At 68.8% G+C, this 461373-nt stretch carries 408 protein-coding genes, 3 tRNA genes, 1 other RNA gene, 7 pseudogenes and 1 other annotated feature; of the genes and pseudogenes, 200 read left to right on the top strand and 219 right to left on the bottom strand.

Going from position 1 to position 461373, the window contains the following annotated elements; genetic code table 11:
• Window positions 1-23 precede the first annotated feature (23 nt).
• From FB390_RS30150 to FB390_RS30130, 5 genes are read left to right on the top strand one after another with little or no spacing between them, the layout of a single operon-like run.
• Window positions 24-1637 carry a dipeptide ABC transporter ATP-binding protein gene (locus FB390_RS30150; RefSeq protein WP_141813181.1) on the top strand — a complete coding sequence of 538 codons (1614 nt, stop codon included), beginning with the start codon at window positions 24-26 and terminating at the stop codon, window positions 1635-1637.
• Window positions 1637-2785 (top strand): LLM class flavin-dependent oxidoreductase, encoded by a 1149-nt coding sequence (locus tag FB390_RS30145; protein WP_141812592.1) that lies wholly within the window; start codon window positions 1637-1639, stop codon window positions 2783-2785. Before FB390_RS30150 ends, FB390_RS30145 begins: the two co-directional genes overlap by 1 nt.
• Window positions 2782-4155, top strand: coding sequence for an NtaA/DmoA family FMN-dependent monooxygenase (locus FB390_RS30140; protein WP_141812591.1), 1374 nt, complete (start codon window positions 2782-2784; stop codon window positions 4153-4155). The genes FB390_RS30145 and FB390_RS30140 overlap by 4 nt, the downstream gene beginning before the upstream one ends.
• Entirely contained in the window at window positions 4152-4961 is an 810-nt protein-coding gene (locus FB390_RS30135) for a DUF1684 domain-containing protein (RefSeq protein WP_141812590.1), read from the top strand. The genes FB390_RS30140 and FB390_RS30135 overlap by 4 nt, the downstream gene beginning before the upstream one ends.
• Window positions 4958-6109, top strand: a complete 1152-nt coding sequence (locus tag FB390_RS30130) for an LLM class flavin-dependent oxidoreductase (protein WP_141812589.1) — start codon at window positions 4958-4960, stop codon at window positions 6107-6109. Before FB390_RS30135 ends, FB390_RS30130 begins: the two co-directional genes overlap by 4 nt.
• Window positions 6110-6250: 141 nt before the next feature.
• On the opposite strand, the gene FB390_RS30125 is transcribed toward FB390_RS30130, so the two are convergent.
• Window positions 6251-7252, bottom strand: a complete 1002-nt coding sequence (locus FB390_RS30125; protein ID WP_141812588.1) for a methylenetetrahydrofolate reductase — start codon at window positions 7250-7252, stop codon at window positions 6251-6253.
• Window positions 7253-7478: 226 nt separating this feature from the next.
• Between FB390_RS30125 and FB390_RS30120 the strand changes: the two genes are divergently transcribed.
• The 5 genes from FB390_RS30120 to FB390_RS30100 all read left to right on the top strand — a co-directional run bounded on the left by FB390_RS30120 (window position 7479) and on the right by FB390_RS30100 (window position 13568).
• Window positions 7479-8636 (top strand): polyprenyl synthetase family protein, encoded by a 1158-nt coding sequence (locus FB390_RS30120; protein ID WP_141813180.1) that lies wholly within the window; start codon window positions 7479-7481, stop codon window positions 8634-8636.
• Window positions 8633-8839 (top strand): hypothetical protein, encoded by a 207-nt coding sequence (locus FB390_RS30115; RefSeq protein WP_141812587.1) that lies wholly within the window; start codon window positions 8633-8635, stop codon window positions 8837-8839. The genes FB390_RS30120 and FB390_RS30115 overlap by 4 nt, the downstream gene beginning before the upstream one ends.
• Window positions 8840-9066: 227 nt before the next feature.
• Window positions 9067-10650 carry a phytoene desaturase family protein gene (gene crtI, locus FB390_RS30110; RefSeq protein ID WP_141812586.1) on the top strand — a complete coding sequence of 528 codons (1584 nt, stop codon included), beginning with the start codon at window positions 9067-9069 and terminating at the stop codon, window positions 10648-10650.
• An 84-nt stretch (window positions 10651-10734) separates the two neighbouring features.
• Window positions 10735-12495, top strand: a complete 1761-nt coding sequence (locus FB390_RS30105) for an alpha-(1->6)-mannopyranosyltransferase A (protein ID WP_141812585.1) — start codon at window positions 10735-10737, stop codon at window positions 12493-12495.
• A complete protein-coding gene (locus tag FB390_RS30100; protein WP_141812584.1) occupies window positions 12492-13568 on the top strand; it encodes a phytoene/squalene synthase family protein in 1077 nt (358 codons plus the stop codon). The genes FB390_RS30105 and FB390_RS30100 overlap by 4 nt, the downstream gene beginning before the upstream one ends.
• A gap of 76 nt (window positions 13569-13644) precedes the next feature.
• On the opposite strand, the gene FB390_RS30095 is transcribed toward FB390_RS30100, so the two are convergent.
• Window positions 13645-14013, bottom strand: a complete 369-nt coding sequence (locus FB390_RS30095; protein WP_067786170.1) for an Rv2175c family DNA-binding protein — start codon at window positions 14011-14013, stop codon at window positions 13645-13647.
• A gap of 167 nt (window positions 14014-14180) precedes the next feature.
• Here FB390_RS30095 and pknB point away from each other — a divergent pair, with 167 nt between their 5' ends.
• Complete coding sequence (pknB, locus tag FB390_RS30090; RefSeq protein ID WP_246124474.1) at window positions 14181-16163, top strand: Stk1 family PASTA domain-containing Ser/Thr kinase; 1983 nt, start codon at window positions 14181-14183, stop codon at window positions 16161-16163.
• 23 nt (window positions 16164-16186) lie between these two features.
• Here the strand turns inward: pknB and FB390_RS30085 are convergent, their stop codons facing one another.
• Both FB390_RS30085 and FB390_RS30080 read right to left on the bottom strand, forming a co-directional pair.
• Window positions 16187-16882 carry an enoyl-CoA hydratase/isomerase family protein gene (locus FB390_RS30085; protein ID WP_141812583.1) on the bottom strand — a complete coding sequence of 232 codons (696 nt, stop codon included), beginning with the start codon at window positions 16880-16882 and terminating at the stop codon, window positions 16187-16189.
• Between the two features lie 30 nt (window positions 16883-16912).
• On the bottom strand, window positions 16913-17746 hold the full coding sequence (locus FB390_RS30080; RefSeq protein ID WP_141812582.1) for an SDR family oxidoreductase: 834 nt from the start codon (window positions 17744-17746) through the stop codon (window positions 16913-16915).
• A 177-nt stretch (window positions 17747-17923) separates the two neighbouring features.
• Between FB390_RS30080 and FB390_RS30075 the strand changes: the two genes are divergently transcribed.
• On the top strand, window positions 17924-18400 hold the full coding sequence (locus FB390_RS30075) for a MarR family winged helix-turn-helix transcriptional regulator (RefSeq protein ID WP_141812581.1): 477 nt from the start codon (window positions 17924-17926) through the stop codon (window positions 18398-18400).
• Window positions 18401-18526: 126 nt separating this feature from the next.
• Here the strand turns inward: FB390_RS30075 and FB390_RS30070 are convergent, their stop codons facing one another.
• Window positions 18527-19915: a class II 3-deoxy-7-phosphoheptulonate synthase gene (locus FB390_RS30070; protein ID WP_141812580.1), complete on the bottom strand. Its 1389-nt coding sequence runs from the start codon at window positions 19913-19915 to the stop codon at window positions 18527-18529.
• A 186-nt stretch (window positions 19916-20101) separates the two neighbouring features.
• Here FB390_RS30070 and FB390_RS30065 point away from each other — a divergent pair, with 186 nt between their 5' ends.
• On the top strand, window positions 20102-20590 hold the full coding sequence (locus FB390_RS30065; protein WP_141812579.1) for a polyadenylate-specific 3'-exoribonuclease AS: 489 nt from the start codon (window positions 20102-20104) through the stop codon (window positions 20588-20590).
• Between the two features lie 84 nt (window positions 20591-20674).
• On the opposite strand, the gene qcrB is transcribed toward FB390_RS30065, so the two are convergent.
• From qcrB to ctaE, 4 genes are all read right to left on the bottom strand, one after another.
• The gene (gene qcrB / locus FB390_RS30060; RefSeq protein WP_141812578.1) at window positions 20675-22297 is read right to left on the bottom strand and encodes a cytochrome bc1 complex cytochrome b subunit; all 1623 of its coding nucleotides are present in this window, start codon (window positions 22295-22297) and stop codon (window positions 20675-20677) included.
• Window positions 22294-23481 carry a cytochrome bc1 complex Rieske iron-sulfur subunit gene (gene qcrA, locus FB390_RS30055; protein ID WP_221639437.1) on the bottom strand — a complete coding sequence of 396 codons (1188 nt, stop codon included), beginning with the start codon at window positions 23479-23481 and terminating at the stop codon, window positions 22294-22296. Before qcrA ends, qcrB begins: the two co-directional genes overlap by 4 nt.
• A 72-nt stretch (window positions 23482-23553) precedes the next feature.
• Entirely contained in the window at window positions 23554-24417 is an 864-nt protein-coding gene (qcrC, locus tag FB390_RS30050) for a cytochrome bc1 complex diheme cytochrome c subunit (RefSeq protein WP_141812577.1), read from the bottom strand.
• Window positions 24418-24470: 53 nt separating this feature from the next.
• A complete protein-coding gene (gene ctaE, locus FB390_RS30045) occupies window positions 24471-25082 on the bottom strand; it encodes an aa3-type cytochrome oxidase subunit III (protein ID WP_141812576.1) in 612 nt (203 codons plus the stop codon).
• A 204-nt stretch (window positions 25083-25286) separates the two neighbouring features.
• Here ctaE and FB390_RS30040 point away from each other — a divergent pair, with 204 nt between their 5' ends.
• The 3 genes from FB390_RS30040 (at window position 25287) to FB390_RS30030 (ending at window position 27360) form a co-directional block, all read left to right on the top strand.
• A complete protein-coding gene (locus FB390_RS30040) occupies window positions 25287-25712 on the top strand; it encodes a ribonuclease E inhibitor RraB (RefSeq protein WP_141812575.1) in 426 nt (141 codons plus the stop codon).
• An 84-nt stretch (window positions 25713-25796) separates the two neighbouring features.
• Entirely contained in the window at window positions 25797-26858 is a 1062-nt protein-coding gene (gene trpD / locus FB390_RS30035) for an anthranilate phosphoribosyltransferase (RefSeq protein WP_141812574.1), read from the top strand.
• A gap of 223 nt (window positions 26859-27081) precedes the next feature.
• The gene (locus tag FB390_RS30030; protein ID WP_141812573.1) at window positions 27082-27360 is read left to right on the top strand and encodes a hypothetical protein; all 279 of its coding nucleotides are present in this window, start codon (window positions 27082-27084) and stop codon (window positions 27358-27360) included.
• 3 nt (window positions 27361-27363) lie between these two features.
• Here FB390_RS30030 and FB390_RS30025 read toward each other — a convergent pair whose 3' ends face one another.
• Entirely contained in the window at window positions 27364-27639 is a 276-nt protein-coding gene (locus FB390_RS30025; RefSeq protein ID WP_141812572.1) for an Lrp/AsnC family transcriptional regulator, read from the bottom strand.
• A 4-nt stretch (window positions 27640-27643) separates the two neighbouring features.
• The gene (locus tag FB390_RS30020) at window positions 27644-29488 is read right to left on the bottom strand and encodes a DEDD exonuclease domain-containing protein (RefSeq protein ID WP_141812571.1); all 1845 of its coding nucleotides are present in this window, start codon (window positions 29486-29488) and stop codon (window positions 27644-27646) included.
• A gap of 594 nt (window positions 29489-30082) precedes the next feature.
• On the opposite strand from FB390_RS30020, the gene FB390_RS30015 reads away from it, so the two are divergent.
• From FB390_RS30015 to FB390_RS29935, 17 genes are all read left to right on the top strand, one after another.
• Window positions 30083-30664 (top strand): C40 family peptidase, encoded by a 582-nt coding sequence (locus FB390_RS30015; RefSeq protein ID WP_141812570.1) that lies wholly within the window; start codon window positions 30083-30085, stop codon window positions 30662-30664.
• A 258-nt stretch (window positions 30665-30922) separates the two neighbouring features.
• Window positions 30923-31948 (top strand): NlpC/P60 family protein, encoded by a 1026-nt coding sequence (locus FB390_RS30010; RefSeq protein ID WP_246124473.1) that lies wholly within the window; start codon window positions 30923-30925, stop codon window positions 31946-31948.
• Window positions 31949-31954: 6 nt separating this feature from the next.
• A complete protein-coding gene (locus FB390_RS30005) occupies window positions 31955-32956 on the top strand; it encodes a hypothetical protein (protein ID WP_141812568.1) in 1002 nt (333 codons plus the stop codon).
• Between the two features lie 63 nt (window positions 32957-33019).
• Entirely contained in the window at window positions 33020-34147 is a 1128-nt protein-coding gene (locus FB390_RS30000; protein ID WP_141812567.1) for a glycosyltransferase family 4 protein, read from the top strand.
• Between the two features lie 29 nt (window positions 34148-34176).
• On the top strand, window positions 34177-34560 hold the full coding sequence (locus FB390_RS29995) for a polyketide cyclase / dehydrase and lipid transport (protein ID WP_141812566.1): 384 nt from the start codon (window positions 34177-34179) through the stop codon (window positions 34558-34560).
• Window positions 34561-34622: 62 nt separating this feature from the next.
• Window positions 34623-35060: an SRPBCC family protein gene (locus tag FB390_RS29990; protein ID WP_141813177.1), complete on the top strand. Its 438-nt coding sequence runs from the start codon at window positions 34623-34625 to the stop codon at window positions 35058-35060.
• A 92-nt stretch (window positions 35061-35152) separates the two neighbouring features.
• Window positions 35153-36376 carry an ArsA family ATPase gene (locus FB390_RS29985; protein WP_246124470.1) on the top strand — a complete coding sequence of 408 codons (1224 nt, stop codon included), beginning with the start codon at window positions 35153-35155 and terminating at the stop codon, window positions 36374-36376.
• 13 nt (window positions 36377-36389) lie between these two features.
• Complete coding sequence (locus tag FB390_RS34510; protein ID WP_246124469.1) at window positions 36390-36977, top strand: hypothetical protein; 588 nt, start codon at window positions 36390-36392, stop codon at window positions 36975-36977.
• Window positions 36974-37987 carry an ROK family protein gene (locus FB390_RS29975; RefSeq protein ID WP_141812565.1) on the top strand — a complete coding sequence of 338 codons (1014 nt, stop codon included), beginning with the start codon at window positions 36974-36976 and terminating at the stop codon, window positions 37985-37987. The genes FB390_RS34510 and FB390_RS29975 overlap by 4 nt, the downstream gene beginning before the upstream one ends.
• Before the next feature lie 180 nt (window positions 37988-38167).
• Window positions 38168-38890, top strand: coding sequence for a lysophospholipid acyltransferase family protein (locus FB390_RS29970; RefSeq protein ID WP_141812564.1), 723 nt, complete (start codon window positions 38168-38170; stop codon window positions 38888-38890).
• A gap of 71 nt (window positions 38891-38961) precedes the next feature.
• Window positions 38962-39621, top strand: a complete 660-nt coding sequence (locus FB390_RS29965) for a phosphoribosylanthranilate isomerase (RefSeq protein ID WP_141812563.1) — start codon at window positions 38962-38964, stop codon at window positions 39619-39621.
• A 114-nt stretch (window positions 39622-39735) separates the two neighbouring features.
• Entirely contained in the window at window positions 39736-40500 is a 765-nt protein-coding gene (locus tag FB390_RS29960) for a sporulation protein (RefSeq protein WP_141812562.1), read from the top strand.
• Between the two features lie 83 nt (window positions 40501-40583).
• On the top strand, window positions 40584-42176 hold the full coding sequence (locus FB390_RS29955) for an ABC1 kinase family protein (RefSeq protein WP_185757328.1): 1593 nt from the start codon (window positions 40584-40586) through the stop codon (window positions 42174-42176).
• 254 nt (window positions 42177-42430) lie between these two features.
• Window positions 42431-42727: a pyridoxamine 5'-phosphate oxidase family protein gene (locus tag FB390_RS29950; RefSeq protein WP_141812561.1), complete on the top strand. Its 297-nt coding sequence runs from the start codon at window positions 42431-42433 to the stop codon at window positions 42725-42727.
• Window positions 42728-42775: 48 nt separating this feature from the next.
• The gene (locus FB390_RS29945) at window positions 42776-44332 is read left to right on the top strand and encodes an alkaline phosphatase D family protein (protein WP_141812560.1); all 1557 of its coding nucleotides are present in this window, start codon (window positions 42776-42778) and stop codon (window positions 44330-44332) included.
• A gap of 172 nt (window positions 44333-44504) precedes the next feature.
• Window positions 44505-45782: an FAD-binding oxidoreductase gene (locus FB390_RS29940; protein WP_141812559.1), complete on the top strand. Its 1278-nt coding sequence runs from the start codon at window positions 44505-44507 to the stop codon at window positions 45780-45782.
• A gap of 131 nt (window positions 45783-45913) precedes the next feature.
• A complete protein-coding gene (locus FB390_RS29935) occupies window positions 45914-46783 on the top strand; it encodes an SDR family NAD(P)-dependent oxidoreductase (RefSeq protein ID WP_141812558.1) in 870 nt (289 codons plus the stop codon).
• Window positions 46784-46840: 57 nt separating this feature from the next.
• Here FB390_RS29935 and FB390_RS29930 read toward each other — a convergent pair whose 3' ends face one another.
• Both FB390_RS29930 and ctaC read right to left on the bottom strand, forming a co-directional pair.
• Complete coding sequence (locus FB390_RS29930; protein ID WP_141812557.1) at window positions 46841-47257, bottom strand: cytochrome c oxidase subunit 4; 417 nt, start codon at window positions 47255-47257, stop codon at window positions 46841-46843.
• A 13-nt stretch (window positions 47258-47270) separates the two neighbouring features.
• Window positions 47271-48323 (bottom strand): aa3-type cytochrome oxidase subunit II, encoded by a 1053-nt coding sequence (gene ctaC, locus FB390_RS29925; RefSeq protein ID WP_141813175.1) that lies wholly within the window; start codon window positions 48321-48323, stop codon window positions 47271-47273.
• Window positions 48324-48762: 439 nt separating this feature from the next.
• Here ctaC and asnB point away from each other — a divergent pair, with 439 nt between their 5' ends.
• Window positions 48763-50706, top strand: coding sequence for an asparagine synthase (glutamine-hydrolyzing) (gene asnB / locus FB390_RS29920; protein WP_141812556.1), 1944 nt, complete (start codon window positions 48763-48765; stop codon window positions 50704-50706).
• A 356-nt stretch (window positions 50707-51062) separates the two neighbouring features.
• Here the strand turns inward: asnB and FB390_RS29915 are convergent, their stop codons facing one another.
• Window positions 51063-52031 carry a carbohydrate kinase family protein gene (locus FB390_RS29915; protein WP_141812555.1) on the bottom strand — a complete coding sequence of 323 codons (969 nt, stop codon included), beginning with the start codon at window positions 52029-52031 and terminating at the stop codon, window positions 51063-51065.
• A gap of 242 nt (window positions 52032-52273) precedes the next feature.
• Window positions 52274-52624, bottom strand: coding sequence for a HesB/IscA family protein (locus tag FB390_RS29910; protein ID WP_067785873.1), 351 nt, complete (start codon window positions 52622-52624; stop codon window positions 52274-52276).
• 189 nt (window positions 52625-52813) lie between these two features.
• Here FB390_RS29910 and FB390_RS29905 point away from each other — a divergent pair, with 189 nt between their 5' ends.
• Window positions 52814-53485, top strand: coding sequence for a DUF3043 domain-containing protein (locus tag FB390_RS29905; protein WP_185757327.1), 672 nt, complete (start codon window positions 52814-52816; stop codon window positions 53483-53485).
• A gap of 84 nt (window positions 53486-53569) precedes the next feature.
• On the opposite strand, the gene FB390_RS33795 is transcribed toward FB390_RS29905, so the two are convergent.
• A complete protein-coding gene (locus FB390_RS33795; protein ID WP_185757326.1) occupies window positions 53570-53725 on the bottom strand; it encodes a hypothetical protein in 156 nt (51 codons plus the stop codon).
• A gap of 86 nt (window positions 53726-53811) precedes the next feature.
• Here FB390_RS33795 and FB390_RS29900 point away from each other — a divergent pair, with 86 nt between their 5' ends.
• The 6 genes from FB390_RS29900 to FB390_RS34975 all read left to right on the top strand — a co-directional run bounded on the left by FB390_RS29900 (window position 53812) and on the right by FB390_RS34975 (window position 61003).
• The gene (locus FB390_RS29900; protein ID WP_141812554.1) at window positions 53812-54786 is read left to right on the top strand and encodes a helix-turn-helix domain-containing protein; all 975 of its coding nucleotides are present in this window, start codon (window positions 53812-53814) and stop codon (window positions 54784-54786) included.
• A gap of 1112 nt (window positions 54787-55898) precedes the next feature.
• Entirely contained in the window at window positions 55899-56450 is a 552-nt protein-coding gene (gene cobU, locus FB390_RS29890; protein WP_141812552.1) for a bifunctional adenosylcobinamide kinase/adenosylcobinamide-phosphate guanylyltransferase, read from the top strand.
• 193 nt (window positions 56451-56643) lie between these two features.
• A complete protein-coding gene (cobT, locus tag FB390_RS29885) occupies window positions 56644-57720 on the top strand; it encodes a nicotinate-nucleotide--dimethylbenzimidazole phosphoribosyltransferase (protein ID WP_141812551.1) in 1077 nt (358 codons plus the stop codon).
• Entirely contained in the window at window positions 57717-58469 is a 753-nt protein-coding gene (locus tag FB390_RS29880) for an adenosylcobinamide-GDP ribazoletransferase (RefSeq protein ID WP_141812550.1), read from the top strand. The genes cobT and FB390_RS29880 overlap by 4 nt, the downstream gene beginning before the upstream one ends.
• A 406-nt stretch (window positions 58470-58875) precedes the next feature.
• Window positions 58876-59589 (top strand): MBL fold metallo-hydrolase, encoded by a 714-nt coding sequence (locus FB390_RS29875; RefSeq protein WP_141812549.1) that lies wholly within the window; start codon window positions 58876-58878, stop codon window positions 59587-59589.
• Between the two features lie 568 nt (window positions 59590-60157).
• Entirely contained in the window at window positions 60158-61003 is an 846-nt protein-coding gene (locus FB390_RS34975; protein ID WP_141812548.1) for a hypothetical protein, read from the top strand.
• A 425-nt stretch (window positions 61004-61428) separates the two neighbouring features.
• On the opposite strand, the gene FB390_RS29865 is transcribed toward FB390_RS34975, so the two are convergent.
• The 3 genes from FB390_RS29865 to FB390_RS29855 all read right to left on the bottom strand — a co-directional run bounded on the left by FB390_RS29865 (window position 61429) and on the right by FB390_RS29855 (window position 64957).
• Entirely contained in the window at window positions 61429-62529 is a 1101-nt protein-coding gene (locus FB390_RS29865; RefSeq protein WP_141812547.1) for a branched-chain amino acid aminotransferase, read from the bottom strand.
• A gap of 647 nt (window positions 62530-63176) precedes the next feature.
• Window positions 63177-64277 carry a glycine cleavage system aminomethyltransferase GcvT gene (gcvT, locus tag FB390_RS29860; protein WP_141812546.1) on the bottom strand — a complete coding sequence of 367 codons (1101 nt, stop codon included), beginning with the start codon at window positions 64275-64277 and terminating at the stop codon, window positions 63177-63179.
• A 68-nt stretch (window positions 64278-64345) separates the two neighbouring features.
• Window positions 64346-64957 (bottom strand): GNAT family N-acetyltransferase, encoded by a 612-nt coding sequence (locus FB390_RS29855; RefSeq protein WP_141812545.1) that lies wholly within the window; start codon window positions 64955-64957, stop codon window positions 64346-64348.
• Window positions 64958-65045: 88 nt separating this feature from the next.
• Here FB390_RS29855 and FB390_RS29850 point away from each other — a divergent pair, with 88 nt between their 5' ends.
• The 3 genes from FB390_RS29850 to FB390_RS29840 all read left to right on the top strand — a co-directional run bounded on the left by FB390_RS29850 (window position 65046) and on the right by FB390_RS29840 (window position 67925).
• A complete protein-coding gene (locus FB390_RS29850; RefSeq protein ID WP_246124468.1) occupies window positions 65046-65840 on the top strand; it encodes a TetR/AcrR family transcriptional regulator in 795 nt (264 codons plus the stop codon).
• Window positions 65841-65849: 9 nt separating this feature from the next.
• Window positions 65850-67361, top strand: coding sequence for a leucyl aminopeptidase (locus tag FB390_RS29845; protein WP_141812543.1), 1512 nt, complete (start codon window positions 65850-65852; stop codon window positions 67359-67361).
• Window positions 67362-67505: 144 nt separating this feature from the next.
• Complete coding sequence (locus FB390_RS29840) at window positions 67506-67925, top strand: hypothetical protein (protein WP_141812542.1); 420 nt, start codon at window positions 67506-67508, stop codon at window positions 67923-67925.
• Window positions 67926-68911: 986 nt separating this feature from the next.
• Here the strand turns inward: FB390_RS29840 and FB390_RS29835 are convergent.
• Window positions 68912-69274, bottom strand: coding sequence for an oxidoreductase (locus FB390_RS29835; RefSeq protein WP_246124466.1), 363 nt, complete (start codon window positions 69272-69274; stop codon window positions 68912-68914).
• A 259-nt stretch (window positions 69275-69533) separates the two neighbouring features.
• On the opposite strand from FB390_RS29835, the gene sucB reads away from it, so the two are divergent.
• The 11 genes and pseudogenes from sucB to FB390_RS33995 all read left to right on the top strand — a co-directional run bounded on the left by sucB (window position 69534) and on the right by FB390_RS33995 (window position 84939).
• Window positions 69534-71303 (top strand): 2-oxoglutarate dehydrogenase, E2 component, dihydrolipoamide succinyltransferase, encoded by a 1770-nt coding sequence (gene sucB / locus FB390_RS29830; protein WP_141812541.1) that lies wholly within the window; start codon window positions 69534-69536, stop codon window positions 71301-71303.
• A 21-nt stretch (window positions 71304-71324) separates the two neighbouring features.
• On the top strand, window positions 71325-72233 hold the full coding sequence (locus tag FB390_RS29825; RefSeq protein WP_141812540.1) for a TIGR01777 family oxidoreductase: 909 nt from the start codon (window positions 71325-71327) through the stop codon (window positions 72231-72233).
• An 868-nt stretch (window positions 72234-73101) separates the two neighbouring features.
• Window positions 73102-73626 (top strand): GNAT family N-acetyltransferase, encoded by a 525-nt coding sequence (locus FB390_RS29820; RefSeq protein ID WP_141813172.1) that lies wholly within the window; start codon window positions 73102-73104, stop codon window positions 73624-73626.
• Between the two features lie 642 nt (window positions 73627-74268).
• Window positions 74269-75006 (top strand): annotated as a pseudogene (gene lipB / locus FB390_RS29815) (lipoyl(octanoyl) transferase LipB); the annotation flags it as partial.
• A 236-nt stretch (window positions 75007-75242) separates the two neighbouring features.
• Window positions 75243-76283, top strand: coding sequence for a lipoyl synthase (gene lipA, locus FB390_RS29810; protein WP_141812539.1), 1041 nt, complete (start codon window positions 75243-75245; stop codon window positions 76281-76283).
• A 102-nt stretch (window positions 76284-76385) separates the two neighbouring features.
• Window positions 76386-76724, top strand: a complete 339-nt coding sequence (locus FB390_RS29805; protein ID WP_141812538.1) for a mycothiol transferase — start codon at window positions 76386-76388, stop codon at window positions 76722-76724.
• Between the two features lie 108 nt (window positions 76725-76832).
• Window positions 76833-78047 carry a TIGR02679 family protein gene (locus FB390_RS29800; RefSeq protein WP_221639436.1) on the top strand — a complete coding sequence of 405 codons (1215 nt, stop codon included), beginning with the start codon at window positions 76833-76835 and terminating at the stop codon, window positions 78045-78047.
• 1 nt (window position 78048) lies between these two features.
• Window positions 78049-79628 (top strand): annotated as a pseudogene (locus tag FB390_RS34790) (TIGR02677 family protein).
• Between the two features lie 30 nt (window positions 79629-79658).
• On the top strand, window positions 79659-80912 hold the full coding sequence (locus FB390_RS29790) for a TIGR02678 family protein (protein WP_141812537.1): 1254 nt from the start codon (window positions 79659-79661) through the stop codon (window positions 80910-80912).
• Entirely contained in the window at window positions 80909-84421 is a 3513-nt protein-coding gene (locus tag FB390_RS29785; protein WP_221639434.1) for a TIGR02680 family protein, read from the top strand. The genes FB390_RS29790 and FB390_RS29785 overlap by 4 nt, the downstream gene beginning before the upstream one ends.
• Window positions 84364-84939, top strand: a complete 576-nt coding sequence (locus FB390_RS33995) for an SbcC/MukB-like Walker B domain-containing protein (protein ID WP_221639433.1) — start codon at window positions 84364-84366, stop codon at window positions 84937-84939. The genes FB390_RS29785 and FB390_RS33995 overlap by 58 nt, the downstream gene beginning before the upstream one ends.
• A 36-nt stretch (window positions 84940-84975) precedes the next feature.
• Here FB390_RS33995 and FB390_RS29780 read toward each other — a convergent pair whose 3' ends face one another.
• Window positions 84976-85713 carry a hypothetical protein gene (locus tag FB390_RS29780; RefSeq protein WP_141812536.1) on the bottom strand — a complete coding sequence of 246 codons (738 nt, stop codon included), beginning with the start codon at window positions 85711-85713 and terminating at the stop codon, window positions 84976-84978.
• 594 nt (window positions 85714-86307) lie between these two features.
• Here FB390_RS29780 and FB390_RS34700 point away from each other — a divergent pair.
• The 4 genes and pseudogenes from FB390_RS34700 to FB390_RS29770 all read left to right on the top strand — a co-directional run bounded on the left by FB390_RS34700 (window position 86308) and on the right by FB390_RS29770 (window position 90066).
• Window positions 86308-86436, top strand: a complete 129-nt coding sequence (locus FB390_RS34700) for a hypothetical protein (RefSeq protein ID WP_281292433.1) — start codon at window positions 86308-86310, stop codon at window positions 86434-86436.
• Between the two features lie 918 nt (window positions 86437-87354).
• A pseudogene (locus FB390_RS34785) lies at window positions 87355-87420 on the top strand (hypothetical protein); the annotation flags it as partial.
• Between the two features lie 263 nt (window positions 87421-87683).
• The gene (locus FB390_RS34490) at window positions 87684-88061 is read left to right on the top strand and encodes a hypothetical protein (RefSeq protein ID WP_246124609.1); all 378 of its coding nucleotides are present in this window, start codon (window positions 87684-87686) and stop codon (window positions 88059-88061) included.
• A 469-nt stretch (window positions 88062-88530) separates the two neighbouring features.
• Window positions 88531-90066 (top strand): CBS domain-containing anti-phage protein, encoded by a 1536-nt coding sequence (locus tag FB390_RS29770; RefSeq protein WP_141812535.1) that lies wholly within the window; start codon window positions 88531-88533, stop codon window positions 90064-90066.
• A gap of 18 nt (window positions 90067-90084) precedes the next feature.
• Here FB390_RS29770 and FB390_RS29765 read toward each other — a convergent pair whose 3' ends face one another.
• The 5 genes from FB390_RS29765 to FB390_RS29745 are packed head-to-tail and all read right to left on the bottom strand — an operon-like array spanning window position 90085 to window position 100111.
• Window positions 90085-91674 carry a serine/threonine-protein kinase gene (locus tag FB390_RS29765; RefSeq protein WP_221639432.1) on the bottom strand — a complete coding sequence of 530 codons (1590 nt, stop codon included), beginning with the start codon at window positions 91672-91674 and terminating at the stop codon, window positions 90085-90087.
• A gap of 42 nt (window positions 91675-91716) precedes the next feature.
• Window positions 91717-94881, bottom strand: coding sequence for a type I restriction endonuclease subunit R (locus FB390_RS29760; protein WP_141812534.1), 3165 nt, complete (start codon window positions 94879-94881; stop codon window positions 91717-91719).
• A 6-nt stretch (window positions 94882-94887) separates the two neighbouring features.
• Window positions 94888-96117 (bottom strand): restriction endonuclease subunit S, encoded by a 1230-nt coding sequence (locus FB390_RS29755; RefSeq protein ID WP_141812533.1) that lies wholly within the window; start codon window positions 96115-96117, stop codon window positions 94888-94890.
• Window positions 96114-98111, bottom strand: coding sequence for a type I restriction-modification system subunit M (locus FB390_RS29750; RefSeq protein WP_141812532.1), 1998 nt, complete (start codon window positions 98109-98111; stop codon window positions 96114-96116). The genes FB390_RS29755 and FB390_RS29750 overlap by 4 nt, the downstream gene beginning before the upstream one ends.
• Window positions 98108-100111, bottom strand: coding sequence for an N-6 DNA methylase (locus tag FB390_RS29745; RefSeq protein WP_141812531.1), 2004 nt, complete (start codon window positions 100109-100111; stop codon window positions 98108-98110). Before FB390_RS29745 ends, FB390_RS29750 begins: the two co-directional genes overlap by 4 nt.
• 2 nt (window positions 100112-100113) lie before the next feature.
• On the opposite strand from FB390_RS29745, the gene FB390_RS29740 reads away from it, so the two are divergent.
• The 6 genes from FB390_RS29740 (at window position 100114) to FB390_RS29715 (ending at window position 107979) form a co-directional block, all read left to right on the top strand.
• Window positions 100114-102804: an AAA family ATPase gene (locus FB390_RS29740; protein ID WP_141812530.1), complete on the top strand. Its 2691-nt coding sequence runs from the start codon at window positions 100114-100116 to the stop codon at window positions 102802-102804.
• Complete coding sequence (locus FB390_RS29735) at window positions 102801-103220, top strand: hypothetical protein (protein WP_185757325.1); 420 nt, start codon at window positions 102801-102803, stop codon at window positions 103218-103220. Before FB390_RS29740 ends, FB390_RS29735 begins: the two co-directional genes overlap by 4 nt.
• 207 nt (window positions 103221-103427) lie before the next feature.
• A complete protein-coding gene (locus FB390_RS29730) occupies window positions 103428-104396 on the top strand; it encodes an exonuclease domain-containing protein (protein ID WP_141812529.1) in 969 nt (322 codons plus the stop codon).
• 106 nt (window positions 104397-104502) lie between these two features.
• The gene (locus FB390_RS29725) at window positions 104503-105048 is read left to right on the top strand and encodes a hypothetical protein (protein ID WP_141812528.1); all 546 of its coding nucleotides are present in this window, start codon (window positions 104503-104505) and stop codon (window positions 105046-105048) included.
• 31 nt (window positions 105049-105079) lie between these two features.
• On the top strand, window positions 105080-105661 hold the full coding sequence (locus FB390_RS29720; RefSeq protein ID WP_141812527.1) for a hypothetical protein: 582 nt from the start codon (window positions 105080-105082) through the stop codon (window positions 105659-105661).
• Window positions 105658-107979 carry an AAA family ATPase gene (locus tag FB390_RS29715; protein WP_141812526.1) on the top strand — a complete coding sequence of 774 codons (2322 nt, stop codon included), beginning with the start codon at window positions 105658-105660 and terminating at the stop codon, window positions 107977-107979. Before FB390_RS29720 ends, FB390_RS29715 begins: the two co-directional genes overlap by 4 nt.
• A gap of 73 nt (window positions 107980-108052) precedes the next feature.
• Here the strand turns inward: FB390_RS29715 and FB390_RS29710 are convergent, their stop codons facing one another.
• The 4 genes from FB390_RS29710 to FB390_RS29695 form a co-directional block, all read right to left on the bottom strand.
• On the bottom strand, window positions 108053-109762 hold the full coding sequence (locus FB390_RS29710; protein ID WP_141812525.1) for an ADP-ribosylglycohydrolase family protein: 1710 nt from the start codon (window positions 109760-109762) through the stop codon (window positions 108053-108055).
• Window positions 109732-110454 (bottom strand): DarT ssDNA thymidine ADP-ribosyltransferase family protein, encoded by a 723-nt coding sequence (locus FB390_RS29705; RefSeq protein WP_141812524.1) that lies wholly within the window; start codon window positions 110452-110454, stop codon window positions 109732-109734. The genes FB390_RS29710 and FB390_RS29705 overlap by 31 nt, the downstream gene beginning before the upstream one ends.
• Window positions 110451-111842 carry a UvrD-helicase domain-containing protein gene (locus FB390_RS29700; RefSeq protein WP_141812523.1) on the bottom strand — a complete coding sequence of 464 codons (1392 nt, stop codon included), beginning with the start codon at window positions 111840-111842 and terminating at the stop codon, window positions 110451-110453. Before FB390_RS29700 ends, FB390_RS29705 begins: the two co-directional genes overlap by 4 nt.
• 171 nt (window positions 111843-112013) lie before the next feature.
• On the bottom strand, window positions 112014-112943 hold the full coding sequence (locus tag FB390_RS29695) for an AAA family ATPase (protein ID WP_141812522.1): 930 nt from the start codon (window positions 112941-112943) through the stop codon (window positions 112014-112016).
• Window positions 112944-113407: 464 nt separating this feature from the next.
• Between FB390_RS29695 and FB390_RS29690 the strand changes: the two genes are divergently transcribed.
• A complete protein-coding gene (locus FB390_RS29690) occupies window positions 113408-113893 on the top strand; it encodes a hypothetical protein (RefSeq protein WP_246124460.1) in 486 nt (161 codons plus the stop codon).
• Window positions 113894-113933: 40 nt separating this feature from the next.
• Here FB390_RS29690 and FB390_RS29685 read toward each other — a convergent pair whose 3' ends face one another.
• Window positions 113934-115379 (bottom strand): NERD domain-containing protein, encoded by a 1446-nt coding sequence (locus FB390_RS29685; RefSeq protein WP_141812521.1) that lies wholly within the window; start codon window positions 115377-115379, stop codon window positions 113934-113936.
• A 276-nt stretch (window positions 115380-115655) separates the two neighbouring features.
• Here FB390_RS29685 and FB390_RS29680 point away from each other — a divergent pair, with 276 nt between their 5' ends.
• Window positions 115656-116105, top strand: a complete 450-nt coding sequence (locus FB390_RS29680; protein ID WP_141812520.1) for a hypothetical protein — start codon at window positions 115656-115658, stop codon at window positions 116103-116105.
• 85 nt (window positions 116106-116190) lie between these two features.
• Here the strand turns inward: FB390_RS29680 and FB390_RS29675 are convergent, their stop codons facing one another.
• The 4 genes from FB390_RS29675 to FB390_RS29660 all read right to left on the bottom strand — a co-directional run bounded on the left by FB390_RS29675 (window position 116191) and on the right by FB390_RS29660 (window position 120081).
• Window positions 116191-118044, bottom strand: coding sequence for a vWA domain-containing protein (locus FB390_RS29675; RefSeq protein WP_141812519.1), 1854 nt, complete (start codon window positions 118042-118044; stop codon window positions 116191-116193).
• Window positions 118045-118262: 218 nt separating this feature from the next.
• Complete coding sequence (locus FB390_RS29670) at window positions 118263-119159, bottom strand: hypothetical protein (RefSeq protein ID WP_141812518.1); 897 nt, start codon at window positions 119157-119159, stop codon at window positions 118263-118265.
• A complete protein-coding gene (locus FB390_RS29665) occupies window positions 119156-119503 on the bottom strand; it encodes a type VII secretion target (RefSeq protein WP_141812517.1) in 348 nt (115 codons plus the stop codon). Before FB390_RS29665 ends, FB390_RS29670 begins: the two co-directional genes overlap by 4 nt.
• 2 nt (window positions 119504-119505) lie before the next feature.
• A complete protein-coding gene (locus FB390_RS29660; RefSeq protein WP_141812516.1) occupies window positions 119506-120081 on the bottom strand; it encodes a YbaB/EbfC family nucleoid-associated protein in 576 nt (191 codons plus the stop codon).
• Between the two features lie 266 nt (window positions 120082-120347).
• Between FB390_RS29660 and FB390_RS29655 the strand changes: the two genes are divergently transcribed.
• From FB390_RS29655 to FB390_RS29640, 4 genes are all read left to right on the top strand, one after another.
• Window positions 120348-122549 carry an elongation factor G-like protein EF-G2 gene (locus FB390_RS29655; protein ID WP_141812515.1) on the top strand — a complete coding sequence of 734 codons (2202 nt, stop codon included), beginning with the start codon at window positions 120348-120350 and terminating at the stop codon, window positions 122547-122549.
• 56 nt (window positions 122550-122605) lie between these two features.
• Window positions 122606-123349 carry a DUF4191 domain-containing protein gene (locus tag FB390_RS29650; RefSeq protein ID WP_141812514.1) on the top strand — a complete coding sequence of 248 codons (744 nt, stop codon included), beginning with the start codon at window positions 122606-122608 and terminating at the stop codon, window positions 123347-123349.
• A 198-nt stretch (window positions 123350-123547) separates the two neighbouring features.
• The gene (locus tag FB390_RS29645) at window positions 123548-124414 is read left to right on the top strand and encodes an alpha/beta fold hydrolase (protein ID WP_141812513.1); all 867 of its coding nucleotides are present in this window, start codon (window positions 123548-123550) and stop codon (window positions 124412-124414) included.
• 208 nt (window positions 124415-124622) lie between these two features.
• On the top strand, window positions 124623-125174 hold the full coding sequence (locus FB390_RS29640; RefSeq protein WP_141812512.1) for a dihydrofolate reductase family protein: 552 nt from the start codon (window positions 124623-124625) through the stop codon (window positions 125172-125174).
• A gap of 415 nt (window positions 125175-125589) precedes the next feature.
• Here the strand turns inward: FB390_RS29640 and FB390_RS29635 are convergent, their stop codons facing one another.
• Window positions 125590-126042: an RDD family protein gene (locus tag FB390_RS29635; protein ID WP_141812511.1), complete on the bottom strand. Its 453-nt coding sequence runs from the start codon at window positions 126040-126042 to the stop codon at window positions 125590-125592.
• A 320-nt stretch (window positions 126043-126362) separates the two neighbouring features.
• On the opposite strand from FB390_RS29635, the gene glnA reads away from it, so the two are divergent.
• The gene (glnA, locus tag FB390_RS29630) at window positions 126363-127799 is read left to right on the top strand and encodes a type I glutamate--ammonia ligase (protein ID WP_141812510.1); all 1437 of its coding nucleotides are present in this window, start codon (window positions 126363-126365) and stop codon (window positions 127797-127799) included.
• Window positions 127800-128020: 221 nt separating this feature from the next.
• Here the strand turns inward: glnA and FB390_RS29625 are convergent, their stop codons facing one another.
• The gene (locus FB390_RS29625) at window positions 128021-128371 is read right to left on the bottom strand and encodes a hypothetical protein (protein WP_141812509.1); all 351 of its coding nucleotides are present in this window, start codon (window positions 128369-128371) and stop codon (window positions 128021-128023) included.
• A 294-nt stretch (window positions 128372-128665) separates the two neighbouring features.
• Here FB390_RS29625 and FB390_RS29620 point away from each other — a divergent pair, with 294 nt between their 5' ends.
• Window positions 128666-129133, top strand: a complete 468-nt coding sequence (locus FB390_RS29620; RefSeq protein WP_141812508.1) for an SCO4402 family protein — start codon at window positions 128666-128668, stop codon at window positions 129131-129133.
• Between the two features lie 235 nt (window positions 129134-129368).
• A complete protein-coding gene (locus FB390_RS29615; RefSeq protein ID WP_141812507.1) occupies window positions 129369-130259 on the top strand; it encodes a tyrosine-protein phosphatase in 891 nt (296 codons plus the stop codon).
• Between the two features lie 51 nt (window positions 130260-130310).
• On the opposite strand, the gene FB390_RS29610 is transcribed toward FB390_RS29615, so the two are convergent.
• A complete protein-coding gene (locus FB390_RS29610) occupies window positions 130311-130751 on the bottom strand; it encodes a TY-Chap domain-containing protein (RefSeq protein ID WP_141812506.1) in 441 nt (146 codons plus the stop codon).
• A 193-nt stretch (window positions 130752-130944) separates the two neighbouring features.
• On the opposite strand from FB390_RS29610, the gene FB390_RS29605 reads away from it, so the two are divergent.
• The 4 genes from FB390_RS29605 to FB390_RS29590 all read left to right on the top strand — a co-directional run bounded on the left by FB390_RS29605 (window position 130945) and on the right by FB390_RS29590 (window position 135420).
• Window positions 130945-132594 (top strand): CocE/NonD family hydrolase, encoded by a 1650-nt coding sequence (locus FB390_RS29605; RefSeq protein ID WP_246124459.1) that lies wholly within the window; start codon window positions 130945-130947, stop codon window positions 132592-132594.
• A 136-nt stretch (window positions 132595-132730) separates the two neighbouring features.
• Window positions 132731-134107: a M20/M25/M40 family metallo-hydrolase gene (locus FB390_RS29600; protein WP_141812505.1), complete on the top strand. Its 1377-nt coding sequence runs from the start codon at window positions 132731-132733 to the stop codon at window positions 134105-134107.
• The gene (locus FB390_RS29595; RefSeq protein ID WP_141812504.1) at window positions 134104-134943 is read left to right on the top strand and encodes an alpha/beta hydrolase; all 840 of its coding nucleotides are present in this window, start codon (window positions 134104-134106) and stop codon (window positions 134941-134943) included. Before FB390_RS29600 ends, FB390_RS29595 begins: the two co-directional genes overlap by 4 nt.
• A gap of 9 nt (window positions 134944-134952) precedes the next feature.
• The gene (locus tag FB390_RS29590) at window positions 134953-135420 is read left to right on the top strand and encodes a 6,7-dimethyl-8-ribityllumazine synthase (protein WP_141812503.1); all 468 of its coding nucleotides are present in this window, start codon (window positions 134953-134955) and stop codon (window positions 135418-135420) included.
• A 21-nt stretch (window positions 135421-135441) separates the two neighbouring features.
• Here the strand turns inward: FB390_RS29590 and FB390_RS29585 are convergent, their stop codons facing one another.
• On the bottom strand, window positions 135442-136896 hold the full coding sequence (locus tag FB390_RS29585) for a neutral zinc metallopeptidase (RefSeq protein WP_141812502.1): 1455 nt from the start codon (window positions 136894-136896) through the stop codon (window positions 135442-135444).
• Window positions 136897-137032: 136 nt separating this feature from the next.
• On the bottom strand, window positions 137033-137974 hold the full coding sequence (locus FB390_RS29580) for an endonuclease/exonuclease/phosphatase family protein (protein WP_246124456.1): 942 nt from the start codon (window positions 137972-137974) through the stop codon (window positions 137033-137035).
• 111 nt (window positions 137975-138085) lie between these two features.
• Between FB390_RS29580 and FB390_RS29575 the strand changes: the two genes are divergently transcribed.
• Entirely contained in the window at window positions 138086-138358 is a 273-nt protein-coding gene (locus tag FB390_RS29575) for an HPr family phosphocarrier protein (RefSeq protein ID WP_141812500.1), read from the top strand.
• A gap of 6 nt (window positions 138359-138364) precedes the next feature.
• On the opposite strand, the gene FB390_RS29570 is transcribed toward FB390_RS29575, so the two are convergent.
• The 3 genes from FB390_RS29570 to FB390_RS29560 all read right to left on the bottom strand — a co-directional run bounded on the left by FB390_RS29570 (window position 138365) and on the right by FB390_RS29560 (window position 144587).
• Window positions 138365-141376, bottom strand: a complete 3012-nt coding sequence (locus FB390_RS29570; RefSeq protein ID WP_141812499.1) for a bifunctional [glutamine synthetase] adenylyltransferase/[glutamine synthetase]-adenylyl-L-tyrosine phosphorylase — start codon at window positions 141374-141376, stop codon at window positions 138365-138367.
• Window positions 141377-141411: 35 nt separating this feature from the next.
• Window positions 141412-142752 carry a glutamine synthetase family protein gene (locus tag FB390_RS29565; RefSeq protein WP_141812498.1) on the bottom strand — a complete coding sequence of 447 codons (1341 nt, stop codon included), beginning with the start codon at window positions 142750-142752 and terminating at the stop codon, window positions 141412-141414.
• 305 nt (window positions 142753-143057) lie between these two features.
• On the bottom strand, window positions 143058-144587 hold the full coding sequence (locus tag FB390_RS29560; protein WP_141812497.1) for an alpha/beta hydrolase: 1530 nt from the start codon (window positions 144585-144587) through the stop codon (window positions 143058-143060).
• A gap of 290 nt (window positions 144588-144877) precedes the next feature.
• Between FB390_RS29560 and panB the strand changes: the two genes are divergently transcribed.
• From panB to FB390_RS29540, 4 genes are all read left to right on the top strand, one after another.
• On the top strand, window positions 144878-145735 hold the full coding sequence (panB, locus tag FB390_RS29555) for a 3-methyl-2-oxobutanoate hydroxymethyltransferase (protein ID WP_141812496.1): 858 nt from the start codon (window positions 144878-144880) through the stop codon (window positions 145733-145735).
• Window positions 145736-145948: 213 nt separating this feature from the next.
• Window positions 145949-146395 carry a hypothetical protein gene (locus FB390_RS29550; protein WP_141812495.1) on the top strand — a complete coding sequence of 149 codons (447 nt, stop codon included), beginning with the start codon at window positions 145949-145951 and terminating at the stop codon, window positions 146393-146395.
• A complete protein-coding gene (gene pip / locus FB390_RS29545) occupies window positions 146395-147357 on the top strand; it encodes a prolyl aminopeptidase (RefSeq protein WP_141813167.1) in 963 nt (320 codons plus the stop codon). The genes FB390_RS29550 and pip overlap by 1 nt, the downstream gene beginning before the upstream one ends.
• Before the next feature lie 3 nt (window positions 147358-147360).
• Complete coding sequence (locus tag FB390_RS29540; RefSeq protein ID WP_141812494.1) at window positions 147361-148230, top strand: CHAD domain-containing protein; 870 nt, start codon at window positions 147361-147363, stop codon at window positions 148228-148230.
• Window positions 148231-148290: 60 nt separating this feature from the next.
• Here FB390_RS29540 and FB390_RS29535 read toward each other — a convergent pair whose 3' ends face one another.
• Both FB390_RS29535 and FB390_RS29530 read right to left on the bottom strand, forming a co-directional pair.
• Complete coding sequence (locus FB390_RS29535; RefSeq protein ID WP_141812493.1) at window positions 148291-149727, bottom strand: RNB domain-containing ribonuclease; 1437 nt, start codon at window positions 149725-149727, stop codon at window positions 148291-148293.
• A gap of 11 nt (window positions 149728-149738) precedes the next feature.
• Window positions 149739-150071, bottom strand: coding sequence for a hypothetical protein (locus FB390_RS29530; protein ID WP_141812492.1), 333 nt, complete (start codon window positions 150069-150071; stop codon window positions 149739-149741).
• Between the two features lie 416 nt (window positions 150072-150487).
• On the opposite strand from FB390_RS29530, the gene FB390_RS29525 reads away from it, so the two are divergent.
• The gene (locus FB390_RS29525; protein ID WP_141812491.1) at window positions 150488-150871 is read left to right on the top strand and encodes a hypothetical protein; all 384 of its coding nucleotides are present in this window, start codon (window positions 150488-150490) and stop codon (window positions 150869-150871) included.
• Between the two features lie 132 nt (window positions 150872-151003).
• On the opposite strand, the gene rnpB is transcribed toward FB390_RS29525, so the two are convergent.
• Window positions 151004-151419: RNase P RNA component class A (rnpB, locus tag FB390_RS29520), an RNA gene on the bottom strand.
• A 64-nt stretch (window positions 151420-151483) separates the two neighbouring features.
• Between rnpB and FB390_RS29515 the strand changes: the two genes are divergently transcribed.
• From FB390_RS29515 to FB390_RS29505, 3 genes are all read left to right on the top strand, one after another.
• A complete protein-coding gene (locus FB390_RS29515; RefSeq protein ID WP_141812490.1) occupies window positions 151484-152371 on the top strand; it encodes an alpha/beta hydrolase in 888 nt (295 codons plus the stop codon).
• Window positions 152372-152515: 144 nt separating this feature from the next.
• The gene (locus tag FB390_RS29510; RefSeq protein WP_141812489.1) at window positions 152516-153034 is read left to right on the top strand and encodes a TrmH family RNA methyltransferase; all 519 of its coding nucleotides are present in this window, start codon (window positions 152516-152518) and stop codon (window positions 153032-153034) included.
• On the top strand, window positions 153034-153603 hold the full coding sequence (locus FB390_RS29505; protein ID WP_141812488.1) for a hypothetical protein: 570 nt from the start codon (window positions 153034-153036) through the stop codon (window positions 153601-153603). The genes FB390_RS29510 and FB390_RS29505 overlap by 1 nt, the downstream gene beginning before the upstream one ends.
• Window positions 153604-153618: 15 nt before the next feature.
• On the opposite strand, the gene FB390_RS29500 is transcribed toward FB390_RS29505, so the two are convergent.
• The gene (locus tag FB390_RS29500) at window positions 153619-153939 is read right to left on the bottom strand and encodes a hypothetical protein (RefSeq protein WP_141812487.1); all 321 of its coding nucleotides are present in this window, start codon (window positions 153937-153939) and stop codon (window positions 153619-153621) included.
• Between the two features lie 87 nt (window positions 153940-154026).
• Here FB390_RS29500 and FB390_RS29495 point away from each other — a divergent pair, with 87 nt between their 5' ends.
• On the top strand, window positions 154027-154611 hold the full coding sequence (locus FB390_RS29495) for an NUDIX hydrolase (protein ID WP_141812486.1): 585 nt from the start codon (window positions 154027-154029) through the stop codon (window positions 154609-154611).
• Window positions 154612-154654: 43 nt separating this feature from the next.
• Here the strand turns inward: FB390_RS29495 and FB390_RS29490 are convergent, their stop codons facing one another.
• Both FB390_RS29490 and FB390_RS29485 read right to left on the bottom strand, forming a co-directional pair.
• Window positions 154655-155122, bottom strand: a complete 468-nt coding sequence (locus FB390_RS29490; protein ID WP_141812485.1) for an SgcJ/EcaC family oxidoreductase — start codon at window positions 155120-155122, stop codon at window positions 154655-154657.
• A 44-nt stretch (window positions 155123-155166) separates the two neighbouring features.
• Complete coding sequence (locus tag FB390_RS29485) at window positions 155167-155571, bottom strand: hypothetical protein (protein WP_141812484.1); 405 nt, start codon at window positions 155569-155571, stop codon at window positions 155167-155169.
• Window positions 155572-155649: 78 nt separating this feature from the next.
• Between FB390_RS29485 and FB390_RS29480 the strand changes: the two genes are divergently transcribed.
• Complete coding sequence (locus FB390_RS29480; RefSeq protein ID WP_141812483.1) at window positions 155650-156588, top strand: helix-turn-helix domain-containing protein; 939 nt, start codon at window positions 155650-155652, stop codon at window positions 156586-156588.
• Here the strand turns inward: FB390_RS29480 and FB390_RS29475 are convergent.
• The 6 genes from FB390_RS29475 to cobC all read right to left on the bottom strand — a co-directional run bounded on the left by FB390_RS29475 (window position 156502) and on the right by cobC (window position 162905).
• Complete coding sequence (locus tag FB390_RS29475; RefSeq protein WP_141812482.1) at window positions 156502-157191, bottom strand: chymotrypsin family serine protease; 690 nt, start codon at window positions 157189-157191, stop codon at window positions 156502-156504. The genes FB390_RS29480 and FB390_RS29475 overlap by 87 nt on opposite strands.
• Window positions 157192-157500: 309 nt before the next feature.
• The gene (locus FB390_RS29470; RefSeq protein ID WP_185757324.1) at window positions 157501-158847 is read right to left on the bottom strand and encodes a bifunctional RNase H/acid phosphatase; all 1347 of its coding nucleotides are present in this window, start codon (window positions 158845-158847) and stop codon (window positions 157501-157503) included.
• Window positions 158848-158884: 37 nt separating this feature from the next.
• The gene (locus tag FB390_RS29465; protein WP_141812481.1) at window positions 158885-159622 is read right to left on the bottom strand and encodes a zinc ribbon domain-containing protein; all 738 of its coding nucleotides are present in this window, start codon (window positions 159620-159622) and stop codon (window positions 158885-158887) included.
• A 248-nt stretch (window positions 159623-159870) separates the two neighbouring features.
• Window positions 159871-160515, bottom strand: a complete 645-nt coding sequence (locus FB390_RS29460; protein ID WP_141812480.1) for a hypothetical protein — start codon at window positions 160513-160515, stop codon at window positions 159871-159873.
• 54 nt (window positions 160516-160569) lie between these two features.
• Window positions 160570-161694 (bottom strand): Nif3-like dinuclear metal center hexameric protein, encoded by a 1125-nt coding sequence (locus FB390_RS29455; protein ID WP_141812479.1) that lies wholly within the window; start codon window positions 161692-161694, stop codon window positions 160570-160572.
• 167 nt (window positions 161695-161861) lie between these two features.
• Window positions 161862-162905, bottom strand: coding sequence for an Rv2231c family histidinol phosphate aminotransferase CobC (cobC, locus tag FB390_RS29450; protein ID WP_141812478.1), 1044 nt, complete (start codon window positions 162903-162905; stop codon window positions 161862-161864).
• Window positions 162906-162949: 44 nt separating this feature from the next.
• Here cobC and FB390_RS29445 point away from each other — a divergent pair, with 44 nt between their 5' ends.
• Window positions 162950-163453 (top strand): low molecular weight protein-tyrosine-phosphatase, encoded by a 504-nt coding sequence (locus tag FB390_RS29445; RefSeq protein ID WP_141812477.1) that lies wholly within the window; start codon window positions 162950-162952, stop codon window positions 163451-163453.
• Window positions 163453-164334, top strand: a complete 882-nt coding sequence (locus FB390_RS29440; protein WP_141813165.1) for an SURF1 family cytochrome oxidase biogenesis protein — start codon at window positions 163453-163455, stop codon at window positions 164332-164334. The genes FB390_RS29445 and FB390_RS29440 overlap by 1 nt, the downstream gene beginning before the upstream one ends.
• 143 nt (window positions 164335-164477) lie before the next feature.
• Here FB390_RS29440 and FB390_RS29435 read toward each other — a convergent pair.
• The 3 genes and pseudogenes from FB390_RS29435 to FB390_RS29425 form a co-directional block, all read right to left on the bottom strand.
• Window positions 164478-164759: pseudogene (locus FB390_RS29435) on the bottom strand (sterol desaturase family protein); the annotation flags it as partial.
• Window positions 164760-164810: 51 nt separating this feature from the next.
• Complete coding sequence (locus FB390_RS29430; protein WP_141812476.1) at window positions 164811-165629, bottom strand: class I SAM-dependent methyltransferase; 819 nt, start codon at window positions 165627-165629, stop codon at window positions 164811-164813.
• 187 nt (window positions 165630-165816) lie between these two features.
• Entirely contained in the window at window positions 165817-166764 is a 948-nt protein-coding gene (locus FB390_RS29425) for a cobalamin biosynthesis protein (protein ID WP_141812475.1), read from the bottom strand.
• A 126-nt stretch (window positions 166765-166890) separates the two neighbouring features.
• On the opposite strand from FB390_RS29425, the gene sigJ reads away from it, so the two are divergent.
• On the top strand, window positions 166891-167835 hold the full coding sequence (sigJ, locus tag FB390_RS29420) for an RNA polymerase sigma factor SigJ (RefSeq protein ID WP_246124450.1): 945 nt from the start codon (window positions 166891-166893) through the stop codon (window positions 167833-167835).
• 35 nt (window positions 167836-167870) lie between these two features.
• Here the strand turns inward: sigJ and ald are convergent, their stop codons facing one another.
• Window positions 167871-168986 (bottom strand): alanine dehydrogenase, encoded by a 1116-nt coding sequence (gene ald / locus FB390_RS29415; protein ID WP_141812473.1) that lies wholly within the window; start codon window positions 168984-168986, stop codon window positions 167871-167873.
• 62 nt (window positions 168987-169048) lie between these two features.
• Window positions 169049-169816, bottom strand: coding sequence for an MBL fold metallo-hydrolase (locus FB390_RS29410; RefSeq protein ID WP_141812472.1), 768 nt, complete (start codon window positions 169814-169816; stop codon window positions 169049-169051).
• A 71-nt stretch (window positions 169817-169887) separates the two neighbouring features.
• Here FB390_RS29410 and FB390_RS29405 point away from each other — a divergent pair, with 71 nt between their 5' ends.
• The 4 genes and pseudogenes from FB390_RS29405 to FB390_RS29390 form a co-directional block, all read left to right on the top strand.
• On the top strand, window positions 169888-170883 hold the full coding sequence (locus FB390_RS29405) for a GlxA family transcriptional regulator (protein WP_141812471.1): 996 nt from the start codon (window positions 169888-169890) through the stop codon (window positions 170881-170883).
• Complete coding sequence (locus FB390_RS29400; protein WP_141812470.1) at window positions 170880-171395, top strand: gamma carbonic anhydrase family protein; 516 nt, start codon at window positions 170880-170882, stop codon at window positions 171393-171395. The genes FB390_RS29405 and FB390_RS29400 overlap by 4 nt, the downstream gene beginning before the upstream one ends.
• A 177-nt stretch (window positions 171396-171572) precedes the next feature.
• Window positions 171573-171710 carry a hypothetical protein gene (locus tag FB390_RS29395; RefSeq protein WP_245910181.1) on the top strand — a complete coding sequence of 46 codons (138 nt, stop codon included), beginning with the start codon at window positions 171573-171575 and terminating at the stop codon, window positions 171708-171710.
• Window positions 171711-171906: 196 nt separating this feature from the next.
• Window positions 171907-172374: pseudogene (locus FB390_RS29390) on the top strand (TetR/AcrR family transcriptional regulator); the annotation flags it as partial.
• On the opposite strand, the gene FB390_RS34970 reads toward FB390_RS29390, so the two are convergent.
• Window positions 172348-174219, bottom strand: coding sequence for an Eco57I restriction-modification methylase domain-containing protein (locus FB390_RS34970; protein ID WP_141812468.1), 1872 nt, complete (start codon window positions 174217-174219; stop codon window positions 172348-172350). The pseudogene FB390_RS29390 and the gene FB390_RS34970 sit on opposite strands and share 27 nt — an antisense overlap.
• Before the next feature lie 126 nt (window positions 174220-174345).
• Between FB390_RS34970 and FB390_RS29380 the strand changes: the two genes are divergently transcribed.
• On the top strand, window positions 174346-175041 hold the full coding sequence (locus tag FB390_RS29380; protein ID WP_141812467.1) for a nitroreductase: 696 nt from the start codon (window positions 174346-174348) through the stop codon (window positions 175039-175041).
• A 28-nt stretch (window positions 175042-175069) separates the two neighbouring features.
• Here FB390_RS29380 and FB390_RS29375 read toward each other — a convergent pair whose 3' ends face one another.
• The 8 genes from FB390_RS29375 to aceE form a co-directional block, all read right to left on the bottom strand.
• Entirely contained in the window at window positions 175070-175537 is a 468-nt protein-coding gene (locus FB390_RS29375; protein WP_141812466.1) for a winged helix-turn-helix transcriptional regulator, read from the bottom strand.
• Window positions 175538-175621: 84 nt separating this feature from the next.
• Window positions 175622-175852 (bottom strand): hypothetical protein, encoded by a 231-nt coding sequence (locus tag FB390_RS29370; protein WP_141812465.1) that lies wholly within the window; start codon window positions 175850-175852, stop codon window positions 175622-175624.
• Between the two features lie 69 nt (window positions 175853-175921).
• Complete coding sequence (locus FB390_RS29365) at window positions 175922-177355, bottom strand: acyl-CoA carboxylase subunit beta (RefSeq protein ID WP_141812464.1); 1434 nt, start codon at window positions 177353-177355, stop codon at window positions 175922-175924.
• A 123-nt stretch (window positions 177356-177478) separates the two neighbouring features.
• Complete coding sequence (locus tag FB390_RS29360; RefSeq protein ID WP_141812463.1) at window positions 177479-178729, bottom strand: KasA/KasB family beta-ketoacyl-ACP synthase; 1251 nt, start codon at window positions 178727-178729, stop codon at window positions 177479-177481.
• 9 nt (window positions 178730-178738) lie between these two features.
• Complete coding sequence (gene acpM, locus FB390_RS29355; protein WP_014982996.1) at window positions 178739-179038, bottom strand: meromycolate extension acyl carrier protein AcpM; 300 nt, start codon at window positions 179036-179038, stop codon at window positions 178739-178741.
• Window positions 179039-179162: 124 nt separating this feature from the next.
• Window positions 179163-180077, bottom strand: a complete 915-nt coding sequence (locus FB390_RS29350) for an ACP S-malonyltransferase (protein WP_141812462.1) — start codon at window positions 180075-180077, stop codon at window positions 179163-179165.
• 128 nt (window positions 180078-180205) lie between these two features.
• Complete coding sequence (locus tag FB390_RS29345) at window positions 180206-181540, bottom strand: PucR family transcriptional regulator (protein ID WP_246124449.1); 1335 nt, start codon at window positions 181538-181540, stop codon at window positions 180206-180208.
• Between the two features lie 11 nt (window positions 181541-181551).
• Complete coding sequence (gene aceE / locus FB390_RS29340; protein ID WP_221639461.1) at window positions 181552-184356, bottom strand: pyruvate dehydrogenase (acetyl-transferring), homodimeric type; 2805 nt, start codon at window positions 184354-184356, stop codon at window positions 181552-181554.
• Between the two features lie 394 nt (window positions 184357-184750).
• Between aceE and FB390_RS29335 the strand changes: the two genes are divergently transcribed.
• The 9 genes from FB390_RS29335 (at window position 184751) to FB390_RS29295 (ending at window position 193230) form a co-directional block, all read left to right on the top strand.
• Complete coding sequence (locus FB390_RS29335) at window positions 184751-185308, top strand: hypothetical protein (RefSeq protein ID WP_141812461.1); 558 nt, start codon at window positions 184751-184753, stop codon at window positions 185306-185308.
• A 117-nt stretch (window positions 185309-185425) separates the two neighbouring features.
• The gene (locus tag FB390_RS29330; RefSeq protein WP_097246119.1) at window positions 185426-185848 is read left to right on the top strand and encodes a DUF3052 domain-containing protein; all 423 of its coding nucleotides are present in this window, start codon (window positions 185426-185428) and stop codon (window positions 185846-185848) included.
• A gap of 73 nt (window positions 185849-185921) precedes the next feature.
• The gene (locus FB390_RS29325; protein WP_067786220.1) at window positions 185922-186386 is read left to right on the top strand and encodes a peroxiredoxin; all 465 of its coding nucleotides are present in this window, start codon (window positions 185922-185924) and stop codon (window positions 186384-186386) included.
• Window positions 186387-186417: 31 nt separating this feature from the next.
• Window positions 186418-186489, top strand: a tRNA-Val gene (locus tag FB390_RS29320).
• Between the two features lie 1314 nt (window positions 186490-187803).
• Window positions 187804-189285, top strand: coding sequence for a glyceraldehyde-3-phosphate dehydrogenase (locus FB390_RS29315; RefSeq protein ID WP_141812460.1), 1482 nt, complete (start codon window positions 187804-187806; stop codon window positions 189283-189285).
• Window positions 189286-189549: 264 nt separating this feature from the next.
• Window positions 189550-190425 (top strand): metal ABC transporter substrate-binding protein, encoded by an 876-nt coding sequence (locus FB390_RS29310; protein ID WP_246124585.1) that lies wholly within the window; start codon window positions 189550-189552, stop codon window positions 190423-190425.
• The gene (locus FB390_RS29305) at window positions 190422-191171 is read left to right on the top strand and encodes a metal ABC transporter ATP-binding protein (RefSeq protein WP_141812459.1); all 750 of its coding nucleotides are present in this window, start codon (window positions 190422-190424) and stop codon (window positions 191169-191171) included. Before FB390_RS29310 ends, FB390_RS29305 begins: the two co-directional genes overlap by 4 nt.
• Before the next feature lies 1 nt (window position 191172).
• A complete protein-coding gene (locus FB390_RS29300) occupies window positions 191173-192042 on the top strand; it encodes a metal ABC transporter permease (protein ID WP_141812458.1) in 870 nt (289 codons plus the stop codon).
• 438 nt (window positions 192043-192480) lie between these two features.
• Window positions 192481-193230 (top strand): YwaF family protein, encoded by a 750-nt coding sequence (locus FB390_RS29295; RefSeq protein WP_141812457.1) that lies wholly within the window; start codon window positions 192481-192483, stop codon window positions 193228-193230.
• Between the two features lie 2581 nt (window positions 193231-195811).
• Here FB390_RS29295 and FB390_RS29285 read toward each other — a convergent pair.
• Both FB390_RS29285 and FB390_RS29280 read right to left on the bottom strand, forming a co-directional pair.
• On the bottom strand, window positions 195812-196348 hold the full coding sequence (locus tag FB390_RS29285; protein ID WP_141812456.1) for a DUF3145 domain-containing protein: 537 nt from the start codon (window positions 196346-196348) through the stop codon (window positions 195812-195814).
• Window positions 196349-196444: 96 nt separating this feature from the next.
• Complete coding sequence (locus FB390_RS29280) at window positions 196445-197275, bottom strand: serine hydrolase domain-containing protein (RefSeq protein ID WP_141812455.1); 831 nt, start codon at window positions 197273-197275, stop codon at window positions 196445-196447.
• A gap of 111 nt (window positions 197276-197386) precedes the next feature.
• On the opposite strand from FB390_RS29280, the gene FB390_RS29275 reads away from it, so the two are divergent.
• Window positions 197387-198577, top strand: coding sequence for a serine hydrolase domain-containing protein (locus FB390_RS29275; RefSeq protein WP_141812454.1), 1191 nt, complete (start codon window positions 197387-197389; stop codon window positions 198575-198577).
• A 109-nt stretch (window positions 198578-198686) separates the two neighbouring features.
• Here the strand turns inward: FB390_RS29275 and FB390_RS29270 are convergent, their stop codons facing one another.
• The 3 genes from FB390_RS29270 to FB390_RS29260 form a co-directional block, all read right to left on the bottom strand.
• Complete coding sequence (locus tag FB390_RS29270) at window positions 198687-199817, bottom strand: NDMA-dependent alcohol dehydrogenase (protein ID WP_141812453.1); 1131 nt, start codon at window positions 199815-199817, stop codon at window positions 198687-198689.
• A 146-nt stretch (window positions 199818-199963) separates the two neighbouring features.
• Complete coding sequence (locus tag FB390_RS29265) at window positions 199964-200548, bottom strand: DinB family protein (protein WP_141812452.1); 585 nt, start codon at window positions 200546-200548, stop codon at window positions 199964-199966.
• Window positions 200549-200620: 72 nt separating this feature from the next.
• Window positions 200621-201685 (bottom strand): phosphotransferase family protein, encoded by a 1065-nt coding sequence (locus tag FB390_RS29260; RefSeq protein ID WP_141812451.1) that lies wholly within the window; start codon window positions 201683-201685, stop codon window positions 200621-200623.
• Between the two features lie 80 nt (window positions 201686-201765).
• On the opposite strand from FB390_RS29260, the gene pabB reads away from it, so the two are divergent.
• Window positions 201766-204138: an aminodeoxychorismate synthase component I gene (gene pabB, locus FB390_RS29255; protein WP_141812450.1), complete on the top strand. Its 2373-nt coding sequence runs from the start codon at window positions 201766-201768 to the stop codon at window positions 204136-204138.
• Between the two features lie 6 nt (window positions 204139-204144).
• Here pabB and FB390_RS29250 read toward each other — a convergent pair whose 3' ends face one another.
• The gene (locus FB390_RS29250; RefSeq protein WP_141812449.1) at window positions 204145-204639 is read right to left on the bottom strand and encodes a hypothetical protein; all 495 of its coding nucleotides are present in this window, start codon (window positions 204637-204639) and stop codon (window positions 204145-204147) included.
• Window positions 204640-204772: 133 nt separating this feature from the next.
• Here FB390_RS29250 and FB390_RS29245 point away from each other — a divergent pair, with 133 nt between their 5' ends.
• A complete protein-coding gene (locus FB390_RS29245) occupies window positions 204773-206815 on the top strand; it encodes a TerD family protein (RefSeq protein ID WP_141812448.1) in 2043 nt (680 codons plus the stop codon).
• A gap of 20 nt (window positions 206816-206835) precedes the next feature.
• Here FB390_RS29245 and FB390_RS29240 read toward each other — a convergent pair whose 3' ends face one another.
• Window positions 206836-207315 (bottom strand): SgcJ/EcaC family oxidoreductase, encoded by a 480-nt coding sequence (locus tag FB390_RS29240; protein ID WP_185757322.1) that lies wholly within the window; start codon window positions 207313-207315, stop codon window positions 206836-206838.
• A gap of 176 nt (window positions 207316-207491) precedes the next feature.
• On the opposite strand from FB390_RS29240, the gene FB390_RS29235 reads away from it, so the two are divergent.
• Window positions 207492-207929, top strand: a complete 438-nt coding sequence (locus FB390_RS29235; RefSeq protein ID WP_141812446.1) for a globin domain-containing protein — start codon at window positions 207492-207494, stop codon at window positions 207927-207929.
• Between the two features lie 48 nt (window positions 207930-207977).
• Here FB390_RS29235 and FB390_RS29230 read toward each other — a convergent pair whose 3' ends face one another.
• Window positions 207978-208271 carry a hypothetical protein gene (locus FB390_RS29230; protein WP_141812445.1) on the bottom strand — a complete coding sequence of 98 codons (294 nt, stop codon included), beginning with the start codon at window positions 208269-208271 and terminating at the stop codon, window positions 207978-207980.
• Window positions 208272-208550: 279 nt separating this feature from the next.
• Between FB390_RS29230 and FB390_RS29225 the strand changes: the two genes are divergently transcribed.
• On the top strand, window positions 208551-208826 hold the full coding sequence (locus tag FB390_RS29225) for a hypothetical protein (RefSeq protein WP_141812444.1): 276 nt from the start codon (window positions 208551-208553) through the stop codon (window positions 208824-208826).
• A gap of 27 nt (window positions 208827-208853) precedes the next feature.
• Here the strand turns inward: FB390_RS29225 and FB390_RS29220 are convergent, their stop codons facing one another.
• Together FB390_RS29220 and FB390_RS29215 are read right to left on the bottom strand one after the other, a co-directional pair.
• Window positions 208854-210119, bottom strand: coding sequence for a VWA domain-containing protein (locus tag FB390_RS29220; RefSeq protein ID WP_141812443.1), 1266 nt, complete (start codon window positions 210117-210119; stop codon window positions 208854-208856).
• A 76-nt stretch (window positions 210120-210195) separates the two neighbouring features.
• Window positions 210196-210915: a TetR/AcrR family transcriptional regulator gene (locus FB390_RS29215; protein WP_141812442.1), complete on the bottom strand. Its 720-nt coding sequence runs from the start codon at window positions 210913-210915 to the stop codon at window positions 210196-210198.
• A gap of 54 nt (window positions 210916-210969) precedes the next feature.
• Here FB390_RS29215 and FB390_RS29210 point away from each other — a divergent pair, with 54 nt between their 5' ends.
• Window positions 210970-212433 (top strand): MFS transporter, encoded by a 1464-nt coding sequence (locus tag FB390_RS29210; protein WP_246124448.1) that lies wholly within the window; start codon window positions 210970-210972, stop codon window positions 212431-212433.
• Between the two features lie 9 nt (window positions 212434-212442).
• Here the strand turns inward: FB390_RS29210 and FB390_RS29205 are convergent, their stop codons facing one another.
• Entirely contained in the window at window positions 212443-212910 is a 468-nt protein-coding gene (locus FB390_RS29205) for an SRPBCC family protein (RefSeq protein ID WP_141812441.1), read from the bottom strand.
• Window positions 212911-213155: 245 nt separating this feature from the next.
• Here FB390_RS29205 and FB390_RS29200 point away from each other — a divergent pair, with 245 nt between their 5' ends.
• Window positions 213156-213353, top strand: a complete 198-nt coding sequence (locus tag FB390_RS29200) for a con-10 family general stress protein (protein WP_141812440.1) — start codon at window positions 213156-213158, stop codon at window positions 213351-213353.
• Between the two features lie 53 nt (window positions 213354-213406).
• On the opposite strand, the gene FB390_RS29195 is transcribed toward FB390_RS29200, so the two are convergent.
• The 3 genes from FB390_RS29195 to FB390_RS29185 form a co-directional block, all read right to left on the bottom strand.
• Window positions 213407-214072, bottom strand: coding sequence for a trypsin-like serine protease (locus FB390_RS29195; RefSeq protein ID WP_141812439.1), 666 nt, complete (start codon window positions 214070-214072; stop codon window positions 213407-213409).
• A 399-nt stretch (window positions 214073-214471) separates the two neighbouring features.
• Window positions 214472-215995 carry an ABC transporter substrate-binding protein gene (locus FB390_RS29190; protein ID WP_141813160.1) on the bottom strand — a complete coding sequence of 508 codons (1524 nt, stop codon included), beginning with the start codon at window positions 215993-215995 and terminating at the stop codon, window positions 214472-214474.
• Between the two features lie 96 nt (window positions 215996-216091).
• Window positions 216092-218017 (bottom strand): hypothetical protein, encoded by a 1926-nt coding sequence (locus FB390_RS29185; RefSeq protein ID WP_141812438.1) that lies wholly within the window; start codon window positions 218015-218017, stop codon window positions 216092-216094.
• A gap of 419 nt (window positions 218018-218436) precedes the next feature.
• Here FB390_RS29185 and FB390_RS29180 point away from each other — a divergent pair, with 419 nt between their 5' ends.
• On the top strand, window positions 218437-219366 hold the full coding sequence (locus tag FB390_RS29180) for an alpha/beta hydrolase (protein ID WP_141812437.1): 930 nt from the start codon (window positions 218437-218439) through the stop codon (window positions 219364-219366).
• On the opposite strand, the gene FB390_RS29175 is transcribed toward FB390_RS29180, so the two are convergent.
• Together FB390_RS29175 and mraY are read right to left on the bottom strand one after the other, a co-directional pair.
• The gene (locus FB390_RS29175; protein WP_141812436.1) at window positions 219344-219940 is read right to left on the bottom strand and encodes a TetR/AcrR family transcriptional regulator; all 597 of its coding nucleotides are present in this window, start codon (window positions 219938-219940) and stop codon (window positions 219344-219346) included. The genes FB390_RS29180 and FB390_RS29175 overlap by 23 nt on opposite strands.
• A gap of 26 nt (window positions 219941-219966) precedes the next feature.
• On the bottom strand, window positions 219967-221043 hold the full coding sequence (mraY, locus tag FB390_RS29170) for a phospho-N-acetylmuramoyl-pentapeptide-transferase (protein WP_141812435.1): 1077 nt from the start codon (window positions 221041-221043) through the stop codon (window positions 219967-219969).
• A gap of 198 nt (window positions 221044-221241) precedes the next feature.
• Here mraY and FB390_RS29165 point away from each other — a divergent pair, with 198 nt between their 5' ends.
• Complete coding sequence (locus tag FB390_RS29165) at window positions 221242-221511, top strand: hypothetical protein (protein ID WP_141812434.1); 270 nt, start codon at window positions 221242-221244, stop codon at window positions 221509-221511.
• 115 nt (window positions 221512-221626) lie between these two features.
• Here FB390_RS29165 and FB390_RS29160 read toward each other — a convergent pair whose 3' ends face one another.
• Both FB390_RS29160 and FB390_RS29155 read right to left on the bottom strand, forming a co-directional pair.
• Window positions 221627-221869 (bottom strand): hypothetical protein, encoded by a 243-nt coding sequence (locus FB390_RS29160; RefSeq protein ID WP_141812433.1) that lies wholly within the window; start codon window positions 221867-221869, stop codon window positions 221627-221629.
• A gap of 47 nt (window positions 221870-221916) precedes the next feature.
• Window positions 221917-222387, bottom strand: a complete 471-nt coding sequence (locus FB390_RS29155; RefSeq protein WP_141812432.1) for a DUF4760 domain-containing protein — start codon at window positions 222385-222387, stop codon at window positions 221917-221919.
• 1011 nt (window positions 222388-223398) lie between these two features.
• Between FB390_RS29155 and FB390_RS29150 the strand changes: the two genes are divergently transcribed.
• Entirely contained in the window at window positions 223399-224319 is a 921-nt protein-coding gene (locus FB390_RS29150; protein ID WP_141812431.1) for an alpha/beta hydrolase, read from the top strand.
• A 112-nt stretch (window positions 224320-224431) separates the two neighbouring features.
• On the opposite strand, the gene FB390_RS29145 is transcribed toward FB390_RS29150, so the two are convergent.
• Window positions 224432-225343: a class I adenylate-forming enzyme family protein gene (locus FB390_RS29145; RefSeq protein WP_246124582.1), complete on the bottom strand. Its 912-nt coding sequence runs from the start codon at window positions 225341-225343 to the stop codon at window positions 224432-224434.
• Between the two features lie 351 nt (window positions 225344-225694).
• Here FB390_RS29145 and FB390_RS29140 point away from each other — a divergent pair, with 351 nt between their 5' ends.
• Complete coding sequence (locus FB390_RS29140) at window positions 225695-226975, top strand: PucR family transcriptional regulator (protein ID WP_246124447.1); 1281 nt, start codon at window positions 225695-225697, stop codon at window positions 226973-226975.
• Between the two features lie 281 nt (window positions 226976-227256).
• Here the strand turns inward: FB390_RS29140 and FB390_RS29135 are convergent.
• Window positions 227257-227330: transfer RNA gene (locus FB390_RS29135), tRNA-Ile, on the bottom strand.
• Between the two features lie 174 nt (window positions 227331-227504).
• On the opposite strand from FB390_RS29135, the gene FB390_RS29130 reads away from it, so the two are divergent.
• On the top strand, window positions 227505-227936 hold the full coding sequence (locus FB390_RS29130; protein ID WP_141812428.1) for a nitroreductase family deazaflavin-dependent oxidoreductase: 432 nt from the start codon (window positions 227505-227507) through the stop codon (window positions 227934-227936).
• A 3-nt stretch (window positions 227937-227939) separates the two neighbouring features.
• Here the strand turns inward: FB390_RS29130 and FB390_RS33790 are convergent, their stop codons facing one another.
• Both FB390_RS33790 and FB390_RS29125 read right to left on the bottom strand, forming a co-directional pair.
• Window positions 227940-228092, bottom strand: a complete 153-nt coding sequence (locus FB390_RS33790) for a hypothetical protein (protein WP_185757315.1) — start codon at window positions 228090-228092, stop codon at window positions 227940-227942.
• Window positions 228093-228142: 50 nt separating this feature from the next.
• Window positions 228143-229138, bottom strand: coding sequence for a zinc-binding dehydrogenase (locus tag FB390_RS29125; protein ID WP_141812427.1), 996 nt, complete (start codon window positions 229136-229138; stop codon window positions 228143-228145).
• A gap of 516 nt (window positions 229139-229654) precedes the next feature.
• On the opposite strand from FB390_RS29125, the gene FB390_RS29115 reads away from it, so the two are divergent.
• Window positions 229655-230182, top strand: a complete 528-nt coding sequence (locus FB390_RS29115; protein WP_141812426.1) for a glycine-rich domain-containing protein — start codon at window positions 229655-229657, stop codon at window positions 230180-230182.
• On the opposite strand, the gene FB390_RS29110 is transcribed toward FB390_RS29115, so the two are convergent.
• From FB390_RS29110 to FB390_RS29100, 3 genes are read right to left on the bottom strand one after another with little or no spacing between them, the layout of a single operon-like run.
• A complete protein-coding gene (locus tag FB390_RS29110) occupies window positions 230175-231947 on the bottom strand; it encodes an SDR family oxidoreductase (RefSeq protein WP_141812425.1) in 1773 nt (590 codons plus the stop codon). The genes FB390_RS29115 and FB390_RS29110 overlap by 8 nt on opposite strands.
• Window positions 231948-231984: 37 nt before the next feature.
• Window positions 231985-233091, bottom strand: coding sequence for a PDR/VanB family oxidoreductase (locus FB390_RS29105; protein WP_141812424.1), 1107 nt, complete (start codon window positions 233089-233091; stop codon window positions 231985-231987).
• Window positions 233088-233990, bottom strand: a complete 903-nt coding sequence (locus FB390_RS29100; protein WP_141812423.1) for a metal-dependent hydrolase — start codon at window positions 233988-233990, stop codon at window positions 233088-233090. Before FB390_RS29100 ends, FB390_RS29105 begins: the two co-directional genes overlap by 4 nt.
• Window positions 233991-234265: 275 nt before the next feature.
• Between FB390_RS29100 and FB390_RS29095 the strand changes: the two genes are divergently transcribed.
• Window positions 234266-235663: a WS/DGAT/MGAT family O-acyltransferase gene (locus FB390_RS29095; RefSeq protein ID WP_141812422.1), complete on the top strand. Its 1398-nt coding sequence runs from the start codon at window positions 234266-234268 to the stop codon at window positions 235661-235663.
• Window positions 235664-235719: 56 nt separating this feature from the next.
• Here FB390_RS29095 and FB390_RS29090 read toward each other — a convergent pair whose 3' ends face one another.
• Entirely contained in the window at window positions 235720-236607 is an 888-nt protein-coding gene (locus tag FB390_RS29090) for an alpha/beta fold hydrolase (protein ID WP_141812421.1), read from the bottom strand.
• A 172-nt stretch (window positions 236608-236779) separates the two neighbouring features.
• On the opposite strand from FB390_RS29090, the gene FB390_RS29085 reads away from it, so the two are divergent.
• Window positions 236780-237520, top strand: a complete 741-nt coding sequence (locus FB390_RS29085; RefSeq protein ID WP_141812420.1) for a glucose 1-dehydrogenase — start codon at window positions 236780-236782, stop codon at window positions 237518-237520.
• Window positions 237521-237704: 184 nt separating this feature from the next.
• On the opposite strand, the gene FB390_RS29080 is transcribed toward FB390_RS29085, so the two are convergent.
• Window positions 237705-238334, bottom strand: a complete 630-nt coding sequence (locus FB390_RS29080; RefSeq protein WP_141812419.1) for a LysE/ArgO family amino acid transporter — start codon at window positions 238332-238334, stop codon at window positions 237705-237707.
• Between the two features lie 68 nt (window positions 238335-238402).
• Between FB390_RS29080 and FB390_RS29075 the strand changes: the two genes are divergently transcribed.
• The gene (locus FB390_RS29075) at window positions 238403-239287 is read left to right on the top strand and encodes a LysR family transcriptional regulator ArgP (protein WP_141812418.1); all 885 of its coding nucleotides are present in this window, start codon (window positions 238403-238405) and stop codon (window positions 239285-239287) included.
• Window positions 239288-240087: 800 nt separating this feature from the next.
• Here FB390_RS29075 and FB390_RS29070 read toward each other — a convergent pair.
• The 3 genes from FB390_RS29070 to FB390_RS29060 form a co-directional block, all read right to left on the bottom strand.
• Window positions 240088-240510, bottom strand: a complete 423-nt coding sequence (locus FB390_RS29070; RefSeq protein ID WP_185757314.1) for a PaaI family thioesterase — start codon at window positions 240508-240510, stop codon at window positions 240088-240090.
• Window positions 240511-241045: 535 nt separating this feature from the next.
• Window positions 241046-241357 (bottom strand): pyrimidine/purine nucleoside phosphorylase, encoded by a 312-nt coding sequence (gene ppnP, locus FB390_RS29065; RefSeq protein WP_141812416.1) that lies wholly within the window; start codon window positions 241355-241357, stop codon window positions 241046-241048.
• Window positions 241358-241450: 93 nt separating this feature from the next.
• Window positions 241451-242302 (bottom strand): NAD-dependent epimerase/dehydratase family protein, encoded by an 852-nt coding sequence (locus FB390_RS29060; protein ID WP_141812415.1) that lies wholly within the window; start codon window positions 242300-242302, stop codon window positions 241451-241453.
• Window positions 242303-242403: 101 nt separating this feature from the next.
• On the opposite strand from FB390_RS29060, the gene FB390_RS29055 reads away from it, so the two are divergent.
• Window positions 242404-243024: a TetR/AcrR family transcriptional regulator gene (locus FB390_RS29055; RefSeq protein ID WP_141812414.1), complete on the top strand. Its 621-nt coding sequence runs from the start codon at window positions 242404-242406 to the stop codon at window positions 243022-243024.
• On the opposite strand, the gene FB390_RS29050 is transcribed toward FB390_RS29055, so the two are convergent.
• The gene (locus FB390_RS29050; RefSeq protein ID WP_246124445.1) at window positions 243025-243372 is read right to left on the bottom strand and encodes a winged helix-turn-helix transcriptional regulator; all 348 of its coding nucleotides are present in this window, start codon (window positions 243370-243372) and stop codon (window positions 243025-243027) included.
• Window positions 243373-243444: 72 nt separating this feature from the next.
• On the opposite strand from FB390_RS29050, the gene FB390_RS29045 reads away from it, so the two are divergent.
• Entirely contained in the window at window positions 243445-244209 is a 765-nt protein-coding gene (locus tag FB390_RS29045) for an SDR family oxidoreductase (RefSeq protein WP_246124444.1), read from the top strand.
• A gap of 276 nt (window positions 244210-244485) precedes the next feature.
• A complete protein-coding gene (locus tag FB390_RS29040; RefSeq protein WP_141812413.1) occupies window positions 244486-246039 on the top strand; it encodes an acyl-CoA carboxylase subunit beta in 1554 nt (517 codons plus the stop codon).
• 234 nt (window positions 246040-246273) lie between these two features.
• On the opposite strand, the gene FB390_RS29035 is transcribed toward FB390_RS29040, so the two are convergent.
• On the bottom strand, window positions 246274-246693 hold the full coding sequence (locus FB390_RS29035; protein ID WP_141812412.1) for an ester cyclase: 420 nt from the start codon (window positions 246691-246693) through the stop codon (window positions 246274-246276).
• Window positions 246694-246714: 21 nt separating this feature from the next.
• On the bottom strand, window positions 246715-247518 hold the full coding sequence (locus FB390_RS29030) for an SDR family NAD(P)-dependent oxidoreductase (protein ID WP_246124443.1): 804 nt from the start codon (window positions 247516-247518) through the stop codon (window positions 246715-246717).
• A 58-nt stretch (window positions 247519-247576) separates the two neighbouring features.
• Here FB390_RS29030 and FB390_RS29025 point away from each other — a divergent pair, with 58 nt between their 5' ends.
• Complete coding sequence (locus tag FB390_RS29025) at window positions 247577-248239, top strand: TetR/AcrR family transcriptional regulator (RefSeq protein ID WP_141812411.1); 663 nt, start codon at window positions 247577-247579, stop codon at window positions 248237-248239.
• Between the two features lie 289 nt (window positions 248240-248528).
• Window positions 248529-250064, top strand: a complete 1536-nt coding sequence (locus tag FB390_RS29020; RefSeq protein WP_141813155.1) for an FAD-binding protein — start codon at window positions 248529-248531, stop codon at window positions 250062-250064.
• Window positions 250065-250076: 12 nt separating this feature from the next.
• On the opposite strand, the gene FB390_RS29015 is transcribed toward FB390_RS29020, so the two are convergent.
• The 4 genes from FB390_RS29015 to FB390_RS29000 form a co-directional block, all read right to left on the bottom strand.
• Entirely contained in the window at window positions 250077-250970 is an 894-nt protein-coding gene (locus FB390_RS29015; RefSeq protein WP_141812410.1) for an alpha/beta fold hydrolase, read from the bottom strand.
• On the bottom strand, window positions 250954-252648 hold the full coding sequence (locus FB390_RS29010) for a PHA/PHB synthase family protein (protein ID WP_141812409.1): 1695 nt from the start codon (window positions 252646-252648) through the stop codon (window positions 250954-250956). The genes FB390_RS29015 and FB390_RS29010 overlap by 17 nt, the downstream gene beginning before the upstream one ends.
• 295 nt (window positions 252649-252943) lie before the next feature.
• Entirely contained in the window at window positions 252944-254161 is a 1218-nt protein-coding gene (locus FB390_RS29005) for a PucR family transcriptional regulator (RefSeq protein ID WP_246124442.1), read from the bottom strand.
• 72 nt (window positions 254162-254233) lie between these two features.
• Window positions 254234-255379 (bottom strand): acyl-CoA dehydrogenase family protein, encoded by a 1146-nt coding sequence (locus FB390_RS29000; protein WP_141812407.1) that lies wholly within the window; start codon window positions 255377-255379, stop codon window positions 254234-254236.
• Between the two features lie 94 nt (window positions 255380-255473).
• Here FB390_RS29000 and FB390_RS28995 point away from each other — a divergent pair, with 94 nt between their 5' ends.
• The 3 genes from FB390_RS28995 to FB390_RS28985 all read left to right on the top strand — a co-directional run bounded on the left by FB390_RS28995 (window position 255474) and on the right by FB390_RS28985 (window position 258379).
• Window positions 255474-256100, top strand: coding sequence for a TetR/AcrR family transcriptional regulator (locus FB390_RS28995; protein ID WP_246124441.1), 627 nt, complete (start codon window positions 255474-255476; stop codon window positions 256098-256100).
• A gap of 477 nt (window positions 256101-256577) precedes the next feature.
• Complete coding sequence (locus FB390_RS28990) at window positions 256578-257483, top strand: IS5 family transposase (RefSeq protein ID WP_141808547.1); 906 nt, start codon at window positions 256578-256580, stop codon at window positions 257481-257483.
• A 503-nt stretch (window positions 257484-257986) separates the two neighbouring features.
• Window positions 257987-258379: a hypothetical protein gene (locus tag FB390_RS28985; RefSeq protein WP_141812405.1), complete on the top strand. Its 393-nt coding sequence runs from the start codon at window positions 257987-257989 to the stop codon at window positions 258377-258379.
• A 182-nt stretch (window positions 258380-258561) separates the two neighbouring features.
• Here the strand turns inward: FB390_RS28985 and FB390_RS28980 are convergent, their stop codons facing one another.
• On the bottom strand, window positions 258562-259215 hold the full coding sequence (locus FB390_RS28980) for a DUF4145 domain-containing protein (protein WP_185757312.1): 654 nt from the start codon (window positions 259213-259215) through the stop codon (window positions 258562-258564).
• A gap of 125 nt (window positions 259216-259340) precedes the next feature.
• Between FB390_RS28980 and FB390_RS28975 the strand changes: the two are divergent.
• Window positions 259341-260583, top strand: a pseudogene (locus FB390_RS28975) (IS3 family transposase).
• Window positions 259628-259756: a sequence feature (AL1L pseudoknot), on the top strand. Its footprint overlaps the pseudogene before it by 129 nt.
• Before the next feature lie 59 nt (window positions 260584-260642).
• A pseudogene (locus FB390_RS34480) lies at window positions 260643-260898 on the top strand (IS1634 family transposase); the annotation flags it as partial.
• A gap of 127 nt (window positions 260899-261025) precedes the next feature.
• Here FB390_RS34480 and FB390_RS34475 read toward each other — a convergent pair.
• A complete protein-coding gene (locus FB390_RS34475) occupies window positions 261026-262489 on the bottom strand; it encodes an HNH endonuclease (RefSeq protein WP_246124440.1) in 1464 nt (487 codons plus the stop codon).
• 861 nt (window positions 262490-263350) lie between these two features.
• Here FB390_RS34475 and FB390_RS28960 point away from each other — a divergent pair.
• Window positions 263351-264082, top strand: coding sequence for an ISL3 family transposase (locus FB390_RS28960; RefSeq protein ID WP_221639431.1), 732 nt, complete (start codon window positions 263351-263353; stop codon window positions 264080-264082).
• Window positions 264083-264481: 399 nt separating this feature from the next.
• Window positions 264482-266563 (top strand): ATP-binding protein, encoded by a 2082-nt coding sequence (locus FB390_RS28955; protein WP_246124438.1) that lies wholly within the window; start codon window positions 264482-264484, stop codon window positions 266561-266563.
• A 170-nt stretch (window positions 266564-266733) separates the two neighbouring features.
• On the opposite strand, the gene FB390_RS28950 is transcribed toward FB390_RS28955, so the two are convergent.
• Window positions 266734-266988: a hypothetical protein gene (locus FB390_RS28950; protein ID WP_141812403.1), complete on the bottom strand. Its 255-nt coding sequence runs from the start codon at window positions 266986-266988 to the stop codon at window positions 266734-266736.
• Between the two features lie 101 nt (window positions 266989-267089).
• Window positions 267090-267162 (bottom strand) — tRNA-Asn (locus FB390_RS28945).
• Window positions 267163-267385: 223 nt separating this feature from the next.
• Here FB390_RS28945 and FB390_RS28940 point away from each other — a divergent pair.
• Entirely contained in the window at window positions 267386-267631 is a 246-nt protein-coding gene (locus tag FB390_RS28940; protein WP_067787169.1) for a hypothetical protein, read from the top strand.
• Window positions 267632-268107: 476 nt separating this feature from the next.
• Here FB390_RS28940 and dnaG read toward each other — a convergent pair whose 3' ends face one another.
• The 7 genes from dnaG to FB390_RS28905 form a co-directional block, all read right to left on the bottom strand.
• Window positions 268108-270018: a DNA primase gene (dnaG, locus tag FB390_RS28935; RefSeq protein WP_141812402.1), complete on the bottom strand. Its 1911-nt coding sequence runs from the start codon at window positions 270016-270018 to the stop codon at window positions 268108-268110.
• 234 nt (window positions 270019-270252) lie between these two features.
• Window positions 270253-271512, bottom strand: coding sequence for a deoxyguanosinetriphosphate triphosphohydrolase (locus FB390_RS28930; RefSeq protein WP_141813152.1), 1260 nt, complete (start codon window positions 271510-271512; stop codon window positions 270253-270255).
• 5 nt (window positions 271513-271517) lie between these two features.
• On the bottom strand, window positions 271518-272138 hold the full coding sequence (locus tag FB390_RS28925) for a YdcF family protein (protein ID WP_141813151.1): 621 nt from the start codon (window positions 272136-272138) through the stop codon (window positions 271518-271520).
• A 204-nt stretch (window positions 272139-272342) separates the two neighbouring features.
• Window positions 272343-273326, bottom strand: a complete 984-nt coding sequence (locus FB390_RS28920) for a hypothetical protein (RefSeq protein ID WP_141812401.1) — start codon at window positions 273324-273326, stop codon at window positions 272343-272345.
• An 8-nt stretch (window positions 273327-273334) separates the two neighbouring features.
• Window positions 273335-273550 (bottom strand): hypothetical protein, encoded by a 216-nt coding sequence (locus FB390_RS28915; RefSeq protein WP_141812400.1) that lies wholly within the window; start codon window positions 273548-273550, stop codon window positions 273335-273337.
• Between the two features lie 54 nt (window positions 273551-273604).
• On the bottom strand, window positions 273605-274603 hold the full coding sequence (locus FB390_RS28910; protein ID WP_141812399.1) for an alpha/beta hydrolase: 999 nt from the start codon (window positions 274601-274603) through the stop codon (window positions 273605-273607).
• Between the two features lie 176 nt (window positions 274604-274779).
• The gene (locus tag FB390_RS28905; protein WP_141812398.1) at window positions 274780-276027 is read right to left on the bottom strand and encodes a PucR family transcriptional regulator; all 1248 of its coding nucleotides are present in this window, start codon (window positions 276025-276027) and stop codon (window positions 274780-274782) included.
• Between the two features lie 349 nt (window positions 276028-276376).
• Here FB390_RS28905 and FB390_RS28900 point away from each other — a divergent pair, with 349 nt between their 5' ends.
• Genes FB390_RS28900 through FB390_RS28865 form a run of 8 tightly spaced genes read left to right on the top strand, consistent with a single transcriptional unit; the run spans window position 276377 to window position 284223 of the window.
• Window positions 276377-277186 (top strand): MlaE family ABC transporter permease, encoded by an 810-nt coding sequence (locus FB390_RS28900; RefSeq protein WP_141812397.1) that lies wholly within the window; start codon window positions 276377-276379, stop codon window positions 277184-277186.
• On the top strand, window positions 277186-278049 hold the full coding sequence (locus FB390_RS28895; protein ID WP_141812396.1) for an ABC transporter permease: 864 nt from the start codon (window positions 277186-277188) through the stop codon (window positions 278047-278049). Before FB390_RS28900 ends, FB390_RS28895 begins: the two co-directional genes overlap by 1 nt.
• Before the next feature lie 2 nt (window positions 278050-278051).
• The gene (locus tag FB390_RS28890) at window positions 278052-279083 is read left to right on the top strand and encodes an MlaD family protein (protein WP_141812395.1); all 1032 of its coding nucleotides are present in this window, start codon (window positions 278052-278054) and stop codon (window positions 279081-279083) included.
• Window positions 279083-280090 carry an MCE family protein gene (locus tag FB390_RS28885; RefSeq protein ID WP_342780455.1) on the top strand — a complete coding sequence of 336 codons (1008 nt, stop codon included), beginning with the start codon at window positions 279083-279085 and terminating at the stop codon, window positions 280088-280090. Before FB390_RS28890 ends, FB390_RS28885 begins: the two co-directional genes overlap by 1 nt.
• Window positions 280078-281124: an MlaD family protein gene (locus FB390_RS28880; protein WP_246124437.1), complete on the top strand. Its 1047-nt coding sequence runs from the start codon at window positions 280078-280080 to the stop codon at window positions 281122-281124. Before FB390_RS28885 ends, FB390_RS28880 begins: the two co-directional genes overlap by 13 nt.
• On the top strand, window positions 281124-282212 hold the full coding sequence (locus tag FB390_RS28875; protein ID WP_141812394.1) for an MlaD family protein: 1089 nt from the start codon (window positions 281124-281126) through the stop codon (window positions 282210-282212). The genes FB390_RS28880 and FB390_RS28875 overlap by 1 nt, the downstream gene beginning before the upstream one ends.
• A complete protein-coding gene (locus tag FB390_RS28870) occupies window positions 282212-283267 on the top strand; it encodes an MlaD family protein (RefSeq protein WP_141812393.1) in 1056 nt (351 codons plus the stop codon). Before FB390_RS28875 ends, FB390_RS28870 begins: the two co-directional genes overlap by 1 nt.
• A complete protein-coding gene (locus FB390_RS28865; protein WP_141812392.1) occupies window positions 283264-284223 on the top strand; it encodes an MlaD family protein in 960 nt (319 codons plus the stop codon). The genes FB390_RS28870 and FB390_RS28865 overlap by 4 nt, the downstream gene beginning before the upstream one ends.
• A gap of 60 nt (window positions 284224-284283) precedes the next feature.
• Here FB390_RS28865 and FB390_RS28860 read toward each other — a convergent pair whose 3' ends face one another.
• Both FB390_RS28860 and FB390_RS28855 read right to left on the bottom strand, forming a co-directional pair.
• Window positions 284284-285429 (bottom strand): serine hydrolase domain-containing protein, encoded by a 1146-nt coding sequence (locus FB390_RS28860; RefSeq protein ID WP_141812391.1) that lies wholly within the window; start codon window positions 285427-285429, stop codon window positions 284284-284286.
• 31 nt (window positions 285430-285460) lie between these two features.
• Entirely contained in the window at window positions 285461-286138 is a 678-nt protein-coding gene (locus FB390_RS28855; protein ID WP_141812390.1) for an MBL fold metallo-hydrolase, read from the bottom strand.
• A 50-nt stretch (window positions 286139-286188) separates the two neighbouring features.
• On the opposite strand from FB390_RS28855, the gene FB390_RS28850 reads away from it, so the two are divergent.
• Window positions 286189-288165: a TPM domain-containing protein gene (locus FB390_RS28850; protein WP_141812389.1), complete on the top strand. Its 1977-nt coding sequence runs from the start codon at window positions 286189-286191 to the stop codon at window positions 288163-288165.
• A 45-nt stretch (window positions 288166-288210) separates the two neighbouring features.
• Entirely contained in the window at window positions 288211-289029 is an 819-nt protein-coding gene (locus FB390_RS28845; RefSeq protein WP_141812388.1) for a MerR family transcriptional regulator, read from the top strand.
• Window positions 289030-289227: 198 nt separating this feature from the next.
• Here the strand turns inward: FB390_RS28845 and FB390_RS28840 are convergent, their stop codons facing one another.
• Entirely contained in the window at window positions 289228-290667 is a 1440-nt protein-coding gene (locus FB390_RS28840) for a molybdopterin-dependent oxidoreductase (RefSeq protein ID WP_185757311.1), read from the bottom strand.
• Between the two features lie 226 nt (window positions 290668-290893).
• A complete protein-coding gene (locus FB390_RS28835) occupies window positions 290894-292159 on the bottom strand; it encodes a phthiocerol/phthiodiolone dimycocerosyl transferase family protein (RefSeq protein ID WP_246124436.1) in 1266 nt (421 codons plus the stop codon).
• 63 nt (window positions 292160-292222) lie between these two features.
• Here FB390_RS28835 and FB390_RS28830 point away from each other — a divergent pair, with 63 nt between their 5' ends.
• Both FB390_RS28830 and FB390_RS28825 read left to right on the top strand, forming a co-directional pair.
• Window positions 292223-292834 (top strand): TenA family protein, encoded by a 612-nt coding sequence (locus FB390_RS28830; protein WP_141812385.1) that lies wholly within the window; start codon window positions 292223-292225, stop codon window positions 292832-292834.
• A 76-nt stretch (window positions 292835-292910) separates the two neighbouring features.
• Window positions 292911-293636 (top strand): DUF899 domain-containing protein, encoded by a 726-nt coding sequence (locus FB390_RS28825; protein ID WP_141812384.1) that lies wholly within the window; start codon window positions 292911-292913, stop codon window positions 293634-293636.
• 110 nt (window positions 293637-293746) lie between these two features.
• Here the strand turns inward: FB390_RS28825 and FB390_RS28820 are convergent, their stop codons facing one another.
• A complete protein-coding gene (locus tag FB390_RS28820; protein ID WP_185757310.1) occupies window positions 293747-295147 on the bottom strand; it encodes a glycine--tRNA ligase in 1401 nt (466 codons plus the stop codon).
• A gap of 382 nt (window positions 295148-295529) precedes the next feature.
• Between FB390_RS28820 and FB390_RS28815 the strand changes: the two genes are divergently transcribed.
• From FB390_RS28815 to FB390_RS28805, 3 genes are all read left to right on the top strand, one after another.
• Entirely contained in the window at window positions 295530-296513 is a 984-nt protein-coding gene (locus FB390_RS28815) for a hypothetical protein (protein WP_141812382.1), read from the top strand.
• An 84-nt stretch (window positions 296514-296597) separates the two neighbouring features.
• Complete coding sequence (locus FB390_RS28810; RefSeq protein ID WP_067787209.1) at window positions 296598-296948, top strand: ArsR/SmtB family transcription factor; 351 nt, start codon at window positions 296598-296600, stop codon at window positions 296946-296948.
• Between the two features lie 3 nt (window positions 296949-296951).
• Window positions 296952-297380 carry a Fur family transcriptional regulator gene (locus FB390_RS28805; RefSeq protein WP_141812381.1) on the top strand — a complete coding sequence of 143 codons (429 nt, stop codon included), beginning with the start codon at window positions 296952-296954 and terminating at the stop codon, window positions 297378-297380.
• A 60-nt stretch (window positions 297381-297440) separates the two neighbouring features.
• Here the strand turns inward: FB390_RS28805 and FB390_RS28800 are convergent, their stop codons facing one another.
• Complete coding sequence (locus tag FB390_RS28800; protein ID WP_141812380.1) at window positions 297441-298418, bottom strand: hypothetical protein; 978 nt, start codon at window positions 298416-298418, stop codon at window positions 297441-297443.
• Between the two features lie 103 nt (window positions 298419-298521).
• On the opposite strand from FB390_RS28800, the gene FB390_RS28795 reads away from it, so the two are divergent.
• Window positions 298522-299130, top strand: coding sequence for a TetR/AcrR family transcriptional regulator (locus tag FB390_RS28795; protein WP_141812379.1), 609 nt, complete (start codon window positions 298522-298524; stop codon window positions 299128-299130).
• 22 nt (window positions 299131-299152) lie between these two features.
• Here the strand turns inward: FB390_RS28795 and FB390_RS28790 are convergent, their stop codons facing one another.
• The 6 genes from FB390_RS28790 to FB390_RS28765 all read right to left on the bottom strand — a co-directional run bounded on the left by FB390_RS28790 (window position 299153) and on the right by FB390_RS28765 (window position 304232).
• Window positions 299153-300532, bottom strand: coding sequence for an ATP-binding protein (locus tag FB390_RS28790; RefSeq protein ID WP_141812378.1), 1380 nt, complete (start codon window positions 300530-300532; stop codon window positions 299153-299155).
• A 94-nt stretch (window positions 300533-300626) separates the two neighbouring features.
• The gene (locus FB390_RS28785) at window positions 300627-301037 is read right to left on the bottom strand and encodes a YbjN domain-containing protein (RefSeq protein WP_141813148.1); all 411 of its coding nucleotides are present in this window, start codon (window positions 301035-301037) and stop codon (window positions 300627-300629) included.
• A gap of 14 nt (window positions 301038-301051) precedes the next feature.
• Window positions 301052-301879, bottom strand: coding sequence for an isoprenyl transferase (locus tag FB390_RS28780; protein WP_097245782.1), 828 nt, complete (start codon window positions 301877-301879; stop codon window positions 301052-301054).
• Window positions 301880-301964: 85 nt separating this feature from the next.
• Window positions 301965-302726, bottom strand: coding sequence for a DNA repair protein RecO (gene recO, locus FB390_RS28775; protein ID WP_141812377.1), 762 nt, complete (start codon window positions 302724-302726; stop codon window positions 301965-301967).
• 53 nt (window positions 302727-302779) lie between these two features.
• A complete protein-coding gene (locus FB390_RS28770) occupies window positions 302780-303379 on the bottom strand; it encodes a TetR/AcrR family transcriptional regulator (protein ID WP_141812376.1) in 600 nt (199 codons plus the stop codon).
• The gene (locus FB390_RS28765; protein WP_141812375.1) at window positions 303366-304232 is read right to left on the bottom strand and encodes an alpha/beta fold hydrolase; all 867 of its coding nucleotides are present in this window, start codon (window positions 304230-304232) and stop codon (window positions 303366-303368) included. Before FB390_RS28765 ends, FB390_RS28770 begins: the two co-directional genes overlap by 14 nt.
• 207 nt (window positions 304233-304439) lie before the next feature.
• Between FB390_RS28765 and FB390_RS28760 the strand changes: the two genes are divergently transcribed.
• Window positions 304440-305900 (top strand): amidase, encoded by a 1461-nt coding sequence (locus tag FB390_RS28760; protein WP_141812374.1) that lies wholly within the window; start codon window positions 304440-304442, stop codon window positions 305898-305900.
• A gap of 49 nt (window positions 305901-305949) precedes the next feature.
• Here the strand turns inward: FB390_RS28760 and FB390_RS28755 are convergent, their stop codons facing one another.
• The 12 genes from FB390_RS28755 to FB390_RS28700 form a co-directional block, all read right to left on the bottom strand.
• A complete protein-coding gene (locus FB390_RS28755) occupies window positions 305950-306921 on the bottom strand; it encodes a TerC family protein (RefSeq protein ID WP_141812373.1) in 972 nt (323 codons plus the stop codon).
• A 168-nt stretch (window positions 306922-307089) separates the two neighbouring features.
• Window positions 307090-308277 carry an acyl-CoA dehydrogenase family protein gene (locus FB390_RS28750; RefSeq protein WP_141812372.1) on the bottom strand — a complete coding sequence of 396 codons (1188 nt, stop codon included), beginning with the start codon at window positions 308275-308277 and terminating at the stop codon, window positions 307090-307092.
• Between the two features lie 62 nt (window positions 308278-308339).
• Window positions 308340-308939 (bottom strand): TetR/AcrR family transcriptional regulator, encoded by a 600-nt coding sequence (locus tag FB390_RS28745; RefSeq protein ID WP_221639430.1) that lies wholly within the window; start codon window positions 308937-308939, stop codon window positions 308340-308342.
• Window positions 308923-309912 (bottom strand): IclR family transcriptional regulator, encoded by a 990-nt coding sequence (locus tag FB390_RS28740; RefSeq protein ID WP_246124435.1) that lies wholly within the window; start codon window positions 309910-309912, stop codon window positions 308923-308925. Before FB390_RS28740 ends, FB390_RS28745 begins: the two co-directional genes overlap by 17 nt.
• Window positions 309909-311057, bottom strand: a complete 1149-nt coding sequence (locus FB390_RS28735) for a 3-ketosteroid-9-alpha-monooxygenase, oxygenase component (protein ID WP_185757309.1) — start codon at window positions 311055-311057, stop codon at window positions 309909-309911. Before FB390_RS28735 ends, FB390_RS28740 begins: the two co-directional genes overlap by 4 nt.
• A gap of 186 nt (window positions 311058-311243) precedes the next feature.
• Window positions 311244-314117, bottom strand: a complete 2874-nt coding sequence (locus tag FB390_RS28730; protein WP_141812371.1) for a type 1 periplasmic-binding domain-containing protein — start codon at window positions 314115-314117, stop codon at window positions 311244-311246.
• A 129-nt stretch (window positions 314118-314246) separates the two neighbouring features.
• Window positions 314247-315164: a GTPase Era gene (gene era, locus FB390_RS28725; protein ID WP_141812370.1), complete on the bottom strand. Its 918-nt coding sequence runs from the start codon at window positions 315162-315164 to the stop codon at window positions 314247-314249.
• Window positions 315157-315516 (bottom strand): cytidine deaminase, encoded by a 360-nt coding sequence (locus FB390_RS28720; protein WP_141812369.1) that lies wholly within the window; start codon window positions 315514-315516, stop codon window positions 315157-315159. Before FB390_RS28720 ends, era begins: the two co-directional genes overlap by 8 nt.
• Window positions 315509-316861: a hemolysin family protein gene (locus tag FB390_RS28715; RefSeq protein ID WP_141812368.1), complete on the bottom strand. Its 1353-nt coding sequence runs from the start codon at window positions 316859-316861 to the stop codon at window positions 315509-315511. The genes FB390_RS28720 and FB390_RS28715 overlap by 8 nt, the downstream gene beginning before the upstream one ends.
• Window positions 316858-317412 (bottom strand): rRNA maturation RNase YbeY, encoded by a 555-nt coding sequence (gene ybeY / locus FB390_RS28710; RefSeq protein WP_067787232.1) that lies wholly within the window; start codon window positions 317410-317412, stop codon window positions 316858-316860. The genes FB390_RS28715 and ybeY overlap by 4 nt, the downstream gene beginning before the upstream one ends.
• A 277-nt stretch (window positions 317413-317689) precedes the next feature.
• Window positions 317690-318748 (bottom strand): PhoH family protein, encoded by a 1059-nt coding sequence (locus tag FB390_RS28705; protein ID WP_141813144.1) that lies wholly within the window; start codon window positions 318746-318748, stop codon window positions 317690-317692.
• A gap of 139 nt (window positions 318749-318887) precedes the next feature.
• Window positions 318888-319820, bottom strand: a complete 933-nt coding sequence (locus FB390_RS28700) for a LysR family transcriptional regulator (RefSeq protein WP_141812367.1) — start codon at window positions 319818-319820, stop codon at window positions 318888-318890.
• Between the two features lie 100 nt (window positions 319821-319920).
• Here FB390_RS28700 and FB390_RS28695 point away from each other — a divergent pair, with 100 nt between their 5' ends.
• Window positions 319921-321147, top strand: a complete 1227-nt coding sequence (locus FB390_RS28695) for an MFS transporter (protein ID WP_141812366.1) — start codon at window positions 319921-319923, stop codon at window positions 321145-321147.
• Here FB390_RS28695 and FB390_RS28690 read toward each other — a convergent pair.
• From FB390_RS28690 to FB390_RS28665, 6 genes are all read right to left on the bottom strand, one after another.
• On the bottom strand, window positions 321144-321623 hold the full coding sequence (locus FB390_RS28690; RefSeq protein WP_246124434.1) for a DUF6098 family protein: 480 nt from the start codon (window positions 321621-321623) through the stop codon (window positions 321144-321146). The two genes, FB390_RS28695 and FB390_RS28690, sit on opposite strands and share 4 nt — an antisense overlap.
• A 41-nt stretch (window positions 321624-321664) precedes the next feature.
• Window positions 321665-322045 carry a low affinity iron permease family protein gene (locus FB390_RS28685; RefSeq protein WP_141813142.1) on the bottom strand — a complete coding sequence of 127 codons (381 nt, stop codon included), beginning with the start codon at window positions 322043-322045 and terminating at the stop codon, window positions 321665-321667.
• A 181-nt stretch (window positions 322046-322226) separates the two neighbouring features.
• Entirely contained in the window at window positions 322227-322967 is a 741-nt protein-coding gene (locus tag FB390_RS28680) for a 16S rRNA (uracil(1498)-N(3))-methyltransferase (protein WP_141812365.1), read from the bottom strand.
• 4 nt (window positions 322968-322971) lie between these two features.
• A complete protein-coding gene (gene dnaJ / locus FB390_RS28675; protein WP_141812364.1) occupies window positions 322972-324129 on the bottom strand; it encodes a molecular chaperone DnaJ in 1158 nt (385 codons plus the stop codon).
• A 140-nt stretch (window positions 324130-324269) separates the two neighbouring features.
• Window positions 324270-325301, bottom strand: coding sequence for a heat-inducible transcriptional repressor HrcA (gene hrcA, locus FB390_RS28670; RefSeq protein WP_141812363.1), 1032 nt, complete (start codon window positions 325299-325301; stop codon window positions 324270-324272).
• 264 nt (window positions 325302-325565) lie between these two features.
• Entirely contained in the window at window positions 325566-325781 is a 216-nt protein-coding gene (locus FB390_RS28665; protein ID WP_141812362.1) for a hypothetical protein, read from the bottom strand.
• A 225-nt stretch (window positions 325782-326006) separates the two neighbouring features.
• On the opposite strand from FB390_RS28665, the gene FB390_RS28660 reads away from it, so the two are divergent.
• Complete coding sequence (locus tag FB390_RS28660; protein ID WP_141812361.1) at window positions 326007-326762, top strand: SDR family oxidoreductase; 756 nt, start codon at window positions 326007-326009, stop codon at window positions 326760-326762.
• 121 nt (window positions 326763-326883) lie between these two features.
• Here the strand turns inward: FB390_RS28660 and hemW are convergent, their stop codons facing one another.
• Window positions 326884-328089, bottom strand: a complete 1206-nt coding sequence (hemW, locus tag FB390_RS28655; RefSeq protein WP_141812360.1) for a radical SAM family heme chaperone HemW — start codon at window positions 328087-328089, stop codon at window positions 326884-326886.
• A 354-nt stretch (window positions 328090-328443) separates the two neighbouring features.
• Between hemW and FB390_RS28650 the strand changes: the two genes are divergently transcribed.
• Window positions 328444-329217 (top strand): SDR family oxidoreductase, encoded by a 774-nt coding sequence (locus FB390_RS28650; protein WP_141812359.1) that lies wholly within the window; start codon window positions 328444-328446, stop codon window positions 329215-329217.
• 11 nt (window positions 329218-329228) lie between these two features.
• Here FB390_RS28650 and FB390_RS28645 read toward each other — a convergent pair whose 3' ends face one another.
• On the bottom strand, window positions 329229-329636 hold the full coding sequence (locus FB390_RS28645) for an SgcJ/EcaC family oxidoreductase (protein ID WP_141812358.1): 408 nt from the start codon (window positions 329634-329636) through the stop codon (window positions 329229-329231).
• A 214-nt stretch (window positions 329637-329850) separates the two neighbouring features.
• Here FB390_RS28645 and FB390_RS34965 point away from each other — a divergent pair, with 214 nt between their 5' ends.
• The 6 genes from FB390_RS34965 (at window position 329851) to FB390_RS28620 (ending at window position 335756) form a co-directional block, all read left to right on the top strand.
• A complete protein-coding gene (locus FB390_RS34965) occupies window positions 329851-329943 on the top strand; it encodes an Ms4527A family Cys-rich leader peptide (protein WP_355000761.1) in 93 nt (30 codons plus the stop codon).
• 128 nt (window positions 329944-330071) lie between these two features.
• A complete protein-coding gene (locus FB390_RS28640) occupies window positions 330072-331868 on the top strand; it encodes a nitrite/sulfite reductase (protein ID WP_141812357.1) in 1797 nt (598 codons plus the stop codon).
• A 34-nt stretch (window positions 331869-331902) separates the two neighbouring features.
• On the top strand, window positions 331903-332622 hold the full coding sequence (locus FB390_RS28635; protein ID WP_141812356.1) for a phosphoadenylyl-sulfate reductase: 720 nt from the start codon (window positions 331903-331905) through the stop codon (window positions 332620-332622).
• Window positions 332619-333551: a sulfate adenylyltransferase subunit CysD gene (cysD, locus tag FB390_RS28630; RefSeq protein WP_141812355.1), complete on the top strand. Its 933-nt coding sequence runs from the start codon at window positions 332619-332621 to the stop codon at window positions 333549-333551. Before FB390_RS28635 ends, cysD begins: the two co-directional genes overlap by 4 nt.
• Before the next feature lies 1 nt (window position 333552).
• Window positions 333553-334848 carry a sulfate adenylyltransferase subunit 1 gene (locus tag FB390_RS28625; RefSeq protein WP_141812354.1) on the top strand — a complete coding sequence of 432 codons (1296 nt, stop codon included), beginning with the start codon at window positions 333553-333555 and terminating at the stop codon, window positions 334846-334848.
• 167 nt (window positions 334849-335015) lie between these two features.
• The gene (locus FB390_RS28620) at window positions 335016-335756 is read left to right on the top strand and encodes a sirohydrochlorin chelatase (RefSeq protein WP_246124577.1); all 741 of its coding nucleotides are present in this window, start codon (window positions 335016-335018) and stop codon (window positions 335754-335756) included.
• Window positions 335757-335953: 197 nt separating this feature from the next.
• Here the strand turns inward: FB390_RS28620 and FB390_RS28615 are convergent, their stop codons facing one another.
• Complete coding sequence (locus tag FB390_RS28615; RefSeq protein WP_141812352.1) at window positions 335954-336553, bottom strand: TetR/AcrR family transcriptional regulator; 600 nt, start codon at window positions 336551-336553, stop codon at window positions 335954-335956.
• A 102-nt stretch (window positions 336554-336655) separates the two neighbouring features.
• Between FB390_RS28615 and FB390_RS28610 the strand changes: the two genes are divergently transcribed.
• The gene (locus FB390_RS28610; RefSeq protein WP_141812351.1) at window positions 336656-338077 is read left to right on the top strand and encodes an MFS transporter; all 1422 of its coding nucleotides are present in this window, start codon (window positions 336656-336658) and stop codon (window positions 338075-338077) included.
• A gap of 8 nt (window positions 338078-338085) precedes the next feature.
• On the top strand, window positions 338086-338778 hold the full coding sequence (locus tag FB390_RS28605) for an SGNH/GDSL hydrolase family protein (RefSeq protein WP_141812350.1): 693 nt from the start codon (window positions 338086-338088) through the stop codon (window positions 338776-338778).
• Window positions 338779-338937: 159 nt separating this feature from the next.
• On the opposite strand, the gene FB390_RS28600 is transcribed toward FB390_RS28605, so the two are convergent.
• The 3 genes from FB390_RS28600 to FB390_RS28590 form a co-directional block, all read right to left on the bottom strand.
• Window positions 338938-339384: a hypothetical protein gene (locus FB390_RS28600; protein WP_221639429.1), complete on the bottom strand. Its 447-nt coding sequence runs from the start codon at window positions 339382-339384 to the stop codon at window positions 338938-338940.
• Between the two features lie 190 nt (window positions 339385-339574).
• Complete coding sequence (locus FB390_RS28595) at window positions 339575-340528, bottom strand: MspA family porin (RefSeq protein ID WP_141812348.1); 954 nt, start codon at window positions 340526-340528, stop codon at window positions 339575-339577.
• Window positions 340529-340601: 73 nt separating this feature from the next.
• Complete coding sequence (locus tag FB390_RS28590; protein WP_141812347.1) at window positions 340602-341549, bottom strand: helix-turn-helix transcriptional regulator; 948 nt, start codon at window positions 341547-341549, stop codon at window positions 340602-340604.
• A 106-nt stretch (window positions 341550-341655) separates the two neighbouring features.
• On the opposite strand from FB390_RS28590, the gene FB390_RS28585 reads away from it, so the two are divergent.
• Window positions 341656-342069: a VOC family protein gene (locus FB390_RS28585; RefSeq protein ID WP_141812346.1), complete on the top strand. Its 414-nt coding sequence runs from the start codon at window positions 341656-341658 to the stop codon at window positions 342067-342069.
• A 1-nt stretch (window position 342070) separates the two neighbouring features.
• On the opposite strand, the gene FB390_RS28580 is transcribed toward FB390_RS28585, so the two are convergent.
• Window positions 342071-342868 carry an HAD family hydrolase gene (locus FB390_RS28580; protein WP_246124433.1) on the bottom strand — a complete coding sequence of 266 codons (798 nt, stop codon included), beginning with the start codon at window positions 342866-342868 and terminating at the stop codon, window positions 342071-342073.
• A 678-nt stretch (window positions 342869-343546) separates the two neighbouring features.
• The gene (locus FB390_RS28575) at window positions 343547-345814 is read right to left on the bottom strand and encodes an Hsp70 family protein (protein ID WP_185757308.1); all 2268 of its coding nucleotides are present in this window, start codon (window positions 345812-345814) and stop codon (window positions 343547-343549) included.
• Between the two features lie 566 nt (window positions 345815-346380).
• On the opposite strand from FB390_RS28575, the gene FB390_RS28570 reads away from it, so the two are divergent.
• The gene (locus tag FB390_RS28570; RefSeq protein ID WP_141812344.1) at window positions 346381-347142 is read left to right on the top strand and encodes an SDR family NAD(P)-dependent oxidoreductase; all 762 of its coding nucleotides are present in this window, start codon (window positions 346381-346383) and stop codon (window positions 347140-347142) included.
• A 62-nt stretch (window positions 347143-347204) separates the two neighbouring features.
• Here the strand turns inward: FB390_RS28570 and FB390_RS28565 are convergent, their stop codons facing one another.
• The 8 genes from FB390_RS28565 to FB390_RS34770 all read right to left on the bottom strand — a co-directional run bounded on the left by FB390_RS28565 (window position 347205) and on the right by FB390_RS34770 (window position 355700).
• The gene (locus FB390_RS28565) at window positions 347205-348791 is read right to left on the bottom strand and encodes an FAD-dependent oxidoreductase (RefSeq protein ID WP_141812343.1); all 1587 of its coding nucleotides are present in this window, start codon (window positions 348789-348791) and stop codon (window positions 347205-347207) included.
• Between the two features lie 13 nt (window positions 348792-348804).
• Entirely contained in the window at window positions 348805-349809 is a 1005-nt protein-coding gene (locus FB390_RS28560) for an AurF N-oxygenase family protein (protein ID WP_141812342.1), read from the bottom strand.
• Between the two features lie 170 nt (window positions 349810-349979).
• On the bottom strand, window positions 349980-351095 hold the full coding sequence (locus FB390_RS28555; RefSeq protein WP_141812341.1) for an Hsp70 family protein: 1116 nt from the start codon (window positions 351093-351095) through the stop codon (window positions 349980-349982).
• A 534-nt stretch (window positions 351096-351629) separates the two neighbouring features.
• Entirely contained in the window at window positions 351630-352625 is a 996-nt protein-coding gene (locus FB390_RS28550) for a sulfate/molybdate ABC transporter ATP-binding protein (RefSeq protein WP_141812340.1), read from the bottom strand.
• Window positions 352622-353428 carry a sulfate ABC transporter permease subunit CysW gene (gene cysW, locus FB390_RS28545; RefSeq protein WP_141812339.1) on the bottom strand — a complete coding sequence of 269 codons (807 nt, stop codon included), beginning with the start codon at window positions 353426-353428 and terminating at the stop codon, window positions 352622-352624. Before cysW ends, FB390_RS28550 begins: the two co-directional genes overlap by 4 nt.
• On the bottom strand, window positions 353428-354318 hold the full coding sequence (gene cysT / locus FB390_RS28540; protein ID WP_425465927.1) for a sulfate ABC transporter permease subunit CysT: 891 nt from the start codon (window positions 354316-354318) through the stop codon (window positions 353428-353430). Before cysT ends, cysW begins: the two co-directional genes overlap by 1 nt.
• A 36-nt stretch (window positions 354319-354354) precedes the next feature.
• Window positions 354355-355401, bottom strand: coding sequence for a sulfate ABC transporter substrate-binding protein (locus FB390_RS28535; protein ID WP_141812338.1), 1047 nt, complete (start codon window positions 355399-355401; stop codon window positions 354355-354357).
• A gap of 209 nt (window positions 355402-355610) precedes the next feature.
• Window positions 355611-355700 (bottom strand): Ms4533A family Cys-rich leader peptide, encoded by a 90-nt coding sequence (locus FB390_RS34770; RefSeq protein WP_309546086.1) that lies wholly within the window; start codon window positions 355698-355700, stop codon window positions 355611-355613.
• Window positions 355701-355772: 72 nt separating this feature from the next.
• On the opposite strand from FB390_RS34770, the gene FB390_RS28530 reads away from it, so the two are divergent.
• The gene (locus tag FB390_RS28530; protein ID WP_141812337.1) at window positions 355773-356837 is read left to right on the top strand and encodes a M48 family metallopeptidase; all 1065 of its coding nucleotides are present in this window, start codon (window positions 355773-355775) and stop codon (window positions 356835-356837) included.
• 141 nt (window positions 356838-356978) lie between these two features.
• Here the strand turns inward: FB390_RS28530 and FB390_RS28525 are convergent, their stop codons facing one another.
• A complete protein-coding gene (locus tag FB390_RS28525) occupies window positions 356979-357254 on the bottom strand; it encodes a hypothetical protein (RefSeq protein ID WP_141812336.1) in 276 nt (91 codons plus the stop codon).
• Between the two features lie 83 nt (window positions 357255-357337).
• On the opposite strand from FB390_RS28525, the gene FB390_RS28520 reads away from it, so the two are divergent.
• Window positions 357338-359326 carry a glycoside hydrolase family 15 protein gene (locus FB390_RS28520; protein WP_141812335.1) on the top strand — a complete coding sequence of 663 codons (1989 nt, stop codon included), beginning with the start codon at window positions 357338-357340 and terminating at the stop codon, window positions 359324-359326.
• 42 nt (window positions 359327-359368) lie between these two features.
• Here the strand turns inward: FB390_RS28520 and FB390_RS28515 are convergent, their stop codons facing one another.
• The 3 genes from FB390_RS28515 to lepA all read right to left on the bottom strand — a co-directional run bounded on the left by FB390_RS28515 (window position 359369) and on the right by lepA (window position 365495).
• Window positions 359369-361159, bottom strand: a complete 1791-nt coding sequence (locus FB390_RS28515; protein WP_141812334.1) for a dynamin family protein — start codon at window positions 361157-361159, stop codon at window positions 359369-359371.
• A gap of 73 nt (window positions 361160-361232) precedes the next feature.
• Window positions 361233-363416, bottom strand: coding sequence for a hypothetical protein (locus tag FB390_RS28510; RefSeq protein ID WP_141812333.1), 2184 nt, complete (start codon window positions 363414-363416; stop codon window positions 361233-361235).
• A gap of 228 nt (window positions 363417-363644) precedes the next feature.
• Entirely contained in the window at window positions 363645-365495 is a 1851-nt protein-coding gene (gene lepA / locus FB390_RS28505) for a translation elongation factor 4 (protein WP_141812332.1), read from the bottom strand.
• Between the two features lie 111 nt (window positions 365496-365606).
• On the opposite strand from lepA, the gene FB390_RS28500 reads away from it, so the two are divergent.
• The gene (locus FB390_RS28500; RefSeq protein ID WP_141812331.1) at window positions 365607-366158 is read left to right on the top strand and encodes a type II toxin-antitoxin system PemK/MazF family toxin; all 552 of its coding nucleotides are present in this window, start codon (window positions 365607-365609) and stop codon (window positions 366156-366158) included.
• A gap of 93 nt (window positions 366159-366251) precedes the next feature.
• Here FB390_RS28500 and FB390_RS28495 read toward each other — a convergent pair whose 3' ends face one another.
• Window positions 366252-367040 carry an aquaporin gene (locus FB390_RS28495; RefSeq protein ID WP_141812330.1) on the bottom strand — a complete coding sequence of 263 codons (789 nt, stop codon included), beginning with the start codon at window positions 367038-367040 and terminating at the stop codon, window positions 366252-366254.
• 425 nt (window positions 367041-367465) lie between these two features.
• Between FB390_RS28495 and rpsT the strand changes: the two genes are divergently transcribed.
• Together rpsT and FB390_RS28485 are read left to right on the top strand one after the other, a co-directional pair.
• Complete coding sequence (rpsT, locus tag FB390_RS28490; RefSeq protein ID WP_067787340.1) at window positions 367466-367729, top strand: 30S ribosomal protein S20; 264 nt, start codon at window positions 367466-367468, stop codon at window positions 367727-367729.
• Window positions 367730-367890: 161 nt separating this feature from the next.
• Window positions 367891-368139 (top strand): hypothetical protein, encoded by a 249-nt coding sequence (locus FB390_RS28485; protein ID WP_185757307.1) that lies wholly within the window; start codon window positions 367891-367893, stop codon window positions 368137-368139.
• Window positions 368140-368178: 39 nt separating this feature from the next.
• Here FB390_RS28485 and FB390_RS33785 read toward each other — a convergent pair whose 3' ends face one another.
• Window positions 368179-368331 carry a hypothetical protein gene (locus tag FB390_RS33785; protein ID WP_185757306.1) on the bottom strand — a complete coding sequence of 51 codons (153 nt, stop codon included), beginning with the start codon at window positions 368329-368331 and terminating at the stop codon, window positions 368179-368181.
• On the opposite strand from FB390_RS33785, the gene FB390_RS34960 reads away from it, so the two are divergent.
• The gene (locus FB390_RS34960; protein WP_185757305.1) at window positions 368332-368808 is read left to right on the top strand and encodes a helix-turn-helix domain-containing protein; all 477 of its coding nucleotides are present in this window, start codon (window positions 368332-368334) and stop codon (window positions 368806-368808) included.
• Window positions 368809-368859: 51 nt separating this feature from the next.
• Here FB390_RS34960 and FB390_RS28475 read toward each other — a convergent pair whose 3' ends face one another.
• Window positions 368860-369873: a helix-turn-helix transcriptional regulator gene (locus FB390_RS28475; protein WP_185757304.1), complete on the bottom strand. Its 1014-nt coding sequence runs from the start codon at window positions 369871-369873 to the stop codon at window positions 368860-368862.
• Between the two features lie 103 nt (window positions 369874-369976).
• Between FB390_RS28475 and FB390_RS28470 the strand changes: the two genes are divergently transcribed.
• Window positions 369977-370375 (top strand): VOC family protein, encoded by a 399-nt coding sequence (locus FB390_RS28470; protein ID WP_141812328.1) that lies wholly within the window; start codon window positions 369977-369979, stop codon window positions 370373-370375.
• 61 nt (window positions 370376-370436) lie between these two features.
• On the opposite strand, the gene FB390_RS28465 is transcribed toward FB390_RS28470, so the two are convergent.
• Window positions 370437-371300, bottom strand: coding sequence for an SDR family oxidoreductase (locus tag FB390_RS28465; protein ID WP_141812327.1), 864 nt, complete (start codon window positions 371298-371300; stop codon window positions 370437-370439).
• A gap of 87 nt (window positions 371301-371387) precedes the next feature.
• Here FB390_RS28465 and FB390_RS28460 point away from each other — a divergent pair, with 87 nt between their 5' ends.
• Window positions 371388-372134 carry a TetR/AcrR family transcriptional regulator gene (locus tag FB390_RS28460; RefSeq protein WP_141812326.1) on the top strand — a complete coding sequence of 249 codons (747 nt, stop codon included), beginning with the start codon at window positions 371388-371390 and terminating at the stop codon, window positions 372132-372134.
• 213 nt (window positions 372135-372347) lie between these two features.
• On the opposite strand, the gene FB390_RS28455 is transcribed toward FB390_RS28460, so the two are convergent.
• From FB390_RS28455 to FB390_RS28360, 19 genes are all read right to left on the bottom strand, one after another.
• Window positions 372348-373865: an LCP family protein gene (locus tag FB390_RS28455; protein WP_425465942.1), complete on the bottom strand. Its 1518-nt coding sequence runs from the start codon at window positions 373863-373865 to the stop codon at window positions 372348-372350.
• Between the two features lie 127 nt (window positions 373866-373992).
• Window positions 373993-374964 (bottom strand): DNA polymerase III subunit delta, encoded by a 972-nt coding sequence (gene holA / locus FB390_RS28450; protein WP_141812324.1) that lies wholly within the window; start codon window positions 374962-374964, stop codon window positions 373993-373995.
• Between the two features lie 311 nt (window positions 374965-375275).
• On the bottom strand, window positions 375276-376133 hold the full coding sequence (locus FB390_RS28445) for a hypothetical protein (RefSeq protein WP_141812323.1): 858 nt from the start codon (window positions 376131-376133) through the stop codon (window positions 375276-375278).
• Between the two features lie 176 nt (window positions 376134-376309).
• Window positions 376310-378952, bottom strand: coding sequence for a ComEC/Rec2 family competence protein (locus tag FB390_RS33990; RefSeq protein WP_221639428.1), 2643 nt, complete (start codon window positions 378950-378952; stop codon window positions 376310-376312).
• Window positions 378949-379821 carry a ComEA family DNA-binding protein gene (locus FB390_RS28435; RefSeq protein ID WP_141812322.1) on the bottom strand — a complete coding sequence of 291 codons (873 nt, stop codon included), beginning with the start codon at window positions 379819-379821 and terminating at the stop codon, window positions 378949-378951. Before FB390_RS28435 ends, FB390_RS33990 begins: the two co-directional genes overlap by 4 nt.
• A 375-nt stretch (window positions 379822-380196) precedes the next feature.
• Complete coding sequence (locus tag FB390_RS28430; RefSeq protein WP_342780453.1) at window positions 380197-380664, bottom strand: GNAT family N-acetyltransferase; 468 nt, start codon at window positions 380662-380664, stop codon at window positions 380197-380199.
• 61 nt (window positions 380665-380725) lie between these two features.
• Window positions 380726-381568, bottom strand: coding sequence for a DegV family protein (locus FB390_RS28425; RefSeq protein WP_141812321.1), 843 nt, complete (start codon window positions 381566-381568; stop codon window positions 380726-380728).
• A 3-nt stretch (window positions 381569-381571) separates the two neighbouring features.
• A complete protein-coding gene (octT, locus tag FB390_RS28420; RefSeq protein ID WP_141813135.1) occupies window positions 381572-382267 on the bottom strand; it encodes a diglucosylglycerate octanoyltransferase in 696 nt (231 codons plus the stop codon).
• Between the two features lie 976 nt (window positions 382268-383243).
• The gene (locus tag FB390_RS28410; protein ID WP_141812320.1) at window positions 383244-383903 is read right to left on the bottom strand and encodes a histidine phosphatase family protein; all 660 of its coding nucleotides are present in this window, start codon (window positions 383901-383903) and stop codon (window positions 383244-383246) included.
• Complete coding sequence (gene rsfS / locus FB390_RS28405) at window positions 383900-384304, bottom strand: ribosome silencing factor (RefSeq protein ID WP_067787352.1); 405 nt, start codon at window positions 384302-384304, stop codon at window positions 383900-383902. The genes FB390_RS28410 and rsfS overlap by 4 nt, the downstream gene beginning before the upstream one ends.
• 6 nt (window positions 384305-384310) lie before the next feature.
• Window positions 384311-384952 carry a nicotinate-nucleotide adenylyltransferase gene (nadD, locus tag FB390_RS28400; RefSeq protein WP_141812319.1) on the bottom strand — a complete coding sequence of 214 codons (642 nt, stop codon included), beginning with the start codon at window positions 384950-384952 and terminating at the stop codon, window positions 384311-384313.
• Between the two features lie 136 nt (window positions 384953-385088).
• A complete protein-coding gene (locus FB390_RS28395; protein ID WP_141812318.1) occupies window positions 385089-385520 on the bottom strand; it encodes a hypothetical protein in 432 nt (143 codons plus the stop codon).
• A gap of 13 nt (window positions 385521-385533) precedes the next feature.
• Complete coding sequence (locus FB390_RS28390; protein WP_141812317.1) at window positions 385534-387660, bottom strand: ATP-binding protein; 2127 nt, start codon at window positions 387658-387660, stop codon at window positions 385534-385536.
• 153 nt (window positions 387661-387813) lie between these two features.
• The gene (locus FB390_RS28385; protein WP_141812316.1) at window positions 387814-388491 is read right to left on the bottom strand and encodes a hypothetical protein; all 678 of its coding nucleotides are present in this window, start codon (window positions 388489-388491) and stop codon (window positions 387814-387816) included.
• A 101-nt stretch (window positions 388492-388592) separates the two neighbouring features.
• Complete coding sequence (locus FB390_RS28380) at window positions 388593-389471, bottom strand: hypothetical protein (protein ID WP_141812315.1); 879 nt, start codon at window positions 389469-389471, stop codon at window positions 388593-388595.
• Between the two features lie 58 nt (window positions 389472-389529).
• Window positions 389530-389874: an MmcQ/YjbR family DNA-binding protein gene (locus FB390_RS28375; RefSeq protein ID WP_141812314.1), complete on the bottom strand. Its 345-nt coding sequence runs from the start codon at window positions 389872-389874 to the stop codon at window positions 389530-389532.
• Between the two features lies 1 nt (window position 389875).
• Window positions 389876-391303: a vWA domain-containing protein gene (locus tag FB390_RS28370; RefSeq protein ID WP_141812313.1), complete on the bottom strand. Its 1428-nt coding sequence runs from the start codon at window positions 391301-391303 to the stop codon at window positions 389876-389878.
• Window positions 391304-391306: 3 nt separating this feature from the next.
• A complete protein-coding gene (locus FB390_RS28365) occupies window positions 391307-392182 on the bottom strand; it encodes an AAA family ATPase (RefSeq protein ID WP_141812312.1) in 876 nt (291 codons plus the stop codon).
• Between the two features lie 62 nt (window positions 392183-392244).
• Window positions 392245-393510, bottom strand: a complete 1266-nt coding sequence (locus FB390_RS28360) for a glutamate-5-semialdehyde dehydrogenase (protein WP_141812311.1) — start codon at window positions 393508-393510, stop codon at window positions 392245-392247.
• Window positions 393511-393626: 116 nt separating this feature from the next.
• Here FB390_RS28360 and FB390_RS28355 point away from each other — a divergent pair, with 116 nt between their 5' ends.
• The 4 genes from FB390_RS28355 to FB390_RS28340 all read left to right on the top strand — a co-directional run bounded on the left by FB390_RS28355 (window position 393627) and on the right by FB390_RS28340 (window position 398747).
• Window positions 393627-394505 (top strand): ribokinase, encoded by an 879-nt coding sequence (locus FB390_RS28355; RefSeq protein WP_141812310.1) that lies wholly within the window; start codon window positions 393627-393629, stop codon window positions 394503-394505.
• Between the two features lie 110 nt (window positions 394506-394615).
• Entirely contained in the window at window positions 394616-395977 is a 1362-nt protein-coding gene (locus tag FB390_RS28350; RefSeq protein WP_141812309.1) for a type I glutamate--ammonia ligase, read from the top strand.
• 54 nt (window positions 395978-396031) lie between these two features.
• Complete coding sequence (locus FB390_RS28345) at window positions 396032-397123, top strand: amidohydrolase family protein (protein WP_141812308.1); 1092 nt, start codon at window positions 396032-396034, stop codon at window positions 397121-397123.
• Window positions 397124-397523: 400 nt separating this feature from the next.
• Entirely contained in the window at window positions 397524-398747 is a 1224-nt protein-coding gene (locus FB390_RS28340) for an RtcB family protein (RefSeq protein WP_141813134.1), read from the top strand.
• Window positions 398748-398859: 112 nt separating this feature from the next.
• Here the strand turns inward: FB390_RS28340 and FB390_RS28335 are convergent, their stop codons facing one another.
• Entirely contained in the window at window positions 398860-399237 is a 378-nt protein-coding gene (locus FB390_RS28335; protein ID WP_246124431.1) for a hypothetical protein, read from the bottom strand.
• Window positions 399238-399972: 735 nt separating this feature from the next.
• Here FB390_RS28335 and FB390_RS28330 point away from each other — a divergent pair.
• Complete coding sequence (locus FB390_RS28330) at window positions 399973-402105, top strand: RecQ family ATP-dependent DNA helicase (RefSeq protein ID WP_141813133.1); 2133 nt, start codon at window positions 399973-399975, stop codon at window positions 402103-402105.
• A gap of 1261 nt (window positions 402106-403366) precedes the next feature.
• Here the strand turns inward: FB390_RS28330 and FB390_RS28325 are convergent.
• Together FB390_RS28325 and FB390_RS28320 are read right to left on the bottom strand one after the other, a co-directional pair.
• Window positions 403367-403675: a hypothetical protein gene (locus FB390_RS28325; protein ID WP_141812307.1), complete on the bottom strand. Its 309-nt coding sequence runs from the start codon at window positions 403673-403675 to the stop codon at window positions 403367-403369.
• A complete protein-coding gene (locus FB390_RS28320; RefSeq protein WP_141812306.1) occupies window positions 403672-403923 on the bottom strand; it encodes a DUF6364 family protein in 252 nt (83 codons plus the stop codon). The genes FB390_RS28325 and FB390_RS28320 overlap by 4 nt, the downstream gene beginning before the upstream one ends.
• 96 nt (window positions 403924-404019) lie before the next feature.
• Between FB390_RS28320 and ligD the strand changes: the two genes are divergently transcribed.
• The 7 genes from ligD (at window position 404020) to FB390_RS28285 (ending at window position 411867) form a co-directional block, all read left to right on the top strand.
• Complete coding sequence (ligD, locus tag FB390_RS28315; protein ID WP_141812305.1) at window positions 404020-404982, top strand: non-homologous end-joining DNA ligase; 963 nt, start codon at window positions 404020-404022, stop codon at window positions 404980-404982.
• A 177-nt stretch (window positions 404983-405159) separates the two neighbouring features.
• Window positions 405160-406110 (top strand): D-isomer specific 2-hydroxyacid dehydrogenase family protein, encoded by a 951-nt coding sequence (locus FB390_RS28310; RefSeq protein ID WP_141812304.1) that lies wholly within the window; start codon window positions 405160-405162, stop codon window positions 406108-406110.
• Between the two features lie 511 nt (window positions 406111-406621).
• Window positions 406622-407608, top strand: coding sequence for an alpha/beta hydrolase (locus FB390_RS28305; protein WP_246124430.1), 987 nt, complete (start codon window positions 406622-406624; stop codon window positions 407606-407608).
• A gap of 1 nt (window position 407609) precedes the next feature.
• Window positions 407610-408509, top strand: a complete 900-nt coding sequence (locus FB390_RS28300) for an SDR family NAD(P)-dependent oxidoreductase (protein ID WP_141812303.1) — start codon at window positions 407610-407612, stop codon at window positions 408507-408509.
• Window position 408510: 1 nt separating this feature from the next.
• Window positions 408511-409440, top strand: a complete 930-nt coding sequence (locus FB390_RS28295; RefSeq protein WP_425465926.1) for a ferritin-like domain-containing protein — start codon at window positions 408511-408513, stop codon at window positions 409438-409440.
• Window positions 409441-409451: 11 nt separating this feature from the next.
• Entirely contained in the window at window positions 409452-410960 is a 1509-nt protein-coding gene (locus FB390_RS28290) for a flavin-containing monooxygenase (RefSeq protein ID WP_141812302.1), read from the top strand.
• A gap of 145 nt (window positions 410961-411105) precedes the next feature.
• The gene (locus tag FB390_RS28285) at window positions 411106-411867 is read left to right on the top strand and encodes a MerR family transcriptional regulator (RefSeq protein ID WP_141812301.1); all 762 of its coding nucleotides are present in this window, start codon (window positions 411106-411108) and stop codon (window positions 411865-411867) included.
• Between the two features lies 1 nt (window position 411868).
• Here FB390_RS28285 and FB390_RS28280 read toward each other — a convergent pair whose 3' ends face one another.
• Window positions 411869-412585: an ABC transporter permease gene (locus FB390_RS28280; RefSeq protein ID WP_246124429.1), complete on the bottom strand. Its 717-nt coding sequence runs from the start codon at window positions 412583-412585 to the stop codon at window positions 411869-411871.
• 79 nt (window positions 412586-412664) lie between these two features.
• Window positions 412665-413945 (bottom strand): glycosyltransferase, encoded by a 1281-nt coding sequence (locus FB390_RS28275; protein WP_141812299.1) that lies wholly within the window; start codon window positions 413943-413945, stop codon window positions 412665-412667.
• 68 nt (window positions 413946-414013) lie between these two features.
• Between FB390_RS28275 and FB390_RS28270 the strand changes: the two genes are divergently transcribed.
• Both FB390_RS28270 and FB390_RS28265 read left to right on the top strand, forming a co-directional pair.
• Window positions 414014-416617, top strand: a complete 2604-nt coding sequence (locus FB390_RS28270) for a cytochrome P450 (RefSeq protein WP_141812298.1) — start codon at window positions 414014-414016, stop codon at window positions 416615-416617.
• Window positions 416618-416748: 131 nt separating this feature from the next.
• On the top strand, window positions 416749-417828 hold the full coding sequence (locus tag FB390_RS28265) for a methyltransferase (RefSeq protein WP_246124428.1): 1080 nt from the start codon (window positions 416749-416751) through the stop codon (window positions 417826-417828).
• Here FB390_RS28265 and FB390_RS28260 read toward each other — a convergent pair whose 3' ends face one another.
• From FB390_RS28260 to FB390_RS28220, 8 genes are read right to left on the bottom strand one after another with little or no spacing between them, the layout of a single operon-like run.
• Window positions 417829-418764, bottom strand: a complete 936-nt coding sequence (locus FB390_RS28260; RefSeq protein WP_141812296.1) for a UbiA family prenyltransferase — start codon at window positions 418762-418764, stop codon at window positions 417829-417831.
• A complete protein-coding gene (locus FB390_RS28255; protein WP_246124427.1) occupies window positions 418757-419395 on the bottom strand; it encodes a nitroreductase family protein in 639 nt (212 codons plus the stop codon). Before FB390_RS28255 ends, FB390_RS28260 begins: the two co-directional genes overlap by 8 nt.
• A complete protein-coding gene (locus FB390_RS28250) occupies window positions 419392-420378 on the bottom strand; it encodes a ScbA/BarX family gamma-butyrolactone biosynthesis protein (protein ID WP_246124426.1) in 987 nt (328 codons plus the stop codon). Before FB390_RS28250 ends, FB390_RS28255 begins: the two co-directional genes overlap by 4 nt.
• Window positions 420375-421292 carry a nucleoside-diphosphate kinase gene (locus FB390_RS28245; RefSeq protein WP_141812294.1) on the bottom strand — a complete coding sequence of 306 codons (918 nt, stop codon included), beginning with the start codon at window positions 421290-421292 and terminating at the stop codon, window positions 420375-420377. Before FB390_RS28245 ends, FB390_RS28250 begins: the two co-directional genes overlap by 4 nt.
• 5 nt (window positions 421293-421297) lie before the next feature.
• The gene (locus FB390_RS28240; protein ID WP_141812293.1) at window positions 421298-422389 is read right to left on the bottom strand and encodes an SDR family oxidoreductase; all 1092 of its coding nucleotides are present in this window, start codon (window positions 422387-422389) and stop codon (window positions 421298-421300) included.
• Complete coding sequence (locus tag FB390_RS28235) at window positions 422382-422651, bottom strand: acyl carrier protein (protein WP_141812292.1); 270 nt, start codon at window positions 422649-422651, stop codon at window positions 422382-422384. Before FB390_RS28235 ends, FB390_RS28240 begins: the two co-directional genes overlap by 8 nt.
• On the bottom strand, window positions 422648-426448 hold the full coding sequence (locus FB390_RS34465) for an AMP-binding protein (RefSeq protein ID WP_246124425.1): 3801 nt from the start codon (window positions 426446-426448) through the stop codon (window positions 422648-422650). The genes FB390_RS28235 and FB390_RS34465 overlap by 4 nt, the downstream gene beginning before the upstream one ends.
• The gene (locus tag FB390_RS28220; protein ID WP_141812291.1) at window positions 426438-429158 is read right to left on the bottom strand and encodes a phosphoenolpyruvate synthase; all 2721 of its coding nucleotides are present in this window, start codon (window positions 429156-429158) and stop codon (window positions 426438-426440) included. Before FB390_RS28220 ends, FB390_RS34465 begins: the two co-directional genes overlap by 11 nt.
• 219 nt (window positions 429159-429377) lie before the next feature.
• Between FB390_RS28220 and FB390_RS28215 the strand changes: the two genes are divergently transcribed.
• The 3 genes from FB390_RS28215 to FB390_RS28205 all read left to right on the top strand — a co-directional run bounded on the left by FB390_RS28215 (window position 429378) and on the right by FB390_RS28205 (window position 431853).
• Entirely contained in the window at window positions 429378-430091 is a 714-nt protein-coding gene (locus FB390_RS28215) for an ESX secretion-associated protein EspG (protein WP_141812290.1), read from the top strand.
• An 83-nt stretch (window positions 430092-430174) separates the two neighbouring features.
• Complete coding sequence (locus FB390_RS28210; RefSeq protein ID WP_141812289.1) at window positions 430175-430549, top strand: hypothetical protein; 375 nt, start codon at window positions 430175-430177, stop codon at window positions 430547-430549.
• Complete coding sequence (locus FB390_RS28205) at window positions 430546-431853, top strand: hypothetical protein (protein WP_141812288.1); 1308 nt, start codon at window positions 430546-430548, stop codon at window positions 431851-431853. Before FB390_RS28210 ends, FB390_RS28205 begins: the two co-directional genes overlap by 4 nt.
• A gap of 180 nt (window positions 431854-432033) precedes the next feature.
• Here FB390_RS28205 and proB read toward each other — a convergent pair whose 3' ends face one another.
• The 11 genes from proB to FB390_RS28150 all read right to left on the bottom strand — a co-directional run bounded on the left by proB (window position 432034) and on the right by FB390_RS28150 (window position 446092).
• Window positions 432034-433149 (bottom strand): glutamate 5-kinase, encoded by a 1116-nt coding sequence (proB, locus tag FB390_RS28200; protein WP_141813129.1) that lies wholly within the window; start codon window positions 433147-433149, stop codon window positions 432034-432036.
• Window positions 433150-433285: 136 nt separating this feature from the next.
• Window positions 433286-434740, bottom strand: a complete 1455-nt coding sequence (obgE, locus tag FB390_RS28195) for a GTPase ObgE (RefSeq protein ID WP_141812287.1) — start codon at window positions 434738-434740, stop codon at window positions 433286-433288.
• Window positions 434741-434882: 142 nt separating this feature from the next.
• On the bottom strand, window positions 434883-435149 hold the full coding sequence (rpmA, locus tag FB390_RS28190) for a 50S ribosomal protein L27 (protein WP_068065451.1): 267 nt from the start codon (window positions 435147-435149) through the stop codon (window positions 434883-434885).
• 22 nt (window positions 435150-435171) lie between these two features.
• The gene (gene rplU, locus FB390_RS28185) at window positions 435172-435483 is read right to left on the bottom strand and encodes a 50S ribosomal protein L21 (protein WP_068065454.1); all 312 of its coding nucleotides are present in this window, start codon (window positions 435481-435483) and stop codon (window positions 435172-435174) included.
• Window positions 435484-435781: 298 nt separating this feature from the next.
• A complete protein-coding gene (locus FB390_RS28180) occupies window positions 435782-438952 on the bottom strand; it encodes a translation initiation factor IF-2 N-terminal domain-containing protein (RefSeq protein ID WP_141812286.1) in 3171 nt (1056 codons plus the stop codon).
• Between the two features lie 530 nt (window positions 438953-439482).
• Window positions 439483-439899 (bottom strand): nucleoside-diphosphate kinase, encoded by a 417-nt coding sequence (gene ndk, locus FB390_RS28175; RefSeq protein WP_141812285.1) that lies wholly within the window; start codon window positions 439897-439899, stop codon window positions 439483-439485.
• A gap of 69 nt (window positions 439900-439968) precedes the next feature.
• Entirely contained in the window at window positions 439969-440304 is a 336-nt protein-coding gene (locus tag FB390_RS28170) for a hypothetical protein (RefSeq protein WP_141812284.1), read from the bottom strand.
• Window positions 440305-440335: 31 nt separating this feature from the next.
• Complete coding sequence (locus FB390_RS28165; protein ID WP_141812283.1) at window positions 440336-440767, bottom strand: DUF4233 domain-containing protein; 432 nt, start codon at window positions 440765-440767, stop codon at window positions 440336-440338.
• Window positions 440764-442221, bottom strand: coding sequence for a bifunctional tetrahydrofolate synthase/dihydrofolate synthase (folC, locus tag FB390_RS28160; protein ID WP_425465925.1), 1458 nt, complete (start codon window positions 442219-442221; stop codon window positions 440764-440766). The genes FB390_RS28165 and folC overlap by 4 nt, the downstream gene beginning before the upstream one ends.
• Window positions 442218-444896 (bottom strand): valine--tRNA ligase, encoded by a 2679-nt coding sequence (locus FB390_RS28155; protein ID WP_141812282.1) that lies wholly within the window; start codon window positions 444894-444896, stop codon window positions 442218-442220. Before FB390_RS28155 ends, folC begins: the two co-directional genes overlap by 4 nt.
• 245 nt (window positions 444897-445141) lie before the next feature.
• On the bottom strand, window positions 445142-446092 hold the full coding sequence (locus FB390_RS28150) for an NAD(P)/FAD-dependent oxidoreductase (RefSeq protein ID WP_141812281.1): 951 nt from the start codon (window positions 446090-446092) through the stop codon (window positions 445142-445144).
• 92 nt (window positions 446093-446184) lie between these two features.
• Between FB390_RS28150 and FB390_RS28145 the strand changes: the two genes are divergently transcribed.
• Window positions 446185-446778 (top strand): helix-turn-helix domain-containing protein, encoded by a 594-nt coding sequence (locus tag FB390_RS28145; protein ID WP_141812280.1) that lies wholly within the window; start codon window positions 446185-446187, stop codon window positions 446776-446778.
• A gap of 109 nt (window positions 446779-446887) precedes the next feature.
• A complete protein-coding gene (locus tag FB390_RS28140; protein WP_246124424.1) occupies window positions 446888-447580 on the top strand; it encodes a P-loop NTPase family protein in 693 nt (230 codons plus the stop codon).
• A 6-nt stretch (window positions 447581-447586) separates the two neighbouring features.
• On the opposite strand, the gene FB390_RS28135 is transcribed toward FB390_RS28140, so the two are convergent.
• Both FB390_RS28135 and FB390_RS28130 read right to left on the bottom strand, forming a co-directional pair.
• A complete protein-coding gene (locus tag FB390_RS28135; RefSeq protein ID WP_141812279.1) occupies window positions 447587-448552 on the bottom strand; it encodes a YegS/Rv2252/BmrU family lipid kinase in 966 nt (321 codons plus the stop codon).
• Complete coding sequence (locus tag FB390_RS28130; RefSeq protein WP_185757394.1) at window positions 448552-450126, bottom strand: FAD-binding oxidoreductase; 1575 nt, start codon at window positions 450124-450126, stop codon at window positions 448552-448554. Before FB390_RS28130 ends, FB390_RS28135 begins: the two co-directional genes overlap by 1 nt.
• A 138-nt stretch (window positions 450127-450264) precedes the next feature.
• Between FB390_RS28130 and FB390_RS28125 the strand changes: the two genes are divergently transcribed.
• Both FB390_RS28125 and FB390_RS28120 read left to right on the top strand, forming a co-directional pair.
• Window positions 450265-450888 carry a TetR/AcrR family transcriptional regulator gene (locus FB390_RS28125; protein WP_246124572.1) on the top strand — a complete coding sequence of 208 codons (624 nt, stop codon included), beginning with the start codon at window positions 450265-450267 and terminating at the stop codon, window positions 450886-450888.
• A complete protein-coding gene (locus tag FB390_RS28120) occupies window positions 450885-452432 on the top strand; it encodes a glycerol-3-phosphate dehydrogenase/oxidase (RefSeq protein ID WP_141812276.1) in 1548 nt (515 codons plus the stop codon). Before FB390_RS28125 ends, FB390_RS28120 begins: the two co-directional genes overlap by 4 nt.
• 508 nt (window positions 452433-452940) lie before the next feature.
• Here FB390_RS28120 and FB390_RS28115 read toward each other — a convergent pair.
• A complete protein-coding gene (locus FB390_RS28115) occupies window positions 452941-453468 on the bottom strand; it encodes a GNAT family N-acetyltransferase (RefSeq protein WP_141812275.1) in 528 nt (175 codons plus the stop codon).
• A gap of 90 nt (window positions 453469-453558) precedes the next feature.
• Window positions 453559-453786, bottom strand: a complete 228-nt coding sequence (locus FB390_RS28110; RefSeq protein WP_141812274.1) for a hypothetical protein — start codon at window positions 453784-453786, stop codon at window positions 453559-453561.
• A gap of 496 nt (window positions 453787-454282) precedes the next feature.
• Between FB390_RS28110 and FB390_RS28105 the strand changes: the two genes are divergently transcribed.
• The 4 genes from FB390_RS28105 to FB390_RS28090 all read left to right on the top strand — a co-directional run bounded on the left by FB390_RS28105 (window position 454283) and on the right by FB390_RS28090 (window position 459388).
• Window positions 454283-455452 (top strand): FHA domain-containing protein, encoded by a 1170-nt coding sequence (locus FB390_RS28105; RefSeq protein WP_141812273.1) that lies wholly within the window; start codon window positions 454283-454285, stop codon window positions 455450-455452.
• Window positions 455453-455534: 82 nt separating this feature from the next.
• Window positions 455535-457844 carry an FdhF/YdeP family oxidoreductase gene (locus tag FB390_RS28100; protein WP_141812272.1) on the top strand — a complete coding sequence of 770 codons (2310 nt, stop codon included), beginning with the start codon at window positions 455535-455537 and terminating at the stop codon, window positions 457842-457844.
• Window positions 457845-457920: 76 nt separating this feature from the next.
• Window positions 457921-458757 carry a formate dehydrogenase accessory sulfurtransferase FdhD gene (gene fdhD / locus FB390_RS28095; RefSeq protein WP_141812271.1) on the top strand — a complete coding sequence of 279 codons (837 nt, stop codon included), beginning with the start codon at window positions 457921-457923 and terminating at the stop codon, window positions 458755-458757.
• Window positions 458758-458854: 97 nt separating this feature from the next.
• Window positions 458855-459388 carry a hypothetical protein gene (locus FB390_RS28090; protein ID WP_141812270.1) on the top strand — a complete coding sequence of 178 codons (534 nt, stop codon included), beginning with the start codon at window positions 458855-458857 and terminating at the stop codon, window positions 459386-459388.
• A gap of 173 nt (window positions 459389-459561) precedes the next feature.
• On the opposite strand, the gene mihF is transcribed toward FB390_RS28090, so the two are convergent.
• The gene (mihF, locus tag FB390_RS28085; RefSeq protein ID WP_067787445.1) at window positions 459562-459876 is read right to left on the bottom strand and encodes an integration host factor, actinobacterial type; all 315 of its coding nucleotides are present in this window, start codon (window positions 459874-459876) and stop codon (window positions 459562-459564) included.
• A gap of 182 nt (window positions 459877-460058) precedes the next feature.
• Here mihF and FB390_RS28080 point away from each other — a divergent pair, with 182 nt between their 5' ends.
• Window positions 460059-460670, top strand: coding sequence for a dihydrofolate reductase family protein (locus tag FB390_RS28080; RefSeq protein WP_141812269.1), 612 nt, complete (start codon window positions 460059-460061; stop codon window positions 460668-460670).
• 295 nt (window positions 460671-460965) lie between these two features.
• Entirely contained in the window at window positions 460966-461343 is a 378-nt protein-coding gene (locus FB390_RS28075; protein WP_141812268.1) for a nuclear transport factor 2 family protein, read from the top strand.
• Window positions 461344-461373: the final 30 nt, after the last annotated feature.

Here is a 461373-nt window from a genome sequence, read left to right as displayed (position 1 = left end):
CTGCTTCGCGCGCGGAAGGCGCTCTGTTGCGAGTGGATCGGCTCCGAGTCGACTACCGCTCCTCGAGCGGGCCGGTCACGGCGCTGGCCGATGCCTCGCTGCACGTCGCTCGCGGCGAGGTGGTGGCGCTGGTCGGCGAGTCCGGTTCCGGGAAGTCCACGCTGGCGCACGCCGTGATCGGATTGCTCGGAGCCACCGCGGAGATCCGCTCGGGGACCGTCACTTTCGACGGCGAGCGGGTCGACACGGGCTCGGAGCGAGCGCTGCGCAGGCTGCGCGGAGCGCGGATCGGGTTCGTACCGCAGGACCCCGGCCTCTCGCTCAATCCGGTGCGCCGGGTGGGTGATCAGGTGGCCGAGGCGCTGCTCGTGCATCGGCGTGTCGCTCGCCGCGGGGCGCAAGGGCGAGTGCTGGAGCTGCTCACCGAGGTCGGCTTGGATCGCCCGCGGCTGCGGGCGGAGCAGTATCCGCACGAGCTGTCCGGAGGGCAGCGCCAGCGGGTGCTGATCGCCATCGCCCTGGCCTGCGGTCCGGAGCTGATCATCGCCGACGAGCCGACCAGCGCGCTGGACGCCACCGTGGCCCGGCGGGTGCTCGACCGGCTCGCCGAGCGCACCGCCGCGCGCGGCACGGCGGTGCTGCTCATCACCCACGACCTGGCGATGGCCGCCGAACGCGCCGATCGGCTGGTGGTGCTCGACGGCGGCGAGGTCGTCGAATCCGGGCCGACCGCGGAGATCCTCGCCGCGCCGCGTCACCCGTACACCAAACGGCTGCTGAGCTCGTCGCCGAGTCTGGCGCCCGGCCCACCGCGACCGGAACGGCCGCGCGGGGAACCGCTGCTCGTGCTGCGCGAGGTGCGCAAGCGCTTCCGCGCCCGCTCCGGCGACGCCATCACGGCGGTCGACGGCGTCGGATTCGAGCTGGGTCGCGGCGAAACCCTCGCACTGGTGGGCGAATCCGGCTCCGGTAAGTCGACAACGGCACGGATCGCCTTGCGGCTCACCGACGCCGACCACGGCAGCGTCGTCTTCGACGGCGAGGACCTGCTCGCGGCCCGCCGCGGCAGGCTGCGGGCGCTGCGGCGCCGGTTCCAGGTGGTGTACCAGAACCCGTACTCCTCACTGGATCCGCGCTGGCGCGTCGGCGCGATCATCGAGGAACCGCTGCGCGCGTACGGGGTCGGCGACCGCGCCGCCCGCCGCGACCGGGTTCGGGAATTGCTCGGGCAGGTCGCGCTGCCGGAGCGTTTCGCCGAGCGCCGCCCCGCCGAGCTGTCCGGCGGCCAACGCCAGCGAGTGGCCATCGCCCGTGCGCTCGCACTGCACCCCGACCTGCTCGTGCTCGACGAACCGGTCTCGGCGCTGGACGCCTCGGTGCAGGCGCAGATCCTCGACCTGCTGGACCGCCTGCAGTCCGAACTCGACCTGAGCTACCTGTTCATCTCGCACGACCTGGCGGTGGTGCGGCGGATCAGCGATCACGTGGCGGTGCTGCGCCGCGGCCGCATCGTCGAATACGGCCGCACCGCACGGATCTTCGCGGATCCGCGGCACGACTACACCAGGGAATTGCTCGCCGCGATCCCCGCCTTCCGCACGGCAGGCGTGGATTTCGCAACGGAAAGGACGGCATGATGCCGGATTCGGATTTCTTCCTCGCGGTGGAACTCGCCGGGACCGGCGCGCATCCCGCGTCGTGGCGACGCCGGGATTCGCGCGCCGAGGACCTGTTCACCGCCCGGTACTGGGTCGACGCGATCACCGCCGTCGAAAAGGCCGGTGCGGACGCGGTTTTCCTGCCCGACTCCTTCGGGTTGCAGCCGGGCGGCGCCGCGACCGCACAGGGCAGGCTCGACGCGGTCGCGATCGCGGCACGGGCCGCCGCGGCCACGCACCGCATCGGCCTGCTACCGCAGGCGCCGGTCACCCACACCGAACCGTTCCACCTGTCCAAGGCGATCGCCAGCCTCGATTTCGCCACCCTCGGCCGCGCGGGCTGGGAGGTCACCGTGTCCGAGGGCGCCGAGCAGGCGAAAGCGTTCGGCCGCAAGAGCCCACAGGAACCAGCCGCGCTGTGGCACGAGGCGGACGAGGCCGTCGAGGTGGTCACGCGGCTGTGGGATTCCTGGGAGGACGACGCGGAGATCCGCGACCTGCCGACCGGACGCTTCATCGACAGGGAGAAGCTGCACTACATCGATTACGCGGGCGACTACTTCTCGGTGAAGGGGCCGTCGATCACGCCGCGCTCGCCGCAGGGCCAGCCGATCGTCGCGGTCCGCGCCGACGAAGGGCCGAGCATCCAGGTCGCGGTGCGCCGCGCCGACCTGATCCGCATCGCCCCACCGGATCTCGACGCCGCGCATGCCAGGCGCGCCGCGCTGCGCAGCGCCCTGCTGAGCGCCGACCGTGATCCGGACGCCGTGCGCGTGCTGATCGACATCGATGTCCACCTCGCCGGCACCGCCGAACGCGCGTACGAGGAACTGGCCGAGCTGGACCGCTGGTCGGCGTCGGGCACCGCGCCGCGGTCCGGTGCGCCCGCCGCGACCGGCTCGGTGCTTCGTCACATCGGCACGGGCGACTCGCTCACCGAACTCCTTGCGGCCGTGTCCGATTCGGGCGCCGCCGACGGTGTGGTGCTGCGTCCGCTCGCGGTCGAGGCCACCCTGCGCCACCTGGCGACAGCCCCGCCCGCACCGGCCACCACCCTGCGCGAGCGGCTCGATCTGCCGCGCCCGCCGAGCCGCTACGCCACGATTCAGGAAGGGACACCGTCATGAGTTCCACCAAGCCGCGCAAGTCCGTCCATCTGGCCGCGCACTTCCCCGGGGTGAACAACACCACGGTCTGGAGCGATCCGGCGTCCAAGAGCCAGATCGACTTCGAGTCCTTCGTCCACTTGGCCCGCACGGCCGAGCGCGGCCTGTTCGACTTCTTCTTCCTCGCCGAAGGACTACGGCTGCGCGAACACCTCGGGCGCATCCACGATCTGGACGTGGTCGGCAGGCCGGACACCTTCACGGTGCTCAACGCGCTTGCCGGTGTCACCGAGAAGCTCGGGCTGGCGGGCACCATCAACTCCACCTACAACGAACCGTTCGAGCTGGCCAAACAGTTCGCCTCGCTGGATCACCTGTCCGGCGGACGCGCGGCGTGGAACGTCGTCACCTCCTCCGACGCGTTCACCGGCGAGAACTTCCGCCGCGGCGGCTATCTGGAACACTCCGACCGCTACCGCCGCGCGGCCGAGACGGTCGAGGTGGCGCGCGCGCTGTGGGACAGCTGGCCCGCCGACACGCTCGTGGTCGATCGCGACGCGGGCGTGTTCGCCAAGGACATTCCCGAAACCCGCCATCGCGGCAGGCAATTCGACATCGCCGCGCGCTTCGTGCTGCCGCCCAGCCCGCAGGGCCATCCGGTGCTCTTGCAGGCGGGCGATTCCGACGACGGCCGCGAATTCGGCGCCGCCACCGCCGACGCCATCTTCACCGGCCACGGCACCCTCGAGGCGGGGCGCACGTTCTACGCCGACATGAAGGGCCGCCTGGCCAAGTACGGCCGCGGGCACGACGAACTGAAGATCCTGCCCGCCGCCACCTTCGTGCTCGGCGACACCGCCGCCGAGGCCGAGGAGCGGGCAAGGCACATCCGCTACCAGCAGGTGGGTCCGCAGACCGCCATCGCGTTCCTCGAACAGGTCTGGGGCCGCGACCTTTCCGGCTACGACCCGGACGGACCGCTGCCCGACGTAGACCCCTCCGGCGACGTGAACATCACCAGGGGACGGGTGCGCCACGCGAAGGATCCGCGCGCGGTCGCCGAGGCGTGGCGCGCCAAGGCCGAGGCCGAGAACCTGAGCATCCGCGAGCTGATCATCGAGGTCACCGCGCGCCAGCAGTTCGTCGGCACGCCCGCCGAAGTCGCCGAGCGCATCGATGAATACGTGCAGACCGACGCGGCCGACGGCTTCATCCTCGTCCCCCATCTCACCCCCGGCGGACTCGACGAGTTCGTCGACCGCGTCGTCCCGGAACTACAAGAGCGCGGCAGCTTCCGCACCGAGTACGCCGGCGACACCTTGCGCGACCATCTCGGCCTGCGCCACCCACATCACCGCACATCCGTCCACGAAGGAGCCAGAGCGTCATGACCGCAACCACCGCAACAAGTTTCGACTCCGAGTGGGCCGCTTGGCACGACGCGAGGGAGGAGCAGCTGCGCGACCGGCTCGGCTTCCTCAGCCTGACCGCGTTGCACTGGCTCACCGACCAGCCCGAGCGGTTGCCCGACCTGCCCGGCACCTGGTGGGTCACCGACGGCAAGGTGTTCATCACCGCGCAACCGGCCGACCGCCTCGTCTTCGAGGGCACCGGCATCGCGGGCGTGCAGATCATCACCCCCGCCGAAGGCGCGCCGGGACTCGAGGTGCGCCACGAACAGCGCGTGCTGGAGGTCATCCGGCGCACCGGGCGCTACGCGGTGCGGGTCCACGACCCCGCCGCACCGTCGCTGGCCGCATTCGCCGGGATTCCCGCGTACCAACCGGACCCGCGCTGGATCGTGCAAGGCCGCTTCGAGGCGTTCGCCGAGCCGCAGGACGTCGTCACCGCGGCGGTGGTCGACGGGCTCGAACATCACCACTCCGCCACGGGCACCATCGAATTCACCCTCGGCGCGGTCACCGAGCGCGTCGTCGCGTTCCAGGCCGGTGCCGGACTGCGCATTCTGTTCACCGACGCCACCAGCGGCGTCACCACCTACCCCGCGGCCAGGTCGCTGAGCATCGCGGCGCCGGACGCGGACGGCGCGGTGCTGCTCGACTTCAACCGGGCGGCCAACCTGCCCTGCGCCTTCACCGATTTCGCCACTTGCCCGGTGGCGCCTGCGCAGAACCGGCTGCGGGTGGCCATCGAGGCGGGCGAGCAGGATCCGCGGCCCGGAAGGGGGCGGGCGTGACGGTCCCCCTCTCCATCCTCGACCTGGCACCGATCAGCGCCGGGTCCACCGCGCAGCAGGCGCTGCGCAACACCGTCGAGCTGGCCCAGCACGCCGAACAGTGGGGCTACCACCGGTATTGGCTCGCCGAACACCACTTCGTAGCGGTGGCCAGTTCCAGCTCGATCACCCTGATCGGGCTGGTCGCGGCCAACACCTCCCGGATTCGGGTGGGTTCGGCGGCGGTACAGGTGGGCCACCACACGTCGGCGTCGATCGTCGAGGCGTTCGGCACCATCGACGCGCTGTACCCCGGACGGCTGGACCTGGGGCTCGGGCGTTCGGGGCACCGGCGGGCCCAATTCGGTTCGGAGCCCGCGCATCCCAAGGGCGGGCGTCCGGTGGTCGACACCGCCACCGGACGCACGGAGATCCGGGACGGGGTGGTGGTCCCGCCGCCGTTCGATCCCGGCCGCATCGTCGACCGGTCCCGCTTCGTGGCGTCGCTGCGCGCGTTGCAGCAGCCGGGCGCGCAGGCGCCGGACTTCGCCGACCAGATCGACGAGGTGCGCGCCCTGCTCGCGGGCACCTACACCAGCGCGGACGGTATCCCGCTGCACGCGGTGCCGGGTGAGAACGCGCGGGTGCAGCTGTGGCTGTTCGGCAGCTCCGGCGGCGAGAGCGCCGAACTCGCCGGTCGCCTCGGTCTGCCGTTCGCCGCCGCCTACCACGTGGCGCCGGGCACCGCGCTGGACGCCGTCGCCGCCTACCGCGCGGCGTTCCGTCCGTCCGAGTACCTGGCCGAACCGTACGTGGTGGTCTCGGCCGACGTGGTGGTCGCCGCCGACGACGCGAAGGCCAAGCGGCTGGCCGCGGGCTACGGGCACTGGGTGTACGGCATCCGCGCCGGGACGGGCGCGACCGAATTCCTCCCGCCGGAGGCCGCGGGACCACTCACCCCGGACCAGCTGCGGCTGGTGGACGATCGGCTGGCCACCCAGTTCGTCGGGTCGCCGGGCACCGTGGTGGAACGGCTCGCCGCGCTGCGACGGGTGACCGGCGCGGACGAACTGCTGGTCACCAGCGTCACGCACGATCACGCGGACCGGCTGGAGTCCCATCGGCTGCTGGCCGAGGCGTGGGGGTTGCGCGCGGCGCGGGCGGCTTGATACGCGAATGCCCCGCTGGTCGGTGACCCGCGGGGCATTCGCTTGTCAGGACCGCACGCGCTCGCCGCACCTGCGACGCTCATCGGCGCTACAGCCTCAGACGCTCGTCGGCGCCCTTGCTCCGGGCGCGGAGCGCTGTATTCAGGCGCTCACCGGCGCGGCGGTGACCCCGTAACCGAGGTTGGTCAGCACCTCGCTCGTCGCCTTCGCGAAATTCAGCGTGATGAAGTGCAGGCACGGCGCGCCCTCGTCGATCAGCCGCTGCGCCATCTCGGTGGCGATCTCGATGCCGACCTCGCGCACCGCCGCCCGGTCCTCCTCCGGACCGTCGCCCGCCGCCTCGCGCAGCCGCTCCAGCACCGAGTCGGGCAGCGCGCGACCGCACAGCTCCTCGGCCCTGGTCACCGTGCGCAGCGAGGTGATCGGCATCAGCTCCGGGATGATCGGCTTGGCGCCCTCGACCGGATCCATCGCGACGACCCGATCCCGCAGCCGCAGGTAGTGGTCGACCTCGAAGAACATCTGGGTGATCGAATACTCCGCGCCCGCACGCAGTTTCGCCGCCAGGAAGGCGGTGTCGGTCTCCAGGTCCGGCGAGCGATGGTGACCCTGCGGGAACGAGGCGACGCCGACGTGGAAATCGCCGAGATCGCGCACGATGCGCACGAGCTCCTCGGCGTACTCCACGCCCTCCGGGTGCTTGTGCCACTCGCCGAGCGGATCGCCGGGCGGGTCGCCGCGCAGCACCAGGATGTTGCGGATGCCGGAATCGGCGTACGCGCCGACCAGCGAGCGCAGCTCGGCCACGCTGTGCCCGACTGCGGTCAGGTGCGCCACCGGCAGCAGGGTGGTCTCCTGCGCCAGCTCACCGGTGACCCGCACGGTGCGATCCTTGGTGGAACCGCCCGCGCCGTAGGTCATCGACACGAACGCGGGATGCATGCGCTCGAACTCGCGTACCGCGCGCCAGAGCCGAGCCTCGCCCGCCGCGTCGCGCGGCGGGTTGAACTCGACGGAGAACGGCACCATCCGGCCGGAATGCACCTGCAAGCTCTGCACGACCGACGGTGTTCCCGAGACGATCGGTGGCGTCGGGGACGGGCGCCCTGGGGTCGAACGTCCCCGCACGGAATCGAAAGTCACCGGTTCAGTGTAGTGGGACGGCCGTACGGCCGTGTCGGCACCGGATTTCCCGGGCGGAGGTTGGTCGACGGCGCGATCGGATGGCCGCGTATTCTCTGATACGGCACCACTATCGCTGCGGCCGGACCGGACGTGCGCCGCGATCGCGCCGACCCGGGCGGCGGTGACGCGCGCTCGCCCAACACAACACCAGTCGCGCTCGACCGGCGCGACCACACCCGTGACCCTGGAGGTTCCTCTGTCCGCCGGACCCGGTACTCCGACAAGAACCCCGGCAACGCCCGCCGCCGACGCGCCACGGACGCCGAGCACCGGCACGTCCGATTTCGTCGCCGCCGTGCAGGACCGGCTCACCGAGTTCTTCGCCACCCGGCGGCCGATCGTCGAGCCGCTCGGACCGGTCTTCGTCGACGCCGCCGACGCGCTGGAGATGTTCGTCCTCCGCGGCGGCAAGCGCACCAGGCCCGCGTTCGCCTGGACCGGCTGGCTCGGCGCGGGCGGCGACCCGGACAGCGACGAAGCGAGCGCGGTGCTCGCCGCCTGCTCGGCGCTCGAACTGGTGCAGGCGTGCGCGCTGATCCACGACGACATCATCGATTCCTCCCGCACCCGCCGCCGTTTCCCCACGGTGCACGTCGATTTCGAGCAGCGCCACCGCGAGCGCGGCCTGGCGGGCGACGCCGCGCAGTTCGGCGCCAGCATCGCGATCCTGATCGGTGATCTCGCCCTGGCCTGGGCCGACGACCTGGTGCACGCCGCCGGCCTCGACCCGGCGGCGCTCGCGCGGTTCGCGGCGGTCTGGGCGCTGATGCGCACGGAGGTGCTCGGCGGGCAGGTGCTCGACATCCACGGCGAAGCGGTCGGCGACGAGTCGGTGGAGGCCGCCTTGCGCATCAACCGCTACAAGACCGCCGCCTACACCGTCGAGCGCCCGCTGCACCTCGGCGCCGCCATCGCCGACGCCGACCCGGACCTGGTCGCGGCCTACCGCACCTTCGGCACCGACATCGGGATCGCCTTCCAGCTGCGCGACGACCTGCTCGGCGTGTTCGGCGATCCGGAGGTCACCGGCAAACCCTCCGGCGACGACCTGCGCGAGGGCAAGCGCACCGTGCTGCTCGCCGAGGCGCTGCGCCGCGCCGACGCCACCGATCCGTCCGCCGCGCACCTGCTGCGCACAAGCATCGGCACCGATCTCGGTGCCGAGGACGTCTCGCGCCTTCGCGCCGTGCTCACCGAGCTCGGCGCCGTCGACGATGTGGAACACCGCATCGCCGACCTCACCGACCGCGGCCTCGCCGCCATCGATTCCAGCTCGGCCACCCCCGCCGCCAAAGAGCAACTACGCGGCATGGCTCTGGCCGCAACCAGGAGGACCGCATGAAAGCCGTTGTGGGACCAGCCGATCGCGTGATCGCAGTCGGCGCAGGACCGGCCCCGCGCAGCACCACCAAGCGCCGAGGGAAGTCCACGGCCGCGCTGACCGAACGTAGGTTGATCCTCGGCGCCGCGCTGCCGACCCGGCGCGGCGTCCGTGTCCCCCGCGCGTGCTCGGCGCCGCGGGACACCGAGTCGGCCGAGGACTGAATCACCGTCCTTCCGCGCCGGACGTCGCGAGGCGACCGGCGTAGCGCACCACGTGGCGATCTGCCTACCGACCGGCAGGCACGAGAATCGCCGCGCTGCGCGTACCGAACGCCGCGCCGGCCCGCTGCGGCGTGGAACGGCCGCGTCCCGCCGGAATGGACGCGGCGCGGGCCGAGGCAGAGTGTCGTGTGCAGTACCGCCGTGCCCGGCGGTCGAGGAGAAGTCAGATGAAAACCGTTGCGGGACCGACCGATCGGGTGGTCGTCGTGGGCGCGGGCCTGTCCGGGCTCGCCGCCGCGCTGCATCTCACCGGCGCGGGGCGGTCGGTCACGCTGCTGGAACGGGCGGATCATCCCGGCGGCCGGGTCGGCAGGTACCGGGGGCCGGATTACGAGATCGACAACGGCGCGACGGTGCTCACGCTCCCGGAACTGATCACCGACGCGTTGGCCGCGGTGGGCCGGACACCCGAGTCGGGCTCGACGCCGCTGCGCATCCACCGGCTCGCGCCGAGCTATCACGCGCGCTTCGCCGACGACTCCAGCATCCGGGTGTTCGCGGACCCGGACGCCATGGCCGAAGAGGTCGCCCGCACCTGCGGCCCTGCGGAGGCACGCCGCTACCGTCGGCTGCGGGACTGGCTGGCGCGCGTCTATCGCGCCGAGTTCACCGAGTTCATGGACACCAACTTCGACTCGCCGCTGGACATGGTGCGCTATCCGCGCAAACGCGCCGCGCTGCTCGACTTGGTGCGGCTCGGCGGTTTCGGCAGGCTCGGACCGCGCGTCGGCCGGATACTCACCGACCGGCGCCTGGCCCGGTTGTTCACCTTCCAGGCGCTCTACGCGGGCATGGCGCCCGCCGACGCGCTCGCCGTGTACGGCGCGATCCCGCACATGGACACCTCCCTCGGCGTCTACTTCCCCGAAGGCGGGATGCGGGCCATCGCCGCCACCATGGCCGAGGCGTTCACGGCCGCCGGGGGGACGCTGCACCTGAACACCGAGGTGGCCGGAATCGAGTACGAGGGTCGGCGCGCCCGCCGGGTGCGCACCGCCGACGGGCGCACGGTGGACTGCGACGCGGTGGTCCTCACGACGGACATCGGCTCGATCGACCGCTTCGGCGTGCGCCGCAGACGGGGGCTGCGGGCCGCGCCGTCGGCGGTGGTCGCGCACGGCACGATTCCGGCCGACGTCGCCGCGAACTGGCCGGTGCAGGCGCATCACACCATCGATTTCGGCGCGGCGTGGGACACCACCTTCGACGAGATCGCCGCCGCGCCGCGCCGCGGCGGCAGGCTCACCGCCCGTGGACGACTGATGCGCGACCCGTCGCTGCTGCTGACCCGCCCCGCGCTGACCGATCCCGGGCTCTACATCGACCGGACCGACGGCCGCCACGAACCGTTCTCGCTGCTCGCGCCCTGCCCCAACCTGGCGAGCGCCCCGCTCGACTGGGACCGGCTGGCCCGCCCCTATCTGCGCGAGCTGCTCGAGGTGTTGGAGGCGCGCGGCTACCGTGGGATCGCCGAACACTTCACCGTCGATCACCTGGACACCCCGAGCACCTGGCTGGCACAGGGCATGATCGCGGGCACGCCGTTCTCCGTCGCGCATCTTTTCCGGCAGACCGGTCCGTTCCGCCCCCGGAATTTCCCGAGTTCCAGCGACAACGTGGTTATCGCCGGTTGCGGCACCACGCCGGGCGTCGGCGTGCCGACGGCGCTGCTGTCCGGGAAACTGGCGGCAAACCGGATTACCGGCGCCGCGGCCGATACTCGGGATGAACCGCGCGTACCAGCGGGATAGTGTTCCGCGCGAACCATTAAACTGATCGCCGACCTATTCACTCGCGGTTGCGACCGCCGACCTTGCCGGGGGGACCGACACGACATGCATCCCCCCGAGACGAGCGCCGCAGCCGCAACGCCGACCGACACCGCGCCCCGCGCGTCGAGTCGCGGCACCTCGAGCACCACCGGATCCAGCACACCGCGATCCTCCGGCGACGGCGCCGACCGGAACAACTTCCGGGACCGGATGCAGACCTACGCCGATTTCGCGCGCAGCCCCGAGGGCCACGCCGCGCTGCTCGGCTTCTTCGGCGCGGTGATGATCACCTTCGGCGGGCTCGGCGCGGGCAGCGTGCGCCAGCGCGATCCGCTGCTCGAGGCGATGAACCTGTCCTGGCTGCGGTTCGGGCACGGCTACGCGCTGTCGAGCATGCTCATCTGGGTCGGCGTGCTGCTGATGATCACCGCGTGGGTTCGCTTGGGCCGCACCACGCTCGGGCTCGGCAACCGGGCGGGCGCGGCGGTCACGCTGAACGAGCTGCGCGCGATCGTCGGCATCTGGATCTTCCCGCTGCTCTTCGCGGTGCCGATGTTCAGCCGCGACGCCTACTCCTATCTCGCCCAGGGCGCGCTGCTGCGCGACGGTTTCGACCCCTACCAGGTTGGTCCGGTCGCGAATCCCGGTGTGCTGCTGGACAACGTGAGCCCCGTCTGGACCACCACCACCGCGCCGTACGGCCCGGTGTTCCTGCTGCTCGGCCGCGCCATCACCGCGATTACCGGTGACAACGTGGTCGCGGGCACCATCGCGCTGCGCCTGGTGATGCTGCCGGGCCTCGCGCTGATGATGTGGGCGGTCCCGTATCTGACCAAACATCTCGGCGGCAAGCCGACGGTGGCGCTGTGGCTCGCGGTGCTCAACCCACTGGTGCTCATCCACCTCATCGGCGGCGTGCACAACGAGATGCTGATGGTCGGCCTGATGTGCGCGGGCATCGCGCTGGTGCTGGAGCGCCACCACGTGGCGGGCATCGTCGTCGTCGCGATCGGCGTGGCCATCAAGGCCACCGCGGGCATCGCGCTGCCGTTCCTCGTGTGGATATGGATGTTGCACGAGCGCGAGCGCCGCGCCGCCGAACGCGCGGCCGCGGACCCGAACGCACCGGCGGATCCCAGCTCGACTCCCGCGAACGGCGCACCGGACGCCGCCAAGGCGGGGCCGGACATGCCGCACCCGGCGATGACGTTCGCCAAGATCGCCGGGCTCGGATTGAGCGTCTTCGCGGTGGTCTTCGTCGCGGCTTCGGCCATCGCGGGCGTGGGCATCGGCTGGCTGACCGCGCTCTCGGGCTCGAAGAAGATCATCAACTGGCTCTCGCTGCCGACGATCATGGCGCACACCACCACCTGGATCACCCCGCTGCGCATGGAATCGGTGCTCAACGTGACACGCGCCCTGTGCGCGCTTGCGCTGGTCGCGGTGCTGGTGTGGACCTGGTGGCGGTTCCGGCACAGCGAGCGCGAGGCGGTGTTCGGCATCCTCATCGCGTTCGTCGGCATCGTCATCCTCTCCCCCGCCGCGCTGCCCTGGTACTACTCGTGGCCGCTGGCGCTGGCCGCCGCGTTCGCGTTGTCCACCACGACACTCATGGTGCTCGTCGGCCTGTGTACCTGGCTGATGCTGGTGTTCCAGCCGGACGGCTCGATCGGTCTGTACAACTTCTGGCACGTGGCCGCGGCGACGTTCGCCGCGGTCGTCGCCGCGCTCTCGCTGCGCACGGTGGACCCGCTGCGGCTGCGTTCCACGCCGCAGGTGGAGACCCCGCGGAGTGAAGTCGCGGCCACCGCTTCGCGACCATGAGCGCCGCGAGATCCGAGAGTGCGGACTGGGACCTAGCCGGTATCGGCCGCGGTCCGCTCGACACGCCGCGCGCGCCTAAAACCCAGACGGCAGCGCGCCTCGACACCTCATCCGATCTCTCGGGAACACCTGATATCCGCCTAGCGGACGCCTATCGCGCGTGCCGGGCGATCGCCGCCGAGCACGGTCGCACCTACTTCCTCGCGACCAGATTGCTGTCTGCCCAGCGAAGACCCGCGGTGCACGCGCTCTACGCCTTCGCCCGGATGGTGGACGACATCGTCGACTACGCGGAAAGCTCGCCGGAGAACCGGCACACCCTCGACCACGGGCCCGCGGACGAACTGGATCTGATCGAGAAACAACTGCGCGTCGCCTTCGAACACGGCACACCCACGGAGCCGGTCCCGCCGCTACGCGCCAAGGTGCTGACCGCGCTCGCCGACACCGTCGACCGCTACGCCATCGATCCGGCGCACTTCTGGACCTTCCTGGACTCCATGCGCATGGACGTTCCCGGCACACCGCACTTCCGCGCCCGCTACGCCACCATGGCCGAGCTGCGCGAGTACATGCGCGGCTCGGCGGCCGCCATCGGCTTGCAGCTGCTTCCGGTGCTGGGCACCGTCGCGCCGCCTGCCGAGGCCGAACCCGCGGCCGCCGCGCTCGGCGAGGCGTTCCAGCTCACCAACTTCCTGCGCGATATCGGCGAGGACCTCGACCGTGGACGCGTCTACCTGCCCGCCGATCAGCTGGCCGCCTTCGGCGTGGACGACGACCTGCTCGCCCATTGCCGCCGCACCGGCCGCACCGATCCGCGGGTCCGCCGCGCACTGGCCCATCTGATCGCGATCAATCGCGGCGTCTACCGAATCGCCGATCCGGGAATCGACCTGTTGAACCCGAGGGTCCGCCCCGCCATCCGCGCGGCGAGCGCGCTCTACGCGGGAATTCTCGACCGGATCGAGGACACCGGATACGCGGTGTTCCAGGGACGAGCGGTGGTGCCGACCGGGCGGCGACTGCTCGTCGCGGGTACCGAACTCATGGCAGGCGCGTTCAGCCGCCGTTGACGGCGACTTCGTGGTTGCCGTTCACACGCCGCACAGCGCCACCGCCCTGCGCGGCGTGGGAATACCTAGGTGAAGTTCAGAAGGGGTCGGCGGCGGCGCGGCGGAGCACCTCGCGGGCGAGCGGGCCGTGCAGCGCGTCGATGGGCTTGCCGGGGAGGCTGGCGTCGTCGGTGAAGATCCACTCGAGGATCTCCTCGTCGGTGTACTTGGCGTCCTTCATGACGGTGATCAGCCCGGGTAGGGGCTTGACGACCGCGCCGGTGTCGTCGAAGAAGACCTCCGGAACGCTCGCCACTCCATTGCGTCGCAAGGCGAGGAGCTGATGGTCACGCAGCATCTGGTGCACGCGCGTCACCACGATCCCGAGGCGGTCGGCCACCTCGGGCAGCGGCAGCACGGCCACGGACTCCGGAAGGACATCCTCGCTGCAGGGAAATGCACTCACCCGCACAACGGTAGACGGTATGGCGGCGCGCGTCGTGTGACACCCGGGCGACAGACCGGTTCGGCCGCTCGGCACGGTTACGATCGTGGGGGCCGCACGGGGCGGTCTGTCGCTGTTCGCGTCATGAGCGAGGGGTGAGCACTTTTGTGAAAGCCGGAGGACATCACTTGATCGGGCAGATGCTGGAAGGGCGCTACCGGATTGACGCGCCGATTGCTCGGGGCGGGATGTCGATGGTCTTCCGCGGCGAGGACACCCGACTGGATCGTCCGGTCGCGATCAAGGTGATGGACCCCAAGTTCGCCGCCGATCCGCAGTTCCTGTCCCGGTTCGAGTTCGAGGCCCGCGCCGTCGCCAAGCTCAAGCATCCGTCGCTGGTCGCTGTGTACGACCAGGGCGTGGACGGCGACCACCCGTTCCTGATCATGGAACTGGTCGAGGGCGGTACCCTGCGCGAGCTGCTGCGCGAACGGGGCCCGATGCCGCCGCACGCCGTGCGCGCCGTCGCCGAACCGGTGCTCGCCGCCATCGGCGTCGCGCACTCCGCGGGCCTGGTGCACCGCGACGTCAAGCCGGAGAACGTGCTCATCTCCGATTCCGGCGAGGTGAAGATCGCCGACTTCGGCCTGGTGCGCGCGGTGGCCGCCGCGACGACCACCTCGGCGAGCGTCATCCTCGGCACCGCCGCCTACCTCTCCCCCGAGCAGGTGACCAGCGGCACCGCCGACTCGCGCAGCGACGTGTACTCGTTCGGCGTACTGATCTTCGAGATGCTCACCGGCCGCGTCCCGTTCATCGGCGACACCTCGCTATCGGTGGCGTATCAGCGGATCGAGAACGACGTGCCGAGCCCGAGCCAGTTCATCTCGGGCGTCCCGCCGGAGTTCGACGAGCTGGTCGCCCGCGCGACGAACCGGGAGCCCGCGCACCGCTTCGCCGACGCCAACGAGATGGCCGCGGAACTGCGCTCGATCGCCGCGGAGCTGAGCCTGCCGCCCTACCGCGTGCCCGCGCCGCGGGAGTCGGCCGAGCATCTGAGCGCGAGCTTCCGCGCGGCGCCCGATCACGGCGGCCGGCCCGCGCCGTCGCGTCCCGCCCCAGCGCCGGACCCGCACACACCGCAGGCGACGCAGCACACCAAGGTGGTCACGGCGGCGCGACCGCGGGTTCCCGACTACGGACCGTCCGGGGACTACGGGCCGCCTTCCGACTACGACCCGCAGCCCGCGGGCCTGCGTCAGCCGCCGTATCAGCCGTACGACGACGATCGGCGCAAGTCGCGCCGGACCACGCTGCTGTGGGTGGCGATCGTCGCGATCCTGACGCTGGTCGTCGGCATCGGCGGCTGGTGGTTCGGCGCGGGCCGCTACGAGCCGGTGCCGCCGATCGCGGGGCTGAGCAGCGAGCAGGCCACCGCGAAGCTGCAAGAGGCGGGCTTCGAGACCGAGATCAGACAGAAGGCCTCGGACACCATCCCGGTGGGCGGCGTGGTCGGCAGCGACCCGTCGGCCGGATCCAAGATCACCAAGGGTTCCACGGTGTCGGTGCTGGTCTCCAGCGGCAAGCCCCGGGTGCCCGACATCGAGCCCGGCGACGACGTGCGCAAGGTGAACCAGCTCATCAAGGACGCCGGACTCCAGCCCGTCGACGCGGGCGAGATCGGCAGTCAGGCGCCCAAGGGCTCCCTGGCGAAGGTCGAGCCCGCGCCGGGCACGGTGCTGCCGATGGGCGGGCAGGTCAAGGTCTACCGCAGCAACGGCGCGCAGCCGGTGAAAGTGCCGGACGTGCGCGGCAAGACCACCGAGGAAGCCGTGGCGGCGCTGAGCGCGGCGGGCATCCAGGTCCGCGAAACCCGCACCGAGTACGACAAGGCCATCGCGGCCGACGAGGTCATCGGCACCGACCCGGCCGCGGGCAGCACGGTGAACTCCGGCGAGGGCGTCGCGCTGATCGTCTCCAACGCGGTCAAACTGCCTCTCCTGGTCGGCGACAGCGTCGGCGAGGCCCGCCAGAAGCTGGAGGGCCTCGGCCTGCGCGTCCAGGTCCAGCAGCTGACCCCGTCGGACAGCTCCGTGGTCATCGGTCAGAGCCCCGGCGCGTCGGCCAAGGTCCAGCCGGGCAGCACGGTCACCCTCACCGCGCTGCCCTGAGTCGCCGGCGAGCCCGGTACCGCTCAGAGGGTCAGCGTGACCTTGCCGAGCGCGGCGACGACATCGCGGTACATCCACCGCTTCATCGCCGCGAGCGCGGGGCCCGCGGTGCTTGCCAGCGCGCCCGCCCTGGCCAGCGCGACCGGCAGCACCCGCTCCTGTTCCTCGACCGCCTCCACGATGCCCGCGGCCAGCGCGTCGGGCCCGCCGTAGCGGCGGCCCGTCAGCATCGCCTCGTGCGCGGCGGGACCGAGCCGAGCGGTCAGCAGGTCGGCGATGCCGCCGGGGATGACGAGGCCGTCATCGGACCGGGCGAGCGGCAGGGTGATCTCGGGCAGGCAGAAGAAACCGCGGTCACCGCGCATGACCCGCCCGTCGTGGGCCATGGCCAGGATCGCGCCCGCGCCGAACGCGTGCCCCTGAACCGCAGCGACGGTCGGCGCCGGGAACGTCAGCACGCGCTCGAACACCCGCTGTCCGGCCATCAGGTAGTCGGTGACGTCCGGCCGCAGGAACCGCTCGGGCTCGAAACCGTTCGAGAAGAACTTGCCCGATCCGGTGGTGACCAGCGCCTTCGGCCCTTCGGCTGCCTGTACTTCGTCGAGGCAGGCGTGAACGGCGTCCATCCATTCGGGGGTGAACCGGTTCTCGGTGTCGAGCTGATCGGGTTCGCCGAGATCGAGCACGAAGACGGCGTCTTCGCGGCGTAGGTGAGGCATGAATACTCCAGGGGTGCGGTGTGTGTCGGGTCAGGCGGGCGGGTCGACGAAGATGTCGTAACCAAGCTCGCCGCTCGGACCGTACCCGGACAGATCCGTGATGCCGTGCGCGGCGAGGACTTCCACGTCCAGATAGGTGTTGCCGGTGGTCGTCGCGGCCGGGCTCTCCAGGATCAGCACCGCGGCGTCCGCGACGATTTCCGGAGTGCGCGCGGTGGCGGCCACCTCCTCGCCGCCGAGCAGATTGCGCACGGCGGCGGTGGCGATGAGCGTCTCCGGCCACAGGCAGTTCGCGGCGATGCCCGACTCGCGGTGTTCGGCGGCCACGCCGAGCGTCAGCAGGGTCATGCCGTACTTGGCCAGCATGTAGGGCGGGTGCGCGCCGAGCCACTTCGGGTCCAGGTTCAGCGGCGGCGAGAGCGAAAGCACGTGCGGGTTCGCCGACTTGCGCAGGTGCGGCAGCGCGGCGCGGGTGAGCAGGAACGTGCCGCGCAGCTGGATCTGCTGCATCAGGTCGAACTTCTTCGCGGGCAACGTCTCGGTGCTCGCCAGGTCGATGGCGCTGGCGTTGTTGACCACGATGTCGATGCCGCCGAACCGGTCGACGGCCTGGTCGACGGCGGCCTGCACCGAGTCCTCGTCGCGGACGTCGCCGACCACGGCGAGCGCCGATCCGCCCGCGGCCTCGATCTCGGCGGCCGCGGTGTGCACGGTGCCGTCCAGCTTCGGATGCGGGACATCGGTTTTGGCGAGCAGCACGATATTGGCGCCGCGCCGGGCGGCCGCGAGTGCGATGGCCAGGCCGATGCCCCGGCTGCCGCCGGACATCACCAGGGTGCGGCCGGACAGTGTCTGTGGAGTCATGGGGTGCCTTTCGGTTCGGCGGCGGTGCTCATGGCGGTCCGGGTGGTGCGCCCGCGCCATGGTGTTGAGCGGAGCCTATAATTGGCTCAACAAATCGTTTGCACCACTACCCTTTTATAGACGCAACGGTTTGTCAAGGGCACCGGCCGCTGGGCATGATGTGACGGGAGGTGAAGGATGTCCGAAGACTCGGCGCTGGTTCCTGGGACCATCGCGGCCCACACGGTGTGCCTGCTGCAGAAGATGGGACAGGTCGCCTTCCGGCTGGCCGAGGAACGTCTGCTCGGCCTCGGCCTGCGGGTACGGCACTACAGCGTGCTCCAAGCGCTGGCCGACCGCGGCGGCATGGCGCAGGCCGAACTCGGCAGCTATCTGCGCATCGATGCCGCCACCATGGTCTCCACCCTCGACGACCTGGAACGCCACGGTTACGCCGAACGGCAACGCGATCCCGGCGACCGCAGGCGCTACCTGGTCATCCTGACCGACAAGGGCGACGAGACGCTCGCGGGCATCCAGACCGCCCTGCGCGAGGTGCACGAGGAGATGTTCGCCGACCTGCCCAAGGAACGGCGGGACCTGCTCGGGGAGATCCTCGGCGAGTTGAACTATTCGGAGCAGTTGCGGGAGCGGTTCGACGCGACCCGGGGCTGAGAGTTCGCGCGCACGAGGCGAATCGGCCTGGAAGCGTCGAAACAAGCGGCGGGACAAAGAGATCCGCACCGCCAGGATGACGGTGCGGATCTCACGTTCGGAACTGGCCCGACGCAGCCACTACGCTCAGCGCAGCATTTCGGCGACCAGGAACGACAGCTCCAGCGACTGCTGAGTGTTCAGACGCGGGTCGCACGCGGTCTCGTAGCGGCCGGACAGGTCCAGATCGGAGATGTCCTGCGCGCCGCCGAGGCATTCGGTGACGTCCTCGCCGGTCAACTCGATGTGCAGGCCGCCGGGGTGGGTGCCGAGCGCGCGGTGCACCTCGAAGAAGCCCTGCACCTCGTCGACGATGCGGTCGAAGTGGCGGGTCTTGAAGCCGGTGGAGGCCTCGTGGGTGTTGCCGTGCATCGGGTCGCACTGCCAGATCACCTGGTGACCGGTCGCCTGCACCTTCTCGATGATGGGCGGCAGCACGTCGCGGACCTTGGTGTTGCCCATGCGGGAGACGATGGTGAGGCGGCCGGGCTCGTTGTTCGGGTCCAGCCGCTCGACGTACTCCACGGCTTGGTCCGGGGTGGTGGTCGGGCCGATCTTCAGGCCGATCGGGTTGGCCAGGAGTTCCGCGAGCGCGATGTGCGCGCCGTCCAGCTGACGGGTGCGCTCGCCGATCCACAGGAAGTGCGCCGACAGGTCGTAGAGCACCGGCTCGCCCGACACCGGGTGCTCGCTCAGGCGCAGCATCGCGCGCTCGTAATCGAGCACGAGCGCCTCGTGGCTGGCGTAGATGCGGGCCGACTGCAAGCTGGGGTCGTTCACCCGGCAGGCGGTCATGAACGCGAGTCCGCGGTCGATCTCCTCGGCCAGCGCCTCGTACCGCGCGCCCGCCGGCGACTGCGCGACGAAGTCGCGGTTCCAGTCGTGCACCTTGTGCAGGTCGGCCATGCCCGCGCTGGTCAGCGCGCGGACCAGGTTCATCGCCGCGCTGGCGTTGGCGTAGGCGCGCACCAGCCGGGACGGGTCGTGCTCGCGCATCTTCTCGTCGGCGACCAGCGCGTTGACCATGTCGCCCCGGTAGGACTTCAGGCCGAGCGCGTCGGTGTCGGAGGAGCGCGGCTTCGCGTACTGGCCCGCGATGCGCGCGACCTTCACCACCGGAAGGCTGGCGCCGTAAGTCAGCACCACGGCCATCTGCAACAGCGTGCGGATGTTGCCGCGGATGTGCGGTTCGGTGTTGTCGGCGAACGTCTCCGCGCAGTCACCGCCCTGCATCAGGAACGCCTCGCCCCGCGCGACCTCGGCGAGCTGGCCGCGCAGCTCCTCCACCTCGGCCGGTACGCAGATCGGCGGCACGCTCTCCAGCACGGTGCGCATCATCGCCGCCTGTTCGGGGTCCCACGACGGCTGCTGTAGCGCGGGCCGGGCCAGCGCCTCGTCCAATCTGCGGCGCAGCTCGGCGGGCAACGGTGGCAGTTCCGGCAGGCGATCGATGGGTACGTCGACGGTCCAGTTCACGAGTTTCAGAATACGGACCGCGCGGTCGCGCAGACAGCAGAGGTCGGGGTGGAAATCGCGCCCCGGAGGTGTGAGCGATCCCCACCCGGAGTAGCCCCTCGCAGACACCGCCCAGATCGCCGCATAGGGTGACAACCGACCGGCACATGCCACCACCGCCGCACGATCGAGGAGAGGTCGATCTCGCTGAGATACTTCTATGATTGCGAGTTCATCGAGGACGGGGTCGTCATCGACCTGGTGTCCATCGGCGTCGTCTGCGAGGACGGCCGCGAATACTACGCGGTGTCCACCGAATTCGACCCAGAGCGGGCGGGACCGTGGGTGCGCAAGTTCGTGCTACCGCAGCTGCCGCCGCCCGCCTCGCCGCGCTGGCGCAGCCGCGAGCAGATCCGCGACGACCTCTACAAGTTCCTGATTCCGCGACCCTCCGTGCAGCCCGAGCTGTGGGCGTGGGTCGGCGCTTACGACCACGTGGCGCTGTGCCAGCTGTGGGGTTCGATGGTCGACCTGCCCACCGCCCTCCCCCGCTATACCAACGAACTGCGCCAGCACTGGGAGGCGCACGGCCGCCCCGCGCTGCCGCCGGTGCCGCCCGACGCGCACGACGCGCTCGCCGACGCCCGCCACAACTACGCCAAGTTCGAGGCCATCGAGGCCGCGCGCAGGCGCTGAAACTACGGCGCAGCGCGTCTGGCTGCGAAAAGGGCGAAGGCCCCGAGTCGTAATTCGACTCGGGGCCTTCGCGCCGACCGGGGGTCAGTGGCTGGACTTGCCGCTGCCGTTGGCCTTCTCCTGTGCCTTCTGGAGCACCGCCAGCTGCCGGTGTTCCTCGGCGTGGTCGAGCTCGAAGTTCCGCTCCGACTCCTCGCGGGGGTCGGGGCGCAGGAAGCTACCGGTGCCCGGCTTGCCCGCCGAACCCAGCTGGTTCATCTTCTTGGGCACCGGGGCGCCCTGGTACGCCAGCGGGATCGGGTGGCCGTGGTCGTCGACCGGGCCGAGCGGCTGGTGCACCTCGATGTACTCACCGTGCGGCAGGCGCTTGATCACACCGGTCTCGATGCCGTGCTCGAGCACCGCCCGGTCGCTGCGCTGCAAGCCGATGCAGAACCGGTAGGTGAGGAAGTACGCCACCGGCGGGGCCACGAGCAGACCGATACGACCGATCCAGGTGGTCGCGTTCAGCGAGATGTCGAACTTCAGCGCGATGATGTCGTTGACGCAGGACAGCGTCAGCACCACGTAGAAGGCGATCGCCATGGCACCGATCGCGGTACGCACCGGAACGTCGCGCGGACGCTGCAGCAGGTTGTGGTGCGCGTCGTCGCCGGTGAGGCGCTTCTCGATCCACGGGTAGGCGATCAGCAGCGTGAACACCAGGCCCATGATCAGCGCGACCCAGAACACGGCCGGAACCGTGTAGTTGCCGATGTAGAGCTCCCACGGCGGCATGAGACGCGCCATGCCGTCGGTCCACATCATGTAGAAGTCCGGCTGCGAACCCGCCGAGACCTGAGCCGGGTTGTACGGGCCGAGGTTCCAGATCGGGTTGATCTGCAGGACGCCGCCCATGATGCCCACGATGCCGAGGGTGAAGGCGAAGAACGCACCCTGGTCCGCGGCGAACACCGGCACGATGCGCGCGCCGACCACGTTGTTCTCCGTGCGACCGGGCCCGGGGAACTGGGTGTGCTTCTGGTACCAGACCAGCGCGACGTGCGCCGCGATCAGCGCCAGGATGATGCCCGGGAAGAGCAGGACGTGGGCGATGTAGAGGCGCGGGATGATGATGTCGCCGGGGAAGTCGCCGCCGAACATCAGCCAGTGCATCCAGGTACCGATCACCGGAATGGAGATGGTGATTCCGGAGAACGCGGCGCGCAGGCCGGTGCCCGAGAGCAGGTCGTCGGGCAGCGAGTAGCCGAAGAAGCCCTCGAACATCGCCAGGATCAGCAGCAGCGAGCCGATCACCCAGTTCGCCTCGCGCGGCTTGCGGAACGCGCCGGTGAAGAAGATGCGGAACAGGTGCACGATGATCGAGGCCGCGAACAGCAGCGCCGCCCAGTGGTGGACCTGGCGCACGAACAGACCGCCGCGCACCTCGAAGGAGATGTTGAGCGCGGTCTCGTAGGCCCGCGACATGCCGACACCGCGCAGCGGCTGATACGCGCCGTCGTAGGTGACGTGCGCCATCGACGGATCGAAGTACAGGGTCAGATACACACCCGACAGCAGCAGGATGATGAAGCTGTACAGGGCGATCTCACCGAGCAGGAACGACCAGTGGGTCGGGAAGACCTTGTTGATCGACCGCTTCACGAACGCGGCGGCACGATACCGCTCGTCCATTTCGTTGGCTTGAGCTGCCACAGAGGGACTCATGAACGACGCTCCCAGTAGGCCGGTCCGAGCGGTTCGATGAAGTCGCCGTTGGCGACGAGGAAGCCCTCGGAGTTGACGGTGATCGGCAGCTGCGGCAGTGCGCGAGCGGCGGGACCGAAGATCGGCTTACCCCATTCGGTCGCGGAGAACTGCGACTGGTGGCAGGGGCAGAGGATCCGGTTGGTCTGCTGCTCGAACAACGAGGTCGGGCAGCCGAGGTGGGTGCAGATCTTCGAGTAGGCGAAGTAGTCGCCGAAGTTGAAGCTCTCCTGGCCCTTGCGCTTGATGGCCTTCTCGGCGTCCTCGGTGCGCAGACGGATCAGCATGACCGCGTTGCGGATGCCGCGCAGCGACTGCAGCATCTCGTGGGAGTCGCCGCGCCACTTCTCCTTCCACGGGAACACCGTCTCCATGCTGCCCGCGTCCAGGTCCTCCGGACGCACCAGCACGATGTCCTCCGGACGGCCGGTGTCGCGGCGCAGGTAGATGGTCTCGCCGGGGAAGTCCGGCGTCCAGCCCGAGACCCACAGCGGCGACTTGTCGCCCTTGGCCCACGGGTTCTTGATCATGCCGCCGACGAAGAGGAACAGCGAGCCGAGGCCGAGGATGCCGACGCCCGCACCCGCGGTGCGGGTGATCATCTTGCGGCGGCCCAGGGTGGAGGTGTCGAGCGCGTCCTGCAGCTCGGCCACCAGGGTGCGCCGCTCGACCTCCGGCGACGGACCGTCGTGACGGTCCTGGATGGAGATCTCGGCCGGGATGAACTTCTTGCGGATCAACACCACGGCGATGCCGATGACCAGCACCGAGATGCCGAAGGTCAGGCCGACCAGAGGCGTGAACAGCGAATAGGCGTTGTGGCCTTCCTCGTTCGTGCCCTTGAACTCCCAGGGCCAGAACAGGAAGACACCGACCAGCGCGGCCGCCGCAAGACCGGAGATGGCGAACCAGAAGGTGACCTCGCGCTCGGCGCGCTTCTCGGCCCGGGTGCCCGGGATCGGGAAGCGCTCGCGCCGGTAGGCGACGTCGACGCCGTCGCGCTCGGTGCCGAGCTTGACCAGCTCGTCGCGCGACATCGCGTCCAGTTCGTCTTCGGTCGGGTCGGCGGGGGTGTTCACCGGCCCCTTCGACAGCTCGGTCCCCTCATCCGGGCGACTCACGTCGTCTCGCTCCTGTTCACTCATGGCTCTGTCCTTTCGCCCATGCCCGGACGCCCTCCGTGGCCACGCGGGCTGCCGCCTCGGGGCGCTGACCGGTCATGAGCGGGATCCGATCCACATAGCCGCACCGACGGTGAGCACGATGCCGACCACCCAGATCGCCAGGCCTTCGGTCGCGGGGCCGAAGCCGCCGAGGCCGTAGCCACCGGGGGTCTTCTCTTCGGCGGCGTTCTTGATGTACGCGATGATGTCGCGCTTCTCTTCGGGCGTGAGCTGGCGGTCGGAGAACTTCGGCATGTTCTCCGGGCCGGTCAGCATGGCCGCGTAGATCTGCTGCTCGCTGGCGGGCTCCAGCGGCGGCGCGTACTTGCCGGAGGACAGCGCGCCGCCCTTGCCGGTGAAGTTGTGGCAGGACGCGCAGTTCATGCGGAACAGCTCGGAACCGCGGGCGATGTCGTCGCCGCGCAGCGATTCCTGAGCGATCTCGCCGTTGGCGTCGCGCACCACGGACGGGCCGCCGCCGTTCGCGGCGATGTAGGCGCCGAGGGCGTCGATCTGCTGGGCGTCGAACTTCGCGGGCTTGCGCGTGGCCTGCGCCTGGTTGGCGGCCAGCGGCATGCGCCCGGAGGACACCTGGAAGTAGACGGCGGCCTCGCCGACGCCGATCAGGCTGGGACCGCGGTCCTGCACACCCTGCAGGTTCGCGCCGTGGCAGGTGATGCAGGACGTGTCGTAGAGCTGCTTGCCCTCGCGGATCAGCGCGGACTGGTCCTGGTTGGCCGTGGCCACTTGGGGCTCGGGCGTGAGAGCCGTCGCGAGGAAGCCGGCTCCGACCAGACCCACCAGGAGCGCGAGACCGCCCGCGATGCGCCTGCGAAGGCGACGCTGCTTGCGGGTCTTGCTGGCCTCGCCGTTCCCGGGGCTGGCGGGCTCAGGCGCTGACGGGGGAGATGAACTCATCTGTGTCCCTTTGGAGTAGACGGAACCGACTTGTGCAAAAGACTGGGGCTGGCTCAGCGGACGAAGTAGATCGTGGCGAACAGCCCGATCCACACGATGTCGACGAAGTGCCAGTAGTACGAGACGACGATCGCGGCGGTGGCCTGCGCGGGCGTGAACTTGCTGAGCTTGGTGCGGATCAGCAGGAACACGAAGGCGATCAGACCGCCGATGACGTGCAGACCGTGGAAGCCGGTGGTGATGTAGAACACCGAACCGTAGGCGCTGCTCGAGATCGAGGTGCCCTCGTGGACCAGGTGGTAGTACTCGTAGGCCTGGCCGCCGACGAAGAACGCGCCCATCAGGAAGGTGATGACGTACCAGCGGCGCAGGCCGAACACGTCGCCCTTCTCCGCGGCGAACACACCCATCTGGCAGGTGAACGACGACGCGACCAGCACGGCCGTGACCGGCACGGCGAGCTTCAGGTTCAGCTCGGTCGGTTCCGGCGGCCAGTTGCCGTGGGCCTGGGCGCGCGCGACGAAGTACATGGCGAAGAGGCCGGCGAAGAACATCAGCTCGCTCGACAGCCAGATGATGGTACCGACGCTGACCATGTTGGGCCGGTTCAGCGAGTGCACACGCTGGGTAATGGCCGATCCTGGGGTCCCTACTGCGGTCGTCACGGGGGTAAGTATGACTCGTCGTAGTACGACAGCAGTAGGCGGGTACGAAACTTGGCCGTCCGTGTCGGAAAACGCACGGACGGACCGGGACTGGCATGTCCGTGTCGGGGGCGAGGGAAGCCGCCGCACCGAACGCGCCGACCTGCGCGGACGCGGTCATGATGACAGGCGAGAGTAAGTAGAAGCTGAGACGAGGAGGCGGATGTGGCACCGCGTATCTGGCGGCGGTTGTTCGGGCGGGTCGCCCCGGCGCCGCTGGACCCGGCCCGCGCGGACCTGGTGGTGGTCGCGGCGAGTTTCGACGACGCCGAGGCCTGCTCGGCCGCGCTGGCCAGGGCCGAGGGGCTGACCGAGGACGCGCCCGCGGTGCTGCGCCATCACCTGCGGATTCCGGCGGACCAGGTCGAGCGGGTATGCGAGATCGCGGCGCAGGAGGGGTACGCGCCCGCTCCGCGAACCGATGCGTCGGTCGAGGAGCTGGAGACGTTGATCTTGCAGCGGGTGCAGCTCGTCGACGCGCTGCACTGTTCACAGGAGCGGTCGAGGATGGCCGGGCTGGCCCAGCGCCACGACGGGTTCGCCGACGGGTGGGATGTGCTGCAACCGGGTGGGGCGGCCACTCCGCACTGAAACCGGCCGTACGCGGACAGTTGACAGGATTCGCCCGACCGCGCCGATTAGGCTGCTTGCTACAGAAGTGACGGGAGAAATGGAATGAGCGTGCGCAGCTGGCCCCAGGTGCTCGGAACCCTCGCCGACGGCGGCGACCTGGCCGCGGACGACACGGCGTGGGTGATCGACGAGATCTTCACCGACAACGCGACGCAGGCCCAGATCGCCGCGTTCGGCGTCGCGATGAAGATCAAGGGTCCGACGCCCGCCGAGCTTTCCGGCATGGCCTCCGGCATGCTCTCGCACGCCCGTCTCGTGCACATCGACGGCGACGCGGTCGACATCGTCGGCACCGGCGGTGATCGCTCCGGCTCGGTGAACATCTCCACCATGTCCTCGGTCGTGGTGGCCTCGGCCGGGGTGCCGGTGGTCAAGCACGGCAATCGGGCGGCCTCGTCCAAGAGCGGCGGCGCCGACGTGCTCGAGGCGCTCGGCGTGCGGCTCACCCTCGGTCCGGACGCGGTGGCGCAGTGCGTCCGCGAGGTCGGAATCGGCTTCTGTTTCGCGCCGCTGTTCCATCCCGCGCTGCGCTTCGCGGGCCCGGCGCGCAAGGAGATCGGGATCCCCACCGTCTTCAACGTGCTCGGACCGCTGACCAACCCCGCGCAGCCGCGTGCCGGATTGGTGGGATGCGCCTTCCCCGATCTGCTTCCGGTCGTCGCGGGCGTGTTCGCCGACCGCGGGGCCAGCGCCCTCGTGGTGCGCGGCAACGACGGGCTCGACGAGATCACGACATCCGACACCACCGACGTCTGGGTGGTGTCGGGCGGCCGGAAGCGACAGACCACCATCGACCCGACTCGACTCGGCATCCCGCGGGTCGAACTGGACGCGCTGCGCGGCGGCGACGCCGAGACCAACGCCGGTGTCGCGCGGTCGGTGTTCGCGGGCGCGCCGGGCGCGGTGCGCGACGCGGTGCTGGTGAACTCCGCGGCCGCCATCGTCGCCTACGACCTCTCGCGCGGAGTCGGCGATCCCGAGGCCGACCTGCACGAGGCGCTCGCCGCGGGCATCGAGCGCGCGGCCGCCGCGATCGACGGCGGTCAGGCGGCGGCGCTGCTGAACAGCTGGGCCAAGCTGTCGAACACGCTCGGCGATCGGTGAACTCCAGGCAAACGCTCGATCCGATTGTCGCCGAACTTCTTCCACACAGGTAGCAGGCGGTTAGACTGACCCATCGCGGGACGGATCGACCGCAGCGATGCGCCCGTGGCAACGAGTCCGCATATCACGATCCCAGCGGTTCTCCGACCGCCGGGCACCTCTCCGGCACGGCATTCCGACGCGAATCGGCGTGTCGTCCGGTCCGACACGTGAGGAGCTGACTATGAAGCGCGCACTACTCGGAATCCTGGCCGCCGGCCTCCTGCTGGCCGCGCCGGCAGCCAACGCCCAGGAGGGCGACCTGATCGTCAACGGGACGGTGATCCAGGACCTGGTCGGCTGCGTTCAGGTCGCCGATCAACCGGATGAACTCTCCGTGGAGAACAACACCGACAGGGTCGTCGGCGTGTACCTCGACGACCAGTGCCAGGGCGACGCGGCCGCCATGATCGAGCCGGGTGAAACCCGCTCGGTCACCGGCCAGTTCGTCACCGCGTCCTGACCGTTACTCCCCCAGCGAGAAACCGGCCTCGACGTCGGCGCTGGAGTAGGACTTGAACGCGATGTGGGTGGTTGTGCGCAGCACGCCGGGCGTCTTGTCGATCCGGTGCGTCACCACCTCGGCGACCTGCTCGTGATCGCGCACCCGCACGATCGCGATCAGGTCCACATCGCCCGCGCACGAGTAGACCTCGGTGACGCCTTCGGTATCGGCGACCGCCTGCGCGGTCTCCGGGATACGGCCGTTGTCGGCGTGGATCAGCACGATCGCGTTAATCATGCAGTCAGCCTAATTCCGATAGGGTCCTGGCCGCCGCGTCGGCCACCTCGGCCCAGCCGATCCATCGGCCCGCGCCGTAGCGTGGCTCGCAGTACCCGTGGGTGCTGCGCACGATCCGCACGCCCGGCCGCGCCAGCCAGCGCGCGACCAGACCCACTTCCTCCGGCGACGCACCGCGCAGCGGCGGGGCATCGAAGGCCGCGCCGTCCCCGGCCGTCGGCTCGCCGATTTTCGCCGAAGCGTCGCCGGCGAATTCGAGCGCCGGGGGTACGAGGTCACCGTCGGCCCGAACACCGGTCGCGCCGCCCTCCGGGATGACGGTCTCGGCGGCCGCGACGATCTGTTCCACGATCGGCATCGGGGGCGTTCCCCGCCGGGCGGTACCCGAGCCGGCCAAGCGGCCGTAGCGGATCACCGCGAATTCCCACCCGCCCGCACCGTCCGGGTGCGCGGCGACCAGTTCGGCGATCCGGGCGACGGCCGCGAGCCGCTGGGTGCGCCGCAGCGCCCTGATCACCGCGACGGTGCGATCGCGCAGGCGCGCGGCGGCCTCGAAATGCTCGGCGGCGGAGTGCGTTTCGATGCGATCGAGCATCGCCCGCAAGGTGGCGTCGGATTCGCCGCGGAACAGCGCGCGCACGGCGGCGGGAGCGGGCGCGTATTCCTTTGTATCTATAGGGATTCCGGAAGGGGTCGCCGCGGGGCAGCCGCCGACCACCGCGGGCGGGCACTCGTGGCGGCCGCCGCGAGGCAGCCGGGCCGTGCAGGTGCGCAGTCCGGCGTGCTCGGCGACGGTGGCCGCGACATCGGCGGCATCCAGTCGGGAACTGAAGGGGCCCAGCGCATCTCGGGTCGGCGTACGAACGATCGTGAAACGTGGGAACGGCTCGTCGGTCAACGCGATCCACCATCCGCGCTTGGGGAATTTCGAGCGCCGGTTGTAGGGCGGGGCGTGCGCGACGAGCAGCCGCAGCTCGCGCACCCCGGCCTCCAGCGCGTGCGCGCACACCACGTGATCGACGCGGGTGGCCAGCGCGACCATCTCCTTCATCCGGCCCCTGGTCTCCGAGCCGGTGAAGTAATTGCGTACGCGGCGGCGCAGATTCACCGCGGTGCCGATATAGAGGACCTCGTCGGCAGGGCCGCGGAAGAGGTAGACGCCGGGCGCGGCGGGCAGGTCGGTGGCGAGCACTCGCTTGGCGCGCTGCCCGGAGCTCACGTCCGGCAGGTAGTCCATCAGCTCGGTGAGGCTGTGCACGCCTTGGTTTCCCACCCGGGCGATGAGCGCGTGCAGCACGTCGACGGTGGCGCGCGCGTCGTCCAGCGCGCGGTGCGTCGGCTGGGTGCTCGCGCCGAGCAGCCGGGCCAGCGACGCGAGCCGCACCGAGGGCGCCTCGTCCCTGCCGAGCACCCGCCGCGCCAGCTTCACCGTGCACAGCACCGGCGCCTTGGGCCACTCGGTCTCGCAGCGCGCCGCGGCAGCGCGCAGGAAGGCCATGTCGAATCGGGCGTTGTGCGCGACGAGCACCGCGCCCGCCGCGAACTCGAGGAATCCCGGCAGCACCGATTCGATGCGCGGCGCGGCGTAGACCATGGCCGTGGTGATCCCGGTGACGTGCACGACCGCGGGCGGTATCTCCCTGCCGGGATTCACCAGCGTCGCGAACTCGCCGAGCACCTCGCCGCCGCGCACCTTGACCGCGCCGATCTCGGTGATCGCGTCGCCGTCCGCGCGGGTTCCCGTGGTCTCCAGGTCGACGACCACGAAAGTGGTGTCGTAGAGCGGCGTATCGAGTTCGTCGAAGGCCAGCTGCTTGGCGGCGGCCTGGCGCGGCGCGGGGTCGGGCACGGCGAGCAGCGTAGGGCCCCGGTACGACAACCTCCGGGCGCGCGAAACCGTGCACCATTCGTCCGATTTGTCGCGCGAGGTTCTCGTTGCGATACCCGCGAAATGATCTAGAACACCGAAAAGCGATCCAGATCACATTTCTGTCACGAACGAATCAGCGCCCGGGCGTGTCCGGTACAGCTACCCAGCCCCGTTGGGCATGCTGCCGCGCTGCCGGACCCACCTTGGTCAGCCGCCCGGATGGAGGACACGTCAAGCGCCGCCTCGAGCGCTTCCACCTGCGAAAACAGCGGTCATGCACACCGCGCATGGAGCGCATCGCCACCTGGGACAGCTGGGGGTAGCGACGCGGACGCCCGCCGATAACCAACCGCCGTTATCGTTTCGTGATTGCTGTGAGATACCTCGCAGATATGCCTGGCGAAAATTGTTGATCATCGCCATTTCGGATGCCCTGGGCTTTACAAAACACCGTGATGTGTTCGTAACCTTTTCGAGACCTCACGGAGTCCGCCGCACCGAACGGAGCGGCAGCACGCAGTCCGCTGCACCACCGGGTGTGGCGTCGTGGGGCAGATTGGAAGTAACCGCATCATGGCGACCAACACCGTCAAGCGACAGGCGCAGCGTGCCGTTGCCGCCGGAGCCGTCGGCGCTGCCACCATCGGCGCGTTCCTCCTTCCGGCCGCCCCCGCGTCGGCCCAGCCGGTGACCATCCCCGGCGTGGGAACGTTCGAGGTTCCGAACGAGATCCCGATCCCGGCCGAGGTCCCGGGCGTGCAGCTGGGCACTCCGCCCGGCGGCGCTCCCCTGCCGTTCGTCGCGCCGCAGAAGACTCTGGGCGAGGTCGCGCTAGACGCGGCGATGTCCAAGCTCGGCTCCCCGTATGTGTACGGCGCCGCGGGCCCGAACGCCTTCGACTGCTCCGGCCTGGTGCAGTGGTCCTACCGCCAGGCGGGCATGGAGCTGCCGCGCACCAGCGGCGCCCAGCTCGCCGCTGGTACCCCGGTGTCGTTGGCCGACCTGCAGCCGGGCGACCTGGTGTCGTTCTACGGCGGCGGCCACTCGGGCCTGTACGCGGGTGACGGCAACATCATCCACGCCTCCACCTCCGGCACCCCGGTGATGATCGCCTCGATGGACTCGATGCCGGTCGCCGGCGCGCGCCGCTTCTGATTCCGGGTCGAGCCGGGCCGCCCGCGCGGCCCGGCTCGATCTCTCCCCACGGCCGTGATCGGATCGTTCCCCACTGGACACCGACCGCCGCCGTTTCGTAATCTAAACGAGACCTACCCGGGTTGCAGAGCCGCCGAACCCGTCTCCGCGAACCGTGTGTGGGCGACTGCGTCGCTTTCGATTTCACGAGTCGGCATTACGAGAGAACGGGGCACGCCAGTGACAGCTGGTCACCGGAGACTGCGCACCAATCGTCTGGTGAGTGGAGTACTGGCGGCGGGAGTGCTGGCCACGGCCCTTTACGCGAGCGGTCCCGCGGTCGCCGACCCGGTCGCACTGCCGAGCACCGCGAGCGAGGCGGTGCAGCGGATGATCGATCTCTCGCGTCAGTCCGAGCAGCTCAATCAGCAGGCGCTGAGCGCCCAGGACGAACTCGACGCCAAACTCGCGGTGCAGGAGGAGGCCGACGCGAAGCTGGCCGCGACCACCCAGGTCGCCGACGCCGCCCGCGCCGAGGTCCGCAAGTTCCAGCCGGTCATCGACCGCACCGCGATCGCCACCTATCAGGGCGCGCGCACCAATCGCATGTACGCCGTGCTGGTCAGCGATTCTCCGCAGCAGCTGCTCGATCAGATGTCCACGCTGGACGTGCTCAGCGCGCAGACCGCCGATCAGCTCAAAGAGTTCAAGAAGGCGACCGACGCGGCCGAGTCCGCCGAGTCCGCCGCGCGCGCCGCCGCCGACGCTGCCCGCGGCGCCGCCGAGAAGGCCGACCAGGTGCGCGCCGATCTCGAACGCAAACGCAGCGAGCTGGGCGGCGCGATCGCCCAGGTGATCGAGGCGTGGAGCTCGCTGTCCGTCAAGGACCGCTCCGCGCTGGCCGGATCGCCGTTCCCGCCCGGCTTCGATCGGGACACGCTGCTACAAGGACTGGTTCCCGGCAGCGGAACCAGCGCGCTGGCCGCCGGGCTCACCCGCGTCGGCGACCCGTACGTCTGGGGCGCGACCGGACCGGACAAGTTCGACTGCTCGGGCCTGGTGCAGTGGGCGTTCAAGCAGGTCGGCAAGAACGTGCCGCGCACGAGCTCGGCGCAGGCGTCCTACGGCACGCCCGTCTCGAAAGAGAACATGCAGCCCGGCGACGTGGTGTTCTTCTACTCCGACATCTCGCATGTCGGCATCTACGCGGGCAACGGACTCATGTTGCACGCCTCGACTTTCGGCGTGCCGGTTGCCGTAGCGCCCATGGGGACGACACCGTTCCACTCCGCTAGGCGATACTGATCCGCTATGGAGGGTTGGCGACGGGTACGCGGCTGGTGCATGGCCAAGGGGCGGTGTCAGTTCGTTCTCACCGTCGCGATGGTCACCTTGTTGACGGGTCTCTGCTGCGCACTGGCCATGGCGCCCAAGTGGGCGCTGCCGAAAATCCGCGCCGCCCAACACGTCTCCGCCGATAGCCTGGGGCAAGCGCCCGCCGAGGACCCACGGCTGGCCGCGGTGCGCCGCATGCTGGAACCGTTCGGGCCGATCGAAACGCTGCGCGTCCCCGGCGGTGACGGCACGGAGTCGCTGGTGGTGGGCCACCCCGGCCACCGCGCCGAGCTCGAGGTGCTCGCGCGCGAACTGCCCGACGCCACCGCCGCGATCACCGAGCTGTGGGGACCGGACTGGGCGCAGTCGGCGCTCGTCGTGGTCGCCGCCACTCCGTCGGAGTTCGCCGCGCTGGTGCGGGCGGGAGCCGACATGCCCACCGAGGTCGCCGCGGCCTCGGTGGCCGATCCATTCGTGCGCGGCAGCCAACCGACGGGACAGCGAGTGGTTTTCAGCCCCGACGCGGGCCGGCGCCTCTCCCCCGCCGGATTGCGCACGCTGCTGCGCCACGAACTGACGCATATCGCGGCCCGCGCCGTCACCGTCGACGGCGCTCCGCAGTGGATGCTGGAGGGCTTCGCCGAGTACGCCGCCCACCGCGGCGAAGGACACTCCTTCGCCGACATCGCGCCGACGGTGGACGCCGCGCTGCGCGCCGGGTCGCGGCCCGCCGATCTGCCGCGGGACGGCGCGTTCGCCGGTGGCGCTGCCATCACTGCCTACGAGGAGGCGTGGACGGTCTGCGCGTTCGTCGCCGAGAAGTACGACGAACACCGCCTCGTCGAGCTCTACCGGCGCATCGCCGCGGACCGCCTCGACGCCGCGGGCGAGGATCGCGTCCTGCGCGAGGTGCTCGGCGTGGGGCGCGCCGATTTCGTCGCGGACTGGCGCGCTTGGCTCTCCGCTCAGGCCGTGTGAGCAGGTCCCCGCGCAGCCCGACCGGATCGGCGGCGAGCCGATCGCACCAAGTAGGTTGTCCCCATGGCCCGAACTCTGCTGGTTACCAATGATTTCCCGCCGCGGCCGGGCGGTATCCAGTCGTACCTGCAGGCGCTCGCCGGAGAGCTGCCGCCCGACGATCTGGTGGTCTACGCGCCGCGGTGGCGCGGTGACTCGCACCTGAAGTTCGATGCCAAGCAGAAGTTCCAGGTGGTACGCCATCCCACGACCCTGATGCTGCCGACGCCGCTGGTCCTGCGCCGGGCCGCGCGGCTGCTGCGCGACGAGAAGTGCGACACCGTCTGGTTCGGCGCGGCGGCGCCGCTCGCCCTGCTCTCGCCGCGGCTGCGCCGGGCGGGCGCCGAGCGCATCCTGGCCAGCACGCACGGACACGAGGTCGGCTGGTCGATGCTGCCCGGCGCGAGACAGGCGCTGCGCGCGATCGGCGACCACACCGACGTCGTCACCTACGTCAGCAAGTACACCCGCGGCCGGTTCGCCTCCGCCTTCGGCGCGGGCGCGGCGCTGGAATACCTGCCCCCGGGCGTCGACACCGAGGTGTTCCGCCCCGATCCCGCGGCCCGCGCCGAACTGCGCGAGCGCTACGGGCTCGGCGATCGCCCGACCATCCTGTGCCTGTCCCGGCTCGTCCCGCGCAAGGGTCAGGACGTGCTGATCGCGGCGATGCGCGAGATTCGCGATCGCGTCGACGGCGCAGTGCTCGTCATCGCGGGCGGCGGACCCTACGAGGACAAGTTGCGTGGTCTGGCGGCCGCGCTCGAGGTGAGCGACAGCGTGGTGTTCACCGGCCGCGTCCCCTCGGCCGAACTCGCCGCGCACCACACCATCGCCGACGTCTTCGCCATGCCGTGCCGCACCCGCGGCGCCGGACTCGACGTCGAAGGTCTCGGCATCGTCTACCTGGAGGCCTCGGCCACGGGCGTTCCTGTGGTCGCGGGCCGCTCCGGCGGCGCGCCGGAAACCGTGCTGGAGGGCAAGACCGGCCGAGTGGTGGACGGACGCAAGGTCACCGAGATCGCCGACGCGCTCGTCGACATCCTCGCCGACCGCGACGCCGCCGCGGCCATGGGCGCCGCGGGACGCGCCTGGGTGGACCAGAACTGGCGCTGGGACACCCTCGGCGCGCGCCTCCGCCACCTCCTCCGCTGAGTGAACCCCGATCAACTACGCTCAGCGGTGTGAGCAGTATTCAGGTCGCGGACCAGACGTTCGTCGCCGCCTCGGGCGCGGCGGTCGCCGAAGTGCTCGAGGGTCCGAACAAATGGCGCCAGTGGTGGCCGGACCTCACCCTCGAGGTTCGGGAGAACCGCGGCGACAAGGGAATTCGCTGGTCGGTGTCCGGAGCGCTGACGGGCAGCATGGAGGTGTGGCTGGAACCCTCGCTGGACGGGGTGATCCTGCATTACTTCCTGCACTGCGAACCGCAGGGCGCCGAACGGATGTCGCCGCGCCAGTTGCTCGCCGCCAACCGGGCTCGTCGAGTCGCGGGCAAGAACATGTCCTTCGAGATCAAGGCGCGGCTCGAGGCGGGCCGCCCGGCCGGCGTGACGCCCGCAGCCTGAGGACGGCGGCACGCAGGCCGCGCCCGCGCGGCACTCAACACCGAAAGGAACCGTTGACCACCATGGCCGACCGGACCCAGAGGTCGATCCTCATCGAGGCCCCCTCGAAGCGGGTGATGGCCGTCATCGCCGATCTGGAGTCCTACCCGGAGTGGGTCTCGGCGGCGAAGTCCGTCGAGGTGCTGGAGAAGGGCGCGGACGGCCGGGCGCGCACCGCCCGCTTCGTGCTCGACGCGGGCGTCGTCAAGGACACTTACGTGCTGACCTACACCTGGCGAGCCGACGACAAGGCGGTCAGCTGGAAGCTCATCAGCGGCGATCTGCAGAAGGCGCAGGACGGGACCTACGAACTCGTCGACCAGCCCGACGGCAGCACCCAGGTGATCTACGAGCTCACCGTGGATCTCAACATCCCGATGATCGGCATGTTCAAGCGCAAGGCCGAGAAGGTCATCACCGATACCGCGCTGAAGGAACTGAAGAAACGGGTCGAAGGCTGACCGGGCAGCAGAAGCCCGGCGAGCGGACCCGGCTCGAGCTGTTCGTCGGCAAGGGCGGCGTCGGCAAGACGACCTTGGCCTGCGCCACCGCCATGTCCTACGCCCGCGCCGGGCAGACGGTGCTGCTGGCCTCCCTCGATCAGGCGCATTCGCTCGGCGACGCGCTCGGTTTCCGTTTCCCGCACGATCCGGGCACGGTCACCGGAATCACCAGGGTGCTGCCGGGACTCGACGTCATCGAAGTGGATTCCCTGGCGCTGCTGGAGGATCGGTTCCGCGAGGTGACCCGGATGCTGTCGGCAGGCGGCGCGCACACCCACGATCACGGCATCGACTTGGCCGCGCTGGATCCCGCCGAGCTGACCGGCCTGCCCGGCGTGCAGGAACTGCTGATGCTGGTGGAGATCGCCCAGTTCGCCGACGAGGACGAGTGGGACGTCGTCGTCGTGGACTGCCCGCCCTCGGCGGACATGCTGCGCATCGTCACCGCGCCCGACACCCTGCTCGGCTACCTGGAACGGATCTGGCCCCCGCACGCGCGTGCGATGAGCACCATCGGCACCGACCTGCGCCGGGCGGTGCTCGCCGCCACCGTGGATCGGATCGTCAAGGCCGTCGGCGAGGTGCGCGACCTGCTCGCCGATCACGACCGCACCGGCGCGCGACTGGTCACCGTCGCCGAGCGGGTCGCGCTCGCCGAGTCAGGGCGGGTGCGTTCGGCGACCGCGTTGCTCGGGCTGCGGCTGGACGCGGTGATCGTCAACAAGGTGCTGCCGCCGATGCCCGAACCGTCCGGCCCGGCCGAGGCGGCGCATCCCGCGGTGCACTGGTACCACAACCGCAGGGCCGAACAGTTCGACGTGATCGAGGCGCTCGGCAAGGCCATGCGCGGCATCCCGGTGCTGATCGCCCAGCACACCGGCGCGGAGCCGGTGGGTCTCGGGTCGCTGCAGGCGCTGTCCTTCGGTGTCGGTTCCGCCGCGTCGGACGCCGAAACTGCACCTATGCTGGGCGACAATCCGGCGGAGGTTCGCACACGTTCCGGTGAACCGGTGGTTCGATTGGAATCGGGCACGGGTCTGCATTCGGTGTACGCGATGCGGATGCACCTGCCCGTCGTCGATCCGGCGACGCTGCGACTGGGACGAGTGGAGGACGATTTGATCGTGGGAGCGGACGGTGTGCGGCGCCGGTTGCGCCTGGCGCCGGTGTTGCGGCGGTGCACGGTCGACGACGCCGAACTCGACAGCGGATACCTGGTCGTGCGTTTCCGCCCTGATCCGGACGTGTGGCCGCTGACGCCCGAGGGCCGCTGAGATGGAGCGCGAGATGTCGGCACCGCACGGCGACGGGTTCAGCGAATTCGCCGAGGAACTCAAGCTGCTGGCGGAAGCGGTGCTCGAACGCGTCGAGCCGGTGCTGCGGCGCAGCGCGGCGCAGGGGCAGCCGGACTGGTCGGCGTGCAGCTGGTGCCCGGTCTGCGCGGCCGCGGCGCTGGTGCGCGGGGAACACCACGACGTGGTCGCGGCGATCGCCGATCACGGCACCGCCATCGTCACGGTGCTGCGCGAGGCGCTGGCCGGGGTGCCGGTGGATCCGCTGATGCCGGACGACGAGGATGCGGAAAGCGGTGACGAGCGCAGCGCTAGGTCCCACCCCGGCGACCGGCGCGGTGACGCGTCCCGCTCCAGCGACCAGCACAGCGGCAAATCGCGCACCGGCGACCTTCCCACCGACGCGACGCGCTCCGGCGACGAACGCGGCGACAGCTCCCACTCCAGCGCCCCGCGCACCGACGCGTCGCCCGACCAGCGCACGACCGCACCGCCGTCGACCGATGCGCCCGAGCAGAGCAGGCGCCCCGCCGGAAGCAAGCGATCCGGATACGTCGGTATCCCCGTGACGATCAAGGCATGACGCACCAGGTGGCAGCCGCGCCCCCGCTGACCGTCGGTATCGACGTCGGCGGCACCAACATTCGCGCCTCGGTGGTGGACGGCGACGGCGAGGTGCTCGACACCGTGCAGTCGCCGACCCCGCACAGCGCACACTCGCTGGAGGACGCGCTCGACCGCGCCGTGCGCGAGCTGTGCCGCCGCCATCCGATCGGCGCGGTCGGTCTGGCCGTCGCCGGATTCGTCAACGGCGACCGCTCCACCGTCCGGTTCGCACCGCACCTGCCGTGGCAGGACGCGCCCGTCGCGGCGCGGCTCGGCGAGCGCCTCGAGCTGCCGGTCATCCTGGAGCACGACGCCAACGCCGCGGCGTGGGCCGAGTACCGATTCGGCGCGGCGGCGGGCGGGCACAACGTGGTGCTTGTCGCGATCGGCACCGGCATCGGGGCGGCGCTGCTCATCGAGGGCAAGCTCTATCGCGGCTCGCACGGCGTCGCGCCGGAACTCGGTCATCTGCAGGTGGTGCCGCAGGGGCGGGTCTGCCCGTGCGGCAAGCACGGCTGCTGGGAAAGGTATTGCAGCGGAACGGCGCTCGCCGACACCGCGATCGAGCTGCTCGCCACCGACCCCGGACGCTCGACGGTGCTGGCCAGGGAGGTCTACCGCGATCCCGGTTCGCTCACGGGCCGCCGGGTGGCGGGCGCGGCGCAGGACGGCGATCCGGTCGCGCTCGCCGCGATGGCCGATTTCGCGCGCTGGCTCGGGCTCGGGCTCGCATTCGTCAGCGACATCTTCGATCCCGATCTGGTCGTCATCGCGGGCGGGGTGAGCAGTTCGGCGCCGCTGTTCCTCGATGAGGCGCGCGAGGAGTACGCCCGCGCGCTCACCGGCGCCGGCCACCGTCCGCTGGCTCGCATCCGCACCACCCAGCTCGGCGAAGCGGCGGGCATGATCGGCGCCGCCGAACTGGCTCGCGCGGTGCTCGACGAACCGGGTCGGCGCCCCTCGCGAGTCGCGCGCAGCGGGCGCTGACTTCGGCACGCAAGGGCACATGCGTTCGAATCAATCGGGGGCGGAGGGACCTTCGGGAGCCGCTTCCGCCCGATTGTGGTGAGATACACCGCTGCAATTGGATGTGATCTCCAGCCAGCGGTAAAGTCGGCAACTGACGCAGGTTGCCCGCTACTATCCCGGTCCCGGGGGAAGGACGTCATGTTCTACTGGCTGCTGAAGTTCGTGCTCGTGGGACCCTTCATTCGTCTCTACAATCGGCCGACCGTAGAGGGCGTGGAGAACATCCCGGCGCACGGGCCGGCCATCATGGCGGGTAATCACCTATCCTTCGCCGACTGGCTGTTCGCTCCGCTGTCGAGCCCGCGGCGGATCAACTACCTCGCCAAGGCCGAGTACTTCACCACCCCCGGCTTCAAGGGCCGCCTGCAGAAGTTCTTCTTCAGCGGCACCGGCCAGTACCCGATCGACCGCAGCGGCGCCTCCGCCGCCGAGGACGCGCTGAACGCCGCGCGCAAGCTGCTCGACGAGGGCCGCCTGGTCGGCCTCTACCCCGAGGGCACCCGCTCTCCCGACGGCCGCCTCTACAAGGGCAAGACCGGCCTGGCCCGGCTCGCGCTCGAAACCGGCGTGCCCGTCATCCCCGTCGCCGTCATCGGCACCAACGAGGTCTCCCCGCCCGGCCCCTTCAAGTGGCGCCGCCGCAAGGTGACGATCAAGTACGGCGCCCCCCTCGACTTCTCTCGCTACGAGGGCATGAGCGGCAACCGCTTCGTCGAACGCGCCGTCACCGACGAGGTCATGTACGAGCTCATGCGACTGAGCGGCCAGGAATACGTCGACGTCTACGCCCACAGCCTCAAGGGCGTCCCCTCCGGCTCCAAGCCCGAGGCCTCCCGCATCCCCGACACCGCCGCCAGCTGACCTCCCCAGAACGGCCCCGGAGACCAAAGGTCCCGGGGCCGTTCCCATTTCCGCGACGGTATCGTGGCCCGGTGCCGGTGCGTGCGAAGCTGTGCGGAATCAGGTCCGAAAGCGACCTGCGGATCGCGATCGACGCGGGCGCCGACGCGGTCGGGTTCATCGCGGGCGTCACCCACGTCAGCGAAGACGCGCTCGACACCGACCGGGCCGCATGGCTCGCCGGGCAGACGCCGCCGTTCGTCACCAGGGTTCTGGTCACCCATCTCGGGAGCGCCGAGGCGATCCTCGAACTCGCCGAACATGTTGACGTGGACGCAGTTCAGATCCACGGCCTGGTGACCGGCGAGACCGTTCGGCAGGTGCGCTCGGCCTCGACGCACCGAATCATCCGAGCCGTGCACGTCACCGGGCCCGAGGCCGTCGGTATTGCCCGAGCGGCCGCGGCGGATTGCGATGCGGTCCTGTTGGATTCGCGCACGACCGACCGCCTGGGCGGCACCGGCCGTACCCACGACTGGTCCGTGAGCGCGGCGATCGTCGACGAGCTGCGCGTGCTCGGCCGACCCGTCATCCTGGCGGGCGGCCTGAACACGGCCAATGTCGGCGACGCCATACGCAAGGTCCGCCCCTTCGCCGTCGACGTCAACAGCGGAGTCGAACACCCCTCCGGCGACAAATCCGCCGATGCCTGCGCCGACTTCGTCACCAGCGCCCGCCTCGCCCTGCCCTGACCCGCACAGACCTGCCATACGCCTTGCACGCGCCGCGAAGGCTGCCGATGACGTTGGTCACACGGTAAGTGAACAGCAAGGTGTCGGTAAGGCGGGGCGGGGAGACTGCGGGGCATGTTCAAGAAGTTGTTGGCGGCGGCGGGGGTCGGCGGGGCCGAGGTCGAGACCGAGTTGTTCACGCCGGGGGTGCAGCCGGGCGGGGTGGTCGAAGGCGTGGTTCGGCTGCGCGGCGGGCAGGTCGGGCAGGACATCGCGCAGGTCGCGGTGGAATTCGTGACCAGGGCCGAGCAGGAGTGCGAGGACCACGAGGGTCTGCGCGACATCGCTTTCGGCCGCACCGGAGTACACGGTCCGCTGCACCTGCCGCCCGGCGCGGTGCTGGACTTCCGTTTCGCGGCGCGCGCGCCGATGGAAACGCCGATCACGTTCTACAACGGCAGGCATCTGCCCGGCACGGTGGTCTCGCTGCGCACGATCGTGGAGATCCACGGCGCGGTGGACGCCGCCGACACCGACCCCATCGGCGTCGGCGCGCTGCCCGCCCAGCACGTGCTGCTGGCGGCCGTGGAGCGCTTGGGTTTTCACCTGCGCAGCGCCGACGTGGAGTCGGGTCGGGTGCACAACACCCCGCAGACCTTGCCGTTCTACCAGGAGATCGAGTTCGCCGGTTCGCCGCACTACCCGCGGCTGAACCAGCTGGAGGTCACCTTCGTCGCCACCGAGACCGGCATGAGCGTGGTGCTGGAGGCGGACAAGCGCGGCGGCTGGATCTCCGAGGGCCGCGACGTCTTCGACGCGCTGTGGGTCGACTACCAGCGGCTCGAGGGCGTCGACTGGGCGGGAGAACTGCACCACCGCCTGGCGCGGCTCGCCCACTGAGGCCTCGTTGGTAGCCTTGTCACACAACGTCGACGCGGGACCACGGGTAGGGGTGGACTGCTCGGCGTGCGAGTGAGGTGAGCATGGTCCGCCGCGACACCGGTGGTCGAATTCTGAAGCTGCCCAGGCGCGTCGACGCCGAGCCCGCCGGTGATCCGCCGACGGGCCGACTCGCCCGCACCACGAAGCTGGCCGGACTACCGGTCGCGTTCGCGGGCAGGCGGGTCGCGGGCGCGGGCAAACGCATGCTCGGCCGTCCCGCCGACGAGGTGAACCGCGAGATCCAAGCGCGGACCGCCCAACACCTGTTCGACGTGCTCGGCGAGCTCAAAGGCTGTGTCGCCAAGCTCGGGCAACTGATGTCGCTGTACGAGCTGGCGCTGCCAGCCGATTTCGCCGCGCCGTACCGCGACGCGCTGAACCAGCTGCAGGATTCGGCGCCCGCCATGCTGCCCCCGATGGTGCACGCCGCGCTGGCGACCCAGCTCGGTCCGGACTGGCGCGGGCTGTTCCTGGAGTTCGAGGACCGGCCCGCCGCGGCGGCGTCGGTCGGGCAGGTGCACCGCGCGGTGTGGCACGACGGCCGCCGGGTGGCCGTGAAGGTGATGTATCCCGGCGCGCGGGAGGCGGTGCTCAGCGATCTGCAAGCGCTGCGCCGGATCGCGCCGCTGTTCACCGCGCTGCTGCCGGGAGCGGATTCGCGCGCGGTGATCGAGGCGCTGTGCGCCTACATCGGCGAGGAACTCGACTATGAGATCGAGGCCGCGCACCAGCGCAGCTTCGCCGCGGCCTACGCCGACGATCCCGATTTCGTGGTGCCCGGCGTGGTCGCGCAACAGGGCGACGTGCTGATCACCGAATGGCTGGACGGCGTCTCGCTGTCGCGGATGGTGGCACAGGGCGCGCCGTTCGACCGCGACCGGATCGGTTTGCTCGTGCTGCGCTTCCTGCTGTCCGGTCCGACGAAAGCCGGTCTGCTGTACGGCGATCCGCACCCAGGCAATTTCCGCATCATGCCCGACGGCAGGCTCGGGGTCGTCGATTTCGGCGCGTGCGCACCGTTCCCGCCCGGCTACCTGGACGCGCTGACCGACATCGCGCGCGCGATCCTCTCCGGCGACCCGACCGACCTGGAGGCCGCGATCCGCCGCCGCGGTTACGTCGAACCGGACCGCGCGCTGGACAGCCACACCGTGCTCGAGCAGCTGGCGCCGATGCGCGACGCCATGCTCGACCCGACCTTCCGCCTGACCACCGACTGGCTGCGCAAGCGGGTCTCGGCGACGGTGGACCTGAGCCTGTCCAATGTCATCCGCCAGCTCACCATGCCCGCCGAACACACCCCCATGCTGCGCACCTTCCTCGCGGGCGTGAGCGTGATGTCGCAGCTCCAGCCCGAACTGCCCCTAGGCGCCGAATGCACCCGCTGGTTCCCGGACGTCATCGCGGCCCTCGGCCTGGACGACGCGAATTCGCCGTGGATGCCGGACAGCCCGACCGAACCGCTGCGCCGGGTGCGTCCAGCCCAACCGAACGCCCGACTGTCGATCGCGCCGACCGCCGCGGCCCCCGACCCCGCCGTGCCAACGACCGCGCCCGAGCCCCACGCCGCCCCCGGCACGCCAACGTCGGGCCCCACCGATGGTCCGCCAACCAAGCGACCGCCCGAACTCTGAACAGTCCCCGTCGAACTCACCACGCGACGGACGAACTCGCCGCCGCGACGGGGCCACAGCGACGACCTCGTGCGGCGAACATCCGACCCGCGCCCAGAACGAAGGCCACCCACCCCGCACGCGACCGACGGTCGCGCCTGTGGCCACCAGCGACGCCTCAGAGCGGCGGCCGACCGCGCCCGGACATACGTCGGCGAGGTGGGCGCGCGCCCAGCTGCCGCCAGCCACCGCCCATCCTCGGGCAGCATGAACCAATGGTGCGACGACTGAAGACCACGGAGATCGCCGAGCTGCTGAACACAGACGCTGTCGCGCGGTTGGCAACCATCGATGTCGACGGCTACCCGCACGTAATGCCGATCTGGTTCCTATGGGCGGCAGACGTTTTCTACTTCACCAGCTATCCGGACCGGCCCCACCTCGAACGAATCCGCAACAACCCACGCGTCGGCCTGGTCATCGATGTCGAGGATCGACTGCGCGCCGACGGAGAGCGACCGAATCGGCACGCCACCGAACAACCACCCGGTCCGGTCAATTGGTCGGACTGACAGCGGCAGTTCACGCGACGTTGGCGTAACTCCGCGAGGGTGAATTCCATGACTCTCGGTCATTCGGAACTCTCCCGGCGCACCCTCCTGCGCACCTCCGCGCTCGGTCTGGTGGCCGCGCCCGCGCTGGCCGCCTGCGGCACGGACGACGGTCCGAGGCTGGTCCGGCAGCGTCCGAACCTGACGCACGGGGTCGCGGTCGGCGATCCGCGCTCGGACGGCGCGCTGATCTGGGCCCGCTCGGATCGGCCCGCCACGCTGATCGTGGAGACGGCCGCCACCGAATCCTTCACCGACGCGCGCCGTTTCACCGGCCCGCTGCTCACCCCCGACACCGACGGCACCGGACGCGTCCGTGTCGCGGGCCTGCCCGCCGGCTCGCTGGTGCACTACCGCGTCACCCTCGAAGCCGAGGACGGCGCCACCTCCGAGCCGCTGCGAGGCGTGTTCCGCACCGCGCCGACGACCCAGTCCGACATCAGGATCCAGTGGTCCGGCGACGTCGCGGGCCAGGGGTACGGCATCAACCCGGACCTCGGCGGGATGACGATCTTCGCCACCATGGCCGCGCGCGACCCGCACCTGTTCCTGCATTCCGGCGACGTGGTCTACGCCGACGTCCCGCTCCAGGAGTCGGTCACCCTGCCCGACGGCCGGATCTGGCGCAACACCGTCACCGAAGCCAAGAGCGCGGTCGCGCAGACCCTCGACCAGTTCCGCGGCCAATACGCCTACAACCTGACCGATCAGAACTATCGAAGGTTCAATGCCTCGGTGGCCCAACTGGTCCAGTGGGACGACCACGAGACGGTCAACAACTGGTTCCCCGGCGGCACCGTCGCCGCGGACAAGGGCTACACCGAACGCAGCATGGATACCCTGGCCGCCCGCGCCTGGCAAGCGTTCCACGAGTGGATGCCGCTCGATCCGAAGGAAGCCGTCGACGGCAGGCTGTACCGCAAGATCTCCTACGGCCCGCTGCTCGACGTATTCGTCCTGGACATGCGCGCCTACAAGGACGCCAACGGCGCCAACACCGCGCCCGACGGCAAGATCTTCGGTGCGGCACAGACGAAATGGCTGATCGACGGCCTGCGCGACTCCAGGGCCACCTGGAAGATCGTCGCCGCCGACCTGCCGCTCGGCGTGATCGTGCCGGACGGCAAGACCGCGTTCGAGGGACCGGCCAACGGCGCACCCGGCGCACCCTCGGGCCGGGAAACCGAGATCGCGCAGGTGCTTTCGGCGATCAAAGCGAACCGGGTGACCGGCGTGGTGTGGCTGACCGCCGACGTGCACTACACGGCGGCGCACCGCTACTCCCCCGAACGCGCGGCGTTCACCGATTTCGACGAGTTCTGGGAGTTCGTCTCCGGACCGCTCAACGCGGGCGCCTTCGGTCCCAACCAGCTCGACCCCACCTTCGGCCCCGAGGCCGTGTTCGTGCACGCGCCGCCCGCGCCGAACACCTCGCCGCTGGACGCCGCCTATCAGCATTTCGGCGAGGTCCACATCGACGGCCGCACCGCCGAGCTGACGGTGAATCTGTGCGACGCGACGGGCGCGGTGCTCTTCGCTCAGCGCCTGCCCGCGCCCGGTCGCTGAGCCGCGAGCGAGAGCCGATCCGCGCCGTGCCGATTCGGGTGGCAGAAGGACCGATTCCCGAGGCGTGCGAAATCCGCATAATCGCAGGTCGAAAGGGGTGGTCCGGGTGCGAGGAAAGAGCCTCCGACTTCGGGTGCGCACCGAGCGCCAGACTGTGGTTAGCTGTCGTGCCATGAGCACGCCGCAGTCTGTCTCCGCCGAAGAATATCTACCCCGTGACACCGCGGATGTCGTTCGCACGGTGCGGGATTCACGGGGTCGCGCGGAACGTCTGACGGTCCGCGGCGGCGAGCCGGTCGACGACAACCTGACGCTGCCCGATCAGCGCACCGTGGTCTCGCTGCGCCGGATGAACTCGGTGCTCGACATCAACCTGGGTCGTCGCACCGTCCGCGTGCAGGCGGGCGCCAAGCTCTCCGACATCGACCGCCGCCTCGGCGCGCACGGGCTCGGCCTGCCCATCGTCGGCGACCACCGCGACATCACCGCGGGCGGATTCGCCTCGGTCGGCGGCGTGAGCAGCGCCTCGCACCGGTACGGGCTGTTCATCGACCAGATCGTGGATCTGGAATACGTCGACCCGGACGGGCGCATCGGCACCTGCGGACGCGACCACCACACCGAGCGCTTCCACCGCATCCTCGGCGCGGGCGGGCGCGCGGGCATCATCACCGCGCTCACCCTGGACGCGGTCGACATCGACAAGGACCACACCTGGCTCACCACCGACGCCGACCGGTTCCTCGATTTCGATTCCTTCGTCGAGCACGCGCATTCGGAGATCGTGCGCCCGGGCAACGCGGCGTTGCAGGTCGGCCGCTGGGTCGACACCGCGCCGCTGAAGGTGGCACGGCCGGTCGGCACCGGCCACGTGCAGCTCGGTACCGTGCGCTTCGGCCAGTGGTCAAGTCTGTACCCCACCACGCCGACCCGTTCGCTGCGCGCTCGCCGCGAGGTCGGCACGCGTACCCGGAAGTCGTTGGGCGCCATCGCCTCGCACGCGGGCGGCAAGGCGGGCATGCCGGTGCGCAACGCCGCGGCGGGCGCGCTGATGTTCGCCCCCAAGGTGCTCACGCTGCGCGACGCGGAGTACCTCGCCGACACGGTGATCAGCTCCTCGGAGCGCGGACCCGCCTACCGCGTCGGCGTTTTCGCGCCGCTGTCGACCTACGCGTCGGTGTTCTACCGGCTGCACGACCTGTTCTCCGGCCACCGGGAACGCACCGGCTGCTTCACCGTCATCTCCGCGATGACCTACGGCGTGCGCTCGACCTACCTGCGGTCCGAGGCCGCCGCGCGCAATCTGCCCGCCGAGGACCACGGCCTGATCACCTTCACCTGCCGGTTGCGTCCGTCCGCCCTGCCCTCGGAACTGCTGCGCGACATCGTCGCCGGAATCGATGAGATCTGCGCCTCCGAACACGCCATGCGCTACGAATCGGCCGATTAGACTGTGCCGCACCGTACGAGTCGCCGAGTGGTAGCTCCCTAGCCACTCGGTGACCGCGGTCGACTCGGCATTGTCGGCGGGGTGCCGATGGGTTCGTTCAGCGTGTCTCCAATGCGAAGGTAGCTGTGTCGATGCTCGAATTCCGCCCCGCCCCGGCCCGTTTCGTCGAACGCAGGCTCCGCGCATCAGCACCGCGCGCCGAACGATCCGGTGGTGCGGACGAGGGCGCCACCGGATCCCTTGCGGGCAAGCGAGTTCTGGTCACCGACGCGTGCTCCGAGGTCGGTCGCGCCACCGCCGCTCTGCTGGCCGATCGCGGCGCGCAGCTGCTGCTGGTCGCGCGGCGTGGTGATCAGCTCATCACCGCGTGCGAGGAGATCATCCGGTCGGGCGGGCAGGCGCACTGGTTCCGGTGCGACATCTCCGCGCTCGGCGACGTCGACCAGCTCGTCACGTGGGTGCTCGCCGAATTCGGCTCGGTCGACGTCCTGGTGAACAACGCCGGACGCCCGCTGCACCGTCCCGTCGCGCAATCCCTCGACCGTTTCCGCGACTACCAGCGCATGATGGCGGTCAACTACTTCGGCCCCCTCCGGCTGACCCTCGGCCTGCTACCGGCGATGCTCAACTCCGGTTCCGGCCACGTGGTGAACGTCGGCCCCGCGCACCACAATGCCGCCGCGGCGGCCAATTTCGCCTCCTACGCGAGTTCCCAGGCCGCGTGGACCACCTTCGCCGAATGCGCCGAGGCCGAGCTCGGACCGCGCGGCATCCACGTCACCGCGATCGACTATCCGGCCGTGCACACCGACCCCGCCTCGGCCGGAACGGAACTGGAATTCGCCGACGAGTACGACCGCGGCCCGGCCGAGGTGGCCCGCGCCGTCGAGACCGCCATCACCGACCACGACGAACATCCGCGCCGCGCCCGCGGCCTCCGCGCGCTGGCGAACGTCGCACCGCGCTCCACCACCCGGCTGCGCCACGCCTTCGGTATCTGAACCCGGAAACAGCGAAGCGCCCCACCGGAGAACCGGTGGGGCGCTTCGTGCTTACGCTCAGTGCTTCTCGGGACCGACGTGGTACTCGAACACCAGGCCCGCCGCCGCGGCGAGCACGCACAGCACGCCGACCGCGATCAGCCACGGCTCGAAGAAGGCCAGGCCGAGGGCGGTGACCGAACCGGCGGCCGCCAGGGTGATGGGCCAGAAGCTGCCCGGCGAGAAGAAGCCGAGGTCGCCTGCGCCGTCCACGATCTCGGCGTCCTCGTAGTCCTCCGGACGCAGGTCCAGACGACGGGCGACGAACCGGAAGTAGGTGCCGATGATCAGCGACAGGCCCGCGGTCAGCACGATCGCGGTGGTGCCCGCCCACTCGACGCCGGTGCGCGACTGGGCGGTGAAGAAGCCGTACACGACGCCCACGATGATGAAGAACACCGTGAGCAGTTCGAAAATGCGCGCTTCGATCTTCATGTCAGATCAGTCCTCACTTGGTCTCGGGCGCGGCCGCGCTCTTGACCGAGCGGTCGGTGTTGAACGGCCGGGTAGAGGTGGCGACGGGGGACTCACCGATGGCCTCGAGCGCCTGGGCGTTGGTCTTGCCCGCGCGACGCTCGTCCAGGTACCGGGTGAACTTCTCCGGCGAAACGGCGCGGACCTCGAAGTTCATCATCGAGTGGAAGGTACCGCACATCTCGGCGCAGCGGCCGACGAACGCGCCTTCCTTCTCGATCTTGGTGATCTGGAAGACGTTGTCCGACTGGTTTTCCTTCGGGTTCGGCATCACGTCGCGCTTGAACAGGAACTCCGGCACCCAGAAGGAGTGGATCACGTCGGCGGCGGCGAGCTGGAACTCGATGACCTTGCCGGTCGGCAGCACCAGAACCGGGATCTCGCTGCTGGAGCCGACGGTCTCGACGGTGTCGTAGTGCAGGAAGGACAGGATGTCGTTCTCCGGCTTGCCGTGCACCGGGCCCGGCTGCGGGTGACCGTCCTTGGTCCGCTCCTCGTACTCCGCCAGCTGCTCCTGCGCGGCGTCCTCGCGTGCGGAGTCGATGCCGTTGAACTGGTAGCCATCCTTGAAGTCGACCTCGCGGTAGCCGAACTTCCAGTTCCACTGGAAGGCGGTGACGTCGACCGTCACGTCGGGGTTGTCGACCTTCTCGTGGACGTAGTTCTGCACGACCACGGTGAAGTAGAACAGCACGGCGATGATGACGAACGGGATCGCCGTGTAGGTCAGCTCGAGCGGCACGTTGTAGCCGGTCTGCCGCGGGAACTCAGGGGAGTCCTTCTTCTTGCGGTGGAACGCGATCGTCCAGAAGGTCAGACCCCAGACCAGCACACCCATCGCCAGCGCGGCGACGACCGACCAGGTCCACAGCTCCCGCATCCGGGTGGCCTGCGGCGTGACACCCGAGGGCCAGCCGAACCGCAGCCAAACATTGTCGATCGAGCAGCCCGAGACGAGCATCGCGGTGATCCCCAAGGACACCGCCAGCCCGGCCCGCCGAAGGACGCGGCCCTGCCGACCCTTCACGGGTCGTGCCCCGATCTCTTCGCTCGCCTTGTGCGCCACGCTCACGCCTTCCTGGTCGCCACACATTCCGACAGTGCGCCGCCGGGGCCGCGATCCGCCCTGACGACACATTCCAAGCACATGTCAGGCCGTTCCGGCGGGCATCCGACTCCGCGCACGCGTCGCCTGAGAATGGCCTGAGTACTACGCAGCGTAGACCAAACCGGCGTCCTCCTTGTCGTCGGGTCGTGTTCGACACTCCGCCGGGGCGGGCGCGAGGGCGGCCACCAGCGCATCCGCGCAGGACAGGATGCGCGCGCCGCGCGAATCTCCCGCGTGCGGCATACTCGGACACAACATTTCGGCCCGCGGTGTGCGTGGCGCGCGCCGCAGCACCCCCAGCCATTCCGGACGCCCGAACGTGTGGCGTCCCCACCGGAGAAACGAGGTTGCCGACACCGTGTGCGGACTGCTCGGATTCCTGACATCTGACGCGGCGACATCCGACGTGGTCGACCAGGTCTACAACGCGCTGCACTGCATGCGCCACCGCGGCCCCGACGAGCGCGGCACCTGGCACGACGACCACCTGGTCTTCGGCTTCAACCGCCTGTCGATCATCGATATCGAGCACTCGCACCAGCCGCTGCGCTGGGGGCCCGCCGAGAACCCGGAACGCTACGCGCTGACCTTCAACGGCGAGATCTACAACTACATCGAGCTGCGCGAGGAGCTGGCCGCGGCGCACGGCGCCGAGTTCCCGGACGGGAAGATGTTCGCCACCGAGGGCGACAGCGAGGCGATCGTCGCGGCCTTCCACTACTGGGGCGCCGAGGCCGTGCGGCGACTGCGCGGCATGTTCGCCTTCGCGATCTGGGACACGGAGACCAGCGAGCTGTTCCTGGCCCGCGATCCGTTCGGCATCAAGCCGCTGTTCCTGGCCACCGGCCCCGGCGGCACTGCCTTCGGCAGCGAGAAGAAGAGCCTGCTCGACCTGCTGCCCGCGCTACGGTCCTCCGACGAGCTGGACCCGCGCGCGCTGGAGCACTACACGGTGTTGCAGTACGTGCCGGAGCCCGAGACGCTGCACAAGGGCGTCCGGCGGCTGGAGTCGGGCACCTACGCGACGGTCCGTCCCGGCGCGGAGCCGGAGTTCACGCGCTACTTCCGGCCCGGCTTCAAGGTGCGTCCGTTCGCAGCGGGTTCGGAAGCCGCCCGCTACCGCGAGATCGCGGCGGCGCTCGAGGACTCGGTCGCCAAGCACATGCGCGCCGACGTGACGGTCGGGTCGTTCCTGTCCGGCGGCATCGACTCCACCGCGGTCGCGGCGCTGGCCATGCGGCACAACCCGAAGCTGATCACCTTCACCACCGGCTTCGAGCGCGAGGGCTACTCCGAGGTGGACGTGGCCGCCGAGAGCGCCGAGGCGATCGGCGCGCGCCACATCGTGAAGGTGGTCTCCCCCGCCGAATTCGCCGCCGCCATCCCCGAGATCGTCTGGTACCTGGACGACCCGGTGGCCGACCCCGCGCTGGTTCCGCTGTACTTCGTCGCCAAGGAGGCGCGCAAGCACGTCAAGGTGGTGCTCTCCGGCGAGGGCGCCGACGAGCTGTTCGGCGGTTACACCATCTACCGGGAACCGTTGTCGCTCAAGCCGTTCGAGTATCTGCCGAAGGGTGTGCGCAAGCTGGCGGGCAAGCTCTCCGACCGCATTCCGGACGGCACCCGCGGCAAGAGCCTGCTGCACCGCGGCTCGCTCACGCTGGAGGAGCGCTACTACGGCAACGCCCGCAGCTTCAACGACGCTCAGCTGCGCGCCGTGCTGCGCGAATTCCGTCCCGAGTGGACCCACCAGGACGTCACCGCCCCGCTCTACGCCCAGTCCCGCGGCTGGGACCCGGTCGCGCGGATGCAGCACCTGGACCTGTTCACCTGGTTGCGCGGCGACATCCTGGTCAAGGCCGACAAGATGACCATGGCCAACTCGCTCGAGCTGCGCGTGCCGTTCCTGGACGCCGAGGTGCTGAAGGTCGCCGAGCAGCTGCCCTTCGAGCAGAAGATCACCAAGGAGACCACCAAGTACGCGCTGCGCCAGGCGCTGGAGGGCATCGTGCCCCCGCACGTGCTGCACCGCGCCAAGCTGGGCTTCCCGGTTCCGCTGCGGCACTGGCTGCGCGGCACCGAACTCTACGACTGGGCGCAGGCGCAGATCGCCGACTCGCAGACCGACCACCTGCTGGACAAGGCCGCGATCAAGACCATGCTCGACGACCACCGCGCCGGTCGTTCCGACCACAGCAGGCGGCTGTGGACGCTGCTGGTGTTCATGGTGTGGCACGGCATCTTCGTCGAGGATCGGATCAAGCCGGAGATCCAGGAGCCGGTGTACCCGGTCTCGCTGTAAAGGGCCGCAAACGCACGGCTTCGTAAAGCCCCGCACACGACAGCGCCTCTCGGTCGGTGGACCGAGAGGCGCTGTGCTCTACGCGGCAGGAGTCCCGCGTCATCCGATGGGCAGCGCGGACTGGTCAGGCGGCGAGATCCGGCAGGACGGATTCGTCCGATACGGCCGCCTTCGACGGACGGCCATCCGACCAAAGGCCACCACCAGTCGGCCCACCGCGATGAAGGTCACCTTCGGTCGGTTCACCGGCCACGCAGGCCGGGCGAGTGAAGGTCACATCCACTCGGTCTGGCGGGATGAAGGTGACCTTCGGTCGGTCACCGCGCCGACCATTGCGGACGCGGCACAGGCGACATTCAGAGCAGCGGCTTGATCTCGGCGGCGGCTTCCGCGCCGTACGCCTCGGTGAGGCGCTCGAGCGCGTCGTCCTTGTTGAGCGTCCACTCCTGGGTGCCCATGGTCTCCAGCACGAGGACCGCGACCAGCGAGCCGAGCTGGGCGGAGCGCTCCAGGCTCAGACCGGCGGTGTGGCCGGTGAGGAAGCCCGCGCGGAAGGCGTCGCCGACGCCGGTCGGCTCGACCTTGGTGCGCTCGGGGACCACGCCGACGTGGATCTCGGTGCCGTCGTTGTCGATGATCTGCACGCCGTCGGCGCTGAGTGTGGTGACCCGGATCCCGACGCGCTTGGCGACCTCGTCCTCGCTCAGGCCGGTCTTCTGCAGCAGCAGCGCCCACTCGTACTTGTTGGTGAAAAGGTAAGCGGCGCCGTCGATCAGGCGCACCGCCTGGTCGCCGTCCAGACGGGCCAGCTGCTGAGAGGGGTCGGCCGCGAACGGGATGCCGAGCTCGCGGCATTCCTCGGTGTGGCGCAGCATCGCCTCGGGATCGTTGGCGCCGACGAGCACCAGATCCAGCTGCTTGGTCTCGGCGAGTTCGGCGAGGGAGATGTCGCGCGCCTCGCTCATCGCGCCGGGGTAGAAGGACGCGATCTGCGCCATGTCGTCGTCGGTGGTGCAGACGAACCGGGCGGTGTGCGCGCGATCGGAGACGTGCACCGTCGAGCAGTCGACGCCGTGCCGCTCGAGCCAGGCGCGGTAGTCGGCGAAATCGGCGCCGACCGCGCCGACCAGCAGCGGCTCGCGGTTCAGGACGCCCATGGCGTAGGCGATGTTGCCCGCCACGCCGCCGCGGCGGATCTGCAGGTCGTCGACGAGGAAGCTCAGCGAGACATGGTCGAGCTGATCGGCCAGGAGCACATCGGCGAACCGTCCGGGGAAACGCATGAGGTGGTCGGTCGCAATGGACGCGGACACGGCGATAGACACGAGGCTGAGCCCTTCAACGGTAGGCGGCAGGCGGTGGGAGCGGAGATCGAGATCCCCGCTCCCACCGTAGCCGATCCGCGGTGCGCTACAGGGGCACTGGCGTCAGCTGGCGCGGCCGGACGCAAGTCGTCGACAGCCCTGCATACCGCCAGCGAACGCGCGCGCTGATCGGCGCAGCCCGACGAAGTCGGTCGACAGCCCCGCGCATGGCCGGAGAAGGCGGAGGTACGCCCTCTCGCGGGTCAGTTGAAGGAGTCGCCGCAGGCGCAGGAGCCCGTGGCGTTCGGGTTGTCGATGGTGAAACCCTGCTTCTCGATGGTGTCGACGAAGTCGATCGAGGCGCCCTGCACGTAGGGAGCGCTCATCCGGTCGACAGCCAAGGTGACGCCGCCGAAGTCGACGGTCAGGTCGCCGTCGAGCGAGCGGTCGTCGAAGAAGAGCTGGTACCGCAGGCCCGCACAACCACCGGGCTGCACCGCGATGCGCAGCGCCAGGTCGTCGCGGCCCTCCTGATCCAGCAGCGCCTTGGCCTTCGAGGCGGCGGCATCGGTCAGCGTCACACCGTGGGTGGTCGTCTCGTTCGGCACAGTCATGAACTCTCCTAAGGACAGCTGTGGTCAACCCGTGAACAGCGCACGGCTCGTGGAGTCAACGCCACTCAGCGGGCTGCTATTCCCCATCTTGCCACTCGGCTACTCGCGGGTTGACACAACCTCGGTGTTCGGTGGCGCAACCCACGACCGCATTTCCGGCTGGCTGGCGCATCGAATAGCCTGGTTGCTGTGAAATTGTTCCGTCGCGGCGAGTCCAGCACCACCGACGCGATCGCCGACACCACGGCGGACGCGGACGGCGGCTCGACCGCCATCACCACCAAGACGACGCCCACGCTCACCCCGGGCAAGGGCCGTCCCACCCCGAAACGCCGTGAGGCCGAAGGCAAGCGGCGCGGGCCGGTCGCTCCCGCACCGTTGACCGCCAAGGAGGCCAGGGCCCGTCGCAAGGCCAACCGCGGCACCAAAGCGGAGCGCAAGGCCGCGAGCGCCGAGCGCAGGCAGGCGGCCCAGGAGCGCCGGGCTCGCATGCTCGCGGGCGAGGACAAGTACCTGCTGCCGCGCGACCAGGGTCCGGTCCGCGCCTACGTGCGCGATCTCGTCGACGCCCGGCGCAACCTCGTCGGCCTGTTCATGCCGATGGCGCTGGTGTTGATCATGTCGATGTTTGCCGCGCCCGGCCTGCAGACGATCGTGACGTTGGCCATGCTGGTGATGATGCTGTTCATGGGGGTCGAGGGCGTCGTCCTCGGCCGGATCGTGAACAACCGGGTCCGCGAGCGGTTCCCCGAGAACACCGACACCGGCTTCCGTCTCGGCTGGTACGCCTTCGTCCGCGCCTCGCAGATCCGCAAGATGCGGGCGCCGAAGCCGCGGGTGTCGCCAGGCGACGCGGTGTAAAAGGTTCGCGTCGGCTCGTCGCCGACCACCGCATTCTCGAGTTCGGCCGTTCGTGGCGAGTGCCGCGAACGGCCGTTTTCGTTCTCAGCGGTGGTGCGAGAAGCGAATGGCGTTCAGCTCGGCTTGCAGGCGCTGCGCGTCCCGGTCGACCACCTGGGCAGAACCGGCGAGTCCGCGCCCACGCGCCAAGAGGACGGAAACAGCTACCACGACGATCGCGAGAAGAAGGAAAGTCAACATGGCAGAAATTTTTCGCCTATAAACTTTCCGCCGAAAGTGGCAGTGAAGCCATTGTTCGTAAAAATCCGGCCAGGTACCCTCGGAGCATGCTGTCGAAGGTCGCCGTCGTGCTGTTCGAGAAGCTGGCCATGTTCGAGTTCGGCGTGGTGTGCGAGGTCTTCGGGCTCGACCGCACCGCCGACGGACTGCCCGGCTTCGACTTCAAGGTCTGCGGCGCCGAACCGGGCCGCGCGCTCCGCTCCACCACGCCCGGCGTGACGATCACACCGGAGTTCGCGCTGGACGAACTCCCCAAGGCGGATCTGGTCGCCATCCCCGCCGCGCCCGCCACCGCGCTGTCGGACGGACTCGATCCCCGGATCGTCGACGCTGTGCGCGAGGCGTCCGACGCCGGCGCCATCATCCTGACCGTCTGCTCGGGCGCGTTCGTCGCGGGCGCGGCCGGTCTGCTCGACGGACGCAAATGCACCACGCACTGGCGCTACGTCGACCAGCTCGCCGCGCGCTACCCGTCCGCCACCGTCGACCCAGACGTGCTCTTCGTCGACGAGGGCAACCTCATCACCAGCGCGGGCACCGCCGCGGGCATCGACGCCTGTCTGCACCTGGTGCGGAGGGAGATCGGCAGCGCCGCCGCCAACGGCATCGCCCGCCGCATGGTCGTGCCGCCGCAGCGCGACGGGGGGCAACGCCAGTTCATCGAACGCCCGGTCCCCGCCTGCACCTCCGACAGCCTCGCCGCCACCTTGCAATGGATGGGCGAGAACCTGGATCTGCCGCACACCATCGAGGACCTGGCCGCGCGCTCGATGATGTCCACGCGCACCTTCGCCCGCCGCTTCGCCGCCGAGACGGGGACGACACCGGTGAAATGGCTCACCAACCAGCGCGTTCTGTACGCCAAGCACCTGCTGGAAGACACCGAACAGGGTCTCGAGCAGATCGCCGCCCGCGCCGGCTTCGGCTCCGGCGCCCTGCTCCGCCACCACTTCCAGCGCTTGGTCGGCATCTCGCCGACGGAATACCGCCGCCGTTTCGGTGCCACCGCGCCGACGAGCTGAGCTATTCGCCCGATTGCTACGGATTGGGTGGCCGAGCCCTTCCGGCAGCGGCCTGAGCAAGTGAATCCGCTGCGGGCGGTGCTGGCCGCGAGGTCGAGACCACTGCGGGCGGAGCTGGCCGCAAGGTCGAATCCGCTCCGGACACGCTGGCCGCAAGGCCGAGCCCACTGCCGACGCGGCTGGCCACAAGGCCCAGACCACCGCCGACGCCGCTGGCCACAAGGCCCAGACCACCGCCGACGCCGCTGGCCACAAGGCCCAAACCACCGCCGACGCCGCTGGCCACAAGGCCCAGACCTGCGGGTAGGACTGACCCCAAGGCCCAGACCACGCGGACGCCGCTGGCCGCAAGACCCAGACCTGCGGGTAGGACTGACCCCAAGGCCCAGACCACGCGGACGCCGCTGGCCGCAAGACCCAGACCTGCGGGTAGGACTGACCCCAAGGCCCAGACCACGCGGACGCCGCTGGCCGCAAGACCCAGACCTGCGGGTAGGACTGACCCCAAGGCCCGGACCACGCGGACGGGGCTGGCCGCAAGGCCGAGACCGGTGGGTCGCGTTCGCGCGTCTCACCCCGCAACCGCCAGCGCCCGCAGTGGTCTCCGGGCAGTCGTTCGCGATTGGCACCGCTCAGGCCGTGCGGCGGATGCGATCAGTAGGTGTGCGACGCGGCAGAGTCGGATCAGCCAACTCTGGGCCACCGACCACCCTCAGTGGCTCCACGACCGGCTCTCGCGGGACTCGTGGCGAACAGTAGCTCGAGCACCGAGACGTCCAAGTTCGGCGAGCACGCCGGGCACCCGTGCCCGACTGCTTCGCCACTGCCGTACGAGCGGCCCGGATCGCCGCTAGCCTCCCCGCGGTCAGCGAGCATGGCGATCGAGGCCCGCAGTAAGCCGGTCGAGGCGCTCGAGCTCGCCGCCGGTGTTGGCGAGACTGGCGAAGACTCCAGCGGCGGCTCTGTCGAGCGAGGCCTGCAAGCCGATGCCCGAGTCGCCACCCCACGACAACTCGTCGATGCCGAGCTTGCCGCTAGGCCGGGCCGGGCCGCCAGCATTCCGCCGGAAGTCGCGGGGAGGGCGCGGGCGGGACGGTTGATAGCGTGCGGGGGTGTCGCAGGATTCCGTAATCGCGCGTCCGCCGCGGACGCTTGTGCTCGGCGGGGCTCGCTCGGGGAAGTCCGCGTTCGCGGAGCAACTCGCGGCGGCCTCCGGTGCGGTGCGATACCTCGCGACCTCGGTCCCCGATCCCGAGGACCACGACTTCGCCGAACGCATCGCCCGCCATCGGGAGCGGCGACCCAGCGACTGGTCCGTGGTCGAAAACGCCGACGCCGCAGCGGTTCTCATCGATCCCTCCCCCGGAGTCGCCACGCTGGTCGACGACATCGGCACCTGGCTGACCGCGCGCATCGATGCGCTGAACGCCTGGGATTCCCCGCGCGGCACCGTCACCCCCGACGCCGACGCCTTGGTCGCCGCCGTAGCCGACTACCGCGACCGGCTCATCATCGTCAGCCCGGAGGTCGGCATGGGCGTCATCCCCGCGACTCGCTCCGGCCGCCTGTTCCGCGACGAGATCGGCCTCCTCAACCAGCGCCTCGCCGCGGTCTGCGACGAGGCGTTCCTCGTCGTCGCCGGGCTACCCGTCCGCCTGAAGTAGATCCGGGAGAGAAATGGTGGCTCGGCGCGCGTGTCGAACCGCCATTCGACTCCCGTCGAATCCATACGACTCCGCTCGATAGCGAAATGGCGGTCGGTGGCGGAGGTGGGTGCGGTGCGGGCGGCGCGTTCCGGGCAAGATTGGGCGTCGGAAGCACGTGCGGCGGAGGCCGCCCGACCGGAGAGGCTCGACAGTGACACACGGATTCGGACCGGTTGCGCCCCCCGACGCGCGGATTCGCGCGGCCGCCGAACAGCGGCAGACGCAGCTGACCAAACCCGCTGGCGCGCTGGGTCGCCTGGAGACACTGGGCAATTGGGTGGCCGCGTGTCAGGGCGTGTGCCCGCCGAAGCAGTTCGAGCGCGCCAGGGTCGTCGTCTTCGCCGGTGATCACGGCGTCGCGCGCCACGGTGTGTCGGCGTATCCGAGCGAGGTGACGGCGCAGATGGTCGCCAACTTCCTCGCTGGCGGCGCGGCGGTGAACGCGCTGGCCGCCGTCGCGGGCGCGACCGTGCGAGTCGCCGACATCTCGGTCGACGCCGAGACCGATCCGGTCGTCGGCAAGCACAAGGTGCGCAGGTCGAGCGGTTCCATCGACCGCGAGGACGCGCTGAGTCAGGCGGAGGTCGAGGCCGCCATCGCCGCGGGCCGCGCCATCGCCGACGAGGAGATCGACGGCGGCGCCGATCTGCTCGTCGCGGGCGACATGGGCATCGGAAACACCACTCCCGCCACCGTTCTCATCGCCACGCTCACCGACACCGAGCCGGTGGTCGCGGTCGGGCGCGGCACCGGCGTGGACGACGCGGGCTGGTCGCGCAAGGTCGCGGCGATCCGCGATGCGATGCGCCGCGCTCGGCCCGTCCTCAAGGATCCGGTGGATCTGCTGCGCGTCGCCGCGGGCGCCGACATCGCCGCCATCGCCGGGTTCCTCGCCCAAGCCGCGACCCGGCGTACGCCGGTGATCCTGGACGGCGTCGTCGTCGCGGCGGCGGCCCTGGTCGCCGAGGATCTGGCCGCGGGCGCGAGCGCCTGGTGGCTGGCCGGGCACCGCTCCACCGAACCCGCGCACAACCTCGCGCTGAAACAGCTGCGCATGGAACCGCTGATCGACCTGAGCATGCGGCTGGGCGAAGGCTCCGGCGCGCTCACGGTCTTGCCGATCCTGCGCGCGGCGGTCGCCGCGCTCGCCGAGATGGCCACCTTCGGCGAGGCGGGCGTCAGCACCTCCGATGCCGAGAGCCCGGCCGCGCCCAACCTGACCAAATGACAACGGGGAGCCGCTTGGCCGTCTCGTGGCTGACCGTGCTCCCGGTGCGGGGTCCGGACGACGTCGATCGCACCGCGGCAGGTCGCGCGATCGCGCTGGCACCCTTGGTCGGTGCGCTGCTCGGTGCGGTCGCGGCGGGCCTGTTGTGGGCGCTGACCTCGGCCGGGGCGAGCGGCCCGCTGGCCGGACTGGTGACCGTGGCGGCGCTGGCGCTGCTCACCCGTGGCATGCACCTCGACGGCTTGTCCGACTCGATGGACGGTCTCGGCAGTTACGGGCCGCCGGAGCGGGCACGGCAGATCATGAAGAGCGGCGGGGTCGGGCCGTTCGGGGTGGCCGCGCTGGTGTTCGCCATCGGGGTGCAGGCGTTCGCGTTCGCCGCGCTGGCCGACACGGGACGGTGGTTCGCGGTGGCGCTGGCCGTCGCAGCCGGGCGGGTCGTCGTCGTCCTGGCCTGTCGCCGTGGGATTCCCGCCGCGCCGGGCACCGCCTTCGGCGCGCTCGTGGCGGACAGCCAGTCGCCACTGACCGGTGTGGTGTGGGTGATCGTCGCGTTGGCTTGCGGCGTCGTCGCGGTGCCGGAGCATCCTTGGCTCGGACCGGTCGCGATCGCGGTGGCGGTGGGCGTAGCCGCGGTGGTGGTGCGACACATGCTGCGCCGGTTCGGCGGTTTGTCCGGTGACGTGCTCGGCGCGGCAATCGAGATTTCGGTCACTGTCGCGGCGGCCGGACTCTCGCTCGCCGGATAATTCGCAAATTCACGTAACCGTCGGTATCACGCGAATTCATATCCCGTTGGACAGTGTATGAACTTCGTCTCTTCCCCATGCGCCGAGAATGGGCGCAGCGCGTTGCGGAGCGGTTCGCTGACCACTGTTTTCGGCGAGGTTCGAGCAGAGTCGCGCCGCCCGGCGACGTGCGGCCCGGTTCGCTCGCTCAGCGCGCAAGACAGGAAAACCCTTGGCAGACAATCGAAGTCGGCATGACGGTGGCGGCAGGAGTTCGGCGTGACGACGATCAGGGCATCAGCCGCGCCGGCGAAGACGGCAACACTACCCACTCGCCACCTGTTTGCGCGCGCCGTGATCCGACCTATCGGAATCTTTCACGCACTTGGCGCACGAACCGTCTGGGTCAGGATCTAATGTGGGCGGTATGTCTTCCGAGCGTCTCTATTTTCGGCAACTGCTGTCCGGGCGGGACTACGCCGTCGGTGATCCGATCGCGACGCAGATGCGAAATTTCGCCTACTTGATCGGTGATCGGGAGACGGGCGAATGCGTTGTAGTGGATCCGGCGTACGCCGCGGGCGATCTGGTGTCCATCGCCGAGGCCGACGGCCTGCGCCTCACCGGCGTCCTCGCCACCCACCACCACCCCGACCACGTCGGCGGCACCATGCTCGGCTTCACCCTGCGCGGTGTGCGCGAACTGCTCGAGAAGACCAGCGTCCCGGTACATGTGAACAACAAGGAACTGGCCTGGGTCGCCAACGTCACCGGCATCGCGCCCAGCGAACTCACCGGCCACGAGCACGGCGACAAGGTCGAGATCGGCGCGTTCGAAATCGAGCTATTACACACCCCTGGCCACACGCCAGGCAGCCAGTGTTTCCTGTTCGACAACCGCCTCATCGCGGGCGACACCCTCTTCGTCGACGGCTGCGGCCGCACCGACTTCCCCGGCGGCGACTCCGACGACATGTTCCGCAGCCTGCGCTACCTCGCCGGCCTGAACGGCGACCCGGTCGTCTACCCGGGCCACTGGTACTCCCACGAGCCCAGCGCCGCGCTGTCGACCATCCGCGACAACAACTACGTCATGCGCCCGCAGACCCTCGAGCAGTGGCAGATGCTGATGCCGGGCTGAGCCCGCGACTCCTTGGGCATTCTCGGCAGCCCGCGCAGCGTCTGGCACGGTGATACCTGCCGCTCGACCGCACGCGCTGCCGGTTGTCGTGACGATGTCCGCCCTCGGCCGCCCGCGCCGCCCCGTGGTCCGGCGACCATCGGAGCCCGGAGAACAGCAATGCCCGCGGCCGCAGCTCGGCCACCGTCGCCTCGGGCGCTCGCCTACGATCTACGGTCCCGACGCTGTGTGGATGAGGCGCACCCGCGTGGCCCGTCCCCGGCGGCACCTATCGGTCAGCGGCCCACCGTGATCTCGTCGACGTCCGCCGTCCAGCGGCCACGCTGCCCGTCGTCCGCTGCCCGTCTTCCGCTGCCTGGCGCCCGACGCCCGGGGTCTGACGTCCGGCGCTCGACGTCCGAGGCCCGAGGTCCGACGCCCGACGCCCGACGACCGAGGTCCGAGGCCCGACGCCCGACGACCGAGGTCCGAGGCCCGAGGTTCGAGGTTCGAGGTCCGGCGCCCGAGGCCCGACGCCCGAGGCCCCGCGCCCGACGCCCGACGCCCGAGGTCCCGCGCCCGACGCCCGATGCCCAAGGTCCGACGCCCGGGGTCTGGCGTCCGACGCCGAGATTCGACGCCCGAGGCCCGAGGCCCGACGCCCGAGATCCGAGGCCCGACGCCCGAGGCCCGAGATCCGAGGCCCACGCCCGACGCCCGAGGTCCGGCGCCCGGGGCCCGAGATCCGAGATCCGAGGCCCGAGATCCGAGGCCCAAGATCCGACGCCCGACGCCCGAGATCCGAGATCCGACGCCCGAGATCCGAGGCCCGAGATCCGGCGCCCGACGCCCGAGGCCCGAGATCCGAGGCCCGAGATCCGAGGCCCGACGCCCGAGGCCCGAGATCCGACGCCCGAGGCCCGACGCCCGAGGCCCGACGCCCGAGATCCGAGGCCCGACGCCCGAAGCCCGAGGCCCGAGATCCGGCGCCCGACGCCCGAGGCCTGAGATCCGAGGCCCGAGATCCGAGGCCCGACGCCCGAGGCCCGAGATCCGACGCCCGAGGCCCGACGCCCGAGGCCCGACGCCCGAGATCCGAGGCCCGACGCCCGAAGCCCGAGGCCCGAGATCCGGCGCCCGACGCCCGAGGCCTGAGATCCGACGCCCGAGATCCGAGGCCCGACGCCCGAGGCCCGAGATCCGACGCCCGAGGCCCGAGGCCCGACGCCCGAGGCCCGACGCCCGAGGCCCGAGATCCGACGTCCGAGATCCGACGTCCTGCGTCCGAGGTCCGGCGTCCGGCGTGCTAGGCAGGCCGCACATCGTTGCCGTCGAGCGGATGAGCCGACAGATCTCTGATAACTGGTGCCTTGGACATGGCCGTCGACCTCGGCGGCGTCGCGTTCGGCGCCCGTTCACCCGTCGGTCACGGTGATCTCGACAGCGCAGTCGCTGCTGTCGAGCACGGCCTGATCGGTCACCACGAGCGGTCGCAACTACCGACGGATACCGGTCGTAATTCCTGGGAACTCGGAGAGGACGTGCCCGTCGACGCCGCTGAGCGTCGAAGGACGCGCGGCTCAGGAGATCGATCCAACATGCCGATCTGCGCGGCGGCGCCGACGCGGGCGGTCAGGTATTCGGCCGCGTAGCAGGCGGTGGGTCCCGTCCTGACGATCGTCGGCATACTCACCTCGACCAGCGAAGCGTGTAGTCCGGCACCGTTGTTCCCCCAGCCGAACACCGCGATTTGCCAACACGATCCGACCGCTACCGATCGACGTACGACGTCCCGGCCCCACTCCGGCTGTCCGACAACCGAAGCCTACGGCCCGCCCATTTCCCAGGGGCGAGCCTTTCTCACATACCGCGCATCCAGCCGTGGATATCCGCGAAGGTACCGCGCTGGATTCCGGTCAACGTGTCGCGCAGCGCCATGGTGACCTCACCCGGTTCGCCACCTCCGATGGTGAATTCACCCTCGGCGGAGCGAACCCAGCCGACGGGCGTGATCACGGCGGCGGTGCCGCAGGCGAAAACCTCGGTGATCGCACCGGATTCGGCGCCCTTACGCCACTCCTCCACCGAGATCTTGCGCTCCTCCACGACATAGCCGGCGTCGGCGGCGAGGGTCAGCAGCGAGTCGCGGGTGATGCCGGGCAGCAGCGACCCGGACAGTTCGGGGGTCACCAGCCGCGCTTCGGAACCGGAGCCGAAGACGAAGAACAGGTTGTTGGTGCCCATTTCCTCGACGTAGCGGCGCTCGCACGCGTCCAGCCACACCACCTGGTCACAGCCCTTTTCAGAGGCCTGCGCCTGGGCCAGCAGCGAGGCGGCGTAGTTGCCCGCCACCTTGGCCTCGCCGGTTCCGCCCGGCGCGGCGCGCACGTACTCGGTCGACAGCCACACCCGCACCGGCTTCACACCGCGCGGGAAGTACGCGCCCGCGGGCGATCCCAGCAGCAAGTACTTGTAGGCGGCGGCGGGCTTCACGCCGAGGCCCGCTTCGGTGGCGAACATGAAGGGCCGCAAGTAAAGCGAATCCTCGCCACCCGCCGCGGGCACCCAGCGCTCGTCCACCGCGAGCAGCTGGCGCACCGACTCGATGAACAGTTCCTCCGGCAACTCGGCCATCGCCATGCGGCGCGCGGACTTGCGGAAGCGGGTCGCGTTGGCGTCGATACGGAAGCACGAGACACTGCCGTCGCTCTGCCGGTACGCCTTGAGACCCTCGAAGATGGCCTGGCCGTAGTGGAAGACCATGGTGGCCGGGTCCATCGGCAGCGGCCCGTACGGCTCGACCCGCGCGTTGCTCCAGCCCTCGCCCGCGGTGTAGTCGATCGACACCATGTGATCGGTGAAGAACCGGCCGAACCCCGGCGCCGCCAGAATCTCCTGTACCCGCTGCGCCGGAGCGGGCGCAGGATGGGGAACATGGGCGAACTGTGCGGCAACGGTCATGCAGGTGATCCTATCGGTGCCCGATTCCCGTCTGTCCACCTGTCGGGAATCGGCTCGGCGCCCGCGCGGTTCTCGCCCCTCACACACTCAGTCGCATCGCAGGTCTCGAGTGGCCGCTGACCACGCGCAGCGCGCGGCCCGTCCGTGAGGCCCGGCGCTCAGGCGGTGCGTGCCTGAGCGAACGGCGGCTCGATGACCCCCGAGCGCAACCGGCGTACGCAGAGGTCCACCTTCCCACTGGGCTACGCCGCCGACGGTGCGAGTAACGGCCCGTGCCATTGCCGTCAACCCTGCCGCCGGTTAGAGCAACGGCCCGCGCCATTTCCGGCAACGCTCCCCCGGGTGCGAGCAACAGCCCGCACCGGGCGCAACGGAATCCGCCTCAGGCGGTGCGCCTGCACGAACGGCGGCTCGATGACCCCCGAGCGCAACCGGCGTACGCAGAAGTCCACCTTCCCACCGGGCCACGCCGCCGCCGGTTAGAGCAACGGCCCGCGCCATTCCCGGCAACCCTGCCGCCGGTTAGGGCAACGGCCCGCACCATTTCCGTCAACCCTGCCGCCGGTTAGAGCAACGGCCCGCGCCATTCCCGGCAACGCTGCCCTGGGTGCGAGCAACAGCCCGCACCGGGCACAACAGAATCCACCTCAGGCGGTGCGCGCCTGCACGAACGGCGGCTTGACGACCTCGCAGCGCAACCGGCGGCCGCGCACGTCGACCTCGACCTCTTCACCCGGCTGGAGATCGGCATCGGTGTCCAGCAGGGCGAGCGCGATGCCGACCTTGAGCGTCGGCGAGAAGGTGCCCGAGGTGGTCTCGCCGACGGGTTCGCCGTCGCGCAGCACCGACTGGCCTTGGCGCAGCACGCCGCGGTCGAGAGCCTTGAGCCCCATCAGGGTTCGCCGCGGGCCCGCCGACTTCTCCTGTTCCAGTGCGGACTTGCCCCAGAACTCCGGCTTCTTCCAGCCGACCGCCCAGCCCGCCCGCGCCTGCACCGGCGAAATGTCCAGGGACAGTTCGTGTCCGTGCAGCGGGTAACCCATCTCGGTGCGCAGGGTGTCGCGCGCGCCGAGACCGGCGGGCTGCCCGTCGGCGGCCTTCACCTGTGCGGCGAGGGCGCGGAACACCGCCTCGGCGTCGGCCCAGCGCGGCAACAGCTCGTAACCATGCTCGCCGGTGTAGCCGGTGCGGCAGACCCGGACCGGACGCCCGTCCCACTCGGCGTCGAGGTAGGCCATGTACTCCATGTCGGTGGGCAGGCCGAGCGCGTCGAGCACCTCGGCCGAGCGCGGACCCTGCACCGCGAACACCGCGTACTCCCGGTGCTCGTCGGTGACCGTGATCCCCTCGGGGGCTGCCGCGCGCAGCGCCGCGACGACCGCCGCGGTGTTGGCCGCGTTCGGAACGAGGAAGATCTCGTCGTCACTGACGTAATAGGCGATCAGGTCGTCGATCACGCCACCCTCGGGCGTGCAGCACAGCGTGTACTGCGCCTTGCCGGGACGGATCCGGCCGAGATCGTTGGTCAGCGCCGAATTCACGAACGCCGCCGCACCCGGACCCGCCACCGTCGCCTTGCCGAGATGGCTCACGTCGAACAAGCCGACGGCCGTCCGCACCGCCTGATGCTCCCCGACCGTCCCCGCGTACGAGACCGGCATCTCCCACCCACCGAACGGCGCGAACGTCGCGCCCAGCTCGACGTGAACTTGATGGATCGGGCCTTGCAGCAGGTTCGTCTCGGTCACCCGGCGAGCTTAACCGCTCGGCGGACGCGCCACGGCGACCCGAACAGCTGGGGCACCTCCGCTGCTCGTCAGCCTCGGAACCACATCGGGATCAGTGTGGGTCCGTCGTCGGGCAACGTGTGCGTGACGCCGGTGCGGACGAACCCGTTGCGGGCGTACAGGCGGGACGAGCGTTCGGTGCTCGCCTCCAGGAAGGCGGTCTCGGAGGCGTCGGAGTACGCCTTGATCCGGTCGGCGAGGATGGCGCCGCCCGCCCCTTTGCCGCGGTGTTCGGGAACCGTGACGATCGCCTGCAGGTAGCGGTGCGGGAACTCGCGCGGATGGTGTTCGGCGAGCAGCGCCGTGAGAGTCCTCAGCCTCTCCATCGGGCGCACCCCCGGTGCCGCCTCGGCCATCGCGCGCATCTCGGCCGCTTCGGCAATGACCCGATCGGCCGAGGTCACCTTCTGCCAGAGCGAGACCGCCCAGATCTCGTCGTCGGTGCCGGCCAGCCAGACCTCGTCGTCGTGGATCGCGCGTTCGACGAGGCGCGGCGCGTGTTCGGCGCGGAAGGCCTCCGCGACCTCGGGATGATCGGCGACCACCCAGGCCGTCACCGCCTCGTCGGCGGACCCCTTCACGAAGGCGGCCGCGACGGCGTCGAGCTCCTGAATTTCCGCCCGGCGAACTGTGGGCTGCATGGTGAACCTCCGGTTGTGAACGATGTCAACGTTCGCCAATTTATGGAGCCCAGTGCGGTACAGCGAGCATTTCGTCACACTTGTTGGTGTGTCGAAATCACCGGCCTGCGCCACCTGCGGACAGGCGCTGACCCAGGCGAGCCGCGGCCGATCACGCCGCTACTGCTCGCGCTCCTGCCAGGCCCGCGCCTACCGCGCCCGCCGCGACCGGCGCCCGCCCGCCGCCCGTCCACGTCCCGCCCGGCTCACCTCGGTCGGCATCGCACGGACCGCGGTCGAGCTGACCGATCGCGAGGGCATCGACGGCCTCACCGTGCGCCGTCTCGCCAGCGAGCTCGGTGTCGCGACGGCCGCTCTCTACCGGCACTTCCCCGACCGGGAGGCGCTGCTGACAGCGATGACCGAACTCGTCCTGGCCGAAAGCCCGCCGCCCCAGGTCACCCCGACCGACTGGCGTGCCGCGCTCACTCACGAGGCCGAGCAGGAGTGGCTCCTCTACCAGCGCCATCCGTGGGTGTTGCCGGTGCTGGCCCGCACCAAGCCGCCGATCGGTCCCGCCCTGTTCGACGTCCTCGAGCGCTCGTTCACCGCGTTGGACGCCAGCGGCCTCACCCGCGACGAGGTGATCACGGTCTACCTCGCCTACTCCGGCCTCGTTCAAGGGTTGGCGCTGCTGCGTTCCGATCGCGGGGAGCAGTTCGAGACGCTGCCGGAGTCGCTGCACGCGGAATTCGCCGAACTCGTCGACGCCCGGCCGACCATGCGCAAACTGTTCGCCGCCGGACCGCCCGGCCCAGAGCTGGACCTCGACGAGCTGGTCGCCACCGGCGTCGAGCTGCTGCTGGACGGCGTCGCCATGCGGCTGTCGAAGAAGACCGAATAACCTGTGCCAATGACCGCTGTTGCAGATCGCTCACTCGGACCGGAATTGGCGCGCACCCTAACCATCGGGCCGGACACCGACGTGCTGGTGATCGGATTGACGTCCTCGGAGAACGGTCCGTCGATCGCGCCCGACGACCTGTTCGGCGACGTGCTCACCGCCGACGTCCGCGCGGAGCTGCTGGACCAGCTGGGCGCGGTCGGCGCCAAGGGCAAGGCCGAAGAGCTGACCAGGGTGCCCGCGCCGGCCGGGCTGGACAACGTCACCAGCGTGCTCGCCGTCGGCCTCGGCGCCGCCGACAAGGTGGACGCGGAGCAGATCCGCCGCTCCGCCGGTGTCGCGGGCCGCTCGCTCAACGGCACCGAGCTGGTGGCGACCACGCTGTCGGGCCTGGATCTCGGCGCCGCCGCGGAGGGCTTCTACCTCGGCGCCTACTCGTTCAACCCGTTCCGGTCCGAGAAGTCCGCGCCCAAGCCGGACGAGCAGCCGGTCGCTCGCATCGAATTCCTGGTTCCCGAAGCGGATTTCGGCGAGGAGGCGTTGTTCCGCGCCCAGCTGATCGCCGAAGCCGTCGCCACCGCACGCGATTTCGTCAACACCCCGCCCAGCCACCTGTTCCCGGCCGAATTCGCCTCGCGCGCCCAGGTATTGGCCGAGGCCGCGGGTCTCGAGGTCGAGGTGCTCGACGAAAAGGCTTTGGAGGCGGGCGGTTACGGCGGCGTGCTCGGCGTCGGCAAGGGCTCCTCGCGGCCGCCGCGGCTGGTGCGGCTCAGCTACTCCGGCGGACCGAAGAAGATCGCGCTGGTCGGCAAGGGCATCACCTTCGACACCGGCGGCATCTCCATCAAGCCCGCGCAGAACATGGAGAACATGACCTCGGACATGGCGGGCGCCGCCGCGGTCATCGCCACCACCCTGCTCGCCGCGCGGCTGAGCCTGCCGGTCACTGTGACCGCCACGGTCCCGATGGCCGAGAACATGCCGTCGGCCACCGCGCAGCGCCCCGGCGACGTCCTCACCCAGTACGGCGGCACCACCGTAGAGGTGCTCAACACCGACGCCGAGGGCCGCCTCATCCTCGCCGACGCCATCGTCCGCGCCGCCGAGGACTCCCCCGACTACCTCATCGACGTTGCCACCCTCACCGGCGCCCAGATGGTCGCCCTCGGCACCCGAACTCCGGGCGTGATGGGCACCGACGACTTCCGCGACCGCGTCGCCCGCCTCTCCCGCGAGGTCGGCGAAAACGGCTGGGCCATGCCACTTCCCGCCGAACTCCGCGCCGACCTGAACTCCAAGATCGCCGACCTGGCCAACGTCGCCCAGCACCGCTGGGGCGGCATGCTCTCGGCGGCGCTCTTCCTGAAGGAGTTCGTGCCGGAGGATGTGGAATGGGCGCACCTCGATGTCGCGGGGCCCGCGTACAACACCGGTGGGCCGTTCGGGTACATCGGGAAGGGTGGGACCGGTGTGCCGGTGCGGACGTTGATCGCGGTGATCGAGGATATCGCCGGGGAGTGAGTTCGGAGGTGCGCCGTCGGGTTTCGATCGGGCGGCGCACTTCCAGTGGTTGCTTCCGCATGTCGAGCGCCCGGATTGTCGGCGGCGGCGATTGGATCGGCTGTCAGCACACTCGGCCGAGTCGGGCTGTGTCATGATGGCCCGATGAGTTTGGGGGATGCGCTCGGGCTGACGAAAACGCCTAATTTTCTACCGAAATACCGTGGGGATGAAGGCGATACGCGGTACCCGTCGCCACGCAAGTTGCGGTCGCTGGGTGCCACGTTGGTGGACTTCGTCCTGCAGTCCGGATCGATCGTTGCGATGGGGTTGCTGCTGCTGGTGGTGGAAATACCCCGACCGTACAACTATTCGGTGCTGCTGCTACCAGCCGTCGTCCTCGGCGGGAACAGGATTCTCTTGCCGAAGTGGGTGCACGCGAGTGTCGGGGAGTTGATATTCGGGCTGGTGGAGATCCGCGGTAGCGACGGTGCGTGGCCCGGCTGGCGCGACCTGTTGCGGGGACATGGCCGGGGTCGCGATGGATCGCCCAGCCTCGTGAATGTCCGCCGCTGCGACGTCTGAATGCTGACCAGGCCGAGGCCTTGCTCACCCTCGCCCGAGCCTTCCCACCCTCGACCTGCTTGCGATGTCGGCCCGGTGTAAGCCTGTCCAGATCGATTACGCCCAAAGGTTTTCCTCGAACAGTGCTGGGCACGTCGAGAGCCGTACCCGGCTTACCTCCCGCTGTTGGTGAGCGCGAGTGCGCCTACCGGCGTGGTCGACCGGCTGTGGTTGCGTTTCTTTGGCGATAAGTCGGGCGTTCGGTCGTCGGTTCTATCGGTCAGTGCGTTGGTAGACGTTGTCCCTCGAATGAACCTGCGATTACGCGTGCTCACCGAGCTTTTCCGCTAGCGGTGCTCGAGGCTCAGGACGCCTTGCGGACTACGCTCCGGAGCTGCTCAACAAGCGCGGGCGCGCGAGGGCTGGCACGTCAACGAGGGCAGGCGCGCGAGCGCCTGGCGCGCGGAGGCCGGCAGAGGCGCAAAGCGCGGGCAGGGTCCACGCCGAAATCGACGGTAGTCAAATGGTTGCTAATTGATCTTCGATTGCCACCATTTGACTCCCGTCGATCTGCCCCAACCACCATTTCTCTATCGACGGGAGAGAAATGGTGGTCAGGGGGTTTACAAGGCAAGGGGCATTCACTTCGTCAAAGCTCTCTGAACGCAACCAGAACCGGTCGACCGGGCTGGAAGCCGCACCCCCACACAGACTGCGGAAGGTAAGCCGGGTACGGCACCCGCCGCGCCCAGCACCGCTCCGAGGCAAACCTGGGTAGGTACCAGAAACGAACAAGAAACCCGGGGCACGTCACCCACCCAGCCCCCGAATCGAACTCACCGATCCCCGCCTGCCAAGGGACTACTCGCGAAACAAGATCGCCGCGTCAGCCTGACCGAGCCTCAGCCCGAGAGCGCCGCCCCCAAGCGCCCGAGAGCACCGCCCCCAAGCCGGCCCGCTCTCACCCATCCCCACCGAACCAACCGGCTCACAACCGAACTCGCCCCCTACAAATCCCGCAACTCCTCCTCGAACGCCCGCTGCCGCTCAATCCTCTTCCGAGCGTCGTAATCCCGCATCCGCTGCGGATACCCCGTCTTCCGAACCTCGTACACGGGAATGCTCAGATCCCTGGCCAACCGCTGAGCCCCCCGCTCCCCGACGATCCGGCGCGTCCACTCCCCATCGGCAGCGACCAACACCACGGTGACATCCGTCATAGTGGTCTTCGGCTCCAAGTACCCCTCGACACCGATGTGCGTGCGCACCCAGTCGGCGAGGTAGCGGGCGTCCTCGTTGCCCGAGGTCGACGCACGTGCTGCGGGACCGCCACGGTTCAGAGCGCCACGGAAACGATCCAGCAAACCCATCGACGCCGACCTCCTTCGTACACCGGATAAATGCTCACACCCGGTCCTCCCATACTGCCAGCTTCCCGGTAGAGACATGCCCTGTGCTACACGCCACGCGGACGAGTGCAAGGATGGACCGCGGTACAAGAACCGCACAGATCTCCGGTGCCACTCAGAATGTTGGTGGCTTCCGGGTTTTCACCGCGACCAGCGGTGGGCGACCCGCCAGAGATCAACTGTTGTAGAACCCGTCGAGCAGTCAGAGGAGTCAACGGACATGGCCTTCTCCGTCCAGATGCCGGCTCTTGGTGAGAGCGTCACCGAGGGAACGGTGACCAGGTGGCTGAAGCAGGAAGGAGACACGGTCGAGGTCGACGAGCCGCTGCTCGAGGTCTCCACCGACAAGGTCGACACCGAGATCCCGTCCCCGGCGGCGGGTGTGCTGTCGAAGATCGTCGCCCAGGAAGACGACGTGGTCGAGGTCGGCGGTGAGCTCGGCGTGATCAGCGACGCCGGTGAGGCGCCCGCCGCCGAGACCGCGCCCGCGCCCGAAGCCGCCGCGCCTGCCGCCGCCGAAGAGTCGGTCGAAGCCGAACCCGAACCCGCCGCACCGGCTCCCGCCGAGCAGGCCCCGGCCGAGCAGCCCGCCGCCGCGTCGGCAGGCGCCGCCGAGGGCACCCCGGTGAAGATGCCCGAGCTGGGCGAGTCGGTCACCGAGGGCACCGTCACCCGCTGGCTGAAGTCGGTCGGCGACAAGATCGAGGTCGACGAGCCGCTGCTCGAGGTCTCCACCGACAAGGTCGACACCGAGATCCCCTCGCCCGTCGCGGGCACCCTGCTGGAGATCACCGCGCAGGAAGACGACGTGGTCTCCGTCGGCGGACAGCTCGGCGTGATCGGCAGCGGTGCCCCCGCCGCCGCGGCTCCCAAGCCCGCTCCGGCCCCCGCGCCCGAAGCCAAGCCCGAACCGGCCCCCGCGCCCGAGCCCAAGCCCGAACCGGCCCCCGCCGCCGCGGCTCCCAAGCCCGCTCCGGCTCCCGCCCCGGCCCCGAAGCCCGCCCCGGCTCCGGCCAAGGCCCCGGCCGCCGACGGCAATGGCGCAACCCCTTACGTCACCCCGCTGGTGCGCAAGCTCGCCGAGGAGAACGGCGTCGACCTGGCCTCGGTGCAGGGCTCCGGCGTCGGCGGCCGCATCCGCAAGCAGGACGTGCTCGCCGCCGCCGAGGCGAAGAAGGCCCCGGCTCCCGCCGCCGCGCCCGCTCCGGCCGCCGCCGCGCCCGCCGCCAAGGCTCCGTCGGCTCCGGCCGCCGCGCAGCTGGCGCACTTGCGCGGAACCGTCCAGAAGGCCAACCGGATCCGGCAGATCACCGCCACCAAGACCCGCGAATCGCTGCAGACCACCGCGCAGCTGACCCAGGTCCACGAGGCCGACGTCACCAAGATCGCGGCGCTGCGCGCGCAGGCCAAGGGCGCGTTCAAGGAGCGCGAGGGCGTCAACCTGACGTTCCTGCCGTTCTTCGCGAAGGCGGTCGTCGAGGCGCTCGGCGTGCACCCCAACGTCAACGCCTCCTACGACGAGGGCACCAAGGAGATCACCTACCACGCCTCGGTGCACCTCGGCATCGCCGTCGACACCGAGCAGGGCCTGCTCTCCCCGGTGATCCACAACGCCAGCGACCTGTCGCTGGCCGGTCTGGCCCGCGCCATCGCCGACATCGCCAACCGGGCGCGCAACGGCGGCCTGAAGCCGGACGAGCTGGCCGGTGGCACCTTCACCATCACCAACATCGGCAGCCAGGGCGCGCTGTTCGACACCCCGATCCTGGTTCCGCCGCAGGCGGCCATGCTCGGCACCGGCGCGATCGTCAAGCGCCCGGTGGTGGTGACCGACGAGACCGGCAACGAGTCGATCGGCGTGCGCTCCATGTGCTACCTGCCGCTCACCTACGATCACCGCCTCATCGACGGCGCGGACGCCGGTCGCTTCCTGACCACGATCCGCCACCGCCTCGAAGAGGCCGCGTTCGAGGCCGATCTGGGCCTCTAACCCGGGGAAGGTTCGTCCCGCATGAAGGTCGTGATCGCCGGTTCGTCCGGGTTGATCGGGACAGCGCTCGTCGCGGCACTGCGCCGCGACGGGCACGAGGTGGCTCGTCTGGTGCGTCGTCCCGCCGCCGCCCCGGACGAGTTCGTCTGGAATCCCGCCCGCGCCGAACTCGACGAGCGGGCGTTGCGCGGAGCCGACGCGGTGGTCAACCTGTGCGGGGCGAGCATCGGGCGGCGTCGCTGGAACGGCAGCTTCAAGCAGGAGCTGCGCGACAGCCGCATCACCCCCACCGACGTCCTCGCCAACAAGGTGGCCGCCGCGGGCGTGCCGGTGCTGGTCAACGCCAGCGGCGTGCACTACTACGGCGGCGCCACCGGCGACCGCGTCGTGGACGAATCCTCCCCCGTCGGTTCGGGTTTCCTCGCCACGCTGTGCCGTGACTGGGAAGCGGCGACCGGTCCCGCCAGCGCCGCGGGCGTGCGTACGGTGCTGTTGCGCAGCGCCGTCGTGCTGTCCAAGCACGGCGGGATGCTCGGCATGCTGCACCCCCTGTACTCGTTGGGTCTCGGCGGGCGACTGGGCAATGGGCGTCAGTACACGCCGTGGATCTCGCTGGACGACGAGATCGGCGCGATCATTTTCGCGCTCACCAACGACACCGTGTCCGGGCCGATCAACACGGTCGGCCCGGCTCCGGTCACCAACGCCGAGTTCAACCGCGCACTCGGCCGCGCGCTGCACCGGCCCACCCCGCTGGTACTGCCCGCGTTCGCGCTGCGTGGACTCATCGGGGAGTTCGCCGACGAGGCGATTTTGCGCGGTCCGCGGGCGATCCCCACGGCGCTGGAGGCGGCGGGATATCCCTTCCGCCATCCGACGATCGGTGCGGCGTTGGCAGCCACCATCGGTAGCTACGAGGACGACAGGTAAGCCATCCGTAGCGTCTGACAGCGGCAGCGCTCCGCGACCGCCGCCCGGCAAGCGCTGTGCCGCAGTTTCGTGACCCGTTGCCACAGTCATGGAGCAGGACACGGCCCTTGTCGCCTGGCCGTCGGGCATCCCGAACCACTGTCGTAGTTCCGCACCAACCAGACACACGGGAACGGACGCCGGTCGACCGAACCCACAGCAATCGCTCGTCCTGCGCCGCGATGTGGAGCGCATCCAGGAGACGGTCCGGTCCTCGGCGATGACTTCTAGGAGCCGGAATCGGTGCTCGCCGGCCACCATGATCAGGGTCGGCGCTTGACTACCGCCTACCGCCACCTGGCGCGTTTCGCTCACCTAGCCGTTTCTGTCGAATCCGCGAAACACTCCGGATCATCGACGGCACCGCCGCCGCCGACCAGTCCAGTCCGGTATCGCTTGCAGCAGGAACGACGCCGCCGGAACTCGCCCACCGGGTGACGCAGCGGCATGCACTCCGCGACCGTCGCCCAGCACGCGCTGTGCCGCAGTGTCGTCGGCCCAGCCCGGTACAGCAGTACAGCAGATACTGATTCGCCGCCGCATTGCCGCACGTGACGTTTCCGGGCTCGGGAATCCCACCGGCGGGATGGCGCCCCGACCGAGGTCCCGCTGAGTGACCGGCAGCCGCTGTCGCCCGTCCACGGCACCGCCTGAGCGCGCCATCGGGAGCACACCATGCTCGCACGCCAGGTGATCCAGCCCGCATTGCCGCCGGTCCCCCGGACGCGCGATGATCGGGTTCGAACACCGACCGTAGGTCCGCAACCACCTCGCGAAACAAGCCACGCCTACCACCTTCGCCGAACCACGGAGAACGCCGTTGACCGCCATGGACACCCGCCACGCCACCGTCATCCGCGACGCGCGCGAAGGTGACCTGCCCGCGATCCTCGACATCCACAACACCAACATCGCCACCTCCACCGCCATCTGGGACATCGACGAAGTCGGCATCGACGAGCGCCAGACCTGGTTCCGCTCCCGGGTCGAGGCGGGCATGCCCGTCCTCGTCGCCGAGGTCGAGGGCGAAGTCGCCGGCTACGCCAGCTACGGCCAGTGGCGGCCGAAGGTCGGATACCGCTACTCCGTAGAGAACTCGGTCTACATCGCCGACCGCTTCCAGCGCCGCGGCCTCGCCAGCGCCCTGCTCACTGAATTGATCGACCGCGCCGCGACATCCGGGCGAGTGCACGCCATGATCGCCGCCATCGAATCCAGCAACACCGGGTCGATCGTCCTGCACGAGCGATTCGGCTTCGTGGTCGTCGGCCAATTGCCGGAGGTAGGCCACAAATTCGGCCGCTGGATGGACTTGACCCTCATGCAGCTGACCTTGCCGGTCGAGGTGGACTGACGCCACCGCTCCACCGGACCGAGTCAGCCCGAGCGCACGGTCCTCGGCGATCGGCATCAGCTGACGCCGCCGCTCCAGTGGAACAGGACGACCCCCGTCGCAGGATGCTCGGCGATCGCCTTGGGGTAGCGCCACCGCTTCACCGAAACGGGGCAACCCCCATCGCAGATGCCTGCCGGTCGAGGCGGCCAACGAGACTGCTGCACCGGAGGTAGGCCCATTGCCCGGCTGGCATACACGCATTCGGTCGGGTCGTAGTGAGGTCGACCAGCGCGCGAGACCACCGCGCCGACCACGCGTCCACGCTCCCCAATCCGCCGCCGCACATCCGGGGCGAACGATCGCCCAGCCCCCGTCGAAACTGCATGCCAGCGCATCCCTATCACTGGACGTCGAGACCCATCGCTCGCCCAGCTCTCGCGACTCCGACCCGAACCACCACTTCTCTACCGACCGTAGTCATATGGATTCGACGGGAGAGAAAGGGCGGCTCAGCACCGCGTTGGAACCACCATTTCGCTCGGGCAGATCAGCCCCAACCTCGGCGCCCGACGAACGCACCGAGGCGGCCCCGCAAGCCTGTGGCATACCGCACACCGAGTCCCTGACGAGTTCCACACCGCGGGGCGTACCGTCAACGACGTGAACGACACGCGCACCACTCGGTCCGCCCGCTTCGATCGCACCCCGATCGTCGTCGAGGACCTCGGGCTCATCGACTACCACTCCGCCTGGGACCTGCAGCGCAGCATCGCCGCCGAACGCGCCGAAGGCCTCGGCTCCGATCGCCTGCTGCTCCTCGAACACCCCTCCGTCTACACGGCGGGCCGCCGCACCGAGGAAGAGGACCTGCCCATCGACGGCAGCCCCGTGGTGCAGGTCGATCGCGGTGGAAAGATCACCTGGCACGGCCCCGGCCAACTCGTCGGCTACCCGATCATCCGGCTTGCCGAGCCCGTCGACGTCGTCCAGTACGTGCGCCGCCTCGAGGAGGCGCTGATCTCGGTGTGCACCGACCTCGGCCTCACCGTCGGCCGCGTCGAGGGCCGCTCCGGCGTCTGGCTGCCCGCCAACGACTGGTCCCCCGAACGCAAGATCGCCGCCATCGGCGTCCGCGTCCAACGCGGCGTTGCCCTGCACGGCCTTTCGTTCAACTGCAATTCCATGGACGGTTTCGGCGCCATCGTCCCGTGCGGCATCCGCGACGCTGGCGTCACCACGCTCACCCGGGAACTCGGCCGCGAAGTCACGGTAGCCGAGATCAAGCCGCTGGTCGCCGACGCGATCGTGCGCGCGCTGGACGGCGATCTTCCCGTCAGCGATCACGACATCGCCCGCGCCACGGTGCGCCCGCCGGCCGAGCCGAATCCGGCCACGGCAGCCAAAGCCGCCGACGGCGCGGCCGGAACGAGCGACGCGGCTGCGGCAAAGGCCGTGGACACCACATCGGCACCTGCCAAAGCCGCCGAAACGAGCGACGTGACCGCGAAGGCCGTGGACAGCACAGCGCCCGCAGCCGACGTCGAAGCAGGCGGCAACGGCGCGGCAACCAGTAGCGTCAGCACAGCCCCGAGCACCCCGGCGGCCGCCGACACCCGAGGCGTAAGGTCGATGAAGTGACCTCAGTCGACACCCCGACACCGCACAGCGCGTCCGCACCCAACGGCCGCAAACTCCTGCGTATCGAAGCCCGCAACGCGGAAACCCCCATCGAGCGCAAACCCAAGTGGATCCGCACCCGCGCCACCATGGGCCCCGAGTACACCGAACTCAAGGGCCTGGTGAAGCGCGAGGGTCTGCACACCGTGTGCGAAGAAGCGGGCTGCCCCAACATCTTCGAATGCTGGGAAGACCGCGAGGCCACCTTCCTCATCGGCGGCGAACAATGCACCCGCCGCTGCGACTTCTGCCAGATCGACACCGGCAAACCCGCAGCCCTCGACCGCGACGAACCCCGCCGCGTCGCCGAAAGCGTCCAGGCCATGGGCCTGCGATACTCCACCATCACCGGCGTCGCCCGCGACGACCTGGAAGACGGCGGCGCCTGGCTCTACGCCGAAACCGTCCGCGCCATCAAGGCTTTGAACCCCAACACCGGCGTCGAACTCCTCATCCCCGACTTCAACGCCGACCCCGACCAACTCGCCGAGGTCTTCTCCTCCCGCCCGGAAGTCCTGGCCCACAACCTCGAGACGGTCCCGCGCATCTTCAAGCGCATCCGCCCGGCCTTCCGCTACGAACGCTCCCTCGCGGTGCTCACCGCCGCGCGCGAGGCTGGGTTGGTCACGAAGTCCAACCTCATCCTCGGCATGGGCGAAACCCCCGAGGAAGTCACCCAGGCCATGCGCGACCTCCACGAGGCAGGCTGCGACATCCTCACCATCACCCAATACCTCCGCCCCTCCCCCCGCCACCATCCCGTGGACCGCTGGGTCAAGCCGGAAGAATTCGTCGAACACTCCAAGGTCGCCGAAGAAATCGGCTTCGCCGGAGTAATGGCAGGCCCCCTCGTCCGCTCCTCCTACCGAGCGGGCCGCCTCTACGCCCAGGCGATGACCCACCACGGCCGCGAAATCGCCCCCGCCATGGCCCATCTCGCCGAGGAAGGCACCGCTTCCCAGGAAGCCTCCTCCGTCCTCGCCCGCTTCGGTAGTTGACGGGCATTGGTCGGTACGTCCAGATGAGTGTCCTCATCGGCACTACACCGTGAGGGCATTTCACTTCGCCATCTTAAGCTGGCGACCGGAGCGTCAGCCGATATGCTGCCGGGTGAGAGCCTGGCGCGCGTGCTCGCCGAGTACGAGAAAGTCGCGGCCGAGACCGACCAGCCGCTGCGCGAACTGCCCGACCTCAACGTCTCCAATCCGCTGCCTGATGCGCCACGGTTCGAGCCCGGTGCGCGGCGGACGCTGCTGCATATCGCAGCCGAAACCGTCCAGTACGCGGGGCATCCCGATATCATCCGCGAATCACTAGATGGTGCGAAGTCGAGGGTCGAGTGGAAACTGACTGCGCCGAGGTGGGTTTCGGACACTTCGGGCAATAGACGCAGACTCAGGCCTGTCGTTCCGGGAACCGTCCCGACTCCCATGTGGTGAGCGAGTTCGCGATGCGGAAGTGCCCGGGCAAGGCCGGAACGGGACAAACGGGCGACAATTGCTCACCATGAGCCACCTGATCGAAGTCGACCGCCCCGAGGCCACTCGTTGAGCGCCGAGCAGGCGATAGCTCGGCTTTCTGCAGACCTCGCGCCACTGTGGGATGCGCTGTATCAACGCTTCTCCTCGGGTCGCGCGGTCCAGCGGGTGCGTGTGGGGCCTCTAACCGCCGCGCAGCAGGTCGCGGTAGCCGACCTGCTCGGGCTCGCTCGCCTGCCCGGTGAGTACGCGACCGTGCATCTGGCCACCATCGACAGCGCCTTGCGCGAGATCGCGGGCTGTGACACCAGAACCGCGCTCGAATACCGGACCGGCCCGATCCCGGACCGGTCCGCGCAACGAGCGGCTGCGATGGAAGAGCGAAATCTGTTGTGGGAGTGGCTCACAAATCATGACGTGGTGTGCGCCCAGCCCGCCCTTGCTGCGTGGGCAGCGGCGATGCGGCGCAACGGCCTGATCGCGGGATCGGTGACGCGCACCAAGACCGAGCTCGACCGCGCGTTGCGAGTCCTGCGCGAACTGCCGGGCACCGGAGTGCAACTTCCCGTGTTCGCGGCGAACGTGCTCGGAGATCCCCACGCGCTCGACGACGGCTCTCGCCTGCACACCATCGTCGTTCGCGCGCTGACCGTCCTCTACGACGCGCAACCTCCCGCCGACGCGGTCGGCCTGCGGCGGCTGTGGGCGCGTGCGGGCATCTCCGACGACGAACTGTCCTCGACGGTGCTGGCCGCCGGACTGCCGACCATCGGCGGCGACGCTGCGGTCGGTCCGATCCTGCGGACCTGCGCAGGATCGGGCCTCGCCGCGGTACTGAGTCTTCAACAACTGCGCACCGTCAGCCGCGTACCCGAGGCGGCCGAGACCGTCTGGGTCGTGGAGAATCCCAGCATTCTCGCGACGGCCCTGGTCCGCTTCGGCTCGCACTGCCCGCCGATGGTGTGTATATCCGGATGGCCGAGCAGCGCCGCCGCCGTCCTGCTGGAGTTGTTGTCGAACGCGGGCGCGACACTGCGCTACCACGGGGATTTCGATGGCGAAGGCTTACGCATCGCGGCCAACATCGTCTCCAGATTCGGCGCCCTCCCATGGCGGATGACCAGCGACGACTACCTCTCTGCGGTCGGCACCGAAGGCCCGCGCGCGGGCCGGGTGACGCCCGTGCCGTGGGATGCCGAGCTGTCCGACCACATCAGCCGATCCGGGATAGCGCTACCGCAGGAGCGCGTCGTCGATCGGCTGCTAGCCGACATAGCACCGTGAGATGTCGGTCCCGCGGCTTATGGTTGCTGCTGACCGTCAGCCGAGGGGAGGTTCGATGGATCCGATTCGGGTGCCATCCGAGATGTTCCGGTTCACCACCGGAGATCGCGCGGGCCTGTATGTGTCCATCCTCCATGCCTTCGGCGAGGCCAACGAACGGATGGAAACCGCTCTCGGGATCGACGGCGTCCGGTCCCGGCTGCGCACGGTCGGCTGGCTCGAAGCCATCGAGGACGACGACCTCACCCACGCTCTGGGGCAACTGCGCGACTGGAACCTCGTGGACATTGTCCAGAACCACACCGAGAACTACCGCACCGCCGCCGAATACGAGCGCCGCAACCTGCAGTACTCGCTGACCAAACAAAGTGAGGCGGCTTTCGCCGGCGTCGTGCACGCGATGACGGTTCTGGCTACGACCGGCGCGTTACAGACCGCGGTCCTCGACGCGATCGCCGACCGCCTTGCCGATCTGCTGCGGGAGCTGGAATCGGGTTCGAATCGCCGCGTGTTCACCACACTCACCGAACTCGAGGCCCACCTCGAGGCGTTGCGCGGCAACACCAAACAGTTCAACGGCGAACTGCAGCGCCTGCTGCGCGACGAGAGCGTCGACCTCACGGTATTCCACGAGGTCAAGGCCGCCACCGTCGCCTACCTGCGCGAATTCCTCACCGACATCGAGCACCGCACCCAGACCGTCGCCGCGCGAATCCAAGCGGTCGAGGATCACGGCGTCACCCGTGCCCATCAGCGTGCTCTGCTCGGCGCCGATCTGCCCCGGCTCGCGGGAGCCGATCCGGCGGCGGCCTGGCTCGAGCAGCGTCGCGCACGCTGGGAGGGTCTGCGCGCCTGGTTCCTCCCGACGGACGGGGCAGCGCCGCGCATCGACCAGCTCCGCGCCGTCGGGCGCAAGGCCATCGTCTCCCTGTTGCAGGTGCTCGACCGGATCACCGAGTCGCGTCGTCGTTCCAGCAGCGCCGTATCGGACTTCCGCGAACTTGCGCGCTGGTTCTCGGTCCTGTCCGACCAAGACGATCTGCACCGTCTGTGGTCACGGTGTTCGGCCTCGGATCGGCGCGGCACGCGCACCTTGCGCACGCGGACCCCGAGCTGGTCGGCTACACCGAATCCTGGTCGTCGGCGCCCGCTGTCGAAGTCTCCCCGCTGCTGCGCGCCTCCGGCCGCACCGAACGCTACGGCCGCACCGGAGCGATTCCCGATGTCGCCGCGATCAGAGCCGAGCGCAAGGCGCGCGCCGCGATCGAACGCGCGGAGCTGGAGGCTGCGTGGGACATGCTCGACACCGGTGGCGCCGTACGGCTTTCGTCGTTCGGGAAGCTCGAGCACGGCGTGCTCGAGCGGCTGCTCGAGCTGCTCGACCGGGCACTGGCCTGCGCCCCCGGTTCGGGCGGCATGCGTCGCGGCAGCACCTCCGACGGTCGCGTCGAGATCGCCTTGCGCCCACCGTCGGATGGCGCGATCGCGGAGTTGAGCACATCGCGCGGCATCTTCCGCGGTCCCGACTACATCGTCGAAATCGTCCGCGGCGGCGGCCTGCGGCGCGAGATGTCCGCGTGAACACCGGACCGGAAGAACGGGGGGCCGCGGATGAGTGACCTCACAAATCAGATGGTGATCGCCGAACGCACGGAGGTCGCCCGCGGCGTGCGGCACCTGCTCGCCGCCCCGCTGATGGTGGAGGGCGACGCGCCGGAGGTATTCGACATCGTCCGGCGGCGGCGCGATCCGATCGCGAAGTGGTTCGACTACTACTGCGGGTGGACGCTCATCGTGGAGCCGCGCCTGGGATACGCCCGGCTGGTCAAGGTGCGCACGGCACCAGACCCGACCCGACCCGCTCGCAGGATGCGTTCTAGCAGAGCCGAATTCGACAGGCTGCGGTATGTCCTGCTGTGTGTCACCGCCGCCGAGCTCTTCGCCGCGCCGGTGACGACAATCGGCTTGCTGGCCGGCCGCGTGCGGGCAGCCACCGCCGAGGACCCGCTGCTCGCGAACTTCGACTCCGCCGCACGCGCCCATCGTATGGCGTTCGTGGACGTCCTGCGACTGCTCGAGTCGTTCGGCGTCCTACAGGTGATCGACGGCGTCACCGAATCCTACGTGGATTCCGATTCCGCCAAGGTTCTCTTCCGTGTCGACGCGACACTGTTGTTGCGGCTGCTCGCCGCGCCGACCGGACCGTCCCAGCTCGGCATCCCGACGGCGGAAGTGCCGCTGCGCGTGAATGAACTACTGGCCGAACTGGTCCGGGAGCGCCGGTATGGTCCCGCGAGCTACCCCGCCAAACACACCGACACCTCGGGCATTTCCGAAACTCAGCGCAATCTGTGGTTGCGGCACAGTGTGTTTCGCCGTTTGGTCGATGACCCGGTCGTCTATTTCGACGAACTCACCGCCGACGAGCGCGCCTACCTTACGTCCCCGACCGGCAGGCAACTCCTGCGCAGAGCCGCCGACCAGGGTGGTTTCGCGCTCGAAGAACGAGCCGAGGGGGTACTGTTCGTCGATCCGGAAGCCATTGCCACCGACTCACGTTTCCCTGACGATGCCGCGACGGCGAAGGTCGCTGCCTTGCTCCTGCTGGACACGATGTCCGGCCCCGCCACCGACGAGCAGCTGCGCCGCGCTGCCGCCGACCTGCTGACGAAGTTCCCGCGTTGGGCGCGCACCTACCAGGGTGAGGAAGGCGCCCGGCAACTGGTGGCCGATGCGCTGGTGGTCCTGAGATCGTTCGGACTCGTCCGCACCCAGGCATCGGGCTTGGTCGTCCCGCTCCCCGCGGCCGCCCGTTATCGCGTCAGCGGCATTCGCACGTCCCCCGCTCCCGAGGACTCCTCATGACCGTCACCGCATTGCCGAACCTCGTGCCCACCGCCGAACGGGAACCGCGATGGATGCCCACCAGGGCAGGCATCGTGAACGTCTGGCGCTACTACGACGAGATCCTCGAATTCCACGACGGCCGTCTGCTGTTGCGCGGACCGAACGGCAGCGGCAAGTCCAAGGCGCTCGAGTTGCTGTTGCCCTTCCTGTTCGATGCGAACCTGCGAGCGAACCGGCTGTCCACCTTCGGCACCAACGAGCGCACCATGCACTGGAATCTGATGGGGGAAGGCGCTTCCGGAGCGACCCGCGTCGGGTATGTGTGGCTGGAGTTCCGTTTCCCTGGCGAACCGGGCCGGTGGTTCACCTGCGGGGCGCGCCTGCAAGCGACCTCACGGACGACGGCCGTGCACGCTGACTACTTCACCACCGCGCTGCGCGTCTCGGACCCGGACGCACCGGATTCCTTCGCACTGACCGACGCGAACCGCCCGCTGACCAAGGCGGCCCTCGCCGAGCGGCTCGGCGAGCAGGGGACGGTGCACGAGAATGCCGCGGACTACCGGGCGGCGGTGCGCTCGACCTTGTTCCCGGTCATGGGAGCCGACCGCTACGACGCGCTGATCACCGCACTGTTGCAACTGCGCACCCCCAAACTGTCGCAGCGGCTGGACCCGGCCCTGCTGTCGTCACTGCTGTCCAGCGCGCTGCCCCCGCTCGATCGAGACGAGATAGCCGACCTGGCCGAGGGATTCGAGCGACTCGACGCCCAGCGCGAACGACTCGCCCGCCTGGGCGAGGAGGTGGCGGCCACCCGAAAGCTGGCCCGCCAGCAACAAACCTACGCGCAGCGGGTATTGCGTTCCGCGGCCGCGAACCTCAGCACCGCGACCACCGAGATGGACAAGCTGGCCGAGGCCGCGAAGTCGTCCGCGGCCGAGTACGAGCGGACCGCAGCGCTCGAACTGGAAACCCAGGAGCGCGTGGGGAACTCGGAAGCCAATCTGTCGGTCGCCGAAGGCGAGCGCGAGGGATTGATCAAGTCGCCCGCCTACCAGAAGGGCCTCGAACTGGACGACCGTCGCCGCGAGACCGCGAAAGCGCGCCGATGGGCCGACGACGCCGAGGCGAAATCCGCCGAGCTGCTCAGCCGGGCCGAGCGGGATGGGGCGAAGCACGCCACGGCACTCCAGGCCGTCGACCAATGGGAACGAGTGGTGGCCACCGCCGGAATCGAGGCCGGTCAGTCGGCTCGCCGCGCGGGTATGACCGGCATCCACCACGAGCTCGCCGCCGACCCCGGTTCCCGGCAGAGCCGGACACTGCTCAGCGCCGCCGTCCGCGCCAAGCGCGGCCAGGTCGACCACATGCTCACGGTGCTCACGCGCCACGACAACGCCGTCACGCGACGCACCGACGCAGAGACGGACCTCGACAAGGCTCGCGCCGCACTGCTCGCGGCCGAACACGAACACGCGGAGTCCGAGCGCGCATTCGAAACCGAACTCGGCACACTGCGCGAGGCCGTGCGGTCCTGGGCGGGCTCGTGTGACGCGCTGTCGTTCGACGACCCGGATGCCATTTCCGATCTGGTCGAGGACCGGCCCGCGTTGGTCGAAGCGGCCAATCGCGCCGCGACCCTGCGTCTGCAGGAGGCGACCCGGCAAGAGACCCAGCACCAGAACGAGATCGACGCCGTGACGGTGCTGCGAGACGCCTGTGCGGACGAGCGCGAACAGTTGGCCCTCGAACAGGACATCCCGCCCGAGCCACCGCGCTGGCGTACCGCCGACCGCGCGGGGCGTGCTGGCGCACCGCTGTGGCGGTTGATCGATTTCGCCGACGGTCTCGCGCCCCGAACCGCGGCGGGCGTGGAAGCCGCGTTGGAGTCCTGCGGACTGCTCGACGCATGGGTGGGGGCACGAGGCGAGGTGGCCGGCCACGATCTGTTCGCCGATCCGGCAGCGGTCGAACCTGTTTCCGGCCGCTCGCTCGCCGAGGTGCTGGTCCCGGTGCCCGGCGCGGACGTCGCGCCGGAGCAGGTGCACCGGTTGCTGTCGAGCATCGCGTTCGGCGAACGTCTGCCCGGAGAAGCGGTCGCCGCCGTCGGGGCAGACGGCGCCTGGCGCTTGGCCACCGCGACCGGCTCGTGGTCGAAGGTTCACCCCACCTTCATCGGGGCATCGACCCGAGCCAAGGCACGCGAGGCGCGCATCCAGCGCTTGCTCGCCGAGATCGCCTCGCACGACCGCCGCCTCGACGAACTGCGCGAACAACTGGACCACTGCGCTGCCCACCGCGCACTCATCGAGTCCGAGCGAGCGAACCTGCCGGCGTTCACCGCGGTCGACGCGGCCGAGAAACAGCTCACCAGAACGGAATCGGCGCTGTCGACCGCCGACGCTCAGGTACGCGACCGCGCGACCACACTCACCACCCGCGAAGGCGAGGTGCGCCAAACCCAGCACGCCTTGGCAGTCGCCGCCGCCGAGACCGGGCTGCCCACCGACCGTCCCGCGCTGGGACTCGTCGTCGAGGCCATCGAGAATTTTTCCGGTCAGGCCGGTGCGTGGCTGGACTCTCACGCCGACCTGCGCGCCGCCCGAGGCACCGCGGACACGGCTCAGGCTCTCGCCGAACAGTCCGCGGCCGACGCCACCACCTACGCCAAGACCGCCGCCGCAGCTGAGGACGAATACCGCCGCGCCGCAGCCGAACTCGCGGCGATCGAGGAATCCGCCGGGCAGGATTACCAGCAGACGCTGACCCGGATCGATCAAGTGCGCGTGCGAATCCGCGCACTCAACGATTCGATAAAAACCGACCGCGCCACTCTCACCGACCTCGCACACCGGCTCGGCAGACTCGATTCCCAGCGCACCACCGACCTCGCGGCCCGCGACACCGCGATCGCGACCCGTGACGAAGTCGCGCTGCGGTTCCGCCACCTGGCCGGCGGCACCTTCCCTGAGGACAGCCGGTTCCCCGACCTGCCGAAATTCCGCGCGACCCTCGCCGCATCCGAGGGTGTGCGCGCCGCGCTCGACGCCGCCCGGATGATCTCGGCGGCCTGGCCGACCATCCCCCACTCACCGACGAACATCAGCGAGGCGATGCGCAGACTCGCCGACTCGGTCCACGAATGCCGCACCGCCTTGAGCACCCGCGCCGATCTCGATCTCGAATCCGATGGCGAGGTCCAGGTATTCGCCGCGGTCATCGACGGCGTGCGCGTGGGCTGCGCCGAACTGCTGCGCATCATCGAGGACGAAGCCAAGCAAGCGGAGAACGAGATCACCGAACACGAACGCCGCCTGTTCGACCACACCCTCACCGGCGACACCCGCCGCCACCTGGCCGCCCGCATCCGGCAGGCAAACGAGCTGGTCGACGGAATGAACGCCCGGCTGAAAATGGTGCGCACCGCGTCCAACGTCGCGGTCGAACTCGTCTGGCAAGTCGGCAAAGATTGCCGCCCGGCACCAAGGCCGCGCGCGACCTGCTGCTCAAAGACCCCGCGCGACTGACGGAGACCGACCGCGAATCCCTGCATCGATTCCTGCGCGAACGCATCGAAGCCGCCAAGGCCGCCGATACCGCCACCAGCTGGGAGCAACAACTCACCCAGGTCTTCGACTACACCAAATGGCACCAATTCATCGTCAAGGTCGACCGCGGCTCCGGCGACGGCTTCCAAGAGCTGACCAAGAAACTCCACGGCGCCCTGTCCGGCGGCGAGAAGGCCATAGCCCTGCACCTCCCGCTGTTCGCCGCGGTCGCCGCCCACTACCAAACCACACCCTGCGCACCACGCATGATCATGCTCGATGAAGTGTTCGTGGGCGTGGACACCGCCAACCGCGGCCAGATTTTCGCGCTGCTCTCAGCTTTGGACTTGGACTTGGTGCTGACATCGGACCACGAGTGGTGCACATATGCGGAGTTGAGTGGGATCGGGATACACCAGATCATCAGCGGGGACGGGCAGGACGCGGTGACGACGGCGAGGTTCACGTGGAATGGGGAGGAGCTACTGCCGGTGTGAGCATCGCACCTCCCGGCGCGGCCGTAGGCCGAGCGTTCACGATCCGTGCCGGAGCTTGGCTGCGGCGATCGCCTCTCGGGTGTCCACCAGCTCGGCAGCCGACAGCTCCACCGGACGATGAACGAACGTATTGTCCTCCACCGTCTCCATCGTCATCCCGCCCGTGCGCAGCGCCTCCTGGATCCAGCCCGTCGCACTCAGCAACAGACCGACGGCTTCGGTGCCCTTGTCTACCAGCTGATGCTGTTCGAAGCTCTCCGACAGAGCCTCGAACGCGGCAACGATTTCCGGGCCGGAATCAGAGTCGAGCGCAGCAGCGGCCTCGGCGAACCGATACCCCCAGTTCTCCCACGTCCAACCCTTCCATCGTGCGGCGATCGCCTCCAGATCACCGGCCGTGCCGTCGAGAGCCCACAACGCACCGGATCGTTGCGGGGGATCGAGGTGCAGCCCGTGGGCAGTGACGGCAGGTATCCGCGTCGCCTCCGCCCACCCGGCGATCGTCTCGACCACCGCCGGCCCCTGCGCCATGAGCGAGGCGAGATCTATTGCCGGTGTGTAACAGCGGGCCCGTTCCACCCCGGAGACGAGAACCAGGCATCTCGGCCACCGGCCGTCGCAATAGTCGGCAAGATCGCGCTCCCGGTATCCCGCCCAGCGCACCTCCCATTGTGGCCAGGTGATCGCCATCGTCTCGAATACCGCACTCCGGATGGCATCTTCGGCACACGCGTTCGAAAACCACAGCAGCATTCGCCGATCGATGTCGATCACTGCCGCCGCCTCCAGGTCGTAGACCCACGCATCGAGAGCACTCTGCGCGGACGCGAATCGGACCGCGGCCTGCGGCCCCGGTAGCAGATCCAGATGCAGCGACCCACCACCCCAGTGGGTGTAGTACTTCTGCTGCGATCCCCCCTCGATGACGACAATTTCGCCTCGTGACCCCATGCCGAACCACGATACGCTTTGGCCTCGTCAGCCACGCCGAGGCGTCACGGGCGCCGAGACGTCCGCCAGACAGGGCTTGGTCCGCCGGTTGTTCGATGTGCTCGCACCCGGCATAGGCCCCAATGAGCTTGGTACACAGCAGAAAACCACTCATCCAGCCCGATGCTCGGATACTGTTACCGACAAACTGTGCACCAGCAGGAACCGGGGGCTCCTATGCCGAACATCAATCGCGAGCGCCGCATTCGCTGGGCCGAGCGCAGACTCGCGCAACTGCCGAATCTCACCGCCCAGCAACGTCGTCTCCTGTCGGTGTAGCTGACCGCACGCGGCTGGCAGCTGCTCATCGACCGCTCACCGGCCAGATCCGGACGTGCGCCCGCGTTCGCGGTCGGCTCGACAGGCGTGTACGCCTTGGTGTTCACCGACGAGGTTCCGGATCGTGCCGAGCTGCGCGCGATCCGCAAGCACGCCGAGGAAACATTCGCCGGGCTGCTGTTCGACGCTCTCAATTCGTCCCGCATTTGCTGGAGATCGCGCTGCTGATGCCGCGCGCCGTGGCCACCGAGGCGCACGAGCCGTTTCTCGCGGTCGACGAATCCATGATGTACAACACCTTGATTTCGGGTGAGCACCGCCTGTCGTCGCTTCGTGTCCGTGAGATCACCGCCACCGTTGCGGAGCGCTCGACATGGTACGAGTGGATCTCCTCCGACGACGCGCCAGCCGCCGAATCGGTCACCTCCGACGGCCTCTTCGCCGCCGGCGACCTGCGGTCCGACACTCGCGGTAACGCACTCGCCCGTCCGTTCCGGGAATGGATGACCTTTCTAGATCCCGATCAGCTCGCCCTCGTGCACACGAACTTCACCGGACCGGCGCGGTTCAGCGGGCCTGCGGGAACCGGCAAATCCGTTGTGGCGCTGCACCGTATGGCGCATTTCGCCAAACGCAATCCCGGCCGTTTTCTGTTCACCAGTTTCGTCAAGACCCTGCCGACCTACCATCTGTCGGGGTTTGCGCAACTGGCACCGCACTCGACGGACCGCGCTCAGTTCACCGGTCTACACGCGTGGACAATGGCGTTCCTCAATCGGCGCGGAGTCGCCTACAACCTCGATTACGCGGCCAGACAGGATTGTCTCACCCGGGCGTGGCAAGCCGCTCGCGAGGTCCTCGGCAACATCGACGGCACCGACTACGCCTACTGGACCGACGAGATCGACCGCGTGATCAAGGGACGAGGCATACGAGATCTGAACGCGTACAAGGAGATCGATCGAACCGGTCGCGAACGCATCGGTTTGCACGGCAACCGCCGCGAGTACGTCTGGAAGAACTGGTATCTGCCGTATCAGCAGCGCATGGAGACCCGAGCTGTGCACGACTTCAACGACGTCGTCGCCCCTCGCAGTCGACGAACTGCGACAGCGCCCGCTCGACGACAGCGAGGACTACGCGCTGGTGGTCGTCGACGAGGTGCAGGATTTCACCCTGATGGAACTGCGTCTGGTGCACCTGATCCCGGGCGGCGGACCCGACGCCCAACTGCTGCTGGTCGGCGATGGACAGCAGCAGGTCTACGCGGGCGGCTGGCGACTCTCCGACGCCGGCATCCCCGTAGCCGGACGCGGTCGAGTCCTGCGCACCAACTACCGCAATCGCGAAGCGATCCTGCGGTACACCAAACGCATAGAAGCGGGCAATACCGTCGATGACCTCGACGGCGGTCCCGGCTTCGTCTGCGCGACAGCGACGCCACTTTGTCGGACGGCATCGCGGTCGAACGACGCTTGTCGCGCAGAGACCTCGACGCCGAGCTTCCCCGTGCCATCACCGAATCCGGCCTACCGATCTCCGATATGGCCGTCATCGTGCACTCGAACAAGGAGGCCGAGCACTACCAAAGGGTGCTGGAACGATCCCGTTTTCCCACTCTTTCCCTGGAAAAGTACGACGGCACCCAATTCGACGCCATCAAGGTCGGCACGGTACACCGCGCCAAAGGCATGGACTTCGCCGCGGTCTTCCACATCACCGACGAACCACCGGCCAACTCGACCCAACTCACCGGCGCCGCCCGCGACCGCGCCGAACTACTCGCTCGCCAGACCTTGGTTGCCACGAGCCGGCCGCGCGACTACCTCTGGGTCGCTTACGTTTCGGGTTGAACCGCTGGCAGCTCGGCCAGCCGCACGAACAGCGCACCATCGGCGACGGACGAAGGTGCCTTCAGCGAACGCAGTTCGCAGCGCAACGGCGATCTCCCGCTCGGTTCATGGTTTTGGCAGAACACCCAGGTGCACAGGCATCGGCCAGTCCGTTCGCGCCCGCGCAGCGGCGGCGCCTTCGACTGGGCAAAGGGCCGAAGCAATTCGACCGCAGCAGCCCAGTGGAACTTCCAACCCTCTCGAAGGACGGATTGGGCCACCTCGGCAAGAGGATCTCGCGCACAGCGTCGACAGCCTTCTGTTGCGGCCACGAAGAATACGCCTGCACAGTGCGAGAACTTCCGATACCGTTGCCCGCGGACTGTTCTAGAGGAGGGATTCGGGGCCTCCTATCGCGGAAGCGCTCGGGGGCGCCGCCAGCCGAGAATTCGGATCCGTGTCGGCGGGCACCGGAAAGGGAGACCGATACATGTCGAACGATACGCGGCAGCCGCAGGCGTGGCTGATCCGTGCCGGTAGCACCGGCGAGCGGGAGCGCCGCGCCTTGGACGAGGGACTTGCGATCATCGGCTGGGATGAAGTCGGCGACCTCGGCCGGTACCCGACCTGGCACGATCTCAAGGTAGGGTTGCGGTCCGCCTATCCGGAGGCGACCAGCACGGTGATCGGCAACTGGACCGGCCAGCTGTGGAAATTCGACACCACAATCCAAGACGGTGACCTCGTCGTCATGCCGCTCAAGACCCACCCGGGACACGTCGCGATCGGCAGGGTGAGCGGTCCATACGAGTACCGCGCCGACGAACCGAAAGGCTTCCGTCAGGTCAGGAAGGTCGACTGGATTCGTCCCGACGTGTCGTGGGACGCGATCCGCCCCGACCTGCGAGCCAGCCTGGGCTCCCTGCTCACCGTGTGCGGCCTCACCCGCCACGACGCCGCGGCCCGCATCCAGCATCTCGCGACTTATGGCACCGACCCCGGTTTCGACGGCGACGAAGAAGCCACGGATTCCACCAAACTGCTGGAGGAAGCTACGGCCAGGGACGCCTCGAACCCGCGAGAACTCACCATCCGGAGCCTCCTCGAACATTGGGGTGCCGAACGCCGGACCGCGGCGGCGGTCTCGACGATCAAGGCGGATCTCGCGAGCAACGGCCTGACCACTCGCCCGGCTTTCACCGAGGGGGCGCTCAGCGATGTCGTCGCCCTGGTGCCGATCGACACCGAGCCAGGTGTCGACGCGGGCAACGGGACAATCGAGAACGTCGAGAACGTGATCGAGCCCGAGCCGATGTCGCGCCGTCTCGGCGACCTTCCCGCGCGCTTGGAGTCGGTGACCTCGACGGCCGATCTCACTTACGCGAAAACCAAGATGCTGCGGTACCAGTTCTCGCAGCTCGCGGTCATCGATGAGGACGAGACGTACCACGGTGCGGTCACATGGGAATCGATCGGGCAGGCGCAAATCTCCAGCGACGATCCCACGCTCGCCGACGCGACGGTCCCTGCCCTCGTCGTCGACCACGACGCGCTACTGCTCGATCAGATCGATGCTATCTACGACCGAGGATTCATCTTCGTCCGCAACCCCGATCGGGTCCGAGTCACCGGCATTCTCACTGCATCCGATCTGACCCGTCAATTCGGAACTCTGGCAAGGCCTTTCGTGCTCATCGAAGAAGCAGAGAACCGGCTGCGCCGCGCGGCTGAGGACCACTTCGACCTCGATGACCTGAAGGACGCGGTACCCAATCACCAGAAATCGCGCGTCCACGACGCTTCCGACCTCACCTTCGGCAACTACGTCCACCTGCTGAAGGATCCCGACCGGTGGCGCAAACTCGGCTGGCGGCTCGACCGCAACCAAGTCGTCGAGCTCCTGGAACAGGTCAGGAACGTGCGCAACGACCTGATGCACTTCGCCACCGACCCACTCTCGGAGGAGAAGTACGCAGTAGTGAACGGTCTTCTGCAGCTGTTGCGCACAGCCGAACCGAACCCGTGACGCAGAGAAAGAACCGAGTCACGATCGTTCCTGTCCACGCGCTGCCGGATCATCGTCGATGAGCCGCTCCAGCGCTTCCTCGGCTTCTCGGGTCAGCGGATCGTTGATCCCGCGCAGGAGCAGCAGATCCTCATACAGCTCGCTCAACATGGTGCGCGCCTCCGCGTGACGACCGATGAGCGCGAGCAAGCGCCCGAGAGCAAGCCGCAGCTCGAGTGCCACCTCGCTGCCGTCGCTCTGGGTAGCGCGCACGTCGTCGAGCACCGCGCGCATCCCCGACAGGGCTTCGGTGAGTTCGCCGAGCTCGACGCGGCAGTTCGCGGCGAACTTCCGACATTCGATCGTCAGCTCGTCGGCGAAACCCTTCACCCGGGCCGATGCCGCGGCAAGAGCATCGAATTCCATTCTTGCCTTGCGGAATTCGCCACCATGGAAACGGGCCAGCGCGATATCGAACCGTAGTTCAAGTACCCGCGGGCTATCGGCGCCGAAGACACGGCCCGCCGGCTCCAGGATGCCGCTGAGAACATCAGCCGCCTGCAGTGTGCGGCCCGCGGCCACCAAGTCGCGAAACTCGGCCAGCCGATGTTCCAGCCGTTGCTCGAGCACCTTGTCGCTGATCGGCGCGGTGGCCGGCAACGCACCCCGAAACTGGACAGTGGGCGCCGCCTGCTCCGGACGCAGCGGTGCGTTGGGACGTCGGAAGATCACGGTCGGATCGGGCATGCCCGTCAGATGCGCCTCGCTCGGTCCGGGAACCGACCCCGGCGGGGGTAACAACGGGAGTAGCCGCTCATACACCTCCGCGGCGTCACCTGGTCGTTGTTCGGGCTTCTTGGCGAGAAGTTCCAAGACCAACCGGTCCAGCTCGGCGGGCACCTCGGCACGCAGTTCCCGCGGCGGAACCGGCGCGGTGGAAGCGTGGTGGTGCAACACGATCGGCCCCGCGCCGTCGAACACTGGGTAGCCGCACAGCATTTCGTAGAGGATGCAGCCGAGCGCATACAAGTCGGTGCGCGGTGTCGGCTTGGCGCCGATGGCCTGCTCCGGCGACATATAGGGCATCGAACCGAGGAGCGCACCCGTCATGGTCAGCTTCGGCGCGCCTGCCGTCAGCAGGGCGGCGATGCCGAAGTCGATGATCTTCACGGCGCCGCCAGGCGTGAGGAGGATGTTGTCGGGTTTGAGATCGCGGTGGACGACCGGCAGCGCGTGCGCGTACGACAGCGCGGTGGCGATCTGCGCGGTCACCGAGACCGCCCATGCGATCGGCAGCGGGGCGCCGGGTTCGAGATAGTGCCGCAACGTGTTGGCGCCCTCGACGAGTTCCATCACGAGGTACACCTCGCTCAGGTCCGCGTCGAGGACCGCGTCGTACACCTGCGGCACGCCATGGTGGCGGATCTGCGCGGTGATCCTGGCTTCCCGACGGAACCGTGCGGCGAACTCGGCGGCATCGGTCGGCGAGTGGATCTGGGTGTATCGGATCAACTTCACCGCGATCTCGCGGTCCAGCACGGTGTCGTACCCGCGCCAGACCGATCCCATCCCGCCGAACCCGATCTCTTCGATCAGGTCGTACCGCCTGCCGATGCGCCGAGCCGGCACCGTCTACCCCCTGCCATCCCGCGACGGTCGCATCACCGTGGGCTACATCTCGGGCAGCCCATGTCGCCGCCCGAGCAGCCGGAACGCCGCGGTGCGCGCCTGCCGATCCAGGTCCTTCTTGAACTCGTTGTCCCGGGCGAAGTACCGCTCGCCCAGGTCATTGAGAGTATCGAAGTGTTCGACCATCTTCTCGGCGAACACCTTGTCGAAGACGACGCCGAAGTCGTCGACATTCTTGTTCGCCAAGCGCGCCTGCTCCACCTGCGGTTCGTTCATGGCGGCGTTGAACGGCACAGCGAGATGTTCCTCGGAGAACTCCGTGCCGAACCGTTCGTTGAACCGCTCGATCAGCGCGGACAACAGCGACTTCTCGGGCTCCTTGGCCGGCCCGGCGCCGTCCCCGAACCCTCGTAATTCCTGTGCGCCTTCCGGCGCGAGTCCGAGGTCATGCTCCCCGGTCTGCTCGAGCCGGAGGTGACTCAAGTCGACCTCGCCGATGTCGATACCGCCATCGGCGCGTCGCGGCAACCGATTCAGCAGGTGACGCCCGTACAGGTGCAGCAGTTCGAGGTCAGGGTCCTGATAGGGCACGATCTGCGCGAGGAACCCGTACTTGCGGACGTAGTCGTTGAGATCGGCGTGGAACGACTCGGCGAGTGCGACATCGTCTTCTTCCTCGCTGTTGAGAAAGACAGTGAACCGGTCGACAGCCGGTGCCAGGTGCCGATACAGCTCGGCATGCAGCTTGGCCCACTTCGCGGCCGATCCGGCTGCCTTCTGTTCGGCGACGAGATATGCCGCCGCGAAATCCTTCATCTCCTGCGTGATCAGAATCGGTGCGGCCAGCACTCGATCGCGTGCGACGTACAGCAGATTCGGGTCCGTCGGCATGGTGAACGCGTCCTCGTAGTACGGCGCGAACGATTCCTGGATCTTCTCGGCGTCGTTGACGAAGTCGAGCACCACCAGATCCTGCTGTGATTTGCCTTCGCGGGTGCGGTTGAGTCGCGACAGCGTCTGCACGGCGGCGATACCGGTGAGCGTCTTGTTCACGTACATGGTGGTGAGCAGCGGCTCGTCGAACCCGGTCTGATACTTCTCGGCGACCACCAGGATCCGGTATTCCCGCTGCCCCTTGCCGCCCGCCTGGGTCGCCCGGTCGTCGGCCCGCGTGTACCGGAACGCCTTGGGCAGCGCGGATTCGGCGAGCCCGCCGTTCTCCGACGACTCGGTGACCTCCTCACCATCGACATCGAGGCTGCCGGAGAAAGCCACCAGCACGCCGACATCCGGGTACTTGATGTCGTACTCGCGAACCTTCAGGTATTCCTTGATCGCCCGAGCCATCGCGACCGCGCTTTGCCGGGAGGCGGTCACCACCATCGACTTCGCCCGGCCGCCGAGCCGCCCGCGGGTATGCGCGATGAAGTGCTCGACGATCACCTGCGCGTGCTGTTCCACCGCGTACGGATGCATGAACGCGAACCGTGCGAGCAAGCTCGAGGCTTTGGCCTCAGGCACCTCGACATCGTCGGGGTTCTGGTTCACCAGCCGGTAGTAGGCCTTGTAGGTGATGTAGTTGCGCAGCGGGTCGAGGATGAACCCTTCCTCGATCGCCTGCCGCATCGAATAGGTGTGGAACGGGCGGTATTGATTGCCGTCGGGAGTGCCGAAGTTCTCGAGCGTCTTCGCCTTCGGCGTCGCGGTGAACGCGAAGTAGGAGATGTTGGCTGCCTTCGCCCGCGCCTCGGCCTTACGCCGCAAACGTTCGTCGATGGGCACCTCGACCGCGCCCTCTTCCTCGTCATCCGCGTCGAGACCCATATCGCGCAACGCGGTTCGCACCGCGGCGGCGGCGTCGCCGGACTGGGAGGAGTGCGCCTCATCAATGATGACGGCGTAGCGGCCATCGGCTAGCTTGGCCTGCTCACGCCGCAGATAGTCCAGCAGCGCCGGGAAGGTGTGCAGCGTGACGGTGATAATCTTGCCGCTCTGCGAGTTCAATGCCTTCGCGAGTTGCCCGGACTTCGAGCCTGCCTTGTCGTCGATCTTCACCACCAGCCCGGACACCTGCTCGAACCCGCCGACGGTGTCGCGCAGCTGCGAGTCCAGGTTGCGCCGGTCGGTGATGATGATGATCTTGTCGAAAACCGGTACGCCCGGCGCCAATCCGGCCGCCCGGGCTTCGGGGTCGAGGTTCTCCAGCCGCTCGGTGTGCAGATCACTGAGCCGGTGCGCGAGCCAGCCGATGGTGTTCGACTTGCCGGAGCCTGCCGAGGCCATCACGAGGTAGTCGTGCCCGGAACCGTGAGTCGCGGCGTGCGCGGTGAGCTTTTTGACCACATCCCACTGGTGGAATCGGGGGAAGATCGTCGAGCGAGTCGCCTTGCCGGCCGCCCCCTTCTTCTCGGTGGTGTGCACGAACCGTTCCAGCAGGTCCAGCCAGTTGTCCGGCTGCCACACCTGCTCCCACAGATAGGAGGTCGCGTACTTGCCTGCCATGCTGGCGGGCGGATTCCCCTTGCCGCCAGCATTTCCCGGCCCCTCCGAACCGGTGTTGAACGGCAGGAACACCGTCTTCTCCGCGCGCAGCTGAGTGCTGACGAACACCAGATCCGGGTCGACGGCGAAGTTGGCGATCACTCGATGCTTGAAGATCAGCTCGGTGGGATCGCGGTCCTCGCGATACTGCCGCTTCGCTTCCTCCACACCCTGCCCGGTCAGCGGATTCTTCAACTCCGCCGTCGCCACCGGAATCCCGTTGAGCAGCAACGCCAGATCCAGGCGAGGTCTCGAGGCGCCGGGTTTGGTGGCGTAGGGCAGTTCCCGAACTACCGTGAGCCGATTTGCTTTATAGGCTTTCAGCACATCCTCTGAGCCGACCAGATTCGGCTTGAAGTAGGCGACCCGGATCAGAACACCCCGATCCTTTACCCCCTCCCGAAGCACCTTCACCAGCCCCTTGGCCGCCAACTCCTGCCCCAGCCGCTTCGCAAACCCCCGCTGCGCCTCATCCTGATCGTCCCCGTAGGTGGCGACCAGGTCATCCCACTCCGTCTGCTGAGTCTTCGAGATGAAGGTCAGCAGCTCCCCCATATCAAGCCCGAGCTCCGCCCGGTACTCGTGCGGATTCCCCTCCCGCCAGCCGTTCTCCACCATCGCCTGGACGATGGCCTCCCCGAACACCTGCTCACTGTGCACGGACATTGGTCGTTATACCCCCTGGGTGAGATTCCGCCCGGAGGCGGTGGTGACGTCGAATTGGCCGGTCACTGCTGCGGTGATGAGCGCCTGTCGACGCTCCGAAAGAAGGGCCGTCGATCTCCGCAACGCGCTCGTTGCTGACTCCACCGCTGCTGCCTGTCGATCCAGACGCCCGACAACGACCGCCTGAGATTGGATCGGAGCCTTCGGAATCAAACAGTCTTTGACAACACTGACTGGGAGATTGTTTGCCATGCCTTCCGCACCAGATATTCCATTCTTAACATGCTCACGATTTCGGTATCCACGCAGCACATATGCAAGGAACTCAGCCGTGGCAACCCTACAGTCTGGAGTTATTCTGTATATTTTGTCGCACAGCAGCAGTTTCGCTGGCAGATCTCGAACCACACCAACGCTGCCAATGAGGTCTGGCGATCCACTGGCCCGCGACATCAGGAGGTCACCGATCTGAAGAAGGTACTCCTCCCGCGGAGCGATATCCGGAGGTAGGGCCTTATGCTGCGACGGATCGAAGCGCCCAGTATTTACGCAGCCAGCCTTCAGTACTCCCCACTCATTATCGCCCACAGTGCGGTCGTCACACTGAGGTGACCATCCTTGCTGAATGCTCGAAACCCAGTACCGCAGCCTGACATTGCCGTATTTGGACTCCAAGCTATCCAATTCGCCCGATAAGGTAGCGATCCAGCCCGCGTGAAGTAGACCAATCTGGCGACTCCGGAGGTTGACAACCGCATCGATGCGGGAGGTTTCGGCGTCGAGGAAGTCGGCGATGCGGCGCTGCTCCCCTAGCGGAGGAACGGGAATCGTCAGATTCCTGAATGATTCGATATCAATCGCCTGCCCCTGCCTAATACCCTGGGTGATGTTGGACAGTTGCGAGATGAGAAGTGACGACCGGAAATAATACTTATAGAACCCTGGATGCAGTCCATCCAAACACTTGAGCACCGTGTATGCAGGACTAACCAGACCTCTCACCATTGAGTGCGAAAGTCCATGCTGAAAGGACCGGAGTCCAATCACGAAGTCATCGGGTTGCACCAGCTTGTAGTTGCTAACATCCGAGTCAGGGTTCCATACCGAAAAGTCCAGTTCATCTCGAAGGAAAACGCCATCTTTCGTCGCAGATGCCAGGGGCGCATCTACCCCGCGCTTGTCCTGGATCGAGAAGCAATACCGAGCCCGTCGTGTAGCCCAATCAGGGGAATTCACTTAGCCACCTCACCGAGCAGTCTCTGAATCTCCACCTCTAAAGCTTTCAATTCCGAGTCGATCTCTGCCAGCGGACGCGGCGGCGTGTATACGTAGAAATGCCGCGTGAACGGGATCTCGTAGCCCACTTTGGTTTTGGCGTGGTCGATCCATGCATCAGGAACGTGCGGCAGGACCTCGCGGCTCAGGTATTCATCGACGTCCTCGGTCAACGGAACGTTCTCATAGTCGCGCAGCTCAGGGTCCGGTTCGGGGGCACCCTTCACCAGCTGAACCTCCCCCTCTGGATCGCGCACGCCGACCGCCTCACGGAAGACCTTGGCGAAAGGCACACCGCTGGGCCATGTTTCACCCGCACCGACCACCGCATCGCGCATGGCGGACACAGCCTCGGCCTTCGTCTGCCAGGAGGCGCCGACCAGTGGCGTGAGGAGGACGCGGAACGCGTCGGATTCGCCGTAATGCTTCCGGACCGGCGCCGAGGAGGCCAGCTTGTCCAGGCCCTCGTCGGTGAGCTCGAACCGCAGCTTGAGCGGTCGCTCGACGGTGATGCGGCGGTATCCGAAGTCCTCGTTGTTGAAGACTTTCACCTTGCCGTGCAGCGGGTGGGTCGGGTCTTTGGCGACCGTCAGCGCTTCGCCGTACAGCCGGGTGATCTCGTCAATCTGCTCATCGCTGATCTGCTTACGCTTGTCGCCCAGCGATTTTCGCATCTTCACCCAGTAGTCCCGCGCATCCAGCAGGACCACCTTGCCCAAGTGGTCGGGCTTCTTGCGGTTGGTGAGAATCCAGAAGTAGGTGGAGATGCCGGTGTTGTAGAACAGCTGGTCCGGCAGCGCTACAACGGCCTCCAGCCAGTCGTTCTCAATGATCCACCGGCGGATTTCGGACTCGCCGGACCCGGCGGCGCCGGTAAACAGCGGGGAACCGTTGAAGACAATGGCGATCCGGCTGCCGCCCTCGCCGGAGGCGTTCACCGGCTTCATCTTCGAAATCATGTGCTGCAAGAACAGCAGCGATCCGTCGTTGATGCGGGGCAGTCCGGCGCCGTAGCGACCCGCCTCGCCGAGGTTGGCCGCCTCCCACTCGACATCATCCTTGATCTTCTTCCATTCCACGCCGAACGGCGGGTTGGCGAGCATGTAGTCGAACTTGGTCTTTGGGTGACCGTCGTTGTCGTCGAGGGAGTTGCCCAGGACGATGTTCTCGGAGTCCTCTCCCTTGATCATGAGGTCGGAACGGCAGATCGCCCACGACTCCGGGTTGAGCTCCTGCCCGTACAGGTCCACCGTCGCCTGCGGATTCAGGGCGGTGATGTGGGCTTCCGCGGAGCTGAGCATGCCGCCGGTGCCGCAGGCCGGGTCGAGGATGCGGCGGACCACGCCGGGTACGCCGAGCAGTTCGGCGTCCGGCGCGATCAGCAGGTTCACCATCAGCTCGATGACTTCACGGGGGGTGAAGTGCTCACCGGCGGTCTCGTTGGACTGTTCGGCGAAGCGGCGGATCAGTTCCTCGAACACGTAACCCATCTGGTGGTTGGATACCACCTGCGGGCGCAGGTCCAGATCCGCGAACTTGCCGACCACCTGGTACAGCAGGCCCGCCGCGTCGAGTTTGCGGATCTGCTGGGCGAATTCGTATTTCTCCAGCACCTCGCGCGCGTTCTCGGAGAAGGCGCCGATATAGGTGATCAGGTTCTTCGAGGCGTAGGTCGGATCGGCGGCGATCTTTTTCAATGTGAGGTCGCTGGTGTTGTAGAACACCGCACCGGCCGCCATGGTCAAGAACTTGTGCTTATCGATGTTCTTCCCCGCGAGCGACTTGTCCTTTGCGATGACCGCGTCCCGCGTCGGCTCCAGCACGCATTCCAGGCGTCGCAGCACCGTGAACGGCAGGATCACCTTGCCGTAATCGGACTGTTTGTAGTCGCCGCGCAACAGGTCCGCGACCGACCACGCGTGGTTGGCCAGCTCGCTGTGCTTGCCGGTTTTCACTCACTGCCTCCTCGACGATCACTGATGTCTTCGTTCAACGCGCTGCTCGCGGCCGGTTCCAGCGCACCGGCGACCAGACCGGTGGTCACCACCTCGGCGATTTGATCCACTGCCGCCCCGACCTCGGCCAACGTCGCCCGCAGCTGGTGCACGCGGCGGAACGCTTCGCCGTAACGCTGTTGCTGAGCCAATGGCAACAACGGTATTCGCGTTCGGTGCAGTGCGGCGTGAATCGCGGTCGTGCCGGGGACAGGACCGTCGTCGAGGCCGCCGATGAATCCGGCAACGAACCACGGGTCCAGCCGTTGCGGGTCTGTGCGCACGAGTTGCACGTTAGGGCCGAGCGCGATCCCCGCCTCGTCGGGGCCCGCGATCCGGAAGGCATGGCCGCGGGGTGCGCGCACGGTCGGCACCAGAACATCGCCTATCTCGATGTCGACCGCCGGGCTGCCAGGTTCCGCCCTTACCGTGCCGGATGGCGGGCTGCCGGTGGCGATATCGCGGCCGGTCAGGGCAGGCCGGGGTGCTTCGTCGCCGGCCGCGGGCCGCGATGGCTGAGCACGCAGGATACGCACAGCCCCTCCCGAAGCGAGATCGGAGATGGTCGCGGTCCGCCATGCCGGACCCGAGATCGGCGCGACCTGCCCGACGGCCTCGGACGCGTGCGCCAGCTCCGCGACGCGGGCCCGCAGCCGTGCGAGTGCCGAATCGGCCTCACCGGCGACGATTCCGGGGTCGATCGCCAACCTCACCCGCGGGCCGGGCGTGAGGTCGACCTCCTCGTCGAGGAGATCGACAACGCGGACAACGGTCGACACGTTGGGCTCTTCGGCCTCCCCTAGTCGACCTTCGACGAACGCCGACCACACGCGCAGCACCGTGTCGGCGACCGGCGGCCAGTCGACGGCATCACCGACGCCACTCTGCGCGGCCTCGCCCGCGGCAGGCGCGGTATCGACCAGCAGCACGCTGTCGGGCACCGCTGCGCCGGGGTCGGGCTTCTCCAGGATCCAGATCTGCAGATTCAGTCGCGTCCACAGCAGCTGAGGCAGTCTCGGCGGCAGGTTGATGACGGCGCGAAGCGCTCCTGCCCGCAGCAGCGAACCACGGATTCGCCTGCCGGATGCCTTCGACGCGACCGGCGCGGGCAGCAGGAGGACAGCGAGTCCACCGGGACGCAGGTGCGCGAGCGCGTGTTGGACCCACGCGAGCTCCGAATCCGTCCGCCCCGGCGTGCCATACCCCCATCGCGGGTCGTCGATATGCACCCGATCCGCGGCCCAGTCCCGAAGGCTCGGCGGACTGCTCAGCACCGCGTCCACCTCCAGGCGGGGGAACGCGTCGTCGTGCAAGCTGTCGCCCGCCGCGATGGTCGCGTCGACCTCGGTATCGGCCTGCACCACCAGACGAGCCAGGGCTGCTTGGATCTCCGAAATGTCCTGTCCGTAAAGCTCAGTGGCACCGCGCTCCGCCGCGGCGACAAGAAGCGAACCACCACCGCAAGCCGGGTCCAGCACCCGAACCAGCCCGGCCCCGAGCGGCCGCAGCAGTTCGGCCATAAGGGCGGCGACCAGCTCTGGCGTCCGGTAGAGGGCGATGTTCTGCTCACCGCCGTGTGCGTGGTCGGCCACCGCCTGAAGTGCGGCCCGTGGTCCTTCGGTCTCGGCGGCACGCGCCAGCGTCTTCAGGACACGGGACGCGTCGGTCGTTGTGTAGCCCGGCGACACCCAACCGGATCCGGACGGCTTCAGCTCGGCGAGCAGAGCCCGCGCGTCGTCGCTGGACAACGACGAACGCAACAGCGTCCGCAGCGACAGTATCGGCGCTTCGGTGGCATCTTGGCCGCGGTCGGCCAGCCACGCTTGCACCGCGTTCCAGTCGAAGACGGGCCGGAACTCGGTGCCGCCCACCGGCTTCGGGAAGTCCTCATGACGCTTGCGCCAGTTGCTCACGGTCGCGCGGGTCACGCCGACCAGTTTGGAGATTTCCGTGGCGGTCACGGGTGGAACCAGGTCCGACATGTCACCCCTCTCGTGTACATCACGATCCTGGCTCATGTTGGTGTGAAAATCAAGGCGGCGCGAACTGCTTGACAACATTAACACTGTGCCGCACGATGTGTACATCACCAACGGCGCTCAACGCCGCGCTCCCTCTGGCTCCACCCGAATCACCTACACGAAAAGGGTTCACCGCCATGACCGATCCGCTTCCGGACAGCACTCGCCTCGCACCATGGCTCGCCGAACAGATCGACGCATCGAACCTCCCCGATGAGGTGGGACTGCTGATCCTGGCGGCCTTCGAAGGCGACCAGGCACTCGACGACTACCTCGGAGGCGCTACACCGGCCCAGCACGCCGCCGAATCTCCCTCCGCTGCAACCTCATCAGAGGCTCGCGGCACATTCCTCACTTCGGTGCGGGTTGAGGGATTTCGGGGGATCGGACCGGCCACCACCTTGAATCTGCGGCCCGAACCGGGGCTGACGATTGTGGCGGGACGCAACGGATCTGGAAAGTCCAGCATCTCCGAAGCAGTCGAACTCACGCTCACCGACAGCGCTTTTCGCTGGACCGGCAAGAAGTCGACACAGTGGCGTGACCAGTGGCGCAATCTGCACCATCGGACCGCACGCATCGCGGTGAGCTTGGTGGAGGAGAACAACGAGCCGGTCGTGGTGACCATCGACTGGCCCGACTACGAGACCGATGTGAACCGGCACACCACCCGCACCCAACGACGCGGCGGCAAACAGCGGCTCGGTCGCGGCGACCTCGGATGGGACGCACCGCTGCAGCGATTCCGCCCGATCCTGTCCTATGACGAGCTCGGCGCGATGCTCAACGGCACCCCCAGCGATCTGCACGACGCGATCTCACGAGTCCTGGGGGTCGAACAGCTCACTGAGGTGATCAATCGAATCGCGCTGCGGCACAAGAACCGCAAGGCGCCCGGTGACGAACTGGCGAAACGACGTAAGGCGCTTGCCGACGCGGTCGCAGAGCTCGACGACGAGCGCGCCGCCGCGGTGGCGCCGCTGCTGAAGAAGACCGCGCCCGATCTGCTCCGGCTGCGCGCGTCGCTGCACGAGACCGAAACCGGTGCGAGCGGGCCGGTTCCGCGGCTGCGCGAGCTCGCGAACCTGACGGCCCCGGTCGCGCCGGAGGAAGCCGTCGCGATCGCGACGCGGTTGCGCGAAAGCGACGCCGAGTTGGCCGAACTCGTTGATGGTGCTAGTGAGCGCAAGCTGTCCACCTTGCGGTTGCTCGAGCAGGCTCTGCGAGTCCACGACGAGCACGGCGACATGCCATGCCCTGTGTGTCACGAAGGCACACTCGACGCGAACTGGGCTCGCGCCGGCCGTGCCGCGGTGAACGCGGACCGCCAGCACCTGGCTGCACTGAGCGAGGCCCGGAAATCGGCGGAACTGGCGCGCTCCGAGGCTCTTCGCGTGCTGCGGCCCGCGCCGGCCATCCTGGACCACTCCCCTGTTCAGGAACTTGAGGAGACCGTGGCCGCCGCCCGCGACGCGTGGCAACAGTTGGCCGCGATCGCGCACGACCAGGTCGCGCAGACAGCGGCCAAGCTGGCCGACCACCTGGAGGCCAACGCCGTGGCGCTCAGCGAGGCGGTCGACGCGCTCAGCAAGGCCGCGGCGGTCTCTCTGGCGGAGCGCGAGGACCGGTGGCAACCCCTGAACGCCGAGCTGCATGCCTGGTGCGCGGATTGGGAGGTTTGGCTCGCGGATAAGCCCGCGGTCGATCAGCTCAACGAGGCCAAGAAGTGGCTGCAGGACAACGATCGCCGCCTGCGCAACGAACGCCTCGCACCGATACGCGACGGCGTCCAGCACGCGTGGTCGATGCTGCGGCAGGAAAGCAACGTCGAGATCGGTGATCTGTGTCTGGAAGGCACCGCGACCCGGCGCAAGCTGCGCATCGATTCGCTGGTCGACGGTGTGGCCGCGGATGGGCTCACCGTGCTCAGCCAGGGCGAGCTCCACGCACTGGCACTGGCTCTGTTCCTGCCTCGCGCCACCATGGCAGAGTCACCGTTCAGATTCCTGGTTCTCGACGATCCCGTGCAAGCCATGGACCCGGCCAAGGTGGACGGGCTCGTGACGTTGCTGAGCGAACTCGCCCAGACCCGGCAGGTCGTGGTTTTCTCCCACGATGACCGCCTGCCGGCCGCGGTGCGGCGCGGCAACTTCGCGGCCACCATCGTCGAGGTCAGCCGCGGCAAGGACTCTCAGGTGTCGATCACGACACTCACCGATCCGGCGCGCCGCTACATCCAGGACGCGTTCGGTCTGGTGGCCGAATACGAGAATGACAGGCTCCCCGAGGAGGCGATGCGCCGGACGCTGCCTGGCATGCTTCGCTTCGCGGTCGAAACAGCCGCTCGGCACGCCTATTTCACCCGCAACATCAAGGCCGGACGGTCGCTGGAAACGCTCGAGAGCGAGTGGGGCGCGGCGGCCACCACGCGATCGAAAGTGATCCTCGGAGTTTTCGGCGAAACACGCGAACCCCAGGTGCTCGACCAGTGGGCCCGCGCGCAGTATCAAAAGTCCGCGCTGCGAATCACCGGACCCCAGATGCACTACGGGCTCAGCTCGACCACCGATCCACGCGATGCGACCAAAGAAGTCGAGCGCTTGGTCGACGACATCGAGAAGGCGGGAAAATGACCAGCCTCCTGACCCTGGCCGGTGCACAGATCGCCCGGCAATCCCCGCACAGCAATCGGATCGCCGCCTGGCTGACCCGCACTGCGCTGGAACAAATCGTCGACGAACTCCTGCGCGCCAAGGGAATCGAAGCGGGTAGAGCCAGCGGCCGAGCCCGCCTGGCCTGCCTCGAGGTCGCCTACCACGATCAGCATGAGGTCCCGTCTCGGTCCCAGTACGCGTGGACGCGGCTGTCCGAGGCATGCCACCAGCACGCGTACCAGCTGTCCCCCACCTACCAGGAAGTGCAGCACTTGCTCGAGATCGTGCGCGGTCTGCAGGCGAGCCGGCCCGCGGTCCCCGTCGCCCAGAGTCGCCGATCACCGATCAGTTCGGAGCCATGTGCCAGCGGTGATGGCCGGGTCTATGACGCATAACGGACTCGCGTTCATGAGCATCGAGACCACCGGCAACGACATAGCGCTCGGTTCTCGTGCGTGCGGCGCGGTAGCGCTGCACGCTCTCGCCGAGGGACCCGACCAAGGCCGCTCGAGTTTCGTTTCGGCACAGTACTATTCGGGTCCTTGCACAGCCGATCGGGCTCCCGCGACCCGCTCCGGCTCAACAGCGTCCGAGGGGGAAGAATGCTGGACTTCACAACGATCGATTTCGAAACCGCCAACTCGTACCGCGGATCACCGTGCTCGGTAGGCCTGGTGCGGGTCCGCGACGGCAAACCCGTCGATGATCGCCATTGGCTCATCCGCCCGCCGGAGCGAGCGGCCCATTTCGATCGTTTCAACGTCGGTCTGCACGGGATCACGGCCGACCAGGTTTCCAACGCGGCTCCGTGGATTGAGATCCTGCCGGACATCGTCGACTTCATCGGCGGTGACGTCGTGGTCGCCCACAATGCCGCCTTCGACTTTGGCGTCATCCGCGACGCGTGTGTTGCCGATCAGATCCCCGGGCCGGAGTTGATTTTCCTGTGCTCACTGGTCATTTCTCGACGCGCGCTCTCCCTGCCGTCTTATCGACTTCCATACGTCGTCGAATCGCTAGGCGGCATTCATCCCGGTCATCACGATGCGCTCGCCGACGCCCAAGCCGTCGCGGATGTGGTCGTGCGGCTGGCCGCCGACCGCAAAGCCGACGACCTCGCCGAGCTTGCCGGGTCGGTGGATGTTCGATTCGGACGGATGACAGGCGGCGAACACCGCGGCAGCGTGGCCATTTCGAGCGGAGATGGCAGCGCCCGCCTCATTCAGGGTGAGCTCAACCCCGACGCCGATCCGGACGGCTACCTTTATGGCCGGGTAGTGGTGTTCACCGGGGCCCTGTCCTCGATGCGTCGAGAGGCTGCCTGGCAAGAATGCGCACGACTCGGCGCGACAGCAGAGAACAACGTCACGCGCAGGACCAATGTCTTGGTCGCCGGCGAGATCAATCCCGCAGTCCTCCGCCCTGGCGCGGAGCTGACCGGCAAGGCCCGACGAGCGGTCGAGTTGCAGCGCGCCGGTCAAAGGATCGAGCTGATGACCGAGGAGGATTTTCTGCGCTGCCTCGCCGGCCAGCCGCTGGACGAGCTAGGCCAAGTGATGCCGGGCCGCTGACCGCCCCGAACTCGATACGACGCCCGCGTCCCTGCACCGGTTCCCCCAAACAAGCGGATTGTCCAATCCGCGCCCTGAACACCTGATGAAGAAAGCTGATCCCATCATGTATTCACCGACTCTGCCCGTCCCACCTCGACGTAGGAACATTCAGGCGCTGAAGGCATCGCTGACTGCCCTCGGTCCCGGTGGGCCTGCGACGGCGGTCTTCCGATCCGAGCTCTACGGCACCTACGCCGTCCGCGGAACAGTAGTTCGTTCCATCGCGACCGGTGGTCTGCTCATCGGCGGCCAGGCACTCGACACCGCGTCATCGACTGTGAACCCCGTACCGGACCTGTTGGATTTGACCGCCGATCCCGTAGAAATCGGCGATCCGCCCACTGGACTGGCCGGTGCGCTCACCGACTTGAATCACGGCGATGCCGTTGTCGGCTACTTCGAGCAGAAGCCATACGGAACATTCACGGTCACCGGCTTCGCCGTCGAAGCGCCGACGGCCCAAATGTACCTGGTCGGTGGTCTGCTCCTGACATCGAAGGGCAGCCGGATGCCTGGAGTTCTGCTCATCGGCCTCGACCGGTTCACCGACACGAACGCCGGTCCCAATCCCGCCCGAATCACGCGCTGGCCCGACGCGGACAACGACTGACCGCAACCCACCACTTGGAGCAAGGAGAATCATGCTGGGGTTCGCAACCGTCGATCGGCAACCACTTGCCGAGTCGACCGCCGTGTGGTTGACCAGCCGCACCGGCAACAACTTCGTCCGCAATACGAACGCTGTCGTCATACGGCACGACGATCCCGACTACATAAAGAAGATCCGATCACTCACCTGCGAACGCTCGGTGGTCCTCACCGACGGAACCGAGTCTCCGGTTACGTTCGCCCACGCGGTACGGATCGACGCTTTCGACGATCTCATCGAGCAGACAACTCAGCATCAGGAATCCATCTGCGCCGCGATTTCCGACTACGCCAGACGCAAGCGCACCGAACTCGTCGTTCCCCGGTTCCTGCCGGTTCCGGCTCTCACCACTCCTGAGCGAGACGAACCGCAGTTGCGCGCCCTGTCTGTCGCCAACTTCATCGGGGCGGTCTGGACGGCCTGGCTGTTCACCGAGGAGCAGCGGCTGCGGCGCACCGTCTCGCCGAAGACCCAGAAGACGCCATGGATGATGCCGGCCGAGCTGAACAGCCCGACCATTGCCGTCCTTCCGGCAGATTTCGCGGACCGAGTGAAACCCGAGCCACTGTCATGACAGATCACCCGACACCGACCACGGATCGTTCCCTCACCCGCACACCGGAATTCTCCGAAGGACTCGAGCGCCTGGCACGTGGCGAAAACCTCTTCCTTACAGGACGTGCGGGTACGGGCAAGTCGACCTTGATCCGCCACTTCCTGGTCACAACGAACCGCAACGTTGTCGTGGCTGCACCTACCGGGGTCGCCGCTCTCAATGTCGAGGGCTACACCATCCACCGACTGTTCTCCTTCTGGGCGGGCATCACGGTCGAGGACGTCCGCTCCGTGCGCTACTTTCCTGCCAGATTCCACAAGACCCTCGGTCGACTCGATACCCTGATCCTCGACGAGGCGTCGATGATCCGAGCCGACCTGTTCGACTGCTTGGCCGTCGCGCTGGAAAGGTTCGGACCCAAACGCGGAACTCCTTTCGGCGGAGTGCAATTGGTGCTGGTCGGCGATCTGTTTCAGCTGCCGCCCGTCGTCACCGAAGGCGAGAAAGACTACTTCACACACCGATACGCTTCGCCATATTTCTTCTCAGCAGATCACTACGACCGCGAGCAGTTTCCGCTCGTCGAGCTGACCACGGTCTTCCGGCAGATCGGAGACGCTCGTCTGGTCGAGATCTTGAACGACGTCCGCGACGGCACACTACTGGAAGCCGCTCGAGCCGAGCTGAATACGCGAACCAAACCCGCCTTCCAGCCCCCGGTCGACGAGTTTTGGCTCACGCTGGCCACTACCAACCGAATTGCCGACGCGCGGAACAAGGACATGCTCGGTCGCGTTCCTGGCCCAGAGCTCACTCATCTCGTACTCACGACCGGCGATGTGGACGGCTTCGACCGACCAGCGCCGTACATCCTCACCTACAAAGTCGGCGCCCAAATCATGCTGCTGACCAACGACCCGTCAGGCCGCTGGGTGAACGGGACCATCGGCCGCATCACCGGATGCGGGGACGACCAGGGCAACCCGATCGTGACCGTCGCCATGCCCAACGGCCGACAGGTCGACGTCGGCCCGCACACCTGGGAGATCACGCGTCCGGTAATCGAGAACGGCGCGCTGCGACACGAAGTCGTCGGCACATACCGTCAGCTGCCCTTCCAGCTCGCCTGGGCTGTCACCATCCACAAAAGTCAGGGCCAGACCTTGGACCGGCTCGTCGTCGACCTGAGCGGCGGCACATTCGCCGACGGGCAGCTCTATGTGGCGCTCAGCCGGTGCACGTCGATGGAGGGGCTCGTTCTGACGCGCGACGTTCAACCCAAGGACCTGAGAACCGATATCCGCGTCCGGCGTTTCCTCGCCGCCAGTCGGCCGCTGGCCCCGCACCGCGGAAAGGTCTATCTCGGCGTCTGCACAGTTGGGGACGAAGGGCGTATGTGGAGACCGCGCCCGGTAGAGATCGCACTGGTCACCGACGATGGATTCGAAATCACCACACTCGTCAACCCGCTCCGCGACCTCGGCGACGCCCGCCTTGCCTACGGCATCACGGCCGCCGATGTCCTCTTAGCCCCTACCTTGGACCAAGCCTGGGCGGCGTTCGGACCGCACCTCACCGGACGAACCCCCGTCGGCATAGATATCGACAACCAGTTGCGCGACATCGACTTCGAGCTCAAACGCCAAGGCTACGTCGTGCCGATGCCATTAGGCATTTCTGTCGGGCCCGACTTACTGTGTGAAGGCGATCTCGCTCGGATCGAGGCGTCGAATGCCCTCGACCGTGCGCGGGCAGTTCGCGATATCGCAGCGCGGACGCGCTCGGATGCGCTCACCGCCGTCGACGCATTCCCCGCTCATGACGACCACTTCGGATACACACTCGAACGCGGCGGGAAACCGGACTGCTTCCGGGCAGGAGGGAAGGTGCCGACCTCCTCCACACCGGAAGCGGAACTCGCGAAAGTGCTCCGCCGCAACCTTCAACGCATCCGACAGGACGAACGCGTCCACGCGTTGCTGCACGAGCTGGGGTTGGCCCTGGGACACACCATCGTCGATTCCACAGACGTTCGCCCGTCGACCGACATCGCCGCCACGCTGGCGCCCGGTGCCCGGGTTTGCTTCACCGGCTCCGTCGTCGACGCTTTCGGCAAGGAGTGGACCCGCGGCGACATGGAAGGACTGGCCATGAAGTGCGGCCTCAGTCCAGTCGACAGCGTCACGAAGAAGCGATGCGACGCCCTGATCGCCGCCGAATCCGGGACAATGTCGGGCAAAGGCCGCAAGGCCGCCCAGTACGGCAAGCCGATCTTCACAGCACAACAGTTCATCACCTGGGCGAGCGCTTCCGCATCCAGTGCGTCCGAGCAGTGAACCAACACTGGTACAGCTCTCGGCTCGACACGGCGGCGGCAGGGTACGTGAAAGATACACCTGTTGTGCTCCGCTACTCCGAGTCGTCCGCGCGAAGTGTCAGCCTGCGACCATCCGGATCCGTGGCAGTGAAATCACCACATTCCATCCGAACGATCTCCGCACCGACACGACGCAACGCGGCCTCGGGGGCGGGCACCGAGAGTGTGATCTCGAGTCCTCCGGCAGGCTCCGGACCGCCGCGGGACTCACGAATCGCGATGCCTGGAACGACGGTCACGGTATCGGTGCCGACCGCAAGTTCGGCACCGAGGAGCCTGCCGTAGAAATCCGCGCACCGACCGAGATCGGAAGTCGGCAGCACCGTCTCGATGAGCCGGCCACCGGATCGTTTCCGGCTCACCTCGGCGGAATCATGAGGCCGCACCTTCCGTTCGGGCGCGATCGGCGTATCGAGAATGACAGATTGTCCGTCGTCGAGGCACAGCCGCACCCGCTGACGTTGCTCGTCCACTCTATCGATTGCGGCTACACGGTAGGTTCGCCCATCCGGAAATATCCCTGTATCACCGCATTTCGATAACACCAATTCGTCTACGGCCGCCCGGCGCAGAGTGGGCGGACGCCCAACCGTGGGCCGCGCCGCAATTCCTCGGCCAGAAGACAGATCAGCCGCGACCGAGACCAGGTACGAAGCGTCCTGGACCGAGCTTCCCAGCGATCCGAGCCATTCGTACCCGTGCATAGCACCCAGCAGACCACCGGCCATCGACGCGAGAGTATCGGTATCGGCCTTACGCAGAAATGCCGCCGCTACGAGTCCCGACAACGGCTCGTCGGCAAAGTGCGCCGCGACGAAGATGGCGCCGGCCGCCGTGATGGTTCCGGAACCATTGGAATCGGAATCACAGCAGCCGAGTTCACGTAGCGTATCTTCCGGCGCGCTCGCCGATCCTCCGCGCAGCGCAGCGTCGACGACCGTCAGTAGCTGATACATCTCCCCGCAGGTCGCCGACCAAGTGGTGATGAATTCGTCTACTTGCTCGGGCGTACCCCAGTCCTCGGGCAGCAGCTCCGCGGCTCTAGTCGCCTCGACGAGGCTGCGTTCGGCGACACCGAGGATTTCGCCGCATCCCAACACCGACTCCGCCCGCAGCAGATACGCGAGGACGTGCGCGTAGACGAGCGCTCCCACCAACGCCCGCGGATGACCATGTGTCGTGACACCATCGCGGATTACGCGTCCGGTGAGATCGCTTGGGCCGGACGCACATATCGAGTGAGGCGCGATCCGCATCGCGACACCGTTGGCACCCGCGTCCCGATACGTACGCAGCGATCGCGTCCCGTTCGATCGCGGAGGAACCCGCCACGGCGCGACGCCCCTCGCCCAGGAAGCGGCTGCCCGCAATACTGCGCCACCGCCGCCGCGCTGATAGATGGGCCACGTCGGCAACTCGACCTCGACGAGGTGCGCCGCCCAATGCGAACCGTGTAGACAGGCACGCGCGGTCGCCAACATCAACTGCGTATCGTCGCTGTACGCACCAGCGTCGACCACATCGCGATAGCGGGACCGATAGTGACCGGCCGTCCGCGTCCACGACCGGAACACCGGCTCGGGCTGCCGCTGGTCCCGTGCTCGCTGGCCCCCGAGCAAACCTCCGCGCTGTTCCTGCGGCCACCCGAGCGCATCACCGCAGGCCGTGCCCACGATCACGCCGCGGACTCGGTTACCGAATCGGTCGGCGCTCAAGGTTGGCCGCCCGCTACTGGCCGCCATACCGTCTCCTCGAGGCGCCTCGAAGTGGTGACCGCGGCGCTGACCAGCTGTTTGTCGAAAAGACCCAGCGAGACCAGCGAAGGAATCGACTTCGGGACCGACGTGATGCCGATGCGCAGCAATCGCCCGTACTCCTCCTCGGCGGCGTCGGCCGAGGGGAAAACGATCGCGCGCACCGCCGACAGCGGTATGGGACCCGGTACCAACAATTCCGCTTGGACGTCGGTCGGACACCGTGGGTCATGGTTCGCACCCCGGGTACGCACTCGGTTCCCCTGCCCGGAAACGCTGGCCGCATAGCACCGACGCAGCGCCTCGACACCCGGTGCCGCACCACCGGCAGCGGCGTTACGCGCGCAGAACAACGTCCCGTGCCGTGCGGCGATTTCCTTGTCGATCAGGAAACACACCCAGTCCGGGTAGCTGACGGCGTTCGGCTTGCTCTTGGCCACCGACAGGTAGTACGCGTTCGGGTATTGGAAGCTGCAACACACCCTGTCCGGATGCCCGTCGAGGCGCTGGAGGTCGGTCTCGGTAAAACAGGCGCGGACGTCGTCGCGGAGTTCGGCGGCGCTTCGTAGTTCGCCGTCGGCGAGGATGTGTCGCAGGTTGCGCGACGGCGTGAAATGCGCCAGACGTTCGAGCGGCATACTCCGCAGTTCGGCCAGAACCTCGGCATCGAGCAGGGTCATCGCCCACCGCCGTACAAGGTCTCGTCGAATGGCGGTAGCAGGGGCGTCAACGTTCCGGAGTACGTGATGACGACCTCGCTCCTTGCCCGCGTGACACCGACGTACAGCAAACGACTTTCGCGCCCGGCGGCCTCGTCGAAGCCGAACGACTGGATCACTTCCGGGTTGGGCATGCTGTCGGCGCCGCAGTACGGCATCAAGACGATGTCGAACTCCAGCCCCTTGGCGGAGAAGTACGTTCCCGCGTAAATGCCCTCCGTCACATCCCATTTCGTCATGTCGTCGTGCAGTTTGCGCACATCGCTCAGACCCTGTACCGCTCGAACGGTATCTTCCCGCGTGCGGACAAGCACCCCGATTCGTTTGGTGTTGCGTTCCAATTGCGCCTTCCACGCGATGTACCCGGCCTCCGCGTCGCGGTTGCGGCAGTGCATCAAGGTCGGTTTCCTGCCGGGCGCGCGCCGCGGCTGGTTCGGAACGACAAGATCAGGGGCGTCCTGAAAGTGCGGCATCTCGGCGATGGCCAACGCCAGCCGGGCGATCTCCGGGCTGTTCCGATAGTTGTCGAGGAAGGTCTCGACCTTCGACACGCTCAGTCCACAGGACCGCCACGACACACCCCGCCCATAGATCTGCTGGGCATAATCCGCGAAGAGGGTCAGGCTGCCGTCCGGGGGGATCGACTCGGCGAGCGAACGAATGGCCTCCGGCGAGAGATCCTGTGCCTCATCGACAATGATGTGCCGGTAGGCACGCTCGGTCTCGTCTTTCGCCAGCGCGGTACGCACCGCCGAGGCCACCGAAGGCCAGTCGTACTGCAGGTTCGCCTCAGCTAGCAGTTGTCGGTATGCCTCGCGCACTTTCCACACCGCGGCGCGCTGGTTCGACTGCAGCGCCACGCCACGACCGCGCCGACTGACTTCGAGGTATTCGGCTTCCGAGGCCAGTCCGTGACCGTCGATCCATTCCAGCTCGTCCTCGAAGAACCGATTCGGTCGATCAAAAAAGGCCCAACCGGGGTACTCGGCCGCAACACCGCGGACACTTTTGCCGATCAGTGTCTTTCGCCGATAGTCCTTGGCAATCGCGTTGCTGCCCAGTATCTTCCGGCTAGTCAGATAACTGGTAGCGAACTGACCGTAGGTCTGGATCGTGATCCGGCCACGGTACTCGGCGGCAAGGTGGCGCAGGTATGTCGACAACGAACGATTGAAGGTCAGCACCGCGGTCGGGCCGTTATCGCGGGTACGCCTGTCCGCGAGATGCGCGGCCCGATGGATCGCCATCACAGTCTTCCCCGATCCGGCGGTACCGAGCACAACGTGATGACCGCTCGCCCGCAGGTACACGACATCTGATTGTCGGCCGTCTGGCATGGGCAAAGCCACGAAACATCCTCCCCCGCTTGAAAACCGATCCTTTCGAGGATCACAGAAACCGTTCGCGATAGTAGAGGATCGAGCGGACCGTCGCACTAGCTGCCAGACGAAAAATCTTGCAGCACTGCTAGATTCATGACAAACAGCCAACAACCGGAGTCAATCGACGCCGACTGCCGATCACGCGTAGTGCAGGTAGAACGGCACTCCCGCACTCGATCTCGCGATGGCCGCGCGCTCCGCGGAGCCCTCGATCCCCGACGAGTCGAGCAGTTCGAATCGGGCGTCGGTGGGCAGATCGTCGACCCGCACGGTCCGCACGCGGGCTGTCCACTCGGGATCGTGGCGCTCCCAACCCAACGGCTCACGGCTGGCGATCACGACCAGGCCGGTGTCCAGCTGCGCGACTACGTCGCGTAACCAGGCATCGGACGCCGCGGCGCGGCCCTCGCGATCGGTGCCACCCATCAACGCTTCATAGGCGTCCAAGAAGATGACGTAGGGTTCCTTGCCCTGGGTGCCGGCCTTCAGGTCCTCCGCGAACAGGTACGAAACGGCTTGCTCCAGGCTCGCGAGACTCAGCTGGTCGAGCTCTTGGAGGACCGGATCATGACGTATCCGGTGCGTGCGAACAGCCCGCCGGGCGCCGGAATCGAGCAACCGGGTCGCGGTGCCGAAAACCGGAATCCCCGTGGCGTCGTTGAGGATTTCGGTAAGGATCTCGCTGTGTTGGGCGAGCGCGAGCGAGTCGGAGGTGAGGCGCAGATGCGGGTGCATGCGCTGCCACAACACCGCGCACGCTATGTCGAACCGGTGGAACTTGATCTTCTGCGCGCCGAGCTGAACGCGCAGGACGGCAAGCCCTTCGGCAGCCTGACGGTGACTCGGCACCTGCAGATCGAGCACCGCTGCGGGATGCTTCTTGTCGACCCGCTTTCGCAGCTCGGTGATCAGCCGTGACTTGCCGATTCCCCCGACACCGCTGAGCAGCATTACCCGAGGATGTTCGGCGGCTTCGGCCAGCAGCTCGTCGAATCGAGTCAGAACCGGCAAACGCTCGACGAACGGACGGCTGGAAGCTCCCGGCTGAAATCGCGCGGTCAACACCATGGTGTGGTCCCCCTCGTGACGAGCACCGCACAAGTCTGCCAGAGCACATATCGACGGCAAGCCCGAAACACGTCCTCGGGCATATCACTTCAACCGGCGGAAGGAAGCGGTGCGATCCGGGGGCGGATCGGACGGGTGCTACGCCGGAGCGCCCCTCGCCGAGTAATACGAACTCGTCCAGTCGGCGCGATGCGCAGCGACAACGCGTGCTGCGCGCCTCCCTGTTCTTCCGCTCCAGAAAACGAACCGCCAGAAGACGGAACCCAACGCCGGGTTGGTGCGTCCAACCTGAGCATGAGGAATGACAGGGACAACGCGGGCGAGGATATTCCTGCTGGTGGGGCCCACCGCCGGGAGGCGCAGCGGAAGGGGCGGCAGGTGGGGTGTCGGGTCAAGAGAGAAGGCGGGTGGGTGCCGCTTCATCGGTCCAGGAGGTCACGCCGATGAGGTCGGTTGGGGGTTGCGTGGGTGCGACGCATCTGTCGTGGGAGGACGTAGCGCCTCACTTCGACGCGCGGGACGGTGGGGTTCTGCCGGATGTCCATGTGCCCGGGACGTCGGTCGAGGATTGGCAGTCCTTGTTCGATCTGGTTCGGGAGCGTGGGTGGGGGTGTGAATATCGGGAAGGGTTCGCGCGCTTGCCGTTTCCTTCGGCTGCCGAGGTGTTCTCGCGTTCCGCCGAAGGCGAGTGCGTCGAGGTGTATGTCAGGCCCGTGCCTGATGTGTTGGCGATTTTTCGCGCGTATTCGGCGGAGGAGATCGACTTCGACGTCGATCTGAGGGAGCTTCAGGGGCAGGATCGGCTGGATATTCTGTGCGATTTCCTGAGTGCGGTCGGGCGGCGGCTTGGCAAGCCTGTGATCATGACGGCGGAAGGGTTTCGGGAGTTTCCGATACTCGAATACGATCCCGCCGCCGATCGCGTGGTGCTTTCGGCCGCGGAAAGTTGAGGGTCACTGAACCCCGCGCTTGCTGGCGAATCTTGGCCCCTCAGCAGTCCGGCGGGAACGGGAGGCACAAGGTCGGCACCGGCATCGCGCCCGTCTGCTCGGCGACTTGCGGCGGCGGGGCGACTTCCGACTGTGTAACGGGCTGGGGTGATTCGACCGCGTTTCCGGTCCGCGCGGAGCAGGTGGAGGCCAGGAGCCAGACCGCGCAGAGAGTCGCGGCGATGACGGCGCAGGCGGCCAGTTGCTGGAGGCGATGCCCGTCGAGCGATAGGGAACCCTTGACGGATTCGAATGTTCGCGCGGGAGAGATCGTCCGCCCGAAGGACCTCACGCTCTGCCGAGCTTCCGGCGTAGGTGTCGAGACTCGGCGAAGCGGTTTCGGCTCGATCTCCGGCGTGGCCCAGATTCGGCTGCGGAGGGGTGCGGCGGTGGCACGCGGCAGGGCAGGAGTCTCCGTTTGCGGCAGTACCCAGGACGACCAGCGGTCTGTGAACTGCGGTTCCGAGGCGCTGCCCGGCGGCACGGGAGCGGGAACGTCGACGCTCACGGGATTCGGGGCGTCCTCGACCAGGACCGCCGGCCCCGGCGAGGAGGGCATCTCCGCCTCGTCGGAGCGCGCAGACCGGTCCACCGCGGAGTGCGTCGCGTACGAGGCATCGGGCGCGGATACCTCTGCCTCTTCGGCGAATTCGTCTTCCGGCGGTTCCACGTCCTCCGGTTCGATCAAGGGCGCGTGCCCGGTGCCGCCTCCGGACCTCCGCGGCTGCGGAATCGGGTCGACGTCGGGGTCGGGCTCGATCCACGGCGGTTGCTGTTCCCTCGGCCGCCGATCCGACACCGCATCGTGGAGTTGCTTGCGCTCCTTCGGAAAACCCTCGGCCACAAGGTCTTCCAGTAGCACCCAGTCTCCGACGTTCAGCTCCGTCAGCAAAGCGTGGACATCCTCGGCGGTCCACACGAACCGCCTGCCCGCCGTGCGGTGAAACCACGCACGCAGTTCGCTCGGTGTGGAGCCGAGCACGACACCGCATCCCTGCGGCCGCGATTCGACATCCAACACCACGGTGGATTCTCGCGGCGGTACGACGACGACCAGCCCGTCGACGAACGCTTCGGGATGGCGAAGCTCTACGACCGCCTTCAGGCTCGCGACGTTGTTCGTGACTCGATCGAACGGGTTCGTGTCCTGGTCTCGGAGCGGATCCCCATCGAACCCCGACAGTCGCCAGCGGCCGTCGGCCTCGACGGTGAGTGTTCCGGCACTCGCCTCGGGAACCAGCTCCACGGTCTCCAGAACCACCACTGCGCGGGGCGTGATCACCACCAGGTCCGCTTCCAGCGCTCCGTCATCGTGATCGCCCTCCGGAAGTGGGCAGCCCGAGACGGCCAGTCCGACAATGACGTACTGACCCGTCCAAGTCCGAATCCACTCGAGCACACGCTGCTCGGTTTTCGGCATCGCCGTTCGTTCGTCGATGACCAACATCGGCGGCCACCTCCATCGCGTCCAGACCAATCGACGGTTCAAACGTTATTCGCCGCCGCGCCACACGGCGAATCGAAAGGCACTGCAAGAACAGGGGATTGGCGACACGAGGGCAGACAATGGCGGCATGTCGGCAGGACACGCCCGCGCTGCCTCGGCAACATCGCTCACGTCCGACCAGGCCGGTCCGACCCTGCCAACTGAAACGAATACCTTCCCGAGTTCGACAGATTCAACGACCTGTGCGGCCACATCGAGTCCGAGGAGTACCTACGTATGAAACGCATGGTGAGGAAGATCGCCGGGGTCGCGGCGGCCGCCGCGGTGGCGCCGGTGGTGGTGGCGGCGACCGCGCAAGCCGATCCGGGGCCGGTGTACTTCAGCGCGGGCAGTACCAACTGCGCGATCTACGACAACGGCACTGTCGGTTGCGATCTGGGGTCGCCGACGCGGTTGCAGTACAGCTTCCTGCCCTTCCTGCTGACGGTGAACGAGATCGTGATCGACCAGCCGTGGCTGCCGGCGCATCCGATGTTCGATGCCGGGGCGACGTACACGCTGCCCGGTGGCAATCCGTCGCTGAACGACGTGAAGACGGGGAACGGCCAGTGGGGCCCGTACATCGAGTACGCGGGCGCCCGCTGTGAGAGCGGGTTCCACGGGAGCTTCACCTGTCAGACGAAGGGACGGTCGTTCACGTCCTGGAGTGGAACGATCTCGGCCTGAAACGCATTGCACCACACCGCGGAGCCGGAAGCACCGAACCCGCTGGCACCCAAAGGAAATCGGATGCCAGCGGGTCAGGGACGGATCAGGCGCGGCGCCGGGCGACGAACCAGATAGCCATCCCGATACCGATCAGAACGACCACGCCGACACCGATGCCGACGATGAGGGCCCGCGGCGTGTTCGAGCTCGAACTGCTCACGGCCACCGGCTTCTCGGCGCCGGGCCCGGACTGCTCGCCGAGGATATCGGCGCTGCCGGTCACATAGGTCGGCCCCGCTTCCGGCGTGCCCGCGACGGTCAAATCGAGCTCGACCGGAGTCGGCGGCATCGCCGTCGCGCCGGACGGCAGACCCACCTTGACCGCGATGTAGTACCACCCCGCCACCGACTGACGCTGCACCTCGGAGTCGTTGGCGTTCCGGTTGGCGTAGCGGATCGGCACGGTCGCTAGTTTCAGCTCGGTGGCCGTCCGTCCGGTGTATGCGCTGGTGTCGGAGTCGACCCGGCGGCCGAGCGGCGAGTACAGCGTGGTCTCGACATTCGCGGCCGAGGTGTACCCGGCCCCTCCCGTCTCGCCGAAGCGCACCCGGTAGGCCAGGCCCTGGCCCCAGTCCAGCCGCACCTTGTAGAAGACGTACTCACCGGACTGCACGGTGTCGGTGTACTTGCCGCTGCCCTCGAGCGGCGAGGCGACGGTGAACGACCCGCCACCGCTGACCGGTTGCACGGCCCCGGCCGGATCGGTGAACGTGGTGGCCTCGCCGATCGTCGACGGCCCCGGATCGGTGACACCGGGTTCGATGCCGACGAGAATCTCCACCGGCAGCCGCGCGGGTGCGCCCTGCGGTACGACGTCCCAGTTCAGCTCGTAGTAGTACCGACCGCCGCCCTTGCAGTTGTCCGAGCTGCCGCCGGACGGCGCCGCGGCCGCACCCTCGAAGGTGCTGCTGACGGTCAGCGCGACACCGTCGCTGGCGCTGGTCTCCAGCTCCCGTTCCGTGACGTGGCAATCGGTGCCGTCGCGGCCGTAGACGCGCGACTCCAGCACAGCCATGTCGTCGGTGAGGGAAACGCCGGTCGTCCGCGGGAACGAGACGATGCCGGTGAAGTAGGCGGTCGCGCCCGCGGGCACATCCACCGCGTAGAAACGCTTTTCGTGCCGGCCGATGGTGTCGAGGTACTGACCCGGCTTCGCGACCGGCGCGGTCTGGTAGCCATCGGTACCGGTGATCGGCGTGCCGGTGGCCCGGTAGTTGCGCAGGGCCGCCGAACTGACCCGAGGCAGAATGCGTTCCAGCGCGGCGCCGTCGGCGGCGTCGCTGTAGCTGCCGCCGGTCGCCTGGGCCATGCAGGTGAGCTGGGCCCGCGCCTTGTCGTCGACGGCGAAACCGATCGAGTGGACGACGAGGTCGACACCCTTCTGCTTCAGCTCCTTGGCGACCTCGCACGGGTCGGGCGGCGCGCAGGTGTCGTCACCGTCGGACACGAGCACGATCGAGCGCGGCCCCGAGGACGGCAGGGCATCGGCGGCTTGACGCAGCGCGGTGCCCATGGGCGTCCAGCCGCGGGGCTGGATACCGTCGACGGCGCTGGTGAGAGCGGACTTGTCGATGGTGCTCGGCTGCCGCAGGATCTGGACGTCGCGGCAGCCCGCCGCCTTGTCGGCCTCCTCGTTGCTGGTGCCTGTGCCGTAGGTGGTGAGCCCGACCTTCGCCTCGGCGGGCGCCGACTCGATGAAGGTGCGCACGGCCCGCTTGGCGGAATCCATCATCGTGGCGCCCTGATCGGGTCGTTGCATCGACCCGGACGCGTCCAGGATGAGCATGGTCGGGGCGTACTGCCCGGGTTCGGCATGCGCGACGGCCGGTAGCGCCGCAGGTAGAAAGGTGAGCGCCGCGGCGGTCAGTGCCGCGGTCAGTGTTCGGTATCTCGACATTGTCCTCGACTTCGTCTACCAGGATGAAACCGGACAGACGTTACCGATACGGCGACTCCACCCTCCACCCCCAAAACCGGTGGCTCGAGCCACAATCCGCCGTCGATCGAGGACGTCGAGCACGATCCCGGTGAGCATCGACCCGATGAAGGCCGCGGTGACCAGCCGGCTCGAGCGAAGCCAGTCGAGCCCGGAACGCGACTCGCTCGAAGCGACTACTACGCGGGCTGTTGCGGCTGGTTCTCCTGTCCGAGCAGTGCGTTGATCACCCCGGTGACGGCTTGGCTGAGCGTGTTCAGGTCGTAGAAGGCCTTCGCCATGTCGGCGAGCAATGTGGAGATCTTGATGCTGTCGCGGGCGAACCGTGCCATCACCGCGGAGATGACGTGAAAGGAGCCCGCGCCCAACGTGAGTGCCAATTCGATGGTGTAGCCGATCAACGCGCCGGCCAGGCTCGTGCAGATGTCCTGGATCATCTTTCGGAACGCTTTGACGATTTCGGAGGCTGTCTTCATCGTCTCGCCGAGACTAGCCGCGACGCCTCCCGCGCCGAGGATCTGGTCGATAAGAGCGGTGGCGCGGTTCCGGTAGGCGTCACCCGCGCTGCCGGTCCACGTGGCGATGTCCTTCTCGACGCCCTTCTTCCAGTCCTGGCTCATGGTGGTGAGCTCTTGGGCGATGTTGCTCCAGGTCTCGGCGTATGCGCCGACCATTTCGTCGTTGCCCGCCAACGCGTCCAGGATCTTCCGATAGGGCTCGCAGTGGGTGAGCATCCATCCGGCGATCTGATCGCCAACGAAACCGAAGGGGTCGTAGAACGCGTCGGCCACTGTCACACCGGCGGAGATGCCGCCGGTGATGGCGCTGAACGTATCGCCGTTGCGGAGATTGGAGTACGCCTCCCAGGCGTCACCGGCGATGGTTCCGTCCAGGACGCCGGGAACGCCGGTTTCCTCGTCTTTCTCCAAACCGACGTTCGACAGCCAGAAGACGTCCTCCTGGAAGTACTCCTCGCGATAGTCGGTACCTTCGGCGATCAACGGGTTGTCGGGCTTCGGCTGATCGTCGAAGCCGGCAGTGTGCTCGTTGAGCCAGTCGCCGATAGTGGTGCTCACTTCTGTCCCCCGTTCGCGGCGGCGATCGTCTCGCGCAGCTCGTCCAGCGACTTTCCGAAGGAGCCGTCCTGGTCTTGGAATGTCTCCGCGACGATTCGGAGCTTGTCGGGCAGCACCGCGACGTCCTCGGCCAGCTTGCGGATCACCTCGATGGCGTTGCGGTGATTGTCCTCGAGCACCATCTTCACGAACGGCCTTGGTATAGCGCCGTATCCGTCGTCGGCGTTGCCGAGGTAGGTGGCGGCCTCGAGCGACATGTCCAGGCTGCCCATGAGTTGTTTCACCGTTTTCGCGTGCTCGAGCACTTCGTCGGAATCCACCGAGATCGCATCAGGATTGCCCATGATCACACCAGCCAAGTCTTGCGGTTGTAGTACTCGTCGTCTTCGTCCGGCTCCGCCGGGGTGACCACCTGGTCGCGGTCGGGTTTGCGGCCGCGCGGCGGTGCGACGCTCATTTCCCACGGCGCGGCACTCGCGGGCGGCTGCGGCGGCACAGGTTGTGACGGCGGATACGCGGGCGGTATGTAGTTCGGTGTCTGGGTGTCGGCGGCAGCGACGTCGGGGAAGCGCCGCGCGTACTGATCGGTGATCGCCGTACCCGCCGGATCATCACCCACGACCTCGTGCACGGCCTCCGTCACCTGTGTGCGCAACCTCGCCAGTGCCCGATGAAGACACGACATGATCTCGGCCGTAATCGCCGCGGGATCCATGCCGCGGGTGCTCGCGGCCAGGGTGATGTCCGTCGTGACGCCGTTGCTGTCCACGGTCACACCGATTCGCCGATCGCGACTGGTCTCGGTGACCGCGAGTGCCGCCACCCGGCCGCGTAATTGCTCGAACCGCCCGGCCTGACGCTCGAAATCGGCCGCCATGCGCACGAGATCCTCCCCGGCTCGGCTCGGATCGAATACCGCCATCAACCCCTCCTTCTCGACTACCCGACGCTGCTCTCGGTGGCGTGCGAGTACGGTCTCCGCAGTCGTGTCACCTTCTTCCTCTGACGCGACCGCCGCTCGATCGGTTCCATCGAGTTCCGCAGTCCCGGACGATCTCGTTCGCCGAGCGCAAGCCCACGGACCTCCGACCCAGCTCCTCCCCTCTTCTCCCCCGATTCGTGGACGCACACCTCCCGATGGTGGGAAGCTCGATACAACCGCGGTGTCGAGGCGAGGAAGCGTGACACATGGTGGACAAATCGAGTGGACCTGCCGGAGGCAACGGCAGAGTGGTGACGGTGGATCGGCCGGAACGCATTCGAAATGTGGTCCTGGTCGGTCACAGCGGGGCGGGGAAGACGACGCTCGTCGAGGCGATGGCGCTGACGGCAGGCGCGGTGAATCGCGCGGGGCGGGTGGAGGACGGCACGTCGCTGTCGGACTACGACGAGATCGAACATCGGCAGCACCGGTCGGTGCAGGTGTCGGTGGTGCCGGTGGCGTGGCAGGAGATGAAGGTCAACCTGGTGGACACGCCGGGATACGCGGATTTCGTCGGCGAGTTGCGGGCGGGGTTGCGCGCGGCGGACGCGGCGTTGTTCGTCATCTCGGCGGCCGAGGGCGCGGAGGGGGTGAGCGGTGCGACGCGCGCGCTGTGGGAGGAGTGCGCGGCCGTCGGCATGCCGCGGGCGATCGTCATCACGCACCTGGACACCGCGCGGGCGGACTTCGACGAGATGGTGCAGACGTGCCGTGACGTGCTCGGCGGCGGGGCGTCGGAGAACATCCTGCCGCTGCATCTGCCGGTGTACGGACCGCGCGGCGCGGACGGTCATCGGCCGGTCACGGGAATGATCGAGCTGCTGCCGAACTGCGTGGCCGACTACGCGTCGGGTGAAGGAGTGCGCGGCGAACCGTCGGCGGAACAGGCCGAGGAACTGGACGAGGCGCGCAATCGGCTCATCGAGGGCATCATCGCCGAGAGCGAGGACGAGTCGCTCATGGAGCGCTACCTCGGCGGCGAGGACATCGAGCTCGACACGCTGGTCTCCGATCTGGAGCGTGCGGTGGCCCGCGGCAGCTTCCACCCGGTGCTGTTCGGCGCGCCCGCGCCGGAGGGCGCGCGGCAGGGCCTGGGCACGATGGAGTTGCTCGATCTGATCACCGGCGGTTTCCCGGCCCCGACCGAGCACACCGTCTCGGCGGCTCCCGCGACCAACGGCGCCGCGCCGACTCCGTTGGCGTGCGACCCGAACGGCGCGCTGGCCGCGGAGGTCATCCGCACCGCGTCGGACCCGTACGTCGGCCGGATCTCGTTGGTGCGCATCTTCTCCGGCACCCTGCACGCCGACGACACCGTGCACGTCTGCGGGCACGGTCTGGCCGAACGCGGGCATCCGGACCACGACGTGGACGAGCGCGTCGGCGCGGTGACGGCGCCCTTCGGCAAGCAGCAGCGCCCGCTCGGTGAGGCCATCGCGGGCGACATCGCGTGCGTCACCAAGCTCGGTCACGCGGAGACCGGCGACACCCTCTCCGGCACCGGCAAGCCGCTGGTCATCGAACCGTGGCCGATGCCGGATCCGTTGCTGCCCATCGCGATTCGCGCGCACAGCAAGGCCGACGAGGACAAGCTCTCACAGGGACTCGCGCGGCTTGCGGCGGAGGACCCCGCCCTGCGCGTCGAAAACAACAGCCAGACACACCAATTGGTGCTGTGGTGTCTCGGCGAGGCGCATCGCGATGTCGCGCTGGAGCGGCTGCGCACCCGGTTCGGGGTGCAGGTGGACACCGTCGATCACAAGGTCGCGCTGCGCGAGACGTTCGCGGGCAAGGCGCAGGCGCGCGGCAGGCACGTGAAGCAGTCCGGCGGGCACGGGCAGTACGCGGTGTGCGAGATCGAGGTGGAGCCGCTGCCCGGTGGTTCGGGGATCGAGTTCGTGGACAAGGTGGTCGGCGGCGTGGTGCCGCGCCAGTTCATCCCTTCGGTGGAGAAGGGCGTGCGCGCGCAGGCGGCGCGCGGGGTGGCCGCGGGGTACCCGCTGGTGGACGTGCGGGTCACGCTGTTCGACGGCAAGGCGCATTCGGTCGACTCGTCCGACGCCGCGTTCCAAACCGCGGGCGCGCTGGCGTTGCGCGAGGCGGCGGCCGTCGCGGGCATCGATCTGCTGGAGCCGTTCGCCGAGGTCTGGGTGGTGGTCTCCGACGACTACCTCGGGCCGGTGTTGAGCGATCTGTCGAGCCGTCGCGGACGGGTGCTCGGCACGGAACCGCACGGGACCGGTCGCACCAGGATCCGCGCCGAAGTGCCGGAATTGGAACTCAGCCGCTACGCGATCGACTTGCGTTCGCTGTCGCACGGGACCGGGGATTTCAGCCGGACCTACGCTCGGCACGAGCCGATGCCGTCGCAGATCGCGGCGGCGCTCCGGGAAAACGGCAAGGGCTGAATCCGACCGCCGTCCCGGCGCAAATGTTCAGCTCGGCGGCCACTATTCTGAAACACATGGCAGCAGGCAAGGGCGGGACTCCGTCGAAGGAAGCGAAGGCCGCGGCGAAGGCGGCGCGCAAGCAGGCGTCGAAGGAGCGGCGCCAGCAGCTCTGGCAGGCGTTCCAGATGCAGCGCAAGGAAGACAAGCTCCTGCTGCCCCTGATGATCGGCGCGGTGCTCGGCATCACCGTGCTGTTCCTGGTGATCGGCCTGATCTTCGATCTGCAGTGGTTCCTGCTTCCGGTCGGCATCCTGCTCGGCGTGCTGGTGGCGTTCATCCTCTTCGGACGTCGCGTGCAGAAGAACGTGTACGCCAAGGCCGAGGGTCAAGCGGGTGCGGCCGCTTGGGTGCTCGAGAACCTGCAGGGCAAGTGGCGGGTCAGCAACGGCGTCGCCGCGACCACGCAGCTGGACGCGGTGCACCGCGTGATCGGCCTGCCCGGCGTGATCTTCGTCGGCGAGGGTTCGCCGCAGCGGCTCAAGGCGCTGCTCGCCCAGGAGAAGAAGCGCACCGCGCGGCTCATCGGCGACACCCCGATCTACGACGTCATCATCGGCAACGAGGAGGGTCAGGTCCCGCTGAAGGAACTCCAGCGCTACCTGACCAAGCTGCCCCGCAACATCGACACCAAGCGCATCGACAACATCGAAGGCCGGCTCGCCGCCCTCAGCTCGCGCAGCGGGCCCGCGCTGCCCAAGGGTCCGATGCCCGCGGGCGCCAAGATGCGCGGGGTGCAGCGCACCATTCGCAGGCGCTGAGTTCGGATTTCGAGAGGCCCGTGTCCCACGATTTGGGACACGGGCCTTCGTCGTTTCCGGGTCATGCCTGATCAGGCGGCCTGCCGACGAGAACATCGAAAAACCTTTCCCGGAACGGGAACACGGCGGTCGCGTCTAACTGTTCAAAGTTGATTGAGCGGTTAGAGACCGTTCGCCATCGACTTCGAGGAGAGAGCAATGACCGTCGTGCACCACCGGACCGCCCAGATCCAGGACGTCACCGTCTTCTACCGCGAGGCGGGCGACCCCGCGAACCCCACGCTCGTCTTGCTGCACGGGTTCCCCACCAGCTCGGCCATGTTCCGCAACCTGCTGCGCGACCTCGCGGACGCCTACCACCTCATCGCGCCCGACCACATCGGCTTCGGCCGGTCGTCCATGCCGCGCGTCGACGAATTCGACTACAGCTTCGACAAACTCACCGAGATCACCGCCGAACTCCTCGACGCCCTCGGCGTCGACCGCTTCGCCCTATACATCCAGGACTACGGCGCACCGATCGGATTGCGCATCGCGAGCCGCCACCCCGAGCGGGTCACCGCGATCATCAGCCAGAGCGGCAATGCCTACCTCGAGGGGTTCACGCCGTTCTGGGAGGTCCTGTTCGCGCACGCCAAGGACCGGGCCGCCAACGAGACCGAGGTCCGCAAGCTGCTCGAACTCGAGGCCACCGAATGGCAGTACCTGCACGGGGTGCCCGAGGACCGGCGCGATCGCGTCAGCCCCGACACCTGGACCCTGGACCAGTCCTACCTCGACCGTCCCGGCAACAAGGAGATCCAGCTCCAGCTCTTCTGGGACTACCAGTTCAATCTGGACGCCTACCCCGCCTTCCAGAAGTACTTCGCCGAGCACCGGCCGCCGACGCTGATCACCTGGGGCGAGCACGACGAGATCTTCGGGGCCGACGGCGCCCGCGCCTACCTCCGCGATCTGCCGGACGCGGAACTGCATCTCCTCGATGCGGGGCACTTCGCGCTGGAGACACACGGGGACGAGATCGCCGGGCTGATCCGCGACTTCCTCGGGCGCACGGTCCGGTAGTTCGGAGCTGGCCGCACGCCTCTAGTGCGGAGTTGGCCGCACGCCTCGCACCGGGAAAGCTTCGACCTGCCCGGCCCGGCAGGGCCGGTCGAAGCGGGGCGGTCCAGCGGAGTGGTGGACACTCGGCAGTAGCCACTCGGCGCGATCGCGCGGCTGATTGCCCGGTCAGCGCCGATGAGTTTCGAGCGCCTAGGAGGTCTACCCGGTCATGAGGAAACTGATCTACGGGTTCGGCGTGTCCCTGGACGGCTACATCAACGACCGCGACGGCCGCATCGACTGGACCGACCCGGACGACGAGCTGCACCAATTCCACAACGACCGCTACCGCGATATCGAGATCTCGCTGCACGGCCGTCGCCTGTACGAGCTGATGGCCGAGTACTGGCCGCACGTCGCCGAGGACGCGCCGCCCATCGAGCGGGAGTTCAGCAGGCTCTGGACGGAGAAGCCGAAGGTCGTCGTCTCCCGGACGCTCACCGAGGTCCACTGGAACAGCACGCTGGTCAGCGAGAACGTGGTCGAGGAGGTCCGCAGGCTCAAGGCCGGAGGTGATGGCGTCATCGAGGTCGGCGGTGCGAGCCTCGCCGCGTCGCTGCTGCCACACGGGCTCGTCGACGAGTACCAGATGTTCGTCTTGCCCGTCATCCTCGGCGGCGGCACACCGATGTTCCCATCGCTGGAAAAGCGCATCCCGCTCCGATTGACCGAGACGAGGCACTTCGACACCGCGGTGATGCTGCGCTACACCGTCGACTGAGGCCGCTCGACCGCAGTTGCCCCGCTCCGTCGAGTCCGCCGCGTTCACGCGCTCCTGACTGCCACCTTCTCCCGCTCCCTACCGTCGCAGGCGCGGCGGTAGTAGCGGAGTCGCGCCGGAAGCAGTGGCCAGCCGGTGCGGATGATGCTGGCGACGGCCCGGGAACAGCCGTTCGTCGCGGCGGGTCCAGGGTGCCAGCGCATCAACCCCAGCGGCAACGTGCCGACCTCACCGCCAGCGCGCCAAATGCCGCGGCAACGCGTCAACCTCAGCGTCAGCGCGCCAACCCCAGCGCGTCAGCCCTCACCGCCCAGCACGCCACTTCCGCGCCAGCCCGCCACCCCAAGCAGAGCCTTCGCGCCGTCGGACGCGAACAGGACAGACGCCGCCAGCACGAAAACCCGACGCCGGCGCGTCAGCGCGACTTCACCAGCGCGGTCCCGGTCGCCCGGTCGTGCATGCCGCGGCCGTCACCATCGGTGAACAACGCGGGCACCACGAAAATCAGCAGCACCTGCCTCGCCAACGCCCGCACGAACCCGACCGGGGCGGCCGCATCGATCCGCACCACCCGCAGCCGCAGGAAGTACTGCCCCGGCGTGAACCCGAACAACGTGACGGCGGCGACGCCGATGACGAACCAGATGAGCAGCGGAAGGTTGGCGTTCACACCGCGCACGATCAGCGCCGAGACGCCGACGGCGATCATCCAGTCGACGAACAGCGCGGCGATCCGGCGGCCCATACCAGCCAGCGAGCCCGCGCCGTCGCGAGGCAGGCCGAGGTGTTCGCCGGGAAACTCCGGCGTAGCCGGGTCACCGGGGTCCGCCGAAGGTCCGGAAAGCCAGGATCCGGTGATGCGTGCCATGGCCTCCAGGATAGGCGGACACCTCGCCCGCCCTCGGCCCGGCGCAGGTTTGCGGACGAACCGCGTCCGACAGCGCCTGACATGCGGCGACCGCATTCCGCCCGGCGGCGCGCAGGGGAGTTCAGCCTCACAGGACAGGCCGCGAACAGCAGGACTACCATGCTTGTCGAGCCCGGGTGGCCATCGCCACTCGACCAGGCGCACGTGTAACACTGGCGAAACACAGCCTTGACTGTAGGGAAACACCGCATCCATAGCGTCTGGTCGCGACGAACCCATGCAATCGACACTGGCTGGGAACCGATCCGTAAGGAGAACAAGTGACGTTCAGCACGGCCGATGAGGTCATCCAGTACATCAAGGAAGAGGACATCGAGTACGTCGATATCCGCTTCAGCGATCTTCCCGGTGTGCAGCAGCACTTCTCGATCCCGGCCAAGGCCTTCACGGCCGACCTCGCCGAAGAGGGTCTAGCGTTCGACGGTTCGTCCGTCCGTGGCTTCCAGTCGATCGACGAGTCGGACATGCTCCTGCTCCCCGACTACACCACCGCGCGCATCGACCCGTTCCGCGCCGCCAAGACGCTGAACCTGAACTTCTTCGTCCACGACCCGTTCACCCGCGAGGCCTACTCCCGTGACCCGCGCAACATCGCGCGCAAGGCGGAGGAGTACCTGCGGTCGACCGGCATCGCCGACACCGCGTACTTCGGTCCCGAGGCCGAGTTCTACATCTTCGACTCGATCCGTTACGAGTCGAACATGAACGGCGCCTTCTACGAGATCGACTCGATCTCCGGCTCCTGGAACACCGGCGCCGAGTTCAACCTCGACGGCACCCCGAACCGCGGCTACAAGGTCCGCAACAAGGGCGGTTACTTCCCGGTCGCGCCGTACGACCACTACGTCGACCTGCGCGACAAGATCTCGACCAACCTGCAGAACGCGGGCTTCGAGCTCGAGCGCGGCCACCACGAGGTCGGCACCGCGGGCCAGGCGGAGATCAACTACCGCTTCAACACCCTGCTGCACGCTGCCGACGACCTGCAGCTGTTCAAGTACATCGTGAAGAACACCGCGTGGCAGGAAGGCAAGACCGTCACCTTCATGCCGAAGCCGCTCTTCGGTGACAACGGCTCGGGCATGCACGTGCACCAGTCGCTGTGGAAGGACGGCAAGCCGCTGTTCCACGACGAGGCCGGCTACGGCGGTCTGTCGGACATCGCGCGTCACTACATCGGCGGCATCCTGCACCACGCGCCGTCGCTGCTGGCGTTCACCAACCCGACCGTGAACTCCTACCACCGTCTGGTTCCGGGCTACGAGGCCCCGATCAACCTGGTGTACTCGCAGCGCAACCGCTCTGCCGCGGTCCGCATCCCGGTCACCGGCAACAACCCGAAGGCCAAGCGCATCGAGTTCCGCGCGCCGGACTCCTCGGGCAACCCGTACCTGGCCTTCGCCGCCATGCTGATGGCCGGCCTGGACGGCATCAAGAAGAAGATCGAGCCGCTGGCCCCCGTCGACAAGGACCTCTACGAGCTCCCGCCGGAGGAGGCCAAGAACATCCCGCAGGCCCCCACCAGCCTGGCTTCGGTCATCGACCGCCTCGAGCAGGACCACGACTACCTCACCGAGGGCAACGTCTTCACCCCGGACCTGATCGAGACCTGGATCGACATCAAGCGCACCCAGGAGATCGCGCCGGTGAACCTGCGTCCGCACCCGTACGAGTTCGAGCTCTACTTCGACGTGTAAGTCGGCGTACGGCAAGGCGTTTCGAGCCCTTCCGCACTTCGGTGCGGGAGGGCTCGTCCCGTTTCCGGGTGTTCATGCGGCATGGCACGGAACGGTCGATGATCGCACGCGTCGCCACTGCCGACGAGCGCGGCGCTGTGGCCGCAAGTGTGCAAAGTCTGGAAGGACCGCTATCCACGGATGACGATCTGGCCGCATGCTCGAGGCGCTCCGCAGCTGATTTACATGGGGACGACAGTAAGCTGCGGCAAGACTCGTTCGGGGTCACTGAGATACGCGTAATCTTCGCGGTTCTCGAACATCGCCATCAGTTCGGCCAAACTGTCGCGTTCTGCGGCGGTAACCGGGATCCGCCGCTTCACGAGGCTGGCACAAAGACCGTCGACCAGTTCACCCCACTCACCAACATCGCTGAAGGTTCGATATTGAGCAAGTGCTTCAGGCGGCAACCGGTCGGCAAGCTGTTCCAGCAGACTGCGGGAGTCCTTGCTCAGTTTGTTCAGGCGGTCGATCTGTTCCTTTGTTCTACAGGGCTTTTCGCGTGTCCTGCGGCCCCGCTCGCTGAATTCCATTATCTCCCTCGCCCTACTTGCTCACCCGCTCTGGGCTGTCTGGCCCCTGGGCCTGCGCGCGGTGGTCCGCAGCGCCACGATCAGCCGGGAGCTCATCAGCATCGCCCACCACGGCGACGGACACTTCACGTGGCACCAGCCGCTCGACTGGTCATTGGAAATAGCCTGGCGCAATCCCTTCCAAGCCAACCATACGAAGGTGTCGGACTGGATCGCGCTGATAGCGCGATGCTTGGCCTCTACCGCGGCGTCGGTGCTGCTATGGTTGGGCCGAATGGTCAACGGGGGTGATGGATGGTGACTACAGGCGGCGGCCCAAATCTGGGCGTGATGCCCGCCGTGGAGCAGTTGGGACCATCCATGAACGAAGTGCAATTCCCGGAGATGCGCGCAAATGTTTTGTCCGCCATCCGGGCCCTGGCCGACCGTGAGTATCAGCAACGGGTTTGGCTGGAGCGTCAGTATCCGCACGAGGGCTTCTACGACGATCTCGATCAGCGCATCCATACCCTGTACGACGACTGCGCAGTACTTCCAGATCCCAGACGGAGAATTGGTACTGTATTGATCGACAACGACGAGCTCGGCGCGCTCGCGAAGCTCGATCGAGTGTTGTCACCGCTTCTTGACGATCTTGGGAATTCGCCTGACTCGGTTTATGTCGGTGACCCACGGTGGGGCGCGGTCTTGACGGCTGCCCGCGTTGCCCTTGCGGCGATGACTCGAACCAACAACGGCGGCATCGAAACCGCCGACGTGTAACTCCGATTACCTACCGTCAGACTCGACAATTTCGTTCGTATCGTTGAGCCCTGTGGCCGGGCAATATGTTTCCGTATGGTAGCGTTAAGCGTCGCCCCACACTGCGCGGGTACTCGCTCATTCGACGACAGACAGGGAAGAGTGGATCCCGTTGGGCGGGTTGGAAATCCCGGTGAGTGGGTGGGAGTGCGGGAAGCTGAGAGGTTCCTTAGAACGCGTTCTAGTGTCGCCCGGCATGAAGATTTCATTCATTGCTCTCATCGGTGCAGCGTTCAGTGCGCTGGCCCTCGTTTCCACTCCCCTTCCGCCGAGTGCGGTGGCCGAGCCGACGGTGGAGGCGTCGGCGACGCGGATCGAATTGCAGGGGGCCGTCAATGTTCGGGATATCGGCGGATATCGGACGTATGACGGGGCGAGGGTCAAGTCGGGCAAGGCGTTTCGGGCCGATTCGCTGGAGAAGTTGACCGAGGCGGATGTGCAGAAGCTCGGCACGCTGAATCTCCGTGCGGCCGTGGATCTGCGGACTCCGGCGGAGGTGCAGTTCGCCGGACCGGACAAGTTGCCCGCGGGGGTGCAGGCGGTGGCGCGGCCGATCGACGACACCGGTCTGTTCCAGCAGATGTTGCAGGCGATCCAGTCGCGAGATCCGCAGAAGCAGGAGGAGCTGCTCGGCGGCGGTCGGGCCGAGCAGATCATGGCGGGGGTGTACCGCAGTTTCCTGAGTGAGGCCTCCCGCAACGCATTCGGGCAGACCATCCGAGATCTGGCGAACTCCGACCGGGCCACGCTCTACCACTGCACGGCGGGCAAGGACCGCACCGGCTGGCTCACCTACGTGGTGCTGCGCGCGGTCGGCGTGCCGGAAAGCACCGCGCGCCAGGACTACCTGCTGTCCAACCAGTACCGCGCCGCCGCCGACGCCAAACTGCGCGAGCAGGTGAAACAGGCTGGGCTGATGCAGAATCCGGACCTGCTGATCCCGCTGCAGGAGGTGCGCGACGCCTACCTGAACACCGCGATCCAGCAGATGGAGCAGAGCTACGGCGATTTCGGCAAGTTCCTCACCCAGGGACTCGGCCTCGATCCGGGCACGATCCTGAAACTGCGCAAGAACCTCGTCAGCTGACACCTCCGATCCCGAGCCCTCGCCACACGGGTGGCGGGGGCTCGGTGGTGTTCAGTTGTTCGTGGTGGGTTTCGAAATGAGGCCGAGGACGGTGAGGTCGAGGTCGCCGGAGGCTTCGGTCCAGCCCATGGCGCGCAGTTCGGTGGGCGCGTGGACGCCGAGGGCGTGGTGCAGGCCGAGGGCGACGGATCGGGCGAAGTCGAGTAGCACCTTGTCGGCGAGCGGCCAGAAGAGGCTGCGCTGCCAGTTGTCGATCTCGCGGCGGGAAACCGGTTCCTGCCAGCCGAGTTCGCGCAGCATGCGCTCGGCGTCCGACGACATCGGCCGGTCCAGATAGCGGTTGCCCGCGAGTTCGGCGGACAGCTTGATGTCGTACTGCACGAACTGGACGTAGCGGTTGCCCGGCGCGGCAATGATCAGCGTCGCGCGCGAGGGCAGTTGGGCTAGACAGCGGGCCAGTGCCTGCACGAATCGGTCCCAATCCGTGGTCACCGGCTCGCTCATCTTTCCCCCGGTCGATCGCACTGGAGCCCGATCATACGCCGACGTGGCTGAGACACCAGACCGAATCTCGGTGGCGCGATGGAAGGTTCGCGGGATTGATGCGCTTCGGCGACAAGCCTCACCGCCGCACCCCAGATTCCGGGGCTGGACGCCAACCCAGGTGACGCACGATAGTCCTCTGGTGCGAGTGGGTTCTGTGGTGGCGCGGGCGGTAGCCGGGGTGGCGTTGGTGCTCGGGATGGCTGTGCCCGCCGTGGCCGAACAGCCCGGTGTCCCGTTCACCTGGTGGCAGACGTACTTGACCGCCCCGGACGGCACCCGCCTGCACGCCGACGTGCTGCGCCCGCCCGGCATCGCCGACGAAACCAAGACGCCGGTGCTGCTGACGGTGAGTCCGTACCGCTCGCACCTGGCCTACCTGACCCATCCGCTGCCGGAGGGCGGCCCGTCGGTCGAGAACCTGCCGGTCGAGCAGGCGCTGCGCGCGGGCTACACCTACGTGCTCGTCGATCTGCGCGGGTTCGGCGGCTCGAACGGCTGTCCGGACTACGGCGGGCCCGGCGAGCGATCGGACGTGGTGACCGCGGTGGAATGGGCCGCCGCCCAGCCGTGGTCGACCGGACGGGTCGGCATGACCGGCACCTCCTACGAGGCGTGGACGGGCATGCTGGCGCTGGCGGCCAAGCCGAAGGGTCTCGCCGCGGTGGCCGCGTTCGCGCCGGTGGTCGACCCGTACTCCTACCTGTACATGCGTGGCGTCTCCTGGAAGTTCTCCGGAAAACCGGTGACGGACAACGGTATCCGGCCCGCCGATCAGGTCGGGCTGGAGCATCTCGCGATCGCGTCGACCCCCGCGCACTGGGGCGACTCCCCCGAATACCAGGCCAACGCCGTGAGCATGCCGCCGGGCTGCGCCGAACGCTATGTCGACCTCACCACCGACCACAATGCCGCCAATCCCGGATGGATCGAGCGCGACCTGGTCGACGACTTGCGCGGCAACACCATTCCGCTGTTCGTCGCCCAGGGCTTCCTCGACGGCAACACACGGGCGGATCGCGTCTTCGAGATGTGGCAAGGTCTCGGCTCCGGCGAACACCGTGCCTGGTTCGGCCAGTGGGGTCACACCGATTGTCACGAGAAATGCGGCACACCGTTTTTCGACGCCGAGCTCATGGCGTTCTTCGACCGGCACGTCGCGGGCAAGGACACCGAGGTCCCAGGCCCTCGGGTGCGAGTCAACCAGTTCGACGGCGGCTGGCGCTCCGAAACCGCCTGGCCGCCTGCGGATTCCGAGGGCATCACGGTGCAGCTGCGAACCGGCTCCTACACCGACCGCGGGCTACTTCCGGGCCGCGACCGCGAGATCTGGTCGGTCTCACAACCTTTGGCGGAACCAACCCACGTGTCGGGCGTGGCGACGGCGAAGCTCCAGCTCGCGGGGCCCGAATCCGCCACGGTGACCGTCGAACTCTACGACATCGCCCCCGACGGCCGCGCGACCATCATCACCCGCGGCATCTCCCCGGTGCGCCCGGACACCGACCTCCGGCTGCTCGCCCAGGACTGGCCGCTGGCCGCCGGGCACCGGCTCGGCGCGAAGATCACCGACGTGATCGACGACGTGTGGTCGCACGCACCGAGCAACGCCGTCGTCACCGTGCATTCCGCGCGCCTCGAACTCCCGGTGCTGACCACGCCGCGCAGCCCCGATCTCCCTAGCGGCACCCCCGACTGGCACGCCAGGTGGCGCGTGGAGAAGAGCTTCCCGATCGACCCGGGCCTCTTGAACAACCCTGCGACCGCCGTCGACCTGCCCGTGACACGGTGACGTGAGGCGCGCTGGATCGGTGGCGGTCGCGCAGCCACCCGGACCTCTCCGTGCCGACCGCACCGACCGTCCGGTCTCCCATCCCGCTCCGAGTGTTGAAGAATGCAGTGATGCTCACGAACCCCACCGGTGCCCGATGACACCGGAAACCACACCCGCCGGGGTCGACGACCGCGTCGCCGAGCGGCTCGCCGCGGCCTTACGCTGCGCCACGGTCTCCACCGAGGACTCGACCGGCGCCGCCGACGAAGCCTTCGCGCAGCTCGCCGCGCACCTGGAGCGCTCGTTTCCGCTGGTGCACGCCGAACTGGAGCTCGAACTGTTCGGCCACAGCAGGCTCTACCGCTGGCCGGGCGCGGAGCCGGATCGGGTGTCCGCGATCCTGCTCGCCCACCAGGACGTGGTGCCGGTCGACGACGCGCGCCGCTGGACGCACCCGCCCTTCGACGGCGTCGTGGACGAGGAGTTCGTCTGGGGTCGCGGCGCCATCGACGACAAGAGCAGGCTGATCGCCATCCTGGAGGCGGTGGAAGCCGCGCTGGCCGCGGGTCTGCGACCCCGGCACACCGTCTACCTCGCGTTCGGGCACGACGAGGAGGTTTTCGGCGACGAAGGCGCCGTCCGGATGGCGGAGCACCTGCGGCGGCTCGGGGTGCGGGCGGACCTGCTGCTGGACGAGGGCGGTGTGATCACCGAGGGCGTCGCCGACGGCGTCGACCGGCCGGTGGCCTCGATCATGCTGGGCGAGAAGGGCTATGCCACCGTGCGACTGCGGGTCCAGGAGACGGGCGGGCATTCTTCGATGCCGGGCAGGCAGACCGCCGTCGGCCGGATCGCCAGGGCGGTGGGACGGGTCCAGGACCATCCCATGCCGTTGCGGCTGACGCCGGTGATCGCCGACATGCTGTCCCGCCTGCGCGCGGCGATGCCGGAGACGCGCAGGCGGCTGCTCGGGATCGCCGGGCTCGCGGGACCGATGATCACCCGGATCATGGCCGCCCGCCCGCAGACCGAGGCGCTGGTGCGCACCACCACCGCACCGACGGTGATCAGCGGCGGCGTGAAGGCGAACGTGCTGCCCCAGCGCGCCGAGGCGCTGGTCAATTTCCGCATCCTGCCAGGCGATTCGGTGGCCGGGGTGCTCGACCACTGCCGCAAGGTGATTCGTGATCCCGGCGTGCAGCTCGAGCTGGTCGGGATGTCGTCGGAACCGTCGCGGACCACCGCGCCGGGCCCCGCGTTCGAAGTGATCGCCCGGCTCGCCGAGCACATCGTTCCCGGCATCGCGGTCACCACCGGTCTGGTGCCCGGCGCCACCGACTCACGCCACTACGACGACCTCGCCGCCACCCGGTGCAACTTCGCGCCGATCGTGCTGACCCAGGCCGACCTGGCGACAATCCACGGAACGGACGAGCGCATCTCCCGGGTGAACTACGCTCGGCTCATCGAGTTCAATCGACGGCTGATCGAGGAACTCGCGCACGAATCGACCCGAGAGGAACGCAGGTGACCCGCACCGAGGATGGCGATTTCGAAGGCACGGGCAGCCGGATCGCTTGGCGCGCTTGGCTTCCCGAGACCACGACCAAGGCCGTGATCGTGCTGGTGCACGGCATCGCCGAGCATTCCGGCCGCTACGGCCATGTCGGGAAGCGGTTGGCCGAAGCGGGTTTCGCGGTCTACGCGCTCGACCACCTCGGCCACGGCAAGTCGGCGGGCAGCAAGGCGAACATCGGCTCGATGGAGGGCTCAGCCGACAACGTGGAGGGCATGCTCGACATCGCCGCCCGCGAGCACCCCGGCGTGCCGAAGTTCCTGCTCGCGCACTCGATGGGCAGCCTGATCGTGCTCTACCTGGCCACTCGCGCGCCGATCGACGTGGCGGGCATCGTGCTCTCCGCGCCGCCGCTGGACATCGAGGTCGGCAACCCGGTGCAGCGGCTACTGGCGCCGGTGCTGTCCAAGCTGACGCCGAATCTCGGTGTGCTGAAACTGGATTCGTCGATGATCAGTCGCGACCCAGCGGTGGTCGCGGCCTATGACGCCGACCCGCTGGTCTACCGCGGGAAGCTGCCCGCGCGCACGGGGACCGAGATCCTGAACGCGACCACCACGGTCAAGCGGCGGCTGGACAAGATCACCGTCCCGCTGCTGGTGCTGCACGGCACCGCCGACGCCCTCGCCGCGCCGTCGAGTTCTGATCTGATCGAGCGCGAGGCAGGATCGAAGGACCTGACCGTGATCCGCTACGAAGGGCTCTACCACGAGGTCTTCAACGAGCCGGAGCAAGATCGGGTGCTCATCGATGTGGTGGCATGGCTGGAGGCGCACGTTACTCAGCCGTAAGATCCGGTCATGGGAACCACACCGACCGGATCCGTCGCGTTCGTCCGCGCCACCTGGCACAGCTCGATCGTCGGCAAGGCCCTGGAGGGCTTCACCACCGAGTACACCGATCTCGGCTTCGACCCGGCCACCATCGATGTCTTCGAGGTGCCAGGCGCGTTCGAGATTCCGCTGCACGCCAAGCGGCTCGCGCAGACCGGCAAGTACTCGGCGATCGTGGCCGCCGCGCTGGTGGTCGACGGCGGCATCTACCGCCACGATTTCGTGGCCTCGGCCGTGATCGACGGGCTGATGCGGGTGCAGCTGGACACCGACGTGCCGGTCTTCTCGGTGGTGCTCACCCCGCACCACTTCCACGAGCACAGCGAGCACGTCGACTACTTCACCGGGCACTTCGTGACCAAGGGCGCCGAGGCCGCCCGCGCACTGGCGACCACGCTCAGCTCGCTGCGCGCGCTGCCCGCCGCGGCCGGATAGGTCCGGCCGCGGCGGACCGGCTCACTTGAACTTGGTCATGCAGGCCTGCTCGCCGTCCAGCACGCCGGTTCGGAACGCCTCGAGCCGCTGGTAGCCGCTCTTGACGACCTTGCCGTCTACGTCGGCGGCGGCGAGCCCGTCGGCGAGCAGGCCGGAGACGGCCTCGTCGAGGTCGTTCGCCGACAGGCGCGGATCGCTGGTCGGCTCGCTCAGCTTGGTGGTGAACGCGCCGCTGAGGCAGGCGGTGCGCAGGCCCGCGGTCTCCGCGCCGGTCAGCGAAAGCTTGCGGTCCTGCTGGACGGCGAGCATGTAGCGGGAGACGAACACCACGAAGGCGTTGTAATCGCCCTGCACGACGGCCGACAACGGCTCGTCGTCACCGTCGAGCGGACCGCCGCGCTCGGCCAGTTCCGGAATATCGGTGCCGATCTTGTTCGAGCTCGGGCAGTACGACACCGGTTCGGTGGTGGTGACCTTGGAGCAGTTGCGGACCACGCCGGAGTAGTCGAACTGCGGCGCGTCGGCGATCGGGAAGTTCTTCAGCAGCGCCTGGCCGACGCTGGTCAGCGAGGCCTGGTCGACCGGGAGTTGCTGGCTCTCCTCGTCGTCGACCTCGAAGGTCACCGGCAGACCGCCGCGGCGCTGCTCGATCTCCTTCCTGTCGATCTTCTTGCACGCCTCCGCGCCGTCGGTGTAACCGAGCTGCACGGCGGTCACCCGCTCGAACGCCGAACCGTGCACGTTGTCCGGGTCGCTGGGATCGGTGTCGCGCACGGCGATGGTGGCGCCGAGCACGCCGTCCAAACCGTCGGTCATGTTCATGGTGAAGTGCGGCGAATCGCCCTCGGCGACGTGCCGCAGGAACACACCCGCCAGGCAGTCGGCCTGCTGCTCCTTGACCAGCGCGCCGGTGAACAGGCCGGCGATCTTGGCCTGACCCTGGATGGCGTGGCCGTACTCGTGCGCGAGCACCATCACCACCGACATCGGACCGTACTTGTCCTCCAGCAGCGGAAGCAGCACCCTGCGGTCCCAGCCGATGGTGTGGTCGAGCCCGCAATAGGCGGCGTTGACCAGCTTGTGGGTATCGGTCTTGCAGAACTTCACCGACTGGTCCTTGGGGGCACGGGCGTCCCAGGAGATGTACTTGTTCACCGGCTTGAAGGTGCCGGGAAAAGTCTTGGCGTACTGGGCCTTCCAGAACTCCTCGATGTCGGCGATGGCATTGAGGGCGAGCTGGTCGACCGGTCCCCCGTCGCCGTTCTCCGCGGTCAGCGGCGCGTCGGGGACGCCGGGACGCGGGCCGCTCGGGCCGGTGTTGGTGGCCGCGCCCGCGAGCATCCACGGGTTGTCCGGATCGATGGCGGCGGCGTTCTCCGAGCTCGTCGTGGTCTGCGAACTCCCACAGCCCGCGAGCGTCGCGCCGACCGCCACCAGCACCGCGATAGCGGCCAACCGCAGCCGTTTGGTCCTCATCAGGTCTTCCTCCCCGGTCCTGCGCGGGCACCCGCCCGCGCCGCCGCCGGACGGTGGTCTACCCACACCGCCGGTCGAGCGTTCACATGGTAATCGCTGACTCCCGTGCGCGCGTATCACGTTGCGCGCCCGGTGTTCAGGCGTCGAGCCGCAGTACCGCGAACACCGCGCGGTGGTCCGATCCCGGGATCGACAGGCTCTCCATCTCCTCGGCGGTGCCGCCCGCGACCAGGATGTGGTCGATCCCGATCACCGGTCCCCAGGCCCGGTCGGTGGGATAGGTGGGCAGCGGACCCGCGCCGGCGAGCTCGGCGGCGGAATCGAACCGGCCGCGCACCAGGTCGCGGAAGGCCGAATGATCCCGCGTCGCATTGAAATCCGCGCCGACGACAGCCGGACCTGTTTGGGCGTCGAGGATTTCGCGGACGCGGCGCATCTCCGCGCTCCACGCCGCGAAGTCCAGCGGCGGCGGCATCGGGTGGAAGGCGTAGACGGCGACGGGGCCGCGCTGCGGGTGCTCCATGGTGGCCGAAAGGTTGGCCATCACGAAGCCGTCGTATTTCTTGGTGTCGCGCAACGGATACCGACTGAAGATGCCGCTGCCCGCGCCCCATTTCCCGGGTTCCAGGTAGTGGTACGGAAGGTCGCCGGCCAGTTCGGTGGTCAGCCGCGCCGCCGATTCGGGCGTCAGCTCCTCGACGGTGAGCACGTCGACGCGGCGCTCGCGCACCTCCCGCACCACCACGGGCAGGTCGGCGCCGCCGAACAGCAGATTCGACTGGAGCAGCCGGATCTCCGGCCCGCTCGCCGCCCGCCCGTCCGGCACGAACAGCGGCAGCTGCGTCCACAACACCCCGGCCACGACGACGCCCGCGGCGGCCGCGCTGCGCCACCCGCGCGCTACGACGAACAGCAGCAGTCCCAGCACCGCACCCAGCATCAGATACGACGCCCCGGAGGCGACGAGCACCGGCAACCGCCGCTGCCAAGTGCTGAAATACAGAACGATGCCGGCGAGTCCGACGACGAGGGCACACCACCCGAGACCGAGCAGCACCCGGTTCACCCATACACGCATGCGATCGACCCTAGGCGGGTTCTCCTGGAGAAACCTTTCGCGCCGCATAACGCCACAGGATCCGCACAATTCCTACACTGGCGGCATCATCTCCGCGGAAAGGGGCTGTAGATGTACGTCGAAGAATTCACGGCCGTCGGGCCGCTGTCCGCCGACGAAGCCCAGGAACTCGCGGACATCGCCGGCCGCTACACCTCGCGCATCACCGTCAGCTGCGGCGGGCGCGACGTGCACGCGCTGGTCCTGCCGGTGGCATGGGACGAGCTGCCGATGACGGCGGGCAGCAGGGTGACGGTGACCGTCGAGGGCGGACGACAGGGACCGGAGGAGGACCGGAAGGCGCTGCGCGATTTCGTCTGCCGGATGCAGCACGTCGGCGACTGACCCGCCTCACGCCCCGAAAACTCGCTCGACCACCGCTTTCGCCCGCCGCGTCACCCGCATGTAGTGGTCCAGGAACTCGCTGCCGTCGTCGTTGCGCCACCCCGCCACGCGCGCGACCGCCGAGAGCAGACGGCCGGGGCCCGGCAATTGATCGGTGGCTTTGCCGCGCACCAGGACCAGCGCGTTGCGGGCCTTGGTCGCGGTGAGCCAGGCGTCGCGCAGCAGCGCCACATCCTCGGCGTCTAGCAGCTTGGTCTCCTCGATGACGTCGAGCGATTGCAGCGTGGAGGTGTTGTGCAACGCGGGCACCTCGTGGGCGTGGCGCAGCTGCATGAGCTGCACGGTCCATTCGATGTCGGCCAGACCGCCGCGACCCAGCTTGGTGTGCGTCGCCGGGTTGGCGCCGCGGGGCAGGCGTTCGGAGTCGACCCTGGCCTTGATCCGGCGGATCTCGCGCACCGCCTCGGCCGAGACGCCGCCCACCGGGTAGCGCACCTTGTCGATGACGTGCAGGAACCGCAACCCGAGGTCCTGATCGCCCGCGATCTGGTGGGCGCGCAGCAGCGCTTGCACCTCCCACGGCTGCGCCCACTGCTCGTAGTAGGCGCGATAGGCGGCGAGGGTGCGCACCAAGGCGCCGTTGCGGCCCTCCGGTCGCAGGCCCGCGTCGACGTGCAGCGGCGGGTCGGTGCTCGGCGCGCCGAGCATGCGCTGCACCTTTTCGGCGACGCCGATGGCCCATTTGACGGCCTTGGTCTCGTCCTCGCCCGGACGCGGATCGCAGACGAACAGCACGTCGGCATCCGAGCCGTAACCCAGTTCCATGCCGCCGAGCCTGCCCATGCCGATCACCGCGAAATCGGCGGGCGCCGGCGCGCCGGTCTCCGCCTCACTCGCTCGGATCACCGCCGCCAGCGATGCTTCCAGCACCGCGACCCACACCGACGACAGGGCATGGCACACCTCCGGCACCTCGAGCATGCCGAGCAGATCCGCCGACGCGACCCTCGCCAGTTCGTGGCGGCGCAGCGAACGGGCCGCCGCCACAGCGCGTTTCGGGTCCTCGTACCGGGTCGCCGCGTTGAGAATGCCGCGCGCGACGTCCTCCGGCTGCGGTCCGAGCAGCAGCGACCCGCCGGGACCGTCGGCGTACATGCGGATCGTTTCCGGCGCGTTGATCAGCAGATCGGGCAGGTATTCCGAGGAGCCGAGCACGATCATCAGCCGCTGCGCGATCGCGCCCTCGTCGCGCAGTTCGCGCAGGAACCAGATCTGGTCGTCGAGCCCTTCCGACACCCGGCGGTAGGCGAGCAGGCCCGCGTCGGGATTCGGTGTGTCACCGAGCCATTCGAGCAGGGTGGGCAGCAGCAGTGCCTGGATGCGCCCCTTGCGGGAGACCCCGCCGGTGAGCGCCTTGAGGTGGCCGAGGGCGTTCTCCGGCGCCGCGTAGCCGAGCGCGGCCAGCTGCCGGATGGCCGCGTCCGGGCTCAGCCGCAGCGCGTCGGAGTCCATCCGCGCGACCGCGTCCAGCAGCGGACGGTAGAACAGCTTCGCGTGTAACCGCCGCACCCGCACGGCGTTTCGGCGGATCTCGGAGGCCAGCACGCCGACCGCGTCCTGCCTGCCGTCGGGACGGATGTGCGCGGCGCGGGCCAGCCAGCGCATGCCCTCCTCGTCGTCGGCCGCGGGCAGCGTGTGGGTGCGCTTGAGCCGCTGCAACTGGAGGCGATGCTCGAGCAGGCGCAGGAATTCGTAGGAGGCGGTGAGGTTGGCGGCGTCGTCCCTGCCGACGTAACCGCCCGCGGCGAGCGCCGTCAACGCCTCGACGGTGCCCTGCACGTGCAACGACTCGTCCACCCGGCCGTGCACCAATTGCAGGAGCTGGACGGCGAATTCGACATCGCGCAGGCTGCCGTGGCCGAGCTTCAGTTCGCGCTCGCGCAGGTCGGCGGGCACCAGGTCTTCCACGCGGCGGCGCATCGCCTGCACGTCGGCGACGAAATCGGGTCGCTCCGAAGCGGTCCAGACCATCGGCATCACCTCGTCCCGGTACTGATGCCCGAGTTCGAGGTCGCCGGTCATCGGCCGGTTCTTCAACAGCGCCTGGAACTCCCAGGTGCGCGCCCACCGCTTGTAGTAGGCGATATGCGATTCCAGGGTGCGCACCAGCGCGCCCTGCTTGCCCTCCGGGCGAAGCGCCGCGTCCACCTCGAAGAAGGCCAGACTGCCCACGCTCATCATCTCGGCGGCCAGCCGGGTCGCGGTGGCGTCGGCGGGTTCGGCGACGAACACCACGTCCACGTCGCTGACGTAATTCAGTTCGCACGCACCGCTTTTGCCCATCGCGATCACGGCGAGCCGGACCGGGCACGGCCCGTTCTTGCATACCCGCGCGACCGCGACCGCGAGCGCCGCGGTGAGCGCCGCATCGGCCAGATCGGTGAGATGCCTGCCGACGGTCTGATACGGCAGCACCGGCTCGTTCTCGACGGTGGCCGCCAGATCCAGCGCGGCCAGCAGCATCAGCTGGTCTCGGTAGCGCCTGCGCAGCAGCGCCACCGCTTCGGGCCCGGCGATCCCCGCTCGAAACAGCATGGGGCCTGCGTTCGGCCCTTCCTCGGGCACCGCGTCGACGGCGTCGAGCAGATCCGCGAGGACCTCGTCGCGCTTCGGCAGCTCCGGGCGGCGCAGCAACTGCCACGAGGCGGGCTCGGCCACCATGTGGTCGCCGAAGGCGCTCGACGAGCCGAGCAGCGCGAACAGCCTGCCGCGCAAGGACTTATCGGTGCGCAGCGCGGAATCCAATACAGCCCAATCGTTTCCGAGCCCCTCACGGAGGCGCATCAGGGTGCTCAGCGCCAGGTCGGCGTCGGGCGCCCTGGACAACGACCAGAGGACCGGAATACTTTCGACGTTGTCCCAGCCCAATTCGCGCAGCGAGGCTGCGGCCGTCGGCTCGAGCAATCCGAGCCGACCGACACCGGGAACAGCGGAGCGCGCAGACGGTGGCCGGACCATAGTCTTAAACTACATGGCCCGGCGGCCCGTCTACGTCACAGTCCGAGGTACTCCTTCAGCTCGAACGGGGTCACCTGGCTGCGGTAGTCGGCCCACTCCCGCCGCTTGTTGCGCAGGAAGAAGTCGAAGACGTGCTCGCCGAGGGTTTCGGCGACCAGCTCCGAGCGCTCCATCGCCTGCAGCGCCTCGTCGAGGGTGCCCGGCAGCTCGCGGAAGCCCATCGCGCGGCGCTCGGCGGTGGTCAGCGCCCACACGTCGTCCTCGGCCTCCGGCGGCAGCGTGTAGCCCTTCTCGATGCCGCGCATACCCGCGGCGAGCAGCACCGCGAACGCCAGGTAGGGGTTGCAGGCGGAATCTGGGCTGCGGATCTCGACGCGCCGCGAGGACAACTTGTTCGGCGTGTACATCGGCACGCGCACCAGCGCGGAGCGGTTCGACCGGCCCCAGGAAGCGGCCGTCGGGGCCTCGCCGCCGTGAATGAGCCGCTTGTAGGAGTTCACCCACTGGTTGGTGATCGCGCTGATCTCGGGCGCGTGCTCCAGGATGCCCGCGATGAACGCGCGGGCGGTCTCGGAGAGGTTGATCGGGTCGTCCGGGTCGGCGAACGCGTTGTTCTCGCCCTCGAACAGGCTCATGTGCGTGTGCATCGCCGAGCCCGGGTACTGCGCGAACGGCTTGGGCATGAAGGTGGCGCGCACGCCCTCGTCGATGGCCACTTCCTTGATCAGGTAGCGGAAGGTCATGACGTTGTCGGCCATGGACAGCGCGTCGGCGTAGCGCAGGTCGATCTCCTGCTGACCGGGCGCGCCCTCGTGGTGGCTGAACTCCACCGAGATGCCCATCGATTCCAGCGCGTCGATCGCGTGGCGTCGGAAGTTGGGGGCGGAGTCGTGCACCGCCTGGTCGAAGAAGCCGCCGCTGTCGGCGGGCCGCGGCGGAGTTCCGTCCTGCGGACCGTTCTCGAGCAGGAAGAACTCGATCTCCGGGTGCACGTAGCAGCTGAACCCGACATCGCCCGCCTTGTTCAGCTGCCGCCGCAGCACGTGGCGCGGGTCGGCCCAGGACGGGGAACCGTCGGGCATGGTGATGTCGCAGAACATGCGCGCGGAGTGCTGGTGGCCCTTGCTGGTGGCCCAGGGCAGCACCTGGAAGGTGGAAGGATCCGGGCGCGCGACCATGTCGGCCTCCGACACCCGGGCGAAGCCCTCGATGGCCGAGCCGTCGAAGCCGATACCCTCCTCGAAGGCGCCCTCGAGCTCGGCGGGAGCGATGGCGACGGACTTCAGGTAGCCCAAGACGTCGGTGAACCAGAGACGCACGAAGCGGATGTCCCGCTCTTCGAGCGTCCGCAGCACGAATTCCTTCTGGCGATCCATGTCCGCGAGCGTAAGCACCTGGCGTTAAATCCGTGTTACGTACGACCTCAGGATTGCGTTTCGGGTCTGCGAGGGGCTATTCGGAACGAAGTTCACCGAAGTGCGGACCGGTCGGTGAGCAGTCCTCCCCGATTCGACGTTCGCTGGAACGTTCACCGCTGATCGTTTCGGAAGTGCTGTCGCGACAACGTCTGCGGATGCGGACGGAAGAGTATGGCCATCGATTCCCTTTCGCAGCGCACATCCACGACGACTTCGACGCGGCTGCCGACCGGGCACCGCAGTGGCGGCAAGTCGACTTGACGTCAGCAGGTGAGTCCGGGCGCGGGGACCTTCAAATCGACCAGGTAGGCGATCACGGCTGCGTCCAGGCACTGGTTGCCCGCCACCAGCGCGGCGGTGTGGCGGTTGCCGTTGAAGGTGATCAGCGCGGCGTCCAGCTGGGTGGCCAGGTCGACGCCCGCCTGGTACGGCGTGGCCGGGTCATCGGTCGTCGACACCACCACGACCTTCGGCAGACCTTCGACGGCGATCCGGTGCGGGTTGCCGCTGTTGGGCACCGGCCAGCTCGAGCACAGTTCCAGCGGGGCCTGGCCGGTGCCGCGTCCGTCGTCGAGGAACGGCGCGGCCTTGCGGTACTCGGTGTCCTGACGGCCCGCCACCGCCGGATCGGTGACCCGCGGATCGTCGACGCAGCGGATGGCGTTGAAGGCGTCCTGGGTGTTGTTGTAGGTGCCGTCGTCGCGGCGGCCGTCGTACATGTCGGCCAGTTGCAGGAGGGTGTCGCCGCGGCCGTCGCGCAGTTCGTCCAGGCCGAGGGTCAGCACCTGCCACAGGTCGTCGGAGTACAGCGTCTGGGTGACGCCGGTCATGGCGTCGTTGTAGCTGAGGCCGCGCGGGTCGGTGGTCTCGGCGGGCTTGTCCCACAGCGGGTTCACCAGGTCGCGGAACCGTGCCACGGCCTGGGCCGGGTCGGTGCCGAGCGGGCAGTCCGGTTCCGTCGCGCAGGCCTGGGCGTAGGCGTCGAACGCGGTCTGGAAGCCCGCCGCCTGGCGCAGCGACTCCTGGACCGGATCCTGCGAGGAGTCGACGGCGCCGTCCAGCACCAGCGCCCGCACCCGGTCCGGGAACTTCTCCGCGTACAGCGAGCCGAGCTTGGTGCCGTACGAATAGCCCAGGTAGCTCAGCTTCGGGTCGCCGAGCACCGCCCTGATCACGTCCATGTCCTGGACCACCTCGCGGGTGCCGACGTGCGCGAGCAGCTCGTCACCGGTGCGCTCGACGCATTTGTCCGCGTACTCCTTGTTCTCCGCCTCCGCGGCCGCGATGCCCTCGGGCGTGTTGTCCTCGGGGCGCTCGGCACGTTCGGCGTCGGCCTCCTGCGGCGTCAGGCACGCGATCGCGGGCGTCGACGCGCCGACTCCGCGCGGATCGAACCCGACCCGGTCGAAGCGCTCCGACAGCGGCGTCCGATTCGCAAGGCTCGCCATCGACAACCCCGACACGCCGGGTCCGCCCGGATTCATCAGCAGCGAACCGATCTTCGCCCCCGATGCGGGCACCCTGCTCAGCGCGACCTGCGCCGTCGGCCCCGCCGGGTCCGCATAATCGACCGGCACCGTGATCCGCGTGCACTGCGCGTTCGGCGGAAAGCGGTCATCGGGCCCCGCGAACCCGACGCACTCCTCCCACTGCGGCGTCTGCTGGTAGAACCGCTCCAACCCGGCCGCCGGTGCGGGCAACGGCCCCTGCGGCTGCGCCCGCTCGGTCGCGCACCCGGCCGCGACCATGGTCAGCACCGCCGCCACCAGCACACCACGCCCACGCAATCCCATACTTCGATCCTGCCAGGAGGGGTTGCCGAATGGTTCCTCCCCCATCCGCCCGGCCCCTCGTCAGGCCTCGCAGATCTGTCCTCGCGCACCGCGAGCGAAGACACGGCAAAGCCCTGCGGACCGGCCCTCGTGAACAGCGGCCATCAGCGCCGAGACCACCGCACTGCCCTGTGACCAATCGCACCGGACGACGCCCTTAAGCGAGCGCCGAGACGGGTGGCACACTGAAAGCGTCAGGAAACCCGGGGACCCGGCCAGGGCCTCGAGGCGACAACACGAAAGGGACGATGATGTCCGTATCCGATGCGGAAACCCCTGCCTACGGCGCGGCTCAGACCGAGACCAAGAAGGCGCGGCGCAAGACGCGTGTCCCCCACCTTCAGCAGATGAAGGCCGCCGGTGAGCGCTGGGCGATGCTCACCGCCTACGACTACTCCTCCGCCCGCCTGTTCGAAGAGGCGGGCATTCCCGTACTGCTGGTCGGCGACTCGGCCGCCAACGTGGTGTACGGCTACGACACCACGGTGCCCATCACCGTGGACGAGCTGATCCCGCTGGTGCGCGGCGTGGTGCGCGGCGCGCCGCACGCGTTGGTGGTGGCCGATCTGCCGTTCGGCACCTACGAGTCCTCCCCGCAGCAGGCGCTGGCGACGGCGACGCGGTTCATGAAGGAGGGCGGTGCGCACGCGGTGAAGCTCGAGGGCGGCGAGCGAGTCGCCGAGCAGATCGCGCTGATCACCGCCGCGGGCATCCCGGTGATGGCGCACATCGGCTTCACGCCGCAGAGCGTCAACACCCTCGGTGGTTTCCGGGTGCAGGGCCGCGGCGACGGCGCCGAGCAGCTCATCGCCGACGCCATCGCGGTGCAGGAGGCGGGCGCGTTCTCCGTGGTGATGGAGATGGTTCCCGCCGAGCTGGCCGGGCAGGTCACCCGCAAGCTGACCATCCCGACCGTCGGCATCGGCGCGGGCGCCGACTGCGACGCCCAGGTGCTGGTCTGGCAGGACATGGCGGGCTACACCAGCGGCAAGACCGCCAAGTTCGTCAAGCGCTTCGCCGAGGTCGGCGACCAATTGCGCTCGGCGGCAGCGGCTTACGCCGACGAGGTGCGCCGCGGCACGTTCCCTGGACCCGAGCACAGCTTCTGATCGACCGAACCAGTCGAGCGGCGCGCACCACTGGCGCCGCTCGACCAGCCGCCGGCCCACACCGGGCCGCGGGAACGCGGCCCGCTCCCCGTTGCAGCGCCGGCCGCATCATCTGCGGGGCTGAACCGCCTCAGCCCTACGCACGCTGCGGGCCGTGCGCGGGAAACAATGGCAGACTCGATGCCGACATTCTCGACACGAGCAGAGGTACCGATGCCGCACAGCCGTTGGATTTTCCGCAGCACCTCGCTGATGGTCGCCGCGTTCGCCGCCGCGACACTGGCCGCGTGCGGGACGAACGGGAACCCCGAGCCCACCGGTAGCACGGGATCGACCACCTCGGCGCCCACGTCGGCGACCACGACCGCCCAGGGCACCGGCACCCAGAAGCCGACGCCGACGGTCACCGACGCCGCCGCCACGCAGTTGTGCGACGCGATCCGGCCCGAGCTGTCGAACTTCCGGGTGCAGGGTCCGACGCTGGGGCGGGTCGGCCTCAACCTGATCGTGCACCCGTGGGGTCTGCAGAACGGCATCGACGTGCTCGGCAACAAGGCCGTAGTCGACACCGTCACGACCAAGAGCTGCCCGGATGTGCGCCAGCAGGCCATCGAGGCGCTCCAGACGCCGGACCTGGCCTCGATCATCGTCGGTCTGTGATGCGCACCCTGTATCCCCCGATCGAGCCGTACGAGTCGGGCATGCTCGACGTCGGCGAGGGTCAGTCGGTGTACTGGGAGGTCAGCGGTAATCCCGAGGGCAAGCCGGTGGTGTTCCTGCACGGCGGCCCCGGCGGCGGCACCGCGCCGTTCCACCGGCAGTTCTTCGACCCGTCGGCCTACCGCATCGTGCTGTTCGACCAGCGCGGCTGCGGCCGGTCCACCCCGCACATCGCCGACGGCGCCGATCTCGCGCACAACACGACCTGGCATCTGGTCGCCGACATCGAGGCGCTGCGTGCGCATCTCGGCGTCGAGCGCTGGCAGGTCTTCGGCGGCTCGTGGGGCTCCACTCTGGCGCTCGCGTACGCGCAGAAGCATCCGGAGCGGGTCACCGAACTGGTGCTGCGCGGCATCTTCCTGTTGCGGCGCAAGGAAATCGACTGGTACTACAACGGCGCCGCGGGCTACGTCTACCCGGACGAGTGGGAGAAGTTCCTCGCGCCGGTGCCGGAGGCCGAGCGCGACGGCGATCTGGTCGAGGCCTATCACCGGCTGCTGCACTCCCCCGATCCCGAGGTGGCGACGGCCGCCGCGATCGCGTGGTCGGTGTGGGAGGGTTCCACCAGTTCGCTGCTGCCGCACCCGGATCGGGTCGCCGAGACCGGCGAGCCGCGGTTCGCGCTGGCGTTCGCGCGCATCGAGAACCACTACTTCCGGCACGGCGGTTTCCTGGAGGAGGGACAGCTGCTCCGCGATGTGGGCGCCGTCTCGCACCTGCCGGTCGTCATCGTGCAAGGCCGCCACGACATCGTCTGCCCGGCCGTGAGCGCCTGGGATCTGCACCGCGCCTGGCCCGGCTCGGAGCTGCACATCGTCGACGACGCGGGACACGCGGCCAACGAGCCCGGCATCGTCGACCGGTTGGTCCGCGCCACCGACGGCTTCGCGAAGGTGGGCTGAGCCGTGGCGGCCGCTGCCGGAGAAGCCCTGATCGCCGCGCTGCGGGACGACATCGACCGGTTGCTGGCCGCCGAGCCCGAGGTACGCGCGGACGCATCGGATTCGGTGCACCAGATGCGGGTCGCCACCCGGCGGCTGCGCAGTGTGCTCCGCTCGTATCGCGGCTTGTTCGACAAAGCTCCGGCAGCCGAGATCGGCGCGGAGCTGAAGTGGCTGGCCACCCTCCTCGGCGTCGCCCGTGACGCGGAGGTGCGGGCCGACCGCTTCGCCGATCTGCTCGACGATCAGAACGAGGAAGTGCCGGACGCGGTCACCGAGCGTCTCGTCGGCGCCGAACGCGCACGCTACGACGCCGCGCACGCCGAGGTGCTCACCGCACTCGACACCGACCGCTATCGCGCGTTGCGTGAACGACTGACCCGCTGGCGTACCGACCCGCCGCTACGGCCCGCCCGCGCCGCGGCGCCCGCCGCCGACTTCTTCGGCGTCGTGCTGCTGCGCGACCACGAGCGGGTGGCGGCGCTGATCCGGCACGAGCCGACGGTGCCCGGGCCGGAACGCATCGAAGCGTTGCACGATATCCGCAAGAGCGCCAAGCGTTTACGCTACTCCTGCGAGGCCGCCGAGCAGGTCATCGGCGAGGCCGCCGCCGATCTCGGCGGTCGCGCCAAGCGCCTGCAAACCGTGCTCGGCGACCACCGCGACGCGGTCGAATCCGGCGCGGCGATCATCGAGCGCGCGGCGGAAGCCGAAGCCGCGGGCGAGGACATGACCGTCTACCGCCGTCTCACCGTCGCGGAGAACGCCGCGGCCGACCGCGCCCTTGCCCGCTACCCGGAAACAGCCGAGGCCCTTTCGACCAGCCTCTGGTGATTTCGCGATTTCAGCGCACGCTCCCCAGCGGTCGAGGTCCGCGTCGGTGTGAGCGCCGAGTCAGGCGGGGAAGGCGAAGCCGACCTTGCGGGTGACCGGGTCGGCGGAGACGAGCCGGACCTGGACCGACGCGCCTTCCTTCGGGCCTCCGGTGCAGGGTCCGAGCACCGGCGGGTCGGCGATGAAGACCTCCGCGGGTCGGTTGCCGTTGGCCTCGCGGATGACGACCGCGTCGAACACGGCGTCGGGGCGTTGGGCGAGCAGGCTGGCCTCGGTGAGATCGATGCAGGCGCGGTCCACTTTGCCCGAGACACTGTCGGTGCGCTTCATGGTGTCGGCGGTCGGCTGGAGTCCGTCCCGAACCCATTGCGGCACAGGCGTTCCCGCGCAATGGGCCAAGCAGATCTCGGTGGCGAAGCGATCGGCGAGGCGGCGCAGCGGAGCGGTCACGTGCGCGTAGGGCGCGCCGATCCCGCTGTGCGCCAAGATCTCCGGCGTCGACCCGTTCACCACGGTGTACCCGGCGCCGCGCAGCAGGCCGGTCGCCTCTGACATGAGCACGAGGGCGGCGGGGCTGTTGGGATCGAGCCCGGCCAGCATGCGCCCGACCGGCTGATCAGCGGGCCAGGCCACGGCCAGCGCGGCGGCGGTGCGGCGCATGGACGCGATGGCGGATTCGCTGGGCGGCGGCATGGTGCGCAGCAGGCCGATCCGCTGCCCGTCGGCGTCGGCGCCGTCGAGCATGATGCGCGCCGCGCACATGCCGGTCAGCAGGGAGACCTGCTCGTTCCAGTCGTCGGCCGCGGTACGCGGCTCCACCACGAGCCGCCAATGGCCGTCGTTCGCGTCGTCGCGGATGACGCTCTGCGCGGGCAGGCGCAGCCCGATCGCGCCGCGAGCGAGTCCGGCCTCGATGCGCCGCGTGCCGAATTCCGGCAGGGCCGCGATCGAGGGGTGCAGGGTGCCCGCGTCGGCGTCGGCTTGGACGCCCGCGTAGTCGAGTCGCGCGCGGGAGCGGACGGTCGCGCGCACCACCGAGTAGGTCAGCGGTTCGGCGTTCTCGTCGAGTTCGATGGTCCACAGGGCCGCGGGCCTGGTCTGCTCGGGCAGCAGGCTCGCCGCGCCTTCCGAGAGGACGGGCGGATGCAACGGCACCGTGCCGTCCGGGAGGTAGTAAGTCTGGCCCCGCACGCCCGATTCTCTGGCGAGCGCGCCGTCGGGGGCGATCACGGCGCCGACGTCGGCGATCGCGTAGTGCAGTGTGAAGCCGGAGCCGGTGCGCTCCAGGTGGAGCGCCTGGTCGAGATCCATGGCGCCCGGCGGGTCGATCGTCACCAGCTCGATGTCGGTGCGATCGATCCGGTCGCCCGCGAACGCGTCCACCGCGCCGCGGGCTTCCACGGTGGCCTCGGCGGGGTACGCCGAGGCCAGACCGAATTCGGATCGGATGGCGCCGAAATCGACCGGCGCCGAGATGATCCGCTGGTGCAGTTCCACGTAGAAATACGTTACTGCAGTGCCAGCATCGTGCCGTTCAGCTCGTTGAACGGACCGAACACCGTGAACGTCACCCGCCCGGTCGGGTAGGTCGACGACAGGTCGGCCGCGGCGTCGAGCGCCTCACCGAACGACGCCGCCGACGGGTGCGGAAGACCGGCGAGCGTGCGGCCGAAATTGTTGTCGGCCACCCACCTGGTGTCGGCAGGGCTGAGATCGACCTGCACCCCGCCGGGAAGCGGAGTCACCGCGACCGCATTGGCGGACCCGGCGCCCAGCGCGGCGAAAACCGATGCGGCCCCGGCGATGAGCGCGCCGGCGACCAGTGAACGAACTACCCGCATAGAGTTGAGACCTGCTTCCGCAATCGAAGTATGAATCGGCCCGCTGCTGCCCGGCATCGGGCCTGCCAACGGCGACTACTGTATGACGTCGGTCACCTTTAGGCCAGTTCCGTACGAATCGCCCGGCCGCACCCGTCGTGTCGCGCGCAACTGCTACTGTTCGGGGCCGGTGCGGGCCGTGATCTCGCCGCCCATTCCGAAATGACCCCGTACGTCGACAATTGGGAGTTATGCACTGATGTCATCGATCATCTTCGACTACCTGATGCCGCTGCTCGGCCCGGAGCAGGCCGCATACTGGGCGCAGGTCTTCATGGTCGATCCCACCTGATCTCACAGATAACGCCACACGCCGGTCGCCTTCCGTTAACCACACGGAAGGCGACTTTCGTCCGGTGCCGCTAGCATCCGGCACCGTGAGAAGAACTTCCGCCGCCATCGCGGTCAGCACCTCCCTGTTCGCCCTGCTCATCGCAGGTTGCAGCAGCGACGACAAGGACACCGCCGCGTCGTCCACCTCCGCCTCCCCCGCCGCCCAGACCAGCGGCGCCGCCGTGCCCGACAACGCCAAGGCCGGCATGTTCGTGGTGAGCTACCGCAGCGCCTTCCCGAAGCTGGCGGAGGGTCGCAGCGACGCACAGATCGCGGAGATCTTCACCGCGACCTGCAAGGACATCAAGGACGGCAAGGCCGAGGACGCCATCGTGCAGTCCACCGTCGACCGCACCAAGTCCGGCCAGACGGCCGCGACCAAGGAAGAAGCCCAGGCCATCTACACCACGGCCAAGTACCTCTGCTGAGCCCGTCGCCGATGCGGGCCGGGAGCCTCGGTGCGCGGCCCGCATCCGGCGGTTCGACGGCGTTCCGTCGACACCGATCGTCGTGAACTCGGACTTCCTCGGCACACCGTGCCGGGCCACTTGGGCGTGTGGCGGACGAGTTGGTCTGTAAGCCGGATCCTGTTCCCGGTTCGCACCGGGCGGCGACCATCCATCTGGGCACACCGTCGCCGGGTGCCTCGAGCGGCCCACCCGCAGGCTCGGGCGAGCAACCCTCGAACGCCTGCGCAGCCGCACTCCGAGAAGTGCGACCTTCGACCTTGCTCCGGGCGGGGTTTACCGAGCCGCCCCGGTCACCCGGGGCGCTGGTGCGCTCTTACCGCACCGTTTCACCCTCACCGCGCGTCCCCGAAGGGACACGGGCGGTCTGTTTTCTGTGGCACTGTCCCGCGGGTCACCCCGGGTTGCCGTTAGCAACCGCCCTGCTCTGTGGAGTCCGGACTTTCCTCGGCGACAGGCGGCGGCACCGCAGTGCCCGTTCCCATCGCCGCGGCCGCCCGACCAACTCGTCCGCGCGTGCCAGGATACTCCCCGGCAGGTGAGCGGCCGCTCGCGCCAGTACGGTTAGACGTCATGGAACGTCTCGAGGTCAGTTTTCCCTCAGGTGGCCAGCAATGCGCCGCCTGGCTGTACCCTCCCGCAGGCGTCCCCAAGCCCCGTCCGCTCGTGGTGATGGGGCATGGTCTGGGGGGCACGCGGGACATGGGTTTGGACAGGTACGCCCGTCGATTCGCCGCGGCGGGCATGGCCGTGCTGGTGTTCGACTACCGACATTTCGGTGCGAGCCAAGGTGATCCGCGCCAGCTGCTGCACATCGCGCGGCAGCGGGAGGACTGGCGGTCGGCCATCGCGTACGCGCGCACCCTGCGCGGCATCGACAAGACCCGAATCGCGCTGTGGGGCACGTCGTTCGGCGGCGGTCACGTGCTGACGGTAGCGCCGGAGGACGATTACATCGCCGCCGTGGTCGCCCAAGTGCCGTTCACCAGCGGATGGGCTTCGGCATGGGCCAAGGGGCCGATCAGCATGACCAAGGTCGCCACCATCGCCGCCACCGATCTGCTGATCGGGCCGCTGCGGCGCAAGCCGGTGCGGATTCGGCTTGCCGGGCGCAAGCGGTCCGCGGCGCTGATGAGCGCCACCGACGTGCCGGAGGGTTACGGCAGGCTGGCCGAGGAGAGCGCGACCTACGACCCGAAAGTGGCCGCGCGCGTTGCCTTTCCCGCGCTGTTCGATTCGCCCGGCCGGCACGCCAAGGCGCTGAAGATGCCGGTGTTCTACGCGGTGGCCGACAACGATTCCATCGCGCCGGCCAAGCCCGCGCTGAAGGCGGCCGAACGCACCAAGCACGCGGTCGTGAAGCGTTATCCGGTCGGGCATTTCGACGTGTACTTCGACGACGTCTTCGAGCAGGCGGTCTACGACCAGACCGAGTTCCTGGTCTCGGTACTGCGGCCGTGAGCACCGTCCCCGGCGTACTTCCGGTGCGCCGGGGCGGGTATCGTCGTAGGCGCCGGATTCCTTCTGCGATGGCCCCGATGCGCCGCGAAGCATCGACGCGATGAACTTCTTCGTCTCCCTCGGGAAGGGTCTTCCCGTCCACCGATGAGCGCCGCGCGGGTACGCACCCGCCCGGAACTGCGCAAACAGCGGCGGCAACGCGCGCACGGCTGCTGGAACCATTTGATCGCCGCGCCGCTGTGGCCCAAGCACAGCGCTAATCTCGGCACCCTGCTGCGCACCTGCGACGCCGTCGGCGCGTGCCTTGCCGTGCCGCGCCGCCCGTGGGTGCCCGACGCGCTGAATCAGGGAAATACGTTGCGCCACCGGCAGTGTGTGCACTGGGTGGACGGACGCGTGGATCGCTGGCTTGCGCGGCAGCGGGCGGGTGGTTCGGCCGTGGTGGGCGTGGAGCTCACCGACGAATCCATCCGGCTGGCCGATCTGCCGACGGCGCGGAAGCGCACGGTCATGGTGCTGGGGCACGAGCTCGACGGGATTCCGCCCGAGGGACTGGAGTTGCTCGATGTGGCGGTGGAGATTCCGATGGTGGGCACCGGGCACAGTCTGAACGTGGCGGTGGCGGGGTCGCTGGTGTTGTATAAGCTTGCGGGGCTTTGCTAGTGCGCGTCGCACTGCCGCGGCGCACTCCGACGAGCTTTGGGGCGACCATCGATCCACGCGAGCGAGCGAGACGCCGATCGGCGAAAGTCGTTGCAGCGCTTGGCACCATCGCGATGCTCACCGGTTGCCGAACGATCGACGACTCAGGTCCGGTGGCTTGGGCGCCGATCGAGGATTGCGACGGCACGATGCCGACCGGGCCGCAGATGATTTCCGACCCTAGCTTCTCGGCGTTCGTGTCGGGGCTGCGGCTGCCGCAGAACGTGCAGGTGTCCTCCGGTGGGGCGCGGGTCTCGACCGCTCGTCCGGATCAGGTCGACCTCACGCTGGATCTGTGCTTGCCCGGTTCCGCCGATCTCGACGGACTGGTTCCCGTGGCGACCGATCTCGCACGTGCGCTGAAACGGCATGAGCTCGGAACTCGCACGGCCGCTTTGTCGGTCGCCTGCGTTGGTCCGGATATGCAGGGCCGCATGGAAGTTCGCGATCCTGATTTCCAGGTACATCCCTGGGACGGCACGCCATCGCCCGCGGCCGAGTCGCGGGTGTGGGAAGTGTTCGTCGAATAGACGTCGGCCGGCGCGTCAGCGTGCGCGGCGCAGTGTCCGCCACAGGACGAGGAGCGCGGCGAGGGCGCCCAGCGCGAACGGCAGTGGGCGTTCGCGGACGGCGGCGGCGATGTCTCGCCCGCGCTCGGCGACCGGTTCGGGCAGCGCCTCCTCACCGCGCTCGGCCGCGTCGAGGACCCGGGTCCTCGCACGATCCACCAGATCGGTCGCCGCGAGCGCGGCGGCCGCGCTGCGGTCCTCGGCGCGGTGTTTGGCGTCGGTGGCCTTGTCTTTGGCGGTGTCGACGAGGTCGTGCAGCTTGTCGGTGTCCGGGTCGGTGGGGTGTCGCGGGTCCATGGGTACCTCCTTGTCGCTTCGACGTCGCGTACCCGGGTCGGTGCGGAACAAACAGGTTGTCGGTGCCCGCCGCTACAGTCGCGGGCCATGAACGCAGCGACTGCCGTGGTTGCCGAGATCGTCCGCGGGATCGACCCGGGCGACGAGCTCGAGCGCGAGCACATCGCGACGGCGCTGGACTGGCTGGCGTCGACCGACGACGTGTTCCGCAGAGAGAAACCGGCGGTACCGCCGCGACATCTGGTGGCGTACACGGTGCTGGTCGACCCGGCGTCGCGTGCGGTGTTCCTCGGGCGGCATCGGCTGGCCGGTTTGTGGTTGCCGATGGGTGGCCATCTCGACCCCGGTGAGCATCCGTTCGCGGCGGCCCGGCGGGAGGCGGGCGAGGAACTCGGCATCGCCGCCGACTTCGATGTGGTGGGTCCCGCGCCATTGTTCCTCACCGTGACCACGACCGTCGGCATCGGCGGCGGTCACGAGGACGTGAGCCTCTGGTACGTGATCCGCGGCGATCGCACCCGCGAGTACCGGCTGGACCCGCGGGAGTTCGCCGGTGGACAGTGGTGGGATATCGACCGATTCGCCGTTCCGGAGTCCGATCCGCATTTCGCCCGCTTCCTGACGAAGCTGGAGGCGGTCCTCGGACCGGACCTCGACCCCGTCGCGGCGTAGATCCTCGCGGGACGGAATCCGAGGCCGTCACCGCGGCCGCGCGTCAGGGCGCCGATCGGACGCGGGTGTTCTGGAATGTCGTGAACAACCACTCTCCGTTCACGCGCACGGCGGTGCGGGTTTGGATCGAAAGGTCCTCCGGGCGGCTGGTATTCGCGGCATCCCGCAGCACACAAACGCCGTTGGTGACGAGCACGGCCACATCCGGCGCCGGAAATCGGATAGTGGTCTGCCGTGGAGTCGAGAGCCGCGTGCCCTTCATGAAGCCGTCGAATCCCTCCTGCATGACCTCGGCCAATCGGGCGCGGCCGCGGACGAATTCGCCGATGACCGAGACGAAGTCGGCGTCCTCGGTGAACGTCGCCGCGAACGCCGCACCGTCACCCGCGGCCCACGCGGTGCTCTGCGCGGCCAGCAGATCCAGCAATCGGGCTCGGTCGGCCGTATGGTCCGGCGCGGCAAACTCCGCGCGTTCCGCCGAATCCGAGAACGCGGCTGTCGAACACCCCACCGCGCCCTCCGAGGCACGCTCGGCGCGCCCAGCATCCGGGCCGCTCACCGCGCCGCCCGCCGCAACGCGGTGTATTCCGTCGCAGCGAACGCAGCGACCACGGCGGCGCCGATCAGCAGGAACACCACGCCCAACCAGGTCAGCTCGAGCACCCCGGAGAAAGCGAACGCCACCATCCCCGCCGCCGACAGCGCGTTCACCGCGACGACCGCCTTCGCGTGCCGCGCGGGGATCCGCGGGTACCCCGCGATCAGCAGCAGCGCCAGCGCACCGCCCACCATCGCGACCCCGAACGGAATCGACCAGGCCGTCGGCAGCCCGAGCGGGTCGCGCAGCGCGGCCGCTCCGCCCAGCATGACGACGCCGAACGCGCCGGTACTCCAGCCGTCGACGCGCAGTGCGGTGCGCAACGGGTCGGTGGCTGGGGCGGCGAGTGCTGCCGTGCTCATGTCCATCTCCTGTCGGTCGATCGTTTCCGACACCCACGATGCCGAGGCGCGGTAAGCGTCTCAATAACCTCGGAGGTCATGTGGGCGTGGCGCGATGGCTACCCTGCTGACGTGAAGAACGGAGCCCGGATCGGCCCGCTGCTGCGCGACTGGCGGCAGCGGCGGCGGCTGAGCCAACTTGATCTGGCGCTGGCCGCGGACAGCTCGGCCCGCCACGTGTCATACCTGGAGAACGGGCGAGCGGCGCCGAGCAGGGCGATGGTGCTCCGGCTGTGTGAAGCCCTGGATGTGCCGCTGCGGGAACGCAATACGCTGCTGCTGGCCGCCGGTTTCGCACCCGCCTACCGCGAGTCCAGCCTCGACGACGCCGAGCTGACCGCGGTGCGCTCGGCGGTGGCGACCATGCTCGCCGCGCACGAGCCCTATCCGGCGGTGGTGGTGGACCGGTGGTGGAACGTGGTCACCGGCAACTCCGCGATGTCGGTGCTCACGGCGGGCGTTCCGGAGCATCTGCTGACGCCGCGGCCGAACGTCTACCGGCTGGTGCTGCATCCGGACGGTCTGGTCGCGCGGCTGGCCAATCCCACACAGGTGCGCGAGCTGTTCCTGGAACGGCTGGGCCGCCAGGCCGACGCGACCGGCGACGAACGTCTGCGCGCGCTGTACGACGAGGTGCTGGGCTATCCGGCGCCGTCGGATCCGGCGGCGGATCGCGCGGCGCCGACGGGTCCGTTCCAGGTGCCGGTCCGGATCAGGACGCCGCTCGGGGAGATGGCGATGTTCAGCACCATGGCGACGTTCGGCGCGCCCGCGGACGTGACGCTGTCCGAACTCGCCATCGAATTGTTCTATCCCCTGGACGAATTCACCGCCGCGGCCCTGCGACAGCAGCGCGGGGACGCGACGGTGAAGGGTTCGGCCGGAAACGACTCAGATCGGACGGAATCCGGCGCCGACGCCGCCGACGGCGTTGACGGCGGCGAGGATCACGTCGATCGGCGCGAAGAACGCCGGTGAGTGGATCGGGTTGGCCGCGGTGGTGCACGGCACGTCGAAGCCGATGCCCGCGAGGCCGGTCAGCCTGCCTTGGTTCATGCCGACCAGGCGGTCGCCGACCGTCACCGGGCCGCCGGAGTCACCGGGCTTCGAGCAGGCCTGGTTCAGGGTGATGGTCTCGTCCAGGTTGCCCCAGACGACACCGCAACCCGGGCCGCTGGTGCGACCGTTGGAGCACACGGTGGTGCCGGGACCCGGCGTCGGGCCGATCCCGCTGATCGTGGTGGCGCCGACCGTGCGAACCGGCGTGACCTTCGCCGGATCGAACTGCAACACGGCGAAATCCAGCCCCTCCCCGTTGTCGGAGTAGGCCACCACACCGACCGCGCCCACATCCAGCGCCGTCTCCGACGCCAGCCGCGTACCGGCGGGCGCGCAGTGGCCCGCGGTGAGGCCCACCAGACGACCGGCGTTGTCGTGGCCGATGGCGGTGAGCGAACACGCGGAGTTGTTCTCGAAGACGAGGCCGGAGCTTCCGCCCAGCACCGCGCTCCCCGGAGCGGCCTGCGCGGCGCCCGAGACGGCGGCGCCCACACCCGCGACGACGGCCGTCACGGCCGCCATCCACCTGAATCTCACAGCAGTAACTCTCCTTCTCGAAAGACACAGGCCGACACTCGATTTCGATCGAGGAATCGACCCACCCCACACATCGTGCGGCATCGCACCGACACCAACGGTGACGCGATGCTCGTTCCGGCCCTTTCCGCGCGGGAGCGGAGCGAACCGAGTACGCAGCCTCGGTTGACTGTCGGCTACCTCAGCGTTGGGGTAGCGGCCGGTGCGCGCAATGCGATGTGTGCCGCGCCACCGTACCCGGAGATGGCCGCCGATGCGTCGGTCAGGTCGGGCAAGGGCCTTCGGGCCGGGCGTTCAGGACAGGTAGGAGGTGTCGTTGACCAGCCGCACCGAGGACCCGCCGTCCGGGTAGAACTCGGCGATGGACAGCGACGCGAGATCCAGATGCAGCCGGTACAGCAGCGACGGGCCCACTCCGAGCGCCAGCTGCAACAGCGTCTTGATCGGCGTCACGTGGCTGACCACCAGCACGTTCTGCCCCTGATACAGCGCTACCAGGTCGCGGCGTACGGCCTCGATCCGCTCGCGAACCTCGTCGAAACTCTCGCCGCCCGGCGCCGCCACCGACGGGTCGCCGAGCCAGCGCGCGTGCAACTCCGGATCGCGTTGCGCCGCTTCGAGAAACGTCAGGCCCTCCCAGGCGCCGAAGTCTGTCTCGATGAGCCCATCGTGTGTGCGCACGGGCACGTTCAACGCGGCGGCCGCGGCCTCCGCGGTCTCCCGCGCGCGACCGAGCGGCGAGCTCAGAACCGCGGCGATATCACCTTTGGCCGCAAGCATTTTCGCGGCGCGCGCGGCCTGTTCACGGCCGAGCGGAGTGAGCGGCGGGTTGCCGCGGCCCGAATAGCGCCGCTGCACGGAGAGTTCGGTCTGGCCGTGGCGGAGCAGGAGCAGGCGGGTCGGGCGGCCGGTCGCACCCGTCCAGCCGGGGCTGGTGGAGGCGGTCTCGGTGTTCGCGGGGTCGACGCGGGCGGCGCGGACTTCGTCGATCCGGCTGGGGGCGTTGTGTTCGGCGCCACGCGCGGAAGATGCCGCGGCCGTTGCCGTTTCGGCGTCTCGGTCGCCGACGCCGGACGCAGCCGTTCCGGTACGTGGTGGGACTCCGGGCTCGGGCTCGCTGCCCGGGGTTTCGGTGGTCGCCAGGTCTTGCTCGGCGGCGGCCTCCGCACCGGCGACCGTCGCTGGCGCGCTGTGCGCCGAGCCGGTCGCGGCACGGACCTCGTCGACCAGGGTGGCGTCGTCCATCGCCTCGTTGGCCAGGCGGTCGGCGTGCGAGTTCTGAGCGCGCGGAATCCAGGTGAAGTCGACCCGGTCGAAGCCCGCGATCAGGCGGCGGGCTCGGTCGGCCAGCGGGATCATCGCCGCGTGCTTGACCTTCCAGCGGCCCGACATCTGCTCGACGACGAGCTTGGAGTCCATCCGCACGTCCACCGTGCGCGCGCCCAGCTCGGCGGCGGCCTCCAGGCCCGCGATCAGCCCGCGATACTCGGCGACGTTGTTGGTGGCGATGCCGAGGCTTTCCCGCCGTTCGGCGAGCACCGCGACGTGGTCGGCGGCGAAGACGACCGCGCCGTACCCAGCGGGGCCGGGGTTGCCCCGCGAACCACCGTCCGCCTCGACGATCACGTGCTCGTAACTCACCGGACCTCCTCGGCACCCGGACGATCGGACCCGCAGGTCACAGACCGGATTCCTTGGTGCGCACCAAGATCGCGTTGCATTCGGGGCAGCGCACCACCACATCGGGCGCGGTCTTCGCGATGCGCGCGATCTCGCCGCGGTCCAGTTCGATCCGGCACGCGCCGCACTTGCGCGCTTGCAGCAGCGCCGCGCCGACACCGCGCTCGGCCTTCTGCTTGTCGTAGGCGTTCAGCAGCTCCGCGGGGAACAGTCCGACCAGGTTGGACCGCTCGTCCGCGCAGCGCTGCTGCGCCACATCCAGATCCGCGAGCGCCTCGTCGCGCAGCCGCTGCGCGTCGGCGAGCTCGTCTTCGGTCTTGCTCAGGCGGGCGCCCGCGTGGTCGTGATCGGAGGCGGACGCCTCGCGGCGCTCCATCACCTCCAGGAGTTCGTCCTCCAGCACGCCGCGCCGCCGCTCCAGACTGCCCAGCTCGTGCTGGAGCTCCGAAAGCTGTTTGGCGTTAACGGAACCGGCCGTCAGCATGCCGCGGTCGCGCTCCTCGCGCTTGCGGACCGCCTCGATCTCGCCCTCGAGCTTGCTGATGTCGCGATCGAGGTCGTCCAGCACGATCTCCACCGCCACCGCGGCGTCCTTGTGCTTGTTGCGCTCCCCCTCCAGCCGCGCCACCTCCTGCTGCTCGGGCAGGACGGAGCGCCGATGCGCGATCCGCGTCAGTTCGGCGTCGACAGCCGCGAGCTGAAGCAGCTTGGCCTGGATCGGTGGTTCGACATTCAACGCGGACAAACTCCTGAGCACTGTGGACGGGTCGGCGGTATCCGCCGGGCGGCGAATGCCAGTGCTCAACCGTACCCCGGCTACGGAGCGGTTGGCTCCGAGACCGGTCGAGGGGGCGAGTTGACGCGGCGGGTGTGTCTGGGTTGTCCGGTTGGGATCTGTGGGCGATTTCCGACCCGTCACACGTCTGCCGCCCGGTGCGCCGCGCCGCCGTGGCGTTGGCCTATGGGCAGCCCCGCGGCATCGGATCAACTCCCGGGCGCGCGGGTCTTGATGGCGTCGCGGGAGATGTAGACGTCGTATTCGCCGGGGGTCGCGATGACGGCGTTGCCGTAGGCGGAGCGGACGAAGGGGTCGGTCCACCACTTTCCGTCGCGCATGTCGGCGAAGAATTCGGCGTCGCCGCCGTTGAGGAAGATGTGGTTCTGGGTGGTGGCGACGCCGTCGAGGCGCTGGCCGTACAGGCGGGTGACCTGGTAGCCGGAGTGGAAGCCGAGGGCGTTCACCCAGGGCTCCAGCTCCACAATGTTGGCTTGCAGCACCCACAGATCGCCCTGGACGCGGAACTTCTCGCGCCGCTCCGGGTCGTCGTCGTCGCCGTAGAGCGTGAGGTCGACCTCGAGCTGATGTTCCTCGCCCGCAACCTCGGTCACCACCACGTGCGCGGCTTTGATCTCGCCGCTCAGTCCCAGGTACGTCTGCATGAGGGTCGCCACCCATAGCAGCAGCACCGCGACGACGAGGAGCACGAGCCCGCCCGCGCCCCGGCCGAGCAGCACCCGCGGCCCGACCCTGCGCACCTTCACCAGCGCCGAAACGAGCAGCGCGACCGCGATCAGGATCAGCAGGATCAAACCGATCTGCAGGATCCCGAAATCCACCGGGTAACTCATGCGGTAGTTGTACCCGCTTCCGGCCCTTCGATTCCGGGGAACGGCGAGGAACTGTCAGTCCGCGGCGCCCACGGTCCACGGGTCGGTGCGGAGGGTCGAGACGCGGGTCTCCAAGTCGGGAAGCGCCGCGGCGACAATGCCTTCCGCTTGCGCGCACCAAGGGAATTCGGTGGCCCAATGGGCGGCGTCGACGAGGGCGGGTCCGCCTTTACGGAGGTGTTCGTCGGCGGGGTGGTGGCGCAGGTCGGACGTGAGGTAGGCGTCGACGCCGAGGCGGGTGGCCGCGGCCAAGTAGGAGTCGCCCGCGCCGCCGCACACCGCGACGCGCTCGATCATCCGGTCCGGATCGCCCGCGGCCCGGACACCCCAGACGGTGGCGGGGAGCGCGGCGGAGACGCGAGCTGTGAAGGCGCGCAAGGGTTCCGGTTCGGGCAGGGTGCCGACGCGTCCGATGCCGAGCCCGGACGGCAGGGCAGCGCGCTCGGTGACGTGGTAGGCCGGGTCCTCGTACGGGTGCGCCGCGCGCAGGGCGGCCAACACCGCGCCGCGAGCGGCGGGCGGTGCGAGGACCTCGACGCGGTTTTCATCGACGTGTTGCAGCTCGCCGATCGTGCCGATCGCCGGATTCGCGCCCGGCATGGGACGGAACTGTCCGGTGCTCGGGGCCCAGCTCGCGCAGTCGTGATAGTTGCCGCTACCGCCCGCGCCCGCGGCGAAAAGGGCGTTCAGCACCGTGCCGGTGTGGGTGCGCGGGACTTGGACGACCCAATTGTCCACCGCCGCCGTGGGTTTCGGGTCCAGCGGAGCGGTCACCGTCAGCCCGATCGCCGCGGCGAGCGCGTCCGAGACGCCGGGGTCGGCGGAGTCGGCGTTGGTGTGGGCGGTGAACAGGGCGCATCCGGAACGGATGAGACGGTGCAGCAGAGCGCCTTTGGCGGTGTCGGCGGCCACGGTGTCGACGCCGCGCAGCAGCAGCGGATGGTGCACCACCAAGGCCTGGGCGCGCCAGTCGATGGCCTCGTCGACGACCTCGGCGGTCGCGTCCACCGCGAACAACACCCTGGTGACCTCGTCTTCGGGATCACCGCACACCAATCCGACCGAGTCCCACGACTCCGCCAGCTTCGGCGGATACGCCGCGTCCAGCACCCCGATGAGATCCGCCAGCGTCGTCACCATCCGCCTACCTCACTCCTCCCGAACTCCCGTCCCGGCGCGAACCGGCCGCCCTCCATCATCCAGTCCGATGTTCTCGCGCGGACAGCGCACCCGGTTCCCTGCTCTTGCACAGCCGGACAAGCGAACCCTGTCACCTGTCGAGCCGCATCCGCCGCGAGACTCGCGCGCTAGACGCGTCCGGGCGCGGTGCGGATGGCAGCGCACAACCGCTCCACGGCGGCGTCATCTCGTACCGCCACGCGCAGGTAGTCCGGCCCGAGCCCGGGGAACGTGTCGGCGCGCCGCACCGCGATTCCAAGATCGGCCAGGTGCTGACGCAACGATTCCCCATCGGCGACACGCAAAAGGAGGAACGGCGCGTGCGCGGGCGTATGGACGTGCACGCCGAGGCCGGTGAGACGTTCGACCATCATCTCGCGGGCCGCAGCGAGAGCCATCGCATGGCGGTCGGATTCGGCAACGGCGAGCGGTGCGGCGGTGGCGACGATCGCCTCGAGCTGGAGGGTGCCGAGGGGCCAGTGCGGGCGGCCGTGGTCGAGACGGGCGAGCAGGTCGGGGGCGCCGAGGAAATAGCCGCAGCGGAGACCCGCGAGCGCCCACGTCTTGGTGAGGCTGCGCAGGACGAGGATGTCGGGGGTCGCGGTGGTCGCGAGAGATGCCGGTTCGCCTGGCACGGCGTCGGCGAAGGCCTCGTCGACGACGACGAGACGGCCGGGTCGGCGCAGGGCACGGAGGGCTTCGGCCGGGTGCAGGACCGAGGTCGGGTTGGTCGGATTGCCGAGGACGACGAGATCGGCCTCGTCGGGCACCGCGAGCGGGTCGAGGGTGTAGGGCGGTTCGAGCAGCACCCGCGCGACGGGAACGTCGGCCTGGCGCAGCGCGAGTTCCGGTTCGGTGAACGACGGGTGCACCACCGCCGCGAGGCGAGGAGCGAGTTTCGGCAGGAGCGCGAAACCTTCGGCCGCGCCCGCGAGCAGCAGCACCTCGTCCGGGTGGCGGCCGTGCCGGGCGGCGACGGCGGTGCGGGCGGCCAGGTCGTCGGCGGCGCTCGGGTAGCGGGCGAGGTCGGTCAGGCGGACGGCGAGGCGTTCGCGCAACCACGACGGCGGCTCGCTGCCCTGCACATTGACCGCGAAATCGAGCATGCCCGGGCGCGCGTCGACGTCGCCGTGGTGGCGAAGCAGCGCGGTGTCGACTGTGTCGGAGGGCACGGGATCACACCCTACGTGGCGGGCGAACGAGGTGACCGGCCAGAATGGCTGTCGTGGGTGACCTGCACGTCTCGTTCGTCTGTACCGGCAATATCTGCCGATCGCCGATGGCGGAGAAGATGTTCGCGCACCACTTGCGCCGCGCCGGCTTGGCCGACCGGGTGCGGGTGAGCAGCGCGGGCACCGGCTCCTGGCACGTCGGCGACGACGCCGACCCGCGCACCACCGAGACACTGCTGAAATACGGCTATCCGACCGGCCACGTTGCCGCCGTCGTCGGCGCGGATCACCGCGCGGCCGACCTGCTAATCGCCCTGGACACGGGGCACGAGCGGGCACTGGCCCGGCTGGGCGTCCCGTCCGACCGCCGCAAGCTGCTGCGCAGTTTCGATCCCGAAGCCGACGGCCCCGACGTGCCGGACCCGTACTACGGCACCGCCGCCGACTTCGAACTCGTCCGCGCGCAGATCGAGGCCGCGATCCCCGGCCTGCTGGACTGGGTGCGCGCGGCGCTGGACCGCGTCCCCGTCGCGGACGGGCGGCCGTGATGCGCCGCCTGGCGTTCTTGTTGCGCCCCAGCTGGCTGATCCTCGCCGCGCTGGTGGCGGCCTTCGCCTACCTGTGCTTCACCGTGCTCGCGCCGTGGCAGCTCGGCAAGAACACCGCCACCGAGCACCGCAATCAATTGATCGCCGACTCGGTGCGCGCCGACCCGGTCGACGTGACCACGGTGCTCGACACCCCCGGCGCGGAGCACACCGAATGGCGGCGCGTCACGGCCACCGGCAGTTACCTGCCCGATTCGACGGTGTTGGTGCGCCTGCGTCACCTGGACGGCGCGCCCGGCTACGCGGTGCTCGCGGCGTTCCGCTTGAACGACGGGCGCACGCTGCTCGTCGACCGCGGTCTGGTCGCCGGTGTGGACGGAACCTCGCGGCCGCCGCAGATCCCCGAACCGCCCGCGGGGCCGCAGCGCCTCGAGGGCCGGGTCCGCATGTCGGAGGGCGTGAGCGCGGACCGGACGCCGCTCACCCAGGACGGCTACCGCCAGGTGTATTCGATCGACACCACGCAGGGATCCGAGGTGCTCGGTCAGCCGCTCACCCCGATCCCCGCGGGCGAGCGCGGTGGGTACCTCCAGCTCACGGAGAACCAGCCGGGCGCGTTCACCCCGACCCCGCTCCCCCAGCTCGACGCGGGCCCGTACCTCTCCTACGGGTTGCAGTGGCTGGCCTTCGGGATCATGGCGCCGCTGGGCCTCGGCTACTTCGTCTACGCGGAAATTCGCGAACGCCGCAGGGAGAAGGCCGCGGCCGCCCAGCCGACGCCGACGGAACCCACGCCGACCGAACCCACCGCGCCCGAACCGCCCGCGCGGCCGACGACCGAGGCCAAACTCGCCGACCGATACGGACGCAACCGCTCCTGAGGTCGGCCTGCGAACGCGATCCGCGGACACCGCGCCCGCCGACCGCCCGGCCGTGAACCGCGCACGGGCAGGGAAGCAACGCTCCTGCCCGCTCGCCTACCGGACCATCGCGGGCGTCACGTGCAATCGATGACCGGAACGCCTCACTCGGCGGGCGCCCAACCCGGCCCGCGGAACACATGCCCCGCCCGAGCCCGCCAGCTTCGCGCACCCCGCACATCCCGCCATATCGCGGCGAATTCGTGCGTGGCGACGCGAACAGGGTTGAACGTCTCGATGTTCTTGGTCAGCCCGTAGCGCACCCGCTCCACTTCGGGCTGGAAGGTGCCGAACAGCCGGTCCCAGATGATGAGGATGCCGCCGTAGTTCTTGTCGAGGTAGGCATCGTTGGAACCGTGGTGCACGCGGTGGTGCGACGGCGTATTCGAACTCTCGCCCGTCAGGCGTCCCTCGGCCTTCGCTCCGGCCGGGCGTTGTCACACGGCGGTCGCGGCCAACGAATACAGCAACGGCAAGCGCCGGGATGGATCGGGATAGCGGAACCGCGTCCCGTCGGCGACGAGCGTGCCGTAGCGCCGGAACGGGATCACGTCGTGCTCGTGCACGAACTCGATGCGCAACCCGGCGCCCGCGACGGCGCTGACGACATCACCGAGCGTGTGGTGCCACTCGGTGACGGTGTTGTGCGTGGTCTGCGCGTCCCAATCGGCGTAGGAGCCGCGCAATTCGTATGTGCGGGCATCGCGCGCGAAGTAGTCGCCCGTGACGGCGGTGCCGCTGGCGTCGTCGAGGACGTCGGACACCGGGTGCATTTCGACCAGGTAGAGCCGTCCGCCCGGACGCAACAGACCGGCGACGGTGCGCGCCCAGCGCTGGATATCGGACAGCCACATCAGCGCGCCCATGCCGGTGTAGACGAGGTCGAACGCGGCGGCGCCCAGCGCGTCGACGGCGTCGTACACATCGGCCGAGACGAATCTGGCGCGGTCGCCGAGTCCGATCTCGTCGGCGAGCTCGGCTGCCTTGCGGATCGCCGGTGCGGAGAAGTCCAGACCGCTGACCCGCGCACCACGCCGCGCCCAGGACAGGCTGTCCAGACCGATATGGCATTGCAGGTGAACGAGATCGAGGCCGTCGACATCACCGACTTCGTCCAGCTGGAACGGATCGAAGTCCTCGTCTCCCGCGCGAAACCCATCGAGGTCGTAGAACGAACTCGCGGCGTTGATCGGAACGCGCTCGTCCCAGTGTCGTTTGTTCTGCTCGACCAAGTCGGCGGCGCTGGTGTCGGTCACGCGGCCGATCTTAGGAGCGGACCTCGGGGCGCGGGCAAGTGATTTTCGGCGCTGTGCTCGCCGTAGCCAGCGGATGACGGACGAACTTTTCGCCTTCGAGAAGCCTTGGCAGCCGGGCGAATCGACTCCTCGGCCGCGTGAGAACCGCGGACGGCCGACGGAATCGCGCGCGGGCGACAACCGCGAGTCAGCGCGAGCCTGACAGCCGTCGCCGCAGCGTGGGCAGTACCGACGCCGCGCCCGCGGCCAGAACCACCGCTCCCACCTGAACGGCCTCAGACATCCGCACCGCCCGCCGCAGATCCGGAACCGCCGGCGCGGGCCCGTCGCCGAGCGTGGGCCGCAGTTCCGTCCCGTACCGGTATTGCGTGCGACCGCCGAGCCGAACACCCAGCGCACCCGCCATCGCGGCCTCGACGACGCCCGCGTTCGGGCTGGGATGTCGTGCCGCGTCGCGCCGCCAAGCGCGCAGCACCGCGCCGGGACGTCCACCGACCAGCGGCGCGAGCCCCGCGGTCAGCAGTCCGGTCACGCGTGCGGGCGCGAGATTCGCGACGTCGTCGAGCCGGGCGGCCGCCCAGCCGAAGCGGTGGTAGCGGTCGTTGCGGTAGCCGACCATCGCGTCGAGGGTGTTGATCGCCCGATAACCGAGCAGACCGGGCACGCCCGCCACCGCACCCCAGAACAACGGCGCGACGGTGGCGTCGGAGGTGTTCTCGGCGATGGATTCCAGTGCGGCGCGGGCCAATCCGTCAGCGTCGAGCACCGACGGGTCGCGCCCGCACAGCGAGGGCAGCAGCGCGCGGGCCGCGGCCAGATCGCCCGACTCCAGGTGATCGGCCATGGCGCGACCGGCGGCCGCCAGGCTGCGTCCGCCGAGCACGGTCCAGGTGGCGAGCGCGGTGGTGACGATGCCGCCCCGCCGCGCCGCGAGCCCGAGACCGATCACGGCACCGACCGCGACCGCCTCGTGCATCGCACCCGCCACCCGTCGATCGGCGTAGGTCAGTGATTCGAGCGCGCTTGCCGCCGCACCGAATCCGGCTACCGGATGCCACCGGCGCGGGTCGCCGAACGCGCGATCCAGCGCGAAGCCGAGCAGCAGACCGCTACCGGCCGAGATCCCCGTGTGCACCTGGCGAGAGTAGCGGGCGCGACCGCGGGGCCCGCCGGGATGTCACACTCTGTGGTCCTGCCTCGTCATATCGACGACGCCCGCTACGACCCCGCTACGGGGCCGCCCGACCGAACGGTGGTTGCAGTGACATCCGAGAAGCCCGAGCCCCTCGACACCGCCGAGCTGGCGCGCCGCTTCGAGGAGCATCGGCCGTATCTGCGCAGGCTCGCCTACAGCACGCTGGGCAGCCTCGCCGACGCGGACGACGTGGTGCAGGAGGCCTGGCTGCGGTTGCAACGCCAGCACGAGGCGGGCGCCGCGGCCGAGATCGACAACTTGCGCGCCTGGCTGACCACCGTGACGGGCCGGTTGGCGCTCGACCAGCTCGGCTCGGCCCGCGCCCGCCGCGAACAGTACGTCGGCGACTGGCTGCCCGAGCCGGAGGTCACCACCGTGGAAGATCCGGCCGATCGGATCACCCAGGACGAGCGGGTCACCACCGCGCTGCTCGTCGTGCTGGAATCCCTCTCCCCCGCCGAGCGCACCGCGTTCGTGCTGCAAGACGTGTTCGGTATGAGTGGTCCGGAGGTCGCCGAGGTGGTGGGGCGCACCCCGGCCGCGGTCCGCCAGCTCGCCTCGCGCGCCCGCAAACGTGTCGAGGACGGCACGCCTCGCTTCCCCGCCTCGCCCGACGAGCAGGAGAAAGTGGTCTCGGCGTTCGCGGTGGCGTGGCGGTCCGGGGATCTCGGCGCCCTGCTCGGCGTGCTGGACGCCAACGTCAGCCTGACCGCCGACGGCGGCGGCAAGGTGCCCGCCATCCGCAAGGGTGTGCAGGGCGCCGAGCTGGTGGCGAAGCTGCTGCTCGGTTGGTACAACGCGCCGTCCGCGCGCGGCGCGTGGGGCCGCTCGGTGCTGGTCAACGGCCAGCCCGGTCTCGTCGTCTTCGACGGCGCCCATACCGGCGTCTTCTCCTTCACCGTCGACGACGGCCGCATCGTCGCGCTGCACATCGTCCGCAACCCGGACAAACTGCGCGAACTCCCGGAAACCGAGACCCCCGATTGGTTCCTCGGCCCGGACCAGGCGTAGCGGCTCCCCCACGCCGCACCTGTGCGGGCGCGGGGTCAACCGGCGAGGCCGACCGTCTCCGTGACGGGATAGCCGTGAGCCGCCGCGACTTCGGCGGAAAGCAGGCGTCCTGCGTCGGCGGCGAGACCGTGGGCGAGGTCCGGGTGGGTGGTGCACGCGTCGCGCCACCCCTGGTCCGCGATGGCGCGCACGTACGGGAGGGTGGCGTTGGTCAGGGCGACGGTGGCGGTATGCGGAACCGCGCCCGGCATGTTCGCGACGCAGTAGTACAGCGCGTCCGCGACGCGGAAAGTCGGATCCGCGTGCGTGGTCGGCCGCGAACCCGCGAAACAGCCGCCCTGGTCGATGGCGATGTCGACCAGCACCGACCCGGGCCGCATCGCCGCCACCATCTCCTCGCTGACCAGCTTCGGTGCCCGCGCACCCGGCACGAGCACCGACCCGATGACCAGATCGGCGCCGAGCACCGCGCGCTCGACCTCGGCGGCATTCGACGCCACCGTGGTGATCCGCCCCTGGAACCGCGCGTCGATTTCGCGCAGCTTCACCAGGTTGGTGTCGAGCACGCTGACCCGCGCGCCCATCCCCGCGGCCATGGTCGCGGCATTGGTCCCCGCCACGCCGCCGCCGAGCACGACCACATCGGCGGGCCGCACGCCGGGCACTCCGCCGAGCAGCACGCCGGACCCGCCGAGCGGCGCCATCAGGTGATACGCGCCGACCTGCGGACCCAACCTGCCCGCGACCTCGCTCATCGGCGCGAGCAACGGCAACGAACCGTCGGCGGCGCGCACCGTCTCGTAGGCGAGGGCGGTGATGCCGGAGCGCAGGATGGCCTCGGTGCAGTCCCGCGAGGCGGCCAGATGCAGGTAGGTGAACAGCACTTGGTCGCGGCGCATCCGCGGATACTCCTGAGCGATCGGCTCTTTCACCTTCAGCACCAGTTCGGCGTCCGCCCACACCGCGTCGGGGCCGTCCACCAGGGTGACTCCCGCGTCGGCATAGTGCCGATCAGCGAATCCCGACCCGACGCCCGCACCCGATTCGACCAGCACCTGGTGCCCCTGCCGAACCAGCTCCCCGGCGCCCGCGGGGGTCAGCGCGACCCGGAACTCCTGCTCTTTGACCTCCCGTGGCACTCCGATCCTCATATCGCCATCGTGGACCACCCGCCGACGGTTCGCCACGACGGCGCGCACACCTCGGCCGAACTTCAGACGGCGACGACCTCACCCACCGGTGGGATACGCAGCCGATCGCCGAGCCCCGCGTAGTCGAAAACGCGAACCAGGTGATCCAGCGTCTCGGTGAAGTGCGCCCACCCTTCCGCGTGCACCGGCACGATGATCGCCGCTCCGAGCGACTCGGCGACCCGCACCGCGGTTCTGGCGTTCAACGTCACGTCGACGTCCCCGAACCGTCCCACGTTCCCGGCCCCGACGTTGAGCAACGCGATGTCGATCCGCTCGAACCGCTCGGCGATCTCACGGACCAGCTCCACCGAGGCGTTGTCACCGGACACGTAGACCGTTGGCTCCCCCGCGGCCTCCAGGACAAACCCCGTGACCGTTCCGCTGAACGGCTCGCACCCCTCCGGCCCGTGCAGCGCGGGCACCGCGGTGACGGTGACCGCGCCGACCCGGGCGCGCTCCCATGCGGACAGTCCCCGAACGCCGCTCAACCGCTCGGCGGCCTCGGTCGTCGAGAACACCGTGTCGACGGTGGCGAGCAGTGCGCGGCCCTTGGTGTCCAAGTTGTCGGCGTGCTGATCGTGCGACAACAGCACCACGTCGACCGCGCCGATCTCCTCGACCGGCACGGCGGGGCCGGTCAGCTTGTGCAGGGTGATCGGGCCCGGATAGTCGCCGGGTTCGTCGAAAGTGGGGTCGGTCAGCCAGGTGCTGCCGCCGTAGCGGAAGCGGACGGTGGGCCCGCCGATGTGCAGGACTTCCAGGGCGGTGCGTTCGATCGTTTCGGTCATGACGTCGATCGTCGCCGCCGCGCGATCACGCGGATAGTGGCCCGTGAGCCGCGTATCGCTAATATCGGGCCATGCATTCGGTGACCGTGCTCGCTTACGACGGGATCAGCCCGTTCCACCTCTCCGTACCCGGACTGGTCTTCGGCCGGGTCGGCACGGACGGACGGGCGCCGTACACGGTGCGGGTCTGCGCCGAACAGCCTGGAATCCTGTGCACCCCAGGCGGTTTCGACATCCACGTAGCCGACGACCTCGCCGCCTTCGAGCGCGCCGACACCGTCGTCGTGCCCAGTTGGACGCGCGGCGCGGGAATCTCCGACGAACTGCGGGACGCGCTACAGGAGGCGCACGCGCGCGGCGCACGCATCGTCGGCCTGTGCCTCGGCGCCTGGGCGATCGCCGCGAGCGGTCTCGTCGACGGCCGGGAGATCACCACGCACTGGGCGACGGCCGCCGACCTGGCACGCGCCTATCCGGCGGTGCGGGTACGCGCCGACACGCTGTGGTCCGATCTGGGCGATGTCATCACCTCCGCGGGCGTCGCCGCGGCATTGGACTGCTGCCTGCACCTGGTCCGGGAGGATCACGGCAGCCGCGCCGCCACCGAGCTGGCCAGGGCGCTGGTCACCGCGCCGCACCGCAGCGGATCGCAAGCGCAGTACATCCCGGTGGCCGTGCCCGACCAAGCCGAGAACGACCCCATCGAGCGCGCCATGGTCTGGGCGCGAACACATCTCGGCGACCCGATCGATCTGGACGCGTGGGCCGCGGTCGCGGTGATGGCGCGGCGGACTTTCACCCGGCGCTTCCGCGAACGGACCGGAAGCAGTCCGCAGCAGTGGTTGCTGCACCAGCGCGCCGACCGCGCCCGGCTGCTCCTCGAATCCACCGACGACACCGTGGACCGCATCGCCGCCGAGACCGGCTTCGGGACGGCGGTGAGCCTGCGCCACCATTTCCGCCGCCTGCTCGGCACCAGTCCCGCCGCGCACCGCGCCCTCTTCCGCGCCGCGGCCGACGCCCCCGTGCGCGACGGCGGGCGCCGCGCGGCTACGTTGCCAGCATGAGGATTGAGGTCGGCGGTTTCGCGCCGGAGATCGATGAGAGCGCCTGGCTCGCCCCCAACGCCACGGTGATCGGGCGCGTGCGGCTCGGCGCCGAGGTGAGCGTGTGGTACAGCGCGGTGCTGCGCGGCGACCTGGAACAGATCACCGTCGGTGCGCGCACCAACATCCAGGACGGCTGTGTGCTGCACGCCGACCCCGGATTCCCGCTGACCGTCGGCAGCGGAGTGTCGGTGGGACACAACGCGATTCTGCACGGATGCACCGTCGGCGACGACGTGCTCGTCGGCATGGGCGCCACGGTGCTGAACGGCGCGGTGATCGGCGCGGGCAGCCTGATCGCCGCCAACGCGCTGATTCCCGAGGGCGCGCAGATCCCGCCCGGCTCGCTCGTGGCCGGTGTGCCCGGCAAGGTGCGCCGCGAGTTGAGCGAGGCGGAGCAGGACGGAATCCGGCTCAACGGTGCGGTCTATCTACACAACATGGCCAATCACCGCAGCGCGAAAGTGCTGTGATACATCGCACACTGTTCAAGTGTCCAGCAATAACGGCTGATAACATTTTGCCTGCATGCTCGGCGTCCGGCGGCTCGACGAGACCGTCGGCACGGCGAGCGTGATGCGTGACAGGCAGGAGGTATCACGGTGTCGTACCGGGACTCGAGTATGCACCGGCCGAAGGGGCGGATCAGCGTGGCCGACATCGCGGCGCAGCCGGGCGGGATCGAGGCGCTTCATCGCCGCGTCCACGAATTGCGTTCCCGCGGAGTGGATTTCGCCGCGAACGCGATCGAGAAGGAAATGGCGGATTTGGATCTGCCCCGGCAGTGAGCTCGCGGTTTCGACGCAAGGCCAAGTCGAGCACGCGTTCGTGACAGGACCCGGCGTACCGGGTGACCAGATCGACCGGTAGGCCGAGACCATCTCCAACCCCCGCTTCGCGCGCTGGTGAAATAATGAACGTCCATCACCCGCACCGTCGCGGCGCCGTAGCGCACCGGTTTCCGCGCGAACGACTGGAGAATCGATGCCCACCGTTCCGTCCATGCTCCAGCGCATCCTCGACAAGCCCGTCAGCGACGGCGAGAAACTTCTGGAGAGCGCTCTCTCGGCGTTCCTGGACTTCGGGATCAAGCGCACCAGCATGGGCGAGATCGCGCGCCGGGCGGGCATCAGCCCGGCGACACTCTACCGGCGGTACGAATCGAAGAACGACCTGGTCGAAGCAGTGAGCGTGCGGGAGGCGCAGCGTTTCGTCGCCGAGATCGACAAGCGGGTACGCACCGTCGAGGGCACCGAGAACCAGCTGGTGGAGATCTTCGTCGCGTTCATCACGGCGATCGCGGGCAACGAACTGCTGCGCAGGCTACTGCGCACCGAACCGGACCTGATCCTGCCGCGACTCACCACCGAGGGCGGCCCGATCCTGGCCGTCGGTCGCGGCTACCTGGCGGAGAAGCTGCGTGAACTACGCGCCGGGGACGCCGACTTCGACGCCGACCTGGTCGCCGAGATCATGGCCCGACTGGCGCTCTCGCTGGCGCTCACCCCCGACGGCCTCATCCCGCTCGGCGACGCGGAGGCCGGTCGCGCGTTCGCCCGGCGCACCCTGCTGCCGATGGTCGGCGTCCGCGCGTCCGCCTGAGTCCAACCCGAACGCCGCGTTCACCAGTTCGTCGAGCCGGTGTCGCGCGGCGTCGTCGGGTGCGCGGTCACCGTCGACGAGCTCGGCGACCAGCGCCGCGATCTCCCGGGACGCCGCCAGATCCGGATCGGGCAGCGGCAGCCGGGACACGTACTGCGTGATCCACCGCCGCCTGCCCGAGTACAGGCGGTTACCGCACACGGCGTCGTAGTAGCGCAGACCGAGCGCCGAATTCGCCACGCCCATCAGGAGATACGCCAGCCGCTCGGCCCGCTCGGCGGCGCCGAGATCCTCGAGCGAGATCCAGTAGCAGTCACCGTTCACCACCGCCCCGGACCGGTCCAGCGCGAAACGCGGCCGTTCGCTGATATCGGGGAACACCAGTTTCGGCACCCGCCACAGGTTGGGCCGCTGCGGCACCCAGATCTCGAACCACTCCCGGCCGCTCTCGGTGAGGTATTTGCGCGCGGCCAGTGTCGGCTCGTGACTCCGCAGATACGCTGCCGCACCAGGGAATTCGCGCAGGTCCACCGGGACGCGACGCGGGGCGGCGGTGTCGTAGGGATAGAGCACGCGGGTGTCGGCGGCCCGCTCGATCCGCCACGGCGCCAGATCGTGGTGGGTGATCAGCTCCAAGAGCAACTCGTCCTCCGGCCGCGGGCGTACCTTGGCCCAGCGATCGGAGATGAACACCCGGTCCGCGGTCGTCTTGATGCCGACCCGGATGCGGGCCACCTCACCGAAGCTCCGCCAGGTGCCCGCGCCGACGCGGGCGAGCCAGGAGTCCACGCTCGGCAGCGACATCCGCCACGCGGTCTGTGTGTTCCCGCTTCGGCCGTGTGCGGCGACGCCTGCCGACGCGCCCGTCGCCAGGGTGCCGACCTCTACCGCGAAGGTCCGCCCGTTGTGCCGGACCAGGGAGCCGGACTCCGCGATCAGCGCTTCGAAAAGATCTGTGTGGCAGAGCAGTTCATCGAACGGCACCTCGTAGGCCGAGACGTGACGACACACCGCGCCGCTACGCCCACGGGTGGCGATGGTGACGGCGGGCAGCACGGCGGCCGCGAAAAGCTTGGTGTCCCCGAGGTCGTAGAGCTCGACCGGGGACAGTTCGCCGAGCAGGATGGCGCGAATGTTGGCGCCCGCCTTCGTCGTCAGAAAACGGTTGGCGCACAACAGTCCCAACGCGCCACCCGGGGTGAGCAGCCGTGACGCGACGGCGACGAAAGGGTGGGTGAGGTCGATGCGACCGCGCAGCCCGTACTGCCTGCTCAGCAACTGAGCGGTGGCGCCGCCGAGCTGCTGGGTGCGCACGTAGGGCGGGTTGGTGATGATCGCGTCGAACGAGCCGTCGTCCAGGTCCCCGGCGTCGGAGAGGAAGTCGCCCGCACGCCAGTCGACCCGGACGCCCTCCACCATCGCCCGAGTCCGCGCCACGGCGAGTCCGGCTTCGTCCAGGTCGTAGCCGGTGAGCCGGAGCCGGACGCCGGGCAGGCAGGCCGCGGCTTCCCGATGCAAGGCGAGCAGGAGCTCCCCGTCACCACACGCCGGATCCAGGACACGTAGTTCGCTATCGAGGCTGGGACGCGGCATATGTGCGAGCAGCCGCCGAGCGAGGAAACGCGCCAGCATGGGCGGGGTGTAGTGCCGCCCATGCCGTTTGCGCTCCCGCGCGGCGCGGGTGTGCGAACCCATGGGTGGGATTGTGCCTCGTGGAAGGGCCGCGGGAGTGCTGATGCCCAGAACCGGGGCAGTTCCGAAATGAGACCATACCGGCTAGCATTCAGTCTCGAAATAGAACCAATCGAAGGAGGCGGGTTCATGAGCCCGACCACTGCGCCCACCGACGCGTTCGCGACCTTGACCCGAATCCTCGACGAGCGATGGACCTGCCGACAGTTCCGCCCCGACCGAGTACCGCGCCCGACGATCGAGGCCCTGCTGCGGGCGGCCCAGCGCACCCCATCCTGGTGCAACACCCAACCGTGGCAGGTCGCGGTCACCGAAGGCGCCGCCACCGACCGGTTCCGCAAAGAACTGCTGGAACACGTCCAAAGTTCAGCACCCGCACCGGATTTCGCGTTCCCCGCGCATTACACCGGCGTCTACCGCGACCGTCGGCGCGAATGCGGCCTGCAACTGTACGAGAGCGTCGGAATCGTCAAGGGCGATCAAGCGGGCACGATGCGACAGGCGATGCGGAACTTCGAACTCTTCGACGCCCCGCATGTCGCGATCATCAGCACCGAGGCCGATCTCGGCGTCTACGGCGCCGTCGACTGCGGCCTCTATATCGGCACTTTCCTGCTCGCGGCCCAGAGCCTCGGCCTCGGCGCCGCACCACAGGCGGCGCTCGCGTCGTACTCCCCTTTTCTCCGTGAGTATTTCGAGCTCTCCGAGAGCCGGAGAATAGTAGCCGCCATCTCGTTCGGCTATCCCGACAGCGACCACCCCGTGAACGGCTTCCGCACCCGCCGCGAGGAAACCGATCAGGTCGCGACCTGGTTCACCGACTGATCGAACCACCGCTTCCGGCGAGAGCGGGTCAACCGACCCGGCGATCCTCCCCGGTCAGCCCCGGCCCCGGCTCGGGGCTGACGTCGCGGGCGGTGATTTCGCTTCCGCAGACGTCGCATTCGAGCCGCACATGGGCCTCACCGGTGCAGTTACCGTGCCGGTAGTGCACCGGCGGGCCGTCCGGCGCCATGTACGTGTCGCCCCAATCCCGGATCGCCATCAGGATCGGGTAGATGTCGTGACCCTTCTGGGTGAGCCGATACTCCTCGTGCGCGCCGACCGCTGCCGGTCGCTTCACCAGAATGCCGTGCTCGATCAGCCGGTCCAGCCGATCCTGCAACCTGCTGCGGGAAATGCCGAGCGCGCTCTGGAAGGCGTTGAACCGGCGAATCCCGGAGAACGCGTATTTGAGGATGACCAGCGTCCACCGGTCACCGAGAACCACCAGCGGCCGCGTGATCGAACACGGCTCGTCGGCAAGATCCTCGTAACGCACCCCTCGATGCTACTCAGCCCCACTGATAGGCGCTGTCGGACGCAGTCCGTCGTCGGACCGCGCATGGCCGCAGCGAATGCGGGTTCAGGCGTCCGCGCGCCGGTGAATGACGTACTCGAAGTGCCCGTCCTCGGGATCGGCACGCAACGGCCACGGCTCCGTCTCCAGCACGCGATGCCACTCCAGCGGCCGATGCGCGTCCTGTTCGGCCAGCGACTGCGCGTCCGCGAGGGCGGCGCGGGAACCGATCGTCTGTTCCTCGGTGCCGCAGAACTCGCAGCTGTGCACCTTGCCGACCTCGTAGCATTCCGGCACGACGGCCTCCTTCGAGCGAAAAAGCTTGGGCCCCGGGAGGTTTCCCGGGGCCCAAGCGGAGTCCTCACATCACAGCGGGATGTTCTTGTGGTGACTCTTGCGCGCGGGCGCGGCGGCCAGCGCGGCGGCGATGACACTGCGGGTCTTGGCCGGGTCGATGACCTCGTCCACCACCCCGATCGCGATGGCGCGCTCGACGCCGCCCGCGATCTTCTCGTGCTCGGCGGTGAGCCGCTCGTGCAGCGCCTCGCGCTCCTCCTCGGGAGCGGCGGCCAGTGCCTTCTTGTGCAGGATGCCGACCGCGGCCTTGGCGCCCATGACGGCGACCTCGGACCCCGGCCACGCGTACACCGCGGTCGCGCCCAGCGAGCGGGCGTTCATGGCGATGTAGGCGCCGCCGTAGATCTTGCGGGTCACCAGGGTGACGCGCGGGACGCGGGCCTCGGCGAAGGCGTGCAGCAGCTTCGCGCCGCGGCGCACCACGCCCTCCCACTCCTGGCCGACACCGGGCAGGTAGCCGGGCACGTCGGTGACCACGATCAGCGGAATGCCGAACGCGTCGCACAGCCGCACGAACCGAGCCGCCTTCTCGGCGCTCTCGGAGTTCAGGCAGCCGCCCAGGCGCAGCGGGTTGTTGGCGAGCACGCCGACGGTGCGGCCGCCGAGACGGCCGAGGCCGACGACCATGCTGCGGGCGTATCCGGCCTGCAGTTCCTCGAACGTGGACTCGCCGTCGACGTTGTCGAGCAGCTCGTGCACGAGCGGCTTGACGTCGTAGGCGCGCTTGGCCGACTCCGGCAGCATCGCCTTCAGGTCGATGTCGCCGTGCGCGGCGGCGTTCAGGTCGAACTCGCCCTGCTCGGCGAACATCGACACCAGGCGACGGGCGCGGTGCATCGCGTCGGCCTCGTCGTCGGCGACGATGTGGCACACGCCGGACTTCTTGCCGTGCGTCTCCGGACCGCCGAGGGTCGCCATGTCGACCTGCTCGCCGGTCACGCTGCGCACCACGTCGGGGCCGGTGACGAAGACCCGGCCCTCGGGGGCCATGATCACGATGTCGGTGAGGGCGGGACCGTAGGCGGCGCCACCGGCGGCGAAGCCGAGCACCACGGAAATCTGCGGAACGAGACCGGACGCGCGAACCATGGCCTCGAAGACCAGGCCGACCGCGTGCAGTGCCTCGACGCCCTCGGCGAGCCGGGCGCCACCGGAGTGCCAGAGGCCTACGACGGGAACGCCGGACTCGATGGCGGTGTCGATCGCGTCGACGATGTGCTTGCAGCCCTCGACGCCCATCGCGCCACCCATGACGGTCGCGTCGGAGCAGTAGGCCACGGTGCGTACGCCGTCCACCTCGCCGATCGCGGCGAGGACGCCGGACTTGTCGCGCGGGTGTAGCGGGAGAACCGTGCCGGGATCGAAGAAACGCTGGAGCCGGCCCAGCGGGTCACGCGGATCGGTCGCAGTTTCTGGTTGAAACGCGGGAGCCACGATTGTCATCGCGTTTTCTCCTCAATCAAGAGAGTGCCGCAACAGCGGCTGCGTATGTCGAACCACCGGTGGGGTCGGGCCAGTTCTGTTGCCCGACCCCACCGGGGATCGTTGTTGCAGTCAGTCGTGCGGCTATGCGCGACCGAAGGCGAGCGCGACATTGTGCCCACCGAAACCGAAGGAGTTGTTGATCGCGTACTCGATCTCCTGGCGGCGGGCTTCGCCCTTCACCACGTCGAGGTCGATCTCCGGGTCCTGGTTCTCGAGATTCAGCGTCGGCGGGACGATGCCGTCCCGGATGCTGAGCACGGTCAGCACGGACTCGAGCGCGCCGACGGCGCCGATCGAGTGGCCGAGCGCCGACTTGGGCGCGTACACCGAGGGGTGGTTGCCGACGGCCTTGTGGATCGCGTTCGCCTCCGCGGTGTCGCCGATCGGCGTCGCGGTGGCATGCGCGTTGATGTGCGTGATGTCCTGCTTGGACAGGCCCGCGGTCTGCATCGCGCGGGTCATCGCGCGGGCGGCGCCGGTGCCTTCGGGATCCGGGGCGACCAGGTGGAAGCCGTCCGAAGTGATGCCTGCGCCGAGCAGACGGGCGTGGATGGTGGCACCGCGCGCCTTGGCGTGCTCCTCGGTCTCGATGGTCATCAGCGCACCGGCCTCGCCGAAGACGAAGCCGTCGCGGTCCTTGTCGAACGGACGCGACGCACCCTTGGGGTCGTCGTTGCGCGTGCTCATCGCCCGCATCATGGAGAACGCCGCGATCGGCACCGAGTCGATGAAGCCCTCGACGCCGCCGGTGACGACCATGTCGGCGTCACCCATCACGATCATCCGCCACGCGTTGGCGATGGCTTCCGATCCGGACGAGCACGCCGAGACCGGAGTGACCACTCCTGCCCGGGCCTTCAGCTCGAGTCCGACACAGGCCGACGGACCGTTCGGCATGACCATCTGAACAGCGAGCGGCGAGATCTTGCGGTAGCCGCCGTTCTTCAGCTTGTCGACCGAGTCGATCAGCGCGTCGCCGCCGCCGAGACCGGTGCCGATCGCCACACCCAGACGGTCGGGGTCGACCTCCGGGCTGCCGGCGTTCTTCCACACCTCGCGTCCGAGGACGGTCGCGAGTCGCTCGACATAGGCCATGCGACGGATCTCGACCCTGCTCAGCAGGGTGTCTGGGTTGACCTTCAGGTGGCCGCCGATGCGGACCGGCAGGTCGTATTCCTCGACGAAGGAATCCTCGAGAACGTCGATGCCGCTCTCGCCGTTGAGGAGTCCCTTCCACGTCGCATCGACGTCGCCCGCGATCGACGTGGTCGCCGCCAGGCTCGTTACGACGACGTTGGGGAAATTCCCGTTCAAGGTGGAAGGAGTGGTCACTTTTCGGCCCTACTCGGCGTCGAACTTGGCCTTGAGCTCCGCGGCCGCGTCAGCGTTCTCGGCCTCGAGCTTCTGGATGTAGGCGACAGCGTCGCCGACCGTCTTCAAGCTGGCCAGATCCTCGTCCGGGATCTTCACACCGTACTTGTCCTCGGTCTGCACAGCGATTTCGACCATGGACAGCGAGTCGATGTCCAGGTCATCGACGAAGGACTTCTCGATCGTCACCTCGGAGGGCTCGATGCCCGTGACCTCTTCGATGATCTTGCCGAGTTCCTCGACGATTTGTTCCTGGGTCAGAGCGGCCACTTGGTGGCTCCCTTCTTGTTACTTTGTAGGGCTTCTTCTGTGTTTTTCGGGCCGAGGCCGCCGGGGGTTACCGTCGGTTCGGTCACGACCTCGCATTTTTTCGATGCGCGGTCGCGCAGGAAAGCTAGCCGGAGGTCGACAGTTCGGCCAACGCGGGGAGGTCCTCGGGGGTTTTCAGCGCCAGGTTCGGCGTGCCCTTCAGCTCTCGTTTCGCGATGCCGACCAGTGTTCCGGCCGGTGGCAGCTCCGCCACCGCCGAGACGCCGGCCTGTCGGACGGTCTCGGTGCACAGATCCCAGCGCACGGGTCGGGTGACCTGTGCGGCGAGCTTTTCGATCGCGTCCTTGCCCGAGGCGACCGGCTGCCCGTCGAAGTTCGACAGCAGCACCCGGGTCGGGTCGTTGGGCGTGATCTTGGCGATGGCCTCCGCCACCGCGTCCTGGGCCGGAGCCATGAACGCGGTGTGGAAGGCGCCCGCCACGGACAGCGCCCGAACCCGCGCCTTTTCCGGCGGATTCGCGGCGAGTTCCGCGAGGGCGTCCAGCTTGCCCGCGGCCACGATCTGGCCGACCGCGTTCCGGTTGGCCGGAACGAGGTCCAGTTCCGCGAGTCGTTCGAGGACGGCGGCTTCGTCGCCGCCGAGTACCGCGGACATTCCGGTCGGCTCCAGCGCGCACGCCTTGGCCATCTCCGCACCGCGGATGGCGGCCAGGGTGACCGCCTCGTCGGAGCTGATCACGCCGGCGACGGCAGCGGCGGCGAACTCGCCGACCGAATGTCCCGCGACGATCGTAGCGGCCGGAAGCGAATCTCGATCGATCTCGGCGTACGCCAGCAGCGCGGCGGCGACGACAAGCGGCTGAGTCACGGCGGTGTCGACGATCTCCTCGGCCGTCGCGGTGGTGCCGAGACGGACCAGGTCGAGGCCGGCGGCCTTGGACCACATGGCGAGGCGATCATTCGCGCCGGGAAGGTCGAGCCAAGGCGCGAGCATGCCGGGTGTCTGGGACCCCTGTCCAGGGGCGAACAACGCGATCACGCCTCTAAGAAAACACTGTGAGCCCGGCCGCACGAGATGTCGGCGCGAATGAAGCTTGCCGATGGGTTTTGTGGGGGTCCCACAAAATCCCACGTGGGTCGTCCCGATCGACCGACTCCCCTTCGGCGTTACAGGCCCTCGTGACCGATCGGGATCGGAGTTACCTCTGGGCTTGGAGTCGACGATTCGTTACGCGTTCGTGTCAAACGACCAACCGTTGCTGCGATCCGGAGTACGTAGGCGTCCCGCGGATTCATCGGATCCCGGCCGGTTATCTCGGCGATCCGTTTGAGTCGATAGCGAACGGTATTTGGATGGACGTACAGCTGACGGGCGCACGTCTCTACGGCTCCCCCGCAATCCAGATAGGCATCGAGGGTGTCCGCGAGCGCCGATCCAGCGGCGGCCAACGGGAGGACAAGATACTCGTTCAGCGCGTCGATCGCACCTCGATCGCCCAACAAAGCGCGTTCGGGCAACAGCTCCGCCGCGTGCACCGGCCGCGGCGCCCCGCGCCAGCCCACCACGGCCTCCATACCCGCCAACGCCTCCACGGCGCTCGCGTGCGCCGCACCGAGGGTTCGGGTGGTCGGCCCGATGACCACCGGACCGTCCGAGAACACCTCGGCGAGCAGGTCGGCGAGGAACGGCGAGACGTATCCGGCGTCGCCGAGATGTCCGCTCACCACCATGACCAACCGGGTGCCCTGCACGACCGCGAGCGCCGCGCGCCCGTGCCGGGCCGCGATGGCGTGCACCGAACCGACGGACGAGACGCCCTGCTCCCCCGGCGGCGTGCCGACGAGGACGGTGGCGGGCGCGGTGGCGTCCCAGTTCAGTGTCGCCGCCCTGGAGAGCATGTCCGGGCCGGTGTCACCGCGCACCACCGCGTCCACCACGAGCGCCTCGAGGCGGGTGTCCCACGCGCCGCGCGATTCCGCGGCGCTGGCGTACACCGAGGCGGCCGCGAAACCGAGCTCGCGCCCGTATCGCAGCACCGCCTCGGTGAGCGCCACCAGCTGCCGGTCGTTGCGCGCGAGCGCGGGCAGCCACTGTTCGAAGAACTCCATGGCCACGCGGACCATGTCGACGGTCTGGCGCAGCGTCAGCCGCCGCGCCAGATCCTGCGGAATGACTTGGAAGGCGTCCAGGCTGAACCGGATGTCGCTGTCCGGATCCTGCAGCCACTCCAGGAAGTTCACCACCGCGGTTTGCACCAGCATCTGGACGCCCGCGCGCTGCGCGGCGTCCAGATCGGCGAAGAACGGCAAGCGATCCTGCATCGACCCCACCGCCTCGGTGGAGAGCCGACCCGAGAACTGCTTCACCCGTTTGAGCAGCGTGTCCGGGAGCGGATCGCGGTTCTGCCGGTTCGGGGAGAGCGCACCGGTCGGCAGATACACCTCGTGCTCGGAGGAGCCTTCGGTGATCCGACGGGGCCGCGGCGGTTTACGTTCCACCATCCAATATTCCGCTATGCGAGATCTTCGTCCGAACTCACCGCCGCCTTCGGCGCGGCGTCCACATCGTCGATGCGGTACTTCGCGGCCGCTTCCACCGCCTTCGACTCGTCGATCTTGCCCGTCCGCGCCAGACCTTCCAGCGCCGCGACCGCGATCGACTGCGCGTCCACGTTGAAGACGCGCCGCGCCGCGGGCCGGGTGTCGGAGAAGCCGAAACCGTCCGTGCCGAGCGTGGTGAAATCGCCGGGCACCCACTTGCGCACCTGATCGGGCACCGCGCGCATCCAGTCGGTCGCGGCGACGTACGGGCCCTCGACCCGCGACAACGCCTCGGTGACGTACGGGACGCCGGGATCCTCGCCAGGCTTGCGCAGCGCCGCGATCTCCTTGGCCAGCGCCTCCTTGCGCAGCTCGCCCCACGACGTCACCGACCAGACATCGGCCTGCACACCCCACTCCTCGGCGAGCAGCGCCTGCGCCCGGAGACCGTCGGGCACCGTGACCCCGGAGACCAGGATCTGGGCGCGCACGTCGCCCTCGCCGCCGCGCCGGTACAGGTAGATGCCCTTCAGCAGACCGGCGACGTCCAGGTTCTCCGGCTCGGCGGGCTGCTGGTACGGCTCGTTGTAGAGGGTGATGTAGTAGAAGATGTCCTCGCCGCCGAAGGTGTCGGTGTCCGGCCGCTCCATGGGCTCGGTGCCCGGCAGCGCGGCCTGATGCGGCGGCGTGGCGCCACCGCCGTACATCCGGCGCAGACCGTCGCGCACGATGTGCGCGATCTCGAAGGCGAAGGCCGGATCGTAGGTCACCACAGCGGGATTGGTGGAGGCGAGCAGCAACGAGTGGCCGTCGTTGTGCTGCAGGCCCTCACCGGTCAGCGTGGTACGCCCGGCGGTAGCTCCGAGGACGAAACCGCGCGCCAATTGGTCGGCGGCGGCCCACAATCCGTCACCGGTGCGCTGGAAGCCGAACATCGAGTAGAAGATGTACAGCGGGATCATCGGCTCGCCGTGCGTCGCGTACGACGTGCCCGCCGCGGTGAACGACGCCGTCGAACCGGCCTCGTTGATGCCCTCGTGCAGGATCTGCCCGACCGCGCTCTCTTTGTAGGCAAGCATCAATTCCGCGTCGACCGATGTGTACAGCTGACCGTTGCGGTTGTAGATCTTCAACGAAGGGAACCACGAGTCCATACCGAAGGTGCGGGCCTCGTCGGGGATGATCGGCACGATCCGCTTGCCGATCTCCTTGTCGCGCAACAGTTCCTTCATCAAGCGAACCAGCGCCATCGTGGTGGCCACGTTCTGCTTGCCGGAGCCCTTGCGGACCGAGCGGTATGCCTCGTCACCCGGCAGTTGCAGCGGCTTTGCCAGACTGCGCCGCTCGGGCAGGAAACCGCCGAGCGCCTGGCGCCGATCCAGCATGTACTGGATCTCGCGCGCCTCCATACCGGGGTGGTAGTACGGCGGCAGGTACGGATCCTTCTCCAACTCGGCGTCGGAGATCGGGATCCGCTGCAGATCGCGGAAGTCCTTGAGATCCTGCAACGTCAGCTTCTTCATCTGGTGCGTGGCGTTGCGGCCCTCGAAGTGCTTGCCGAGGGTGTAGCCCTTGATGGTCTTCGCCAGGATCACCGTCGGCTGACCCTTGTGCGCCATCGCGGCGGCGTAGGCGGCGTACACCTTGCGGTAGTCGTGGCCGCCGCGTTTGAGGTTCCAGATGTCCTGGTCGGACATGTTCTGCACGAGCGCCTTGGTGCGCGGGTCGCGGCCGAAGAAGTGGTCGCGGACGTAGGCGCCGTCGTTGGCCTTGTAAGTCTGGAAGTCACCGTCGGGCGTGGTGTTCATCAGGTTCACCAGCGCGCCGTCGCGGTCGGCGCCGAGCAGCGCGTCCCACTCGCGGCCCCAGATCACCTTGATGACGTTCCAGCCCGCGCCGCGGAAGAACGACTCCAGTTCCTGGATGATCTTGCCGTTGCCGCGCACCGGACCGTCCAGGCGCTGCAGGTTGCAGTTCACCACGAAGGTCAGGTTGTCCAGGCCCTCCATGGCCGCCACGTGCGCGAGGCCGCGCGACTCCGGCTCGTCCATCTCGCCGTCGCCGAGGAACGCCCAGACGTGCTGGTCGGAGGTGTCCTTGATACCGCGATCGTGCAGGTAGTGGTTGAACCGCGCCTGGTAGATGGCGTTCATCGGGCCGAGGCCCATGGACACCGTCGGGAACTCCCAGAAGTTGTTCAGCAGCCGGGGGTGCGGGTAGGAGGGCAGGCCGTGGCCGAGGCCGCCGTGGCTGTACTCCTGACGGAAACCGTCGAGCTGGTCGGTGCTGAGCCTGCCTTCCAGGAAGGCGCGCGCGTAGATGCCGGGCGAGGCGTGACCCTGGATGAAGATCTGGTCGCCGCCGCCGGAATGGTTCTTGCCGCGGAAGAAGTGGTTGAAGCCGACCTCGTACAGCGCGGCCGAGGACGCGTAGGTCGAGATGTGGCCACCGACGCCGATGCCGGGTCGCTGCGCGCGGTGCACCATGATGGCCGCGTTCCAGCGGATCCAGGCCCGGTAGCGCCGCTCCACCTCCTCGTCGCCGGGGAACCACGGCTCGTTCTCGGTGGGAATGGTGTTGACGTAGTCGGTCGAAGTCAGCGAGGGGATCGCGACCCGGCGCTCACCGGCCCGCTCGAGCAGGCGCAGCATGAGGTAGCGGGCCCGGCCGGGGCCCTCGCGGTCGAGCATTTCGTCGAAGGACTCGAGCCATTCGCTCGTCTCCTCCGGGTCGATGTCCGGCAGGTAGGACGCCACCCCTTCGCGGATCACCCGCACACGACCACCCGACTGCGGCTGCGAACCATTTGCTTCGCGGCCTGCGACGGGGGCGGGGGCGGCATTGGTTCCAGCGGATTTCGCTGGAACGGAAGAGTCGATCAGGTCGGTCAAATCTGCTCCTCGTACAGGGGTGGACAAGCTGATGGCGTCTGTTTCCCCGGGCGGGCGCGCTGGTGGGCGGACCACCCGTTACGTAAGGTTCGGGCGCACCCTCCATCCTTGCCGAGGATGCGTCCCAGGTCATCATGTCAGCAGGAAATCCAGTACCGTTTGCAGGAAATGGGTTACTCCCGAGTTGCCCCGCTGAGCGCCGGGTACGTGGTGTCGCCCAGCTGGCCTGACCACCTGTTTTCTATTACCGCCGATGGACGAAACAAGAGCGGGGAGGACGATGAAGCTGCTGAACCCACGCGGGTTCGGACTGGTGTGCGCGACCGCCGCGGTCGCGGCCGGATTGACGGTCGCCGGCTGTGCCGAACGGGTGGCGGGCACCGCTCATCCGAACACTTCGGAGCTGGCCGCGTACAAGACCGAAGCGGCGGCTTCGTCGGCCGCGGCCACCTCCTCGCGGCGGGCCGCGGCGCAAGCGCAGGCGATCAACGACAACTGCGCGCAGTTCCCCACCACGACCGGCGTCGGAGTGACGACCTACAACGCCTTCGTCGACGCGCACGATTCCAACGCTCCCGACTACGCCGCCAAGCGCGATCTGGCCGCGCAAACCCTCGAGGACGCGGCGACGAAGGTCGAGACCGGAGTGAACGCCGCGGCGGGCGCGCTGCCCGACGACCTCGTCGCGAAATTGAACGAATACGTCGTCGCCGCACGCGCGTTGGCCGCGGAGACCCGCACGATGACCTACACCGCGCCGGTCGGCCCGCTCAACGAGGCGAGCAAACGGGTGAACGACGCGCGCAACGCGGTCCGCGACGCGTGCCCGAAACGCTGACGACACGGCGGCCGACGCGACATTCGGTGATCATTTTCGGCCGATCGGCTTGCGCTCGAGCCGATAACCATGTTCGCTTGCAACTATCTATTGTCGGGAGTTGAGGAGGACACCACCGTGGTCGCCGCGGCGGACGCGCAGAACTACGCTCAGAAGCTTGGCATTACACACGGCATGGTGGTCCAGGAGCTGGGCTGGGACGAGGATACCGACGACGACCTGAGGGCTGATGTCGAGGACGCCAGCGGTGGGGAGATGGTCGACGAGGACTCCGACGAGGTGGTCGACGCCGTGCTGCTGTGGTGGCGCGAGGGCGACGGCGATCTCGCCGACGAGCTGATGGAGATCATCAGCCCGCTCGCCGACGATGGTTTCATCTGGGTCCTCACCCCCAAGACCGGTCAGCCTGGGCACGTCGACCCGAGCGAGATCGCGGAAGCCGCACCCACCGCGGGTCTGACGCAGACCTCGGCGATCAGCCTGGGCGGTTGGACCGGCAGTCGCCTCGTCCAGCCCAAGGCGCCGTCGAAGCAGCGCTGACCCTTTCGCTATGGTTTCGCCGGGCGGTGTTGTCGCCGCCCGGCAGAGACCCGAACCGATGGAGGACTCGCGTATGCCGCTCGAGGTGGGCACCCTCGCGCCGGATTTCACGCTGCGGGATCAGAACAACCAGCACGTCACGCTGTCGGACTATCGCGGCAAGAAGAACGTGCTGATCGTGTTCTATCCGCTGGCGTTCACCGGCATCTGCCAGGGCGAGCTGTGCAAGGTGCGCGACGAGCTGCCCAAGTTCCAGAACGACAACGCCGAGATCCTCGCCATCTCCGTCGGCCCGCCGCCCACCCACAAGATCTGGGCCGCCGAACAGGGCTACACCTTCCCCCTGCTCTCCGACTTCTGGCCGCACGGCGCCATCGCCCAGGCGTACGGCGTCTTCAACGAGAAGTCCGGCTACCCCAACCGCGGCACCTTCGTCGTCGACCGCGACGGCTACATCCGGTTCTCCGAGATGAACGGCCCCGGAGAGCCCCGTGACCAGGCGGCTTGGGAGAAAGCGCTCGCCGCGCTAGATTCATAGACCGTTGCCCGTCGGCCCCGCCGACGGAGACGGGCGTATAGCTCAGCGGTAGAGCACTGGTTTTACACACCAGCGGTCGGGGGTTCGATCCCCTCTGCGCCCACTCCGCGAATGGGTGAACTCTGCTCACGGAGGGCGTGCGCTGGGTTCGCTCCGTCGTGTTTTGTGGGGGCGCAGCCCCCACGCCCCGCCCGGCGGGCTTTGCCCCCGGACCCCCAAGTTTGGGGCTCACCTACCCGAAGCCGCTCCGGCTCCGGACCCACACTGCGGGGCTCACCTACTCGAAGCCGCTTCGGCTCCCATCGCTTACCGTGGCTCGCCTACCGAAAGCCGGTCCGCCGCCTCGGGTGCTCACGTATTCGAAGCCGCTTCGCCTCGGACTCCAGGACTCCAGCTCAGCGCTCGCCTATCCGAAGCCGCTCCGACCCCGCGCCTGCCCCTCGGCTTGCCGACGCAAAGCCGCTTAGACCGAGTCTCCCCGGCTCACCCATCCACTCGGCGGGCTTTGCCCCGGACCGCCAGCTCGGGACTTGCCTACCGAGGCCGCTCTGCCCCCAGCGCGTGTTCTCGGCTCCGCCACGCAAAGCCAGCCTTCCGATCCCTACTTCAGGCGCTCACCCACCCGAAGCCGCTTCGACCCCGCGCCTGCCCCTCGGCTTGCCGACGCAAAGCCGCTTGGCACCGCCCCGCTCACCCACCCCACCCGGCGGGCTTCGCCCCCGGACCCGCAGTTCGGGGCTTGCCTATCCGAGGCCGCTCTATCCCAGCGCCTGTTCCTCGGCTCACCCCCCCGCAAAGCCGCTCAGCCCAGACCCACCCGCGGCTCACCGCCCGAACCGCCTCCGGCCGACGACCCATCTCTGCTTACTGCCGAATGCCGCTTCCCCAATGGACGCCCGCTTCGGTTGACCCACGCAGCGCCGCTTCGGCCTGAGCTCCCACCTCGACTCATACATCCAAAGCCAGCCTTCGATCCCTACCTCAGGCTCACCCATCGGAGCCGCTTTGCCTCCAGGCCAACCTTGGCCGGCTCCAGCCAAAGCCACTTCGCCGCGGCACCCACCCACTTGCCCAGACAAAGTCATTTCGCGCCGGACGCCCGCGCTCGGCTCACCCCACGCAGCGCCACTTCGACCGATGCTCCCACCCGGGCTCTCCGATTCGACGCAGAGGTTCGGGCTTCGCCTCGAGACCAAGTCCTGCGGCCGCGCTGTGTCCTGGAGTCGCAACGGGTTTCGGCGCCCCCGGCCGCTCAGCGGGTCCGCCTCGGGCCTTGTTCCGCCCTGCCGCGCCGTGGGCGCCGATTATGTTCCGCAGCACCCGCGGCTCCTCACAGGGTGGTAGCGGGGCCTTGTGATAGCACGGGGCTGGCTAGCATCAATCGTCGTACAGATCGAGGGAACCCCGAGGACGCGCGTTGACTACAGACCATCTTGACCGCTGGAACGCTCACGAGGCTTCGGCGGAGGCGATGATTCCGATCATTGGACGGTTGTATCGCGAAAAGGGGGTGACCATCCTCCTGCACAGCCGGTCGCTGGTGAACAAATCGGTGATCAGCATCCTGCGCACGCACCGCTTCGCGCGGCAGATCGAGGGCGAGGAGCTGTCGATCGACGAGACGCTGCCGTTCCTGGAAGCGCTCAGCCTGCTGGATCTGGGGCCGTGCAAGATCGATCTCGGTCGCCTGGTCATGGCCTATCGCACCGACGAACGCGGACTATCGATTCCCGAGTTCACGGCCGCGGTGCTGGCCGACGTCACCGACGGCAACAAGGCCGAACCGCAGGGCCCGCGCGACGTGGTCCTGTACGGCTTCGGCCGTATCGGCAGGCTGGTCGCTCGCCTGCTCATCGAGAAGACCGGGTCCGGCAACGGGCTGAATCTGCGTGCCGTCGTGGTGCGCAAGGGCGGCGAGGGCGACCTGGCCAAGCGCGCTTCCCTGCTGCGGCGGGATTCGGTGCACGGCAGTTTCAACGGAACGATCAAGGTCGACGCCGACAACGACACGATCATCGCGAACGGCAACGTCATCAAGTTCATCTACAGCGATGACCCGACGGCGATCGACTACACCGCTTACGGAATCGACGAAGCGATCCTGATCGACAACACCGGCAAGTGGCGTGACCGTCAAGGCCTGTCGCAGCACCTGCGTCCGGGCATCGCGAAGGTCGTTCTGACCGCGCCGGGCAAGGGCGACGTTCCGAACATCGTGCACGGCGTCAACCACCGCGGGCTGGACCTGTCGGAGCGGATCGTCTCGTGCGCGTCGTGCACGACCAACGCGATCGTTCCGCCGCTCAAGGCGATGGACGACGAGTACGGCATCGTCCGCGGTCACGTGGAGACGGTGCATTCGTTCACCAACGACCAGAACCTGCTGGACAACTTCCACAAGGCCGACCGTCGTGGTCGCTCCGCGCCGTTCAACCTCGTGCTCACCGAGACCGGCGCGGCGTCCGCGGTCGCCAAGGCGATGCCGGACTTCAAGGCCAAGATCACCGGCAACTCGATCCGCGTCCCCACGCCGGACGTCTCGGTCGCGATCCTGAACCTGCAGCTCGAGCGCGAGACCACGAGCGGCGAAGTGCTCGAATACCTGCGCCAGGTGTCGCTGTCCGGGCCGTTGAGCCGCAACCTCGATTACACCGCGGCCACCGATGTGGTCTCGAGCGATTTCATCGGATCCCGGGCGGCGTCGATCGTCGACGCCAATGCCACCATCGTCGATGGCGACACCGTGATCCTGTACCTCTGGTACGACAACGAATTCGGCTACTCGTGCCAGGTCGTGCGAACGGTGCAGTACATCTCCGGCATCGAATATCCGACGTACCCGCGTCTGGGTGCGCAGGACAGCGCCGAGGATGTGCCCGAGCTGGCCGACGCGCGGTAGTCCGCGGGGCGACAGCCCGATTCGAGAAGACCGAACGGAGACCGTGCCAGTGAATCTGGCACGGTCTCCGTGCTTTGCGGCCCTCAGCGAGAAAGACCCTTATGAGCTGGGAATATGCACCGGACGCGATGTGACGTGAGCATCGTTCGGCAAGTTCGAACTTGAAATTTAGGTAACCCGAAACTTATCATTCGGCTTGTGAAGGCCTGGCTCCACCCGTTGTTCCGCACGACCGCTCGCGTGTTCGCCGCTCTACTCGGCGCGATCACGCTCACCGCGACGCTTGCCGCCTGTGGCGAGTCCGCGAACCGGAACGAGAAACCGGTGGTGCTGACCACATTCACCGTGCTCGCCGATATCGCGCGCCAAGTAGCGGGTGAGCATCTCACCGTCGAATCGATTACCAAGGCGGGCGCGGAGATTCACGGCTACGAGCCGACCCCCGGTGATGTTCGCCGGGCCTCGACCGCCGATCTCATCCTCGACAACGGCATGAACCTCGAGGCGTGGTTCGTGCAGTTCGTCGAGGATGTGGACGTGAAGCACGTGGTCGTCAGCGACGGCGTGACGCCGATGTCGATCACCGAGGACGCGTATCAGGGCAAGCCGAACCCGCACGCGTGGATGTCTCCCTTGAACGTGAAGATCTACGTGGACAACATGATTCGCGCCTTCAGCGAACTCGCTCCCGAGCATGCCGCCGACTTCCGCGCGGCCGGCGCCGCCTACCAGGCCGAGCTGCAGAAGATCCACGACGAACTGGTGGCCACCCTCGCCACGCTGCCGCCCAACGAGCGCGCACTGGTGACCTGCGAGGGCGCGTTCTCCTATCTGGCTCGCGACGCCGGGCTCACCGAGAAGTACATCTGGGCGGTCAACGCCGAACAGCAGGCGACGCCGCAGCAGATCACCTCGGCGATCGATTTCGTCCGCACGAACCGGGTGCCCGCCGTGTTCTGCGAGTCGACGGTGTCCGACGCTCCCATGCAGCGTGTGGTCGAGGCGAGCGGCGCGCGTTTCGGCGGCGTGCTCTACGTCGACTCGCTCTCCGAGGCCGATGGCCCGGTGCCCACGTACCTGGATCTGATCCGGCACGACGTGAAGACCATCACCGCGGCGCTGACGGGAGCTCGGCCATGACACCCAGCATCGAAATCCGTGACGTCACAGTGCATTACGGCGAAGTACTCGCGCTCGACGGCGTCGATCTGACCTTGCGTTCCGGGCGCGTGTGCGGACTCGTCGGCATGAACGGCTCCGGCAAGTCGACGCTGTTCAAGACGATCATGGGTCTGGTGCGACCCGATCGCGGCACGGTGCGTATCAACGGGACCGACCCCGCGGGCGCGCGTCGCACCGGATCGCTCGGCTATGTGCCGCAGAGCGAGGCGGTCGACTGGAGTTTCCCGCTGTCGGTGCGCGATGTCGTGATGACCGGACGCTACGGTCACATGGGTTTCACCCGCCGCCCCCGGCGCGCGGACCGGGAAGCCGTGGCACACGCCCTGGAACGCGTGGAACTGACCGATCTCGCCGACCGCCAGATCGGGCAACTGTCCGGCGGACAGCGCAAACGAGCCTTCGTGGCGCGCGGAATCGCCCAGGGCGCAACCATTCTGCTGCTCGACGAGCCGTTCGCCGGAGTGGACAAGCGTTCCGAGGCCACCATCACCACGCTGCTTCGCGAACTCGCCGCCGACGGCGCCACCATCCTGATCTCCACCCACGACCTGCACGCGCTGCCCGACCTGGCCGACGAGTCGGTCCTGATCATGCGAAAAGTGCTCGCGCACGGCGAGACCGGCGAGGTGCTGCGGCCCGAGAAACTGGCGCTGGCCTTCGGGCTCGATGTGCTGGAACGCGATTCACTCCCGAAGGCGGGCTGACATGTCGCTCGTGGAGTTCTTCGTCGATCCGCTGCGCTACGAGTTCATGGTCCGGGCGCTGGCCACCACCCTGGTCACCGCCGTGGTGTGCGCGACGTTGTCGTGCTGGCTGGTGCTGATCGGGTGGTCCCTGATGGGCGACGCGGTGTCGCACGCCGTGCTGCCCGGTGTCGTCCTCGCCTACATCGTCGGCGCGCCGTTCGCGGTGGGAGCCGTCGTCTTCGGCTTCCTCGCCGTCGCGCTCATCGGCGTCGTGCGCAACACCAGCCGGGTGAAGGAAGACGCGGCGATCGGCATCGTCTTCACCACGATGTTCGCCTTCGGGCTGGTCCTGGTCTCGGTAACGCCGAGCCAGACCGACCTGAACCACATCATCTTCGGCAACCTGCTCGGCGTGAGCCGCGACGAGCTCGTCCAGATCGCCATCCTCGGCGTCATCGTGCTCACCGCCCTCGTCCTGAAGCGACGCGACTTCACCCTCTACGCCTTCGACACCACCCACGCCCACGCCATCGGCCTGCGCCCGCGCCTCCTCGGCACCGCGCTCCTGGCGCTGCTCGCGCTGACCGCGGTCCTCGCACTCCAGGCTGTCGGCGTCATCCTCGTGGTGGCGATGTTGATCATTCCGGGAGCCACCGCGTACCTGCTCACCGACCGCTTCGGTCGCATGCTGGTGATAGCCCCCGCTGTCTCGGCGCTCTGTTCGGTGATCGGGCTGTACGTCAGCTACCACCTGGACACCGCGCCCGGCGGCATGGTGGTCGTGGTTCAGGGCGTCGCGTTCACGCTGGCGTACCTGTTCGCGCCGCGGCAAGGGATCATCGGTCGCCGCATCGCCACGGCCCGCCGACGCTCGGCAGTAGCCGCCTGAACCGACGCCCGCTGCCCGCGCCGCGCCGACGATCTGCTGTCGCGGCTTGAACGTACGCCTGCGGTCCGAGGGGTTCGGACGGATGTCGCGGGCCTGATACAAACCCGCGTCCCGATGGACGAAGACGATGTCGCAGCCCGGATCGAAACCTGCGGTCAGGTGAGCGGCTTGAATTCGCGCCCGCGACCCGATGGACGCGGACGCATGTCGCAGCCCGAATCACCTCCCGCGTCCAGCTGGACACGGACCGACCTCGCGACCCGAATCGACACCAGGGACATGGACCGACGCGGCCGAATCAACCCGCCGCCATGTGCACACGGCCGGTTCAGCAGCGTGACCCGTCGTACCAGCGGTCGAGCTTCATTCCGCGCCGCGCCGCGCGCCTTGGTCGCGCGGCAACCAAATCTCCGCCGCTCCCACAACTAAACTGAGCAGGTGGACGCACCCACGGCGCAGCGGGAGTTCTCCGCTTACGGGCTGTCGCATTGGATCGTGCTCGCCGTGTTCGCGGTGGGCGCGGTGCTGGTCGTCGTAGTCGGGCGAACGCAAACCCCTTCGGCCGCACGCCGTTTCAGCCGCACGTTCGGTGCGGTGACGTTGGGCATGTATCTGGCGATCTACCTCTCCACGCTGTTCCCACCCACCATCGGCCGCTCGGTTCCGCTACGCCTGACCGATCTCGCGACGATCGTCGCAGGCTACGCACTGTTGACCCACCAGCGCTGGGCGTACGCACTGACCTACTACTGGTGCCTCACCCTGAGCACCCAAGCGCTCATCTCGCCGGCCCTGGAAAGCCCCGAGTTCCCGCACTACGAGTTCCTCGCCTTTTGGGCGATCCACTTGGCCGTGGTCTGGGCCGCGATCTACCTGACCTGGGGCATCGGCATGCATCCGACCTGGCGCAGCTACTGGTTCGCCGTGGCGGTCACCGTGGTGTGGGTCGCGGTCACCTTCGTCTTCAACTCCCTCGCCGACACCAACTACGGATTCGTCAACCGAAAGCCTTCGACGCCATCGCTGCTCGACGTGCTCGGACCTTGGCCGTGGTACTGGGGGACCGTGGCCGTCATCCTGCTGGTCGTGTGGGCATTGATGACATGGCCGTGGGTGCGGATGGCGTCGACGACAAGGTTGCCGGAGCAGGATCAGCAGGTGAGTTCGCGTCGCGCCGAAGAGGGCTGATTCGCGGGGTCTTTCGCGGGTGGAAGTAGCCCGAATCAGCAGGTTGGTGTACCCGGGTTGCTCGCCGTGTCAGAGCTTTTGCCTGGCGCGTCCGGTTGGTGGACGTTTCCGAGCGCTGGGGTTTGGTTGAGGTGGACCTGCCGTCGGGTTCTCGAGTTCGGTTTTGCGCGGAAGTATGGGGCGGGTTGACGGTTCCCAATGTCGGGGGTGCCCAAGAGGTGGACCTGCCGTCGGGTTTTGGGCTCGGTTTTTGCGCGGAGGTATGCGTTGGGTTGGGCTCGGTTTTGCGCGGAAGTATGCGTTGGGTTGACAGTTCCCAACGTTGGAGGTGCCCAAGAGGTGAGCCTGCCGTCGGGCATTGGGCTCGGTTTTGCGCGGAGGTATGCGTTGGGTTGACGGCTCCCAATGTTGAGGGTGCCCATGAGGGTGGGCCTACCCAGGTTCGCCTCGGAGCAGTGCTGGGCGCGTCGTGTGCCGTACCCGGCTTACCTCCCGCAGTTGGGTGCGCTGGGTTCGGCTTCCGGCGTGGTCATCTGGCTGTGGTTGCGTCTAGGGAGTCGCAAATGTGAAGAGCTGATCGGTCTGTCAAGGCCCAACCACCATTTGACTACCGTCGATAGAGAAATGGATTCGACGGTAGTCATATGGTGGCGTTCGAAGATCAAATAGCAACCATTTGACTACCGTCGATTCTCGGCCTCGGCACCCACTCTCGGTGTGCGCCGCCGCCACAGCTACCGCCGTCCACTTACCCACGACACGCGCCGCCCCGCAACGGCCGCCTCCCATTCACGCGTGACGTATGCCACCACCGCAACGACCGCGACCCACGACGCACGCCACCGCCACAGCGACCGCCACCCACGACGCACGCCACCGCCACAGCGACCGCCACCCACGACGCACGCCACCGCCACAGCGACCGCCCCCACTGCCCCACGACACGCGCCGCCCCCACAACGGCCCGCCCCCAATCACCCACAACACGCGCCGCCCCGCAACGGCCGCCTCCCATTCACGCGCGACCATGCCACCACCGCAACGACCGCCACCCACGACGCATGCCACCGCCACAGCGACCGCCTCCCCTCATCCACGACGCACGCCGCCACCGCAGCGACCGCCTCCCACTCACCGCGACGCATGCCACCACCGCAGCGATCGCCAGCCATTGACCCGTGACACGCGCCACCATCGCAGCGGCCCGTCTCCATTACCGACGACACGGGCCACCAGCGCAACCCACTGACCCGCGACACGCGCCGCGGCAGCAGCGGCCGTCTCCATCACCAACGACACGGGCCACCACCGCAACGACCGCCAGCCACTGACCCGTGACGCGCGCCACCATCGCAGCGGCCCGTCTCCATAACCCACGACGGGGCCACCACCGCAACGACTGCCACACGACGCACGCCGCCAGCGCAGCGACCTCCTCCCTCACCCACGACGCACGCCGCCACCGGCAGCGACCGCCACCCACTCACCGCGACGCATGCCGCCACCGGCAGCGACCGCCACCCACTCACCCACGACACGCGCCGCCACCGGCAGCGACCGCCACCCACTCACCGCGACACGCGCCACCATCACCGCAGCGACCGCCAGCCACTGACCCGCGACACGGGCCACCACCGCAACGACCGCCTCCCCTCACCCACGACGCACGCCGCCCCCGCAGCGACCGCCTCCCATTCACGCGCGACGCACGCCGCCCCCGCAACGACCGCCTCCCATTCACGCGCGACGCATGCCGCCACCGCAACGACCGCGAACCACTGACCCGCGACACGCGCCGCCCCCGCAGCGACCGCCTCCCATTCACGCGCGACGCACGCCGCCCCCGCAACAACCGCCACCCACTGACCCGCGACACGCGCCGCCCCCGCAGCGGCCCGTCTCCATCACCCACGACGGGGCCACGGCAACGACCGCCACCCACTGACCCGCGATACGCGCAGCCGCCGCAGCCGCCCGCCTCCACTCACCCACAACACGGACCACCACCGCAGCGACCGCCACCCACTCACCCACGACGCGCACCACCCCTTACCACTCACCCCGCGTACGTATCACAGCGCCAGTGCCGGGCCAGGAGCGCTAACTCCGTGTGCCACAACCTCACCCACCGCACTCCGACGCCCAACCCCACCCGCTCCCAACCAGAACGCAACCACAGCCAGATGACCACGCCGGAAGCCGAGCCCACGTCTACCAACTGCGGGAGGTAAGCCGGGTACGGCTCCCAACGCGCCCAGCACCGTTCGAGGCAAACCTGAAACAACCGCGCATGGACTAGCAGGCCAAACCCCCGGAACCACGTCGACCAAACGCAACCGCTCCGCCCACCCGGACGACACCCACTCCAACGCAACCACCTCGACGCAACCGCCCACCCCAACGCAACCGCTCCACCGACGCAACCGCCATGCCCACCCCGGACGTCACCCGCACGCCACCCCAGCGCACCTGGCAAGCCGAGCGTGACCAGAAGCCCCCGAAACCCCCAACCCCCCACGCGACCGAAACCCCCACACCGGAAAGCAAAAGCAGCGAAAACCAATTCGCGCGGACCGAAGACCTACCCCACGTCCCGACGCAACCAAGTCACCTCGGCCCCAACCCCACCGTCCCCGGACCGAAAGACCTCCAGGTCCTCGTCCCACGCCGTCCCCAACGCACGATCGATCTCGGACGCCAGGTCGTAAGCGGAGTACTTCCCGAGCTCCCGCGCCGCCTGCAACATCGCCCGCAACCGCATCTCCCCCAGCGTCACATCCCCGTTCGCACTGGTGGACCCATGCCACAACCCCAAGGCGGGCACGAAGCTGTACCGCTCCCCGTCGACCCCATCGCTCGGGTCCTCGGTGACCTCGAACCGGAGCACCGGCCAAGACCGCAACGACTGGGCAATACGGGCGGCGGTGCCTACGGGGCCGATCCAGTCGCTGGTCGCGCGCAGTTGTCCGTCGGCCGGTTGGGTGGTCCACCGCAGTTTGGCGGGGGAACCGAGGGCCGAGGTGAGCGCCCACTCGACGTGTGGGCACAGCGCGGCGGGCGACGAGTGGATCCACACCACACCCGCCGTCGCGTCCGCGAACTGACTCGATGCGCGCACCACCGATACCTCCAGCTTCGACGAGGGACGTCTTCCCCAACGACTCGTCCCAGCTGGCGTTGCCTGAGTGTACTGGAGTGCCCGAAGTTACGTATGTTACTTCGCGACTGTGTTGCTTGCGAGTCTCGCTTCGGCGATCACCGCGTCACTCAGTACCGGCCACACCTCCCGTGCCCAGTCGCCGAAATTCTCGTCCGCCAACGCGACACACGCCACTCCAATTTCCGGATCGACCCACAGGAAGGTGCCGGACTGGCCGAAATGCCCATAGGTACGCGGGGAGTTCGCTCCGCCGGTCCAGTGCGGGGATTTGGCGTCGCGGATTTCGAATCCGAGTCCCCAGTCGTTGGGACGCTTCGAACCGTATCCGGGCAGGATGCCGTTCACGCCGGGGAATTGCACGGTGGTGGCCTCGGCGTGGGTCTCGACCGAGATCAGCCGCGGGTTCAGCAGTTCGGCGGCGAACAGCAGCAGGTCCGCCACCGAGGACTTGCACGCGTGTCCAGCGGACCCGGTGAGCGCCGAGGATTTCATGCCGAGCGGTTCGAAAACCGCGTCCCGCAGGTATTCGTCGAACGCGATTCCGGTCTGGTCCGCGACGAATTCGGCGAGCACCTCGAAGCCGGAACTCGAATAGATGCGGCGCGCACCCGGCTCGGCGAGCACGTCGGTGGTGTCGAAGGCGAGCCCGGAAGTGTGCGCGAGCAGATGCCGGACGGTTGCTCCTGGTGGGCCCGCGGGCTGGTCGAGCTCGATCGCGCCCTCTTCCACCGCGACGAGCACCGCGTAGGCGACCAGCGGCTTGGTCACCGAGGCCAGCGGGAAGACGCGCTCGGCGTCGCCCTGCGATACCGCACCCGCGCCGGTGACCACACCGGCCGCCGCGTGCCGAACCGGCCAGTCCTGGATCTGTTCGAGTGAACGCACGCAAACGAGCCTACGAGACCGCGGCGGCGCGGTTGTACCGCCACCGGAAATCGATCCGATGAATGGGAGCCCTCCGGAAGATCTCGGTACCGCCGGTACCATCGACTCACCATGAGTGCACCCACGATCCACGGCGAGGTGGCCCCCGGCTTCGGTCCGGTCGCCGACGCGTTCCGCCGCAATTTCTCCCGGCACGGCGAAATCGGCGCGGCCGTAGCCGTTTTCGCGGGCGATCGCCCCGTCGTCGACCTGTGGGCCGGATACCGGGACCGGCGCCGCACCCAGCCGTGGGAACAGGACACCATCGTGCCGGTCTTCTCCTCGACCAAGGGCATGGCGGCGTTCGTGGTCGCGACGGCGGTCTCCAAGGGCGTCCTGGACTACGAGAAGCCGGTCGCCGACTACTGGCCGGAGTTCGCCGCGCAGGGCAAGGGCGCGATCACGGTGCGCCAGCTGATCGATCACCAGGCGGGTCTTTCCGGACTCGACACCGTGGTGAAACTCCCTCAGCTCGCCGACATGGACGGCCTCGCGAAAATCCTCGCGGCGCAGAAGCCCGCGTGGCAGCCCGGCACCCGGCACGGCTATCACGCGATCACCCTCGGCCTCTACCAGGGCGAGCTGGTGCGCCGCGTCGATCCGCAGGGCCGCACCCTCGGCCGCGTTTTCGCCGAAGACATCGCGAAGCCGCTCGGCCTGGACTTCTTCATCGGCTTGCCCGCCGACGAACCGATCGAGCGCGTCGCGGTGCTCTCGGCAACGAAGGGCCTGGACATCCTGCGCTACGAGCGCGATCTGCCGCTGCGCATCGGCGCCGAGGTCTTCCTCGAACGCGGACATTCCCATGCGGCGCTGACCAATCCGCGCTGCGGCGCGCCCGCGCGAGCCGCCCGCCGCGAATTCCTCGGGGTCGAGTCGCCCGGCCACGGCGGCGTCGGCAACGCCCGATCGCTGGCCAAGGTCTACGGCGCGGCCGCGGCGCGCACCGGCGCGCTACCCATCGCCGACGACCTGCTCGACCTGCTCGCCGCCGCCGACACCGCCGACGACGTGCCCGCCGAAGACCTGGTGCTGCACACCAAGAGCCGCTACCACCTCGGTTTCCGCAAGTCCCGCGGTTCGTTCCGGTTCGGCTCCGACAAACGCGCCTACGGCACGACGGGCCTCGGCGGCTCCTTCGGATTCGCCGATCCGAGCACCGGTCTCGGCTTCGGCTACACCATGAACCGCCTCGGCATGGCCGTCCTCGACGACGTGCGCAGCCGCAACCTCCGCGAAGCTTTGCTGCGCTGCAAGGTGTGATCGCCGCGCGAATACCGGCGGGCGAAAACCGTCCCGCTCGGCGAACCGATCCCGCGCGATCTGGTCGCCCAGGTCGCGGTCCGGCTCGCCGAGCGGGTCGGCCGACGGCCTACCAGTCGTTCTCGGTGTAGCGGATGATGCCGCGAATGTTCTTGCCGTCCAACATGTCCTGGTAGCCCTGGTTGATCTCCTCCAGCTTGTAGCTGCGGGTCACCATGTCGTCCAGGTTGAGCTGGCCGGACTTGTACAGCGAGAGGAGGCGCGGCGCGTCCTGGCGGGCGTTGCCGCCGCCGAAGATACAGCCCTTCACCGTCTTCTGCAGCATGGACAGCAGGAAGCTGTTCATCTTGACCTCGCCCGCGTCCATGCGGCCCATGGAGGTGACCACCAGGGTGCCCGCCTTGGCGGTGAGGATCAGGCCCTCTTCGATGTAGTCGCCGTGCATTTCGCCCATGGTGAGGATGACCTTCTCGGCCATCCGCCCCTCGGTGGCGTCCATCAGCGGCATGATCGCCTCGGCCATGCTGGCGTAGGTGTGGGTGGCACCGAACTTCTGCGCCTGCTCCCGCTTCCACGGGTTGGGGTCGATGGCGACGACCTTGGACGCGCCGGAGAGCACCGCGCCCTGCAGCGCGCTCATGCCGACGCCGCCGATGCCCGCGATCACCACGGTCTCACCGGGCATCACGTTGGCCACGTGGGTCGAGGAGCCGAAGCCGGTCGGCACGCCGCAGCCGACCAGGCAGGCCACCTCGAACGGGATGGTCGGGTCGATCTTCACCACCGAGGTGTGGTGCACGGTCATGTACGGCGCGAAGGTGCCGAGCAGGCACATCGGGATGACGTTCTGGCCGCGCGCCTGGATGCGGTAGGTGCCGTCGCTGATCGCCTGGCCGAGCAGCAGACCCGCGCCGAGGTCGCAGAGGGCCATGTTGCCCGAGACGCAGGCCGGACAGCGACCGCACGCGGGGATGAAGGACAGGATGACGTGGTCGCCGACCTGAAGGTCGCCCGGCACGTTCGGGCCGAGCTTGGTGATCACGCCCGCGCCTTCGTGGCCGCCCATCACGGGGAAGGCGGGCATCGGTGTCGCACCGGTGACGATGTGGTGATCCGAGTGGCACATACCGGCGGTTTCCATCCGGATCTGCACCTCGCCGGCGACCGGGTCACCGATCTCGATCTCTTCCACCGACCACGGCTCGTCGATCCCCCACAGGATCGCGCCCTTCGTCTTCATTCCTGTCGACCTCTCGCGTGCACAGTGCTTCAATGTGACTGCACCCACACTACGAGAAAAGTGGAACGCGTTCTAGTACCGATCCCGAAATTCATCGGTGCGGCGCGGCGCGATGCCCGAACACGTTCTAGAATTGGAACTCGTTTTCAGCCGCGCACGTCGTGCACGTGATGGACGAGGTCGTGCACGAAGTACTTCGCCAGCGACTCCACGGTGAAGATCGACCCGTCGCCGCGACGCACCCGCAAACCCCGGTCCGCCGCGGGCACCACTTCGAACGCGCGCGCCGCCGCCTCGGCCGCCAGCGCCAGTTCACCGGAGACCGCGGCGGGCTCCTGCGCGTCGTAGCGGTCGGCGATCGCGGTCGCGTCCTGATCCCAATTCGAGAAGACCGGCAAACCGTCCGGAGTCTCCTCCGGGGTGAGTCCGCGCGCGTCGAAGGCGGGCACGCGCGGATCGACCGCGGCGGTGCGCGCGGCAATGGCGGCACGGTAGGCGAAGATCCGGCACACATCGCGCACATGTGCCGCGTACTCCAGCGGCGACCAGGTCGACTCGTCCGGCCGCCGCCGGGCGTCGGGACGTTCCAGCGCCGCGCGCAACCGGTCGGCGCTGTCGCGGGCCAGCGCAGGCACCTGCTCGTAGGTGGTGGCGGCGGAGTCGAATCCGCATTCGGGGCAGGCACGCTCCAGCACCCAGGTCCAGTTCTTCACGTCGGGAACGATCGGCATGCGTCGAAACTAGAACTGGCCGTATATGGATTTCCACCCATATACGGCCAGGTTTCGTCGAGATCCGGTCCGTCACTCCATCAGGCGGTGCGCCCGCTCGAACAACTCCAGGGTGATGGCGTGCAGGAAGTCGCCGACCTGCTTGGGCGCCTTGCCCGCGAAGGCGCGCGCGTGCGTGCCCTCCAGCACGATGCCCAGCTTGAAACAGGCGAGCACGGTGTACCAGGTGACGTGGCTCAGGTCGCGATCGGAGAACCGGCCGTAGTGCTCGACCATCTCCTCCGGGGTCGGCAGGCCGCCGACGGCGCCCAGCTTGCCGACCAGCGCCGCGCCGGTGGTGCCGGGCTCCGGCCGGGTCGCGATCTGCCAGCCCAGGTCGAGCAGCGGATCGCCGATGGTGGACATCTCCCAGTCCACCATCGCGGCCACCTCGGGGCCCTCGTAGGAGAACATCATGTTGGCCAGGTGGCAGTCGCCGTGCAGGATGCCCGGCGTCCACTCGGCGGGCCGGTTGCGATCCAGCCACTCACCAACCTGCCGCACGCCGGGAATCTCCGGCCCCGGATAACCCTCGTTGGCCGAATACGATTCGAGCTCGCCGAGCCAGCGCGGCACCTGGCGCTCCAGGAAGCCCTCGGGTTTGCCGTAGTCGGTCAGACCGAGCGCCTGGTAGTCGAGCGCGCCGAGCCGGGCGATGGCCTCGACCGCGGACAGTCCCATCTGCCGCCGGATCTCGGGGTCTTTCGCGTGCAACTCGGGCAGTTCGTTCTGCGGGTTGAAGCCGGCGATCGGCTCCATCAGATAGAAGACCGCGCCGATGACCGACTCGTCGGCGCAGGCGGCGATGACCTCGGGCGCGCGCACGCCCGCGCCGCTGAGCGCGCCGAGCAGCCGCGCCTCCCGGCGGATGACGTCGTTGCTCTTGGCGCGCAGATGCTTCGGTCCGCGCCGCAGCACGTAGTCCCGGCCGCCGCGACGGAATCGCAGCATGATGTTCTGCGTGCCGCCGCCGAGCGAAGTCACCTCCTCGAACGCGCCGCCGGGCAGGCCCTGTTCTTCCATCCACTTCCCGACGATCGCGAAATCGACGACGTCGCGATCCACTTCGACCGGTTGCGCAACAGACATGCCCCACATTCTGCACCACCGGTCCACAGCAACTGAAGGCACGTGACAACAGTTCCTGCCAACCTGCCAGGCGTAGGGTTTGGCACACCATGCACACGCTGTTGATCGACAACTACGACTCGTTCACCTACAACCTGTATCAGCTGATCAGCGAGGTGAACGGCGTCGAGCCGACGGTCGTGCGCAACGACGAGGTGGACGACCCGGCCCGGCTCGGCCTGCACCGTTTCGACAACATCGTCGTCTCCCCCGGGCCCGGCCGCCCGGATGTGGCCCGTGATGTGGGCATTTCCGCCGCCGTCATCGCCACCGTCGACCTCCCGCTGCTCGGCGTGTGCCTCGGTCACCAGGGCATCGTCGTCGCGGCGGGCGGTCTCGTCGCGCCCGCGCCCATCGCGCGGCACGGCTATCTCGACGAGGTCGGCCACGACAACCGGGAGCTGTTCGCCGGACTTCCGCAGGGCTTCACCGCCGTCCGCTACCACTCGCTGTGCGCCATCCGGCCGCTGCCCGCCGAGCTGGAGATCACCGCGAGCACGCCCGACGGCGTGATCATGGGCGTGCGGCACCGCGACAGACCGCAGTGGGGCGTGCAGTTCCACCCCGAGTCCATCGCCAGCGAGTACGGCGCGGCGCTGCTGCGCAATTTCGCCGAACTCACCGCGGCGCACCACGAACGAGCCGAACACCCCGGAGGGCGGCGTCCCGGAGGCGCGCGGGCCACGCGCGGCGGTACCGCGACCGTCGAGCGTGCCGAACCTCGCGCGGCTCGCCGGCGCCCGCCCGCCGAAGCGCCGCCGACCGTGCGCAACGCGATGCCGCTCGCGCGCTCCAGACCGCCTCGCGGCGGGGCCGTGCTCGACGCCGCAGCGCGAACCAGATCGGCCACGGATTTCGAGGCGCAGGATTCCACACGCACGTCCGGTTTCACCACCGAGAGAACGGCGATCGACCTCGGCCCCGGCTCGATCAAGACGGGACGGATGCCACCGGAGCCCGTCCAGTCCACCGAAAGCCCCTATCGCGCAGGCGAACCCGAGCGACCCTGGCAGCTGCGGCACGAGATCGTCGAGCGGGCCATCGACACCGAGGCCGCATTCCTTCGCCTCTACCGGGATTCCCCAACCGCGTTCTGGCTGGACAGCGAGCACGTCGAACCAGGGCTCGACCGGTTCTCCTTCCTCGGCGACGCCAGCGGGCCGCTGGCCGAGGTGGTCCGGTACCGGGTGGGCGACGGCGCGGTGGTCGTGGAGACCGCCGACGGCGGCCGCCGCACCGTCGCTGGCGACGTGCTCGACTACCTGGCCGCCGAATTGCGCTGGCGCACCGCCGGAATCCCCGATCTGCCGTTCGACTTCGCGTGCGGGTACGTCGGCTATCTCGGTTACGAGGTGAAGGCCGACTGCGGCGCGAACGCGGCGCACCGCGCACCGACACCCGACGCCCAGTGGATCTTCGCCGATCGGCTCGTGGTGGTCGACCACGTCGCCGGACGCACCCATCTGCTCGCCCTCACCGATCCGGGCTCCGACACCGCGCGCGCGGCCGCGGACTGGTTGCGCGACACCGCGGAAGCGCTCGCCGCCCTGCCCACCTGGTCGAATCCGCCCATGCTGGAAGTGGATTCGAATATCGCGGCGGTCGAGGGACTGCTCACCCGCGGCCGCGCGCGCTACCTCGCCGACATCGACGTCTGCCTGGACCGGCTACACGCGGGCGAGTCCTACGAGATCTGCCTGACCGACAGCCTCACCGTCGCCGCCGACACCGAGGGCCTCGACTTCTACCGCACGTTGCGCCGCTGCAACCCCGCACCGTACGCGGCGTTCCTGCGCTTCGACGACCTCGAGATCGCCTGTTCCTCGCCGGAACGCTTCCTCAAGATCGACCGGGCGCGCACGGTGGAGAGCAAGCCGATCAAGGGCACCGCACCGCGCGGCGCGAACCCCGCCGAGGACGAGCGCCTGCGCCGCGAACTCGCCGACAGCCCGAAGACCAGGGCCGAGAACCTGATGATCGTCGACCTGTTGCGCAACGATCTCGGCCGCGTCTGCCAGATCGGCAGCGTGCACGTGCCGAAGCTGATGGCCACCGAGACGTATACGACGCTGCACCAACTCGTTTCGACGGTGCGCGGCACGCTGCGTCCGGATGTCGACGTGATCGACTGCCTGCGCGCCTGCTTCCCCGGCGGCTCCATGACCGGCGCGCCGAAGCTGCGCACCATGGAGATCATCGACGAGCTGGAGACCGAGGCGCGCGGCGTCTATTCCGGCACCATCGGTTTCCTCGGGCTCGGCGGCACCGCGGATCTGAACATCGTCATCCGCACCGCCGTGCGGCACGGCGGCGAGTGGCGCATCGGCGCGGGCGGGGCGATCGTGCTGGACTCCGACCCGGAAGAGGAATACCGGGAGGTACTGCTGAAGGCGGCGGCCACCTATCGCGCCGCCGCCAGCTGAGGCCGGTCAGCGACGCCGCTTCGGCGGCTCGGGCGGCGGTTCCTCCTCGCCGGGCCGCCTGCCGCCGAATCCGGTCACCTTGCCGAGCATGGCGACGCCCGGCAATCTGGCGAGCCTGCCGAGCACGTCCTCACCGAGGGCGATCATCGCCTCCAGTCGCGGCAGCAACCGGTCGTAGGCGGCGAACGCCGGGTCGGCCAGCGCGAGTGTCCGGTCCAACCGGTCGATGGTCGAGTTCAGCCGGTCGATGGCCATCGTCAGGTTCTCGATCAGATCGGGCAGTTGCGCGGCCAGCTGGGCCGAGGCCGGTGGCAGCCGGACCGCGGCGTCGAAGGCGTGTCCGGCGGTGAGCTGCGCCGATTCCAGCGCCTGACCAGCGGCCGATTGGGCCGCCTCGACCGCCGTCTGCGCGGCGGCCAGGATCTCCGCGGGGCCGGGGACGCGCGGTCCCGTTGACTTCGGGGTCTGTTTCTTGCGGCCCGACCCCTTCGGGGTACTCATAGCAATACTGTGCCCGACCGAGCGCCGGAACGCCGGTAAATCCCGGACCGCCCGGTCTGTGTCGCCTCGGCGCGCCCGCGCGCGGACCTCGCGAATTCGGCGTGTCGGAGGGTCGTGGCAATATTCGAGCACGATGAAACTGAGCAAGGGCGCGCACGCGCCGGTACCGACATCCCTTCTAGCCGTGGTCGTTTCATGGCGGTCGGAGCATGTCGTCGACGCGCACGCGCTGTTGCTGGACGGGTCGGGCGCGGTGCGCACGGACCGGGATCTGGTGTTCTACAACGCGCCTCGGCACATCTCGCAGGCGGTGACCCTGGATCAGGAACCCGCGCCGGGGACCGCGCGGCTGAGCGTCTCGCTGCCGCGCACCGAGAACGACGTGGACCGGATCGTGGTCAGCGGCTCCATCGAGCACGGAACATTCGGGGACATAGCGGGTTTGACGGTGACCGTCTTCGCCGCCGACGGCCCGATCGCCCGCTTCGACATCGAGGACGCCGACGCGGTGGCCGCCATGATGTTCGGCGAGTTCTACCGCCGCGACGGCCGGTGGCGGTTCCGCGCGATCGGTCAGGGGTGGAGCAGCGGGCTGGCCGGGCTGGTCACCGAGTTCGGCGTCGCGGTCGACGAGTCGCCCCGGCGCCCGGCACGGCCCTCGGACCCATTCGCCCGGCCGCACGCCAGTGACGCTCTGGACGCGGCGCGTGGGACCGCGGGTTCCGTCGGGCGTCCCGGGACGGCGACGCGACCCGGCGCGCACGATACCGTCGCGCGCGGCACGCGGACCGCCGACTCCGCACCGGAACGGCACCTGCCTTCAGGCGCTCCCTACCCCGCCCGGCAGATACCGGGGGACGTGTCGCACCGCGCCGCGCAGGTCGGTGCCGCGGAAACCGCCGCCAGGCAAGGGACCGGCGCGCCACGCCATCCCGTCGACCCGCCGGCGACATCCAGGCGGACCGGTCATGAATCCACCGGAGCCGGGGAACCGACGAACCCGAGCGGCCCCCAGACGCAGGAGCCCTCTCCTTGGGATAGACCTTCGCGCGCCGATCAGCACGTCGATCTGACTCGGCGATCGCGGCAACCTGCCCCACCGCCGCCGCCACCGAATCCCGAACGCGCCGACTGGCATCCGGATCCCGAGGACCCGTCCCGCATGCGCTGGTGGGACGGCTCGGAATGGACCTCGGCGACCTACCGCACGGCGCCACCGGGTCCCCGCGCCTGCCCGCGCTGCGGGAATACGCTGCGGCGCAAGCTGTTCGGCGGAACCGCACCTTGCCAGTACTGCGAGGCCGAGATCGAGGAGTTCCTCACCCACTGGCACACCAGGGCCTGGCGGGTGCTGATCGGCTCGGGGCCGCAGGGCGAGCCGTGGGAGGCGCTGTGGGCGTCGCTGCGCTACCAGCGCATCGACGAGAACATCGGACGCACGGCGTTGCGCGGGGTCGGGCTCAGCTACGTCGAGCGGCTGGTCACCTTCGCGTTCGCGGACGGGGCGATCCAGCAGCCGGAGTACGACATCTTCGAACGCGCCATCGCCGAGCTGGCGCTGACCGGACCGCTCATCGAGGATCTGCGCAGGCGCATGCACCGCGGTCGCACGCTGTGCCGGTTGCGCGAGGGCGATCTGCCGATGGTTCGCACGCCCGGCTTGCACCTGGATTCGGAAGAGAAGGTGCACCTCGACCTGGTCGCCACGCACGTGCGGCAGCTGGCCCGCGGACCGAAGCTCACCGAGGGCAGGCTGATCGCCAGCAACAAGAAGCTGCGTTTCGTCGGCACCGGCGCCGGCGTGGAGATGCCGTGGTCCAGGGTCGTCTCGGTGCACGTCGAGGCGGGCGTCGTGGTGATCGCGGCGACCTCGGCCCGCGGCGGCGCGACCTTCGAGGTGGCGGACCCGGATTACGTCGCCGCCGCGCTGGAAGGCGCGCTGCGGGTCGCGAAGCGCCTGGTGCTCACGCCGGGCCAGCGCGACTCGCGCAGCATCCCGCAGGAAGTGAAAGCCGAAGTCTGGCAGCGCGACGGCGGCAAGTGCGTGGAATGCGGCAGCGCGCATTACCTCGAGTTCGACCACGTCATCCCGCTCAGCCGCGGCGGCGCCACCAGCGCGAGCAACTTGCAGATCCTCTGCCGCGCCTGCAATCGCGCCAAGGGCGCCCGGATCTGACGTCCGCGGACGCTGTTCCGCTACCCGTTCGCTCGCGCCCGCGCGGTCCGCCAGCGCACGTAGTCGCCGAACAACCGCACCACCGGCCCCTCCCCCGGCATCGGCCGCACCCGGGTGTTGTGGAACGCGGCGACGCGCCAGCCGTCCGCGGTGCGCACCAGCACCCAGGTGTTGCGGGAGCGACGGCCCTTGGGCACCTCGCGCTGCCAGGCGAACGCCACCGATCCGGTGAGGTGCACGACGGCGACGTCGTCGGTGAGGAAGCGGATCGACTCGATCGAGCCCTCCATCCTCGTGCCGTACAGCACGCCGTCGAACAGCCCGGCGTGCAGGGCGCGGTTCGCCTCGCGTCCGCGCAGCAGCGTCCCGTCGAACGCGACGTAGTCGCTGTCCTCGGTGAATTCGGCCGCGTAGGCCGTCGCGTCACCCGCGTCCCACGCCCGCGCGGCGCGCGCCACCACCTCGCGGATCAGCGCCTCGTCCTTCGCCCGATCTGTCATCTCAGCTCCTCGTCTCGATCCGGTCGCATCGATCGTGCGGCAGGAACGCGGGCGCGAGAATCGGGAAACACCCTGAGAAAACACGGATTTCGGGTCCGCTCTCGGCGAAACCGGGCGCATTCCGCGGCGCGCGGGCCTTCAATGGGTAGCAATCGCAGCCAGTCGGGAGGTCACCCATGACGAGCATGTACGAACACGTCGGAGGCGAGGAGGCGCTGCGCCGGGTCGAGACCGCCTTCTACGACAAGGTGCTGGCCGACCCGGTGCTGAAGTCGCTGTTCCCCGAGCGTCGCCCGCACCACGTCGATCACCTGACCTGGTTCACCGCGGAGTCGTTCGGCGGCCCGGATCGCTTCAGCCGCGAACTCGGGTTCGACTACCTCATCGCGGTGCACCGCCACCTGAAGATCACCGACGAGCAGCGCGAGCGCTTCGCCGAACTGTACATGGAGGCGTTCCAGGAGGCGGGACTGCTGGAGTCGGCGGCGTTCCGCGACGCGGTGCGCTCGCACGTGGAGTTCGGCGCGGAAGTTGCGCAGCAGAACTCGCACGCGGGCACCGACGAGGAGTTGCATCCGATCCGCGCGGTGCCGCGCTGGACTTGGGAGGGCTGAGCGGCCGGCGCGAGACAGCCCCGTGGCTGGATACCGGCCGGTCTGAAGTCAGCTTCCGACGACCGCGTTCATGATGGTGCCCGCGCTGGTCGCGACGACTCCGCCGATCATCGCGCCCGCCACCATCTTCGGCGACTGCAGTGCCCCGCCGGACCATTTCTCCCAGGCGAAGCGGCCGCCCGCGTAGATGATGCTCATGATGCCGGACAGCAGCGCGAACCAGGTCGCGTACCGGACGAACTGCATGAGTTTGTCCGACAACGGCGGCGCCTCGGGAGTCGGGTTACCGATCTGCGCCAGGGTGGAATACGTGTCCCCGACCGACATCAAGATCATGCTCACTGTTGGTTACCTCGGGATTCACCGGTTTCACGGCGGCCGGGCATCGACCACCACGTCCCACCCATGATCCGGACGGACCCGGCCGCTCGCAAGGCGCTGTGTCACAACGATGTCTGCGCCACAGCGACAGCATGGCTACGGCGCGGTGTCGTTCGGGGCTGTGCCGGGGCGGCGGCGACGATCGCGCCACGGGCGCGAGGTGTCTGCGTCAGGCCGCAGAACCGGATACCATCTTTTCAGCGATTCTCCTTGTCCCGAACCCGGAATGAGCAGCGAACGATGATCCTGGCCGTCGCATACGACACCCTGGCGCAGATCGGCAATCCGACGCCCGAGGCGCCGCCGGTGTCCGATAAGATCTTGCAGCTCGTCCGCTACCTGACCTGGTTCGTTCTGCTGTCGGGTATCTGCGGCATCATCTACGCGGGCGGCCGGTTCGCCTGGGAGAAGTGGACCGGAGGCGGCCTCGAGTCGCCGAAGATGGTGGCGGGCGCGATGATCGGCGGCGTGGTCGCCACCAGCGCGGGCACCATCATGAACGCGGTGATCGGCTGATCCTCGTCGACGGCTGACCGCCGCGGCTCAGCTCGTCACGCCCGCGGCACGCGCGGCGCGCAACCACTGCGGGAATTCGCCGAGCAACCTGGCGTACAGCTGCGCGTCGTCGACGCTGTCGATGTCGTCGAGCGCGAAGAAGCCGGCGTTGTCGACGAGCCTGCCGTCCATCTCGTCGATGCTGCGCAGCAACCCGTAGTTGGCCTTGCCAAGCCCGACGAACTGCCAGAACGCGGGCAGCCGTGAGGCTTCCCGCATCAGGGCGGTGATCTCCGGCTTCTTGGCGAAACCGCCGTCGGTGAAGAACAGCACCAGCGTCGGCCGATCGCCGGGGCGCAGCGTATCGATGACGGCGCGCATGATCGGCAACTCGTCGTTGCGTCCGCCGAGGGCGCCGTAGTCGATGCCCGCGTGCGTGCCGCTGAGGTGCAGGTGGGTCTCCGACCAGTGATCGCCCTCGGACACTTGGATATCCGGCAGTTTGGTGTAGGACAGCGCGTACAGGTAGGCCTCGAGCGTCCCGTCGTCGTCGAGCTGGGTGGCGATCGGGATCATCCGATCCACCACGCGGTGCACGACCTTCTGCCGGTACTGCTTCTGCATGCTTCCGGTCTTGTCGATGACGAGCACCACTCGCGCCCGGACGCCCATGGCGTTCTGATCGATCAGAACCTTGGCGACCGCACGCTTGCGCATGTCGAGCACGGTGCGCTTCTCGAACGAGAGTTTCGACTCTCCCGGCACGGTGCGAACCTCGGGCACGGTCGGCGGTGCCGCGGCGGCGCTCGGCGACGGCTCGTCGTCCACGACGACTCCGTGATCGGTGACGAGCGCGGCGAACCCGCCCGCGTACCCCTGCCCGACCGCGCGCACCTTCCACTGCGGACCGCGCCGGTAGAGCTCGAGCGCGATCACCACCGATTCGCTGCCGAGTCCCTCGATCTCGTACTCGTACAGCACGTTTCCGAGGTCGTCGGCGACGGTCGCGACCGGCGGCGCGAATCGTCCGAAGGTGGCGGCGGGGTCGTCCAGCGTGAGCACCGCGCGCACCTGAGCGATCTCGTCGGGCAGGTCGGCGGGCGATATCGCCAGTGCGGCGGGCGCACCCGAGGTCAGCTCGACACCGGGCGCGACGGGCTGGTTGAAGAACACGAAGTCCGCGTCGGAACGAACCGTACCGGCTTCGGTGACCAGCAGCGCCGACACGTCGACCTTCGCCTCGGTGCGGACGGACACCACGACCCGCCCCGCCACCACCGGCCCGTTCTGCCCCTTGACCAAGACTGTGCCCACCGAAAACTCCTGTCGCCGCGACCGGCTCAGCGTACGGCAGGCCCCGGCCGGTCGACCGCGGTTCCGCGCACCGCCCTCACTTCCGCAGCCGCGACCGGTCGCCATCGCGCAGGCGCAACTCCAGTCCGTCGAGCACCGACAGCAGCCCGAAATCGAAGGCGAGCGCGCGAGCGACTTCCGGGTCGGTCGGTGTGACGGCCCGGTAGTCGGCGTACATCTCGGGATAGTCCGCGGTGACTTCGCTCATCACTCGCAAGATGCCTTCGGCGTCGTAGTCCTCGCCGTAGGCCTTGGCATACGCGATCTCCGGAAGTACTTGGCCGAGCACGAAAGACATCACCGTGCCGCTGGCGAGGTAGATGTCCATACCGCGAAAGCCCGCCTCCGTGAATGCCCGCCGCAACCGATCGGTGATGCGCATCGCGTTCGGTCCGATGCTCGGGATGTGGCCGATGAGTCCGGCGACCCACGGGTGCGCGCGCATGGTGCCGCGCAGGCTGTAGGCGAAGGCGGTGAGCACCTCGCGCCAGGACGCCTCTTCCGATTCCGGGGCTTGCAGCATCCCCCAGAACTCGTCGAGGACGAGTTCGAGCAGTTCGTCCTTGTTGGCGACGTACCAGTACAGGCTGGTCGCGCCCGCGTTCAGCTTCGCGCCGATCTTGCGCATGCTCAGCGCGTCCAGCCCCTCGGAATCGAGAATCTCGAGGGCCGCCGCGACGATCTGCGCGCGATCCAGCCCCGACGCCCGCGGCTGCCGGAGTTCGCGGATCCATACCGAAGTGAACTGCTTGGTCACGACATGATCCTATATTCACTCGCACATCGTTCGAGTGCATAGTACGGTGTGCGAGTGGAATCGAACACCGTACGAGACCCGCGCCGCTGGTGGGTGCTGGGGGTCCTCTGCCTGTCCTTGCTGGTGCTGATGATCGACGGCACCGTCCTCAATCTCGCCATCCCGTCACTGATTCGAGAACTCGGCGCCACGCCGTCCGACGTGCAATGGATCCTGGACGCCTACGTGCTGGTCTTCGCCGGGCTGCTGCTCACGGCGGGCAGCCTTTCCGACCGGTTCGGCAGGCGACGGATGCTCGTCACGGGCCTTGCCGTCTTCGGCGCGGCCTCGCTCGCGGCCGTCGTCGCCACCGAACCGTGGCAGGTGATCGCCGCGAGGGCCGCGATGGGCGTCGGCGGCTCGCTGCTCATGCCATCGACGCTGTCCATCCTGATGACCACCTTCGCCGAGGACGAACGGCGCACCGCGATGGCCGCTTGGAGCACCGTCTCGATGGTCGGCATCGTCGCGGGCCCCACGCTGGGCGGATTCCTGCTGGAGCACTACTGGTGGGGCTCGGTGTTCCTGCTCAACATCCCGGTCGCGGTGCTCGCCATCGTCGCCGCGCTCGTGCTCATGCCGGAGACCACCGGTGAGCAGCGGCCCGTCGACCTGATCGGCGTGCTGCTGTCGATCGTCGCGCTCGTCTCGATCGTCTACGTCATCATCGAACGCGAATGGAACATTCCGGTGATCGTGCTCGCGGCGCTGGCGACGGTCGGGTTCGTCGCGTGGGAGAGCCGCTCGGCGCATCCGATGCTGCCGCTCGCCGTGTTCCGCAACCGGGACTTCACAGGCACCTGTTTCACGCTGCTGCTCATGGTCTTCGGCATGGGCGCGATCATGCTGATGCTCACCCAGTACCTGCAGTTCGTGCTCGGGTACGGCCCGATGAAGGCGGGTCTGGCGCTGCTGCCCTACGCCGTGGCCGCGGCCGTCTGCAACGGGCTCGGCGCGACTCTCGGCAAGAAGCTGAGCAACAAGACGCTGATCGTGTCGGGACTGCTGGTCATGGGACTGGCCTTCGCGATCCTCGCCGTCGGCAGCGGGTACACGTGGGTGCTGGTCAGCATGCTGGTCATGGGTGTCGGCGGCGGCTTGGCGGGACCCGCCGCCTACGCCGCCATCATGAGCGCCATTCCGCTGGAGCACGCGGGCGTCGGCTCCGCCATGAACGACACGCTCCAACAGGTCGGCATGGCGATCAGCATCGCGGTGCTTGGCAGTGTGCTGGCCGGGGTGTTCACGGCGAACATGCCCGCCGACGCGCCCGAGGCCGCGCGCGAATCCATCGGCGCGGCATTCCAACTCGGTTTCGAGGAACCGGCCAAGACGGCGTTCACCGAAGCCATGTCGAGCGGCGCGTGGATCAGCGCGGGCTTCAGCATCGCCGCCGCCGTGCTCGGCATGGTGCTGCTGCGGGCGCGTAAGACGCCGGTCGCGGAACCGGATCCGGATCCGGAGTCCGTGCGGGCGTAGCCCATCTCGTCAGGCGTTCTCGCCGAGGGATTCCCGATAACTCGCGAGCACCTGCTCGCGCAGACTCTTCTCGGTGTGCCGGATGGCCGGGCCGACGAACGCCTGGATGATCTTGTCCAGCGCGCGGCCCGCGAATCCGCCTGGCACCCGGTAGTCGACCACCACACCGATCTCGGTCGTGGTCGGATCGATGGCTTCGAAACTCCAGTGGACCGTGCCCTCGATGCCCTTGATCGCGTGCAGGGAGACCTTCGCGCCGTCTTCCCATTCGGTGACCTCAGCGCGCAAGTGGAGCGTGGTCGGGCCCAGGTGCAGCGCCGTGTCGAAGACCGCGCCGACGCCGGAGGTCTGCTCGCCGACCGGCGTGTAATGGCGAACTCCGAACATCCACTTCGGCACATTCCGATAGTCGGCGATGTACCCGAACACGAAATCCACCGGCGCGGCACCGGTCGCCTTGTGCTCGACATGTCCCATGACTGCTCCCCTTCCGCCGGACCGCCCCGCTGGAGTCGAGGGTAGGCTGTGCCCGCGCCTGCCGCTGCTCGAGCGGAAAGGCTTACCGCAGAGCGTGATTCAACTCACGAGGCGGCGAACTCGCCGATTACGCAGCGCGTCGATCGCCGTGGCGCATGTTTGTGTCCGCCGACCCCGGGTAGCGCCAGGAGTGGTGGCGCAATCCCGCGTCACCGGAACCGCCGACCTTCCGAGGGAGGATGACGATGGCAGACAACCGACGAGGTTTCGCGGCAATGGATTCCGAGCAGCAGCGCAGGATCGCCAGCCAGGGCGGCAAGGCCAGCGGCGGCAGCTTCGACAACGACCCGCGAAGGGCCAGCGAAGCGGGCAAGAAGGGCGCCGCGGCCCAGCCGACCGAGGCCAAGCGGCTCGGCGGCCGGCACAGCCACCAGGGTCGCTGACGAGCTGCGCGGGAAGAGCGGGACATTCCGTCCCGCTCTTCCCCACCTTCGGATCACTCCACGTACCACCGGAAGTGATCGGGGCCCTGGGCGTGAGCGTCGATGGTGTCGCGCAGGTAGTTGGCCGACTCGACGAGCACGCCGCCCGATTCCAGGCTGCCGATCACGATGCCGAGAAAGGCCGCGCGGCCCTCCGGTGTCGGGAAGTAGACGATGCCGCCCGAATCACCCCGGTCAGCCACGAAATCCGCGACGAAGAAGGTCGCGCCCACATCGGTGACCCGTCCGCAGGTCCAGTTGGTCGCCCAGCCGACATGGCAGACCTCCTGTCCCACTTGGGCATCGGTGTAGGTCGATTCGATGCCGAAGTCGCCGAGCGAGGCGGAGACGCCCACTCCGGCGGCCAGCCGGATGAGCGCGAAGCCCAGCCCGCCGATGGTGGCGTCGTCGCCGTAGCTCTGCTCGTATCGGCCGATCACCCTGCCGTTCTCGTCGTAGACGGTCCGTCCTTCCTGGAAACAGTGCGCGGCGGTGACCGCGTACTGCGCGTTGCCCATGTGCCCGGTCGCGCCGACCGAGCAGATGCTCTCGCCCGTCGTGATGGTCATGCCGGGATAGGCGACCCCCTGTGCGTGCGCGGCTGCGGGGAACGCCGCGCCGAGACCCGTCGCCAACGCCGCCGCCAGCAGGAGCTGCGTCAGCTTGTTGCGGTAGTTCATGTTCACGCTTCCTCATGCGTGGCCGAGGCGCGGTCGGCCTGTGTAACTCGATGCGCCCGATCGGCGGAAGGCTCGCCGCGAATCCACGGACAGCCGACCGACGCGCGCCCCGACACGCGAGACGATCGGCTACCCGAAACCCGGATCACGTGGCGGACTCGCCCACTCCCCCTCACCCCTGACGAACGACCTCTCGCCGTTCGCGCCGTACGGTATCACGCACCGCCGACACCATCGCGAGACGGCCGAATGCGCAGCGCCCCTTGATGAATCAGCGATCCCCGAGCGCGGAACAATGGCCGATCCCGTGCACGCCGCAGCAGGCGATCCTTGTCCAGACCGCGGCGGACCGGTCACGCCGTAGCCCGGGCGATACGCGTCCAGACCGCGGCCGAGCCGTCACGCACCGGGCCGGGCGCATTCGGGCATCGGTTCTCCGGGCTTCGCCTCGACGGTCGGCACGTACGGCCTACCCCCGAGCTCACCCGCCGGGCACAGCCGCACCACCGCGGGCCCTGGTCCGGCTCGGTTACCGCTGTTGTCGAAGTAGATTTTGCCGCCCGCACCCGCAACCGCCAGCTCGAGCGAGGTGAAACCGCCGATGGTGATGTTGACCTGGCTGCGCTGAACCGTTGACGCGGCAGGAAGCGCGCGCACCGCGGCGACAACGGTGCTCAAAGCGTCGTAGGCGTTGACCGCCCACCCGTCGCCGATATGCGCGAGATCGAATCCCGCTGCGGCGTACGCCTCTTCGAACTCCGCCCACTGCGGATTGTCCTGCTCGGGTCCATCGGCCCCCGCGACGAGGGTGAACAGCACCCGGACGCGTCCGCCGGTGAAGCTGGGAGAGCTCAGCGCCTTGCCACGCAGATCCTCGAGCGCCGCATTGGATTCCGCGGTACGCAGCCGATTTCCGTCGGACGTGCTCAGCACCGTGATCGAGGTTGCCGCGCACTGCCCGTTGGTGTACGACTCGTCCAGGTCGTAGAGCAGGCGACCGAGGTCGCGACCGCGCGCCACATACGCGATCGTCACGTCCTTGGCCGTCGCGCACACCCGTCGCGCCGTCTGCGACACGGTGGTCGGCTCTTCGGCGTCGAACTTCACCTCCAGCAACTCGCCGCCGTACTCGCGGTGCAGGAAGGGCAGCGTCGTGCAGGTGTACGGGTCCGACCCACCGGTCGGAACCATGACGAAATCGGGCCTGGTCGGCGCGACCGCACGCAGCGCGTAGACCTGCACCGCGACACGGTAGGCGACCCGATAGTAGTAGTCCTTCCCGACCCCCCGCGGGTAGGTGATGTTCTCGTCGCACCGGGTGAAGTCGGGATCGTCGCCCGCGGAACCGGCCTGGTCGAAGCCCTCGGCGGTGACCACGTCCGAAACCATCGGAATCTTTTCGGCGGCAAGCAGATCCGCGACCTCGGCCGTGGTCTGGTCGCTCAGCCCGATGCCCGCGACGGCGACCACGTCGCGGCGCTGCGCCAGTTTCCGCGCCACCGCCAGTGCGTCGCCCTCGCGTCCGTAGTCACCCAGATTGCCTACGACGAGCCGCATTGGATGCACACATCCGATGTCGTTCGCCCGGCGCTGGCCGACGGCCATACCCTCCAGTTCGTGCACGGCGCGACTGCCCGCCAGTTGGTCGGTCATGGTCAGCAGCACACCGACAGTCACCGGCGTTCCGGGACATCCGTCGGCGGCGGTGCGGTTCTGCTCGTCGATGACCCGCATGACGTGCTCGAACGCGGGAAGGCCGAAAGCGTAAGGGCCCGCCGACAATCCGACGCACCGGCCGCCCGCCTCCCACGCCGACGTGTTCGGCAAGCCGTCGTTGCAGGTGGCCAATCGCCGCAGCGGGTCGCGGGCCGCGAACGCGCTCACCGCGCCGACCACCAGGATCACGACCACCCCCAGCCGCACCCAGTCGGTCCAAGGTCGCGGAATCGGCCTCCGCCGCTTCGGGACTATGCCTGCCCAGTAACGCGACTCCACAGCGGGCTCCTCATCCAGGTCGGGTCAACGGCTTCGGCGCGCACGGTCGTGGTAGTCGTTGGCGCGCAACAGGAAAGGGCTCCGGTCCGTGGCGTCGACGGCGAGGCGTTCGAAGCTGTGCGCCGCCCGTGCGCAGAGGATCTCCCTGCGCCCCGCGATGGTGATCCGCAGGTCCGATTCCACCGCGGGCACGACCGCGAGCAGCACCGCGATGTGCTCGACGCGACTCGTGGCGTGGTCGCTGCCGTCGACGAGGTCGGCATCCGGCCTGCGCGGATCGGACATCTCGACGATCTCGTCGAACAGCGACAACCACTCGGTAGCGGCTGTGATCGGCAGCAGCTCACCCAGTTCGTCGACGATGGCGGCGCCACCGCGCAGCAGCCGCGTGTAATGCAGCCTGCCAGGGCGATCGCCGGAAGGCACCGTGTCGAGCAACTTTCCGAACACGCGGTCCCAGCCGGCGCGATGGTTCGTGCGGGCCGCCAGTTCGCGCAGGCCCATGCGACGGACGAAGGCGGGCAGCACCTCGCTGTCGGGCGGCCCGCTCCACAGCGACGGGGATCGGAACAGCGGCGAACGCTCCCCGATCCCGGATGGCAACAGCGTCAGCAGCCGGAGTGCGTCTCCCTTGGTGCGTGCCGCCGACACCGTGACGAGCGCGTCGAGGATGTCGTCGTCGAGTTGCTTGCGCGGATGCAGGTCCTTGGCGAACATGCCGAGCAGGTGGCGTTGGACGGCGGTGCCCGGCCCCGCGTGGTTGTCGCGCAACAGGTCGTCCAGGCCGTCGACCGATCGCCGACGCTGCCGCATCCGATCCAGCACATAGGCGGTCGCGGCGGGGTGGCCGTCGGTCAGCCGGTACACGTGTTCGCCGATCCGGTCCGCCTCGATCGAGGTGACGTCCTTGGCGAGGGTCTTGACCTCGAACTCCGTGAAGTCGTCGATCCGCAAACGTGCCCACGCGTCCCGCTCGGACGGGTCGGCGCGCCGGCGCGGCGTCCAAGTCACGGGCGCGGGGACCTGTCCGTCGAGTTCCTCGGCGAGCACGCCGGAACTGGTGGTGACGAGCGTCAGCGGATCCGTCAGCGAAGAACCGGCGGCGGTCATCGCCTCGCGCGCACGCAGCAGTGCGCTGGTGAAGGCGATCGCGGTCGGGGTGTCACCATCGTCCAGCAGCACAACGACATTCGACGGTCGTCCGGCGACCCGCGCCGCGCTGTGCCGAAGGTCGGCGAGGAAGGCGCTGATCAGCAGGTCGTCCACGCCGCGCCGGGTGGCCGCGTCTTCGCTGGCCGCTTTGATGCCGAGTTCGATGAGCACCGTCTCGGCGTCGGCCCGCAGCCCGAGATCCTGGTGTCCATACCAGGAAACCGCCGAACCCCAGGTGATCTTGGTGATCAACCTGCCGCGAGTCAGTCTGCCCACCACCAGGTTCGACAGGTGCTGGCTCAGGGTCGGCGCGATCACGCTGGCGCCGGGCAGCTTGATGTTGGCGGCCTGCGCGCCGACCAACCCGACCAGATCGCCGATGAAACCGACCAGCGCGGCGCGATCCTTGTACTGATTCAGTGCCGTGCGCAACCGTTCGCGATGTTCGGTGGCGGGAATCTCGGTGAAGTTCTCGCTGATCGCGATCTGCGCCACCACGGTGCGCGGAAACGCCATCGGGAAGCCGGGCAGATCCATGCTCAGCCCGAGCATCGCCGCGGCGAGAACGGGACGGGCCGGGTTGTCCGGGTCGTACGGACGTTCCAACGGCCGGACCAGCACGGTCGGCGTCCGTCGCTGCCACCGGTCGAGCACCTGCTCCAGCACGGTGGTGCGCCCCGACCCGCCGTACCCCTCCAGGACCAGCACGGGATTCCCGGCTTCTTCGGTTTTCCCCCTCGGAACCCGCACCAGGGTGTCGATCAGTTCCAGCAGCTCGGCGCGCCCCACGATCACCAAGCCTCACCTCCCTCGGGCTTGCGCGCGACTCTAGCAGCGCGGCGCCGATTCCGCTGTGAGACAACCCGATCCGCGCTCCGTGTGGTGCGCCATCAGCGCCGGGGTCAGCGCGGCGATTCGCTGCGGTAGCGCGAAACCGCACCGTCGATACGGCAGGTTCTCCGCAGCGTGCGCCGGACCGGATTCATCAGCTCCAACTCAGGCCGCCGGCATGCGCACATCGGGTCGGCAGCGGCCTTACTCACCGTGTCCCCGTGTCCGGGGCGTCGGCGGCAAGGGAGCACGGTCCGAATGTGAGCCGGGGGTTGCGCAGGCTAGGCAGGGTACTGATCTGTGCAGTTCAGCGGGGTGCCGCGAGACGGAGCTGACCGGGTCGAATGCGAGTTGTCCATATGGCCGCCAGAGCCGAGCCTGAGTACATGGAATACCTGCGATACGCCCAGTTCCTGCCCGCCGACTATCGACGCGAACCTTTGATCGAACCGACCTCCACCTGGTGGCCGTGGCGCGGGCGCAGGGTGCACGTCGCCCGGGCGGCGCGACCCGATGCGGCGGTGCGGGTGCTGCTCATCCACGGCGCGGGTGGGCACGCGGGACTGCTCTGGCCGTTCGCCGCGCTCGCCGCGAACGAGGGGGTCGAGGCGATGGCCATCGATCTGCCGCTCTACGGCGACACCGTCGAACCCGATCCGACCTCGGTGCGCTACGCCCACTGGGTGGAGCTGCTCAGCGAATTCGTCGGCGCCGAAATGGAATCCGACGACCGGCCGCTGATCCTGTTCGGCGCGAGTATCGGCGGGATGCTCGCCTACGAGACGGCCGCGCGGACCCGAGCGGTGGCGCATGTCGTCGCCACCTGCCTGCTCGACCCGGCCGACCCCGCGGCACGACGAGCCGCGGCGCGCTGGTCGTTCACCGGAGGCTTCGCTCCCCTGTTGCTGCGATCGCTCACACCGTTGGCCGGACTGCGGGTGCCGATCAGGTGGTTGGTCGACATGCGGAACATGAGCCTGGACCCGGCCCTTTCCGACCTGTGCGGCCGCGACCCGAAGGGCGGCGGCGTGCGCGTACCGCTGGGATTTCTCGCCGACTTCCTGAACTTCCGGCACACCCCGCCGGAGGAGTTCGGCGCCGCGCCGGTGACGCTGGTGCACCCCGCGGCCGACCGGTGGACGCCGCCGTCGCTCAGCCTCCGGTTTCTGGCCAGGATCCCCGGACCGACCCGGAGCGTTCTCCTGGACGGCTGCGGACACTTCCCGATCGAAGAACCCGGTCTGAGCCGCTTGGCGACGACCTTGCGCGCCGTGCTGGCCGAAACGGCCGCGCTCACGCCGCCGGATCGGCGGTGATCCGGCGGACCAGTTCCAGCAGCCGTTCGGTGTCGAGCCGGTGTGGGATCAGCACCCGATGCACCTGAACATCCACGGCGTGAACAATGGTGCGCGCCAAGTAATTCGGATCCTCGCCGCCCCGGCCGCAGCGCACGAGATGGAAGGCCACCTCGTCGGCGAGCCGGTCCTCGAACGCCCGCATCGCCGTCACTTCCGCGGGCAACCGGGGTGCGACCCGGTGCAGCACCGCGTGCAGCGCGGGCCGGTCCCGATGCAGGTCGACGACCGCCTCCAGGATCGCCCGCATGGTCTCGTCGAATCCGGCCCGCGTCTCGCGGGCCTCGGCGAACACCGCGTCCAGCCGCGCCATCGCCTCGGCCACATGCCGTTCGGCCAGCGCGTGCAACAGCGCGTGCTTGTTCGGGAAATACTGATACAGCGACCCGATCGACACCCCGGCGCGCTCGGCGATCCGGTTCGTCGTCGTCGCCAACCCCTCCCGCCCGAACATCTGCGCGGCCGCCTCGAGCAGCGTGTCCACGGTCTCCTTCGACCGCCGCTGCCGCGGCGACTTGCGCGGTGTATCGGCCATGATCCCTACACGGTAGCCCGCGGCGGTCAGCCGACGACCGCGAGGTACTCGCCGTAGAAGAGCATGAGGCCGACGGCCGCGGCGATGCCCGCGAGGAGCCAGAAGCGGATGATGACCGTGGTTTCGGCCCATTTGCTGAGCTCGAAATGGTGGTGGAACGGGGCCATCTTGAACACCCGGTTGCCCGTGGTCCGGAAGACGACGATCTGCAGCAGGACCGAGAGGATCTCCGCGCAGAACAGCGCGCCGACCACCGCCATCAGCAACTCGGTGTGGGTGGTGATCGAGAGGCCCGCGAGCAGGCCGCCGAGGGCCAGCGAGCCGGTGTCGCCCATGAAGATCTTCGCCGGTGCGGCGTTCCACCACAGGAATCCGATGCACGCGCCGACGCCCGAGGCGCACACCACCGCGAGATCGAGCGGATCGCGGACCTCGTAGCAGCCCGGCGCGACCCCGGTCGCGCACGCGTTGGTGTACTGCCAGAAGGTGATGATCACGTACGCGCCGAGCGCGAAGCTCATGGATCCGGCGGCGAGACCGTCGAGGCCGTCGGTGATGTTCACGGCGTTCGACCAGGCCACCACGAGGAAACAGACGACGAGCAGAAACCCGACCAGCCCCAGCGATACAGCGTTGAAATCCCGGACGTAGGACATGCGCTCGCTGGCGGGCGTCAGCCCGGCGCCGTCGGGGAATCGCAGCGCCAGCACGCCGAACAGCACCGCGGCGCCGAGCTGGCCGATGTACTTGCCCGTCGCGGTGAGGCCGAGATTGCGTTGCTTGCGCAGTTTGATGGAGTCGTCGAGGAAGCCGACGAAACCCAAGGCGGTCGCCAACGCGAGAACGAGCAGCGCGGAAGCCGATGGGCCGTCGACGCCGTCCCGGACCACGATCAGATGCGAGCCGAGATATCCGGCCCACAGACCGGCGATGATGGCTATGCCGCCCATCGTCGGCGTGCCGCGCTTGGCCTGATGGCTGGCCGGTCCGTCGACCCGGATCTCCTGACCGAAGTTCCTCGTGACGAACGCCTTGATCAAAAATGGCGTCACCATGATCGACACCGCGAGTGCGATCATCGCCGAGAACAAGATCTGATTCATGGGCTCCCGTACCGCCGCTGAGCTTGCGCCCAATCCACCAAACCCGTACGCCTCGGTCAGATGCTAGCCAAAGCGCGCGGTGTACGCCGGATTCGAGGCCAACCCCGCACGGACGGGTTCCGATCGTTCGCCGAATACCGGATTCCGTCTTACTCTGAGATGGCAAGGGGCACACTGCGATACAGGGGAGGGCGCGTGATGCGCAGTCTGGAAGACCGATTCGGCGACGTCATCGAACAACTCGAGGGTCTCGGCGAACGGCCGACACTCGCCCAGGTCGACGAACTACATCACATGATCGACGACCTCGACTACGAGCTGCAGACCACGACGGGCCTCGGCGCTCGCCGCTACGAGCTGACCAAGCGCAGCAGGCACTCGCACGCCCTGCTCGGCGAGGCCCGGAACCGAGCCCTCGACATCACCGACGAATGGGAAGTCCCGCAAACCATCGACCGGCCCTACTGATCGCCGCGAAGCGCAGGACCGGGACGAACTATTTCCGCTGTCGCGCCAGGGATACCGCCGGCGCGATCCGGTCCCGCAATTCGGCGTCCGATCGCGCCGCCAGGTAGATCCTCCGTCACACCCTTCCGGTCGAGGTAGTACGCCCAGGGCCGACGACGGCCAGTGCCTTGGGCGAAATGTCGGCTCCGTCGAGCAGCAGGTGGCCCACCCGCTCGGTCGCCGTGCGCGATACCGGCACGTCTTCGTCGCGCCCACGCGCGATGGTCTGCTCGACGACGTCTTCGTCCATATCGAGATGGTCGAGCACCAGTCGCACCGCGTGCTCGATGGAGGGATATCGCTCGAGCAGTGTCGACATCGAGGTCGGAATGTTGCTGCGCCGCATCCACTCTGAGGTGCCGCAGCTCACCGCGACTGTCGCTGCCCGTGCAGTTCCGTAGCGCGTCCGGCGAGCCACGCGAAGTCGTCCCACAGCTCCGGCGCGCCCCGGTCCGAACGGTATTTCTCGACCAGCGGTCGCAGGACGCTCCAGCATGTCCGGAGGGAATCGCCCCAAGAATCGGCGACCACATCGGTCGGGATGAATCCGTTGCGGCACATGATGGCGACAGAGTCGTAGCTGTGGCAGACCCGTTCGGCGCGCAGGATGTCGTCTTCGGTCCAGGTGTCGAGGTTGCGAATCCGCAGCTCCCGCATCACGAAACGCCGATCCTGCCGGATCCCTTCCGCCTGCAGCATGTCGTACACCGCTTTGAAAGCACTGACGTAGGTCGTCTTTCGCATCTCGGTCACCTGCCACACCACCAGCGACGCGGCGACGAGCGCGATCACCGCTGTCGCGACACCAGCAGCGGCGGCGACCGCCGACGAATCCATGCCACACCTCGCGTGAGTGATGCCAGAAGTTCCGGAGGAAGCCTAACCGAGCCCGCGACCCGGAGCGGTACACGGAACGGCTGGGTGGCGAGCGTGCTTCGCTGGCTGGATGCGTCCGCGGAACACGCTCATCCCGACTATCGCGAGTCGCTCGAGGTGGTGAAAGCGTGGCGAGAACGGCGTGCTGTTGTCGGAGCATGTTCGTCGTACAGCCACATTTGGCGCCCGGCTTGCGCACTTGGGTGGACGGCGGGATCGGATGCCGCGGTGAGGTCGTCTGCTGGGCTCCGGTTCCCCCGAGCGCCGACGACGCGCCGGGGCCCTTCTTCGACCTGACCGGGTGGGAATGCTCTCACACCGACTTCCACCTGGAAGACTTTGTGCCCGTCGACACTACGTATGCCGAGGGGCCGCTACTCGAGGACCTCGACAGTGGCTTGGCCTACTTCGTTCGCGTCCTCGCCGATCCCGATACGATTCGCGGCCGCCTGACACTGCTGCCCACTTGCCCGGAAGGGCTCACCTGGAACTGGTACGACGGCGATACCGAGGCATGGAATGCCGAGACCGATCTCCCGGCCTACTTGCAGTTGTTGGCCGATCACTGTCGTGCGGTCGGTACAGCGTTGATCGGTGTCTTCATCGGCGAGGGTGGACTGGTGCTGGCTTTCCTGCCTTCGGACATCGTTGAAGCCAATGCCCCTGTTGCCACCGCACTCTCACGCCGCAGGGTGAGCGGGCGCGCCAGAAACGTTGGGCTCAACGCAGCGGGACCGCCTACTGCGGGACCAGCATGCTCGACGCCGGAGTCGACCTCCGAGAGTTCGGATCGCTTATGCCGTCACAACGTGAGGGCACAACCAATGGTTGTTGCCAGCACGTGGATTGGTTGTTTGAGGGACGTCGTCTCACCTGGTTGCATCCTCCTGATCAATGTGGTTGTCCGGACACGGCGGCGCGCCGACTCTTCTGGTCGGCGCCGGTCGCCGGCACACTGCGAACGGGAGGAACATGGAGATCGGACTGAGACGGCTGATCGGCGAGGGACTCGACGCTTACGTCGAGGAGAGCCGACGGTTCAACGCAGCCTCGAAAGCTGTCGCTGGCCCGGCCAATCTCGAGGAGCTACGGCAGGTGAGGCACAGACAGGCCACGTCTCTCACGACATCGGGGAGTAGGGCTGGTCAGCACACCGCCGAAGCCGGCGGGCGTCGAGTCCCGGTGCGGATCACCGTTCCCAGGGATACGGAGATCCGGGGCGCCTACCTCGACATCCACGCCGGCGGCTTCTACCTCGGATCGGCAGCCAACGAGGATGCTCGCAATGCTCGTCTGGCCGACGCTCTCGGCGTGGCCGTGCTGAGCATCGACTATCGATTGGCGCCCGAACATCCATGGCCCGCGGCTCCCGACGACTGCGAAACCGCTGCACTCTGGCTCCTGGAACAGGCGGAGTCGTTGTTCGGGACAACGAAACTGGTGATCGGCGGAGCATCGGCGGGATCCACTCTCGTCATGACCACCTTGCTACGGCTACGCGACCAGGGCCTGGCCGATCCGTTCGCCGGTGCTGTCCTACAGTTCGGCGCCTACGATCTCAGCGGACGATCTCCCGGCGGCAGACTGTACGCCGACGAGTTCTTCATCGAGGCGTATGCCGGCCATGTCGCCGATCGGACCGATCCCGATATTTCTCCCCTCTACGGCGACCTCGCCGACCTACCGCCGACGCTGCTGGTGGTAGGAGGTCTCGATATCCTCCTCGAGGACAACCTGGCCATGGCCGCCCGCCTCTCCGCCGCGGGAAACGACGTGGACATCCGGGTGTACCCCGAGTCCACACACGCCTTCACCCACCGCCCGACAGGCATGGCGGCCGCAGCTGTTCGGGATATCGAATCGTGGATTGCGGAGCGTCTGTCGTGCGCCTGAATCCGGGATCCGCGGCGCGCGGGCCGTATGTGGTGATACTCGCGAATCCGACCGATGGTGAAGGGCTGAGTCCGGGGCGACGGGTCGGATCATCCAGATCGGCAGGAGTGTTTCAGGGTGCTGCTCGGCGGATGGAGCGTGCTCGTCCAGGTACCTCGGTCAGTCCGTGGTCGTGGATGATCGGTATGCCGTAGCGGTGTTCGAACTTGGTCCGCAGTTCGACGCCGGCCGGCGCGGCGCCGCAGATGGCGAACCGCACGGACGCGGTGTCGGGCTGTATCTCGGCGGGTAGATCGGACAGCTGTCTGTAGATGGCCGGGTCGGCGGTGAAGTAGGTGGCCCGGCTGCATTCGATCCGGTCGAAGAATGTGGTGGGACTGAATGGGCCGGCGACGGTGGTGCGGCCACCGGCGAGCAGTGGTGACACGGTGCCCACTGCGATGCCGTTGACATGGAACAGCGGCAGGATCGACAGGCTGTGGTCGGTGCCGGTGAGTGTGAATATCCTGATCGCCAATCGGCACAGGGCCTCGAGGTTCAGGTGATCGAGCGTCACGAACTTCGGATCGCTGTCGGCGTTGCCGTCGTAGACGAGTAGTGCGGGTGCTTCGTCGCGGGCCTGGGCGGGCCCGCGGGTGTCGGGCTGCGCTGTGGTGAGCCGGTCTGCGGGTATCACGGTTTGGACCGGAAAGGCGTAGGCGGGGTCTTGCCCGGCAATGAGGACTTTGGCGCCCGTGTAGGCCATTTGGTGGCCGGCGTCTTCGACGGATAGCGCCGGGTCTATGGGGGCGGCGCTGGCACCCAGGCGCCAGGTGGCGAACAGGGATACGACCAAGGCGGCTGTGTTGGGCAGCATGACCGAGACCACGTCGCCCATCGAAACTCCCGCGGCGCGCAGGGAAGTGGTGGCCCGCCGTACAGCGGTCAGGAATCCGATGTTGTTCAGGTCGGTGTTGTCATCGGCGAGGGCAGCGGCGCGCGGTGCCGTGCCGGCACGGCAGTCCGGGAGTGTCGCAAGGTTCATGGTCGATCCTGGGGAGGGGGCGTAGGAATGACACCAACGGTAGGAACCCCCGGGGTCGCTCGACACCGTCGCGCGTGGCTGAACTTCACGGCGTCTGTTGTCGCTCGAGGACGATACCGACGGGTTGATCTGCTGGGTGGTAATCGCGATGTAACAGCCGCTTCGTCGCGGCGCAATGTCGGCGTGGAGGGCACTGCGAGGCGGGAGCTCAGCGGTCGGGCGCCTGCGGTGGGAACAGTCGGTCGCTTGGTCGCCGTCATCGATGTGGGAGGGGGTTCGTGGCGATTTTGTCGCGGAACAACAAGCGGTCGACGCCGCCACGAAGGTGGGCCGAAGATTATGGTTGAGAGCGTGACGACCGCGCGTCACGACGACGTCGATCCAGACCGCTTCATCGCGGCGACAGCCGCCCGGATGCACGACCGGGTGACAGACGTCAGCGCGGCAATCTGCGCTTATCTCGAAGAAAGCATCCCCGAGCTTCGCGGCGATCCGCGCACCGCTGATCTGCTCGCCGCCAGCGTCGAATCCAACGTCGCCACCGTTCTACGTGCCCTGCGTTACGACCTTCCCGCTGCAGACGTTCGAGCTCCACTTGCCGCCGTGGGGTTCGCCAGACGCCTGGCCCGGCAAGGGGTGCCGGCCAATGCCCTCAACCGCGCCTTCCGGCTCGGGCAGCGGCGCATGTTCGAGCTGGTCTTCGCCGAACTGCGGACACTGGCCATGCCCCCGGCCGAGCGGATCAGCGTGATCGAACGCATCACCACGACTCTGTTCGACTTCAGCGACCGCATCATCGAACAGCTCGTGGCGATCTACGACGACGAGCGGGAGCGCTGGTTGGAAAGCCAGAACAGCGTCCGAGCGGTGCGGGTTCGGGAGGTACTCGATGGCCGGAAGAGCATCGATGTCGACGCGGTGAGCGAGGCGATCCGGTATCCGCTGCGTTGGCAACACCTGGCGCTCGTCCTGTGGTACCCCGAGCCCGACAGCGATGCGATACCGCGCCTGCAGCGGTTCGTCCGCGCGCTCGGGGACATGGTTGCCGCCGCGTCGAACCCGCTGGTCGTCGTCGCGGATCAGACCAGCGTCTGGGCCTGGCTGCCGTACCGGACTGCGCCAGGCACCTTGGTCGCCGATGTACGCACATTCGTGACCGCCCGCCGCGACCACCCGAACGTTGTGATCGGCACCGTCGCCGCGGGAATCGAGGGCTTCCGCAACTCCCATCGCAGCGCTCAGCGCGCCTGCTCCGTCGCCCTGGCACGCGGGCTGAACTCGTCCACCGTCGTCGCAGCCGACGATCCCGGCCTGATGACTGCCGCACTACTGGGCGGCGCCGTTGCCGAGACCCGCGACTGGGTGGGCGAGGTGCTCGGCAACCTGGCCGCTGACGACGAGCACGACGAACGCTTGCGTGACACCCTGCGGATATTCCTCGGCGCCGGATCCAGCTACAAAGCCGCCGCTACCGAGCTCAATCTGCATTCCAACTCCGTGAAATACCGGATTGGACGCGCTGTCGCCCGACGCGGGCGACCGATCGGCGCCGACCGGCTCGACGTCGAACTCGCGCTGCTGGTGTGCCACTGGTATGGCCCCGCCGTTCTGCGGCCGGACCCGAACCAGTGAGTACGGCTACCAATCCGCTCTCGGCCCGCACCCTGAGCGAGCTCGATCAGACCCGAATTCGTCTCCTGTAGACCGACCAACGCCGCCTGACCGGAGCAAATTTGTTGCAACGCTTGGGAAGTCACAGCCGGCCACCAGCGCCCAAGGCCTCGGTGGCACGACTGCAGAGGAGGCCACGAGCGGGCAGCTTGTGCCTGAGATGAGGAAAGAGAGCAGACAGCGACTTGGCCCTCCAGTGGCCAGCCTACAACCAGTCACAAGGGCTCTGATCAGGGGATTTGTGGGGCGGGCGGGGCTCGAACCCGCGACCAATGGATTATGAGTCCACGGCTCTAACCGACTGAGCTACCGCCCCGCTCGCGCGGTGGAACCGCGACTGCTCAGGATGCTACCGGGCGCGGCGGGGCAGGCACCAGTTGACTCCCCGGACCCGCGACGCTCCGTGATGAAGCCCGGTCTGTCGGGCGACTCGGCTCGGCGATGTCGATTATGGTGGGCCCGACACCGGAAACTTACTGGAGGGTCAGATATGGCCAGTGTGTTCGCGAATGTGCTGCGGGTTCATCAGTGGGTGTACGAGAAGAGCGGCGGGCTGGTGGGCCACAAGCTGCTGTTCGGGAATCCGACCCTGCTGTTGCGGACCGTCGGGCGCAAGACGGGTCGGGAACGGACCTCGGCGCTGACCTATGGGCGCGACGGCGAGGCGTACCTGGTGACCGCGTCGAACGGCGGCTCGCCGCGTCCGCCGGGGTGGCTGGCGAATGTGAAGGCAGCGCCGGAGTGCGAGATTCAGGTGGGGCGGCGCAGGATGAAAGTGGTTGCGCGAGCGACGTATCCGGACGATCCGGACTACGCACGACGTTGGGCGATAGTCGACGAAGTGAATCAGGGCCGCTACAGCGCCTATCAGAAAATGACCAAGCGGCCCATCGCGGTGGTGGTGTTGACGCAGGCGAGGTGACTGTCAGTCGTCGCCGTCCCCCCAGCGCCCCTTGTCGACCGGCACGCTGTCGTCCCACCGACTCTCCATTCTCGGTGGGCGACTTGCGAATTGGACAACGGCGAAAACGAGGAAGAGGACGACGGCGACGACGCCGACGACGATCAGAGTTTGCACGGGGGCACCCTAGCGCTGTCTCAGACCGATCGCACGTACTGCCGGACAAGTCACAAAGTAAGCAGCGTTCGACCGAGAGATTTCCTCAATTCGATTGCGGCATGGGCTCGGTCGGCTTCTTCGAGGGGGAAGGTCTGACCGATCACCACCTCGATGTCACCGGCGGCGACAGCGTCTTGGATACCCCGCGCGAGGGCGTTCCAATCGGTGTCGGCGCCGGTGATGTCGAACAGGCCGAGCACCTCGATGTCGCGCGCGGCCAGCCCGTCGCGGTCCAGCTCGGCGAAATCGCCCGCCGCGGCGCCGTATCCGAGGAATCGGCCGTGGTCGGCGATCGCTTCGGTGGCCGCCGCGCCGAGGTCGCCACCCGCTCCATCGAGCACGACGTTCACCCCGGCTCCGCCGGTCGCGGCGCGTACCTCTGCGGACCAATCCGGCTCGGAATAGTCGACGACGGCGTGCGCGCCGAGCCGTTCGGCGAGTTCGAGCTTGGCACGGCCGCGAGCCGCCGCGACGACGTGTGCCCCTGCGGAACGGGCCAATTGGATGAGCAGCGTGCCGAGCCCGCCGCCCGCCGCGGTGACGAGAACCCACTCCCCCGGCTTTATCGCGGCCCGGTCGAAGACGGCGAGCGCGGTCTTGCCGTCGTGGCTCAGCGCCACGGCCTGCTCGAGCGAAAGACCTTCCGGCACTTCGATGAGCGTCTCGGCCTTGGCCAGCGCCTTCTCGGCGTACCCGCCGATCGGCTGACCCCCGCCGATGCCGCTCGCGGCGGTGCTGGTGGCGACGCGCTTGCCGATCCACGCCGGATCGACCTCGGCGCCGACCTCGACGACCACGCCCGCGACCGCGCCGCCCGGCACATAAGGGGTTTCGATCTTGAAGTATTCGCTCCCCCACCCGCCGCGCAGCCGGGTGTCGAGGAACATCACGTCGGCCGCCGCGACCTGGACGACCACCTGCCCGGGGCCTGGTGTCGGGTCCGGGATCTCGCGCACCGCGAGCACCTCCGGTCCACCGAATTCCGTTGCCTGCACAACCCGCATCACTGACCTCCACATCTCATTGGGCAGTGCCCAGCATGAAACCTGAAGTTCAGTAGAGGTCAAGCGCTGAGAGCGGCGTCACTCGCGCGCGAGGCCGGACAACGCGTTCAGGAACCCCCGCCGCAGCTACTGCTGCTGCCCCCACCGCAGCTACTGCTGCTGCCACCGCCACAACTACTGCTGCTCCCGCCGCCACAGCTACTGCCGCTACCCCCGCCCGACCCGCTGTCGCCGCCGCTGCCGCCCGAACAGCTGCTCCCGGAGTCCCAGGCTCCGCCCGCACCGCAGCCGCTGCCGTGGTGGCGGTGCCCCGCCCCGGCGCCGCCCGCGAACCACGGTCCCGGATTGTGGTTCGGCCCCCACCCGGGCTGCCGCGGCGGCCTGCTGACCGCCTTGACCAGAACCACCACGAACAAAACGACGGCGCCCACGATCAGCAGGATCACGAGCAGAAACAGAAGCAGGAGCAGGGCCCTCATCCCCGAATGGTAGCGGCGCGCGGCCGTACAGTGAATCGTGCAGTTTTTCCGTTCCCGACAGCGCCTCCGCCGCCAGGTCGACCTACGCGACGTCGAGGAGGCGGTGGACGCGCTGGAACTCACCGAGGCCGTCTTCAAGACGTGCCCGTGGCAGCCGCGCGACCTGGTGGAGACCGGCCTGCGTCAGTGGCTGCGCTGCTGCGGCGCGGCGATGCGCGACGGCCAGGTCATCGGCATGCCCTCGCACGCGGTGGACGAGGCCTGGCACGGGCTCATCCTGTGCACGCAGCGCTACGCCGCGTTCTGCACGGCCGCCTACGGCCGGTTCCTGCACCACTATCCGGACGGGGACGGTCCGGCCGAGCCCGCCGCGCACGGCTCGATGGCCGAGCAGCTCGGCCGCACGGTGGTGGCTTGGTCGATGGTCGCGCGGCCCGGTGAGACCTGTGTGCTGTGGGATCTCGACAGCAAGGTCGGCGTCGACAAACCGTGGGGCATCGACGCCCGGCGCGTCGCGGCGATCGAGGCCGAACTGCACCGGGCGTCGACGGACCCCGTTAAGTGAGCTTCACCCGCGCCGCGAAGAACCGCACCACCGCGGGCGCGAAGCGGTTGAACTGGTACTGCAAGCGCGCCTCCGGGGTGACCGGCACGATGCTGCGGTTGTGCCGGACGGCCCGCACGATCTGATCGGCCACTTTGTCGGGCGTGTAGCGGCGCTTGCGGTACAGGTCGTCGTACTTGGCCTGCTTGCGCTTCTCCTCCGCCGCGCTGACGCCCGAGAAGGTGGTGGTGGCAACGATATTGGTGTGCACGATGCCCGGACAGATGGTGTGCACCGAGATGCCGCGGCCCGCCAGCTCGGCGCGCAGGCAGTCGGAGAACATGAACACCGCCGACTTGCTGGTGGAGTACGCGCTGAACCCCTGCTGCGGACTGTAGGCCGCCATGCTGGACAGGTTGACGATGTGTCCGCCCGAGCCGCGCTCGGCCATGGCGGCGCCGAAGGCGCGACAGCCGTTGACGACGCCGCCGAGATTGATCCGCAGCACTCGATCGAACTCCGCCGACGGCGTGTCGAAGAACCCGCCCGCCTGGCCGATGCCCGCGTTGTTGACCAGGATGTCGGGCACGCCGTGCGCCGCGAACACCTCGGCCGCGTGCGCGGTGACCTCGGCCTCGTCCGAGACGTCGAGGCGATAGGCATGCGCCACACCGCCTTCCGCGGCGATCAGCTCCGCGGTGTGCTTGGCGGCGTCCAGATTGATGTCGGAGAGCACGATTTCGGCGCCGAGGCGGGCGAACGCCAGCGCGGTCTCCCTGCCGATGCCGCTGCCGCCGCCGGTGATCACCACCAGCTGGTCGTCGAATTCCTTTCGAGTCCGGTCGGTTTCGGCACGACGCAGGCCACGCGGCACCGCACCGCCCTCGAGGGTGTCGATCAGCTCGGTGGTGGCGGTGGCCAGTAGTTCGGGGTGCGAGAACGGCGTCCAGTGTCCGGCGGGCACGTCCCGACGCCACAGCCGCGAGACCCACTTGCGCTCGTCGTCGTAGCCCGCGGGCCGCACCGCGACGTCGCGACCCGCCACGATCAGCTGAACCGGCACCTCGGTGTGCCGATCGCGCGGGGCGAGCAGCCGCGGCACGATGTTCGCGCGGTAGATGCGCAGGCCGTCGACGATGTCACGCCGGAAGGTGGGCGCCAGGGTGACGTTCGACGTCGGCGTGTCGTTCATGAGGGAAACGACGCGCTGCCAACGCTCTTCGGTGCCGAGCGCGGTGAAAGCGGCCCGCGGCAGCACCGGCGTCATGAAGAAGGCGGTGTAGGCCGAGGACAGCAGCTGGGTGAAGGGCTGCCAGATGTTGCGCGGCGTGGGACGGGACAGCCTGTCGCGCACCCACTTTCCGAGGTGGTCGAGGTTCGGCCCGGACACGGAGGTGAACGAGGCGATACGGTCGGCGGCGCGCGGTTCGCACACCGCCTCCCACACCTGCACCGAGCCCCAGTCGTGGGCGAGGACGTGCACCGGCGCGTCCGGGCTCACCGCGTCGGCGACGGCGTAGAAGTCGGCGGCGAGCGCCTCGAGCCGGAAGTCCGCGGTGCGCCGGGTACGGGTCGACCGGCCGTGCCCGCGGGTGTCGTAGGCGACGACGTGGAACCGCGGCGTCATCAGCGGCACCACGGCGTCCCAGAGGTGGTGGGTGTCCGGCCAGCCGTGCACGAGCACCACGGTCGGGTTGGCGGGATCGCCGTATTCGTAGACGGCGAGGTCGAATTCACCGCTGCGCACGATCCGCTCGGTCGCCGCCGAGTCGATATCCGTCGTCATCGACGTCTCCTTGTTCTCCGGGTCGGAGGTGTCTTCACTACAGGTCGAGCACGAGACGGCCACCGTCGCAGCGCGATACGCAGGCCAGCATCTCACCGTCCGCGCGTTCGTCCTCGGTGAGCACAGTGTCGCGATGGTCCGGCTCACCGGCCAGCACGCGCACCTTGCAGGTCCGGCAGAAGCCCTGCCGACACGAATACGGTTGATCGGGGCGGGATCTCAGAAGGGTGGTCAGCGCGGACTCGTCGGCGGGCACTTGGAGCACTTCACCGGTCGAGGCGAGCTGGATCTCGAACGGCCGCCCGTTCACGATCGGCGGCGGCGAGAAACGCTCGGAATGCAGTTCCACGCCGCGCATTCGGCGCACGGCTTCGGCGATGGTTGTCGTCATCGGCACCGGGCCGCAGCAGTACACCGCGGTGCCGGTGGTCACGCCGGGTAGCAGTGCGGCCGCGTCCGGCAGACCGTGTCCGTCGTCGGTGCGCACGGTGACCCGGTCGCCGAACGTCTCGATCTCGTCGAGGAACGGGATGGTCTCGCGGCTGCGGCCGACGTAGACCATGGACCAGTCCAGGCCGAGCCGCATCGCCAGCCGCGCCATCGGCAGGATCGGGGTGATCCCGATGCCGCCCGCCACGAAATGCAGGTGCACCGCGGGTGAGCCGTAGCCGGGCACGGCGAACGGAAAGGCGTTGCGCGGCCCGCGCACCACGATCGGCGAGCCGACCGGCAGCGCGTCGTGCACCTCCACCGATCCGCCGCCGCCCTCCGGGATGCGACGCACCGCGACACGGTAGGCGCGGGTGTCGGCGGGGTCGCCGCACAGCGAGTACTGCCGCAATCGGCCGGACGGCAACTCCAGATCCAGGTGCGCGCCCGGCCGCCACGCGGGCAGTTCGCGCCCGTCCGGCGACTCGAGCCGCAGACTCACCACGTCCTGGTCGTGCGCTTCGACCCGGCGCTCGGTGACGACGAGCGCGAGCCTACGGTCGTCGACCTTCGGGCGCAGATCCCGCCGGTTGACCAGCGTGGCCCAGCGCAACCGGGCCGAGGCGACGGCATCGAAGACCCGTACCGTCCGGTCCCGATCGCGCTTGCCGAACAGGTCGGCGGGCAGCTGCTCGGGAACGACCCGGGGACTCACGAGGCGACCGCGCGCGCCGCGGGAGAGGCGGCCAGGTACGCCACCGCCTGCGCGGTGGAGCCGACAGTCTCCGGGTTGTAGCCGGGCTTGAACGTCGACAGCGCGCTCCACAGCAGCGACGGTACGCCGGGCAGGGAACCGCGCCACATGGCGCCGAAAACCCGCTTGATAAGCCGCGGATAGCCGAGATCGGGCAGCGCGGGGTCCTGCTGGACCATGAACTTGGTGCCGCGCACGACCAGCGAGATGAAGATCGGGAACACCAGCACCATCAGCGCCGACCTGCGGACGTATCCCGCGCCGAAGTACACCGCCACGTCGTGGGCGACATGCCGGTGCTCCACTTCCTCAGCGCCGTGCCAGCGGAAGAGGTCGGCCACCCGCGGGTCCGCCCCGAACTTCTCCAGGTCGGCGTTGAGCACCCAGTCGCCGAGGAAAGCGAAGAAGTGCTCGAGGCAGGCGATGAACGCCAGCCGCTCGACCATGAGCTGGCGCTGCGCGATGCCCTCGGCGTCCTTGGGTCCGAGGGTCTTGCGGAACAGGTATTCGGCTTGCCGCACATAGGGTGCCGGGTCGATGCCGTTGGCCGCGAGCACCTCGTGCAACACCTTGTCGTGAGTCTCGGCGTGCATCGATTCCTGACCGATGAAGCCGAGCATGGCCTCGCGAAGCTTCTCGTCCTTGACGTAGGGCAGCGCCTCGGCGTACGCGGCGCAGAACATGCGTTCGCCCTCGGGCAGCAGCAGATTCAGCGAGTTGATCAGATGCGAGGCGATCGGCTCCTCGGGCATCCAGTGCAGCGGAGTGTCGGCCCAGTCGAACCGGACATTGCGTGCGTTGAGGGCCACCTCGCCCGGGTCGGTCTCCGGTCGCCGGTGAGCCCTGCGAAGTAGCTTCATCGGTACTCCTCGATCCTCATACGTGCACGTCAGCGGGGAGTCGGCACGGCGGCGCGCCGGTTCCTGCGCTGGTGTAGCAACGATCATACACATATATGGAACTAGCAGTAACACACACGCGTGTCACCGATCGGACTCGAACCCGGCACGACGGGCTATCCCAGGCATTCATCCGATGAATTCGGTTATCCAAGTTGACGATAGAGCTCACCACTGTGAGCGATCTCCCCCCGGATCCGGCCCGAAATTAGAACACGTTCTAGTAGGCTTTCGCTATGGAACGTTTAACCGGATTGGATGCCAGTTTCCTCTATCTCGAGACCGGGACCCAGCATCTGCACGTGTGCGCGCTGCTCATCTTGGACCCGACCGCGGACGGCGTGCGGTACTCCTTCGACTCGTTCAAGGCCGAACTCGGCCGCCGGGTGCCGCTGATTCCGCAGATGCGGCGGCGGTTGCACGAGGTGCCGTTCAACCTGGACCACCCCGTCTGGGTGGAGGACCCCGACTTCGATCTCGACTACCACATCCGCCGCATCGGCATCCCGAGTCCGGGCGGCAGGCGCGAGCTGGCCGAACTGGTCGGCGACATCGCCAGCAGGCCGATGGACCGGGACCGGCCACTGTGGCAGATGAACGTGGTCGAGGGCATCGACGACGACAAGGTCGCGGTGATCTGCAAGTACCACCACGCCGCCGTGGACGGCATCACCGGCACGAACATGATGATGCATCTGTGCGACATGGAACCGGGCGTGACGCATCCGGAGCCGACCGACGAATGGCGGCCCGAGTCCGCGCCGAACGACTGGAAACTGTTGGCGGAGGCGGCCGTTCGGCTGCCCGGGAAGGCGGGCATCGTCGGCATGCTGCCCAAGACCGTGGGCATGCTGGCCGGTTTCGCACAGCGGCGACGAAACAACCAGGCGGGCATGGCGATTCCGCTCACCGCGCCACGCACGCCGTTCAACAAGGCCATCACACCGCATCGCACGGTCGCCTTCGCCGAAGCGGATCTGGCCGCCATCAAGGAGATCAAGACCGCGTTCGACGTGAAGGTCAACGACGTGGTGCTGACCGTGGTCGGCGGTGTGCTGCGCGCCTATCTGGACAAGCACGGCGAGCTGCCCGATCGCTCGCTCATCGCCTCGGTACCGGTGTCGGTGCACGAATCCTCCCGGCACAAGGCCGGAATCAACAAGGTCTCCTCGCTGTTCTCCGAACTCGGCACCGACATCGCCGACCCGGTCGAGCGGCTGCGCAAGGTCGCCGCGGCCAACCGCGATGCCAAGGACGAGCACGATCTCATCGGCGCCGACTTCCTGCAGGACTGGTCACAGTACGCCCCGCCCAACACTTTTCAGCTCGCCGCGCGGGTCTACTCGTCGCTGAAGCTGGCCGAGCACCATCCGGTGGTACACAACCTCGTCGTCTCGAACGTGCCGGGACCGCCGATGCCGCTGTACTTCCTCGGCGTGAAGGTGAACGCGATGTATCCGTTCGGACCGGTCTTCCACGGGGCCGGGCTCACCGTCACGGTGTTGTCCAACAACGGCGATCTCGATTTCGGGTTCATCGCCTGCAAGGAGCTCGTCCCCGATCTCGCCGCGATGGCCGATGCGGTGCCGGGCATCATCGACGAATTGCGTTCCGCGGCACACGAAGCGGGGTGATTCGCGCCGCCCTGTTCGCCACCGGCGCCGAACAGGGTCGACCGCGGCGGATTTCGCTACGTCTGCCCGGTGACCGACGCGCAGCCGTCGAGCAGTGCGGGAACGAAACGCTCCGCGCCGAAAACGCAGCCCGCGTGTCCCACGCCGGCCAGGTGAATGGTCGCCTCGGGGATCATCGTCGCCATCTCCAGCTGCCGATACACCGGAATCGCCCGGTCGCGGGTCGTGATGACCACCGCCGTCGGCGCCTCGATCATGTGCAGCCACATGGACGCGTCGAAGCGCCCGACCTCCGCGATGACCTGGGCCAGCGCCCACCCGCTCGTACTGCGGAATTCACCGAGCGCCCACTTCTCGAAGCCGCCCGCCGGCCATGTATGTTCCGGCAGCTCGGACAGTGTGCTCGCGAATTTCTCGATGCGCCGCAGCGAATACGGACCGATGGCGTCGGCGAACGCGCCGAACACCTGATGGAACGCCTGCTCGCGCCACTTCTCCCGGAAGCGGTACGGCGTCGCGCACAGCACCAGCCCGCCGACACGGTCGGGGTGCCGGTGCGCGGCCGTCAGCGTCACCACTCCGCCGAGCGAATAACCCGCGCAGATCGGGCGTTCGACTCCCATCGCGTCGGCGACCGCGATGACGTCGTCGGCGCAGTCGTCCACCGAGAAGCGCGGAGATCGGATGCCGCGGCCGTGCCAGCGCTGGTCGAACAGGATGACCCGGTACCGCTGGGCGAGCGCTTCCAGCGCCGGGAACCAGGTGAGGCAGGCGGTGCTCGCGGTGCCGTGCAGCAGGATGAGTGTGGGAGCTCCTTCGGGCCCCGGTATGTCGACCACGTAGGTGCGTCCCCGGCCGGGCAGGTCGACCAGTCGGCCGCCCGGCACCTCGGCGATGTCCGGGACACCCGCCCGCCGGATCAAGCGTCGTAACCGGTTCGGCATCGTCGGCCTCCTCCAGTCTTTACTGGAACACGTTCTATTCGATGATGCCATACGGTCATGAGCCTTCTTCGCTGTGCCGCCCAGTCTTCGGGTCGCAACCGCCCCGGAGTTATGTAACGTGTTCACGTCGGCTTCCGCCGACGACTGTTCCGCGACGGACGGAGGTATCGCAATGGGGCGACTCACCGGCAAGGTGGCCTTGATCAGCGGCGGAGCGCGCGGTATGGGCGCCGCGCACGCCAGGAAATTCGTGGCCGAGGACGCGCGCGTTGTACTCGGCGACATTCTCGACGACGAGGGCAAGGCGCTGGCCGAGGAACTCGGCGACCACGCCGTCTACGTGCACCTCGACGTCCGGCAGAAGCAGGACTGGCAGGCCGCCGCCGAAGAGGCCGTGCGGCGGTTCGGCGCGCTGAACGTGCTGGTGAACAACGCCGGGATCGTCAACGGGAACCTGCTGGTCGATTTCGCGCTCGAGGAATGGCAGCGCATCGTCGACATCAACCTGACCGGCACCTTCCTCGGTATGCAAGCCGCGACCCCGGCGATGATCGAGGCGGGCGGCGGTTCCATCGTCAACATCTCCTCCGTCGAGGGCATGCGCGGGAGCCCCGGTCTGCACGGGTACACGGCGACCAAGTTCGCGGTCCGCGGGCTCACGAAGTCGACGGCGCTGGAGTTGGCGCAGTATGGGATTCGCGTGAATTCGGTGCATCCGGGGTTGATCAGCACGCCGATGACCGAAGGGATTCCGGCGGATTTTCTGCAGATTCCGCTGGGGCGTGCGGCGGATCCGGCCGAGGTGTCGAACTTGGTGACGTATTTGGCGAGTGACGAGTCGTCGTATTCGACGGGCGCGGAGTTCGTCATCGATGGTGGGTTGACGGTGGGGGTGCCGCACAAGACGTTCTAGTGCCGCGTCCAGAATGGCCGGCGCCCACCGACCGAAGGCCACCTTCCACACCGATCGGACGTGACCTTCATTCACCCGGCCCGCGTGCCCGGTGAACCGACCGAGGGCGACCTTCATCGCGGTGGGCCGGCTGACGGTGGCCTTTGGCCGGAAAGGTGTCCACCGTTTATGGACGCGGCACCAGTCAGCCTGAGAACACCAGTACCGCGGCGAGTGTGAACATGATCAGCGCGATCACTGAATCCAGCGCTCGCCAGGCCGCGGGGCGGGCGAACAGCGGGCCGAGCAGACGAGCGCCGAAGCCGAGGGCGACGAACCAGAGGATGCTGGCGAGCATCGCGCCCGCGCCGAGGAACCAGCGGTCCGGCGGGGCGTAGGTGTTGGCGAAGGAGCCGAGCAGCAGGACCGTGTCCAGGTAGACGTGTGGGTTGAGCCAGGTCAGCGCCAGGCAGGTGAGGACGGTCGCGCCGAGTGCCACCGACGAACCCGTTCCGTCCGCGGTGAGCGCGCCGCCGGAGATCGCGCGCCGCGCCGCCAGCACGCCGTAGCCGATGAGGAACGCCGCGCCCGCGTAGCGCACCACCGTCACCACCGAAGGCAGCGACTCCACCAGCGCTCCGAAGCCCGCGATGCCCGCGGCGATCAGCACGATGTCCGACGCCGCGCACACCGCGACCACCGCGGCGACGTGCTGGCCGCGCACACCCTGGCGCAGCACGAAGGCGTTCTGCGCGCCGATCGCCACGATCAGCGACAACCCGAAACCCAGACCGGAGATGGTGGCGAAACCCGCCGAGGAAACCGTCACGTCCATCGACGCTAAGACCGCGTCATCGGATCAGACAAGCTAAAGATTCTGAAGCATCATTACAATTCCTTAATATGGATCTGCAGCTCGACCAGCTCAGGGCACTCAACGCGGCGGTCACCGAGGGGACCTTCGAGGCGGCCGCGCGCAGTCTGCGGGTCACTCCGTCGGCGGTCAGCCAGCGCATCAAAGCGCTCGAGGACGCCGCAGGCCGCATCCTGCTGCAACGCACGAAACCGGTGCGCGCCACCGAATCCGGACTCGCCGTGCTGCGCCTGGCCCGGCAGATCGACCTGCTCACCGGCGACACCGCACGCGAACTCGGTGACGCCGACCAGCCGGTCGACCGCCCGATCCGCCTCCCCATCGCGGTGAACGCCGACTCGCTCGAAACCTGGGTGATGCCCGCCCTCCGCGACGCGCCGCCCGGCGTGTGCTTCGAAATCCACCGCGAGGACGAGGAGCACACCACCGCCCTGCTGCGCGACGGCACCGTCATGGCGGCCATCACCGCCACCGCGAAGCCGGTGCAGGGCTGCAAGGTCGACAGGCTCGGGGCCATGCGGTACCGCCCGATGGCCAGCCCCGAGTTCGCCCGGACCTGGTTCCCCGACGGCCCGACCGCCAAGGCCTACGCCGCGGCGCCCGTCGTCCTGTTCGACCGCAAAGACGACCTTCAAGACCGCCAGCTCCGCCGCCGAACCCGGCAGCCGATCGATCCGCCCCGCCACTACGTCCCCTCGTCCACCGCCTTCGGCACGGCCATTCGCCTCGGCCTCGGCTGGGGCATGCTCCCCGACCTCCAGACCGCCGACGACCCACCGACGAGTTTGGTTCCGATAGACGGAGATTCGTTCATCGACGTGCCGCTCTACTGGCAGCAGTGGAAGTTGCACTCCCCCGCGTTGAGCGCGATCGCGGGGGCGATCGCCCGGGCGGCGGCAGCGGCGTTGCGCTGAGGTGTTCAGGCTGGGCCGGGTCACCCGCGCTGCCCTCACTCGCCGAGCCCGGCGAGTTATCACACCGCGCGCCGCTCTACTGGCAGCAGCGGAAGTTCCGCTTCCCCGCGTCGAGCGCGATCGCGGGGGCGATCGCCGAAGCGGCTGCCGCGGCGCTGCGCTGAACTGGCCCAGGCTGGGCGGGGTCGCCCGCGCGCTGCGGTGAGTGCGTTCAGGCTGGGCCGCCTCACCCGCGCACTGCGCTGAGTTGCAGGCTGGGCCGGGTCGCCCGCGCGCTGCACCGAGTCGTCCAGCCGCGCCGGGTCGCCCGCGCGCTCCGCCTGGTTCGAGGCTGGCCCGCCGTCGCCCGAGCGCTGCGCTGAGTTGCCCAAGCTGAACGGGCCGGCCGCGCGCTGCCCTCACTCGGCGAGCCCGGCGAGCAATCGCACCGCGCGCCGCTCTACCTGCAGCAGCGGAAGTTGCGCTCCCCGCGTCGAGCGCGGTCACCGGGGCGAGGCGGCTGCCGCGGCGTTGCGCTGAGTTATCCAGGTTGCGCAGGGTCGTCCGCGCGCTGCGGTGAGTGCGTTCAGGCTGGGCGGGATCGCCCGCGCGCTGCGCTGAGTGCGATCAGGCTGGGCCGGGTCGCCCGCGCTGAGCTGAGGTCCAGGCTGGGCCAGGTCACCCGCGCGCTCCGCTGACTCGCCTGGCCCGGCGAGATCGGTCGCAGCGCGTGCCAGGCCGATCCTCGCGCGGTGTGGCGAGCCATCCTGCGCAGCCGGACGTTGTGCCGCGCACTCGCCGAGTGCGGCGGGCGCGCTGCACTACCGAGAGCGCCTGCGCACGTAGAGTTCCTGGCTCGTGCGCGCGACCAGCTCGCCGTCGGCACCGACGAGCTCGGCGGAGTGGTTGGCGCGAGAGACGCCGTCCGCCTCCAGGTTCGCACGGATCTCGGCCATGTCCTCGGGCGGCATCAGCATCGTCACGCGCACCAGCCCGCGACCCGGCCGCACGAATTCGGTTGTGGCCGTGGTGTTCCAGACGCGGTATCCCTCGCCCAGCTGCCACAGGGCCATCAGCCCGAAGAACGGGTCGGTCATCATGGACAGAATCCCGCCGAACGCCACACCCGCGTGGTTCTTGTTCCAGCCGCTCACCTTGTACCGAACCGTGACACTGGACCAGTCGTCGGCCACGTGCTCGATTCGGACCCCACCCATCAGGAAGACGGGGTAGGCGTTCGTCATCAACCGAAACTGTCGCGCCGACAAGGTCCGCAAGGTATTCGCCATGACCATGTGGCCCCCTCAGCTGCGCGACCACTGTCCGGCACAGTACCCCGGCCCAGCCGCAACCAAACCTGTTGCAGCCCTTCGCACTAGGCGCTGGCGGATCGACGGGAGAGAAATGGTGGTTCTGGCGGTGTGTGTGACCGCCATTCGACTACCGTCGAAACCATTTCTCTATCGACGGTAGTCGAATGGCGGTTCGCGACTGATCGGGTCGCACCAGCGCTCCGGCGCGCAGCCGAGAGTCGTTGCCTGAGCCCAGCGCGCCCGCTACGAAGATGCGGATCGCAGGCAGCGATGCGCGCCCCTACGCCCCGCGAATCGAAGGCGCCCTACGGCCACCACGCGGAGTCGCGAACAACCGCGCCCGGCGAAATCAGCGCCCGGCCCGGGTCGAACGAGTCAATTCGGGGTCACGGACCACTGCGCCGGTCGACCCGGCGAGCTGACACTGCCGCCACCCACGAGCACGGCAGCGGGAGGTGGCGAGAACTCAGCCGAAGTGGCAGACGTAATGCACCGTCTCCAGGACCTCGATCTGGAACGAGCTGTTGCCGGGCACGTCGAAGGACTCGCCGCCCTTGTAGGTGACGGCCTCGGTCGCGCCGGCGAGGGTGACCTTGCATTCGCCCTCGATGAGTTCCATGATCTCCGGCGCGCCGGTGTTGAACGTCAGGGTCGAGGGCAGGATGACGCCGACCGACTTGGCGGTGCCGTCGGCCAGCTCGATGCTGTGGCTGATGCACTTGCCGTCGAAGTAGACGTTGGCCTTCTTCGTGACGCTGACATTCTCGAACTGCGACATGGTCTCTTTCCCGTGCTGAAGTGGAGCCGTCAGCCTACTTCAGCGGCGGCGCGGCGCCCGCGCCCACCTGGGAGAACACCCACCGCACCGCCGTCACAGGTCCTCCAACAGCGTCGGCCGAGTGGGCGACCACCCGAGCTCCGCGCGAGCCTTGGCTCCGGTGGCGACTTGGTCGAGCATGAAGGCCTCGACCATGACGCCCCAATACCGTTGAGCCGCAGCCGGATCCCAGCCCGCCACCTGCGCGCCGTGGGCGTCGGCGATCACGCGCGCCACATCCCGGACCGCGACCGGCTCGTCGAGAGTGGCGAGATAGACCGACCCCGCGGGCGCGGATTCCACCGCCAACGCGTAGAGGTCACCGAGGTCGTCGGCGTGCACGACCGACCACCGATTCGAGCCGTCCCCGAAGTGCCGCACGACGCCGTCTTGCTGCGGGCTCAGCAACATCGGCACATACCCCCGACCAGCGCCGTAGACGAGACCGGGCCGGATGCGAACAGTCCGCACGCCACGATTCGCGGCCGCGTCCTCCAGCAGTTTCTCGACGGCGGGCCGCCACGACACCACCAGCGGCGGATCGAACGCCGACTCCTCGGTGGCGGACGCTTCGCCGGTATTGCCGTGCAGCCAAAGCCCGCTGGTGTAGACGAGCGGCTTGCCGGTGCCCTCGAACGCGTCGAGCAGCGCCGTGACCACCCCGCGGTCGAGTTCACCGGCCCGCTCGTCGTTGCTCGACGCGGCATGCACCGCCGCGTCGACCCCGGCCGCGACAGCGACCAACGCCTCGGGATCGAAGAGATCGGCGATCACCCGCTCGACACCGTCGGGTGCGGGTCGGTCGGCCCCCGTGACGGTGCCGACCACGGCATGGCCACGCCCGAGCAGTGCGCGCGCGACGGCGCTGCCGATCGTTCCCGACACCCCAGTTACCAGTACTCGCATCCGAGCGCTCCTGTCGATATTTCTAACAACGTTAGAAATCGACCCTACGACTCCGCCCGAGCGATTGTCTACCGTTGTTAGAAAATGACCGAGGAGAACCGATGCCACGTGCGGGCAAGCGAATCAAGGGCACCGCGGACGAACGCGCCGAAGCGCGCGAACGCCTACGGGCGGAACTGCTTTCGGCGGCACGCTCGATCGCGCGCGAGAGCGGCGGGTTCGACGGCGTCACCGTCCGATCGGTGGCGGACCGCGTCGGGTACGCGGTGCCGATCGTGTACCAGTACTTCGCGAACAAGCGCGCGCTCCTGGTCGAACTGATGGAGGCCGGGTTCACCGATCTGGCGGAGCGGTTGCACGGTGCGTTGGACGCGCCCGTCCAGGACGATCCGCTGCTCGAAGTCGCCTGGGCCTATTGGGATTTCGCCGTCGCGGACCCGCACCTGTACCGGCTCATGCACACACTGCCGGAGGTACCGTTCGGCACCGCCGACGCACCCGAGGCCGCGCGGTCCTGCTTCGAGGCGCTGCGGTCGGCGGTCGCGGCGGGTGCGCCGAAGTTACCCGAGGCGGTCATGGACGACGATGCCGCCGCCGATCTGCTGTGGGCACATCTGCACGGCCTGGTCGGCCTGATGCTCGACGGGCGCATCAAAGGCGGCGCGGAGCGCGGCCGGGCCCTGCTGGTCGACCTGACCAGCCTCTTCCGGGCGACGCCGTAATCAGTCGCCGGACTCCGGGAACAACTTCTCCCACCGCCGCGACCACTCCCACACCGGACCCAGCGCCGCGCCGAGTTCCCTTCCGGCCGTGGTCAATTCGTAGGACTTGTCCGGCTTCTTGACGATCAATCCGGCCGCCTGAAGGTGCTGCAACCGCACCGAGAGCATGCTCGACGAGCACTGCCCCATCCGGCGGCGCAGTTCGAGAAAGCCCAGCGTGCCGGGCTCCAACTCCCACACGATGCGCAGCATCCACCGCTGGCCGAGCAGTTCCATGGCGGCGAGCATCGGTTCGTTCGCGGGGTCGGCCTCGCCCCTGGACGGTTTCGCACCGCTTGCGCTTCTCATTTCGAACCACCATAGTGATTCTGTTTTAGAAGCAGCAGGGCGGGCGGCGGTCCGCGGCGGAAAGGAACCGTGGTGCACGAACCGGACATCTCGACCGATCGACGAATCACCCTCGTCACCGGGGCCTCGCGCGGTATCGGCGCCGACACCGCCCGCATCCTCGCCGCCCGCGGCGACCACGTGATCGTGAACTACCGCGAGAAGCGCCGCCGCGCCCAGACCATCGCCGACGAGATCACGGCCGCCGGAGGCAGCGCATCGGTCGCGGGAGCGGACGTCTCGGACGAAACCGCCACCCGCGCGTTGATCGCCGACATCACCGACCGCTTCGGCCGCCTGGATGTCTTGGTACTCAACGCATCCGGCGGTCTCGAACGCGGCGCGGCCGCGGACTACGCCATGTCCATCAATCGCGACGCACAACTGCGCCTGACCCGACTCGCGTTGCCGCTCATGCCTTCCGGCGGCCGCATAGTCTTCGTCACCAGCCACCAGGCCCACTTTCACGGCCGCAAGCCCGTCCCCACGGACTACGAACCGATCGCCGCCAGCAAACGCGCCGGCGAGGACGCCCTCCGAGCCATCATCCCCGAACTCGAAGCCCTCGGCATCACCCTGACCGTCGTCTCCGGCGACATGATCGACGGCACCATCATCGTCCGCCTCCTCGAACGCCGAGACCCGGACGCCGTCGGCACCCGCCGCGACCACGGCCCACTCCCCACCGTCGAAGAGTTCGCCACCGCTATCGCCGACGCCACCACGAGCACAGCCGAATCCGGCCACACCGTCTACATCGGCGGCCACGACTACCTCGGGAGCACGCCAACTGCCTAGTGGCGCCCGCGACGCGACATCTAGTTCGTGCGTCGCGACGGTCGACGGCTTTTCGACCGCCGTGCCCGTCGAATCGGGCCACCGGGCTGAGCCACACGGCGAGCGGAGCAACCGCGACAAACTAGTCCCTGTGCTCGAACTTCTTGGACGGGAGGCGATGTGTGCCGGGCCTCGACTGTGACTTGTCCCGTATATCCGGGTTGAATGACACCTTCCGTGTCGACACCGCTTAACGTCGCGACGGCACAACAGTTGGTTTGAAAGGTGGCAGCGAGCGTGGCAGGTACCCAGGCGAAGCTCGATGAACTGGTCAAGATCCTGACGATCGCTGCGGAACCGGCAGGTGAGGCCGGTGTCGCCAAGCGGGAGAAGAAGGGCATTCCGAGCGTTCGCCAGCGTGTGGAGATGCTGCTCGACAGCGGGACGTTCATCGAGACCGGTGCGTTGGCCCGCCAGCCCGACAAAGCGGACGCTCTCTACGGTGACGGGCTGGTCACCGGTCGCGGGCTGATCGGGGGCCGTCCGGTGGTGGTGATCGCCCACGATCAGACCGTGTACGGCGGGTCGGTCGGCATCACGTCCGCCCGCAAGTTCATGCGGGCGCTGCAACTCGCGTTCGACAACGCCTGCCCGGTGGTGACGATCAACGATTCCGGCGGCGCGCGTATCCAGGACGCGGTCGGTTCGATCGCCTCGTTCGGTGATATCTCCCGCGTGTTGGAGAAGCTGTCCGGGTATGTGCCGCAGGTGTCGATCATTCTCGGCAAGTGCGCCGCGGGTTCGGTGTACGGGCCGATCAACACCGACGTGCTCATCGGCACCAAGGATTCGTACATGTTCGTCACCGGGCCGGAGGTGATCAAAGCCGTCAACGGCGAGGACATCACCGCCGAGGAGCTCGGTGGCGCCAAGGTCCAGGCCGAACGCGGCACGCTGCATTACGTCGCCGACACCGAGCAGGAAGCCTACGACTGGGCCCGCAACTACCTGAGCTACATGCCGACCAGCTGCCTCGAACAACCGCCGATCGTGAACCCGGGCCTGGAGCCGGAGATCACCGCTTCCGATCGGGAGCTCGACAAGATCATCCCGGATTCCGATCGCGCCGGTTACGACATGCACGAGATCCTGCTCCGGATCTTCGACGATGGTGAATTCCACGAGATCCGTGAAGCGTTCGCGCCGAATCTGATCACCGGGTTCGCCCGGGTCGACGGATATCCGGTCGGCGTGATCGCCAACCAGCCGTTGGTGTTGGGCGGTTCCATCGACGCCGCCTGCTCGGACAAGTCGACCTACTTCATCCGGCTCTGCGACGCGTTCAATATCCCGCTGGTGTTCGTCGCCGACACCCCCGGCGTGCTGCCGGGGCTCGATCAGGAAGCCAACGGTGTGATCATCCGCGGCGGCCGGGTGCCGCGCGCGATCATCGAGGCGACGGTTCCGATCATCAACCTGGTCGTGCGCAAGTCCTACGGTGGCGCCTACGGCATGATGGCCGCCCGGCAGGTGGGCGCCGATATCAGTTTCGCCTGGCCGACGGCCCGGATCGCGGTGATCGGCGCCGACAGCGCGGTCGACCTCATCGGCAAGCGGCAACTGGCGGCGGTGCCGGAGGAGCATCGGGCGGCGGCGCGCGAGTTCATGATCAACCAGTACAACGAGACGATCGCCACCCCGTGGATCGCCGCCGAACGCGGCTACATCGACGCGGTCATCGAACCGGCGACCACCCGCCTGGAGATCCGGCGCGCGCTGCGCCTGCTGCGCGACAAGCCGCCGGTGAAGCCGGAGTTCAACCCGCGGAAACACCCGGTGTACCCGATGTGATCTTCCGGGACCGGTCACCGCCGCGGTCAGTGACAGAAGAACCATCGTGGCCATATCGGTGACCATCGACAATGTCGGCGCCGTCAGCGGACCGCGGCGAGCACGGCATAACCGGCGTATTCGACATTCGCCGTTCGCTCCGGCCAGACGGAGCGAACGGACAGTCATAGGGTCGTCCACGTCGTATCGAGGCGAGTCCTGATCCGTCGGGCGGCGCGGATGAAATTGGCGAGGTTATGGCGTGCCGGTGCCGGCGGATCCGGTGAGTTGAGACAGGACTGCCGCGGTATCGAGGAAGACGCGTTCGCCGATGATGTAGCCCTCGTCGTCGAAGGTGACGACGGCGACCATCTCGACGGCAATCGTATTCCCGCTCGGCGCTATTCCCGCGTAGTGCCCGTCGTGGGTACCGTCGAAGCGAACCAGCGCGGCACCAATGGAATTCACTTGCCCGAGGGGCTGGATAGTGGCGGTGAGGTCGCTGAAACCGTCGAACAGCGCGGACTCTCGGGCAGCCAGCGCCGCAAGCCCTTGCTGCGGACCCGTCAGGGGTGAGTCGTAGGCGGCGGGCTCTCGCCACAGGCCAACGACCTCATCGACGCTGTGCTTGTTCACCGCGGCCGCAGCCGCTCTGGTGAACTGCTGGATGAACATGTCGCATTCTCTCCGATTCGATCAATTGGCTTGGGATACAGGCGATTCCGGCCGGACAGAACGCTCGGCGAGCGCGATCGCCCACTTGGCGGGGATCCGGCAGGCGATGCGCGCCAGCAAAGCGTTCGCCGCGCCGTCGACGATGTCCGGACGGTTCGACCCGAGCGCGCCCAAGGCCGCTTCGACCACCTGTTCGGGAGCACGCCGGCTGCCGACCGAGGCGTCCTCGCCGGCGATTTCGAAGAATGCGGTGTCGGTGGCACCCGGGCTCACGGCAAGTACTTGCACCCCGGTGCCGCGGGTCTCGGACCAGAGTGCGCGGGTGAAGGACAGCACGTACGCCTTGGTCGCCGCGTACACCGCCATGTGCGGAACCGGCTGAAACGCGGCGGTGCTGGCCACATTGACGACGGCTCCGCGTCCGCGAGTGATCATGCCGGGCAACAGGATTGCTGTGAGCTCGGTCAAAGCGGTGATGTTCACCGCGATCTGACTCGAGACCGCCCCGAGGTCGGCATCGGCGAGATCACCGTGGATTCCGAGTCCCGCATTGTTGACGAGCGCGTCGACGGTGATCGCACGCTGGGCGAGAAGTTCGGCGACGCCCGCCGCGGCGTTCGGGGCGCTGAGGTCCGCGGGGATGACCTCCACGCTCGAACCGAATCGCGCGTGCAGTTCGTCGGCCTGTGCTCGCAATACCGCCTCCCTGCGGGCGACCAGAACGAGGTCACCACCGTCCGCGGCGACACGCGTCGCGAACGCGCGCCCGATACCCGATGACGCCCCGGTCACCAGTACTCGCTGTCGATCGAAGTATCCGACCACCACTACCTCCTTAATTAAACCTGCCTGACGGTCTAATTAATACCGCTATGCTGAGGCCATGGCAAGCCCCCACCGCAGCACGCAGGCCCGGCGACGCGTCGGCCGCCCGTCCGGCCCCACCGAACACGGAGCGGCATCCCGCGAGCGGATCCTCGATGCCGCCGCCGCTGTGTTCGCGCAGGTCGGTTACGACCGGGCACGCATGGCCGACGTCGTCGAAGCGAGCGGAATGACCAAGGGCTCGGTCTACTTTCATTTCGAGAGCAAGGAAGCCCTCGCCGTCGCCGTGCTCACCGAGAAGCACGCGCAGTGGCTCGATCGGGTCCAAGCACGACTGGCCACGGCACCCCCCGGCCTGCAGCGGATGGAAGCGCTGCTGCCCGCCATGCTGGATCTCCACCGTGCCGATCCCGACGCCTGGGTCATCTCGCGCCTTGCCCAGAACCTCGCCGAGGTGCCCGCGACCCGAAACCTCGCCACAGCACTGACCCGCCGATGGATCGACCGCGTCGCCGACCTCGTTCGCGACGCCCAGCACCTCGGTGAGGTATCAGACGAAGTAGACCCGCAACTGCTCGCCACCGTCCTCGTCGGCGCCTTCGACGGCCTCAAGACGACCATCGGAACAGTAAGCGACGACCCCCACGCCGCCGATCAACAGCTCGAGGCCTGCGGCGCTCTTCTGCTGGCGATGATGCGGTCGGTCGCCCTGTCCCGCTGATCGACTTCGACAGTCCGCGGGCATGACCGCTACATCACCCTCCGGCAGCCCCGCAGCCGCTACTTCTGGCTGTTGCCGCATGCCGAACCGCGCCGCCGGCGCGGCCACACATCCCCCTGCTCTCCGCGCGATGATCACGGACAGTTCGCCCGATCGCTCGTCGCCGCTCGAAACTGGCGACGTTCGATCTTCTCCCGCTGCGCGCTATTCCGATGACCGAGATGACCGGTGCTCCGATCGAGCCGCCCGGCCTAGCGTCGACGGAAACACGGTGGCGCGGGAGGAAACAGTGGTGGATTGGAACGACGAAGTCGATGTGCTGGTCGCGGGTTCGGGTGGCGGTCTGGCCGGCGCCTATACCGCGGCCCGCGAGGGACTGAGCGTCGCGGTCGTCGAGGCGACCGACAAATTCGGCGGCACCACAGCCTATTCGGGTGGCGGCGGCGTGTGGTTCCCGTGCAACCCTGTGCTGCAGCGAGCGGGCAGCGACGACACCATCGAGGACGCGCTCACCTACTACCATGCCGTCGTCGGCGACCGGACCCCGCGGGAACTGCAGGAAACCTACGTCCGCCGCGGCCGCGACCTCATCGAATACCTCGAGGCCGACGACCACTTCGCGTTCGAGGTTCTGCCCTGGCCGGACTACTTCGGCACGGCGCCGAAGGCCCGTCTCGACGGACTGCGCCACACCATGCCGACGCCGCTCCCCGCGGCGGAACTCGGGGAGCTGCGCCAGTCCCTCCGGGGACCGCTGGACACCGACCGGCTCGGTGCGCCGCTGCCCGATGTGCTGATCGGCGGTCAGGCACTCATCGGCCGCTTCCTGCGGGCGCTGTCGACCTACCCGCAGGTCCGGTTGCACCTGAACTCACCGCTGATCGAGCTGGTTGTCGAGGACGGCGCGGTACTCGGCGCGCTGATCGAACGCGAGGGCGAACGCTTCGCGATCCGTGCGCGGCGCGGCGTGCTACTGGCGACCGGTGGCTTCGAGCAGAACGACGAGATGCGCCGACAGTACGGCGTACCGGGCGAGGCCCGAGACACCATGGGCCCCTGGGGAAATCAAGGATTCGCGCACCAGGCCGGCATCGCGGTGGGCGCCGACGTCGACCTGATGGACCAGGCGTGGTGGTCGCCCGGGCTGACCCACCCCGACGGTCGCTCGGCGTTCGCGCTGTGGTTCACCGGCGGCATCTTCGTCGACCAGGACGGCAAGCGGTTCGTCAACGAGTCCGCGCCCTACGACCGGCTCGGTCGCGAGGTGATCCGGCAGCTGCGGGAAGGCTCGATCACGCTGCCCTACTGGATGATCTACGACCACAAGGAAGGCGAGAAGCCCCCGGTCAAGGCGACCAACGTCTCGATGGTGGAAACCGAGAAGTACGTCGCGGCCGGTCTCTGGCACACCGCCGACACACTGCCCGAACTCGCGGAGAAGATCGGCGTCCCGGCCGACGCGCTGGTCGCGACCGTCGAACGGTTCAACACGATGGCCGCCGCCGGCGTCGACACCGACTTCGGCCGCGGTGACGAGGCCTACGATCGCGCCTTCTCCAACGGTGAACCGCCGCTCGTGCCGATCGACCAAGGGCCCTTCCACGCCGCCGCGTTCGGCATCTCGGACCTGGGGACCAAGGGCGGGCTGCGGACCGACAGCGCCGCCCGGGTGCTCGACCGGGACGGCACGCCGATCCCGGGCCTGTACGCGGCGGGCAACACCATGGCCGCGGTCAGCGGCACCGTCTATCCCGGTGGCGGCAACCCGATCGGCGCATCGATGCTGTTCAGCCATCTGGCGGTGTGGGACATGCTCGGCGACTGAAGCGGCGGTGGGTCAGTCGGCAGTGCTGTCGGACGACGGGCAATCTCCATCGAGGACGCGCTGAGGCGCCCGTCGAAAGCGTTCGATGACCGGAGCCAATTCCGCGGCATTGGTGATCAGGTCGACGTGACCGCCGGTGTGGAGGTGAACGACGGCGCGCGGGAGCAGCCGTCGCATGATGCGGGGATTGGCGAGCGGAATGATCGGATCGTCGGCGCCCGCGATGATCAAGGTGGGCTGGCGAATCAGCGGAAGGGCGGGCAGGCTGGTCCAGACCGAGCCGGCCATCAGCTGGTGGAGGTAGCCGACCCGGGAGCCCGCCATGAGCTGGCGACCGAGCAGTTGCCGCACGACGCGTGGATCGTCACGCGCGCTGCCGCCATAGATGTCGGCGGCGATCCGGGCAGCGTATTCGTGGTCCAGGAACCGGCGTGGGGTCAGCATCTTCAGCAGCGCGCGCGGATCGCCAGGAACCATGAGGATTCCGGTACCGGTGGCGACCAGGATCATGGTGCGACAGCGGCGTGGATGCTGGAAGGCGAACTGCTGGGCCAGCGCGCCGCCCCAGGAGAAGCCGAGGACGTCCACCTGCCCGGAGAAGCCGATCTTGCGCAGCAGTCGGCCGAGCACCGTGGCCAGATACGGAAACCCGTAGGGCAAGGGAGAATTCGGCGAGCCGCCCGTGCCGGGAACGTCGATCCGGACCACGGTGCTGTCCGGATCGAGCTGCGCGACAAGGGGATCGAGGACCTCCAGACTGGCGCCGATGCCATTGCACAACACGAGCGGCACGCCGGTCCCCCAGCGCACGTCGACCCGGATCTGCTGTCCGAGTATGGAAACGAGGCGTTGTTCGGTCCTGCCGCGCGAGAGTTCCGCGCCGGGACGCTCAGTGTTCGAGCACATAGGTCCCCGGCGCCGGTGCGAGCGGCGGCAGTTCGGCACTACCGAGCGTGGTCGGCGCCGCCATGTCCGGACCGCTGCGCACGGCGAGCCATTCGACGTAGTTCGGCCACCACGAACCCTGCTGCGTAGCATGCCTTTCGGCCCACCCGTCGGGTTCGATCTGGTCTACCGGTCCGATGCGGTAGGAAGCCCTGGGGTTTCCCGGTGGGTTGACCAAGGCCGCGATATGGCCGCTGGTGGACAGCACGAAACGAAGATCCTTGCTGCCGAGCAGCCGCGCGCTGCGGTAGCAGGCTTGCCACGGGGAGATGTGATCGGCGATGCCCGCTACCACGTAGGCGTCGACCGGCAGCATCGACAGGTCGATCCGCGTGCCGAGCATGGTCGCCTGGTTCGGGGCGGCGAGTGTGTTGTGCACGCCCGCCAGGACGAAGTCACGATGCAGCGCGGCGGGCATCCGGGTGGTGTCCGCATTCCAGAACAGCACATCGAAGGGCTCCGGTCTGCGACCCTGCAGATAGTTGTTGATCCAATACCGCCACACCAGATCGGTCGGGCGCAAGAACGCGAAGACTTCGGCCAGCGAACGCCCGTCGAGATAGCCCTGCTGGGCCGACATCGCGATCGCGCGCTCCGCGGTCTCCTCGTCGAGCAGGGCGGCCGTCAGACCGGCACGATGCTGATCGAGAACGGTCACCAGCAGTGTCAGCCCCGCCAGCCGCTCGGCCTGATCGTTGGCGGCCAGGTGGGCGGCGGTCATGGCGGCGATGATCCCGCCGGAGCAGGATGCCTGCACGTGGGTTCGCTCGGATCCGGTGATGCGCTCGACCGCGTCCAGCGCGTCCAGGATGGCCTGCCCGTAGGCGTCGAAGCCCCAATCACGCTGTGCGGCTGTTGGATTGCGCCACGAGATCGTGAACACCTGCTGCCCGTTGCGCACCAGGTACTCGATCATGCTGCGGCCAGGACTGATATCGAGGATGTAGAACTTGTTGATCATCGGCGGCACGATCAGCAGCGGCACCGTCCGCACCCGATCGGTCTGCGGCGTGTACTGGATCAGCTCGAACAGCGGCGTGCGAGCCACCACCGATCCCGGTGTGAGCGCCAGGTTCTCGCCCACGGTGAACGCGTCCCGGTCCACCATCGAGGGCACCCGCGGCGCGGCCGAGATGTCGTCGAGGAAATGCCGGAAGCCGCGCACCGCGCTCAGGCCGGCGGTGTCCACCAACGCTTTCCATGCCGGTGGGCTGAACAGCGGCATATTGCTCGGTGACAGTGCCTCGAGAATGTTGTCCACCACGAACCGCATCCATTCGGCATCCCGCCAGTCCAGTTCGGCTTCGGCCAGCAGGGCGTGCGCGGTGTCGTCGGCGGCGAGCCAGGTCTGCATCGCCCGCCGGAACAGTGGATTGGTCTGCCAAGCCGGATCGGCGAAACGCTTGTCCGCCTTGGCAGGTGCGCGGTTGCTGTCGCCACGCACAATGGCTGCCAGTTCGTCGCCGAGACCGCCGAGCTTGTCGGCGACGACGCCGGGCCGTTTGGCCAAGTCCAGGGCGAGCCTGGACCACGAGCTGTTCGGCAGCATGCGGCGGCCGAGACCCAGCGCGGAACCGGTCAGCAGCAGATCCAAAGGCACGGTTGGTTCGTCGGAAAGAGGCGAATTGCGCACGACCATCGTCGTTCTCCCGTTATCGGCACGACGCCGATTCTTCAGTTGTCGTTGTCAGGTACAGGGATCGGTGGTGGAGCGCCGATCCGGAGCCTGCCGAGCAGCGATGGTCGTCGAGGCTGCAGGTCAGGATCGCGAGCAGTCGGCTCTGGCGACGTTGCCGGGCTGCCATTGAATCGATGCGAGCTTCGGCCGCGATCCGTGCCCCGAACGGTAAACCGGGCACCCGAGTGCGCCATCATCTCGTGAAGACGAAATCCGGCCCGATAGTTGTTCCGGCAACACAGGACAACGGCAAAGCTCACCGCGGCGGGCGCAGCACAGCCGATCCATACCAGTGGCACGCCAGCAGGGCCAGTTCCACATCGAGCCGGTCCGCGCCGATCGGCCGCCCGCGTCGCGCGACGGCGCGGCCGACGCGGTACTTGACCGAGTTGAAGTGCAGATCCACCTCGGCGGCGGCGGCCTTGTAGCTGGATCCGGCGCGCAGGAAGACCCGCAGGGTGTCGCGCAGGCGTGCGTCGTTCTCGTTGTCGTCGGCCAGATCGCCGAGGATCTCGCACACCCAGTCCCGGGTTTCGGCGAGATCGGTTCCCACGAGCGCCGCGGTGGCCAGCCCGGGGTCGCCCGCCGCGACAACGGTCGCGGTGGGCAGTCCACGGGCCAGTGCGACAGCCCGGGCGCGCTGGGCGCTGCGATGCGATCGGCGAAATCCGTCGAGGCCGGCACCGAGCGTGCCGATAGCGATATCCGGAACGCCCTGCCGACCGGCCACGAATCGCCGGATCTCGGTCACCGGATCGCCCGGCTCGGCGCGATACGGCAACCAAGCCCAAGCGCTGAACTGATCCGCCGCGAGGATCAGCGGATTCGCCGCGACCCCAACGGCCTCCGCCAGTTCGCGCACCCACCGTCGCAGGCGCGGTATCGCATCGTCGTCGGTCGCCGAGTCCGGATACCACAGCACCAGGGCGAGGTGGTGCCAGCGCAGTGGATACCGGATGGTCTCGGTGACCGCGTCGACGTCGATGCTCTTGCGGCCGCCGAGCACCTCGCGGACCCGCACCGCGCGGATGCTGTTCTGGTTCTCCAGCCAACGCGAGCGCTCGTCGTCGTAGATGGCGACGACCTGTTCGGTGATGCGGTCGATGAACTCGAACAGGATCGTGGTGATTCGCTCGACCGCTGTGATGCGATCGGCCGCGGGAATGTCCAGCGCGTGCAGTTCGACGAAGATCAGTTCCGTAAGGCGTCGCTGCCCGAGGCGGTAGGCCCGGATCAGCGCGGCAGCAGGCACCTCTTGCTGGGCAAGGCGTCTGGCGTACTCCACCGCAGCGGGAGGAGCATGGACGCCCGCGACCGGCAGGCTGTAGCGCAGGGCGTTCAGGACGGTGCCGACATTGGCCTCGATGCTCGCGTCGAGCAGTTCGCTGGTGCGCCGATCGCCCGCCAGTTCGGCGATGTCGGCTTCCACGAAGGCCCGGATGGCCGCGCTGACCTCGGTAATCCGTTCGTTCATCCGGGCGGCTGTCACCGCGATGAAGCGGCCCGCGTCACTCGCTTCTCGATCGCGCATATCGGCTGACGGGCTTCAGAGCGCCAGCTCCCGGCCGATCAGCTCCTTCATGATCTCGTTGGATCCCGCCCAGATCTTGGTTACGCGCGCATCCATCCACGCACGCGCGACTCGGTACTCGCGCATGTATCCGTATCCGCCGTGCAACTGGACACAGTGGTCGAGGACCTCGTTCTGCACCTGCGCCGACCACCACTTCGCCTTCGCGGCGTCCACCGCGGTCAAGTCGCCCGAGGCATGCGCCACAACGGCGGCATCGACGAAAGCTTGCGCGACCTCGATCTTGGTGACCAGTTCCGCGAGGAGGAACTTGTTGTGCTGGAACGAACCGATCGGCGCGCCGAAAGCTTTTCTCTCCTTGGCGTATTCGATCGTCTCGAGCAGAATCTGCTTCGCGTGCGCGACGTTGGAGACGGCCGAGCCGATCCGCTCCTGCGGGAGCCGCTCCATCATGTAGGCGAAGCCTCGATCGACTTCGCCCAAGATCGCGTCGGCGGGCAGCCGCACGTTGTCGAAGAACAGCTCGGCCGTGTCGGCTTCGGGCTGACCGACCTTGTCCAGTTTGCGGCCACGCTCGAATCCGGGCGCCGTGGCATCGACGAGAAACAGGCTGATTCCCTTGGAGCGCTGCTCCGGATTCGTGCGCGCGGCCACGACTACGAGATCCGCGGTGTAGCCGTTGGTGATGAACGTCTTCGAACCGTTCAGAATCCAGTCGGAACCATCACGAACCGCGGTCGTCTTCAGACTGGCCAGGTCGGAACCGGCCGAGGGCTCGGTCATCCCGATCGCACTGACCACCTCGCCGGTGCAGAACCGCGGCAACCACTGTTCCTTCTGCGCGGGTGATGCCAGGTCGACCAAGTACGGCGCCACGACGTCGAAGTGGATGCTCATGCTCGACGCCAGCGCCATCGAGACAGCTGCCAGTTCCTCGGTGGCGACCGCGTTGAACCGGTAGTCACCGGCGTCACCGCCGCCGTAGACCTCAGGAATCTCCAGGCCGAGAAGACCCTGCTTCCCCGCCTCCCGCCACACCTCACGGGAAATGAGCTTGTGTTCGATGTACTCGTCCACGTTCGGCACGACATCGCGAGCGAGGAAGTCGTGGACCGACTTGCGGAACTCCTGATGGTCTTCGGTGAACGCCGAACGCAGCATGCCGATCCTCTCGAACGCGATGAGCTAAGCGATTGCTTACTCTTGTCGATCGCGTGCGAAGATGTCAAGGAATCCGGGAAGGAAGGTGGCCAGCTTGACGAGGTCGACGACGACGCAGGACAGCCGGGCCGGTTCCGCATCGGAACCCCGCGAACCCGCGATCCAGCGCTTGCTCGACGCCGCACGCGACGCCTTCGCCGAGAAGGGGTATCACGGCACCTCGACGCGCGAGATCGCCGCCCGCGCCGGGATGAGCCCGGCGGCGATGTACGTCCATTTCGGGTCCAAGCAGGACGTGCTGTTACACCTGACGACGACGGGTCACGCCGCAGCGCTCGCCGTACTCGAGGAGGCGGCCGCGGGCCCGGGCAGTCCGACGAAACGGCTCCGAGCTGCGGTTTACGCGTTCGCGCACTGGCATGCCGAGCACCACACCACCGCCCGCATCGTGCAACACGAATGGCATGCGCTCGGCGAGGAACACCGGGCGGAAGTGACCAAGTTGCGCCACCGGACCGTGGCGGTTGTTCGCGAGATCATCGCGGCGGGCAGCCGCACCGGCGAGTTCGCGGTGGACAACGTCGACACGACGACCTTGGCCGTGATGTCGCTGTGCATCGACACGATGCGCTGGTTCCCTTCCCGCGAGCTACGCACTCCGGCAGCTGTGGGAGCGACTTTCGCGAGTCTCGCCGAGCGGATGGTCAAGTCCTCCGAATAAGCGATCGCTCATTTTGCGACCGAGCGCCTCCCCTTCGATACGGCCAAGGCTCAGTATCGAACTTGCAGTGCCGGAATGCACCCGTCACAGTGACTGTCCAGCCGCCGAAACCTAGAGGAGTGGGCGGGGCCGCTGCATATGAACTGCGTATGACAAAGGCGGCCACGCTGTCTACTCGTCATTCTGTGTAGGCATCAGTCGGCCACCGAGGCCCGCGCCAGCCATGATGACGGCCGTCAGCGCGTATTCGAAGGTGTGGTCACGGTCCGTTGTCGCCTCACGGAGGAGCTTGTCTGCGGTAGTTCGGTCTTCGTTGAGCTGGGCACCTAGGGCGTGTGTCGAAGTCGGTAGGGGTGGCACCGCTGTGCCAGCGCCACCCTTGAGGCTTTGAAAGTGTTGTCCGCGTTGGTGTATGGGTGAGGTCTCCGGTAGGTGGTTTAACGACCAAGAAAAACCGGAGACCTGACCGGAGACCTCGTGACCAGCGTAGCGGTGGCGGGGCGGGCGGATCTGACCGACGCTCAGTGGGCACGGTTGGAGCCGTTGTTGCCTCGCGGTAAGAAGGCGGGCCGGCCGCCTGTGTGGACGAAACGGCAGCTCATCGATGGGATTCGGTGGCGGACCCGGGTCGGCTGCCCGTGGCGTGATGTTCCACCGCAGTACGGGTCGTGGCCGGCGATGTACGGGTTGTTCCGCCGCTGGCAGCGCTCCGGGGCGTGGCTGGTGATCTGGAAGTTGTTGCAGGTCTTCGCCGACGCGGCGGGCCGGATCGTGTGGCAGGTGAGTGTGGACTCGACGATCGTGCGGGCCCATCAACACGCTGCTGGTGCTCGTCGCGACAGTGGTGGGCAAGCCGAGCCACCGGCCGGTCCGGGTGAGCATGAGCCGGTCGATCACGGCCTGGGCCGGTCACGTGGTGGCTGGACGACGAAGCTGCATCTGGCGTGTGAGCAGGGCTGCCGCGTTCTGGCCATGCTCGTCACTGCTGGTCAGGCCGGTGACAGCCCGCAGTTCATGTCGGTGCTCGATGCGATCGAGGTCGGCAAGCTCGGTAGGGGGCGGCCCAGGCGGCGTCCGGACCGGGTGCTGGCCGACAAGGCGTATTCGGGTCGCGCCAACCGGGACTGGCTGCGTCGCCGCGGGATCAAAGCAACCATCCCGGTCCCGGCCGATCAAGCCGGGCACCGCCGCAATCGCGGTTCGGCCGGTGGCCGTCCGCCAGCGTTCGCCCCGGTCGTCTATCGCGACCGAAACGCTGTCGAGCGCGGCATCAACCAGCTCAAACAACACCGGGCCGTGGCCACGAGATTCGACAAACTCGCCGTCCGCTACCTCGCCACCATCCACATCGCAGCGATCAACCAATGGCTCCGACACGAATGAGAACAGGCCACCGGCCCGCTCTCACCACTTCGACACACGCCCTAGCAGTCGTAAAGACCATCGTTCTCTCTGCGACATGTCCGCTGGCCAGATGTCGGGGACCGGATAGGGGCCTACGTGGGCACCTTCCGGTGATGCTTCGATCAGGCTGTCGACCCAGAACAACATGGCCTGGGCAATTTCTTCGCCGCCGACTGACTCGCCTTCGATGAGCTGTCTGACCTTGAGCTCGACTGATGGTTCCTCTGCTATCGCCGCTCTGAGCGCCGCACGTGCGTGCTGAAGCCAAACCGGATCTGCCATCGATGCCCCCAATGCCGCTGAATCACCCGGACCGACACTTTCGTTCGGTTGCCAGTTTAGGGCGCGGCGAGTGCGGTGTCGGCCCGCGCAGCAGTTGCGGAATCACGCTGCGGGCCAATCCAGTTCAGGGAGGTGGGGACCTATGCGGGGGGCGGGAGTACACTCGTGCTCGGCGCTCCGTCGGGGAGCGTAACCAACCGATGACCGTCGATCAGGCGACGGCAAAGGGAGAGAGCATGGCATTGAGCCGCTTGGCGCAGGAATTCGCGGACGAGATCGCGGGTCACGACTGGCTGGACGCGCCCTACAGGTGGGATCAGGCAGGGCACCGACGCGAGCATGATCGCAAAGCCGCTGGAACCCAGACGTTAACGCCAGAGGAGACGCTCAACCTGCTGCGGAATGTGGTGGCGGTGACCACGCAGGTACTTCGGCATCGTGATCCCAACCTCGATGTATACGAGTTCGCAGAAGCCTGTGGCTTGGATACGCGGACTCACTCGGGACGGTCGCGCGACGGCGGGTATGTGGCGGCGATCCGCTGGGAAAGCGACGGGGTCGCGTGTGCCCCGGGCCGTAGGCGTGGTCAGTAACCCGAATCGTATGTCCGGGTGACTTCCCTTCCCCTGCTTCCTCATAACGGCCATCCCTGAACTGAGGGAGGTCGTGTCAAGGGCGCTCTTTCCCTTGACTCGGCCGAGCGAAGTCAGACAATCGGGCCATGAGGAGGCAGGGGGTTTCGTAACCAGACAGACCCGTACACCACCTACCGGATTCATTCCGAGTCGGTTGTCGTCGGTTCTGAGCTGGTTGTCCTCTTACGCTGTTCTTGCCTGCCCTTGAACTCGTCGAACCGCGCCCGCAAGACATACAAGTGGTCAAGTAGTGCCTCAGCGAAGTCCAGTGCATCCTCGGCGTCCTGTGCTGACACCTTGTTGCCCGTGAAGTGGGCTCCCTCATTTCCGACTGCGCGAAGAAGGTCGGCCCACTCGGCCAACAAGCCGTCAATCTTGCCTTGGTCTTTGAGTTCCCTGAGGCTTCGTGCAAGGTTCTGGCGCTTCGACGCCCCCTGATGAACGCATGTTCCTTCGAGAGTGCGTCGCACCATGACGAGAGTTGCGGTGTAGGCTTTGGCGTCGAAGCACTTCCGAGCTTCCTCGAAGCCTTCTCGAAGCTCGCGGGGGACTGCTCGACTGAGACGTCGTGGCGATGGGAAGTAGATCGCGGGCTGGTCATGTTCGAATCCCCCACCCAGGTCCTCGCGGATCTGGACGATAGGCTCCTGACACGAATAGTGGCTGCATTGCAGCAGCGCGTACTCGTAGGGCGGGCCATTCTCGACATTGTTCTCGACGACTGTTCCGTGGATGCCGCTGCTTGATGGGTCACCACAGCGAGGGCAGATGAAAGATCGCACTTCGTCGGTCACGCGCGAGATCCTTCCACCCGAAGTGGTTGCACGACAACGAGTTATTTGTCAGCGCACTGAGTGCGGCGATGTGAATCGTCACGGATTTGGGACCGCTTCCCTCTTTGAGGAAGATGGTCTCCATCATGTCGAAGCGCTATCCGCCTGAGGTTCGTAAGAAGGCCGTGCGTCTGGCTCTCGAGCGTCTCGATGAGTACGGATCCGCCTACGCCGCTGCGCGGGCGATCGGCCCGATGGTCGATGTGCATCACGAGACGTTGCGGTTGTGGATCAAGAAGGCTCTCGACGAGGGCTCACGACCTGGCGGGACCACGTCGCCAGGGTTGTCCTCGGCAGAGCGGGAAGAGTTGCAGCGGCTGAGGAAAGAGAATCGAGATCTCAAGCAGACCAACGAGATTCTGAAGTTGGCGTCGGCTTTTTTCGCGCGGGAACTCGACCCGCGACACCGCTGATCATCGAGTTCATCGATGAATACCGCCAGGTCTATGGCGTCGAGTCGATCTGCCGCGCGCTCTCGGCGCACGGGGTGCAGATCGCGCCCAGGACCTACCGCAAAGCCCGGCGGCGGCCACCGGCGGCTCGTGACCTCGCCGACGCGTGTGTGGAGAACGCCTTGCGTGATCTGCACGATAAGCCCGAGCAGATGTACGGCCGCCGCAAATGACCCGCTACCTGCGCCGTCAGGGGCACGCGGTGGCGTTTTGCACCGTCGACCGGCTCATGCGCGAACTCGGTCTCAACGGTGCGGTCAGAGGCCGCAAACAACGGACCACGATCCCGACCAAGGACGGGATCCGAGCTGGTGACAAGCTCAACCGCGACCTCACCGCGGCGGCGCCGAACCAGGTCTGGGTAGCCGATTTCACCTACGTGTCGACCTGGACCGGATGGGCATACGTGGCGTTCGTGTTCGACGCGTTCTCCCGCGCGATCGTGGGCTGGACCACCGCCGCCTCCAAAACGACCGCACTGGTGTCGAAAGCCCTCAACATGGCTGTCTGGCGGCGTGATCACTACGGCCATCCGGTAGAGCCCGGTCTGATATTTCACACCGACGCCGGGTCGCAATACACGTCTGTAAAGTTCACCGAATCACTTGCCTTACAGGGATTGTCGGCGTCGATCGGTTCGGTTGGCGACGCCTATGACAATGCTCTGGCGGAGTCGATCATCGGTTTGTTCAAGACCGAGGTCGTCAACCGCCACGGCCCGTTCAAGACCCTCACCGAGGTCGAGTTCGCGCTCATGGAGTGGTGCGGTTGGTACAACAACGCACGTCTGCATTCTCGGCTCGACTACCTGACCCCGGCCGAGTACGAGGCCGCCTACTACTCTCAAATGTCGCCACGCCGACCGGCGCTGGTCTAAACCCGAAGCCGGCCCCGAGCCCGTGACGATTCACTCACGTGCAGGGCGGCAAAACGGTTTTGATGCCCGCCGGTCAGGTGATCGCCAGCTACCACGACCTCTGGCATGTCGACAATCGTTCCGGATGAGCAAGACCGACCTCGCTGCCCAGCCCACGTTCCACCGCACCCTAGACGCGATCGAGACCTGACCATCGTGTTCACTGCTTTCGCCGTCGCCCGCACCGCCCAAACCCGCACCGGCATCCGCGCGATCGTGCGTCAACTCCGCATCCAGCGCTCAGCTCCCTCACACACTGACAACATCAGGCACTAACCGAATGAACCAACTCAGGCCAGATGATTCGCCGAACTGATGCGGGGGCGACGGTTGTCGCGCGGCTATCGAACGTCAGCTATTCCCTTGAACGCGTCTGCGTGTCGAATAACTGCCTGCACTGCTATCAGATTAGCCCATGGGGTTGCCCAAGAGAAGAATTGCCGACAGCCTTTTTGAAGTCTTCGAAGCGAGCCCTGAGCTGTTCGATAGAAGGGCGGTCCGTTGATCGCGCCGGAACGCGCAGACTTCGCCCATGCATTTCTTGCAAGCTGTGCAACATCATCGCGTTACCATCCTCTGCCATCAGCGCCTCGCTGATCCAGATCCGATAATCGGGAGCGATCCCAAGGATGTTCGCGTCAAACGCAGCGCGATGCAGTTTGCATAGGCATATTCCATCGCTTATCAATGAGGTCGCACCAAGCTGGGCAAGGCTCGCGGCTGCACTGATGTGTGCAGCATCCAGTAGCTGGCCGTGGCCGAGATCGCATACCGCACAGCGGACTTCATACGCTCGCAGGATGGCGCCACGAAACGCTGGCTGGTGGAGCCGCTGTTGCTGGATGCGCTGGGCGAAATCCCGTTCAAACGGCTGCATATTGAGGGGATCGGGCAGACCATTTTCCAACAGAAGCAAGAAGCGGCGGTTGACTTTGTCGTCAGCAACCACGTACACGGGGAAGATTGGAACATAGACGCCTATGTCAATCCTGCGCAGTAGAATGATCGGCAACTTCAGGTCGAGCGCATTTCGGAGTTTTCGATTGTCGCCTGAGGTCGCGCCGTCGCGGTAGGCATAGCTGAACAATGAATCACCGACTTCCTCATCGGCGAAACCTTTGCCGCCGGCAGACAGGATCGACAATGTTGCCTGCATGTCACGCGGATTATAGATTCCTCTGTTGTGGTCAATCAATCGTATTTGCCGCCCGTCGAGCATGAAATTTGAGAGCTGTTGACGGGTAACGCTTCCCGTTTGACTAACCAGTTCGCTGAGACTTTCAAAAATCCTCTGACGTAGAGCGGCTTCTGCTCCGATTGCCTGGAGCGAGCCCGGCGCTGCCGTTAAATCGCCATTCGGTTGGTCGTCGCGCGTTGTCGGAGCCGTTGCGCCCCTTATCGTCGCCCTGGTTTCAGCCTGTACTGATGCCGGAGTGTTAGCGGTGGTGTCGGCATTCGACGCCTGAGGTGTCTGGGCAATCGCCGAGTCAAGCGCCGGACCAACTGCCTCGGCCGGTAATGGCTGGATGGCTTGAGCCCATCGTGCCTGCCACCGCCGGACATCGGCATCCAGCTCTACCACATTGCGTTCGGGGTTCTCGTAGAGCAGCACGGCACGGATGAAGGCTCGCACGGTATCCAACCGTGGTTCCGCCCTACCGCTGAGCATGTTGCTGATGGTTCCCTGGCCAATCCGAAACCCATGCCTGTCAGCGACTTTGACGATTCGGGCATAGCTGGGGTTTCCGGCTTCGACGCGACGGTGTTCCATCTCGCGTATGAACTGAATGAGTCTGGGATTCGGTGTGGTGGACAGGTCCCCCTCCTTGGACTTCCATGCGGCACCTTCAAGAAGCGCCGTACGCATACCCGGACACTGTAGCCCATCGTTCAACTTCGTTCATCTTTGTTCACATCGTTCACTTCCGTTCATTCATATGTACATCGCCTGTCCGAGATGCTCTTGTGGATCCATGAGTTCGAGTCAGCACCGGAGACTGCCGGATCGACACGCAACGAAGCCCGGCAGGGGCAGTCGGAGTCGATCACACCTCTTCGATCTAGCGGCACTTGTCGCGATCATGAGCAGCTTCGTTATGGTCTATGTGTTCGCAGGATCAGCGGCGCTAGTTCCGATCACCTCCGCCACCATGGGGTTGTACTCGCTATGGAAGGGACGGAATCTCAGGCCCTAGGCTGAGTTGCGGCGACCGATCGGAGGGTGCGGGCTCGGTGAAGACCAGCCCGCAGACCGGTCACTCGATAATTAGGCGTTTTCCAGTTTCCCGTGTTCTGCGTGCCCTGCCGGGGGCGCGAGCCTGCGACGACGGTAACCACAGCAGGTACACGACCGCCCCCGTCGCACCGGCCAAACAGAATCCAGGACCCAAACGGGGGGGTAAACGCGGGGCCTGACACAAAAACAGGTCAGGCCCGGTCTCAGACCGGGCCTGACCTGCTATTTCTGTGGAGCTAAGGGGACTCGAACCCCTGACCCCCACTCAGGCAACCGACTCCATCGACAAGCCTCTGCGGAGTGTCCTGCCCAATCTGTGTCGCTTCCGGTTGAAGACTGGATCTGGCACGCTTTCCGTGATTGGCCCAGGCGAATTGCGTTCAGCGGCAGGATCGTTGATCATGTGCCCGGTGTTCGGAGGTTGGGCCGTGGGCGGTCTTGTTCCCGCACCTGAACGGGCTGCGGATTGATGGAATCGGTGCGACGGGGCCGGTGATCGGAATTACGGCCGAGACCGGCGACGGTCCGGTCGGGTGTCCGGCGTGTTCGATGCCGTCGAGGCGGGTGCACAGCCGCTACGAGCGGCGATTGTCCGACACCGCCGTGGGCGGGCGTGAGGTCTTGATCGGGCTGCGGGTGCGGCGGTTGTTCTGCGACAACACCGATTGCGGCAGAAAGACTTTCGCCGAGCAGGTGCCCGAGTTGGCCGGGCGGCACGCGCGGCGCACCACGGTGTTGCAGCGGCTCTTGCGCGCTGTGGCACTGGCCTTGGGCGGTCGCCCCGGTGCGCGGTTGACCCAGCATCTGGCCGCCGCGGTGAGCCGGATGACACTGATGCGGCAGATCAGAGCGCTATCCGATTCGGCAGCGCCGGTCCCGACAGTGCTCGGCGTCGACGACTTCGCGCTGCGCCGGGGCCACCACTACGGCACGATCCTCATCGACATGCAAACCCAGCGTCCAGTCAAAATTCTGCCCGATCGCACCAGCAAGACCCTGGCGAGGTGGCTGCGCGACCGTCCGGGCATCGAGATCGTATGCCGCGATAGCGGCGGCGCCTACGCCGACGCTATCCGCTCGGGTGCCCCGAACGCCGTGCAGGTCGCCGACCGCTGGCACATGTGGCACAACCTCGGCGAAGCGGTCGAACGAGCCGTCACCACCCATCGTCAATACCTCGCGGCCGCCATCGTCGACGAGTCCGAACCCACGATGTCACCGTGACCAGCCACCACGCCAGCACCATCACCGATGCCGTTGGGGCCGGCCGAGCGGACCGACCGAACCGCCGCGCGCACCCGACTGCGCTACGAAGCGGTGCATCAACTACCAAGACGCCGCTACCGCAGGACTGACCATGGAATGGAACAGCGGCGCGGTCGAAGGCCACGTCAACCGAATCAAAATGATCAAACGCCAGATGTTCGGTCGCGCCGACCTCGACCTGCTCCGCAAACGAATCCTGCTCGGCGACTGAACCATCCAGCGCGAATCACGGAAAGCGTGGCAGATCCACCATTCAACCGAAGTTGACACCGCGCGAGCTCGATATCCAGGCGACGTCTCGATCATGCAGCCTCGGGCCGTGCCACCTGCCTAGGATTGTCTGACGTCGCCAATACGGTGGGCGGCATCGAGATGGGAAAGAAGGACGAAATGGCGGCGATGACGACGTCCCTTCGGGGACGAGTCAAGAACACCGGTTTGCCAAAGAGCCACGCGCTTCTCCCACTACTGGAGGCCGTCGTCAACGGGATACAGGCCATCGACGCCAGGTTCGAGGAGGACCGCTCCCAGGGGCGCCTCGACGTGAGGATCGTGCGTAGCCCGCAGGTGGGGTTCGATCTCGGCATCACCGGCCCCGGGCGTACTCCGCTGGAGCCAATCATCGGGTTCGTAGTCACCGACAACGGCGTGGGATTCACTGCGGAGAACATGAAGTCGTTCGAGACGCTGGACAGTGACTACAAGTCGGCCGACGGATGCCGAGGCGTGGGACGCCTGCTGTGGTTGAAGGCGTTCAGCAAGGTGGTGGTGAAGAGCACCTACGAGGGCGAGGACGGCACCCTCCAAGGCCGGCAGTTTCGGTTCTCGGTCGAGCGAGAGGTAGAGCCCATCGAACCAGCCGAGACGCTCGACGACACCGGGACGATCGTCGAGCTGGACGGCTTCGGCGCCGCGTACCAGAAGAGCGCCCACAAGACAGCAGGGGCTATCGCGAGAGAAGTGTTCGAGCACTGCATCTGGTACTTCCTGCGGCCTGGCGGCGCGCCCGAGATCAGGGTGGTCGACGATGGCGAGACCGTCTTACTCAGGGAGCTGATGGACGAGTTTGTCTACTCGGAGATGCCGACGAAGACGATCGATGTCAAGGGGGAGAAGTTCGACATGGTCAACCTCTGCCTGAAGTCATCGACCCGCAACCAGACGCCGAGGCTCTACTGGTGCGCCGCGAGCCGCGTTGTGACTGAAGAGAACATCACCGGGAAGGTCCCCGGGCTGTACGGCCGGCTCAAGGACGAGAACGGCGCGGACTTCACCTACGTCTGCTACCTCGCCTCCGACTACCTCGACGCCAACGTCCGCGCTGACAGGACGGCGTTCGACATCGACGACACCATCGAGGGCAACACGATTGAGGGTGAGATCACGCTCGCCGACGTACGCACGGCTGTGCTCGCCGAGATAGAAATTTTGCTCGCCAATGAGCTGGCGGCGGCCCGGGATGAGGGCAAGTCGCGGGTTAATGACTACGTCAGCAATCATTCGCCTCGGTACCGACCTCTGCTGAAGCGAATGGAATCGCTGGGACTGACAGTCGACCCGTCGATGAAAAACACGGAGCTGGAAGCGGTCCTTCACCGCGAACTCCAGAAGCTCGAAGCTGAAACCCTCGCCGAGACCCAGCAGATCTTCGCCGAAGACGGTGCCGAGCGGCCCGCGGACTACCAGGAGCGGCTCGACGAGTACCTGGCGAAGATCACCGACATCAACCAGTCGGACTTGGCGGCGTACGTGGCGCGTCGCCGGGTGATCCTTGAGGTACTGGCGAAGCTCATCCGCTCGAACGACGAGGGCAAGTACTGCCGCGAGGACGAGATCCACAATCTGCTGATCCCGATGCGGAAAGACTCGAACGAGATCGGTACGGACGCCTCGAACCTGTGGATCATCGACGAGAGATTGGCCTTCCACGACTATCTCGCGTCGGACAAGACGTTCAACAGCATGCCCATCACCGACTCGAAGTCGGCGAAGGAACCGGACATCATCGCCACGCGGCTCGCCGGCAGCGCTGTGCTCGCAGCTGAGCGCCAGAGCGTCCCGCTCAGTTCGATCGTCGTCGTCGAGATCAAGCGCCCCATGCGGACCGACGCCTCCGAGGACAACAATCCGATCGATCAGTGCCTCGGCTACGTGAAGCAGATCCGCGAAGGCGGCGCCAAGACTAGCGATGGCCGACCGATTCCGAAGTCGGAGGAGGCGCCAGCGTTCTGCTACATAATCGCTGATCTGACTCCCAAGATGATCGACCGCTGCGAACTCGCGAGTCTGCGTCCGACCCAGGACGGCCTCGCGTACTTTGGGTTCAACGATGCACGACGGGTGTACATCGAGGTCATAAGCTTCGATGGTCTCGTAAATGGGGCCACGGAACGTAACCGTGCGTTCTTCGACAGGCTAGGACTGCCTGCGAGCAGATAGTCCTCGGGTGCCGGAGCAGGCCGACGCTTTCGCAGCCTCCAGTACTTCGCCCAGCAGGCTGCTGCATGGAAAGGTCGCGCTGGAACCAAATAGGTGGGGCAGGTCGAGCTGGAAGCCGCCCAGTGGGCAGGGCACGGTGTCACTATCCATGCACAGCCCCATTTGGTTGATCAGAACATCGCGCTGACTGGGAAGTAGCATTGCCCAGTGTCATTCGCATGACGCTTCTTACGAATCAGTAGCTCGTCGAGACGGATCCGTCCCTCGAGAACACACATGAGATCCGCGCCGTCCATCGTGATGAAGGGCGTCCGCGAGTGGTACTCATCGACCGCGTCCTTGGTGAAGCCCATGACGCTAATAATCAAGCCGAATGAGCTCTTCGCTTTACGGTGGACCTTGGGGACGACCGCCAGGTCGTTCAACTGGTTGGAAGTCTGGCCCGGAAACGTTGGTGTATTCCTGGTTACATTCCGAGAAAAACAGCAGGTCAAGCCCACCTAACGGGCCTGACCTGCTGTTTCTGCTCCCCCATCTGGACTCGAACCAGAAACCTGCCGATTAACAGTCGGCTGCTCTGCCAATTGAGCTATAGGGGACTATCCTGGGTGGCTCTCCCGTACTGGGCGGGCCGAGGAGAAACTTTAGCGTATAGCTGGGCGGGTTCCCAAATCGCGCGTCTACCTGGGGTGATGCCGGGGTGCATGTGAGACTGGTGGGGTCACAGTTGTCCCAAGGGTAACTCGGGTCCGGATCGACAGGTGGACGTCGCGTCGGGCAGGATGGTAGCCGCGCACAGGCGATTGGGAGGAGCTCAGAGGAATGCTGCGGTTGATCATCGGCGTCGCGGCCGGTTATGTGCTCGGCAGTAAGGCCGGGCGGGCTCGCTACGAGCAGATCAGCGCGGCGACCCGCGCCGTCACCTCGAGCCCGGTGACCCGCAAGCTAGTGCAGGTGGGGCGGCAGAAGCTGTCGGACAAGTTGAGCACGCGCCCGCAGCTGGAGCCGATGGTGCCGCTGGACGAGCGCACCACCGTGCTGGTGCCGCACGATCAGCTGCGCCGCTGAGTTCCTCCGGGCGCGGAAGCTACAACGACTCGACGCCTGGCACAGCCGTCGGCGGTGCCGCACGGGGAATCAACCAGGTTCTGCCGCTGAATGATTCATGCTCGAACAGTCGCGCTGCTCGGAGAATCGCCAGATTGCGCCGCTGAGCGATCCACGCTCGAACAGTCGCGCCGCTCAGCGAATCCCGACCGGCCTTCGGCCGCGCCGCCAGGCGCCTCTGTCCGCCAGCAGTAAGGCCGACGGCCCCTCGTCCCCAGCCGCAGTACGGCGGCGCGTGACCGCCAGGGCAGGGCGGGTGTCCCTCCTATCCGCAGCAGGGTCGGCCCTTCGGTAGGCGCGGCAAGCACGGCCACGCTCGGTCACGCGCCGAACTATCGCGGTCGCCCTACGGGAAGCGGTCCAGACGTCGCTCAGCCGCGCCAGGAAACAACCCGAAGGACGTCGCCGAAACCGACGCACCGACCGGCAGGCGACCCTCAAGCAGGTGCGAAATCGTCGGAGTTGCCCATCGCCTGGGCCTCCAGACTCTTCCGATACTGCTCCAGCGCAACCAGATCCCCGAACAACGCCATATACGCGTCGGGCTGTTCGGTCGCGGAGAGCCGCTGCAGTTTGGACTTGAGCGTCGCGATCTGACGGCCGACCCACGCCTCCTGGGCGCGGGCGAGCACGCCGGTGATGAAGCGCGGGATGTCGTCGACGGATTTCACCGGCAGGGGCGCGTTGGCCAGTTCGGAGACCAGGGCGCGCAGGGTGAGGTCATCGGTGCCGTCGGCGACGGCGTTGACCCACTCCGCGCCGCTCAGTCCCGCGGACGCGCCGCCCGCTTCGGCGATCATGGTGCGCACCGCGACGTAGGCGGGGTGGGTGAACGCCTCGGTCTCCAGCGCGTCGAACACGGTGCCCGCGATCGCCGGGTATTGCAAAGCGGCGCAGAGGACTTGGCGTTGCGGCAGCAGCGTCGGGTCGTTCGGGTTGGGGCGGGCGGCGGGGTGTTCGGTGACCTTGGTGCTCGGCGCGGGGGTCTCGGCTCGACGCGGACCGCCCAGGCGGTTGCGTTTGGCTTCCTCGCCGACGCGGCGCACCACGGTCTGGATGTCGTCCCAGCCGACCCAGCCGGCGAGGCGGGTGGCGTAGGCCTTGCGGGTCGCGTTGTCCTTGATCTGCGCGACCACCGGGACCGCGCGGCGTAGCGCCTCCACCTGGCCTTCCACCTGGTCCAGATTGTGTTCGGCGAGCAGGCCGCGAATCACGAACTCGTACAGCGGTGTTCGACGCGCGATCAGATCGCGGACGGCGCCGTCGCCGGAGCGCTGACGCAGCTCGCACGGATCCTGACCGTCGGGAGCGACGGCGATGTAGGTCTGGCCCGCGAGCTTCTGGTCGCCCGCGAAGGCCTTCAGTGCGGCCGCCTGGCCCGCCGCGTCGCCGTCGAAGGTGTAGATGATCTCGCCGCGCCAGAAGTTGTCGTCCATCAGCAGGCGGCGCAGGATCGCCATGTGCTCGTCGCCGAAGGCGGTGCCGCACGAGGCGACGGCGGTTTTCACGCCCGCCAGGTGCATGGCCATGACGTCGGTGTAGCCCTCGACGACGACGGCCTGGCGGCCCTTGGCGATCTCGCGCTTGGCGTGATCGAGGCCGAACAGCACCTGAGACTTCTTGTACAGCAAGGTTTCCGGCGTGTTGATGTACTTGCCGGGCATGGTGTCGTCGTCGAAGAGCTTGCGGGCGCCGAAGCCGATTACCTCGCCGCCGAGGTTGCGGATCGGCCAGAGCAGGCGGCGGTGGAAGCGGTCGATGGGGCCGCGCTTGCCCTGCTTGGACAGGCCCGCCGCCTCCAGCTCCTTGAAATCGAAGCCTTTGCGGAGCAGGTACTTGGTGAGCGTGTCCCAGCCGTCCGGTGCGTAGCCGCAGCCGAACTGGAGGGCCGCGTTGCCGTCGAAGCTGCGGTCGGTGAGGAACTTGCGGGCCGCCTCGGCCTCCGGCTCGCGCAGCCGCGCCATGTAGAACTCGTGCGCGGCGGCGTTGGCGGCGACGAGGCGGGCGCGGGTGCCGCGGTCGCGCTGCACCGAGGTGCCGCCGCCCTCGTAGTTGATCTGGTAGCCGATCCGGTCGGCCATCTGCTCGACGGCCTCGACGAAGCCGATGTGCTCGATCTTCTGCAAGAACTTGTAGACGTCCCCGCCCTCGCCGCAGCCGAAGCAGTGGAACAAACCGTGGTTGGGCCGCACGTGGAACGACGGCGACTTCTCGTCGTGGAACGGACAAAGCCCCTTCATCGAGTCCGCGCCCGCCCGCTTCAGCGCGACGTACTCCCCCACCACGTCTTCGATCCGGACGCGTTCGCGTATTGCCGCGATATCGCGATCAGGGAGTCGTCCGGCCACGCGACGAGTCTAGCCAGTCCGGCCGCACCCGAGGCACCGGCATCGACTCTCCGGGCGGCGGTCTTCCGCGGTCGACCAACCGCAGTGCACGACCGACCGAAACCGGCCGTGTCGACCAGGCGACGGTCCGGCGCGCCCGCATGGGCTGGGGCGGAGTGCGATGTCGGCGGCCAGGACTTGCGCCTGCGACGCGATGACGTAATGACGTAATGACGTAATGACGTAATGATTACGTCAAACGCCGAAGTAGGTGGCGAGGCGTTCGAGGCGGCTTTCGGTGTAGGAGGCGATCTGGTCGACGACGACGCGGATCTGGGCGGTGGGGGTGGTGGCGGCGTCCCACCACGGGAGGAGTTGGGGGTCCAGGTGGCGGGGGGCTTCGGCGTGCAGGCGGGTGGCTACGGCGAGGATGCGTTCGCGCTGGGCGGCCTGCCTGCGGCGGTGGTCCGGGTCGGACATGACGTAGCGCAGGGCGACGGTCTTCAGCATGGCGACTTCGGCGGCGGCGACGGGCGGGATCTCGAGGTCGGCGTCGTAGCGGGACAGCGGCTTGGCGCCCGCGACGGTGCGGGTGGCCATGATGGCGGCCGTGGCGAAGCGGCCGACGAGCTCGCTGGTGAGACGTTTCAGCGCGACCGAGGCGGTGAGGGTGCCGTCGTAGTGGAAGACGTCCGCGATCACCGGCAGTTCGGAGAGGCGCTGGGCGGCCTGGACGAGGTCGTCCACGGTGAGGGTGGGGTGCTGGGCGTGGCCCATGCGCGCCAGTTCCCGCTGTTCGGACGGGTCGGCGAGGGCGCGCAGATCGATGCGGCCCGCGATGATGCCGTCCTCGACGTCGTGCACCGAGTAGGCGACGTCGTCGGACCAGTCCATGATCTGGCATTCCAGGCTGCGCCTGCGGTCGGGCGCGCCCTTGCGTATCCAGGCCAGCCGGTCCACGTCGACGTCGTAGGCGCCGAACTTGGTGCCGGAACCCGTTCTGCCCCAAGGGTATTTGATCGCCGCGTCGAGGGCGGCGCGGGTGAGGTTCAGCCCGGCGCTGGCACCGTCGGGGGTGAGCACCTTGGGCTCGAGCCGGGTCAGGATGCGCAAGTTCTGGGCGTTGCCCTCGAAACCGCCGTGCCGGTCGGCGAACTGGTCGAGGGCCTTCTCGCCGTTGTGGCCGTAGGGCGGGTGGCCGATGTCGTGGGCGAGCCCGGCCAAGTCGACCAGGTCGGGGTCGCAACGCAGTCCGTCGGCGATGCTGCGGCCGATCTGGGCGACCTCCAGCGAGTGGGTGAGCCGGGTGCGCGGGGTGTCGCCATCGCGCGGACCCATCACCTGGGTCTTGTCGGCGAGCCTGCGCAGCGCCGCGGAGTGCAGGACGCGCGCACGGTCGCGGGCGAACTCGGTGCGGTGGCCGTTCTCGAACTCGCTGCGCGGCGGGGCGAGGCCGGCCGTCTTGGTGCGCTCGGCGGCCATCCGTTCCCGGTCGTGGTCGGTGTAGCTGTCCATCGGCGTCACTGCCCCGCGGTGTAGGAGAAGTCGGCGGAGAAGTGCGTCAGCTGGTACCACAGCAGCGCGAAGGTTTCCCTGGCGATGCCGTGCGCCTGGGATTCGCGGGTGTAGACGGCGGGTCCGGTGCGGGTCGGCGCGGTCCAGGCGTGCAGCCCGGCGTCGCGGGCCATGGTGCGCGTGCGCAGCGAATGCCACGGGTCGCTGACCAGCACGGCGGAGGACATGTCGCGCGCCTTCATGGCGAGGGCGACGGCCTCGACGCTGCGCAGCGTGTCCGAACCGGTCTCGACGGCCAGAATCCGGTCGGCCGGTACGCCGCGCCGCTGCAGATAGTTCTTGCCGGAGGCGGCCTCGGTGTAGAGATCGCCCTCCTGCTTGCCGCCGACGGTGATCACGCGCGGCGCGACTCCGGCCTGGAACAGCCGATACGCCTGGTCGAGGCGGGCCTCGAACACCGAGGACGGCGTGCCGGAATACTGCGCGGCGCCGAGCACGACGATCGCGTCGGCCTTGGTGTAGTCGTCGATCCGCGCGACCTGCCAGACCCGAAAAGCCGTGCCGCCGATCAACACCAGGGCCGCGAGCACCGCGGCGATCAGGATCCTGCGTGCCCAGCGCAGCATCCCGGCGCCGACCCCGCGCGCGAGGCCGGATTCGTGCGCCGAGGCCGGTGTGCTGCGCTGAGGTGCCGAAATCACCCAACCAAGTGTGCCAGGTGACCCCGACCCCGCGCGGACCTGCGCGCGCGCCGTGGCCGCGCCGGGATCGAATCGTGCTCTGGCGCCGGACGGGTCACACCGAAGGCGTGCCCGAAAAGACGGCGCCCGTCACTCGGCCCCTTCCCGCAGGCGGGTGAAGCGATCGCGCTCCGGCGGCTCGAGCATCTCGCCGATGGCGCGCAGCGTGCCGCGGGCCGCCGGGGTGGTCGCCTGGTCGAGCAGCGTGCCGGCGAGGGCGCCGTCGCCTCGGCTCAACCGCTCGGCGATGGGCCGCAAGTGGCGTTCGTCGACGGCGGCCAGCACTGTGAGCAGCTCCACCACCGCTTCGCCGTCGGCGGCGACGGTGAGCAGCCGGTCGAGTCCCGCCTCGTCGAGTCCGTCGAGGAACTCACCGCCGAGATCGTGGCGCAGGCCGGGCTCGAGCCGGGACAGCACCGAGATTCCGGCGATCAACGTCTCGTCCGAACTCGCCGACGCCGCACGGACGATGGCGCTGCGGCGCGCGGCGGGCAGCACTCGGACGACGTCGTTGAGCCGGTCGGCCGACGGCGTCAGCGCCGCGGTGCGCAACAGCCCTTCGTCGTCGGCGATGCCGCGCTCGAAACCACGGATCAATTCGTCGGTGGCGTGCTCGACGAAACGCGCGGAGGTGACGTAGTCGCGGCGGCGCAGCAGCTCGTTCGCCGCGGGCACCAGCACCTCCGCGGGCATCCGAGGGGCGAGCACCGGGATGGCCCTCGGATCGAGATAGGGCGCGGCGTCGGCCATGTACTCCGGCGTGAGTTCGCCGAGCAGCCCGGCGGCCCGGTCCGGGTGATCGATCCCGACGGCTCCCCCGGCGCGGCCGCCGACCTCGGCGGGCACGGCTTTCAGCACCACCTTGGCGGCGAGCGCGTTGGGCACCAGCGGTGCGAGTTTGCTCACCCTGGCGAAAGTGGCCGCGTGCGCGTCGAAGAGCCGGTCGGAGATTCGCTCCCGCAATTCGCGCAGGTTCTGCGCGCCGAGCCGGGTCAAGCTCGCGAGGTCGGCGGGGTCGGCGTCGAGCGTCTGCGCCAGCATCTCCAGCTGGCCGCGGGTCAGCAGATCGGTCATCGTCTCGCCTACTTTCCGAACAGGATTTTGCGGGCCGGGATGCGCACGAGCCGTGGCAGCACCTCGAGCGAGGCGTCGATGGCCGCGTCGAGGCTGTGCCGCTGCTGTTGTTCGGCGCGTCGCAGGAGGGTCGACAGTGTCCTGGCCTCCTCGTCGGTGAGCTGGTCGATGATCTCGCGCGGCTCGGCCAGTTCGGCGAGCAGCTCACGTTTCGGATCGGTCATCCCGGTCGTGGCTCCTTGGTGTCGAAAGCGGTTGACTGGCTGGGTTGTTCGCGATCAGGCGGTGCGGCGCTCGGCACGCTGCCGGAGCGTGCGGTCGAGGAAGCCGCCGATCTCGCGGACCGCCTCGGCGGCTTCCGGGACGATCGAGGCCGCCGCCTGGAAGACGTGCACCTGCCCCGGCCAGATCTGGAGTTCACAGGGCACGCCGTGGGCGGCGAGGCGTTCGGCCATGAGCTCGGCGTCGGGATAGACGAATTCGCTGGAGCTGGCCTGAATCAGGGTGGGCGGCAATCCGGTCAGGTCGGCGCGCGCGGGCGACACCAAAGGCATTGTCCCGCAGGTGCGCTCGGCGAGCGCACCGAAGATCGGCACGGCGCGGACCGGGAAGACCGCGCAGACACCGCCGGTGGGCGCGGCGAGCTTGGCGGAATGATCCCAGTCGGTGAGCGGCGACATGGCGACGATCGCGGCGGGCATCGGCAGACCCTGCCGCCGGATCTCCAACGCCGTCGCGAAGACGAGGTACCCGCCCGCGGAATCGCCCATCAGGGTGATGTTCTCCGGCGCGACACCCATCTCCAGCGCGTGCCGATAGCCGTCGACGCAGTCCGAAACGGCCTCGGCGATACCGTGTTTGGGCATCTTCCGGTAGCCGACCGCGAGGGTGCGCGCCCCCAGCATGTCGGCGAAGCGCCCGATCATCTGGTGGTGCAGGGTCCGGTTCCCGACGAGGAACGCCCCGCCGTGCAGGTAGAGCACGAACCGGGATTCGTCGACGATCCGAGGCGTGGTCAGCTCGGCTCCGCAGTGCGGCAACGCGACACGCCGACGGCTCAGGCCGGGCGCGGTGCGCAGCACCCGTCCCAGATGATCGATCGCACCGTACGGCCACGGCAGATCCGGGTAGCGCGACCAGAGGGCGATGAACGGCCGCACGGAGTACCGGATCGCCGCGTCGAGAACGCGGGAACGGAAACTGCCGCCCGCGAAGTCGGTGCGCAGCGGATTCGGTTGGGGGCGTGAGGCGGAACGGTCGACGTCGACCGAATTCATGGTGGCAGCCCTTCTCGTCCTGGGTCCTCGCCCCCGCACGAGCGCCTCTAGCTCGCGCAACGCCGACGACCCGCGTTGTGATCCTGGCACAAGTATCGGCAACCGTCTGAGTCGGTGTCACTGCATCGATACGAGAATACGGCCTGCCGCGTTAGTCACGCGGAACGAATCGCGGGTCAGGTCGGATCCGCCGCCGCGGCGGTCGGCGGGTAGAGGCGGTAGACCATCAATGCCGCCGCGAGCAGCCGGGATTCGGTGGGATCGGAGGGGTCGAAGCCGGTGAGTTCGGCGACGCGACGCAGGCGGTAGCTGAAGCTGTTGGGGTGCAGGTGCACTTCGGCCGCCGCCGCCTTGCGATCGGCGCCGTGCCGCATGTGCGCGTCCAGCGCTTCCAGCAGATGCGGGTACGGCTCGAGCGGAACGATGCGCTGCGCCAACCGTTCTCGAGAGCGTCCCGGACGGGTCAGCTGGTACTCCAGCATCAGGTCGTCCAGCTCGTAGGTGCCCGTCGGGAGACCGAGCGCTCTGGCGAGATCGCCGAGTTCGGCGGCCTCGCTCGCGGCGGACACCAGTTCGCCGCGCGGTACCGATCCGGCGTCGATGACGACGACCGAACTGCCGAGCCGAGCCGCGAGCGCCGCGCCCAGTTCCCCGTACGGCGGATCGATCGACGGGTCGGCGGCCGTCGGCAGCAGCGCGATACCGGTCGTGCCGTCGAAGGTGTTCAGCGCCGTTGTCGCGGCGAGGGTGTCGAGCACCTGCTGCACCAGCCGGATTCGGCGGCGGGCCACCACCGTGTCGACCCGCGGATCCGCCTGGTTGTACGGGACGACCTGGATGGCGAGCACGTCGTAGCGATCCGCCAGTGCGATGTCGGCGCGGGCGGCCAGTTCGGCGGTCTCGACGCCGCGGAGCAAGGCCGCGCACAGCAGCCTGCGCGCCTCCCGTTCGCTGCCGTAGATCGACTGCTCCACGTCGCTGTGCGTCTCGGCCATGGAGACGGTCATATTGGCGAGCAGATCCAGCAGCAGGTCGGAGAAGGCGAGCAGGTCCCGCAGGTCGTCGGGTTCGGCGAGCGTCCCCGCCTCGCGCCAGAGGTGCCGCACCGATCCGAACAGCGCTTGGATCAACGCGCGCAATGGAATTCGGTCTTCGGCATGCCGCTGCACCACCGGCACGACCCACTCGGCAACTTCCTCGGGTGTGCAAGCCCGCTTCTCTTCGAGCGCCGCGAGGAACGCCCCGGCCCCCGCGACGATCGCCGGAACGACCTCGTCGTTGAAATGCCCTGCGGGCAACGCCTCGGCGCCCGGGATCGCCGCGATCCCGGCATCGAGCAATTCGGTGAACAGATCGGTGAGGCGCGGAAGGAGCCGGGTGATGATCGGAGCGTCGATCGAGAGCGGTGACTGCACTGCGGGCATTGCGGCATTTTGACCGCGACCCGATGTTGCTGCAAGTTCCCCGATGGCCGCGATCAGCTCACTCGACCGAGCGCGGCGCGGCGCGGCGCGAATCGAGCTGCCGCGCTCGTCGGTGAGCTGGCGCGATCCGTTGCGGTTTTGGCGCGCTTAGTCTCTCGAAACGAATCGGCATGGTCGATCTTCTCGCCGAAGTGCAGTGACAAGCATCGCGGCATCCCCCTAGATTCGGACAGCGGCCGGGCTATGGCTCGAGTCACAACCCGAGCAGTGCGGAAAGGGAGCGGCGAACTTGGTGGGGACCTTCCGCGATATTTCGCGAGCGGCCGCGGCCGACGGGGGTGGTCCAGCGATGTTGCGCACCGTTCGCGAGAATTTCTCCGACACTGTCGTGTCGTCGTTGCGGACGTTCGGTCGTGCGGTGGGTATGGCGCAGGAGTCGGTGGTGGGGGCGGTCGGTGATCTCGCGCGGCGGGAGTTGCAGTGGCGTGAGGTGATCTTGCAGGCGTGGCGGTTGGTCACGGTGACGACGGTGCCGGCGATCTTGATGGCGATTCCGTTCGGGGTGATCGTGTCGATCCAGGTGGGCAATCTGATCCACACGTTGGGTGCGGATTCGTTGTTGGGGGCGACCGGTGGGTTGGGGGTGATCAAGCAGGGTGCGCCGATGGCGACGGGGTTTTTGCTGGGTGGTGCGGGGGCGGCGGCGATCGCGGCGGATCTGGGTGCGCGCACGATCCGGGAGGAGATCGATGCGTTGCACACGATGGGGATCTCGCCGGTTCATCGGTTGGTGATTCCGCGGTTGGTGGCGATGGTGGTGGTGGCGCCGTTGTTGAACGTGTTGATCATTTTCGTGGGTGTGTTGGCGGGGTATGCGGTGGCGATCGGTGGGCAGGGGGTCACCCCGGGTAGTTACTGGGCGACGTTCGGGTCGTTCACCACGACCGCGGATGTGTGGATGTCGTTGGTGAAGGCGTTGATCTTCGGGTTTTTGGTGGTGATCATCGCTTGTCAGCGGGGGTTGGAGGCCAAGGGTGGTCCGCGGGGTGTGGCTGATGCGGTGAACGCGGCGGTGGTGTTGTCGGTGGTGTCGATCGTGTGTGTGAACCTGTTGTTGACGCAGGTGACCGCGATGTTCCTGCCCACGAGGCTGGCCTGATGACCGCGTCCTCCTACGTCCCCGCCGGACTCGGCAGGCTGACCCGCAGACTGCGCGCGACCCGGCCGTCGCGGCCACTGGAGGCCCTCGGCTTCGCGGCCGGATTCGTCTGGCAGGCACTGAGTTCCATCCCGCTGGCGGTCACGCACTACCGCGCGGAGACCATGCGCGCCATCACCGACATGACCTGGGGCCGCGGCTCGGTGATCGTCGGCGGCGGAACCGTGCCGATGATGATCGTGCTCGGCGCCGCGATGGGTGCGTCGGTCGGCGTCGAGTCGTTCGCCACCCTCGACATGCTCGGCATGGGTCCGGTCACCGGGCTGATCTCGGCCTTCGCGACGACCCGCGAGCTGGCGCCGATCGCGGCCGCGATCGGGTTCGCCGCGCAGGCCGGCTGCCGGATGACCGCCGAGATCGGTTCGATGCGCATCTCCGAGGAAATCGATGCGCTGGAGGCGCTCGGCCTGCGTTCGGTACCGTTCGTGGTGACGACGCGCGTGATCGCGGGCGCCATCGCGATCGTGCCGACGTTCCTGATCGCGCTGATCCTGTCCTACCTCGCCTGCCGCGGGCTCATCACGCTGGTGCACGGCCAGTCCGCGGGCGTCTACGACCACTACTTCTTCCAGTTCGTGTCCGGATTCGACGTGATCGCCGCGGTGATCAAGGTCGCGATCTTCGGCACCGTGGTCATCCTGATCCATTGCTACTACGGGTTTTTCGCCACCGGCGGCCCGGAAGGCGTCGGCGTCGCGTCCGGCCGCGCGGTGCGCGCGAGCTTCGTGGCCATCATCGCCGTCGACATGGTCTTGTCCATCGTTCTGTGGGGCTTCAACGCCGCCATCAGTTTCACGGGGTAGGAATGCCGAATTACGGAATGCCCGGTGTCGCGATCGACCGCACGATGTCGATGCGAACCGGGGCGGTCTTGCTGGCGGCGGTCGTGTGTGTCGGCGCGGGCTGGCGCGTCTACGACGGCGTCCGCGAGGAGGACGGACTGCGAATCTCGTTGCACACCGAGCAGATCGGTGACGGGGTGGTCGCGGGTACACAGGTCAGGGCCGACGGCGTGCTGGTCGGCGAGGTCGCCGAGATCGCACCCGACCAGCAGGGCACGCAGCGGATCACGTTGCGGCTGGACGACTCTCGCCTGGACGGCCTCGACGACAGCCTGCGCGTCGACTACGCCACCGGGAACGTCTTCGGCATCAGCGAGCTCGAGCTGCGTGCCGGACCGGGCGGTGCGCCCCTGCGGCCGGGCACGGTGATCGACCTGACCGGTCCGAACGCCGCGGCCGCCTACGACGCGACGATGGGCAGCCTGTTGCGCAGCGTCTCCCAGGTGAGCAACGAGGTGCTCACCGCGCAGCTGACCTCGGTGCTCGCCCAGCTCGCGGGTGACATCCGCGCGTTCACGCCGCTGCTGCAGTCGATGGTGGTGCTGGCCCGCACGGTCGCCGACGCGCAGACGCTGCCGATGTCGTATCAGCTCGGCCAGTTCGGCTCGGCGCTGGGCGGCGCGGCGCCGTTCGTCGGCGCGACCTTGCAGGTGATCGATCAGGTCTATCGAATTCCGGTGCTGCGCACGGACCGCGAGCGCTTCGACGCGACCATCGACACGGTCGTCGAGCAACTCTTTCCCGCCTTCGAAAGGACGATGTACCGCGCGGGTGACGAGTTCGCCGAGTACGCGGCGATGCTGACGCCCATTCTCGCGGCCGCCGCCGGGATGGTGTCGACGCCGGAGCAGTCGAGTGCCGAACTGCGCGAGTTGCTCGATCGGTTGCGCTCGGCCATGCCCGAGACCCCGGACGGCCCCGTCCTGAACGTCGACATCGACGTGCGGACGGTGCCGGTCCTCGCGCCGCTGCTCGGAGACGCGGGAGGCCGGTGATGATCTCGGTCCGCGCGGCGGGTCTGCGGCTCGCGCTGTTCGCGGGTGCGATGGCGGCGGTGCTCGCGCTGGTGATCACCGCGATCCAGCGCCCGGTGTCCGGCGACACCGACAGCTATCGGCTGGTCTTCACCGACGCCAACGGCCTGAAGACCGGTGACGACGTGCGCATGTTCGGCGTCCAGGTCGGCAAGGTCGAAACCATTGCCTTGCAAGGAAATCAGGCCATGGTTGGCATCAGCGTGCGCCGCGCCTCGCCGGTCTACGACAACTCCAGGTTCGCGATCCGCTACCAGAACCTCACCGGCCAGCGATACGTGGATCTGCAACAGCAGAACACGCCGACAGGCCGCACCGCACCGGGATCGACGATCGGCACCGACCGCACGGTGCCCTCGTTCGACGTGACCAGCCTGTTCAACGGCCTGAAGCCGGTGCTGGCCACGCTCTCACCCGAGACGGTGAACCAGTTCAGCGAGAGCATGCTCGCGGTGATCGAGGGCAACGGCAACGGTATCGGTCCCGCGCTCGACGCCATCGGCACGCTCAGCAGTTACGCGACCGACCGGCAGCAGGTGATCTCGACGCTGATCAGGAACTTGTCCAAGATCTCGGACCAGATCGGTGGGCGCTCACCGCATTTGGTGACCCTGCTCGGCAAGCTGGCCGACGTCTTCACCTCGCTGCAAATCAAGATCACCGGCCTGATCGATTTCGCGGTCACCGCGCCGCCGGTCCTCGATCCGGTCGACTCGCTGCTCGCCACGCTCGGGCTCACCGAGGACGCCAACCCCGATCTGGACACCATCGTGCACACGCTGTTCCCGGACCCGCGGGTCTTCGTCGACCTGCTCGGCAGGCTGCCCGCCCTGCTGGCCGGTCTGCGCGAGGCGCTTCCGGCGACCGCATCGAGCACCGCTCTGACGTGCAGCCGCGGCCGGGCCGACGTCCCCGGCGCGCTCGACGTGCTGATCGCGGGCCAGAAGGTGGCGATATGCAAGGGATGACGCGCGTCGCGCGCTGGTCCGATCGGGACCGGCCGCGCCGTGACGAGGCCGCCACCCGCAGGCGGGACCTGCGCCTCGGCGTGCTCGGCGTGCTGCTGGTCGCGCTGGCCATGGCGGCGGTCGCGGTGCTGTACGCGGTGCCGTTCGGCAAGCACACCTACACGGCCGAGCTCACCGAGGCCCAGTCGGTGCGTCCCGGCGACGACGTGCGGCTCGCGGGCATCTCCGTCGGCAGCGTCGAAGCGCTGGAGCTGCAACAGGATCGGGTGCTGATGACGTTCACCGTCGACTCGTCGGTCTTCGTCGGCAGGGAGACCTCGCTGGACATTCGCATGCTGACGATCGTCGGCGGGCACTACGTGGCATTGTTCCCCGCCGGAAACGTCCCGCTCGGCTCCCGCACCATCCCTTCGGATCGAGTCCGCCTGCCCTACAGCCTGATTCAGGCCTTCCAGGACGCCGTCGAACCGATCCGCCGTGTCGACGGCGACGGCCTGCGCGACAATCTGGCCGCGATGGCGGACTCGCTCGAGGCGAGCCCGGACAGCCTGCGTCGCACGCTCGACGGCGTCGAGCATTTCGTCGACGTGCTCGATCAGCAGCGGGCCGACGTCGCGAAAGCCATCGGTATCGCGGACGAATACCTCACCGCCGTCGGCGCCGCGAAAGGCGAGCTGGGACGGTTGGTGGACAAGGTCGACCTGCTCGAGACGTTGCTGGCCGACAAACGCACCGAGGTGCGCACGGCGGTGGAGGCGCTGGACCGGGTGATCAGCAGGCTCGGCGCACTGCAGCCCGCCTGGGGCGGCACGCTCCGGCCGATGGCCGAGCGGCTGGCCGCGGCGGTGCCGGAACTGGAGCGGCTCGGTGAACGTCTGCAACCGGTGATCGACGATGTGCACGCGCTCGGCCAGCGCCTCGAGCAGCTCGTTCCCCACGAGGGCGAGGTCGTGATCGATCAGTCGAACACCACCGTGCAGGCGCCGCCGCAGGCCGAACCGATCTGCGTGCCCGTGGCCGGGAGGGTCTGCTGATGCTGCTGAAAGTCCTCGGATCGCGTGGATTCATGTCCGTCGCGGGAGCTTTGGTGATCGTAGGGGTGGCGGCGGCCGCGTATGTGGTGGCCGCGGAACCCTTCAAGAGGACCGAGACCTACTGCGCGCTGATGCCGGACACGATCGGCCTGTACGTCGGCAATCACGTCACCATGCGCGGTCTACCGGTCGGTGAGGTGACCGCCATCGAGCCGTCGCCCACCTCTGTTCGGGTGGAGTTCACCGTCGACGCCGATCACCCGCTGCTCGCGGGCGCCGCGGCCACGACGGTTTCCGACACCATCGTCGCCGATCGTGAACTCGCGCTGGTGAACACCGAGAATGCCACCACACGTTGGGATTCCGCGCGGTGCCTGACCAAGACGCTGACCCCGAAGAGCATGACGGAAACGCTCGGTGCCCTAGCCGAATTGTCCGGTGAGGTGCTGGGTCCCGAAGGCGGCGAACAGAACGCGCTGGCGCGCGGCATCGGCGCGCTGAACGCGGCGACGGCGGGTACCGGCCCGCAGCTCAACGAGATCGTCCGCAAGCTGGGCGCCGCGTCGAACTCCCCGGATGCCGCCATCGGCCATCTGGCCGGCCTCATCGACGCGCTGTCCTCGCTGTCGGGCAGTGTGGCGGCCCGCTGGGGCGACATCAAGTCGATGCTGCTGCGCCTCTCCGACGTGCTCGGCCAGGTGAACGACGAACTGTTCGGCCGGACCGTCGAGATCATCGACAGCTTCCAGCGGTTGCTGCCGATGCTCAACGAGATCACGAGCATGTTCGGCGATCCGATCTTCCGAGTGCTGGACGCCACCGTGCCGTTGGTGCGGCTGCTGCGCGACAACGTGGACAGCCTGCGCGACATCGTCACCAAGATCCCCGCGCTCACCGCGGCTGTCGGCACCGTGACAGCGACCGGCATCGCCTATCTGCCACCGAAAGTGGCCCTACCCGAACAGGATGCGGAAAAGGTGTGTGCGGCGATCAACGCGATCTCGCCCGGGCGCTGCGGCGCGTCGGCCGAGGGCAAACCGCAGGTCGACCTGGTGCACTGGGTCCTGGGTATGGCGGGAGCGCGCTGATGGCTCGGAGGATTCACCGCGGCTTGCTCGCCGCGCTGCTCGCGGCCACGCTGCTCGGCGGCTGCGCGTTCGATCCGGCCTCGGTCCCGGTGCCGGGGGCCTCGGTGTCGGGGCCGACGTATCCGATCCGCATCGAGTTCGCCAACGCGCTGAACCTGCCCGCGCGGGCGAAGGTCATGGCCAACGGGGCTCAGGTCGGCAATGTCACCGGGGTGACCGTGGTCGATCCGGCCGCGACGAACGGCAGCGGCGGTTATGTCGTCGTGGAGGCGGAGATCGATAAGTCGGTGCGAATTCCGGCCGGCACCCTCGCCCAGCTGCGGCAGAACACGGTGCTCGGCGACATCCATATCGCGCTGGCCACCCCGCCCGGCGGCTTCGGTTCGATCCTCGCCGCGGGCGGAACCATCCCGCGCGCGCAGACGGTCCCGGCCACCCAGATCGAGGACACCATGGCGGGCATCGCGACGTTCGCGCAGGGTGGGGCGATCAGCCAGTTCCAGGAGATCGTCGACCGGCTGAACACCGTGCTGCCCGCCGATCCCGCCGAGACGGCACGGATCTCGGAAACGGTGGGCGCCAATGCGATCGATCTCGCCGAGCACCTGCGGGAGGTCGACATCTTCCTCGACGCGCTGACCGCCGATTCCGCCGTGGTGAACCAGATGGGTCCGCAGGTCGCCGAACTGCTGACCGAGCCCGCTGTCGAACAGGTTTCAGCCTCGGTTGCGTCCATCGTCGATGTCGTCGGTGTATTGGGCGCGCTCGGCAGTGTCGCGCACTCCCTGGTGTGGCTGGCCCCGCTGGCGCAGGCCGGCGATGCCGCGGCCCGCGCGTTCGTTCCGTTGGCGCTCACGTCGCGGCCGCTCGATCTCGGCGCGCCGTCGAATCTGAATGCCCTCGTGGCGCTGATCCGCGATCGGATCATCCCGTTCGTCGAACGCGGGCCGAAGGTGAACATCGTTGGCGCGACGGTGAATTCCGGTGAAGTTTCCGCCGACGACCAGGTCGAGCAGATCGTCCGGGCGATGCGCATGATCGGAGCGGTGCGATGAAGGTCGGTTCGCTGATGTCGCTGGGCGGGATCGCCGTCATCACGGTGCTCGGTATCGCGTATCTCACCTTCGGCGTCGTGCGGGTGGAGCCGCTGCGCGATGACCTGCGGGCAACCCTGGTGCTGACCAATTCCGGTGGGCTCGAAGTAGGTTCGCCGATCCTGTTGCGCGGCGTGAAGGTCGGTGAGGTCACCGCGCTGCGGCGCGGGCGCGGGCGGGTGGAGGCCGACTTCGGTCTCGACCGGCGCTACCGGTTGCCGGTGAACAGCACCGTCGTCATCGAAGGACTGTCGGCGCTCGGCGAGCCGTACGTGGAATTCACCCCGAACACCGACGATGGGCCCTACCTGGCCGAAGGCGAAGTGCTGGAAGGCCTTCGAGTGCGCGCGCCACTCTCGACACCGGAGGTCGCGCGCCTGGTCACCCAGGTGATGAACCAGCTCGACCCGAACGCGATCGGCGAGTTCATCGACACCCTCGGCATCGCGATGGAGGGCACCGAATCGGTGACGCCCGGCCTCGCCAGATCCACCGACCTGCTGGCCGCGGCCATCATGAGCCGGTCACCGCGGATCGGGACCATCATGTCGGATCTGCAATCCATCGCGCCGGACATGGACTGGACCGGCCCGTCCTTCGGCGCGGCCGCACCGACCTTCGTCGAGTTCGGTCAACGAGTCGATCAGATCGCCGAAGCGGTGGGCCGCCTGGCGCGGACCGGCGACACGCCCGCGATGTACCTGGAGGGAAACGGGCTGGTGCCATTCCAGACTCGGCTCACCGAATGGATCGCCACGGTGGGTCCGGAGGTGAGGCCGCTCGCGCCGATGCTCCAACCCCTCGCCGACGCGGCGGCGCACAGCGCGCTGCAGATCGACCTCGGCGCGCTGATCAGCCAGGCGCTGGCGGCCACCGAACCCGAAGGGGCCGTGCGTATTCAGGTCGGCGTCAGGTAGCGGGCAAGATCCCCTGGTTGTCGCGTTCCAAGCTCGCGGATGATCATCCGCCCGGTCGAACTAGAGCGCCGCGTAGGCCGCCGCTACCAGGTCGTAGGCGCGGCGGTCGCCCGCCAGTCCTTCGCGGCGCAGGTTGGGGATGAAGGCCAGCGCGAGATCGTGTTCCAGGTCGCCGAGGCCGACCGAGCCGCCCGCTCCCGGATGACCGAAGGCGGTCGCGCGCGCGCTCTTCGGAAGCCGGAAGTTCGGCGACGGGCGCATGTAGCCGAGCGCGAAAGCGCTGTCCAGGGCGAGGATTTCGTCCGCGCCGCGCACTCGTTCGCGCACGGCGTCGCGCAGCGTCTCGGGGCGCAGCAGGTCGCCGCGGATCAGGTCGCGGTAGAACCGGGCCAGCGCGCGCGGTGTGGTGACCATGCCGGAGCCCGGCCAGCCGCCCGCTAGCACGGTCGGATCGTTGTAGGAGCCGGTGGGATTCGTCGACCCGCGCATCAGCAGCGACTCGGGATCGCGATACGCCTCGGCCAGTCGTCGTACCGCGGGATTCTCGGACAGATCCTCCGTCCGCCATTCCATTTGGGCCGCGGGTGGAAAGCCGAGGCGAGCGGCGCGCGAGATCTCGTCCGGGCCCGCCCAGAGTTCCGCGCCGAAATGCTCCCTGACGAACTCCGGGACGGTCCGGCCGCTGCGTCTGCGCACCAGCTCGCCGACCAGCCATCCGAAGGTGAGCGCGTGATAGCCGTGCTTGGCGCCGGGCTCCCACACCGGGGCCTGCCCCGCGAGTTCGGCCGCCATGGCGGCGGGATCGGCCGCGTCGAACTTGGTCAGCGGCCGCTCGAAGACGGGCAGGCCCGCGCGATGGGTCAGCAGATCCTCGACGGTGATCGCGTGTTTACCGTGCGCGGCGAACTCCGGCCACCAGCGCCGCACCGGCTCTTCGGGCCCGGTCCCCGCGCGCTCCATGACCAGCAGCGCGGCGGTTGCGGTGACCGCCTTGGTGCAGGAGAACGCGACGCACGGCGTATCGGCCGACCACGGCCGCCCGCTGCGCTCGTCCGCGACGCCGCCCCACAAATCCACCACCGGGCGTCCGCCGGCGAACACCGCCACCGCGGCCCCACGATTCTGCCCGTCGGCGAAGCTGGCCGCGAATACCTCCCGCACCTCCCGGAACGCGGGATCGCAGGTACCGGCAACAGAATCCGTCACGCAAAAATTAGAACACGTTCTACATCGCGTGTCACCAGCCGCGCGCGCGCCACTCGTCCAGATGCGGGCGTTCGGTGCCGAGGGTGGTGTCGTCGCCGTGGCCCGGGTAGACGACGGTGTCGTCGTCGTAGCGGTCGAAGAGTTTGGTGGTGACGTCGGTGTAGAGGGAGGTGAAGTCCTCGGGGCTGTGGGTTTTGCCGACGCCGCCGGGGAAGAGGCTGTCGCCGGTGAACAGGTGGATGCGGCCGGGTTCCTCGGGGAGGGCCAGGGCGACCGAGCCGGGGGTGTGGCCGCTGAGGTGGATGACGGTGAGGGTGAGGTCGCCGATCTCGACGGTGTCGCCGTCGTCGAGGAGCCGGTCGGGGGTGACGGGCAGCGGGTCGGCGTCGAGGCGGTGCGCCGCGGTGGGGACGTCGAGTTCGGCGGCGACTTCCTTCAGCGCCCACCAGTGGTCGGGATGCTGGTGGGTGGTGACGATCAGCCGGACCTTGCCGGGCGCTTCCTGGGCGATGAGCTCGAGAATGCGGTCGGGTTCGTTGGCGGCGTCGATGAGCAGCGCGGCGCCGGTGGCCGCGCACTGCACGAGGTAGACGTTGTTGTCCATGCCACCGACGGACATCTTGATGATTCGCGCGCCGTCGAGGTCGCGCTGCTGCGGGTTCGAGCCCGCGGACACGTGGCCGGTGTAGGGGCGGTCGATCGTGATCACGCCACGATGCTATCCACTGATTCGCCGGGAACCGGGGATAGATTCGTGGAATGCCGTCGCAGCCGAAACGTCGCGTCCGCTGGTCCACCCGGGTGGTGGTCGGTCTTCTGCTGCTGGCCACGGCGCTGATCGGTGCGCCGACCGGCACGGCGGAACCGCCGAGCCGGATGGACACCTATGTCGAGGACAGCGCGGGCGTGTTGGACGACGGCCAAATGGACCGCGTCCAAGCCGCCGTGGACCGTCTCTACGACGACCGGCGGGTCCGCCTGTGGATCGGCTACGTGCGCGATTTCGACGGGCTCGGCGCCGAGGCGTGGGCCGAACGCACCGCCGCCGCTTCCGGTTTCGGCACCCGCGACCTGCTGCTCGCGGTCGCCACCGGATCGCGCGACTACTGGTTCTACGGCGACCTTCCCGCGGGCGTCAGCGACGGCGAGCTGGACCAGCTGCTGACCAACGAGGTCGAGCCCGCGCTGCGCGACGGCGACTGGGCCGCCGCGGGCGTCAGGACCGCCGACGGACTGAACTCGGCGATGAGCGCGGGCGGGGTGAGCCTCCGCACGCTGCTGATCCCGGCCCTCGTCGTCGCCGCGGCGCTAGGCGCGCTTCTGCTCTACACGCGCAAGCGCCGCCGCGATCGGAGCCGCGCCGAGCTGGAGGCGGCGCGCAAGGTGGACCCCGACGACAGCGCCGCCCTCGCCGCGCTCCCGCTGGAGGCGCTGCACGAGCGGTCGCGCGAGGTGCTCGTCGAGCTCGACAACGCCGTGCGCACCAGCGCCGAGGAACTGGAATTGGCCGTCGGCGAGTTCGGCGCGACCGCGGCTACGCCGTTCACCACCGCGCTGGACAACGCGAAAACCGCCGCCGCCAAGGCTTTCGCCATCCGCCAGCGGCTCGACGACGACATTCCGGAGACCGCCGAGGACCAGCGCCGCCTGCTGATCGAACTGATCGGCATCGTCGGCCGCGCGGATCGCGAACTCGACGGGCGGGTCGCCGAATTCGACGCGATGCGCGACCTGCTGATCGACGCGCCCGCCCGATTGGACGCGCTGACCAGGGATCTGGTCGACCTCACCGGCCGGGTGCCCGCCTCGGAAGCCGAGCTGACCCGGCTGACCGCCGCGCATCCGGCCAGCGTGCTCGCCCCGATCCGGGACAACACGGCGATGGCGCGCGAACGCATCGCCTTCGCCGAACAGAACGTCGATGCCGGACGCGCCGCGCTGACGCGGCCGGTCGGCGAACAGGGCGCGGCCGTCGGCGCGATCCGGGCCGCCGAGGGGGCCATCGGCCAGGCGCGCACACTGCTGGACGCGGTCGACAACGCGGCGACCACGATCCAGCAGGCCCGCGACGGCCTGCCCGCCGCGCTGGACGAACTGCGCAAGGACATCGACGCCGCCACCGAACTCGTCGCGTTCGGCGGCGCCGAGCTGGAAGCCGCGACCGTTTCGGCGCGCCAAGCCCTGGACAAGGCGTCCGCCGCGGCCGACGCCGACCCGCTGAACGCCTTCCACGACGCGGTGGCCGCCGACGGCGATCTGGATCGCGCCATCGCCGCCGCCACCGACCGCAAACTCGCCGCCGAGGACCTGCGCCGCCGCCTCGATCAGGCGCTCACCGACGCTCGCGCCCGGGTGGCCGCGGCGTCCGACTACCTCACCACCCGGCGCGGCGGCATCGACGCGAACGCCCGCACCCGGCTCTCCGAGGCGCAGCGGAATCTCGATGCGGCGCAACGGCTCGGCGGCACCGACCCGGGGCAGGCGCTGCGGCACGCGCAGGCCGCGGCCGATCTGGCGGGCCGCGCGCTGCAAGAGGCGCAGGCCAGCGTGCGGGCGTGGGAGGCGAGCAGGCCGCCTTCGGGTGGGGCGCAGGCGGGCGCGGTGCTCGGCGGCATCCTGTTGGAGGGCTTGCTGCGCGGCGCGGCGGGCGGGTATCGCACCGGCGGCGGGTACCGGCCCGGCTCGTTCGGCGGTTCCAGCGGGTCGCGGCGCGTCAGCCGGGGCGGGCGGTTCTGAGTCCTTGACCCTGACACCGTGTGAGGCCGTAGACCGGAGAGCGTCATGTTCAGCATCGGAGATTTCGCCAGACACGGACGGGTGTCGGTGCGCATGCTGCGCCACTACGACAGCATCGGGCTGCTGCGGCCCGACGTGGTGGACCCGGCCACCGGCTATCGGTTCTACGCGGCAGGACAACTCACCCGGCTCAACCGCATCGTCGCGCTGAAGGAACTTGGCTTCACCCTGGAACAGGTGCGCCGGATACTCGACGAGGAGGTGAGCGGCGCGGAACTGCGCGGCATGCTCACCCTGCGCCGCGCGGAACTGGAGCAGCGCATCGCGGCGGACCGGGAACGGCTCGTCCAGGTCGAGACGAGACTTCGCGTCATCGAGAAGGAGGGCGCCATGCCCGTGCACGATGTGGTCGTCAAATCCGTTCCCGCCGTCCGGGTCGCCGAGTTGACCGGCGAGGCAGCGGATTTCGAGCCGGGATCGATCGGGCCCGTGGTGGGTCCGTTGTTCGAGGAGCTGTGCGTGCGTTTGGAGCGCGCGGGTCTCACGCCGACCGGTCCCGCCATCGCCTACTACGACGAACTCGCCGACGGATCGGTCCTGGTACACGCCGCACTGCCGGTCGCGACGGAACCGGATGCGGGACAGGACTTCTCGATCGTCGACCTGCCCGCCGTCGAGCAGGCCGCCACGGTCGTGCACCGCGGCAGCATGAACGAGGTGCTGGAACCGTGGCAGGCGCTCGGCCGGTGGATCGACGCCAACGGCTACCGCTCGCAGGGGCTGGCGCGCGAGGTCACCCTGGAGTACACCGAGGACCCCACAGGGTGGGTCACCGAACTTCAGGAGCCGATCAGCCGCCGGTGAGCGTTGCCGATGCCCGCCCCGAAGTTGTTGCGGCGAAGGAGCTTCCGGTCCAACACGGCCGGCGCGCCGCCGATCACCGGGCCGGACATCGCGCCGGAGAACGAGGCCGCCTCGCGGAAATCGTCGGAGTGGAGCGGCCGACCTGGTGACAGCGGCCGTCGGGCTGGACAATCCTGCCCCGTTGCCCGCCAGGCAGGCTCAGACCTGCACGGTGACCGCGTGAATGCCGGTGGGGCCCAACGGGAACGGCGCGCGGGTGGCGCTTTCCTGCACGTGCCCGGAGCGGCTGATGGCGCGGGCGCGCAGGGTATGCGGGCCGGGCGGCAGTTCGAGCGTGGTGCGCCAGCGCCGCCACGCGGCGGGAGCCAGCTCGGTGCCGAGATCGACCGGCCGCCATTCGCCGTCGTCGACGCTGACTTCCACCTCCGCCACACCGTGCGGCGGGGCCCAGGCGACGCCGGCGACGGTGAGCGTCCCCGCGACGGTGCGACCAGGGGCCGTCGCGTCGATGCGGGCGTGCGGCTCCACCCACAGCAGCTCGTCGGTCCAGCCGCGCTGGACCCAGTAGTCGGAGTGGCTGTCGTCGGTCAGTTCCAGTTCGGACAACCACTTCGCGCCGGTGTACTGGCCGTAGAGCCCGGGCACGAAAACGCGGGCCGGGAAGCCGTGCTCGGGCGGCAATGGTTCGCCGTTCATGCCGATCACCAGGTAGCCGGGCAGCTCACCGGAACGCAGCGGTTCGACGGGCAGCGAGATGGTGTAGCCGTCGACGGCGCGGGTCACCAGCCGGGTGGCGCCGGGCTCCGGAATCGCGTGCTTCAGCAGGTGCGCGAGCGGCACGCCGAACCAGCGCGCGTTGCCCGCCCTGCCCTGGCCCGCCCGGTTGTGCACGCAGACCATGACCGCATCGAATTCGACCGCGTCGGCGGCCAATTCGGTCAGCGACAGCCGCAGCGGGTGGGCCACCATGCCGGTGACGGCGAGCCGCCAGTGGTCCGGATCGATGCGCGGCGGGCGCAGGCTCACGTCGGCGACGTAGAACCGGCCCGCCGTGGTGATCAGCGGGGAGAGGCCGGGCTCCTCGAGCCCGTCGTCCGGAACCAGGCCGATGCCGCCGAGCGGGCCGATGCGCCGAATCACGCCGTCCTGTTCGAGATCCTGATCGCGGTGCAGCTTCTGCGCCGCGGCGAGCAGCCCCGCGCCCGCCGCCGTCCACGCCAGCTTGCCGAGCAGTCCGCGCGGCCGCCTGCGCAAACCGGTCGCCAGCACCGCGGCGGCGGCCGACGCCCCCGCGAACGTGGAGGCGGACCTGGTCGGCTTCCGCAGCGCCAGCGCCGCCGCACCCGCGCCGAACGCCGCCGCGGCCGGCGTTCGCAGGCGGGGCGGCAGCGCGCCCACGGCAGCGGTCGCGGCGATCGCACCCGCGCCGACACCGAGCCGGGTGACCGCCTTGTCGTGCCTGCCCGACAGCACGACGGTGGCCTCCACCACCGGCACCGGCACGGTGTCGATCAGGGCCCGGCCGACGGTGTCGATCAGGGATCCGCCCTTGGCGGCGGCGATCGCCTCCCCCAACCCCAGTGCGGCCACGCCTACCGCGGCCGCCCCGAGGCCACCGCTCTCTTCGTTCGTCCGCACCGCCCGAAACACCCGCTTCCGCCTCATCGCCGACGTGGTCTCCCCCAGCATTGTCCACGAATCGGCCGACATGTCCGCGTCTTTCGGCGCGGACAGCCAGTCTCCGATCAGCTGCCTGGCACACCGTCACACGGAGACGAGCTCGCTGCCTGGCGCGGGAACAGCTGACCTCCGGCAGGCACGGATCGACAGCCGCCGATCGGCCGGCCTGCCGACGCCACGGTGATCAGACGTCGATCGATACGGCTGCCAAAGTGGCAAGCTCCCGGCCCACGGCCGACGGCAACCGGTCCGCGAGCGGTCCGCCGCCGAGCACGCCGACGCACAGGCGGTCGGCGAAGGTGTAGACGAGGAAGGTGACGGCCGCCGAGGGTCCCGCGGACAAGCGCGGATGGGCGGAGAGATAGACGATCTCGTAGTCGGTGAGCGCGAGGCCCGGCGGCGTGCGGAAGCGCGGCACCCTGCCGGTGTTGGTCACCGCGATGTGCCCGGCCAGCGAGTGAATCGCGCTGGGACCGAAGAACTCCGGGAAGTGCAGCACCGATTGCTGGACGATGCCCTCGGCGAGGTCGTGGCGCAGCCGTGCCGAAATGCGTCGCGCCAGTTCGATCACGTCGGTCGCGCTGGTGACGTCGGCGGCGAAGGCGGCGAGCCCGGCCATATTGGTGCCCTCGGCGGCGGCGATCGGCGGATTCAGCCGCGATCGCATGTCCACGGGATAGACGCAGCGCAGCGGTGCGGAATCGTCCGGCTCCGCTTCGCCCGCGTAAGCCCGCAGCAGCGCGGCCGTGATCAGCCCGTTCACGGTGACGCTGTGTCGCCGCCCGAGTTCCACGATCCGCGCGGTCGCCTCCGGCTCGAGAATCGTCCGCTCCGGCCGTGCCAGCGCGGCGGGCGCGGGAGTCGGCGGATCGGGCGGCAGGACCGGCGGCTGCGCCAGCGGTCGCGACGCGGCCTCGAGCCCGGACACCGCCGACCGTGGGATGCCGTGCCGGGCGGCGTACCACTCGAGCGGGCGCGGATAGGACTGTGGCGCAACATCATTCGCGACGCCGGAAACCTCGTCGGTGTACCGGTCCCACAGCCGGGCGAGCAGCGCGACGCAGTGGCCCGCGTCGGCGACGGAGTGGTGCGCGTAGAGCGTCACGCGGGCACGGCTGTCCTCGCTGACCACGTCGAGATAGGCGAGCTGGGCCGACGGATCGAGCGACTCCCCCGGCAGCCGGACGGTCGCGGTGTCGCCCGCGCGAACCCACGCACCCACCGCGCTCCCCGCCGGGCGCAGCAGGTGACCGGCCCCGGCGGCGTCCTCCCCGATGCGGCAGCCGAGGATCGGGTGGGCGCGCAGCAGCGCGTCGAAAGCGCTTCGCAAGGCGGCGATATCGAGCTCGCCCTCGACCAGAACGGAGCGACCGGTATAGGTCGCGTGCCGCACGAAACGCTGCTCGGACGGCGCGAGCACCCGCACCGTATCGTCCGCTGTCCACCACACACCGCCAAGGGTGCGGCAACACCGGATCCTTCGCAAACCGGGCAGTACGGAAGACTGACGGACATGAGTCTCGCCGCCCATCTGGAGGACATCGGCCGCCCGCTGGTCGCCGAACAGCGCGCCCACCCGACCGTGGCGGGCATCGCCGCGGGCGATCTGCCCGAGCCGGTGTTCCGTTCCTGGCTGGAGCAGGACTACCTGTTCCTGCTCGACTACGTGCGGGTGTTCAGCAGACTGGCCTGGCAGGCGCCCGCCGCGCACCTCGGCGATCTGGTCGACCTGGCGCACGCCACCTTTCACGACGAGCTCGCACTGCACCGCTCGCTGGCCGCGGAGTTCGGCGCCGATCTCGACGGCGCGACCAAGGGCGAACCGTGCGCGAACTACACCGCCTTCCTGCTGGACTCGGCCGCGAACTACGGCGAAGGCCTCGCCGCGCTCTACCCGTGCATGTGGGGTTATTCCACGCTCGGTGCGCAGCTGGCCGTCGACCCGCCCGCCGAGCCGCGGTACCGCCGCTGGGTCGACACCTACGCCGATCCGGGCTTCGCCGCGCTGACCCGCCGCTGCGCCGAGATGCTCGACGAGTCCGGCGCCGACCCCGCGCGCGCCGAGCTCCTCTTCCGCGAAGGCATGCGCCACGAGCTGGCGTTCTGGGACGTGCCCGTGGCTTGACGGCGCACCGATGAATTCCGCGCGTCGGTCCGGTCTACCTACGTGAACCGGTGTGTCGAATTCGAGGAGAACCGTCATGACCCGTCCACCCGAGGTCTCCCGCGACGAATGGCTGCGTGCCCGCAAGCGGCTGCTCGCCGAGGAGAAGGAACTCACCCGCAAACAGGACGCACTGGCCGCCGCGCGCCGCGCGCTGCCGATGGTCCGGATCGACAAGGAGTACGGCTTCGAGGGCGAGGCGGGCAAGGCGAGCCTGGCCGAACTGTTCGAGGGCCGCCGCCAGCTGATCGTCTACCACATGATGTGGCGCTGGGATCTGGACGCGGGCTGCCCGAGCTGCGCGATGTTGCTCGACAACGTCGGGCATCTGGCGCACCTGCACGCGCAGAACACGACCTTCGCGGCGGTCTCGCGCGGACCGTGGGAATCGTTGGGGCCCTATCGCGAACGGATGGGCTGGGCGTTCCCGATGTACTCCTCGTTCGGCGGCGACTTCAACTACGACTTCCACGCCACCCTTGACGAGTCGGTCGCGCCGGTCGAATACAACTACCTGAGCAAGGCCGAGCTGAAGCTGAAGGGCCAGACTTGGCACGCCGAAGGCGAGCAGCCGGGCACCAGCGTGTTCTGGCGCGACGACGATGACACCGTATTCCACACCTACTCGGCCTACAGCCGCGGCGGCGACATCCTCATCGGAACCCACAACCTCCTGGACTTGACCCCGTTGGGCAGGCAGCGGCACGTCGGCGAGGCGGTGCACCACGACCGTTACGGGATCGATCGGCCACCGTGCCATTGAACGTCTTCGGGCGCAGCGTCTTCGATCGAGCGCACGGCTTCTCGAATCGAGCACCCGGAAACGCGACGACCCGCGACCGGCAGCGCGGTCGCGGGTCGTCGCGGGGAAACTCAGACGCCGATGAGGTGCTGGGCCAGGTAACCCTCGACCTTGTCCAGCGCGATCCGCTCCTGAGCCATCGAGTCGCGCTCGCGGATGGTCACCGCCTGGTCGTCGAGGGTGTCGAAGTCGACGGTGATGCAGAACGGCGTGCCGATCTCGTCCTGGCGACGGTAGCGACGGCCGATCGCGCCCGCGTCGTCGAACTCGACGTTCCAGTGCTTGCGCAGCTGGGTGGCGAGGTCCTTGGCCTTCGGCGTCAGGTCGGCGTTGCGCGACAGCGGCAGCACGGCGGCCTTCACCGGCGCGAGCCTGCGGTCCAAGCGCAACACGGTGCGAACGTCCACGCCGCCCTTGGCGTTCGGCGCCTCGTCCTCGGCGTAGGCGTCCACCAGGAACGCCATCAGCGAACGGGTCAGACCGGCCGCGGGCTCGATGACGTACGGGATGTAGCGCTCGTTGCTCGTCTGGTCGAAGTAGCTGAGCTCGGTGCCGGAGTGCTCCGAATGCGTCTTGAGGTCGTAGTCGGTGCGGTTGGCGACGCCCTCCAGCTCACCCCACTCGCTGCCCTGGAAGCGGAAGCGGTACTCGATGTCGACGGTGCGCGTCGAGTAGTGCGACAGCTTCTCCTTCGGGTGCTCGTAGAGCCGCAGGTTCTCCGGGTCGATGCCGAGATCGGTGTACCAGGCCATGCGGGTGTCGATCCAGTACTGGTGCCACTGCTCGTCCTCGCCCGGCTTGACGAAGAACTCCATTTCCATCTGCTCGAACTCGCGCGTGCGGAAGATGAAGTTGCCCGGCGTGATCTCGTTGCGGAAGCTCTTGCCGATCTGGGCGATGCCGAACGGCGGCTTCTTGCGCGCGGTGGTCTCGACGTTCTTGTAGTTGACGAAGATGCCCTGCGCCGTCTCCGGGCGCAGGTAGTGCAGGCCCTCCTCGTCGTCCACCGGACCGAGGAAGGTCTTGAGCAGACCGGAGAAATTGCGCGGCTCGGTCCACTGGCCGGGGTCGCCGGTCTCGGGGTCGCGGATGTCGGCCAGGCCGTTGGCGGGCGGGTGGCCGTGCTTCTCCTCGTAGGCCTCGAGCAGGTGGTCGGCGCGGTAGCGCTTGTGCGTGATGAGCGATTCGACGAGCGGGTCGGTGAAGGTCGCGACGTGGCCCGACGCCTCCCAGACCTGGCGCGGCAGGATCACCGACGAGTCGAGGCCGACGACGTCCTCGCGGCTGGTGACCATGGCGCGCCACCACTGCCGCTTGATGTTCTCCTTCAGCTCGACACCGAGCGGACCGTAGTCCCATGCCGACTTGGTGCCTCCGTAGATCTCACCGCACGGGTACACCAGACCCCGGCGCTTGGCGAGGTTGGCAACGGTGTCCACCTTCGACTTGGGTGCCACGCGAGATTTCTCCATCCACTGCGAGTCGGATTTTCATTCACTGCACTGCATCTTTTTCAGTGAATGCTATAGATCCCTCCAGCTTATCGGCATCGCGCAATCGACTTTGCACCGCCAGCCACCTGCACCGGATCGCGCGCGAGGCCTCCGCTTCCCGAGCTGCCCTCGCTCGGCACTGCCGAACCTGGTTCGTCGGTGGCCCGCGCACGGCCGGAGCGGAGGCGGAGCTACGCCCCCTGGATCACGGCCCCGGGACGCGGAACCGTCGGGCGGGTGCGATCATGTTCCGACGGACCGCCGGGATCGCCCCGGCGCCAACGTTTTTGCCGAAGACGGCCGGGGCGGGGTGGGGCGCTGAGCTCCGAACGATTCGGCGAGTAGTACATAGGGGTGGGCCGTGGCCGATCTGCCACCGGATCTGTTCGATGCCGACTGGGCGCGCGAAGCCGAGCGCCGTGCCCTGCGCGATCACCGGCGCGCGGTCAGGGCGCACAAGGTCCGCCGCCTGGCCCAGCCCAACCGCGGCGCGCTGCTCTCGATGCTCGCGCTCAGCCTCGCGGCGGTGCTGGTGTGGGCGGGCTTCACCTTCCTGGACGGGACGGCGCCGAGCGCGAGCGCACCGGCCGCGAGCACCTCGAGCACGTCCACCGCGCCGCTGCGCAAGAACGCCGAGATCGATCCGATCAGGCCGTTCGCCGACACTCCCGCCGCCATGTGGCGCGAGGGCGCGGGCGGCATCGAACCGCCGCCCGCGATTGCCGTCGGCAAGTATTCCGCCGAGCAGGTCGGCCAGTTCATGGAGCGGGTGCGTCAGCTGATCATCACCGCGCGCCTGGATCGCACGGTGCTGGAGACCGGCGACCCGGCCCCGGTGCTCGCGTTGCTCGCGCCGATGATGGTCGAGAAGCTGGCGGAGGAGCTGGCGCCCGGCCACGAGCGCGAGTCGTGGTACGTGGCCGAGCGGATCGCGAAGGACTTCCGGCTGTTGCCCGTCCAACCGCGCGTCACCGGGTCGATGACGCCGACCGTCAACGACAAAGGCGAACTCGCCGTGCGGACCAACTACCTGGTCGCCTACGCGTTCGAGGCGCCGGATCCGAAGAACCTCCGCGGGCCCATGGACATCGTGGCGCTGGTCCGCCAAGAGATCGAATTCCGCTGGATCGACGACCCGAAGTACGCTGCCGACGCGATGGGCATCTGGTTCGGCGAAGTGGACGGTTTCAGTTACTCCGTCGGCTGCGCCCAGTCGAACCTGGGCTTCCTCGCACCGTCCTACAGCAACCCTCCGGGGACGGGGTCGGCGACGCCTCCCGCGCGCCGCAGCGAGGAGTACTTCGATCCGAATATTCCGATGCCGAACGAGGACGGTTGCCCGTAGACCCACCGCCCGGCGCGCCGGGTTTGACATGCGCACCTGTGCATATCAAAATGGGATCGCTTTCCAATAAGGAGTTGGTTCCCGATGACCGCCGAGACGGCCGCCGCGCATTCGCACACACCGTATCGCTCCCCCGGACCCGCGCCCGTACCCGCGCGCACCGTCCTGGAGGACGCGGGCGAATTGCTCCGCGCCCTGGCCGCGCCCGTGCGCATCGCCATCGTGCTTCAGCTACGCGAGTCGCCGCGCTGCGTGCACGAGCTGGTGGACGCGCTCGGCGTGACCCAGCCGTTGGTGAGTCAGCATCTGCGCATCCTGAAGTCGGCGGGCGTCGTGCACGGCGAGCGGTCCGGCCGCGAGGTGCTCTACGAACTCGTCGACGACCACTTGGCGCATATCGTGGTCGACGCCGTCGCGCACGCCGAGGAAGGGTGATCCGTGCAGGAGAAGACGTTGGACCCGCAGAAGCCGGTCGGGATCCGCAGCACGCGCCAGCGCAGCGCGATCGCCGCGCTGCTCGGTGACATCGACGAGTTCCGCTCCGCCCAGGAACTGCACGACGAGCTGCGCAAGCGCGGCGAGGGCATCGGTCTCACCACGGTCTACCGGACCTTGCAGTCGCTGGCCGACGCGGGCTTGGTCGACGTGCTGCGCACCGACTCCGGCGAGTCGGTCTACCGGCAGTGCTCCACGGGGCACCATCACCATCTGGTCTGCAGGCACTGCGGCCGCACCGTCGAGGTCGAGGGCCCGACGGTGGAGGCGTGGGCCGAGGCGATCGCGTGCGATCACGGTTTCACCGAGGTGAGCCACACCATCGAGGTCTTCGGCACCTGCCGGAGCTGCGCCGAGACGCCCCGCGACTGACGAACACGACGAAGAAGGCCCCCCGCCGGCTCGGCAGCGGGGGGCCTTCTCGTCGTCGGATCAGGCGGCGGGAACGGGTTCGGCCACCGGCGCGGCCACCGGCGTCGCGGCGTTCCGGCCGCGCAGCGCGGCCACACCGAGCAGGACCAGCGCCGCGGCTGCCCAAATCGCCAGCACCGCAAGCGGTTTCCCGGCTCCGGCGCCGTCGAAGAAGGCGACCGAGCGGAGCAGCGAGGCCGCGGCGCCCGGGGGCAGCAGCTGGCCGATGGCGCCCCACGGCTGCGGCAGCAGCTCCGGGGCGGAGGTGGCGGCCGAGAACGGGTTGCCGACCAGCAGCAGGGTCAGTGCCGCGACGCCGATGCCCGGACGGCCGAGGACCGCGGCCAGCCCGGCCACCGTACCGGCGACCGTGAAGGACACCAGTCCGGCGACCGACGCCAGCGTCAGGTAGCTGCCCGGAAGCACCGACATCCAGCCCTGGACGATCGCCATGCTCAGCAGGCCGCCGAACAGACCGAAGCTCACCAGGCCCGCGACCTTCGCGCCGGCCGACGGGATCAGCAGACTCAGCAGGACGCCCGCCGCGAGGCCCGCCATCACCAGCGGCAGCACCATCGCGCCGAAGGCGGCGCCGCGCGGGTCGTCCGGATCGGCGGGGACGACATCCTCCACCGCGGCCGCGGGCGCGCCGGACAACTGCTGGGCGATGGCGGTGAGCTGCTGGGCCACCGCCGGGCTCGCGCCTGAGGCGACCAGAACCGTCGGCGCTCCCCCGCCGGTGACGATCGCGCCGTAGACCTCGCGGTCCTCGATCGCGGCGCGCGCGGCCGCGGCGTCGGCCGAGGTGGTGATCTCGAAGGCGTCGGGATCACGCTGCCCGAGCCGTTCGGCGACGACGGCGGCCTGCGGACCGGCGACGGCGATGGGCAGGTCACGCGGCGCGATATTGGCCGCGGGCCATGCGAAGGCGATGAGCATCAGCGCCTGGAGCAGGGCCGCGCCGAGGCCGAGGGCGACCGCTTGCTGCATGGTTTTCATGACGTTCTCCCAATAAATCGAATGATCGTTCTCTTTCGATGCCCTTACCGTCGCACGGGGTCGGCGGCTTGTCAAGAACGGATATTCGTTTTACTTTGGGCACATGCCCCGAGTCAGCGAAGAACACCTGGAACGCCGCAGACAGCAGATCCTCGACGCCGCGCGGCTGTGCTTCGCCCGCAAGGGCTTCTTCGAGACGTCGATGCAGGACGTGTTCACCGAATCGGGGCTCTCGGCGGGCGCGGTCTACCGCTACTTCAAGAGCAAGAACGAGATCATCGCGGCGCTGGCCACCCAGACCACCGTCGACTTGCGGGCCGCGATCGCGGAGGCGGTGCGCACCGACCCACTGCCGACACCCGCGCAACTGGTGCGCGGCATCGCCGAGGAAGTGGTCCGCCGCAGCGGACCCGACGGGCCGGTGCGCTTGGCGCCGCAGGCCTGGGCCCTGGCGTTGGTGCACGACGGGGCGGCCGAGCCCGTGCGCGCGACCATGCACGCGATGCGCGACCTCTGGCGCGACTACGCGGTGCGCATGCGCGAGCAGGGCTGGCTACCGGAGGACGCCGACACCGACGCCGTGGCCAAGGCGATCATCGGCTTCCTGCCCGGCTTCATCCTGCAACACCTGATTTTGGAAGACCTCGACCCCGACACCCTCGCCCGCGGCGTCGACCTGCTCATCCCGGTCGGCAAGCCCGTCGCCCGCTGAGGTCGCGCCGCGCCGAATTCGCTCAGCGCAGCGGCACTTCCACGTCGCTACCGCCCTCGGGCGTGAGCCGGGCGCGGACCTTCGCCAGCGACGGCGCCGGGACGAACCCGCCCGCGAACAGCGCCTCGCCCTGCCGGAACCACGGCGACCGCTCGAGCAGGGCGGTCGGCGCGTAGCCGAAATACGTGCCGAGCTCGGCGAGATCGACCGGGGAGGTCATCTTCATCAGCGCGAGGTTGTCGCACTGGGACAGGATCCCTGGGTGCACCTTCGACGGCCGCTGGGTCGACAGCAGCAGCCACAGCCCGTACTTGCGACCCTCGGCGGCGATCTGGATCAGGCGTTCGCGCACGGCGACCGCGATCGGCGAATCCAGGCGCGGTGAAGCCAGATTGTGCGCCTCGTCGATGACGAGCAGCACCGGGCGACGCTCCTCGCGGCGCGCCCACAGATCGTCAAGCAGGGACAGCGCGACCACGAGGTACTGCTCGGGCGTCGAGAAACCGCCGAGGTCGAGCACCGTGACGTCCGGCCGGGCGGCGACGACATCGGTGACGGGCGCGTCGTGCCAGGCCCACACCTCCCAGTCCAGCAGCCCCAGATTCTCGATACGCATCGCGAGCCGCTGTTGCGCGGCAGGCCCGTCGCCACGCAGCCGCGGCAGGATCTGGTCGAGCTCGCCGGCTTCCAGCACCGTCCCGAGGTGCAGCAGCTCGTTGAACTCCTCCCGGTCCGCGATCGGGTCGACGCGCAGCACGGCGGCCTTGGACCCGATCGGCAGGTCGCGGAACCGCACGCGCAGCGTGCCCGTCTCGGCATTCGGGCGCAACACCCGAATGTCGCGCTCCCGCAAGGCTTCCGCGGTGGGACCCGTCGCGCCGGGCCGTAGCTCGCCGAGCCGGACGAAGTCGGCGTTCGGATCGAAGATCACCACCGGCACCGCGGTGTGCGCGATCAACTGTTCGAGCACGACGCCCAGCGCGTAGGTCTTGCCCGAGCCGCTCTGCCCGCACCAGAAGGTGTGCCGGTTGAACCGCTTCGGCAACAGCCTCGCCGGACCTCCGGGTGCGGTCAGGTTCACGCCGACCTCGAGCCGGGCGCCGGTGGTCTCGTGCAGGGTCTCGACGGTTCGCGTGTCCGCGGCGGCGAGCCGTCCGCGCTCGAAGGCGTGACTCGACCTGGTGTCGATGCCCTCGTCCCGGAGTTCCCCGATCAGCCGCCCGCGCAAGCGTGCGGGGGTGGTCTCGGATCGCTCCTCGACCAGCGCCAGCTGACGGCGACCTTCGGCGACCACGACCACCAGCGAACCGGCGACGAAGGCGCTGCCGCCTGCGTCGGCGACTACGAACGACCGTCCGTCGTCGGAGCGTGCCGCGAGACCCGAACCCTCTTCGGTGCGCATCCCCCGATCCTGCCATCGGCGACACAGCGACTCCACAGCATTCGCCGATCAGCCGCTCGTGCCAGGGCGTTGTCCTGAGTCGAGACCCTGAACGTCAGGGCAGCAAACCCTGGCGCGCCCGGCCCGCGCCGGACAGGACGAGCAGCAGCATGGTGGTCAGCGCCTGGTCGTCCAGGCCCGCGGCGGGGAAGGTGTAGCGCAGGATGACGTCGGCGAGCTTGTCGCGGCCGATGACGGTGAGCGAGCCGAACTGCAAGTTGTTGTTGCGCTCGGCGACTCGCTTGTGCAACTGCGGTTTCAGCGGGCGGTCCCAGGCCAGGACGCAGGTCGTGGACAAAACGTCGAGGCCGGGGGCCAGGGTCACCGCGCGCAGCGAACACAACGCGCCCTCGTATTGGAAGCCGAGCGAACCCTCCGGATCGACACGCACGTCGATGCCGTATTGAGAAAGACACGCGCCGGCCCGCGCCTGGAGTTCCTGATCGGGGGTGACCGCCGCGTCCATCTCCATGCCGCCGTTCACTTGGTGCCGCCGAAGCGGCGGTCACGCGACGCGTACTGGAGGCAGGCCTCCCACAGGTTGCGCCTGTCGAAATCGGGAAACAGCGTGTCCTGGTACACGTATTCGGCGTAGGCCGACTGCCAGATGAGGAAGTTCGAGCTGCGGAACTCGCCGGACGGCCGCAGGAACAGGTCGACGTCGGGCATGTCGGGTTCGTCGAGGAATTGCGCGACGGTGGCCTCGGTGACCTTTTCCGGATCGATCTCGCCCGCCGCCACGCGCCGCGCGATTTCCCTTGCCGCGTCGGCGATTTCGGCGCGACCGCCGTAGTTGACGCACATCGTCAGCGTCATCGTGGTGTTGTCCTTGGTGAGCTCCTCGGCGGTCTCCAGCTCTTTGATCACGCTGCGCCACAGGCGCGGTCGCCGCCCCGCCCAGCGCACCCGCACGCCCATCTCGTGCATCTCGTCGCGGCGGCGGCGGATCACGTCACGGTTGAAGCCCATCAGGAAGCGCACCTCGTCGGGGCTGCGCCGCCAGTTCTCGGTGGAGAACGCGTAGGCCGAGAGCCACTTCACGCCGATCTCGATGCAGCCCTCGACGGTGTCCATCAGCACCGCCTCGCCGCGCTCGTGCCCCGCGGTGCGCGGCAGCCCGCGCTCCTGTGCCCACCGGCCGTTGCCGTCCATCACCAGCGCCACGTGGTTGGGAACCAGTTCCGGGGGCAGCTGCGGCGGCCGCGCGCCCGAGGGGTGCGGCGACGGCGGGCGGACGACGCGGTTCTGCTGTCCGCTGCTCGGCCGTGTCGCGGTGGAGGAGTCTCGACGGAGGATCACGGCCTCCATCCTGCCTGATCCGGCTCGGGAGCAGCGAAGACCTCCGCGGATCGCTCCGCCGACCTGGCGAGCACGGCTCCGATCAGGGCAAAGCTCAGCCGACGTGCCCCGCGGGCGACGGCGTCTTGGTGCGCTCGATCAGGGGCAACGTCCGCAGCTGGCGCTCCAGATGCCATTGCAGGTGGGCGGCGACCAGTCCGCTGGCCTGGCGGCGGACCGAATCGGGCACCGTCGCGATGTAGTCCCACTCCCCCTTCAGCAGGGCGACGAGCAGATCCAGCACGCCCGGCGCCGGGGTGGCCGCGCCGGGCGGGCGGCAATGCACGCAGACCGCGCCGCCCGCGGCCACGTGGAAGGCGCGGTGCGGGCCGGGGGTCGCGCACTTGGCGCATTCGTCCAGCGCGGGCGCCCAGCCCGCGAATCCCATGGCGCGCAACAGGAACGCGTCGAGGATGAGTTCGTGCGGGCGCTGTTTGGCGGCGATGGCGCGCAGCGCGCTCGCGGTCAGCGCGTGCAGGCGCGGCGCGGGCGCGCGTTCCTCGCCCGCGAGGCGTTCGGCGGTCTCCAGCACCGCGCAGGCGGTGGTGTAGCGGCCGTAGTCGTCGATGATGTCGGCGGCGAAGGATTCGACGGTGTGCACCTGGGTGACGGTGTCGAGCGTGCGGCCGGGATGCAGTTGCACGTCGATGTACGAGAACGGCTCCAACCGGGCGCCGAACCGTGACTTGGTCCGCCGCACCCCCTTGGCGACCGCACGGACCAGGCCGTGCTGGCGCGTCAGCAGCGTGACGATGCGGTCCGCCTCACCCAGCTTGTGCTGGCGCACCACGACCGCCTCATCCCGATACAAACGCACGTGCTCATCCTTTCACGAACCGGCGACAGCCCGCGGCCGCCCTGCCGCGCGAATCAGGTGCGCAGCAATCCCGCGACCAGCAACAGCAGCGATTGCTGGGCCTGCGCGCGGGCGGCTTCCTTGTCCTCGGCGTGCGAGACGATCAGCCCCGCCTCGGTCACGGCGCTGAGCAGCAGCCGGGCCAGGATGTCGACGGGCGCGTCGGCGATGAGCTCGGCGGCGCGGGCCCGCTCCAGCTCGGCGACGATCAAGCCGAGCCCGTGCCGCGCCTCGACGGCGCGCCACTCCTCCCAGCCGAGCACGGCCGGTGCGTCGTAGAGCGCGATCCGGATCATCTCGGGGCGCTGGCAGATGTCGAGGAAGACGTTCATGCCGACGGCCATCGAGGTGAGGATGTCGCCGGGATCGACGGCGGCGATGGCCGCGCGGATCTCCGCGGTGTTGTCCGACTCGAGCCGTTCGAGCACCGCGCGAAACAGCCCGCGCTTGTCGCCGTAGTGGTGGTGCAGCGCGCCACGGGTGACGCCAGCTTCGGTCACCAACTGCTCGGCGGAGGTCGCCGCGAAGCCGCGTTCGGCGAACAGGCGCCGCCCCGCCTCTTCCAGGGCGGCCCTTGTCGTGCGGGAGCGGTCCTCCTGGCTACGGCGTGGCATGCAGCCGAGTGAACTCCAGAATCCGCTGGGTGAGCAACTCGGGCTGATCCTCGGGCAGGAAGGTGTAGGAATCGTCGACGAGTTCCAGCGTGGCCTCGGGGAATTCGCGTGCCAGCCGCTCGGCGTAGGCCACGGGGAACAGCTTGTCCTCGCGCGCCCACACGATCAGCACCGGCAGCCGGACGTTGCCGAACCGGGTCGCGGCGTCCAGCGTGTAGCGGCGGTGCGCGGTCTTCAGGAAGCGCCGCAGGTCCTTTCGGATGGCGCCGGAGCGGCGGCTCGGCAACAGGTACGAGTCGACGAACTCGACGGGCACCGGTCGCTTGCTCACCCAGCCGAAGGCGAGCGGCAGCCGGTGCAGCGCGCGCAGGCGCAGCGTCTCGGTGAGCGGGCGCATCGAACCCGGCACGCGGGCCAACAGCGGCAGCAGCGTGAACGGCTGCGGCAGGAACTTCTCGTGGCTGTCCACCGAGGCGAGCACCACGCGGCCGATGCGGGCGGTGTTGCGAGCCAGCAGTACCTGGGTGATCGCGCCGCCGGTGTCGTTGGCGACCAGGGTGACGTCGGTCAGGTCGAGCCGTTCCAGGAAGGCGGCGATCAGGTCGGCCACTCCGGTCGGCGTCAGGTCCGCATCGGGCACCGGGATCGAGTGCGAGCCGAGCGGCCAGTCCGGTGTCAGGCAGCGGTGGCCCGCGGCGGCTACGGCGGGCACCACCGAGCGCCAGAGATCGGCGTTGACGAGCAGGCCGTGCACGAAGACGACGGGCGAGCCGGTTCCGGTCTCGTGGTAGCGGACGCGGCCGCCGGGTAGGTCGATCTCGTGCGCGGGGCCGAGTGACGGGCTGATTCCCATGGCTTCCTCCAGAAGGTCGGGGCGTCCCGTTCACTGTTACATACATACCGTATGTATGTCTAGAGTCTCGACTACCGCTTCCGCGACGTGCGAAAACGACGGACCCGTGCGTGATGCGCTTCGACACTCTGCGGCGATAACCCATGTGGACGGTCGTCCAATACAGCGATACGGTTCACACCGGACGACCGAAGAGAGGGAGCACACATGACGGTGCCGAAACGAGCGCTCAGCCCTGCCGACGAACCCGACACCGCCGCGGGCGCGACGCCCGCTGGCGATCCGGGCCTCGCCGAGCTGGCCGGTGCGCTCGCGGCGGGCACGGTCAGCTCCACCGCGGCCGTGGCCGCCGCGCTGGACCGGATCGAGGCGAGCCAGCCGACGCTGAACGCGTTCCGCGTGGTTCGCAGGGACCGCGCGCTGGCGGAGGCGGCCGAGGCCGACCGGCGACTGGCCGCTGGCGAGCGCCTACCGCTGCTCGGCGTGCCGATCGCCGTCAAGGACGACACCGACATCGCCGGTGAGCCGACGGCGTTCGGCTGCGGCGGCAGCTTCACACCCAAAACCGAAGACGCCGAATCGGTTCGGCGACTGCGCGCGGCGGGCGCGGTGATCGTCGGCAAGACCAACACCTGCGAACTCGGCCAGCTGCCCTTCACCAGCGGCGCGGCCTTCGGGCACACCCGCAATCCGTGGCACCGCGAGCACACGCCGGGTGGTTCCTCGGGCGGCTCCTCGGCCGCGGTGGCGGCCGGATTGGTGCCCGCCGCACTGGGTTCCGACGGCGCGGGCTCGATCCGGATCCCGGCGGCGTGGACCAACCTCGTCGGCATCAAACCGCAGCGCGGACGCGTCTCCACCTGGCCGGAAGCCGAAGCGTTCCAAGGCCTCACGGTGAACGGGCCGCTGGCACGCACGGTCGCCGACGCGGCCCTGCTGCTGGACGCGGCGGCGGGACCGCACAAGGGCGACCGCCACACCCCCGAACCGATTCGCGCCTCCGACGCCGTCGGGCGCGACCCTGGACGCCTGAGAATCGCACTGTCCCTGCGCATTCCGTTCACCGCGACCAAGACCGCGCTGCACCCGGAGGTCCGAGCCGCGGTGCGCGGCATCGCCGCGACCCTGCGCAAGCTCGGGCACTCGGTCACCGTGGCCGACCTCCACTACGGACTGCTCATCGGCGCCTCGTTCCTGCCGCGCTCGATGGCGGGCATCCGCGCCGTGCACGACCGGATGCCGGGCGCCGAGGTGGACCCGCGCACCCGCGCCAACGTCCGCTTCGGCCGGGTGCTCGGCGGACCGGCGCTCTTCGCCGCGCGGCAGGCGGAACCGTTGCTGCACAAGCGCATCGGCACCTTCTTCGACGACTACGACCTGGTGCTCGCGCCCACCACCGCCACTCCCCCGCCGCGCGCCGAGGAGATCGACGGCATCGGCGTCAACGCCACCAACAACCTCATCACCGCCGCCTGCCCCTACACCTGGCCGTGGAACGTGCTCGGCTGGCCGAGTGTGAACGTTCCCGCAGGTTTCACCGACGCGGGCTTGCCGGTCGGAGCCCAGCTGATGGGTACCGCGGCCACCGAACCGCTGCTGATTTCCCTTGCGGCGCAACTGGAGTCCGAGCTGCGCTGGGACCGCCACCGTCCCGAACCATGGTGGTGAGCGTCGGGGGCGCCCGGGCCGGGCCGGCCGCTCGGCCCGGGCGGGATGGTCAGCTTCGCGGAGCGGTGAGTTCCGCGCGCTCCTGACGCTTGGTCGCGATCAGGCTGGAGACCGTGGTCACCGTCAGCACGCCGGCGATCACGGCGAGCGAGACGCCGATGGAGATCTCCGGCACCGCGACGCCCGACTCGTGCAGCGCGTGCAGGAACAGTTTGACGCCGATGAAGCCGAGGATGGCCGAGAGGCCGTAGCTCAGGTGGACGAGCTTGGTGAGCAGTCCGCCGATGAGGAAGTACAGCTGGCGCAGACCCATCAGCGCGAAGGCGTTGGCGGTGAAGACGATGTACGGGTTCTGGGTGAGGCCGAAGATGGCCGGAATGGAGTCCACCGCGAACATCAGGTCGGCGGTGCCGATCGCCAGGATGACCACCAGCATCGGCGTCATGATCCGCTTGCCGTCGCGCATCACCCACAGCTTGGTGCCGTGGTACCGGTCGGCAACGCCGAAGCGCCGCTCCAGACTCTTCAGCAGGCGGTTCTCCTCCCATTCCTCCTCCGAACCGCCTGCGCGCGCCTCCTTGATCAGCTTCCAGGCGGTCCACACCAGGAAGGCGCCGAACAGGTAGAAGATCCAGGAGAAACTGGCGACCAGCGTGGCGCCCGCGGCGATGAACACACCGCGCAGCACGAGCGCGAGGAGCACGCCGATCAGCAGCACCCGCTGCTGATACTTCGACGGCACCGCGAATTTCGCCATGATCAGGACGAAGACGAACAGGTTGTCCACGCTGAGGGACTTCTCGGTGACGAAGCCCGCGAAGAACTCACCCGCGGGCTGCCCGCCCGCGAACACCCAGAGCCCGACCCCGAACAGCACGGCGAGCGCGATCCAGACCACGGTCCAGATCCCGGCTTCCTTCAACGACACCTCGTGCGGCTTGCGCCCGATGAAGAAGTCGACGGCGATCAACGCGCCGAGCACCACGATGGTGGCGACCCACAGGGTCGACGAAACATCCACGACGGAACCTCCGGCATCCGCGACGACATGCGTCGCTACCGGAGGTCTCTTCCACCCGGCCGCATCGAATCGGGGCCGGGCCGCCACCCCGGGATCCGCGGCGGATCCGTACTGACGGGGTCGACGTCGGGGGAATACTCCCCTCCACCGGGCCCACTATACAGACGCTCAGATGAGTTTGCGCAGCGGGCCGTCGGGCACTTCCACACCCATCGAGGTGAGCGCCGTGGAGTGATAGATCGACCCGGGGGTGTGGATGGCGTGCTGCAATCCGACGTGGGCGTCACGCCAGAAGCGCTGCAGCACACCGCTTCTGCGGGCGGCGTTGCCGCCGGAGCGGGCGAAGATCTCGTCCACCGCGTCGACGGCGCGCCAAGCGCAGCGAGTCTGGTTGCGGCGCACGATGGATCGGTCCGCGAAGGTCACCTGTTCGCCGGCGTCGACGCGGTCGTAGAGGCGGCTGATGCCGTCCAGCAGCTGCGTGCGCGACGCCGCGATCTCCGTGGCCGCCTCGGAGATCGCGTAGAGCACGTACGGATCGTCTCTGATCTTGGTGCCCATGGCGGTGACCCGCTCGCGCTGATAATCCAGATGAGCCGCGAGCGCGCCCTCGGCGATGCCGATGACGGCGGCGGTGATGCCCAGCGGGAACATCGCCCAGAACGGCAGCTTGTACACGGTTTCGGTGCGTCCGGCGCGCTCGGCGGCGCGCTCGCCCTCGGCGACCTCGTCGGCGTCGATCGTCCGGTAGTCCGGAATGAACGCGCCCTCGACGACGACGTCCTTGCTGCCCGTGCCGCACAGGCCGACGACGTCCCAGGAATCGTCGACGATGGTGTAGTCGGAGCGGGGAAGCACCACGTGCAGCACCCGCGGCGGCTGCGCGGGCCTGCCCTCGGCGTCGCCCACCAGCGCGCCGAGGAAGATCCAGTCGCAGTGATCGGTGCCGGAGGAGAAGTTCCAGCGGCCGCGGAGAATGTAGCCGCCCTCCATCGGCGTGGCCACGCCCTGCGCCGCGTACGGCGAGGCGATCCACGTTTCCTGGTTCTCGCCCCAGACCTCTTGTTGCAGACGGCGATCCATCAGGGCCATCTCCCAAGGATGGACGCCGCCCACACCGCACACCCAGCCCGCGGACCCGCAGTGCGCCGCCACCGCCATGACCGCCTCGGCGAACTCGCGGGGATGCGCGGCCCGGCCGCCGAACTCGGTGGGCTGCAGCATCCGCATCACCCCCGCTTCCCGGATCAGGGCGACGCTCTCGTCCGACAGCCTGCCCAATCGCTCGCTGTCGGCCGCGGTCGCGGCCAGCCGATCGGCGATATCCGCTACGCGACGCTCCGCATCGTGCGACATATGTTCCTCCGAATTGTTTTGTGAGAAAGCCCGCCGAGTAGCGGGTGTTGCTCGAGGGTTCGCTATCGGTGGTGCCGGGCGAGGATCAACCGAGTGGCCAGGCGCAGATCGGATTCCGCGAGCTCGGGCGCGATCTTCTGATTGAGGCTGGACACGAGCACGCCCCACCAGCTGTAGACGAGCAGCCGGATCACCCCAGGATCGGCGTCGATCCGCTCACCGAGCGTGCCGACGATGGCGCGGACGATGGCCGGATCCGCCGTCCGCCCGCCGTCCGGCGGACTGGACACGTAGCTCGCCGCGGCGGCGTGCATCATCGCGGCGCACAACCGGGGCCGGCTCAGCAGGTCGCGGCTCAGCACGACCAGCTTCTCACCCAGATCCTCCACCGGGTCGCCGCCGGAGTGCGTCCAGTTCCATGCGACGAACCGATCGATGTGGGCGTCGAACACCGCGGCGAAAAGGTTTGTCTTGGACGGGAAATAGCGGTAGAGGGTGGCGACCGCGACCTCGGCCCGCCTGGCGACGTCGAGCATCTGCACGCGCTCGAAGTCGGCGGTCGCGCCCAATTCGGCCGCCGCGTCGAGGATTCGGTCGCGCCGCTCCACCTGGCGTCGCGAGACGGGTGCGGCCGGTGGCCGAACCTCAGCGATTCGAGCCACTGTCTTCCCATCTTTCGAGCGCACCTGGACAGCCGAACAATTCACGGGTGATGGTGCGGGCGGCGCCGACGAGCAGCGGAGCGACGCGATTCAGCGGCGTGGCGGTGCCGCACACCGTCGAGATGGCGCCCACCGGTCCGTCCGGTCCGCGCAGTGCGTAACCGGCGCAGCCGATGCCGGGCACGCATTCGCCGCGTTCGAACGCCAGGCCGTTGGCGGTGCGGACGAAGCCGAGCTGCCTGTGTAGCGTGTCCAGGTCGCCGATGCTGCGGTTCGTGCGCCGCCGCAGACCGCCGCTGTACTCGGCGTCGATGTCCTCGGGCTCCAGCCAGGCCAGCATGGACTTGCCGAGCGCGGTGCAGTGCGCGGGCGCTCGCCCGCCCACCCGCGATGGCACGTCGAGCACCGTGCGCCCGCCGACCTTGTCCAGGTAGTAGACGTCGGTGCCGTCCAATACCGCCAGGTGCACGACCAGCCCGGTGCGCAGCGCGAGGTCGTGCAGGACCGGGGCCGCCGCCGCGCGCAACGCACCGTGCGCGGACTCGCGACCGCCGAGCCCCAGCGAACGCCGGCCGAGCCGGTAGCAGTTCTCGTCGCGGTGCAACCAGTTCATGCGCACCAGCTGTTCCAGGATCCGGTACGCCGTCGATCGGGGCAGCCGGGTTCGCTGCGCGACCTGTTCGAGAGTCCTGCGTGTTTGCGGACGCTCGAACACGTCCAGGATCAACGTGACCCGTTCGATCATCGATGGCGGCAGCATCTGTTGCTCGGATGTGGTCCGGGCGTGCGTACTCGATGCTGAGGGCATCGCACCCACCTTAAAACTGAAATTGATACCAGTTCGACGGTAACAATCCCGGCTCCCCTGATCGGGGTATCGGTTTCGGTGAGTGGAACGATTTCGCGTCGACGGCGCGTAGTGCGGCCCGACCGTGGGCGCATCGCGCAGCAGCTGGTCGATGTGATCGATCACGACCGCGCCGTTTCGGCGGCCCCGTTCTCCAGGTTCGCGCGAATCTCGCCGCGCCAGGTCTCCAGCGCGCGGGAGGTGTCGAGCTCGAATTCGAAACGGTCCACCATCTCCGGTCGGACATCGGCGACGTCGACGTAGAACTGCTGATACCAGCGGCGCAGCTGATAGACGGGGCCGTCCTCCTCGCACAGCAGCGGATTGTCGATGCGCGCCTTGTTCTTCCAGATCTCCACGTCCTGCTCGAAGCCGAGCTTGACCCAGTCGCCGAGCGACCGCGCGGTGGCCTCGGCCTCCTCGGCGGACACCCCGGCCTCCTTCTTCACGATGATGCCGTACTGCAGCACAAAGGAATTCGCGTCGATCGGGTAGTGGCAGTTGAGCAGGACCGAGTGGTAGTCGCCGTTCTCGTAGTGGTAGGTCAGGTCGTCGATCATGAACGATGGACCGTGGTAGGAGGCGATGGAGGTATTCCCCAGCAGCAGCGGCTTGCCGACCGGCCCCGGCAGGTCCTCCCGGGCGCCGCTCTCGAAATACTGTGTGGCCGTGTGCCCTTCGAAGACGTTCTTGAAGTACGTGGGCAGCGATCCGTGCACGTAGTAGAAGTGCGCCATGTCGACCACGTTGTCCACGATCTCGCGACAGTTGGTGTACACCACGGTGGAGTACCAGTGCCAATCGGTCCACTCGTCGCTGGTCGCGCCTTCGATTCGCGGAATCGTCACCTCCGGCGGCGGCGGATTGCCCTCGGGGTCGTTCCACACGAACAACATTCCGTCCTGTTCCAATGTGGTCCAGGTGCGGGTGCGGGCCAGCGGCGGAACCCGCCGGGCGTAGGGGATCTGCTTGCAGCGGCCGTCTCCGCCCCAGCGCCAATCGTGGAACGGGCAGGCGATGGCGTCGCCCTTCACCTGTCCCTGCGACAGGTCACCGCCCATGTGCCTGCAATAGGCGTCGAGGACGTGGAGATCGCCGGTTTCGCCGCGGAACACCACCAGCTTGGTGCCGAACGCCTGGATGGCATGCGGTTCGCCGTCGGCGAAGTCCCTGATCAACCCCAGGCAGTGCCAGCCGCGGGCGAATCGCGTCGGCGCCGCCTCGGCTTCGATCCGGCGCGTTTCCTGGTTCTCGGATTGCACGGTTCTCATACCCACCGTCCTGAAGATTCTCGGTATGCGGAGATCGCCTCCGGACGCCTGGGAATCGGCGCCGGTGCCGCATCGATCCGGTTCTAACACCTGGAACCGCGCGGTCGCCGGTCGGTTTTCACTGACTGACACGCACCGCCCGGAGGGCGATCCCACCGGGCTCGAATCCGCGCTGCCGCGGCGTACTCAACGCCGCGGCGGCGACCAGTCCTCCGACGCGCTCTTCGTCCCCGACGGACACCCGTCTCCTTCAGCGGGACGTGGCGACATCACCAGGCATTGCTGCGGACCCGGCTGCCCGACGCCCGCCGTGACCAGCACCGCGATCGACGACCCGTCCGCGACCCGGCTGGTCGAGAAGCCCAGCGTGCCGGTGACGCCGCGATAGTCCATCTCGCGCAGCTGCATCGCCACGGCGGTGCGGTTGATCGCACCGTCGGTGTGCTGCGGCCCGGTGCGCACCGCGCGCAGGAACAGCCCGACCACGTCGTAGGCGAGTCCGGTCCGGTCGCCGGGCCAGGATGGCTGGTAGTCGGCCATCTGCGGGTAGGCGCGCAGGTCGTCGATCAGCACGGCCAGCTCGGCGCACAGCTGCTGGTAGTCGAAGGCGACCGGCTCGTCGCCGAGTTCGCCGTTGCCGCGGACGCATTCGGCGCCGCCGAGCATCACGGGCGCGGCCTTGGCGACGTAGCGGACCGACAGATTGGCGGGCAGCGCCGCCATCGCCTTCTGATCGGTGATCAGCCGGGTCACCGTGTCGTTGCCGAGGATGGCGGGCGACTCACCGGTCAGGCAGCCCCGGCTGACCGATTTGGCGAAGGTCGCGAAATCGTCGTTGCGGCCCGCGAAGAACAGCAGGGTGCCGCGATCGAAATCCGTTGTCTCGCAGGGCGCGGGAAAGCGATTGAGCTCCTGCTGCTCGGTCCACTCCATGCGGCGGTACGGCACGCCCCGGCGCTCCAGTTCGCCGCGCAGGTCTTCGACAAGAGTCTCGACGTAGATGTCGCCGTCGGCCTTCGGGTGGTAGATGGCGACCTGGTTGTAGCGCGGCTGACCCGCGCGCGGCCCGCCCGCCGGATGGCGCGCGCCCTGCACGTAGTCCGCGATCAACTTCGCCTGCGTCGTATTGCTCGGCGCCGCTTGAAAATACAGCGGTGACGACTTCTCCAGGCCGTCGGCGGAGAGCGTCGTCGCGACCACCGGAACGCCGAGTTCGCCGAGTCGTCCGATGGCGCGGCGGGTCTCGGCGTTGCTGCGATCCATGCCGACGACGCCGAGGATGCCCGGTTCGTCGCTCAGCAGGCCGCGCAGCTGGTGGTCCACCACCCACGTCGCGTGGCGCATGTCCGAGCCGCCGTTGGCGACGACGACGCGCAGCAGCGGTTCGGACTCGTCGGAGGCGAGCAGCGCGCGGCGCTGCTGCACCGCGAGTCCGGCGAGCTCCTCGACCTGCGCGTGCGGGTACCGCACGTTGGTGTCCACGTAGCTGAGCCCCGAGAAGTAGACCAGCGTGATGATCGGCCGTCGCGGGTTGTCGCGGCGCGCGTCGGCGGCGGCGACGTTGAGCCGGAAGACCTCGCGCTGCATCGCCGTCAGCTCCGGGTCGTCGGTGAAGATCTGGTCGGCGTTGTCGCTGTAGCCGACGCACTCGCCGTCGCGTTGCTGCACCGAGATGCCCGGCGTCCACGGCCAGTGCGCGCACGGCGCGCCGCGCAGCGGCGGAATGTAGACCAGAGCGGCGGCCACCAGCAGCGCGATCGGAATCAGCACGCACATCGCGACGAACCACTTGCGGGCGGCGAGCGGCGGCGACGGCGGCACCGCGAGGTGCGCCAGGCTGGGGTCGCGCACGCGGCCGTCGAGCGGATCGGGCAGCCGCACGCGCAGCGGCAGGAACCACGCGTGCTCGGACCGATTGGTGCGCATGTTGTCGATGTCGCGCAGCCAGCGTTGCAGCGGATCCGGCTGCTGCCCGGAATACGGGCGGTCGACCAGGCTTTCGAGGGTGTCGAGGTGCTGTAGATCGCCGATCCTGGCCAGCTGCGGCGTCCGCCCCGGAGCGTCGTCGGGCTCGGTGGGCTCAGCGGGCGGGGCGGGGTCGTAATCCAGGCAGGCGAGCACGACCAGCGGGTCGAAATGCCCGGTCTCGTTACGAATGTTGTTGATCCACTGGATCAATCGCATACCGGCGCCGTGTTCGTCGACCCCGCTGAGCAGCGCCACCGGATAGGCGGTGCGCCGCCAGCTCGATGGACGCCACAGCCGCTTGCGGTACGCGTCGCGCATGTCTTCGAGGAAGGCGTGCACGAGCAGCTTGGCGACCTGCTCCTGGTCCTCGTCGCTGCGCCGCGACGCGGTCAGCCGGGTCGCGAAACCCAGGAAGCTGTCGGACAATTCGGGGGCGAGGTAGCGCTGGCGCATGAACCAGCGGGTGACCTTCGACATGCCGGGGATGCGCCCGCTGATCCACAGCCACAGCCGCAACACCGGCCACAGCGCGAGCACGCCGAACACCAGCCGCGAGATGGTGTCGCCGCTGACGCCCTCGGCGGTGTCGGAGCGGTCCGTCGGAGAGCCGCTGCGCAGCAGGCGCGGCAACCGCGAACGCAACTCGACCGTCGCCTCGGTCTCGTCGCTCGTAACGCGTTGGCGGGTCAGCCAATCCGCGGTGCGGTAGCGCGGGAACTTGATCGGTCCCATCGCCGTGTCGTCGGTGGAGAAGCCCTCGACCAGCCGCTGCACGATGGGCAGGCAGTGCCCCTGGATCTCCTCGCCCGTCGCGTTCGGGTCGGGCGTGAGCGCGTCGGGCGGCAGATCCGCCGCCTGGAGATCGACCCGTGCCCGCGGCGTCGCCCGCCTGCCACCGGATTCCCCGAGCCAGCGGTAGATCTCGACGAGCAGCGCGCCGCCCGCGCCCGCACCGACCAGACCGACGACCGGACGCGGCAGCGGACGCCTGCGCCGCAGCAGCGTGCGGAACACGCGCGGCTTGGCGTCGGGCACCTCCAGCGCCCGCAGCAGCTCCAACAGCTTGGGGATATCGTTGGCGGTATCGGTCAATTCGACGGCCTCCCCCGTGGAATGCGTTGCTGCGACGCACACCCGGGCGTCAACCGGGACTGTACCGGTACAAATCCGGCTCGGGCGGGTTGTTCGCTCGAGTTCGCGGTCCGCGAACGTACCGTTCGCTCAGAAGCCCAGCTTGCCGAGCTGTTTCGGATCGCGCTGCCAGTCCTTGGCGACCTTGACGTGCAGATGCAGATAGATCCGCACACCGAGGATGTGCTCGATCTGCTTGCGCGCGTTGGTGCCGACCTCTTTGAGGCGGCTGCCGCCCCTGCCGATGACGATGGCCTTCTGGCTGGGACGTTCGACGTACAACAGCGCGTGCACGTCCAACATGTCCTCGTTCTCCTCGCGCGGGAGAACCTCCTCGATCACCACGGCCAGCGAGTGCGGCAGCTCGTCGCGCACGCCCTCCAGCGCGGCCTCGCGGATGAGCTCGGCCATGAGGGTTTCCTCGGGCTCGTCGGTGAGTTCGCCGTCCGGATAGAACGCCGGGCCCTCCGGCATCTTCGAGGCGATCACGTCGACGAGGACCTCGACCTGCTCGCCCTTGACCGCCGACACCGGCACCACGTCGGCCTCGGGACCGAGCAGCTCGGAGACGGCCAGCAGCTGGGCGGCGACTTGGTCGCGACTCACCTTGTCGATCTTGGTGACCACGCCGAGCACCGTGGTCTTCGGCGCCATCTGCTTGATCTGCTGCACGATCCAGCGGTCGCCCGGCCCGATCTTCTCGTCGGCCGGGATGCAGATCGCGATCACGTCGACCTCGGAGTACGTGTCTCGCACCAGGTCGTTCAGCCGCTGGCCGAGCAGCGTCCGCGGACGGTGCAGACCCGGCGTGTCGACCAGGATCAGCTGCGCGTGGTCGCGGTGCACGATGCCGCGGATGGTGTGGCGGGTGGTCTGCGGTCGCGAGGAGGTGATCGCGATCTTCGCGCCGACGAGCGCGTTGGTCAGCGTCGACTTGCCGGTGTTCGGCCTGCCGACGAAACAGACGAAACCGGAACGGAATTCGGTGGAGCCGGACTTGTCAGCCACCCTGCACCTCGGCGCTCGCCGCGTCGTCGACGATGTCGAACACCGCGCCCGCGCGATCGGTGAAGATGATCCGCGCCGCACCGGAGACCTCGCGCACCGCCGCGACCCCGGCGTCGGAGAACCGGCCGCCGACCACCACGGCCGCCTCGAAACCCTCGGCGCCGCTGGAGATCGCCGCCGCGACGGCGGCCTGCAACGCGGTCAGCCGCAGCGCGTGCAGATCCACCTCGCCCGCCGCATAGGTGCGGCCGTCGGTGTCGCGGATCGCCGCGCCGCCCGTCCCGCCGGTGCGGCCCATCGCGCCGCGCGCCAGGGTCAGCAGTTTGGTGTCCTCGGCGTCCAGTTCAGTCATCGGTTGCTCCATCCTCGTCTTTGTTGCCATTGCGCTTGCCGCCGTTGGATTTTGCGCCCTCGGCCACCGCGGCGCCCGCTTTCTCGGATTTCTCCGGCGCCTTGCGCACCAGGACCGTGTTGACCCGCATCCGGCCGCGCGAATCGGGCCCGCCTTCGGCGCGCAGCACCAGCCCGTGCACCACGATCTTCGAACCGGGCAGCGGTACCCGGCCCAGTTCGTGGGCGAGCAGACCGCCCACGGTGTCGACGTCCTCGTCCTCGATCTCCATGCCGTAGAGCTCGCCGAGATCCTCCACCGACAACCGCGCCGACACCCGGAAACGGCCCTCGCCGAGTTCCTCGACCGGCGGGGTCTCGTCGGTGTCGTACTCGTCGGCGATCTCGCCGACGATCTCCTCGAGCACGTCCTCGATGGTCACCAGGCCCGCGATGCCGCCGTATTCGTCGACGAGCAGCGCCATGTGGTTGCGGCGGCGCTGCATCTCGTCGAGCAGGTCGTCCAGCGGCTTGGAGTCGGGCATGAACACCGCGGGGCGCATCACGTCGCGCACCCGCACCTTGCGGCTGCGATCCGCGTACGGCACAAGGTCTTTCAGATAGACCACGCCGAGGATGTCGTCGACGTTCTCGCCGACCACCGGGATGCGGGAGTGGCCGCTGCGCACCGCGAGCGACAAGGCCTGCGCCGCCGTCTTGTCCGCCTCGATCCACACCATCTCGGTGCGCGGCACCATCACCGCGCGGGCGGCGGTGTCGCCGAGTTCGAACACCGACTGGATCATGCGGCGTTCGTCGTCGGCCACCACGCCGCGCTCGCTCGCCATCTCGACGACTTCGCGCAGCTCGATCTCCGAGGCGAAGGGACCGTTGCGGAAACCCTTACCGGGGGTGATCGCGTTACCGATCAGGATCAGCAGCCTGCTGACCGGGCCGAGCAGCGCGCCGATGAATTGCAGCGGCAGCGCGGCGGCCAAGGCGAGCGAGTAGGCGTGCTGGCGGCCGAGGGTGCGCGGACCGACACCGATCACCACGTAGTCGACGAGCACCATCACCACGGCGGTGATCAGCAGCGCCCAGTTGTCGTCCCAGATCTCGATGAGCGCCGCGGCGAGCAGCACCGTCGCGCCGATCTCGCACAGCACGCGCAGCAGCACCATCAGGTTCACGTAGCGAGCGCGGTCGGCGACGATGCGGCTCAACCGCGCGGCGCCCGGTCGATCGGCGCGCACCATGTCACCGAGGCGGGCCGGGGAGAGCGTGTTCAGCGCCGCGTCCACGCCGGCGAACAGGCCGCCCGCGGGCACGAGCAAGACGGCGAGCAGTATCAGGGTCGGTGAGCTCACGCCGGACCCAGCGCGTCTCCGGGTCCGGTGAAGCCGGCCTTGCCCAGCAGGCGGGCGTCGCGCTCGGCGAGTTCGGCGCGGCGCCGTGCCTCGCGCAGGCTCTCGTACCACTCCTCGAGCAGCCGGGCCTGGAGGGCGAACATCTCCTTCTCCTCCTCCGGCTCGGCGTGGTCGTAGCCGAGCAGGTGCAGCACGCCGTGCACGGTGAGCAACGCGAGCTCGTGCTCGAGCGAATGCCCCGCCTTGCGCGCCTGCGCCGCCGCGAACTCCGGGCACAGCACGATGTCGCCGAGCATCGACGGGCCCGGCTCTGGGCTGTCCGGCCGACCGCCCGGCTCGAGCTCGTCCATCGGGAAGGACATCACGTCGGTGGGGCCTGGCAGGTCCATCCAGCGCATGTGCAGGTCGGCCATGGTGTCGAGATCGACGAGCACCATCGACAGCTCGGCCGCCGGATGGACGTCCATCCGGGCGATCACGAACCGCGCAACACTGACCAGGTCTTCTTCGGGTACGTCGATACCCGACTCGTTGGCGATCTCGATGCTCACCTGAACAGCGTATTCGACGCTGCGGACGCAGTCCGCCCGCAGCCCCGCGCACGGCCGGAGCGAAGGCGGAGGTCGGCCTGACAGACGCTGCCGGATCTGGTCCGCCCGGCGTATGGCCGAGCGAAGTCCAGGTAGCGCCTATTCGACTACCGAACCGGCTCCATCGGGCAGCCGAGGGCGGGCTGATCGACGGGTCGCGGCCGATCCAGGACAGACGAAACCGGCCGCCGACGAGGAAGTCGGCGGCCGGTGTGTTCGGCGGGGGTGTCCGCGTAGCTCAGCGCCGGTCGCGGCTTGCGGCGCGGCGCTGGGCGCGGTTGCCCGGGTAGTGCGGGCCCGCGACCTGCGGCCGGGTCGACTCCCAGCGGTCGTAGGCGTCGACGATGTCGGAGACCAGGCGATGCCGGACGACGTCGCTGCTGGTGAGCTCCGCGAAATGGATGTCCTCGATCTCGGTGAGGATCTCCGACGCGGCGCGCAGACCGGAGCGGGCGCCGGTGGGCAGGTCGACCTGGGTGATGTCGCCGGTGACCACGATCTTGGAGCCGAAGCCCAGACGCGTCAGGAACATCTTCATCTGCTCGGCGGTGGTGTTCTGCGCCTCGTCGAGAATGATGAAGGAGTCGTTGAGCGTGCGACCGCGCATGTACGCCAGCGGCGCGACCTCGATGACGCCGGCGGCCATCAGCTTCGGGATCGCCTCGGGGTCCATCATGTCGTGCAGCGCGTCGTAGAGCGGGCGCAGGTACGGGTCGATCTTCTCGTTGAGCGTGCCGGGCAGGAAGCCGAGCCGCTCGCCCGCCTCGACGGCGGGACGGGTCAGGATGATCCGGTTGACCGACTTGGTCTGCAGCGCCTGCACGGCCTTGGCCATGGCCAGGTAGGTCTTGCCGGTACCCGCGGGACCGATGCCGAACACGATGGTGTTGGCGTCGATCGCGTCGACGTAGCGCTTCTGGTTCAGCGTCTTGGGGCGGATGGTCTTGCCGCGCCGGGACAGGATGTCCAGGCTGAGCACCTCCGCGGGGGAATCCGAGGAACCTTCGGTCAGCATCGACACCGTGTGCCGCACCGCCTCCGGCGTCACCACCCGGTTGCGGCCGGTCAGCGCGATGAGCTGTTCGATGACCCGCTCGGCGAGGGCGACGTCGGCCGCCTTGCCGGTGAGGGTCACGGAATTGCCGCGAACGTGAATGTCCGCGTCGAGCAACTGCTCGAGCTCACGCAGATTCTGGTCGGCCGAACCGAGGAAGGGGAACACGGATTCGGGAGCGAGTTCGATGCTGGAGCGCACGGTGCGTGCTGCGGGGCCCGAGCCGTTGTCGCGGGCGCCAATGCCTGCTGTGGGGTTGGTCGGGTCGCCGATCTCGCCTTGTGTTCGCAAAAGTGGTTACATCCTGCTTTCCGGTCTCGACAGCCGTGGTGAATGACAAAAGTTTAACGCGCCCCACCGACAGCGCACAGTGAATAAACGGCTACCGATGCGGCGGCCATTCCCGCCGTGTGCTGGATATTCCCCCGTGGCCGTCGGACCAATCCTCGGCGAAGTCACGGAAACGTCGCACCGCGTCCGACGGCGCCGCGGCGGCCGACCAGATCAGTCCCACCTCGCGCCACGCGCCTTCGTCCGCCAGCGGCACCAGCGCCAGTCCCGAGCGCGCCGCGGACGGCGCGGGATCCGCCAGCGGGAGCAGCGCGACACCGAGGCCCGCCGAGACCAGCCCGGTGGCGGTGACCAGGTCGCTCGCCTCGAAGGCGACGCGCGGGCGGATGTCCGCTGCCGCGCACAGTTCGTCGAAGATGCGCCGCATACCGAACCCGGGATGCATGGTGATGAATTCAGCGCCGCCCAGGTCGGCGAGGCGCGCCTGCCTGCGCCCGGCCAGCCGGTGCTCTGCGGGCACGGCGAGCACCAGCGGCTGGCGCAGCAGGCCGCGCCAGCCGAGGCCGGGCGCGGTCGGACGCGGCGAGACGACGGCGAGATCGGCCGCGCCGTCGAGGACCTGGCGGGTGATCTTCTCGGCGGCGCCCTGGCGCAACGTCACGGTGACCCGGCCCGCGTTGCGCCGGAAACCGGCGATCAACTGCGGCACCAGCCAGCCGCCGAAGGAATGCAGGAACGACAACCGCACCACGCCGCGCGCAGGATTGGCGAGATCGGCGACGGCTTGTCCCGCGGCGTCCAGTTCGGCCTGCGCGCGACGCGCGTGTTCGTAATAGACGCGACCGAATTCGTTGAGCGCGATCCGCTTTCCGCGCCGATCGAACAATTCCGCGCCGAGCCTGCGTTCCAGGCGGGCCAGCATGCGCGAGAGCGTCGGCTGGGCGATGTGCAGGCGTTCCGCGGCCGCGCTCATCCGCTCCAGTTCGGCGAGTGTCGTGAACCACTGCAAATCTTCGCCGAGCACCTTGCTACCTCCCTATATGTAGCTGCGGCATCAAGTCCCTGTTCATTATTCATTTCCTTTCGGAAAGGGCGGTGGCAATGCTGAAAGACAGGAGGTAGCCATGACCACCACGGCAAGCACGATCGCGCAGCACACCACCGGCGCCGACGCGGCGCACGACCGCCGGATCACCGTCGCGCTGTTCGCGGCGGGCCTCACCACCTTCGCCTCGATGTACAACGCGCAGGCGCTGCTGCCCAGCTTGTCCGCGGCGTTCGGCGCGACGCCCGCCCGCGCGGCGCTCGCGGTCTCGCTCACCACCGGCTGTCTCGCGCTGGCCATCGTGCCGGTGAGCGCGCTGTCCAGCCGGATCGGCCGGACCAGGGTGATGATCGGTTCGGCGGCGGCGGCCGCGGTCATCGGTCTGCTGATTCCGTTCAGTCCCTCGCTCGACGCGCTGCTCGCCGGGCGGGCGGTGCAGGGCATCGCGCTGGCCGGGGTACCGGCGGTGGCGATGGCGTACCTGGCGGAGGAGATCGGCGGCGAAGGGCTCGGCGCCGCGATGGGCGTGTACGTCGCGGGCACCACGATCGGCGGTCTGGCCGGGCGCCTGATTCCCTCGTTCACCCTCGACGTGGCGTCCTGGCGCTGGGCCGCGGCGGCGGTCGGCGTGGCCGCCGCGGCCTGCACGGTGTGGTTCGTCCGGCTGCTGCCGCCCTCGCGCGGTTTCGTCGCACGGCCCGCCGGAGTGCGCACGGTCCTCGGCGATCTGGGGCAGCAACTTCGACACCGTCAGTTGCTCGCGCTGTTCGGCTTGGCCTTCGTCCTGATGGGCGGCTTCGTCTCGATCTACAACTTCCTCGGCTACCGGCTGACCCAACACCCCTTCGAATTGCCCGCGGCCGTCGCGGGTTCGGTGTTCCTGCTGTATCTGGCGGGCACCGTGACCTCGGCTTGGGGCGGTCGCCTCGCCGACCGCGTCGGCAGGCAGCGGATGCTGACCGCGTCGATGGCGGTGATGGGCGTCGGGCTGGCGTTGAGCTTGCCGGATCGGCTGGGCTGTGTCGTCGCGGGCGTATTGCTCTACACGGCGGGCTTTTTCGCGGCACACACGGTCGCGAGCGCGTGGGTCGGCACGCTGGCCCGTGGCAATCGCGGGGCGGCCTCGTCGCTGTACCTGTTCTTCTACTACCTCGGCAGCGCGGTCGTCGGCGGCCTGTCCGGCCTCGCCTTCGCGCACGCGGGCTGGGCGGGTCTGGTCGGAGCCGTCGGCGCGCTGCTCGCGGCAGGGGCGATCCTGTTCGCCGTCGCGACGATCCGTCCGGGCGACGTCGTTCGGTCCTCCTAGGCGTCACCGGTGGAGTCGCGGCCCACGTCGAAACTCTGCCGATAGACCCGAAGCCCTTCTTCGACAACGGATTTGGCGACCCTGGCGACCGGAGCGAAGTCCGCGACCAGCGGTTCGTGATCGGGACCGCGCCCCACCACGCGGCCGGTGAGCAGCCATGGGAAACGGCTGTCGTCCTGCGCGCCGAGGTCGGCGTACTTGCACAGGCGGCGGGCCACCCATTCGCGAGTGGGACGCGGCCACCACTCCTCCGGCGCGACGGTGGTGACCGACCAGCCCGGCAGCGCGACGTCGGCCTCGAAATCCCGGCTCGGCCCGGAGCTCCGGTCGCGCTCGGGCCCGTGGGAGTACCGCAGGTAGATGTTCTCCCGGCCTTGGACCAGCTCGGCGAGTTCGTCGAGGCTGTAGATCGTCGGCATCTCCGCGACATCGCGCGGGTCGATATCCGCGGGGGAAGAACTGTACTCACGTGCCACGGCGTGTCCTCCCGTCCGATTCCCTCGTCGCTAACCGATCGTCAGGTCGACTCCCGATTCTCCAGACCGACGGCATCGGCCAATTCGGCTCGGTGGCGGCGCAATTCGGGGTGGTCGGCGCTGAGCTCGTCCATCAAGTCGGCCATCGCGTCGGCGATCGCGTTGAGCTTCTGCTGTAGCGCTTCGCCGGAGCGCGACTCGGTGTTCTGCAACAGGGCCACCATCAGGAAGGTGATGATCGTGGTGGCGGTGTTGATCACCAGCTGCCAGGTGTCGATCGAGGGCAGCACCAGGAACGTCGGCGCCCACAGCACCACGAGCAGCACGCAGAACATGAAGAATCCGGCCCGCGACGCCACGTTGCTCGCCGCGGTGGCGAACTTGTCGAACACCGACAGCTTGCCGCTCACGTCGGACGGCATCGCGCCCCGCTCGCCCTTGGCTTTCGCCTTCTCGTCCACTAGGGAAACCAGCCCTTCCACATCCCGGTGCGGCCACGTCGGCTACCTCCGGGATATCCCCCGGCGGCGAGCCCAAACGGCGATGGCCGTAGGCGCGACCGCGACGCGCGCGCGAACGCGGTGGACCGAAGAATCCGGTCGCTCACCAGCGCGGGGTGAGCGCTCCCAGCGCACCGAGCGCGACCGCGGCCGCCGTGGAGGTGCGCAGCACGGTCGGCCCCAGCAGCACGACATCGGCCCCGGCCGCGGCGAGTTCGGTGAGCTCGGCATCGTCGAGTCCGCCTTCCGGGCCCACGATCAAAACCACTTCCGGCGCGCCGCCGAACGGCAGTTCGGTGAAACGGCCGTGGCCGGATTCGTGCAGCGCGGCTACGATCGCGCCCGCGGCCTTGGCCTTTCGGACCAGCTCGAGCAGATCGCGGGTGCGGTGCAGATCGGCGACCTCGGGAATGTAGGCGCGGCGGGACTGGCGGGCCGCCGAGCGCGCCGCGGCGCGCCACTTGTCGAGCGCCTTGGCGGCCTTGCCCTCCCAGTTGGCCACGCACCGCGCGGCCTGCCACGGCACGATGACATCGGCGCCCGCCTCGGTCATCAGCTCGACGGCCAGCTCCGAGCGGTCCGACTTCGGCAGCGCCTGCACGACCGTGACGCGCGGCGAGACGGGTTGCGCCACGGTCTTGTTCAGCACCTTCAGATCGAGCCGGTCGCGCTGGGCGGCGACAACCTCCGATTCGGCGAGCACACCGCGTCCGTCGGACAGGGTGATCGGCTCGCCGACCCGGATGCGCCGCACGGTCGCGGCGTGCCGCCCCTCCGGACCGTCGAGCACCGCGATCGCGCCGGGCTCGGGGATGTCGTCGAGGTAGAAGACCGTGGCGGCCAACGGCTCAGCGCCCGCTGAACGAGGCGCGCAGCCGCGCGAACAGGCCGCTGTTGTGCTCGGACTGCGCCGTCATCACCTCGGCGCGGTCGCGCTCGCGCATGCCCTTGTACTTGCGCAGCAGCTCGGTCTGCTTGCCGTCCAACTTGGTCGGCACCACGATGTCCAGGTGCGCGATCAGGTCACCGCGGGCGCCCGAGCGCAGCCGCGGCATGCCGTGCCCGCGCAGCACGGAGACTTCGTTGGGCTGGGTGCCCGGTGCGATGGTCAGCTCGGTCGGGCCGTCCAGGATCGTGTCGATGACCACGGTGGTGCCCAGCGCGGCGTCCACCATCGGCACCCGGATGGTGCAGTGCAGGTCGTCGCCGTCGCGGACGAACACGTCGTGCGGCTGCTCCACGATCTCCACGTACAGATCGCCCGCGTGGCCGCCGCCCGGGCCGACCTCGCCCTGTGCGGCCAGCCGGACCCGCATGCCGTTGGCCACGCCCGCCGGGATGGGCGCGGCGATCTCGCGACGAGCGCGCACCCGGCCGTCGCCGCCGCACTTGTGGCAGGGGTCGGGGATGGTCTCGCCCGCGCCGCGGCAGGTCGGGCACGGCCGCGAGGTGAGCACCTGGCCGAGGAACGAGCGCTGCACGGACTGGACTTCGCCTGCGCCGCCGCAGGTTTCGCAGCGCACCGGCTTGGAGTTGCCGTTGGTGCCCGCGCCGTGGCAGTTGTCACAGAGGATGGCGGTGTCGACGGTCAGGTGCTTGGTGACGCCCACCGCGCATTCGGCGAGGCTCAAGCGGGTGCGCAGCAGCGAGTCGGCACCGGGCTGCACCCGGCCGCGCGGCTTGCGCTGACCGCCGCCCGCGCCGCTCATGCCGCCGAAGAACGCCTCGAACACGTCGCCGAGGCCGCCGAAGCCCGCGCCGGAGAAGCCGGCGCCGCCGGCGCCACCGGACTCGAGCGGGTCGCCGCCCATGTCGACGATCCGGCGCTTCTCCGGATCGGAGAGCACCTCGTAGGCCGCCGACACGTCCTTGAACTTGGCCTGCGCGGCCTCGTCGGGGTTGACGTCCGGGTGGAGTTCGCGGGCCAGCTTGCGGTAGGCGCGCTTGATCTCCTGGTCGGTCGCGTTCTTCGCGACGCCGAGCAGTCCGTAGTAGTCCCGTGCCACTTGAGTTCTCTAGTCCTTGGTCGCTGTGACTCGCCTGTGCCGCTCCAACCGAATGCCGACACCATCGGCATTAGTCGGATGCACTCAACTTTATCCGGCCAGAGGTTCGAGGGTAGCAGCGCCGTTGGCACGGTTCGGCGTCAGCGCTCGGCCAGCACCTCGCCGATGTAGCGCGCCACGGCCGCGACCGAGGCGATGGTGCCCGGGTAGTCCATCCGCGTCGGGCCGAGCACACCCATGCCGCCGAGCACCGCGCCCTCGACGCCGTAGCCGGTGGAGACCACCGACGTGCTGCGCATCTGCTCGACCTGGGTCTCCTCGCCGATCCGCACCGTCACCGTGCCGGGATGCTGCGCGGCGGCCAGCAATTTGAGCACGATCACCTGCTCCTCCAGCGCCTCCAGCACCTGACGCAGCGAGCCGGGCAGACCGAAATCGGCGGCATTGCGGGTCAGGTTCGCGGTGCCGCCAAGCACCAGCCGCTCCTCGGGATGCTCGACCAGGGTCTCCACCAGCACGGTCGACACCCGGATCAGCACGTCGCGCAGCTGGCGCGGGGCGCGTTCGGGGAGTTCGGCGACCGCGGCCGAGGCGGCGGCCAGGCGCTTGCCGTCCATCGCGCCGCCGAGCATGGCGCGCAGCGCGGCCAGGTCCTCGTCGTCGATCACCGCGCCGAGCTCGACCAGGCGCTGATCGACCCGGCCGGTGTCGGTGATCACCACGAGCAACAGCCGCGCCGGGTTCAGCGCGACGACCTCAATGTGGCGCACCGTCGACGCCGACACCGTCGGGTACTGCACCACCGCCACCTGCCTGGTCAGCTGGGCCAGCAGCCGCACGCCGCGGCGCAGCACATCGTCGAGATCGACGCCGGATTCCAGGAACTCCATGATCGCGCGCCGTTCGGCCGGCGAGAGCGGCTTCACTTCGGAGATGCGATCGACGAACTGCCGGTAGCCCTTGTCGGTGGGGATGCGCCCGGAGCTGGTGTGCGGCTGGGTGATGTAGCCCTCGGCCTCGAGCACCGCCATGTCGTTGCGGACCGTCGCGCTGGAGACGCCCAGATTGTGCCGTTCCACCAGGGTTTTCGAGCCGATCGGTTCCTTGGTGGCGACATAGTCCGCGACGATCGCGCGCAGGACCTCGAAGCGCCGATCCTCGGTGCTCGACATCGGCCCCACCTCCTCGCCTTCTCGATACGCCGCGGGCCCGCCGACGCATTCGGGGGCGCGTGAAACGCCGCGGCCTCCCGGTCGTCTGAGTATCCAGTTTAGTTGCCGACCCGCCAATCGCCCGTCCCGCGGGCGCGCGACAGGGCCGCAGGCAGGCATTCTCGGCGAAGATGTCGCGAACCGCAACGGGCACGGTCGACCCGCCCGGGAGCCCGTGCCGGGCATCGGGCGATGATCACCGCCCGGTTCGCGCATCGGCGACGCTCAGCGGCTGTCGAAACCCTTGGCGCGCTTGCCCGCCATGGCATCGAGCCCGAGCATGGCAAGCAGGGACTCGCAATCGGCGGCATCTTGGGCGTATCCGGCGACAGTGCGGGCGGCGATGGCGTGCTGGCGTGCGTTCTCCGCCTTTTCGGCGGCCCTCGCCTCGGCGAATTCGCCATGAACCGGATACTGGTCGACGTCTCGTGCCTGTGGCATAGGACTCCTCGGTGTCGAGCCGGAGCCTACGCGGCTTCTCCGATCTGCGATAGTGCTCACAACTTCGCCTCGCCGGCGCTCGGCTCCGTCGTGCGCCCTAGCGCGCTGCGTCCATGGTTCGCTCGCTACGCTCGCTCACAGCAGGACGTTCTCGGACATACGTGTCACACCTCGGGTCAGCACATCGTCGTCTCGGCGTAGGTATCGACATGGAGGAGTCACCGGATGCGAATCGCAGTAGTTGGTGCGAGCGGGCGGATCGGTCGCGAAGTGGTCGACGTGCTGAGGAACCAGGGCCACGAGGTGGTGGCGATCAGTCGTGGTGCGGGCGTTGACGTCTACACCGGCGCGGGACTGGACGGCGCGCTGGCCGGGGTGGACATCGTGGTCGACGCGGTCAACGCGAACACCACCGACACCGCGGCCGTGACGGACTACTTCCGCACCATCGGCCGCAACGTGCAGCGGGAAGCTGCCGCGGCGGGCGTGCGGCGGATCGCGGTCCTGTCGATCATCGGCATCGATCGGTTCACCGCGGGGCACTACGCAGGGAAGCTGGCGCACGAGGCGGCCTACCGCGAAGGTCCGGTGCCGGTGCGGGTCCTGCGCGCGGCGCAGTTCCACGAGTTCACCGAGATGATGCTCGACTGGACCACCCGCGACGACGCGGCCTACGTGCCGCGCTACCGCGCACAGCTCGTCGCGGCGCGCGTCGTCGCCGAGGAACTGGCCGCGCTCGCCGTCGCCGACGAGTCGTCCGACGTGGTCGAGATCGCGGGCCCCGAAGAACTCAACCTCGCCGCGGCGGTGACGAAACTCGCCGCACGCCTTGGCAAACCGTCCCGCGTCGAGGAGATCGTCGACACCACGGACCCGAACCACGAACTCCAAGCCGAGGGCGCGCTGTTGCCGGGTCCCGACGCGATCCTCGCGGGCCCGACCTTCGACGAATGGCTGGACCGCAAATACCCCGCGCGGTAGCCGATCCGAAAGCCCTGCGGCCCATCAGAACCGCCAATTCCCTATCGACGGGAGAGAAATGGCGGTCGACCCGAATCGGTGCGACGCCGGTCAGCGCGGCGAAAGGAACTGACGCGGGGGTTCAGGTGAGGAGGTCGCGGACGACGGCGTCGGCGAGCAGGCGGCCGCGGTCGGTGAGGACGAGGTGGTCGGCGGACCGGAATACCAAGCCGTCGGCGACGACTCGGTCGACGGCGGGGGCGGCGGAGGGCGCGAGGTCGGTGAGGGGAAGGCCGGTGCGCAGGCGCATCGTCAGCATGACGCGCTCGAAGTAGCGCTCGTCGTCGGTGAGGGACTCCCAGCCCGCGGCGGGCAGGCCGCCGCGGGTGACGCGCTCGGCGTACCGGGCCGGGTGCTTGATGTTCCACCAGCGCACCCCGCCGAGGTGGCTGTGCGCGCCGGGGCCCGCGCCGAGCCAGTCGCCGCCGTCCCAGTAGCCGAGGTTGTGCCTGCACCGAGCGGAATCGTTTGCCGCCCAATTGGATACCTCGTACCAGGTGAGACCGGCGGCGGTGAGGCGGGAGTCGATACGTTCGTAGCGGGCGGCGAGCACGTCCTCGTCGGGCGCCGGCAATTCGCCGCGGCGCACCTTGCGCGCCAGCGCGGTGCCGTCCTCGACGATGAGCGAATAGGCGGAGACATGGTCGACTCCGGCGTCGAGCACCGCGTCCAGGCTGGCGTCGAGATCGGCGTCGCGCTCGCCGGGCGTTCCGTAGATCAGATCCAGGTTGACGTGTTCGAAGCCCGCGGCGCGCGCCTCCCGGGCGGCGGCGACCGCGCGGCCCGGTGTGTGGGTGCGGTCCAGCACGGCGAGCACATGGCGCGCGGCCGACTGCATCCCCAGCGAGACGCGGGTGTATCCGGCCGCCCTGATCCGCGCGAAGAACTCCGGCGACGTGGATTCCGGATTGGACTCGGTGGTCACCTCGGCGTCGGGCGCGAGGGTGAACGCCGAGCGGACGGCGTCGAGCACCTCGGCGAGACCGTCCCCGCCGAGCAGCGACGGCGTGCCACCGCCGACGAAGACGGTCGAGACCTCGGGCGTGGCCGACGGCAGCCTGCCGAACTGCTCGGCGGCTTCGGTCAATTCGCCGCGCAGCGCCGCGAGCCACGACTGCGGCGAAGCGGAACTGCCCAGCTCACCGGCGGTGTAGGTGTTGAAGTCGCAGTATCCGCAGCGCGTCGCGCAGAACGGCACGTGCACGTACACGCCGAACGGGCCGCCGCCGAAGTCGCGCAGCACGGGCGCGTCGGCGTCGATCTCCGAGAGGGATACGGCGGAACTCACCTGTCCAGTGTGCCCGCCGAACCGCGACGCCCTCCGCCCGGGACCTTCCGGGCGACCCTGATGTGCTGACGACCTCCATCACGGTCCCGAATCTCCGGGACCCGGCTCGGGTGCGGATCCCCGTGGCCCGGCATCCGGACGCGGCTCGCGAAGCCGACGACCCGGCAATCCGAGGCGGTTCGCGCTCGACGCCGACCGCCGAGCGCGCCCCAGCGGGAGGTCCTGATTGGTATCCGCGCGGTAACCGACTGACAAAAAAGTGCGGTCTTCCCAGTTCAGACCCGGTGCCCGAAGATCATCTCGGTTACCAGAAGTAACCGAGATGCTCATCAGGAACCGAGAAAGGAACCGGCAATGCACGGCGACAAGAAGGCAGTGGTCACGGGCGGCACCCACGGAATGGGCTTGGCCATCGTCGAGGCGCTGCTCGACCAAGGCGCGGAGGTGGTGCTGACCGGCCGCAATCTGCAGACGATCGAGCAGGCGCGGGAGCGGCTGGCCGGACGGAAGGCGCACGTGGTCGCCTCGGACGCCGCCGACATGGGCGACATCGAGACGCTGGGCGCCCTGGTCGAGGAGCGGCTCGGACGCGTCGACGCGCTGTTCGTCAATCACGGGACCGCCGAGTTCCAGACCCTGGCGGAGGCCACCGAGGAGTCGTTCGACCGGCAGTTCGCCATCAACACCAAGGGCGCGTTCTTCACCGTGCGCAGGCTGGCCCCGCTGCTCACCGACGGCGGCTCGATCGTCTTCACCACCGTGGCCAACGACGTCATCTTTCCCGGCCTCAGCGCGTACTCCGGGTCGAAGGAGGCGCTGCGCGCGATCTCCCAGGTGCTGGCCGCGGAGCTGTTGCCGCGCCGGATCCGTGTCAACGCCGTGGCGCCCGGCTTCATCGAGACCCCCACGATGGGCGTGGTCGGGCTGACCGCCGAACAGCGCGCCGACTTCCTGCGCCAGGGCGAGCGGAGCACGCCGCTGCGCCGCAACGGCACCGTCGAGGAGGTCGCCAAGGCGGCGCTCTTCCTCGCCTTCGACGCCACCTTCACCACCGGCGTCGAACTGCCGGTCGACGGCGGCTGGGGTCAGGGACTCGGCGGCGCGCACCAGGACGAGCAGGCCGCCTGAGCCAACACCACTCAGTCCGCGACGATCGGGGTGTTCTGGTTAGCAGTGAGCAGCCAGCGGCCGTCCTCCTTGGCCATCACGTACATCGGGCTGCCCTCGCTCTCCAGAACACCCTCGTTGCTGAAGTACCGCTGGCGCACCTTCACCGCGGCCACGTCGGGCCGGATGAACAGCACGTGCTCGAGCTCGTAGGTCGCCTTGCCGTGCGCGGTCGCGCCGGGCAGGACCGCGGCGGTGAACTCGGCGATGGCGTCGCGGCCGAACAGGCGCTTGCCGTGACCCGTGGTCCAGATGGCGTCTGCACGGAACAGCGCGACGAATTCGTCGACGAGTTCGTGCTGCTGCACGTGCTCCACGGTGGCGACGACCTGGCGGATGGCGGCTACTTCGACTTCTGTGTCGACAGGTGCGGTACTCATGGGATACACACTCGTACCTCGAGGTAACTCGAGGTCAACGGGGCGTGCCGCGGTTCACATCGGACACTTCGGGCGAATCACCGGCCGCATTCGCGCCGGGAAATATGACGACCATCACAAATAGACCCCGCGGTCCAGGGAATTTCCCCCTATTTCGCGGGAAATACCGGCATGACGGTCGGAACGCCCTTTCTGACATGGCACAATAGGCCTCATGCGCGCATCGGGAGTACGACTTGTGGCACGTCGCCACGTCGACTACAAGCGCGTCTGTAGCGCCTGCTGTCTGCCCGGTTCTCACCGGTAGCTCAGCGGCGCCCTTCTTCCGGGTTCCCCGGCGATTCCCATCGCATCGGTCCGCTGACACCGCGGACGCGAGATCAGCCCCTCGCGCCCTCAGCACGGATGTACCACCCACCCAGCAGGAGCGACCTCATGACGTCGAGCACCGACGCCGGTCCCAGCGATCAGCCGACACCCCGGCAGGCGCGTCCCGAACGCCCGGCCACCGAGCGCCGCGTACGGCCGGACCGCCCGCGTCCCGAGGCGTCGACGGCGCCGCGCGCCCGCACCGGCAAGCCCGTGCGCCGCAAGTCCGAGGGCCAGTGGGCGCTCGGCTACCGGGAACCGCTGAACCCGAACGAACAGAGCAAGAAGGACGACAACCCGCTCAACGTCCGCGCCCGCATCGAGAACATCTACGCCAAGGGCGGATTCGACAGCATCGACAAGGCCGATCTGCGCGGCCGGTTCCGCTGGTGGGGCCTCTACACCCAGCGCGAGCAGGGCTACGACGGCACCTTCACCGGCGACGAGAACATCGACCTGCTCGAGGCCAAGTACTTCATGATGCGGGTGCGCTGCGACGGCGGCGCGCTGAACGTGGCCCAGCTGCGCACGCTCGGCCAGATCTCCACCGAGTTCGGCCGCGACACCGCGGACCTGTCCGACCGCGAGAACGTCCAGTACCACTGGATCGAGATCGAGAACGTGCCGGAGATCTGGCGGCGGCTCGAGGAGGTCGGCCTGCAGACCACCGAGGCGTGCGGCGACTGCCCCCGCGTCGTGCTCGGCTCGCCGCTGGCCGGTGAATCGCTGGACGAGATCATCGACACCACCCCGGCGATCCAGGAGATCGTGCGCCGCTACATCGGCGACAAGAAGTACTCGAACCTGCCGCGCAAGTTCAAGACCGCGATCTCGGGTCAGCAGGACGTGGTGCACGAGATCAACGACGTCGCGTTCATCGGCGTCGAGCACCCCGAACACGGTCCGGGCCTTGATCTTTGGGTCGGCGGTGGCTTGTCCACCAACCCGATGCTCGCGCAGCGCGTCGGCGCCTGGGTCCCGCTGGACGAGGTGCCCGACGTATGGGAGGCCGTCGTCTCCCTCTACCGCGACTACGGCTACCGCCGCCTGCGCACCAAGGCGCGGCTGAAGTTCCTGGTCAAGGATTGGGGCATCGAGAAGTTCCGCGAGGTGCTCGAGGAGAAGTACCTGAAGCGCAAGCTGATCGACGGTCCCGCGCCGGAGCAGCCCGCCAAGCCGATCGACCACGTGGGCGTGCAGCGGCTGCGCAACGGCCTCAACGCCGTCGGCTTCTCCCCCATCGCGGGTCGCGTCTCGGGCACCGTGCTGACCAAGGTGGCCGACGCGGTCGAGAAGATCGGCGCCGACCGTATCCGCTTCACCCCGTACCAGAAGCTGATCGTGCTCGACGTCGCCGACGACAAGGTCGAGCAGCTCATCACCGAACTCGAACCCCTCGGCCTGCAGGCTCGTCCGTCCATCTGGCGGCGAAACCTGCTGGCGTGCAGTGGTATCGAGTTCTGCAAGCTCTCCTTCGTCGAGACCCGTAAGCGCTCCCAGGTGCTCGCGCCGGAGCTCGAGCAGCGGCTCGCCGACGTCAACGCTCAGCTCGACGTGCCGATCACGGTGAACATCAACGGTTGCCCGAACTCCTGCGGCCGGTCCCAGATCGCCGACATCGGCTTCAAGGGCCAGCTGGTGGACGACGGCGAGGGGAATCAAGTCGAGGGCTTCCAGGTTCACCTCGGTGGCAGCCTCGGACTCGACAGCGGCTTCGGCCGAAAGCTGCGCCAGCACAAGGTGACCAGCGCCGAACTCGGCGACTACATCGAGCGCGTGGTGCGCAACTTCGTCAAGAACCGGAACGCGGACGAGCGGTTCGCCCAATGGGCGGTGCGCGCCGACGAGGCCGACCTGCGATGAGCACGATCGTGACTCGGCTGACGGGAGATCAACTGTGACAACCAAACTCGCGAACAAGCTCGCCGAAGACGAGCTGCGGGCGATCGCCGAACGCGGCGCGGCCGAACTCGGCCCCGACGCCTCGGCACTCGACCTGCTGCGCTGGACCGACGAGACCTTCGGCTCCGGCTACATCGTCGCCTCCAACATGCAGGACGGCGTGCTCGTGCACCTCGCGGCGCAGGTCCGTTCCGGCGTCGACGTGCTGTTCCTGGATACGGGCTATCACTTCGCCGAGACCATCGGCACCCGGGACGCGGTCGAGGCCGTGTACGGGGTCAACGTGATCAACGTCCGGCCCGAGCACACCGTCGCCGAGCAGGACGAGCTGCTCGGCAAGGATCTGTTCGCGCGCGACGCGGGCGAGTGCTGCCGCTTGCGCAAGGTCGTGCCGCTGAAGAAGTCGCTGACCGGCTACAACGCCTGGGTCACCGGCATCCGCCGGGTAGAGGCGCCCACCCGCGCCAACGCGCCGCTGATCTCCTACGACGAAGCCTTCGGCCTGGTGAAGATCAATCCGATCGCACCGTGGTCCGACGACGAGATGCATGCCTACATCGAACAGCACGGCATCCTCGTCAATCCCCTGGTGGAGGAGGGATATCCGTCCATCGGCTGCGCTCCGTGCACACGGAAGCCGGAGCCGGGATCCGATCCGCGAAGCGGCCGTTGGGCCGGCCTCGCCAAGACCGAATGCGGGTTGCATCAATCATGACCGAGACCATCAGAAGTGAACGCTCCCTCGGCATCACCGACTTCGACACCCTCGCGGCGCTCGAGTCGGAGGCCATCCACATCTTCCGCGAGGTCGCGGGCGAGTTCGAGCGGCCGGTGATCCTGTTCTCCGGCGGCAAGGACTCCACCGTCCTGCTGCACTTGGCGCTCAAGGCCTTCTGGCCGGCGCCGCTGCCGTTCGCGCTGCTGCACGTGGACACCGGCCACAACCTGCCCGAGGTGCTGGAGTTCCGCGACAAGGTGGTCGAGAAGTACGGGCTGCGCCTGCACGTCGCCAGCGTCGAGGACTACCTGGCCGACGGCAGGCTCACCGAGCGCCCGGACGGTATCCGCAACCCGCTGCAGACCGTCCCGCTGCTGGACGCCATCTCCGAGAACCGCTTCGACGCGGTGTTCGGCGGCGGCCGCCGCGACGAGGAGCGCTCCCGCGCCAAGGAGCGAATCTTCTCGCTGCGCAACGCCTTCGGTCAGTGGGACCCGAAGCGGCAACGTCCCGAGCTGTGGAACCTGTACAACGGCAGGCACGCGCCGGGCGAGCACGTGCGGGTGTTCCCGCTGAGCAACTGGACCGAGCTCGACATCTGGCGCTACATCGCCAGGGAGAACGTCGAACTCGCCACCATCTACTACGCGCACGAGCGCCCGGTGTACCAGCGCGACGGCATGTGGATGACGCCGGGCGTCTGGGGCGGCCCGCGCGAGGGCGAGGTGCTGGAGACCCGCTCGGTGCGATACCGCACCGTGGGCGACGGCTCCACCACCGGCGCCATCATTTCCGACGCTGCCGACAACGAGGCGATCCTCGCCGAGGTGGCCGCGTCCCGACTGACCGAACGTGGCGCCACCCGTGGCGACGACCGGGTTTCCGAAGCCGCGATGGAAGACCGCAAGCGAGAGGGTTACTTCTGACATGTCCGACCTATTGAGGCTGGCCACCGCCGGTTCTGTCGACGACGGTAAGTCCACCTTGGTCGGACGGCTGCTCTACGACACGAAGTCCGTGCTCGCCGACCAGATCGACGCCGTCACCCGCGCGTCGGTGGACAAGGGTCTGGCCACCCCGGATCTCTCGCTGCTCGTGGACGGGCTGCGCGCGGAGCGGGAGCAGGGCATCACCATCGATGTCGCCTACCGCTACTTCGCAACGCCCAAGCGGTCTTTCGTGCTCGCGGACACCCCCGGGCACGTGCAGTACACCCGCAACACCGTTTCCGGCGCGTCCACCGCGCAGCTGGTGATCCTGCTCGTCGACGCGCGCAAGGGCGTCATCGAGCAGACCCGCAGGCACGCGGCGGTGCTCGCGCTGCTCGGCGTGCCGAAGCTGGTGCTCGCGGTGAACAAGATCGATCTCGTCGACGACGCCGCGAGCGTGTTCGCCGAGATCTCCGCCGAGTTCAACAAGCTCACCAGCACCCTGGGCTGGGCGGCCGATGACGTGCTGGAGATCCCGGTCTCGGCGCTGCACGGCGACAACATCGCCAGCCGCTCCGAGAACACGCCGTACTACGACGGGCCGTCGCTGATCGAGCACCTGGAGTCGGTGCCGGTCGACGCGGACAACACCGGCGCGCACTCGCTCGGTCTGCGTTTCCCCGTGCAGTACGTGATCCGCCCGCGCACCGCCGAATATCCCGACTACCGCGGCTACGCGGGTCAGATCGCGGCCGGTTCGGTGGCGCCCGGCGACGAGATCGTGGTGCTGCCCTCCGGCGTGCGCACGACCGTGGAGCGCATCGACACCCCGGACGGCGAGCTCGCCGTCGCGCAGGCCGGGCGCAGCGTGACGCTGATCCTGACCGACGAGGTCGACATCTCGCGCGGCGACATCATCGCCGCCGTCGCCGACGCGCCGGAACCGATCGACAGCTTCGACGCGACGGTCTGCTGGCTGGGCGACAAGCCGCTGCGCCCCGGCGCCCGGCTGCTGCTCAAGCACGGCACCCGCACCACCCAGGCCATCGTCGGCGCGCTCATCGAGCGCTTCGACGAGCAGCGGCTCGCCGCGGACCCGAATCCGGAAGCGTTGGGGCTCAACGACATCGGGCGCATCTCGGTGCGCGTCGCCGAGCCGATCGCGGCCGACGACTACCGGGCCAACCGGCACACCGGCAGCTTCCTGCTGATCGACCCCGCGGGCGGCAACACGCTCGGCGCGGGCCTGGTCGGCGATGTGCTGACCGCGGTCGAGGTCGGCACGGGAGTTTGAGGATGACCGACGTGTTCGCCGCGCACGGGATCGGCGCGTCGCCGGTGCCGTCGCGCGGCGACCGTCGATTCACCGCGCGGATCGCCACCGCGCCGACGCAAGCCGCCACCGCGCCCGCGTTGATAGCGGTCGCGCACGGCAGCCGTGATCCGCGCTCGGCCGCCACTATGGCGGCGGTGGTCGCCGAGATCGCGGCGGCCCGACCCGATATCGACGTGCACCTCGCCTTCCTCGACCTGAGCGCGCCCTCGGTCGAGCAAGTGGTCGACGCCGTCGCGACGCAGGGCCATACCCATGCGATCGTGGCGCCGCTGTTGTTGGGCAGCGCCTTTCACGCGCGGATCGACCTGCCCGGTCTGCTGGACGAGTGCCGCGCGAGGCGTCCGCGTCTGCGGCTCACCCAGGCGGACGTACTCGGCCCCGATCCGCGCCTGGTCGGGGCGCTGAAGGACCGCGCCATGGAAGCTCTCGGGACGTCGGCCGGTCGCAACGCTCCGGCGGCATCGGGCGTTTCGAACGCCACTCGGTCACAGGCTTTTCCGAACACGGCGGACACTCGGCTCGGTATCGCGGTGGCCGCCGTCGGGTCCTCGTCCTCCGCCGCCAACGCACGCACCGCCGACGTCGCCCGACAACTGTCCGCGATGACCGGCCTGCCCACCGAAATCTGCTTCGCCACCACGGAACCCACTGTCCACGAAGCGGTTTCCCGGCTGCGCGCTCGCGGCGCCGATCGCGTCCTGCTCGCCCCTTGGTTCCTCGCCCTGGGCTTGCTCACCGACCGGCTGGCGACCGCGGCCCCCGACCTCCTGCACGCCAACGTCATCGGCGCACACCACGCCATGACCGAGATCGTCTGGGACCGCTACGACACGGCCCGCGCCACCACCCTGCCCCTCTCCGCCTGAGCATCCCAGCACCGGGCTACCGTCACAGACCCATCGATGGTCTTCGACCGCGCCCTTCCACGGCGCCGCCGCCGTCGAGCTTCTTACCGCGCTGATCGACTTTCACCTCGCCGTTGCGCGCCGCCCGGAGCCGACCGCGGCGTACCGACTACGACCGAGCCGCTTTCTGCCCGGCTGGCACAGCCGCCGAAACTTCTTCAGGCCAGCAGGCGGTCGACGATCGCGCGGGCGGTGTGCACTTTGGTTTCGTCGCCGAGTTGGCGTGCCGTGCTGACCGCGCTGATGACGGCGTCCAATTCGAAGGCGAGCGCGTCCGCGTCGCGGCCGGTCAGCTCGCCCTGATCCTGGGCTTTGCGAATCTCGGTGGTGAGGAAGCCGATCCAGTCCTCGTGGTCGGCCGCGACCGCGTCGCGCACCGGGCCGGGCCTGCTGTCGAATTCGACCAGGGTGGCGGTGCGGAAGCAGCCGCCGGGGAAGACCGGTTCGGTCACGTGGGTGAACCAGCGGTCGACCAACGTCCGGAGCCGCGGCACACCGCGCGGCACGCCGAGACTCGGCTCGATCACCCTGGCCGTGAAGACCTCGCGCGCGGCCTGTACCGCGGCGAGCTGGAGGGATTCCTTCGACCCGAACAGCGTGGCGATACCGCTCTTACTGATCCCGAGGTCGGCGGCGAGTCGCCCGATGCTCACACCGTTGAGCCCTTCGACGGACGCCACATCGGCGGCGTGCCGGGCGATCGATGCACGGGAGCGGGCGCCTTTGGCCAGGCGCTGATCGGTTGTCGTCTCGGCCATGTCCCCATTCTTCCACTGCGGTCTTGCAAATACGAACGGTCGGTCGTACTTTATTTGCACGAACGGTCGTACGTTTTGTTTTCGTTTCCCGAAGGATCTGCCATGACCGATGTGTCCGCACGGCCCGCCAGTCCCCCCGCGACGAACGCCAAGACCACGCTGCTGATCGCGTGCGGCGCGGCGTTCATCGCCTTTCTCGATCTCTCCGTGGTCAACATCGCCTTCCCCGCCATCGCGCGCGACTACTCCGGCACCGCGGCGACCACGCTGACCTGGGTCGTCAGCGGTTATGCCGTCGCGTTCGCCGCACTGCTCACCCCCGGAGGCCGGTTCGCCGACGCGCTCGGGCGGCGCAGGCTCTTCCTCGTCGCGCTCGCCGGTTTCGCGCTCACCTCGCTGCTGTGCGGGCTGGCGCCGAACGCGGCGTGGCTCATCGCCGGACGCCTGCTCCAAGGCGCGACGGCCGCGCTCATGGTGCCCGCGGCGCTGGGTTTGGTCCTGAGCGTGACCCCGCGCGAACGGATCGGCGCGGCCATCGGCGCGTGGTCGGCGGCGGGCGGATTCGCCGCGGTCGTCGGCCCGGCGATCGGCGGCGGTCTGGTGGAGGCGTTCGGCTGGCGCTCGGTCTTCGTGATCAACGTGCCGGTCGCCCTCGCGCTCGCGCTGGCGGGCCTGCGCATCCCGGTGTCCGATTCGCGACCCGTCGGTAGCGCAATGCCGGATCCGCTCGGCACCGTGGCCGTCGCGCTCGGGTTCGGCGGACTGGTCGCCGGTGTCACCGAAGGACAGCGGTGGGGCTGGACCTCGCCGGGAACGCTGGCCGTGCTGGGCGTCGGTGCGGCGCTGCTCGTCGCCGCGCTGGTGCGGTCGGCGCGGCACCACAATCCGGCGATCGCGGTCGAACTCTGGCAGAGCAGGCCGTACGCGCTGGCCAATGCCGCGTCGTTCGTCTTCGGCGCGGCGATGTTCGCCTGGCTGCTTGCCGGACCGTTGTTCCTGGATGGGATCTGGGGCTATTCGGTGCTCGGCTCGGCCGCCGCGCTGACCGTCGGCGCGGTCGCGTCGATGGTCACCGCCACCCTGGCCGGACGGATCACCGCGCCCGCGGCGCGCCGCTGGGTCGGAGTGCTCGGGGCGCTGCTGTTCACCGCGAGCCTCGTCTGGATGAGCACCGACGCGTTCGGGCCGAATCCCGCGCTGTGGTCGGCGTGGATCCCCGCCGGACTGCTCGGCGGCGGAGCGGTCGGCATCGTGGTGACGACGCTGGGCACCGCCGCGGCGAGCTCGCTTCCGCCGCAGCAGTTCGCGGCGGGCGTCGGCATGAACCTGACGGCGCGGCAGGTCGGCGGCGCGCTGGGCGTCGCCGTGCTCGCGGCGGTGTTCGCCGCCCATCCCGATGACGCGCTCGCCGGCTTCCACACCCTCTTCGCGGTCTGCGCGGGCATCGCCGTGGTCGCGGCCTGCCTGTGCGCGGTACCGACCCGGCAGCCCGATCCGGCCGCCACAGCCGTCCCCGTCCACTAGGAGTTCGCATGACACACAACGACATTCACACCGAAGCCGACGATCCGATGCTGCTCAGCCCCGACGCCGCACGCGTACTGCTCGCGGACGCGCCGTGGCGCCGTTTCGCGGTACTCGGCGACTCCATCGCCCAGGGCGTCGGCGACCCGAGTCCCGGATACGAAGCCAAGGGCTGGGCCGATCGGCTCGCCGCCCTGCTCACGTCCGTGCGGCCCGGCCTCGCCTACCTCAACACCGGACGCATCGGGGCGACGACGGCCGAGGTGCGCGACGAACAACTCGGGCGGATATTGGAGTTCGAGCCGGACTTGGTCCACGTGAGCTGCGCCGGCAACGATCTTTTCCTGCCGGGCGGTGATCTCGGCCAGGTGCGCGCGAACCTCGACGCGTTGTTCGCCGCCGTGAGCCGCGGCGGCGCGCAGGTCTCGACGTTCACCCTCGCCGATGTCTGGGACGTCGAGCGTATGGCGCCGATGCGGCCGATGCGGGAGCGGATGGCCGCGCTCAACGACGTCATCCGGGAGGTGGCCGACCGCTACGACGCGGTGCTCGTCGACTTCTGGGACCACCCGCTGCGGCTGCGACCGCAGCTGATGAGCGCCGACCTGATCCACTTCAGCACGAGCGGCCACGCGGTGGTCGCCACGGAAATGGTGCGCGCGCTGAGCGCACGCGTCCTCGCCGACGCCGCCGCGAACTGAGATCCGACAACGAACTGGGCCGTGCCCCAGGGGCTTTCGCCCCCGGGACACGGCCCAGTGGTCTGTACGGTTCCGGTGGAACCGCCTGATGGCGCCGCCGGACGAAGTCCGTCGACAGTCCGCGTATGGCCGGAGCCAATGCGGAGGTACGCCCCTCGATCAGGGCAGCACCTGCGGCACCGCCTCCGGCGCGATGGCGCCGACGAGCAGGCCGACGACCGTACCGATGATCGCACCGTTGATCGCGCCCGCGATGCCGCACGGCACCGCGAGGACGATGAAGCCCGGCAGGCACGACGCCGCGGCGAGCGCACCAGAACCCGCCGCACCAGCGGCGGCGCCGGCGGCCGCACCGTTGGCCAGCGGATCGGAGTTCTTCGCCTCCGGGTTCGTCGCGATCTCCTCGAGCGGAATGCCCGAACCCGCCGCGACGACCTGCGCCGGCTCGGCGACCTGCTGCACGACCGGAGCGGGCGCCTGCACCGGAGCCGCCTGCGCGGGGGCGGCGACCCCGACGAGTGCGACGGCGGCCGCGAACGGCAGCACACCGGCGATCAGCTTGCGGCCTGCGTTCTTGAAGGTCCCACGGACCATAGTGGTTCTCATCTCTCCCCGACCCCCGATAGATATCGAATGTCCTTGCAACACATGACTGCTCCGCCACGACGAGGGCCGAGGCGGAGCAAGATCATCCTTGTCGCTGTGATCTCGGGAGCGCAAAAACAGTGTCGCAGATCACAGCTGGAAGAGGTTTAGGGGCAGGCGCCTCCGGGCGGGTGGCACCCGCCATGGCGGCTCAGAACACAAAGTGCGGGCCGTAGCCAGTCGTTTGCACGATGCCGTTGCGGGCGTCGGCGCGCACGGTGAGGAAGGGTATGGCCGATGCCGGGGAGAGACATCCGTTGACATTCAGCGCGGTGTTGGAGTGCGCGAAGGTGAAGGGGAACGTCGACTCCTCGTCCAGTTCCGCCTCGGCGATCGCCAGGACTGTCACACTGCCCGGATTCACGCTCACGGTGATCTCACCGCCGACTTCCCCGAAGACCCCGAAGGTGACGTCCCCACCGAGACCGAGATCGAGATCGAGAGCGACATCGGGCGGCATGTCCAGATCGAGGCCGAGACCGACACCGAGACCGAGAAGCTCGGGCGTCACGTCGACGTTGGCACCGGTGGCCGCGGCGATGCTGATATCGATCCCGTCGGAGATGTCGACCGCGCAGCCGACCAAATACCCGGCCACCAGCAGCCCGCCGCGCAGCGACGAGGCTCCGTCGAGGGTGGCCGTGAAGTTTCCGGAGACCTTGGCGGAATGCGCGAAAGGCACCCCCAATGCGAGATCACCGGTGGACACGACGACATTGGTGTCCACCGACGCGACCAGTCGCATCCCTCCTCCGCTGGCCTCCCCCGGTTCAGCGTAGGCCGCGCTGTGGGAAATGGCGAAAGCACCGGCGACGGCCATCATCACCGCGGTGACTCCAGCCAGGACATGTGAATGCTTGCGGGTCATTACGCTCCAGTCGAACGTCGTCGAAACGGAACTTTCAGAAACGAACTCGCACAACCACCGTGTGGAATTCGGCGTGTGCTCGAGGGGACGCGCAATCGATCGGTACAGCGCTGGTAACCGTACAGCAACGGCGAGTTGCCGATGAATGCGGCACGCTGTATGGCGACGAACCGTGTCGGCTCGGCGGACGCCCGGCGCGGATGCCCGAACCGGCGCCGATCGGCCGGTCGGCGGCACCGAAGTGCGCCTCGGGGCTGGCCCGGGTAGCGCCCGTTCAGCCGAGAAGCGCTGGGGCGGCTGCGAGTTCGAGCTATGGCGCCGTCCCGTATCGCCGGACCAGTTCCGCACCGAGCAGCGCGAGTTGCTCGCACACCTCCGGCGGCCCTAGCACCTCGATGTCCGCACCCCACCCCGCCAGCTGCTGGGCGATCATCCACGGCGTCGGCGCGGTGACCCGAACCTGGACCCGCCCGTCGGCCACCGGACCGTCGACTTCACAGTGCCTGCCCTGCTGCTCGCGCAGCACGGGGAGCAGTGCGGGCGCGATCAGGGCCGTCGCCGCGGTGGCCGCGCGCCGCTGCTCCATCGCCCCGACGACCTCCTCCCATGCTCCGGACAGGTCGAAATCGGCCGGACGTTCGAAGGTTTCGTCGGTGACGGAAGCGTCCACGATCCGGTCCACCCGGAAGGTTCTGCTGCCGCGCTCGGTGCCCGCGATCAGGTACCAGATGGCGTCCTTGTCGACCAAGCCCCACGGGTCGACCTTCCGCGTGGTGCGCGCGCCCGCCCGCTCGTACTCCAGTCGGACCCGTCGCCGCTGAACGACCGCGCGTTGCAACAAATCCACCACGCCGGGCCGGTTCCGGTCGCGCTGCCCCCACCGCGCGGGATCGATGATCACCGCGTCGGCCGCCGCCTCCGCACCCGCGCGGAAGGTCTGCGGCAGGGCCCGAACGAGCTTGCGCAGTGCGGATTTCACCTCCGGGTTCGCGCTCGCCGACGCGCCGGCCAGCAGGAAAAGCGCCCGCGCCTCGGGTTCGGACAGACCGCTGAGATCCGTGCGCGCACCCCCGATCAGCGACCAGCCGCCGCCCCGACCCGGCTGCGGATAGACCGGGATGCCCGCCGCCGAGAGCGCCTCGAGGTCGCGCCGAGCCGTCGCCACCGAGACCTCCAACTCCTCGGCGACCTCGGCGGCGGTCACCCGGCCTCGGGCCTGCATCAGCAGCAAGGTGGCCACCAGACGATCCGCGCGCATATCGGAAATTCTGCCGCAGAAAGTGCTCAATTGGTGAGCACTTTGCCCGCGAGAATGGTTTCACCAGCAAGAACAGAACCCCGAAGACGAACCGAAGGAGCACGACATGTTGCGCGGAATGGCCACCGTCACCTACTACGCCGACGACCTCGAGGCCGCCAAGGACTGGTACGCCGAATTCCTCGGCGTCGCGCCGTACTACCACGTGCCGAACGGGTACTACGAGTTCCGCATCGGCGATTATCAGGCCGAGCTGGGCATCGTGAACCGCGCCTACGCGCCGGCGGGCGCGCACAACCCTCCTGGCGGCGGCGGCATCCTGAACTGGCACGTCGACGATCTGGAAGCCACCTTCCAGCGGCTGCTCGACCTCGGTGCCGAGGAGTACGACCCGATCACCCCGCGCGGCAACGGCGGAGGCTTCGTCACCGCCGCGGTCGTCGACCCGTTCGGCAACATCATCGGGATCATGTCCAACCCGCACTACCGCGAGGTCGTCGCCAAGACCGGCGGCGTGTAGATCAGCGGAACCAGCGCTCCAGCACCGTGGCGACACCGTCGGCGGCGACGTCACCCGTCACCTCGTCGGCCAGCGCGCGGATGTCGTCCGCCGCGTTGGCCATGGCGACGGAATACCCGGCCCAGCGGAGCATTTCGCGGTCGTTGTAGCCGTCGCCGATGGCCAGCGTCGCGGCGCGGGGAATGCCGAGGGAAAGGCGCAGTCGTTCCAATGCCCAGCCCTTGGACACTCCGCGGCGCGACACCGTCAGCCACGGGCCGAACTCCCCGTGCACCCAACTCGCGTCGGGCACCTGGAAGGTCCGCAACAGCGCCAGCATCTCGTCCAGCGTCCCGTCCGGCCACCAGCCGTTGAGGCGCGGCGTCGGCTCGCTGCTCAGCGCACCGTGATCGACGAGAAGGTATTCGCCGATGGAGAATTCGCCGGGACCGTCACCGGTCGCCCAGGTGCCGACGCCGACCTTCTCCACCGCGAAGATCATCGCCGGGAAGAGGGCGCGCAACGCGGCGACCGCGGGTGCCGGATCGAACGCCTGCACCGCCACCGGGACGCCCTTGGCCACATCGATGTGCACCGCCCCGTTGGAACACAGCGCGTGCCCCTCGACCAACCCGAGTTCGGCGAGCACCGGACGCGTCGTCAACAGCGTGCGTCCGGTCGTCACGACGACATGCGCCCCGGCCGCGACGGCCGCCGCCACCGCCGCGGCCACCCGCGCACTGACCGGCGATCCCGTCTCGAGCAGCGTGCCGTCCACATCCAACGCGATCAGCCGCGGCCCTCCCCCAAGCGCTTTCACCTGCCCATTGTGCCGTGTGAGCCGACCGCGCGTTCGCGGTTCGAGCCGGTCCACTGCCGAGCGCGGTGATAGTCGTTGCCCTGCAGGGCCACACGCGAGTAGAAGGACGGCGTCGCCCCCGAGTGCTTCGGGCGACGACCCCGACAATGCCTCGACACGGCGGCCACCGGCTGCTAAGAGGCCCGCACCACACCGCCGTAACCCTCGAGCCGCTAGTTGGGCCCGCCGCCCGCATCATCGAAACCGCCGGGCTTGGAACTGCTACTCGCGCCAACGAACTCGTCGGGTCGCCGCCCGGCATTTCGACCACTCCCAACGACGGCCGGCCGTGGCGGCCGTCGGCTGCTCAGCGACGCGCGCCACCATCGCCAGCTCCTCCGCCACCGGCACCGCCAGCACCGCCTGCGTCCCCGCCTACCTTGGAGCCGCCGCCAGACGCCCCGTTGCCTGTGCCGCTGGGAGAGATCAACCCGACGGAATCGGCCCTAGAGGCGCCGCCGAAAGACACACCACCGCCGGACGGTTGCTGCCGCCGGATGAAGCGCGCGACCGCTAGCCGACGTATCGCCGCCGTGCTCTCGGAACAGCCACCTGCGCCAACGAGCTCGTCGGTCCATGCCGACCGGTATTTCGGCCCCTCACAGGGACATCGACTCGATGCGGGCGACCACCCGCTGCTCAGCGCCGGGCGCCACCACCGGCAGCTCCTCCGCCGCCGGCACCACCAGCGCCGCCAGCACCGCCGCCCACCTTGGAGCCGCCGCCCGCACCAGAACCGCCGGGTTTCGAGCTGCCGCCGGAGCCGCCGGAAGTCGAACCGCCGGGGGAGGTTCCGCCTGAGCGGCCCGAGGAGGCACCGCCGGACGACGTACCACCCGAGGAGGCCCCGCCGCCCGCGGAGGTTCCGCCGCCCGAGGATGTGCCGCCGCCCGAGGATGTGCCGCCGCCCGAGGATGTGCCGCTGGAAGACGCTCCGCCACCCGAGGCGCCACTCGATGCGCCACCACCCGATGACGCTCCGCCACCGGCCGATTCACCGCCGCCCGAGGCTCCTCCACCGGCGGAAGCACCGCCACTCGACGCGCCACCGCCCGAGGACGCACCACCGCCGGAAGACGCCCCACCGCCAGACGAATCACCGCCGGACGAAGCTCCTCCACCGGCGGAAGCACCGCCGCCCGAAGCACCACCGGACGAACCGCCATCCGAACCACCGTCTCCGGACGCACCACCCGACGAGGCACCACCGGAGCTACCGTCAGCACCACCGCCGGACGCACCGCCCGCGCCGTCCGACGCCCCACCGGTGCCGCCCCCGGACGCGCCACCGGTGCCGCCGGACGATCCCCCCGAAGCGCCGCCCGACGTGTCCCCGCCCGGCGTCGAATTTCCGCCCGACCCATCGGAACCGGCCCCGCCCGTCGACGTATCGGTCCCACCGGGCGACGTCGCGCCCCCGGTGGTCGACCCGCCCGATCCGGGCGTGGACGGTGTGCCCGAGCCGGGCTGAGTGTTGCCCGGGGTCGAGGGATCCACCGGCGCCGACGGGTTCGGAGCGGACGGATTCGGGGCCGAGGGGTTCGGGGCCGGATTGGTGTTCGGCTCCGACGGCAGGCCGATGCCCGGAAGCGAGGGGTTCAGCCGCTCCCAGGCCGGGAGGCTCACCCGCGGCACGCGCTTGGTGAAGGGCAGCGGGTTGATGAACTGGGCGGGGTTGGCGTACTGGGTCCCCGCGTATCGGCCATCGCCGCAGCAGGTTCGGGAATCGTTGTGCGACCCGCCGCGCGACTCGCCGATCGACGGTCCGAGCGGCGCGCTGCGCCCGACCGAAGAGACGAATCGGTCGTAACCGCCGCCGGAGAACGCGTACTGCGCCGCGGGCGCCGGAAGGCCCTGCCGCACGGCCTGATCGAACGCGGTACCGCCGTTGGGCTCGTAGAGCAGCGCGTCGGCGGGTACCGGCGCGGCGGCCGGGAAGCGGTCCAGCACCGGGAGCAGACCGGTGTCGCCGGAGCCGCCGAAGACGGTGGCCGCCGACATGGCGAGCGCCGAAGCCACTGCGGCGCTGGAGAATACGGCCACGCGCGGGGCGGGCCGTTCCCCGGTGCTCGCCGGGGCGAAGGTGCGCACCGCGAACTGCGCGGCCCCGACGGCGACCACCTGGCCTGGATCGGCCGATCGCACCACCGGGCGGCCGAGCTCGGCCAGCGTCCCGGCGACCTCGGCGGGCCGGGACGCGCCGCCGACGACCAGCACGCGTCCGATTTCGGAGAGGCTGAGGCCGGTGGAGCGCAGGCAGGCGCGCACCACATCGAAGGAATCCCTGATGTGTTCGGCGCGCAGGCCGTCGACATCGACGATGGAGGTCATCGACAGTGTGGCGGCGGGGACGCCGGTGCGTGCGTACCGTGCGATCATGCCGCCGAGCGGGCGGCCGCCGAAATCGTAGGAGCGCTGCGGCTTTCCGACGATGGGATGGTTACCCCAGTCCGGTCCGACGCGCACGACGGACACGTCGAGGCTGGTGCCGCCGAGGTCGTAGACGAGGACGAAGCCGGTCTCCAGCGGACCGTGCTCGTATTCGAGCCATTCGGCCGCGGCGACCGGCTCGGGTATCAGCATGACGTGCCGGGCGCCGTTGAGGTCGAGCGCCTGGCGTAGTAGAGCGAGCTGCTTGTCGGTGTAGATGGCCGGATAGGTGGCCACCACACCCGCGCTCGGCTCGGCCGCCTCCAGCAGTCCGGTCACCACCGCGGCGACGAGGTTCGCCGGGGAGAAGATCCTGCCGCCGACGACCAAGTGTTCCGGGTCGCGCGCCAGGTCGGCGAAATCGGTGATGGCCGAACTGAACTGGGGAATGCCACTGATGCGGGCGCCGCCCGCGTTGTCGAACGTGAGTGCCGTGCGCCTGGTGCGCACCGTGGGTCGAATCAGACCTTCGGTCACGGAAGCCGCTATGGAGTTCACTGAACCGATGCTGAAACCCAGACATGTAGTCATTCGCTATCCCGTCAACGCACCGTGACCACGTCCAGCACACAGTCGAGCCGTGTGGCCGCGGTCGTCTTCCAAACAGCCCCCACAGGTTAGCTGCTGATGGAACTTTCCGGATGCTGAATTGATATGGAACGTTTGGGTTCCGGCAATGATCATTCGAATGACCAGGTAGACAGCACCATCCGAAACGGTTCAGCCCCCTCGACACGCCGGAGAGCGTCTGCGGGGCACACGGTCCCGCTATCGCACAGCGACTTCGTTTCACTACCGGCAGGTAGCCGGAACCAGCCACCGGGCGCGATCGGCACATCGGTCGACACACACCGACTGGTCGGTAACCAGTACTTAGCCAGCGCCACTAATTTCACACAGGCGCGCCTCGCGCCCATTTAGATGACACATCAAACGCCACGTCCGATTACCGCCAGCGATGCCGTCGTGCCCTCGGTTGACTGAATACGGCGGCACCCTCCGCCACAGCGAAAAGGCAAGAACGAGAAGGAAAGTGGGCACAGATGTCGACACGGTTCGCGGAGCAGGTCGCGGTGATCACGGGCGCGAGCTCGGGCATCGGTAAGGCGGTGGCGCTGCGTCTGGCCGCCGAGGGCGCCGCGGTGGTTCTCGGGGCGCGCGGCAAGGACGCTGGTGAACGAGTCGCCGAGGAGATCCGCGGGGCGGGCGGCCGAGCGCTGTTCGTCCCGACCGACGTCACGGTGGAGGCCGACGTCGCCAGGCTGACCGAAGTCGCCGTCAGCGAATACGGCCGTCTGGACATGGCATTCAACAACGCGGGGGCGGTGCAGGCGTTCGGTCCGGTGGCCGAGATCGACGAGGCGGGCTGGCGCGCGGATCTGGAACTCAATCTCACGGCCGTGTTCTACGGCCTGCGCCATCAGGTCCCGGCGCTCGTCGCCTCGGGTGGCGGCGCGATCCTGAACAACGCGTCGAACCTGGGTGTAGTCGGCATGGGTTCGGTGGCGCCCTACGTGGCCGCCAAGCACGGCGTCGTCGGGCTGACCAAGGCCGTCGCGCTGGAGTCCGCCGAACAGGGCGTCCGGGTGAACGCGCTGGTGTCCGGCGCGGTGGACACCCCGGCGTTTCGGAATTCGATGGGCGCCACGCCCGAAGGGGAGGCGGCCATCGCGGCGCTGCACCCGCTCGGTCGGATCGCCGCGCCGGACGAGATCGCCTCGTTCTGCGCCTATCTGCTCAGCAGCGAGGCGAGCTTCGTCACCGGCGCGGCCCTCGCGATCGACGGCGGGTTCACCGCGCGCTGAGCACACGACGACGAACGCCACGACGATCATCGTCGTGGCGTTCGAGCGTCTGCGCCCTGGCTTCAGACCCGGGCGAGCAGCCTGCGCAACGGCTTCGGCTGCCCGACCACGTTGCCGCTCGCGACGACCTCGGGCCTGCGGCCGCGCACCAGCCGATCGAAATCGGCGGCGCCGCGCGCGGGTTCGGGCAGGCGACCGGCGTTGTAGTCGTCGGCCAGCTGCCGGACGGTCTCCTGCGCGCAGGACTTGTTGGTGCCGATGAAGCCGGTGGGACCGCGCTTGATCCAGCCGGTCACGTAGGCGCCGGGCAGCACCGCGCCACCCGCTTCGCCGAGCACCCGGCCGTTCTCGTTCGGGATCACACCCGCCCGCTCGTCGAAGGGCAGCCCGCGCAACGGCACACCGCGGTAGCCGACCGAGGTGAGCACGAGCCCGGCCTCGATCCGCTCGGTCTCGCCGGTGGCGACGGCCGTGGTGCGTCCGTCGGCCCCGCTGACGAGCTCGTTGCGACCGATCTCCAGGCCGGTCACCTGGTCATCGCCGAGCACGGCGGTGGGCGCGGCCAAGTAGCGGAACACGATTCGCTTGCGGTCGCCGAACGGGCGATCGGCGACGCTGTGCAGCAGGCGCAGCTTCTGTTCGATCTTGTACGGCAGGTCCGCGGTGATCTCCGGCAGCTCGCCCTCGATCGCGATGTCCACGTCGGAGCCGAGCAGACCCACGAACTCGGGGACGGTGAACGCGGATTCGGCCGGACCGCGGCGGCCGAGCACGACCACCTCTTCGATCTTGCTCTCCCGCAACGCCCGCAGCGCGTGCGGCGCGATGTCGGTGCCGACGAGGGTCTCCGGGTCACTGGCCAGGATGCGGGCCACGTCCAGCGCGACGTTGCCGTTGCCGACGATCACCGCGCGCTTCTGCGACAGATCGAACCGCGCGTCGGCGTGATCGGGATGACCGTTGTACCAAGCGACGAAGTCGGTGGCCGAGACGTTGCCCGGCAGGCCCTCACCGGGGATGCCGAGCTTGCGGTCCGAGGACGCGCCGACGGCGTAGATCACCGCGTGGAAGTGGCCGAGCAGCTCCTCGTGCGTCACGTGCGAGCCGACCTCGACGTTCAGGTACGAGCCGAAGCCGGGCTGCGCCGAGATCACGTCGAACAGCCTGCTGACCTGCCTGGTCTTGGCATGGTCCGGCGCGACGCCGTGCCGGGCCAGACCGTAGGGCACCGGCAGCCGGTCGAACACGGTGACGGACACGTTCGGCTGGGTCAGCAGCTCGTCCGCGGCGTACATCGCCGACGGGCCGGAACCGACGATCGCCACCCGCAGCGGCGCGCGCTCGGTGCGGATCTCCGCCGCGGGCACCGGGCGGGCCAGCAGCGGGCGCGGCCGGGTCTGCCGGTAGAAGTCGGCGTTGATCTCGATGAAGGGCTTCTGCTCCTCGGTCAGCTTCTTCGACGAGGTGATGGCGTCGACGGGGCAGGCCGTGGCGCACGCGCCGCAGTCCACGCAGGCCTTCGGGTCGACGTACAGCATCTCCGCCGTCAGGAAGTCGGGCTCGTCGGGCGTGGGATGGATGCAGTTGACCGGGCAGGCGTACACGCAAGACGCGTCGCTGCAACAGGATTGGGTGACGACGTAGGGCATGGTGGACCGCCGCTCAGCTCGCGTGCACGACGCGCAGCGGCTCCGAGCGGTAGCGGCTCATCGGGCCGTCGATGCCCAGCAGCTTCCACACCCGCTTGGAGACCGGGTTGATCAGGCCGAGGTCCTTGGCCAGCGCCCGCACGTCCACGAAGTAGTCGGCGAAGACCTGCTTGGCCTCCTTGGAGCCGTAGAACAGCTCCTTGCGGACCTTCTCCGGGATGTCGAACTCCTTGAAGAACGTCTTCGGCGGGGTCGCGATGGAGCGGCCGAGGATCCACATGATGACCGGCATCGCGATCGACAGCACGAACTTGTTGAGCTTGCCCTGCTCGGGCACGTGCTTCTTGAGGAACTCGTGCGCGAAGGAGATGTGGCGCGCCTCCTCGGCGACGTGGATGGCCATCACGCCGAGCATGATCGGGTGAACCTCTTCGCCGGAGCGCAGGATCTCCTTCTGGATGTGGTCGATCGGCTCCTCGCCGGCGAGCACGGCCATGAAGAACAGGTTCGGCATCTTCGCGGCGACCGGCGCGGCGAGGTACTTGAACATGCTCACCAGCGGGCCCATGCCGGGCACGTCGATGCCGATCCGGTTCACCATCTCCTGGAACATCAGGGTGTGGTTGTGCTCCTCGATCATCTCGTGGGAGCAGTACCGGAACTCGGGCGAACCGTTGGGCAGGCCGAAGTTGTGGATGACCATGCCGCTGATCAGGATCGACTCGAACTGCAGACCGACCTTGGCGACGTTGGCCTGACGGTACTTGCCGAGTTCGATCTGCTTGTCCTTCGGCAGGGCCAGGTACCAGGGGTGGCGGCCGAGCGGGTCGGCCGAGCGCGGCAGGATCCAGCGCTCTTCGCCCGCGTCGGCGGCGTAGTCGGGGTTGTCCCAGTCGATGTCCTCGAACGGGTCGAAGTGCTTGTTCACCGAGCCCTCGGACAGCAGCAGCAGCTTCGCGGCGTATTTCTGCGCCTGCTCGAGATCGGGATCGATAGCGTGCTTCTCGGCTGTCGACATCGTCGTCACTGCCTTCCTCGGGGGACGTATTACCTGTACCCCATAGTTACACCTACGACGAGTGACGTCAACTCACGCGGTCGGGTGCCGCCCGGCCCGAGCCCGCGGTACCCACACATCAGACGGCGGCGGCCGGGTGATCCACCCGACCGCCGCCGTTGTGACCAGGGTCAGAGCAGTCCGAACGGTGCCAACCCCGCGACCGCACCGTCTGCGGGCAGTGCGAAAGCGAGCACGACACCGCCCGCGGACAACGCCGCGGCCGACGCCACCCTGGTCAGCTTGCGCCGCGAGCGCAGCAGGCCCTTACCCCTGCGGTGCGCTCCCGCGGCCGCTTCCTCGGCGGACGCCGCCGTCTGCCGCGCGAGCAGCGCCGCGCCGTCCGCGATCGTGCGTTCCGGATCGGGCGCGATCACCACCGGTCGCGCCAATTCCGCGGCGAGCACGCCGGAGATCTCCGGCGGCCGGGCCGCGCCACCCGCCACCAGCACGCAGTCGACGTCGGCCATGGTGACGTCGGCCGTGCTCAAGCAGCGGTAGACCAGTTCCAGCGAGGCGCGCGCGTGCTCGGCGCGCAACTCGTCGGCGAGATCGTTCGCTGTTCCCGCCACCGAGGACGCCCCGCTCCCCCGCGCCGCGAGCAGCGCGCCGAACGCGCGCCCGCCGAACTCCGGGGAACGCAGCGGAACCCCGACGATCGGATCGCGCGGCCTGCCCGCGCCGACCCGGACCAGCGTGACGTCCAGACTCGCGCCACCGAGGTCGTAGACCAGCGCGAGGCCGGGCATCAGCGGACCGTGCGCCGCCTCCAGCCAGGCCGCCGCCGCGACCGGTTCGGCGACCAGCGCGACGTGGTGCAGACCGACCGCGTCCAGCGCGCCGCGTAGCTCGGCCAGCTCGTCCGTCCCGTAGCCCGCCGGGTGGGTCAGCGCGACCTCCGCGCCGACCGCCTTCCGATCGCTCATCGCCTCGGTGATGAGGCAGTCGGTGACCACCGCGACGAGATCCGCGGGCCGGAGCGTGCGGTGGCCGACCCTGGCCGTCATGCCGTCGCGCAGGCCGAGGTCGGCGAATTCGGTGATGGCGCGGCCGTGCCGCGGAATCAGGCCGACCCGCGCGGAACCGGTGCTGTCGAAGGTCAAGGTGGTGCGCCGGGTGACGGAGGGCGTTGGCCGCGCGTGCCGACGGTGACCGAGCCGACCCGGCGGCGCTTTGGCCGATGCCGTGTCCGCCAGCGCGGTCACCGAATTGACCGTGCCGATGCTCAAACCAAGACCAACTGCCATCGCGATTCACCCGATCGACGAGCCGATGTGCTTCGAACACCGACCACGCAACCACCCCGCGACCGCCGTGCCAACCACCGGACAGCCGGTTGTCCGCACCCCGCCGCCCGCCACGCGCTGTCCGCCGCGCCGGCCCCGATGGCATCCGACCTGCCCTGTCTTCCCTGAGAAACGCGAGTAGCCACCGTCGCCTACCGGCGTGTCGTGCCCCGCCGGTCGCCGCCGGATATTTGCCGGGCGGCAGGCGACTCGGCGAAGCGCCGGTCGCGCCGCCGCGTGTGACGGCGACGACAGCAAAATCCCAGCAGTCCAGAGAATCTCGGCCGAGTTACGCCGGATACGTTCTCGCACAGCGTGTTCCGCACCGCATCGTTCCGGTCGCCGCACCCCACGACCGACGCGGCTTCGCACACGGATGCGCACCGAGTCCGGTCACCGCACTCCACGACCGGCGTGCGGTCGTCCACGTCCGCACGCCGCACGACATGTGCGCCGCGAGTGGAGACGGTACGAGCACCCGGACCCGCGCCGGGATCAGCTGTCGGGCAGCTCCGGGATCCGGGTGGCGCGGGCGTAGACCGTCTCGCCCTCGGACAGCCGCAGCGCCTCGGCGTCACCGCGGGTGACCTGCGCGGCGAAGTGGTCGCCGGTGGCCGCGTTGCGCAGTTCCACGCGCACCTCGAAGCCCAGGTGCACGACCCGCTCGACGGTCGCGCGGGTGACGCCCGCCGATTCCGCGGTGCCCTCGTGCGCGGCGAGCGCCATGCTCGAGTCGCGGCCGACGCGAATGTCGTGCGGGCGCACCAGATGTCCGTTCAGGCGAGCGACATCACCGAGGAAGGACATGACGAACTCGTTGGACGGCCGGTCGTAGACGTCCTCGGGGGTGCCGATCTGCTCGATGCGCCCCTTGTTCATCACGGCGATGCGGTCGGCGACGTCGAGCGCCTCCTCCTGGTCGTGGGTCACCAGCACGGTGGTCACGTGGACCTCTTCGTGCAGGCGGCGCAGCCAGGTGCGCAGATCGGCGCGGACCTTGGCGTCCAGCGCGCCGAACGGCTCGTCCAGCAGCAGCACCTGCGGGTCCACCGCGAGCGCGCGGGCCAGGGCCATGCGCTGGCGCTGGCCGCCGGACAGCTGCGCCGGGTAGCGGTGCTGGAAGCCGTCCAACCCGACGATGCCGAGCAGCTCGTCGACCCGCTTCGCGATCTCGGCCTTGGGGCGCTTGCGGATCTTCAGGCCGAAGGCCACGTTGTCGCGCACGGTCATGTGCTTGAACGCGGCGTAGTGCTGAAAGACGAAGCCGATGTCGCGCTTCTGCGGCGGCACCCGGGTGACGTCGTTGCCCGCGATGGTGACGATGCCGGAGTCCAGCGACTCCAGCCCGGCGATGGAACGCAGCAGCGTCGACTTGCCGGAACCGGACGGACCGAGCAGCGCGGTCAGCTCGCCGGACGGGATGTCGATGGTGACGTCGTCCAGCGCGGCGAAGGTGCCGTAGTTCTTGCGTGCGTTGGTCACGGTAATCATTTGGCGCCCCGCTTGCGTTCGAGGAGGGTCATGAGCAGAAGAACGACGAGGGCCATCCCCATCAGCAGGGTCGCGGCACAGTACGCGCCGAAGCTGTTGTGGTCGTTGATGTAGCGGCCGTGCACCAGCAGCGTCAGCGTCAGCGACTGACCGGGCAGCGCCGAGGACACCATGATGACCGCGCCGAACTCGCCGAGCGCACGCGCGACGGTGAGCACCACGCCGTAGGTCAGGCCCCAGCGGATCGCGGGCAGCGTGATCCGCCAGAAGGTCTGCCACCGCGACGCGCCGAGGGTGGCCGCGGCCTGCTCCTGGTCGTCGCCGATCTCGTGCAGCACCGGCTCCACCTCGCGCACCACGAACGGCAGCGTCACGAAGATGGTGGCGATCACCATGCCGGGCAGGTTGAAGATCACCTTCAGGCCGAGGTTCTCGATACCGCCGAGCCAGCCGCCCGCGCCCCAGAACAGGATCAGCGCGACACCGACCACGACCGGCGAGACCGCGAACGGCAGGTCGACGATGCCCTGCACCAGATTGCGACCGGGGAATCGGCCACGCACCAGCGCGATGGCGGTGACCACACCGAAGACGACGTTCACCGGCACCACGATCGCCACGATGAGCAGCGACAGCTGGAACGCCGATTGGGCCGCGGGGGTGGTGATCGACTCGATGAACGCGCCGATGCCGTTCTCGAAGGTGCGCCACAGAATGATGATCAGCGGAAGCAGCAGCAGGACGAACAGGTAGCCCAGTGCCACCGTCCGAAGCGAAATGCGGGTGAGCGCGGACGGTTTCATCAGCTCGCCTGCTCCTTACGCGCGCTGCGGTCCGCGAGCAGACGCAGCACGAGCAACGTCACGAACGAGATCGCCAGCAGCGCCACCGACACGGCCGCCGCGTTCACCGGCCGGTCGATCTCGATCTGCTTCTGGATGTACTGCGAGGCCATCTCGGTCTTACGCGGGATGGCGCCGCCGATCAGGACCACCGAGCCGTACTCGCCGATCGCGCGGGCGAAGGCGAGACCGCCGCCGCTGATGATCGCGGGCGTCAGCGTCGGCAGGACGATCCGGCGAAACGTCGTCCAGTTGTCCGCGCCGAGCGACAGCGCGGCTTGCTCGACCTCGCGGTCGGCCTCCATCAGCACCGGCTGCACCGAGCGCACCACGAACGGCAGTGTGACGAACGCCAGCGCGACAACCAGGCCGGGCTGTGTCGCGTTGAGGTGGATGTCGATCGGGCTCTGCGGACCGTACAGCGACAGCAGCACGATGCTGGCGACGATGGTCGGCAGCGCGAACGGCAGGTCGATCAGCGCGTTGACGATGCCCTTGCCTGGGAAGTCGTCGCGCACCAGAACCCAGGCGATCAGGGTGCCCATCACCACGTTGATCAGCGCGACGATCACCGAGACGAAGACGGTGATGCGTAGCGAGTCGAGCGCGGCGGGCGCGGTGATCGCGTCCCAGAAGCCGGACCAGCCCTCCTCGAAGGAGGTCACGGTCAGCGCGGCGAGCGGCAGGAGCACGATGATGCTGAGCCACAGCACCGTGGTCGCGATGCCGAGCGGCCCGACCGACCCGCTCACCCGCAGCCACGACGACGGCGAGCGCCCGGGACGTGCCGGTTTCTTGGTTACGCCGAGACCGGGGGCGGCCCCGGTCTCGGCGGTACTGCTGTCAGTCACAATCGTCCAGTATCCCGTGTGCGCTGGGTCACCCGGCTACTTGGTGGCGTTGTCGTAGATGACCGCGACTTTGCCGGAGTTGGGGGCGAACAGTTCCTTGTCCACGGTCTTCCAGCCGCCGAGGTCGTCGATCGTCCACAACTTCTGCGGGGTCGGGAAGTCCTTGGCGAAGTCGCTGGCGACCTGCGGGTCGACCGGGCGGAAACCGGCCTCGGCCCATGCCTTCTGCGCGGCCGGGGTGAACAGGAAGTCGCGGAAAGCGACGGCCTTCTCCGGGTTCTTGCTGTTCTTCAGCACCGCGACCGGGTTCTCGATCTTGAACGTGGTCGGCGGGATGACGTGCTCGATCGGGTCGCCCTTGCGCTCGGAGAACAGCGCCTCGTTCTCGTAGCTCAGCAGCACGTCACCGGTGCCCTGAAGGAAGGTCTCGGTGGCTTCCCGGCCCGACTTCGGCTGCACCTTGATGTGCTCCTTGGAAACCAGCTGGCTCAGGTAGTCGAGACCGGCCTGCGGGTTCTTGCCGCCGTCGGACTTGGCCGCGTACGGCGCGAGCAGGTTCCACTTGGCCGAGCCGGAGCTGAACGGGTTGGGGGTGACCACCTCGACGCCCGGCTTCAGCAGGTCGTCCCAGTCCTTGATGCCCTTCGGATTACCGGGGCGCACCACGATCGCGACCACGGAGCCGAACGGAATTCCCTTGTTGGCGTCGGCATTCCAGCTGGCGTCGACCAAGCCCGCGTCGACGAGACGGGTGATGTCGGGCTCCACCGAGAAGTTCACGACGTCGGCCTCGGCGCCGTCCTTGACCTTGCGGGACTGGTCGCCCGAGGCGCCGTAGGACGGCTGGATCTGCACGCCCTTGCCCGCCTCGGTCTTGTTGAACTCGGGAACGACCTTGTCGAATCCGGGCTTCGGGACGGCGTAGGCGTACAAGTTCAGGGTGCCGCCGCTGCCGTCGGCCCCACCTCCGCCCGCGGTATCGCTGGCTCCGCCGCCGCAGGCGGTGAGCACGACCGCCGCTACCGCTGTTAGCGCGGCGGCGGCATAGCGTCGGCGCGGGGCGAGCCAAGTGTTGCGAGACATCGGAGTGGGACCTTTCCTGCGGACCACCACACGGCCGCGAGGAACCGTGGGGGCTGAGATTTCGTGTCGATCGGGTAGACCTGCCGCCGATGAATGCGGCAGTGGCGCGGCTACCGGCCGGAACGGCCGACTGAGGGGTCGGGGACGTCTGCGAAAAAATTGCACGCCAGTCTACGGGGCAGGGACGCGCAGACGTGCCCGGTCACCGATCAACGACAGAGAATGTCCGCGACCGCGAGATTGCCGACAGCGATCAACGCCAATTCATGGCGGACCTGCGGGACGGCACTCGAAGACACGGGCAGACTGTAGCAGAGCTCGGCGCACGAGTTCGAATCGAAGAGTTCCTGAACAGAGGGGGGTTTCATCCCATGACGATCAGTCCGGATCGGGTCCGCACCCGTTTGCCCGGCATCAGCACGCGCGCGTGGGAGCATCCCGCCGACCGCACCGCGCTGGTGGCGCTGCGCTCGCTGGCGGGATTCGACACCGTCCTACGGGCCCTGTCCGGTTTGCTCCGAGAACGCCAGCACCGGCTGCTCTACCTGGCCACCGCGGTGCGGGTCGACGAGCGCCAGTTCCGCACGCTGCACGACTTGCGCGCCGACTGCGTGGAGATCCTGGACGCGCGCACCACGCCGGAGATGTTCGTGCTGCAGAGCCCGCACGTGAACGCCTTCACCATCGGCATGGACCGCCCGTTCATCGTGTTGACCACCGCGCTGATCGACCTGATGGACACCGAGGAGCTGCGCTTCGTGGTCGGCCACGAACTCGGGCACGCGCTGTCCGGGCACGCGGTGTACCGCACCATGCTCATGCACCTGCTGCGCCTGAGCGCGAGCGTCGGCTGGATGCCGGGCGGCGGCTGGGCGCTGCGCGCCATCGTTGCCGCGCTGATGGAGTGGAGCCGGAAGTCGGAGTTGTCCGGCGATCGGGCGGGACTGCTGTGCGGTCAGGACGTCGAGGCGTCGGTGCGGGTGCACATGAAGACCGCGGGTGGCGCGTGGGTGCGGGAGATGAATCACGGCGCGTTCCTGGCCCAGGCGGACGACTACGAGCGTTCCGGCGATCTGCGCGACGGGGTGCTCAAGCTGTTGAACCTGGAACTCCAGTCGCATCCGTTCTCGGTGCTGCGCGCCGCCGAACTGCGCCGCTGGATCCAGAGCGGCGAGTACAACCGCGTGCTCGCCGGCGACTACCCGCGCCGCGAGCACGACAAGAACGCCAGCATCAGCGCGGAGATCAAGGACGCGGCGCGGGCCTACCGGCAGAACTTCGACCAGTCCGAGGACGCGCTCGTCCGCACGGTGCGCAACCTCGGTCGCGATGTGGGCGCGGCGGTCGGCACGGTCGGCCAAGAGGTCGGCGAGACCGTGTCCAAGATCGGCAAGCGGCTGGACGACTGGCGCAACGGCGACGGATCATCCAACTGAACGGAGATCCCGTCGCCCTGGCACGCCGCGCGGGTCCAAGGCGACCTGCGCGGCGTGGAGAGTGTCAGCGGGTGAAGAACCAGGCGATGACGACGAGCACGAGCAGGGCGAGCAGGGCCAGCTGGACCCGGGAGCGCGGCATCAACGCGCTCCGCTCTGCACGGGCCTGCGGTCGGTGATCGGCTCCTCGACCAGAATCGGGGCGGGTTCGGCGAGCACCGCGGCGTCGGCGAGTTCGGCGACCTGGCTGTCGCGCCCGAGCAGCTGAAGCGTGGCGCGCAGCGCGCGATCGAGCAGGTACGCGATGGCGAAGCTCACCGGGACCATGCCGACGAGGACCACGAGGAACTGCGGGATGAACGGCAATCCCGCGACCCACAGCTCGAAACCGTCCCACCAACCTGCAACGCGATGCACGAATACCAGCCTACTGGCCCGAGCCGAGCAACCGACCGGCGCATTCGGTGGACGGCGGGCGCGCGTGGCACACATCATGGGGTATGGCGTCAACGGATGATCTGAGCATCGACAAGCCCGACGACCTGCCAGTGCTGAGTGCGCTGTCTCCGAGCAGGCACCGCGGCGCTCATCCGCCCATCGACGACTACGCCTTCCTCTCCGACTGCGAGACCAATTGCCTGGTCGCGAGCAACGGCGCGGTCGAGTGGATGTGCGTACCGCGCCCCGACTCCCCCAGCATTTTCGGCGCGATGCTCGATCGCAGCGCCGGGCACTTCCGGATCGGCCCGTACGGCGTCAACGTGCCGGCGGCGCGTCGCTACCTGCCCGGCGGCATGATCCTGGAGACCACTTGGCAGACCGAGACCGGCTGGCTCATCGTGCGCGACGCGCTGGTACTCGGCCCGTGGCACAACAACGATCAGCGCAGCAAGACCTACCGCCGCACGCCGATGGACTGGGACGCCGAGCACGTGTTGCTGCGCACGGTGAAGTGCGTGAACGGCACCGCCGAGCTGGAGATGAGCTGCCAGCCTTCCTTCGATTACCACCGTGACACCGCCCGCTGGGAATACACCGGCAAGGTCTACGAAGAGGCCACCGCGGTGCGCACCATCGATCCCAGCGGCGGCCCGAGCCTGGTGCTCACCACCGATCTGCGCCTCGGCCTGGAGGGGCGCGAAGCTCGCGCGCGTACCAGGATGAAGGAAGGCGATCAGATCTTCGTCGCGCTCACCTGGTCGGATCTGCCCGCCCCGCGGACGTTCGAGGAGGCGGCGCAGAAGATGTGGGCCACCATCGAATGCTGGCGGCAGTGGATCACCCTCGGCAATTTCCCGGATCACCCGTGGCGCAACTACTTACAGCGCAGCGCGTTGACACTCAAGGGCCTGACCTACGCGCCGACCGGAGCGCTGATGGCCGCGGCAACCACGTCACTTCCGGAAACCCCGGGCGGGGAACGCAATTGGGACTACCGCTACAGCTGGGTGCGCGACTCCAGCTTCGCGCTGTGGGGCCTGTACACACTCGGACTCGACCGCGAGGCCGACGACTTCTTCTGCTTCCTCAACGACGCGACCACCGGTGCGCACGGCGAACCCGTCGAGCTCCAAGTGCTTTACGGCATCGGCGGCGAACGCGACATCGTCGAGAGCGAACTGGAGTATCTGAAGGGCTACGACGGCGCCCAGCCGGTCCGCATCGGCAACGCCGCGTTCAACCAGGACCAGCACGACATCTGGGGCACCATGCTCGACACGGTGTATCTGTATGTGAAGTCGCGCCAGCAGGTTCCGGAAACGCTGTGGCCGCTGCTGGAGCGGCAGGTGAACGCCGCGATCAAGCACTGGCGCGAGCCCGACCGAGGCATTTGGGAGGTGCGCGGGGAAACCCAGCACTTCACGTCCTCGAAGGTGATGTGCTGGGTGGCGCTGGATCGCGGCGCCAAACTCGCCGAGATGCACGGCCAGTTCCAGCGCGCCACCGAGTGGTACGCGATCGCCGAGGAGATCAGGGACGACGTCCTCGCCAACGGCGTGACCAGCGAAGGCGTCTTCACCCAGACCTACGGCGGGAACACCTTGGACGCCTCGCTGCTGCTGGTGGTGCTGACCCGATTCCTGCCGCCCGACGATCACCGCGTGCGGGCCACCGTGCTCGCCATCGCCGACCGGCTCACCGACAACGGGCTGGTGCTGCGCTATCGCACCGAGACCACCGACGACGGGCTGTCCGGCGAGGAGGGCACTTTCACGATCTGCTCGTTCTGGCTGGTGTCCGCGCTGGTCGAGATCGGCGAACTGCAGCGGGCCAGGCACCTGTGCGAGCGTCTGCTCGGCTTCGCCAGCCCGCTGCGCCTCTACGCCGAGGAGATCGACCCGCGCAGCGGACGTCATCTGGGCAACTACCCGCAGGCGTTCACCCATCTGGCGCTGATCAACGCGGTGACGCACGTGATCAGGGCCGAGGAGCGGCGTGAGGCCGGACAGTTCCAGCCCGCCCATTCCCCGCCGATCGGCCCGGTCTGAGCGGCTCGGGCGGACCCGCCCACGGATCGGCGTCGGACGGTGTCAGGCGGCGAGGGTGTCGGCGCGGTCGCGGACGGCCCGCAGCTTGCCGAGACTGCTGTCGAGTTCGGCGATGCGGTCCTCGCGACGGTCGCCGTACTTGCCGTAGGCGTCCTCCGCGACGCGCAGTGCCTCGTCGGCCGTGCGCAGCGCGTCGGTGGCGATGTCGGTGAAGTGGTCGCGCAGCGTTCGCTGCATGGCGCGCAACCGGTTTCGCGATTCCTTGCTCACCTGGAAGATCACGTCGTCCATCAGCCTGGCCACCGCGACCTTGGCCTCGGCGCGACGGCGCAGCTTGCGGTTCTTGCGGTCGTCCCAGATCGCGTTGACGCCGAGCAGCACGCCCGCGCCCGCCGAGTACCAGTTCACCAGCGACATGCCGAGCAGGCTGGTGGCGAGACCGACCATCAGGATACCGCCGTAGGAACCGCGCAGACCGGACAGAATCTGTTCGGTCACACCGCCTTTCGCGCTGTCGAGCGACTCCAGCGGAGCCACTGCCTCCAGCACCTCACCAGGGTTGGTCAGGCGTAGGTCGGGCAGCGGCGGGGTGCGATTGTCGGCGGGGAACTTCGCGGCCACCTGCTCGCACAGCTCCACCGACCGGTAGTGCGCCATGACGAAGTTCTCCTCGACGGCCTCGCAGATGCGCGCGTCCAGGTCGGCGCCGAACTCCTTCCAGCCGCGCGCCGGATCGGTCTGCGCGATCTCGGCCTCGGCGTCGCGCACCAGGCTGCGCAGCCGGTGGCGCAGGTCGTGCTCGATATCGGCCATCAGCTCGGTGGCGCCGTCGGCCAAGGCGACCTGCCAGTTGGCGGTGCGCTGGCGCAACTGATCGGCCTCGTCGCGGGCCGCGATCAGCTGCTCGGTGATCTGGGCGCGGCGGCGCGGATCGCGCAGCGCCTCGGCCTCGGTGTACAGGGTGACCGCGAGATGGTCTGCCACAAGCCGGATGTCACGCAGGGCCGCGTCACGGGCCACCGCATCGGCGCGCGCCACCACGTAGTCGCGCAGGTGGTCGATCAGCTGCGGCACCCCGGACTCGATGTCGCGCTGGTAGCTGCCCGCCTGCCGGTGCAGCAGCGCGGAGACCGGCGCCACCGCGAAGCCGAGACCGGCCGCGTCGAGCAGATCGCGGTTGCGCTGCTGCACGTGCGACCACTGCGGGTGCACGTCGATCTTGTTGAGCACGCAGATGACCGTCGGACAGAGCTGCTGCACCCGCTGCAGATACTCCAGCTGCACGGGGGTCAGCTCGGCCGACGCCTCCGCGACGTAGAGCACGGCGTCGGCGGCCGCGATCATCGACCAGCGGGTGTGCTCGTCGCCGGAGCCCGGCGCGTCCATCAGGACGATGCCGTCGGCGAGCAGCGCACTCGGCTCGGTGAATTCGGCGCGGATCACGCCGTGCGCGGCCAGCGCGGGACCGGGATTCAGCGGGTCCACCGGCTGGCGCTCGGTGCGGCCCGGCCCGGTCGACCTGACCAGCGTGGCGGTCGGCTCCGGGCCGTACTCCACGATCACCGGTGCGCTCAGTGCCGTCTCGGTGGCGCTCACCTGCGCCCCTACCAGGCTGTTGACGAGCGTGCTCATGCCGTTCTTCGGATCGCCGACAACGACGAGACGGACCCGCGGGTCCCCGATCCTGGCACGAACCATGCTCAGCCGACCGCCGAGGTCGTCGCGGCCCGCGGAGCGAGCCATCTCCCGCAGTTCGTCCAGTACCCGGATGAGCGGTGCCATCGCGTCCGGGTGTTTCACCGTCGCGGACTCCAGCCCGGCTGCGGCAGACAAGCCTCCTCCTAACTCCTCGTTCTCGCGCTCGACGAATACGGCGTGCGTGCTCCCGGACCACCGCTGATCCGGTTCAGACCAGGGTTACGTCCGGTCCCGCGATCGGGTGGTGTGTCTCGGTCATGGTGGTCCCCGGCAGCAGCCCCGCGCCCAGTCCGCCGTGCTCGATCGGCATCTGCGCGACCACCTGGTGGTAGCTCGCGTGGTCGAGCTCGTCGCTGATCGGGCGCGTCTTCGGCGGCTCGACCAGTACCGGCGGCTTGACCGGCGTGACCGGCGTCGGCACGACGACCGACGGCGCGTCGACATCGACAGAAGGAACGGTAGGCGCCTGCGTCGGCGCGTCGTACGTCGGGGGCTGCGAAGGCACCGAGACCGTGGGGACGTCGGGGGTGCTCTGGCCGCCGGTGGGGTAGGTCGTGCCCGGGTTGGCCGTACCGCCGGTGCCGGTGCCGCCGCCCGTCCCGGCGCCGCCGCCGGTGTTGCCGCCCGTGGTCCCCGTGCTTCCGCCGGTCGTTCCGGTGCCGCCGCCGGTGGTTCCGCCGCCCGGGGTGGTGATGTCGACGTCGGGGGTGGACGGCTGCGGGGTCACCGTGACGCCGGGCGTCTTGGTGATCACGTCGGCGCCGCCGCCCGGCGTGGGCAGGACGGTCACGCCCGGCACCTTGGTGACGCCCGGTTCCAGGGTCGGCACGGTGCCGGTGTCCGGCTTGGTCGGAGTCGGCACGCTGGGCGTCGGCACCGTCTGGGTGATCGTGGTCGGCGCGGTGGTCCCCGGGTAGGTGTCGGCCGGGTTGGGGACGCCGGTCACCGGCGACGGGCCGGTGGTCGGCCGCACGTGCTGATCGAACAGCGCGGGCACCGCGGCCGCGGGCGCGGTCAGCGGGGACGGACCCGCCGGCGTGCCGAAGACGTTCGCGATGGGCGTCGTCGCGGCCTCCGGCTGAATCGTGGTCTGCAGCGGAGTCGCCGCCACGGGGGCGGCGACAGCGGCGGGCGCGGCGACGGCCGCGGGCGCGGCCACCGCGGGAGCCACGGGCGCGGACGTCGCGACATGAGCCACGGGCGCGGGCGCCGCGGCCACCGCGGGAGCGACCGGCTGCGGTGCGGCGAGCGCGGGCGCCGCGTGCGCGACCGGCGCGGGTGCAGGCGCGGCAGAAGTCGAGAGACCGCTCGCGAGACCGGTGCCACCGGCCGTCGCACCGGGCTGCTGCTGGTCCGCGCCACGGGCGGCGCCGCTCTCCGGGCGCGAACCCTCGAGCCAGTCCGAGAAGTTGTCGAGCTGGTCGCCGATGTTGGTGCCCGCCGCCGACTTCACGGTAAGTCCCGCGGAGGCCTCGACCCGCAGATCGGTGGTCAGGTACACGCCTTCGGGGGTGACGCCGAAATCGACGTCCAAGTGGGTCCAGATCTCCGCGCTCGCGTCGGCGCCCAGGTACACGCCGAAGTCCCCCGGCGCGGCCCCCACCCCGTCGAACATGTCGCCGGTCCGGAACAGGTTGTCGGCGGGCAGGGCGCTGTCACCGGCGGACGCGCCGTCGCTCGCCTCCTTGGCGGCGGGGATCTTCGGCAGCGCAAACGGATTGGAGCCCGGCGCGACGAAGCCGTCACTACCCGGCATACCGAAACCGTGCCCTGCCGGGCCCAGTCCGTGGCCCGGCAGGCCGAAACCCTGCTGATCCCACCATTCGTACGGCGACGCCGAACCGGGCGCGGACTCGGCGGGCGCGCTCGGGCTCTGGTTCCACTCCCCGTACTCCGGAGTCTCGGAGAACCCCGGCGTCGGGGCGAAGCCGGGGCTCGGGGCGCCCTGACTGTCCCACCACTCGTACGGCGACTCGGTCTCCGTTTCGCCGGGGCGGTTGTTGGTCCAGTAGTCCTCGGACGGCTTGGGCGCGGGCCCGAGCTCGAACCCGGGCGTGGACGGCAGCGGCGCGGTGACGGCGTTCGGCGGACCCGCGGTGAGCGGCGGCGCGAGCGGCAGCGAATCGGGGTCCGGATCCGGGAAGGTGACAACGGGGCTCGGCACATCGGGATCCGGGTCGGTCGTTTGCGCCCAGCCCGCGTTCCAGCTGTCCAGACGCTGTCCATCCGGTTGGGCCGGAACTCCGCCGCCGTTGGAGGCGATCAGGGCGCCGCCGGTCACGTACGCTCCGGCCCTCGCGACGCGCGCGACGCCGGTCGCCACACGGTACGCGATGTCCCCCTCGGGCTCGGCAACCTCGGTGTCGTCGTCGAAAGGCAGGTCACGCGTCATGCAAGCTCCACATCTCGGGTTTCCAGCAATCCTCACCACCCCGGGAAGACCGAGTGAAGATCACTCGAGGATATTTCCGGAAAACCCAGTTGTCACATTCTCCAGGAAAGCGGAGCGCATGACGGTGACGAGCACAACAACCTTGCCATCCTGCCAACCGGAACGGAAGCCCCCTTTTCGCGGGCACGGTGGACTGCACGACCACTCGGCCCGCGCCCGAAAACTCCCTTACTTCTTGTCTTTCGGCTTGTCCGCCTGGGCATCCGAGGAGAGGGCCGCGACGAAGGCTTCCTGGGGGACGTCCACGCGACCGATGGTCTTCATGCGCTTCTTGCCCTCCTTCTGCTTCTCCAGCAGCTTGCGCTTACGGCTGATGTCACCGCCGTAGCACTTGGCGAGCACGTCCTTACGGATGGCGCGAATGTTCTCGCGGGCGATGATCTTCGAACCGATCGCCGCCTGGATGGGGACCTCGAACTGCTGCCGCGGGATCAGCTCGCGCAGCTTGGTGGTCATCTTGTTGCCGTAGGCCTGAGCCGCGTCCTTGTGCACGATGGCACTGAACGCGTCCACGGCCTCACCCTGCAGCAGGATGTCCACCTTCACCAGCGCGGCCTCCTGCTCGCCCGCCTCTTCGTAATCCAGGCTGGCGTAGCCGCGCGTGCGCGACTTCAGCGAATCGAAGAAATCGAAGATGATCTCCGCCATCGGCAGCATGTAGCGCATCTCGACGCGGGTCTCGGACAGGTAGTCCATGCCGAGCAGCTCACCGCGCCGCGACTGGCACAGCTCCATGATGGTGCCGATGAACTCGCTCGGCGCGATGACGGTGCACTTGGTGACCGGTTCGAAGGCCTGGCGCACCTTGCCTTCCGGCCAGTACGAGGGGTTGGTGACGATGTGCTCGCGCCCGTCCTCCATGACCACGCGGTAGATCACGTTGGGCGCGGTCGAGATCAGGTCCAGGCCGAACTCGCGCTGCAGGCGCTCGCGGGTGATCTCCATGTGCAGCAGACCCAGGAAGCCGCAGCGGAAGCCGAAGCCCAGCGCCACCGAGGTCTCCGGGACGTAGGTCAGCGCGGCGTCGTTGAGCTGCAGCTTGTCCAGGGCGTCACGCAGGTCCGGGTAGTCCGAACCGTCGACGGGGTACAAGCCGGAGTAGACCATCGGCCGCGGTTCGCGATAACCGGTCAGCGCCTCGGTCGCGCCCTCGCGCGCGGTGGTGACGGTGTCACCGACCTTGGACTGGCGCACGTCCTTCACGCCGGTGATCAGATAACCCACCTCGCCGACACCGAGGCCCTGGGTGGGCTTGGGCTCGGGCGAGACGATGCCGATCTCCAGCAGCTCGTGGGTGGCGCCGGTGGACATCATCTTGATCTTCTGGCGCGGGGTCAGCTTGCCGTCGACCACACGCACGTACGTGACCACGCCGCGATAGGTGTCGTAGACCGAGTCGAAGATCAGGGCGCGCGCGGGCGCGTCGGCCTGGCCGACCGGGGGCGGGACCTGGTCGATCACCTTGTTCAGCAGCTCCGGCACGCCCACTCCGGTCTTGCCCGAGACGCGCAGCACGTCCTCCGGCTCACAACCCACGATGTGGGCGAGCTCGGCGGCGTAGCGATCCGGATCGGCGGCCGGTAGGTCGATCTTGTTCAGCACCGGGATGATGGTCAGATCCCGTTCCATGGCCAGGTACAGGTTGGCCAAGGTCTGCGCTTCGATACCCTGCGCGGCGTCGACCAGCAGGATCGCGCCCTCACAGGCCTCCAGCGCGCGCGACACCTCGTAGGTGAAGTCGACGTGGCCCGGGGTGTCGATGAGGTGCAGCACATAGTCGGTGCCGTCCACCTGCCACGGCAGCCGCACGTTCTGCGCCTTGATGGTGATGCCGCGTTCGCGCTCGATGTCCATCCGGTCCAGGTACTGGGCGCGCATCGCCCGCTCCTCGACCACACCGGTGAGCTGCAGCATCCGGTCGGCCAGCGTCGACTTGCCGTGGTCGATGTGCGCGATGATGCAGAAGTTCCGGATCCGGGACGGATCGGTGAACGTCGTGTCGGCGAAGCTGGCGGGCACTCCACTCCTCAGCTGGGTATCGGCAAACTGCCCTCTATCGTCCCATGGGTGCGGGTGGGCGCGGTCCACTGGTCCGATGAGAAGTCGTCACCACACCGTTATCCTCCAACGATGGCGCGAAGTTGGAACTCTCTCGGCAAGCAGTTGAGCCTGATCGCGAAGGAGCAGGGTCCCAAGATCGTCCGGCAGCAGGGACCTCGGCTGGTGGATCGGCTGGTCGGCTCGCTCGCGCAGCGCCGCGACGGGGGCGTATCCGTGCGTCCCGCGGCGTCGCCGCCGGTGCCCACCGCGCAGCGGGCCAGGCAGATCGTCTACTGCCCGCACCTGGACGGCCGTGCCGATCCCGGCGAGATCGTGTGGACCTGGGTGCCCTACGAGGAGGACCCGAACAACGGCAAGGACCGCCCGGTGCTGGTGGTCGGCCGCGACCGCCGCACGCTGCTCGGCCTGATGCTCTCCTCGAATCCCGAACGCGCACACGACCGTAACTGGCTCGGCATCGGCAGCGGGAGCTGGGACCACGACGGCAGGCCGAGCTGGGTGCGCCTGGACCGGGTGCTCGACGTTCCCGAGGCGGGCATCCGCCGCGAGGGCGCCATCCTCGCCCGCAAGACCTTCGATCTGGTCGCCCACCGGCTCGTCGTCGAGTACCACTGGAGCTGACACGAAGCGGCCCCGGTTCCAGCCGGTGCCGGAATCGGGGCCACTCGTCCGATCTACCATCGTCCGCCCCGGTCGGCCGGGTCGGCGGCCAACTCAGCTGATCATCTCCCGGCTCCGGCCGTACAGCAGGCCGTAGATCAGCGCGCCGAGCACGCCGCCGATCAGCGGGAAGACGATGAACGCCCACACCTGCCCGGCCGCGCCCTCCTGATAGAACGCGACGCCGAGGCTGCGCGCGGGGTTCACCGAGGTGTTGTCCACCGGGATGGAGATCAGGTGGATCACCGCGAGGGTGACGCCGATGGACAGACCGGCCAGCGGCACGTCGGAGATCTGGTCGGTGGAGGCGAGCACCACGAAGACCAGCAGCGCGGTGAGCATCACCTCGATGATGATCATCGAGGCCATGCCGTAGCCGTTCTGCACGACGACCTCACCCAGCGGGCCGGTCTTGGCCGACGGGCTGTGCGCGCCCCAGCCGTTGGCGCCGAGGCCGTCGACCCTGCGGTCGTAGGAGGGCAGATTCTTCGCGATCGCGAACAGCACGAGACCGGAGATGAACGCGCCGATCAACTGCGCGATCACGTAGCCGCCCGCGTTGAGCGGGGTCAGCCTGCCCATGATGAGCTGGCCGAGGGTGACCGCGGGGTTGACGTGGCACCCCGAGATCGGTCCGATCGCGTACACCAGGAACATCAGCGTGAGACCGAAGGCGAGCGCCACTCCCAGCGCGCCGACCCGCTCACCGGCCAGCACCGCCGTGCCGACACCGCCCATCACCAGAACGAACGTGCCGAGCGCCTCGGCCGCCCATTTCTTCACGTCGGGAATCGGCCTTTCCTCGGCCAGTTCTTCGACGACTTCCTGCGCCGTGGGAGACATACAGACACACCTTCCGCCATCTCGAGCCATTGCTACCGGTAGACGAGGTATTGCTGCGAAATCCGACCATTCAAGATCAAACGGTGCTTGCAGTGGGGACGCTACGCCAGACGGGTGCTCTCTACAACGACTTCGCATCCGCGACGAGTGCGGCGACTTCCGGGTCTCGCAGGCCGAGCGGGCCCTCGCGACCGGACAGCGAAAAGGAATGCCCCGAGGTTGCTCGTCCGTTGTGGTCGCCCCGCCCTCGCGGTCCGTTCACGGTCGGCACCGGTGAACGGACCCCGACGCGGCGATTTCGTGTGCCGCGCGGCGGCTGGTACCCTCGATCTTCGGCGTCGCGATACCCGTTCACATCGGGCGTGTCGCACGCGCAAGACTTCTCAGTACATACCACTCAGCGACAGGAACACGAGGAAACAGGCGTGGCCAACATCAAGTCCCAGATGAAGCGGATCCGTACCAACGAGGCGGCGCGCAAGCGCAACCAGTCGGTCAAGTCCGCGCTGCGCACCGCGATCCGCAGCTTCCGGGAAGCCGCTGCCGCCGGTGACAAGGAGCAGGCCGGCGAGCGTCTCCAGTTCGCCAGCCGCAAGCTGGACAAGGCCGCCTCGAAGGGCGTCATCCACGCCAACCAGGCCGCCAACAAGAAGTCGGCGCTCGCGCTGGCCTACAACAAGCTCGGCTGATTCGCCGGTCCCCGTATCCGGGACCGAATTCTTCTGACGCCAGCCGCCGCGGCCTCGACGACCACGGCGGCTTTTGTCGTGTCCGCTTCGAATCCGAGCTTCGTCGACGAGTTCACCGGACCGTAGCCGAGATGTCGGTGTCGAGGGCTACGATTCCGCGCATGGTAACCGTGTACGCGAATCAGACCGTGGTCAGAGGCGAGGACCTTCCGGAGGTCATCCGCGCCGCCGAGGTGCTCGGGCTCGGCCTGAAGATCGAGAACGTCATGGTCCCCGACGACGACGGTGGTTACTCGCTGGAGTGGATCGTGACCCGGGAAGACGAAGTGCCCGTGTACGACGAATGGGAAGGCCGATTCGAGGAGTCGGACGAGGACGACGACGAGTTGGTGTTCACCCCGGCGGAGTGAGCGTTCGCCGCTCCGGTTCCACAGTTCGGTTCTACAAGCTCAGCTCGGCGGGCTCAGCTCCGCCGCGCGCGGCTCCCTTACCGCGATTCCGGCCGTCAGGCGGTTCAACGCCACCTGCGAGTCGGCGTCGGCGGCCCGATAGATGATGATCCGCTGCGTCCGGCCCGTCCCGCGCCGCCGCACGGCCGTCATGTGAGTCTGGCTGAACGCGAAGAGATCTCACATGGATTGGCGGCCGGGGATTCGCCGCGCAGTATCGCCCGCGGCCTGGGACGAGCGCCATCGACGATCTCCCGCGAGGTCGCCGAACGCGGCGGTCGCTTCGTCCATCGGGCCATGCCGGCGGATCGAGCGGCGTGGGCGGTGCGCCCGAAACCGACGAAACTGTCGCGCGATCCCCGGTCGGCGGCGCTGATGGCCGAGAAACTGGTCCAACGCCGGTCACCGCAGCAGATCGCGGGCTGGCTGCGCCGAAATCAGTCCCCGGGCGGGGACACGGCCATGTCGGTTGCTCATGGCAGTGTCAGCCGTGTGATGCAGACGGACCATCACATAATCGGCTACTCGAGACTGGCGATAGGACTTGGTCCCGGCCAGGATCAGTCCCAGGTACCCGGTGGGAGGCTCTCTAAGCGGCTGCCCGTCAGCAGTATTGGCGTGGCTCGCTAATGGCTTGCGCCCGCCGGGTTACCGTGCGGGTGTGGCTGGAAAGGGGAGTCATTACCGAGCGCCCGGGCTGCTACCTATGGGTTTGTATCGGCCGTCGGCGGCCGCGGTGAGTCGGCGGGCCAGGTCGCGTACGGCGTCGTTGAGTGTGTCGGGGTGCTCGATGATGAAGGGGCGGTGCAGGCCGGCGAGCAGGGCGGGAATCCAGTCGAGTCGTTCGGCGCGGATTCGGATGCGGACCCACGGGTTGGTGTCAGCGGGTTGCGAGTCGATCTCATGCACGGTCGCGATCGTCGCAGGGAGCAGCGGGCGGACCTGGGTGAGTGTGCCCTGGACTCGGATCGATACCTCGTGCCGATAGGGCGCGTTGGCCAATGCGGACAGCAGATGAGCGGCTGGCTCGAATTCGGTGGGCGGAGCGAACGTTCCGGGTCGTGTGGTCACCGCGGTGATGCGGTCCAGCCGGAACTGGCGTAGTTCGGCGCTGTTGCTGTCCATCCCTGTCAGATACCACCGGCCCGAGTGGTCGACGAGCCCGTAGGGGTGCACGGTGCGTTGGCTGGACCGCCCGTTTCGGTCGGTGTACCCGATTTCGACCGGTCGGTGCTCGCGGGTGGCCTCGGCGAGCCGGAGCAGGACGGCGGTCTCGACAACCACTTCCGGGCGCGCGTCAGCGGTGAATTCGACGGTGTTGATCAGTGCGTCCAGCCGGGCCGTCAGACGTGGGGGTAGGACGCGGCGGAGTTTGGCCGTCGCGCTGTCGGCTGCGCGGGCGGCCGCTGTCGGCCGGTCGGCGCCGCGGCTGGTGAGGAGCCCGAGCAACACGGCCACCGCCTCGTCGTCGGTCAGCATCAGCGGTGGCATTCGGTATCCGGGAGCGAGCCGGTAGCCGCCGTAGCGGCCCCGCACCGATCGGACCGGGATATCCAGATCGGTGAGATGTGTGACGTATCGCCTGACGGTGCGTTCATCGACGCCGAGCCGTCCGGCGAGTTCGCCGACGGTATGAGTACCGCCGGTCTGCAACAGCTCGAGCAGGGCCAGCACTCGGGCGGTGGGGCGCGTCATCGGGAAATTCTCGCATCCATACCGGGCGGAAACTGTCCGGTATCGGCTCTACCGTGGCGTGCGGCGGTGGAACCTCCGCCTCATCCGACAGCAGGAGCACCCAATGAAGCTCGTCTCGATCCGTCTGATCACCGACGACATCCAGCGGCTGGTCAGTTTCTATCAGCACGTGACCGGCGTCGAAGCAAACTGGGCTACACCGGATTTCGCCGAAATCGTCACACCGGCCGGCACCCTCGCGATCGGAAGCACCCGCACCGTGGCGCTGTTCGCCGCGGGCAGCGCGCACCCAGCCGACAATCACACCGCGATCCTCGAATTCTTGGTCCCCGACGTCGATGCCGATTACCGGCGGTTGCGAGATACGGTCGAGGATTTCGTCAACGAGCCCACGACGATGCCGTGGGGGAACCGGTCTTTGCTGTTTCGCGACCCCGACGGCAACCTGATCAACCTCTTCACCCCGGTCACCGCGCAGGCCGCCGCGAAGTTCGCCGGTTGACATCCGCTCATCGGCAATATGGTGCGTTTGGCCGCCCCAGAGGAGTGGGTGCGCAGAGCAATCAGCTCGCCGACAACGCCTCGCGCAGAACCGTATCGAAGCTGATCGGCTCGCGGCCGATCAACTTCGCCAATGTCGGGTCGACCGCGGCGAATTCACCGGCTCGGCTGGCGGCGAAGATGTCCACCATCAGGTCCGCCTGCTCGGCCGGGACCCCGTAGCCCGCCATCTGTTGCCGGAATTCCTCGTCGGATACGGTGACGCGCTTGATGGTTCGGCCCGTGAGCTCGGCGGCGATGGCGGTAACCTCGTCGAAGTCGATGGCCCGGGCAGCGGTCAATGGCGGTGTGGGACCGTCGAATCGGCCTTCCTCGGCAAGGATCGCCGCGGCCGCATCTGCGAGGTCGGCATGCGCGGTCCAGCTCACCGCCCCATCGGCGGGCAACACGAGCTGTCCGGTCTCGGCGGCCTGTCCGAAAAACCGCAGTGCGCTGGCGGCGTAAAACCCGTTGCGGAGCGAGGTGAACGGCACGCCGCAGGCCTTCAGCATCTCCTCGTCGGCGGCGTGGTCGCGGCAGGGCTCGAACCGCGAGGCCGGCCCGGCGCCCATATGGCTGGTGTAGAGGATGCGGCGTGCGCCGACCGCGACGGCACCGTCGATGGCCGCCCGGTGCTGCCGGATGGCTTCGGCGCCGAGCTTGTCGACCGACACGATGAGCACCTGGCTTGCACCTTCGAAAGCGTGGGACAGGCTGTCCGGGTCGGTGAAGCTGCCCTGTCGCACCCGTACTCCGCGGTCGGCCAGGTCCTGCGCCTTTCGCGGGTCGCGGACGCTCACACCCACTTGGTCGGCGGGCACTCGCATCAGCAGGCTCTCGACAATCCGACGGCCCAGTAGCCCGGTGGCTCCGGTCACGATGATCATGCTGTTCTCCATCCTGATTCCATTGGAAACGTTAACACGTTAACAGTGATACTTTCGTTGGAAACAGTCAAGCGTTATCGTTGATTCATGACACGGCCCACGCCACGCAGGAACGGCACGACGACCGTCGAACCCGACGACACGGCGTCGGCTCGCGAACAGCACCGGCAGCGCGTCATCGAAGCTGCCGCCGACCTGCTCGAGCGTGCGGGTCGGGACGCGGTGACCACTCGCGCAGTCGCCGACGCAGCAGGGTTGCAACCACCGGCGATCTACCGGCTGTTCGGCGACAAGGACGGGCTGCTGGAAGCGGTGGCGGAGTACGGTTTCGCGAAATTCCTCGCCGGCAAACACGTCGACCCAAACCCCGCCGACCTCATCGAAGACCTCCGGGCCGGGTGGGACCTCGCGGTCGAGTTCGGCCTGTCCAACCCCGCGCTCTACACCCTCATGTACAGCGAACCCGCCGGCACCAAGTCGGCCGCATTCCAGGCCGGACTGAAGATCCTGCGGGGACGGATCCGCCGCCTCGCCGCAGGCGGCTGGTTACGTGTAGACGAGCAACTCGCGGCCGGGATCATCCACGCCACAGCCCGGGGCGCGGTCTTGACGTGGCTGTCCCTCCCGGAAGCCGACCGCGACCCGGCCCTGCTCACCGCCCTCCGAGAGGCCATGGTCACCGCCGTCACCAACGAACGCCCGGCCATCCAGGACACCGGCCCGGCCGGCGCGGCCCGCGCCCTCCGCGCCACCCTCCCCGACGAAACGACACTCACCACCGCCGAGCAACACCTCCTTCGAGAGTGGCTGGACCGTCTCGCGGCTGACCACTGACCGCGTGGACATCCGTCCGCGCTGGACGCCGTGTCCCCGGCCAGGCCACCTCCTCGCGGCGCAGCCCCGGCGTGCGGCGAACCTGCCGACGGACCGGGAGGCCGACGTCCTCGGGGTGCAAGCGCGCACGGCGGGCGCGCAGTCCGAGGGCCCTTTTCGCGCCAGTCCGAGTCGCCGCTGAACCTGCGGTAACGAAAAGCGCTGTCTTGGAGGCTAGTTCACACAGGGGATGTCGTTGCCGGTGATGGTGGCGTCCACCGGTTTGCCGACGTCCGGCGTGGCGGTCGGGGCCTGGGTGGTCGGGGTGAGCCTGGTGGTCGGCGTCGCTGTGGCGGTGGTCGACGCGCCGGTCAGGGCCGGGGGCATGGTGAAGTCCGAGCCGAGCACGACTCTGATGCGGCCCTCGGGCACGGTCACGGACTCGATGACGGGGAGGCCGAGGGTGTCCGCGAGGCGGGCGGCTTCGGCCTCGTCGCCCGGACCGTAGTACACGGCCGAGGTCCAGCCGTCGGAGGACGCGGCGTGGCCGACCGACCCCTTGCGGTAGCCGCGACCGGTCAGCGCGGTGGAAACCTTTGCGGCGTAACCCTCTTCGCTTCCGGCGTCGAACACGTCGACGGTGCTGGACGGCCGCTGCGGCGCGGTCGGCTCGGGCTCGCCGAAGGCGCGGCGCACCTCCCGGCGGATGGCGGCGGGGTCGATGATGTTCACATCCTGCCCGTTGATCACGTCGTAGCGCAGCACCGGCAGGGTGCGGAACTCGACGGTGGGGCTCGCGGCGGAGCCGACGGTGCGCAGGAGGTCGACGAGGTTCCAGCCATCGGAGAGCACGATATTGCGGTGCGCGACGTCCATCAGGGCCGAGAGCTTGCCGACGTCGGTGAACGTACCCGCGTTGCGCAACTCCTTGGCGACCGAGGTGAGGAAGGCCTGCTGCCGGTGCGTGCGGTCCAGATCGCCGTTCTCCAGGCCGTGACGCTGACGAACGAAGGCCAGCGACTGGGCCGGATCCAAGCGCTGGCGACCGGCGGGGAAATCGGCGCCGGAGTATTCGAGATCTTGGACCGGCTTGCGCAGGCACACCTCGACCCCGTTGAGCGCCTTGGCCAGGTCGTAGAAGCCGGCGAGGGTGATCTCGGCGAACCGGTCGATCGGAACGCCGGTCAGATTGCGCACGGCCTGCACGATGGCGGCGCGGCCCGCCTCCCGGCCCGCGTGCTCCAGCTTCGCGCGGTCGGTCACGCCCTGGGCCTCCAGTCGCTCCTGCACCACGGCCTTCTTCAGGCCGTACGCCTCCTTGATCTTCATGTGCGTGTAGCCCGGGATGCCGGAGACGGCTACGTAGTTGTCGCGCGGAATGGAGACCGCGGTGATCTTCTTCAGGTCGGCGGGGATGTGCACCAGGATCAGCGTGTTGGCGTTGTAGCCGCCCTGGTCGCTGTCCCCCGCGTGCAGCTGATCGAGTATTTCTTGCGGGAGGTCGTTGCCGTTCTGGTCTTTTCGGGTGTCGAGGCCGATCAGCAGGATGTTCATCGCGCCGTCGAGCGATCGCGGCGCGTCGTCATCCAGGGCGTGGGAGCGGCCGAAGCCGTCGTCGAAGCCGTTCTCGGTGGTCCAGCCCACCGCGGTGCCCGCAAGGACCAGCGCCGACAGTCCGCCCGCGACCACCTTCGCCACGGTGCGGGCGATGTCGCGGCGCCGCGGGGTCGGTCGCCGGTGCGCGCCACCGATCGCACGACGTCGTCCGGAGCGTCCGGAATCGCCCGTGCGGGGAACTCGCGCTGTTGGCTCGTCCACCCAATCCAGTTTGACACGGATCAGGTAACTAACTATTTGCCGATTGAGGGTAGATCTCTGGTCAGCCCGCGCCGTGCAGGTCGAGAATGCTCATGAGTGCGTGTTCCAGGGCGTAGCTGGAGTCCGCTGCGCCGCCCTTCACGTCGGCGTTCAAGGTCGCGACCACTTGCATGGCCGAGCCGATGGTGGCCGGGGTCCAGTCGCGCGCCTGGGCTTGCGCCTTCTTCACCTTCCAGGGCGGCATGCCCAACTGCTGGGCGAGCTTGAACGGATCGCCGCGCCCTGCCGAACCGACCCGCGCGATGGTGTGCACCGAATCGGCGAGCGCGTCGGCGAGCAGCACGTGCGGAACGCCGCGGTCGTTGGCCCACCGCAGCGCCTCCATCGCGCCGGGCCGGTCGCCCGCGACGGCGAGCTCCGCCACGTCGAATCCCGACACCTCCGCCTTGCCCGAGTAGTACTGCCGCACCGCCGCGACGTCGATCTTGCCGCCGGTGTCGGCCGCCAATTGCGAACAGGCCGCGGCCAATTCACGCAGGTCCGAGCCGACCGCCTCCAAAACCACCTGCACGACGTCCCCCGCGACCCGCACCCCCGCGGCACGGAACTCGCCGCGCACGAACTCCACCCGTTCGGCGGCCTTGGTCAGCTTCGCGCAGTTGTGCACCGTCGCCCCGGCCTTCTGCAACGCGGGCGCCAGCGCCTTGGCCCGTCCGCCGCCCGAGTGCAGCACAACCAGCACCACGCCGTCGGGCGGATCCGCGGCGGCCTCCGTGATCACCGCGACGGCGTCCTTCCCCGCCTCCGCCGCCGACTCCAGAACGATCACTCGGTCCTCCGCGAACAGCGACGGGCTCAACAGCTCCGCCAGCTCCGCGGTACTCGCGTCCCCCGCCCGCAGCCGGTCGACCGGCACCGCCTCCGGATCCGGCGCCCCCGCCCTGACCTGCGCGGTAATCCCCGCCACCGCGCGCTCGATCAACAGCTCTTCCTCCCCGAGGACCAGATGCACCGCCGCAGACCGTTCGCTCACGCCTGCGCCTCGCTAGCGCTCGGCCCCGGCGTGCGCGAAGCGCGCCGACACATGGTTCGCTCACTGCGTTCGCTCACGCCAGCGATCCTACGTTCCCCCACCGACACCCCCGCCGACGTGCTCATCTGATACCGTTTTCGACAGGAGCGGGACTTGGTCCTACCGGTTCGCAACCGGGCGTTCCACAGAAGCGTGGAGATTCGGGGTTGATATCCCGATCGGTGCGGCTCGCCAAACCGATAGCTCAAGCAGTAGAGCCCCGCTTTGTTACATCAAAAGTGGCGGGCACCTTCGAAGGTGCCCGCCACTTTCTATCTCAGACTGATTTCCGACTGGAGTTCTGCGTCGGTCAGTTTCAGCACGCCGTAGTGGTGTCGGGCAACTCCCCGGGCCTTCCGCAAGGCTTGGTTCCGATCCTTGACCAACGACGGATGCTGACTCGCAACCTCATCGACTACCAGTTTCGCCCAGCAACTGCGTGGCAGCGCTACCTGTAAGCCGAGATTGGTCTCGCGGTCGAGCCGCTTGGTGAAAGCCAACGCCGCAAGCATCTCGCCGTGACCGAGCAGGAGGCGCTCGCCCAAGCGAAGATGCCGCGGGTTTCGAACAGCGACCGCTTCCCAGCCCAGCTCCTGCGCGGGCGTCCAGGACTTCAGCTGGTCATACAGGGGTTGACTCAGTAGCCCTCCGTTGTGGATGACGCAGTTGCGCATCAGTCGTAGCGTGTCGATGTAGGCGATAAGGTCGGCCGAATACTTGTAGCCAGTAATGTTTTCCATGATTCCGTGCAGCTCTACGAGGTTGGCCCTCGCATCCTTCGCCCGGCACAACCCTTCCCCGGCGAGCAGCCGTACACACGTCCGCAAATAATCTTCGTGTAGGGCGAGGACGTAGGGCACGCCCATCATGCCCAAGTGCGGGTCGGCGGCAAAAAGGATTTCGGTGGCCTGCGCGGTTCTGAGGTTGAAACGCTTGATGTGCTCGACGCCCGGGAAAACCTGCGGCAGTAGATGATCCGATCCTTCGGTCAGCTTCAGGAGATGCGCGGCCAGTTGAGCGCCCGCCAGCAGCGCCATCATGGCGTTGTTCGCATCGATCTTGCGAGCCTCGTACTCGCGGTACTCGCGAAAGCGAGCGATGTCCGCTCTCCTGGGACCAGCCGATGCCACCGGACCTCCTGATTCCTTGGCAGGGCTCAGATACAAGTTGACCAGGGAGTTCTACGGGATCGCAGCGAGCCGACGCAACTCTGATCCATAGCTGGATCAGATTGGGCCACAAAGCAAATGCGGTATGCGACCGACCAAGACCACTGGCTATTACACCCATCGCCGACGATTAGGCATCACCCCGGACGGGTGTGGATGCGCAGGTGGGTGGGGGTGCCGGCGATGAGGATGTCGCCGTGTTGGTCGGTGCGGGCGATGGTGGTGCCGAGGGAGTGGAGGGCGGTGAGGATTGCGGGGTGGGGGTGGCCGAAGGTGTTGTCCGGGCCGGAGCTGATGATGGCCAGGCGGGGGTGGACGGCGGTGAGGAATTCTTTTGTCGTGGTTTGGGATCCGTGGTGGGGGACCTTCAGGATGTCGGCGCGCAAAGGGGTGGGGTTGCGGAGTAGGCGGTGTTGGGCTGGGGATTCGATGTCGCCGGTGAGCAGGATTCGACCGGCCGGGGTGGTGGCGGTGAGGACGAGGGAGCGGTCGTTCGGTTCGTCGGTGGGATGTCGTGGGCGGGGATGAGTGGCGGCGGGCGATAGGACGGTCAGTTCGACTGGGCCGAACTGCATTACATGCCCGGCGGATAGTTCGAGTAGCGGGATTTCGGCGCGGGCCGCGATCTCGGTGATCTGGGCGGGGGCGGTGATGGGTGTGCGGTCGTCGGGAGTTCGTGAGCGCTGGCTCGGAGCGGGATTGTCGCCTTCGTCGATGCCGATCGTGGCTTCGCTTCGGTGCTCGCTCCAGGTGTGCGGCGTCGCCGCCGGACGACCGGCGGAGCCGCCCGAACAACAGTCCCCGGGATCTGGCACGGCGGCCCCTGGTCTCGCTTCTTCGCTCGAAGTCCGGTGGTGTCGAGCGGTTTCGGCATTGGACGATACGGCGGCGCGCGCCGAAAGTCCGACTTCATCGAGTTCGCCGGGTGCGGTGGCGATCGCGGCGACGGTGCGGCCGTGGATCGCGCCGGTCAGGCCGCCGATGTGGTCGGCGTGGGGGTGAGTGAGGGCGAGGAGGGCGATGTGGTGGATGTGGAGGCGGTCCAGGCAGGTGCGCATGGTGCGAGGGTCGGGTCCGACGTCGATGACGACGGCGGTGCCATGACCAACGGAGAGGGCCAAGCCGTCGCCTTGACCGATGTCGCAGGCCGCGAGAACCCAGTCGGGCGCAGGCCAACCCGGATTCCAGAGCCGGACGGGCAGCAGGACGGCCGTCGAGGACAGCACGATGACCGCCGCGATTCGGCGGATCGGAGCGACGCGCAGCGCACACACCGCGACGATGACGAACGCGGCAGCGGTCAGGCCGCCGATCGAACCGCCGGGCACGGTGATCGTCGCGCCGGGTAACGCGGCGGTGCGCTCGGCGACGGTGAGCAACCACCACAGCGGCGGACCCGCGCAACGCAGGACCAGTTCGGCGACCGGTGGCCACACGGAGGCGCAGGCGGCGCCGAGCGCGCCGATTACTGTGAGCGGCGCGATCACTGGTGCGACAAGCACATTCGCCAAGATCGCGACGACGCTGATCCGCCCGGTCAAGGCAACCATGATCGGCACGGTGACCGTGAAGGCGGCTGCCGAGACCGCGACCACCTCGGCGGGCAGCCGCCACCAGCCGCGGGCCCGCAGCCAATCGGCCCAGCTCGGCGCGAGCAGGATCAGCCCGGCCGTCGCCAACACCGACAGCGCGAATCCGGCGTTCACCGCGAGTTCCGGCCAGACCAGCAGCAAACCGATCACCGCTACGCACAATGCGGGCAGTGCCTGTTTGCGGCGGCCCGTGACCAGCGCGAGCAGCGTGATCGCGCCCATAGCGGCCGCGCGGAGAACACTCGGGTCCGGCCGAGCGACCACCACGAACATGACCAGCGCCGCGGTCGCGGCCGTCGCCGCCGCACGCGGACCCAACGTGAGCGTGCGCACGACGAACAACACGACCGTCAGGAGAATCGTGAAGTTCGCTCCGCTCACGACGCAAAGATGCTGTAATCCAGCGGTTTCGAAGTCCTCGCGGACCGGTTCGGGCAGACCGGAAGTATCCCCCAGTACCAACGCCGGAATCAGCCCTGCGGCGTCCGGCGGCAGCACGGCGGTAGCCGTGTCCGCGAAGTCGTCGCGCACCGACGCGGCCGCCCGCTGCCACCACGGCGGTGGTGCGACCGGCTTGGGCGGCCCGAGCGCATGCAGTGCGGCGACCGTCAGATCGCGGTTCTTCGGCGGCTGCGGCTGCGCCCGGAATTCGATCGGTTGTCCGGGCAACAGGTCGGCCCACTCCGGTCCCGAGGCGAAGACGACCACCCGGCCGCCGGAACGCACCGTCGCCTCTGCGCGGTGATACTCCCGCAGCGCGGCCCGGACGACCCAGCGCCGCTCTGCACCGAAGGTGTTGCTCGGCAATGGTTTCGGATCATCGGTCGGCGTCACGACGATTCGCAGGGACAGGCCGTACGCCTCGCGCATCGGATGCGAAGCGACGCGATATTCCCGCCATGCCGCCGCCAACGCGAAACCCGCGCCGAACAGTACGGCTGCCAGCAACGTCGATGCCACTGCCCGATGCACCTTGGCACGCGCGAAACGTCCCTGTCGCGAGACCATCGCCGATCCCGCTGCTGCCACGGCTGATCCGAGAGCCACCGCGATACCGACCAACCAGCCCGAGCCCAGCACGACGATCGTCACTGCCCAGCAGCACAGTGCGGCCGGAAGGAGACGGGCGTCCATGATCTGCGCACGTTCGGCCGACGCCGGTTCCCGCGCGTCGAGCGACGAGCTCATACCGTCACCAGATCGCGCAGGCGCGCCAGGCGGGCGGGGCCGATGCCGTCGACTTCACCGAGTTGTTCGAGATCGGTGAAGCGGCCGTTCGCCTTGCGCCAAGCCGTGATCGCGCTGGCGGTGACAGGTCCAATTCCGGGCAGGGCGTCCAGTTCCGCTTCGGTGGCCTTGTTGAGGTCGACCTTGCCGGTCGGTCCGGCGCTGGGACGGGAAGTGCCAGCCCCGCCGGTCGCGGTGATCGTGGTGCTGCCGTGCTGGGACGGTGCAACGGGAGCCGGGCCGGTGGCGCCGACGAGGATTTGGTCACCGTCCTGAACGCGCTGGGCCAGGTTGATGCCGGTCAGATCCGCGCCGTCGCGGGCGCCGCCGGCCGCGGCGAGCGCATCCGCCACCCGAGCGCCCTCGGGCAACCGCACCAATCCGCCGCGCTGGACCAGACCGACCACACTGACGACCAGCTCGGCGGTCTCAGGTGCGGGCAGCACTCCCGGCACGGCCGGAGCGGACTGTGCCGGAACAGGGCGCGCGCCAGACGGAGTCGCGCTGGTGCGTACCGCGGGCAACGGGGGTACCGCGTGCGCCACCGGACGCTCATGAAAGACCACGACGGTCGCCACGATCACCGCCACCAGACCGACCATCGCCAGAGTCAGCACACCGCGACGGCCGGGATCGATTCGTGCACCGTGAAAACGTTCCGGGACAAGGCGTTCCCACCAGCCCGGACCGCGTGGCGGCTCGTCCAACCAGCGCGGTGTATCCACCTGACCGACCAACTCGTCGTCGTCCACCGCCTCGGTGGATTCCGCAACGCGACGATCCGGCGGCAGCCGCTCCAAATGCCAACGCCCTGAGGGCTTCCCGTTCATATCGACGGGATGTTCCATCTCGCCCTCGGGTGATGCGTAGAAATGCCCACGAGCGGCTTTCCGGTCATCGCCACCGGACGCCGCGGAGGCGTCCGATCCGAATCCAACCCCCCGACTCGCCCCTACCCGGACGGTCAGCGCCCCGAGCCGCCGTCGAATCCGCTCGCGTTCGTCGTGTCGTCCCATGCCCGCGACCGTACGCAGCCGCCAGACCGAACAGGCCGCTGCGACCAGGCATTTCGCTAGACCTGTTGATAACCCGACCCCTGGGGACAACCCGCCCGCCAGCGCTCCGGCCGATGTGTCGCCCGCCACGCAAGGTCGATCTTGTCAGCGTCGTAGGTCTTCAAGAAGGCGACGCCGCGAGACTGACCGTCAATCCAACTGCTTGGCAAAGCAATTCGACAGCGGCAGCACCTCGTACGGCGAGAAGATCGGAATCCGGTGGTACCCGCAGCGGACATAGAACCGCACGGCCTCCGGCTGAAGATGGCCGGTTTGCAGGATCAGCCGTGGCAGGCCGGCGGCACGGACGGCGTCCTCGGCCGCGGTGAGGAGTGCGGCGGCGACGCCCGAGCCGCGGTGGGCGGGGCGAACGAACATCCGCTTCAGCTCGAGTTCGCCCGCGTTCCAGCGCAGCGCCGCGTGACCGGCGGCCTCGCCCGAATACGCGACGAACGTGCGATGCACGGTAGCCTCGTCGACCGCGTTCGGGTGGCCGCGCACCGTGCGGGCAAGGTCGGCGTACCGCGGTCCGACCTCGGCGGCCATCTCCTCGCGCAGTGTCACCGCGTCGGGATGCGCCCAGTCGACCGTCGCCACGGTCAGCGTCGAACTCGTCACCGTCGCGACGTTATCCGGCGTGGTGCGTGCGCGAACCGGTTGCGATCACCGTGATCGGCATTCACGCGCACCCGCCGGGCACCACCAGCACGCCGACCGCGCCGAGACCGAGGTGCACGCCGAGCACGGGACCGAACTCCGCGACGATGAGTTCCCGGATCCCCGGAATCAATTCGCGCAGTTGCCCGGCCACGGTTTCGGCCGCCTCGGCCGCCTCCAAGTGCTGCACGGCCACCGCCGCGCCGTCTTCTCCCGCGGCGTCCACGGCGGCGGCGACGAGCTTCGCGTACGCCTTGGATCGGGTCCGCGCTTTCTCGCGCAGCTCGAGCCGACCCTCGACGATCTGCAACAGCGGTTTGGTGACCAACTCGCTGCCGAAGAACGCGGCCGCGCTGCTCAACCGTCCGCCACGGCGCAGTTGTTCGGTGCGGTTGACCAGGAAGAAGGTGCGCGCCCGGCTGGCGGTGGCGACGGCGGTGTCGTAGACGATGTCCAGCGGCGCACCGGCGCGCGCCCTACGCGCCGCCGCGAGGGTCGGAAGCCCGGTCGCGAGGCCCGCGCCGAGGGAATCGACGAGGCGGACCTGGTCGGCGGCATCCATGTCGCGCACCGCCTGCCTGCCCGCCTCCCACGTGCCGGAGAGCTGACGCGAAAGGTGCACGGCGACAACGCCGTCGCCGCCGCTGCGCGCCAACGCCCGCTCGTAGACCTCGCGCAGTTCGCCGGGCGAGGCCGCCGAGGTGGTGACGGTGTCGGCGGCGTAGTCGATGTCGATCGGTTCCACGCCTTCGCGGATGGCGCGGTCGCCGACCAGGACGTGCAACGGTACGACGGCGATATCCAGCTCGTCGACGAGTTCGGCAGGGAGGCTCGCGGACGAATCGGTGACGACCACGACGGCCACGGACTACCGAACCTCCTGCAAGGTCTTGACCATCGCGTTGGCGACAGCGGTGTGCCCGGCCCAACCCCAATGGATCCCATCCGGATTGGCGTCGCCGGAGAAGATGTTCTCCCGAACGGCCTCACCGAGGTCAACCAGCGGCACCGACCTGCGCTCCGACCACTCCTGCAACGCCTTCACCGCGCGCGGCCGCCCGGAATGCACCCGCCCGTAAGCCTCGCAGTTGTGCACCGAGGGCAGCACCGCGACGAAAGGCAGATCCGGGCGCAGCTGCGCGAGCGCCTCGCGGGACTGCTCCAAGTAGTCGACGCTCACCTTCGGCGGCAGCGCGACCGGGCGACCCAGCTTCGACAGCTTCGGTTGCAGCCAGTTGTACATGGAACGGACGCGCCTGCGCAGACCCGGCGGACGCACATAGCGGATGAGCTCGCGCAGCGCGGTCGGCAGCGGCGAGGGCAGGGTGTCCATGCCGCCGACGGCGAAGACCACCGCGCCCGCGTTCGGCACGGCCGCCCACACCCGCGGGTCGCCGATCAGCGCCCAGTAGGCGTCGCGGCAGGTCCAGCCGATCCGGCCGACCAGCTCCACATCCCAATCCAGTTCGGCGCCGACGAGATTCGGCCAGATCCGTGGATCGTCGGCGGGCAAACCACCCTTCGGACCGAAGTAGGACAGCGAGTCGGCGATCACCAGGAGCACCGGACGCTTGGCCGGGACCTCCTCGGACTCGGGAACGACTGCACCGGCCGTCGCCGCGCTCGCACCTTGGGGCACGTGCTCCCCGGCGAGCTCGGGCGTGGCCGAAACGCTGTCGGCCTCTTCGACGCTCGAAGAACTCTCGCCCGCAGCCACTTCCGCCGGGACATCGACAACGTCGTGCGTCGCCGAATCGTCCTCGACAGCAGGCGGCACCTCGTCTTCCCGGTCGCCGACTGGCGCGGGCTGCTCGCCATCGCGCGCGATAGCCGATCCGGAGCCATCGCTAGGCACCGGCATTTCCGCCACCGCAGAAGCCTCTGCCGCACTCGCCCGACCGGCGACTTCACCCGATGCCACCGCGACCAGTTCGGACACGTCGCCCGATAACACCGCGATCTGTCCGGACACGTCGCCGCGTTCTGCCGCTTCCGAATCGGATGACACGCTAGGGCCCGACTCCTCCGAACCCACATCGCCCAGCGCGGCATCCACGGTCTCCGACGACCCGCGCGGATCCGACTCCCCGGAAACCGCCACAGCCTCGCCGCTCACCACAGCATCCGACTCGACAGCCGCACCCGCTACGGACCGCGAATCCCCCTCGGCGCCTTCGGTTCCCGACGCGTCGTTCTCCCCCGCACCGTCCTGGTCCGATTCGCCATCGTCCTCGGCACCCGAGTCCGCCGCGTCCCCGCCCGGCTCTCCACCGTCGACCGCATCCGATCCGGGCTCTACATCCCGCTTCGGCGGCGGCCCACCGAACAACGCGTCCGGCAGCTGCCGTTCCGGCTTGGCCGTCACTTGCTTGAACAACTCGTCCGGCACCGTGCGAAGGGGTTCCTCACCCTTCGCGGCGCTCTTCGCGGACGGCGCGGGCTTGGCGGCGGGGCCGCCGAACAGCGCGTCCGGAAGCCGGCGTTCCGGCTTGGCGGTCACCTGCTGGAACAGTTCGTCCGGCACCGACCTGATCGGCTCTTCAGAGGACATCGGGAGCTACCTTTGCCGCTGCGTTCCACACATCGAGGCGCCACCCGGGCTGTTCGATGCCTGGACCGTGGCTGCTCAGTTGCACCCAGCTGGTATTGGCCAGTCCTCCGAGGATCGGCCAGTTCTGCGGCGGCAGGTCGAGCAGCGCGGCCGTCAGGGCGGCGATCAGCCCGCCGTGCGCCACCAGGATGATAGTCCGGCCCGGCCAATCCTGTCGCTCGCTGAACAGTTCCTGGACGACGGGAAGAGCGCGCGCGCCCACCTCGAGCTTGCTTTCGCCGTTGGGCGGCCGATACGTCGCGTCCAGCCGCCAAGCGACGCGCGCGCCGGGATAGTCGGCGTCCACCTCGAGGTGGGTCAGGCCCTCCCAGTCACCGAGGTGGGTCTCCCGCAGGCGCGGATCACGCACGACGGGCACCGAGGTGTGCTCCGCGAGAGCGAGCGCGGTGTCGTAGGCGCGCTTGAGGTCGGAGGAGACGATCGCGATGGCGTTGCGCGAGACCAGTTCGCGCGCCGCCTCTTTGGCTTGTCTGCGACCGAGTTCGGTGAGATCGGTGTCGATCTGGCCCTGCATCCGATCCGAGGCATTCCATTCGGTCTGCCCGTGCCGCAACAGGATCAGGGTGCGCACACCGGCATACTTGCTCACTCGGCGCCGTTCCCCTCGTCACCCTCGGCGGCGCGCGGATCACCGACACCGGACACCGGAACCACCGGGCAGTCCTTCCACAGCCGTTCCAGCGCATAGAAATTGCGCTCGTCGTTGTGCTGGATGTGCACGACGACGTCGACGTAGTCCAGCAGCGCCCAGCGGCCCTCGCGGGTGCCCTCCCTGCGGACCGGCTTGTGACCGGCCTGCCGCAGCCGCTCCTCGACGTTGTCGACGATCGCGTTGACCTGGCGTTCGTTCGGCGCGGAGGCGATCACGAAGCAGTCGGTGATCACCAGCTGCTCGGAGACGTCGAGCACCACCACGTCGGCAGCCAGCTTCTCGTCCGCCGCCCGCGCGGCGACCTGCGCCATCTCGACCGCCTCGACAGATGCGCTCATGCCTTTTCAGCTACCTTCCGCTGCTCCGGGCACGTAGAGGTGCCGCTTCGATATGTACTGGACCACGCCGTCGGGGACGAGGTACCACACCGGCCGATTCTCGGCGGCGCGTCGCCTGCACTCACTCGACGAGATGGCCAGGGCCGGGACCTCGATCATCGTCACCGCATCGGCCGGAAGATCACGCAGATGTTCCTGGAGATGATCGGCGTTCAGCTCGTAGCCCGGACGGCTCACCCCGACGAACTTCGCCAGTTCGAACAGTTCCGCCCAATCCTGCCACGAGAGGATGTTGGCCAGTGCGTCCGCTCCCGTGATGAAGTACAGCTCGGCGTCCGGAAACTGCGCGCGCATCTCGCGCAGGGTGTCCACCGTGTAGGTGACCTTGCCGCGGTCGATGTCGGCCCTGCTCACCGAGAATCGCGGGTTGGAGGCCGTCGCGATGACGGTCATCAGGTACCTGTCCTCGGCCGGACTGACCTTTTTGTGTGCTTTCTGCCACGGTTGCCCGGTGGGGACGAAGATCACTTCGTCGAGGTCGAACCGGTTGGCGACTTCGCTGGCGGCGACCAGGTGCCCGTGGTGGATCGGGTCGAAGGTGCCGCCCATCACCCCTAGCTTGCGTCCGGTCCGGCCTGTCTCTTGCATGAGTGCCGAGCTTAATGCTCGGCCGCCGACCACCGCCCGGTCGCCCGGCTCCCGGTCCGGCGTCCGGTTCAGCGGCGCCGAGCGCGAAATGCGGCTGCTCCCGACCGACTGGCCGACGACAAACGTGCGGCGCGGCTCACGCCCCGTCGGTCGAACCGAAGCGGCGCAGGAACTCGCCCGCCAGCCCCGTGCCCGCTGCCGCGACCAGCGCCCCGACGGCGGGATGGACGATCAGCCCCGTCACCGCGCCCGCGAGTTCGGGCAGCCGCCTGGCGAACCAGTTGCGGACGTACTCCATGGTGGACAGATCCGGCTCGGCGGCGGTCACCGCCTCTTCGAGTTCGTCGACCCGCTCGGCGGCCTGGTCACGTAGCGGGCCGTCGGTGGGAAGCTGCGCGCGCAGCCGCTCGAACTCGGCGCGCAGGCCGGTGAGGTCGACACCGACGTTCTGCGTCGAGTCCCCACCCGCCTCGACCCGGCTGACGGTGTTGTGGTGGCCCACGGCGATCTGCCCGGGCACGTCGCCGCCGACGGACAGGTTGTAGTTGGCTCCGGATGCTTCGGTCACGGGTGGTGTCCTCTCAGTTCGTGGGGAAGGGCAAATCGAAAGTGGGGGCGCTGGACGATGGCGAGAGGCTCACCGTCGTCGGCGGCGTGGTCGTGGTCGTCGACGGCGGAATCGTGGTTGTCGACGGCGGGGTGGTGTCGCTCGGCGAGGTGGTCTCCGACGGTTCCAGCACCGCGACGCCCCGCAGCTCGAAGGTGATGGCCGAACCACCCGAGTCGGACGGGATGACCAGCTTCGCGGCATAGTTGCCGGGTTCGGTGGGGCTGAAGGTGAAGTCGTACACGCAATCCCCCGACCCGGCGGGCGGGCAGGGGTTGGGCGTCGCGCGGAAGACCGGGTCGCCGGACAGGGCGGCCGCTGCTTCGTTGTCACACGACAACCAGGGGAAATCGCCCGACCGGGTTACCGGGTCGCCGCCCGCAACCGCCTCGAAGGTGACCACGTATGTCGCCGGGCTGCAGTTCGTGGCCCCCGGTCCAGGATCCGTCCTAGGCGGTGCGGGTGTCCGCGGCGGAGCCTGGGCCGGACCGCTGGTCTGTTCCTGGGTCGTGGTGATCGGGAGCGGACCGGTCGTCGCGGTGGGCAGCACCGTCGTGATCGGCGCTTGGCCCGCTGGGGGCGGGGCGTCGCCGGAGGTCAGGCGGACCCCGGTGACGGTCGCGGCGACCGCCAGCGCGGCGACCACGCTGCCCGTCGCGACCGGATGACCGAGCGCGGTCGAACGCAGCGCCTCCCGCACCGTGTGCGATCCCGCCTGCTTCGCCGTGACGACCGTCGCGCTCGCCCCGACGCCGGCGGTCGCCCCGACCGCCATCCCGAGCGCCTGCTCGCGGACGTGCGTCTCCCTGGTGAAGTACGCGAGATCGGCGGCGTGACCCACGTGGGTCGCCGCCTGCGAGCCGAGCGAAAGCACCTCTTTCCAGCATCCCCATCGCAGGGACCTGCCGAGCACCGGCGACACGGCCCTGGCCAGTTCGCGCACCGGGTCGTGCCGTCCGCGGACCATTCCGGCCCGCAGCACCCGCACGACGACGATGTCGACCTCGCGAATCTCCGCGGGCGTCGCGCTGCCGACCACCCAATCGCGCAGCGGGAGAAGGTAGTCGGCCGGGTCCGGCGGCGGACCCTGCCACTCGGCGGTGAGCGCCGTCGGGTTGCCGGTCAGCCGGTAGCCCGACGCGCACCGTTCGGCGAGGTGGACACGCTCGAGCGCGGCCAACGCCGCCGCCGCGTCCGGCCTGCGGATCAGCACACCGAGCGCGGCGGGCGTCACCGTGGCGCCCGCCAGCGCGCACAAGGCCCGGAGGGCATCGCGCACATGACCGGCCAAACCGGCGACCATGGCCCGCTGGAGCACGCCGGGATCGGCGAAGAACTCACCGGAACCCGACATCCCGACCCACGCGGCGGCGCGCACCAGGGCGAGCGGATGGCCCCGCGCCGCCCGGCACAACCGCCTCGCCGCGTCCGTGTGGGGACCGAGACCGCGACCGAGCGTGCGGGCGATCAGTGCCATCGCCTGCGACTCGGGCAGACCCTGCACTTCCAGCGAATACCCGTGGCCCCACAGCGTTCTCGTCGTCGTCGCGACGATCAGATCACCGGAGGGCACCGTATCCAGCAGGCCTTCCAGATCGGCGGCGGAACCCTCGAAATCATCGATGACGATCAGCGCGCGGATCGATCCCATCAGCCTGCGCAGCGCGGTCGGATCCGGCCGGTAATCGACCGCGTCGTAGCAGGCCTGAAACAGGGATTGGAGCAGATCCTCGATGGCGAGCCCAGCCGCCGACAGGTACACGACGGCATGACCGCCTCGCGCGCGGTCGGCGGCGAAACGGCGAAGCAGCGTCGTCTTGCCGACGCCCGGCGGCCCCGAGACCTCCACGGGCACAGCACGATCCAACGATGCGGCGATGTTGCGCAGTTCGGGTAGCCGCCCGACCATCTCACCACGCGCCCGTGGGATCGGCATCCCGACCGGCTTGGTGCGCCGCCGCACGGTGGGCGGCGGGCCCTCGCGCACGAAGACCTGTGATCCGTGCGCGTTGATCACGACGTTGTGCTCGCCGACGACGACCTGTCCCGCGACACTGCCGCCGACAGTGACGCGGTAGCTCTCGCCGTGTTCCCCATCCATACGAATCTCCCCCGCGACCTCGGTCGTAGCGCAAGAGTAATCGATGGATTACTTTCCGGCTCTTCCTTTTTCACGTACCGAATGCCGATATCTTTCGTTCGGGCAATCAGTAATTTCCCCGCATACCTCGCGACCGGACGGCGACGGCATTGTTCAGCTGCCGACGATCTCCCGAATACCCGGCCGGAGAACGGTTTCCAGCTGAAACCAGGGCACCGTGACGACAACGTCGCCGGAACCCTGCTCGGCGGACGCGCCGAAATGAATCTCCATTCCGGCGGTGGTGGCCAGCCAGACGCGGTAGTTGTATTCGGCGGGCTCGAGCGCGCTGCCGGGTAACTCGATGTTCTGCGGCAGGAGGGCCGCGGCTCGGGTGGCGAGGGTGTCGAGGCCTCGGTCGAGATCGGTGAACAGGTCGGCGAGGGTGATCTCCCGACCGGTGCGCACGTCGGTCACATGACTCGTGCGCAGGACGACCGATGTATCGCCGGTGTTCACCAACACCGACAGCAGCCCGCTCAGCACCCGTGTCCCGACGTAGGTGACCTGTCCAGGCCCCGGCGCGAGCGTGGTCCGCGAATCCACCTGATCGATCCAGAAGCGCGCCGCCGCCTCCATACCGGTGTTGAACGCCGCCGCGGCGGGATCGTCACCCGCGACCCGCGGGACGTCGAGGACGTATCCCGGTCCTGAGACGAGCTCCGATGTCGCGACGCGCACCGGAACGCTCGGCGCTGCCGCGACGGCGTCCGGCTCGATGCCCGCCGCGCAGGTCGTCAGCAGCCCGGCCAGCACCGCGACGATGGCAGCGGCGGCGGCGTAGATCCTCATTCCGGTCTCCGAATTCGCGACGCACCGAGGCGATCTCGGTGTCTTCGCATACGGTCCGGTACGCCGCCAAAGAACGGCTGAGCATCCGCTGAAGAACGCCCTCAGCGCTCCCGCATATCGGCGAGCTGGTTACGCGTGTACTCGAGTTCGAGGCTCACCTGGGCCGAGGGTTCGTGCTGGGCCAGCGCCTCGAGTTCGGCGAGCACCTCGCCGAGCGCGGCGATCCCGTCCTCCCGCTCGGTCTCCGAGTCGGCGGACCAATACCGCAGCCAGGCCGCCGAACGCAGGCAGCGCGAGCGGGGACCGATCCGGTCGAGCTCGCCCCAGAGCTGGGCGGCCCGCAGGTACGCGAGCCGGGCTTGGTCCTCCGCGCCGCCCGCGTCCAACGCGGAGGCGGCCGACCAGACCAGCTCCGCCTGAAGTTCGGCGCGCGCGCGATCGCCGCGGATCAACCGCGCCGCCTCCAGGAACTGCTCACCCGCGTCGCGATACCTGCCGGTGACTCGCAACGATTTGCCGAATTGCCCACGCAACACGGCCATTTCGGCCGCAGGGTAGGGCTCGGAACCGGTAGCGAGCGGCGGCTCGAAGAGTTCGACGGCCTCGGCGTGCCGTCCGGCTCGGTGCAGTGCGCGGGCCGCGACAAAGGTCAGATGCACCGCGCCCGCGTCCGAAACGCCACCCCAGCGCGCGGCCGCGTGCAGGGCCGTCTCCGCCAGCTCCAACTCCCGTCCCGGTCTGCCGGAGAGCACCATGACCAGCTGCGCATGCCAGCGCGCCAGCGTCTCGGCGGGCAGCGCGCCCGCGCCCAACGCCAGCGCCTTGCGCAGGTACTCCTCCGCCTCGGCGGGCGCGTCGAGCAGCCTGGCCGCGGCCAGTTCGGCCAAGCGCTCGGCTTCCTCACCCCGTTCGTCCCCTCCCCCATCGCCGTTCTCTTCGGCGCACCCCGACCCGACGCCTTCCGGCGCTTCGTTCCCCATGTCGGGGATCGTTCGCGGAGCCGCCAATGAAACGCTTAACGAATCCTGATGGCCTCGGTCATGCCTTGGGGCGCTTGGATTTCGGCAGCTTGCTCACGATCGCGTCGTAGGACTGGTCGACGAGTTCGCGCAGTTCGTCGGCCGGTACCGCGCCGCCGACGCGGACGCTGTTCCACCCGTAGCGGCCGATATACGCCGAGGCGGTGACGTCGTCGGGATAGATCCGCACGAGTTCGTCGGCCTCCTCGCGGTTTCGACCGCATTTGAGGCCGACCGACTCGCCGCCGCCGAGGAACGCGAAGATCTTGTCGCCGACCTTGGCGACGACGTCGCCCTCCCACGGTTCGTCCTGCCACGCGCCCGGCTTGGCGAGGCAATAGGCGAGCAGCTGCGCGTCGTCCATCTCAGACCGGCAGGAGTCGGGAGACGACGTCGGTCAGCTGTCTGGCCGAACGGCATTCGTGCATGTCGATCACCTCGCGATAGCGGTCGGCGGCGGAATCGCCGGAGCCCCACTGGGTTCGCGGCTCCGGGTTGAGCCAGTGCGCGTGCTTGGCGACTCCGACCAGCGCGCGCAGCGTATCCAGTTGCGGGTCACGGTAATTCGTGCGGGCATCGCCCAGGATGAGCAGCGAGCTGCGGCTGGTGACGGCGTCGGGGAACTCCCGTGCGAACGCGGTCAGCGCGCCGCCGTAATCGGAATGCCCGTCGAAGCCGACGACGTCGGACTCGGTGAAGATCTTGGCCATCGCCTCGTCGAGCTGCGTGCTCGGGTCGAAGAACCGGGTCACCTCATCGGTGTTGTCGACGAACGCGAAAATTCGCACCCGCGAGAACTGTTCGCGCAACGCGCTCACCAGCAGCAGGGTGAAGTTGCTGAAACCGGCGACGGAACCGGAGACATCGCACAGCAAGACCAATTCCGGCCGTCCAGGATGCGGCTTGCGGTTCACCAGATCGATCGGCACGCCGCCGGTCGACATGGACTTGCGCAGCGTGCGCCGCAGGTCGATCTCGCCACGGCGAGCGTGCTTGCGCCGCACCGCGAGTCGAGAGGCCAGGATGCGGGCCAAGCGCTGGCTGCTGCGCCGTAGTTCGGCCAGCTCGCGTTCGGAGGCGCGCAGGAAGTCCACGTCCTCGGCCTGCCGGGCGACACCGTAGCTCGCGACCCGCTCACGTCCGATGCGTTCGGCCACCCGCCTGCGCGTCTCGGCCTCCACGGCGGCGCGGAAGCCGTCGATGCGCTGACGCGCCGCGCGCCGGGCGATCTCGGCGTCGAACTCGCTGGTGTCCGGCCCGACGGCCAGCCCGGCCAGGATCTTGGCCAGCAACGTCTGCGGCTGAACCTCCTTGAGCGCCTGGTAGGCCGAGAACGAGGGCCCCCGCGCGGACTGATACTGGCCGAGCTGTTCGACCAGCTGCCCCGCCAGCTGCTCCAACCGCCGACCGGGATCGTCGAGCGCGAGCAGTTCGGCGAGCATTTCGCGCAGAGCGGGAATGTCCACCTCGCCCGCGGGCGTGCGCGGGATCGCCACCTCGTCGGCGGCCACGCCGCGCTGACCCACCGCGACCGGGAACCACAGGTCGAACAGCCCGTCGAAGGTCGCGCGGTGGGTGGTGCGGCGCAGCAGCGAGCACGCCAATCCCTCGCGCAGCACGTCGCGATCCAGCAGATCCAGCACCGTCATCACGCGGCCCGCGTCCACCGTCTCCGACGGCCCGACCGGGATGCCGCGGGCCCGCAGCGCCTCGACGAAACCGACGAGATGGCCGGGCAGCCCGTGCGGGGCGTCCAACGACACCGAATCCGCCGGGCCCGATCCCGCGACCACGGCTCAGGCCAGCTTCAGCTCGGCCAGCGCGCGCTGGTGATCGCTCTGGTGTTTCAGCACGACGCCGAGAGTGGCGCGCACGGTAGTGTCGTCCAGGTCCTTCAGGCCGAGCGCCAGCAGGGTGCGGCCCCAGTCGATGGATTCGGCGACCGAGGGCAGCTTCTTCAGCTGCATCCCGCGCAGCACGTGCACGATGCGCACCAGCTGGGCCGACACCGCGGCGGACAGCTCCGGCACCCGGCTGGCCAGGATGCGGCGCTCGAGTTCCTCGTCCGGGAAGTCCAGGTGCAGGTACAGGCAGCGGCGCTTGAGCGCCTCGGACAGCTCCCTGGTGGCGTTGGAGGTCAGCACCACGAACGGCTTGCGGCTGGCGGTGATGGTGCCCAATTCCGGGACGGTGACGGCGAAATCGCTGAGCACCTCGAGCAGCAGGCCCTCGATCTCGACGTCGGCTTTGTCGGTCTCGTCGATCAGCAGCACCGTGGGGTCGGCGCGGCGGATGGCGGTCAGCAGCGGCCGGGAGAGCAGGAACTCCTCGGTGAAGACGTCGGCTTTCGTCTCCTGCCAATCGTTTTCGCTGGAGGCCTGGATGCGCAGGATCTGCTTGGCGTGGTTCCACTCGTACAGCGCGCGGGCCTCGTCGACGCCCTCGTAGCACTGCAACCGCACCAGTTCCGCGCCCGCGGTCTGCGCGACGGCACGGGCCAGTTCGGTCTTGCCGACACCGGCCGGGCCCTCGATCAGCAGCGGCTTGCCCAGCCGGTCGGCGAGGAACACCGAGGTGGCGGTGGCCTTGTCGGCCAGATAGCCGGTGGTGGCGAGCCGCTCGATCACATCGTCGACCGAGGTGAAGATCGGCTCTTGCTGAGCATCGGCCACTGGTCAGTCCTTCCTTCGAAAAGCAGGAGGCGGTCGCCTCCGAAAAGCCCGCGCGGCGCGGACTACACCGGCCGGGTCTGCCCGTCGCCCCAGACGATCCACTTGGTGGAGGTGAGCTCCGGCAGCGCCATCGGGCCGCGTGCGTGCAGCTTCTGGGTGGAAATGCCGATCTCGGCGCCGAAGCCGAACTGCTCGCCGTCGGTGAACGCGGTGGACGCGTTGACCATCACCGCCGCCGCGTCGACCCGGCTGGTGAACTCCCGCGCCGCCGCCAGTTCGGCGGTGACGATGGCCTCGGTGTGGCCGGTGCCCCAGGTGTTGATGTGCTCGACGGCGGCGTCCAGGTCGTCGACGATCTTGAGCGCGATGTCGAGGGTGAGGTACTCCTCGCCCCAGTCGGCGTCGGTGGCGGGCACCTGACCGGGCAGGTCGCCGTGGATGGTGACGCCGTGCCGCTCCAGTGCCGCGGTGAGCTTGGGCAGCGCGGTGTCGGCGATGGCCTTGTCGATGAGCAGCGTCTCGGCCGCGTTGCAGACGCTGGGCCGGCGGGTCTTGGCGTTGATCAAGATCTGCTCGGCCATCTCCAGGTCGGCGGCCGCGTGCACGTAGACGTGGCAGTTGCCGGTGCCGGTCTCGATGGTCGGCACGGTGGCGTCGCGCACCACCGCGTTGATCAGCCCCGCGCCGCCGCGCGGGATCACCACGTCGACCAGGCCGCGCGCCTGGATCAGGTGGGTCACGCTGGAGCGGTCGTGGCTGGGGAGCAGCTGCACGGCGTCGGCCGGAATGCCCTGCGCCGCCAGTGCTTTGCGCAGCACGTCGACCAGCGCGGCATTGGACTCGGCGGCCGAGGAGGAACCGCGAAGCAGTGCGGCGTTGCCCGATTTCAGCGCGAGACCGAAGGCGTCGACGGTGACGTTCGGCCGGGCCTCGTACACCATGCCGACCACGCCGAGCGGCACCCGCACCTGACGGACCTCGAGACCGTTGGGCAGCGTCGAGCCGCGCACCACGCCGCCGATCGGATCCGGCAGACCGGCCACCTGACGCAATCCGGAGGCGATGCCGTCGATGCGCGCCTTGGTCAGCCGCAGCCGGTCCAGCAGCGAGGCCTCGGTGCCCGCGGCCTCGGCGGTCGCGATGTCCTTGTCGTTGGCCGCCAGCACCGTGTCGGCCGCCGCGAGCAGCGCGTCTGCGGCGGCGTGCAGCGCCTCGTTCTTCTGCGCGGTGGTCAGCTGGGCCAGCGCCCTGGACGCGACGCGGGCCTTTCGCGCGGCGTCGTGTACCGCCTCGCGGACATCCAGCTCGGTCGTCGTTCCTACCGTCATGGGTACAGCCTACGCACCGGGTCGGCGGCGCTTTCCACCTGCTCGAGCACCCCGGCGCGCGGACGGACCGTCATGTTGCGTGCGGGCGCGGCGACCGGGGACTACCGTCCGGCGGTATGACCGCTGACGCTCCCGCGATAGCCGTGCTCGGCAGCATCAACATGGATCTCGTCACCACCACTCGGCGACGCCCGGCGCCAGGTGAGACGGTGCTCGGCAGCGGATTCACCATGGTGCCGGGCGGCAAGGGCTCGAACCAGGCGATCGCGGCGCGACGGGCGGGTGGCGCGGTGTCGTTTCTCGGCGCGGTCGGATCCGACGTGTTCGCGGGCGACCTGCGCCGGGTGCTCACCGCGTCGGGCGTCGGCGCCGACCGGCTGCGCACGGTGCCGGGCCCGAGCGGGATCGCCGCCATCGTGGTGGACGACACGGGTGAGAACAGCATCATCGTCGTCGGCGGGGCCAACGCGACGCTGACCGAGCTGACCTCGGACGATCTCGCCGTGATCGCCGCGTCCGATGTGTTGCTGTGCCAGTTGGAGATTCCGGTGCAGACCGTTGCCGCCGCCGCGCGCCACGCTCGCGCCAACGGAACGGTCGTGATGCTCAATCCATCGCCCGCGCAACGTCTTCCGTCGGAGCTGTGGGAATTCGTCGATGTGGCCGTGGTGAATTCGGGTGAGGAGGTGGAGCTGGGCGGTGCGCTGAACGCGGTCGAGCACCTCGTGGTCACCCGAGGGGCGGCGGGCGCGACCTATCGCGGCCCGGACGGCGCCGAGCTGTCGGTTCCCGGCCTGCCGGTGGACGTCGTCGACACCACCGGCGCGGGCGACACCTTCACCGGCGCGCTGGCCGCCGCCTGGCATCGCGGACCGCGTACCGCGCTCCAATGGGCTTGTGCCGCAGGAGCTCTGGCCACGACACGGCTCGGCGCGAGCACTGCGATACCCGACCGCGAACTCATCGAGGCCCTGCTCGGCGAACATTCCGTCTAGCCGGCTCTCCCCCGCCGCTCCGGCGGCCCGCGAAGGCGGTTTCGTCGTGTCCCGGCGCGTCCCCGTGTTGTCCCCACGGCCGCGTGGCGCAGCGCCTATCGTTGGGATTCATGCCCACCATGCCAGAGCGCATTCCGGCCGACGGGGAAGCGGCGGCGCTCATCGAGCGCGTCGACCCCGAGATGGTCGCGCTGACCTTCGTGGACAACGCGGGCATCACGCGGGTGAAGGCGGTACCGGCCGCGCGGCTGGAACACGCGGCGCGCTTCGGCGTCGGCGTCTCGCCGTGTTTCGAGACCTTCGGTTTCGACGATCTGATGACGGTGGGCCGCTATCTCGGCGGACCCGACGGGGACCTGCGGCTCGTCCCCGACCTCGCCGCGCTCACCGAACTCGCCGGTCAACCCGGCTGGGCGTGGGCGCCCACCGACAAGTACACCCAGGACGGCACGCGGTTCGCGGCCTGTCAGCGCGGTTTCGCGGAGCGGCAGGTTGCGGCGGCGCGGCAGGCGGGATTGCGGCTGTCGATGGCCTTCGAGACGGAGTGGGCGCTGGGCCGCGCCGAGGACGAGACCGGCTTCACCCCCGCGATACGCGGACCCGGTTACGGCCTCGTCCGGCTCGGTCGAGTGGCGGAGTATGCGCGCGAATTGGTAGGTCTACTGATTCAGCAGGGCCTCCGGGTCGAACAGTTCCACCCGGAATACGCGGTGTCGCAGCTGGAGATCTCCATCGCGCCCACCGAGCCGGTCGCGGCGGCCGACGCGGCGGTGCTGCTGCGGCATACGATACGGCAGCTCAGCGAGAAGTACGGCTGGCGCGCGACGCTGGCGCCCTGCCTCTTTCCTGGCGGCGCGGGTTCCGGTGCGCACCTGCATTTCTCGGCGCACGACGAACGCGGTTCGCTGTTCGCCGACGGGCCGGGCCCCTATGGGATGAAGGAGCAAGGCGCGGCGTTCCTGGCCGGCGTGCTGCGGGAACTGCCCGCACTGGTCGCGATCGGCGCCGGGAATCCGGCCAGTTTCCTGCGGCTGCAACCCTCCCGATGGGCGGGGATCTGGCAGTGCTGGGGACGTGAAACACGCGAAGCGGCAGTGCGTTTCGTCACGGGTGTACGCGGTACCGAACGCTGGGCCGCCAATGCCGAGGTCAAATGCTTCGACGGGACGGGCAATCCCTATCTCATCGTCGGTGCGGTGATCGCCGCCGGGCTCGCGGGTATCGCGGCGGGCTTGCCGCTGCCCAACGAGATCATCGGCGATCCAGCGACTTTCGGAAAGAAGAACCAGGTGCCCAGGCTGCCGACCAATGCCGCGGAAGCGGCCGAGCATTTGGCGGCCTCCGCGGTGCTGGCCGAGGCGATGGGGCCCGAACTGCACGACGCGCTGCTCACCGTGCGGCGGGCCGAGGCTTATCGCTACCGTGACGCGACTCCGGAAGAGCTCGTCGAACTCACCCTCTGGCGGTTCTGATGGCCGGCTGGCTGCCGGTCGGCGCGGCTGCACGACCCGTGGAGGGCGCTGATCATGCTCACCGATGACGTCACGCTCACCGACCACCACTGCCACGGCGTCACGGCCGCCGACCTGGACCGTCCCGGCTTCGAGGCGCTGCTCGGCGAAGGACCGCGCGGCAGCTTCGACTCCGCGCTCGGGCTCGCGGTGCGGCGCTGGTGCGCGCCGGTGCTCGACCTGCCGCCGCACACCGGGGCGGACGCATATTTAGCGCGCCGCGCCGATCTCGGCTGGCGAGAGGTGGCCGCGCGACTGCTCGGCGCGGCGGGGACGGCGCGCTGGCTGGTCGACACCGGACTGCCCGGCGGACTCACCGATCTCTCCGAGTTCGGCGAGCTGGCCGGTGGCGAGGTCGGCGAGATCGTCCGGCTCGAGCAGGTCGCCGAACAAGTCATCGCGGAGGTCGGCGGCACCGCCAAGGTCTTCGACCGCATCGAGGCCGCGGTGCGGGAACGGGCCGCCGGCGCGGTCGGACTCAAGACCGTCGTCGCCTATCGAGTCGGCCTCGATTTCCCGCTCACGAGCACGCCCCCGCCCACGCTCGCGCCCGAACACCGCCTCACCGACCCCGCAACGCTCGGCTGGCTCGTCGGACTCGGCGCCCGGCTCGGCGCGGAACTGGGCCTGCCGCTGCAAATCCACACCGGCTTCGGCGACCCCGACCTGCGCCTGCACCGCGCCGACCCGCTGCTGCTCACCGACTTCCTGCGCGCGAACACCGGCCTCACCGTCGTGCTGCTGCACTGCTGGCCGTTCCACCGCAACGCCGCCTATCTCAGCCACCTGTTCGAGCACGTCCACATGGACCTCGGCCTCGCCATCCCGCACGTCGGGCGTGGCGCGCGGGCCGTGCTCGGCGAAGCGCTGGAGCTCGCGCCCTTTCGCTCGTTGCTGTACTCGTCGGACGGATACGGTCTTCCGGAACTGCACTACCTCGGCGCGGTGCTGTGGCGCGAAGCGCTCGGCAAGTTGGTGGACGAATGGCTCGGCGACGATGTCATCACGATCGCCGACGCCGAAGCCCTCGTCTCCCGGCTCGCCCACGGGAACGCGGAGCGGATCTACCCGTCTTCGGATACTTCGCGGAAACCCAGGCCGCGGTAGAGCGCGATCGCCGCGACACGGAAATCCTCGCGGCCACGATCGTCGAAGGCCGAACTCGAGACCGGTAACAGTTCGGCTCGGGAAATGCTCGCGAGGTCTCCACTGCCCGAGGTGGCGAGCGTGACGCCGTTGGGCAGGTGATATCGGTCCGTCGACCCTGCTCAGCTCGACTTCGAAACGCAACTGGCGCGCCGAACCGCTCGCACCGCTGCTGCGAATGCCGGGTAGGTCCGGCGCCCGAATTGGAGATAACGATTTGTGTCCGCCTCGGGCTCGGATCCCGCGTCGCGGCGACGCTGCTGTGGACCGTCGGCACCGGGTGACGGCGCGTTTTAATCGGGTGCGATGCGGTCAACCAGTCTTTACGGTGGAATCATCGAGAGAGAAAGAAGGTAGACCGATGTTTCCCGTCGAGCTGCGCGGCACCCGGGCGCAGACGCTGATGTGGGCAAACGAGCACGATATCGAGCCTGCCGCGCTGCGGCAGCTGCGGAACATCGCGCAACTCGAATGGGTGCACGGGGTGCGCGTGATGCCGGACGTGCACCTGGGTAAAGGGGCGACGGTCGGGTCGGTCATCGCGATGAAGAACGCGGTGGCGCCCGCGGCCGTCGGTGTCGACATCGGCTGCGGCATGGAGAGCGTGCGGACTGACCTGACCGCCGCCGACCTGCCCGACAACCTGCATTCGCTGCGGTCGCGGATCGAGGCCGCCGTGCCGGTGGGCTTCCACGCGCACGACGACCCGGTCAACGTGGGCAAGATCGGCGCGGAGGCCTCGGCGCTCGGCGCGAGCACTCCGACGTTGCGTTCGGGGTGGAATCGGTTCTGGCGTTCGTTCGACACCCTCGACAAGGGTGTGAGCGCGCGGGAGTCCAAGGCGCACAAGCAGATGGGCACCCTCGGGGGAGGGAATCACTTCATCGAAATCTGCCTGGATCAGGACGACACGGTATGGATCCTGCTGCATTCCGGTAGCCGCAATATCGGCAAGGAGCTCGCGGAACGGCACATGACCGTCGCGCGTGCATTGCCGCACAATGTCGACCTTCCGGACCGGGATTTGGCGGTATTCCTTTCCGGCACTCCGGAAATGGATGCCTACCGCCACGATTTGACCTGGGCGCAGGAGTACGCGGCGCGTAACCGTGCGGTGATGCTCGCGCTGGTATGTCGTGCCGTGCGCGACGAATTCTCGGGTCGGACCGTGCGTTTCGACGCCCCGATCTCCTGCCACCACAACTATGTGGCGGAGGAGATTATCGACGGTATGCCGATGCTGGTGACCCGCAAGGGCGCCGTTCGCGCGGGCGAAGGTGATCTGGCGCTGATCCCGGGCTCGATGGGTACGCGCTCGTATGTCGTCCGGGGCAAGGGAAATCCCGACTCGTTCCAGTCGGCCTCGCACGGCGCGGGCCGCCGGATGAGCCGGAACGCGGCGAAGAAGCAGTTCACCGTCGCGGACCTGATCGCCCAGACCGAAGGCGTCGAGTCCCGCAAGGACGCCGGTGTCGTGGACGAGATTCCGGCCGCCTACAAGGACATCGACGAGGTCATCGCCGCCCAGCGCGACCTGGTCGATGTGGTGGCGACGCTGCGTCAGGTGCTCTGTGTCAAGGGGTGAGGTCGGCGTCCGGCGTGCGCGATGGCCTCGGGGGTGTTCGCCGTGAGGCCATCGCAGGCAGGATCTCGAGCCGAGCGCACGGTCGACACGGCGAGGCAGTCGCGCGCCGAGATCAGCGGCGGCGCAGGGTGCCCGCGATGCCTGCGCCGACGAGTAGGACGCCCGCGAGGAAGATGCTGCCGTTGATCACCCAGGCGTGGACCGCGAGGCGGGTTTCCGCGGAGAGTAGTGGTAGTTCGTCGATCAGGCGGAATGTGTCGTCCGGGAACAGGAAATAGACGATGCCGGGGAAAACGCCCCAGACCAGACCGGCCACGATCGTGCCCACGGGCGAGTAGGCGGCGAGTGCGGCTACCAGGAGGAGAAGCGCTGCGCCGCCGAGGATCTGGAAGGTCGAGCCGAGTCGGTCGGCGGTGTCGCCGAGGATCACCCACTGCGTGGTGTCGGCGGCGCCGTGCGCGGCCAACGCGATCCCGATCGGCGTGACCACAACCCGATCAGCACGGCGACGAGCGTCCGTCCGACGTTCCCGCTCGTGCGGAACTGCGCGCCTGGCGGGGCCCAGTTCGGTGGCGGCTGGTACTGATACGACATCGTTCGCCTCCTGCGATCCCGCCACTGCCGTCCATTGTCGCCCTGCGGCACCGCTTTTCGAGCGGCCACGGAGTACCACGATGATCTCGCAGACGCACCGGTTCGGTGGCGGATCGGGAGTTCGCGGGTCTCGTCGGTGGGCCCGCCGGAGCGGCACTTCACCGCGCGGGCTCTGTCGGCCTCGGCGCACTTCGTCCCAAGACGGCGTCGCGACTGGCGCATGAACAAGAGTGCCGCGGGCGGTGCGTCGCTCGTACTCCGCGGCCCTCAGCGGGCAGGTGCCGGACGAACGACACCACAGCGGGCGCCGGGCGGTGCGCCGTGTTGTCTACTCCGTACTCCGCGTCACTTGGTCCGAGGACGGAGTACTGGCTGCCTGCGGCAACGACAGCGCGGCGGGCGGTGCGCTGTCGCATGTGCACCTGCATGCCGCCGCGGCCCGTCCGAAGAACAGCAGCGCGGCTGCCGCAGGAACGACGGCGAGCGGTGGACCGTCCCCTTTCCCGGTACCTCGCGGCATCTACCCGACGAACGGCGTCGTGGCTGCCGCACGACGGACAGCGCGATGGGCGGGCCCGTTCTGTCTCGCGAGAGGGGCGGGCCGCGGAAGGTGTCGGTGGTGTGGGGCACGATGGAGCGCGTGACCACCGCCGAGGAGAGTTTCGCGATCGACGGCACCACTTCCGACCTGCGGGAGCGGGCCGAAGCACTGTTGCGCGAGCTGGCGGGGGCGGGGGCGCGGCTACGCGAGGATCAGTGGACCGCGATCGAGGCGCTGGTAGTTCACCGGCGACGGGCTCTGGTCGTGCAGCGCACCGGCTGGGGTAAGTCGGCGGTGTACTTCATCGCGGCGAAGTTGTTGCGCGCCGAGGGCCGGGGTCCGACCGTGATCGTGTCGCCGCTGCTGGCACTGATGCGCAATCAGGTGGCGGCGGCAGAGCGCGCGGGCGTGGTCGCGGCGACAATCAATTCGGGCAATGTCACCGAATGGGACGAGATCCACGAGCGGGTCGCCCGTGGCGAGATCGACGTCCTGCTGGTGAGCCCGGAACGGTTGAACAACCCGGACTTCCGCGATCAGGTGCTGCCGAAGCTGGCCGCCGATGCGGGGCTCGTGGTCATCGACGAGGCGCACTGCGTTTCCGACTGGGGCCACGATTTCCGCCCCGACTACCGCCGCATTCGCACTCTGATCGCCGATCTCGGTTCCGACGTGCCGGTGCTCGCCACCACCGCGACCGCCAACGACCGCGTGGTCACCGACGTCGCGACCCAGATCGGCACCGACACCCTCGTCCTGCGCGGCACCCTCGACCGGGAATCGCTGCACATGTCGGTGGTGCGCTTCGACGACCCGGTGGAGCGGACGGCCTGGCTGAGCGGCCACCTGCACCGCCTGCCCGGTTCCGGCATCGTCTACACCCTCACCGTCGCCGCCGCGCACGACCTGGCCGACGTGCTGAACTCGCACGGCCACAACGTCGCGGCCTACACCGGTCAGACCGATCCGGCCGAACGCGAGGCGCTGGAATCGGCGCTGCTGCGCAACGAGGTCAAAGCGCTCGTCGCGACCTCCGCGCTGGGCATGGGTTTCGACAAACCCGATCTCGGGTTCGTCGTGCACGTCGGCGCGCCTTCGTCGCCCATCGCCTATTACCAGCAGGTGGGCCGCGCGGGTCGCGGTACCGAACGCGCCGAGGTGGTGCTGCTGCCCGGCCCGGAGGACACCCGGATCTGGAGCTACTTCGCCTCGGTCGCCTTCCCGCGCGAGCACATCGTGCGCAGCGTGCTCGACGCCCTCGACCACGACCGCGCGCTCTCCACCGCCGCGCTCGAACCGCTGGTGGAGCTGAACCGTTCCCGCTTGGAGATGGTGCTGAAGGTACTGGACGTGGACGGCGCCGTGCGCCGGGTGCGCGGCGGCTGGATCGCCACCGGCGAGCCATGGGTCTACGACACCGAGCGCTACGAACGGCTGTCCGCCGCCCGCGAGGTCGAACAGCAGGCGATGCTGGACTACCAGTCGACCACCGGCTGCCGGATGAACTTCCTGCGCCGCCAACTCGACGACCCCGGCCTGCCCGCACTGGACGGCGAAGCCCCGGGCTGCGGTCGCTGCGACAACTGCACCGGTACGCGTCCGGACGCCACGGTGGACGCCGATGCCGTCGTGGCCACCCGCGCCCGCTTGGACCGCCCCGGTCTGGACCTCGCTCCTCGCAAACAGTGGCCGACCGGCATGGCCAAGCTCGGCATCCCGCTGTCCGGCAAGATCAGCGACGGCGCGGAGACCGGCCGCGTCCTCGGCAGGCTCACCGATCTCGGCTGGGGCCAGCGCCTGCGCGCACTGCTCGACGCACCCGACGATCCCGTGCCCGACGCCGTCTTCGACGCCTGCATCGCGGTCCTGCGCGACTGGGATTGGTCCACCCGGCCGACCTCGGTCATGGCACTCGCCCCCGACCGCCATCCCGTGTTGACCGCGACCCTCGCCGCGCGCCTGGCCGAGATCGGGCGCCTTCGCGATCTCGGTACGCTCCCGACCCGCCCCGGCCACCCGCCGGTCTCTGCCGCCAACTCCGCCCACCGGGTGGCGGGCCTCTACGACTCGTGGGACGTGCCCGACCTTTCCGGGCTCGACGGGCCGGTGCTCTTGGTCGACGCTCTGACCGATACCGGCTGGACGCTCACACTCGCCGCCCACGCGCTTCGGCGGGCGGGGGCGCCTGCTGTTCTTCCGTTCGCCTTGGCTTCGGTCACGTAACCGCCTCGGCTACGCAAGCGCCTCGGCGCAGTCTTGGGGCGCCCGTCCTCGGTGTTCCTTGTTGCCAGCTGAGGCTTTGCAGGCGTTTCGCCGGGAGGCGCGCGTCGTCCGGACTTTGTGAAATGGGCCGGGGCCGGAGGGGCGCCGCGCGGTACGCAAGCGGATGCGTTGCACTGTCGACAGGCAGTTGGTCTGTGCTGGCCGAGGGTGGACGAGGTACGGCTGGTTGGGTGGCCGGTTGCGCTGTGTGACGTGATGCCCAGGGATTGTCCGGTCCAAATGGCTTGGCCTACCCAGGTATTCCTCGAACGGTGCTGGGCACGTCGTGTGCCGTACCCGGCTTACCTCCCGCTGTCGGGTGCGCGGTCCAGGCTTCCGGCCGGGTCGACCGGCTGTGGTTGCGTTTTGAAGTGGCGATGTGGGGTGGTTCCGTTGCGTTTGTCTAGGGGGCTACCGCCATTTGACTACCGTCGATAGAGAAATGGATTCGACGGTAGTCATATGGCGGTCAGTTGATCTTGGTAAGCCACCATTTGACTACCGTCGATTTTGCGGGTGGGGGCGCCTGTCCTGCTGCCTCGTCTGGAGATATTCGCGGGTCATGTATCGCTGCTGCTAAGGGCCATTGCCCAGCCCACGAACTTGCTGGCACGGTCCCCAGCCTGCGAATTTGCTGGCACGGTCCCAGCCTGCGAATTTGCTGGCACGGTCCCAGCCCGCGGACTTGCTGGCACGGTCCCAGCCCGCGGACTTGCTGGCACGGTCCCAGCCCGCGGACCTGCTGGCACGGTCCCAGCCCGCGGACCTGCTGGCACGGTCCCAGCCCGCGGACCTGCTGGCACGGTCCCCAGCCCACTGGACCGCTGGCACCGTCCGCCAACACACCGCCTGCCCACCTCAGACTGCCCGCACCCCACCAACCCGCAGCCAACTCCCTAACGCACCCACCACAAACGCAACCACAGCCGGTTGACCACGCCGGAAGCCGAACCTTCGCCAACCGACTGCGGGAGGTAAGCCGGGTACGGCACCTACGCGCCCAGCACCGTCCGAGGCAAACCTGGGGAAACCGCGCCCCCTTGCACGCACAACATCCGGAACCCCGTCCCCAAAAGCCGCCAGCGCCGAAAGCTCCGCCAACTGCCCAGCTCTGGCACACAGCCTCAACCCGTATCCGACTCCGAAACACCGCAGCGCCCCCAACGCACCGACCTCGTGCGAACAGCAGCAGCCCGAAGCCAACCGGGCACGAGCCGACCACCTACAAACTCAACGTCGCCCGCAGACTCGCATCCAGCGACTCGGTCTCCGCAGCAGTCAACTTGCCCAGCTTTTCGGCGAGCCACGGCCGATACGCACGGTGCAGTTCGAGCGCGTCCGCCCAGCCGTGTTCGGTATAAACACCCAGCACATGGCCCGGATCGGTGGCGACGACGGGAACCACGTGCAACCACCGGTACGGCGAGATGATGACGGCCGGGTCGGAGACCAGCACCACTGTGCTGCGGCGCGGGAACGGCGTGCCGTCGCTGAGGGTCGGTGCGTAGCTCCAGATTTCGCCGCGTCTCATGCGGCACCGCGGGAGCGGCGGCGGGCGTCGGCGGCGGCGGACTCGGTGAGGTCGAGTTCGTCTTGGGCGGCGGCCCGGTCGGCGTCGTCGTCGACGGGGAGGCTGGTGAGGCTTTCGTGCACGAGGGCGGTCCGCAGGGAGGCGTTGATCAGGGAGGAAAGGCTGCGGTTCTGGCGCTCGGCGGCCTGCTTGGCCCATTCGGCGACCTGGGGATCCAGGGTCACCGTGATGCGCGTCGCCTTGCTCATACCTTCATGCATACCAGAAGGATGCAGCGCACGACACCGCCGCGATCTGCGGACTTTCGACCGGCCGCGACCGGTCCGCCCCATTAAGCTCGCAGCGTGGCCAGCAAGTCCTCGACACCCGCCGTCGAGCTGGACGTCGGCGACCATACGGTGCGAATCTCGAACCCGGATCGGGTGTACTTCCCCGAGACCGGCGCGACCAAGCTCGACCTCGTGCAGTACTACCTGAGCGTCGGCGACGGCATCGTCAACGCGCTGCGCGACCGTCCGTGCATGCTGCACCGCTTCCCCAAGGGCCTGGCCGGCGACAAGGTGCATCAGAAGCGCTTGCCGCAGGGCGCGCCGGAGTGGATTCCGACGGTCCGGGTCTTCTTCCCGCGCTACGGCCGCCACGCCGACGAGCTGTGCGTGCGCGAGCTGGCCGATGTGATCTGGGCTGTGCAGATGTCGACGGTCGAGTTCCACCCGTGGAACTCCCGTCGCGCCGACACCGAACGTCCCGACGAGTGGCGCATCGACCTGGACCCGATGCCGGACTGTCCGTGGTCGCGGGTGCAGCGGGTGGCGGGGGTCGTGCACGAGGTGCTCGACGAACTCGGCGCCGTCGGCTGGCCCAAGACCTCCGGCGGCAAGGGTCTGCACGTGTACGTGCGGATCGCGCCGGACTGGGGCTTCGCCGAGGTACGAAGGGCCGCACTGGCTTTCGCGCACGAGGTGGAGCGCCGGGCCCCCGACGACGTCACCACCACCTGGTGGCGCCGCGATCGCGATCCGAACCTGCTGTTCGTCGACTACAACCAGAACGCACGCGATCACACCATCGCCGCGGCGTACTCGGTGCGCGGCGTGCCGGAAGCGACCGTCTCCACACCGGTCCGCTGGGACGAGATCCCCGACATCGACCCGCGCGACTTCACCATGAAGACCGTGCCGTTCCGCTACGCCGAGGTGGGCGATCTGCACGCCGGGATCGATGACGCGGTGTTCGCCATCGACCCGCTGCTCGAATGGGCAGACCGGGACCGGATCGAAGCGGACCTGCCGGAGGATGACTCGTAGGGACGCGCGGACGGGCGTGCGCACAGCCTCCTGGTGCTAACGTCGCGGTGGCGAGCAGTCGGTCCATGTGCGGGCCGCCGGTACCGGGTGAAGGAGGTCCGCGATCATGAGTGAGCGCCGGGGAGCGAGCCGACGACACAGCGCACCGTCGCGCCCGACTGTCAGCGAGGCGAGGTCGTGAGCGAGACGGTAGTACCGATCGCGATCGGCCCCACCCAGCCCGCGCCGACCTTGCTCGAGAAGGCGGTCACCGAGGGTGGCGCGACGCTGAGCGACCTCGCCGACGCCAGGGCGCTGATCTGGGCGGGCGGCCCGGGTGAGTTTCCCGAGCGGCTGCCCGACTCCGTCGAGTGGGTTCAGCTGCCCGCCGCCGGCGTCGAGGACTGGTTCACCGGAGGCTTGATCGCCCGTCATCCGAAGGTCCTTTTCACCTCCGCCGCAGGCGCTTTCGCCGCGAGCGTGGCCGAGCACGCACTGATGATGCTGCTCGCCGGGGTTCGCTATCTGCCCGAACACCTGCGCGCGGGCAGTTGGCGACAGCAGGACTTCTTCCCGCACGTCGGCACCCTGCGCGGCAAGACCGTCACCATCGTCGGCGCGGGCGGCATCGGTCGCGCGCTCATCCCGATGCTGGTGCCGCTCGGCGCGCACATCATCGCGGTGAATCGGTCCGGACGACCGGTCACCGGCCCCGGCATTCCGCCGACCGTCGAGACGATCTCCGCCGAACACGTGTCCAAGGCGTGGCCGCGCACCGATCACGTGGTGGTCGCCGCGCCCGCGACCGCCGACACCCAGCACCTGATCAGCGCCGACGTCCTCGCCCGGCTGAAGCCCTCCTCGTGGGTGATCAACGTGGCACGCGGCAGCCTGGTCGACACCGACGCGCTGGTCGCGGCACTCGCCTCCGGCGCGATCGCCGGCGCCGGACTCGACGTCACCGACCCGGAGCCGCTGCCCGACGGACACCCACTCTGGGTCCTGCCGAATGCCATTGTGACGCCGCATGATTCGAATCCACCGCAGTTGCGCTTCGCGGCCTTCGCCGACCACGTCGAAGCGAACGTCGTCCGCTTCGTCGAGGGACGCGACCTGCTGGCCCCGATCGATCCCGCACGCGGCTACTGAGTTCCCGCCGCTCGAGGTCGAACGCCCCGGCCGCCCCGCGCGCGGTTACCGAGGCTCCCCACCGACCACCGCTCGAGGCCAGACGCCCCGGCCGCCCAACTGAGCCCAGCGCCGCACCGCCAAACCCAATGCCGTCCTGCCGCCCTGCCACAGAAGACCGCCATTAGCACGGCGCGGCCACGAAAGCCGACACCCGAGCCGCCGCGGCTCGCGCGTCGAGCGACGCCGCCCGCGCGTCCGAGACGCCGACACTTGCCACTGACTCGACGCACGAGCCCCGCTCGGCTACGAAAGGCGGGAACCGAACGGCGCCGCCCGCGTCCGGACGCCACCGTGGCTCACCACCAGCCGCCCCACGTAGGCGCCTCCGGCACAGGACACCGACGCCGCCGGGGCCGAGGCAGCGATGTCCGTCCCACTCGATCATGCCGATCCTCGCGCGCCGACTCGAGCCCAGCGCCACCCAATTCGCCATTGACAAATGGCACATTACAAGATGATCCTTAACTCCATGACAAGGTCAACGAAGACCTCGGTCCCCGGCGTTCCGGCCGCGCCCTCGCTGCGCGCCGGGCTTGCCGCCGCGGCCGCCGAGTATGGATTGCGGCCGCTGAACTGCGCGATTCCGCTCAACACGCCGGGTATCTGGTTCGCGCGCAAGCTGATCGCGACAATCATGGCGGCGGGTGGGCCACCGCCGCCGGGCACGATTGTCAGCCAGGTACGCGCAGGTGCGGTGCGGGGCGAATGGGTGCGCGCCAACGGTGTCGAGTTCGGAAAGCGGGCGATCTACTACGTCCACGGCAGCGGATACGTCCTGTGCTCGGCGCGGACGCATCGAGGGCTCGCCGCGCGGCTCTCTCGCGAGACCGGTCTGCCGGTATTCGTCATCGACTACCGGCTCGCGCCCGAGCACCGTTTCCCCGCCGCGGCCGACGACGTGGCCGCGGGCTACCACTGGCTGCTGCAGCGCGGCTTCGCGGCGAAAGACATTGCCGTCGCCTGTGATTCGGCGGGCGGCCATCTCGCCCTGGATCTCTTGGTGCAGAACGGGACTCGATCGGTACCGCAACCCGCCGCCGTGGCGATGTTCTCCCCGCTGCTCGACCTGACCCTGACGCTCGCCGCGGAACAGGAACGGTGCAAGCGCGATCCGGTCATCTCCGCACGCGCCGCCGCTCGGTTGCCCCGCCAATACACGCGCGGCCTACCCGCCGACACACCGCGACTACGGCTCACCGTGCCCTCGGGCATCGAGTTGCCGCCGATCCTGGTGCAAGCCGGTGGCGCCGAGATGCTCAGCGCGGACGCCCGGCGACTGCACGAGATGGTGCGCGCCGCGGGCGGCGCCTGCGAGCTGGAGATCTGGCCGGGACAGGTGCACGTCTTCCAGGCGCTGCCCCGACTGGTTCCGGAGGCCGACCTGGCCCTGCGCCGGGCCGCCGAATTCCTCGGCGCGGCATCGGCCGCGCGCACCGATGTGGAACAGGTGAGCTGAGATGTTGGAAAGAATTGTGCCGCTGAGCCTTCGAACGCGCCGCAGTCATGGCGCACGGGCCGTGGTGACCGGTGCGGGCAGCGGCATCGGCCGCGCCTTCGCGGTCGAGCTCGCGGCCCGCGGCGGTCGGGTGATCTGCGCCGATATCGACCAGGCGCGTGCCGAGGAGACGGTCGCCCTCATCGAGCGCACCAGGCCCGGCGCGGCGCACACCTTCCGCTGCGATGTCTCCCGGCGCGCGGACGTGGAGGTTCTCGCCCGTTTCGCCGAGTCCGTCTTCGACGAGCCGGTCTCGCTGGTGATCAACAACGCCGGCGTCGGCATCGGCGGCAAGCCGGTGGGAGCCATCGGTTTCGCGGACTGGGAATGGGCGCTCGGCATCAATCTGTGGGGCGTGGTGCACGGCTGTGAGATCTTCACGCCGATGCTGCGGGAGGCGGGTCGCGGCGGCATCATCAACGTCGCCTCAGCTGCCGGTTTCGCGGCCGCACCGTCCATGGCCGTCTACAACACGTCCAAGGCGGCGGTGCTCTCGCTGTCCGAGACCATGGCAGCCGAACTGGGCGGCAGCGGGGTCGCGGTCACCGTGCTGTGCCCAACCTTCGTCAAGACCAACGTGGCCAAGGACGGTCGCATCACCGCGCAGTCCCAGAAGCTGGCCGAAACCCTCATGCGCTGGACCGGTTTCACCCCGGAACACGTCGCACGCGTCACCCTCGACGCCAACGATCGCGGCAGCCTCTACGTCCTGCCGCAACTCGACGCGCACCTGGTCTGGCGCCTCAAGCGCTACTTCCCCGCGCAGTACACCTTCGTCCTCGGCCTGCTGGAACGGCTGCTGCCGCAGGACGATTCGACCACACCCGACCGCCCAGCGGTCACCGACAGGACAGGAGTCTGACATGGCCGCCATCGCTATGGACTTCGAGGACATGCTCCGCAAGATCAAGGACCGCCAGTGGGCCCTTGCCGACATCGACTGGGACGGCCCCGGCGCCGAAACCATCACCCCGGAACTGCACGCCCGCCTGAAGCCGTTCATGGCCGACCTCATGTGGATCGAGAACGTCGGCGCGCGCGGTTTCGCCGCCATGGCCAAGAAGGCGCCCACCGAGACCCTGCGCGAGATCTACCGCTACTTCCACGCCGAGGAACAGAAGCACGCCAACGCCGAACTGGCGCTGATGCGCCGCTGGGGCATGCTGGAGGGCGACGAGATCCCGCAGCCGAACGTCAACGTCAAGCTGGTCATCGACTTCTTGGACAAGTACTCCGACGACATGTCGCTGTCGTTCCTCGGCACGGTGATCCCGATGCTCGAGGTCGCGCTGGACGGCGCGTTGGTGAAGTTCATCATGGACGAGATCGAGGACCCGGTCTGCCAGGAGGCGTTCAAGCGGATCAACGCCGACGAATCCCGGCATCTGGCCGTCGATTTCGCTGTGATGGATCTGCTCGGACACGCCGAGATGCGCAAGCTGCTCATCGAGCTGGTCGGCGGCTGGGTCAAGCCGACCTTCCTGATCGGCGTGCTGAGCTATGTGCCGCTGCTGAACAAGATGCGCGACAACATCGTCGCGATGGGCGTCGACGAGAACAAGCTCTACAAGGCGCTCGAGCGCTACCGCAACGTGGGCGAGCGCAGCGAATTCGCGCGCAGGCTGCCCATGTATCAGATCGTGAAGATGCACGGCGGCTGGGTGGTTAACCGGGATCACCCGTATCACCTGCTGGCCGACGCCCTGGTCAAGATCACCGCGCGGGTGCCGAAGCGGTTGCTGCGCAGAGATCCCACCTGGGCCAAGGAAATCACCTACGAGCCCGCCGCATGAGAGGCGACGCCATGACCAACGCACAGACGCTCGACGTCGCGGTGATCGGCGGCGGCTTCGCCGGTATCGGCGCCGCGATCCGGTTGAAGCAGCACGGCATCGAGAACTTCGCCATCCTGGAGCGCGGCACCGCGCTCGGCGGCACCTGGCGCGACAACACCTATCCGGGTGCGGCATGCGATATTCCGTCGCGGCTCTACTCCTACAGCTTCGCGCCCAACCCGAACTGGTCGCAGACCTATTCGGGCAGCGCGGAGATCCTCGGCTACATCGAGTCGATGGCGGCGCGGTATCGGCTACGCCCGCACGTCCGATTCGGTTGCACCGTAACGGGAATCTCGTTCGACGAGGACGCGGGTCTCTGGGACGTCGCGATCGAGGGCAACGCCGCTCCGGTGCGGGCACGTGCCGTCGTGCTCGCCTCGGGACCACTGTCCAATGCGGGCTTCCCCGACATCCGCGGGATCGAGACCTACGAGGGGCACAAGATCCACAGTGCCCGTTGGGATCACGACTACGACTTCACCGGCAAACGGGTCGCGGTTGTCGGCACCGGCGCGAGCGCGGTGCAGATCATTCCCGAGCTGGTCGAGAAGGCGGCCTCGGTCAAGGTGTTCCAGCGCACGCCGGGGTGGGTGCTGCCCCGGGTGAACCGGCGGACCAACCCGCTCACGAAGAGTCTGTACCGGCACGTGCCCGCGGCGGAGTCGCTGGCCAGGCGCGCGTGGTTCTACGGACACGAGTCGGTGGCGCTCGGCGTCGTGTGGAACACCCCGCTGACCCGCGTCGTCGAGCTGGTCGGACGGGCCCAGCTGCACCGGCAGGTGCGCGATCCCTGGCTGCGCCGCCAGCTCACGCCGGACTTCCGCGCCGGGTGCAAACGCCTGCTGATGACCGACGACTACTACCCGGCGTTGCAGCGCGACAACTGCAAACTGATCACCTGGCCGATCGCGCGCCTCGCCCCGAACGGCATCCGTACCGCGGAAGGGGTTGAGCACCAAGCGGATTGCATCGTCTTCGCGACCGGTTTCGAGGTGTCCAAGGCCGGGACCCCGATCCCGATCGTCGGCCGCGAGGGCCGGGTGCTCGCCGAGGAGTGGTCGCGCGGCGCGTACGCCTACAAGAGCGTCGCCGTGTCGGGCTATCCGAATCTGTTCTTCACCTTCGGACCGAACTCCGGACCGGGCCACAACTCGGCGCTGGTGTACATGGAGGCACAGATCGACTACCTGGTCCGGGCGATCGGCACCATTCTGGACCGCGACCTGCGCATGCTCGACGTCCGCAGGGATCGCCAGGACCGGTACAACGAGACCATCCAGCGCAGGCTCACCGCGACCACCTGGAATTCCGGCTGCCACAGCTGGTATCTGACCGACGACGGTTTCAACGCCACCATGTATCCCGGCTTCGCGACGCAGTACGTCAACCAATTGCGCAGCCTGCGGCTCGAGGACTACCACGTGGTGTCGGCCGACGCGAGCACGCGGGCGGCGCGGATCGCGGCGGTCTCGTAACGGACCACCGTCCGACCCGCCGGAACGACACGAGTCCGGCGCGCGCCCACGCCGGTGCCGCCGGGCTCGTCTCGATAGACTCGGTCTTTCGACGATCAAGGTCGCGGCCGTCCGATGCGCCGCGGCGGGCGAGGAGGTGAGCGCGGTGGCCGAGTATCGGATCGACGATCTGGCTCGCGCGGCGGGCACCACCACCCGCAACGTGCGCGCGTACCAGGAGCGGGGCCTGCTGCCGCCGCCGATCGGCAAGGACGGCCGCGCCAGCATCTACGGCGAGGCGCACCTGGACCGGTTGCGGCTGATCGACGCGCTGTTGCAGCGCGGCTTCACCACCGCGCACATCGCCGACTTCATCACCAGCTGGGAGACCGGCAAGGATCTGACCGAGGTGCTCGGGCTGCAACACGCCGTCACCGCGTCGTGGGCCAAGGCCGAGACCTTCGAGGTGCCGCGCGAGCTGATCGACACGCTGCTCGGCGCCGAGTCCGCCGACCTCGTCGACCGGTTGACCGAGATGAAGCTGGTCCGCGTCGAGGGCGAGACCGTGGTGTTCACCGACACCCACCTGCTGGCGTCGTTCGCCGAGCTGCACGAGTACGGCCTGGAACTGCGCACGCTCATCGAAATCTACGCCAAGGTCGCCGACCGGATCGACGACATCACCCACATCATGATCACCGCCGCCAAGCAGCACATCATCGACGAGCACGGTCCGGGCTGGCTGCCGCAGACGAGCTCCGAAATCGCCGAGACCACAACGATGTTGAACAAGATGCGGGAGCTCGCCACCACCTCGGTGCACGCGACCCTGGCCCGTTCGCTCGATGTGACGCTGCGCCGCGAACTCGGCGACTACCTGGCCACCGCCGCCGAGCGGGAAGCCAAACGCACCGGCAAAGGCGCCTGACTCAGCGCCGCGCGTAGAGCGCCGCCGCGCCGATGTATCCGAGAAGCGTCAACCCGAGACACCACAGCACCGCGGCGACGGCCTGCCCTCCCCCGCCGACCGTGAGGAAGGCGCGCACGGTGCCGATCACGGGTGTGGCGGGCTGGTTCTCGGCGAACCCGCGCAGCCAGCTCGGCATGGTGCCGATCGGGACGAAGGCGCTGCTGATGTAGGGAACGAACATCACCGCGTAAGTGAAACCGCCTGCCGCCTCCGGGCTTTTCGCCAATACGCCGAGCGCGACCGCGATCCAGGTGACCGCGTGCACGAACAGCGCGATCACCCCGAACGCCGCCATCCAGTCGAACAGCCCTGCGCGGGAACGAAACCCGAGCGCGAAGGCGACCGCCAGCACGACGCCGACGGCCGCGAGATTCCGGACGACCCCTTCGCCCGCGTGCCCCGCCAGGAGCGCCTGCCGGAAGGCGGGCAGCGTCCGAAATCTCGCCACGGCTCCCGACACCATATCCGCCGAAACGGCCGTCGCCGTGATGGACGCGCCGAAACCCGTGCACAGCAGAATGATTCCCGGCAGCACATAGTCCAGGTAGGGCATGCCGACCTGGATCGCTCCGCCGAACACGTACACGAACAGCAGCATGATCAGGATCGGCAGCGCCAGCGAGATCACCAGGGTGTCGCGGCTGCGCACGGTGCGCCGCGCCGCGCGCCGGAACATGACAGCGCAATCCGCGATGGCCCGCCTCATCAGCCCCGAGCTGTGGCGCGGCTCGGCGGCGGCCGCAACGCGGACGGGATCATTCCGCCGCACGCTCGACGATATCGGCCGTATGCCGCGTCGCGTCCGAGTTCGAATGCAGCTGCACCGCTAAGCCTTTCGCCCGCTGACCGGTCTCCGGCGCGAGCAGCGTCCGCACGCCCTCGGTCAGCCGCTCGGCGTCCAGCCGCTGGAACGGCACATGCGCTCCGACCCCGAGCCGTTCGACCTGTCCGCCCCACATCGGCTGATCGAACGACACCGAGCAGACCAGCGTCGGCAAGCCCGCGCGCAGACTCTCGAAGGTGGTGCCGATCCCGCCGTGGTGCACGGCCGCGGCGCACAGCGGGAAGACGATGTCGTGCGCGAGCGCTCCGACGACCCGCACGTTCGGGCCGGTCTCGGCGTTCGCGGCGTCTAGATCGCTCCAGCCCGCGCTCACCAGCCCCCGCCTGCCGAGCCGTCCGCACACCTGCTCGACGATGGCCAGCACCGCGTGGGTGTCCCGGATGGGCATGCTGCCGAATCCGAAGTACACCGGCGGCTCGCCCTCCGCGATCCAGGCCAGCACCGCACTGTGATCAGCGGCGAGTTCACCGATCGCCTCGCGCGCCGACCGCTCGAGCGGCAGGAAGCCGACCAGCGGCCTGCGCTCACCCCACTCCTCGGCCAGACCGGGTACCAGCGCGCGGTCGTAGATTTGCACCTCCGGCACGCCGCGGCGATCGAGCATCGCGGCCGGGCTCGCCGCCGACCTGGGCAGACCGAGTTCGCGGCGCAACTGGTTGAGGTAGCGCAGGAACACCACGCGGCGCAGGTTCTCGGCGAGCGTCCAGGTGGCGCGGTTGACCGCGGCGGGCGGACGCCAGTGCGGCGGCAGCGCCCCCGGGAACGGATACGCCCCGTTCTTGCGGCCGGGAAAACCGTGCATCGTCACCATCGGCACCCCTATCGCCTCGGCGACCGACGCGGCCCGATCCTCCGTGAGCAACGTGGAGACGATGACATCGGCGTCCCTGCAGACCTCGATCACCTCGCGGTTCATCCGCTCGGCGTAGTCGGCCATCTGCTTGCCGACCAGCTGCATCAGCCGGAAACTGCTGCCCGCGGCCAGCGCGCGCTGGCCCTCGTCGGAGGCGTACAACTGCTGCACGTCCGGGCCGCACGGTGTCGCGGTCAGTCCGGCGCGGGCGGTGAAATCGACCAGATTCGGCGGTGCGCCGACGGTCACCTCGTGGCCGCGGCGGCGCAGTTCCAGTCCGAGGGCCACCGCGGGCTGCACATCTCCGCGGGTGCCGGTCAGCGGTATCGCCACTTTCATGCCGTCGCCTCCGCGCACTCGGCGGGAATTACCCTCATCGGACCTCCTGCGTCCGTACGGTGGTGGCCATGCACGTCGCGTTGTTCACCGACTTCCATCCCGCTACTCTCGGCGGGATCCAGACTTCGGTGAACGCCTTGCGGCGCGGCCTGGAACGGGCCGGTCACCGGGTCACGGTGTTCGCCGCGCCCACGCCGGAATCTACCGAACCCGACCCGGACCTCGTGGTCCTTTCGGCACTCACGGGCGTGCGGGTCAACGGATTCGCAATGGTGCTGCCGACGCCGGACAACGCCCGCCGCATCGACGCGGCCTTCGCCGACCGCGGCCCGATCGACATCGTGCACGTGCAGACCACCTACGGCGTCGCGATCGCCGGTCTGCGCGCCGCGCGCCGCCACGGCATTCCGGTCGTGCAGACGGTGCACAGTCGCGACGACGCGTTCATCCAGCACACCTCGCCGGCGCCGTACCTGTCCGCGCTCGCCGTGCGCCTGCTGCACGGGCGTTTCGTTCCGCACCGGAAGTCGCTGTCGCACAACGGAGAGTCACGGGCCGCGCGGCAAGCCTGGCACACGATGGTGAACCACGCGCGCGCCGCCGACCGGGTGATCGTGCCCACCGAACACTTCGCCGACCGCTTCCGCGCGCACGGGCTGGACCGCCCGATTCGGGTGATCTCCAACGGCATCGACGACGAACTGCTCGACAGGGCACGTGCCGCAACCGCTACGGCAACGGCCGATGACGCGAAACCACGTGGCAGCGCGGCTGATTTCACGCCGGAAACGGCAGGCCCGCTGCGCGTGCTGTGGTGCGCGCGTCTGTCGCCGGAGAAGCGGATCCTGGAGGCGATCGAGGCCGTCCGCAGGACACCGGGCTGCACGCTGGACGTGTACGGAAGCGGCGATCAGGAGGCGGCGGCCCGCGCGGCGATCGAGGCGGGCGACCTCGCGGACCGGGTACGCCTGCACGGCGGCGTTCCCCAACTCGACTGCCTCACCGCGATGGCGGCGCACGACGTATTGCTGTTCCCCTCCGTGGGATTCGACACCCAAGGCATGGCGCTGCTGGAAGCCGTGGCCATGGGGCTGCCCGTGGTGTACTGCGACCCCGATCTCGCGGAGACGGTGCCGCAGGGCGGCGGTCTCCGCACCCGTGACCCTTCGGTCGCTTCGATCGCCGCGGCGCTGCGCGATCTGGCCGCCGATCCGGCGCAGCTGATCCCGATGCGAAAGGCACTGAGCGACCACGCGGATACGGCTCGACAATCCCGGTTGATCGCGCAGGTGACCGCCGAGTACACCGAGCTGACGGCCGCTCGGAGCGACGATGGCGCCGCCTCGCTCGACGGCATCCCGACCGCGCCGGGCAGGCTCCCGCTGCTCGGCCACAGCCTCGCCGCGCTGCGCGGCGCACTGCCGTTCGTCGCCTCCCTGGCCGAGATCGGCCCGATCGTGCGCATCTATCTCGGGCCGCGCCCGGCCTACGTGCTGACCACACCCGAGCTGATCCGCGAGGTCGGCTTCGGCGAAGCCGGGTCGTTCCATCGCGAAGAGCTGCGTGAGGCGATGCACGAGGTGATTCGCGGCGCTTCGAATGTGCTCAGCGGGACACCGCACGAGCTGCGCCGCCGCATGATCGCCCCGGCGCTGCGCCAGCGCAGGCTGGCCGAATACACCGTTGTGGCCGCGGATCTGGCCAATGCGTGGGCCGACGCGCTGCCCGCGGACCGTCCGCTGAATCTGGTCGACGAGGCGCACCGGCTGGTCTTGGACACCATCTCGGCCACCCTGTTCACCGCCGATTTCGGCGCGGAGGCGAAACGCGAAGTGCGCGCGAATGTTCCGTGGCTGCTCGGACAGGTGATCCAGCGGGCCGCGTTGCCTCGAGCCGTACGGCGGCTGCGCGTGGTCGCGAATCGCCGCTTCGCCGCGAAATCCGCCGCGCTGCGCGGGCAGATCGCCGCCGTCGTCGCCGAATATCGCAAGTCGGACCGGGATTTCCACGACGTGCTCTCCGCCCTCGTCCGGCACACCGATCCGGAGACCGGCGCGCGCCTGTCCGACGAGGAGATCGTCGACGAGCTCATCCTGATGCTGGCGGCGGGCGTCGGCTCGACGGCCTCGATCATGACCTGGGTCTGGCACGAGACCATGCGCAATCAAGACATCGGTGACGAATTGCGCAGGGAACTGGACGATTTCGTCGCCGCCGGGCCGGTCCGGCCGGATCACCTCGTCGCTCTGCCCTACTTGCGGCTCGTGGTGCTGGAGACGCTGCGGTTCTGGGGGCCGTGGGTCAGCACGCAGACCGCGGACGGCCCGGTCACCATCGGCGGCGTCACCCTGCCCGACGGCGCGATGGTGGTCTACAGCCCGTACCTGGTGCACCACACCGAGCGCTACTACCCCGCACCGGAGACCTTCGATCCGGACCGGTGGTTCGCCGGACGGGTCGAGGAGATCGACAAGAAGGCGATCCTGCCGTTCGGCGTGGGAGCGCGGCACTGTCCGGGCAACAACTTCGCCGTCATGACGATCACCCTCGCGACGGCGGCGCTGTTCGCCCGCTGGCGGCCGGAACCGGATCCGGGCTACCGGGTGCGGCCGACCACCCTCGATTTCGTCCCTTCGCCCGCCGAGCTGCCGGTGGTTCTGCACCGCAGGTGAAGGCGCCGTTTCCGGGCATCTACCCGCGCTTCTCCATCGGATGCCCGGGCGTGCGACGTACCCTGCTCGACAAGTGTGTGCCGACGACCGACCGACGGAATGGACCGCTCATGGCCTCCGGACGACCCACGATGCCACCGCTCCCCCTGCTGCGCGCGGTCGACCGCTTCCGGGGCGCGCTCGCCGTACTGCACCGAAAACTGGTTCCCGGCCATATCGCGCTGATGGAGATGATGACCTCCGGCTGGCTGGCGCAGGCCATCGCGACGGCCGCCGAGCTCGGCATCGCCGACGAGCTCGCCCGCGGTCCGCGGCAGGGTGCGGAGCTGGCCGCCGCGGTGGGCGCCGACGAGGACGCGCTGCACCGGCTCCTGCGGCTGCTGATCAGCCACGGCATCTTCGCAAGGCGGCGCGACGGCGCCTATCGGCTGACCCCGCAGGCGCGGGCGCTGCGCAAGGACGCCCCGGTCTCGCTGCGCGACGCGTTCCTGTTCTTCGGTTCCGCCCAGCACCGCGCGCACTGGTCGCATCTCACCGACGCGGTGCGCACCGGCCTGCCGGTCGGCCCGGCGCTGGACGGGATGCCGTTCTTCGACTACGTGCAGTCCGACCGCGAGCTCGGCGAACTGTTCGACAACGCGATGACCAGCATCAGCACGCTCGCGCTCGAACCGCTCTTGGCCGCATACGATTTCGCGCGCTACGACACCGTCGTCGACGTCGGCGGCGGCCACGGTAGCCTGCTCGCCGAGATCCTGTGCCGCGCACCGCGCTCCCGCGGCGTCCTGTTCGATCTGCCCGAGGTCGTCGCGGACGCCGCGCCGTACCTGGCCGAGCGCGGCGTGACCGACCGCTGCTCCGTCACGGCCGGCTCGTTCTTCGATGCCGTGCCGGAAGGCGGCGACGCGTACCTGCTCAAACACATCATCCACGACTGGCCGGAGGACGAGGCGGACCGGATCCTGCGCACCCTGCGCACCGCCATGCCGCCCGACTCCCGGCTGTTGCTGGTCGAACTGGTACTGCCCGAACACAACAGGCCGCATCCCGGCAAGTACATCGACCTCGAGATGCTGGTCAACGCGGGCGGACGCGAGCGCACCGAGTCGGAGTACCGAGAGTTGCTGGCGCGTAATGGATTCACTTTGCTGCGCGTCGTGCCGACGGTGTCTCCCGACAACATCCTCGAAGCATGCCCGGCCGATCGATAGCTAGGTTGTGCAGAGCAACGCCTGGGCGATGAGCGCGACGTACAGGGCGAGAACGAAACCGACGGCGGGCAGGACCGGGTGATCCGGTTCGTCCGATCGCAGGAACCGCCACTCCCCGTAGACCGGAATCGACAACAGCGCCAGAGGTATCCACGTGATCATGGACCGCCAGCCGCTGTACTCCCACGGTCGGACCACCGCGAGCTCGACCGCCACGGCGAGCACGGCGAATCCGAGAATCGCGGCGATACTTCCCGCGACACCCAGCCGATTCGAATACAGGTGCTCACCCGGACGCCGTTCCCGCGCGGTCTTGCGCGCGAACTCGAATTGCAGAAACGCTGCCGCGAAGATCGCCACGACAGCGGCGGTCTGCCATCCGGCGGCGACTTCCCCGGTGTCGCTCGCCGAAACGAGGACATATGCGGCCACCAACAGTTGAACCGGATACGTGACAACGAGATTGAGCAGAATGTCGTCGCGCACAGCGGCCGAGCGCCGCTCCAAGGCCCACAGGAACACCCCGTACGCCAACACCACCGCGATCGCCACGGCGGAGGACACCGACAGACCCAGGCTCGCGCCGATCGCCCCCACCGCGATCACGCCCATGGCCGCGCGCAACTCACCCGCGCTCACCGCGCCGGTGACCAGCGGTCGGTCCGGATTGTGCACGCGGTCGTAGTCCAGGTCCTTCTGCTCGTCGACCATCCGCAGATACAGCAGCACGAAGGCGACGACGACGATGCGAAGCACGGTGGCCGAGCCCGGCCGCCACGGTGTATCCGGTTGGGACACAAGGGCGGCCGTGCCCTCGAGGGCGAGCACGAAGAGAATGCCGTACAGCAGATAGTGTGGCTTGTACATGACGGCGGTGAAGCGCGCGACGCGCCGCGCGGAGCCGAGCGGGCTCGGGGACCGCACGTCGCTACTCATGCCCGCCCCACCGGTCCCACGCGGTGACCTCGGCGGCGGGCAGCCGACGCGGCGTCTCCTTCGTAGGGCCCGGACGCAGGCGCGCGACCGGAACCAGCGCGACCTGGGTGACCTCGTCGAACGGAATCCCGAGCAGCTCGGCCACCTCGCGCTCGTAGGCCAGGTGAGCGGTCGTCATGGTGCCGCCGAGCCCCCGCTCGTGCAGGGCGAGCAGGAAACTCCAGACAGCCGGATAGATCGAACCGTAGAAGCTGGCCAGGTGCAGGGCCGAACCGGTCGCGGGCGGGCGGCCGAGCGAGCAGACCAGCACCAGCGCGGGCACCTCGTGCATGCGCTCGGCCAGATACCGGCCGGAGGCGAGATCGCCGAGCTGATCGGGTCGGGGTGTGCGAGCGGACAGATAGGCCGCGAAACCCTTGCGGTAGTACTCCGCGATCTGCTGCCGGCTGCTCTGGTCCCGCACGACCAGGAAGCGCCACGGTTGGCGGTTGGTGCCGCTCGGCGCGTGCACGGCGGTGTCGAGGCAGTCCAGCAGCTCCGCGCGGTCGACGGTGCGGCTGAGATCGAGCCGTCTGCGGAACGCGCGGGTCGTACGGAGCAGTTCGGCGGCGTTCATCGAGGCGGCGTTCATCGGGCGTCGGCGATGGTCTCGGAATCCAGAGCGTCCACGTCGAATTCGAGATCTACGCGGGCCGCGACGGCGCCCGCCTGGTGGATCTCGCAGTGCACGACGGTGGTGTCGAGTCCGGGTTCGGTGATCTCGACGACGCACTCGGCGGGCAGATCCAGTTCCACGAACCGGTCGAAGGTGCTTGCCACGCAGACCAATCGGGGCAGATCGCGCAGCACCATGCTCAGCGCGGTCTGCCTGCACGCCTCGATCAGCAAGCTGCCGGGCACGTGGTCGAGCTGGTGATCGAACAGGAAAGGGTGGGACAGGTCGGGGACCAGTGCGGCACGAGTGACGCGACCGTCCGTGTCCGGCGGCGCGATCACGACATTGCGCCAGTTCTCGCGGCCGACCGCCGCCGCCTCGGCACGCTCGCCGAGTGCCGCGGCGCCGTGGAAAGCACCGAGTCCCAGGCTTTCCCGGAACTGATCCCGCAACCCGGTCCACTGCCGCGGCGTTGTCCAGGAGAAGGAACCGTCGACGGTGAGCATCGCCTCGCCGCCGGAGAATATTTCCAGCACCATGTCCAGGCCGTGGAGCGTCTCTCCGCGGCGGTGCCTGCGCGGAACCCGCACGTGCATCACCAGATCGGCGGGGGCGATGCCGGTCTCCCACGCCGGGGTGTCCGAGCCGGTGCCGTTGAACGTTCGCACGATGAACGCCATATCCGCTGGCACACCGTAGAACTCGTGGGTCAGCGAGATCGCCGCCTGCCGCGCGGCCTCCATCACCAGCAGCGGATCGTGGCGTAGACCGAGCGATCCGGCGTGGTCGCCGTAATAGGCGTGCATGCGCGGCAGCTGGGCGCCGACCAGGAACGTGTCGGGCCCGATGGTGTCCAGCGAGGTGACGAACACCTCCGAGACCGCGCAGCGGTGCGCCAACTGCCTGGGAACGGTGCGGTTGTGCGTGGCGGTCTTCTCGACTGCCGCGTGTGTTGTCACGATCGGCCCTCCAACCATTCTCGCGCGGCCACCGGCGGCAGCGTCTGCGGTCCCGTACCGACCCGCATCGGAAGCACATACGACCCGAGCACCAGGACCGACCAGGGATCCAGCTCCGCGCCCGCGGCCCACGCCGAATACAGGAGCCGCGCGCCGTCCGCGTCCTCGGCCGCGTCGATTCCGGCGCGGCGCAAGTCGGCCAGGACGGTGCGCAGCGCGTCGTCCCGGTCGAAGCTGCGCGCCGGGACCCGCGCGTACAGGTCGGCGGCCAACGCACTGACCGCCGCCGTGCGATCCAGCCCGGCCGTCACCTGCGCGAGCAGGTCGGCGCGGGTGTGCTCGTCGAAGTAGATGGCCAGTTCGCGGAGCACGTCGGCCGGATCGTCGGGCGAGTGCACCAGGTTCAGCAAGAAGTTGTGCCTGCCGAGCAGGTAGCGCAGTTCGCCAGGCTTGCGCTTGCGCGGGTCGGTGGCGCCCTTGGCCTCGGTCAGGCGGATCGGCACGGGCAGCGTGTCGTCGGCGCCGTGCACGACGAGCACCAGTACGTCGGAGATGTCGACGAGCAGGTCGGCGAGGCGCCTGCGCTCCGGCGAGGCGATGTTCCACGCGAAGTACCACAGCGCGCGCACCAGGTGCCGGTTCACTCGCATCCGGTGCGCGGCTACCACGCGAAAGCCGTTGGCGGGCAACCATTGCAGCGTGGGCTCGACCGCGCGCGCCACGATCGCGTCCGGCTTCAGCAGCAACAGCGAATGCTGCCTGGCGAAAGCGACGGGATCGATGCCGAGCCGCTCGAGCTGGTCGACGGCCTCCTGCACGTAGGTGTCGTCCGCGTAGGCGTCGATCTTCGCCGCGGCGGGTGTCAGGCAGTCCAGCAGCGCGTGCAGCGACGCGCCACCCTGTTCCGCCGGCATCGCCGTCATCGGATCGCCCCGTCGAAACCGTTGGCGGCCAGAACTTCCTCGATCGAGGGCAGCGGCACGCCGAGGTAACCGGATTCCAGGCAGTAGTCCAGCAGCGAGCGCAGGTACTCCTTGCCGGTGGGCGGCGACGGGCGGCCGAGCAGTATCTCGGCACGGGTGGTGTCGAAGTCGAGACGGCGCTCGAAATAGCTGGTGTAGAGCGTGCCGATCCGGCGGTAGTACTCGCGCTCGACCGGATCCAGATCCGCTTCGGAGAACGTGGATTTCGGCACGAAAGTCGCCACTTCGAACGACGGATACTCGGCGAGCACGTCGGACACCTCCCGCAGCGAGAGCGCGTCGCGACCGAGCGCGTGCAGCGTGCGGAAGTTCGCCGAGTCGAAATCCAGGACGGCCGCGGCGATCACATCGGCCACGTGATCGACCGGCGCCAGCGCGAGGGTTGCGTCGTAGCGGCCGGGCAGGGTCCGCAGCTTGCCCTCGACCATCGACTTCACGACGGTGTACAGGTTCTTGTATTCGCGGATCTCGCCGGTGGCCGAGTGTCCGGTGACGATGCCGGGCCGCACGATGGCCCACCGCAAGCCACGTTCGGCCGCCGCGTGCACGAGCTGTTCGGCGCGGAACTTGCTGCGCTCGTAGCGGTTTCCGAACGACTGGCCTGCGTCGAGTTCGTCTTCGCCGATCGTGCCGCCGCGCATTCCGCACACGTAGGCGGTGCTGACATGCACCAGCGGCACATCCCACGCCAGCGCGAGCGCGATCGCGTGCTCGGTGCCGCGCACGTTGAGTTCGGCGTAGTCGGCGTCGGACGCGTCGAATGCGGTGGTCGCGGCGCAGTGCACGATCAGACCGACCCGCTCGGCGAGGTCTTCGCCGTCGCGCGCCGAGAGGCCGAATCCGGGGCGGCGGATGTCGCCCGCCACGGGCGTGCCCGCCTCCAGCACCGTGCCGTCGTTGCGGACGATGTCGGCGTTGCTGTGCAGCACCGCGGCGACGGGCCTGCTAGCCGCGGACAACCGAGCGACCACTTCCGCGCCGACCAGGCCGGTCGCGCCGGTGACCAGCACGGTCTCTCGCTCACACATGATCGCTCCCCCGCGTGCCGTTGCCGACCAGCGCTATCACCTCGCCGACCCGGCGAACTCCGACCAGGTCCTCCGGCCGTTGCCTCGGCAGCTCGAATGCCCGCTCGAGCGCCACGGTCAGCTCCATCAGGCGCAGCGAGTCGAAGCCGAGATCCTCCACGAGGCGGTGCTCGTCGGCCAGCTCGGCGGGCGGTTCCGGCGCCATGGCCCGGACGAGGCGCCGAACCCGGGCGGCGAGGGTGGTGTCGGCGGCGGCGGTCATGACGGTTCGCTTTCCCGGAGATGGGGCTGGTGGCCGCCGGTGCTGAGCAGGTCGCGGGCCTCGTCCAGCGGCAGGTCGGTGTCGAGGTAGGCGGCCAGGCGCAGCCAGTCGTAGCCGATCGCCAGGGTGCGCCGCCACTGCTCGCGCGAGTCGAACGAGGCGGGGAAGACGAGCGCCGCGTCGGCGCCGCCCGCGACGGTGCGCACCAGGGTGACGAAATCGTCGAGGACCGCGAGCCCGGCGAGGGTATCGCCGCCGTGGCCCAGCAGTTCCGAGAACCGCACGCCGCGTGCGGCATCCAGCTGCGCGAGCACTTCCGTACGCCGCCGTGCGCCGGGCGGCATCAGTCGCGCGACCGTTGCGGACGGCGCCACATCGGGGGGCAGCGGATGGATACCGAAAGCGGACAGCAGGACTCGCACCGCCATGGCGATCAACCGGTGCGCGGCGATGTCGGCGACACCACCTTGGCCGTTCTTGACCGCCCCCGCCAGGTCCTCCCTGGCGTTCTCCAGCACGATGTTCGACCAGACCAGGTGCAGCGCGCACTCGGTGAAGCGGCGCGCGGGCAGTGGCGAGAGGGTCGCGATCGCGTCGTCGCGGGCCGCGCCGGTCAGACCGAGCGCGGGGCTGTGCGCGCTCGGCACCGGCGTGTAAGACGCTGCGGGCTTGCACATGGCGAGCGCGGGTTCGATCGGGCCCGCGTCCCGCCACTGCAAGCCGACGAGTCCGAGGCGCACGAATTCCGCCAGCTCCGTGGCGATGTCGCGCGGTGCGCGGGCGAGCACGTCGCGCACGGAGTGTTTGAAGACCACCGAACGCCAGGCGCGGGCGGCGGTGTCGGAGAGCGCGAAGACGTCTCGGTCGTCGCGCACGACGTGGATGCGGCCGCCGATTATCCAAGTCGTCACGGCTGGGCGGCGGGCGAACAGGATGCGGTGTGGGTCGTCGGTCGTGTCTTCGATGCCGAGATCGGCCACCAGGTGCCAAAGCTGTTGCCAGGTGGTGTCTTTTTCGAAATTCCACGTCGCTGGGTCGCTCAGCTCCCGATACCGGTCGATGAATTCGTGACGGCCGATCCGATCGAGTTGCCGCGGTAGCCATTTGGTCTCGAGATAGGTCTCACCACGCCGGGCCGCCCACGCCTTCACGGCTTGCAGTAGTCCGTCGCGCGCCCACTCGCTCGCCTCGTCGGACGCACGCAGCGCGCGCAGCGCCACCGCGTAGCGCAGCGCCTGCACCGCGCGGGCCGTCCACCATTCCGACATACGGATTCGGAAGTCGTCGTGCGGGAGGAGGGCGCGCAAACCGTCGATGTCCACCGCGCCGGGCCGGACCACGGTGGCGCGCAGGAAGCGCTGGCAGCGGTTGAGCAGGTCCTCGTCCAGCCCGGCGGACTCACCTTCGGCCGCCCGCTTCATCTGACGCCCCAGCTGGGCGATGGAGCGGGTGCGAATCTCGACCCGGCGCCCGTCGATGAACAGGACCGTCGGCAGGGTCGGGAGTTCCTCGGCGCCGGGGACGACCGCGAGGAAGTCCACATCGGAACCTTCGTTACCGAAGCCCTCCGCGAGGGAACCTTCGAACAGGACCGCCGAATCTATGGGAAGCGCGACACTTTCCAGCGCAGCGTCGAGGAGTTGACGCATGCGCTCTGTCGGCAGGGCGGGCGCCGGTGCGGCGGACGCCACCGGGCGAATGCTTTCCACCCTCCCGGCTCGGGGCGACATCGTCGGTCGCGACTCGTCCAGCACCGGGGTGCCTGGGAATTGGCCGTCGGCGGCAACCGGTTCCGGCTCGATGCGTTGTAAACCGCTCAACCCCATCGCGTCAACCGGCAACACCCCATCTCCGCCGGCCGCCACCGCGTCGGCACCCGAGCTGTGGCCAAGGCGACAGGGCACCGCGACAGGGTCGCTCGGGGCCACCGGGCCGCCTCCCGAGGAGACCGCGTCGCCCGAGCCCTGGCCAATGGGCGCGGGCACCGCGAGAGGGTCGCCCATACCCACCTGCTCCCGGCTGTCCGCTTCTGTGGCGGGCCGAGCCTCGGTAACTGCGAGAGCCTGTCCGCCCGTCTCCGCCGTGTTCGAACCGGCGGTCAGCGCGGTTGTTCCGTCCGCCTCGTGCACCTGCACCCCGGCGAGTCCGCCGTCCCGGAACAGCCGCCACAGGTGGCGGCGGCGCGGCTTGCCGCTGGACGTGCGGCGGATGGTCCCGCGCGGGCCGGTGACGATGGTGATCGCGGCGGCCGGACCGAGCTCGCCGCGTATCACTCTGCGCGCCTGTGCGATCCACGCACCGGGCGGCACTTCAGCGAACAGCGCGATGCCCGGCGCGCCTACTTCGGTCAGCGCGACGGCGGCCAATTTGCCTTTGGTCATGCCGGTCTCACCGGCCACGCGGGATTCGATGTCTTCCATGAACACCGAGCGGCCGCGCACCTTGAGGCTGGAGCCCATCCTGCCGAGCACGAAAACCTCGCCGCGGTACAGGAATCCGGCGTCTCCGGTGTAGAGCTCGCCGTTCACGATCTGGGTCGCGCCGCCGTCGTCGTCGCCGGTGTAGCCCATCGCGACCGAATCGCCGACGACCACCAGTTCGCCCAGCACCCCGTCGGGCAGCTCGCGCCCCGCTTCGTCGACGGCGCGGACGGTCGATTCCGGAGTCGAGTAGCCGAGTCCGGTGATCCAGCCCGCACCGTCGACGCGGTGGGTGTCGTCCAGACGCGCCTCGGCCAGCACCCCGACCGGATGACCGAAGCGCAGGTTCGGCGTGTCCAGCCGCAGCGCCGTGATCGGCCGCCGTCGCGCCGAGGACGTCACCATCAGCGTCGCCTCGGCCAAGCCGTAGGCAAGCGTGTAGGCATCCATCGAGAAACCGCGTGGCCCGGTGAGTTCGGCGAACGCCTGGAGATCGGCGACCTCCACCGGCTCGGAACCGACGGCAAGGGTGCGCCAGCCGGACAGGTCCAGCTCGGCGATCTCCTCCGGCGGAACCCGGTGCGCCACATAGCCCAGCGCGAACGAGGGCGACGGCGAGTGCTGGGCCGAGGCCATCGCGCGCAGCCAGCGCGCCGGGTCGCGGACGAACTGGTCCGGCCGCATCAGGTAGAGATCGCCCTGGTTCGTCACGGTCGTCAGGAACGCGCCGACCAGGCCCATGTCGTGATAGAGCGGCAACCACGACACCATGGCCTCGCCGGGACGCCAATCGATGAGCCCCGAGATCATGGCGATGTTGTTGGCCAGGTTGCGCCAGCTGACCCGCACACCACGCGGCGTCCCCGTCGAACCGGAGGTGAATTGCAGCAGAGCGCAATCCGCGGGCGCGCCGAGGTCGCGTTCGGCGGGCGGCTGCGGCAACTCGGCGCCGATCACCAACGGCTCGTCGCGCCGACCGGCCGCCACCGCCGCCCGGCGTACCAGGTCCTCGAATTCCGGTGCGGTGACCACCAGCCGCGGCGCGGCGGCGGTCAGGATCGCGGCGATATGCGCGACGATCTGGTCGAGGTCGCCGAACATGGGCGGCGCGATGGGGGTGAACACCCCGCCGCAAGCCCACACCGCGTAGAAGGCCGCGGTACAGGCGAATCCGGTGGGCATGACGACGCACGCGCCCTCGCCGCCTGCGAGCCCGTGCTCGCGCATCAGTGCGGCGATGGACCAGGACTGCTCGGCCAGTTCCCGATAGCTGCGGAAATCCCAGCCGTCGCCCTCGTCGGCCAGGTGAATGCCGGTCTCCCGCGCCGGACGCAGGAGCCAATCTCGCACGGCCGCAACGTCTTTGTCAGGTGCCATCGCGGTCAACTCCTTCGGACAGCACAGTAACCGTTCCGGCCGTTCCGTCCACCCGAATCCGCATACTGGTCCGTACTTTCCTCGTGACGTCCTTGACCTGAACGACCGTCGGCACCCCGAGCTCGCGGGCCACGATCGCCACGTGCGTGAGCGGGCTACCGCGTTCGATCACCAGTGCGGACGCCGAGGGCAGCGCCGCGACCCACCCCGGGTCGGTGCGGTAGGCCACCAGAATGCCGCCCGCGACATCGCTCGGCTCGCTGACGACCACCGCCTCGCCCTCCACGATCCCCGCCGCCGACGGGGTGCCGCCGAGCACGGTGCCCACGGTCGCCGCGGGCGTCTCGCCGACCGGCACCCAGCCCTGCGCGGCAAGCTCCGCGCGCCCGAACGCCCCGCCACGGGTGACGAACCGGGCGGGCGCGACCAGATCGGCGTCGGCGGCGCGCTGTGCCTTGCGCGTGGCGACCAGCGCGCGCAGCGGCTCGGTGTCGGCGCCCTCGTAACAGCCGCGCAGTTCGTCCACGGTCAGGTAAAAAACGTCGGCGAACTCGTCGAGCACGCCGCGCTCCACGAGATCCCGGCCCATCGCCCGGATCATCCGCTTCACCATGCCGAAGGCCCTGGTACGGCAGAACCGCAGGCGCTCGCGGTGCGCGGCGCACCGGGAAACCTTGGCGCGCAGGCGTTCATAGACACGGCGGCGCGGGCCGCGCAGGTGCGCGTCGAGGTAGGCCTCGGCCTCGTCGCGCCGATCGGACGGTGTTTCCTGCTCGTGCACCCGGCCGAGCGCGCTGCGCAGCATGATGAACAGACCCGACGGGTCCTCCCGCAGGTCCGGCGTCTCGAGCTTCAGTTCGTCCAGGCTGCGGTAGCCGTAGCTGTCCAGGTAGGCGTCTACCTCGGCGCGGAACTTCGGATGGTCGGCGAGGGCGTCGTACAGCCGGTCCGGCGGGGTCGAGTACACCAGCGCCGTCAGCTCCGCATCCGCGCGCACGGTCTTGGCGAGCGCGGTCATCGCGCGGGCGGGCTCGGCCGATTCGACGTCGGCGCCGGGGCCGACGACCGCGTAGAGGAACCACTCCGGCGCGTTCGGCAGCAGTGCCTTGGTCAGTGCGTAGAGCAAGCCGGTGCAGGTCAGCAGGATCGCGTCGAGCACCATCAGCGGCCCCCAGCGTTCGACTAGATCGCGATCGACCGTGCGGTACGCGGCATAGGCCTGTTCGCCGGTGAGCGACGTGTAGTCGAGTCCGTCGTACTCGTCGTAGACGCGGTAGAAGTCGGCGAGGAAATCCTCGACCATCGCGTCGATGCCGAACAGCCGCCGCAGGTAGGTGGCCGTGGTCACCGCGCGGGACCGCAGCCGCGTCAGCGGGTTGCGGAAGGTGAAGGGCCGCAATGTCTTCGCGATGTCGTCGGCGAGCGGCTCGGCGACGCCGAGCGCGGCCTCCAGCACCCGGCGGTTGAGCGGATAGCCCGGCGCGATACCCACCATCCGATACCAGTGCAGCAGGTTGTAGTACACGCGGCCGTGAAACCAGCCGAGCAGCACCGGAGTCCACGCGTCGGTCTGGCGCAGCTGCGCGGGCGGCACGCGCAGGGAGGCGGCGTAGCCGCGGTACACGCGACCGTAGATGCCCGCCGCGGTGGTGTACGTCAGCGGGGAGGTGATGCCGCTGAAGCTCTCGATGATGTTGGAGTTGTCCCAGATTCGCAGTTCGCCCGGCGCGAGCGTCTCACCGGCGCCGCGCAACAACGCGTCGGTCGGCCCGGCGGGCGCCACCTCGGTGGTGATCGGGCGGGACTGAAGTATCCACAGTCCCATGTCGTCCAGCGCCCACTCGATGTCTTGCGGTGCGCCGCAGACTATTTCGATCTTGCGGCCGAGTTCGACCAGTTCGGCGATCTCGTCGTCGGCGAGCACGGCGCGTTCGCGCAAGGCCGCCGCCACTTCGCCGACCTCGTAGCCCTGCCCTGCGGCGGGGGTGTAGCTGCTGTCCTTGTCCCCGACGATCGTGTCGAGCACGGCGCCGGTCGCTTTGTCGACGGTGACGGTGTCCGCGTCCACCGCACCCGACACCAGACCCTCGCCGAGCCCGTACACCGCGCTGATCACCAGTCTGTCGGACGCGCCCGTGCTGGGATCGGCGGTGAACAGCACGCCGCTGGCCCGGGCGGCCACCAGCCGTTGCAGCACAACGCCCGGCGCGCCGCCGACCGGACGCGACCGCGCGAAGGCGTACCGTATCGACCGCTCGGAGAATGCCGAGGCCCAGCAGTCCCGCACGCGGTCGGCGACCGCCGCGACGCCGTTGACGTTGAGAAAGGAGTCGAACTGTCCCGCGTAGGAGTGCTCGGCGCCGTCTTCGACCAGCGTCGAGGAGCGTACGGCGATCGGACCGCCGCCGATCCTCTCGTATCCGTCGGCAACGAGTTCGCGCAGGTCGGCGGGCAGCGGTGCGGATGCGATCGCGGCGCGCAGGTCGGCGGCCAACGCCAGTGCCCGGTCTGGATCGTTCGTATTCCGGAGCGCGGAAACTCGCTCGGCCAGCCCGTGTTCGGCGAGAAAGCGCTCGAACGCGTCGGTGCCGAGCGCGACCCACTCGGGAACACGGAAGCCTCCGTTGTGCACGACGTGCAATCCCCGCGCCTTGCCGCCCGCCAGCGCGGCGATCGTCGCCGGTTGGTCCCACGTCCCGAGTACCTGCACGGCATCTCTCCCATCACCCCTGATCGACGCGTCGGAGCCGGGCGCTCCAGGCCCGCGTACGGCCGCGCGAGAACCAAGGGTTCGTCTGGGTATATCCGAGTTGTCGCCGCGGCGTTAGCCCCTGATCCAGTGGTACCAGTTCTCGAACAGTTCGTCGCGCGGCCAGGGACACCGATATGCTGCGGGCAGTTCGGTGGGTTCGGTGAGGAGTGATTCGGCGTGGGTTGGACGTTCACCCCGGACGAGTTCGCCCACATCTGGCGGGAAACGCAAGTGGATCGCCACCCGTACCCGCTGCGCATCCTGGAGACGCCGCGCACCGAGCACGAGGCCGAGGCGCTGCGGGCTCAGCTGAATCGGCGCCTGCCGCTCGGCGCGGACCCCGACCTGTCCGCCTGCCTGCGGATACTCACCGAACCGCACACCAGGATCGTCGCCATCGGCGGCGCGCGCACCCCGAACAGCGAGCTGCGGCTGCTGGCCTGCGCGGTGTACGACCGCGCTGTCCTCGCCATCCAGGAACCCGGCGCCCGTCCCGATTTCGGCGGCCGGGTGCGCATCTCGATCGGACACGCGAGCAAGCTCGGCAGCCGCATCGCCACGCTGCTGCCGAAGACACCCGCCGGACGCGAACCCGCCCGCGCCGCGAGCGCCGCCGCGGTCCGCGACACCGAGACCGTCGTCGCCACCCAGCCCGCCGCGAACCCCATCCGCAGGCTGCTGCTCAAACCGCACACCGCCGAGGGACACCTACGCATCGAAGCTCGGCTCGATCGGGACGAACCGGTCACGCCGATCCACTACACCTGGATCGATGTGCAGGGCGACGGGCGCTACCTGATCAAGGCGGACGACACGGTGCACATCGTGCCCGCCTCACCCGAGCAGATCGCCGCCCAACTGCAGAAACGCATTCCGGCACAGGCGAGGTGAGCGCCGCGCGCGGGCTTTGGGCGGACTCCGTCCGGCTGCGCCCATTAAGCTGAAGCCAACCGACCGATCCCCGGGGGGTGCGCATGACGATCGAGACCAGCCGAGCCGATATAGCGCGGTTCAAGCAGGAAGCGCAAGCAGGCACCGTCAAGTTCGATCCGGACGCGGCGCGGCGGTGCGCCGAGATCTACGACAACCAGGCCGACCGGCTGATCTACCTGCAGCAACGCCTCGAATCCGTAGCCGACACGCAAGGATTCGGCGGTTTCGTCTCCGCGCAGCAACTGCAGGCCGGATTCGGCCACAAGGCGCGCGACGCCGCGGCGCTGCTCGATCACTACATCGAGGCCGCCTACCGCATGAAGGAAGCGTTCCTGATCAGCGCCGGACTCTACGAGGAAGCCGACGCCGCCAACGCGGCCGCGCTGCGCGCGGTGGAAACGAGGCTGCCCCGATGACCGGCACCGACCCCACCTACATCAGCTCGATGGAGCACTTCGAGTCGATGCCGCACGAGGAGATCTACGCCAAGACCCAGCAGATCGACGCCGGGGAGATCCTGCGTGCCTCGGTCACCTGGCTCGAGGTCGCCGCCGCGCTGGCCACTTCGATGCCGCTGACCCGCGGCGGCGCGGACCGCGTCATGAACGGCATGGAATGGGAAGGCGCCGCCGCGAACGCCGCTTACGCGAGCACGCGAAGCTTCGCCGCCTCCGTCGACGAACTCAGCGCCGTCATGGGCCAAGTCGGCGCGCGCCTCGGCGGCGTCGCGGCGGCGGCCGAAGCGGTCAAGCTGGCCGTGGTGCCGCCCGGCAGCTCCGGACCGATCGGCGCCATCGCCCAGCTGCTCGAGGCGGCGAACGTCATCGACGCGCAGATGGCGCAGGAGGCGCTGCGGCAGGAAGCCGTGCTCGCGATGAACATGGTCTACAAACCCGCCTATTCGATGGCGGGGACCGGCGTGCCCGCACTGCCGGAACCGCCTGTGCTGTCGACGCTTTCGGATGCGGAGGCGATTCCGCAGTCGCCCAACGGATCATCGAAGTACGGGTCCAACGGGTCGACGGGAGACGCGCCGGAGGGCGAAGCGCCGAACGCGCCGGAAAACGTTCCGCCAGGCGCGGATTCGCAGCCAGAGCCACCCACGGATGCCACGCCGGAGTCACCGCCCGAATCGCACGCCCCTGCCGCACCTCCGCCGGGTGCGTCACCTGAAGTGCCGCCGACCCCCGACGCGCCGCCAACTCAGGAGACTCCACCACCTACACAGGAGACCCCGGCACCGCCACCTTCCCAGGCGCCGCCGACCTCGGACGCACCGCCTCCCACGCAGGAAGCTCCGACACCGCCGCCCACCCAGGCGCCGCCGACGCAGGACGTCCCTCCGCCCACGCAGGAGACTCCGGCGCCCGCGCCTACCCAAGAGTCGCCGGTGCCGCCGCCAACCCAGGAAACTCCTGCTCCGCCACCTACCCAAGAATCGCCGGTGCCGCCACCGACCCAGGAGACCCCCGCGCCGCCACCTACCCAAGAATCGCCGGTGCCGCCACCGACCCAGGAGACCCCCGCGCCTCCGCCCACCCAGGAGGCCCCGCCGCCCCCGCCGTCACCGGAACCAGTTCCGCCGCCGGGCGAGCCCGAGCCGCTCCCCGATCCGGGCGGCCAACCTGGCGTCACGGGCCCCATCCCGGAGGGCCAGAACCAAGGCACGTCCCACACCGACCAACCAGGCGTGGTTCCCCAATCCGGCACCCCCAGCTAGCGCACCGGTAACCGACCGAAGGCCACCTTCACCCCGCAAGACCGACCGAACGTCACCTTCGGTCACCCGGCCTGCCTACCGGGTGACCCGACCGAAGGTGACATTCATCGCGATAGGCCGACCGAAGGTGACATTCGGTCGGATTGCGTGCCCAACCTTTGTGGACGCGGCGCTGGGAACTCAGGCCTTCACCAAGTCGTCGGCGTGAATCACCGGGCGCTGCATGGTGTCCGGTAGTTCGGTGGTGGAGCGGCCGAGCATGGTGGAGAGTTCGGTGCTGTCGTATTCGACTACCCCGCGGGCGATCAGGCGGTGATCGGCGGCGAGGAGGTCGACCACGTCGCCGCCGTAGAAGCGGCCGCGGACGGCGGTGATGCCCGCGGCGAGCAGGGAGCGGCGGCGCTGGGCGACGGCCTGCACGGCGCCGTCGTCCAGGACCAGGGCGCCGCGGCTGTCGGCGGCGTGGCGGACCCAGAACTTGCGGGCCGAGAGGCGAATCGGGCGCGCGGCGAACGCCGTGCCGACGGTGCCGGAGGCGAGCGCGGTGGCGGCCTCCTCGGCGGCGGCGAGCAGCACGGGGACGCCCGCGTCGGCGGCCAGCCGTGCCGCCGAGAGCTTGGAGGCCATGCCACCGGTGCCGAGCGCGCCGCCGCTGCCCGCGATGACGCCGTCCAGATCGGCGCTGCTGCGGACCTCGGGGATGAAGTTGGCCGCGCCCTTGCGCGGGTCGCCGTCGTAGAGGCCCTCCACATCGGAGAGCAGGATCAGCGCGTCCGCGCCGACCAGATGCGCGACCAGCGCCGCGAGCCGGTCGTTGTCGCCGAACCGGATCTCCTCGGTGGCGACCGTGTCGTTCTCGTTCACCACCGCGACCGCACCGAGCGAACGGAGGCGGTCCAGGGTGCGCTGGGCATTGCGGTGGTGCTCACGGCGGGAGAAGTCGTCGGCGCTGAGCAGCACCTGGCCGACGGTGCGGCCGTAGCGGGCGAAGGAGGTGCCCCACGCGTGCGCCAGCGCCAGCTGGCCGACACTCGCCGCCGCCTGCTTGGTCGCCAGATCTCTTGGGCGACTTGACAATCCGAGTGGCGCGAGGCCCGCACCGATGGCGCCCGACGAGACGACGACCACGTCCGAACCCGCGCGCATGCGGGCCTCGACGGCGTCGGCGAGCCGGTCAAGCCGCGTCGTATCCAGACCGCCCTTCAGGCTGGTCAACGCCGACGAGCCGATCTTCACCACGACACTGCGCGCCGCGGCGATCGCCTGCCGCGCGTCACTGAGCCCGCCGGGCGACACCGCGTCCGCTAGCCCCGAATTCACCTGCGTCACAACAGAACTCCCTGTACCGCAACCGAATGTGCTGTCCGGCGGGCCAGCCGCCCGAACCCGCCGCCGAACGATCGGAACCGTTCGGCGGCAACGGTTTGCACGATCAATCCTCGTCCTCGGTGACCAGACCGCGGCGCACCCGCGATGCATGCTTGCGCTCCGCGGCGCTGACCCGGTCGGTCTGCTCCAAACGGATGTCGGTGCCGCGTCCGGTGGGCACGTGATCGATGCCCGCCGAGATCTGCGGCTCCCAGTCGAAGCTGACGTCGCCGATGGTGACCGGAGCGCCCGGTTCGGCGCCGAGCCGCACCAGCTCCTCCTCGACACCGAGGCGGGCCAGCCGGTCGGCCAGGTAGCCGACGGCCTCGTCGTTGTCGAACTGGGTCTGGCGCACCCACCGCTCGGGGCGCGTGCCGCGAACGATGAAGCCGCCCGGCTCCTCCGGATCGGGGATCACACTGAAGCCGGACTCGTCCACCGCGATCGGCCGGATCACCGGACGCTTCGGCGCGGCCTTCGGGTGCGCCTCGCGGTACTCGCGCACCAAGTCGGCGAGCGCGAAGGTCAAGGGGCGCAAGCCCGCTCGGCTCACCGCGGAGATCTCGAAGACCGGCCAGCCGCGCTCGGTGAACTCGGGGGTCACCATCTCGGCCAGCTCGGCGCCGTCGGGGACGTCGGTCTTGTTCAGGATCACCACGCGCGGGCGGTCGGCCAGGTCGCCGAGGCCTGCGTCGGCGGCGAGCGCGGGTTTGTAGGCGGCGAGTTCCGCTTCGAGGGCGTCGACGTCGGAGACGGGATCGCGGCCCGGTTCGAGGGTCGCGCAGTCGACGACGTGCGCGAGGACCGCGCAGCGCTCCAGGTGGCGCAGGAAGTCCAGGCCGAGGCCACGACCCTCGCTGGCGCCGGGGATCAGGCCGGGCACGTCGGCGATGGTGAAGGTGGTGTCGCCGCTGGCCACCACGCCGAGGTTGGGCACCAGCGTGGTGAACGGGTAGTCGGCGATCTTCGGCTTGGCCGCGGACAGCACCGAGACCAGCGACGACTTGCCCGCCGACGGGAAGCCGACCAAGCCGACGTCGGCGACCGACTTGAGTTCCAGGACGAGTTCGCGTTCCTCGCCCTCCTCGCCGAGCAGCGCGAAGCCGGGTGCCTTGCGCGCCTTCGAAGCCAGCGCCGCGTTGCCGAGTCCGCCGCGTCCGCCGCGCGCGGCGACGTAGCGGTTGCCCGCGCCGACTAGATCGGCCAGGATCTCGCCGTGCTTGTCCAGCACGACGGTGCCGTCGGGCACCTTCAGCAGCAGGTCGCCGCCGGTCTTGCCGTCCCGGTTGCCGCCCTCGCCCGGCTTGCCGTTGCCCGCCTTGGCGTGCGGGTGGAAGTGGAAGTCGAGCAGCGTGTGCACGTTGGCGTCGACCTCGAGGATGACGTCGCCACCGTTGCCGCCGTTGCCGCCGTCCGGTCCGCCGAGCGGCTTGAACTTCTCGCGGTGCACCGATGCGCACCCATGACCACCCTTTCCGGCACGCACGTGCAGCACGACACGGTCGATGAATTTCGACATGGTCGAATCATCCTCCTTCTGGGCTGGTCGTTCTTCGAGGGCTCGCGCTGGATTCTTCGGCGGTCGCCGCCACGGGAACGCGAAAAGCGGGTCAGGGTGACATACCCTGACCCGCTCGGCTTTGTCTGGATCGGCTAGGCGGTCAGGCCTGAACCGGCTCCGGGACGACGATGTTGACGGTCTTGCGGCCACGCTTGGTGCCGAACTGGACCGCGCCCGCCTCGAGGGCGAACAGGGTGTCGTCACCGCCGCGACCGACGTTCACGCCGGGGTGGAAGTGGGTGCCACGCTGACGCACCAGGATCTCGCCGGCCTTGACGGTCTGGCCGCCGAAGCGCTTGACGCCGAGTCGCTGGGCGTTGGAATCGCGTCCGTTCCGGGAGCTGGACGCGCCCTTCTTGTGTGCCATAGCTGAGTCTCCTCGGGATGTCTTACTTGATGCCGGTGACCTTCAGGACCGTCAGCGGCTGACGGTGACCCTGGCGCTTGTGGTAGCCGGTCTTGTTCTTGAACTTGTGGATGCGGATCTTGGGGCCCTTGGTCTGCTCGACCAGCTCCGCGGTCACCGAACGCTCGGCCAGCTTGGCCGCGTCGGTGGTCAGTTCGGCGCCGTCCACCACGAGGACGGGCGAGAGCTCGACGGCGGAACCCGGCGCACCCTCGATCTTTTCGACCTTCACCAGGTCACCGACCGCGACCTTGTACTGCTTTCCGCCGGTCTTGACGATCGCGTACGTTGCCATCGGTCGGCTTCCTCCACTCGATGTCTTCTCGTGCTTCATTCACGCCACAAGTCGCGACGTGAATTGTCTTGGCTGGTTGCTGCACGGGGGCGCATACCTCGCTGCGTCAGCAGCTTCGGGCGCATCGCCAGGCAGCGACCCTCCGAGGCTACCAGACCGCTGGTCTCCGACCCAATTCGGTGGTCGGCAGCCTCCCGGCAACCCCGTCACGCGCGGTTTCCACCGAGCGGACCGCCGCCGGAACGTATTCGGCCGGTCGCCCCGCTCGGGTCCGACCGGCCGAATCGCCATGATCTTCTCAGTTCGGCGCGTCGACCGGCGGGCCCGCGGGACGGCCGACGGCCCTGCGTCGCGGACGTGCCCGCTGCGGCAGCTCGACCGGCTCCGGCTCCGAGTAGTCGACGGCGGCCGCGGTGTCCTGATCGCCACTCGACAGCACGAAGACCGCTCCGGCACTGTCGGCCGAAGGCGCGGCCGCCGAACGCGCCACACGGCGACGGCGACCCGTCTGCCTGGGCTCCGGTTCACCGTTGGCAACCGAACGATCCGCGGCGGCGACAGCGGCGTCCGCGACCGCGGGCTCCTTCCGCACCGGCTCGGCAACGACGGGCTCCTCGACCTCGGTCACCGGAACCGGACCGGTCTCGGCGGGCACCGCCACGACGGGCTCGGCCTCCCGCTCCTCGACCTCGGCGACCGGCTCCTCCACCGCCTCGAACTCGACGACCGGCTCGGCCTCGGCGGCTTCCTCGGTCACCGTCTCGAACTCGGCGGCTTCCTCGGCCAGCGCCTCTTGCGCGGCGGCCACGGCGTCGGCGACGTTCGCCGCCACCGCGTCGGCCTCGGTCGCGACGACCTCCGCCTCCGCGACCTCGGCCTGTTCCGGCTCGGTGTCCGTGCCGCTGTGCGCGGCCATGGCCAGTGCCACCGGATGCGCCCGCTTGACGGCGGCCTCTTCTTCGACCGACTCGCTCGGCGGCGGCGTCCCGTTGGTGGCGGCCGCCGCGGCCGCGCCCTTGTCCCTGCCGCGGCGACGACGCGAACCGGCCTCGCGGCGGGGCGCGGTCTCCTCGGCGGCCGACGGCTCCACCGGATAGGTGTGCACCAGGATGCCGCGGCCGTGGCAGTGCTCACAGGTGGTCGAGAAGGCCTCGACCAGACCGGTACCCAGCTTCTTGCGGGTCATCTGGACCAGGCCGAGCGAGGTCACCTCGGAGACCTGGTGCCGTGTGCGGTCCCGGCCGAGCGCCTCGGTCAGGCGGCGCAGCACCAGGTCGCGGTTGGACTCCAGCACCATGTCGATGAAGTCGACGACGATCATGCCGCCGATGTCGCGCAGCCGCATCTGGCGCACGATCTCCTCGGCCGCCTCCAGGTTGTTCCTGGTGACGGTCTCCTCCAGGTTGCTGTTGCCCGAACCGGTGAACTTGCCGGTGTTCACGTCGATGACGGTCATGGCCTCGGTGCGGTCGATCACCAGGGTGCCGCCGGAGGGCAGCCACACCTTGCGATCCAGCGCCTTGGCCAGCTGCTCGTCGATGCGGAAGGTCTCGAACACGTCCACGCCGTTGTTCTCGTGCCGGGAGACCCGCGCGAGCAGGTCCGGCGCGACGGTGTGGATGTAGTTCTCGACCGTGCTCCATGCCCGGTCGCCCTCGATGACCAGCCGCGAGAAGTCCTCGTTGAACAGGTCGCGGATAACCTTGACCAGAAGATCGGGCTCCTCGTACAGGGTCTTCGGCGCGCCGCCGTCCTTCTTGGCCTGCTCCTCGATGGAACGCCACGTGGTCTGCAACCGCTCCACGTCGCGAGCCAGCTCGGCCTCGCTGACGCCCTCGGAGGCGGTGCGGATGATCACGCCCGCGTCGGCGGGCACGATGTCGCGCAGGATCTCCTTGAGCCGCTTGCGCTCGGTGTCGGGCAGCTTGCGGCTGATACCGGTGGAGGTGCCGCCCGGCACGTACACCAGGAAGCGACCGGCCAGGCTGATCTGAGTCGTCAACCGGGCGCCCTTGTGGCCGACCGGGTCCTTGGAGACCTGGACGAGCACCTGATCGCCCGGCTTGAGCGCCTGTTCGATCTTGCGCTCCTTGCCGCCGAGCCCGGCGGCCTCCCAGTTCACCTCGCCCGCGTACAGCACGCCGTTGCGGCCACGGCCGATGTCGACGAACGCCGCCTCCATGCTGGGCAGCACGTTCTGCACCTTGCCCAGGTACACGTTGCCGACCATGGACGCCTGGCCGGTGTTGGTGACGAAGTGCTCGACGAGGATGTTGTCCTCGAGCACCGCGACCTGGGTGGCGGTGGGGTGCTCGGAGAACGACTTCTCGCGCACCACCATCACCCGGTCGACCGCCTCACGGCGGGCCAGGAACTCCGACTCGGTCAGGATCGGCGGGCGGCGGCGACCGGCCTCGCGACCGTCGCGGCGACGCTGACGCTTCGCCTCCAGCCGGGTCGAGCCGGTGATGCCTTGCACCTCGTCCGAGGCGGCGCGGTTACGGCTCTTGTTGCGCGGCTCGCGCTCGTGCACGACCGTGTTCGGCGGGTCGTCGTCGGACGGCTCGGCGTCGCCGCCCTCACCGCCGACCTTCCTACGGCGACGGCGACGGCGACGGCGGCTCGCGCCCTCCGGCACCGACTCGTCGGACTCGGACTCGGTGTCGCCCTCGTCGGTCGGCTCGGCGGATTCCGCGCCCTCGGCGGTCTCCGCGCCACCCTCGTCCTCGGTGTCGGACTCGGCGTGCTCGTCCTCGTCGCCCTCGGCGTCGGCGTGCTGCTCGCCACGGCCGCGGCCACGACCGCGCCTGCCCCGGCGCCTGCGGCGCGGCTGCTCGTCGGCCTCGCCCTGCTGCTCGGCGGTTTCCTGCTCGTCCTCGGTGGTGTCGGGTTCCTCCTCGACCACCTCGGGGGCCGCGGGCTCCTCGGCGCGCTTGGCATCGCGTTCGGCACGGCGCCGTTTACGCATCTGCTCGGCGGCCGCCGCGTCGGGCGACAGGAACAGCGGCGCGGCGACGGACGGCGCCTCGAAGACCGGCGGCGTCGCGACGTGCGGCTCGCCCTGCACGGCGTGGGTGAACAGCTGGGTGGGCTGCGCCGGCGTGTCGACCGCGGTCGGTAGTCCGGTGTGTAGCGGATCGGGTGCGGAGAAGAGCAACCCGCTCGGCTGCCCGGCCTGCTCCGGCTCGGCAGCGTCGGCTGCATCGGCCGCCGGGGCCTGGGGTTCGGCTTCCGCGGCGGGCGTCGTCGTCTCGGGTTCTGAGGCGACGAGTGCGTCGCGTACCGATTCCGCGACCGCCCGGTCGACATTGGATTGCGCGCTGCGCGCGTCGGCGCCCAGCTCGGTGAGTTTGGCCAGGATGCGCTTGCTCGTCACTCCCAGCCGCTTGGCAAGCGCGTGAACTCGGATTCGCTCCGGCAATTGATCGGCATCCTGTGATGTTGTTTCCAGCGGCTCTTGTTCGGCCACGAAGTCTCCTCGGGCCCCCGGGCGCGTCCCTCCCGGTACGGAGTGACGCGGCCAACGCGGGGGCGCTGTCCGTACACCTCACGTCGTCGACGCGAGGTCCTGTGGTCTCGCCCCGCGTGCCCGGTTGTCACCTGGTTCTTCGTCTTCGGGCTAACTGGTCACGCGGCGCCTGGCTGTTGGCTGAACTCCGCGGAAACGAGCGCTCATCCAGCGTGCCGACGCGAACTCCCACACCCTCAGCAACCGGGCGCGGCTGTCCGTGGCAGCGATGATCGGCATCGAACCGCGGTGTCATCCGGTCGGCATCGTCACCCACGATTCGCGTACCTGCGCGAACTGCCGGTGTCGTTGACGACCACTGCCAGTATCCCACACCGCGCGCCGGTGGTTCGCCATCGGCGCGTGAGCGGCCCGATGCTCCGGGTTTGCCACATCGCCGCGACCCGGCGCGACAAGGGCCGACGCGGTGCGCGGGCCGTGCGGGGCTCGCCGCGCCGACATGGTGCGGCGCGGCGAGTACGCGGGGGAACTCAGGCGGGGAACTCGGGGAACCAGAGTCCGATCTCGCGCTTGGCCGACTCCGGGGAGTCCGAGCCGTGCACGAGGTTGTACTGGGTCTCGAGGGCGAAGTCGCCGCGGATGCTGCCCGGCACGGCCTTCTCGACGGGGTCGGTGCCGCCGGCGATCTGCCGGAACGCGGCGATGGCGCGCGGGCCTTCCAGGACTGCGGCCACGACCGGGCCGGAGGTGATGAACTCGATCAAGGAGCCGAAGAACGGCTTCTCGGCGTGCTCGGCGTAGTGCGCCTCGGCCAGTTCCTCGGACACCTGCTTCAGCTCCAAGGCCGCGATCTTCAGGCCCTTGCGCTCGATACGGGCCAGCACCTCGCCGACCAGGCCACGGGCCACGCCGTCCGGCTTGATGAGTACCAACGTCTGCTCAGTCACGGCGCACAGCCTAATTCACCTGGAGAGCCAACGTTCAGCCGCGATGCTCCCAGCCTCGTTCGATGCGCGTCAGCTCGACGAAACCGCAGTCCAGCAGTACCGGCAGGGCCGCGTCGTGCACACTTTGCTCCCCACCACCCAGCCGGTGCGCCCAAGCACGTCGCCGAGATGCGGCCACTGGTCGAGAAGGCCGTAGGTGGCCGGTGCGGGCAGCTGTCCGCCGAAGTGCCGCGACCGACCCGCCAGGCGCTGGAACTGCGCCAGGCACGCCGCCATCAGCGCGTCCGCCGCGGGCGCCGCCGAGCGCAGCGGACCGCTCGGTTCCCAGTTCGCGGCCACGAACCATTCCAGTACTCCGGCATCGCGGCCCGTTCCGTAGCGCAGCAGGCGCGCGGCGGCGACCACCGCGCCGGCTTGCGCAGCCGGTTCCGGACGCTTATCGGTTCATTCGCTGGCTGGGCAGCAGACCCTGGTCCATGCGGCGCTTGACCTCGGCGCGCAGCATCAGGATGAACGCCCAGACGGCCGCGAAGAGCAGGCCGATGATGCCGATCGACAGGTGGATCAACGCCCCGAGGATCACCAGCACCTGGAGACCGAGGTTGAACGCGAGCGCCCACGAGCGGCGCTGCAGACCGGCGCCGAGGATCATCAGCAGCGCGAGGATCACCAGGTAGCTGCCGGAGAACCAGCTGATCCCGCCGCCGACGTCGGCGACGACCGGCAGCGCGAGCAGCACCACGATGGACTCGAGGACCAGTGTGCCCGCCATGACGCCGCGCAGGCCCTTCCACGGATCGGGCGCGGACGCCGCGGCCGGCTGGTCGGGAGCGGTCGCGTCCTTGTCGCGCTCGCTGGGCTCACTCATGCCGGATCCTTTCCGAACAGCGCGCGGGCCGCGCCCGCCGTGACGACCGAGCCGGTGACGATGATGCCCGCCCCCGACACCGCCTCGCCGGGGTCGCCGACCTCCTCGGCGATGGCGATGGCGGACTCCAGGGCGTCGGGCAGCGTGTCGGCGGTGACCACCCGCTCGTCGCCGAAGCGCTGCACGGCCAGGTTCGCCAGGCTGTCGACGTCCATGGCGCGCGGTGAGCCGTTGGTGGTGACGACGATCTCGTCGAACACCGGCTCCACCGCCTCCAGGATCCCCGCGGCGTCCTTGTCGCCGAGCACCGCGATCACGCCGACCAGCTTGCGGAAGTCGAACTCCTCGGAGAGGGTCGCGGCCAGCGCTCGCGCGCCCGCCGGGTTGTGCGCGGCGTCGATGAAGATGGTGGGCGCGCTGCGCATCCGCTCCATGCGGCCGGGGCTGGTGACCGAAGCGAAACCGGCGCGCACCGCCTCGATGTCGAGCTGACGTTCGGCGCCCGCGCCGAAGAACGCCTCCACCGCCGCCAGCGCCAGCACCGCGTTGCGCGCCTGGTGCTCGCCGTGCAGCGGCAGGAAGATCTCGTCGTAGACCCCGCCGAGGCCCTGTAGCTCGAGCTGCTGGCCGCCGACGGCGACGCGGCGCGCGAGGACCTGGAACTCGAAGCCTTCGCGGGCCACCGCGGCGTCCACCTCGACGGCCCTGCGTAGCAGGACGTCCATCGCCTCGGGTTCCTGCTGCGCGATCACCGCGACGTTGTCGCGCGGAACCAGGCTCTCCGGCGCGCGTTTGATGATCCCGGCCTTCTCGCCCGCGATCGAGGCGAGATCGGGGCCGAGATAGTCGACGTGGTCCAGCCCGATCGGGGTGATCACCGCGACCTGACCGTCGATCACGTTGGTGGCGTCCCAGGTGCCGCCCATGCCGGTCTCCACGATCGCCACGTCGACAGGCGCCTCGGCGAACGCCGCGTAGGCCATGCCGGTGAGCACCTCGAACTTGCTCATCGGCGGACCGCCCGCCGTGTCCGACTGCGCGTCGATCATCTCGATGTAGGGCTGGAGTTCGCGGTAGGTCTCGACGTACTTGGCCGGGCTGATCGGCGCGTTGTCGATGCTGATCCGCTCGGTGGCCAGCTGCAGGTGCGGGCTGGTGATGCGGCCTGTCCGCCGGTGCAGCGCGGTGAGCAGCGCGTCGATCATCCGGGTGACCGAGGTCTTGCCGTTGGTGCCCGCGACGTGGATCGCCGGATAGCTCTGCTGCGGGGAACCGAGCAGATCCATCAGGGTGGCGATGCGGGTCAGCGACGGCTCGATCTTGGTCTCCGGCCAGCGCTGGTCGAGTTCCGCCTCGACCAGCGCCATCTCGGCGAGCTCCACCGGCGACGGCCCGGACCCGAGCCGGGCGCCTCCGTCGTCGTCGCGGTACTGCCGCTCCGGCTCCTCGTTCACCTGACCGCCAGTTCCGCGAGCCGCGCCCCGATGCGCTCGACCTCGGCGGCGGCGACATCGCGACGGTTCTTGATCTTGGCGACGACGGGCTCGGGCGCCTTGGCAAGGAACGCCTCGTTGCCGAGCTTGGCCTCGGTGCCCGCCAGTTCCTTCTCCGCGGCGGCCAGATCCTTCTCCAGGCGGCGGCGTTCGGCGTCCAGGTCGACCGCGCCGGAGGTGTCCAGCTCGACGGTCACCGTCGCGCCGCTCAACCGCACCTCGACCGAGGCGGTGGCGGCGAACTCGGCTCCGGGCGCGGTGAGTCTGGCGAGGTTGGCGACAGACGGCTCCAGCGCCGTCAGGTCGGCCTGATCCAGACCGATCAGCTTGGCCGCCACCTTCTGCTTGTCCGCGAGGCCCTGGTCGCTGCGGAACCGGCGGATCTCCGTGATCAACCGCTGAGCATCCGAAACACGCTGCGCCGCAACGGTGTCGGTGGCGATGCCACTGGCCTGCGGCCACGCCGCGACGACCACCGACTCGCCGCCGGTGAGCGCCTGCCACAGCGACTCGGTGACGAACGGAATGACCGGATGCAGCAGTCGCAGCACCGAATCCAGCACGTTGCCGAGCACGGTCCTGGTCGCGGCCGCCCGCTCGTCGCTGCCCGAGAACTGCACCTTGGCCAGTTCCAAATACCAGTCGCACAGCTCGTCCCAGGCGAAGTGGTAGAGCGCCTCGCACGCCTTGCCGAACTCGTAGGCGTCGAAAGCCGAATCCACTTCCGCCAGAACCTGATCCAGGCGATCGAGGATCCAGCGGTCGGCGTCGGTGAGCGCGGCGCGGTCGGGGAGCTCGCCGGGCTCGGCGCCGTTCATCAGCGCGAACTTGGTGGCGTTGAACAGCTTGGTGACGAAGCTGCGCGAGGCCAGCGCGTGCGGCTCGCCGACGGACAGGTCGCCGCCGGGCTGCGCGCCGCGGGCCAGGGTGAAGCGCAGCGCGTCCGCGCCGTAGGCCTTGATCCAGTCCAGCGGGTCGATGCCGTTGCCGCGCGACTTCGACATCTTCTTGCCGAACTGGTCGCGGATCAGGCCGTGCAGGAAGACGTCCTTGAACGGAACCTGCACCGCGCCGGACTTGCCCGCCAGGATGGCCGGGTCCTCGGAGACGAACATGCCGAACATCATCATTCTGGCGACCCAGAAGAAGAGGATGTCGTAGCCGGTGACCAGCACGCTGGTCGGATAGAACTTCTCCAGCTCCGGCGTGGCCTCCGGCCAGCCCATCGTGGAGAACGGCCACAGGCCCGACGAGAACCAGGTGTCGAGCACGTCCGGGTCCTGCACCCAGCCCTCGGGGGCGGTCTCGTCCGGGCCGACGCAGATCACTTCGCCCTCGGGGCCGTACCAGATCGGGATGCGGTGGCCCCACCACAGCTGGCGCGAGATGGTCCAGTCGTGCATGTTGTCGACCCACTCGAACCAGCGCGGCTCCTGGCTGGCCGGGTGGATGACGGTGTCGCCGTTGCGGACCGCGTCACCGGCGGCCTTGGCCAGCGACTCCACCTTGACCCACCACTGCATGGACAGCCTCGGCTCGATGGGCTCGCCGGTGCGCTCGGAATGACCGACGCTGTGCACGTACGGACGCTTCTCGGCGACGACGCGGCCTTCCGCGGCGAGCCGCTCGCGGACCTTGACGCGCGCCTCGAAGCGGTCCATGCCGTCGAATTCGGTTCCGGTGTTCGCGATGCGACCACGCTCGTCCATGATCGTCGGCATCGGCAGGTTGTGCCGCAGGCCGATCTCGAAGTCGTTCGGGTCGTGCGCGGGGGTGATCTTCACGGCGCCGGAGCCGAACTCCGGGTCGACGTAGTCGTCGGCCACGATCGGGATCTGGCGGCCGGTGATCGGGTGTTCCAAAGTGGTGCCGATCAGCGCTTGGTAGCGCGGGTCGTCCGGGTGCACGGCCACCGCGGTGTCACCGAGCATCGTCTCCACACGGGTGGTCGCCACGATGACGTGCGGTTCGTCGTCGTTCAGCGAGCCGTAGCGCAGCGAGACGAGCTCGCCCGCGACTTCCTCGTGCTTGACCTCGATGTCGGAGATGGCGGTGCGCAGCTCGGGCGACCAGTTCACCAGTCGCTCGGCGCGGTAGATGAGGCCCGCGTCGTAGAGGCGCTTGAAGATGGTCTGCACGGCCCGCGACAGGCCCTCGTCCATGGTGAAGCGGTCGCGGCTCCAGTCGATGCCGTCGCCGAGGGCGCGCATCTGCCACTGGATGGCGCCGCCGGACTCGCGCTTCCAGTCCCAGACCTTCTCCACGAACAGTTCGCGGCCGAAGTCTTCCTTGGTCTTGCCGTCGACGGCGAGCTGCTTCTCCACCACGGTCTGGGTGGCGATACCCGCGTGGTCCATACCGGGCAACCACAGCACCTCGTACCCCTGCATGCGCTTGCGGCGGGCGAGGGTGTCCATCAGCGTGTGGTCGAGGGCGTGGCCCATGTGCAGGGTGCCGGTCACGTTCGGCGGCGGCAGCACGATCGAGTACGCGGGCTTGCCGCTCGCGGTGTCGGCCTGGAAATAGCCAGCGGCTACCCAGCGCTCGTACGTCTCGGCCTCCACGACGCTGGGGTCCCAGCTCTTGGGGAGGGCATCGGCACGATTACGCGAGTTGTCAGGGGCTGCGCTGGTCACTCCGTGATTCTAGGGGTTGGCTCGACATGGCCTCGCCGCCTCCCCGGGCTCCCGGCGCGGACTCGGGTGCGAAAACGCCCGGGGGTACGGAAACAAAAGGAGGCGGAGCCTTCGGTGGATGAGGGACACCGAACACTCCGCCTACGCCTCACAGCTTACCGGCGATCCGCGGAACAGCCTCGAATCCTCGAGCAATTCTCAGCTTTCGGCTACACCGCCGGAAGATGCCCGGCCGCGCGACCGTCTCAGCGCACCGGCGCGGGAACCGCGGACTCCTCTTCCACCAGGTCACCGTTGATCGCGATGGCGGCGGCCGAGCCCGCGCCCGCGGCGGAGATCACCTGGGCGCCCGGGTCGGCGACGTTGCCCGCCGCCCACACCCCTGCCACGCTGGTCCGGCCGCGCGCGTCGGTGACCACCCAGCCGTCCGGACCCGTCGCGCACCCGAGCGCGGCGAGGACGTCGCCGTTGGGCACGAAGGTGGGCGCGACGAACACCGCGCCGCGCGGCACCGCGCGCCCGTCGGCCAGCTCCACGCCGCGCAGCCTGCCGTCCTCGACCACCAGCCGCGCGACCTCGCCGGGCACGACCCGCACGCCGCGCGCGGCGAGCCGGGCCGAGTCGTGCTCGGACAAGTCCATCGTGTGCGGGAAGAACGCCACGTCGGCCGACCACTGCGGCAGCAGCAGCGCGACGTGCACAGCTCTGGCGATGGCGCCCGGTTCGGTTCCGCCGAGCACACCGAGCGGTTGATCGCGCACCTCATGGCCGTGGCAGTACGGGCAGTGCAGCACGTCCGCGCCCCAGCGCTCGCGCACGCCGGGCAGGTCGGGCAGCACGTCGCGCAGGCCGGTGGCGACGAGCACCCGCCGTGTCCTCAACCGCCCGCCGCCCGCTAGATGGAGCGTGAATTCGCCCGTGTCCTCGTTCTTTTCGGCGCCGATCACCTCGTCGTCGAGCAGCTCGCCGCCGTAACCCGCGACTTCCGCGGCGCCGATCGTCAGCAGCTCACCGGGCGGAAGCCCGTCCCGGGACAGGAAGCCGTGCATGTGGGTGGCGGGGGCGTTGCGCGGCGCACCGCCCCTGACCACCGCCACCCGCCGCCGCGCCCTGCTCAACACCAGCGCCGCCGACAATCCCGCCGCGCCGCCGCCGACGACGACCACGTCGTGGATCCCCTTGTTCTCTTCGCTCATTCGCGATCACCTCCGGCGTTCAGGCTGTCTCGGCGGACCGGTATCGGCAACAAAATTTGCCGTTTCCGGGAAACGAGCGTGCACTTGGGGACATGAACGACCAACCGGGCATCACGCAGGCGCTGGCCGAGATCGGCCCGCGGCTCAAGGCGTCGCGCACCCATCGCGGCATCACCCTGACCGAACTCTCGGCGACCACCGGAATCTCCAAGAGCACGCTCTCGCGGCTGGAGTCCGGGCAGCGCAAGGCCAGCCTGGAATTGCTGCTGCCGATCGCGCTGGCCTTGCAGGTGCCGCTCGACGAACTCGTGGCGGCGCCCAAGATCGCCGACCCCCGCGTGCACACCACGCCCAGGCAGGTCAACGGCTACACCGTCCTGCCGCTCACCGCCCGGCCCGGCCCGCTGCACGCGTTCAAGATGATCCTGCCGCCCGAGCGCAAGGACCCCGATCCTCGGGTGCACGAGGGATACGAATGGCTCTACGTGCTGTCCGGCAGGCTGCGGCTGATCCTCGGCGAGCACGATTTGATCATGGGCCCTGGCGAGACCGCGGAATTCGATACCCGGCAACCGCATTGGTTCGGCAGCACCGGGCGCGGGCCGGTGGAGATTCTGAGCCTGTTCGGCAGTCAGGGCGAGCGGATGCACGTTCGAGCCAGGCCGCGTCGCGCGACGGGTAACTGATCGGTCGATCCACGAGTAGCCTGCGGTCGCCGCGAATCATCCTTCCGGTCGCGCGATCTCAGGGTTTTCCCGGTTGCCGAATCGGACCGGACTAGGGAGTCTGGAAGGGGTGAACCCCCCGCTCGATGCGTTACCCCTGCACTCCCCCGAGCCGCGCATGCCGCTGGCCGCTGTCGGCGCGCTGACGCCGGTCGGCGTGCACGACCTGCGCGGTCGGACGATCGATGAATTGCGTTACCCCACAACGGCGGCCCTGATCTTCGCCGGAGTGCCCGGTGCGGGCAAGAGCACAGCGCTGCGGAAGTTCTTCGGTTCGACGGCGCAGGCCGAGGAGCCGCCCGCCGGACCGTCCGGTTCGATCGTCCTGGATTCCCAGCACGCCCGGAACCGCTGGCGGCACCGGCTCGGCTGGCTCCCTTATCCGCTGTGGCGTCCGGTCGTACACGTCGCGCACTACGCGGGAATCAAGGCGGCACTGCGCGATGCCGACGGCCCGGTGGTGATCCACGATTGCGGCACCTTCGGCTGGAGCCGCAGGATGATCGCGCGCTGGGCGGCCGAATACCGCAGGGACCTACACGTCGTCATGCTCGACGTGCCCGCGACGGTGGCCAGGGCCGGACAGTACGCCCGCGGCCGCCGCATCAACGGAATGTTCTTCACGCTGCACTGCCGCCGCTGGGACCGCCTGATCCGGGACCTGGACATCGAGGACCGCAACGCGCCGGTTCCGTCCTCGTCCGTCGTCGTCGTGGACCGCTCCACCGTCAACCGCATGACGCGCGTCGCGTTCGACGGCTGATCGCGCTCAGGGCACGAGCACCGTCAGCGCCGCGGGCACCACGCGCAAGGTGATCGGCAGCGTCCCCGCCGGTTCGCCGTCCGCGGTGGCGGGCGCACCCGGCGCGGTGAGAGTCACGGCGGCCGCGCGGTATTGGGCCACGGCGGGATGGTCGATGCGTTTGCCCGCGGAGAGTGCGGGCAGCAGCCGCAGCATCTCCAGCCGCGGCACCGCGCCGACCACCGTGAGATCCAGCAAGCCGTCGTCCATCTCGGCGTCGGGGCAGATCAGCATGCCGCCGCCGTAGGTGCGGGTGTTGCCCACCGCGACCATCACCGCGTCGGTCTCGACCACGCCGTCGCCCGGCGGATTGTCCAGTGCGCCTTCGGCGACGCCGGACAGCTCGATCCGGTAGGGCACGGTGAAACCGCCGGTGATCTCGGCCAGCGCCGCGAACGTGTAGCGGAGCCTGCCCTTCGGCCAGCTCATGCTGTTCGCGCGCAACGTGACTCGCGCGTCGAAGCCGGTGCCCGTCACGGTGGCGAACCACATCGGGGTGAAATCCGGTGCGGGCGACTCGATCCGGCCGAGATCCATCACCTTGCGGCGCCCGGCGAGCACCACGTCGACGGCCGCGGCGGGATCGTCGGTGGGGATGCCGAGCGCCCGCGCCAGGTCGTTGCCCGTTCCGCTCGGCACCAGAGCGAGCGGGACGCCGGTCTGCGCGACCGCCTCCAGGATCACGCAGATCAGGCCGTCGCCGCCGACGCAGACCACGGCGTCGGGACGGGCGGCGGGATCCGGGTTCGCGAGCGAATCACGCACCAGCCGGACGGATTCGCCGGCGGACGGCGCGCGGACCTCGGTGACCTCGACACCGCGCTCGGCGAGCCGGGCGATGGCGGTCGTCGCCGTGTCGTGGCCCTTGCCCGCGCCGGAGAGCCGGTTCGTGACGACCAACGCCGAGCGAATGGCGCTTACCTGCCGGTCCATCAGATCAGTTTTCCAGGATTGAGGATGCCCGCGGGGTCCAATTCCCGTTTCACCGCGCGCAACACCCGGATGCCCAGCTCACCGACCTCGGCGGGCAGCCACGGGCGGTGGTCGGCGCCGACGGCGTGGTGGTGGGTGATGGTGCCGCCCGCGGACATGATCGCGTCACCCACCGCGCGCTTGGCGATCTGCCACTGCGCGATCGGATCGTCGAGTTGTTTGGCGACGATGGTGAAGTACAGCGAGGCGCCGGTCGGGTAGGTGTGCGAGATGTGGCACATCACCAGCGGCGGCGTGCCCTGGGCGCCGAGCGAATCGGTCAGCGCCGCGGTCACCTTCGCCTTCAGTTCGGCGATGTTGGACCAGGTCGTCGCGGTCTCCAGCGTCTCGCACAGCACCCCCACGTCGAGCAGCGCGTCGCGCATGTAGGGCGCGGCGAACCGGCCGTGCTCCCATTCGCGCGCGGGCTGTTCGCCGAGCGCTGTGCCGCCCGCCGCCGTCAGCAACGCGGTGGCCTCGGCGGAGCGAGCCGCGACGTGCTCCGCGCTGCCCTCGAAGGTGGTGATCGCGAGGCAGCCCGTTACCGCCCGACCGCCGATGTCGCCGGAGCGAGCCAGGTTCAGGCCCGTCTCGGCCTCGTCGGAGAGCCGAAGCACGGTCGGCGCGGCGCCCGCCTGCACCACGGCGCGCAGCGCGGCAGCACCGGTGGCGAAATCTGGGAACGACCACGCCTGGTAGGCGGTGGTCTCCGGCAGCGGATGCACGCGCAGCGTCACCTCGGTGATCACGCCAAGCGCGCCCTCCGAGCCGACGAACAGCTCGCGCAGATCCGGCCCGGCGGCGGAGGCGGGCGCGCGGCCCAGCTCCAGCGAGCCGGTCGGGGTGGCGATCTTCAGGCGCTGCACCATGTCGTCGAAGCGGCCGTACCCGGCCGAGGCCTGACCGGAGGACCTGGTCGCCGCGAAACCGCCGATGCTGGCGAATTCGAAGCTCTGCGGGAAGTGGCCGAGCGAAAGCCCCTGTGCGGCAAGCAGTTCCTCGGCTTGCGGTCCGGTGAGGCCCGCGCCGAGGGTCGCGGTGCCGCTCACCGGGTCCACCTCGGTGAGTCCGTCGATGCGGCGCAGGTCGAGCGCGATGACGGTGTCGAACTCGCCGCGCACCGGATCGACGCCGCCGACGACGCTGGTGCCGCCGCCGAAGGGCACCACCGCGATACCGTGCTCGGCACAGTAGGCAAGGACCGCGAGCACCTGCTCGTGGTCGGCGGGAAAGACGATGGCGTCCGGTGCGTCCTGCGGCCCCTCGGCGCGACGCCGCAGCAGATCCAGGGTGCTCTTGCCGCCCGCGTGCCGTAGTCGATCGTGATGGTCGGCCGACACGTTGTCCGCGCCGACCACCTCGACCAACCCGTCCCGCTGCGCCGGCGTCAACGCCGACGCGCGGAGCGGCACGTCACCCTCATCGCGGCGCGCCACCGGGTCGCCGGACACCCCGAAAACCTGCGCTAGCAGACCACGGATCTGCGCCGAAAGCGGCTTGTGTCCGGCCGGGATACCCCAGGCGTCCCACACCATACTCGGTACCCGCGCGTCCGCGCCCGGGTTTGCCGCGGGAACGGAATGCCCGCCTGGCTGCTGCGTCTCGACCATGCGTTACAGTTTGACATAGACTGTCAAGCAGTAACTGTCCATCCCGCTCGAAGCCCGGTGGTGATTCTCGTGACCGACGACCCGGACGCCGAACTTTCGGCCATCGACCTGGCCATTTTCGACGCCGCGCGCGCCTGCGTCCAGGAGTTCGGTGTCCGCCGGACCACGCTCACCGAGGTGGCGCGGCGCGCGGGCGTCAGCAGGCCCACCGTGTACCGCCGCTGGCCCGACACCGGCGCGCTGGTCGCCGAGCTACTGGTCCGCGAACTGCGCGGCATTCTCACCGCGGCCATGCCCGAGTCCGGCCCGGCGCGGGCCCGCCTGGTCGAAGGCGTCGTCGAGGGGGCGGGGATGGTGCGCTCGAATCCGTTGTTCGGCAAGATCTTCCGCACCGACACGGATCTGATGCTCACCTACGTCTTCGGCAGGCTCGGTCGCAACCAGCGCACCCTCATCGAGCTGTTCGCCGCGGGAATCCGGGACGGCCAGGGCGACGGCTCGATCCGGTCCGGCGATCCGCTCCAGCTGGCCACCATGCTGCTGCTCATCGTCCAGTCCGCGGTGCAGTCGGCGGGGACGGTCGCGCCGCTGTTGCCCGCCCCCGAACTGGACACCGAACTGGCCCGCGCCATCGACGGCTACCTCCGCCCCGGCGATCCCGAAGGACGACGAAAGGTTCTGGCATGACCGACAATCCGGTGACCCGCGGGGATTCCGCGCTCAATGCCGAGCGCCGAGCGCGCGAACTGCGCGCACTCGGCGACGGCGGCGCGATCGACGTGCTGGTGATCGGCGGCGGCGTCACCGGGGCGGGCGCCGCGCTGGACGCCGCCGCGCGTGGGCTGCGCACCGTGCTGGTGGAGCGGCACGATCTCGCGTTCGGCACGAGCCGGTGGAGTTCGAAGCTGGTGCACGGCGGCTTGCGCTATCTGGCCAGCGGGCGGGTCGGGATCGCGCACGAGAGCGCGGTCGAGCGCGGCATTCTGATCGGCACCACCGCACCGCATTTGGTGCGGCCGCTGCCGCAGCTGGTTCCGCTGCTGCCGAATATCGGTGCGGCGCAACGGGCGTTGATCCGCGCGGGGTTCGTCGCGGGTGACGCACTGCGGCGCGGCGCGGGTACGCCCGCCGCGGTCCTGCCGCGGTCGCGGCACGTCGCCGCCGCGGAGGCGCTGCGTTTGGCGCCGACCGTGCGCAGGGCGGGTCTGCGCGGCGGGCTCCAGGCATGGGACGGACAGCTGGTGGACGACGCGCGGCTGGTCGTCGCGCTGGCCCGCACCGCGGCGGCCGAGGGCGCGACGGTGCTCACGAGGGTGGAAGCCCTTGATGTCACCGGAGATTCGGCCACCCTGCGCGACACGCTGTCCGGCGAGACCCTTTCCGTGCGGGCCCGTGCGGTGGTCAACGCCACCGGCGTGTGGGCCGACCAGGTCGACCCGAGTATCGAGCTGCGCCCGAGCCGCGGCACCCATCTCGTCTTCTCCGCCGAGTCCTTCGGCGGGCTCAGCGCCTCGCTCACGGTGCCGGTGCCCGGCAGCACCAGCCGATTCGTCTTCGCCTTCCCGGCCGCGCACGGGCGGGTCTACCTCGGCCTGACCGACGAAGACGCGCCGGGCCCGGTGCCCGACGAGCCACAGCCGACCGAGGCCGAGGTCGCCTTCCTGCTCGACACCATCAACACCGCACTGCGAGAACCATTGACGCGAGCCGACATTCGCGGACGGTACGCGGGCCTGCGCCCGCTGTTGAAGACCGACGACGGCAGCACCGCCGACATCTCCCGCCAGCACGCCGTGCTCGACTCGCCGACCGGCGTGATCACGATCGTCGGCGGCAAACTCACCACGTACCGGCAGATGGCCGAGGACGTGGTCGACGCGGCGGTGCGCCACGCCCGCCTCGACGCGGCACCCTGCTCGACCAAGCGCCTACCGCTGGTCGGCGCGGTCTCCGGCGCTGCGCGGGATCGCCTCGCCGCCGCCCCGCTGCTGGTGGAACGCTACGGCAGCGAAGCACCCGCCATCACCGCGCTCGCGGCCCTCGACCCGGCCCTGCGCGAACCGGTCGCCTCCGGAATGGATGTCATCGGAGCCGAATTCGCCTTCGCTCTCTCCCACGAGGGCGCGTTGCACGTCGACGATCTGCTCGACCGCCGCACCCGCATCGGTTTGGTTCCCGAAGACCGCACCGCCGCTCTCCCCGCCGCCACCGCGGCACTCGCGACGATCTGAGCGGGGTTCGAGCGTCGCATGAGTACCACGAAATTACATACCCTGTATGCTCGAGCTCGTCACGAGAGTGATGCCGAGAGGGTGGAGCGTCGGTTGCGACGACGCCCCACCCGGTGGGGTTAGCTAGCCCGCACTCGGCGGACCAGCAGGAGCGCCCCGGCGACCATGGCAGCAGTAACCAACACGATGCCGTAATCGACCGGGGCCTCACTCTTCTTCCGGCGATGTTTCGCCATTCCCCACCGCCTCCTCCCTGGGCGCGGTGTCTGGACCGATGTCCACCGCCCCTCGGTAGGAGGTGCCCACACTTTACGTGAGCCAGCTGACGGAAATGCTTGCCCCCCAATGTGATCCGATGACCAGATCGACCTGGTGATCACGGCGACCCGAGCGTTCGCAGAATAGACCCCTGCTGACGCTCCCGCGTCTGGTCCGGTTCGGGCGATCTGCCGGATTCTGTATCGCTGAATTCAGTGCGCGCGAACCGCAATCGCTCGCCCGACACCAATCAATCGCAGACCCACGCCGCCAGTTCCGCGCGCATGCAGGCGCGGGGCCAACGGTCCAGGCCATGATCGGCTTCGGCGCGGCGCAGCGCGCGCAGGCCCGGCGTCTCCTCGGCGGGCGTCAGGTATCGGAAGCCGAGCCGCTCGTAGTACGGCCCGTTCCAGACCACCTCGGTGAAGGTCGTCAGGGTGATGGCGGGCAGGTCGTGGGTGCGCGCCCAGTCGACGGCGCGGTCGATGAGGTGCTTGCCGATGCGGCGACCGGCGTATTCCGGGTCGATCGACACCTGGTCGACGTGCGCGTTGCCGTCGACGATGCCGAGGACGAGGTAGGCGATCGGCCGGTCCGCGTCGTCGGTCGCGACCCAGGCGCGCCCGGCGCGCTGGAATCCGCGGAGGGTGTCGAGCGGCGGCGGCTCGTCGTCCGCGACGGCCGTCATGCCGATGTCGGCGAAAGGTTTTCCGGCCGCGCGTTCGATGTCCTGGAGAACGGGCAGGTCGGCCTCGGTCGCCGGTCTGATGGATGGCATGCCAGGAGTATTGCCGGACAACCGCACGAAGTCGCGCGGATTTCCGCTCCGAGAATGCGCCCCGAACCCGGGGCGCATCCTCGGGTCGATCTACGCCGAGCCGCTGGCCGAGCCGGTCAGCAGATTCTTCAGGAACTCGGAGAACGGAACGCACACCGCGATTCCTCCGCTGAGCGAGGGCGGGAAGCACTCCGACACCGGCGCGGCCGGTCTGTTCCACGAGGGTTCGGCCGCCGCCGGAGCCGCGGTACCGACTGTGACCGCACCGAGAAGAGCACCGGCGAGCACGGCCGCCGCGACGCGTTGTTTGAAATCCATCGAAATATCCTTCTGCACTATCGATCCCCCGCGCGCAACGTAGCCCCGTCGCGAAGCCCCTGCGTAGCCCCGAGTTCTGAGGCCCCGGTCGTCGACCGTCGATCGCCCTCTGTACGTGGCGACCGTCACCCAGCTGCCCTAAGTGGTCGAGGCGCTGCGCGAGCAGGAATGCCGTCGAGACCGCTCCGAGCACCGAGCCGGCTGCGCCCGTACCCTCGACGACACGAGTCGGCCCTGGCCACGCACCAGCAATCCGGCAGCAGCGGACCAAGACCTCACGTGATCCGGACGACAACGGAACGCCCGTCTGCGCAAAGTCGACTCGATCACGGCCGGCCGATCCGCCGGGCTATTTCTCGCCCGGCTCTCCGCGTTGCCCTGCGCATTCCCTGTTCGGAGCGACCGGTCGGCCGGTTGCCTGTGACCCGATCCGCCCGGTCACGTACCGTGCGAGCCTCTATGCTGGACGCCGGTAGTGCGCGGGAAGGAGGCGCGGGTGCGCAAGAACCCGTCGACCGTAGGGATCGCGCCGGGCGATGGTCTGATTGCACGCTTCGGCGCGGTTGTGGTGTATCTCGCGGGTGAAACCGCTTCCACCGACCGGATTCTCGGTGCGATCGAGGCGGTCGCCGAGGGTGATCACCCCGGGGCCGCGATCGCCCAGCGACTGGCCGCCGTGGTGTTCGGCAGCGGATCCGAACCACCTCCGTTCGGGGTGGTCGCACCGACCGACGACGGCACGGTGATCCTGCTGCGCGGAAAGGTCGCGGCCGAGATCCACGGCGCGGAGGGCGCGCGCAGGCTCTCCGGCGCGCGCGCGTTCACCTGGGTGGACGAGATCGTGCGCGAGCCGGTGCGCCGGATCACCGTGGGCGCCGACACCGGTTCCGCGATCACCGCGCTACCCCGCACCGACCTGCGCGCGGGCACGGTGCCGGGCGGCGGCTTCGAATGGCGCGTGGCCGTGCGTCGCGCGGGCGCACCCAAGTCACCGCAGCGCGCCGCCGTCGCCGCGAAACCCGGCGCCACCGAACCGCCCGCGACCGCGCCCGCGGGCTTCGAGGCCTTGACCGACGATTCCGACGACGCTCGAAGCAACGGCGCCCCCGCCGAGACCAGCGCAGGTCGACCCACGGCGACCGATCGCCCGCAGGACATCGGCACCAGGGCGATGCCACTCGCCTGGTCCCAAACCACCGGCTTCGGTCCCGAACCCGTTGCCTTGCAGAAGAACCCGGCCACTCGCGGCGTCCGGGTCCCGCCGCCGCGGCCCCCGAAGGGCTCGCCGCAGGCCGACGCCCCGACGGGTGCGCTGGTCTTCGAGGACACCGCCTACCCGCTGGACCGCCCGTACGTCATCGGTCGCAGCCCCGCCGCCGACGACTCGGTGCGCAACGCCATCGCCTCCCCGCTGGCGGTACCGAGGGACCGCCACGTCTCGCGGGTGCACGCCTACGTCTCGCTCAATCGCGGCAAGGTCTTCGTCCGCGACGCGTCCACGCCCGCGGGCACCTACGTCGCGGGCCCCGGCACGGACACCTGGACCCGGATCGGGACCGCCCCGGTCGAGCTGCCGCCCGGCTGGCGTATCCGGATCGGCGAGAAGGTCCTCACCCACCGGACCGACGAGCGCCATCCGGCCACGGCCCAGACCCGCAGATCCTGAGGCGACCGGCCCCGCTCCGCGGCCTACGATGCGAAGACTGCGCCAGCTGAGACAGTCATCGTGCGGAGAGGACAATAGGGACATGCAGCGTCACGGCCCGACCGAGGACATCGACGAATCCGCGCTGACCGTCACCGCGCCGAAAGAGCAGGCCGCGGGGGTGACGGCGGTGGCAGTGGCGCTGAAACGGTCGGTCGAGGAGATGGGCGTCGTCCGCACCGCCCGCACCCTGACCAGGCTCAACCAGGTCAACGGCTTCGACTGCCCCGGCTGCGCGTGGCCGGAACCCAGCGGGCACCGGCGCCCCGCGGAGTTCTGCGAGAACGGCGCCAAGGCCGTCGCCGAGGAGGCGACGCTGCGCACCGTCACGCCGGAGTTCTTCGCCGCCCACTCGATCGACGAACTCGCCGGGAAATCCGGCTACTGGCTCGGTCAGCAGGGCAGGCTCACCCATCCGATGGTGCTGCGCCCCGGCGACACGCACTACTCCCCCATCGCCTGGGACGAGGCCTACCGCCTGATCGCCGACCAGCTGCGCGCACTGTCCTCGCCGGACGAAGCGGTGTTCTACACCTCGGGCCGCACCGCCAACGAGACGGCGTTTCTCTACCAGTTGCTGGTCCGCAGCTACGGCACCAACAATCTGCCGGACTGCTCGAACATGTGCCACGAGTCGTCCGGCGCGGCGCTGATCGGCTCCATCGGCATCGGCAAGGGCTCGGTCTCGATCGACGACTTCGGTAAGGCCGATCTGATCATCGTCGCGGGCCAGAACCCCGGCACAAATCATCCCCGCATGCTCAGCGCGCTCGCCGACGCGAAGGCCAACGGGGCAAGGGTGATCGCGGTCAACCCGCTGCCGGAGACCGGCCTGCTCGGCTTCCGCGACCCGCAGACCGTGCGCGGCGTCACCACCGGCGTCGCCATCGCCGACGACTTCCTGCAGATCCGGCTCGGCGGCGACATGGCGCTGTTCCAAGGACTCGGCAAGCTGCTGTTCGACGCCGAGGACCTGGCCCCGGGCACCGTGGTCGACCGCGCTTTCGTGGACGCGCATTGCGCGGGCTTCGCCGACTACGAGAAGCACACGCGTGCGGTCGATCTCGGCGTCGTGCAGGCCGCAACCGGGCTGTCCATGGCGGAACTCGAGCGCACCGCGCGGCTGCTCGCCGAGTCGCGCAGCACCATCATCTGCTGGGCGATGGGCCTGACCCAGCAGGCGCACGGCGTCGCCACCATCGAGGAGGCGACCAACCTGCTGTTGCTCAGGGGCATGATCGGCAAGCCGGGCGCCGGCGTGTGCCCCGTGCGCGGACACTCCAACGTGCAGGGCGACCGCACCATGGGCATCTGGGAGAAGATGCCCGACGCCTTCCTCGACTCGCTCGACCGCGAGTTCGGCATTACCAGTCCGCGCCAACACGGTTGGGACACCGTGAATTCCATCCGGGCCATGCGTGACGGCCGGGCCAAGGTGTTCTTCGGCATGGGCGGCAACTTCGTCTCGGCGACCCCCGACACCGAAGTCACCGAGGCCGCGCTGCGCAATTGCGAACTCACCGTGCAGGTCTCGACCAAACTCAACCGCAGCCACGTGGTGCACGGGCGCACCGCGCTGATCCTGCCCACCCTCGGCCGCACCGACAAGGACGTCCAAGACGGGACGAAACAGCAAGTCTCCGTCGAGGATTCGATGTCGATGGTGCACCTGTCCACCGGCCGCCTCGAACCCGTCAGCGCTCAGCTGCGCAGCGAGGTCGCCATCGTCTGCGAACTCGCCCTCGCGCTGTTCGGCGCGGACCATCCCGTGCCGTGGGCGCGCTACCAGCGCGACTACGACAAGATCCGCGACGCGATCGCCCGCGTGGTGCCCGGTTGCGCCGACTACAACACCCGGGTCCGGCAGCGCAACGGTTTCGTCCTGCCGCATCCGCCGCGTGACAGCCGCGAATTCCGCACGTCCACAGGTCGCGCCAACTTCGCGGTCAACGCGCTGACGTGGGTGCCGGTGCCCGAAGGCAGGCTCATCCTGCAGACGCTGCGCAGCCACGACCAGTACAACACCACCATCTACGGCCTCGACGATCGCTACCGCGGCGTGCACGGCGGACGACGGGTGGTCCTGGCGAACAAGGACGACATCGCCGAATTCGGCTTCGCAGACGGCGATCTCGTCGATCTCGTCTCGGAGTGGACCGACGGCGTGGAGCGTCGCGTGCGAGCTTTCCGGGTGGTCGCCTATCCGACGCCGCGCGGCAACGCCGCCGCCTACTATCCCGAGACCAATCCGCTCGTCCCCCTGGATCACGTTGCGGCGCGGTCCAATACGCCGGTCTCCAAGGCGGTGACGATCCGGCTGGAGCGGCACGTACACGTCGGGGCCGAGTCGTGAAGGAGCGTCAGCGAGTGAACCATCATCACAGCGCGCGCCGGCGCACGACGCGGACGAGCGACAGCGAGGCCGAGTCGTGAGCCGTGTTACCGCGCGCCGCCGCACGCTGCGCCTTTCCCCTTCCGGAGAGATCCAGCGCCCCGACACGCTCGCCGTGGAGGAACCGCTCGAGATCCGCCTGGGCGGGCAATCGCTGACGGTCACCATGCGCACCCCCGGCTCCGATATCGACCTGGTGCACGGATTCCTGTTGAGCGAGAACATCATCGGGTCCGCCGAGGACGTGGTGAGCGCTCGCTACTGCGCGGGGACCGACGCGGAGGGCCGCAACACCTACAACGTGCTCGACGTCGAATTGCGCGTCCCCGCCCCGGCTCGCGCCCGCAACTTCCTCACCACCAGCTCGTGCGGACTCTGCGGCAAAACCGCACTGGACGAGGTGAGGGCGCGTACCCGCTACCCGCTCCCGGCCGACGGGGTGGCCGTCGATCCGGCCGCGCTCGCCGCGATGCCCGAGACCCTGCGCGCGCGGCAGTCGGTCTTCGACGCCACCGGCGGTCTGCACGCTGCGGGCCTGTTCACCGCCGACGGCACCGCGCTCGCGGTGCGGGAAGACATCGGCAGGCACAACGCGGTGGACAAGGTTCTCGGCTGGGCGTTGCGCGACAACCGCGTTCCGGCAGCGGATCTGGTGCTCATCGTGAGCGGAAGGGCGTCCTTCGAGCTGGTCCAGAAGGCGGTGATGGCGGGTGTGCCGATGCTCGGTGCGGTATCGGCGCCGAGCTCGCTCGCGGTCGACCTCGCCGAGGAATCCGGCCTGACCCTGGTCGGCTTCCTGCGCGGGGACACCATGAACGTCTATTCCGGCGCGCACCGCCTGGAGCGACGGTCCTCCGCGCGTCCCGCGAGCTGACTCCTCGCTCGCGGCCGACGCGGCTCTTGCCCGGTCCCCGATGCCCGATTTACCGTGACTTCACCCCGAACGCCTTCGGCGAGGAACGGAGCCAACGATGCGGATCTCGGTAGAAGGAAAGTCCGGCGGCGTGCGCGTTCGTATGCGCTTCGAGCAGCACCGCCGCCGCTGGCTCGCCGTGCGAATCATGTTGGGAATCCTGACCTTCCAGGGCGCGGTGATCGGCCTGTGGGCGGTGCTCGCGCCGCACTCCTGGTACACCAGCTTCCCCGGATTCGGAATGCACTGGATCGCCGTCGACGGCCCCTACAACCACCATCTGGCCGGCGACGTCGGCGCCTTCTTCTCGGCCCTCGCCGCGGTGAGCGGCTTCGCGCTGTGGCGCGGGGGTAGCGCGCTCGCACAGGCTGCGGGGCTGGGTTGGCTGGTCTTCGCCACCCCGCATCTGATCTACCACGCGTTTCACCAGCCGGACGGGATGAGCGGCGTCAGCTTCACGCTGAGCCTGCTCGCCGCCGCGGTCCTCCTGGCACTCGGCGCGGCCTGCCTGCTTGTGCCACCGCGCGGTCCGCAGGCGCCGGACCCCAAGCCCATCGACTTCCAGTTTCCGCGCCGCCGCCCGACGCGCTGAGCGCGGGGGGGCCGAACGATCGTCCCGACCCGGCCGAAGCGCGGGAAATGCCTGGCCGGAGGCGATGCGCGTCGCACGAGAAGCCCGGGGAGACCGTCGGCGCGAGCCGCTGGTAGGTCACCTCGGGCGTGCTGGCGTGCGCCTCCGGCTCGAGTCAGGTCGCTGCGGCGTCGTCAGTCCTTGAGTGCTTCGAGCAGCGCCGCCCGCTGCCGGGCGCCCAGGCCGCCGATGCGGCGATCCTCGGGGATCTCGGCCTGATCCATCAGCTTCGCGGCCTTCACCGGACCGACGCCGGGCAGGGCCTTGATCACCGCCGCGACCTTGGTCTTCTTCACCAGATCGTCGGACTCCGCCTTCTTCAGCAGGTCGGCGACCGACACCTTGCCGGCCTTCACCTTGCCGATCAATTCGGAGCGCGCCTTGCGCACCGCAGCCGCTTTGGCCAACGCCTCGGTGCGTTGCTCGGCGGTCATCGTGGGCAGTGCCATGTCTCCTCCGCTTTCACTCGTCACTCGAACATCTGGTTGACCGCACCGAGTAAACAGCACCGCACCGGCGGCACACCGACGACACACCGGTCAGAGGTTGCGATGAGTTTTCTGGCGCGCCACCGTCAGAACCGGTGAAGGGCAGGCGCGAAGTGCGCGAACCGGACGAAAGGAAGCCCGCCATGGAACTGTCGCTCACCCAGTTCGTCACCATAGATGGCATCTGCCAGGCCCCGGGCGGACCGCAGGAGGACACCAGTGACGGCTTCACGCACGGCGGTTGGACCGCTCCCTACTTCGACGAGGCCGCGGGCGAGTTCATGAACCAGGTGTTCGCTCGGGTGGACGCCTTCCTGCTCGGCAGGCGCACCTACGAGATCTTCGCGGGCTATTGGCCGCAGCACGACGACCCTGCGGACCCGATCGCCTCGAACCTCAACGCCTTGCCGAAATACGTTGGCACCCGCACTCTCTCGCACGCCGATTGGGCGGGTACCGAACTGCTGCGCGGTGATCTCGTCGAGCAAGTCGCCGATCTCAAGGCTCGCCCGGGCCGCGAGCTCCAGATCCACGGCAGCGGCAACCTCGCCCAGACCCTGCTCGCCGCGGGCCTGGTCGACACCATCCACCTGCTGACCTTCCCCGTCCTCCTCGGCACCGGCAAACGCCTCTTCTCCACCGGATCCAGCCCGACCGCCTTCCACCTGACAGACTCCCGCACCACCCCCACCGGCGTTCACATCACGACCTACCGCGCGGCGGGCACCCCCGAATACGGCACCGTCGGCGAGTAGCCATCCGTCCACTGCCGAGACTTTTGTGATCTGCGTAACACAGCGGTCGGCGAAGGCGAAAGTCCATACAGCAGCATTCGTTCGGGATCAAGGTTCAACGGCGAACCAGGGGGATCAACGGAGCTCCCCATCTCGGGCGCGATTCGTTCGACGACGAATCGTCACCGCGTCCCGGCGAGGCGGGCCACAACCACACAACGATCCGCGTCCCGATGAATGACCTTCGGACTACACGGCGCGGGCACGGACTGCTAGCCTCCGAATTGGAACACGTTTCAATTCGTCAGGGGTTGACATGACAGAACAGATTCGCGACGTCGTCGAGCAGTACGTCAAGCTGGTCGGCACCGGGCCCACGGAAGCCATCGTGGAGCTCTACGCGCCCGACGCGACCGTCGAGGACCCCGCGGGCACGCCGCTGCGGCAGGGCCACGACGCCATCCGCGAGTTCTACTCCGTGTTCGACAACTTGGACCGGTCGACCGCACTGCACGCCGACACCGTGCGGGTCGCGGGCAACCATGCCGCCTTCATGTTCGATGTGGTCACCAAGGTCGGCGATCAGCGCTTCACGCTGACGCCGATCGACACGATGGAGTTCGACGAGCAGGGCAAGATCGTCAAGATGCGCGCCTACTGGAGCCAGGACGACATGCGCGGCGAACCGATCTGAGCCGCCCACGACGCCGACGCCGCCCCGGAA

The organism is Nocardia bhagyanarayanae (assembly GCF_006716565.1).
GTDB lineage: Bacteria > Actinomycetota > Actinomycetes > Mycobacteriales > Mycobacteriaceae > Nocardia > Nocardia bhagyanarayanae.
This window is presented reverse-complemented; position numbering and strand designations above follow the sequence as displayed.

Excerpts from the sequence above, each read along its gene's own strand:
- FB390_RS29440 (WP_141813165.1), top strand. The coding sequence starts at position 163,453 with ATGCGCCGCCTGGCGTTCTTGTTGCGCCCCAGCTGGCTGATCCTCGCC.
- FB390_RS29015 (WP_141812410.1), bottom strand. The coding sequence starts at position 250,970 with ATGTGCTCGAACACTGAGCGTCCCGGCGCGGAACTCTCGCGCGGCAGG.
- FB390_RS28870 (WP_141812393.1), top strand. The coding sequence starts at position 282,212 with ATGGCTCGGAGGATTCACCGCGGCTTGCTCGCCGCGCTGCTCGCGGCC.
- FB390_RS29495 (WP_141812486.1), top strand. The coding sequence starts at position 154,027 with ATGAACGCAGCGACTGCCGTGGTTGCCGAGATCGTCCGCGGGATCGAC.
- sucB (WP_141812541.1), top strand. The coding sequence starts at position 69,534 with ATGGCCTTCTCCGTCCAGATGCCGGCTCTTGGTGAGAGCGTCACCGAG.
- FB390_RS29305 (WP_141812459.1), top strand. The coding sequence starts at position 190,422 with ATGACACCCAGCATCGAAATCCGTGACGTCACAGTGCATTACGGCGAA.
- FB390_RS30100 (WP_141812584.1), top strand. The coding sequence starts at position 12,492 with ATGAGCGCCGCGAGATCCGAGAGTGCGGACTGGGACCTAGCCGGTATC.
- FB390_RS29770 (WP_141812535.1), top strand. The coding sequence starts at position 88,531 with ATGTCGAACGATACGCGGCAGCCGCAGGCGTGGCTGATCCGTGCCGGT.
- FB390_RS29100 (WP_141812423.1), bottom strand. The coding sequence starts at position 233,990 with ATGAAGCTACTTCGCAGGGCTCACCGGCGACCGGAGACCGACCCGGGC.
- rpmA (WP_068065451.1), bottom strand. The coding sequence starts at position 435,149 with ATGGCACACAAGAAGGGCGCGTCCAGCTCCCGGAACGGACGCGATTCC.
- pip (WP_141813167.1), top strand. The coding sequence starts at position 146,395 with ATGCGCACCCTGTATCCCCCGATCGAGCCGTACGAGTCGGGCATGCTC.
- FB390_RS28735 (WP_185757309.1), bottom strand. The coding sequence starts at position 311,057 with ATGAGAACCGTGCAATCCGAGAACCAGGAAACGCGCCGGATCGAAGCC.
- FB390_RS29845 (WP_141812543.1), top strand. The coding sequence starts at position 65,850 with ATGACCGCTGTTGCAGATCGCTCACTCGGACCGGAATTGGCGCGCACC.
- FB390_RS29910 (WP_067785873.1), bottom strand. The coding sequence starts at position 52,624 with ATGACTGTGCCGAACGAGACGACCACCCACGGTGTGACGCTGACCGAT.
- FB390_RS29790 (WP_141812537.1), top strand. The coding sequence starts at position 79,659 with ATGAGTGACCTCACAAATCAGATGGTGATCGCCGAACGCACGGAGGTC.
- FB390_RS29005 (WP_246124442.1), bottom strand. The coding sequence starts at position 254,161 with ATGAACGAACGGATTACCGAGGTCAGCGCGGCCATCCGGGCCTTCGTG.
- FB390_RS30105 (WP_141812585.1), top strand. The coding sequence starts at position 10,735 with ATGCATCCCCCCGAGACGAGCGCCGCAGCCGCAACGCCGACCGACACC.
- rsfS (WP_067787352.1), bottom strand. The coding sequence starts at position 384,304 with ATGAGCGCATCTGTCGAGGCGGTCGAGATGGCGCAGGTCGCCGCGCGG.
- FB390_RS28790 (WP_141812378.1), bottom strand. The coding sequence starts at position 300,532 with ATGCGCACCGAAGAGGGTTCGGGTCTCGCGGCACGCTCCGACGACGGA.
- FB390_RS29615 (WP_141812507.1), top strand. The coding sequence starts at position 129,369 with ATGAAGATTTCATTCATTGCTCTCATCGGTGCAGCGTTCAGTGCGCTG.
- FB390_RS28810 (WP_067787209.1), top strand. The coding sequence starts at position 296,598 with ATGACCGCCGAGACGGCCGCCGCGCATTCGCACACACCGTATCGCTCC.
- FB390_RS29855 (WP_141812545.1), bottom strand. The coding sequence starts at position 64,957 with ATGCAGCCCACAGTTCGCCGGGCGGAAATTCAGGAGCTCGACGCCGTC.
- FB390_RS29150 (WP_141812431.1), top strand. The coding sequence starts at position 223,399 with ATGGAGATCGGACTGAGACGGCTGATCGGCGAGGGACTCGACGCTTAC.
- FB390_RS28565 (WP_141812343.1), bottom strand. The coding sequence starts at position 348,791 with ATGCCCTACGTCGTCACCCAATCCTGTTGCAGCGACGCGTCTTGCGTG.
- FB390_RS30140 (WP_141812591.1), top strand. The coding sequence starts at position 2,782 with ATGAGTTCCACCAAGCCGCGCAAGTCCGTCCATCTGGCCGCGCACTTC.
- FB390_RS29940 (WP_141812559.1), top strand. The coding sequence starts at position 44,505 with ATGAGCACGCCGCAGTCTGTCTCCGCCGAAGAATATCTACCCCGTGAC.
- FB390_RS34965 (WP_355000761.1), top strand. The coding sequence starts at position 329,851 with ATGCGCGCATCGGGAGTACGACTTGTGGCACGTCGCCACGTCGACTAC.
- pabB (WP_141812450.1), top strand. The coding sequence starts at position 201,766 with ATGCACACGCTGTTGATCGACAACTACGACTCGTTCACCTACAACCTG.
- FB390_RS30015 (WP_141812570.1), top strand. The coding sequence starts at position 30,083 with ATGGCGACCAACACCGTCAAGCGACAGGCGCAGCGTGCCGTTGCCGCC.
- FB390_RS28375 (WP_141812314.1), bottom strand. The coding sequence starts at position 389,874 with ATGGACGACGCGCAGCTGCTCGCCTATTGCCTCGCCAAGCCGGGCGCG.
- FB390_RS29275 (WP_141812454.1), top strand. The coding sequence starts at position 197,387 with ATGAGTGCACCCACGATCCACGGCGAGGTGGCCCCCGGCTTCGGTCCG.
- FB390_RS28270 (WP_141812298.1), top strand. The coding sequence starts at position 414,014 with ATGCACGTCGCGTTGTTCACCGACTTCCATCCCGCTACTCTCGGCGGG.
- FB390_RS28100 (WP_141812272.1), top strand. The coding sequence starts at position 455,535 with ATGCAGCGTCACGGCCCGACCGAGGACATCGACGAATCCGCGCTGACC.
- FB390_RS28305 (WP_246124430.1), top strand. The coding sequence starts at position 406,622 with ATGACAAGGTCAACGAAGACCTCGGTCCCCGGCGTTCCGGCCGCGCCC.
- FB390_RS29665 (WP_141812517.1), bottom strand. The coding sequence starts at position 119,503 with ATGGGCAATCCTGATGCGATCTCGGTGGATTCCGACGAAGTGCTCGAG.
- FB390_RS29260 (WP_141812451.1), bottom strand. The coding sequence starts at position 201,685 with ATGTGGGGCATGTCTGTTGCGCAACCGGTCGAAGTGGATCGCGACGTC.
- FB390_RS29705 (WP_141812524.1), bottom strand. The coding sequence starts at position 110,454 with ATGACCCTGCTCGATGCCGAGGTTCTGGCCGAACTGCGGAGTATGCCG.
- FB390_RS28900 (WP_141812397.1), top strand. The coding sequence starts at position 276,377 with ATGTTGCGCACCGTTCGCGAGAATTTCTCCGACACTGTCGTGTCGTCG.
- FB390_RS28915 (WP_141812400.1), bottom strand. The coding sequence starts at position 273,550 with ATGACCGATCCGAAACGTGAGCTGCTCGCCGAACTGGCCGAGCCGCGC.
- FB390_RS29400 (WP_141812470.1), top strand. The coding sequence starts at position 170,880 with ATGAGGATTGAGGTCGGCGGTTTCGCGCCGGAGATCGATGAGAGCGCC.
- cysD (WP_141812355.1), top strand. The coding sequence starts at position 332,619 with ATGACCGAGACCATCAGAAGTGAACGCTCCCTCGGCATCACCGACTTC.
- FB390_RS28080 (WP_141812269.1), top strand. The coding sequence starts at position 460,059 with ATGGAACTGTCGCTCACCCAGTTCGTCACCATAGATGGCATCTGCCAG.
- FB390_RS29635 (WP_141812511.1), bottom strand. The coding sequence starts at position 126,042 with ATGGCACGCATCACCGGATCCTGGCTTTCCGGACCTTCGGCGGACCCC.
- FB390_RS28785 (WP_141813148.1), bottom strand. The coding sequence starts at position 301,037 with ATGGACGCGGCGGTCACCCCCGATCAGGAACTCCAGGCGCGGGCCGGC.
- FB390_RS28830 (WP_141812385.1), top strand. The coding sequence starts at position 292,223 with ATGAGTCTCGCCGCCCATCTGGAGGACATCGGCCGCCCGCTGGTCGCC.
- FB390_RS28150 (WP_141812281.1), bottom strand. The coding sequence starts at position 446,092 with ATGAGCGAAGAGAACAAGGGGATCCACGACGTGGTCGTCGTCGGCGGC.
- FB390_RS28520 (WP_141812335.1), top strand. The coding sequence starts at position 357,338 with ATGGCGTCAACGGATGATCTGAGCATCGACAAGCCCGACGACCTGCCA.
- FB390_RS28385 (WP_141812316.1), bottom strand. The coding sequence starts at position 388,491 with ATGAGGATCTACGCCGCCGCCGCTGCCATCGTCGCGGTGCTGGCCGGG.
- FB390_RS28345 (WP_141812308.1), top strand. The coding sequence starts at position 396,032 with ATGCTCACCGATGACGTCACGCTCACCGACCACCACTGCCACGGCGTC.
- FB390_RS29515 (WP_141812490.1), top strand. The coding sequence starts at position 151,484 with ATGGAACGTCTCGAGGTCAGTTTTCCCTCAGGTGGCCAGCAATGCGCC.
- FB390_RS28460 (WP_141812326.1), top strand. The coding sequence starts at position 371,388 with ATGACACGGCCCACGCCACGCAGGAACGGCACGACGACCGTCGAACCC.
- FB390_RS28210 (WP_141812289.1), top strand. The coding sequence starts at position 430,175 with ATGACGATCGAGACCAGCCGAGCCGATATAGCGCGGTTCAAGCAGGAA.
- FB390_RS29475 (WP_141812482.1), bottom strand. The coding sequence starts at position 157,191 with ATGGCGGCCGTGACGGCCGTCGTCGCGGGTGTGGGCGCCGCCGTCTCG.
- FB390_RS28280 (WP_246124429.1), bottom strand. The coding sequence starts at position 412,585 with ATGTTCCGGCGCGCGGCGCGGCGCACCGTGCGCAGCCGCGACACCCTG.
- FB390_RS29250 (WP_141812449.1), bottom strand. The coding sequence starts at position 204,639 with ATGAGTACCCCGAAGGGGTCGGGCCGCAAGAAACAGACCCCGAAGTCA.
- FB390_RS28330 (WP_141813133.1), top strand. The coding sequence starts at position 399,973 with ATGGAGCGCGTGACCACCGCCGAGGAGAGTTTCGCGATCGACGGCACC.
- FB390_RS29270 (WP_141812453.1), bottom strand. The coding sequence starts at position 199,817 with ATGAAGACGAAGGGCGCGATCCTGTGGGGGATCGACGAGCCGTGGTCG.
- FB390_RS29835 (WP_246124466.1), bottom strand. The coding sequence starts at position 69,274 with ATGGGTTTGCTGGATCGTTTCCGTGGCGCTCTGAACCGTGGCGGTCCC.
- FB390_RS28780 (WP_097245782.1), bottom strand. The coding sequence starts at position 301,879 with ATGGAGGCCGTGATCCTCCGTCGAGACTCCTCCACCGCGACACGGCCG.
- panB (WP_141812496.1), top strand. The coding sequence starts at position 144,878 with ATGTCCGTATCCGATGCGGAAACCCCTGCCTACGGCGCGGCTCAGACC.
- FB390_RS30005 (WP_141812568.1), top strand. The coding sequence starts at position 31,955 with ATGGAGGGTTGGCGACGGGTACGCGGCTGGTGCATGGCCAAGGGGCGG.
- FB390_RS29025 (WP_141812411.1), top strand. The coding sequence starts at position 247,577 with ATGGCAAGCCCCCACCGCAGCACGCAGGCCCGGCGACGCGTCGGCCGC.
- FB390_RS29565 (WP_141812498.1), bottom strand. The coding sequence starts at position 142,752 with ATGGATCGCCAGAAGGAATTCGTGCTGCGGACGCTCGAAGAGCGGGAC.
- FB390_RS29720 (WP_141812527.1), top strand. The coding sequence starts at position 105,080 with ATGCTGGGGTTCGCAACCGTCGATCGGCAACCACTTGCCGAGTCGACC.
- FB390_RS28255 (WP_246124427.1), bottom strand. The coding sequence starts at position 419,395 with ATGAACGCCGCCTCGATGAACGCCGCCGAACTGCTCCGTACGACCCGC.
- FB390_RS28795 (WP_141812379.1), top strand. The coding sequence starts at position 298,522 with ATGCCCCGAGTCAGCGAAGAACACCTGGAACGCCGCAGACAGCAGATC.
- FB390_RS29935 (WP_141812558.1), top strand. The coding sequence starts at position 45,914 with ATGCTCGAATTCCGCCCCGCCCCGGCCCGTTTCGTCGAACGCAGGCTC.
- rplU (WP_068065454.1), bottom strand. The coding sequence starts at position 435,483 with ATGGCAACGTACGCGATCGTCAAGACCGGCGGAAAGCAGTACAAGGTC.
- FB390_RS28875 (WP_141812394.1), top strand. The coding sequence starts at position 281,124 with ATGCTGCTGAAAGTCCTCGGATCGCGTGGATTCATGTCCGTCGCGGGA.
- FB390_RS28865 (WP_141812392.1), top strand. The coding sequence starts at position 283,264 with ATGAAGGTCGGTTCGCTGATGTCGCTGGGCGGGATCGCCGTCATCACG.
- FB390_RS29050 (WP_246124445.1), bottom strand. The coding sequence starts at position 243,372 with ATGAGAAGCGCAAGCGGTGCGAAACCGTCCAGGGGCGAGGCCGACCCC.
- FB390_RS29840 (WP_141812542.1), top strand. The coding sequence starts at position 67,506 with ATGAGTTTGGGGGATGCGCTCGGGCTGACGAAAACGCCTAATTTTCTA.
- FB390_RS28130 (WP_185757394.1), bottom strand. The coding sequence starts at position 450,126 with ATGGTGTGGGACGCCTGGGGTATCCCGGCCGGACACAAGCCGCTTTCG.
- FB390_RS29955 (WP_185757328.1), top strand. The coding sequence starts at position 40,584 with ATGGTCCGCCGCGACACCGGTGGTCGAATTCTGAAGCTGCCCAGGCGC.
- FB390_RS28205 (WP_141812288.1), top strand. The coding sequence starts at position 430,546 with ATGACCGGCACCGACCCCACCTACATCAGCTCGATGGAGCACTTCGAG.
- FB390_RS29300 (WP_141812458.1), top strand. The coding sequence starts at position 191,173 with ATGTCGCTCGTGGAGTTCTTCGTCGATCCGCTGCGCTACGAGTTCATG.
- FB390_RS29155 (WP_141812432.1), bottom strand. The coding sequence starts at position 222,387 with ATGGATTCGTCGGCGGTCGCCGCCGCTGCTGGTGTCGCGACAGCGGTG.
- FB390_RS29460 (WP_141812480.1), bottom strand. The coding sequence starts at position 160,515 with ATGAGTTACCCGGTGGATTTCGGGATCCTGCAGATCGGTTTGATCCTG.
- FB390_RS28645 (WP_141812358.1), bottom strand. The coding sequence starts at position 329,636 with ATGAGTACCGCACCTGTCGACACAGAAGTCGAAGTAGCCGCCATCCGC.
- FB390_RS29820 (WP_141813172.1), top strand. The coding sequence starts at position 73,102 with ATGGACACCCGCCACGCCACCGTCATCCGCGACGCGCGCGAAGGTGAC.
- FB390_RS29660 (WP_141812516.1), bottom strand. The coding sequence starts at position 120,081 with ATGGCGGTATTCGATCCGAGCCGAGCCGGGGAGGATCTCGTGCGCATG.
- FB390_RS28605 (WP_141812350.1), top strand. The coding sequence starts at position 338,086 with ATGACACACAACGACATTCACACCGAAGCCGACGATCCGATGCTGCTC.
- FB390_RS29455 (WP_141812479.1), bottom strand. The coding sequence starts at position 161,694 with ATGGTGACGACGCTGGCGGATCTCATCGGGGTGCTGGACGCGGCGTAT.
- FB390_RS28235 (WP_141812292.1), bottom strand. The coding sequence starts at position 422,651 with ATGACCGCCGCCGCCGACACCACCCTCGCCGCCCGGGTTCGGCGCCTC.
- FB390_RS28930 (WP_141813152.1), bottom strand. The coding sequence starts at position 271,512 with ATGGACAGCTACACCGACCACGACCGGGAACGGATGGCCGCCGAGCGC.
- FB390_RS29075 (WP_141812418.1), top strand. The coding sequence starts at position 238,403 with ATGGATCTGCAGCTCGACCAGCTCAGGGCACTCAACGCGGCGGTCACC.
- FB390_RS30115 (WP_141812587.1), top strand. The coding sequence starts at position 8,633 with ATGAAAGCCGTTGTGGGACCAGCCGATCGCGTGATCGCAGTCGGCGCA.
- FB390_RS28610 (WP_141812351.1), top strand. The coding sequence starts at position 336,656 with ATGACCGATGTGTCCGCACGGCCCGCCAGTCCCCCCGCGACGAACGCC.
- FB390_RS29090 (WP_141812421.1), bottom strand. The coding sequence starts at position 236,607 with ATGCCGAACCGGTTACGACGCTTGATCCGGCGGGCGGGTGTCCCGGAC.
- FB390_RS29160 (WP_141812433.1), bottom strand. The coding sequence starts at position 221,869 with ATGTCGACACTGCTCGAGCGATATCCCTCCATCGAGCACGCGGTGCGA.
- FB390_RS28555 (WP_141812341.1), bottom strand. The coding sequence starts at position 351,095 with ATGGCAGTTGGTCTTGGTTTGAGCATCGGCACGGTCAATTCGGTGACC.
- crtI (WP_141812586.1), top strand. The coding sequence starts at position 9,067 with ATGAAAACCGTTGCGGGACCGACCGATCGGGTGGTCGTCGTGGGCGCG.
- FB390_RS29080 (WP_141812419.1), bottom strand. The coding sequence starts at position 238,334 with ATGGACGTGACGGTTTCCTCGGCGGGTTTCGCCACCATCTCCGGTCTG.
- FB390_RS30025 (WP_141812572.1), bottom strand. The coding sequence starts at position 27,639 with ATGATTAACGCGATCGTGCTGATCCACGCCGACAACGGCCGTATCCCG.
- FB390_RS29575 (WP_141812500.1), top strand. The coding sequence starts at position 138,086 with ATGTACGTCGAAGAATTCACGGCCGTCGGGCCGCTGTCCGCCGACGAA.
- FB390_RS29240 (WP_185757322.1), bottom strand. The coding sequence starts at position 207,315 with ATGACAGATCGGGCGAAGGACGAGGCGCTGATCCGCGAGGTGGTGGCG.
- FB390_RS29945 (WP_141812560.1), top strand. The coding sequence starts at position 42,776 with ATGACTCTCGGTCATTCGGAACTCTCCCGGCGCACCCTCCTGCGCACC.
- FB390_RS28820 (WP_185757310.1), bottom strand. The coding sequence starts at position 295,147 with ATGGAGAAATCTCGCGTGGCACCCAAGTCGAAGGTGGACACCGTTGCC.
- FB390_RS29335 (WP_141812461.1), top strand. The coding sequence starts at position 184,751 with ATGAAGCTGCTGAACCCACGCGGGTTCGGACTGGTGTGCGCGACCGCC.
- FB390_RS29195 (WP_141812439.1), bottom strand. The coding sequence starts at position 214,072 with ATGAACTACCGCAACAAGCTGACGCAGCTCCTGCTGGCGGCGGCGTTG.
- FB390_RS30030 (WP_141812573.1), top strand. The coding sequence starts at position 27,082 with ATGAAGCGCGCACTACTCGGAATCCTGGCCGCCGGCCTCCTGCTGGCC.
- FB390_RS29990 (WP_141813177.1), top strand. The coding sequence starts at position 34,623 with ATGGCCGACCGGACCCAGAGGTCGATCCTCATCGAGGCCCCCTCGAAG.
- FB390_RS29695 (WP_141812522.1), bottom strand. The coding sequence starts at position 112,943 with ATGGTGTTGACCGCGCGATTTCAGCCGGGAGCTTCCAGCCGTCCGTTC.
- FB390_RS28560 (WP_141812342.1), bottom strand. The coding sequence starts at position 349,809 with ATGTCGACAGCCGAGAAGCACGCTATCGATCCCGATCTCGAGCAGGCG.
- FB390_RS29760 (WP_141812534.1), bottom strand. The coding sequence starts at position 94,881 with ATGTCCGTGCACAGTGAGCAGGTGTTCGGGGAGGCCATCGTCCAGGCG.
- FB390_RS29590 (WP_141812503.1), top strand. The coding sequence starts at position 134,953 with ATGGGAACCACACCGACCGGATCCGTCGCGTTCGTCCGCGCCACCTGG.
- FB390_RS28325 (WP_141812307.1), bottom strand. The coding sequence starts at position 403,675 with ATGAGACGCGGCGAAATCTGGAGCTACGCACCGACCCTCAGCGACGGC.
- FB390_RS28295 (WP_425465926.1), top strand. The coding sequence starts at position 408,511 with ATGGCCGCCATCGCTATGGACTTCGAGGACATGCTCCGCAAGATCAAG.
- FB390_RS34510 (WP_246124469.1), top strand. The coding sequence starts at position 36,390 with ATGTCGGCACCGCACGGCGACGGGTTCAGCGAATTCGCCGAGGAACTC.
- FB390_RS28510 (WP_141812333.1), bottom strand. The coding sequence starts at position 363,416 with ATGACGCGTGACCTGCCTTTCGACGACGACACCGAGGTTGCCGAGCCC.
- FB390_RS29620 (WP_141812508.1), top strand. The coding sequence starts at position 128,666 with ATGGTGACTACAGGCGGCGGCCCAAATCTGGGCGTGATGCCCGCCGTG.
- FB390_RS28665 (WP_141812362.1), bottom strand. The coding sequence starts at position 325,781 with ATGCCACAGGCACGAGACGTCGACCAGTATCCGGTTCATGGCGAATTC.
- FB390_RS28275 (WP_141812299.1), bottom strand. The coding sequence starts at position 413,945 with ATGAAAGTGGCGATACCGCTGACCGGCACCCGCGGAGATGTGCAGCCC.
- FB390_RS29580 (WP_246124456.1), bottom strand. The coding sequence starts at position 137,974 with ATGCGTGTATGGGTGAACCGGGTGCTGCTCGGTCTCGGGTGGTGTGCC.
- FB390_RS28340 (WP_141813134.1), top strand. The coding sequence starts at position 397,524 with ATGTTTCCCGTCGAGCTGCGCGGCACCCGGGCGCAGACGCTGATGTGG.
- FB390_RS33990 (WP_221639428.1), bottom strand. The coding sequence starts at position 378,952 with ATGAGCTCGTCGCTCGACGCGCGGGAACCGGCGTCGGCCGAACGTGCG.
- FB390_RS29600 (WP_141812505.1), top strand. The coding sequence starts at position 132,731 with ATGACACCGGAAACCACACCCGCCGGGGTCGACGACCGCGTCGCCGAG.
- FB390_RS29365 (WP_141812464.1), bottom strand. The coding sequence starts at position 177,355 with ATGACAATCGTGGCTCCCGCGTTTCAACCAGAAACTGCGACCGATCCG.
- FB390_RS29570 (WP_141812499.1), bottom strand. The coding sequence starts at position 141,376 with ATGGTCCGGCCACCGTCTGCGCGCTCCGCTGTTCCCGGTGTCGGTCGG.
- FB390_RS29165 (WP_141812434.1), top strand. The coding sequence starts at position 221,242 with ATGCGCAGTCTGGAAGACCGATTCGGCGACGTCATCGAACAACTCGAG.
- FB390_RS29715 (WP_141812526.1), top strand. The coding sequence starts at position 105,658 with ATGACAGATCACCCGACACCGACCACGGATCGTTCCCTCACCCGCACA.
- FB390_RS29000 (WP_141812407.1), bottom strand. The coding sequence starts at position 255,379 with ATGCTGCGTTCGGCGTTCACCGAAGACCATCAGGAGTTCCGCAAGTCG.
- FB390_RS28470 (WP_141812328.1), top strand. The coding sequence starts at position 369,977 with ATGAAGCTCGTCTCGATCCGTCTGATCACCGACGACATCCAGCGGCTG.
- FB390_RS28135 (WP_141812279.1), bottom strand. The coding sequence starts at position 448,552 with ATGGACCGGCAGGTAAGCGCCATTCGCTCGGCGTTGGTCGTCACGAAC.
- FB390_RS29865 (WP_141812547.1), bottom strand. The coding sequence starts at position 62,529 with ATGACCGTTGCCGCACAGTTCGCCCATGTTCCCCATCCTGCGCCCGCT.
- FB390_RS29205 (WP_141812441.1), bottom strand. The coding sequence starts at position 212,910 with ATGGGACATGTCGAGCACAAGGCGACCGGTGCCGCGCCGGTGGATTTC.
- FB390_RS28940 (WP_067787169.1), top strand. The coding sequence starts at position 267,386 with ATGCTGCGGTTGATCATCGGCGTCGCGGCCGGTTATGTGCTCGGCAGT.
- FB390_RS28985 (WP_141812405.1), top strand. The coding sequence starts at position 257,987 with ATGACCGTCGATCAGGCGACGGCAAAGGGAGAGAGCATGGCATTGAGC.
- FB390_RS29180 (WP_141812437.1), top strand. The coding sequence starts at position 218,437 with ATGGAATACCTGCGATACGCCCAGTTCCTGCCCGCCGACTATCGACGC.
- FB390_RS29685 (WP_141812521.1), bottom strand. The coding sequence starts at position 115,379 with ATGTTGGTCATCGACGAACGAACGGCGATGCCGAAAACCGAGCAGCGT.
- qcrB (WP_141812578.1), bottom strand. The coding sequence starts at position 22,297 with ATGAGTCCCTCTGTGGCAGCTCAAGCCAACGAAATGGACGAGCGGTAT.
- FB390_RS28290 (WP_141812302.1), top strand. The coding sequence starts at position 409,452 with ATGACCAACGCACAGACGCTCGACGTCGCGGTGATCGGCGGCGGCTTC.
- FB390_RS29095 (WP_141812422.1), top strand. The coding sequence starts at position 234,266 with ATGGAACGTTTAACCGGATTGGATGCCAGTTTCCTCTATCTCGAGACC.
- FB390_RS29245 (WP_141812448.1), top strand. The coding sequence starts at position 204,773 with ATGAAACTGAGCAAGGGCGCGCACGCGCCGGTACCGACATCCCTTCTA.
- FB390_RS28845 (WP_141812388.1), top strand. The coding sequence starts at position 288,211 with ATGTTCAGCATCGGAGATTTCGCCAGACACGGACGGGTGTCGGTGCGC.
- FB390_RS29055 (WP_141812414.1), top strand. The coding sequence starts at position 242,404 with ATGCCACGTGCGGGCAAGCGAATCAAGGGCACCGCGGACGAACGCGCC.
- FB390_RS28925 (WP_141813151.1), bottom strand. The coding sequence starts at position 272,138 with ATGCTGCGCTGGGCACGCAGGATCCTGATCGCCGCGGTGCTCGCGGCC.
- FB390_RS28905 (WP_141812398.1), bottom strand. The coding sequence starts at position 276,027 with ATGCCCGCAGTGCAGTCACCGCTCTCGATCGACGCTCCGATCATCACC.
- cysW (WP_141812339.1), bottom strand. The coding sequence starts at position 353,428 with ATGAAACCGTCCGCGCTCACCCGCATTTCGCTTCGGACGGTGGCACTG.
- FB390_RS29500 (WP_141812487.1), bottom strand. The coding sequence starts at position 153,939 with ATGGACCCGCGACACCCCACCGACCCGGACACCGACAAGCTGCACGAC.
- FB390_RS29785 (WP_221639434.1), top strand. The coding sequence starts at position 80,909 with ATGACCGTCACCGCATTGCCGAACCTCGTGCCCACCGCCGAACGGGAA.
- FB390_RS29960 (WP_141812562.1), top strand. The coding sequence starts at position 39,736 with ATGTTCAAGAAGTTGTTGGCGGCGGCGGGGGTCGGCGGGGCCGAGGTC.
- FB390_RS29070 (WP_185757314.1), bottom strand. The coding sequence starts at position 240,510 with ATGACGAACGCCTACCCCGTCTTCCTGATGGGTGGGGTCCGAATCGAG.
- FB390_RS28620 (WP_246124577.1), top strand. The coding sequence starts at position 335,016 with ATGGCGGCGGTGGTCGCCGAGATCGCGGCGGCCCGACCCGATATCGAC.
- FB390_RS29345 (WP_246124449.1), bottom strand. The coding sequence starts at position 181,540 with ATGGTGGAACGTAAACCGCCGCGGCCCCGTCGGATCACCGAAGGCTCC.
- FB390_RS28350 (WP_141812309.1), top strand. The coding sequence starts at position 394,616 with ATGCCCACCATGCCAGAGCGCATTCCGGCCGACGGGGAAGCGGCGGCG.
- FB390_RS29975 (WP_141812565.1), top strand. The coding sequence starts at position 36,974 with ATGACGCACCAGGTGGCAGCCGCGCCCCCGCTGACCGTCGGTATCGAC.
- FB390_RS28495 (WP_141812330.1), bottom strand. The coding sequence starts at position 367,040 with ATGTCTCCCACGGCGCAGGAAGTCGTCGAAGAACTGGCCGAGGAAAGG.
- FB390_RS29510 (WP_141812489.1), top strand. The coding sequence starts at position 152,516 with ATGAGCGCCGCGCGGGTACGCACCCGCCCGGAACTGCGCAAACAGCGG.
- FB390_RS29405 (WP_141812471.1), top strand. The coding sequence starts at position 169,888 with ATGCATTCGGTGACCGTGCTCGCTTACGACGGGATCAGCCCGTTCCAC.
- FB390_RS29485 (WP_141812484.1), bottom strand. The coding sequence starts at position 155,571 with ATGAGCACGGCAGCACTCGCCGCCCCAGCCACCGACCCGTTGCGCACC.
- FB390_RS29585 (WP_141812502.1), bottom strand. The coding sequence starts at position 136,896 with ATGAGGACCAAACGGCTGCGGTTGGCCGCTATCGCGGTGCTGGTGGCG.
- FB390_RS30080 (WP_141812582.1), bottom strand. The coding sequence starts at position 17,746 with ATGACTCCACAGACACTGTCCGGCCGCACCCTGGTGATGTCCGGCGGC.
- FB390_RS29035 (WP_141812412.1), bottom strand. The coding sequence starts at position 246,693 with ATGTTCATCCAGCAGTTCACCAGAGCGGCTGCGGCCGCGGTGAACAAG.
- FB390_RS28600 (WP_221639429.1), bottom strand. The coding sequence starts at position 339,384 with ATGAGAACCACTATGGTCCGTGGGACCTTCAAGAACGCAGGCCGCAAG.
- mraY (WP_141812435.1), bottom strand. The coding sequence starts at position 221,043 with ATGAATCAGATCTTGTTCTCGGCGATGATCGCACTCGCGGTGTCGATC.
- FB390_RS29680 (WP_141812520.1), top strand. The coding sequence starts at position 115,656 with ATGAAACGCATGGTGAGGAAGATCGCCGGGGTCGCGGCGGCCGCCGCG.
- FB390_RS28640 (WP_141812357.1), top strand. The coding sequence starts at position 330,072 with ATGACGTCGAGCACCGACGCCGGTCCCAGCGATCAGCCGACACCCCGG.
- FB390_RS28530 (WP_141812337.1), top strand. The coding sequence starts at position 355,773 with ATGACGATCAGTCCGGATCGGGTCCGCACCCGTTTGCCCGGCATCAGC.
- FB390_RS29225 (WP_141812444.1), top strand. The coding sequence starts at position 208,551 with ATGATCCTGGCCGTCGCATACGACACCCTGGCGCAGATCGGCAATCCG.
- FB390_RS28770 (WP_141812376.1), bottom strand. The coding sequence starts at position 303,379 with ATGCCACGCCGTAGCCAGGAGGACCGCTCCCGCACGACAAGGGCCGCC.
- FB390_RS28720 (WP_141812369.1), bottom strand. The coding sequence starts at position 315,516 with ATGACTGAACTGGACGCCGAGGACACCAAACTGCTGACCCTGGCGCGC.
- FB390_RS29060 (WP_141812415.1), bottom strand. The coding sequence starts at position 242,302 with ATGCGAGTACTGGTAACTGGGGTGTCGGGAACGATCGGCAGCGCCGTC.
- FB390_RS28320 (WP_141812306.1), bottom strand. The coding sequence starts at position 403,923 with ATGAGCAAGGCGACGCGCATCACGGTGACCCTGGATCCCCAGGTCGCC.
- FB390_RS29010 (WP_141812409.1), bottom strand. The coding sequence starts at position 252,648 with ATGGTCGTGCGCAATTCGCCTCTTTCCGACGAACCAACCGTGCCTTTG.
- FB390_RS28910 (WP_141812399.1), bottom strand. The coding sequence starts at position 274,603 with ATGAATTCGGTCGACGTCGACCGTTCCGCCTCACGCCCCCAACCGAAT.
- trpD (WP_141812574.1), top strand. The coding sequence starts at position 25,797 with ATGAGCGTGCGCAGCTGGCCCCAGGTGCTCGGAACCCTCGCCGACGGC.
- FB390_RS28625 (WP_141812354.1), top strand. The coding sequence starts at position 333,553 with ATGTCCGACCTATTGAGGCTGGCCACCGCCGGTTCTGTCGACGACGGT.
- FB390_RS29805 (WP_141812538.1), top strand. The coding sequence starts at position 76,386 with ATGCTGCCGGGTGAGAGCCTGGCGCGCGTGCTCGCCGAGTACGAGAAA.
- FB390_RS28360 (WP_141812311.1), bottom strand. The coding sequence starts at position 393,510 with ATGACGGTAGGAACGACGACCGAGCTGGATGTCCGCGAGGCGGTACAC.
- FB390_RS28090 (WP_141812270.1), top strand. The coding sequence starts at position 458,855 with ATGCGGATCTCGGTAGAAGGAAAGTCCGGCGGCGTGCGCGTTCGTATG.
- FB390_RS28110 (WP_141812274.1), bottom strand. The coding sequence starts at position 453,786 with ATGGATTTCAAACAACGCGTCGCGGCGGCCGTGCTCGCCGGTGCTCTT.
- FB390_RS29410 (WP_141812472.1), bottom strand. The coding sequence starts at position 169,816 with ATGACCGAAACGATCGAACGCACCGCCCTGGAAGTCCTGCACATCGGC.
- FB390_RS29930 (WP_141812557.1), bottom strand. The coding sequence starts at position 47,257 with ATGAAGATCGAAGCGCGCATTTTCGAACTGCTCACGGTGTTCTTCATC.
- FB390_RS28120 (WP_141812276.1), top strand. The coding sequence starts at position 450,885 with ATGACCGACAATCCGGTGACCCGCGGGGATTCCGCGCTCAATGCCGAG.
- FB390_RS29640 (WP_141812512.1), top strand. The coding sequence starts at position 124,623 with ATGAGGAAACTGATCTACGGGTTCGGCGTGTCCCTGGACGGCTACATC.
- FB390_RS29725 (WP_141812528.1), top strand. The coding sequence starts at position 104,503 with ATGTATTCACCGACTCTGCCCGTCCCACCTCGACGTAGGAACATTCAG.
- FB390_RS29130 (WP_141812428.1), top strand. The coding sequence starts at position 227,505 with ATGGCCAGTGTGTTCGCGAATGTGCTGCGGGTTCATCAGTGGGTGTAC.
- FB390_RS28765 (WP_141812375.1), bottom strand. The coding sequence starts at position 304,232 with ATGGGAATCAGCCCGTCACTCGGCCCCGCGCACGAGATCGACCTACCC.
- FB390_RS33795 (WP_185757326.1), bottom strand. The coding sequence starts at position 53,725 with ATGTTGACTTTCCTTCTTCTCGCGATCGTCGTGGTAGCTGTTTCCGTC.
- FB390_RS29175 (WP_141812436.1), bottom strand. The coding sequence starts at position 219,940 with ATGGCCGATACACCGCGCAAGTCGCCGCGGCAGCGGCGGTCGAAGGAG.
- FB390_RS28585 (WP_141812346.1), top strand. The coding sequence starts at position 341,656 with ATGTTGCGCGGAATGGCCACCGTCACCTACTACGCCGACGACCTCGAG.
- FB390_RS30075 (WP_141812581.1), top strand. The coding sequence starts at position 17,924 with ATGTCCGAAGACTCGGCGCTGGTTCCTGGGACCATCGCGGCCCACACG.
- ppnP (WP_141812416.1), bottom strand. The coding sequence starts at position 241,357 with ATGTCGCAGTTCGAGAATGTCAGCGTCACGAAGAAGGCCAACGTCTAC.
- FB390_RS28615 (WP_141812352.1), bottom strand. The coding sequence starts at position 336,553 with ATGGCCGAGACGACAACCGATCAGCGCCTGGCCAAAGGCGCCCGCTCC.
- ald (WP_141812473.1), bottom strand. The coding sequence starts at position 168,986 with ATGAGGATCGGAGTGCCACGGGAGGTCAAAGAGCAGGAGTTCCGGGTC.
- nadD (WP_141812319.1), bottom strand. The coding sequence starts at position 384,952 with ATGCAAGAGACAGGCCGGACCGGACGCAAGCTAGGGGTGATGGGCGGC.
- FB390_RS28145 (WP_141812280.1), top strand. The coding sequence starts at position 446,185 with ATGAACGACCAACCGGGCATCACGCAGGCGCTGGCCGAGATCGGCCCG.
- FB390_RS28115 (WP_141812275.1), bottom strand. The coding sequence starts at position 453,468 with ATGCCATCCATCAGACCGGCGACCGAGGCCGACCTGCCCGTTCTCCAG.
- FB390_RS29110 (WP_141812425.1), bottom strand. The coding sequence starts at position 231,947 with ATGACGACGGATATCGACTCGGCGGCGACCGAGCGGATCGTGCGCAGC.
- FB390_RS30085 (WP_141812583.1), bottom strand. The coding sequence starts at position 16,882 with ATGCCTCACCTACGCCGCGAAGACGCCGTCTTCGTGCTCGATCTCGGC.
- FB390_RS28240 (WP_141812293.1), bottom strand. The coding sequence starts at position 422,389 with ATGTGTGAGCGAGAGACCGTGCTGGTCACCGGCGCGACCGGCCTGGTC.
- FB390_RS28760 (WP_141812374.1), top strand. The coding sequence starts at position 304,440 with ATGACGGTGCCGAAACGAGCGCTCAGCCCTGCCGACGAACCCGACACC.
- FB390_RS30145 (WP_141812592.1), top strand. The coding sequence starts at position 1,637 with ATGCCGGATTCGGATTTCTTCCTCGCGGTGGAACTCGCCGGGACCGGC.
- FB390_RS28695 (WP_141812366.1), top strand. The coding sequence starts at position 319,921 with ATGACCACCACGGCAAGCACGATCGCGCAGCACACCACCGGCGCCGAC.
- FB390_RS28265 (WP_246124428.1), top strand. The coding sequence starts at position 416,749 with ATGCCACCGCTCCCCCTGCTGCGCGCGGTCGACCGCTTCCGGGGCGCG.
- FB390_RS29200 (WP_141812440.1), top strand. The coding sequence starts at position 213,156 with ATGGCAGACAACCGACGAGGTTTCGCGGCAATGGATTCCGAGCAGCAG.
- FB390_RS29710 (WP_141812525.1), bottom strand. The coding sequence starts at position 109,762 with ATGGCGGCCAGTAGCGGGCGGCCAACCTTGAGCGCCGACCGATTCGGT.
- FB390_RS29900 (WP_141812554.1), top strand. The coding sequence starts at position 53,812 with ATGCTGTCGAAGGTCGCCGTCGTGCTGTTCGAGAAGCTGGCCATGTTC.
- FB390_RS28475 (WP_185757304.1), bottom strand. The coding sequence starts at position 369,873 with ATGACGCGCCCCACCGCCCGAGTGCTGGCCCTGCTCGAGCTGTTGCAG.
- FB390_RS29970 (WP_141812564.1), top strand. The coding sequence starts at position 38,168 with ATGTTCTACTGGCTGCTGAAGTTCGTGCTCGTGGGACCCTTCATTCGT.
- obgE (WP_141812287.1), bottom strand. The coding sequence starts at position 434,740 with ATGTCGAAATTCATCGACCGTGTCGTGCTGCACGTGCGTGCCGGAAAG.
- FB390_RS29625 (WP_141812509.1), bottom strand. The coding sequence starts at position 128,371 with ATGGAATTCAGCGAGCGGGGCCGCAGGACACGCGAAAAGCCCTGTAGA.
- FB390_RS33785 (WP_185757306.1), bottom strand. The coding sequence starts at position 368,331 with ATGACGGCCGTGCGGCGGCGCGGGACGGGCCGGACGCAGCGGATCATC.
- FB390_RS30000 (WP_141812567.1), top strand. The coding sequence starts at position 33,020 with ATGGCCCGAACTCTGCTGGTTACCAATGATTTCCCGCCGCGGCCGGGC.
- FB390_RS28165 (WP_141812283.1), bottom strand. The coding sequence starts at position 440,767 with ATGAGTGAGCCCAGCGAGCGCGACAAGGACGCGACCGCTCCCGACCAG.
- FB390_RS28390 (WP_141812317.1), bottom strand. The coding sequence starts at position 387,660 with ATGGATGGGGAACACGGCGAGAGCTACCGCGTCACTGTCGGCGGCAGT.
- FB390_RS29325 (WP_067786220.1), top strand. The coding sequence starts at position 185,922 with ATGCCGCTCGAGGTGGGCACCCTCGCGCCGGATTTCACGCTGCGGGAT.
- FB390_RS29550 (WP_141812495.1), top strand. The coding sequence starts at position 145,949 with ATGCCGCACAGCCGTTGGATTTTCCGCAGCACCTCGCTGATGGTCGCC.
- FB390_RS29735 (WP_185757325.1), top strand. The coding sequence starts at position 102,801 with ATGACCAGCCTCCTGACCCTGGCCGGTGCACAGATCGCCCGGCAATCC.
- FB390_RS28535 (WP_141812338.1), bottom strand. The coding sequence starts at position 355,401 with ATGTCTCGCAACACTTGGCTCGCCCCGCGCCGACGCTATGCCGCCGCC.
- FB390_RS29655 (WP_141812515.1), top strand. The coding sequence starts at position 120,348 with ATGGTGGACAAATCGAGTGGACCTGCCGGAGGCAACGGCAGAGTGGTG.
- FB390_RS29825 (WP_141812540.1), top strand. The coding sequence starts at position 71,325 with ATGAAGGTCGTGATCGCCGGTTCGTCCGGGTTGATCGGGACAGCGCTC.
- FB390_RS29950 (WP_141812561.1), top strand. The coding sequence starts at position 42,431 with ATGGTGCGACGACTGAAGACCACGGAGATCGCCGAGCTGCTGAACACA.
- qcrA (WP_221639437.1), bottom strand. The coding sequence starts at position 23,481 with ATGAGTGAACAGGAGCGAGACGACGTGAGTCGCCCGGATGAGGGGACC.
- FB390_RS28300 (WP_141812303.1), top strand. The coding sequence starts at position 407,610 with ATGTTGGAAAGAATTGTGCCGCTGAGCCTTCGAACGCGCCGCAGTCAT.
- FB390_RS28245 (WP_141812294.1), bottom strand. The coding sequence starts at position 421,292 with ATGCCGGCGGAACAGGGTGGCGCGTCGCTGCACGCGCTGCTGGACTGC.
- FB390_RS28550 (WP_141812340.1), bottom strand. The coding sequence starts at position 352,625 with ATGATTACCGTGACCAACGCACGCAAGAACTACGGCACCTTCGCCGCG.
- FB390_RS29880 (WP_141812550.1), top strand. The coding sequence starts at position 57,717 with ATGACAACGGGGAGCCGCTTGGCCGTCTCGTGGCTGACCGTGCTCCCG.
- FB390_RS30135 (WP_141812590.1), top strand. The coding sequence starts at position 4,152 with ATGACCGCAACCACCGCAACAAGTTTCGACTCCGAGTGGGCCGCTTGG.
- FB390_RS28850 (WP_141812389.1), top strand. The coding sequence starts at position 286,189 with ATGCCGTCGCAGCCGAAACGTCGCGTCCGCTGGTCCACCCGGGTGGTG.
- FB390_RS28660 (WP_141812361.1), top strand. The coding sequence starts at position 326,007 with ATGCGAATCGCAGTAGTTGGTGCGAGCGGGCGGATCGGTCGCGAAGTG.
- FB390_RS28465 (WP_141812327.1), bottom strand. The coding sequence starts at position 371,300 with ATGATCATCGTGACCGGAGCCACCGGGCTACTGGGCCGTCGGATTGTC.
- FB390_RS28075 (WP_141812268.1), top strand. The coding sequence starts at position 460,966 with ATGACAGAACAGATTCGCGACGTCGTCGAGCAGTACGTCAAGCTGGTC.
- qcrC (WP_141812577.1), bottom strand. The coding sequence starts at position 24,417 with ATGAGTTCATCTCCCCCGTCAGCGCCTGAGCCCGCCAGCCCCGGGAAC.
- FB390_RS34970 (WP_141812468.1), bottom strand. The coding sequence starts at position 174,219 with ATGGGTTCGCACACCCGCGCCGCGCGGGAGCGCAAACGGCATGGGCGG.
- FB390_RS28685 (WP_141813142.1), bottom strand. The coding sequence starts at position 322,045 with ATGCCGTCCGACGTGAGCGGCAAGCTGTCGGTGTTCGACAAGTTCGCC.
- FB390_RS28895 (WP_141812396.1), top strand. The coding sequence starts at position 277,186 with ATGACCGCGTCCTCCTACGTCCCCGCCGGACTCGGCAGGCTGACCCGC.
- FB390_RS29730 (WP_141812529.1), top strand. The coding sequence starts at position 103,428 with ATGCTGGACTTCACAACGATCGATTTCGAAACCGCCAACTCGTACCGC.
- FB390_RS28800 (WP_141812380.1), bottom strand. The coding sequence starts at position 298,418 with ATGAAAACCATGCAGCAAGCGGTCGCCCTCGGCCTCGGCGCGGCCCTG.
- FB390_RS28500 (WP_141812331.1), top strand. The coding sequence starts at position 365,607 with ATGGCGCGAAGTTGGAACTCTCTCGGCAAGCAGTTGAGCCTGATCGCG.
- hrcA (WP_141812363.1), bottom strand. The coding sequence starts at position 325,301 with ATGTCGAGCACCGAGGATCGGCGCTTCGAGGTCCTGCGCGCGATCGTC.
- FB390_RS29235 (WP_141812446.1), top strand. The coding sequence starts at position 207,492 with ATGACGAGCATGTACGAACACGTCGGAGGCGAGGAGGCGCTGCGCCGG.
- FB390_RS34975 (WP_141812548.1), top strand. The coding sequence starts at position 60,158 with ATGCCCAAGGTCCGACGCCCGGGGTCTGGCGTCCGACGCCGAGATTCG.
- FB390_RS28590 (WP_141812347.1), bottom strand. The coding sequence starts at position 341,549 with ATGCGCGCGGATCGTCTGGTGGCCACCTTGCTGCTGATGCAGGCCCGA.
- FB390_RS29125 (WP_141812427.1), bottom strand. The coding sequence starts at position 229,138 with ATGCGGGTTGTGCAGGCAACGGAATTCGGTGGACCGGAGGTGCTCGCG.
- FB390_RS28570 (WP_141812344.1), top strand. The coding sequence starts at position 346,381 with ATGTCGACACGGTTCGCGGAGCAGGTCGCGGTGATCACGGGCGCGAGC.
- FB390_RS29380 (WP_141812467.1), top strand. The coding sequence starts at position 174,346 with ATGAGCCCGACCACTGCGCCCACCGACGCGTTCGCGACCTTGACCCGA.
- FB390_RS28260 (WP_141812296.1), bottom strand. The coding sequence starts at position 418,764 with ATGAGTAGCGACGTGCGGTCCCCGAGCCCGCTCGGCTCCGCGCGGCGC.
- FB390_RS28485 (WP_185757307.1), top strand. The coding sequence starts at position 367,891 with ATGGTAACCGTGTACGCGAATCAGACCGTGGTCAGAGGCGAGGACCTT.
- FB390_RS29560 (WP_141812497.1), bottom strand. The coding sequence starts at position 144,587 with ATGGGATTGCGTGGGCGTGGTGTGCTGGTGGCGGCGGTGCTGACCATG.
- FB390_RS29675 (WP_141812519.1), bottom strand. The coding sequence starts at position 118,044 with ATGTCGAGATACCGAACACTGACCGCGGCACTGACCGCCGCGGCGCTC.
- FB390_RS28885 (WP_342780455.1), top strand. The coding sequence starts at position 279,083 with ATGATCTCGGTCCGCGCGGCGGGTCTGCGGCTCGCGCTGTTCGCGGGT.
- FB390_RS29645 (WP_141812513.1), top strand. The coding sequence starts at position 123,548 with ATGACCGTCGTGCACCACCGGACCGCCCAGATCCAGGACGTCACCGTC.
- FB390_RS28920 (WP_141812401.1), bottom strand. The coding sequence starts at position 273,326 with ATGACCGATCTGCTGACCCGCGGCCAGCTGGAGATGCTGGCGCAGACG.
- FB390_RS29085 (WP_141812420.1), top strand. The coding sequence starts at position 236,780 with ATGGGGCGACTCACCGGCAAGGTGGCCTTGATCAGCGGCGGAGCGCGC.
- FB390_RS28380 (WP_141812315.1), bottom strand. The coding sequence starts at position 389,471 with ATGGGGAACGAAGCGCCGGAAGGCGTCGGGTCGGGGTGCGCCGAAGAG.
- FB390_RS29875 (WP_141812549.1), top strand. The coding sequence starts at position 58,876 with ATGTCTTCCGAGCGTCTCTATTTTCGGCAACTGCTGTCCGGGCGGGAC.
- FB390_RS28880 (WP_246124437.1), top strand. The coding sequence starts at position 280,078 with ATGCAAGGGATGACGCGCGTCGCGCGCTGGTCCGATCGGGACCGGCCG.
- FB390_RS29445 (WP_141812477.1), top strand. The coding sequence starts at position 162,950 with ATGGCTGTCGTGGGTGACCTGCACGTCTCGTTCGTCTGTACCGGCAAT.
- mihF (WP_067787445.1), bottom strand. The coding sequence starts at position 459,876 with ATGGCACTGCCCACGATGACCGCCGAGCAACGCACCGAGGCGTTGGCC.
- FB390_RS28890 (WP_141812395.1), top strand. The coding sequence starts at position 278,052 with ATGCCGAATTACGGAATGCCCGGTGTCGCGATCGACCGCACGATGTCG.
- FB390_RS28355 (WP_141812310.1), top strand. The coding sequence starts at position 393,627 with ATGACCGCTGACGCTCCCGCGATAGCCGTGCTCGGCAGCATCAACATG.
- FB390_RS28650 (WP_141812359.1), top strand. The coding sequence starts at position 328,444 with ATGCACGGCGACAAGAAGGCAGTGGTCACGGGCGGCACCCACGGAATG.
- FB390_RS28825 (WP_141812384.1), top strand. The coding sequence starts at position 292,911 with ATGACCCGTCCACCCGAGGTCTCCCGCGACGAATGGCTGCGTGCCCGC.
- FB390_RS29480 (WP_141812483.1), top strand. The coding sequence starts at position 155,650 with ATGTGGGCGTGGCGCGATGGCTACCCTGCTGACGTGAAGAACGGAGCC.
- FB390_RS29650 (WP_141812514.1), top strand. The coding sequence starts at position 122,606 with ATGGCAGCAGGCAAGGGCGGGACTCCGTCGAAGGAAGCGAAGGCCGCG.
- FB390_RS28435 (WP_141812322.1), bottom strand. The coding sequence starts at position 379,821 with ATGAACGGGAAGCCCTCAGGGCGTTGGCATTTGGAGCGGCTGCCGCCG.
- FB390_RS29145 (WP_246124582.1), bottom strand. The coding sequence starts at position 225,343 with ATGAACCTTGCGACACTCCCGGACTGCCGTGCCGGCACGGCACCGCGC.
- FB390_RS34475 (WP_246124440.1), bottom strand. The coding sequence starts at position 262,489 with ATGCGTACGGCGCTTCTTGAAGGTGCCGCATGGAAGTCCAAGGAGGGG.
- FB390_RS34465 (WP_246124425.1), bottom strand. The coding sequence starts at position 426,448 with ATGGCACCTGACAAAGACGTTGCGGCCGTGCGAGATTGGCTCCTGCGT.
- FB390_RS29530 (WP_141812492.1), bottom strand. The coding sequence starts at position 150,071 with ATGCGGGTAGTTCGTTCACTGGTCGCCGGCGCGCTCATCGCCGGGGCC.
- FB390_RS29265 (WP_141812452.1), bottom strand. The coding sequence starts at position 200,548 with ATGCCGATCGTTCCCGACGTGAAGAACTGGACCTGGGTGCTGGAGCGT.
- FB390_RS29985 (WP_246124470.1), top strand. The coding sequence starts at position 35,153 with ATGTCCTACGCCCGCGCCGGGCAGACGGTGCTGCTGGCCTCCCTCGAT.
- FB390_RS28750 (WP_141812372.1), bottom strand. The coding sequence starts at position 308,277 with ATGTCGCACGATGCGGAGCGTCGCGTAGCGGATATCGCCGATCGGCTG.